This is a genomic window from Nigerium massiliense, assembly GCF_000826085.1.
Taxonomy (GTDB): Bacteria; Actinomycetota; Actinomycetes; order Propionibacteriales; family Propionibacteriaceae; genus Propioniciclava; species Propioniciclava massiliense.
Genome location: NZ_CCYM01000002.1, coordinates 514,656 through 968,199 on the forward strand (window position 1 = coordinate 514,656; position 453,544 = coordinate 968,199).

The 453,544-nt window shown below is 70.3% G+C and carries 412 protein-coding genes, 2 tRNA genes, 9 pseudogenes and 4 riboswitches (2 of these 427 only partly in view); of the genes and pseudogenes, 234 read left to right on the plus strand and 189 right to left on the minus strand.

The window, feature by feature from the left end; all coding sequences use genetic code 11:
- The 5 genes from BN1187_RS03815 to BN1187_RS03835 form a co-directional block, all read right to left on the minus strand.
- Positions 1 to 807: the 5' portion of a glycerophosphoryl diester phosphodiesterase membrane domain-containing protein gene (locus tag BN1187_RS03815; RefSeq protein ID WP_162182373.1), read on the minus strand. The gene continues 597 nt to the left of window position 1, outside the view; 807 of the gene's 1,404 nt are visible here — the first part of the coding sequence; its start codon is at positions 805 to 807; the stop codon falls past the left edge of the window.
- A gap of 50 nt (positions 808 to 857) precedes the next feature.
- A complete protein-coding gene (gene amrS / locus BN1187_RS03820; protein ID WP_040158871.1) occupies positions 858 to 1,952 on the minus strand; it encodes an AmmeMemoRadiSam system radical SAM enzyme in 1,095 nt (364 codons plus the stop codon).
- Positions 1,952 to 2,503 carry an AmmeMemoRadiSam system protein A gene (gene amrA / locus BN1187_RS03825; RefSeq protein ID WP_040158872.1) on the minus strand — a complete coding sequence of 184 codons (552 nt, stop codon included), beginning with the start codon at positions 2,501 to 2,503 and terminating at the stop codon, positions 1,952 to 1,954. Before amrA ends, amrS begins: the two co-directional genes overlap by 1 nt.
- Positions 2,500 to 3,345, minus strand: coding sequence for an AmmeMemoRadiSam system protein B (gene amrB, locus BN1187_RS03830; RefSeq protein ID WP_218184561.1), 846 nt, complete (start codon positions 3,343 to 3,345; stop codon positions 2,500 to 2,502). The genes amrA and amrB overlap by 4 nt, the downstream gene beginning before the upstream one ends.
- An 87-nt stretch (positions 3,346 to 3,432) precedes the next feature.
- A complete protein-coding gene (locus BN1187_RS03835) occupies positions 3,433 to 5,346 on the minus strand; it encodes a penicillin-binding transpeptidase domain-containing protein (RefSeq protein ID WP_040158874.1) in 1,914 nt (637 codons plus the stop codon).
- 108 nt (positions 5,347 to 5,454) lie between these two features.
- Here BN1187_RS03835 and BN1187_RS03840 point away from each other — a divergent pair, with 108 nt between their 5' ends.
- The 3 genes from BN1187_RS03840 to BN1187_RS03850 all read left to right on the plus strand — a co-directional run bounded on the left by BN1187_RS03840 (position 5,455) and on the right by BN1187_RS03850 (position 8,023).
- Complete coding sequence (locus BN1187_RS03840; protein ID WP_040158877.1) at positions 5,455 to 6,909, plus strand: outer membrane protein assembly factor BamB family protein; 1,455 nt, start codon at positions 5,455 to 5,457, stop codon at positions 6,907 to 6,909.
- A gap of 71 nt (positions 6,910 to 6,980) precedes the next feature.
- A complete protein-coding gene (locus BN1187_RS14210; protein WP_040158879.1) occupies positions 6,981 to 7,196 on the plus strand; it encodes a hypothetical protein in 216 nt (71 codons plus the stop codon).
- A 5-nt stretch (positions 7,197 to 7,201) separates the two neighbouring features.
- Positions 7,202 to 8,023 (plus strand): sugar phosphate isomerase/epimerase family protein, encoded by an 822-nt coding sequence (locus BN1187_RS03850; RefSeq protein WP_040158882.1) that lies wholly within the window; start codon positions 7,202 to 7,204, stop codon positions 8,021 to 8,023.
- 14 nt (positions 8,024 to 8,037) lie between these two features.
- On the opposite strand, the gene BN1187_RS15085 is transcribed toward BN1187_RS03850, so the two are convergent.
- The gene (locus BN1187_RS15085) at positions 8,038 to 9,324 is read right to left on the minus strand and encodes a DUF5134 domain-containing protein (RefSeq protein WP_082034479.1); all 1,287 of its coding nucleotides are present in this window, start codon (positions 9,322 to 9,324) and stop codon (positions 8,038 to 8,040) included.
- A gap of 409 nt (positions 9,325 to 9,733) precedes the next feature.
- Between BN1187_RS15085 and ctlX the strand changes: the two genes are divergently transcribed.
- The 5 genes from ctlX to BN1187_RS03880 all read left to right on the plus strand — a co-directional run bounded on the left by ctlX (position 9,734) and on the right by BN1187_RS03880 (position 14,282).
- Positions 9,734 to 10,714, plus strand: coding sequence for a citrulline utilization hydrolase CtlX (ctlX, locus tag BN1187_RS03860; RefSeq protein WP_052462418.1), 981 nt, complete (start codon positions 9,734 to 9,736; stop codon positions 10,712 to 10,714).
- 474 nt (positions 10,715 to 11,188) lie between these two features.
- Positions 11,189 to 12,085 (plus strand): transporter substrate-binding domain-containing protein, encoded by an 897-nt coding sequence (locus tag BN1187_RS03865; RefSeq protein WP_235750583.1) that lies wholly within the window; start codon positions 11,189 to 11,191, stop codon positions 12,083 to 12,085.
- A gap of 61 nt (positions 12,086 to 12,146) precedes the next feature.
- Positions 12,147 to 12,806 (plus strand): amino acid ABC transporter permease, encoded by a 660-nt coding sequence (locus BN1187_RS03870; protein ID WP_040158890.1) that lies wholly within the window; start codon positions 12,147 to 12,149, stop codon positions 12,804 to 12,806.
- Positions 12,787 to 13,467 (plus strand): amino acid ABC transporter permease, encoded by a 681-nt coding sequence (locus BN1187_RS03875; RefSeq protein WP_040158894.1) that lies wholly within the window; start codon positions 12,787 to 12,789, stop codon positions 13,465 to 13,467. The genes BN1187_RS03870 and BN1187_RS03875 overlap by 20 nt, the downstream gene beginning before the upstream one ends.
- Entirely contained in the window at positions 13,464 to 14,282 is an 819-nt protein-coding gene (locus BN1187_RS03880) for an amino acid ABC transporter ATP-binding protein (protein WP_052462254.1), read from the plus strand. The genes BN1187_RS03875 and BN1187_RS03880 overlap by 4 nt, the downstream gene beginning before the upstream one ends.
- Positions 14,283 to 14,382: 100 nt before the next feature.
- Here BN1187_RS03880 and BN1187_RS03885 read toward each other — a convergent pair whose 3' ends face one another.
- A complete protein-coding gene (locus tag BN1187_RS03885; protein ID WP_040158896.1) occupies positions 14,383 to 16,143 on the minus strand; it encodes a DEAD/DEAH box helicase in 1,761 nt (586 codons plus the stop codon).
- A gap of 138 nt (positions 16,144 to 16,281) precedes the next feature.
- Between BN1187_RS03885 and BN1187_RS03890 the strand changes: the two genes are divergently transcribed.
- The gene (locus BN1187_RS03890) at positions 16,282 to 17,049 is read left to right on the plus strand and encodes a tyrosine-protein phosphatase (protein WP_040158899.1); all 768 of its coding nucleotides are present in this window, start codon (positions 16,282 to 16,284) and stop codon (positions 17,047 to 17,049) included.
- A gap of 40 nt (positions 17,050 to 17,089) precedes the next feature.
- Here the strand turns inward: BN1187_RS03890 and BN1187_RS03895 are convergent, their stop codons facing one another.
- Positions 17,090 to 17,932 (minus strand): rhomboid family intramembrane serine protease, encoded by an 843-nt coding sequence (locus BN1187_RS03895; protein ID WP_147675065.1) that lies wholly within the window; start codon positions 17,930 to 17,932, stop codon positions 17,090 to 17,092.
- Positions 17,933 to 18,027: 95 nt separating this feature from the next.
- Here BN1187_RS03895 and BN1187_RS03900 point away from each other — a divergent pair, with 95 nt between their 5' ends.
- The 6 genes from BN1187_RS03900 to BN1187_RS03925 all read left to right on the plus strand — a co-directional run bounded on the left by BN1187_RS03900 (position 18,028) and on the right by BN1187_RS03925 (position 24,592).
- Positions 18,028 to 18,861 carry a hypothetical protein gene (locus BN1187_RS03900; protein ID WP_040158905.1) on the plus strand — a complete coding sequence of 278 codons (834 nt, stop codon included), beginning with the start codon at positions 18,028 to 18,030 and terminating at the stop codon, positions 18,859 to 18,861.
- 18 nt (positions 18,862 to 18,879) lie between these two features.
- Positions 18,880 to 19,908 (plus strand): non-homologous end-joining DNA ligase, encoded by a 1,029-nt coding sequence (ligD, locus tag BN1187_RS03905; protein WP_052462255.1) that lies wholly within the window; start codon positions 18,880 to 18,882, stop codon positions 19,906 to 19,908.
- An 86-nt stretch (positions 19,909 to 19,994) separates the two neighbouring features.
- Positions 19,995 to 21,101 (plus strand): PLP-dependent cysteine synthase family protein, encoded by a 1,107-nt coding sequence (locus BN1187_RS03910; protein ID WP_040158908.1) that lies wholly within the window; start codon positions 19,995 to 19,997, stop codon positions 21,099 to 21,101.
- A gap of 63 nt (positions 21,102 to 21,164) precedes the next feature.
- Positions 21,165 to 22,238, plus strand: coding sequence for an ATP-dependent DNA ligase (locus tag BN1187_RS03915; RefSeq protein WP_040158912.1), 1,074 nt, complete (start codon positions 21,165 to 21,167; stop codon positions 22,236 to 22,238).
- Between the two features lie 145 nt (positions 22,239 to 22,383).
- Positions 22,384 to 23,025 carry a sigma factor-like helix-turn-helix DNA-binding protein gene (locus tag BN1187_RS03920; protein WP_040158915.1) on the plus strand — a complete coding sequence of 214 codons (642 nt, stop codon included), beginning with the start codon at positions 22,384 to 22,386 and terminating at the stop codon, positions 23,023 to 23,025.
- 94 nt (positions 23,026 to 23,119) lie between these two features.
- Positions 23,120 to 24,592 carry an MFS transporter gene (locus BN1187_RS03925; RefSeq protein WP_235750584.1) on the plus strand — a complete coding sequence of 491 codons (1,473 nt, stop codon included), beginning with the start codon at positions 23,120 to 23,122 and terminating at the stop codon, positions 24,590 to 24,592.
- A gap of 15 nt (positions 24,593 to 24,607) precedes the next feature.
- Here BN1187_RS03925 and BN1187_RS03930 read toward each other — a convergent pair whose 3' ends face one another.
- Complete coding sequence (locus BN1187_RS03930) at positions 24,608 to 24,814, minus strand: hypothetical protein (protein WP_040158917.1); 207 nt, start codon at positions 24,812 to 24,814, stop codon at positions 24,608 to 24,610.
- 159 nt (positions 24,815 to 24,973) lie between these two features.
- On the opposite strand from BN1187_RS03930, the gene BN1187_RS03935 reads away from it, so the two are divergent.
- Positions 24,974 to 26,236, plus strand: coding sequence for an MFS transporter (locus BN1187_RS03935; protein ID WP_040158920.1), 1,263 nt, complete (start codon positions 24,974 to 24,976; stop codon positions 26,234 to 26,236).
- Between the two features lie 48 nt (positions 26,237 to 26,284).
- Here BN1187_RS03935 and BN1187_RS03940 read toward each other — a convergent pair whose 3' ends face one another.
- Entirely contained in the window at positions 26,285 to 28,267 is a 1,983-nt protein-coding gene (locus BN1187_RS03940) for an ABC1 kinase family protein (RefSeq protein WP_052462256.1), read from the minus strand.
- A 160-nt stretch (positions 28,268 to 28,427) separates the two neighbouring features.
- On the opposite strand from BN1187_RS03940, the pseudogene BN1187_RS03945 reads away from it, so the two are divergent.
- The 4 genes and pseudogenes from BN1187_RS03945 to BN1187_RS03960 form a co-directional block, all read left to right on the plus strand.
- Positions 28,428 to 29,147: pseudogene (locus BN1187_RS03945) on the plus strand (ABC transporter ATP-binding protein); the annotation flags it as partial.
- 23 nt (positions 29,148 to 29,170) lie between these two features.
- Positions 29,171 to 29,827: an ABC transporter permease gene (locus tag BN1187_RS03950; protein WP_040158922.1), complete on the plus strand. Its 657-nt coding sequence runs from the start codon at positions 29,171 to 29,173 to the stop codon at positions 29,825 to 29,827.
- Positions 29,824 to 30,582 (plus strand): ABC transporter permease, encoded by a 759-nt coding sequence (locus BN1187_RS03955; RefSeq protein WP_040158925.1) that lies wholly within the window; start codon positions 29,824 to 29,826, stop codon positions 30,580 to 30,582. The genes BN1187_RS03950 and BN1187_RS03955 overlap by 4 nt, the downstream gene beginning before the upstream one ends.
- 15 nt (positions 30,583 to 30,597) lie before the next feature.
- The gene (locus BN1187_RS03960) at positions 30,598 to 31,530 is read left to right on the plus strand and encodes an ABC transporter substrate-binding protein (protein WP_040158928.1); all 933 of its coding nucleotides are present in this window, start codon (positions 30,598 to 30,600) and stop codon (positions 31,528 to 31,530) included.
- Between the two features lie 64 nt (positions 31,531 to 31,594).
- Here BN1187_RS03960 and BN1187_RS03965 read toward each other — a convergent pair whose 3' ends face one another.
- The 5 genes from BN1187_RS03965 to BN1187_RS03985 all read right to left on the minus strand — a co-directional run bounded on the left by BN1187_RS03965 (position 31,595) and on the right by BN1187_RS03985 (position 34,118).
- Positions 31,595 to 32,539: a polysaccharide deacetylase family protein gene (locus tag BN1187_RS03965; protein ID WP_157754734.1), complete on the minus strand. Its 945-nt coding sequence runs from the start codon at positions 32,537 to 32,539 to the stop codon at positions 31,595 to 31,597.
- A 173-nt stretch (positions 32,540 to 32,712) separates the two neighbouring features.
- The gene (locus BN1187_RS03970) at positions 32,713 to 32,916 is read right to left on the minus strand and encodes a hypothetical protein (protein ID WP_040158931.1); all 204 of its coding nucleotides are present in this window, start codon (positions 32,914 to 32,916) and stop codon (positions 32,713 to 32,715) included.
- Between the two features lie 130 nt (positions 32,917 to 33,046).
- A complete protein-coding gene (locus BN1187_RS03975) occupies positions 33,047 to 33,280 on the minus strand; it encodes a hypothetical protein (RefSeq protein WP_040158934.1) in 234 nt (77 codons plus the stop codon).
- A 14-nt stretch (positions 33,281 to 33,294) separates the two neighbouring features.
- The gene (locus BN1187_RS03980; RefSeq protein WP_040158936.1) at positions 33,295 to 33,555 is read right to left on the minus strand and encodes a hypothetical protein; all 261 of its coding nucleotides are present in this window, start codon (positions 33,553 to 33,555) and stop codon (positions 33,295 to 33,297) included.
- 20 nt (positions 33,556 to 33,575) lie between these two features.
- Complete coding sequence (locus BN1187_RS03985) at positions 33,576 to 34,118, minus strand: hypothetical protein (RefSeq protein WP_040158937.1); 543 nt, start codon at positions 34,116 to 34,118, stop codon at positions 33,576 to 33,578.
- Between the two features lie 179 nt (positions 34,119 to 34,297).
- On the opposite strand from BN1187_RS03985, the gene ald reads away from it, so the two are divergent.
- From ald to BN1187_RS04005, 4 genes are all read left to right on the plus strand, one after another.
- Entirely contained in the window at positions 34,298 to 35,416 is a 1,119-nt protein-coding gene (ald, locus tag BN1187_RS03990; protein WP_040158939.1) for an alanine dehydrogenase, read from the plus strand.
- A 49-nt stretch (positions 35,417 to 35,465) separates the two neighbouring features.
- Complete coding sequence (locus BN1187_RS03995; protein WP_040158943.1) at positions 35,466 to 35,945, plus strand: hypothetical protein; 480 nt, start codon at positions 35,466 to 35,468, stop codon at positions 35,943 to 35,945.
- Between the two features lie 81 nt (positions 35,946 to 36,026).
- On the plus strand, positions 36,027 to 36,464 hold the full coding sequence (locus BN1187_RS04000) for a PTS mannitol transporter subunit IIA (RefSeq protein ID WP_040158945.1): 438 nt from the start codon (positions 36,027 to 36,029) through the stop codon (positions 36,462 to 36,464).
- Positions 36,465 to 36,851: 387 nt separating this feature from the next.
- Entirely contained in the window at positions 36,852 to 37,757 is a 906-nt protein-coding gene (locus BN1187_RS04005; RefSeq protein WP_040158948.1) for a hypothetical protein, read from the plus strand.
- A gap of 16 nt (positions 37,758 to 37,773) precedes the next feature.
- Here BN1187_RS04005 and BN1187_RS04010 read toward each other — a convergent pair whose 3' ends face one another.
- Positions 37,774 to 38,961, minus strand: a complete 1,188-nt coding sequence (locus BN1187_RS04010) for a M20 metallopeptidase family protein (protein WP_040158951.1) — start codon at positions 38,959 to 38,961, stop codon at positions 37,774 to 37,776.
- Positions 38,962 to 39,011: 50 nt separating this feature from the next.
- Entirely contained in the window at positions 39,012 to 39,887 is an 876-nt protein-coding gene (locus BN1187_RS04015) for an aldo/keto reductase (RefSeq protein WP_040158954.1), read from the minus strand.
- A gap of 104 nt (positions 39,888 to 39,991) precedes the next feature.
- Between BN1187_RS04015 and sthA the strand changes: the two genes are divergently transcribed.
- Entirely contained in the window at positions 39,992 to 41,497 is a 1,506-nt protein-coding gene (sthA, locus tag BN1187_RS04020) for a Si-specific NAD(P)(+) transhydrogenase (RefSeq protein ID WP_082034482.1), read from the plus strand.
- Positions 41,498 to 41,517: 20 nt separating this feature from the next.
- On the opposite strand, the gene BN1187_RS04025 is transcribed toward sthA, so the two are convergent.
- Genes BN1187_RS04025 through BN1187_RS04035 form a run of 3 tightly spaced genes read right to left on the minus strand, consistent with a single transcriptional unit; the run spans position 41,518 to position 43,123 of the window.
- Positions 41,518 to 42,102 (minus strand): GNAT family N-acetyltransferase, encoded by a 585-nt coding sequence (locus tag BN1187_RS04025; RefSeq protein WP_040158956.1) that lies wholly within the window; start codon positions 42,100 to 42,102, stop codon positions 41,518 to 41,520.
- Positions 42,103 to 42,149: 47 nt separating this feature from the next.
- A complete protein-coding gene (locus BN1187_RS04030) occupies positions 42,150 to 42,716 on the minus strand; it encodes a hypothetical protein (RefSeq protein ID WP_052462258.1) in 567 nt (188 codons plus the stop codon).
- Positions 42,713 to 43,123: a hypothetical protein gene (locus tag BN1187_RS04035; protein ID WP_147675066.1), complete on the minus strand. Its 411-nt coding sequence runs from the start codon at positions 43,121 to 43,123 to the stop codon at positions 42,713 to 42,715. Before BN1187_RS04035 ends, BN1187_RS04030 begins: the two co-directional genes overlap by 4 nt.
- A gap of 104 nt (positions 43,124 to 43,227) precedes the next feature.
- Between BN1187_RS04035 and BN1187_RS04040 the strand changes: the two genes are divergently transcribed.
- Entirely contained in the window at positions 43,228 to 44,406 is a 1,179-nt protein-coding gene (locus BN1187_RS04040; RefSeq protein WP_040158960.1) for an amidohydrolase, read from the plus strand.
- A gap of 46 nt (positions 44,407 to 44,452) precedes the next feature.
- On the plus strand, positions 44,453 to 46,069 hold the full coding sequence (locus tag BN1187_RS04045; RefSeq protein ID WP_082034483.1) for a gamma-glutamyltransferase family protein: 1,617 nt from the start codon (positions 44,453 to 44,455) through the stop codon (positions 46,067 to 46,069).
- A 64-nt stretch (positions 46,070 to 46,133) separates the two neighbouring features.
- Here BN1187_RS04045 and BN1187_RS04050 read toward each other — a convergent pair whose 3' ends face one another.
- Complete coding sequence (locus BN1187_RS04050) at positions 46,134 to 47,129, minus strand: DUF2332 domain-containing protein (RefSeq protein WP_052462260.1); 996 nt, start codon at positions 47,127 to 47,129, stop codon at positions 46,134 to 46,136.
- A 134-nt stretch (positions 47,130 to 47,263) separates the two neighbouring features.
- Between BN1187_RS04050 and BN1187_RS04055 the strand changes: the two genes are divergently transcribed.
- The 8 genes from BN1187_RS04055 (at position 47,264) to BN1187_RS04090 (ending at position 57,192) form a co-directional block, all read left to right on the plus strand.
- Complete coding sequence (locus tag BN1187_RS04055) at positions 47,264 to 48,202, plus strand: acyl-CoA thioesterase (RefSeq protein ID WP_040158963.1); 939 nt, start codon at positions 47,264 to 47,266, stop codon at positions 48,200 to 48,202.
- Positions 48,203 to 48,315: 113 nt separating this feature from the next.
- Positions 48,316 to 48,594, plus strand: coding sequence for a Rho termination factor N-terminal domain-containing protein (locus BN1187_RS04060; protein WP_040158966.1), 279 nt, complete (start codon positions 48,316 to 48,318; stop codon positions 48,592 to 48,594).
- Positions 48,595 to 48,615: 21 nt separating this feature from the next.
- Positions 48,616 to 48,749, plus strand: a riboswitch (cobalamin riboswitch).
- 25 nt (positions 48,750 to 48,774) lie between these two features.
- Positions 48,775 to 49,533, plus strand: coding sequence for a precorrin-2 C(20)-methyltransferase (gene cobI / locus BN1187_RS04065; RefSeq protein WP_040158968.1), 759 nt, complete (start codon positions 48,775 to 48,777; stop codon positions 49,531 to 49,533).
- Positions 49,530 to 50,534: a precorrin-4 C(11)-methyltransferase gene (gene cobM / locus BN1187_RS04070; protein WP_082034484.1), complete on the plus strand. Its 1,005-nt coding sequence runs from the start codon at positions 49,530 to 49,532 to the stop codon at positions 50,532 to 50,534. The genes cobI and cobM overlap by 4 nt, the downstream gene beginning before the upstream one ends.
- Complete coding sequence (gene cobJ, locus BN1187_RS04075) at positions 50,531 to 53,002, plus strand: precorrin-3B C(17)-methyltransferase (RefSeq protein WP_040158971.1); 2,472 nt, start codon at positions 50,531 to 50,533, stop codon at positions 53,000 to 53,002. The genes cobM and cobJ overlap by 4 nt, the downstream gene beginning before the upstream one ends.
- The gene (locus BN1187_RS04080) at positions 52,999 to 54,318 is read left to right on the plus strand and encodes a CbiX/SirB N-terminal domain-containing protein (protein WP_235750585.1); all 1,320 of its coding nucleotides are present in this window, start codon (positions 52,999 to 53,001) and stop codon (positions 54,316 to 54,318) included. Before cobJ ends, BN1187_RS04080 begins: the two co-directional genes overlap by 4 nt.
- A 70-nt stretch (positions 54,319 to 54,388) precedes the next feature.
- Complete coding sequence (locus BN1187_RS04085; protein ID WP_052462261.1) at positions 54,389 to 55,807, plus strand: ATP-binding protein; 1,419 nt, start codon at positions 54,389 to 54,391, stop codon at positions 55,805 to 55,807.
- Positions 55,808 to 55,875: 68 nt separating this feature from the next.
- On the plus strand, positions 55,876 to 57,192 hold the full coding sequence (locus BN1187_RS04090; RefSeq protein ID WP_052462262.1) for a D-serine ammonia-lyase: 1,317 nt from the start codon (positions 55,876 to 55,878) through the stop codon (positions 57,190 to 57,192).
- Positions 57,193 to 57,211: 19 nt separating this feature from the next.
- Here the strand turns inward: BN1187_RS04090 and BN1187_RS04095 are convergent, their stop codons facing one another.
- On the minus strand, positions 57,212 to 57,418 hold the full coding sequence (locus BN1187_RS04095; protein ID WP_040158977.1) for a hypothetical protein: 207 nt from the start codon (positions 57,416 to 57,418) through the stop codon (positions 57,212 to 57,214).
- Between the two features lie 105 nt (positions 57,419 to 57,523).
- Here BN1187_RS04095 and BN1187_RS04100 point away from each other — a divergent pair, with 105 nt between their 5' ends.
- Positions 57,524 to 58,117, plus strand: a complete 594-nt coding sequence (locus tag BN1187_RS04100) for a hypothetical protein (RefSeq protein ID WP_040158979.1) — start codon at positions 57,524 to 57,526, stop codon at positions 58,115 to 58,117.
- Positions 58,110 to 58,463: a transcriptional regulator gene (locus BN1187_RS04105; protein WP_052462263.1), complete on the plus strand. Its 354-nt coding sequence runs from the start codon at positions 58,110 to 58,112 to the stop codon at positions 58,461 to 58,463. Before BN1187_RS04100 ends, BN1187_RS04105 begins: the two co-directional genes overlap by 8 nt.
- Positions 58,464 to 58,560: 97 nt before the next feature.
- On the opposite strand, the gene BN1187_RS04110 is transcribed toward BN1187_RS04105, so the two are convergent.
- The gene (locus BN1187_RS04110) at positions 58,561 to 58,761 is read right to left on the minus strand and encodes a phosphatase PAP2 family protein (RefSeq protein ID WP_040158982.1); all 201 of its coding nucleotides are present in this window, start codon (positions 58,759 to 58,761) and stop codon (positions 58,561 to 58,563) included.
- A 498-nt stretch (positions 58,762 to 59,259) separates the two neighbouring features.
- Between BN1187_RS04110 and BN1187_RS04115 the strand changes: the two genes are divergently transcribed.
- From BN1187_RS04115 to BN1187_RS04125, 3 genes are all read left to right on the plus strand, one after another.
- Positions 59,260 to 59,772, plus strand: a complete 513-nt coding sequence (locus BN1187_RS04115; RefSeq protein WP_040158985.1) for a DedA family protein — start codon at positions 59,260 to 59,262, stop codon at positions 59,770 to 59,772.
- Between the two features lie 104 nt (positions 59,773 to 59,876).
- Positions 59,877 to 61,232 carry a phytase gene (locus BN1187_RS04120; RefSeq protein WP_040158987.1) on the plus strand — a complete coding sequence of 452 codons (1,356 nt, stop codon included), beginning with the start codon at positions 59,877 to 59,879 and terminating at the stop codon, positions 61,230 to 61,232.
- A gap of 38 nt (positions 61,233 to 61,270) precedes the next feature.
- Positions 61,271 to 62,302, plus strand: a complete 1,032-nt coding sequence (locus BN1187_RS04125; RefSeq protein ID WP_218184562.1) for a GNAT family N-acetyltransferase — start codon at positions 61,271 to 61,273, stop codon at positions 62,300 to 62,302.
- Between the two features lie 49 nt (positions 62,303 to 62,351).
- Here the strand turns inward: BN1187_RS04125 and BN1187_RS04130 are convergent, their stop codons facing one another.
- A complete protein-coding gene (locus tag BN1187_RS04130; protein ID WP_040158993.1) occupies positions 62,352 to 62,819 on the minus strand; it encodes an OB-fold protein in 468 nt (155 codons plus the stop codon).
- Between the two features lie 401 nt (positions 62,820 to 63,220).
- On the opposite strand from BN1187_RS04130, the gene BN1187_RS04135 reads away from it, so the two are divergent.
- The 16 genes and pseudogenes from BN1187_RS04135 to BN1187_RS04205 all read left to right on the plus strand — a co-directional run bounded on the left by BN1187_RS04135 (position 63,221) and on the right by BN1187_RS04205 (position 80,458).
- Entirely contained in the window at positions 63,221 to 64,837 is a 1,617-nt protein-coding gene (locus BN1187_RS04135) for an ABC transporter substrate-binding protein (protein WP_040158996.1), read from the plus strand.
- 13 nt (positions 64,838 to 64,850) lie between these two features.
- Positions 64,851 to 65,804, plus strand: coding sequence for an ABC transporter permease (locus tag BN1187_RS04140; RefSeq protein ID WP_040159000.1), 954 nt, complete (start codon positions 64,851 to 64,853; stop codon positions 65,802 to 65,804).
- Complete coding sequence (locus tag BN1187_RS04145; RefSeq protein ID WP_040159003.1) at positions 65,801 to 66,715, plus strand: ABC transporter permease; 915 nt, start codon at positions 65,801 to 65,803, stop codon at positions 66,713 to 66,715. Before BN1187_RS04140 ends, BN1187_RS04145 begins: the two co-directional genes overlap by 4 nt.
- Complete coding sequence (locus BN1187_RS04150; RefSeq protein ID WP_052462264.1) at positions 66,712 to 67,758, plus strand: ABC transporter ATP-binding protein; 1,047 nt, start codon at positions 66,712 to 66,714, stop codon at positions 67,756 to 67,758. The genes BN1187_RS04145 and BN1187_RS04150 overlap by 4 nt, the downstream gene beginning before the upstream one ends.
- Positions 67,755 to 68,744 (plus strand): ABC transporter ATP-binding protein, encoded by a 990-nt coding sequence (locus tag BN1187_RS04155; RefSeq protein WP_052462265.1) that lies wholly within the window; start codon positions 67,755 to 67,757, stop codon positions 68,742 to 68,744. The genes BN1187_RS04150 and BN1187_RS04155 overlap by 4 nt, the downstream gene beginning before the upstream one ends.
- A 145-nt stretch (positions 68,745 to 68,889) precedes the next feature.
- Positions 68,890 to 69,101, plus strand: a riboswitch (cobalamin riboswitch).
- Positions 69,102 to 69,219: 118 nt separating this feature from the next.
- Positions 69,220 to 69,507 (plus strand): glutaredoxin-like protein NrdH, encoded by a 288-nt coding sequence (gene nrdH, locus BN1187_RS04160; RefSeq protein WP_052462266.1) that lies wholly within the window; start codon positions 69,220 to 69,222, stop codon positions 69,505 to 69,507.
- 26 nt (positions 69,508 to 69,533) lie between these two features.
- Positions 69,534 to 69,941 (plus strand): class Ib ribonucleoside-diphosphate reductase assembly flavoprotein NrdI, encoded by a 408-nt coding sequence (gene nrdI / locus BN1187_RS04165; protein WP_040159941.1) that lies wholly within the window; start codon positions 69,534 to 69,536, stop codon positions 69,939 to 69,941.
- A complete protein-coding gene (gene nrdE, locus BN1187_RS04170; protein WP_040159007.1) occupies positions 69,938 to 72,094 on the plus strand; it encodes a class 1b ribonucleoside-diphosphate reductase subunit alpha in 2,157 nt (718 codons plus the stop codon). The genes nrdI and nrdE overlap by 4 nt, the downstream gene beginning before the upstream one ends.
- 18 nt (positions 72,095 to 72,112) lie before the next feature.
- Positions 72,113 to 73,087, plus strand: coding sequence for a class 1b ribonucleoside-diphosphate reductase subunit beta (nrdF, locus tag BN1187_RS04175; RefSeq protein WP_040159009.1), 975 nt, complete (start codon positions 72,113 to 72,115; stop codon positions 73,085 to 73,087).
- 1 nt (position 73,088) lies between these two features.
- Positions 73,089 to 74,285, plus strand: coding sequence for a cobalamin-independent methionine synthase II family protein (locus BN1187_RS04180; RefSeq protein ID WP_040159012.1), 1,197 nt, complete (start codon positions 73,089 to 73,091; stop codon positions 74,283 to 74,285).
- A 239-nt stretch (positions 74,286 to 74,524) separates the two neighbouring features.
- Positions 74,525 to 75,556 carry a L,D-transpeptidase family protein gene (locus BN1187_RS04185; protein WP_052462268.1) on the plus strand — a complete coding sequence of 344 codons (1,032 nt, stop codon included), beginning with the start codon at positions 74,525 to 74,527 and terminating at the stop codon, positions 75,554 to 75,556.
- A gap of 351 nt (positions 75,557 to 75,907) precedes the next feature.
- Positions 75,908 to 76,636: pseudogene (locus tag BN1187_RS04190) on the plus strand (alpha/beta fold hydrolase); the annotation flags it as partial.
- A gap of 7 nt (positions 76,637 to 76,643) precedes the next feature.
- Positions 76,644 to 78,230 (plus strand): glycoside hydrolase family 15 protein, encoded by a 1,587-nt coding sequence (locus BN1187_RS04195; protein ID WP_235750586.1) that lies wholly within the window; start codon positions 76,644 to 76,646, stop codon positions 78,228 to 78,230.
- Positions 78,230 to 78,436, plus strand: coding sequence for a glycoside hydrolase family 15 protein (locus BN1187_RS14815; RefSeq protein WP_235750587.1), 207 nt, complete (start codon positions 78,230 to 78,232; stop codon positions 78,434 to 78,436). The genes BN1187_RS04195 and BN1187_RS14815 overlap by 1 nt, the downstream gene beginning before the upstream one ends.
- Before the next feature lie 317 nt (positions 78,437 to 78,753).
- A complete protein-coding gene (locus tag BN1187_RS04200) occupies positions 78,754 to 79,965 on the plus strand; it encodes a MarP family serine protease (RefSeq protein ID WP_052462270.1) in 1,212 nt (403 codons plus the stop codon).
- Between the two features lie 73 nt (positions 79,966 to 80,038).
- Complete coding sequence (locus tag BN1187_RS04205) at positions 80,039 to 80,458, plus strand: hypothetical protein (protein WP_040159013.1); 420 nt, start codon at positions 80,039 to 80,041, stop codon at positions 80,456 to 80,458.
- Positions 80,459 to 80,493: 35 nt separating this feature from the next.
- Here the strand turns inward: BN1187_RS04205 and BN1187_RS04210 are convergent, their stop codons facing one another.
- Entirely contained in the window at positions 80,494 to 81,273 is a 780-nt protein-coding gene (locus tag BN1187_RS04210; RefSeq protein WP_052462271.1) for an alpha/beta fold hydrolase, read from the minus strand.
- Between the two features lie 212 nt (positions 81,274 to 81,485).
- On the opposite strand from BN1187_RS04210, the gene BN1187_RS04215 reads away from it, so the two are divergent.
- Together BN1187_RS04215 and mqo are read left to right on the plus strand one after the other, a co-directional pair.
- Positions 81,486 to 82,178 (plus strand): superoxide dismutase family protein, encoded by a 693-nt coding sequence (locus BN1187_RS04215; RefSeq protein WP_040159015.1) that lies wholly within the window; start codon positions 81,486 to 81,488, stop codon positions 82,176 to 82,178.
- A gap of 154 nt (positions 82,179 to 82,332) precedes the next feature.
- Positions 82,333 to 83,868: a malate dehydrogenase (quinone) gene (mqo, locus tag BN1187_RS04220; RefSeq protein ID WP_072041948.1), complete on the plus strand. Its 1,536-nt coding sequence runs from the start codon at positions 82,333 to 82,335 to the stop codon at positions 83,866 to 83,868.
- 71 nt (positions 83,869 to 83,939) lie between these two features.
- Here mqo and BN1187_RS04225 read toward each other — a convergent pair whose 3' ends face one another.
- Complete coding sequence (locus tag BN1187_RS04225; protein ID WP_040159019.1) at positions 83,940 to 84,596, minus strand: precorrin-8X methylmutase; 657 nt, start codon at positions 84,594 to 84,596, stop codon at positions 83,940 to 83,942.
- A gap of 206 nt (positions 84,597 to 84,802) precedes the next feature.
- Between BN1187_RS04225 and BN1187_RS04230 the strand changes: the two genes are divergently transcribed.
- From BN1187_RS04230 to BN1187_RS04245, 4 genes are read left to right on the plus strand one after another with little or no spacing between them, the layout of a single operon-like run.
- A complete protein-coding gene (locus BN1187_RS04230; protein ID WP_040159021.1) occupies positions 84,803 to 85,477 on the plus strand; it encodes an energy-coupling factor ABC transporter permease in 675 nt (224 codons plus the stop codon).
- The gene (locus tag BN1187_RS04235) at positions 85,470 to 85,853 is read left to right on the plus strand and encodes an energy-coupling factor ABC transporter substrate-binding protein (protein WP_082034488.1); all 384 of its coding nucleotides are present in this window, start codon (positions 85,470 to 85,472) and stop codon (positions 85,851 to 85,853) included. Before BN1187_RS04230 ends, BN1187_RS04235 begins: the two co-directional genes overlap by 8 nt.
- Entirely contained in the window at positions 85,853 to 86,650 is a 798-nt protein-coding gene (gene cbiQ / locus BN1187_RS04240) for a cobalt ECF transporter T component CbiQ (protein WP_040159023.1), read from the plus strand. Before BN1187_RS04235 ends, cbiQ begins: the two co-directional genes overlap by 1 nt.
- On the plus strand, positions 86,647 to 87,465 hold the full coding sequence (locus BN1187_RS04245; protein ID WP_040159953.1) for an energy-coupling factor ABC transporter ATP-binding protein: 819 nt from the start codon (positions 86,647 to 86,649) through the stop codon (positions 87,463 to 87,465). Before cbiQ ends, BN1187_RS04245 begins: the two co-directional genes overlap by 4 nt.
- 72 nt (positions 87,466 to 87,537) lie before the next feature.
- Here BN1187_RS04245 and cbiT read toward each other — a convergent pair whose 3' ends face one another.
- A complete protein-coding gene (gene cbiT / locus BN1187_RS04250) occupies positions 87,538 to 88,143 on the minus strand; it encodes a precorrin-6Y C5,15-methyltransferase (decarboxylating) subunit CbiT (RefSeq protein WP_052462272.1) in 606 nt (201 codons plus the stop codon).
- A 120-nt stretch (positions 88,144 to 88,263) separates the two neighbouring features.
- Positions 88,264 to 88,348, plus strand: a riboswitch (cobalamin riboswitch).
- A 51-nt stretch (positions 88,349 to 88,399) separates the two neighbouring features.
- Here cbiT and cobA point away from each other — a divergent pair.
- Positions 88,400 to 89,170 carry a uroporphyrinogen-III C-methyltransferase gene (cobA, locus tag BN1187_RS04255; RefSeq protein WP_040159026.1) on the plus strand — a complete coding sequence of 257 codons (771 nt, stop codon included), beginning with the start codon at positions 88,400 to 88,402 and terminating at the stop codon, positions 89,168 to 89,170.
- On the opposite strand, the gene BN1187_RS04260 is transcribed toward cobA, so the two are convergent.
- The 4 genes from BN1187_RS04260 to BN1187_RS04275 all read right to left on the minus strand — a co-directional run bounded on the left by BN1187_RS04260 (position 89,136) and on the right by BN1187_RS04275 (position 92,733).
- Complete coding sequence (locus tag BN1187_RS04260) at positions 89,136 to 89,996, minus strand: cobalt-precorrin-6A reductase (RefSeq protein WP_040159028.1); 861 nt, start codon at positions 89,994 to 89,996, stop codon at positions 89,136 to 89,138. The two genes, cobA and BN1187_RS04260, sit on opposite strands and share 35 nt — an antisense overlap.
- 1 nt (position 89,997) lies before the next feature.
- The gene (locus BN1187_RS04265) at positions 89,998 to 91,239 is read right to left on the minus strand and encodes an LCP family glycopolymer transferase (protein ID WP_235750588.1); all 1,242 of its coding nucleotides are present in this window, start codon (positions 91,237 to 91,239) and stop codon (positions 89,998 to 90,000) included.
- Between the two features lie 106 nt (positions 91,240 to 91,345).
- Positions 91,346 to 92,299: an asparaginase gene (locus BN1187_RS04270; RefSeq protein WP_040159030.1), complete on the minus strand. Its 954-nt coding sequence runs from the start codon at positions 92,297 to 92,299 to the stop codon at positions 91,346 to 91,348.
- A 65-nt stretch (positions 92,300 to 92,364) separates the two neighbouring features.
- The gene (locus BN1187_RS04275) at positions 92,365 to 92,733 is read right to left on the minus strand and encodes a VOC family protein (protein WP_040159031.1); all 369 of its coding nucleotides are present in this window, start codon (positions 92,731 to 92,733) and stop codon (positions 92,365 to 92,367) included.
- 119 nt (positions 92,734 to 92,852) lie between these two features.
- On the opposite strand from BN1187_RS04275, the gene BN1187_RS04280 reads away from it, so the two are divergent.
- Positions 92,853 to 93,602 (plus strand): aggregation-promoting factor C-terminal-like domain-containing protein, encoded by a 750-nt coding sequence (locus BN1187_RS04280; RefSeq protein WP_040159033.1) that lies wholly within the window; start codon positions 92,853 to 92,855, stop codon positions 93,600 to 93,602.
- 103 nt (positions 93,603 to 93,705) lie between these two features.
- Here the strand turns inward: BN1187_RS04280 and BN1187_RS04285 are convergent, their stop codons facing one another.
- Positions 93,706 to 95,370, minus strand: coding sequence for an FAD/NAD(P)-binding protein (locus BN1187_RS04285; protein WP_040159036.1), 1,665 nt, complete (start codon positions 95,368 to 95,370; stop codon positions 93,706 to 93,708).
- A gap of 99 nt (positions 95,371 to 95,469) precedes the next feature.
- Between BN1187_RS04285 and BN1187_RS04290 the strand changes: the two genes are divergently transcribed.
- Positions 95,470 to 96,378, plus strand: a complete 909-nt coding sequence (locus tag BN1187_RS04290) for a rhomboid family intramembrane serine protease (protein WP_040159037.1) — start codon at positions 95,470 to 95,472, stop codon at positions 96,376 to 96,378.
- 78 nt (positions 96,379 to 96,456) lie between these two features.
- On the opposite strand, the gene BN1187_RS04295 is transcribed toward BN1187_RS04290, so the two are convergent.
- The 3 genes from BN1187_RS04295 to BN1187_RS04305 are packed head-to-tail and all read right to left on the minus strand — an operon-like array spanning position 96,457 to position 98,716.
- Positions 96,457 to 97,215, minus strand: a complete 759-nt coding sequence (locus tag BN1187_RS04295; protein ID WP_052462274.1) for a DUF3618 domain-containing protein — start codon at positions 97,213 to 97,215, stop codon at positions 96,457 to 96,459.
- Positions 97,212 to 97,694 carry a phage holin family protein gene (locus BN1187_RS04300; protein WP_040159039.1) on the minus strand — a complete coding sequence of 161 codons (483 nt, stop codon included), beginning with the start codon at positions 97,692 to 97,694 and terminating at the stop codon, positions 97,212 to 97,214. The genes BN1187_RS04295 and BN1187_RS04300 overlap by 4 nt, the downstream gene beginning before the upstream one ends.
- Positions 97,691 to 98,716, minus strand: a complete 1,026-nt coding sequence (locus BN1187_RS04305) for a hypothetical protein (RefSeq protein ID WP_040159041.1) — start codon at positions 98,714 to 98,716, stop codon at positions 97,691 to 97,693. Before BN1187_RS04305 ends, BN1187_RS04300 begins: the two co-directional genes overlap by 4 nt.
- Positions 98,717 to 99,111: 395 nt before the next feature.
- Between BN1187_RS04305 and BN1187_RS04310 the strand changes: the two genes are divergently transcribed.
- Positions 99,112 to 100,605, plus strand: a complete 1,494-nt coding sequence (locus tag BN1187_RS04310) for an MFS transporter (protein WP_157754736.1) — start codon at positions 99,112 to 99,114, stop codon at positions 100,603 to 100,605.
- A gap of 99 nt (positions 100,606 to 100,704) precedes the next feature.
- On the opposite strand, the gene BN1187_RS04315 is transcribed toward BN1187_RS04310, so the two are convergent.
- On the minus strand, positions 100,705 to 101,157 hold the full coding sequence (locus BN1187_RS04315; RefSeq protein ID WP_052462275.1) for a GNAT family N-acetyltransferase: 453 nt from the start codon (positions 101,155 to 101,157) through the stop codon (positions 100,705 to 100,707).
- Between the two features lie 46 nt (positions 101,158 to 101,203).
- Here BN1187_RS04315 and BN1187_RS04320 point away from each other — a divergent pair, with 46 nt between their 5' ends.
- From BN1187_RS04320 to BN1187_RS04330, 3 genes are all read left to right on the plus strand, one after another.
- On the plus strand, positions 101,204 to 103,255 hold the full coding sequence (locus BN1187_RS04320; RefSeq protein ID WP_052462276.1) for an SNF2-related protein: 2,052 nt from the start codon (positions 101,204 to 101,206) through the stop codon (positions 103,253 to 103,255).
- Between the two features lie 97 nt (positions 103,256 to 103,352).
- Entirely contained in the window at positions 103,353 to 104,234 is an 882-nt protein-coding gene (locus BN1187_RS14820) for a DUF4031 domain-containing protein (protein ID WP_040159046.1), read from the plus strand.
- 56 nt (positions 104,235 to 104,290) lie between these two features.
- The gene (locus BN1187_RS04330) at positions 104,291 to 106,657 is read left to right on the plus strand and encodes an alpha-amylase family glycosyl hydrolase (RefSeq protein WP_040159048.1); all 2,367 of its coding nucleotides are present in this window, start codon (positions 104,291 to 104,293) and stop codon (positions 106,655 to 106,657) included.
- 18 nt (positions 106,658 to 106,675) lie between these two features.
- Here BN1187_RS04330 and BN1187_RS04335 read toward each other — a convergent pair whose 3' ends face one another.
- Complete coding sequence (locus tag BN1187_RS04335; protein ID WP_040159050.1) at positions 106,676 to 107,863, minus strand: glycine C-acetyltransferase; 1,188 nt, start codon at positions 107,861 to 107,863, stop codon at positions 106,676 to 106,678.
- A 32-nt stretch (positions 107,864 to 107,895) separates the two neighbouring features.
- Positions 107,896 to 108,951: an L-threonine 3-dehydrogenase gene (gene tdh, locus BN1187_RS04340; RefSeq protein ID WP_040159053.1), complete on the minus strand. Its 1,056-nt coding sequence runs from the start codon at positions 108,949 to 108,951 to the stop codon at positions 107,896 to 107,898.
- A gap of 104 nt (positions 108,952 to 109,055) precedes the next feature.
- On the opposite strand from tdh, the gene BN1187_RS04345 reads away from it, so the two are divergent.
- On the plus strand, positions 109,056 to 109,847 hold the full coding sequence (locus tag BN1187_RS04345) for an NAD-dependent protein deacetylase (RefSeq protein WP_040159055.1): 792 nt from the start codon (positions 109,056 to 109,058) through the stop codon (positions 109,845 to 109,847).
- A 48-nt stretch (positions 109,848 to 109,895) separates the two neighbouring features.
- Here the strand turns inward: BN1187_RS04345 and BN1187_RS04350 are convergent, their stop codons facing one another.
- Positions 109,896 to 110,981, minus strand: coding sequence for an NADH:flavin oxidoreductase/NADH oxidase (locus BN1187_RS04350; protein WP_040159057.1), 1,086 nt, complete (start codon positions 110,979 to 110,981; stop codon positions 109,896 to 109,898).
- Positions 110,982 to 111,055: 74 nt separating this feature from the next.
- Here BN1187_RS04350 and BN1187_RS04355 point away from each other — a divergent pair, with 74 nt between their 5' ends.
- From BN1187_RS04355 to BN1187_RS14220, 3 genes are all read left to right on the plus strand, one after another.
- On the plus strand, positions 111,056 to 112,255 hold the full coding sequence (locus BN1187_RS04355; RefSeq protein ID WP_147675069.1) for a sensor histidine kinase: 1,200 nt from the start codon (positions 111,056 to 111,058) through the stop codon (positions 112,253 to 112,255).
- A gap of 2 nt (positions 112,256 to 112,257) precedes the next feature.
- A complete protein-coding gene (locus BN1187_RS04360) occupies positions 112,258 to 112,956 on the plus strand; it encodes a response regulator (RefSeq protein ID WP_040159063.1) in 699 nt (232 codons plus the stop codon).
- 89 nt (positions 112,957 to 113,045) lie between these two features.
- Positions 113,046 to 113,198, plus strand: coding sequence for a hypothetical protein (locus BN1187_RS14220; RefSeq protein WP_157754738.1), 153 nt, complete (start codon positions 113,046 to 113,048; stop codon positions 113,196 to 113,198).
- Positions 113,199 to 113,316: 118 nt separating this feature from the next.
- Here the strand turns inward: BN1187_RS14220 and BN1187_RS04365 are convergent, their stop codons facing one another.
- On the minus strand, positions 113,317 to 113,931 hold the full coding sequence (locus tag BN1187_RS04365; protein ID WP_147675070.1) for a hypothetical protein: 615 nt from the start codon (positions 113,929 to 113,931) through the stop codon (positions 113,317 to 113,319).
- A 99-nt stretch (positions 113,932 to 114,030) separates the two neighbouring features.
- Between BN1187_RS04365 and BN1187_RS04370 the strand changes: the two genes are divergently transcribed.
- A complete protein-coding gene (locus BN1187_RS04370; protein ID WP_218184563.1) occupies positions 114,031 to 114,429 on the plus strand; it encodes a globin domain-containing protein in 399 nt (132 codons plus the stop codon).
- Between the two features lie 63 nt (positions 114,430 to 114,492).
- On the opposite strand, the gene BN1187_RS04375 is transcribed toward BN1187_RS04370, so the two are convergent.
- Positions 114,493 to 115,482 carry a hypothetical protein gene (locus BN1187_RS04375; RefSeq protein ID WP_040159069.1) on the minus strand — a complete coding sequence of 330 codons (990 nt, stop codon included), beginning with the start codon at positions 115,480 to 115,482 and terminating at the stop codon, positions 114,493 to 114,495.
- Positions 115,483 to 115,591: 109 nt separating this feature from the next.
- Entirely contained in the window at positions 115,592 to 115,966 is a 375-nt protein-coding gene (locus BN1187_RS04380) for a DnaJ family domain-containing protein (protein ID WP_040159072.1), read from the minus strand.
- Positions 115,967 to 116,039: 73 nt separating this feature from the next.
- On the opposite strand from BN1187_RS04380, the gene BN1187_RS04385 reads away from it, so the two are divergent.
- Positions 116,040 to 117,254 carry an MFS transporter gene (locus BN1187_RS04385; RefSeq protein ID WP_040159968.1) on the plus strand — a complete coding sequence of 405 codons (1,215 nt, stop codon included), beginning with the start codon at positions 116,040 to 116,042 and terminating at the stop codon, positions 117,252 to 117,254.
- A gap of 7 nt (positions 117,255 to 117,261) precedes the next feature.
- On the opposite strand, the gene BN1187_RS04390 is transcribed toward BN1187_RS04385, so the two are convergent.
- Positions 117,262 to 119,799 carry a glycoside hydrolase family 65 protein gene (locus BN1187_RS04390; protein WP_072041949.1) on the minus strand — a complete coding sequence of 846 codons (2,538 nt, stop codon included), beginning with the start codon at positions 119,797 to 119,799 and terminating at the stop codon, positions 117,262 to 117,264.
- Positions 119,796 to 120,506: an HAD family hydrolase gene (locus BN1187_RS04395; RefSeq protein WP_040159075.1), complete on the minus strand. Its 711-nt coding sequence runs from the start codon at positions 120,504 to 120,506 to the stop codon at positions 119,796 to 119,798. Before BN1187_RS04395 ends, BN1187_RS04390 begins: the two co-directional genes overlap by 4 nt.
- Positions 120,507 to 120,717: 211 nt before the next feature.
- Between BN1187_RS04395 and BN1187_RS04400 the strand changes: the two genes are divergently transcribed.
- From BN1187_RS04400 to BN1187_RS04410, 3 genes are all read left to right on the plus strand, one after another.
- Positions 120,718 to 121,728: an aldo/keto reductase family protein gene (locus tag BN1187_RS04400; RefSeq protein WP_040159078.1), complete on the plus strand. Its 1,011-nt coding sequence runs from the start codon at positions 120,718 to 120,720 to the stop codon at positions 121,726 to 121,728.
- A gap of 245 nt (positions 121,729 to 121,973) precedes the next feature.
- Positions 121,974 to 122,684 (plus strand): hypothetical protein, encoded by a 711-nt coding sequence (locus BN1187_RS04405; RefSeq protein ID WP_040159081.1) that lies wholly within the window; start codon positions 121,974 to 121,976, stop codon positions 122,682 to 122,684.
- A 354-nt stretch (positions 122,685 to 123,038) separates the two neighbouring features.
- On the plus strand, positions 123,039 to 123,671 hold the full coding sequence (locus tag BN1187_RS04410) for a hypothetical protein (RefSeq protein WP_040159083.1): 633 nt from the start codon (positions 123,039 to 123,041) through the stop codon (positions 123,669 to 123,671).
- Between the two features lie 9 nt (positions 123,672 to 123,680).
- On the opposite strand, the gene BN1187_RS04415 is transcribed toward BN1187_RS04410, so the two are convergent.
- From BN1187_RS04415 to BN1187_RS04440, 6 genes are all read right to left on the minus strand, one after another.
- Positions 123,681 to 123,914 carry an RNA-binding S4 domain-containing protein gene (locus BN1187_RS04415; protein WP_040159085.1) on the minus strand — a complete coding sequence of 78 codons (234 nt, stop codon included), beginning with the start codon at positions 123,912 to 123,914 and terminating at the stop codon, positions 123,681 to 123,683.
- 119 nt (positions 123,915 to 124,033) lie between these two features.
- The gene (locus tag BN1187_RS04420; RefSeq protein WP_082034493.1) at positions 124,034 to 124,885 is read right to left on the minus strand and encodes a sugar phosphate isomerase/epimerase family protein; all 852 of its coding nucleotides are present in this window, start codon (positions 124,883 to 124,885) and stop codon (positions 124,034 to 124,036) included.
- A gap of 2 nt (positions 124,886 to 124,887) precedes the next feature.
- Positions 124,888 to 126,054, minus strand: coding sequence for a Gfo/Idh/MocA family protein (locus tag BN1187_RS04425; protein ID WP_040159088.1), 1,167 nt, complete (start codon positions 126,052 to 126,054; stop codon positions 124,888 to 124,890).
- A gap of 217 nt (positions 126,055 to 126,271) precedes the next feature.
- Positions 126,272 to 127,291, minus strand: a complete 1,020-nt coding sequence (locus tag BN1187_RS04430; protein WP_040159089.1) for a Gfo/Idh/MocA family protein — start codon at positions 127,289 to 127,291, stop codon at positions 126,272 to 126,274.
- Positions 127,282 to 128,124: a sugar phosphate isomerase/epimerase family protein gene (locus BN1187_RS04435; protein ID WP_040159091.1), complete on the minus strand. Its 843-nt coding sequence runs from the start codon at positions 128,122 to 128,124 to the stop codon at positions 127,282 to 127,284. Before BN1187_RS04435 ends, BN1187_RS04430 begins: the two co-directional genes overlap by 10 nt.
- A gap of 60 nt (positions 128,125 to 128,184) precedes the next feature.
- Positions 128,185 to 129,453 (minus strand): glycosyltransferase family 87 protein, encoded by a 1,269-nt coding sequence (locus tag BN1187_RS04440; protein WP_040159092.1) that lies wholly within the window; start codon positions 129,451 to 129,453, stop codon positions 128,185 to 128,187.
- A 72-nt stretch (positions 129,454 to 129,525) separates the two neighbouring features.
- Between BN1187_RS04440 and BN1187_RS04445 the strand changes: the two genes are divergently transcribed.
- A complete protein-coding gene (locus BN1187_RS04445) occupies positions 129,526 to 134,082 on the plus strand; it encodes an ATP-dependent helicase (RefSeq protein ID WP_040159093.1) in 4,557 nt (1,518 codons plus the stop codon).
- A gap of 6 nt (positions 134,083 to 134,088) precedes the next feature.
- Here the strand turns inward: BN1187_RS04445 and BN1187_RS04450 are convergent, their stop codons facing one another.
- On the minus strand, positions 134,089 to 134,904 hold the full coding sequence (locus BN1187_RS04450) for a DUF1295 domain-containing protein (RefSeq protein ID WP_040159096.1): 816 nt from the start codon (positions 134,902 to 134,904) through the stop codon (positions 134,089 to 134,091).
- 113 nt (positions 134,905 to 135,017) lie between these two features.
- On the opposite strand from BN1187_RS04450, the gene BN1187_RS04455 reads away from it, so the two are divergent.
- The 6 genes from BN1187_RS04455 to BN1187_RS04480 all read left to right on the plus strand — a co-directional run bounded on the left by BN1187_RS04455 (position 135,018) and on the right by BN1187_RS04480 (position 141,874).
- On the plus strand, positions 135,018 to 135,827 hold the full coding sequence (locus BN1187_RS04455; RefSeq protein WP_040159104.1) for a DNA-formamidopyrimidine glycosylase family protein: 810 nt from the start codon (positions 135,018 to 135,020) through the stop codon (positions 135,825 to 135,827).
- Between the two features lie 82 nt (positions 135,828 to 135,909).
- Positions 135,910 to 136,422, plus strand: a complete 513-nt coding sequence (locus BN1187_RS04460) for a SixA phosphatase family protein (protein WP_052462277.1) — start codon at positions 135,910 to 135,912, stop codon at positions 136,420 to 136,422.
- A gap of 178 nt (positions 136,423 to 136,600) precedes the next feature.
- On the plus strand, positions 136,601 to 138,193 hold the full coding sequence (locus BN1187_RS04465) for an ABC transporter substrate-binding protein (RefSeq protein WP_218184564.1): 1,593 nt from the start codon (positions 136,601 to 136,603) through the stop codon (positions 138,191 to 138,193).
- Positions 138,190 to 139,248: an ABC transporter permease gene (locus BN1187_RS04470; protein ID WP_082034494.1), complete on the plus strand. Its 1,059-nt coding sequence runs from the start codon at positions 138,190 to 138,192 to the stop codon at positions 139,246 to 139,248. Before BN1187_RS04465 ends, BN1187_RS04470 begins: the two co-directional genes overlap by 4 nt.
- Positions 139,245 to 140,060 (plus strand): ABC transporter permease, encoded by an 816-nt coding sequence (locus tag BN1187_RS04475; protein WP_040159105.1) that lies wholly within the window; start codon positions 139,245 to 139,247, stop codon positions 140,058 to 140,060. The genes BN1187_RS04470 and BN1187_RS04475 overlap by 4 nt, the downstream gene beginning before the upstream one ends.
- Entirely contained in the window at positions 140,057 to 141,874 is a 1,818-nt protein-coding gene (locus BN1187_RS04480; RefSeq protein ID WP_052462278.1) for an ABC transporter ATP-binding protein, read from the plus strand. Before BN1187_RS04475 ends, BN1187_RS04480 begins: the two co-directional genes overlap by 4 nt.
- On the opposite strand, the gene BN1187_RS04485 is transcribed toward BN1187_RS04480, so the two are convergent.
- The 7 genes from BN1187_RS04485 to BN1187_RS04515 form a co-directional block, all read right to left on the minus strand.
- Positions 141,871 to 143,571, minus strand: coding sequence for a choline/carnitine O-acyltransferase (locus BN1187_RS04485; protein ID WP_052462279.1), 1,701 nt, complete (start codon positions 143,569 to 143,571; stop codon positions 141,871 to 141,873). The genes BN1187_RS04480 and BN1187_RS04485 overlap by 4 nt on opposite strands.
- A gap of 208 nt (positions 143,572 to 143,779) precedes the next feature.
- A complete protein-coding gene (locus BN1187_RS04490; protein ID WP_040159106.1) occupies positions 143,780 to 144,235 on the minus strand; it encodes an SRPBCC family protein in 456 nt (151 codons plus the stop codon).
- Positions 144,236 to 144,254: 19 nt separating this feature from the next.
- Positions 144,255 to 145,190 carry a S66 peptidase family protein gene (locus BN1187_RS04495; protein WP_040159107.1) on the minus strand — a complete coding sequence of 312 codons (936 nt, stop codon included), beginning with the start codon at positions 145,188 to 145,190 and terminating at the stop codon, positions 144,255 to 144,257.
- A complete protein-coding gene (locus BN1187_RS04500; protein ID WP_052462280.1) occupies positions 145,187 to 146,854 on the minus strand; it encodes an ABC transporter ATP-binding protein in 1,668 nt (555 codons plus the stop codon). The genes BN1187_RS04495 and BN1187_RS04500 overlap by 4 nt, the downstream gene beginning before the upstream one ends.
- Complete coding sequence (locus tag BN1187_RS04505; RefSeq protein WP_040159108.1) at positions 146,854 to 147,738, minus strand: ABC transporter permease; 885 nt, start codon at positions 147,736 to 147,738, stop codon at positions 146,854 to 146,856. Before BN1187_RS04505 ends, BN1187_RS04500 begins: the two co-directional genes overlap by 1 nt.
- Positions 147,738 to 148,772: an ABC transporter permease gene (locus tag BN1187_RS04510; protein WP_040159110.1), complete on the minus strand. Its 1,035-nt coding sequence runs from the start codon at positions 148,770 to 148,772 to the stop codon at positions 147,738 to 147,740. Before BN1187_RS04510 ends, BN1187_RS04505 begins: the two co-directional genes overlap by 1 nt.
- Before the next feature lie 3 nt (positions 148,773 to 148,775).
- A complete protein-coding gene (locus tag BN1187_RS04515; protein ID WP_040159113.1) occupies positions 148,776 to 150,560 on the minus strand; it encodes an ABC transporter substrate-binding protein in 1,785 nt (594 codons plus the stop codon).
- Between the two features lie 121 nt (positions 150,561 to 150,681).
- Here BN1187_RS04515 and BN1187_RS04520 point away from each other — a divergent pair, with 121 nt between their 5' ends.
- Positions 150,682 to 152,007: a M20/M25/M40 family metallo-hydrolase gene (locus BN1187_RS04520; protein WP_040159115.1), complete on the plus strand. Its 1,326-nt coding sequence runs from the start codon at positions 150,682 to 150,684 to the stop codon at positions 152,005 to 152,007.
- Positions 152,008 to 152,123: 116 nt separating this feature from the next.
- Here the strand turns inward: BN1187_RS04520 and BN1187_RS04525 are convergent, their stop codons facing one another.
- Entirely contained in the window at positions 152,124 to 152,309 is a 186-nt protein-coding gene (locus tag BN1187_RS04525; RefSeq protein ID WP_040159116.1) for a hypothetical protein, read from the minus strand.
- Between the two features lie 141 nt (positions 152,310 to 152,450).
- Between BN1187_RS04525 and BN1187_RS04530 the strand changes: the two genes are divergently transcribed.
- Both BN1187_RS04530 and BN1187_RS04535 read left to right on the plus strand, forming a co-directional pair.
- Entirely contained in the window at positions 152,451 to 153,539 is a 1,089-nt protein-coding gene (locus BN1187_RS04530; protein ID WP_040159118.1) for a three-Cys-motif partner protein TcmP, read from the plus strand.
- 46 nt (positions 153,540 to 153,585) lie between these two features.
- On the plus strand, positions 153,586 to 154,332 hold the full coding sequence (locus tag BN1187_RS04535; protein ID WP_040159119.1) for a DUF5131 family protein: 747 nt from the start codon (positions 153,586 to 153,588) through the stop codon (positions 154,330 to 154,332).
- 118 nt (positions 154,333 to 154,450) lie between these two features.
- Here the strand turns inward: BN1187_RS04535 and BN1187_RS04540 are convergent, their stop codons facing one another.
- The 3 genes from BN1187_RS04540 to BN1187_RS04550 form a co-directional block, all read right to left on the minus strand.
- A complete protein-coding gene (locus tag BN1187_RS04540; RefSeq protein WP_157754740.1) occupies positions 154,451 to 154,987 on the minus strand; it encodes a maleylpyruvate isomerase family mycothiol-dependent enzyme in 537 nt (178 codons plus the stop codon).
- A gap of 115 nt (positions 154,988 to 155,102) precedes the next feature.
- Positions 155,103 to 155,909, minus strand: coding sequence for a serine hydrolase (locus BN1187_RS04545; RefSeq protein WP_040159120.1), 807 nt, complete (start codon positions 155,907 to 155,909; stop codon positions 155,103 to 155,105).
- Positions 155,906 to 157,000 (minus strand): dipeptide epimerase, encoded by a 1,095-nt coding sequence (locus BN1187_RS04550; RefSeq protein WP_040159124.1) that lies wholly within the window; start codon positions 156,998 to 157,000, stop codon positions 155,906 to 155,908. Before BN1187_RS04550 ends, BN1187_RS04545 begins: the two co-directional genes overlap by 4 nt.
- A gap of 84 nt (positions 157,001 to 157,084) precedes the next feature.
- On the opposite strand from BN1187_RS04550, the gene BN1187_RS04555 reads away from it, so the two are divergent.
- The 3 genes from BN1187_RS04555 to BN1187_RS04565 all read left to right on the plus strand — a co-directional run bounded on the left by BN1187_RS04555 (position 157,085) and on the right by BN1187_RS04565 (position 162,102).
- Entirely contained in the window at positions 157,085 to 158,551 is a 1,467-nt protein-coding gene (locus BN1187_RS04555; protein WP_052462282.1) for an FUSC family protein, read from the plus strand.
- 112 nt (positions 158,552 to 158,663) lie between these two features.
- Complete coding sequence (locus BN1187_RS04560) at positions 158,664 to 160,415, plus strand: pyruvate dehydrogenase (protein WP_040159126.1); 1,752 nt, start codon at positions 158,664 to 158,666, stop codon at positions 160,413 to 160,415.
- A 157-nt stretch (positions 160,416 to 160,572) separates the two neighbouring features.
- On the plus strand, positions 160,573 to 162,102 hold the full coding sequence (locus BN1187_RS04565) for a peptide MFS transporter (RefSeq protein ID WP_235750589.1): 1,530 nt from the start codon (positions 160,573 to 160,575) through the stop codon (positions 162,100 to 162,102).
- 517 nt (positions 162,103 to 162,619) lie between these two features.
- Here the strand turns inward: BN1187_RS04565 and BN1187_RS04570 are convergent.
- Entirely contained in the window at positions 162,620 to 163,501 is an 882-nt protein-coding gene (locus BN1187_RS04570; RefSeq protein WP_040159132.1) for an SMP-30/gluconolactonase/LRE family protein, read from the minus strand.
- Between the two features lie 161 nt (positions 163,502 to 163,662).
- Between BN1187_RS04570 and BN1187_RS04575 the strand changes: the two genes are divergently transcribed.
- The 5 genes from BN1187_RS04575 (at position 163,663) to BN1187_RS04595 (ending at position 168,364) form a co-directional block, all read left to right on the plus strand.
- A complete protein-coding gene (locus BN1187_RS04575) occupies positions 163,663 to 165,033 on the plus strand; it encodes an L-serine ammonia-lyase (protein WP_040159138.1) in 1,371 nt (456 codons plus the stop codon).
- A gap of 151 nt (positions 165,034 to 165,184) precedes the next feature.
- Entirely contained in the window at positions 165,185 to 166,075 is an 891-nt protein-coding gene (locus BN1187_RS04580; RefSeq protein ID WP_040159140.1) for a hypothetical protein, read from the plus strand.
- Positions 166,072 to 167,196, plus strand: a complete 1,125-nt coding sequence (locus BN1187_RS04585) for a glutamate--cysteine ligase (protein WP_040159142.1) — start codon at positions 166,072 to 166,074, stop codon at positions 167,194 to 167,196. The genes BN1187_RS04580 and BN1187_RS04585 overlap by 4 nt, the downstream gene beginning before the upstream one ends.
- Positions 167,193 to 167,942 (plus strand): glutamine amidotransferase, encoded by a 750-nt coding sequence (locus BN1187_RS04590; RefSeq protein WP_040159144.1) that lies wholly within the window; start codon positions 167,193 to 167,195, stop codon positions 167,940 to 167,942. The genes BN1187_RS04585 and BN1187_RS04590 overlap by 4 nt, the downstream gene beginning before the upstream one ends.
- Positions 167,939 to 168,364 (plus strand): thioesterase family protein, encoded by a 426-nt coding sequence (locus tag BN1187_RS04595; RefSeq protein WP_040159146.1) that lies wholly within the window; start codon positions 167,939 to 167,941, stop codon positions 168,362 to 168,364. Before BN1187_RS04590 ends, BN1187_RS04595 begins: the two co-directional genes overlap by 4 nt.
- A 131-nt stretch (positions 168,365 to 168,495) precedes the next feature.
- On the opposite strand, the gene BN1187_RS04600 is transcribed toward BN1187_RS04595, so the two are convergent.
- Entirely contained in the window at positions 168,496 to 169,470 is a 975-nt protein-coding gene (locus tag BN1187_RS04600) for a sugar-binding transcriptional regulator (RefSeq protein ID WP_147675071.1), read from the minus strand.
- 66 nt (positions 169,471 to 169,536) lie between these two features.
- Between BN1187_RS04600 and BN1187_RS04605 the strand changes: the two genes are divergently transcribed.
- Genes BN1187_RS04605 through BN1187_RS04615 form a run of 3 tightly spaced genes read left to right on the plus strand, consistent with a single transcriptional unit; the run spans position 169,537 to position 172,886 of the window.
- A complete protein-coding gene (locus tag BN1187_RS04605; protein WP_235750590.1) occupies positions 169,537 to 171,156 on the plus strand; it encodes an FGGY-family carbohydrate kinase in 1,620 nt (539 codons plus the stop codon).
- Between the two features lie 2 nt (positions 171,157 to 171,158).
- Complete coding sequence (locus tag BN1187_RS04610; protein ID WP_052462283.1) at positions 171,159 to 171,821, plus strand: class II aldolase/adducin family protein; 663 nt, start codon at positions 171,159 to 171,161, stop codon at positions 171,819 to 171,821.
- Between the two features lie 27 nt (positions 171,822 to 171,848).
- On the plus strand, positions 171,849 to 172,886 hold the full coding sequence (locus BN1187_RS04615; protein ID WP_040159155.1) for a 2-hydroxyacid dehydrogenase: 1,038 nt from the start codon (positions 171,849 to 171,851) through the stop codon (positions 172,884 to 172,886).
- A gap of 52 nt (positions 172,887 to 172,938) precedes the next feature.
- On the opposite strand, the gene BN1187_RS04620 is transcribed toward BN1187_RS04615, so the two are convergent.
- The 3 genes from BN1187_RS04620 to BN1187_RS04630 form a co-directional block, all read right to left on the minus strand.
- Positions 172,939 to 173,631, minus strand: a complete 693-nt coding sequence (locus tag BN1187_RS04620) for a response regulator transcription factor (protein WP_040159157.1) — start codon at positions 173,629 to 173,631, stop codon at positions 172,939 to 172,941.
- Complete coding sequence (locus BN1187_RS04625; protein WP_072041950.1) at positions 173,628 to 174,617, minus strand: sensor histidine kinase; 990 nt, start codon at positions 174,615 to 174,617, stop codon at positions 173,628 to 173,630. The genes BN1187_RS04620 and BN1187_RS04625 overlap by 4 nt, the downstream gene beginning before the upstream one ends.
- Before the next feature lie 110 nt (positions 174,618 to 174,727).
- Positions 174,728 to 175,333, minus strand: a complete 606-nt coding sequence (locus BN1187_RS04630; RefSeq protein ID WP_040159159.1) for a hypothetical protein — start codon at positions 175,331 to 175,333, stop codon at positions 174,728 to 174,730.
- Positions 175,334 to 175,694: 361 nt separating this feature from the next.
- Here BN1187_RS04630 and BN1187_RS04635 point away from each other — a divergent pair, with 361 nt between their 5' ends.
- Complete coding sequence (locus BN1187_RS04635; protein ID WP_040159162.1) at positions 175,695 to 176,435, plus strand: ABC transporter ATP-binding protein; 741 nt, start codon at positions 175,695 to 175,697, stop codon at positions 176,433 to 176,435.
- Complete coding sequence (locus BN1187_RS04640; protein ID WP_040159165.1) at positions 176,432 to 177,811, plus strand: FtsX-like permease family protein; 1,380 nt, start codon at positions 176,432 to 176,434, stop codon at positions 177,809 to 177,811. The genes BN1187_RS04635 and BN1187_RS04640 overlap by 4 nt, the downstream gene beginning before the upstream one ends.
- A 73-nt stretch (positions 177,812 to 177,884) precedes the next feature.
- On the opposite strand, the gene BN1187_RS04645 is transcribed toward BN1187_RS04640, so the two are convergent.
- The 4 genes from BN1187_RS04645 to BN1187_RS04665 all read right to left on the minus strand — a co-directional run bounded on the left by BN1187_RS04645 (position 177,885) and on the right by BN1187_RS04665 (position 184,154).
- Positions 177,885 to 179,279 carry a GntP family permease gene (locus BN1187_RS04645; RefSeq protein WP_040159168.1) on the minus strand — a complete coding sequence of 465 codons (1,395 nt, stop codon included), beginning with the start codon at positions 179,277 to 179,279 and terminating at the stop codon, positions 177,885 to 177,887.
- Positions 179,280 to 179,479: 200 nt separating this feature from the next.
- A complete protein-coding gene (locus tag BN1187_RS04650) occupies positions 179,480 to 181,477 on the minus strand; it encodes a M3 family metallopeptidase (RefSeq protein WP_052462284.1) in 1,998 nt (665 codons plus the stop codon).
- 53 nt (positions 181,478 to 181,530) lie between these two features.
- Positions 181,531 to 183,084, minus strand: a complete 1,554-nt coding sequence (locus tag BN1187_RS13785) for a serine/threonine-protein kinase (RefSeq protein WP_052462285.1) — start codon at positions 183,082 to 183,084, stop codon at positions 181,531 to 181,533.
- A gap of 146 nt (positions 183,085 to 183,230) precedes the next feature.
- Positions 183,231 to 184,154: a suppressor of fused domain protein gene (locus BN1187_RS04665; protein WP_040159175.1), complete on the minus strand. Its 924-nt coding sequence runs from the start codon at positions 184,152 to 184,154 to the stop codon at positions 183,231 to 183,233.
- Positions 184,155 to 184,261: 107 nt separating this feature from the next.
- Between BN1187_RS04665 and BN1187_RS04670 the strand changes: the two genes are divergently transcribed.
- Both BN1187_RS04670 and BN1187_RS04675 read left to right on the plus strand, forming a co-directional pair.
- Positions 184,262 to 185,011, plus strand: coding sequence for a phosphotransferase enzyme family protein (locus BN1187_RS04670; RefSeq protein ID WP_147675072.1), 750 nt, complete (start codon positions 184,262 to 184,264; stop codon positions 185,009 to 185,011).
- Positions 185,008 to 186,219, plus strand: coding sequence for an MFS transporter (locus tag BN1187_RS04675; RefSeq protein WP_040159179.1), 1,212 nt, complete (start codon positions 185,008 to 185,010; stop codon positions 186,217 to 186,219). Before BN1187_RS04670 ends, BN1187_RS04675 begins: the two co-directional genes overlap by 4 nt.
- A gap of 16 nt (positions 186,220 to 186,235) precedes the next feature.
- Here BN1187_RS04675 and BN1187_RS04680 read toward each other — a convergent pair whose 3' ends face one another.
- Positions 186,236 to 186,856, minus strand: a complete 621-nt coding sequence (locus tag BN1187_RS04680; protein WP_040159182.1) for a class I SAM-dependent methyltransferase — start codon at positions 186,854 to 186,856, stop codon at positions 186,236 to 186,238.
- A 123-nt stretch (positions 186,857 to 186,979) separates the two neighbouring features.
- Between BN1187_RS04680 and ilvD the strand changes: the two genes are divergently transcribed.
- Positions 186,980 to 188,821 carry a dihydroxy-acid dehydratase gene (gene ilvD / locus BN1187_RS04685; protein WP_040159183.1) on the plus strand — a complete coding sequence of 614 codons (1,842 nt, stop codon included), beginning with the start codon at positions 186,980 to 186,982 and terminating at the stop codon, positions 188,819 to 188,821.
- Here the strand turns inward: ilvD and BN1187_RS04690 are convergent.
- Genes BN1187_RS04690 through BN1187_RS04700 form a run of 3 tightly spaced genes read right to left on the minus strand, consistent with a single transcriptional unit; the run spans position 188,809 to position 191,707 of the window.
- Entirely contained in the window at positions 188,809 to 189,480 is a 672-nt protein-coding gene (locus BN1187_RS04690) for a thiamine phosphate synthase (RefSeq protein WP_040159186.1), read from the minus strand. The two genes, ilvD and BN1187_RS04690, sit on opposite strands and share 13 nt — an antisense overlap.
- Positions 189,471 to 190,268 (minus strand): hydroxyethylthiazole kinase, encoded by a 798-nt coding sequence (thiM, locus tag BN1187_RS04695; protein ID WP_040159188.1) that lies wholly within the window; start codon positions 190,266 to 190,268, stop codon positions 189,471 to 189,473. Before thiM ends, BN1187_RS04690 begins: the two co-directional genes overlap by 10 nt.
- A complete protein-coding gene (locus BN1187_RS04700; RefSeq protein WP_072041951.1) occupies positions 190,265 to 191,707 on the minus strand; it encodes an MFS transporter in 1,443 nt (480 codons plus the stop codon). The genes thiM and BN1187_RS04700 overlap by 4 nt, the downstream gene beginning before the upstream one ends.
- A 4-nt stretch (positions 191,708 to 191,711) precedes the next feature.
- A riboswitch (TPP riboswitch) is annotated at positions 191,712 to 191,794 on the minus strand.
- Positions 191,795 to 191,892: 98 nt separating this feature from the next.
- Here BN1187_RS04700 and thiD point away from each other — a divergent pair.
- Positions 191,893 to 192,705 carry a bifunctional hydroxymethylpyrimidine kinase/phosphomethylpyrimidine kinase gene (gene thiD / locus BN1187_RS04705; RefSeq protein WP_040159191.1) on the plus strand — a complete coding sequence of 271 codons (813 nt, stop codon included), beginning with the start codon at positions 191,893 to 191,895 and terminating at the stop codon, positions 192,703 to 192,705.
- A gap of 24 nt (positions 192,706 to 192,729) precedes the next feature.
- On the opposite strand, the gene BN1187_RS04710 is transcribed toward thiD, so the two are convergent.
- Both BN1187_RS04710 and pdxH read right to left on the minus strand, forming a co-directional pair.
- Complete coding sequence (locus BN1187_RS04710; protein ID WP_052462287.1) at positions 192,730 to 193,143, minus strand: hypothetical protein; 414 nt, start codon at positions 193,141 to 193,143, stop codon at positions 192,730 to 192,732.
- A 51-nt stretch (positions 193,144 to 193,194) separates the two neighbouring features.
- Positions 193,195 to 193,827: a pyridoxamine 5'-phosphate oxidase gene (gene pdxH, locus BN1187_RS04715; RefSeq protein ID WP_052462288.1), complete on the minus strand. Its 633-nt coding sequence runs from the start codon at positions 193,825 to 193,827 to the stop codon at positions 193,195 to 193,197.
- Positions 193,828 to 193,898: 71 nt separating this feature from the next.
- Between pdxH and BN1187_RS04720 the strand changes: the two genes are divergently transcribed.
- The 6 genes from BN1187_RS04720 (at position 193,899) to BN1187_RS04745 (ending at position 203,169) form a co-directional block, all read left to right on the plus strand.
- Entirely contained in the window at positions 193,899 to 195,410 is a 1,512-nt protein-coding gene (locus BN1187_RS04720; RefSeq protein ID WP_040159193.1) for a DUF2252 domain-containing protein, read from the plus strand.
- A 428-nt stretch (positions 195,411 to 195,838) separates the two neighbouring features.
- Positions 195,839 to 199,894, plus strand: coding sequence for a Pls/PosA family non-ribosomal peptide synthetase (locus tag BN1187_RS04725; protein ID WP_072041952.1), 4,056 nt, complete (start codon positions 195,839 to 195,841; stop codon positions 199,892 to 199,894).
- Positions 199,891 to 201,165: a heparan-alpha-glucosaminide N-acetyltransferase domain-containing protein gene (locus BN1187_RS04730; protein ID WP_052462289.1), complete on the plus strand. Its 1,275-nt coding sequence runs from the start codon at positions 199,891 to 199,893 to the stop codon at positions 201,163 to 201,165. Before BN1187_RS04725 ends, BN1187_RS04730 begins: the two co-directional genes overlap by 4 nt.
- Positions 201,162 to 201,809 (plus strand): BPL-N domain-containing protein, encoded by a 648-nt coding sequence (locus BN1187_RS04735; protein WP_040159196.1) that lies wholly within the window; start codon positions 201,162 to 201,164, stop codon positions 201,807 to 201,809. The genes BN1187_RS04730 and BN1187_RS04735 overlap by 4 nt, the downstream gene beginning before the upstream one ends.
- A complete protein-coding gene (locus BN1187_RS04740) occupies positions 201,809 to 202,462 on the plus strand; it encodes a 4'-phosphopantetheinyl transferase family protein (RefSeq protein WP_147675073.1) in 654 nt (217 codons plus the stop codon). Before BN1187_RS04735 ends, BN1187_RS04740 begins: the two co-directional genes overlap by 1 nt.
- Entirely contained in the window at positions 202,459 to 203,169 is a 711-nt protein-coding gene (locus BN1187_RS04745; protein WP_040159197.1) for a hypothetical protein, read from the plus strand. Before BN1187_RS04740 ends, BN1187_RS04745 begins: the two co-directional genes overlap by 4 nt.
- A 57-nt stretch (positions 203,170 to 203,226) precedes the next feature.
- On the opposite strand, the gene BN1187_RS04750 is transcribed toward BN1187_RS04745, so the two are convergent.
- From BN1187_RS04750 to BN1187_RS04775, 6 genes are all read right to left on the minus strand, one after another.
- Positions 203,227 to 203,874 (minus strand): hypothetical protein, encoded by a 648-nt coding sequence (locus BN1187_RS04750; RefSeq protein WP_040159199.1) that lies wholly within the window; start codon positions 203,872 to 203,874, stop codon positions 203,227 to 203,229.
- A gap of 92 nt (positions 203,875 to 203,966) precedes the next feature.
- Positions 203,967 to 207,344, minus strand: coding sequence for a pyruvate carboxylase (locus tag BN1187_RS04755; protein WP_040159204.1), 3,378 nt, complete (start codon positions 207,342 to 207,344; stop codon positions 203,967 to 203,969).
- Between the two features lie 149 nt (positions 207,345 to 207,493).
- Positions 207,494 to 208,714 (minus strand): TIGR04053 family radical SAM/SPASM domain-containing protein, encoded by a 1,221-nt coding sequence (locus tag BN1187_RS04760; RefSeq protein WP_082034497.1) that lies wholly within the window; start codon positions 208,712 to 208,714, stop codon positions 207,494 to 207,496.
- Positions 208,715 to 208,787: 73 nt separating this feature from the next.
- Positions 208,788 to 209,612 carry a methyltransferase domain-containing protein gene (locus tag BN1187_RS04765; RefSeq protein WP_040160016.1) on the minus strand — a complete coding sequence of 275 codons (825 nt, stop codon included), beginning with the start codon at positions 209,610 to 209,612 and terminating at the stop codon, positions 208,788 to 208,790.
- A 42-nt stretch (positions 209,613 to 209,654) separates the two neighbouring features.
- Entirely contained in the window at positions 209,655 to 211,922 is a 2,268-nt protein-coding gene (locus BN1187_RS04770; protein ID WP_052462291.1) for a glycoside hydrolase family 65 protein, read from the minus strand.
- A gap of 67 nt (positions 211,923 to 211,989) precedes the next feature.
- Positions 211,990 to 213,177 carry an amino acid aminotransferase gene (locus tag BN1187_RS04775; RefSeq protein ID WP_040159206.1) on the minus strand — a complete coding sequence of 396 codons (1,188 nt, stop codon included), beginning with the start codon at positions 213,175 to 213,177 and terminating at the stop codon, positions 211,990 to 211,992.
- A gap of 116 nt (positions 213,178 to 213,293) precedes the next feature.
- Between BN1187_RS04775 and BN1187_RS04780 the strand changes: the two genes are divergently transcribed.
- From BN1187_RS04780 to BN1187_RS04790, 3 genes are read left to right on the plus strand one after another with little or no spacing between them, the layout of a single operon-like run.
- The gene (locus tag BN1187_RS04780; RefSeq protein WP_040159208.1) at positions 213,294 to 216,620 is read left to right on the plus strand and encodes a transglutaminase family protein; all 3,327 of its coding nucleotides are present in this window, start codon (positions 213,294 to 213,296) and stop codon (positions 216,618 to 216,620) included.
- A gap of 29 nt (positions 216,621 to 216,649) precedes the next feature.
- Positions 216,650 to 219,175, plus strand: coding sequence for a circularly permuted type 2 ATP-grasp protein (locus tag BN1187_RS04785; RefSeq protein WP_052462292.1), 2,526 nt, complete (start codon positions 216,650 to 216,652; stop codon positions 219,173 to 219,175).
- A complete protein-coding gene (locus BN1187_RS04790; RefSeq protein ID WP_040159210.1) occupies positions 219,175 to 220,104 on the plus strand; it encodes a transglutaminase family protein in 930 nt (309 codons plus the stop codon). The genes BN1187_RS04785 and BN1187_RS04790 overlap by 1 nt, the downstream gene beginning before the upstream one ends.
- A 27-nt stretch (positions 220,105 to 220,131) precedes the next feature.
- Here BN1187_RS04790 and BN1187_RS04795 read toward each other — a convergent pair whose 3' ends face one another.
- Positions 220,132 to 220,659: a flavin reductase gene (locus BN1187_RS04795; protein WP_040159212.1), complete on the minus strand. Its 528-nt coding sequence runs from the start codon at positions 220,657 to 220,659 to the stop codon at positions 220,132 to 220,134.
- Between the two features lies 1 nt (position 220,660).
- Entirely contained in the window at positions 220,661 to 220,930 is a 270-nt protein-coding gene (locus BN1187_RS04800) for a GNAT family N-acetyltransferase (protein ID WP_040159216.1), read from the minus strand.
- 75 nt (positions 220,931 to 221,005) lie between these two features.
- Between BN1187_RS04800 and BN1187_RS04805 the strand changes: the two genes are divergently transcribed.
- Genes BN1187_RS04805 through BN1187_RS04815 form a run of 3 tightly spaced genes read left to right on the plus strand, consistent with a single transcriptional unit; the run spans position 221,006 to position 224,065 of the window.
- A complete protein-coding gene (locus tag BN1187_RS04805; RefSeq protein ID WP_040159217.1) occupies positions 221,006 to 222,295 on the plus strand; it encodes an ABC transporter substrate-binding protein in 1,290 nt (429 codons plus the stop codon).
- 4 nt (positions 222,296 to 222,299) lie between these two features.
- A complete protein-coding gene (locus BN1187_RS04810) occupies positions 222,300 to 223,241 on the plus strand; it encodes a carbohydrate ABC transporter permease (protein ID WP_082034498.1) in 942 nt (313 codons plus the stop codon).
- Complete coding sequence (locus BN1187_RS04815; protein WP_040159218.1) at positions 223,238 to 224,065, plus strand: carbohydrate ABC transporter permease; 828 nt, start codon at positions 223,238 to 223,240, stop codon at positions 224,063 to 224,065. The genes BN1187_RS04810 and BN1187_RS04815 overlap by 4 nt, the downstream gene beginning before the upstream one ends.
- A gap of 58 nt (positions 224,066 to 224,123) precedes the next feature.
- Here BN1187_RS04815 and BN1187_RS04820 read toward each other — a convergent pair whose 3' ends face one another.
- The 8 genes and pseudogenes from BN1187_RS04820 to BN1187_RS04850 form a co-directional block, all read right to left on the minus strand.
- Positions 224,124 to 225,389: a glycoside hydrolase family 32 protein gene (locus BN1187_RS04820; RefSeq protein ID WP_315969063.1), complete on the minus strand. Its 1,266-nt coding sequence runs from the start codon at positions 225,387 to 225,389 to the stop codon at positions 224,124 to 224,126.
- A 7-nt stretch (positions 225,390 to 225,396) separates the two neighbouring features.
- Positions 225,397 to 226,382 (minus strand): annotated as a pseudogene (locus BN1187_RS04825) (IS481 family transposase).
- Entirely contained in the window at positions 226,379 to 227,623 is a 1,245-nt protein-coding gene (locus tag BN1187_RS04830; protein WP_040159223.1) for an MFS transporter, read from the minus strand. The pseudogene BN1187_RS04825 and the gene BN1187_RS04830 overlap by 4 nt, the downstream one beginning before the upstream one ends.
- Positions 227,620 to 229,152 (minus strand): ATP-binding cassette domain-containing protein, encoded by a 1,533-nt coding sequence (locus tag BN1187_RS04835; protein WP_235750592.1) that lies wholly within the window; start codon positions 229,150 to 229,152, stop codon positions 227,620 to 227,622. Before BN1187_RS04835 ends, BN1187_RS04830 begins: the two co-directional genes overlap by 4 nt.
- A gap of 305 nt (positions 229,153 to 229,457) precedes the next feature.
- A complete protein-coding gene (locus BN1187_RS04840; protein WP_040159228.1) occupies positions 229,458 to 229,694 on the minus strand; it encodes a hypothetical protein in 237 nt (78 codons plus the stop codon).
- Between the two features lie 17 nt (positions 229,695 to 229,711).
- A pseudogene (locus tag BN1187_RS04845) lies at positions 229,712 to 230,790 on the minus strand (oligosaccharide MFS transporter).
- A gap of 39 nt (positions 230,791 to 230,829) precedes the next feature.
- Positions 230,830 to 230,988, minus strand: coding sequence for a hypothetical protein (locus BN1187_RS14590; protein WP_218184566.1), 159 nt, complete (start codon positions 230,986 to 230,988; stop codon positions 230,830 to 230,832).
- A gap of 110 nt (positions 230,989 to 231,098) precedes the next feature.
- Positions 231,099 to 232,127, minus strand: coding sequence for a LacI family DNA-binding transcriptional regulator (locus BN1187_RS04850; RefSeq protein WP_040160025.1), 1,029 nt, complete (start codon positions 232,125 to 232,127; stop codon positions 231,099 to 231,101).
- A gap of 38 nt (positions 232,128 to 232,165) precedes the next feature.
- Between BN1187_RS04850 and BN1187_RS04855 the strand changes: the two genes are divergently transcribed.
- The 4 genes from BN1187_RS04855 (at position 232,166) to rocD (ending at position 236,316) form a co-directional block, all read left to right on the plus strand.
- Complete coding sequence (locus BN1187_RS04855; RefSeq protein ID WP_040159229.1) at positions 232,166 to 232,768, plus strand: GNAT family N-acetyltransferase; 603 nt, start codon at positions 232,166 to 232,168, stop codon at positions 232,766 to 232,768.
- A 51-nt stretch (positions 232,769 to 232,819) separates the two neighbouring features.
- Complete coding sequence (locus tag BN1187_RS04860) at positions 232,820 to 233,731, plus strand: ABC transporter ATP-binding protein (RefSeq protein WP_218184567.1); 912 nt, start codon at positions 232,820 to 232,822, stop codon at positions 233,729 to 233,731.
- 1 nt (position 233,732) lies between these two features.
- Positions 233,733 to 234,971 carry an ABC transporter permease gene (locus BN1187_RS04865; protein WP_040159230.1) on the plus strand — a complete coding sequence of 413 codons (1,239 nt, stop codon included), beginning with the start codon at positions 233,733 to 233,735 and terminating at the stop codon, positions 234,969 to 234,971.
- A 100-nt stretch (positions 234,972 to 235,071) separates the two neighbouring features.
- Positions 235,072 to 236,316, plus strand: a complete 1,245-nt coding sequence (rocD, locus tag BN1187_RS04870; protein WP_052462294.1) for an ornithine--oxo-acid transaminase — start codon at positions 235,072 to 235,074, stop codon at positions 236,314 to 236,316.
- A gap of 181 nt (positions 236,317 to 236,497) precedes the next feature.
- On the opposite strand, the gene BN1187_RS04875 is transcribed toward rocD, so the two are convergent.
- Complete coding sequence (locus BN1187_RS04875) at positions 236,498 to 237,046, minus strand: YceI family protein (protein WP_040159232.1); 549 nt, start codon at positions 237,044 to 237,046, stop codon at positions 236,498 to 236,500.
- 194 nt (positions 237,047 to 237,240) lie between these two features.
- Between BN1187_RS04875 and BN1187_RS04880 the strand changes: the two genes are divergently transcribed.
- The gene (locus BN1187_RS04880; RefSeq protein WP_040159235.1) at positions 237,241 to 238,527 is read left to right on the plus strand and encodes a citrate synthase; all 1,287 of its coding nucleotides are present in this window, start codon (positions 237,241 to 237,243) and stop codon (positions 238,525 to 238,527) included.
- A 10-nt stretch (positions 238,528 to 238,537) separates the two neighbouring features.
- On the opposite strand, the gene BN1187_RS14225 is transcribed toward BN1187_RS04880, so the two are convergent.
- The gene (locus BN1187_RS14225; RefSeq protein ID WP_040159238.1) at positions 238,538 to 239,083 is read right to left on the minus strand and encodes a GNAT family N-acetyltransferase; all 546 of its coding nucleotides are present in this window, start codon (positions 239,081 to 239,083) and stop codon (positions 238,538 to 238,540) included.
- 45 nt (positions 239,084 to 239,128) lie between these two features.
- On the opposite strand from BN1187_RS14225, the gene BN1187_RS14230 reads away from it, so the two are divergent.
- The 4 genes from BN1187_RS14230 (at position 239,129) to BN1187_RS04905 (ending at position 241,631) form a co-directional block, all read left to right on the plus strand.
- Positions 239,129 to 239,866 carry an SURF1 family protein gene (locus BN1187_RS14230; RefSeq protein ID WP_157754742.1) on the plus strand — a complete coding sequence of 246 codons (738 nt, stop codon included), beginning with the start codon at positions 239,129 to 239,131 and terminating at the stop codon, positions 239,864 to 239,866.
- A 117-nt stretch (positions 239,867 to 239,983) separates the two neighbouring features.
- Complete coding sequence (locus tag BN1187_RS04895) at positions 239,984 to 240,370, plus strand: DUF3817 domain-containing protein (protein ID WP_052462296.1); 387 nt, start codon at positions 239,984 to 239,986, stop codon at positions 240,368 to 240,370.
- Positions 240,371 to 240,391: 21 nt separating this feature from the next.
- The gene (locus BN1187_RS04900) at positions 240,392 to 241,222 is read left to right on the plus strand and encodes an AraC family transcriptional regulator (protein WP_040159240.1); all 831 of its coding nucleotides are present in this window, start codon (positions 240,392 to 240,394) and stop codon (positions 241,220 to 241,222) included.
- 16 nt (positions 241,223 to 241,238) lie between these two features.
- Positions 241,239 to 241,631, plus strand: coding sequence for a VOC family protein (locus BN1187_RS04905; protein ID WP_040159242.1), 393 nt, complete (start codon positions 241,239 to 241,241; stop codon positions 241,629 to 241,631).
- Between the two features lie 449 nt (positions 241,632 to 242,080).
- On the opposite strand, the gene BN1187_RS04910 is transcribed toward BN1187_RS04905, so the two are convergent.
- The 9 genes from BN1187_RS04910 to rpmH all read right to left on the minus strand — a co-directional run bounded on the left by BN1187_RS04910 (position 242,081) and on the right by rpmH (position 249,210).
- The gene (locus tag BN1187_RS04910) at positions 242,081 to 243,037 is read right to left on the minus strand and encodes a ParB/RepB/Spo0J family partition protein (protein ID WP_040159244.1); all 957 of its coding nucleotides are present in this window, start codon (positions 243,035 to 243,037) and stop codon (positions 242,081 to 242,083) included.
- A 9-nt stretch (positions 243,038 to 243,046) separates the two neighbouring features.
- Entirely contained in the window at positions 243,047 to 243,925 is an 879-nt protein-coding gene (locus BN1187_RS04915; protein ID WP_072041953.1) for a ParA family protein, read from the minus strand.
- A gap of 1,423 nt (positions 243,926 to 245,348) precedes the next feature.
- Positions 245,349 to 245,930 carry an ATP-binding protein gene (locus BN1187_RS04925; protein WP_040159247.1) on the minus strand — a complete coding sequence of 194 codons (582 nt, stop codon included), beginning with the start codon at positions 245,928 to 245,930 and terminating at the stop codon, positions 245,349 to 245,351.
- Positions 245,931 to 245,989: 59 nt separating this feature from the next.
- Positions 245,990 to 246,628 (minus strand): 16S rRNA (guanine(527)-N(7))-methyltransferase RsmG, encoded by a 639-nt coding sequence (gene rsmG, locus BN1187_RS04930; protein ID WP_040159249.1) that lies wholly within the window; start codon positions 246,626 to 246,628, stop codon positions 245,990 to 245,992.
- Positions 246,625 to 247,254 carry a Jag family protein gene (locus BN1187_RS04935; RefSeq protein WP_390620205.1) on the minus strand — a complete coding sequence of 210 codons (630 nt, stop codon included), beginning with the start codon at positions 247,252 to 247,254 and terminating at the stop codon, positions 246,625 to 246,627. The genes rsmG and BN1187_RS04935 overlap by 4 nt, the downstream gene beginning before the upstream one ends.
- Positions 247,255 to 247,328: 74 nt before the next feature.
- Entirely contained in the window at positions 247,329 to 248,471 is a 1,143-nt protein-coding gene (gene yidC / locus BN1187_RS04940; protein ID WP_040160037.1) for a membrane protein insertase YidC, read from the minus strand.
- Between the two features lie 5 nt (positions 248,472 to 248,476).
- Positions 248,477 to 248,713 carry a membrane protein insertion efficiency factor YidD gene (gene yidD, locus BN1187_RS04945; protein ID WP_040159254.1) on the minus strand — a complete coding sequence of 79 codons (237 nt, stop codon included), beginning with the start codon at positions 248,711 to 248,713 and terminating at the stop codon, positions 248,477 to 248,479.
- A complete protein-coding gene (rnpA, locus tag BN1187_RS04950; protein WP_040159256.1) occupies positions 248,710 to 249,057 on the minus strand; it encodes a ribonuclease P protein component in 348 nt (115 codons plus the stop codon). Before rnpA ends, yidD begins: the two co-directional genes overlap by 4 nt.
- Positions 249,058 to 249,072: 15 nt before the next feature.
- On the minus strand, positions 249,073 to 249,210 hold the full coding sequence (gene rpmH, locus BN1187_RS04955) for a 50S ribosomal protein L34 (RefSeq protein WP_072041954.1): 138 nt from the start codon (positions 249,208 to 249,210) through the stop codon (positions 249,073 to 249,075).
- Between the two features lie 328 nt (positions 249,211 to 249,538).
- Here rpmH and dnaA point away from each other — a divergent pair, with 328 nt between their 5' ends.
- From dnaA to BN1187_RS05000, 9 genes are all read left to right on the plus strand, one after another.
- Positions 249,539 to 250,948 carry a chromosomal replication initiator protein DnaA gene (dnaA, locus tag BN1187_RS04960; protein WP_072041955.1) on the plus strand — a complete coding sequence of 470 codons (1,410 nt, stop codon included), beginning with the start codon at positions 249,539 to 249,541 and terminating at the stop codon, positions 250,946 to 250,948.
- A gap of 461 nt (positions 250,949 to 251,409) precedes the next feature.
- The gene (dnaN, locus tag BN1187_RS04965) at positions 251,410 to 252,570 is read left to right on the plus strand and encodes a DNA polymerase III subunit beta (RefSeq protein WP_040159258.1); all 1,161 of its coding nucleotides are present in this window, start codon (positions 251,410 to 251,412) and stop codon (positions 252,568 to 252,570) included.
- A 2-nt stretch (positions 252,571 to 252,572) separates the two neighbouring features.
- Entirely contained in the window at positions 252,573 to 253,736 is a 1,164-nt protein-coding gene (gene recF, locus BN1187_RS04970; protein ID WP_040159260.1) for a DNA replication/repair protein RecF, read from the plus strand.
- The gene (locus tag BN1187_RS04975) at positions 253,720 to 254,283 is read left to right on the plus strand and encodes a DciA family protein (RefSeq protein ID WP_082034502.1); all 564 of its coding nucleotides are present in this window, start codon (positions 253,720 to 253,722) and stop codon (positions 254,281 to 254,283) included. The genes recF and BN1187_RS04975 overlap by 17 nt, the downstream gene beginning before the upstream one ends.
- Before the next feature lie 237 nt (positions 254,284 to 254,520).
- Positions 254,521 to 256,584 carry a DNA topoisomerase (ATP-hydrolyzing) subunit B gene (gene gyrB / locus BN1187_RS04980; protein WP_040159264.1) on the plus strand — a complete coding sequence of 688 codons (2,064 nt, stop codon included), beginning with the start codon at positions 254,521 to 254,523 and terminating at the stop codon, positions 256,582 to 256,584.
- 67 nt (positions 256,585 to 256,651) lie between these two features.
- Positions 256,652 to 259,354 carry a DNA gyrase subunit A gene (gene gyrA / locus BN1187_RS04985; RefSeq protein WP_082034503.1) on the plus strand — a complete coding sequence of 901 codons (2,703 nt, stop codon included), beginning with the start codon at positions 256,652 to 256,654 and terminating at the stop codon, positions 259,352 to 259,354.
- Positions 259,347 to 259,820 carry a DUF3566 domain-containing protein gene (locus tag BN1187_RS04990; RefSeq protein ID WP_147675075.1) on the plus strand — a complete coding sequence of 158 codons (474 nt, stop codon included), beginning with the start codon at positions 259,347 to 259,349 and terminating at the stop codon, positions 259,818 to 259,820. The genes gyrA and BN1187_RS04990 overlap by 8 nt, the downstream gene beginning before the upstream one ends.
- 82 nt (positions 259,821 to 259,902) lie before the next feature.
- A tRNA-Ile gene (locus BN1187_RS04995) sits at positions 259,903 to 259,979 on the plus strand.
- An 85-nt stretch (positions 259,980 to 260,064) separates the two neighbouring features.
- On the plus strand, positions 260,065 to 260,652 hold the full coding sequence (locus BN1187_RS05000; RefSeq protein WP_040159267.1) for a hypothetical protein: 588 nt from the start codon (positions 260,065 to 260,067) through the stop codon (positions 260,650 to 260,652).
- Between the two features lie 339 nt (positions 260,653 to 260,991).
- Here BN1187_RS05000 and BN1187_RS05005 read toward each other — a convergent pair whose 3' ends face one another.
- On the minus strand, positions 260,992 to 262,005 hold the full coding sequence (locus BN1187_RS05005; protein ID WP_157754743.1) for a sialidase family protein: 1,014 nt from the start codon (positions 262,003 to 262,005) through the stop codon (positions 260,992 to 260,994).
- 197 nt (positions 262,006 to 262,202) lie between these two features.
- Here BN1187_RS05005 and BN1187_RS05010 point away from each other — a divergent pair, with 197 nt between their 5' ends.
- The 8 genes from BN1187_RS05010 (at position 262,203) to BN1187_RS05045 (ending at position 270,375) form a co-directional block, all read left to right on the plus strand.
- On the plus strand, positions 262,203 to 263,273 hold the full coding sequence (locus BN1187_RS05010) for a sensor histidine kinase (protein WP_162182374.1): 1,071 nt from the start codon (positions 262,203 to 262,205) through the stop codon (positions 263,271 to 263,273).
- Positions 263,270 to 263,956: a response regulator gene (locus BN1187_RS05015; protein WP_040159272.1), complete on the plus strand. Its 687-nt coding sequence runs from the start codon at positions 263,270 to 263,272 to the stop codon at positions 263,954 to 263,956. Before BN1187_RS05010 ends, BN1187_RS05015 begins: the two co-directional genes overlap by 4 nt.
- 188 nt (positions 263,957 to 264,144) lie before the next feature.
- Positions 264,145 to 264,657, plus strand: a complete 513-nt coding sequence (gene nrfH, locus BN1187_RS05020) for a cytochrome c nitrite reductase small subunit (RefSeq protein WP_072041956.1) — start codon at positions 264,145 to 264,147, stop codon at positions 264,655 to 264,657.
- Positions 264,658 to 264,662: 5 nt separating this feature from the next.
- Complete coding sequence (locus BN1187_RS05025) at positions 264,663 to 266,213, plus strand: ammonia-forming cytochrome c nitrite reductase subunit c552 (protein WP_072041957.1); 1,551 nt, start codon at positions 264,663 to 264,665, stop codon at positions 266,211 to 266,213.
- A 173-nt stretch (positions 266,214 to 266,386) separates the two neighbouring features.
- Positions 266,387 to 267,280, plus strand: a complete 894-nt coding sequence (locus tag BN1187_RS05030) for a tetratricopeptide repeat protein (RefSeq protein ID WP_052462300.1) — start codon at positions 266,387 to 266,389, stop codon at positions 267,278 to 267,280.
- Positions 267,281 to 267,290: 10 nt separating this feature from the next.
- Positions 267,291 to 268,769 (plus strand): cytochrome c biogenesis ResB family protein, encoded by a 1,479-nt coding sequence (locus BN1187_RS05035; RefSeq protein WP_052462301.1) that lies wholly within the window; start codon positions 267,291 to 267,293, stop codon positions 268,767 to 268,769.
- Positions 268,762 to 269,667 carry a c-type cytochrome biogenesis protein CcsB gene (gene ccsB, locus BN1187_RS05040; RefSeq protein ID WP_040159274.1) on the plus strand — a complete coding sequence of 302 codons (906 nt, stop codon included), beginning with the start codon at positions 268,762 to 268,764 and terminating at the stop codon, positions 269,665 to 269,667. Before BN1187_RS05035 ends, ccsB begins: the two co-directional genes overlap by 8 nt.
- 42 nt (positions 269,668 to 269,709) lie before the next feature.
- Positions 269,710 to 270,375 (plus strand): TlpA family protein disulfide reductase, encoded by a 666-nt coding sequence (locus BN1187_RS05045; protein WP_040159276.1) that lies wholly within the window; start codon positions 269,710 to 269,712, stop codon positions 270,373 to 270,375.
- Here the strand turns inward: BN1187_RS05045 and BN1187_RS05050 are convergent.
- From BN1187_RS05050 to BN1187_RS05060, 3 genes are all read right to left on the minus strand, one after another.
- Positions 270,368 to 271,042 (minus strand): HAD family hydrolase, encoded by a 675-nt coding sequence (locus tag BN1187_RS05050; RefSeq protein ID WP_052462303.1) that lies wholly within the window; start codon positions 271,040 to 271,042, stop codon positions 270,368 to 270,370. The two genes, BN1187_RS05045 and BN1187_RS05050, sit on opposite strands and share 8 nt — an antisense overlap.
- 12 nt (positions 271,043 to 271,054) lie before the next feature.
- Positions 271,055 to 272,281: a cytochrome P450 gene (locus BN1187_RS05055; RefSeq protein WP_052462304.1), complete on the minus strand. Its 1,227-nt coding sequence runs from the start codon at positions 272,279 to 272,281 to the stop codon at positions 271,055 to 271,057.
- Positions 272,282 to 272,362: 81 nt separating this feature from the next.
- Positions 272,363 to 272,989 carry an NUDIX hydrolase gene (locus BN1187_RS05060; RefSeq protein WP_040159278.1) on the minus strand — a complete coding sequence of 209 codons (627 nt, stop codon included), beginning with the start codon at positions 272,987 to 272,989 and terminating at the stop codon, positions 272,363 to 272,365.
- Between the two features lie 496 nt (positions 272,990 to 273,485).
- Here BN1187_RS05060 and BN1187_RS14025 point away from each other — a divergent pair, with 496 nt between their 5' ends.
- From BN1187_RS14025 to BN1187_RS05120, 12 genes are all read left to right on the plus strand, one after another.
- Entirely contained in the window at positions 273,486 to 274,118 is a 633-nt protein-coding gene (locus BN1187_RS14025; protein WP_147675076.1) for an SAF domain-containing protein, read from the plus strand.
- Positions 274,115 to 274,912 (plus strand): CpaE/TadZ family protein, encoded by a 798-nt coding sequence (locus BN1187_RS05070; protein WP_040159282.1) that lies wholly within the window; start codon positions 274,115 to 274,117, stop codon positions 274,910 to 274,912. Before BN1187_RS14025 ends, BN1187_RS05070 begins: the two co-directional genes overlap by 4 nt.
- On the plus strand, positions 274,909 to 276,324 hold the full coding sequence (locus tag BN1187_RS05075) for a TadA family conjugal transfer-associated ATPase (RefSeq protein WP_040159284.1): 1,416 nt from the start codon (positions 274,909 to 274,911) through the stop codon (positions 276,322 to 276,324). Before BN1187_RS05070 ends, BN1187_RS05075 begins: the two co-directional genes overlap by 4 nt.
- A gap of 131 nt (positions 276,325 to 276,455) precedes the next feature.
- On the plus strand, positions 276,456 to 277,187 hold the full coding sequence (locus BN1187_RS05080) for a type II secretion system F family protein (RefSeq protein ID WP_052462305.1): 732 nt from the start codon (positions 276,456 to 276,458) through the stop codon (positions 277,185 to 277,187).
- A complete protein-coding gene (locus tag BN1187_RS05085; protein ID WP_040159286.1) occupies positions 277,184 to 278,065 on the plus strand; it encodes a hypothetical protein in 882 nt (293 codons plus the stop codon). Before BN1187_RS05080 ends, BN1187_RS05085 begins: the two co-directional genes overlap by 4 nt.
- A 23-nt stretch (positions 278,066 to 278,088) precedes the next feature.
- On the plus strand, positions 278,089 to 278,277 hold the full coding sequence (locus BN1187_RS05090) for a hypothetical protein (RefSeq protein WP_040159288.1): 189 nt from the start codon (positions 278,089 to 278,091) through the stop codon (positions 278,275 to 278,277).
- Positions 278,274 to 278,642, plus strand: coding sequence for a TadE/TadG family type IV pilus assembly protein (locus tag BN1187_RS05095; protein ID WP_040159290.1), 369 nt, complete (start codon positions 278,274 to 278,276; stop codon positions 278,640 to 278,642). The genes BN1187_RS05090 and BN1187_RS05095 overlap by 4 nt, the downstream gene beginning before the upstream one ends.
- Positions 278,643 to 278,737: 95 nt before the next feature.
- The gene (locus BN1187_RS05100) at positions 278,738 to 279,124 is read left to right on the plus strand and encodes a hypothetical protein (RefSeq protein ID WP_052462307.1); all 387 of its coding nucleotides are present in this window, start codon (positions 278,738 to 278,740) and stop codon (positions 279,122 to 279,124) included.
- 2 nt (positions 279,125 to 279,126) lie between these two features.
- Positions 279,127 to 279,990, plus strand: coding sequence for a LysM peptidoglycan-binding domain-containing protein (locus BN1187_RS05105; RefSeq protein WP_040159292.1), 864 nt, complete (start codon positions 279,127 to 279,129; stop codon positions 279,988 to 279,990).
- 253 nt (positions 279,991 to 280,243) lie between these two features.
- Positions 280,244 to 282,499 (plus strand): AfsR/SARP family transcriptional regulator, encoded by a 2,256-nt coding sequence (locus BN1187_RS05110; RefSeq protein WP_040159294.1) that lies wholly within the window; start codon positions 280,244 to 280,246, stop codon positions 282,497 to 282,499.
- Positions 282,500 to 282,851: 352 nt separating this feature from the next.
- Complete coding sequence (locus BN1187_RS05115; RefSeq protein ID WP_147675077.1) at positions 282,852 to 283,247, plus strand: hypothetical protein; 396 nt, start codon at positions 282,852 to 282,854, stop codon at positions 283,245 to 283,247.
- A 44-nt stretch (positions 283,248 to 283,291) separates the two neighbouring features.
- Complete coding sequence (locus BN1187_RS05120) at positions 283,292 to 283,789, plus strand: phosphoribosyltransferase (protein ID WP_040159299.1); 498 nt, start codon at positions 283,292 to 283,294, stop codon at positions 283,787 to 283,789.
- Positions 283,790 to 283,982: 193 nt separating this feature from the next.
- Here the strand turns inward: BN1187_RS05120 and trxA are convergent, their stop codons facing one another.
- From trxA to BN1187_RS05155, 7 genes are all read right to left on the minus strand, one after another.
- The gene (trxA, locus tag BN1187_RS05125) at positions 283,983 to 284,306 is read right to left on the minus strand and encodes a thioredoxin (RefSeq protein WP_040159301.1); all 324 of its coding nucleotides are present in this window, start codon (positions 284,304 to 284,306) and stop codon (positions 283,983 to 283,985) included.
- Between the two features lie 38 nt (positions 284,307 to 284,344).
- On the minus strand, positions 284,345 to 285,343 hold the full coding sequence (trxB, locus tag BN1187_RS05130) for a thioredoxin-disulfide reductase (RefSeq protein ID WP_040159303.1): 999 nt from the start codon (positions 285,341 to 285,343) through the stop codon (positions 284,345 to 284,347).
- A gap of 136 nt (positions 285,344 to 285,479) precedes the next feature.
- Positions 285,480 to 285,902 (minus strand): DUF1801 domain-containing protein, encoded by a 423-nt coding sequence (locus tag BN1187_RS05135; RefSeq protein ID WP_040159305.1) that lies wholly within the window; start codon positions 285,900 to 285,902, stop codon positions 285,480 to 285,482.
- Between the two features lies 1 nt (position 285,903).
- On the minus strand, positions 285,904 to 286,317 hold the full coding sequence (locus BN1187_RS05140; protein ID WP_040160063.1) for a VOC family protein: 414 nt from the start codon (positions 286,315 to 286,317) through the stop codon (positions 285,904 to 285,906).
- 10 nt (positions 286,318 to 286,327) lie between these two features.
- The gene (locus BN1187_RS05145) at positions 286,328 to 286,768 is read right to left on the minus strand and encodes a helix-turn-helix transcriptional regulator (protein ID WP_040159307.1); all 441 of its coding nucleotides are present in this window, start codon (positions 286,766 to 286,768) and stop codon (positions 286,328 to 286,330) included.
- A 35-nt stretch (positions 286,769 to 286,803) separates the two neighbouring features.
- Positions 286,804 to 290,445: a murein biosynthesis integral membrane protein MurJ gene (murJ, locus tag BN1187_RS05150; protein WP_052462308.1), complete on the minus strand. Its 3,642-nt coding sequence runs from the start codon at positions 290,443 to 290,445 to the stop codon at positions 286,804 to 286,806.
- Entirely contained in the window at positions 290,442 to 292,415 is a 1,974-nt protein-coding gene (locus BN1187_RS05155) for a DUF6049 family protein (protein WP_040159309.1), read from the minus strand. The genes murJ and BN1187_RS05155 overlap by 4 nt, the downstream gene beginning before the upstream one ends.
- A gap of 6 nt (positions 292,416 to 292,421) precedes the next feature.
- Between BN1187_RS05155 and BN1187_RS05160 the strand changes: the two genes are divergently transcribed.
- Complete coding sequence (locus BN1187_RS05160) at positions 292,422 to 293,921, plus strand: CCA tRNA nucleotidyltransferase (RefSeq protein WP_040159311.1); 1,500 nt, start codon at positions 292,422 to 292,424, stop codon at positions 293,919 to 293,921.
- Between the two features lie 327 nt (positions 293,922 to 294,248).
- A pseudogene (locus BN1187_RS14825) lies at positions 294,249 to 294,854 on the plus strand (LssY C-terminal domain-containing protein); the annotation flags it as partial.
- A gap of 495 nt (positions 294,855 to 295,349) precedes the next feature.
- On the opposite strand, the gene BN1187_RS05170 reads toward BN1187_RS14825, so the two are convergent.
- The gene (locus BN1187_RS05170; RefSeq protein ID WP_072041959.1) at positions 295,350 to 296,228 is read right to left on the minus strand and encodes an EamA family transporter; all 879 of its coding nucleotides are present in this window, start codon (positions 296,226 to 296,228) and stop codon (positions 295,350 to 295,352) included.
- Positions 296,229 to 296,545: 317 nt separating this feature from the next.
- Between BN1187_RS05170 and BN1187_RS05175 the strand changes: the two genes are divergently transcribed.
- The 3 genes from BN1187_RS05175 (at position 296,546) to BN1187_RS05185 (ending at position 300,294) form a co-directional block, all read left to right on the plus strand.
- Positions 296,546 to 297,019: an SRPBCC family protein gene (locus BN1187_RS05175; protein ID WP_040159314.1), complete on the plus strand. Its 474-nt coding sequence runs from the start codon at positions 296,546 to 296,548 to the stop codon at positions 297,017 to 297,019.
- A complete protein-coding gene (locus BN1187_RS05180) occupies positions 297,016 to 298,407 on the plus strand; it encodes an MFS transporter (protein ID WP_052462310.1) in 1,392 nt (463 codons plus the stop codon). The genes BN1187_RS05175 and BN1187_RS05180 overlap by 4 nt, the downstream gene beginning before the upstream one ends.
- Positions 298,408 to 298,611: 204 nt before the next feature.
- Positions 298,612 to 300,294: an amylosucrase gene (locus BN1187_RS05185; RefSeq protein WP_218184595.1), complete on the plus strand. Its 1,683-nt coding sequence runs from the start codon at positions 298,612 to 298,614 to the stop codon at positions 300,292 to 300,294.
- Between the two features lie 13 nt (positions 300,295 to 300,307).
- Here BN1187_RS05185 and BN1187_RS05190 read toward each other — a convergent pair whose 3' ends face one another.
- The 6 genes from BN1187_RS05190 to BN1187_RS05215 form a co-directional block, all read right to left on the minus strand.
- Entirely contained in the window at positions 300,308 to 301,261 is a 954-nt protein-coding gene (locus BN1187_RS05190) for a mechanosensitive ion channel family protein (protein ID WP_072041960.1), read from the minus strand.
- A 31-nt stretch (positions 301,262 to 301,292) separates the two neighbouring features.
- Entirely contained in the window at positions 301,293 to 302,057 is a 765-nt protein-coding gene (locus BN1187_RS05195; RefSeq protein ID WP_040159316.1) for an SIR2 family NAD-dependent protein deacylase, read from the minus strand.
- 65 nt (positions 302,058 to 302,122) lie between these two features.
- Positions 302,123 to 302,383, minus strand: coding sequence for an HPr family phosphocarrier protein (locus BN1187_RS05200; RefSeq protein ID WP_040159318.1), 261 nt, complete (start codon positions 302,381 to 302,383; stop codon positions 302,123 to 302,125).
- Between the two features lie 89 nt (positions 302,384 to 302,472).
- Positions 302,473 to 304,632 carry a PTS fructose transporter subunit IIABC gene (locus tag BN1187_RS05205; RefSeq protein ID WP_040159320.1) on the minus strand — a complete coding sequence of 720 codons (2,160 nt, stop codon included), beginning with the start codon at positions 304,630 to 304,632 and terminating at the stop codon, positions 302,473 to 302,475.
- Between the two features lie 34 nt (positions 304,633 to 304,666).
- Positions 304,667 to 305,653, minus strand: a complete 987-nt coding sequence (locus BN1187_RS05210) for a 1-phosphofructokinase family hexose kinase (protein WP_040159322.1) — start codon at positions 305,651 to 305,653, stop codon at positions 304,667 to 304,669.
- Positions 305,650 to 306,420, minus strand: a complete 771-nt coding sequence (locus BN1187_RS05215; RefSeq protein ID WP_040159324.1) for a DeoR/GlpR family DNA-binding transcription regulator — start codon at positions 306,418 to 306,420, stop codon at positions 305,650 to 305,652. Before BN1187_RS05215 ends, BN1187_RS05210 begins: the two co-directional genes overlap by 4 nt.
- A 163-nt stretch (positions 306,421 to 306,583) precedes the next feature.
- On the opposite strand from BN1187_RS05215, the gene ptsP reads away from it, so the two are divergent.
- Positions 306,584 to 308,263: a phosphoenolpyruvate--protein phosphotransferase gene (gene ptsP, locus BN1187_RS05220; protein WP_040159327.1), complete on the plus strand. Its 1,680-nt coding sequence runs from the start codon at positions 306,584 to 306,586 to the stop codon at positions 308,261 to 308,263.
- 9 nt (positions 308,264 to 308,272) lie between these two features.
- Here ptsP and BN1187_RS05225 read toward each other — a convergent pair whose 3' ends face one another.
- Positions 308,273 to 309,067 carry an HAD hydrolase family protein gene (locus tag BN1187_RS05225; protein WP_040159329.1) on the minus strand — a complete coding sequence of 265 codons (795 nt, stop codon included), beginning with the start codon at positions 309,065 to 309,067 and terminating at the stop codon, positions 308,273 to 308,275.
- Positions 309,068 to 309,186: 119 nt separating this feature from the next.
- Between BN1187_RS05225 and BN1187_RS05230 the strand changes: the two genes are divergently transcribed.
- Entirely contained in the window at positions 309,187 to 310,344 is a 1,158-nt protein-coding gene (locus tag BN1187_RS05230; protein ID WP_040159331.1) for an LLM class flavin-dependent oxidoreductase, read from the plus strand.
- Positions 310,341 to 310,931 (plus strand): CE1759 family FMN reductase, encoded by a 591-nt coding sequence (locus BN1187_RS05235; protein ID WP_040159333.1) that lies wholly within the window; start codon positions 310,341 to 310,343, stop codon positions 310,929 to 310,931. The genes BN1187_RS05230 and BN1187_RS05235 overlap by 4 nt, the downstream gene beginning before the upstream one ends.
- On the opposite strand, the gene BN1187_RS05240 is transcribed toward BN1187_RS05235, so the two are convergent.
- Entirely contained in the window at positions 310,909 to 311,715 is an 807-nt protein-coding gene (locus BN1187_RS05240) for a carbon-nitrogen hydrolase family protein (protein WP_235750594.1), read from the minus strand. The genes BN1187_RS05235 and BN1187_RS05240 overlap by 23 nt on opposite strands.
- Positions 311,716 to 311,741: 26 nt before the next feature.
- Between BN1187_RS05240 and BN1187_RS05245 the strand changes: the two genes are divergently transcribed.
- Positions 311,742 to 312,410 carry a GntR family transcriptional regulator gene (locus BN1187_RS05245; protein ID WP_040159335.1) on the plus strand — a complete coding sequence of 223 codons (669 nt, stop codon included), beginning with the start codon at positions 311,742 to 311,744 and terminating at the stop codon, positions 312,408 to 312,410.
- Here the strand turns inward: BN1187_RS05245 and BN1187_RS05250 are convergent.
- Complete coding sequence (locus tag BN1187_RS05250) at positions 312,391 to 313,731, minus strand: MFS transporter (RefSeq protein WP_040159336.1); 1,341 nt, start codon at positions 313,729 to 313,731, stop codon at positions 312,391 to 312,393. The two genes, BN1187_RS05245 and BN1187_RS05250, sit on opposite strands and share 20 nt — an antisense overlap.
- An 85-nt stretch (positions 313,732 to 313,816) precedes the next feature.
- On the opposite strand from BN1187_RS05250, the gene BN1187_RS05255 reads away from it, so the two are divergent.
- Positions 313,817 to 314,512, plus strand: coding sequence for a DUF2848 family protein (locus BN1187_RS05255; RefSeq protein WP_040159338.1), 696 nt, complete (start codon positions 313,817 to 313,819; stop codon positions 314,510 to 314,512).
- 3 nt (positions 314,513 to 314,515) lie between these two features.
- On the opposite strand, the gene BN1187_RS05260 is transcribed toward BN1187_RS05255, so the two are convergent.
- Together BN1187_RS05260 and BN1187_RS05265 are read right to left on the minus strand one after the other, a co-directional pair.
- A complete protein-coding gene (locus BN1187_RS05260) occupies positions 314,516 to 315,457 on the minus strand; it encodes a universal stress protein (protein ID WP_040159340.1) in 942 nt (313 codons plus the stop codon).
- A complete protein-coding gene (locus BN1187_RS05265) occupies positions 315,454 to 316,908 on the minus strand; it encodes an APC family permease (RefSeq protein WP_040159342.1) in 1,455 nt (484 codons plus the stop codon). Before BN1187_RS05265 ends, BN1187_RS05260 begins: the two co-directional genes overlap by 4 nt.
- 243 nt (positions 316,909 to 317,151) lie before the next feature.
- Here BN1187_RS05265 and BN1187_RS05270 point away from each other — a divergent pair, with 243 nt between their 5' ends.
- Positions 317,152 to 318,939, plus strand: a complete 1,788-nt coding sequence (locus tag BN1187_RS05270) for a glycoside hydrolase family 15 protein (RefSeq protein ID WP_040159344.1) — start codon at positions 317,152 to 317,154, stop codon at positions 318,937 to 318,939.
- 1 nt (position 318,940) lies between these two features.
- Here BN1187_RS05270 and BN1187_RS05275 read toward each other — a convergent pair whose 3' ends face one another.
- From BN1187_RS05275 to BN1187_RS05310, 8 genes are all read right to left on the minus strand, one after another.
- Positions 318,941 to 320,425, minus strand: coding sequence for a gluconokinase (locus BN1187_RS05275; RefSeq protein ID WP_040159346.1), 1,485 nt, complete (start codon positions 320,423 to 320,425; stop codon positions 318,941 to 318,943).
- A gap of 586 nt (positions 320,426 to 321,011) precedes the next feature.
- Positions 321,012 to 321,680, minus strand: a complete 669-nt coding sequence (locus BN1187_RS05280) for a methionine ABC transporter permease (RefSeq protein ID WP_040159348.1) — start codon at positions 321,678 to 321,680, stop codon at positions 321,012 to 321,014.
- Positions 321,677 to 322,660 carry a methionine ABC transporter ATP-binding protein gene (locus tag BN1187_RS05285; RefSeq protein WP_040159350.1) on the minus strand — a complete coding sequence of 328 codons (984 nt, stop codon included), beginning with the start codon at positions 322,658 to 322,660 and terminating at the stop codon, positions 321,677 to 321,679. Before BN1187_RS05285 ends, BN1187_RS05280 begins: the two co-directional genes overlap by 4 nt.
- A 4-nt stretch (positions 322,661 to 322,664) precedes the next feature.
- Positions 322,665 to 323,531, minus strand: a complete 867-nt coding sequence (locus tag BN1187_RS05290; RefSeq protein ID WP_040159352.1) for a MetQ/NlpA family ABC transporter substrate-binding protein — start codon at positions 323,529 to 323,531, stop codon at positions 322,665 to 322,667.
- Between the two features lie 301 nt (positions 323,532 to 323,832).
- Entirely contained in the window at positions 323,833 to 324,498 is a 666-nt protein-coding gene (locus BN1187_RS05295) for a response regulator (RefSeq protein WP_040159354.1), read from the minus strand.
- Positions 324,495 to 325,727 carry a sensor histidine kinase gene (locus tag BN1187_RS05300; RefSeq protein ID WP_052462313.1) on the minus strand — a complete coding sequence of 411 codons (1,233 nt, stop codon included), beginning with the start codon at positions 325,725 to 325,727 and terminating at the stop codon, positions 324,495 to 324,497. The genes BN1187_RS05295 and BN1187_RS05300 overlap by 4 nt, the downstream gene beginning before the upstream one ends.
- 86 nt (positions 325,728 to 325,813) lie before the next feature.
- Positions 325,814 to 325,993: a hypothetical protein gene (locus BN1187_RS05305; protein WP_040159355.1), complete on the minus strand. Its 180-nt coding sequence runs from the start codon at positions 325,991 to 325,993 to the stop codon at positions 325,814 to 325,816.
- A 32-nt stretch (positions 325,994 to 326,025) separates the two neighbouring features.
- Positions 326,026 to 326,514 (minus strand): pyridoxamine 5'-phosphate oxidase family protein, encoded by a 489-nt coding sequence (locus tag BN1187_RS05310; protein WP_040159357.1) that lies wholly within the window; start codon positions 326,512 to 326,514, stop codon positions 326,026 to 326,028.
- 161 nt (positions 326,515 to 326,675) lie between these two features.
- On the opposite strand from BN1187_RS05310, the gene BN1187_RS05315 reads away from it, so the two are divergent.
- Positions 326,676 to 327,464 (plus strand): hypothetical protein, encoded by a 789-nt coding sequence (locus BN1187_RS05315; RefSeq protein WP_052462314.1) that lies wholly within the window; start codon positions 326,676 to 326,678, stop codon positions 327,462 to 327,464.
- 145 nt (positions 327,465 to 327,609) lie between these two features.
- Complete coding sequence (locus tag BN1187_RS05320) at positions 327,610 to 328,545, plus strand: alpha/beta hydrolase (RefSeq protein ID WP_040159360.1); 936 nt, start codon at positions 327,610 to 327,612, stop codon at positions 328,543 to 328,545.
- A 44-nt stretch (positions 328,546 to 328,589) separates the two neighbouring features.
- Here the strand turns inward: BN1187_RS05320 and BN1187_RS05325 are convergent, their stop codons facing one another.
- Positions 328,590 to 329,648: a lipoate-protein ligase LplAB gene (locus tag BN1187_RS05325; RefSeq protein WP_040159361.1), complete on the minus strand. Its 1,059-nt coding sequence runs from the start codon at positions 329,646 to 329,648 to the stop codon at positions 328,590 to 328,592.
- 63 nt (positions 329,649 to 329,711) lie between these two features.
- Between BN1187_RS05325 and BN1187_RS05330 the strand changes: the two genes are divergently transcribed.
- Complete coding sequence (locus BN1187_RS05330) at positions 329,712 to 330,221, plus strand: GNAT family N-acetyltransferase (protein ID WP_040159363.1); 510 nt, start codon at positions 329,712 to 329,714, stop codon at positions 330,219 to 330,221.
- 4 nt (positions 330,222 to 330,225) lie between these two features.
- Here the strand turns inward: BN1187_RS05330 and BN1187_RS05335 are convergent, their stop codons facing one another.
- The 3 genes from BN1187_RS05335 to BN1187_RS05345 all read right to left on the minus strand — a co-directional run bounded on the left by BN1187_RS05335 (position 330,226) and on the right by BN1187_RS05345 (position 332,602).
- Positions 330,226 to 330,675: a hypothetical protein gene (locus tag BN1187_RS05335; protein ID WP_040160079.1), complete on the minus strand. Its 450-nt coding sequence runs from the start codon at positions 330,673 to 330,675 to the stop codon at positions 330,226 to 330,228.
- Positions 330,676 to 330,753: 78 nt separating this feature from the next.
- Entirely contained in the window at positions 330,754 to 331,413 is a 660-nt protein-coding gene (locus BN1187_RS05340) for a DUF899 family protein (protein ID WP_040159365.1), read from the minus strand.
- 106 nt (positions 331,414 to 331,519) lie between these two features.
- Positions 331,520 to 332,602: an alpha/beta hydrolase gene (locus BN1187_RS05345; RefSeq protein WP_040159367.1), complete on the minus strand. Its 1,083-nt coding sequence runs from the start codon at positions 332,600 to 332,602 to the stop codon at positions 331,520 to 331,522.
- A 213-nt stretch (positions 332,603 to 332,815) separates the two neighbouring features.
- Between BN1187_RS05345 and BN1187_RS05350 the strand changes: the two genes are divergently transcribed.
- From BN1187_RS05350 to BN1187_RS14600, 7 genes are read left to right on the plus strand one after another with little or no spacing between them, the layout of a single operon-like run.
- Positions 332,816 to 333,970 (plus strand): hypothetical protein, encoded by a 1,155-nt coding sequence (locus tag BN1187_RS05350; protein WP_040159369.1) that lies wholly within the window; start codon positions 332,816 to 332,818, stop codon positions 333,968 to 333,970.
- A gap of 42 nt (positions 333,971 to 334,012) precedes the next feature.
- Positions 334,013 to 335,098 (plus strand): glycosyltransferase family protein, encoded by a 1,086-nt coding sequence (locus tag BN1187_RS05355; protein WP_235750595.1) that lies wholly within the window; start codon positions 334,013 to 334,015, stop codon positions 335,096 to 335,098.
- Positions 335,098 to 336,159: a glycosyltransferase gene (locus BN1187_RS05360; RefSeq protein ID WP_040159374.1), complete on the plus strand. Its 1,062-nt coding sequence runs from the start codon at positions 335,098 to 335,100 to the stop codon at positions 336,157 to 336,159. Before BN1187_RS05355 ends, BN1187_RS05360 begins: the two co-directional genes overlap by 1 nt.
- Positions 336,156 to 337,130 carry a hypothetical protein gene (locus BN1187_RS05365; protein ID WP_040159376.1) on the plus strand — a complete coding sequence of 325 codons (975 nt, stop codon included), beginning with the start codon at positions 336,156 to 336,158 and terminating at the stop codon, positions 337,128 to 337,130. The genes BN1187_RS05360 and BN1187_RS05365 overlap by 4 nt, the downstream gene beginning before the upstream one ends.
- A complete protein-coding gene (locus tag BN1187_RS05370; RefSeq protein ID WP_040159378.1) occupies positions 337,127 to 337,942 on the plus strand; it encodes a glycosyltransferase family 2 protein in 816 nt (271 codons plus the stop codon). The genes BN1187_RS05365 and BN1187_RS05370 overlap by 4 nt, the downstream gene beginning before the upstream one ends.
- Positions 337,943 to 337,951: 9 nt before the next feature.
- Entirely contained in the window at positions 337,952 to 338,581 is a 630-nt protein-coding gene (locus tag BN1187_RS05375) for a pirin family protein (protein WP_218184569.1), read from the plus strand.
- A complete protein-coding gene (locus tag BN1187_RS14600) occupies positions 338,536 to 338,898 on the plus strand; it encodes a pirin-like C-terminal cupin domain-containing protein (RefSeq protein WP_218184570.1) in 363 nt (120 codons plus the stop codon). Before BN1187_RS05375 ends, BN1187_RS14600 begins: the two co-directional genes overlap by 46 nt.
- Positions 338,899 to 339,080: 182 nt before the next feature.
- On the opposite strand, the gene BN1187_RS05380 is transcribed toward BN1187_RS14600, so the two are convergent.
- Positions 339,081 to 339,153: transfer RNA gene (locus tag BN1187_RS05380), tRNA-Ala, on the minus strand.
- Between the two features lie 130 nt (positions 339,154 to 339,283).
- Between BN1187_RS05380 and BN1187_RS05385 the strand changes: the two genes are divergently transcribed.
- The 3 genes from BN1187_RS05385 to BN1187_RS05395 all read left to right on the plus strand — a co-directional run bounded on the left by BN1187_RS05385 (position 339,284) and on the right by BN1187_RS05395 (position 343,084).
- A complete protein-coding gene (locus BN1187_RS05385) occupies positions 339,284 to 339,703 on the plus strand; it encodes a DUF5318 family protein (protein WP_040159379.1) in 420 nt (139 codons plus the stop codon).
- Positions 339,696 to 341,990, plus strand: coding sequence for a transglycosylase domain-containing protein (locus tag BN1187_RS05390; protein WP_052462315.1), 2,295 nt, complete (start codon positions 339,696 to 339,698; stop codon positions 341,988 to 341,990). Before BN1187_RS05385 ends, BN1187_RS05390 begins: the two co-directional genes overlap by 8 nt.
- Before the next feature lie 65 nt (positions 341,991 to 342,055).
- On the plus strand, positions 342,056 to 343,084 hold the full coding sequence (locus BN1187_RS05395) for a mannosyltransferase family protein (RefSeq protein WP_235750596.1): 1,029 nt from the start codon (positions 342,056 to 342,058) through the stop codon (positions 343,082 to 343,084).
- Positions 343,085 to 343,088: 4 nt separating this feature from the next.
- Here BN1187_RS05395 and BN1187_RS05400 read toward each other — a convergent pair whose 3' ends face one another.
- Positions 343,089 to 343,718 carry a TetR/AcrR family transcriptional regulator gene (locus tag BN1187_RS05400; protein WP_052462317.1) on the minus strand — a complete coding sequence of 210 codons (630 nt, stop codon included), beginning with the start codon at positions 343,716 to 343,718 and terminating at the stop codon, positions 343,089 to 343,091.
- 95 nt (positions 343,719 to 343,813) lie between these two features.
- On the opposite strand from BN1187_RS05400, the gene BN1187_RS05405 reads away from it, so the two are divergent.
- Positions 343,814 to 349,336, plus strand: coding sequence for a YhgE/Pip family protein (locus BN1187_RS05405; protein ID WP_235750620.1), 5,523 nt, complete (start codon positions 343,814 to 343,816; stop codon positions 349,334 to 349,336).
- On the opposite strand, the gene BN1187_RS05410 is transcribed toward BN1187_RS05405, so the two are convergent.
- The 7 genes from BN1187_RS05410 to BN1187_RS05440 form a co-directional block, all read right to left on the minus strand.
- The gene (locus tag BN1187_RS05410) at positions 349,333 to 350,106 is read right to left on the minus strand and encodes a lysophospholipid acyltransferase family protein (RefSeq protein ID WP_052462319.1); all 774 of its coding nucleotides are present in this window, start codon (positions 350,104 to 350,106) and stop codon (positions 349,333 to 349,335) included. The genes BN1187_RS05405 and BN1187_RS05410 overlap by 4 nt on opposite strands.
- An 80-nt stretch (positions 350,107 to 350,186) precedes the next feature.
- Positions 350,187 to 350,954, minus strand: coding sequence for an SDR family NAD(P)-dependent oxidoreductase (locus BN1187_RS05415; RefSeq protein WP_040159384.1), 768 nt, complete (start codon positions 350,952 to 350,954; stop codon positions 350,187 to 350,189).
- Between the two features lie 10 nt (positions 350,955 to 350,964).
- Positions 350,965 to 351,537: a pyroglutamyl-peptidase I gene (locus tag BN1187_RS05420; RefSeq protein ID WP_052462320.1), complete on the minus strand. Its 573-nt coding sequence runs from the start codon at positions 351,535 to 351,537 to the stop codon at positions 350,965 to 350,967.
- A 4-nt stretch (positions 351,538 to 351,541) separates the two neighbouring features.
- Positions 351,542 to 352,729: an acetate/propionate family kinase gene (locus tag BN1187_RS05425; RefSeq protein ID WP_040159386.1), complete on the minus strand. Its 1,188-nt coding sequence runs from the start codon at positions 352,727 to 352,729 to the stop codon at positions 351,542 to 351,544.
- Between the two features lie 24 nt (positions 352,730 to 352,753).
- Positions 352,754 to 354,820, minus strand: coding sequence for a phosphate acetyltransferase (gene pta / locus BN1187_RS05430; protein ID WP_040159388.1), 2,067 nt, complete (start codon positions 354,818 to 354,820; stop codon positions 352,754 to 352,756).
- Between the two features lie 4 nt (positions 354,821 to 354,824).
- A complete protein-coding gene (locus BN1187_RS05435) occupies positions 354,825 to 355,637 on the minus strand; it encodes a deoxyribonuclease IV (protein ID WP_040159390.1) in 813 nt (270 codons plus the stop codon).
- Positions 355,634 to 356,014, minus strand: coding sequence for an ACT domain-containing protein (locus BN1187_RS05440; protein ID WP_040159392.1), 381 nt, complete (start codon positions 356,012 to 356,014; stop codon positions 355,634 to 355,636). Before BN1187_RS05440 ends, BN1187_RS05435 begins: the two co-directional genes overlap by 4 nt.
- A 124-nt stretch (positions 356,015 to 356,138) precedes the next feature.
- Here BN1187_RS05440 and BN1187_RS05445 point away from each other — a divergent pair, with 124 nt between their 5' ends.
- From BN1187_RS05445 to rplI, 5 genes are all read left to right on the plus strand, one after another.
- On the plus strand, positions 356,139 to 357,986 hold the full coding sequence (locus tag BN1187_RS05445; RefSeq protein ID WP_052462321.1) for an AMP-dependent synthetase/ligase: 1,848 nt from the start codon (positions 356,139 to 356,141) through the stop codon (positions 357,984 to 357,986).
- A gap of 170 nt (positions 357,987 to 358,156) precedes the next feature.
- The gene (gene rpsF / locus BN1187_RS05450) at positions 358,157 to 358,450 is read left to right on the plus strand and encodes a 30S ribosomal protein S6 (protein WP_040159395.1); all 294 of its coding nucleotides are present in this window, start codon (positions 358,157 to 358,159) and stop codon (positions 358,448 to 358,450) included.
- A gap of 70 nt (positions 358,451 to 358,520) precedes the next feature.
- Positions 358,521 to 359,099, plus strand: a complete 579-nt coding sequence (locus BN1187_RS05455; RefSeq protein ID WP_040159397.1) for a single-stranded DNA-binding protein — start codon at positions 358,521 to 358,523, stop codon at positions 359,097 to 359,099.
- Between the two features lie 71 nt (positions 359,100 to 359,170).
- Complete coding sequence (gene rpsR, locus BN1187_RS05460) at positions 359,171 to 359,407, plus strand: 30S ribosomal protein S18 (RefSeq protein ID WP_040159399.1); 237 nt, start codon at positions 359,171 to 359,173, stop codon at positions 359,405 to 359,407.
- A gap of 14 nt (positions 359,408 to 359,421) precedes the next feature.
- Positions 359,422 to 359,868, plus strand: a complete 447-nt coding sequence (gene rplI, locus BN1187_RS05465; RefSeq protein ID WP_040159401.1) for a 50S ribosomal protein L9 — start codon at positions 359,422 to 359,424, stop codon at positions 359,866 to 359,868.
- Positions 359,869 to 360,020: 152 nt separating this feature from the next.
- Here the strand turns inward: rplI and BN1187_RS05470 are convergent, their stop codons facing one another.
- Positions 360,021 to 360,611: a response regulator gene (locus tag BN1187_RS05470; protein WP_052462322.1), complete on the minus strand. Its 591-nt coding sequence runs from the start codon at positions 360,609 to 360,611 to the stop codon at positions 360,021 to 360,023.
- Positions 360,612 to 360,775: 164 nt separating this feature from the next.
- On the opposite strand from BN1187_RS05470, the pseudogene BN1187_RS15175 reads away from it, so the two are divergent.
- The 4 genes and pseudogenes from BN1187_RS15175 to BN1187_RS05490 form a co-directional block, all read left to right on the plus strand.
- A pseudogene (locus tag BN1187_RS15175) lies at positions 360,776 to 361,435 on the plus strand (NAD(P)/FAD-dependent oxidoreductase); the annotation flags it as partial.
- A 152-nt stretch (positions 361,436 to 361,587) separates the two neighbouring features.
- On the plus strand, positions 361,588 to 362,082 hold the full coding sequence (locus BN1187_RS14975) for an NAD(P)/FAD-dependent oxidoreductase (protein WP_261795263.1): 495 nt from the start codon (positions 361,588 to 361,590) through the stop codon (positions 362,080 to 362,082).
- Positions 362,079 to 363,548: a Na+/H+ antiporter NhaC family protein gene (locus BN1187_RS05485; RefSeq protein WP_218184571.1), complete on the plus strand. Its 1,470-nt coding sequence runs from the start codon at positions 362,079 to 362,081 to the stop codon at positions 363,546 to 363,548. Before BN1187_RS14975 ends, BN1187_RS05485 begins: the two co-directional genes overlap by 4 nt.
- Before the next feature lie 21 nt (positions 363,549 to 363,569).
- Positions 363,570 to 365,144 carry an N-acyl-D-amino-acid deacylase family protein gene (locus BN1187_RS05490; protein WP_040159403.1) on the plus strand — a complete coding sequence of 525 codons (1,575 nt, stop codon included), beginning with the start codon at positions 363,570 to 363,572 and terminating at the stop codon, positions 365,142 to 365,144.
- A gap of 732 nt (positions 365,145 to 365,876) precedes the next feature.
- Here the strand turns inward: BN1187_RS05490 and BN1187_RS05495 are convergent.
- Positions 365,877 to 367,328: a DUF222 domain-containing protein gene (locus BN1187_RS05495; RefSeq protein ID WP_040159405.1), complete on the minus strand. Its 1,452-nt coding sequence runs from the start codon at positions 367,326 to 367,328 to the stop codon at positions 365,877 to 365,879.
- Between the two features lie 363 nt (positions 367,329 to 367,691).
- Here BN1187_RS05495 and BN1187_RS05500 point away from each other — a divergent pair, with 363 nt between their 5' ends.
- On the plus strand, positions 367,692 to 368,483 hold the full coding sequence (locus BN1187_RS05500) for a DUF3152 domain-containing protein (protein ID WP_052462324.1): 792 nt from the start codon (positions 367,692 to 367,694) through the stop codon (positions 368,481 to 368,483).
- Positions 368,484 to 368,592: 109 nt separating this feature from the next.
- Here the strand turns inward: BN1187_RS05500 and BN1187_RS05505 are convergent, their stop codons facing one another.
- Entirely contained in the window at positions 368,593 to 368,817 is a 225-nt protein-coding gene (locus BN1187_RS05505; RefSeq protein ID WP_040159407.1) for a hypothetical protein, read from the minus strand.
- A 14-nt stretch (positions 368,818 to 368,831) separates the two neighbouring features.
- The gene (locus BN1187_RS05510; RefSeq protein WP_040159409.1) at positions 368,832 to 369,512 is read right to left on the minus strand and encodes a hypothetical protein; all 681 of its coding nucleotides are present in this window, start codon (positions 369,510 to 369,512) and stop codon (positions 368,832 to 368,834) included.
- Positions 369,513 to 369,611: 99 nt separating this feature from the next.
- Here BN1187_RS05510 and BN1187_RS05515 point away from each other — a divergent pair, with 99 nt between their 5' ends.
- Complete coding sequence (locus BN1187_RS05515; protein ID WP_052462325.1) at positions 369,612 to 370,394, plus strand: HEAT repeat domain-containing protein; 783 nt, start codon at positions 369,612 to 369,614, stop codon at positions 370,392 to 370,394.
- Here the strand turns inward: BN1187_RS05515 and BN1187_RS05520 are convergent.
- Complete coding sequence (locus BN1187_RS05520) at positions 370,355 to 371,482, minus strand: MerR family transcriptional regulator (protein ID WP_052462326.1); 1,128 nt, start codon at positions 371,480 to 371,482, stop codon at positions 370,355 to 370,357. The genes BN1187_RS05515 and BN1187_RS05520 overlap by 40 nt on opposite strands.
- 275 nt (positions 371,483 to 371,757) lie before the next feature.
- On the opposite strand from BN1187_RS05520, the gene BN1187_RS05525 reads away from it, so the two are divergent.
- Together BN1187_RS05525 and BN1187_RS05530 are read left to right on the plus strand one after the other, a co-directional pair.
- Positions 371,758 to 371,964 (plus strand): cold-shock protein, encoded by a 207-nt coding sequence (locus BN1187_RS05525; RefSeq protein ID WP_040159411.1) that lies wholly within the window; start codon positions 371,758 to 371,760, stop codon positions 371,962 to 371,964.
- 136 nt (positions 371,965 to 372,100) lie between these two features.
- Positions 372,101 to 373,153 (plus strand): lactonase family protein, encoded by a 1,053-nt coding sequence (locus BN1187_RS05530; protein WP_040160114.1) that lies wholly within the window; start codon positions 372,101 to 372,103, stop codon positions 373,151 to 373,153.
- Positions 373,154 to 373,159: 6 nt separating this feature from the next.
- Here BN1187_RS05530 and BN1187_RS05535 read toward each other — a convergent pair whose 3' ends face one another.
- The gene (locus BN1187_RS05535; RefSeq protein WP_040160116.1) at positions 373,160 to 374,584 is read right to left on the minus strand and encodes an alpha,alpha-trehalose-phosphate synthase (UDP-forming); all 1,425 of its coding nucleotides are present in this window, start codon (positions 374,582 to 374,584) and stop codon (positions 373,160 to 373,162) included.
- A 65-nt stretch (positions 374,585 to 374,649) separates the two neighbouring features.
- Here BN1187_RS05535 and otsB point away from each other — a divergent pair, with 65 nt between their 5' ends.
- Positions 374,650 to 375,471, plus strand: a complete 822-nt coding sequence (gene otsB / locus BN1187_RS05540; RefSeq protein ID WP_235750598.1) for a trehalose-phosphatase — start codon at positions 374,650 to 374,652, stop codon at positions 375,469 to 375,471.
- A gap of 150 nt (positions 375,472 to 375,621) precedes the next feature.
- On the opposite strand, the pseudogene BN1187_RS05545 reads toward otsB, so the two are convergent.
- The 6 genes and pseudogenes from BN1187_RS05545 to BN1187_RS05570 all read right to left on the minus strand — a co-directional run.
- A pseudogene (locus tag BN1187_RS05545) lies at positions 375,622 to 375,930 on the minus strand (aminoacyl-tRNA hydrolase); the annotation flags it as partial.
- The gene (locus BN1187_RS05550; protein ID WP_040159415.1) at positions 375,927 to 378,290 is read right to left on the minus strand and encodes an ATP-dependent DNA ligase; all 2,364 of its coding nucleotides are present in this window, start codon (positions 378,288 to 378,290) and stop codon (positions 375,927 to 375,929) included. The gene BN1187_RS05550 and the pseudogene BN1187_RS05545, both read right to left, overlap by 4 nt.
- Before the next feature lie 2 nt (positions 378,291 to 378,292).
- A complete protein-coding gene (locus BN1187_RS05555; protein ID WP_052462327.1) occupies positions 378,293 to 379,648 on the minus strand; it encodes an MFS transporter in 1,356 nt (451 codons plus the stop codon).
- Positions 379,649 to 379,723: 75 nt separating this feature from the next.
- Positions 379,724 to 380,347 carry a TetR/AcrR family transcriptional regulator gene (locus BN1187_RS14235; protein ID WP_040159417.1) on the minus strand — a complete coding sequence of 208 codons (624 nt, stop codon included), beginning with the start codon at positions 380,345 to 380,347 and terminating at the stop codon, positions 379,724 to 379,726.
- Positions 380,348 to 380,385: 38 nt separating this feature from the next.
- Positions 380,386 to 383,067 carry a YhgE/Pip domain-containing protein gene (locus BN1187_RS05565; RefSeq protein ID WP_040159419.1) on the minus strand — a complete coding sequence of 894 codons (2,682 nt, stop codon included), beginning with the start codon at positions 383,065 to 383,067 and terminating at the stop codon, positions 380,386 to 380,388.
- 1 nt (position 383,068) lies between these two features.
- Complete coding sequence (locus tag BN1187_RS05570) at positions 383,069 to 383,782, minus strand: ATP-binding cassette domain-containing protein (RefSeq protein ID WP_082034513.1); 714 nt, start codon at positions 383,780 to 383,782, stop codon at positions 383,069 to 383,071.
- Positions 383,783 to 383,838: 56 nt separating this feature from the next.
- Here BN1187_RS05570 and BN1187_RS05575 point away from each other — a divergent pair, with 56 nt between their 5' ends.
- Positions 383,839 to 385,884 (plus strand): dipeptidyl-peptidase 5, encoded by a 2,046-nt coding sequence (locus BN1187_RS05575; RefSeq protein ID WP_040159421.1) that lies wholly within the window; start codon positions 383,839 to 383,841, stop codon positions 385,882 to 385,884.
- A 76-nt stretch (positions 385,885 to 385,960) separates the two neighbouring features.
- Positions 385,961 to 386,683, plus strand: a complete 723-nt coding sequence (locus tag BN1187_RS05580; RefSeq protein ID WP_040159423.1) for a PIG-L deacetylase family protein — start codon at positions 385,961 to 385,963, stop codon at positions 386,681 to 386,683.
- Here the strand turns inward: BN1187_RS05580 and BN1187_RS05585 are convergent, their stop codons facing one another.
- The 4 genes from BN1187_RS05585 to BN1187_RS05600 form a co-directional block, all read right to left on the minus strand.
- Complete coding sequence (locus tag BN1187_RS05585; protein WP_040159425.1) at positions 386,684 to 387,766, minus strand: AbrB family transcriptional regulator; 1,083 nt, start codon at positions 387,764 to 387,766, stop codon at positions 386,684 to 386,686. It lies immediately after the preceding gene.
- A 43-nt stretch (positions 387,767 to 387,809) separates the two neighbouring features.
- Positions 387,810 to 389,897, minus strand: coding sequence for an MDR family MFS transporter (locus tag BN1187_RS05590; RefSeq protein ID WP_052462329.1), 2,088 nt, complete (start codon positions 389,895 to 389,897; stop codon positions 387,810 to 387,812).
- Between the two features lie 78 nt (positions 389,898 to 389,975).
- Positions 389,976 to 390,650: a PAQR family membrane homeostasis protein TrhA gene (gene trhA, locus BN1187_RS05595; protein ID WP_052462330.1), complete on the minus strand. Its 675-nt coding sequence runs from the start codon at positions 390,648 to 390,650 to the stop codon at positions 389,976 to 389,978.
- Positions 390,651 to 390,673: 23 nt separating this feature from the next.
- A complete protein-coding gene (locus tag BN1187_RS05600; RefSeq protein ID WP_040160125.1) occupies positions 390,674 to 391,153 on the minus strand; it encodes a DUF2306 domain-containing protein in 480 nt (159 codons plus the stop codon).
- An 83-nt stretch (positions 391,154 to 391,236) separates the two neighbouring features.
- Between BN1187_RS05600 and BN1187_RS05605 the strand changes: the two genes are divergently transcribed.
- Complete coding sequence (locus BN1187_RS05605; RefSeq protein WP_040159427.1) at positions 391,237 to 391,863, plus strand: MerR family transcriptional regulator; 627 nt, start codon at positions 391,237 to 391,239, stop codon at positions 391,861 to 391,863.
- On the opposite strand, the gene BN1187_RS05610 is transcribed toward BN1187_RS05605, so the two are convergent.
- Genes BN1187_RS05610 through BN1187_RS05620 form a run of 3 tightly spaced genes read right to left on the minus strand, consistent with a single transcriptional unit; the run spans position 391,847 to position 393,726 of the window.
- Positions 391,847 to 392,311: an ASCH domain-containing protein gene (locus BN1187_RS05610; RefSeq protein WP_052462332.1), complete on the minus strand. Its 465-nt coding sequence runs from the start codon at positions 392,309 to 392,311 to the stop codon at positions 391,847 to 391,849. The genes BN1187_RS05605 and BN1187_RS05610 overlap by 17 nt on opposite strands.
- A gap of 52 nt (positions 392,312 to 392,363) precedes the next feature.
- Entirely contained in the window at positions 392,364 to 393,080 is a 717-nt protein-coding gene (locus tag BN1187_RS05615) for an SCO1664 family protein (RefSeq protein ID WP_040159429.1), read from the minus strand.
- A gap of 10 nt (positions 393,081 to 393,090) precedes the next feature.
- Entirely contained in the window at positions 393,091 to 393,726 is a 636-nt protein-coding gene (locus tag BN1187_RS05620) for an MSMEG_4193 family putative phosphomutase (RefSeq protein ID WP_040159431.1), read from the minus strand.
- A 77-nt stretch (positions 393,727 to 393,803) separates the two neighbouring features.
- Between BN1187_RS05620 and BN1187_RS05625 the strand changes: the two genes are divergently transcribed.
- From BN1187_RS05625 to BN1187_RS05645, 5 genes are all read left to right on the plus strand, one after another.
- Positions 393,804 to 395,192 carry a sigma 54-interacting transcriptional regulator gene (locus tag BN1187_RS05625; RefSeq protein WP_040159433.1) on the plus strand — a complete coding sequence of 463 codons (1,389 nt, stop codon included), beginning with the start codon at positions 393,804 to 393,806 and terminating at the stop codon, positions 395,190 to 395,192.
- 33 nt (positions 395,193 to 395,225) lie between these two features.
- Entirely contained in the window at positions 395,226 to 397,223 is a 1,998-nt protein-coding gene (locus tag BN1187_RS05630; protein WP_040159436.1) for a vWA domain-containing protein, read from the plus strand.
- Between the two features lie 149 nt (positions 397,224 to 397,372).
- The gene (locus BN1187_RS05635; protein WP_040159438.1) at positions 397,373 to 399,058 is read left to right on the plus strand and encodes an ABC-F family ATP-binding cassette domain-containing protein; all 1,686 of its coding nucleotides are present in this window, start codon (positions 397,373 to 397,375) and stop codon (positions 399,056 to 399,058) included.
- A gap of 174 nt (positions 399,059 to 399,232) precedes the next feature.
- Positions 399,233 to 399,709, plus strand: coding sequence for a cupin domain-containing protein (locus BN1187_RS05640; RefSeq protein WP_040159440.1), 477 nt, complete (start codon positions 399,233 to 399,235; stop codon positions 399,707 to 399,709).
- A 194-nt stretch (positions 399,710 to 399,903) separates the two neighbouring features.
- Entirely contained in the window at positions 399,904 to 400,263 is a 360-nt protein-coding gene (locus tag BN1187_RS05645) for a VOC family protein (RefSeq protein WP_040159441.1), read from the plus strand.
- Between the two features lie 575 nt (positions 400,264 to 400,838).
- On the opposite strand, the gene BN1187_RS05650 is transcribed toward BN1187_RS05645, so the two are convergent.
- From BN1187_RS05650 to ftsH, 4 genes are all read right to left on the minus strand, one after another.
- Positions 400,839 to 401,441 (minus strand): hypothetical protein, encoded by a 603-nt coding sequence (locus BN1187_RS05650; RefSeq protein ID WP_040159443.1) that lies wholly within the window; start codon positions 401,439 to 401,441, stop codon positions 400,839 to 400,841.
- A 26-nt stretch (positions 401,442 to 401,467) separates the two neighbouring features.
- On the minus strand, positions 401,468 to 403,309 hold the full coding sequence (locus BN1187_RS05655; RefSeq protein WP_072041961.1) for a DUF2207 domain-containing protein: 1,842 nt from the start codon (positions 403,307 to 403,309) through the stop codon (positions 401,468 to 401,470).
- Between the two features lie 76 nt (positions 403,310 to 403,385).
- Positions 403,386 to 405,569 carry a glucose PTS transporter subunit IIA gene (locus tag BN1187_RS05660; protein WP_040159446.1) on the minus strand — a complete coding sequence of 728 codons (2,184 nt, stop codon included), beginning with the start codon at positions 405,567 to 405,569 and terminating at the stop codon, positions 403,386 to 403,388.
- A 250-nt stretch (positions 405,570 to 405,819) separates the two neighbouring features.
- Entirely contained in the window at positions 405,820 to 407,805 is a 1,986-nt protein-coding gene (gene ftsH, locus BN1187_RS05665) for an ATP-dependent zinc metalloprotease FtsH (RefSeq protein WP_052462334.1), read from the minus strand.
- 112 nt (positions 407,806 to 407,917) lie between these two features.
- Here ftsH and BN1187_RS05670 point away from each other — a divergent pair, with 112 nt between their 5' ends.
- A complete protein-coding gene (locus BN1187_RS05670) occupies positions 407,918 to 408,382 on the plus strand; it encodes a MarR family winged helix-turn-helix transcriptional regulator (protein WP_082034514.1) in 465 nt (154 codons plus the stop codon).
- Between the two features lie 16 nt (positions 408,383 to 408,398).
- Positions 408,399 to 408,686 carry a GrpB family protein gene (locus tag BN1187_RS15180; protein WP_072041962.1) on the plus strand — a complete coding sequence of 96 codons (288 nt, stop codon included), beginning with the start codon at positions 408,399 to 408,401 and terminating at the stop codon, positions 408,684 to 408,686.
- Positions 408,687 to 408,845: 159 nt separating this feature from the next.
- On the opposite strand, the gene BN1187_RS05680 is transcribed toward BN1187_RS15180, so the two are convergent.
- From BN1187_RS05680 to BN1187_RS05695, 4 genes are all read right to left on the minus strand, one after another.
- Positions 408,846 to 409,559, minus strand: coding sequence for a response regulator (locus BN1187_RS05680; RefSeq protein WP_052462336.1), 714 nt, complete (start codon positions 409,557 to 409,559; stop codon positions 408,846 to 408,848).
- Complete coding sequence (locus BN1187_RS05685) at positions 409,556 to 410,803, minus strand: sensor histidine kinase (RefSeq protein WP_157754746.1); 1,248 nt, start codon at positions 410,801 to 410,803, stop codon at positions 409,556 to 409,558. The genes BN1187_RS05680 and BN1187_RS05685 overlap by 4 nt, the downstream gene beginning before the upstream one ends.
- Positions 410,804 to 410,841: 38 nt before the next feature.
- Positions 410,842 to 411,588 (minus strand): GAP family protein, encoded by a 747-nt coding sequence (locus BN1187_RS05690; RefSeq protein WP_052462337.1) that lies wholly within the window; start codon positions 411,586 to 411,588, stop codon positions 410,842 to 410,844.
- A gap of 234 nt (positions 411,589 to 411,822) precedes the next feature.
- Positions 411,823 to 412,209 (minus strand): YciI family protein, encoded by a 387-nt coding sequence (locus BN1187_RS05695; RefSeq protein ID WP_040159449.1) that lies wholly within the window; start codon positions 412,207 to 412,209, stop codon positions 411,823 to 411,825.
- 406 nt (positions 412,210 to 412,615) lie between these two features.
- Between BN1187_RS05695 and BN1187_RS05700 the strand changes: the two genes are divergently transcribed.
- The 10 genes from BN1187_RS05700 (at position 412,616) to BN1187_RS05745 (ending at position 419,405) form a co-directional block, all read left to right on the plus strand.
- On the plus strand, positions 412,616 to 413,368 hold the full coding sequence (locus BN1187_RS05700) for a GTP-binding protein (RefSeq protein WP_072041963.1): 753 nt from the start codon (positions 412,616 to 412,618) through the stop codon (positions 413,366 to 413,368).
- A gap of 17 nt (positions 413,369 to 413,385) precedes the next feature.
- Positions 413,386 to 414,309 (plus strand): translation factor GTPase family protein, encoded by a 924-nt coding sequence (locus BN1187_RS05705; RefSeq protein ID WP_082034517.1) that lies wholly within the window; start codon positions 413,386 to 413,388, stop codon positions 414,307 to 414,309.
- Between the two features lie 64 nt (positions 414,310 to 414,373).
- Positions 414,374 to 415,635 (plus strand): IS3 family transposase gene (locus BN1187_RS05715; RefSeq protein ID WP_097677307.1). Its coding sequence is split into 2 segments (ribosomal slippage): positions 414,374 to 414,722 and positions 414,722 to 415,635, totalling 1,263 coding nucleotides; the frame shifts between segments, so codons are not numbered across the junction.
- Positions 415,569 to 416,003 carry a hypothetical protein gene (locus BN1187_RS14980; RefSeq protein ID WP_072041964.1) on the plus strand — a complete coding sequence of 145 codons (435 nt, stop codon included), beginning with the start codon at positions 415,569 to 415,571 and terminating at the stop codon, positions 416,001 to 416,003. The genes BN1187_RS05715 and BN1187_RS14980 overlap by 67 nt, the downstream gene beginning before the upstream one ends.
- 30 nt (positions 416,004 to 416,033) lie before the next feature.
- On the plus strand, positions 416,034 to 417,296 hold the full coding sequence (locus tag BN1187_RS05725; RefSeq protein WP_052462340.1) for an MFS transporter: 1,263 nt from the start codon (positions 416,034 to 416,036) through the stop codon (positions 417,294 to 417,296).
- Between the two features lie 204 nt (positions 417,297 to 417,500).
- Positions 417,501 to 418,001, plus strand: a complete 501-nt coding sequence (locus BN1187_RS05730) for a DUF2975 domain-containing protein (RefSeq protein WP_040159456.1) — start codon at positions 417,501 to 417,503, stop codon at positions 417,999 to 418,001.
- Complete coding sequence (locus tag BN1187_RS05735) at positions 417,998 to 418,216, plus strand: helix-turn-helix domain-containing protein (RefSeq protein WP_040159458.1); 219 nt, start codon at positions 417,998 to 418,000, stop codon at positions 418,214 to 418,216. Before BN1187_RS05730 ends, BN1187_RS05735 begins: the two co-directional genes overlap by 4 nt.
- A 252-nt stretch (positions 418,217 to 418,468) precedes the next feature.
- Positions 418,469 to 418,804: a dihydrofolate reductase family protein gene (locus tag BN1187_RS13805; protein ID WP_052462341.1), complete on the plus strand. Its 336-nt coding sequence runs from the start codon at positions 418,469 to 418,471 to the stop codon at positions 418,802 to 418,804.
- Between the two features lie 38 nt (positions 418,805 to 418,842).
- Positions 418,843 to 419,025, plus strand: a complete 183-nt coding sequence (locus BN1187_RS15185) for a dihydrofolate reductase family protein (protein WP_052462342.1) — start codon at positions 418,843 to 418,845, stop codon at positions 419,023 to 419,025.
- A gap of 134 nt (positions 419,026 to 419,159) precedes the next feature.
- On the plus strand, positions 419,160 to 419,405 hold the full coding sequence (locus tag BN1187_RS05745; RefSeq protein WP_040159459.1) for a DUF6290 family protein: 246 nt from the start codon (positions 419,160 to 419,162) through the stop codon (positions 419,403 to 419,405).
- A gap of 150 nt (positions 419,406 to 419,555) precedes the next feature.
- Here the strand turns inward: BN1187_RS05745 and BN1187_RS05750 are convergent, their stop codons facing one another.
- From BN1187_RS05750 to BN1187_RS05765, 3 genes are all read right to left on the minus strand, one after another.
- The gene (locus tag BN1187_RS05750; protein WP_218184572.1) at positions 419,556 to 419,930 is read right to left on the minus strand and encodes a MerR family transcriptional regulator; all 375 of its coding nucleotides are present in this window, start codon (positions 419,928 to 419,930) and stop codon (positions 419,556 to 419,558) included.
- Positions 419,923 to 420,867: an aldo/keto reductase gene (locus BN1187_RS05755; RefSeq protein WP_040159464.1), complete on the minus strand. Its 945-nt coding sequence runs from the start codon at positions 420,865 to 420,867 to the stop codon at positions 419,923 to 419,925. The genes BN1187_RS05750 and BN1187_RS05755 overlap by 8 nt, the downstream gene beginning before the upstream one ends.
- Positions 420,868 to 421,894: 1,027 nt before the next feature.
- The gene (locus BN1187_RS05765) at positions 421,895 to 422,476 is read right to left on the minus strand and encodes a TetR/AcrR family transcriptional regulator (RefSeq protein WP_040159465.1); all 582 of its coding nucleotides are present in this window, start codon (positions 422,474 to 422,476) and stop codon (positions 421,895 to 421,897) included.
- A 115-nt stretch (positions 422,477 to 422,591) separates the two neighbouring features.
- On the opposite strand from BN1187_RS05765, the gene BN1187_RS05770 reads away from it, so the two are divergent.
- The 3 genes from BN1187_RS05770 to BN1187_RS05775 are packed head-to-tail and all read left to right on the plus strand — an operon-like array spanning position 422,592 to position 426,288.
- Positions 422,592 to 423,176: a hypothetical protein gene (locus BN1187_RS05770; RefSeq protein ID WP_147675078.1), complete on the plus strand. Its 585-nt coding sequence runs from the start codon at positions 422,592 to 422,594 to the stop codon at positions 423,174 to 423,176.
- A gap of 40 nt (positions 423,177 to 423,216) precedes the next feature.
- Entirely contained in the window at positions 423,217 to 423,675 is a 459-nt protein-coding gene (locus tag BN1187_RS14835; protein WP_235750599.1) for a hypothetical protein, read from the plus strand.
- Positions 423,676 to 423,681: 6 nt separating this feature from the next.
- The gene (locus BN1187_RS05775; protein WP_235750600.1) at positions 423,682 to 426,288 is read left to right on the plus strand and encodes a DUF3427 domain-containing protein; all 2,607 of its coding nucleotides are present in this window, start codon (positions 423,682 to 423,684) and stop codon (positions 426,286 to 426,288) included.
- A gap of 692 nt (positions 426,289 to 426,980) precedes the next feature.
- On the opposite strand, the gene BN1187_RS05780 is transcribed toward BN1187_RS05775, so the two are convergent.
- Together BN1187_RS05780 and BN1187_RS15190 are read right to left on the minus strand one after the other, a co-directional pair.
- Positions 426,981 to 428,243 carry an ABC transporter permease gene (locus BN1187_RS05780; protein WP_040159466.1) on the minus strand — a complete coding sequence of 421 codons (1,263 nt, stop codon included), beginning with the start codon at positions 428,241 to 428,243 and terminating at the stop codon, positions 426,981 to 426,983.
- A gap of 99 nt (positions 428,244 to 428,342) precedes the next feature.
- Positions 428,343 to 428,513, minus strand: a pseudogene (locus tag BN1187_RS15190) (hypothetical protein); the annotation flags it as partial.
- A gap of 14 nt (positions 428,514 to 428,527) precedes the next feature.
- Here BN1187_RS15190 and BN1187_RS05785 point away from each other — a divergent pair.
- Positions 428,528 to 428,680, plus strand: a pseudogene (locus tag BN1187_RS05785) (response regulator transcription factor); the annotation flags it as partial.
- Between the two features lie 874 nt (positions 428,681 to 429,554).
- Here the strand turns inward: BN1187_RS05785 and BN1187_RS05790 are convergent.
- The 5 genes from BN1187_RS05790 to BN1187_RS05810 form a co-directional block, all read right to left on the minus strand.
- The gene (locus BN1187_RS05790) at positions 429,555 to 430,928 is read right to left on the minus strand and encodes a GntP family permease (protein ID WP_040159468.1); all 1,374 of its coding nucleotides are present in this window, start codon (positions 430,926 to 430,928) and stop codon (positions 429,555 to 429,557) included.
- Positions 430,929 to 431,058: 130 nt separating this feature from the next.
- A complete protein-coding gene (locus tag BN1187_RS05795; RefSeq protein WP_052462345.1) occupies positions 431,059 to 432,528 on the minus strand; it encodes a sensor histidine kinase in 1,470 nt (489 codons plus the stop codon).
- A complete protein-coding gene (locus BN1187_RS05800; RefSeq protein ID WP_040159470.1) occupies positions 432,525 to 433,238 on the minus strand; it encodes a response regulator transcription factor in 714 nt (237 codons plus the stop codon). Before BN1187_RS05800 ends, BN1187_RS05795 begins: the two co-directional genes overlap by 4 nt.
- Positions 433,239 to 433,247: 9 nt before the next feature.
- Positions 433,248 to 433,721, minus strand: coding sequence for a low molecular weight protein-tyrosine-phosphatase (locus tag BN1187_RS05805; protein ID WP_052462346.1), 474 nt, complete (start codon positions 433,719 to 433,721; stop codon positions 433,248 to 433,250).
- Positions 433,718 to 434,098 (minus strand): phage holin family protein, encoded by a 381-nt coding sequence (locus BN1187_RS05810; protein ID WP_040159472.1) that lies wholly within the window; start codon positions 434,096 to 434,098, stop codon positions 433,718 to 433,720. The genes BN1187_RS05805 and BN1187_RS05810 overlap by 4 nt, the downstream gene beginning before the upstream one ends.
- 57 nt (positions 434,099 to 434,155) lie before the next feature.
- Here BN1187_RS05810 and argF point away from each other — a divergent pair, with 57 nt between their 5' ends.
- Complete coding sequence (gene argF, locus BN1187_RS05815; RefSeq protein WP_040159474.1) at positions 434,156 to 435,157, plus strand: ornithine carbamoyltransferase; 1,002 nt, start codon at positions 434,156 to 434,158, stop codon at positions 435,155 to 435,157.
- An 84-nt stretch (positions 435,158 to 435,241) separates the two neighbouring features.
- On the opposite strand, the gene BN1187_RS05820 is transcribed toward argF, so the two are convergent.
- Both BN1187_RS05820 and BN1187_RS05825 read right to left on the minus strand, forming a co-directional pair.
- Positions 435,242 to 436,840 carry a hypothetical protein gene (locus BN1187_RS05820; RefSeq protein ID WP_052462347.1) on the minus strand — a complete coding sequence of 533 codons (1,599 nt, stop codon included), beginning with the start codon at positions 436,838 to 436,840 and terminating at the stop codon, positions 435,242 to 435,244.
- Positions 436,841 to 436,852: 12 nt separating this feature from the next.
- Positions 436,853 to 437,452, minus strand: a complete 600-nt coding sequence (locus BN1187_RS05825) for an HAD-IA family hydrolase (RefSeq protein ID WP_040159476.1) — start codon at positions 437,450 to 437,452, stop codon at positions 436,853 to 436,855.
- A 68-nt stretch (positions 437,453 to 437,520) separates the two neighbouring features.
- Between BN1187_RS05825 and pdhA the strand changes: the two genes are divergently transcribed.
- The 4 genes from pdhA to alr all read left to right on the plus strand — a co-directional run bounded on the left by pdhA (position 437,521) and on the right by alr (position 442,232).
- Positions 437,521 to 438,633 (plus strand): pyruvate dehydrogenase (acetyl-transferring) E1 component subunit alpha, encoded by a 1,113-nt coding sequence (gene pdhA, locus BN1187_RS05830; protein ID WP_040159478.1) that lies wholly within the window; start codon positions 437,521 to 437,523, stop codon positions 438,631 to 438,633.
- Positions 438,634 to 438,641: 8 nt separating this feature from the next.
- Positions 438,642 to 439,607 (plus strand): alpha-ketoacid dehydrogenase subunit beta, encoded by a 966-nt coding sequence (locus BN1187_RS05835; protein ID WP_040160146.1) that lies wholly within the window; start codon positions 438,642 to 438,644, stop codon positions 439,605 to 439,607.
- A 78-nt stretch (positions 439,608 to 439,685) separates the two neighbouring features.
- Positions 439,686 to 441,098, plus strand: coding sequence for a dihydrolipoamide acetyltransferase family protein (locus tag BN1187_RS05840; protein WP_218184596.1), 1,413 nt, complete (start codon positions 439,686 to 439,688; stop codon positions 441,096 to 441,098).
- Positions 441,099 to 441,113: 15 nt separating this feature from the next.
- Positions 441,114 to 442,232 carry an alanine racemase gene (gene alr / locus BN1187_RS05845; protein ID WP_052462348.1) on the plus strand — a complete coding sequence of 373 codons (1,119 nt, stop codon included), beginning with the start codon at positions 441,114 to 441,116 and terminating at the stop codon, positions 442,230 to 442,232.
- Positions 442,233 to 442,244: 12 nt separating this feature from the next.
- Here the strand turns inward: alr and BN1187_RS05850 are convergent, their stop codons facing one another.
- The gene (locus BN1187_RS05850; protein WP_040159482.1) at positions 442,245 to 442,916 is read right to left on the minus strand and encodes an EcsC family protein; all 672 of its coding nucleotides are present in this window, start codon (positions 442,914 to 442,916) and stop codon (positions 442,245 to 442,247) included.
- Positions 442,917 to 443,012: 96 nt separating this feature from the next.
- Here BN1187_RS05850 and aat point away from each other — a divergent pair, with 96 nt between their 5' ends.
- From aat to pheA, 4 genes are all read left to right on the plus strand, one after another.
- Complete coding sequence (gene aat, locus BN1187_RS05855) at positions 443,013 to 443,717, plus strand: leucyl/phenylalanyl-tRNA--protein transferase (RefSeq protein ID WP_052462349.1); 705 nt, start codon at positions 443,013 to 443,015, stop codon at positions 443,715 to 443,717.
- Positions 443,701 to 444,561 carry an Fpg/Nei family DNA glycosylase gene (locus BN1187_RS05860; protein ID WP_040159484.1) on the plus strand — a complete coding sequence of 287 codons (861 nt, stop codon included), beginning with the start codon at positions 443,701 to 443,703 and terminating at the stop codon, positions 444,559 to 444,561. The genes aat and BN1187_RS05860 overlap by 17 nt, the downstream gene beginning before the upstream one ends.
- 155 nt (positions 444,562 to 444,716) lie before the next feature.
- Positions 444,717 to 446,327: an MptA/MptB family glycosyltransferase gene (locus BN1187_RS05865; protein ID WP_072041966.1), complete on the plus strand. Its 1,611-nt coding sequence runs from the start codon at positions 444,717 to 444,719 to the stop codon at positions 446,325 to 446,327.
- A 59-nt stretch (positions 446,328 to 446,386) separates the two neighbouring features.
- Positions 446,387 to 447,295 (plus strand): prephenate dehydratase, encoded by a 909-nt coding sequence (gene pheA / locus BN1187_RS05870; RefSeq protein WP_040159486.1) that lies wholly within the window; start codon positions 446,387 to 446,389, stop codon positions 447,293 to 447,295.
- Positions 447,296 to 447,298: 3 nt separating this feature from the next.
- Here pheA and BN1187_RS05875 read toward each other — a convergent pair whose 3' ends face one another.
- Entirely contained in the window at positions 447,299 to 448,855 is a 1,557-nt protein-coding gene (locus BN1187_RS05875; RefSeq protein ID WP_052462350.1) for a bifunctional phosphatase PAP2/diacylglycerol kinase family protein, read from the minus strand.
- Positions 448,856 to 449,016: 161 nt separating this feature from the next.
- On the opposite strand from BN1187_RS05875, the gene BN1187_RS05880 reads away from it, so the two are divergent.
- The 7 genes from BN1187_RS05880 to BN1187_RS05910 form a co-directional block, all read left to right on the plus strand.
- Complete coding sequence (locus tag BN1187_RS05880) at positions 449,017 to 449,469, plus strand: ATP-binding cassette domain-containing protein (protein WP_328286531.1); 453 nt, start codon at positions 449,017 to 449,019, stop codon at positions 449,467 to 449,469.
- A complete protein-coding gene (locus BN1187_RS05885; protein WP_040159488.1) occupies positions 449,462 to 450,130 on the plus strand; it encodes an ABC-2 transporter permease in 669 nt (222 codons plus the stop codon). Before BN1187_RS05880 ends, BN1187_RS05885 begins: the two co-directional genes overlap by 8 nt.
- 132 nt (positions 450,131 to 450,262) lie before the next feature.
- On the plus strand, positions 450,263 to 451,540 hold the full coding sequence (serS, locus tag BN1187_RS05890) for a serine--tRNA ligase (protein WP_040159489.1): 1,278 nt from the start codon (positions 450,263 to 450,265) through the stop codon (positions 451,538 to 451,540).
- Between the two features lie 38 nt (positions 451,541 to 451,578).
- Positions 451,579 to 451,950: a YidH family protein gene (locus BN1187_RS05895; protein ID WP_040160159.1), complete on the plus strand. Its 372-nt coding sequence runs from the start codon at positions 451,579 to 451,581 to the stop codon at positions 451,948 to 451,950.
- Positions 451,951 to 452,011: 61 nt separating this feature from the next.
- Complete coding sequence (locus tag BN1187_RS05900; protein ID WP_040159490.1) at positions 452,012 to 452,377, plus strand: DUF202 domain-containing protein; 366 nt, start codon at positions 452,012 to 452,014, stop codon at positions 452,375 to 452,377.
- On the plus strand, positions 452,365 to 453,291 hold the full coding sequence (locus BN1187_RS05905; RefSeq protein ID WP_040159492.1) for an aminoglycoside phosphotransferase family protein: 927 nt from the start codon (positions 452,365 to 452,367) through the stop codon (positions 453,289 to 453,291). Before BN1187_RS05900 ends, BN1187_RS05905 begins: the two co-directional genes overlap by 13 nt.
- 173 nt (positions 453,292 to 453,464) lie before the next feature.
- A protein-coding gene (locus BN1187_RS05910; protein WP_040160161.1) for an HAD family hydrolase crosses the window boundary here: on the plus strand, positions 453,465 to 453,544 show its 5' portion. Its footprint extends 694 nt past the window's final position; only the first 80 of its 774 coding nucleotides appear in the window; the start codon lies at positions 453,465 to 453,467; the stop codon falls past the right edge of the window.

Genomic DNA, 453,544 nt, shown 5'->3' on the forward strand with positions numbered 1-453,544 from the left:
CACGACCATCGCGATGGCGCCGGGCGGCAGGGAGCCGCGGCTCGAGACTCGGGCCAGCGACGGCCCGAGCAGGGCGATCGACACGAAGTACAGCACCAGGAACACCGCGTCGATCGCGAGGACGCCGACGATGTAGGTGCCCAGGGTCCGCCAGAAGTGCCCCTTGGTCAGCTGCCAGGACCGGCCGAGCGAGTCGAACCCGCCGCGTCCCTCGAGAGCCATCGTGGGGATCAGGTAGATCCACCGCACGCTGAAGAAGACGATCACCGCGATCAACGCCAGGTAGAGCAACATCCCGACGCCCATCATCGACGTCGCGGTGCCGACCGACCCGCGGCTTCCGGTGCCCGAGAACAGCGCGCCGAGGCCGCCGAACATCATGCCGAGGATCAGCGCGATGACGAACATCCCCACGTAGAGGAGCACGAGGAGGCCGAAGATCTTCATCATCATGCCCCGGGTGCGCTCGATGAGGTCACCGAAGGTGGGTTGCCGGCCGGACGCCAGGTCGTACGTCGCCAGGCTCATCATCCCGTAGGCGCGGTACTGAAGCAGGGAGGCGGCGATCGTGCCGACGATCAGCACGAGGCCGGCGACGAGCGCCAGGCCGGGGTTGGGCTGGCTGCGTTGGGCCGTGGCGGCGAGCATGATCGCGATACCGATGCCGATGACCACGAAGAGCAGCACCAACGGGAGCAGGAGTAGTCCGATGAAGAGGAACGGCCGCGATTTGAGCACCGCGAGCGCTCCGGAGAAGACGTCGCCGACGCCCATGGGGCTCGGCCGTAGCTGTGGGGCGGTTGCCATGGCCGTCATCGTAGGGAACGCCCGGACCAGGGCCCGTGCGTCCCACTACGTCATCGACCGAGCCTGATCGGGAGGCGCCGCGGGCCGAAACGTCCCGGCTTCGGGTCGAACCGTCCGGCCACGGCCGCGCCGCAGGACGGGCACGACCCGGCCTCGCCGGCGACGTCCAGGTGGAAGCCCTTCAGCGCGTACCAGTCGCGGACGATCAGCGCCCGGTGACAGCCCGGGCAGAACGTGGTGTCGCCCGCGACGTCGTGGACGTTGCCGGTGTAGGCGTAGCGCACGCCAGCGTCCAGGGCGATCTGCCGCGCCCGCGTGAGCGTCGCCGGCGGGGTCGGCGGGACGTCGCGCATGCGATGGTCGGGGTGGAACGCCGAGAAGTGCAGCGGGACGTCCGGGCCGAGCTCGGCGACGATCCAGGACGTCATCGCGCGCAGCTCGCCGTCGGAGTCGTTGTGGCCGGGGATGATCAGCGTGGTCAACTCGAACCAGACGTCCGTGTGCTGCCGCAGGTAGACCAGCGTGTCGAGCACGGGCCGCAGGCGGGCGCCCGTGATGCGGCGGTAGAAGTCGTCGGTGAACGCCTTCAGATCGATGTTGGCGGCGTCCATCGCGCCGAAGAAGTCGCGCCTGGCTTCGGGGTTCACGTAGCCGGCGGTGACGCCGACGTTGAGGATGTCTCGCTCGCGGCAGGCCTGCGCGACGTCGATCGCGTACTCGGTGAAGATCAGCGGATCGTTGTAGGTGTAGGCCACTGAACGGCAGCCGTGGGCCAGGGCGGCGTCCGCGATCTGGGTGGCCGAGGCCTGGTCCTGCAGGCGGTCCATCTCGCGGGACTTCGAGATGTCCCAGTTCTGGCAGAACTTGCAGCCCAGGTTGCAGCCCGCCGTGCCGAAGCTCAGCACGGACGTCCCCGGGTGGAAGTGCGCGAGCGGCTTCTTCTCGATCGGGTCGATGCAGAAGCCTGAGCTGCGCCCGTCGGTCGTCAGCACGAGGCGGCCGTCCTTGTTGGCCCGGACGAAGCAGAAGCCGCGCTGGCCGTCGCGGAGCCGGCACTCGCGCGGACACAGGTCGCATTCGATGCGCCCGTCGGGCAGCGGCTTCCAGTAGTTGGCGGGGCGGCCCTCGATGACGTCGGCGCCCATCATTCCTCCCAGGCCGTGACGGTGTAGCGGGACAGCCGGGTGCCGTCGCCCCAGCCCCGGACCCCGGCCTTGCGGTAGAGGTGGCCGAGGAACTCCCGCGGGGTAGGCAGTTGCTCCCACACCTGCGGCAGAAACGTCCCCCGGCGTGACCCGTCCGCCAGGATCACGCCGTCGACGCCCGGGCGCAACGCGCTCAGCGCCTCGTCCTCGGACGCCGCTGGCAGCGGTTCCGGGGCCGACAGCACCGACACCTCGACGCGGACGCCGTCCAGCTCCCGCCGGGTCAGCGCTGGGAAGCGCGGATCGCGGACGGCCGCGGCGATCGCGTTGGCGGTGACGTCCTCGCCCAGCGGACGCCAGGCTTCCAGCGAGCCGATGCACCCGCGCAGGCGTCCGGCCTCGGTGAGGGTGACGAACGCCGCGCCGGGATCGGCGAGCCAGGAGGGCTGGGTGGGCACGGCGAGGCCGCGTCCCTCGAGGTGCGCGGCGATGGCTGCGCGGGCCAGCGGCAACAGCACCTTGCCCGCGTCCGGCGGAAGGGTCTGGGTCATGACGCCTCCTCGGCTGGTCGGGCGGCCTCTTGTTCCTCGTGGCGAGGTTCGGCGACCTCGAAGGACGCGTAGCCGACGACCCGACGAAGGTCGCCCGCAGTGTCGCCGGAGTTGCAGGCGCCCAGCAGCTCGGGGCGAAGCCCGCGGCGGCGGCATGCCTCGAGGAGCCCGTTGAGCGGGGACGCCCCGCAGGCGCGGCGGTGGTCGATCGGGACGCCGAGGCTGAGCACCTGATCGATCGTGGCGGCGTCGGTTTCGCGGGCGTCGTCGTAGGGCAGGTAGTGGGACAGGTCGGTGCTGACGACGATCAGGGTCTCGGGACCGCCCCACAGCGCCTCCAGGACGTCGGCGGTCAGCGCGGGCTCGGCGTCGCCGACGGCGAGCGGGACGAGCTCGAAGTCGCCGAGCACGGTCTGCAGGAACGGGACGTGGACTTCGAGGGAGTGCTCGTCGCGGTGGACGTCCGGGCGCCGCTCGACGCCGGGCAGGTCGTCGGCGGCCGCGCTGATCGGGACGTCCCCCAACGGCGTGCGGAACGTGCGCGCGCCGGGCGTCGCGAGGCCACGGGTGTAGACGCGGTGGCACGGACCGAGCAGGACGACGCGGGAGACCTCGTCGCGGCGCCGCTCGGCCCGGGCGTAGGCGAGCGCCGCGGTCGAACCCGAGTACACGTAGCCGGCGTGCGGGGCGACGATCGCCTTCGGTGCGGGGGCGTCCGGCCGGACGTCCGCGCGGGCGGCGTCCAGGAAGTCGAGGATCATCGGGGCGAGGACGCGCGGGTCAGCCGGGTAGAACGTCCCGGCGACAGCGGGTTGGCGGACGGTTCCCATCTCGACCTCCACGATGCCGATTCGTTCCCCTCACCCTACGCGCCGCCCGGCCGCCCCGGGCCACCCCGCGGTGGGGGTCAGCCGGAGGGCCGCCCCACGTCAGCCCCTTACGGCGGTGAGGAAGTCGCGCATCAGCGGTCCTGCGGTCTTGGCGCCGCTGGTGCCGTCCTCGACGAACACGGCGACGGCGAGGTCGCCCTGGAGGGCGATGACCCACGCGTGGAACCGGACCGGCGCGGCCCCGTAGCTGGCGGTCCCGGTCTTGGCGAACACCTGGCCGCCCGGCAGACCGCGCAGGACGCCGGCGCCGCCCTCGGTGACGGTCGCCGCCATCAACTGCTTGAGCTGGGCCCGCTCGGCCGCGGTCAGCGGAGCCGCAGGCGCGGGGGCGGAGGCGGGCGCGCGTCCAGCGAGCAGGACGGGACGAACCCGCTGTCCCTTCTCGATGGACGCCGCGACCGTCGCCATGCCCAACGGCGACGCCAGCACCTTGCCCTGCCCGATCATGGACGCCGCGTGCTCGACGCTCGGCGCCTGCTCGGGCACCTCCCCGAGGAAGCCGGGCAGGCCGAGGTCGGGGGCGATGTCGAGGCCCAGCGCGTCCCCGGCTTGACGCAGCTGCGCCTGACCGACGCGGCCGCGGTCGCCGATGAACGCGGTGTTGCAGGAGTGGGCGAACGCCGTCGTCAGCGGCACCTGGCCCAGCGCCGAGGCCGGGTAGCCCTGGAAGTTGTCGAAGCGCATGCCGCCCACCAAGATCGCCGGGGCACACGTCACCGTGGACGCCGGCGTGCGTCCCGCGCGCAGCATGCCGAGCCCGCTGACCGTCTTGAACGTCGAACCCGGCGCGTACCGCCCCAGGGTCGCGGTCGAGTAGCCGTTCGATCCCGGCCCCGATGCCGCCGCCAGGACGTGACCGTCGCTCGGCCGGATCGCGACGATGGCGCTGGCCGGCTTCACCGGGGCAAGGACGCGCTCGGCCTGGCTCTGCAGCCGGGCGTCCAAGGTGAGGGTCAGGTCGGCGCCGTCGGCGGCCGGGATCGCGTACAGCTCGCGTCCCGTGGCCGGATCGGAGCGCAACACGGCCTGGATCTCGTAGCCGGCCCGCCCGCGCAGCGTGGCGTCGTAGCGCCCCTGCAGGCCGGTCAACCCGGCGAGTTCTCCGGGCCTGATGGCGCCCTTGCTGTTCGCGACGGCCGCCGCGTCCGCCTCGCCGACGACGCCGAGCAGGGGCCGGGCGAACGACGAGCTGATGGCCAGCGGGCGCACCGTGTCGATCGGGCGCACGCCGTCGATCGCGGACGCCCTGTCGGCCTGCTCCTTCTGGGTCGGGTCGTTGTCGCGCAGGACGGCCGCCTCGAGGTACGCCTTCGGCCCGGCCTTCTGCACGCGCGCGGCGTACGCGGCCGGGTCGATGCCGACGACCTGCGCCAATGCCCGCGCGGACGCGACCGCCGTCGCGGCGTCCACCAGCGTCTTGTCGATGCCGACCCGGGTTGCCGGCTGGTTGGACGCCAACCGGACGCCCCCGGCGCCCAGGATCTCGCCGCGGGTCGGCTGCAGCCGGCGTCCGCGCAGGCGCTCGTGGTCGCCGAGGCCGGGAGCGACGAGTTCGGGCGTCCAGGACGCCTTCCAGGCGTCGCCCGTCTTCGTCAGCTGAAGGGTGGTGTCGTACGCCCACGCGGGCGAGCCCGCCAGCACGGGCCAGGAGTAGTGGAGCCGGGCGACCGCGCTGTTCTTGTCCGACCCGATGGCGACCTCGCCCAGCGTGACCTGGGGGTCGACGGCGATGCCGCGGGTGATCTCGGTGAACTCGGCGGCGGGGTCGACGCCGACGGTGCGGTGGAAGTCGTCGTCGTTCAGGGCGCGCGCGGCGATCTCGGCGGCGACGTCTCCGGCTTTCGCCCGAGCCTGCTGCTCCGAGAGGAAGCCACGCCCGAGCGCCACGCCGACACCCGCGACGATCCCCGCGATCACCAGGACCGCGACGAGGATCTTCCACGAACGCGACATGTGTCCTATGACACCACGTCCCGGCGTGGGACACCCGTCGGTTCGAGCAATGTCGGCCGGGACGGGCATGATGGGGCAACGCTGCACAGGACGAGGAAGGGGTGAACGATGGCGAACCCCGCTGGCGCGCGTCCGAAGGAGCCCGAATCGGAGGGCTTGGGCAACGCGCACGGCGACGGCCCGCGCCCCGGGTTCGCGCGAGGCACGAACCCGCCCGGAGCCGCCGGGCCATCGGCCGCCGTGCCGCCCATCGCTCCCCCGCCGGCGGCGTCCGGGCGTCCGCCGCGTCGGCGTCGTCGCCGCCCGTCGCCGAAGCTGATCGCCCTCGTCCTCGCTGTGCTGCTCGTGGCGCTGGCCCTCGTCGCCGCGCTGATCGTCGTCAAGCCGTGGGACCGCCCGGCCCCGGGGTCGCAGCCCGCGTTGCCCGACCTGCCCGCGGCCCCGAAGGCCGCCTGGACCGCCGAGATCGGCGAGGGCGTCGTCCCCCAGGCGGTGCTCGACCCGGGCCGCGACGATCCCGCGCGCAAAGACCGGCTGCTGCTGGATACCCTCGCCGGCGACGGCCGCCTGACCGCGCTCAACACCGCCGACGGCACGGTCGCCTGGCGCTCGCCGCAGCTCTACGACGCGCGGTGCGTCCTCGGCCACGCCGGAATCGTCGCGTGCCTCGCGGACACCACCGTCCACCTCTTCGACCTGCGCGACGGGCACCCCACCGGCACCTTCGAGGTCGCCGGCACCGTGGCCGACCTGGCCGGCACCCCGGACGGCCTGCTCGTCCTCGACTACGACTCTGCGAAGGCCAGCCCGATCGCGCTGCGGCAGTACTCGTGGACGGGCGTCCAGGGCTGGACGCGCGAGATCGCCCCGGGCGGGGACTACCTCGGCACCCCGGAGGGTCCACGGCTCCACGTCGACGGCGACCGCGCGGTGGTCACCGCCCAAGGCGCCGCCGGCGCCGACGACGCCCGCGGGCAGGTCGTCCGGGTGAGCGACGGCGTCCCTGTCACCGACAAGCCGGGCGCCTACGGGTTCGCCGGCAACGGGCTGATCGCCCGTCTCACCCCCGAGCAGACCACCGAGTTGCTGTCGCGCGACGGACGTCCCCAGGGCGTCCTGCCCGGGACGCTGATCGACCTGACCGGCGACGCCGCCCCCGCCGACCGGCCGCTCTTCGTCCTCGGCGAGCAGGGCGTCTCTCGGGTCGACCAGCGCGGCACCGTGCTGTGGACGTCGACCGATGTGTCGCTGCCGGGGGTCGTGTGCGGCGACACGGTGCTGGAGGGGATGGACGGGCACATCACCGCCCTCGACTTCGCCACCGGCGTGCGTCGCTGGCAGGAGTCGACTACAATGTCCGATTCGGCACTCACCTGCAACGGGACGCGCGTCATCGCCAGCCCCGGCCCAGGTGGGCAGGACGTCGGCGGCAAGCCCGGCGCCGCGGCCTTCGACCTTGCGAGCGGACATCGCCTCTGGCAGGTGGACGGTCTCGCCGCGGTCTTCCCAACCACCGCGGGGCTGCTCAGTGCCGACCCGGGTCTCGTGACCCTGTACCGCTGAACCACACGGGGAGCCGTCGCATCCTCACTGCCGCGCGACTACCCTGGACACCCCAACAAGGAGAACTACCCATGAGCAAGTACGACCTCGACAAGGTCACCCTCGGCGAGTTGCTCGCCGACCCCAAGGTGGTGGCGATCGTCGACGAGTACGCCCCCGGCATCACCAAAAACCCCGCCGCCGCGATGGTGAAGGGCATGAAGGCGTCTTCGGCCATCCACATGGCCAGCGGGTTCGTCCCGGCCGAGACCGTGCAGAGCGTCTGCTCCCGCATCGAGAACCTCTGAGTTCGGTGCGCTGGCGACTCAGCGGATTCGTCGACGAGGCTGCCCCCACCCTTCGCGGTCAGGTCAGGCTGGCCCAGGCCGCCGACCTGGACGCGATCGAGCTCCGGCTCGCCCTGGGGCGTCCGGTGCTGCGCTGGGACGACCGGACGGTCGAGCGGGCCGCCTCGCTCGTCGCCGCCGCCGGGCTCGGAGTCTCGTGCGTGGCGACGGGGCTGGGCAAGCAGGAGCCCGGGCTGACCCCGCGCGCCATGCTCGACGACTTCCAGCGCGCCTGCGATGTGGCCCACAAGGTCGGCTGCCGCAACATCCGCGCGTTCTCGTTCCGTGTTCCGGAGGGAACCGAGGATCGGTACGCCCCGCTGGTCACCGACCGGCTCGGGGAGTTGACGACGCTCAGCGAGGGCGCCGACGTCGTCCTCTTGCTGGAGAACGAGAAGGGCACCGTCGGTTCGTCGCCCGAGCGCTGCGCGGCGATCGCGAGCGACATCTCGTCGGAGCGTTTCCGGTTGATCTTCGATCCGGCGAACTTCGTCCAGTGCGGCCACCGTCCCGCGACGGACGCCTACCCGCTGCTGCGGCCGTGGGTCGCCGCCCTGCACGTGAAGGACGCCGACGCGCACACCGGACGCGTCGTCCCCGCCGGCCAGGGCGACGGCCAGTTGCCCGAACTCATCGCCGCGCTGAAGGCGGACGGCTTCGACGGCACGGCGTCCATCGAGCCACACCTGGGGCTGGGCGGGCGCGGCGGTCCGTCGTCGCCGAGCCGCTGGCGCGAGGCCGCCAACGCCTTCCGCGCGCTGGTGAACAACGCCGGACTCGACGCCTGACGCCGACAACGGCGTCAGAACGACAGCAGCCCCATGAACGGGAGCAGCGGGGTCAGCAACCCGGTGCTCATCCAGAACATGCCGAAGCTCATCGCGAAGCCGGCCAGTCGCGCCAGCCGGGCCCGGGTCACGCTGCCGGGCGCCGGGGCGCAGCCGTTCTCACCGGCGACGTGCTCGTTGAGCAGGCCGTCGGGTTCCGCTGCGGCCTGCGGCGCCGCCACCACCCGTTCCTCCAGCAGCAGGCCCCCGGGCGAGGACGTCCGCGGCGCGGGAGGGGTCTCGGGGTCGTTCGACACAGCGAACGCGGACGCCGGGCGCAGCGCCGTCCGCAGGTCGGCGATCGCCGCCCACAGCAGGTAGACCATGAAGGGCACGCCGACGATCGCGGTGATCATCGGGGTGCCGAGACCGCCCGCCATCGAACCATGGCCCATCGAGCCGCCCATGCCGTGACCGCGGGCGGCGTGCATCGCCGCCATCCCGCCCAGGTGCCAGACCATCGCGCCGAACATCGCGGCGTGTCCGGCGAAGTGGCGACCCGCCCGCCCACTGCGGCCGGCGAACGCCTGAAGGGCGAGCACGAGGAACCACACCGTCCCGGCCACGAACAACCCGATCAGGGCGGGCATACCCACGACGCCCGCCAGCGGAACCCACGTCACCGGCGCGATCATCGCCAGCATCACCACCGACATCAGCAGGTGAAGCACGTTCGAGATGCGCTGCCTCCCGGTCTGGGGACGGGTCGACTCATACGCCGACCAGGCGGCGGTGAACGCGAACAGCAGGAGCAGGCCGACGAACTTCACCGGCGTGTCCGAGAAGATGAACATGGCTTTCCTTGCTTGACGGGATCCGGGAGACAGTCGTGACGGTGTCCAGGGGACAGGCGGCCACACGCCGAAGCGAAAGCACGCCCACGCCGGATTCTCGCACCACATCACCTTGTCGCGCTCGATGAGGTCGCGGCGCCGCCCCGCGATGCGGGAAGGCAGCGTGCCCGCAGGGCCGATCTGCGCGGATGGCAGCGTGCCCGCAAGGCCCATCTGCGCGGATGGCAGCGTGCCCGCAAGGCCCATCTGCGCGGATGGCAGCGTGCCCGCAAGGCCCATCTGCGCGGATGGCAGCGTGCCCGCAAGGCCCATCTGCGGATGGCAGCGTGCGGGCGAGTCACTCTGCGCGGGGGCAGCGTGACCGCAAACCCAATCTTCGCGTCGGCAGCGCGATCGCCCCCAACCCGCGCGCCCGACGGAGGGGCGGGGGTTGCCGACGCGACTGTCCGCGCGTTGGCAGCGAAGCATAACGGGATTATCCTGCCACTAGATTTCACCCCTCCAAGACCAAATGGCCGTGACAAGGGGTGATAGGAGCGATCAGCTTCGGGCCGACCAGCGATTGGCAGGATAATCCCGTTATGCTTCTCGCTCGTTCCCTCCCGGCGCGAACCGGGCGAGCCCGGGACAGCACGATCAACGAGCCAGGGTTGCGGAACGCTCGAGGTTCGCTCATCGCCCTTCGCGACCGTTCCGCGCGAACCTGGGCGGCGCGTCGGCACGCTGGGGACTCATCGTCACTGAGCTCTCCCGTCCCTGCGATCACCCCTGCGCCCCATCGCTGCACGGGCAACCACCCGGTGGCGCCTCGCCCCATCGCCTGAGAACATCGTGCCGTAGCGGTGAATCGCGACGAATGATGCAGGGGGAATGCGACATGAAGCTCAATCATCAAGCACCGAACGCGGTCGTCATGGTGCGACCGCACTACTTCACTCCCAACCCCGAGACGGCGGCCGACAACGTGTTCCAACTGCCCCGCCCGGAGGTCACCGCGGACACCCTCGCAGCCCGCGCGCTGGCGGAGTTCGACGGGGCGGTCCGGCGGTTGATGGAGGCCGGCGTCCGCGTCCACGTCTTCGATGACCTGGGACGCGACACGCCCGACTCTGTGTTCCCGAACAACTGGGTCTCCACCCACCACGGGGGGCGCGTCGCGATCTACCCGATGGCCGCACCGAGCCGCCGGGGCGAGCGCCGCGCGGACATCATCGAGCTGCTCAAGCGCGAGTACCGCGTCCAGGAGGTCATCGACTACTCCGGGCTCGAGAACGATCGGCTGTTCCTCGAGGGCACGGGCGCGATGGTGCTCGATCACCTCGAGCGGGTGGCGTACGTGGGGGCGTCCAACCGCGCCGACCCGCTGATCCTCGAACGGTTCTGCACCAGCTTCGGCTACGAACCGATGGTGTTCGCCAACGTCGACCCGGCCGGCAAGCCGATCTACCACACCAACGTGATCATGAGCATCGCCACGGAGTTCGCGATCGTCTGCACCGAGGTGATGTCGGACGCCCACCGCCGCGACGAGATCATCGCCCGGCTGCGCGACTCCGGGCGCGACATCATCGACATCTCTTGGGACCAGGTCAACGAGTTCGCCGGCAACGCTCTCGAGGTGTCCGGCACCGACCGTCGCTACCTGGCGCTGTCCACGCGGGCGGCCGCGGCGTTCACCGACGACCAACGCGCCGCGATGGAGCGCAGCGCCGAGCTGCTCCCCCTCCCGGTGCCGACGATCGAGCTGTCCGGTGGGTCGGTGCGCTGCATGCTCGCCGGCGTCCACCTGTCCCGGCGCGGCGCCGGGGACCCGACCCCCGCCGACCTGTCGTCTGCACGCCCCGCCCCCGCAGCCTGACCCGGGCCGCCGTGGCGGACGGGCGGAGGGCGGGGTGTTCGCCCCTTCGATCTGGACGGCACTGCGAACCACGGGGGCCATGGCCCGAAACCGCCAGGTCGACGGACACAGACTCGGGCTGCCGAAGCGGACGCCCGACCGCTCGTGTCGGACGCCCGACCGCGCATGCCGGACGCCCGCCAGCTCATCCCGGACGCATCACCGCGTCCTGCTGATGGACGCCCTCGGCGCCCTCGTCACGGGATGGTAACGTCTAGACCATGTTCGCTAGGCAGCTGATCGTTCCCGCGTCGATGGACGCCGGTCGCTGCCTGTGTTGTTGTCGCTGATCAGGCGACGCCCCGGCGCGGCTGCTGCCCGCCCCGTTTCTCCGTGATCGTGCGTGAGCGCCAATCGACGCCCCGTCGCCTCCTCGCGTTTCGTCGTCGCATTCCCGCGACCCAACCCCTCGCACCCCCGGAAATGGAGTCACCAGTGTCATCACGTCGTCCCGCGGCACCCGGCCGCGGCGCCTGGGCGGTCCTCGCCCTCGTCCTCTCGTTCGTGCTCGCCCTCGCGGGCTGCGCGTCCCCCGGCCCGGACCCGGCCGCCACCGCCAGCAACGCCCCCACCGACATCGTCGGCGCGCGCACGCCCGACCAGATCAAGCAGGCCGGCACCATCCGGCTGGGCGTCTTCTCCGACAAGGCCCCGTTCGGCTACGTCGACTCGTCCGGCAACTACGCCGGCTACGACATCGAGTACGGCAACCGCATCGGCCAGGACCTCGGCGTCACGGTGCAGTACGTACCCGTCGAGGCGGCGTCCCGCGTGGAGTTCCTCGAGAGCGGCAAGGTGGACGTCATCCTGGCGAACTTCACCGTGACGCCCGAGCGCGCCCAGAAGGTCGACTTCGCCAACCCGTACATGAAGGTCTCCCTCGGCGCGGTCAGCCCGAAGGACGCCCCCGTCACGTCCGAGGACGCGATGGCCGGCAAGAAGATCATCGTCGTGAAGGGCACCACCGCCGACACGTACCTGACCACCAAGCACCCCGACTTCCAGGTGACGAAGTTCGAGCAGTACACCGAGGCCACCAACGCGCTGGCCGACGGACGCGGCGACGTCTGGGTCACCGACAACACCGAGGCGCTGGCCTACACCAAGCAGAACGACAAGTTCGTCACGTCGATCTCGAGCTTCGGCTCCGCCGACACCATCGCCGCGGCCGTCCAGAAGGGCAACGCCCCCCTCCGCGACTGGCTGAACGAGGAGCTCGTCACGCTCGGCAAGGAGCAGTTCTTCCACAAGGCCTACGACAAGACCCTCAAGCCGGTCTACGGCACCGAGGTCTCCCCCGACGAGCTGGTCGTCGAGGGCGGCAAGGCCTGACCCCTCGGACGTCCCGGCCCCGCGCGGCCGGGACGTCCACCGCGTCCGGAGAAGGTTCTGCATGGATTTCGGATTCATCCGGGAGTCGATCCCGCTCTACGGCGAGGCCGCGCTGCTCACCGTCCGCATCGGCGCGGTGGGCATCGTCTTGTCGCTGCTCGTCGGGCTGGTGTGCGCGGCGATCCAGTTCTTCCGCATCCCGCTGCTGCGGCAGCTCGTGGCGGCCTACGTCGAGTTGTCGCGCAACACCCCGCTGCTCGTCCAGCTGTTCTTCTTGTACTTCGGGCTGCCGAAGACCGGCGTCGTCATGTCGTCCGAGCTCTGCGCGATCGTCGGGTTGACGTTCCTCGGCGGCAGCTACATGGCCGAGGCGTTCCGCTCCAGCCTGGAGGCCATCGACTCGATCCAGTTCCAGTCGGCGCTGAGCCTGGGCATGACCCGCGGGCAGGCGCTCGGCCACGTGATGCTGCCCCAGTCGCTGGCGCTGGCGATGCCGGCGCTGACGGCCAACGTCATCTTCCTGCTCAAGGAGACGTCCGTGATGAGCGTCATCGCGCTGCCCGACCTCGTCTACGTCGCCAAGGAGCAGATCGGCAACACCTACAACACGTCCGAGGCGCTGGTGCTGCTGGTCAGCTTCTACCTGCTCATCCTGCTGCCGATCTCGCTGGGCGCGCGCTACCTGGAAAGGAGGGTCCGCTATGCCAACTTCGGGGATTGAGCTGCTCTTCGAGGGGCGGAACTTCTCGCGGCTGATGCTGGGGCTGTGGGTGTCGGTGCGCATCGCGCTGCTGTCGATGCTGTTCTCGATCGTCCTGGGCACCGGGCTCGGCCTGGTGATGAACGGACGTTCCCGCGTGGGCCGCGCGCTCAGCCGGGTCTATCTCGAGTTCATCCGCATCATGCCGCCGCTGGTGCTGCTGTTCCTGGTCTACTTCGACCTGACGAAGGTGGCCGGCATCAACCTGTCCGGCGAGGTCGCCGCGGTGGTCGTCTTCACGCTGTGGGGCACCGCCGAGATGGGCGACCTGGTGCGCGGGTCGATCAGCTCGATCCCAGCCCACCAGTACGACTCGGCGCGCGCGCTCGGCATGACCGAGCTCGAGCTGCAGCGCCACGTGGTGCTGCCCCAGGCCGTCCGCAGGCTGGTGCCGCTGACGGTCAACCTGACCACCCGCATGATCAAGACCACCTCGCTGGTGGCGCTGATCGGCGTCGTCGAGATCCTCAAAGTCGCCCAACAGATCATCGACGCCAACCGCTTCGAATACCCGGGCGCCGCCCTGTGGATCTACGGCGCGGTCTTCTTCATCTACTTCATCGTGTGCTTCGTCATTTCGGCGTTCTCGCGCCGCCTGGAGCGAAAGTGGGCCCTCTCATGACCGACGACAAGGCCGTCCTGCAGTTGCGGGACGTCGACAAGACGTACCCCACCGGCGTCCACGCCCTGCGGGGGGTGAGCCTGGACGTTGCCCGCTCGGAGGTCATCGCGATCGTCGGGCCGTCCGGTTGCGGCAAGTCCACGTTGCTGCGCTGCGTGAACGGGCTGGAGCCGATCCAGGGCGGGACGATCACCTTCGACGGCGACGTCATCAGCGACCCGAAGACGAAGTGGCAGAAGGTCCGCCAGCGCATCGGAATGGTGTTCCAAAGCTACGAGCTGTTCGGGCACCTGACCGTGATGAAGAACCTGCTGCTCGGGCCGTCCGTCGTGCAGCACGCGGACGCCGCGGACGCACGCACGCGAGCCGCGGCCCTGCTGGAGAGGGTCGGGCTGGCCGACCGCGCGGACGCCCTGCCGCGGCAGCTGTCCGGCGGGCAGAAGCAGCGCATCGCGATCGTGCGCGCGCTGATGATGCAGCCCGAGGTATTGCTGCTCGACGAGATCACGGCCTCCCTCGACCCCGAGATGGTGCGCGAGGTGCTCGACGTCGTCCTGGAGCTGGCGAGCGAGGGCATGACCATGCTGATCGTCACCCACGAGATGTCGTTCGCCCGGGCGATCGCCGACCGCGTCGTCTTCATGGACGCCGGCCGCGTCGTCGAGGTCGCCGAGCCGGAGCGGTTCTTCACCGCTCCCGAGTCGGCGCGCGCCCAACAGTTCCTGAACACGTTCGTCTTCGAGGCGCCCGACAAGGACGTCGCTGCTGGCCCCGCCCTGGACGGCGCGGACGTCGGCGAGCCCGCGGAGGGCTGAGCACGGTCCCCCTGGCGTGCCTCGCCCCCTGCGAACTCAGCGAAGGCGGCTCAGGCGAACCAGCGCTCGATGACGTCCGGCATCGGTCTGGGACCCTCAGCTAGCGACCCAGCCAGCGCCGGATCATCCGCACGCGGGCGTCCACCTGGTCGGTGCTGGCCTGGGCGAGCGACGGACCACCGCACTGGCGGCGCAGCTCGGCGTGCACGTGGCTGTGCGGCATCCCGTTGCTGCGGGCGTACTGCGAGACCAGCGAATTGAGCTCCTTGCGCTTGGTCTCCAGGGCGCGGTGCAGCGACACCTGCTCGGGGACGCGCTCGCGCCGCTCCTGCTTGGCGTGCCGGTCCACCTGACGGCGCTGCCGGTCCCGCAGCAGCGACGACACCTGCTCGGGGTCGAGAAGTCCCGGCAGCCCGAGGTACTCCTGCTCGTCCGCGCTGGTCGGCTGCGCGTGCATGCCGAACTGCTCGCTGTCGTACATCACGTGATCGAACGTGGCGCTCGACTCCAGCGCCTCGTACTGCCCGAGCAGGTCGTCCGAGGCCGACTGCCCCTCGTTGGCCTTCTGGATCAGCGCCTCGGTTTCGGCCCAGATGTCCGTCTCGTCGTCGGCCGACTTCTTCTTGCCGAGGACGTGGTCGCGCTGCCGCTCGAGCGTCGCCGCGTGCGCCAGGATGATCGGCACCGTCGGCAGGAACACGGTCGCCACCTCGCCGCGGCGTCGCGTGCGCACAAAGCGCCCGACAGCCTGGGCGAAGAACAGCGGGGTGGACGTCGCGGTCGCGTACACGCCGACCGCCAGCCGGGGAACGTCCACGCCCTCGGACACCATGCGCACCGCCACCATCCACCGGTCCTCGGACGCCGCGTAGTCGTCGATGCGCTTGCTGGCGCCGTCGTCGTCGCTGAGGACGACCGTCGGCTTCTGCCCGGTGATGTCGGCCAGCACCCGGGCGTAGGCCCGCGCGGCGGTCTGGTTGGACGCGATGACGAGCCCGCCGGCGTCCGGGATGTGCCGGCGCACCTCGGAGAGCCGGGTGTCCGCGGCCCGCAACACGGCGCTGATCCACTCGCCCTTGGGGTCGAGCGCGGTGCGCCAGGCCTGCGCCGTGACGTCCTTGGTGAGCGCCTCGCCGAGGTTGGCGTCGACGACCTCGCCGGCCTTCGTCCGCCACCGCATCGGGCCGCCGTAGTTCATGAACAGCACCGGCCGGACGACGGCGTCCCGCAGCGCGTCCGCGTAGCCGTAGGTGTAGTCGGCCTTCGAGACCAGCGTGCCGCCGGGGCCGGGCTCGTAGCTGACGAACGGGATAGGGTTCTCGTCCGAGCGGAAGGGGGTACCCGTCAGGGCCAGGCGGCGGGTGGCGTAGGCGAACGAGTCCCGCACGGCCGCGCCCCAGCTCAGCGAATCGCCGGCGTGGTGGATCTCATCGAAGATCACCAGCGTCGGAAAGTTCGCGGTCATCGCCTCATAGTGGAACGGCCGCGCGGCGACGCCGGCGTAGGTGACGGCGATGCCGTCGTACTCGCGGGAGCGTCCCCGCTTGGAGCCACCCAGCCCCGGGTCGATGTGGACGCCGACGCGCGCCGCGGCGTCCGCCCACTGCACCTTCAGGTGCTCGGTCGGGGTGACGACGATCACCTTCCGCACGACGCGACGGGTCAACAGTTCATGCGCGATCCGCAGCGCGAACGTCGTCTTTCCGGCGCCCGGCGTCGCGACGCAGAGGTAGTCCTCGGGGGCGCGGTCGAGGTACTGCTCGAACGCCTCCACCTGCCAGGCGCGCAGGCGCGAGGCGGTGCCCCACGCCGCCCGCTGGGGGAAGGCCGGGGAGAGGTGTTCAAACGCGGACGACGTCACGCGGAGGCCGCCCGAAGGACCGGCCGCAGGAGAGGATCAGACATACCTGGGCGACCCTAGTCGCTTCCTCGGCACCGTCCAATCCGCCCCTCCGCGCAGGGTTCGCCACCGCCCTGCGGTCGGCCTACGCTGGGGGCCATGTGGCTCGAGCTCGAGGGACTGAACAACCTGCGCGACCTGGGTGGCACCCCCACCCGCTCCCGCCGGCGCATCCGCCGCAACACCCTGTGGCGTTCGGACAACCTGCAAGACCTCGGCCCCGCGCAGTTCGACCAACTGCGCGAGTGGGGCCTCACCGACGTGATCGACCTGCGCACCGACTTCGAGATCGAGAGCGCCCCGTCGCCCGCGGAAGACCTCCCGGGCATCACCTACCATCACTGCTCGTACTTCCGGGAGGACGAGGACGACGACGAGGACATCCTCGACCGAGCCTTGCCTTGGGTCGACTACGAGGCGAGCGTCCGGCACGAGGACCCTGTGACGGCGTCCTACCTGTCGTTCCTGCGCGACCGTCCCGACTCGGTCGTCGAGGCGCTGGAGGCCATCACCGACGCCGAAGGCGCCGCGCTCGTGCAGTGCGCCGCGGGCAAGGACCGGACGGGCTTCACCATCGCTTTGGTGCTGAGCCTGCTGGGCGTCTCGGACGCCGACATCGTGGCCGACTACGCGCGCACCACCGAGCGCATCACCGCCGTGGTGCAGCGGATGTGGAGCACGGAGACGTACGCGTCCGAGCGCGACCGCGAGCTGTCGCAGTCCGCGCTCGCCGCCCGCCCCGAAGCCATGCAGGGCGTCCTCGATTACCTCAACCGCGAGAAGGGCGGCGTCGAGCCGGCCCTGGTCGAGATCGGCTGGGCGCACGAGGACACGCTGCGGCTGCGCAAGCGTCTGCTGGAGAGCTGACCGAGACGCGGCGTGGTCCGGCGCCCCGGCCCCGGCCGGTTCAGCGGCCGCCTCGCAGGCGGTCGCGGAGCTTCATGAGTTCCTGACGCTCCCGGTCGGTGAGGCTGCCGATGCCGTTGTCGTTGATGCGGTCGAGCAGCTCGTCGAGCCGCTCCCGGTCGGACGTCCGGCGGTTCTGGACGCGCTGCTCGCTGCGGCTGACCCTCGGCGCGGCGGGTTGCCGGGCCGGGCGCGGACGCCGTCGGCGCGCGCCGCCGGGGATCCACGCGTAGTCGCCGAGCAGCCCGCAGGCCTTGGCGACCAGGGCCACCAGCACCAGCCCGATCAGCAGGGACAGCAGTTGGCCCCACGCGCGCGCGGCCAGCATGGGCAGCACCTGGAGCGCCAGCAGCACCGCGCCGAACGCCCACGCAGGGATGTTGAACAGGAAGCGTCTCGTCGGATACTCGGCGATCCACAGCAGCAGCACGATGAACTCGATGCCGTCGATGCCGGCCAGGGCGGTCGGCACCCGCAACAGCGACCCCACGATCAGCGCCGCCGCCAGCAGGCTCGCGGCGATGCCGCCCAGGAGCCACCCCATCCGGCCGCGGCCGATCATCCCCTCGAGGTCGCTGCCGAAGTACCAGAAGAAGAACAGGTTGAGCACGCCCCACAGCGACAGGCTGGAGGCCAGCGGCCAGGTCACCAGCCGCCAGATCTCGCCGTTCAGCACCAGCTCGGGAGTGAAGTACAACGCTCCGGGGGCGCCGGGCGCGACGACCCAGGCGATCCAGGACGCGACGGTCGCCAGGACGACCAGCATGACCGTGCCCACCTCGAGCCGTCCGAGGCGGAACCACGGTTGGTCGGGTCCGGCCGGCATGATGCGGAAGCTACTCACGCGCCCGATCGTATCCGTTGGCGTGACGGGGATCAGCCCCGCACCCGGTACCCTGCCCACGACCCCTCCCCCTGACCCCGACGTGAGGAGCGACCATGGCCGGCGAGCGCCCGCGCAGCACGTGGCCATGGGTTGCCGGCGTGCTGGCGCTGCTGCTGACCTTCCTGCTCGGCCCGGGGTCCGCGCTGCTCCAGCCGTTCACCGACGGGCCGGGCCCGGGGCCGTCCCCGACGCGGAGCCGCACCGTCACCCCGCGGACGTATCCCAGCACCACCCCGCGGACCTACCCCACGCAGACCCCCGAGCCCGGCATCACGGTGACGCCGACGCCGGTGCCGCGGCCCACGCAGCCGGCGGCGGCGCCGCCCGACCAGGTCACCGGCCAGCTCGACCAGTTGTACGGCACCTTCGCCCCGCTGCAGGCCGCGGGCAGCGGCGACGCGATCATCCGGCTCCCCGAGGACGCCCCCAGCGGCGTCCTCACCCTCACCAGCACGGGCCGGGGCGCGGTGAGCGTTGACTCCCTGGACGGGACGGGCGCGCGCCTCGAGCCCGTGGTGACGGCTTACGGTGCGCTGGACGGCGAGTTCCTGCTGGGCATGCGGCGCCCAGGGGAGGCCCGAGCGCTGCGCCTGCGCGCGAGCGGTCCGTGGCGGCTCACCCTCAGCCCCGTCTCGCGGGCGCCCCGGATCAGCGTGCCGGCGACGGGCACCGGCAACAGCGTCCGCGTCTACACCGGTGGCACCGCACCGATTCGCGCCACCCACACCGGTCGGGGCAACTTCATCATCTGGGCCTGCCTCGGGCGCGACCGCGACCTCGTCGCCAACATCATCGGCAGCACACAGGTCGCCACCTCGACCCTGGAGCTGACCCCGGCCGTCCTGTCGATCCGGTCCGACGGGAACTGGACCGTCGCCCGCGGCTGACCCGCGCTAGGTTGAGGCATGGCCACGGACAACGCCGTCGAGCTCGAGGTCGGCACCCGCACGGTGCGGCTCTCCTCGCCCGACCGCGTCTACTTCCCCGAGCGAGGGTGGACGAAGCTCGACCTCGCCCGGTACTACCTCGCCGTCGGCGACGGGATCGTCCGCGCGCTGCGCGAGCGGCCCACGATGCTGCACCGGTTCCCGAAGGGCCTCGCGGGGCCCAAGGTGCACCAGAAGCGGCTGCCGTCGGGCGCGCCCGACTGGGTCGAGACGGTCGAGCTGTCCTTCCCGCGCTACGGGCTGACCGCCGACGAGCTGTGCGTCACCGAGCTGGCTCAGGTGATATGGGCGGTGCAGATGACAACGGTCGAGTTCCACCCGTGGAACGTCCGGCGCGGCGACGTCGACCGGCCCGACGAGTGGCGCATCGACCTCGACCCGGGTCCCAAGGCAGGCTTCGACCGCGTCCGCCGGGCCGCCCACGGCGCCCAGGAGGTGCTGGGCGAGCTGGGCATGACCGGCTATCCGAAGACGTCCGGCGGCAACGGACTGCACATCTACGTGCGGATCAGGCCCGACTGGACGTTCGAGGATGTCCGCCGCGCTGCGTTGGCGTTCGCCCGAGAGGTGGAGCGCCGACTGCCCGGCGACGTCACGACGACGTGGTGGCGCAAGGACCGCGACCCCGCGCACGTCTTCCTCGACTACAACCAGAACGCCCGCGACCACACGATCGCCTCCGCCTACTCGGTGCGCGGGGTCGCCGAGGGCACCGTGTCGACGCCGATCACCTTCGACGAGATCGACGCCGTCGACCCGCGCGACTTCACCCTCGCGACGGTGCCGGCCCGCTTCGCCGAGCTGGGCGACCTGCACGCGGCCATCGACGACGAGGCGTTCGGCCTGGAAACGCTGCTCGCGTGGGCGGCCCGCGACGAGCGCGACGAGCCCGACAGGGTGCCGCCGCCGCCACGCGAGGACGGCGGCGCCGGTCCGGCCAAGACCCGCCAGCAGCAGGGTCGCCACCGGCGCAAAGAGACGCCGTAGGGCGCCGGTGCCCCCACCCGCTCGCCGAGCGGGGCGCGTCCCCCCGCCTTGGCCCCGCGCCGCGCGGCGCCATAGTGTCGGGTGACATGGAGCCTGATCTGTCCGCGCTGGCCGACGTGGACCGCAGCGATCCGGGATTGCGCGCATGGGTCGCCGAACGCGTCCGCCGGCTCGATGCGGACGACCGCCGCAGCGCCGACACCCACCTGCTGCGGCTCGAGTTACCCGCCGAGTGGGGCATCGACCTCTATCTGAAGGACGAGAGCACCCACGTCACGGGCAGCCTCAAGCACAGGCTCGCCCGCTCGCTGTTCATGTACGCGCTCGTCAACGGCTGGCTGCGCCCGGGCACGACGGTCATCGAGTCGTCGTCGGGCTCCACCGCGGTCAGCGAGGCGCACGTGGCGCGCATGCTCGACGTCCCGTTCGTCGCCGTCGTGCCGCGCGGCACCAGCGCGTCCAAGATCGCCCTCATCGAGGCGGAGGGCGGGCGCTGCCATACCGTCGAGACGGCCGAGCAGATGGACGCCGAGGCGCACCGGCTGGCCGCCGAGTGCGGCGGCCTGTTCCTCGACCAGTTCACCCACGCCGAGCGCGCCACCGACTGGCGCGGCCACAACAACATCGCGGTGTCGATCTTCGAGCAGCTCGCCGAGGAGCCGCACCCCGTCCCCCGCTGGATCGTCGTGAGCGCCGGCACCGGCGGCACCAGCGCGACCATCGGGCGCTACCTGCGCTACCGGCGGCTGCCGACCGGGCTGTGCGTGGCCGACGTCGACCGCTCGGCGTTCTTCCCCGGCTGGGTCGCCGGCGACCAGGACGCCCGCTGCCACCAGAGCTCGCGGATCGAGGGCATCGGACGCCCCCGCGTCGAGAAGAGCTTCGTCCCGACGATCGTCGACCGGATGGTCCAGGTGCCCGACGAGGCGTCCATCGCCGCGGCCCGCTACGTCTCCGCGCGCCTCGGACGCCGCGTCGGCGGCTCCACCGGGACCAACGTGGTCGCGGTCGCCAAGCTCGTCGCCGGGATGCGGGCGCGGGGTGAGCGCGGCTCCCTGGTGACCCTGCTGTGCGACTCCGGCGATCGCTACGCGGCGACCTACTTCGACGACGGCTGGGTCGCCGCCCAGGGCTGGGACCTGGCGCCATGGACGGCCGTCCTCGAGCGGGAGCTGCCGCTCGGCCGGGGCTGACGCCGTAGCCCGTCCCAGCTGTGTCGCGCGACGCGTCGCCGGCCGCCCCGTAAGGTCTGCGACATGGAACTCGCGATCCCGCTGCCGATCGACCCCATGCTGGCCAAGGCGGTCACGAAGATCCCGGCGCCCGACTCGGTGCCCGGCGGGCTGTCGTACGAACCCAAGTGGGACGGCTTCCGCTGCATCATCCTGCGCGACGGCGACGAGGTCGAGCTGTCCAGCCGCGGCGGAAAGCCGCTGACGCGGTACTTCCCCGAGGTCGTCGACTTCGTCAAGGAGTTGCTCCCCGAGAAGGTGGCCGTGGACGGCGAACTCGTCGTCCGCCAGGGCGAGCCCGGACGCCAGCGGCTGCACTGGGAGGCGCTCAGCCAGCGCATCCATCCGGCCGCCAGCCGCGTCGCCAAGCTCGCTGAAGAGACCCCGGCGGAGTTCATCGCGTTCGACCTGCTCACCGTCGCCCAGGACGCCCTGGTCGACCGCCCGTTCGCCGAGCGGCGCGCCCGGCTGGTCGAGGTCTGCGCGCACCTGACGCCGTCCGAGCCGGTCCACCTGACCCGCACCACGGACGATCCCGAGCTCGCCGAGCGCTGGTTCTCCGAGTTCGAGGGCGCGGGCCTCGACGGCGTCGTCGCGAAGCCGCTGGCCGATCCTTACTCCCCCGGCAAACGGACGATGCTGAAGATCAAGCACTCGCGCACCGCCGAACTGGTTCCGTATGGCTACCGGGTGCACAAGTCCGGCAGCGGCGTGGGGTCGATCCTGCTCGGCCTCTATGACGCCGACGGGAACCTGCTCCCCGTCGGCGGGGCGTCCGCCTTCACCAACGCGTACCGGCAGCAGTTGGTCGACGAGCTCGAGCCGCTGGTCGTCCGGGACGACGACGGCGAGGTGGTCAAGGCGGCGACCGACCGCTCGCGGTTCTCCGGATCGAAGGACACCTCGTTCGTGCCGCTGCAGCCGGAGCTCGTCATCGAGGTGCAGTTCGATCAGCTCGAGGGGAACCGGCTGCGGCACGCCGCCCGGTTCCTGCGCTGGCGTCCCGATCGCGACCCGCGATCGTGCACCCTCGCGCAGATCGAGCGCGCCCCCGAGTACGACCTCGCCGAGGTGCTCGCCGACCCCGCGAAGGGCTGAGCGGCCTTCCCCTTCACCGCACAGGGGACCGATAACAGTGCTTGCGGAAGCACGGATTTCGCGGCCAGCGAACGACGGCATCTCCGTCCCCCCGAGCTGGGACAAAGTGTCGCGAAATCGTGCGAATCGGTGCGATGATGAAGTTATGGAGGAACTCCGTCTTGTGATCGTCGACGACCATCCCGCGATCTTGCGGGGAGTCGCCGCCAGCTTGCGCGAGTTCTTCCCCCAGGCGTCCATCACCTCCTGCGCCACCGCCGAGGAGGCCGTCTCCCTCGACCCGGAACCGCAGATCGCGCTGCTCGACGTCCACCTGGCCGACGACAGCGTCCCGGCCGACAACGTCCGCATCCTGTGCGACATCGGCTGCGAGGTCCTGCTGTACACCCAGGAGACCCGCCGGACGCTCGTGTCGTCCTGCTTCCGCGCCGGGGCGTCCGGCATCGTCGCGAAGAACGACGATCTGGAGTACCTGGTCAGCGCGATCCGCTGCGTCCAGGCCGGGGAGCCGTACCTCACCCCCGACTGGGCCGCGGCCCTCGACGACGACCAGGCGCGCATCCCGAACCTCACCCCGCGCGAGTCGGACGCGCTGCGCCTCTACGCCACCGGTCTGCCGCTGAAGTCGGTGGCCCGTCGCATGGGCGTCGGCGAGCAGACCGCGCGCGAGTACCTGCTGCGCGCCCGCAAGAAGTACACCGAGGTGGGACGCCCCGCCGACACGCGCACCGACCTCTACATCCGCGCGGTCGAGGACGGCCGCCTCCCGGGCCCCGAGCCTCTCTGATCGGCGCCGCCGACGCGGCGTCCGGTGACACGTTTGTGCCCGCAACAGCGGGGCACCGGTGCTCCAGACCGCCTTCGTCGGGTAACAATGACGGGTGACCGATCGCAACATCATTCGTATCGAGGGCAGTTCACGCGAATTCAATCGCCTGAAGATCCTCTTCGTGCTGCTTCTTCCGCTCGCGATGTCGCTGATGGCGGTCTCCAGCGTCAACGTCGCGCTGCCGACGATCGAGACCGGCCTCGGGGCGTCCGCCAGCGACGTGCAGTGGGTGTTGTCCGGGTACGCGCTGGCCTTCGGGATCTCGCTGGTGCCCTCCGGCCGCGCCGGGGACGTGCTGGGTCGCGGGGCGCTGTTCATCGCCGGGCTGACGCTCTTCGTCGTCGCGTCGTTCGTCTGTGGCCTCGCCTCCACGCCGCTCATGCTGAACATCGCCCGCATCGTGCAGGGCGTCGGCGCGGGCATGTTCAGCCCGCAGGTCACCGGCATGATCCAGCAGTACTTCTCCGGCGCCGGACGCGCCCGAGCCTTCGCACTGTTCGGCCTGGTGATCAGCGCGTCCGTGGCGGTCGGCCCGATCGTCGCCGGCATCATCATCGAGTCGCTGGGACCGCAGCTCGGCTGGCGCGGGGCGTTCTACTTCAACCTGCCGCTCGGCATCCTCGGGATCATCCTGGCGCTGGCCTGGTTCCCCTTCGCCCGGGAGCGCTCGCTGTGGGCAACCAAGGCGGGCGACGTCCCCGCCGGTACCCCGATGCACGTCGACCTCGACCCGGTCGGCACCCTGTTGCTCGCGATCAGCGTGCTCTGCGTGATGCTGCCCTTCATGGCCCACGACAACCCGTGGACGTGGCTGCTGCTCGGCGCCGGCGCGCTGACCCTGTGGGCGTGGTACCGCTGGGAGAAGGGCTACGCGGCCCGCGGCAAGGAGCCGATGGTCGACCTCACGTTGTTCGGCTACAAGTCGTTCAGCTACGGGACGATGGTCTCGGGGGTGATGTTCACCGGGTCGGCGACGACGTTCGTGCTGGTGGCGCTGTTCCTGCAGTCGGGCCTGCACACCAGCGCCCTTGAGGCGGGCCTCATCGGCCTGCCGAACGCGATCGTGTCCGCCTTCTTCTCCGTGTGGGCCGGGGGCCGCGTGATGTCGAAGGGCCGCGCGCTCGTGATCGCGGGCTTGCTCTCGATCATCATCGGGTGCTGCGTCGTCATCGGCGTCGCCGAGCTCGTCGCCCACTCCGGCATCAGCTTCTGGTGGCTCGCGCTGGCCCTGCTGCCGCACGGCTTCGGCATGGGCGTCATCGGCTCGGCCAACCAGACGCTGAGCCTGCAGGACATCCCGCCCGCCGCGGGCGGTACCGCCGGCGGCGTGAAGCAGACCGCCGAGCGCATCGGCACCGCCATCGGCAACGCGATGATCACCGGCGTCTTCTTCGCGGTGCTCGCCATGACGGACTGGACCACCGGCTTCGCGGCCGGCTTCGTCGTGATCGCCCTGGTGCTGATGGTGTCGCTGTTCATCGCGTGGCGCGACTTCCGCTACCACCGCTCAATCGGCCGCGCCTGACGGAGGGCGCTGGCGTCAGGCGCCGTAGCCTTCGTCCTCCAGGACGACCTCGCGGTCGTCGGGATCCTCCACCGGCGCGTCGCCCTCGGCGTCCGCGGGGTCGACCGGCAGGTCGTCCGGGTCGGGCTGCACCTCGCTGACGGACTCGCGCTCGTAGGTCTTGTCCTCGACGGCGCCACCGGGCAAGGCGTCGTCGTTCTCAGCCGCTGGGGTCTGGGTCATGGCGCCAGCCTAGGCACGGCTCGGCCGTCCTGCCAACGGGTTCCGGATGCCGTCGGCTTCTCCCCGGCGAGCGGACGGCCGTCCGGGCTGGGCGCCCTGACGAGGGCGAACGTCCGGGCGGCCCGGCGCGCAAGGTACGCTCGGCCGGGTGATGAGGATATGAGCACGGCGCCGCGGCGCGGCATGTTCGTTTCCCTCACGGTCCGCAACTACCGTCTCTACTTCTTCGGCATGTTGCTGTCGAACATCGGGCTGTGGATGGCGCGCGTCGCCCAGGACTGGTTGGTGCTGACGGTGCTCACCAACAACTCGTCGATCATGCTGGGCACGATCACCGCCCTGCAGTTCCTGCCCATCGCGCTGCTCTCGCCCTACGCCGGGGCCGTCGCCGACCGGTTCCCCAAGCGCGAGCTGCTGATGGTGACCCAGTCCGCGGCCGCGCTCACCTGGGGCGTCCAGGCGCTGCTGGTGTTCACCGGCGCCGTGCAGCTGTGGCACGTGATGGCGCTGGCCTTCCTCAGCGGCGTCGTGTCGTCGTTCGACAACCCGGCGCGGCAGGCGTTCTCCTCCGAGATGGTGCCGGACGCCTACCTCACGAACGCCGTCGGGCTGAACAGCACGACCTTCAACGCGTCCCGGCTCATCGGCCCGGGCGTCGCCGGCTTCGCCATCGCGGCGTGGGGCATCGGTCCCGCGCTGTTGATCAACGCGGTCAGCTACGTCGCCACCCTCATCGCGCTGCTGCTGATGCGCCCCGAGGAACTCCACCCCGCGCCGCGGACGAAGGGACGCGGGTCGGTGCGGGCCGGCCTGCGCTACGTCGCCAAGCGGCCCGACATCGTGTTGACGCTGTTCATCGTCTTCATGCTGGGCACCTTCGGCCTCAACTTCCAGGTCACGAACGCGCTGATGGCGACGACGGTGTTCGGGGTGGGCTCCGAGGAGTACGGGATGATGGGCACGGTCATGGGCATCGGCACCCTGGTGGCCGCGCTGATGGCGGCGCGGCGCCAGCGCCCGCGGAACCTGGTGCTGGTCGGCGCGCTCGGCGGCTTCGCGCTGTTCCTGACGATCGCGGCGCTGACCCCCCACTACTACGTCTACCTCGCCGCGCTGGTGCCCGTCGGGCTGTGCTCGCTGACCGTGATGACGTCGGCGAACGCTTCGGTACAGCTGTCGACGACGCCCGCGATGCGTGGCCGGGTGATGGCGCTGTACATGGCGATCTTCATGGGCGGCACCCCCGTCGGCGCCCCGCTCATCGGCTGGATCGGAGAGGTGTTCGGCGCCCGAGCGACGCTGCTGGTGGGGTCCCTGGCGACCGGCCTCGCCTTCGTGGTGGCCGTCCTGTTCCTGCTGCGACGCCGGCACTGGCGTCTGCCGAGCTTTCCGGTGCGCCGCGACCTCACCCCGGACGTCTGACGCGCCCCGGTCCGGCGGGGTCCGCCGGAGGGACCGACGGTCCGGCGCCTAGTCGGGCTCCCCGCGCAGGACGCGCACGAGCACCCGCAGCGCGAGCACCATGCCGAAGAACAGCAGCACGGAGCCGAGCACGTCGTACAGCGCGACCCCCGGCATCAGCTGGGGCCCCTCGCTGACGATCAGCCAGATCGCGCCCAGCACCGCCGCGGACGCCAGCACCGTGAGCGCCGCCTGGTCGACGAGACCGCGGACGAAGGCGCGATCGGCCGGGTCGGCGAAGGAGCGCACGGTGACGGTGAAGCGCCCCGACTCGACCTGCTCGAGCACCTGGTTCAGCCGGCGCGGCAGCCGCTGCAGCATCGGAAGCGTCGCCGCCAGCTGCCGCTGCACGGCCTGCTTCACCGCGTCCGGGTTCGCGCGCTCGGCGACGATGCCCGCCGCCGACTCCCGGGCGCCGTCCACCAGGTCGAAGGACGGGTCGAGGAGCAGCAGCGACCCCTCCAGCGCCGCGAGGGTGCGGAACGCGCCCGCCAGCATCGGCGGGATCGAGAAGGAGTGCCGGAGCACGAGCGCCATCAGCTCGCTGAACATGCCTGCCGAGTCGCCTCGGCCCGAGACGCCGCGGTAGCGGACCAGCAGCACGCCGATCTCCTGCTCGAGGGCGTGCTGGTCGAGGTCGTCCGGACGCCCCAGCAACTCCACCACCGCGTCGGTCACGGCGAGGGTGTCCTCGGCGTTCACCGCCGCCAGCAGGAACGCCAACGCCGTGCGAGAGACATCGTCGAGGCGTCCCACGGAGCCGAAGTCGAGCATGGCCACCGTCGCGTCCGGACGCAGCATCAGGTTGCCCGGGTGGAGGTCGGCGTGGAAGACGCCGGTGACCAACAGTTCCCGCAGCACCTCCGCGAGGACGCCCGCGGCCAGCCCGCTGCGCTCCTCCGCGCTGAGCCGGCCGAGCTCGGCGGCCGCCCGGGCCAGCGGCACCCCGTCGATCTCCTCCATCACGAGCACCCGCTGCCCGGACAGGTCCGGGTAGGTACGCGGCACGGTGACCGTTCCCGTGGGCGCGAGCCCTGCGGCCATGTCCGCGGTGTTGCCGAGCTCGACCCGATAGTCGAGTTCCTCGCGCAGGGACGCCGCGAAGCCACGCACCAGGGTCTCGACGCCGATCGCCTTGGCCCACGACGTGTTGCGGGTGAGCCACCGGCCGAGCCGGGTCAGCAAGTCGAGGTCGGCGATGATCTGCGCGCGCGCCTGCGCCCGCTGGATCTTCACGACCACCCGCGACCCATCCGGCAGGGTGGCCCGGTGCACCTGGCCGACGGACGCCGAGGCAAGCGGCTCGCGATCGACGGAGGCGAACACCTCGCCGGACGGTCGGCCCAGCTCCCCGGCCAGCACCGGCTCGACCTCGTCCCAGGGAACCGGCTCCACGTCCGAGTGCAACTGGGAAAGCTCGTCGATGAAGGCTGCCGGCAGCAGATCCTGACGCGTGGCGAGGTTCTGTCCGAGCTTGACGAAGGTGACGCCGGCGTCCTCCAGCGCCCGGCGCATCGCCCGAGCGGTCTGCCGCCCGTCGCTGTGCCCGAGACGCGCGCCCGGACGCAGGAACCGGCCCAGGCCGTGCCGCAGCGCGATGCCCGTGAGCTCGAGCCGGCGCGCGAACCGGCGCCGGCGGGCGCCCCACCCGGTCACCCAGGTCCGGAGGGGCGGCAGCGAGCCGGTAGGGATCAGCATCTCCAAGGCCACGAGCGCGATCAGGCCGAGGGTGAACGTCCACACGATGACGAGCCCGAACAGCAGGACGACGATGCCCTGCTCGGTGGAGTTCAGCTCGCGACCGATCAGGCCACCCGACCGGGCCACCGCGATCATCAGCCAGTCGGCGCCCAGCATGACGGCCGCGCCGACGGCCAACGAGCGGATCCAGCCCACGGGGACGCCCAGCACGCGCCGGGCGACGACCGCCAACGCGACGGTGGTGAGGATGGCCAGGAGAGCCGCGAACAGCTGAGACAGCCAGGGGTCCATCGGGTTTCCGCCTTCAGGGTCGCGGCCGGGTTCGCTCCGAGTCTGGCCCGGCACCGGGTGAGGCGACAAGCCCAGATGTCGAGAGAATCCGTCGCGGGGGTGAACCGATTGTCAGTGGGGCGTGCTTCAATGTCGCGAAGCGTCAGTGACAGGAGCATGGATGATCCGGTTCGACCACGTCCACAAGCAGTTCCCGGACGGCACCACCGCTGTCGACGACTTCTCGCTCGTCGTGCCCAGCCACGAGGTCGCCGTACTGCTCGGCTCCTCCGGCTGCGGTAAGACAACCCTCATGCGCATGGTCAACCGCATGGTCGACCCGACGTCGGGCTCGGTGTGGATCGACGACGACAACGTGGCCGACCTCGACCCGGTGCCGCTGCGCCGACGCATCGGCTACGTCATGCAGAACGCCGGTCTGCTGCCCCATCGCACGATCGCAGACAACATCGCGACGGTGCCGCTGCTGGAGGGCGTCGACAAGAAGACCGCCCGGCAGAAGGCGGACGAGCTCCTGCAGCTGGTGGGCATGTCCACGTCCACGGCCGACCGCTACCCCAGCCAGCTGTCCGGCGGGCAGCGACAGCGCGTCGGCGTCGCACGGGCGCTGGCGGCCGACCCGAACATCCTGCTGATGGACGAGCCGTTCGGCGCGGTCGACCCCCTGGTGCGGCGCGACCTGCAGTCGTGGCTGCTCGAGATCCAGGCCCACCTCGCCAAGACCATCCTGTTCGTCACCCACGACGTGGACGAGGCGTTCCTGCTCGGCGACCAGGTGCTGGTGTTGCGCGAAGGGGCCGAGATCGCCCAGCAGGGCACCCCCGACGAGATCCTCGACCACCCGGCCGACGACTTCGTCCGCACCTTCGTCGGCATCGACCTCCCGAGCCGCCGGAGGCGCCGATGAACTGGCTGAGCAGCAACCTCGACCAGGTGCTGAGGCTGACGCTCAACCACCTGGCGATGGCGATCCCGCCCATCGTGATCAGCCTGCTGCTGTCGATCCCGCTCGGCTGGGTGGCGCACCGCAACCGGGTGGCCCGCCAACTGCTGCTGACCGGGTCGGGAATCTTGTACGCGCTGCCGTCGCTGCCGCTGTTCGTCCTGCTGCCCATCATCATCGCCACCAAGATCCTCGACCCCCTCAACGTGGTCGTCGCGCTGAGCCTGTACGGCCTGGCGCTCATGGTGCGCACGGCGACCGAGGCGTTCGACTCGGTGAGCGCCGAGGTGCGCGACTCGGCGACGGCGCTCGGGCACTCGATGGGTCAGCGGTTCTGGCGGGTCGACCTCCCGTTGGCCGGGCCGCCGCTGTTGGCGGGCCTGCGGGTGGTGTCGGCGTCCACGCTGTCGCTGGTGTCGGTGGGTGCGCTCGTCGGGGTGCCGTCGCTGGGCTACTTCTTCACCGACGGCTACACCCGAAGCTTCCTGCTGGAGATCGGCGTCGGCATCATCGGCACCGTGCTGCTGGCCGTGATCTTCGATGTCGCGATCCAGCTGGGCGGACGCCTGTTCATGCCGTGGCTGCGCGCCACCGACACCCGGAGGGCACGCCGATGAGATTCTTCCTCGCCGCCCTGGAGTTCATCGCCGACCCGGCCAACTGGGCCGGTCCCACCGGCATCGGCGCCCGTCTTCTCGAACACCTGCTGTACTCGGGCCTGGCCCTGGTGCTGGCCGCCCTCATCGCGATCCCGCTCGGCCTCTACGTCGGGCACACCGGACGCGGCCGCGAACTCGCCGTCGGGGTCTCGGGGGCGCTGCGCGCGATGCCGTCGCTCGGCTTGCTCACGTTCCTGGCCGTATCGATGGGCTTCGGTCTGCGGTTGTCGATCATCCCGTCCACGATCGTGCTGGCCATCCTGGCGATCCCGCCGCTGCTGGCCAACACCTACGCCGGCGTCGAAGCCATCGACGAGACGGTCGTCGACGGCGCCCGCTCCACCGGCTTCTCCGAGGGGCAGATCGTCGGCCAGGTGGAGCTCCCGCTCGCCGCGCCCATGATCGTCGGCGGCCTGCGCTCGGCCACCCTGCAGGTGATCGCCACGGCGACCGTGTCGGCCTACCTCGGCCTGGGCGGCTTCGGCCGCTACATCCTCGACGGGCTGCCCATCCGCAACTACGCCCTGATGCTCGCCGGCTCGCTGCTCGTGATGGCGCTCGCCCTGGTCGCGGACGGCCTGCTCGCCCTGCTGCAACGCGCCGTGACGACGCGCGGCGTCCGGGCGGCCACCGGCCAGTCGCTCGGCCCCGACCGCGGACGTCCGCGCGAGCAACGGGCCACGTCCGCGTCCACCACCGGCGCCCAGCCCTGACCCGAAGGAGTCGCCATGATGCGCACCGCTTCCCGCCTGATCGCCCTGCTCACCGTCTGCTGCCTGACGCTCGCGGGCTGCTCGAACGCCGACCCCCTCGACACCGGCAACGCGGGCGCGGCCCCGGGCTCGTCCACCGTGGTCAGGGTCGGCTCGGCGAGCTTCCCCGAATCGGAGATCATCGCCGAGCTCTACGCCCAGACCCTTGAGGCGAAGGGCATCAAGGTCGACCGCACCATGCAGATCGGCGCCCGCGACGTCTACATCGCGGCGCTGCGCGACGGCTCGATCGACCTGGTACCCGAGTACACCGGCAACCTGTTGCAGTTCTTCGACGCGCAGACGAAGGCCAAGACCCCCGAGGCCGTGGCCGCGGAGCTCGCCTATTCCACCCCCTCCGGCATGAAGGTGGGCCGTCCCGCCCCGGCCGAGGACAAGGACGCCTACAACGTCACCAAGCAGTTCTCGCAGCAGCACAACATCACCTCGCTGGACGACCTGCGCACCTACTCCGGGACGCTGCGGGTGGGCGGCAATGCCGAGTTCGCGCAGCGGCCCTACGGGCCCAAGGGCCTCACGAACGTCTACGGCGTCCCGGCCGACCGCATCCAGATGATCCCGATCGCCGACAGCGGTGGCCCGCTGACGGTGCGCGCGCTCGCCCAGGGCGAGGTGGACGCCGCCGATATCTACACCACCACCCCGGCGATCCGCGATGAGGGGTTCGTCGTGCTGAAAGACCCGAAGAACATGATCATGCCGCAGAACGTGGTGCCGCTGATGAGCACCCGCGTCGATCGGCAGGACGTGGTGGACGCCGTGAACGCCGTGTCGGCCAAGCTCACCACCGACGACCTGATCGCGATGAACGCCCGCAACCAGGGCGCCGACAAGGCGTCCCCGCGTGATATCGCGTCCGCCTGGCTGAAGCAGAAGGGCTTGGCCTGAGGCGAACCCCTCTCGATGCGGCCCTGAGTCGCATCAGCGCTTCTCGGCACTGTCCCGAACCGGGTCAGTGGGTCTTGGCGGCGTCCTTCGCCAGCGCGGCGACGATGCTCTTGGCGTCCCACGACGAGTTGGCCAGGTAGCGACGCAGCGTGTACTGCGGCTCGGCAGCGTCCGTGGGCTTGTCGGCGAGCTGGTAGGCGTCGCGGAAACCGGCGCTCTTGATGTGCGGCAGCGCGGCGGCGTTCCACGCGCCGTACGGGAAGGCGAAGTCGAGCACCTCCTGCCCCGACACCTTGCGGAGGAGTTCGCGGGGCTTGTTGATCTGGGTGGACCAGTCGGTGCCCGTGTACTTGGTCACCGGGTGGTGGTCCCAGGTGTGGCCGCCGATGGTCATTCCGGCGTCCGCGATGCGCTTGACGTCGTCCTTGCTCAGCCAGCCGGGGTTTCCGAGGATCACCGTCATCACGAAGAACGTGGCCTTGATCTTGCGCTCCACCACCATCGGCAGTGCGGCGAGCACCTGGTTGTCTTTGCCGTCGTCGAAGCTCAGCAGCACGGGCTTGGCCGGCAGGCCCTGGCCGGTCTGCAGGTGCGTCCAGTAGTCGTCCGGGGTGATGAACGTGTAGCCGGCCTGCAGCAGCCCGTCGAGCTGGGCGGCGAGGTTCTTCGGCGGCACGATCAGGCTGCTCCGGTTGTAGTCGGAATCCTTGGACGTCCACTCGCGCACCTGGTGGTAGCACAGTACCGGGACGGTGGCCCGGCTCAGCATCTGCTGCGCGGACGCCGTGGCGTCCGGCCCGGCGCTGGGGCCGGCCGACGACGTCCCCGTTTGCTGCCCTGACGACGCCCCGGCTCCCCCGGGGGACGCGGTGGCGGTGGCTCCCGGGGCCCTGGACGGCGACGTACCGGCGGGCTTGGCCGCTGCACAGCCCGCCGCGAGCGCCGCCACCGAGGCGGCCCCGAGGCCGAGCGCAGCCCGGCGCGAAAGCCCGTTGTTCTTCTCCTCCATGGCCATTCCCCCTAGCCCTAGGCGTCGCCCCGATGGCTGGCGCCGCCGACCAAGTTAGGCACCCAGCGGACGAATCCAAACGAGTAGGCGGGGTGAGACACGGGTCAAATATTCACTCCGTCTCAGCCCGCGCTCAGCCGAAACATGGCCGGGCTCCGGCTACGGCTGGTGACTCAGCGTTGCGCCGGCTGGTCTGGGTCGTCGGCACGCCCGACGACGGCGCGGTACAACCACAGAACGGTGAGACCGATCCCGACGACGATGCCGACGAGGGCGATCGTCGAGCCGGACTCCTGATAGCGCAGGAACAACAGCACGGTGAACACGGCACAGATCACCGCGCTGATCCAGCGTTGGGCACGGGACACCTTGGTCATGTCTCGACCGTAGCGGGCACTGGGCGAGTGCGCTGAGGCCAGGCGATCGCGGGGAGACGCTGCCGCAACTCACGGGCGCTCGGACATGATCGGGACGCCGGATTCTGCTGCCGGCCGTGGCCAGCGCAGGTCAGCCGTCGCTTCGGTCGACCGCCCCATCGACCTGGCCGCGCAGGCCGTCGTCGCCACCGCGGGTGCCGGGGGCCGCGGGGGCGTCCTCCATAACACCGCGGATCTCCCTTTCGCGGGAAGAGATGTCGTCGGCGACCGGCACCGAGTCGACATCGTCTCGGCTGTCGCTGGTGTCGACGTCGGGCTCGGCGAGCTCGTCGGGGTCGATGCCGTTACCCGGGGCCTCGGACATGCCGTCCTCCTTCGTCAGAGCTCGTCGCCCTCGCGTTCGATGTCATCGACGCTGGCGTCCGCGCTCTCGGCTACGGACCGGCCATCGGTGTCGGGGGCAGGCTCGTTCACGCTGCCGACGCTCAGGTCGGCGGCCTCCTCGGCCGCATCCTTGCGCTCGTCACCGTCCTCCTCCCCGCGGACGATGCGGCCCAGCAGGCCCTCGTCCTCGGGGATGGCTGCGTTACCATTGATCAGGTCGACTGTCTCGTCGATCGGACCCTCGTGCTGTGACATCCGTTGCTCCTCCCGGCGTCTCAGCGCGCCTCGCCGCCGGGACGCTCGCTCTGCCGCCCGACCGGCTGATCGTTGATCGCGTCACCGGGACGCGCGTCCGCCTCGGCGCTCAGGTCGGTGTCGGCCGCGTGGCTGCCCTCCCGGTCCACGGCGGCGTCACGGCGGTCGCCGACGTGATGCTCGCGCTCCCCGCGGCGGCCTGCGTCGACGTCATTGCCCCAGTTGTGACGGACCTCGCGGCCCTCGTCGTCCAGGTAGCCGGGGTGGCCCTGCTCGAGGCGGGTACCGGTCTCGACCTCGTTCTCGTCGCCGGCGTCGTCGACCCAGCCCGGGTGGCCCTGCTCGTAGTTCGGGCGGTCGTCGCGCTCGTACGACTCGTCGTCGGCCACGTCGCCGCGCTGGCCCTGCTCGAGGTTCTCGCCGGTGCCGCCCTGGACGTCGGCGTCGCGCAGCGTGTGCCCCCGGCGCTCGTCGCGGGTCGCGGCGCCACCCTCCGTGAGGTCCGCGTCGCGGGCGCCAAGACGCTCGTCGTTGTCCAAGGGTCGCTCGTCGTTGGTGCTCATCGTGGTGGTTCCTTCCATACGGTAATCCCCCCATTCCACCGGCCGTTGCCTGCCGGCGGAAGGGGGCGGTGCTGACAAAACGGTGACAATCCGCCGGTCCAGGGGCGAGGCGGCGCCGTAGAGTGGTCGCAGCGGCCAACCCGCCGACCACGACGACGTGAACGGAAAGGTGCAATGCCATGAGGATCAGCGTCCCCGCCGAAGTGAAGAACAACGAGTCCCGGGTGGCAATGACGCCCATCAGCGTCCACGAACTCGTGCGGCACGGCCACGAGGTGTACATCCAAGCCGGGGCAGGCGAGGGGTCCTCCATCCCCGACGCCGAGTACGAAGAGCAGGGCGCCACCATCGTCCCCGACGCCGCGGCCGCCTGGGAGGCGGGCGAGCTCGTCTGCAAGGTCAAGGAGCCGATCGCCGAGGAGTACCCCTTCCTGCGCGAAGACCAGGCGCTGTTCACGTACCTGCACCTGGCCGCCGACCGCCCCCTCACCGAGGCGCTCATCGAGGCGAAGACGCCCGCCATCGCCTACGAGACCGTTCGCCGTGCCGACGGCCAGCTCCCCCTGCTCTACCCGATGTCGGAGGTCGCGGGACGCCTGGCCCCCGTGGTCGGTGCCTACTACCTGCTCAAGCCGCAGGGTGGCCCCGGCATCCTGCTCGGCGGCGTCGGCGGCGTCAAGAACGCCAAGGTCGTCGTCATCGGCGGCGGCACCGCGGGCCAGAACGCGGCCCAGGTCGCCAACGGCATGGGCGCGGACGTCACGGTCCTCGACACCGATCTCGACAAGCTGCGCACCACGTTCTGGCGCTACGGCAACGCGGTGCGACAGATCGCGTCCTCGTCGCTGGCGATCCGCACCGAACTCAAGGACGCCGACCTCGTCATCGGCACCGTCCTCATCCCGGGCGCCCGCGCGCCGAAACTGGTCACGAACGAGATGGTCGCGAGCATGAACCCCGGTTCGGTGCTGGTGGACGTCGCGATCGACCAGGGCGGTTGCTTCGAGGACTCGCACGCGACCACCCACGCCGACCCGGTCTTCACCGTCCACCAGTCGACGTTCTACTGCGTCGCCAACATGCCCGGCGCGGTGGCCAACACCTCCACCTACGCCCTGACGAACGCCACGCTGCCCTACACCGTCGCGCTGGCCGACAAGGGCTGGCGCCAGGCGTGCGCAGACGATCCCGCGCTCGCCCAGGGCGTGAACACGGCGGCCGGCACGATCGTCCACCCCGGCGTCGCCGAAGCGTTCGACGACCTGCCGTCGACGTCCCTGGACGAGGTGCTGGCCTGACCTGCACGGCTCGTTGCGACCGGACGGCCGAAGTGCCACGGTGGGGGCCATGACACGCTTCACCGCATCGGCCGAGCAACTCGCGCGCGAGGGGGACGATCCCGTCGCGGCGATCGCCCGCTTCGCCCTCGAACCCGGCACCCCGGACGCCGCAGCCGCCGCCCGGGCGGTGGGCTCGGCGGCGGAACTGCTGCTGGACGGTGAGACTCCCGAGGACGTCAAGGACGCGTGCACGCTGGCCGTCCTGCGTGGCGCCGAGGTGCTGCTCCCGCGGCCGTCCGATCCGTCGGCGACCGCCCGCGAGGTGCTGAAGTCGCAGGGCTGGTCGGCGCAGGCGAAGCGGCTGGCGGGCAGCACCCTCAGCGACACCGAGCCCGACCGGGAGACCGCGCACGACATCGCCGGCGTCGCGGCCACGATCATGGTGAACCGCACCGACGTCCCCGACCTGGCGGAGTTCTCCGACAACACGGAGCCCGAGCTCGAGTCGCTGGCGGCGTCCGCGCTCGCCCGCATCCGCCGCGACTGAGCCTTCCCGCCGAGCGCCGGGGCTATCGGTGCCCCAGCGACGTCACTAACGTGGGCACGGTACCCGAGCGAAAGGGGCGACATGTCCGAAGCGGTGCTGAGGGACGAGGCCGTCCGGCTGGGCCAGGCGGCGGCGTCCAAGCAGGAGGCCATCCAGGCGTGCGGCGAGGCGCTGGTCGCGACCGGGCTCGTCGAGCCCGCCTACATCGAGGGCATGTTCGTGCGCGAGGAGCAGATCTCGACCTACATGGGCGAAGGCTTTGCGATCCCGCACGGCACGAACCAGTGCCGGGTGAACGTGCTCCAGCCGGTGATCGGCTACCTGCAGTTCCCCCAGGGCGTCGACTGGGACGGGCACCAGGTGACGGTCTGCATCCCGATCGCCTCGGGCAGCGACGCCCACATGGGCATCTTGTCGGCGCTGGCGGGGGTGCTGTCCGACCCGGAGAACGCCGAGCGACTGCGCACGACCTCCGATCCCGCAGAGGTGCACCGCATCCTCTCGACGGTGCGGGCCTGACAGGCCCTGCGCCCGGGCGAACGGCCCGTCCCTGCGGGGATGGGAAAGGCCCGGCCCGCGCCTGAGGGGGATGGCACGGGCCGGGCCTCATGGCGTTGACCAGACGCCACCCGTGAAGTCGTCTCGCTCACCTTTCGGTTCGCGATCCCCGCGATCTTCACTGAAGACTCTAGGACGCCGTGGCCGGCCGGTCCTCGTCCCAAGGTGCCGACCCGGCGGCCCGAAAGGACCGTCCTGCGGACGGCGAATCACCCGTGTGGCTAGCGCTTCCATCCTGGCTGTTGGGGACACCTATCCTCCATCATTGAGCATCGGCCACCCTTCACAGCTAAGATCCGTTGTGAATGACGAGCCGAGCCCGTCCCCCTCCCTAAAGGATCCCTGTCCATGAGCCAGCAAACCCCCGATGGTGATAGGACGTTCGCCGAAGTCCTGAGCAAGGCGGTGCAAGCCCGCGGCCTCTCCCTGGACCGCATCCGCGCCCGATTGGAGGTGGCCGGCGTCCCGGTCAGCAACGCGACGCTGAGCTACTGGCAGTCAGGACGCTCCCTGCCCACCCGGGCGCGTTCGCTGCGCACCCTCGTCGAGCTGGAGAGCATCCTCGATCTCGAATCCGGCGCCCTCATCGAACTCATCCGTAACGCGGACGGCCGCAGCCGTCACCAGATCTTCCCGTGGCAGAGCGTCGTGCCCGGAGAGAAGGTCGCGGAGCAGATCATCTCCGAACTCGGCATCGACTACGCCGGACGCATCACCCGCCTCACCTGCCACGACAACGTCACCATCGCCGAGGACCGCACCGAGGCCACCCAGCTCACCCGGCTGCTGCTGCGCGCCGAGCGATCCGGCACCCAGGCGTGGCCGGTGGTCATCCAGCAGGACGCCGCCGAGCAGGTCGTCCCCGAGATCGAGCCGGTTTTCGGCTGCACCGTCGGCCGCGTCGTCGTGGCCCCGCAGGAGCAACTCGTCGTCGCCGAGATGCTGTTCCCGCGGCCGCTGCAGCGGGGTGAGGTGGTGCTGACCGAGTGCCTGATCACGTGGGCGCCCACGACGAAGCCGTCCTTCCGCCTGGTGCGCGGCGCGCCCGAGCCGCTGCGCGAGTTGGCGCTCAGCGTCCAGTTCCACACCAAGTCGATGCCGACCTCGGTGACCTCGTTCTCCAGCGCGTCCATCGAGCGCCAGGACGTCCACAACGAGAGCGCGCCCGTCAAGGTGGTCGACACCGGCCAAGTGCAGCACGTGTGGATGGACCCCGCCCCGGGCGTTTACGGCCTCCGCTGGACCTGGGACTGACCGCCCCGATCGCCTATCAGGCGCCCTTGGCCAGGCGGCGCAACGCCAGTTCGGCCAGCGCCGCCGCCTGATCGGCCAGCATCTCGTCGTCGAAGTGGACGAGGGGTGAGTGGTTCCAGGGCTCCGAGCGCGGGTCGCGGTCGCGCGGCGTGCACCCGAGGAAGAGGAACGCGCCGGGCACCTCGTCCAGCACGAACGAGAAGTCTTCCGAGCCCATCATCGGCACCGGGAGGTCCACATAGCGGTCGGCCCCGAACATGTCGCGCAGCGTGTCGGCCATGAAGTCGGCCTCGCCCGGGTCGTTCAGCGTGACCGGGTACATCACGTCGAGCGCGACGTCCGCGGTGCAGCCGTGCGCCGCCGCGATACCCTCCGCGAGCCGCCGCGTCTCGGCGATCACCAGGTCGGTGTGCTCCTTCGACAGCGTCCGGACGGTGGCGCCCAGCGTCGCCGTCGGCGGGATGACGTTGATCGCCTCGCCCGCGTGCAGCTGTGTCACGGTCACGACGATCGGGTCGAAGACGCTGAACTTCCTCGTCACCATGGCGTTCAGCGCCGTGCCGATCTCCAGCAGCGCCGGGACCGGGTCGGTGGACGTGTGCGGCTGGGAGCCGTGTCCGCCGCGTCCGTGCACGGTGACGTGCAGCTGGTTGGCGCCGGCCATCAGCGGCCCGGGCCGGGACGAGAACTCCCCCCAGGGACCCGTGGCGACGTGGATGCCGTAGGCCGCCACCGGACGCTCGCCCGCGGCGTCCAGGACGCCCTCGTCGATCATCACCTTGGCGCCGCCGTCGCCCTCCTCGCCGGGCTGGAACATGAAGATCACCGAGCCCGGCAGCTCCTCGCGGCGGGCGGCCAGCAGACGCGCGGCGCCGACGAGGCCGCTGACGTGCAGGTCGTGGCCGCAGGCGTGCATGTTCCCGTTGGTCGCGGCGAAGTCGAGGCCGGTCTCCTCGCGGACGGGAAGCGCGTCCATATCGCCGCGCAGCAGGACGACGGGGCCGGGACGTCCGCCACGCAGGACGGCCGTCACCGAGGTGGTGTTCGTCCCGGTCGTGATCTCCAGGCCGAGCCCGTCGAGTTCCTCGAGCACCCGTCGCTGGGTCTCGGGGAGAACCAGGCCGACCTCGGGGTTTCGATGCAGGTCGCGGCGCAGAGCCACCAGGTCGGGCAGCAGCGCACGGGCGTCGTCGATCAGCGTCACGTCGTCTCCTTCGTCGTCACCCAGGACGCTACCGGGTCGGACGGAATCTCTCAGCGATCGGCGTCGATGCGGGCCAACTCGTCGGCGGAAAGCGTCAGGTCGGCGGCCTTGGCGGAGTCCACGATGCTCTGCGGACGCCGCGCACCGGGGATCGGAATGACGTGGTCGCCCTTGGCGAGCTCCCACGCCAGGACGACCTGCTGGGGGGAGACCCCGTGGTCGCGCGCGATCTCGCCGATGGAACCGAACCGCTCCCCCACCTCGACCGCGCCGCCGCCCGTGCCACCCAGCGGGCTCCACGGCAGGAACGCGACCCCCAGCTCGCCGCAGTGCTCGAGCTCGTCCTCGGAGTTACGGAAGGCCGGGGAGAACTCGTTCTGGACGCTGGCGAGGCCGCCTTCGCCGAGCACCTCGACGGCGATGTCGATCTCCTCGACGTCGGCGTTGCTGATCCCGACCGCGCGGATCAGCCCCTCGTCCCGCAGCCGCCCGAACGTGGCGATGACGTCGGCGTAGGCGCGCCAGCGATCGGGCCGGTGCCACTGGTACAGGTCGATGACGTCGACGCCGAGGGCGTCCAGCGACTTCTGGACGGCGGACCGCAGGTACTCGGGCGAACCGTCGCGGCCCCAGGTCTCGCCGGGGCCGCGGGTGATGCCGCCCTTAGTGCCGACGACGACGCCGTCATGGTTGCCGTACGCGCGCAGCGCCTTGCCGACGATGCGCTCGTTGTGGCCCATGGTGTCCCAGGACGGGGCGTAGATGTCGGCCGTGTCGATGTACGTGACGCCGGCGTCCAGGGCGGCGTGGATGGTGGCGATCGCCTGGCGCTCGTCGGGGACCTCGCCGGCGTTGTTCATGCTGACCGGCATGGCGCCCAGGCCGATGGCCGAGACCGTGAACGGCCCCAGTGTCCGAGTGTTCATCTGGCCAACCTAGGCCTCGGGCGTCCCGAATGACAGACTGGCACGCGCACGAAAGGTCGCCGGGCAACGCCCGTCGGTCCGCGCTCGCACTCGGAGGAGACGACATGGCGGAGAAGAAGACCAGCACGACGGAGAAGAAGGCGGAGGCGGCGCAAGAGGCGCCCGACCTGCTGGACAACGCCGAGGACGGGCGCGACGAGGCCGTCAACAAGCGCTACGACTACGACCTCCTCGTCGTCGGCACCGGCCCCGGCGGGCAGCGCGCCGCGATCGCGGCGGCGAAGCTCGGCTTCCGGGTGGCGGCCGTCGACCGGCGGACGATGGTCGGCGGCGTCTGCACCAACACCGGGACGATCCCGTCCAAGACGCTGCGCGAGGCCGTGATGTTCCTCACCGGCATGCAGCAGCGGGACATGTACGGCTCCAGCTACCGGGTCAAGGCCGACATCACGATGGACGACCTCACCGCCCGCACCCAGCACGTCATCGCCCGCGAGGTGGACGTCGTCCGCAACCAGCTGCTGCGTAACCACATCACCATGCTGAACGGCGACGCGAGCTTCGTCGACGACCACACCATGCAGATCAGCGGCGCCGAGAACGTCAAGGTGACCGCCGACAAGATCATCCTGGCGCCGGGGACGACCCCCGCGCGGCCGCCGAAGATCGAGTTCGACGACCGACACGTCGTGGACAGCGACGGCATCTTGAACCTGCCGTCGATCCCGAACTCGATGGTCGTCGTCGGCGCCGGTGTGATCGGCGTGGAGTACGCGTCGATGTTCGCCGCGCTCGGCACGCGCGTGACCATCGTCGACGCCCGCCCCACGATGCTCGACTTCGCGGACGCTGAGGTCGTCGAGTCGCTGCGGTTCCACCTGCGCGACCAGTCGGTGACGTTCCGGTTCGGCGAGACCGTCGAGAAGGTCGAGGTAAACGAGCGCGGGGCGATCACGACCCTGGCCAGCGGCAAGCGGATCCCCGCCGAGACCGTGCTCTACTCAGCAGGACGCCAGGGCGCGACCGAGCTGCTCAACCTGGGTGCCGCCGGCCTGGAGGCGGACCAGCGGGGCCGCATCAAGGTCAACCCCGACTTCCAGACGTCGAAGAAGCACATCTACGCCGTGGGCGACGTCATCGGGTTCCCGGCCCTGGCGGCGACGTCGATGGAGCAGGGCCGCATCGCCGCGCTGCACGCGATGGGCGAACACCCCGAGCCGATCACGGTGCTGCAACCCATCGGCATCTACACCATCCCGGAGATCAGCTACGTCGGGCAGACCGAGAGCCAGCTGACGTCGGAATCCGCGCCCTACGAGGTGGGCCTGTCGCGCTACCGCGAGCTCGCCCGCGGCCAGATCACGGGCGACTCGTACGGGATGCTGAAGCTGCTGGTGCACACCCAGACGCGCAAGCTGCTGGGCGTCCACGTGTTCGGGACGAACGCGACCGAGCTCGTGCACATCGGCCAGGCGGTGATGGGCTGCGAAGGCACCATCGACTACCTGATCGACAGCGTGTTCAATTATCCGACCTTGTCGGAGGCCTACAAGGTCGCCGCCCTGGACGCCGACAACAAGATGCGGGCGCTGAAGCAAGTGATGAACTGAGCGACAGCCTCCCGCGCCGCTCAGCGCGGGAGGCTGTCCCCCGCCGGACAGGTGCGGGCGGCCCATTCGGCGGCCAACACCCCATAGACCAGGGTGTCGGTCCATTCCCCCTTGCTGAGCCAGTTCTGCCGCAGGTGGGCTTCGTGCGTCATCCCCAGTCGGCCGCACAGCGCCGCGGACGCATGGTTGCGGGCGTCGCACTGCGCCTGGACGCGGTGCATGCCGTAGTGGTCGAACGCCAGGGTCAGGACGGCCGCGGTCGCCTCGGAGGCGAAGCCCTTGCCGCCGGCGTCCGGGTCGAAGACGACGCCGAACTCGCCGTGGGACAGCGACTCGTCCAGCGCCCACAGGGAGAGGTCCCCGATGACGCGGCCGTCGCACTCGACGACGAGCGAGATCGCGTCGCCGGCGTTCGCGATGTGCCGCTGGGAGAGCCGCCGGGCGACCTGGCGCTCGGCCCACGGCCGTTGCCAGGGCTCGTCGAGCAGATAGCGGGCGACGTCCTCGCGGCCGTAGTAACGCAGCAGCGCGTCCACGTCGCCGGACTCGTAGGCACGCAGCGTGAGGCGTTCCGTCCGCAGGGGAAGATCGGGCTCGTCGGCCATGCCTGGAGCCTACCGAGCAGCTACAGCACGGTCGGCCGGGCCGGCGCTCACAACGGCCAGGTCTCGAGCGTCTGGGGGCGGATGGTCAGGCCGTTCACGGTTCCGAAGCGGTTGACGCTCACGTGGCCGACGGTCGTCCCGGACGCGTGCCGCAGCGCCACGCGTCCGATACTGGGCGGCGGGGAGACGTCCGGGAGGCGCTCGCCGTCCGCGCCGTAGGTTCCGGTCTCGGTGACGTCGACGACGTCACCGAAGAGGGTGACCACCTCGTCCCAGGTGGACGCCAGCGCGCGCTTGCCGAGGGCCCGAGCGCAGGCGTCCGTCATGAGGGAGCGCACCCCGTCGATGTCGCCGGAAGCGAGCCGGCCGAAGACGTCGGACGCGATCGCGCCCGCGTCGAGCGGGCTGACCGTCTCGAGCGGCTCGCCGGTGGCGGGGTCGTGCGGGTGTCCGAACCGCTTGAACGCGGCCTGGCGGCTGACGCCGAGGACGTCCGAGATGGCCTGCCAGGTGAACCCGGACTCCCGGGCCTCCGCGACCCGGGCGTGCAGGGCCTCCTCCGCGGCGGCGAGATCCTGCGAGGCGGCGGCGATGGCGTCCAGCGGGTCGGTCACCGGTCCATTGTCTCAGCCGACCGGCCGCCCTCCTCGGACGCCTCCGTCGGCTCGCCCGCAGACCGCCCGCCACCCATCACGGCGCCGACCCCCAGGGCGACGCCAATGCCGACGATGACGTGGGTTCCCGACCCCCACGCGAACAGCAGGAACCCCAGGTACACCGCCGCGGCGCCCAGCCACAGCTGCGTGCACTTGACGCGCACCTGCCGCGCGGTCGGTGGGCGGCTGACGCCCAGCAACGGGCCGCAGAACGTCGGGGCGAACCAGGCGCCGACGACGAAGGCGAGCGAGGCGAGCGCCGCACTCGCGATCTCCGGGGCGCTCACCCCGTCGAACGGGCTGCTGAGCAGCACCCCCAGCGCCACGAACACGAGGGCGGAGTGCCACACCAAGGGATTCTTCATGTCTCCACCGTGCCCCTCGTCTTGCGTGATGTCAACCCTTAGATGACATACACATATTTGGTCGACCCGGGTGCCGGCGCCCTGCCCGTGACTAGGGTGGGCGCATGAACGTCGCTATCACGAACGCCCACGTCCACCCGGTCGCCGGCGAACCTTTCGACGGGACGCTCGTCCTCACCGACGGGCGCATCGCCGCGCTGGGGGCCGACGTGGCCGTCCCCGACGGGCACGAGGTGATCGACGCCGGCGGGCGCTGGCTGCTGCCCGGGCTCGTGGACGCCCACGTCCACCTCGGCGTCCACGAGGAGGGCGAAGGGTGGGCCGGCAACGACACCAACGAGTCGACGAACCCCGTCACCGCCGCGGCCCGGGCGATCGACGCGATCAACCCGGCCGACCGAGGCTTCGACGACGCGCTGTCCGGCGGCGTCACCGCGGTCAATGTCAACCCCGGCTCGGCCAACCCGATCGGGGGGCTGACCGTCGCGCTGAAGACGTTCGGCCGCGTCGTGGACGAGATGGTGCTGCGCAACCCCTCCGGCCTGAAGTCGGCGCTGGGGGAGAACCCGAAGCGGTTCTACGGCGACCAGAAGAAGACCCCGAACACCCGGCTGGGCACAGCGATGACGATCCGTGGGGCGTTCACCGAGGCGCTCAACCACCGCGACGCGTCCGATCCCGACCGCGACCTCACCCACGAGGCGCTGCTCCGGGTACTGAACCGGGAGATCCCGTGGCGCCAGCACAGCCACCGCGCCGACGACATCGCGACGGCCATGCGCCTGGCCGACGAGTTCGGCTACGAGCTGGTGCTCGATCACGGCACCGAGTCGTGGAAGATCGCCGACCTCGTCGCGGCGAGGGGGATTCCCGTGCTGTACGGGCCGCTGATCATCTCCCGCTCCAAGGCCGAGGTGCGCGACCGGACGCCCGCCGCGCCCGGCATCTTGACGAAGGCCGGCGTGAAGGTCTCGATCATCACCGACCACCCGGTCGTCCCCATCGACTACCTCGTCTACCAGGCGTCCCTGGCGATGAAGGAGGGCCTCGACCACGACGCGGCGATCGCGTGCGTCACGATCAATCCCGCCGAGGTGATGGGCGTCGCCGACCGCATCGGCTCGCTCGAGGTGGGCAAGGACGCCGACGTCGTCCTGTGGTCGGGCGACCCGCTGGACACCCGCAACCGCGCCCTGCGCGTCTGGGTGGACGGCCGCGAGGTCTACACCTACGACGAAGACACCCGGACCCGGCGGTGGGCCGACCGGTACGCCAGGCCCTGACGCCCCACCCGCACTGACCGAACCTCGACGGATCCGCTGATCAACCATGCCCGCTGATATGCACCTCAACCTCGCCCCGCTCACCACGTCCGGCGCGCGTCAGCCCGTGTTCGCCCGCAACGGCGCCGTCGCCACCAGCCAGCCGCTCGCCGCCGCCGCCGGGCTGCGCATGCTGACCGAGGGGGGCTCCGCCGCGGACGCCGCCATCGCGATGGCCGCGGCGTTGACCGTCGTCGAGCCCACCAGCAACGGGCTCGGGAGCGACGCGTTCGCGCTCGTCTGGGACGGCGGCCGGTTGCACGGCCTGAACGGGTCCGGACGCGCGCCCGCGTCGCTCTCGCCCACCGCCGTGCGGGAGCGCGGGATCGGCGAGATCGGGCTGAACTCCTGGGAGTCCGTGACCGTTCCCGGCGCCGTGGACGCCTGGGTGCGCCTGTGGGAGCGGTTCGGGACGCTGCCGTTCGAGCGGCTGCTGGAGCCGGCGATCGCGTACGCCGCCGAGGGCTTCGCCGTCTCCGGAGTCGTCGCCGGGTTCTGGACGCGCGCCGCTGCAGCTGCGGTGTCGCGGACGGGCGGCGAGTTCGCCGGCTGGCTGCCGACGTTCGCGCCGGACGGCCGTGGGCCGCGTCCCGGCGAGGTGCGCCGCCTGCCGGATCACGCGGCGACGCTGCGGGCGATCGCGTCCTCGCGCGGCGACGACTTCTACCGCGGCGAGCTGGCCGGACGCCTCGCGTCCTTCGCGCGCGAGACCGGTGGCTACCTGACGCGGGACGACCTCGCCGGGCACCGGGCGACCTGGGTGGACCCGATCTCGGTGAACTACCGCGGGTACGACGTCTGGGAGATCCCCCCGAGCGGCCAGGGCATCGCCACGCTGACGGCGCTGAACATCATCGAGGGGTTCGAGCCGGCGGCGCCGGATGATCCCGAGGCGTGGCACCGGCACATCGAGGCGATGAAGCTCGCGCTCACGGACGCGCACCGCTACGTCGCCGATCCCGACCACGTCCGGGTGCCCACCGAGGAACTGCTCAGCAAGGAGTTCGCCGCGTCCCGGCGGGCGCTCATCGGGCGCGAGGCGATGGAGCCTGTGCCCGCCGAGATCGCGTCGTCCGACACCGTCTACCTGTGCGCGACGGACGGTCAGGGGCAGTCGGTCAGCTTCATCCAGTCGAACTTCCACGGTTTCGGGTCGGGAATCGTCGTGCCCGGCACCGGGATCGCCTTGCAGAACCGGGGCGTCGGTTTCTCGCTCGACCCGGGGCACGCCAACGTGCTGGCGCCGGGGAAGCGGCCGTTCCACACGATCATCCCGGGCTTCCTCAGCAAGGACGGCCGCCCCTGCGGCCCGTTCGGTGTGATGGGCGGCGCGATGCAGGCCCAAGGGCACCTGCAGGTCGTCGTGGACACGGTCGACCACCACGACGACCCGGCGACCGCCCTGGGACGCCCGCGCTGGCGCTGGGACGCCGGGCGGCGGGTGCTGCTCGAGGACACCGTGCCGGCGGCCATCGCCGACGACCTGGCCGCCCGCGGCCACGACGTCCTCCCGCCCGACAGCGCCGCCGACTTCGGCCGCGGCCAGATCATCTGGACCCTGGACGACGGCGTCCTGGCGGCAGCCAGCGAGCCCCGCGCCGACGGCGTCCCGATGGGGTGGTGAGAGCGGGCGCCGGGCAATCCTCCGCACGACGGGGCGGGACGCTCCGCGGCCGCGCAACCGCGGATCAGTACCAGGACACCCACGATCCGTGGGCGGCGGCGCGGCCGAGCGGGACGTCGTCCAGGGCGACGACGAAGTTCGGCCTGCTCGCCCACGCGTCATCGTCGGTGAGCTGCTCGCGCACCGAGGTGACCACGGTCGGGCCCTCGAACGAGAGCCAGTGCATCCCGGAGTCGCGGATCTGCTGCACCACGTCGTCGCGCTCGGCCCTCGGCAGATAGGCCAGCGCGGCGGAGTGCATGATCACCGGCGTCGTCCCGGCGGGGGCGAGCGCCAGCAGCAGGTGCAGCCGCTCGGTGACGTCGGCCTTGATCAGCCGCGGCGGGTTCGACCCGGCCAGCTGGAGCGCGCTCACCAGCCGCCGCTCGCGGGCGTCCTCCCCCGGCCAGACCAGCGCCCGCAGCCACCGGACGTCGTCGGGGTCGCCGGGGTTCAGCGGGTTCAGGTCCAGCCCCGCGCGCGCCCGCACCACCAGCAGCGACGGGTCACCCGGCGGCCGGCCGGTCACCTCGCAGACGAGCTCGGGGGCGTCCGGTTGGGCGGTAGGCGGGGTGACCTCCTGCCGGACGTCGCCGGTGTAGCGGTAGCGGTACTTGTCGGGGAACAGCCCGAGCCCCGCGGACGGCCCGATCTCCAGCAGCGCGATCGGCTGCGGCAGCGACGCCAGCACCGGAGCCAGCACGGCGCAGCGTCCGGGCTCGTTGGTCTGGGTGGAGCGGCTCAGGATGAGCTCCTCGATCGCGTCCCAGTTCTCGCCGACCCACGCGATGAACTCGTCCCCGGGCGCGGTCGGTCCGTTCAGGTAGCGAATGCTGGCCAGGAACAGGTTCGGCTGACGCCTGCGTCCGGGCAGGGTGTCGAGCCGCTCGCACACCTCGGGCGTCTCGGCGATCCAGCGGCACAGCGTGCCCCAGATCGGGGAGGTCGGCTCGGCCTCGTCGGCGAACCAGCGGTACATCTCGTCGATGGGCCGGGTGGCGAAGGCGTGCTCATCGCGCATGGGCTCAGCGTATCCGTCCCGCCTCCCGCGGGCGGGGGTGACCAGCGCTTTGCGCTTGACGGCGAACCCCGCCGCGGACGACGCTTCGCTCAGGCATCAATGTCGATGTCGAGACAGTGACGAAAGGTGAGGCCATGCCAGGGACGAAGAGATCGGTGACGTTGAGGTTCCTGGCGGCCCCCATGGATGCGAACGCGCAGGGCCGGGTGGCCGGCGGCAAGATCCTGGAGTGGATCGACAAGGCCGGTTACGCCTGCGCCGCCGGCTGGACCGGGCGCTACTGCGTCACCGCGTACGTCGGCAACATCCACTTCCGCCGCTCGACCACGGTCGGCGCGATCGTCGAGGTGGAGGCCCGCGTCGTCTACACCGGACGGACATCGGTGCAGGTCGTCTGCACCGTGACGAGCTCCGACCCGGCAAGCGGCGGGAAGCCCCTGACGAACACCCAGTGCCTGCTGATCTTCGTCGCGATGGGCGACGACGGCCGTCCCACCGAGGTGCCCCGATTCGAGCCCGAGGACGACTTCGAGCGCCGCGAGAACGCGCGGTCGCGCCGGCTCACGGAGGTGCGCAAGAAGATCGAGGAGGAGATGGCCGAGCAGGTCTACTCCGACAAGACCGAGTCGTGCCGCGAGACGCTGCGCTTCCTGGCGTCCCCCACCGATGTCAACTGGGGCGGCAAGGTGCACGGCGGCTACGTCATGCACTGGATCGCCACCACGGCGAAGGTCGTCGCCGAGCGCTGGCACCACGGCCCCGTGCGGGCGACGTACGCCGGCGGCTATCGCTTCTACCGGCCCATGTACATCGGGGACATGGTCGAGGTCGAGGGACGCCTCATCGCGACCCACGGCTCGGACATGCACGTGGCGGTCCACGTCCGCTCCGGCGACCCGCGCTCCACCGAGCTGCTGACCACCACCGACTGCGCGTTCGTCTATCAGGCGCAGAACGAGAAGGAGGAGCCCGTCGACGTCCGGCCGTGGACGCCGCGGCTCCCCGAGGACGTCGCGCTGCAGGCCTACGCGAGGCGCGTCGTCGAGATCCGCGGGCTGCTGGGGCGCAACTAGAGGCTCGGGCGAGCAACGCCGGCGCAGCGAGCCGGTTCGGCCTCGGCACGACGGCGCAGCAGGGCCGCCGTTCGGACGTTGTCCCCCGTCGGCGGGGAGCGCCACCATGGGGCATGGCGAAAAAGACCCAAGACCACGGCCCGGCCATCAACGACCCGGAACTGTACGAGGACCTTCGCGACGAGGGCATGTCGAAGGGCAAGGCGGCGGCGATCTCCAACGCCGCCGCGCGCGACGGCCGCTCCGCGGTCGGACGTCGTGGCGGCAAGGCCGAGAACTACGAGGACCAGACCAAGGACGAGCTCCTGGACCGCGCCCGCGAGCTCGACATCCACGGCCGCTCGTCGATGACGAAGGGCGAGTTGATCGAGGCGCTGCGCAAGGGGCAGTAGCCGCGGCGTCTTCTCCCGGACGCCCGCGCGCGGCGTCCAGGTTGTGCCAGACTGAGGGCCGTTCGGCTCTGAGGAACCCGGTGTGAATCCGGGACGGTCCCGCCACTGTGATCCCGCCAGGGAAGTCAGGAACTCGCCCGGACGAGGCACGATCAACGGGCGAGAGACCTGGGAGGCCACATGGACGGCGCTGCGCCGACCCCCGTGCGACGACTGCTCGGCGTGGGCGTGGGCCCCGGCGAGGCCGAGCTGATCACCGTCAAGGCGGTGCGCGCTCTGGAGAGCTCCGACGTAATCCTCGTGCCCAGCACCGAGAAGTCCGGGGACGAATCCGGCCGCGCGGAGACGATCGTCACGCAGAGCTGCCGCGGCGTCGCCGGGAAGATCCGCCGGGTCCCCTTCACCATGGCCGACCGTTCGGGCGTCACCGAGCGCCGCGCCAAGGCCTGGGAGACGTCCGCCGCCGCGGCCGTCGAGGAGTTCCGGTCCGGCGCGACCACCGTGAGCTTCGCCACCGTCGGCGACCCCAGCGTGTACTCCACGTTCAGCTACCTGGCCGCCACGGTGCTGGAGCGCCTGCCGGACGTCGCCGTCGAGGTCGTCCCCGGCATCACGGCGATGCAGGCCTTGGCCGCCGCGTCCCGGACGCCGCTGGTCGAGGGCACCGAGGTGCTGGCGCTGGTGCCGGTGACCGCCGGGATGGACACCCTCGACCGCATCAGCGAGGCGGCTGACACCGTCTGCGCCTACAAGGCCGGGCGCCGCCTGCCGGAGGTGCTGCAGCACGTCGGCGGCCCCGAGCGGACCACGATCGTCGGCACGAACATCGGCCTGGCGGAGGAGTCCATCACCCCGGCCGAGCAGCGGGACGCTGCTGCGTCCTACTTCTCCACGGTGCTGAGCACCCCGCGGCGGTCCACGACGGGAGGACGGCTGTGACCCCGGATCCAGAACGTTTACCCACCCCCAGCGACGACGATCCGGCCGGTGACGGCCGTCCCGGCCGGGTCGTCTTCGTCGGCGCGGGTCCCGGCGCCGCCGACCTCATCACCTTGCGCGGAGCCCGGACGATCGCCGCGGCGGACATCATCATCTGGGCGTCCTCCCTGGTGAACCCGAAGGTCATCGACGGACGGCGTCCGGACGCGCTGGTCGTCGACTCGGCGACGGCGTCCCTGGAGGACATCGAGCCGCTCTACCGCCGCGCCCGGGACGAGGGGTTGCTGGTGGCCCGGGTGCACACCGGCGACCCGTCCATCTACGGCGCGACCGCCGAACAGCGCGACCTGCTCGCCGGCCTCGGGGTGCCCTACGAGACGATCCCGGGCATCAGCGCGTTCTCGGCCGCCGCGGCGCGGATGGACGTCGAAATCACCGTCCCGGAGGTGGCGCAGTCGCTGATCCTGACGCGGCTCGAGGGCGGCCGCACCCCCATGCCCGACGGGGAGTCCGTCGCCGAGTTCGCCCGGCACGGCACCACGATGGCGCTCTACCTGTCCGCGGCGCGCAACCGCCAGTTGCAGGACGCCCTGTTGGCGGGCGGCTACGGACCGGACACCCCGGTGATCATCGGCTACCAGGTCACCTGGCCGGACGAGCTGATGCTGCGCTGCCGGCTCGACGAGCTGCACGACACCTGCAAGGCGCACAAGCTGTGGAAGCACACGGTGATCCTGGTGGGGCCGGCGCTGCGCGAGGGCCCGATCGACGCCCGCAGCCACCTGTACCACCCCGGGTTCCGGCACGAGTACCGCGCCGCCGAGCCGGACGCCCAGCGCGGGCTCCGCGAGCACGGCGCCATCGGGGTCACCGCCGGCCGTGGCGACCAGAGCGGGCCGCCCGAGCCGACCGCCGCGTCGCCGGGACGCGCCCCGGACACGACGGATGAGTCCGGCCCCACCATCTCCCACCCGCGCGACGCCACCCAGGAGGACGCATGATCACGGTCTACGGCTACCTCGGCCACATCGGTGAGGACGTTCGTCGGGCCGCCGAGTCGGCGGCGCTGGTCGTCGGCGGACGCCGCCACCTGGACGCCCTCGGCGTCGAGGACGATCGCGCGGTCGTGCTCGGCGGCATCACCCCGGCGATCGAGCGGATGCTGGCGCTCGGCGAGGGGGAGGACGCGGTGGTCGTCGCCTCCGGGGACCCGCTGTTCTACGGCGTGGTGCGGCGGATGCGCCGCGCCGGGCTGCGACCCCGGGTCGTCACCGCCCCGACGTCGCTGCAGGCCGCGTTCGCCGCCGTCGGGCTCCCGTGGGACGACGCCCTGCTCGTCTCCGCGCACGGCAACGACCCGGCCCCGGCGTACGCCGCATGCCGCGAACACCCGAAGGTCGGCGTCCTCACCGATCACCGGCACGGAGTCCGCGAGCTGGCGGAATCCCTGGCCGGGTTGGGCCGCACCTACGTGCTGGCGGAGCGGCTCGGCGAGGACGACGAACGCGTCCGCGTGCTGACCGAGGACGAGGCCCGCACCGTCGACCCGCTGCAGCCGCACGTCGTCCTCGTGCTGGCGCACCACCCGGACTCCGATGAGGCGACCGGCGAGCAGTCCCCGGTGGCCGGAAGGGCCGAGGACATGAACACCGAGACCGGAGGCGTCCCGTCGCCCCGCGGGGACGGGACGATCGGCCAGATCACCAACTCCGCGGCCAGCCGGGCGCGCGCGGACGCCATCGACGAGGCCCTCGGCATGGCGACCCACCGCTACGACGGCCCCGCCGCCGACGGGCTCCCCCGCGCCTGGACCGAGTGCGACCTCATCATCAGCCACCTCGCCCTCGGCGCCACCACCCGGCTGATCGCGCCGCTGCTCACGTCGAAGAAGGCGGACCCGGGCGTGGTCGTCGTCGACGAGGGCGGCCGATTCTGCATCCCGCTCGTCGGCGGGCACGGCGGCGGTGCCAACGCGCTGGCGCGCCGCGTCGCCGACGGCATCGGCGCGACCGCCGTCCTCACCACCGCGACGGACTCCCTCGGGGTCACCGCCCTGGACACCCTCGGCTGGCGCTACGCCGGGGATGTCGCCGGCGTCACCCGCGCGATGCTGGACGGACGACCCGTCGAGCTGGTCCGCGAGCAGGCCTGGCCGCTGCCGGCCCTCCCGCTCACCGTCTACGAGCCCGGGGTCCCGCGGGTGGAACGCCGCGGCGTCCACGTCACCGAACTGCCGCAGCCGGACGCCCCCGTGGCACGCATCCTTCTGACCGACCGGATCGCGGCCACTGAGCCCAGCGCCGGGGAACCGGCCGCCGACGATCACCTCCCCACCGTCGTCCTGCGCCCGCCGAGCCTGGTCGTCGGGATGGGCTGCAACCGCGGCACGACCGCCGACGCGCTGGAGGCGCTGCTCGACCGGACGCTCGCCGAAGCCGGCCTCGCCAAGGAGTCCATCGCGGCGCTGACAAGCGTGGACGCCAAAGCCGACGAGCCCGGGTTGGCCGAGCTCGCCACGCGGCTCGGCGTCCCGTTCGAGACCTTCACCGCCGACGAGCTAGCCACCCGCGACGTCCCGAACCCGTCCGACGCCCCGGCGTCCGCGGTCGGGACGCCGAGCGTCGCCGAGGCGTCCGTGCTGGCCCGCGGGGCCGACCTCATCGTCGAGAAGACCAAGACCCCCGAGGCGACCTGCGCGGTCGGACGCCTCCCGGCGCTCGGCAAGCTGGCGGTCGTCGGGCTCGGCCCGGGCAGCGACGACTTGTTGACGCCGAGGGCGAGGCACGTGCTCGAGACGTCCTCGATGGTGATCGGCTACCGGCCCTACGTCGCGCAGATCCGGCACCTGCTGCGTCCGGGGACCGAGGTGCTGGCGTCCGGGATGGGCGCCGAGGAGGAGCGCACGGCACTGGCGATCGAGGAGGCGCGGAAGGGGCGCGCGGTGGCGCTGGTGTGCTCCGGCGACCCGGCGATCTACGCGATGGCCAGCCCGACGCTCGAGCAGGGCACGGACGGCGTCGAGGTGCAGGTGGTGCCGGGCGTGACGGCGGAGCTGGCGGTGTCGGCGATCTTGGGCGCACCGCTGGGGCACGACCACGCGACGATCTCGCTGTCCGATCTGCACACCGACTGGGACACCATCGAGCAGCGCCTGGAGGCCGCCGCCCAGGGCGACTTCGTCGTGACGCTCTACAACCCCCGTAGCCGCAAGCGGGTCAAGCACCTCCCGCGCGCGCTGGAGATCCTGCGCGAGCACCGGCCGGCGTCCACCCCGGTCGCCGTCGTGATGGACGCCGAGCGGCCCGAACAGACCGTGCACACCGCGACCCTGGCGGACTTCGACGTCGAGTGGGTGAACATGCACGCGCTGGTCGTCGTCGGCTCGTCCACCACCAGGTTCGTGTCCACGGGCGCCGGCGCCGAGGCCATCGTCACCCCGCGCGACTATCACTGGATGGAGCAGCCGTGAGCACCCCTCAGCCGTCCGGTCAGCCCGACCGACACCCCGAAGCTCGCGCCACGGAGGCGTCCGTGTCCGATGGACCCGGCGTCCCCGGGGCGTCCCGGAAGACGGGGGTGCCGCTCGTGATCGCTGCGCACGGGACCCGCGTGGAGCCTGGCGCGGACGAGTGCCTGCGGACGGTCGCGCGGGTGCAGCGGATGCTCCCGGACGTCGACGTGCGGGCCGGGTTCGTCGAGCTGACCGACCCGCCGATCGCGGACGCGCTGGCCGACGTCCTGGCGCGGTCGGCTGACAAGCAGGCGGTCGTCGTCCCGCTCATGCTGGGCTCCGGCGGGCACGTGAAGTCGGACATCCCGGAAGCCATCACGGCCGGGCGCCTCCGCGTCCCCGGTTCGGCGGTGGTGTACGGACGCCACCTGGGCCCGGATCCGCGACTGCGGCGGGTGCTCGTCGAGCGGGCACGCGAGGCGGCGGCGGAGTGGCCGCTGGCCGAGACGTCCGCCGTCATCCTGGGGCGCGGGACGTCCCTGGCGCAGACCAACGCCGACCACGCCCGGCTGGCCCGGCTGATCACCGAGGAAGCGGGGTTCGCCCGGGCACACCTGGCGTTCATCCAGGTGACGCACCCGACCCTCGGCGAGGGGCTGGACGAGGCGTACGGCGCCGGAGCACGGCGCATCGTGGTGGTGCCGAACTACCTTTTCGCCGGCAAGCTGCAGAACTGGACACGGGAGCAGACCGCCGCGTGGTCGCAGGCCCATCCGGACGCCGACGTGCGCATCGCCGGGCTCATCGGGGACTGCGACGAGCTCGCGACCGTCGTCGTCGAGCGTTACCACGAGGCTCTCGGGCGCCTGCAGCCCGGCCACGGCTCGCCGGCCTACCTCGCGGGGCTGATGCTCGCCGGGCGCGAGGTGCTGGTCGTCGGCGGCGGGACTGTCGCCGACCGCCGGGTGCCGATCCTGCTCGAGGCGGGCGCGCGGGTGCGGCTGGTGGCCCCGGAGGTCACTGAGGGTCTCGCGGAGCTGGCCGCGCGCGGCGAGATCGCCTGGGAGAGACGCACCTTCGCCGGCGACCTGGGCCAGCCCTGGTACGTCCTCGCGCTGACGGACTCCCCCGCCACCAACGCCGAGGTGGCGCGGCTGGCCGCGGACGCCCGAGTGTTCTGCGTCCGCGGCGACGACGCCACCGGTGGCACAGCCCGGACCCCGGCCGTCGGGACCGTCGGCGGCTTGACCGTCGGCGTCCTGGGAGACCGGACGCCCCAGCGCTCCGCCCGCGCCAGGGACGCGGCCGTGAAGGCCGTGGGCGAACTCGACTGACCGGCCAGAAGGATGGCGGACCTCGCCTCAGCACTACTGGTAACTACTGCCACAATGTTACAGTAAGTGCATGGGGTCATTAGAGGTGGACCGGGCGCTCGCGCTGCCGGACGATGCGGTCGGCGCAGCGTTACTTCAATTGCCGGAAGACCAATGGTTCGAACGAAAGTCAGCCCGAATCAGCGCGAGAGACCTCGCGACTCCCTTGGTCGCGATGGCGAACGCGGATGGCGGTGTCGTGGTCATCGGTATGCACGACGGACGAATCGAAAGCGTCCCACCTAACCGCCGCAATGAACTCCGCCAGGCAGCCATGGACTTCACGGAGCCATCCGTCCGCACGACCATCGACGAACGAGTGACCCTCGACGAGTCCGGGGCAGAGGCTGTCATCCTCGTGATTCGGGTGGACCCAGGCGAGGTCCTTCATCTCACACAGCGGGGCGAGTGCTACCTGCGTGTCGGCGATGAATCCCGCAAGCTCTCCGTGGCACAGCAGCGGGAGCTTGCCTATGACCGCGGCGCCGCCCACTACGAAGCATCGCCGGTCCCTCTCGACGTCGCGGACCTCGACCGCGATCAACTCGAGGCCTACACACAAAGTATCGGCGCGTCCAGCGTCGAGGGGATGCTGGACGCCCGGGATCTCACTGATAGGCAAGGGCGTCTCACGGTGGCAGCCCAACTCCTCTTCGATGATCGTCCCCAACGCGAGTTCCCCAGTGCCGTGATCCGCGTGCTGAAGTACGGATCGGATCAGCGAGGCGTCGGAGCATCGATGAGCTTGGAGGAGAACGGAGACAGACGCCTGGAGGGTTCGCTCCCCCAGCAGATCACAGCTGCGGCCGCGACGATTGAGGAGCTGCTCCCAAAGTGGCGACAACTCGGGCCCTCGGGCCTGTTCGAGTCACGTTCCCGCATCCCCCGCGACGCCTGGCTGGAGGGCCTGGTCAACGCGGTGGTTCACCGCTCCTACAGCATGATGGGCGACCACATTCGGGTGGAGATCTTCCCGAATCGCATCGAGATCACCTCCCCTGGACGGTTCCCCGGCCTGGTCAACCCGGACAAGCCGTTGGACATCAAGCGCTACGCGCGGAATCCACGCATTGCGCGGGTTTGCTCCGACATGGGGATCACGCGGGAACTCGGGGAGGGGATCAGACGCATGTTCGCTGAGATGAGGCGGCGCGGGCTCGTCGACCCCATCTACCAGCAATCAGCCAGCACGGTGACGCTAACACTCCTTGCGGCCGATGCCCTACCTGCTGAGCTGAGAGAACGTCTGACGGCCAGCGCCCTTGCCGTCCTCGATGTCCTCCGTCTCTCCGATCAGCCACTGGGCACCGGCCAGATCGCGGAGTTGGCCGACATCACGCGCATGACGGCCACGCGAGCGCTGGGCCTTCTCCAGGACGAAGGGCTTGTCACCTGGCAGGGCGCTTCTAAGAAGGACCCCCGGGCAACGTGGTCGTTCGGCAAGCTGTAACACCTACTGCAACATTGATGTTGCAGTAGATGTTGCAGTAGCCGAGAGCCGATGCCGAGGAGGCAACCGTGACGCACCCCGCCAGCGATCCGGTCGTGGCCGCGCTTCGGAACGGGCGCGAGCTCGCGTGGCTGCGGACGCGGCCAGCGGGACAACGCGGGGCGTCCGCTCTGCACCCGGACGGCATCGTCGACGCGGAGAACCGCTTCACGGCGTTCGGGCCGTGGTTCGAGGACGTCTTCGGCGTCCCGGACGGCGTCGTCGAGTCCCCGCTCGAGCCCGTGCCGAATCTGCATGACCGCCTGAACGACCTCACCGGTGTCACGGTGACCGGGCGTGTCCTGGCCAAACGGGACGACGTCTTGCCGATCAGCGGGTCCGTAAAGTCCCGCGGCGGGATCCACGAGGTGCTCCAGGTGGCCGAAGAGGTCGCGGCCGCCCGCGGCGTCCGGCTCGAGGACGCCCTCGCGGAGCCCGGCACCTTCGCCGACCACGGCATCGTCGTCGGGTCGACGGGCAACCTCGGGCTGGCGATCGGCGTGGTCTCGGCCGCGCTGGGATTCCGCACGACCGTCCACATGTCGCGGGACGCCAAAGCGTGGAAGAAGGAGCTGCTCCGTTCGCGCGGCGTCGAGGTCGTCGAACACCCGGGCGACTTCACCGACGCGGTGAGCGCCGGCCGCCGCCAGTGCGCGGACGACCCGACGCTGCACTTCGTGGACGACGAGAACTCGACGGCGCTGTTCTACGGTTACGCCGCCGCGGGCCGGCATCTGGCACGGCAGTTGCGCGACCGGGAGATCCCCGTCGACGACGCGCATCCGCTGATCGCCTACCTCCCCTGCGGGGTGGGCGGGGCGCCGTCCGGCCTCACCTACGGCCTGCGCCACGCGCTCGGCCCCGGCGTCCGATCCGTCTTCGCCGAGCCCGTCGCCGCGCCGAGCATGACGCTGGCCGTCCGCACCGGGCTGCTCGACCAGATCGCCGTCCGCGACATCGGGTTGGACGGCCGGACCACCGCCGACGGCCTGGCGGTCGGACGCGCCTCATCGCTGGCCGCCCCCTACGCGGCGGCGGCCGTCGACGGGTTCCTCACCCTGACGGACGCACGCCTGAACGTCCTTGTGGCCGAGGCCTGTCAGACCGAGGGGCTGACGCTCGAGGCGTCCGCCACGGCAGGGCTGTCCGGCCCGTGGCTCGTGACCGCCTCGCCGGCCCGCCCGGATGCCTGGCGGCTGCCGGACGCCGATCTCGCGCGGGCGACGCACGTCGTCTGGTTCACCGGCGGCGCGCTCCTGCCGGACGTCGAACACCGCGCCTTGGTCGCCGACGGGCGGCGTGCCGCGGTGGACTGGGACGTCCGTGCCGTCGCGTTCCCCCGCTGACGACGCGGACCGACCGGCGCTACGAGCGCGGCTCCGCGCCCTGAGCGCCGCGCGACCGCGCGATGGCCGCCGCCACGATCATGGTGATCAGACAGACGCCGACCAGGAACACGAGCGCGCCCAGGCCGATCGCCGACGCTTGCAGGGCGACCATCATGCCGGCCGCCATCCAGATGACGGCCGCCACGATGCCTGCCAAGAGACCGCTGGTGAAGTGCTTTCCCATTGCTGGCTCCTCCGGGGTAGATACTCTGTTCTACAGAGTAAAGCGTCCAGGGTCCATCTCCTAGGCTCCTTCCCTTCCGGGCCGGGCTGGGCGATCCTGGAGGACATGGCTGAGGCACCCACCCATCTGCGCGCCCACGAGGCCGCCGCCCTGCTCGGTGACAGCGAGGCCCTCGTCGAGCGCTCCCGGGACGCCAGCTCCGCGATGCTCACCGGCGCGCCGCTGATCACCTGGGGCCTCGCTTACGTGGCCGGCTACCTCGCGCTGGAGTTCTGGCCCCACCCGGGCGGCGTCGCGGGGCTGTTCGCGGCGTTGGGGGTGGCCGCGGTCATCAGCTGGTGGCCGCGCGGCCGCCGCATCCGCACCGGCACGGAGCGGCCCGTGCGCCTCGGCTGGCTCTGCGTCCTGGCGGCCTCACCGTTCTTGATCGGCGCCATCGAGCCGGTGGACTTCGGCCGCGCCATGCTGCTGCTCGGCGGCCTGTGGGGAATGGCGATGGCGCTGACCGCGATCGCGCTGTCCGACACCGCGCTGTCCGACACCGCGCTGTTCGTCATCTGCTTCGCGACCGTGGTCATCGCCGGGCTGGCACCCCAGGCGCCGTGGGGCTGGCCCCTGGCCACCTTCGGTGTCTGCTCGGGCGCCGCCCTGCTTTCCCTCGGCGTGACGCGAGCCGTGCGAGGGGCCCGCCGTGGCTGACCGGCGACACGTGCCGGACGACATCGCGGCGCTGCTGAGGACGCCGTTCGACCCCCTGCTGTCCGACCCGACGCGGCTGCGCATCCAAGCCGCGCTGGTGGGACTGCCCCGAGACGGATCGATGCGGTTCACCGCGCTGGCGTCCACCTTGGGCCTGAGCGACGGGAACCTCGGCACCCACCTCGCCACCCTGGTTGAGCACGGCTACGTGGACACCTCGGTGACGATGCGCGGCAAGCGCCGCACGACCTGGTACGCCGCGACGGCGTCCGGCCGGACGGCCTTCGCCGACCACGTCGCCGCCCTGCGGGCTGTGGTCACGGCGACGGAGCCGGAGGTGCGCTGACGCAGAATGCCTGCGGTCGATCAGGCCGGTCTCGGCTCCCTCGTAGCCGCGGCTGTGCGGACCCGACCGGCGCAGGTCCACCGTCCTCCCGCCCGCGTCAGGTCGGGCGAAGCTCCTTGGTCGGCACACCCCGCCGCTCAAGCCAGACCCGGTGGGCGGCCACCACGGACAGGCCCCAGGCTGCGCCGATGAGAAAGCCGGCGATGACGTCGGTGAGCCAGTGCTGCCCCAGGTAGACGCGGCTGAGCCCGACGCACACAGCGAACGCCGCGCACATCGCCGGCACGAGCCAGCGCACCCACGCCGCGCGGCACGATCACGGGTGTTCCGACGCGCCCGGCGAGGTCGGTGAACCGGACGGCCACCGCGGTGAGCGCACCCGAACGAACGTCGAGCGCCAGCTGGAGCGCGGGGTGATCCAGCCCGGCGACGCCGTTGCCCGCCGTGACCCCCTCATAGACCTCGTGGGTCGCCCACGTCAGCAGACTCACGCCAGCCAGCAGCACCGTCACCAGCAGCAGGAACGCCCAGTGAGCCGGCAGGTTGAGCTGGCGAGTGGCCTCGGCGGTTTTCGGGACAAGTATGCAGCAAGTGTGCTCCGACACCCCCTCGCAGAACCCCCCGACAGGCCTCGCGCTTGTCACGATCCGGCAGCCATAGCGTCACGCGTCGTTGCCCGTCTGCTCACCATCCCCCAACGGCAGAAGGCCGGCGCCCGTCAGCCGAGGAGTCGGACGAGCCCCGCTAGCCTGGGCCGCGTCGTCGCGTGGCGGCGCCCCCAACCAGGAGAACGACGTTGCCCGATTGGCTGGAATCGCTTCCGTTCGCGGTGGCGCTCGTCGTCCTCTACCTGGGCGCAACGGTCCGCGGGCAACTCATCTACTGGCTCGGCCGCTGGGCGGCGCGCGGCGCCATCGGAACGGGCGACGTCGGGCCCCGGCGGCAGAAACTGCGCGCCTGGCTCTCCGGCGCCGAGGTCGAGCGCGGACGTCGAGCCGTGGAGAAGTGGGGCCTGCCGATCATCCCCCTGTCGTATCTGACGGTCGGGTTCCAGAGCCTCGTCCACGCCGCGGCGGGCGTCCTGCGGGTGAGCTGGCCGGCGTTCACGCTCGTGCAGATCCCGGGCGCGCTCGCCTGGGGGCTGATCTACTCCACCATCGGCTTCGCCGCCTGGGAGGCCGCGTTGGCCGCGGCCGCCGGCTCCCCGGCGGGCCTTGCGGTGATCGCGCTCCTGGTGGTCGCGATCGTCGCCCTGATCGTCCGGCGCCGGCGCCGGCGCGCGTCCGCTACGGACGACCGGGTGTCCTGACCCCTCGGATTGACCCGCCTCCACCCCAACTGTTCACCCGCCGACCGCCCAAGGGCTCCCCCGCCGACGCGCAGGCGTCACGTTCGAAGCGGAGGCTGTGCCGCATGACCACACTTCGCCGCTCCCTCACCGCGGCCGCGATGACCCTCGCGATCACGGTCCCTGGAGCGATGCTCCCTGCCGACGCCGCCCCTGCCGACGCCGCCCCTGCCGACGGGCAGCGCAAGACCGCGGCGTCCCATCGGGCGAAGCCCAAGCCCGCACCGACCGCGACGGTCACCACCGACAACGAGACGCCCACCCTGTACGACGACAAGGCGGGCGGGAACGCGTCCGGCGACGACCCGGCGATCTGGGTGGACGCCCGCCACTCGGCCAACTCGCTCGTCATCGTCACCGCCAAGAAGGGCGGCCTGCGCGTCTACGACATGCACGACCGCGAACTGCAGAGCCTTCCGGCCAGCGCGCTGCCCAACCCCGGCCGCTACAACAACGTGGACATCGCCTACGGAGTCCGGGTGGCGGGCCGCATCGTCGACCTCGCGGTGGTCTCCGACCGCTACAACGACTCGCTGCGCTTCTTCACGATCGACCGCGCCGGCGCCCGCGCGAAGACGCCGCTGCGCGAGGTCACGTCCCCCAAGCACGACTACCTGTTCGTCAAGGACGCCGCGGAGCTCGCCGACGAGCACACCGCGTACGGCCTGGCCGTCTGGCAGAACGGGCGCGACACCTACGCGGTCGTCACCCAGGAGGGCACCACCCGCCTCGCGCTCGCCCGCGTCGTCGCCAAGCGAGACGGCACCGTCGGCTACGAAAAGGTCCGCACGTGGACGATGCCGGCGTCCTTCACGCTGCCCAACGGCAAGACCTGGACGCCCTGTGAGGAGCCCGGCGTCGGCCCGCAGCTCGAGGGCGTCTCCGTCGACCGCAAGACCGGCACCCTGTACGCCGCCCAGGAGGACGTCGGCCTGTGGCGCATCGAGCTCACCCGCCCCTACGCCCGGCCCGTGCTGGTCGACAGGACGACGACGTTCGGCACGCCGGCCACCTTCGATGCGAAGACCGAGGAGTGCGTCGCCGGACCGGACGCCGGCTTCGGCGGACGCATCGTCGCGGACGCCGAGGGCGTCGACCTGTACTACGGTCGCGGCAAGACCGGGTACGTGGTGGTGTCGGCTCAGGGTAGCGACGAGTTCCTCGTCTACGAGCGCCAGGGGCGCAACCGCTACGCGGGGAAGTTCAAGGTGGCCGGCACCGGCGGCGTCGACGACATCAACGGCTCGGACGGCCTCGCGATCGCGAGCCGCCCCGTCGGGGAGTACACCCGCGGCCTGTTGGTGACCCACGACGAGCCCGACACCGGCCCGTCCGTGGACGCCGACCGCGACCCCACGAACTTCTCCTACGTCCAGTGGGGGGACGTCGCCGACGCGCTGCACCTGAAGCACTCCCGCTGAGGTTGGTGTCCCGGCCGCCTTTGTGGTTTCGTGTGCCCGTGCAGATCCGCCCCCTGGACCTCGCGTCGGACGCCGAGCTGGCCGGCGTCGACGACCTCACGCAAGCCGTGTACGCCGACACGTTCGGCGGCATCACCCCGCAGAGCGCTGCCCAGTTGCGGGTGGAGTTCGAGGACACCCCGTTCTGGACGCAGAACCGCTGGGTCGCGATCGACGAGAGCGACGGCCAGCGCGTGGTCGGGGTGGCCAGCATGCTGCTTCCGCTGGCGGAGAACCTCGAGTCGGCGAGTCTCAACGTCACCGTGCACCCGTTGTTCCGCGGCCGCGGCGTCGGCACCGCCCTGGTGGAGGACGCCCTCAAGCCGGCGATGCGCGCCAGCGGCCGCACGCGCGCGGACGCCTACGGCGACGTCCCGGCCGACGGGGACCCGGACGACCCGGCCCTGCCGGTCAACCGGCTCGCGGCACGCCTGAACATGAGGCGCGGCGCGACCGCGATCTGCCGCATCCTCGATCTGCCGCTCGACCCCGCACTGCTGGACGCCCTGGCCGACGAGGCGTCCGCACGGATGGGCGGCTACCGGATCGAGTCCTGGCAGGGCGCGACGCCCGAGGCACACCTCGAGGAGTACGGCCGACTGCTCACGCAGCTCGAGTTGGACGACCCGCTGGAAGAGTTGGACTACGAGGCGCCGGTCTACACGCCCGAGCGCGTGCGGCTGGCCGAGGAGCGGCTGCGCCGGTCCGGCACACGGTCGATCACCGCGGTGGCGATCGCGCCCGACGGCAGCTTCGCGGGCAACTGCGAGGTGCACGTCGTCGACGACCCGCGGGCCACCCTCGGCTGGCAGGAGAACACGCTGGTCATGCCCGGCCACCGCGGTCATCGGCTCGGCCTCGGCCTCAAGGTGGCCACGCACCGTCGAATCGCCGCGGAGGCGCCAGGTGTGCGGCGCATCGTCACCTGGAACTCCCACGTCAACCCGTGGATGATCGCGATCAACGAGCGGCTCGGCTACGCCATCAGTCACCGCGAAGTCGCCTTCCAGGGCGATCCCTTCGGCGACTGACCCATGCCCAACGCGGTGCCGCGACGCGCACCTGCGCCGCGGCGTCCGCTCAGGAGAACGTCAGAGACGAGACGTCGAGGCTGTAGCCGTCCTCCGCGGAGACCTCGGTGACGGTGCCGACGGCCACCACGTGCCGCGCGCCACGCATCCTGCGCAGGTCGGTGCGGTCATGCCCGTCGCTCCTGCACACGAGACGGTGGTACTTGTACGCGTGCGATCCCCGGATCGTGAAGGTGCGTCCGGCCTGGTTCACCTTGTCCACACGCCCGGCCACGGTCACGACCTTGCCGCGGAACCGCTCGGCAGCGGCGGCCGGGTCGGCGTCCAGCGCGTCGAACATGTCATCCGCGGAGACAACCATCGCATCACCCTGACCCGCGGCGGCGGCGGCGCGCGCCGGCGCGGGCGAGGCCGCGGGCATCGCTGACCCCGCGCCGCCGGCTCGCTGGGCCACCTGGCCGCCGAACATCGCCAGCACGAACGCCACCACGACGACCAGGGCGCCCACGGCACCCACGGTCCGCAACCCTTGATGGCGTCCCGGTCGCAGAGACTTCCCGCACTCGACGCACTTCGTGTCGCCGTTCTCGACAGGCAACCCGCAGTTCGGACACGTGTAGTTCATCGCCAACACTTCCCCCCAGATCGTGGCTTTCGACGGGCTTGGTCACGCCCGACGGGCGCAGGACTGGTCAGGCCCCGCGCTGCGGCGTCCTGCCGGATCACCGCCCTGTGCTGGGACGCTAGCAACGCGCCGGTGCAACCGGAAAGGACGTCCTCACGCGGGTGACAAGGGACGATGGCGACAAAACCGGGTTCGGGCAGAGCCCCGATCCGGACGCGCGGCGTTTTCGTGCCGCGTTGTCGGTGGCGGGTGTCATACTTCAGTTCCCCGACACCGTCGTTGGAAGGAACCCCATGCGTTTCCCCAGGTTCGTGGCCGCGATCGCCACGGCAGCCGCACTCATGCTCAGCGCCACCGCGTGCGCCCCGAGCCAGGGCAACACCGGAGGCCAGGCGGGCCAGGGCCAGGGCCAGGTCGCCAACGTCTACCTGCCTCAGTCGCCCACCCAGTTCAACCCGCTCGCCCCGTTCGCCGGCGGAGAGCAGCTGGCGATGTCGCTGCTCTACGACAACCTCGTCTCGATCGGCCCCGACTTCGCGTTCATCCCCCGCCTCGCCGAGAGCTGGGACGTCAACGAGAACGCCACGAAGTACACCTTCCACCTGCGCCCGAACCTGAAATGGAGCGACGGCCAGGCCTTCAGCTCGAAGGACGTCCTGTTCACGTTCAACGCCATCGCCAATCCCGAGACCCAGGGCGGCCAGGGTTCGCGCCTGTCGAACGTCAAGGGCTTCGACGCGATGCAGAAGAAGTCGGCGAAGACGCTGTCCGGCCTCACCGCGCCGGACGCCAACACCGTCGTCTTCGAGCTCTCGCAGCCCGACGCCGGCTTCCTCGGCCTCATCGGCTCCGGGGCGATGTTCTTCATCCTCCCCGAGCATGTGCTGGGCCAGGTGCCGGCCGCGCAGTTGATGAGCAACGAGTTCTTCAAGAAGCCGTCGACCGGCATGGGCCCCTTCACCCTGGAGAACTTCCAGCCCGACCAGTCGCTGCAGCTGAAGAAGAACCCGAACTACTACGCGCCGGCCAAGCTCGACGGCGTCAACCTCAAGATCCTGACCTCCGACGTGGCGACCGGGCAGCTGCAATCGGGCGAGATCGACCTCGTCCAGATCGCGGCGCCCGACCTCGACTCGGTCCGCGCCATCCCCGGCGTCCAGGTCGCGTCGACGCCGTCCTCCGGCTTCACGCGCCTCGGCATCAACACCACGAAGGCCGAGCTCAAGAACCCGAAGGTGCGCCAGGGTCTGCTGACCGCCATCGACCGGCAGGGCATCGTCGACTCGGTGCTCAAGGGCGAGGGCAAGGTGCTCAACACCTCCCTCATGAGCGACTGGGTGAAGCCCAAGCTGAACGACTACGCCTACGACGTGACCAAGGCCAAGCAGTTGCTCAAGGAAGGCGGCTGGAAAGCCGACCAGGAGTTGAAGCTGCGTTACGTCGCCGGCACCCGCGACCGCGACCAGATGGTGCAGGTCATCGTCGAGAACTGGAAGGCCGCCGGCGTGAAGGCCGTCGCCGACCCGGTGGACGCGGCGACCGTGACGGCCGGCTACGGCGACAAGTCGTACCAGGCGGTCATCTTCGGCGGCGGCGCGTACCCGCAGGATCCGAGCACAGCCACCCCGATCCTGACCTGCGCCAACCGCTACCCGGCGGGCGGCAACGTGGTGTTCTACTGCAACCCGGCGTTCGACGCGGCGATGGCCGCCGGCGGCAAGACGACCGATAAGTCCCAGCGTGCTGCGGCCTACGCGAAGGCCGCCGAGATCGAGAACGCGGACGCCCCACTGCTGTGGATCAACACGCCGAACATCCTGTACGCGCACCGCGAGGCGCTGTCCGGATTCAAGCCCCACGGCGACTGGACGTACGCGTTCTGGAACGCGAACGAGTGGACGAAGTCGTAGTCGCGCGCCCCCGATGCTCCGCTACATCCTGCGCCGCGTCGCCTCCAGCGTGGCCGTCTTCCTCGCCATCACGATGGGGCTGTTCGCCCTGATCCGCATGGCGCCCGGCGATCCGGTCGTGCTCATGATGAGCGCGCCGGACACCGGGCTGGATTCGGCCGCCCTGGAGGCGAAGCGGCACGAGCTGGGCCTCGATCAGCCCGTCCCGGTGCAGTACGTGCTGTGGTTGGGACGCGCCCTGCGCGGCGATCTCGGCTACTCGTACTCCAACAACGAGGCGGTCGGCTCGCTGCTGGGCCGTCACCTCGGCCCGACGCTGGAGCTGATGCTCGTGGGCATCGGGCTCGGGCTGCTCATCGCGATCCCGCTGGGGATCTGGGCGGCGTGGCGGCGCAACCGGGCCGCCGACAACGTCATCAGCACGGTGTCCTTGCTGGCGGCCTGCACTCCCGGGTTCTTCCTGGCGATGATCGCGATCTTCGTGTTCGCGCTGCGGCTGCGCTGGGTGCCGTCCACCGGCATGTTCACCCCGGGGGACGCGTCCATCGCCGACCAGCTGCGGCACCTGATCCTGCCGGGATCCGTCCTGGCGCTCACGATGGCGGCCGGGTTCACGCGGTACACGCGGTCGTCCCTCATCGAACAACTCGGCCAGGACTACGTCCGCACCGCGCGGGCGAAAGGCGCCGGGACCGCCCAGATCATCCGGCACGCGTTCCGCAACTCGATGCTGCCGCTCATCACCGTGGTGATGCTCTACATCCCGCGGCTGCTCGGCGGCACGATCATCTTCGAGAAGATCTTCGCCTGGCCGGGGATGGGCCTGATGTCGCTGAACGCCATCGCCAACCGCGACTACCCCGTCATCGTCGCCTTCGGCATGTACGTCTGCGTCCTCGTGCTGGTCTGCAACGTGGTCGCCGACATCCTCTACGTCGTCGCCGACCCCCGGGTGAGGCTCACATGACCACGCTTCCCGCCGACTCCACTCCCACGCCGGACGCCCCCGTCGCCGTCGCGGCACAGGGATCCGTCAGTCCCCGCCGCGCGGCCTGGCGACGCTTCCGTCGCAACCCGCGCGCCGTCCTCGGCCTCATCGTCCTGATCGCCGTCACCCTCCTGGTGATCATCGCGCCGCTGCTCACCCCCTCGCCGACGGCGGTCGACCTGCTCGCCGTGAACCAACCGCCGGGCGGTGCCCACCCGCTCGGCACGGACGGCACCGGCCGCGATGTGTGGTCGCGGCTCGTCAACGGCGGCCGCGTCTCGTTGCTGGTCGGCTACTCGACGGCTGCCGTCGCCGTGCTGGTCGGCGTGTTCCTGGGGACGCTGTCGGGCTACCTCGGCGGCGCCGCCGACACGGTGATCATGCGCGTCGCCGACCTGTTCCTGTCGATCCCCGCCGTCGTGGTCGCCATCGTCCTGGCCGGCATCTTCGGGCCGAGCCTGCCGATGCTCGTCGGCGTCATCGCGGGGTTCTCGTGGCCGAACAGCTGCCGCATCGCACGCAGCGCCGTGCTGTCGCTGAAAGAGCTGGACTACGTCGCGGCGTCGAGGTCGATGGGGGCCAGCATCGGCTGGATCCAGCTGAAGCACCTGCTCCCCGGCGTCCTGCCGCCCATCACCGTGGCCGGCACGCTGCTGGTGGCCGAGGCGATCCTCACCGAGGCGGCGCTGTCCTTCCTCGGCGTCGGTGTCGTCCCGCCCACGCCGAGCTGGGGCAACATGCTGTTGGAGGCCCAGTCACTCACGACGATCTCCGCGCGGCCGTGGCTGTGGGTACCGCCCGGCCTCGCGATCGCGGTGACCGTGCTGGCGATCAACGCCCTCGGCGACGGCCTGGGCGACGTCTTCGACCCGAGGCAGACCGAGCGATGAGCGCGTCCAGCACACCCGCCGCGACGCGCAGCGACGCCGTCGCCGAACTCGAGGATCTGACCGTCACCTTCGGCAGCACCGCCGGCGACGTGACCGTCGTCAACGGCGTCTCGTTCCGCGTCGGCCGTGGCGAGATCGTGGCCATGGTCGGTGAGAGCGGATCGGGCAAGTCGATGACCGGCCTGGCCATGATGGGTCTGCTCCCCCATGGCGCGCGTCCCGGCGGCCGCGTCACGGTCGCGGGAACCGACATCCTGGCGTCGTCGGAGAAGCAGCTGCGCCACGTGCGCGGCGCCAAGGTGGCGATGGTGTTCCAGGATCCGATGACCGCGCTGAACCCCGTGCTCAAGGTCGGCGATCAGATCGACGAGGCGCTCACCCTGCACCACCGGGTGTCGAAGAAGGCGGCCCGTGAGCGCACGCTCGAGGTGCTGAACCTCGTGGGCGTCCCGGCCGCCCGGGAGCGCGCCGAGCAGTACCCGCACCAATGGTCCGGCGGTATGCGGCAGCGCGCCGTGATCGCGATGGCGCTCATGGACGAGCCCGACGTGATCATCGCCGACGAGCCGACGACCGCCCTCGACGTCACGGTGCAGGCGCAGGTGCTCGAGGTGCTCCAGGACGTCCGCGAGCGCACAGGGGTCGGGATCCTGCTGATCACCCACGACCTGGGCATCGTCGCGGAGGTCGCCGACCGCGTCCTGGTGATGTATGCCGGACGCATCGTCGAGCAGGGGTCGACGGCCGAGATCTTCGCTCGCACCCGCCATCCCTACACCCGCGCGCTGATGGTGTCCCGGGCGGCGTGGGCGATGGAGCACGGCACCGACCTGCACGCCATCCCCGGACGCCCGCCCAGCCCCCGCGCGCCGGTGCCGGGCTGCTCGTTCCACCCGCGCTGCCCGCTGGCGTCGGAGGAGGCGGGCTGCCTCACGGCGGTCCCGCCGCTGCGCGCGGTGGACGGCGAGCGCCACCGGAGCGCCTGCCACCGGGCCGAACTGCTGGCCGACGAGACGGACGAGACGGAAGGGATCCCGCGATGAGCGACCAAGCGGAACCGGCCGGGCGTGACGCACTGCTGAGCGTGGACGGCCTCGTCGTGCAGTTCCCGACCCGCTCGGGCGGACGCCGCCGCACCGTGCATGCGGTCGACGGCGTCGACCTGGTCGTCCACCCGCGAGAGACCGTCGGCGTCGTGGGGGAATCGGGCTGCGGCAAGTCCACGCTGGTGCGCACGATCCTTGGCCTGACGCAGCCGACCTCGGGCAGCATCACGTTCGCGCCCGCAGCCGACGACGGCCACGGCGGTCGGCGTCCGCGAGAGCGCGACGCGCAGATGGTCTTCCAGGATCCGTACTCGTCGATCAACCCCCGGATGAGCGTCGGGGACATCGTGGCCGAGCCTTTGCGCGTCCAGGGCATCTACGACGCCGACGGCCCCGCCTTCGTCCGCGAACTGCTCTCGCTCGTGGGCATGGAGCCCGAGCATGCCGAGCGCTACCCCCACGAGTTCTCGGGCGGCCAGCGCCAGCGCATCGGCATCGCGCGGGCGATCGCGCTCCGGCCCCGGCTGCTGCTGCTCGACGAGCCCGTCTCGGCGCTGGACGTGTCGATCCAGGCGCAGGTATTGAACCTGTTGGCCGACCTTCAGCAGCGCTTCTCGATGGCGCAGTTGTTCGTCTCCCACGACCTGTCGGTCGTGCGGTTCGTCTGTTCGCGCGTCTACGTGATGTACCTCGGCCGCATCGTCGAGAGCGGCCCCACCGACCAGGTGCTCACCCGGCCGCGGCACCCCTACACCGCCGCGCTGGTGTCCGCGGTGCCCGCGTCCGAGCCCGGGCACAAGCGGGAGCGCATCGTGTTGACCGGCGACGTCCCGAGCCCGGTCAACCCGCCGAGCGGCTGCCGGTTCCGCACGCGGTGCTGGCGGTCGACGGCCGAGTGCGAGCAAGACCCGCCGATGTCCGGTGACGTGGAGAACGGTTTTGCGTGCTTCCACCCGCTCGGCACAGACCAGGGCCCGGCCTAGCGACGCTCCGGGCGTCGTCCGGGCGTCGTCGGGTTGACGGCCTGGCACCCCGCGACGACACCCGAGTGTCGCTAAGACGTCGAACGGCGCTGTGATCGAGCAGACGCTACAACATGTAGGGAATGACATCCGCGTAAGTCCGTGTATATAGTGCTCGTGCAGTGGTTGGCCCGCCCGGTTGGGAGGGCCTCGCAAGAGGGAATCCGGTGAGAGTCCGGAACTGCCCCGCAGCGGTGAGTGGGAACGAAAGTCGTCAACAGCACTGGGAGCGATCCTGGGAAGCGACGGCCGGTAGGCCCGATCCGGCATCCGGATCTGCCCACGAGTCCGAAGACCTGCCTCTGCCGTCCCGCGCCGCGGGACGCCGGTAGCGCACGCCTCGTGGGAGGGCGGCGGCCGTCGGGCGACCCTGCCCGCGCGTCCCCATCCTGCACGGCCCCGCTGCCGATCCGCGAGGGAAAGCAGGAGGAAGCCCATGACCATCACGACCGCCGATCTGTCGGCCGACGAGACCCATCCCGAGGATGCGATCACCGTCTTCAGCAAGCCCGCGTGCGTCCAGTGCACGGCCACCTACCGGGCCCTGGACAAGCAGGGCCTCGCGTACCGCGTCGTCGATCTCAGCGAGGACGAGGCCGCGCTCGCGACCGTCCTCGATCTGGGTTACCAGCAGGCGCCCGTCGTCCTGGTCGGCGACGAGCACTGGTCGGGGTTCCGCCCCGACAAGATCAAGGCAGTAGCCAGCCGCGCCAACGCCGCCTGATGGCGCCGGTCACCGCGGCTCGCAGGGTGGCGGAGAGACCGGCGGGGCAGGTCGAGATCGTGTACTTCTCGTCGGTCTCGGGCAACACGCACCGCTTCGTCACCAAGGTGGGGCTCCCCGCTCACCGCATCCCCCTTCACGCCGCGGACGCGCCCCTCGTCGCGCGCCGGCCGTACGTCCTGGTCGTCCCGACCTACGGCGGCGGCAACAGCGGCGGAGCCGTCCCCAAACAGGTGATCAGGTTCCTCAACGATCCCGCCAACCGGCGCCTCCTGCGGGGCGTCGTCTCCGCGGGTAACACCAACTTCGGGGCGGCGTACGGCCTGGCCGGGCGCATCGTCGCCGCCAAGTGCCGGGTGCCGCTCCTGGACACATTCGAACTGATGGGTACGCCCGACGACGTCGAGCGCATCCGCGAAGGGCTCTCTTCATGACAACAACGCTGACCGACACCGGACTCGAACACGCCGGCGCCGAGGACACCGACTACCACGCGCTCAACGCGCTGCTGAACATCTATGACGAGGACGGCAACATCCAGTTCGAGGCCGACCGCCGCGCCGCGCACCAGTACTTCCTGACCCACGTCAATCAGAACACGGTGTTCTTCCACTCGCTGCGGGAGAAGCTCGACTACCTGCTCGAGGAGGGGTACTACGAGCGCGAGGTGCTCGACCGCTATGACTTCGACTTCATCAAGTCGCTGTACAAGCGTGCTTACGCGGTGAAGTTCCGTTTCCCGACCTTCATGGGCGCCTTCAAGTACTACACGTCCTACACGCTCAAGACGTTCGACGGATCTCGCTACCTCGAAAGGTTCGAGGACCGGGTCTGCATGGTGGCTCTCACCCTGGCCGCAGGTGATCGGGTCCTGGCCGAGCGCATCACCGACGAGATCATGACCGGCAGGTTCCAGCCGGCGACGCCCACGTTCCTGAACGCGGGCAAGGCTCAACGGGGCGAGTTGGTCTCGTGCTTCCTGTTACGTGTCGAGGACAACATGGAGTCGATCGCCCGGGCCATCAACTCGGCGCTGCAGCTGTCCAAGCGCGGCGGCGGCGTCGCCCTGAGCCTGAGCAACATCCGCGAGGCGGGCGCGCCGATCAAGCGCATCGAGAACCAGTCGTCCGGCGTCATCCCCGTGATGAAACTGCTCGAGGACTCGTTCTCCTACGCCAACCAACTCGGCGCCCGGCAGGGTGCGGGAGCGGTCTACCTGCACGCCCACCACCCCGACATCTTGGCGTTCCTGGACACGAAGAGGGAGAACGCGGACGAGAAGATCCGCATCAAGACCCTCTCGCTGGGCGTCGTGATCCCCGACATCACGTTCGAGCTCGCCCGCGACAACGAAGACATGTACCTCTTCAGCCCCTACGACGTCGAGCGCGTGTACGGGACGCCGTTCACCGAGCTCTCGATCAGCGAGAAGTACCGCGAGATGGTCGACGACGGGCGCATCCGGAAGAAGAAGATCAACGCGCGCCGCTTCTTCCAGACGCTCGCGGAGATCCAGTTCGAGTCGGGCTACCCGTACCTGATGTTCGAGGACACGGTGAACCGGGCCAACCCCATCGACGGCCGGGTGACGATGTCGAACCTGTGCTCGGAGATCCTGCAGGTGTCCGAGCCTTCGACCTACAACGAGGACCTGTCCTACGGGCATGTGGGCAAGGACATCTCGTGCAACCTCGGATCGCTCAACATCGCCCACGCCATGGACTCGCCCGACTTCGGGGCGACGGTCGAGACGGCCGTCCGCGCGCTGACGGCGGTCTCGGACCAGTCGAACATCTCCTGCGTCCCGAGCATCGACAGCGGCAACGCGCGCAGTCACGCGATCGGCCTCGGGCAGATGAACCTGCACGGCTATCTCGCCCGCGAGTCGATCCACTACGGCTCACCGGAGGGCCTCGACTTCACCAACATGTACTTCTACGCGGTCACGTATCACGCCCTGCACGCGTCGTGCCGGATCGCCCGCGAGAGAGGGCAGCGATTCGACGGGTTCGAACGCTCCGCCTATGCCACCGGCGAGTACTTCGCGAAGTACATCGAGGGCGAGTGGACGCCGAGCACCCCGGCCGTCGCCACCCTGTTCGAGCGGTCGGGCATCGTCCTGCCGACCCCGGACGACTGGCGCGCCCTCGCCGCCGACGTCGCCCAGCACGGCCTGTACAACCAGAACCTGCAGGCCGTCCCGCCCACCGGGTCGATCAGCTACATCAACCACTCCACCTCGTCGATCCACCCCATCGTCGCGAAGGTGGAGATCCGCAAGGAGGGCAAGATCGGCCGGGTCTATTACCCCGCGCCGTTCATGACCAACGAGAACCAGGAGTACTTCGCGGACGCCTACCAGATCGGCCCGGAGAAGATCATCGACACCTACGCCGAGGCGACCAAACACGTCGACCAGGGCCTCTCCCTCACGCTCTTCTTCAAGGACACCGTGACGACCCGAGACGTGAACAGGGCCCAGATCTACGCCTGGCGCAAGGGAATCAAGACCCTCTACTACATCCGGCTGCGGCAGCAGGCCCTGCAGGGCACTGAGGTCGAAGGCTGCGTCAGCTGCACCCTGTAACCCGAGGAGAAGAAGGACATGACCGACAAACTCGCCCTGCTGCGTGGTGTCCAGGCGATCAACTGGAACCGCGTCACCGACGAACTGGACCAGCAGGTCTGGGATCGCCTGACCGGCAACTTCTGGCTCCCCGAGAAGGTGCCGCTGAGCAACGACATCTCATCGTGGCGGACGCTCAAGCCGCACGAGCAACTCATGACGACGCGCGTCTTCACCGGCCTGACCATGCTCGACACGATCCAGGGCACCGTGGGCGCCGTCTCCTTGATCCCGGACGCCCGCACCCCCCACGAAGAGGCCGTCTACACCAACATCGCCTTCATGGAGTCGGTGCACGCCAAGAGCTATTCCTCGATCTTCTCGACGCTGATCTCCACCGAGGAGATCGACGACGCGTTCCGCTGGAGTGAGGAGAACGAACGGCTGCAACGGAAGGCGCGCATCGTCCTCGATTACTACTACGGTGACGATCCCGAGAAGCGCAAGGTCGCCTCGACGCTGCTCGAGTCGTTCCTGTTCTACTCCGGCTTCTACGCGCCCATGTACTGGTCGAGCCACGCCAAGCTCACGAACACCGCCGACCTGATCCGGCTGATCATCCGGGACGAGGCCGTGCACGGCTACTACATCGGGTACAAGTTCCAGCAAGCGCTCCGCGACGCGTCCGCCGCGCGGCGGGCGGAACTGAAGGACTACACGCTCGAGTTGCTCTTCGAGCTCTACGACAACGAGGAGTCCTACACCGAGGACCTCTACGACCCGCTGGGGCTGACCGAGGACGTGAAGATGTTCCTGCGCTACAACGCCAACAAGGCGCTGATGAACCTCGGCTACGAGGCGATGTTCCCGAAGCCCGCGACGGCCGTGTCCCCGGCGATCATGGCGGCGCTGTCGCCGGGCGCGGACGAGAACCACGACTTCTTCTCCGGATCGGGTTCCTCCTACGTCATGGGCACCGCTGTGGAGACCGAGGACGAGGACTGGGAGTTCTGACATGACCACAATCCACACCACGACGTCGGGCAGCCTGCCCCGCACGGACGCCCTCATCGCCGGCAACGCGGCCCGCTCGTTCGCCGACGACGGATTCACCCTGAACACCACCCCCGCGTTCGACCGGCTCGTCACGGCGGCGGTCGCCGATGTGGTCGCGCGACAGCGCGATGCCGGCATCACGCTGCTGGGGGACGGCGAGTTCGGCAAGGCGATGTCGAGCGCGGTCGACTACGGGGCCTGGTGGTCCTACTCCTTCCAGCGGGTCGCGGGTCTGGAACTCAGCGAGGTCGACCCCTTCAGCCAGGCCGACGTGATCTCGTCGCCCGGCAACGTCCGGCTCACCTCGTTCGCGAACCGGCGGGACCGGCAGCGATTCCCGCGGGTCTACTCCGACCCGGTCGAGGTGGGGGGCGTCCACACCGGCAGGCCGGCCACGGCGTTCCCGTCGACGACGGGGCCCCTCGCCTACACCGGGCAGGACGCCGTGGCCGCCGACATCCGCAACCTCCAGGCAGCACTCGAGCCGGGGGAGCCGGGCTTCCTGACGGCCATCTCGCCCGGCAGTGCTGCCCGTGTGTGGAACGACTACTACGCCACCGAGGAGGAACACATCTGGGCGTGGGCGGACGCTCTGCGTCACGAGTACAAGGCGATCACCGACGCTGGCCTCATCGTCCAGATCGACGACCCGTCCTTGGCTGAGAATTGGGACCAGATCACGCCCGAGCCGAGCGTCGCCGATTATCAGGCGTTCACCCAGATCCGCATCGACGCGCTCAACCATGCGATCGAGGGCCTGCCACAGGAACGCGTGCGGCTGCACCTGTGCTGGGGCTCCTGGCATGGTCCCCACACGACCGACATCGGCCTCGCCGACATCCTGCCGGTGGTCCTGCAGGCAAGGGTCGGGTCGCTCTCCTTCGAGGCGGGCAACGTCCGTCACGAGCACGAGTGGGCGGTCTGGAAAGACGTGCAGATCCCTGACGGCCTCGTCCTCGTCCCGGGCGTGGTCAGCCACGCTACCAACGTCGTCGAGCACCCGGATCTGGTGGCCCAGCGTATTCGCCGCTTCACCGACGCCGTGGGCAGAGACCGGGTCATCGCCTCCACCGACTGCGGGCTCGGTGGGCGCGTCCACGCGGACATCGCGTGGGCCAAGCTGCGCTCCCTCGGGGAAGGAGCCCGCCGAGCGTAGGCCCGCAGGGCCAGCACGCTCGGCGGTCAGGATCTGGACGATCCCCTCCTCCCGTGGACGTTCTCGCGCTGCGACCACCGGACCCGGAGACCGACGGACTCCCGGCGGGGACGCGCACGACGCGCCCACACGTGCGGACAAGTGTCTCAATGAACCGACGCCGGGTTATCTTTGTTATGCAGCCGTCGTCATGTCATCGACCCGTTGCTGCCCCGCATCGCCAGAGAAAGCCCCGCGTCGTGAACGACTTCCCCACAAGTACCCGCCGCACCGTCCTTCTACCCGCCGCCGCATGCCTGACAGTCCTGCTCGCCGGCTGCGGCATCGTGCAGCCCGGAACCCGCCCCCACGACGCCCTCGCCGGTCCGCACGCGGCCGAGCCCGCCCCGGCGGCGTCCTCCTCGGCACCCGCCGCCGCGACTCTCGTGCAGCCCGGAACCCGCCCCCACGACGCCCTCGCCGGTCCGCACGCGGCCGAGCCCGCCCCGGCGGCGTCCTCCTCGGCACCCGCCGCCGCGACTCCGTCCGACGCCGCGACCCCGGCGGCGTCCCCCGCCCCGAGCGCGTCCGCCACACCGACCGCGCCGTCCCTGCCCGCCCTCAGCGCCGCGGCTCAGCAGGAGTACGGCCCGTGCCTCACCGAGCGCGTGGGCCTGGGCAGCCGCGGCACGTGCGCCACCCTGCTGCAGTCGAAGCTCGGGGACCTCGGCTTCTACGAGGGCTCTTCTAAGAAGAAGCGGTTCGCGGTCAGCCAGGTCAACGCGTTGCTCAATTACCAGCGCTCCCGGGACCTGTCCAGCGCGGACGGCGTCGCCGGCAAGGAGACCTGGTACGCGCTCGCCAGCGGCAAGCCCGCCCGCTCGACGGCGTTGCCGGCAGAGTGCCAGGTGGACGGCGTCGCGCTGTGCGTCGACCAGGGCGCCCGCACGCTGAGGTACGTGAAGGACGGCGCGGTCGTGAAGACGTTCAACGTGCGCCTCGGTGGCTTCACGTCGGACGCGAAGACGCATCAGTGGCGCGTCTTCCCGACCGCGAACGGCGACTACAAGGTGTACGACAAGCAGAAGAGCCCGTACTCGAAGACGTACGGATACGGCGCCATGCCCTACAGCGTGATGTTCCACCCCGACATGTACGTGCACTACTCGTCCGGCTTTCGCAGCGACGGGTACGCCCGCTCCAGCCACGGCTGTGTGAACGTCGGTTCCCTGAAGGACATGAAGTGGATCTACCGCAACACGCCGATCGGGGCGGCGGTCCACGTCTACTGACGTAGCGCCGCACGCAGTCGCGGACGCAGGTCCCTCTCGGCTGGGCGCACCAGGGAACTTTCCCCGCTCACAAGGTGAGATAACGCTGTGAATAACCGGAAAGTTCGGACGCCCCCCCGATGCATGATGACGGGTGGCGACCCCCGGTTGAGTCGAATCCGCGTTCAGGAGCGCCATCTCTGCCACCGAACCCACCTTCTCGCGCCGTGCCGTCGCGGTAGGCCAGAGCCGGGTATCGGCGCTGCAGTGGCGGCCGTCGTGCCCGAGCAGGGGGGACGTCCTGCTGCTGCACGGGGGTGGCATCGATTCCGCCGAGCTGTCGTGGGGTGAGGTCGGGCCGCGGCTGGGCGCGAAGGCTGGCACGTCATCGCGCCGGATCTTCCGGGCTACGGCGCCTCACCTGCCGCGTGCTGGTCTGCCACTCAGCACAACCTGGAGAGCCACCTCGCCACGCTCATCGACGCGTTGGCGGCCGAAGGCTTCGGTGCCGCCGGCCTCTCGCTCGGCGGGCTGTCCGTGGGTGGCGGCGTCGCCCTCGGGTACGCCCTGGACCACCCCGGACGCCTCACCGGCCTCGTGCTCGTGGACAGCTACGGCCTGCAGCCGCCCCGGTCGGAGAGGACGCTGGCGCCGATGTGGCATCTGATCGCGTGGGCCAGCGTCCAGTCCCGCCTGACGGAGTGGACGTACCGCCTGTCGAGCCGCAGCGACTGGATGCTGCGCTGGAGCCTGCGACAGGTCGTGCGGCGTCCGGGACGCATCACCGACGAGTTCTTCGCCGCCGTCCGCAAGGCGGCGCACAGCGACCTGAGCACCTTCCTCGACTGGCAGCGCGACCAGGTGCGACCGCAGCGCGTCCGTACGTCGTACTTCGGCCGGCTGGGCGAGCTGACCGTCCCCACGCTGCTGTTACACGGCGAGAGCGACCTCACCGTCCCGGTCGACCACGCCCGCCGCGCCGCCATCGTCGTGCCGGACGCCGAGCTCGTGATCTCCCGCGGGTCCGGACACTGGGTGCAGCGCGACGACCCCGACCTGGCGGTCTCGTCCATCAACTCCTTCTTGGCGGGCGTGTCATAGTGATGCCATGACAGCAGGGGCAGCCCAACCGCCGATCGCCGACTACGCGCTCCTGTCCGACCGGCAGACGGCCGCCCTCGTCGCGCACGGCAGCGTCGACTGGATGTGCCTCCCCCGCTTCGACTCCGCCTCGGCGTTCACCCGCCTGCTCGGGGACGCCGACGCCAGCCGGTGGCTCATCGCCCCGGTCGGCGGGACGAGCGAGTCGCGGGCCTACCGCGACGCCAGCTTCATCCTCGACACCCACTGGCGGACGCCGACCGGCGCCGCGATCAGCACCGACTTCATGCCCACCCCCTCCGGGGAACACCAGGTGCACCTTTTGCGGGGCATCGAGTGCACCGAGGGGACGACCGAGGTGGTCGTCGAGCTGACGGTCCGCTTCGACTACGGCCGCGTGACGCCGTGGGTGCGCCAACTCCCCGGCGACGACGGCCCCGTCCTCTCAATGATCGCCGGCCCGGACGCGCTGACCTTCCACGGTCCTGAGCTCACCCCGGACGGCCGGGCGCACCGGGGCACGTTCACCCTGACCGCCGGGCAGCGCCTCGACTGGACGATGACGTGGCGGCCGTCCCACAAGGACCTTCCCGCCCCGCTGGACGCCTCCGGCTTGGCCGCCCGCACCCTCGCCGACTGGCAGGCCTGGAGCGACGCGGTGCACGCGCCGTGCCGGTGGGCGCCCGCGGTCGACCGCTCGATGGCTGTGCTACGCGCCCTCACCCTGCACAGCACCGGCGGCGTCGTGGCGGCCCCGACCACATCGCTGCCCGAGGTGCTCGGCGGTGAACGCAACTGGGACTACCGGCACTGCTGGCTGCGCGACTCCGCGTTCACGATCTCGGTGCTGGCCGGGCGTGGCCACCACCACCTCGCCGGGCAGTGGCGCGACTGGCTCCTGCGCGCGATCGCCGGCGACCCGGACGACCTGCAGATCATGTACGGGGTCGACGGCGAGCGGCGCCTGCCCGAGCAGACCCTCGACCACCTCGCCGGCTACGCGGCGTCCGAGCCGGTGCGCATCGGCAACGGCGCGGTGACCCAGTACCAGGCCGACGTCGTGGGCGAGGTGATCGTCGCGCTGGCGAGGCTGCGGGAGGCGGGGATGCCCGAGGACCGCTTCTCGTGGTCGCTGCAGCGCAGCCTGCTGCGCCTGCTCGATGCCCGCTTCGACGTGCCCGACCACGGCATCTGGGAGGTCCGCGGCGAGCCCCGACACTTCACCCACGGCCGGGTGATGATGTGGGCCGCCTACGACGCCGCCGTCCGCGGGGCCACCGAGCACGACCTGCCGGGACCGGTGGACGCGTGGCGTGACCGGCGCGACCGGCTGCGCTCCACCATCCTGTCCACCGGCGTCCGCGACGGGGCGTTCGTCCAGCACGACGAGACCGACCAGGTGGACGCCGCGCTGCTCCAACTGCCGCAGGTCGGGTTCGTGGCCGCGGACGACCCGCTGATGCTCGCCACCGTCGAGCGCATCGAGCGCGAGCTCATCGACGCCAACGGCTTCGTCCGGCGCTACCTCCCCGGCGACGACGACGGCCTGCGCGGCACGGAGGGGTCGTTCCTGATGTGCAGGGGTCGTTCCTGATGTGCAGCTTCTGGCTGGTCGAGCAGTACGCGCGCAGCGGGCGCGGGGACGACGCGGTCGCCCTCATGGAACGGCTGGTCGCCGTCCGCAACGACGTCGACCTGCTCTCGGAGGAGTACGACGCCGAGAACGGACGCATGCTCGGCAACTTCCCGCAGGCGTTCAGTCACTTGGCGCTCATCCGCGCCGCGGACGCGCTCAGTTGAGCTGGTCGCCGGGATCCTGAACGAGAAGTCTCGACCGATCACGGACGTCTGGTGGCGGGACGTCCCAAGGCCTCGCCACCGCCGAGGCTGAGGAGTCCGCCCGCCGCGACGGCGGAAAGTCGGGACCAGGGGCTGGGCGGGGGACGACCGTTCGCGCAGCCCGGGGGTGACCGCGCGCGACCGTGGTCCTCTCCGGGAGGTCGGCGGCGGCACCGTGGACCGATGCGCGGTCGCCCGCGGCGTCCTCGGAGCCCGCGCCCACCCGGATCCGCTTGTGCGCACCGGAAACAATGGTCACGACCACACCCCGGAAAGGCATGACCATGCTTCCCGTGCTCGACATCGTCCTCGTCGTGATCCTGCTGCTCTACGTGGCGCGCGGCTTCCGGCGCGGTCTCGTCGCCATCGCGACCAGCCTCATCGGGCTGATCCTCGGCGTCGGGCTGGCGCTATGGCTGGCTCCCCTCGTCCTGGCGCGCTTCCCCGCCGTCGAAGGCGACACCATGCTGCGCACCGTGCTGCTGCTGGCCGCGATCCTGCTCTGCGGCGCGCTCGGCGAGGGCCTGATCGGCAGCCTCGGACGCCGCCTGCGCTCGGCGACAGACAGGGTGGGGCCACTCCGGTTCATCGACGCCACGCTGGGCGCGGTCGCCGGCGGGGTGGTGGCCGCGCTCGTGATGTGGGTGGTCGCCCTGGCGGCGCAGCCGATCATCCCGTCCACCTGGGCCCGTCAGCTCGACCGCTCCCGCGTCCTGACCACGATCGACCGCTCGATGCCCGACCAGGCGGGCCGGGTCATGAGCAGCCTCACCGACGCGCTCGACTCCTCCGGCTTCCCCGAGGTGTTCAGCGGACTGGGCAAGGAACCGTCCATCGCCGCCCCGGAGCCCGACTCCGGCGCCGCGCAGACCGCGGGCGTCCGTCGGGCGGCGGCCAGCATCGTGCGGGTGGACGCCCAGGCGCCCCGCTGCTTCCGCTCGCAGGAGGGCAGCGGCTGGGTCTCGGCGACCAACCGGGTCGTCACGAACGCGCACGTCGTCGCAGGGTCCGACACCGTCGAGGTGCGCGTCGGCGGCACCGGGGCCCCGCACCGGGCCCGGGTGGTCTCGTTCGACCCGCAGCTCGACATCGCGGTGCTGTCGGTCCCCGGCCTGGACGCCCGCCCGCTGCAGCGCTCCGGCGCGCTGAGCGCGCGCAGCAGCGGGGTCGTCGCCGGCTTCCCGCAGGGCGGCCCCTACACCGTGGACGCCGCCCGCGTCCGCGGGACCATCGCCGCCACCGGCGCCGACATCTATGGCGAGCAGGGCGTGCGACGGGAGATCTACGCGCTGCGCACCACGGTGCAGCCGGGCAACTCGGGCGGTCCGCTGTTGACCCCGGACGGCCGCGTCGCCGGCACCGTGTTCGCCCGCTCCACCACCGACCCGAGCACCGGCTATGCCCTGACGAACGCCGCGACCGCGGCCGTCATCGACGCCGGCGCCCGCGATACCACCCCGGCCGGGACGGGAGCCTGCTCGGCGGGGTGACCGCCCAGTGCTCGCCGTGGCCGCCCTCGGGGAGGGGTCCCACGGCGAGCGCTGGGTACCTAGACTGCAGACCATGACACAACACAATGGACCGGCCGCCCACGACCCCGTTGCGCCCCGCGACGCGAAGGCGGACGCAGGGGCGACCGCGGCGTCCCAGGGGCCCCGCGATGAGCGCCCTGAGGGGGACGCCGCCCTCGAGACCTGGTGGGCCGGCCTCGGCCCCGAGGAGAAGGTGCTCGTCGAGGACGCCGTCCGCCTCGACCAGGGCGAGGGCCTCGAGGTGCTGCAGGAGGCCGCTCCGGCCGGCGTCCAGCTGCTGAAGGGCAAGAAGCTCACCCCGGGCGTGGTCGAGTTTGTCCGCCGCCAGCCCGACTACGAGGCGCGGTTCGCGATCACGGACAACACCGCGCGCATCGACTCCGACGTGATGGGGCGGGACATCGTCCCCGATTCGCACGCACAGAACAGGCCCCTCACCGGCGAGCGCTAGGCGTACCGGCCCGGAACGCCGATCGATCGTGCAGGTCAGCCCCGCCGACGGGCGCGCTGCCACAGATCGCGCAGGATCGCGGCGACCTCGCGTGGGGCCTCGACCGGCAGGAGGTGGCCGCGTCCCTCGAGGGTGTCGACGGTGACGCCCAGCGCACCCGCCATGTCCCTCTGGCTGCCGGCGTCCATCAGCGGGTCGTCGGAGCCGTGGATCACGGCGGCGGGGATGTCGAGTTGCTTCAGCACGCGCGTCCGGTCGGGGCGCGCCGCCATAGCCCGCTGGCACCAGGCGACGCCGTCCGCCGGAGCCTCGGCCAGCCAGCCCTCGACGGCCCGGACGATCTCGGCTTGCTTCTCGCGGGTCGCCGGCGCGAGGACCTTGTCGATCATCGGCGCGACGAGCCCGGCGGGGTCTTCGCCGGCCTCGGCCTTCTCGGCCATGTCGATGCGGTTCGTCCGGGCGGCGTCGTCGTCCGCGGATGCCTTCGTCCCCACCAGGCCGATCCCGGCCAGCCGCTGCGGGACCAGGTCGGCCAGCGCGAGCGCCACGTAGCCGCCCATCGAGTTGCCCGCCACGACGAAGCGGTCGATCCCGCGGTCCTCCAGGGCGTTCAGCAGGGTCTGAGCGTAGTTCTCGAGGGAGGGGTCGGCGTCCGTTGTCGCGCCGCCGAAGCCCGGCGGGTCGACGGCGATGATGTCGCCGGCGAGTTGCTTGCGCACGGCCTCCCAGACGCGGGAGTCGAGGGGGAACGGCGCAAGCAGCACCAACGGCAGGTCGGATCGCTCACCCGAGGCGGTCAAAGTCACGGTTGCCATGGGCCCACTCTGCCAGGACGGGGCGCCGCCCTGGTCGGCGGGCGGCGCGGGATCGTCCCCGGGACCCGGTCACGATCCAGGCACTCCTTGCTGAGGAAGGTACCGAATGCGCCCGTGCGCATTCGTCCGGGCGGCTGCCCCTTGTCCTGTCGGGGCGGCAGGGAGTAAGAGGTGGGCTGGACCTGCTGGTATCGATCAACGGAGAAGAAACCATGCGTGCGACATCCCTCATCCCGGTCGCGGCGTTGGCCGCCCTGACCCTCACCGCGTGCACCACGACGCCCGCTGCCACGACGTCCCCGACGCCGGGCGACACCGTGACGGCCGCGCCGAGCGCGTCCCCGTCCGACGCCACCCCGACCGACGCCACCCCGACTGACGCCACCCCGACCGCGGCGCCGGACGGTGCACCGTTCGCATCGGCACCCCTCGTCTCCCCGCAGGGCACCCAGATCGGCACCGTCGACGTCACCGAGACCGGCACGGGTGTCCGTGTCCATGTCCGGGCGGATTCAGGGCTGCAGACAGGCTTCCACGGGCTGCACCTGCACGCGATCGGCAAGTGCGAGGCGAACTCGGCCGACCCGACCGACGCCAACAACACCGGCGACTTCAATTCCGCCAGCGGCCACCTGGCCGGCGACGGGGACGCCCACCCCAATCACGTGGGCGACCTGCCGCCGCTGTACGTCCGCCAGGACGGCTCCGGCGAGCTGACCACCGTCAGCGACCGGTTGACCCGCCAGCTCGTCCTCGACCAGGACGGCACGGCCCTCATCGTCCACTCCGGCGCCGACAACTTCGCGAACATCCCGACGCGGTACGCCTCCGCCGGCCCCGACGAGGAGACGCACAAGGCCGGCGACGCGGGCCAGCGGGTCGCCTGCGCCGCCCTCAACGGCTGATCGACCACCCGGCGGGGCTCCGACCAGACGAAATCGCCGCGAAGATCCCCGCCGGGTTTCCTCCTGCTCGGTTGGACGCCTAGATTTAGGTCGTCCCGTGTGTGCAAGGACAGCCGCCGGGCTGCACCAATCATTAGCCAGAGGAGCCGTAGTCGTGTCATCCAAGCCAGGTACGAAACCACCAGCCACCTACGAATGCGACGTGGCCCTGGTCGGAGGTGGCATCCTCAGCGCCACCTTCGGCATGATGCTGCACCACCTGCAGCCGGACTGGACGATCCACGGCTACGAGCGCCTGCCCAAGGTGGCGAAGGAGTCGTCCAACCCGTGGAACAACGCCGGCACGGGCCACTCCGGGTTGTGCGAGCTCAACTACACCCCGCTGCGCGACGGCGTCATCGACACGTCGAAGGCCGTCAAGACCAACGAGGATTTCCAGGTCAGCCGCCAGCTGTGGAGCTACTTCGTCGAGAACGGCGTCCTGGGTCACCCGGACACCTTCATCAACAAGAGCGCGCACATGTCGCTCGTGCACGGTCGCGACGACATCGAGTTCCTGCGTAAGCGTCAGGAGACGCTGCGCACGCTGCCGACGTTCTCGTCCATGGAGTTCTCCGAAGACCGAGACCAGATCGCCGAATGGGCGCCGCTGCTCGTCGAGGGACGCGACCTGAACGACGAGATCGCCGTCACGTGGGATCCCGAGGGCACCGATGTGAACTTCGGTTCGCTGACCCGCCAGTTCTTCAACTACCTCTCCTACCACGGGGTGAAGGTGGAGACGAGCCGCGAGGTCACGGACATGACCCAGAACCCCGACGGCAGCTGGACGCTCGACATCCACGACACCGGACGCCGCGGCGAGCGCGGGCCCGACAAGCGCATCCGCGCGAAGTTCGTCTTCGTCGGCGCGGGCGGCTGGGCGCTGAAGCTCATGCAGCGCGCGGGCCTGCCCGAGGTGGACGGCTACGGCCTGTTCCCCGTCTCCGGCAAGTGGCTCTACACCACCGATCCGACGATCGTGCCCCGGCACACAGTGAAGGTCTACGCCAAGCCGCCGGTGGGCGCCCCGCCGATGTCGAACCCGCACATGGACGCTCGCCTCATCAACGGCGCGCGCTCGGTGCTGTTCGGCCCCTACGCCGGGATGAACCCGAAGTTCCTGAAGAACGGGTCTGTCCTCGACCTGCCGATGTCGATCCGTCCCCACAACATCAAGCCGATGCTGGACGTGGCCGTCGACAACCTCGACCTCGTCAAGATGCTCGCCGGCATGGTGCTGGAGACGAAGCCGATGCAGGAGAACGACCTGCGCGACTTCTACCCTCTGGCCGACATCGCCGACTGGCGCATCCTGCACGCGGGCCAGCGGGCGCAGATCATCAAGCCCGACAAGACCGACCGCGGCAAGCTGGAGTTCGGCACCGAGATCATCACGTCGCGGGACGGCTCCGTCGCCGGCGTCCTGGGGGCGTCCCCGGGCGCGTCGACCGCCGTGCCGATCATGCTCGAACTGCTGAAGACCTGCTTCCCGAGCAAGGCCGACGAGTGGCGCCCGAAGCTTCAGGAGGTCATCCCGACGCTCGGCAAGACGCTGACCGATGATCCCGACCTCGCGTTCGAGACGCTGACCCGGACGGCGAAGGTGCTCGACCTCGAGCCCCCGACCCACGCGAACGAGAAGGCCTGATCCTCCCGAGCTAGGAGCCGGGCCGGCGGAACGAACATTCCGCCGGCCCGGTTTCGCGTCCCTGGGGTCGGTCAGGAGCGGGCGTCGTTCGTCGTCTCCGCGGTGCTGGCGATCGCGTTGACGGCGGCGACGGCGATCGCGGAGCCGCCGCGGCGCCCATGGACGACGAGGTACTCCAGGCCGAACGGGTTCTCGGCCAGCGCGCGCTTGGAGTCGGCCGCGCCGACGAAGCCGACGGGGATGCCGATGACGCCCGCCGGCTTGATCCCCGTCTCGGAGACGACCTCCAGCAGCCGGAACAGCGCGGTCGGCGCGTTGCCGATCGCGACCACGGAGCCGGCCAGCCGTGGCTTCCACAGCTCGACGGCCGCGGCGGTCTTCGTCGTGCCGAGTTCGGCCGCCAGCGCAGGGAGGCGCGGGTCGCCGAGGTGGCAGACGACGTCGTTGTCCTGCGGCAGCCGCGAGCGGATGATGCCGGTGGCCACCATCGTCGAGTCGCACAGGATCGGCGCGCCGGCCTGCAGGGCCGTCCGGCAGGCCCGGACGACGCCGGGGCTGTAGGCGATGTCGTCCACCACGTCCGTCTGCGCGGCGGCGTGCACCATGCGGACGGCGACCTTGGCCACGTCCTCGGGCAGGCCGGACAGGTCGGTCTCGCGGCGGATGGTCGCGAACGACTCGCGGTAGATCTCCGCGCCGTCCTTCAGGTAGTCGTACGTGGCACCCATGCGTGTGTCCTCTCTTTCCCGGTTCACGCTAGCGGATCGGCGCGTTGTGAAAGGATGAGCCTCATCAGCATCCGTGCGCGCGGAGGAAGCCGGGCAGAGCCGGCACGGTCGCGCCACTGTGGACGCCCCCCGGGGCGGGAGTCAGAGACTCGGCACGCACGGATTTCCATCGAACGGGACGCGTCATCCCGGTTAGGAATCTCGGCATGCACATCGCCGAAGGCTTTTTGCCTCCCCTGCAATGCGCCCTCTGGTACGCCGCCTCGGCGCCCTTCATCATTCACGGCGCACGCGCCGTCGTCACCGAATCACGCAAGAACCCCGAAAACCGGCTCCTACTCGCCGCGGCCGGCGCGTTCACGTTCGTCCTGTCGGCCATCAAGCTGCCGTCGGTGACGGGCAGTTCCTCGCACCCCACCGGCACCGGCCTCGGGGCGGTGCTGTTCAAACCACCCGTCATGGCCTTCCTGAGCACCATCGTGCTGTTGTTCCAGGCGCTGCTCCTGGCGCACGGCGGCATCACCACCTTGGGCGCCAACGTCTTCTCGATGGGCATCGTGGGGCCGTGGGCGGGCTACGGCGTGTGGGTGCTGGCTCGCCGGCTCGGCGCGTCGCCCGCGGTCGGCATCTTCGGCGCGATGTTCGTGGCCGACCTCTCCACGTACTGCATGACGTCGGTGCAGCTCGCGATCGCCTACCCCGATCTGAGCAGCGGTTTCGTCGGCGCCCTCGTCAAGTTCCTGGGCGTGTTCGCGCTGACGCAGATCCCCCTCGCGATCGCGGAGGGCCTGCTCGGCGTCCTGGTGCTGCGGTACCTGGGACGCATCGCCCGTCCTGAGCTGCTCCGTCTCGGCGTCACGAAGGATGCGGTCCATGCCTGAGCTCGCCAACCAGTCAGCTGATCAATCCGCGAACCAGTCCGGCAGCCGCACCGCTGGGCGTCCGTGGGTGACCGCCCTTCTCGTCATCGCGCTGGTCGCCATCTTCGCCTTCTCCTTCGTGAGCGGGTCGTTGCGCAGCCAGGCCGAGGAGTCTTTCGCCGGCACCGACTCGGTGGTGACCGACATGCTCTCCGAGCGCGGCGTCACGCCCTGGTTCGAGCCGCTGTTCCAGCCGAACAGCGGCGAGGTCGAGTCGGGGCTGTTCGCGCTGCAAGCGGGGCTCGGCGGCGCCGTCCTGGGTTTCGCGCTGGGGAACCTGCGCGGACGTCGCGCAGCCCGCGCCGAGGCTCTCGACGGACCGTCCCCGACCGACTGATGCATGTCATCGCCGTCGACGACGCTGCCTGGGACAGCCCGTGGCGGAGCGTCCGTGTCGGGGAGAAAGCGCTGCTCGCCCTCGGGCTCGTGCTGACGGCGCTGCTGACCCCGGCGTGGCCAGGGTGCGTCCTCGTGGCGCTGGCCTCGCTGGGGCTCGCCGCAGGGCCGGCCCGCATCGATCTGCGTGTCCTCGGTGTCTCGATCGCGGCCCCGATGGCATTCCTCGTCATCGGGTCGGCCTCGGTGGCCCTGACCGTCGGTGACACCGTCCCAGACGCGTGGTGGTCGTGGGGGCCGCTGTCGCTGTCCGCGGCGAGCGTGGGCCGCGCCGCGGATCTGTTCGCACACGGGGTGGCCGGCACCCTTGCCCTGCTCATGCTCGCGATGACGACCCCGATGGTCGACGTGCTGACGTCGCTGCGCCGGTTTCGGGTGCCGGACGCCCTGATCGACGTCGCCTCTCTGACCTACCGGTTGCTGTTCGTCGTCGCCGACACGGCGCTCGGCATCCGGGCCGCGCAGCAGGCCCGCCTCGGGGACGCCGCGCCGGCGCGTCGGCGCTGGGCCAACACCGCGTCCGGGGCCGGGGCGCTGCTGGTCCGGGCCTGGGACCGCGCCCGGCGCCTCGAGGACGGCCTGGCTCTGCGCGGCTTCGAGAACGTGCTGACCACGCTGCCGGCGCGTCGGGACGCGTCCGTCCGATTCGTCGCGGGCTCCCTGGTCGTGCTGACGGCGATCTGGGCCGTCTGCCTGATGGCGATCACCTCCGGCTGGGCGCGGGGGTGGGCGCGATGACCGCCTTGCTCGCCGCGCTGAACCTGGACGCCGGCTACCCCGGGCGTCCGGTGCTGCAGGGCGCGTCCCTAGAGCTGACAGCGGGACGACGCACCGTCCTGCTCGGCGCGAACGGCTCGGGCAAGACGACCCTGCTGCGCTGCCTGGCCGCGGCGCACCACCCCGACCGTGGGCGGATTGAGTACGACGGCGTCCCGCTGGCGTCCGGACGCGACGCCCTGCGCACCCATCGGCGCCGCGTCCAGCTGGTGCTGCAGGACCCCGACGACCAGCTGTTCTCCGCCGACGTCACCCAGGACGTCTCCTTCGGGCCGCTCAACATGGGCCTACCCGAGGACGAAGTGCGCGCCCGCGTCGCCGAAGCCCTCGACGTTCTGGGCGTGGCGAAGCTCGCCGAACGGGCGACGCACCAACTGTCCTACGGGGAGCGCAAGCGCGTGGCGGTGGCGGGCGCGGTCGCGATGCGTCCGGGCGTCCTCCTCCTGGACGAGCCCACCGCCGGCCTCGACCCCGTCGGCGTGAGCGAGATGATCGGCGCGCTCGAGCGGCTCGGGCAGCGCGGCACGACGATCGTCATCGCCACCCACGACGTCGACCTCGCGCTCGCCTGGGCCGACGAGGCGGCGGTCGTCGAGGGTGGCCGGGTCACCACCGGCCCGGTGGTGGACGTCTTGTCCGACCCCGGGCTCCTCGACCGCGCGCACCTGCGCCGGCCGTGGCCGCTCGAGGTCGTCCGCCGGCTGGGGATCGACGCGGCACCGCGCTGCGTCGACGATGTCGTCACGCTGCTGTCCGGCGAGCCACGTCGCCCCTAGCCCGAGGGCCTTCTCGGCGGGTGACTCCTTGATCACCGCGGGGCCCTCGCGTGGGCGCGCATCCTCGGCGGGTCAGTCCTTCGTCACCGCCCACTGGACGATCGCGCGGGCGGGCGTCCAGGCGAGGAAGTTGCCGATCGTCTGCACGTGCTCCACGCCGATGCGGGTCAGCGAGCCGCCGAGGCGGCGGTAGCGTTCGGCGACGACGGCCTCGGTCTCCAGCGTGACCGCGTGCACGACGAGGCGTCCGCCGGGGCCCAGCGCGTCCCAGCAGGTGTCGACGGTCGCCACCGTGGCGCCACCGCCGACGAACACGGCGTCCGGGGTCTCGAGTCCGGACAGCGCACCCGGCAACTCCCCCGCGACGATGGTCAGCGCGTCGCCGCAGCCGAGCCGCGCGGCGTTGTCGCGGGCGCGCTCGACCCGGAGCGGGTCGCGCTCGATGCCGAGGGCGCGGTTGCCCTCGCCACTGCGGCACCACTCGATGCCCACCGCGCCGGAGCCGGCCCCCACGTCCCAGAGCAGCTCACCCGGGCGCGGCCGCAGGAACGCGAACGCGGTCGCCCGCACATGCCGCTTGGTCAACAACCCGTCGTTGACGAACACGTCGTCCGGCAGACCGGGCAGCCGGTCGCCCTGCTCGGGGACCGGCGCCGTCCTCTCGCTCAGCTCACTCACGGCGCCAACCTAGCCCGTCAGGGGGAGGCAGGGGGCCGACTCGGACGTGCCGGAGGGGCGATCCGCGTCGCCGCCGGACGTCCCGCGGCCTGGCCGCGGGGCCCGGCGGGACTGTGGCAGGATGGCACCGCCGTCCGAGGGAGGAATCCGGTGCGAGTCCGGAGCGGTCCCGCCACTGTCAGCGCGCAGCGCCAGCCAGGAACTCCGACGGGCGGATCCCGTCACCGACGCGGGCGCGGACCCGCAGGAGAACCCCATGAACAAGCAACTCAGTCCCGGCACCGTCGTCCTCGTCGGGGGCGGGCCCGGTGACGCCGACCTGCTCACCGTCGCCGGGATGCGCGCGGTCCGGCAGGCCGACGTCATCCTCTACGACAGGCTCGCCCCCCAGGACGCCCTCGCCGAGGCCCGGCCGGACGCCGAACTCGTCCCCGTCGGGAAGTGGCCGCGCGGGGAGTACACCCCGCAGGAGGAGATCAACCGGCTGCTCGTCGAGCACGCCCGGGCCGGACGCCGCGTCGTGCGGCTCAAGGGCGGAGACAACACCGTCTTCGGACGCGGCGGCGAGGAGGCCCAGGCGTGCGTCGCGGCCGGCGTCCCGGTCGAGTTCGTGCCGGGCGTGACGTCCGCGGTGGCCGCGCCGCAGCTCGCCGGCATTCCCGTGACGCATCGCTCCTTGTCGCAGGGGTTCACCGTGGTGTCCGGGCACGTCCCGCCGGGTGACGCACGCAGCCAACTCGACTGGGGCGCGCTGGCCCGCACCCGCACGACCCTGGTGATCCTGATGGGGGTGAAATACCTGCCCGAGATCACCGCGACGCTGCGCGACGCCGGCCTCGACCCGACGACCCCCGCCGCGATCGTCATGGCCGCCTGCATGCCGGGCAGCCAGACCCTGCGCGGCACCGTCTCCTCCATCGCGGACATCGCCGGGCAGCAGGGCGTCACCCCGCCCGCGATCACCGTCATCGGAGACGTCGCCGCGCTGGACCTCACGGACGCCGATCTGGCGGGCCTGGACGCCTGATCCGGCTGAGCCACGCCGCCGCGGCGGCGACGTCCGCGAGGACGGCGGCCCCCTTCGGGGACGGGGGACGCCGGACCATGACGACCGCGATGCCGAGCTCCGCGGCGGCGTCCAGCTTGGCCGCGGTGGCGTCCCCGCCGGAGTCCTTGGTGACCAGCACCCCGATGCGGTGCGAGCCCAGCAGCGCGACCTCATCGTCGAGCGCGAACGGCCCGCGCGCGGTGAGTAGCGTCCAGCCCGGCGGCAACGGCGCGTCGGGCGCGTCCGTCATGCGCGCGTACACCCGGGCGTCCGCCAACGGGTCGCGATAGGGCCCCACGCTCTGCCGGCCGACCGTGAGCAGGACGCCGTCGGGCCGTCCGGTCCCGCCGCGGCGGAGCGCCGCCCGCCGGGCCGGCAGGTCAGCCGACGACCCGTGGAGCTTCGTCGGCGCGGCGGGCGCGGTGATCAGGCCGGCCGCGACCCGAGCGGCCGCGTCGTGATCGTCCACCCAGCGCCAGCCGGCGGAGTCGGGGCGGTCCGCCCAGCCCGGACGCGACAGGCGGGCCAGCGGCGTCCCGGTCTCGGCGCAGGCGTCGGCGGCGTGCGCACTCATCCGCGCGGCGAAGGGGTGGGTGGCGTCGATCACCGCGTCCGGCGCGTCCGCGCGCAGCCAGGCCACGAGTCCGGCGACGCCGCCGAACCCGCCGGTGCGCACGCGCCCAGGCGGCAGCAGCGGCGCGGACGTCGCCCCGGCGAGCGAGGTCGTGACGTCGTGCCCCTGTGCGCCCAGCTCGGCGGCGAGCCGGCGGGCGTCCGCCGTGCCGCCGAGGACCAGGACGCGCACGCTACTTCTTGTACTTGGCCAGCGAGGACGTGTCGCCGTTCGCGATGGCCTGGAACATGGCCCTCGACTCCTGCTTGTCCCAGATCAAGGACGAGCCGGCACTCGTCGTGACCGGCGCCCCCGTCGGGACGGTGAGCGTCAGCCCGTTGCCCCGGGACACGTTGTAGAACGCCGAGCCGAGGCGGGCGACGTCCGTCATGCTGGTGCCCTCGCCGGTGGTGAGCGCCCTCGACCCCGCGGAGTTCAGCGCCCAGTACTGCACCGGGTTGATGACCGACCAGGGGCTCGCGGCCTTCTTCGCCACGGCCGCGATCATCGCCCTTTGACGCTCGACCCGGCCCAGGTCGCCGCGCGGATCCGCCTTGCGCATGCGCACGTAGCCCAGCGCGTTGACGCCGTTGAGGTTCTGGCAGCCGGCGGGCAGGTTCAGGTGGGAGTCCTTGTCGTTGATGGGCCGGTCGAGGCACATCTCGATCCCCCCGACCGCGTCGATGATGTCGACGAACCCGCCGAAGCCCACCTCGGCGTAGCCGTCCACGCGCAGCCCCGTGTTCTGCTCGATGGTCTGGACGAGCAGCTTCGGGCCGCCGAGCGCGTAGGACGCGTTGATCTTGTTCCGGCCGTGGCCGGGGATCTTGACGAAGGAGTCGCGCGGCAGCGAGATGAGCGCCGGCTGACCGGACGGGGGGATGTACAGCATCATGATCGTGTCGGTGCGCTTGCCCTCGGTCGAGCCGGTGCCGAGCTTCCTGCGCTCCTCCGACGAGAGGCCTTCGCGCGAGTCCGACCCCGCCAGCACGTACAGGTCGCCGGGCTGCTGCGCAGGACGATCCCCAGCCGGGGTGGCGTCGACCTTGCTGAGCTGACCCCACGTGATGATCGGCACGACGATCAGGTAGGCGACCCACAGCACCAGCGCGAGCAGGATCCACCGACCGATGTGGCGCTTGCGCGGCCGCTTGACCTGCGCGCGTCCCGCGCCGCCGGGCCCTGCGGGGACGGACGCGTAGGCCTGGCCGCCGCGGGCGCCCTTCCCGGGCGTCCCCAGGGGTGTGCTGTCCGGACGCGGCCTCTGGTCGAAAGCCGCCGGCGCAGCCTCGCGGTCCCTGGCGACGGGGGTCGGCTCCGGGCGCGACGCCGGGCGCTGCTCGCCCGCCGGCATCGCCCGCGTCCGGTCGGGCGCATCCTCGCCGTACCGGCCGCGCCGGTACAGCCAGTCCAGGTCGTCGTCTCGATCTGTCACCCGTCCACGGTAGCCGCGATGTCGACCCGTTTCGTGGCACCACGGGCCGGGTTCGGGACAACGCGTCCGACCGCGGTCTGAGAGGGCGACCGACGAGGTTCCCGCATCAGCGCAGCGGTAGCGTCTCCACCGCGCCGACCGGACGCCCGTGGCCCAGCACCGGGGCGTCCACGACACCGGCCAGGGACTCGGCCGCGACGCCCGCGACCTGCAGCAGTGCGGCGAGCAGGCCGGCGCGGGCACGCTCGTGACCGTCGGCGATCTTCACGGCGATCCCCCGCCCGTCGGGCAGACCGGCCGCGTACACGCCCTCGGCGCCGTCCTTGGCGATCAGGCCGGGGACGGCCCGCATGAACCGCGTGGCGTCCCGGCGCGTTCCCGCGACGTACTCCGGGTGGGCGCGCATGGCGTCCGCGACCTGCCTTTCCTCCCCGTCGGCGGCCCCGGCGATCCGGCCGAACGCGCGCGCCAGGCCGCTCAACGGGACCGCGTGCAGCGGGGCCCCGCAGCCGTCCACGGCCATGGCGGTGACCGTCGCGGAGGTGAGCTCCTCGACCGTCTCGGTGATACCGCCCTGCACGGGGTGGTGGGGGTCGAGGTAGTCCGCAGTGGGCCAGCCGTTGCGCGCCGCGGTCACCAGCATCGAGGCGTGTTTGCCCGAGCAGTTCTGCGCCAGCGATTCCTTGCGGCGGCCGGACGCGATCCACGCGAGACGCGCCTCCTCGTCCAGCGGGTAGTCAGGGGTGTTGCCCAGGTCCGCGACGCTCAGGCCCGCGCCGGCGAGGACGTCCCGCACGGTCGAGAGGTGGAAGCCCTCCCCCGAGTGGCTCGAGCACGCGAGCGCCAGCTGCGCCCCTGCGAGCCCGGATCCCCTCCGCAGCATCGCGAGCGCCTGCACCGGCTTGTTGGACGATCGCGGCAGGACGATCGTGTCCGGGTCGCCGACGGCGAAGCACACGTCGCCGTCGGGCCCGGTGATCACCCCCAGCCCGTGATGCAGCGACTCCACGAACCCGTTCCGGACCACACGCGCCACGACCGGCGCTTTCGCCAAAGACACGCCAGAAGTATGCCGTAGAGGCGCTTCACTCGGGGTCTCGGGTGGGTCGCCGGGTGCCCCTCGCCTCACGTCCAGATGCAGAAGGGGTGACCCACCGGGTCGATGAGGACCCGGATGTGCGGGTTGGGCTGGTAGGGCGCGAGGGTGGCGCCCGCCTGCAGGGCGTGTCGGACGCCGTCCAGCACGGAGTCGGCGCGCAACTCGAAGTGCATCATCATCTGCTGCTCCCCGTCCCGCGCGGGCCAGACCGGGCGCGCGAAGCCGGCGGGCTCCTCCGAGATCACCAGCCCGACGCTGCCGTCCGCGGGCTGCACCGTGACCCAGCCAGGATCGAAGACCGTCATCTCCCAGCCCAGCAGTCGCGCGTAGAAGCGCGCGAGGTTCTCCGGATCGGGCGCGCTGATGTTGATCGTCGTGAGGTGGAGCGGGGCCATGGCGGCATGGTACGAGCGCGGGACCCTGTACCGCACGAAGGTGCACGCCCAGCGAACTGAGTGGAAACAAAATAACGATTATTTTTCTTTCAGGTAACTCTCATGTAAAACTAAGTTTCGTGCCGAAACCCAAGACCCTCCGCGTGACCATCGCCTCCCTCGCCGTTCTGGCCGTCGGATCCGTGACCCTGGTGCCGTCGCTCAACCATGACGCCCTCCCCGCCGTCGCCGAGACCGCGCCCGCCCAGACCCAGTTCCGGACGGCCACCGCGCTCAGCCGCGACGTCGCGCGTCCCGCGCTCGACGAGGTCGCCGACAGCGCCGCCCTCACCGCACGCACCCAGCAGCTCCAGGCGCGCGCCACCCAGATCAAGGCCCAGGAGACCGCCGCCAGGAAGGCCGCTGCCGCGAAGCGGGCCGCCGCGGCGAAGAAGGCCGCGCAGGCCCGCCAGGCCGCCGAGGCCGCGCGCAAGGCCGCCGCGGCGAAGAAGGCGGCCGCCGCCAAGGCTGCGGCTGCCAAGGCCGCTGCCGCCAAGGCCACGTCGGCGGGCGCCACGGCCGGCACCACCGACCCGCGCTCCATCGCCCGCCAGATGATGGCCGGCAAGTACGGCTGGGGCGACGCGCAGTTCAAGTGCTACAACACGATCATCATGGCCGAGTCCGGCTGGAAGGTGGACGCCGACAACCCCACCTCCAGCGCCTACGGCATCCCGCAGGCGCTGCCCGGCAAGCGGATGGCCTCCGCCGGCGCCGATTGGCGCACCAACCCCGCCACCCAGATCGCGTGGGGCCTCGACTACGTGCACGGCCGGTTCGGCACGCCGTGCCAGGCCCTCAGCTTCCGCAACGCGCACGGCTGGTACTGAGCCGCCTCAGCGTCCCTCCCGTCGACGACCCCTCACCGATCCCGGTTGAGGGGTCGCCGGCGCCCGGGCCCTGCTCCTGGCTGTTGGCCGTCGGGGCCCGTCCTCAGAACCGTTCGCGCACGACCCGGGAGGCCCACCGTTCGGCGGGGTCGGCGGGGAGCCGTAGCAGAGCGTCGTTCCCGGTCTCGACGTCCTCGGTCGGACGGCCGATGCAGGACAGGCCCGGGACGTCGTCGCCGTGCACGTCGATCGCGCGACCGTCGTGCCGGACGTCCAGCCCGACCCGGCCAGCGCCCGGGCGGAGGTAGCCCTCCTCGATCAGCGAGTCGATGAGCTCCTGGCGCAGCCCGCGGACGCCCGGCGGGGGCAGGACGGCGTCGATCACCGCGTCCATGCGCGGCTCGGGCATCGCCATCGCGTCCGGCCAGTGCACGCCGTCTCCGTCGAGCCACGCGCCCCCGACCATGGAGCGGGGGTCGATGACGCCCGCCTCGATCAGGGCCAGCAGTTTGACCCCGTTGACCGGCGCGAGCCCGAACGCCACCTCCTCCATCTGCACGGCGTACTCGATGAACCGGGCCCAGCCGGCCCGCGAGGTGGATGCCGCGGTGAGTTGCGACCGGATGGCCGGGTAGAGGTCCCGCCACGCCCGGCCCAACGCCCACTGCGGGCCCACGGGCTGCGAACCGAACGCGACCCGGATCGACCGCTCCAGCTCCGCGCGGGAGTCGACGCCGTTCTCCGTCGACGTCCTGCTGAGCAGGTCGAACGTCTCCTCGAGCCGGCTCTCGCACTCGGACGCCGCCACCTCGTCCCCGGCGAGCCTCAGCCCGGCCTGCAGGTAACGGCCGGCCGTCTCGGCGGCGACGGCGAGCATGCGTCTCAGGTCGCCCTCGGCGGCGTTCACCTTGGTCAATTGTTCGTCTCGCACCGCCTCGATCCCGGCGGAGGCCGGGATCAGGTCGGGGCTGGGCTTCACCTCGGGGAATCGCCCCGTGCGGCAGAACGGATAGGCGACCGCGATGTCGCGGCCCGACCGGCGGTACCGCATGCGGTGCGGACGCCCGCCGGGCGCGAACGTGCCGCCGCGTCCCTCGGTCAGGGCAAGGACGGCGTCCACGAACGTGAGGCCGGCGCCCCGCACGGCCACGCTGGACGCCGGCGGGATCTGACGTTCGCGCAGCTGCACCGTCACCGGGTAGACCGCGTCCACGAGCGGCAAGCGGCCCTGCCAGATCGCCTTGAGGGCGTCCTCCCAGGCCGAGACGTGCCCGGTGGTGATCAGCACCTCGTCGTAGAGGGACCCCTCCACGTGCCAGCGGCCGCGTTCGTGCCGGATGGACGTCACCCGCTTCGGGTGGTACTCCATCGTCACCCCCGCCGGCGCCTGGGACCGCAGCGACGACCACACGGCCCCCAGGTAGCGCCCCACGCTGCTGCGCGGCGGGTACGGGTCGAACGCGAGGTCGTCGCCCGTCCGCGGACGCCAGTCGTCGAACGAGCCCACGCCGCTGCCGCCGGGCGCCGCGCCGTAGGGGTAGGACGCGTCGATGTCCCCCGAGAACACGTTGGCGCGCAGGTAGTCGGGCTGATGGGGGTGGTAGAGCGTCGCGGCGCCTGGCGGCGCCGGATCGAACGCGTCGATGCGCAGCCGGTGGGTTCGGTCGGACGCCGCCGCGTGAGCCAGGAGCCGCTCGACCGCGTAGACGCCCCGCGGGCCACACCCGATGACCGCGACGTCCAGACCGCGCGCACTTCTCCCCGCCATGGACCTCATGTTTTCACGGTTCGCCCACCCCCGCCGGGCATCCCAGGAGGCATCCCGTCACTCTCAGCCCGCCCGCGCCCGAGCACGTAGGGTGGACGGGTGGATCCGACTCCCTCGCCCGCCCCGACGTTCTACCCCTGCTACCGGCACCCCGACCGGCTGACCGGGGTCCGCTGTCAGCGGTGCGGCCGCCCCGTGTGCGGCGAGTGCGCCACACCGGCGTCGGTCGGCGTCCACTGCCCGGAGTGCGTCGCCCTCAGCAACCAGGCCACCCGGCGGCCGAAGCCGCTCAGCCGCTGGAAGGGCAGCGCCGTCACGCTGAGCCTGGGTGCGATCAACGTCGCGGTCTGGGCGGCGCTGTGGCTGACCGGCGCGGGCAACAGCCCCGCGTTCACGTTCCTCGCCATGCACCCGAAGGCGCATTGCATGGTCGGCAACGACCTGTACCTCGGCATCGGGCAGGCCGCCTGCGTCGCCTCCGGGGGCACGTTCTCCCCCGGCGTCGCCGAGGGCGCGGTGTGGCAGCTCCTCACCAGCGGGTTCACGCACGTCTCCCCCGTCCACATCTTCGTGAACATGCTGTCGCTGTGGGTGCTCGGCCCTCAGCTCGAGGTCGCGCTCGGCCGGGTGCGCTTCGTCGTGCTGTACCTCGTCTCGCTGTTGGCCGGGTCGGTGGCCGTGTACTGGCTGGCCGGCACCGCCACGACGACGCTGGGCGCGTCCGGCGCGATCTTCGGCCTGCTCGGCGGCCTGTCGCTGCTGGCCTGGAAGATCGGCGGGGACGTCCGCAACGTGCTGTTCTGGCTGGGCCTCAACATCGTCTTCACGTTCCTGGGCGGCCCGCTGATCTCCTGGCAGGGGCATCTGGGCGGCCTCGCAGGTGGCCTGGCCGTCACCGCGCTGTTCCTCGCCGGGCGCCGCAACCCGCGTCTGGCCTGGGGCGGCGTCGCCGGGCTGGTGGTGCTGCTGGTCGCGCTGACCGCCCTGCGCACCCTGATGCTCGCCTGACCGCCCGGACGAGCACGAGCCTCCACAGCAAAGGCCCCGCCTCCCCTCAGGGGAGACGGGGCCGTTCGCCGTCGTCGATCAGCGGTTGTCGTCGCGGATCTGCTGGGTGGTGTCCTTGACGTCGGACGCCGTGCTCTGCGCGTCCTGCTTGACGTCCTTGGCCGCACCCTGCGCCTCGGCGCGGGTCTTCTCGATCCCGGACTGGGCATCGCCGCGGACGTTCTCGGTGCCCTGCTTGGCTCGGTCGGTGACCTCGCCGGCGGCGTCCTGGGCGTCCGCCTTCACGGACTCGACGGACTGGGTCGCCGACTCCTTCAGGTCGTTGACCGCCTCCTCCGCCTGCGGGCGGAGCCGCTCGGCGGAATCCTGCGCGCGGGCCTTCACGTCCTCGACCAGGGGCTCGGCCTTGTCCTTGATGTCGGCCGCGTAGCGCTTCTCGGTACGGGTGGCCGGGATCAGGCCGCCGATCAGCGCGCCGACGCCAAGGGCGATAAGGCCCGCGGCGAGCGGGTTGCCCTTGGTGCGCTGCTCGACCTGGCGCGGGGCGTCATTGACGGCGTCCTGCGCGTCGCCGAGCGCGTTCTGCGCCTTCTGCCGGGCGTCGTAGGCGGCACCCTGGGCGCGGTCGCGGGCGTCACCGAGGCGTCCGTCGTCGTAGGGATCGTCGTCGGAGCCGAAGATGCGCTCCTTGACGTCCGAGACACGGGACTTCACGTTGTCGACCTGCTCGCGCGCCATGTTGGCGGGCTTCGCGCTGTCGCCGAGGGCGTTCACGTTGTCGCTCAGCTCGCTGCGCGTCCGCTCGATGTCACGGCGGATCTCGTCGGGGTTGCTCATCGGTTCTTCTCCTCATGACCGGTCGCGGCGTTCGGGATCTTGCTGACGGTGTCGGTGGTCTGCTCCAGACCCTTGATCTTGTTGAAGGCGCTCTTGCCAGCCAGCGCCAGGATGGCGGCGATGACCAGCCAGATGCCGGCGGTCGCGAGGCCGCCCAGGCCCAGCGCGGGATCGGCCTGCGAGCCGATCGCGACCGACAGGGCCCACCACAGGGCCAGCGTCAGCGCGAACAGCATCATCAGTGCGGCGACGGCCGCGCCGGCGAACAGGCCGGCGCCGGTGCCGGCGCGGGTGACCTGCTGCTTCACCTCGGCCTTCGCGAGTTCGACCTCCTGCTTGACGAGCGTGGACGCGTTGTCCATCACGTCGGAGACGATCTCCCCCAGCGAGCGGTCCTCGGCCCGGTAGCGCGCGTAGCTCTCGTCCTCGGGGGTCTGGGCGCGGCTGGCGCCGTCGTTGTCGAAGGTGGGTGAGGTCATCGGCGATCCTCCCGGAAGTCGTCGACGTTCGCCTGGTCGAGGCGGTCGCCGCCCAGGCCCTGGGTGCCGGCGAAGCGATCGTCGGTGCCGTTCAGCGGCGCGGTGACGTAGTCGTCCTGGACGCCGGCGACGCCGGGCGTGACGCCCCGGTCGTAGCCGGGCGCGGACGGGTCGACGTAGCCGGCGGGCGAGGCCGTCTCGGCAGCGCCGTAGCCTGCGGGGACGTGGGCGTCGAGGCTGCCGCGCGTGTCATAGGACCGACGGTCGGTGCGGCGGTAGCCGCTGGTGAGTTCCTTCTCGTCGGACGAGGCGCCCTGCAGGCCACGCGCGAGGCGGGCGCCGAGGATCCCGACGCCGGCGGCCGCAGCGAGGAACGCGAACGGCTTGCGCGCGGCGAAGCGGCGGATGTCGCGGACGAGGCCGTCGCCGTCCGTGCTCTCGAGCCAGCTGCTGGCGCGCTCGCCCTGGTCGAGCAGGCCGGACGCGAACTGTGTGACGGGGCCGTTCTGGCTGCTGCCGCGCACCATCTCGCCGAGCTCGTCGGTGAGGGAGCGGACGACGCTCGCCAGCTTCGCCTGGCCGTCGCGTGCGTGCGACTGCAGCTCGGCGACGCCCTGGTCGTAGAGGGCGCGGCCGTGCTCCTTGGCCTCATCGATGACCTGGCCGGCCTCCTGCTTCGCGTGGTCGACGACGTCGGAGCCCGCCGCGACGGCGGTGTCCTTCACGTCGACGGCCTCGTCGCGCGCGGTGCCGGCGACGTCCTTGGCCCGGTCACCGGCGTTGCCGGCGACCTTCTTCGCCTGCCCGGCCGCGTTGTCCGCGACGCCGCGGGCCTGCTCGGCGGCGTAGCCGTCGGCCTGCTTGGCCTGGCCCTTCTTCGACGTCTCGTCGGGGCCACCATCGTCGATGCGGTCGGTCTCGACGCGGGTCGCATCGATGCGAGTCTCGTCGATGCGCGCGTCGTTGAGGCGCTGGTCGTCGTACCGGGGCTCGTTGGTGGGTGTGTCGTACGGATTCGCCATGGGTTCCTCCAGAAGCTTCTTGGTGAGCCGACGTCGGAATTCTTCGTCCTCGGGCGGCTCTTGGTGTCCTGGGTTAGTTTAGACGCGCGAACGGGCTAGACAGACCCCCTTTTTGCACCGAAGTGGTCACGCTCGGACACGATTCGGCCACGCTGCGTTGCAGCGCCGCCCCCGGACGCCCGACGACACCATTCTCAGACCGACTGGTGGCGAAGGCACAACTCGATTCAACGGGCGCGACACGCAAAACATTTTGGAGCAACATGAATCGTCACGAGCCCTCGAGCCCGCACACTTTCCTTCAGACCCGTGGAAACCTGGTTCGCGGGACGGGATGCCCTGTACGACGACGTACGACTTGCGCTCCGGCGCAGGAGAAAGAGCAAGGTTCCGAGATGCCTGACAACTTCAAGGCTCATGAAACTCCAGACGGGATCTACCAGCCAAACGGTGACCCGTCCATCGTGGGGAGTGACCGTACGGACGACCTGGCCGCAACCGCCCCCAACTCCGGCGTTGTGGTGATCGACGCCGACGACGAACACGACCGCAATTTCGTTCCTCCCAGGGGACGCGGCGCCGCCGCGATCGTGCTTGGCGTGTCCCAGTCCATCGACAATTCCGAGGGTGGCGTCTCGAAGACGTTCTTCCCGCAAATCACCGCGGCGTTCGGCATCGGGGACACGGGCCTAGGCCTCCTGACCGCCATCGGCATGTACGCACGCATGATCTTCGGCCCCGGCTGGGCGATCCTCGCTGACCGGTTCGGCCGCAAGCGCATCCTGTTCGTCGTGACCGGCTTGTGGGGAGTCTGGACGTTGGCCACCGGCCTGGCCCAGAGCTGGACCCAGCTGCTGATCCTGTACTCGATCGCGCTCGTGGGCACAGTTGCTTCCGAACCCATCCTCAACGGCCTGTTGGGGTCGTTGTACCGCAGCAGCGAGCGCGGCAAGGCGTTCGGCGCCGTCCGCGGCACGTCGTCCGCGCTCGGCTTCATCTTGACCCCACTCTTGGGCCAGTTCGGCGGCAACCCGGACGGCTGGCGGTACGCCATGTACGTGCTGGGCGGGCTGTCCATCGTCACCGGCATCCTGATCCTGATCTTCGTTCACGAGCCGAAGCAGGTCTCGCGGGAGAACGCCCAAGAGCTCAAGGACGAAGCGGGCATCTTCAAATGGAGCGACGCGCTCAAGCTGTTCAAGATCCCGACATTGGCGCTGATGGTGCCCATGCTGCTGTTCGTCAGCTCGTTGATCATGTTCTCGTTCCAGGGCACGTTGTGGGCCCGTGACCTCGGCTACGGCGTCACCAACGCGTCGTACCTCTACACCGTGATGCAGATCGGCATGATGCTGTCGGCGTTCCTCGGCGGCTTCCTCGGAGACCTGTTCAGCCGCCGATTCGGGCCGAAGGGACGCGTCCTTCTGTTCCAGATCTACGCCCTGGCCTTCGCCGCACTGACCTACGTGATGACGCAGTTGCCGCAGGTGTTCGACCCGGACGTCTCCCGCGGGACCACCGCCGACCCCATCACGAACTCGCCGAGCATTGCTTACTACGTGGTGGTCTTCCTGACCGGCCTTGTCTTCTCGATCGGTTTCTCCGGCTGCGTGCTGCCGATGGTCTCGACGGTTGCACCCAAGCAGCTCTCGGCCACCGCGTTCGCCGTGCTGTTCTCGCTGGTGCAGGGCTTCATCACGGCCGGCCTCAGCCTCATCGCCGGCGCAGTGTCGCAACGGCTGAACAACCTTCAGCTCACCCTGCTGTACTTCGTCCCGATCCCGTATGTGCTCAACGCGATCTTCTGGTTCGTCTTCTACAAGGTGTACCCCAGCGACGTCGCCCGCCAGTCCGAGCGCACCCGACTCGTGGAGGCCGGCCAGTTCTGAGCCCTCGTCACCGTCTGGGTCGCGATCCCCGTCCTCTCTGAAGGGCGGGGACCTGCGCGCCGACAGCCGTCCCAGAGACGACGGGCGCGACTCCCGGCGTCAGTCGGCGATCGGGAACAGGTCGTACGTGACGACGTGGGCGCGTCCGCCGAAGCGGTCGTAGAGCCGCTGGCCGTCCTCGTTGCCGCTGGTGGCGAACCAGCGCACGCCCTCCCAGCCGTTGCGGTGGCACAACCGCGCGAGCTCCTCGAGGAGGCGGCGGCCGATGCCGTTGCCGCGGGCGTCCGGGTCGACGTACATGTCGTCGGCGAAGACGCTCGTGGTGCCGTGCAGGAGCCAGCGGTACAGCCGGTACTGCACGAAGCCGACGGTGCGGCCGTCCAGGTCGGCGATGAGGCAGCGGTTCGGACCCGTGGTGAAGGAGTCCCACGCCCAGTCGAGGTGGTCGTCGGTGAGGTCGCGGCCGTAGAGGGCGGCGTAAGCGCGGAAAAGCCGGTTGTACGCGGGGCGGTCGGCGTCCGTGGCGTCGTGGAAAGTCAGGGTCCCGGGCATAGTGCCTTCATCCTAGGGAAGGGCCGCGTCCCGTTACCATCGGAGCGTGTCTGACTCTCCGCGTCCCCTGACAGGCGCCGCCGCCCTCCCCGTCCTTGAGGCCGCCGAGCGGCTCGAACGCGAGGCGCAGTGGCTCGAGGAGGCGGTCGAGAACGCGCATGACGAGGTGCGGTCGGCCTTCCGCCGGTTCGTCGCCCCGCAGGTGGACGCCCGGCTCTCCGAGCTACCCGAAGGCCGCCGCGATGACGAGACCCGCCGCCGCATCCAGTCGTCCGTGCAGGTGCGGCTGCGCCATGCTCCCGCCGACGCCGGCCTCACCCGGCTGATCGTCACCCTCGCCCGCTGGGACGCCGTGGCGGCCGCGTCCCGCCGTCTGCGGCCCCTGGTCCGCCAGGTGCTGCCGGCCCTCGCCGCCGACCTGCCCGCAGCCGAGCCCGTCCGCAACAAGCTCAAGTGGGTCTTCGCCGAGCGCGAGCTGAAGGAGGCGTCCGGCGACGCGTTCAACCGGCTACGCCAAGTGGTGGAGTGGGCCGACCAGCGGGACGTCCACGGCCTCATCGCCGGCGTCCGGAAGGTCGTCGAGCAGGGCGTCAGCGAGTCCGACGCGTGGGCCGGCTACCTGGCCGACCCGGCGGGGACGTCCGCGCGCCTCGCCGACGCCGTCGACCAGCGCCCCGAGGAAGCGGGCATCGCCGGGCTTCTCCCCGAGGACGCGGCGGCCGCCGTCGACGCCCAGGAGCTCGACACCTCGCTGTTGGCCGTCGAACTGCGCTCCTACCAGCGCTTCGGCGCCCGGTTCGCCCTGGCCCGCCGAAAGGCCGTCATCGCCGACGAGCTGGGGCTGGGCAAGAGGGTGCAGGCGCTGGCGGCGATGGCGCACCTGCGCGCCACCGGTGCGTCCCACTGCGTCGTCGTCTGCCCGGCCGGGCTGGCCCCCACCTGGCTGCGGGAGGCCGGACGCCTCACCACGGTCCCCGTGCACGACCTCACCGGCTCCGCGCACCGCGCCGCCTCGGTCGCCTGGCGCCAGGGGGGCGGCGTCGCGGTCATCGCCGACGACGACCTGCCCGAGCTCGACCTCGAGCCCGCCGACCTGGTGGGCGGCTTCGGCATGCTCGTCGTCGACGAGGCGGACACCGTCACCGACACGGGGCGTCCCGGCGCCGAGGCCTTGGCCGCGCTCACCGGCAAGGCCGATCGCGTCCTGCTGCTCACCGGGGCCCCTCTGGAGCGCCGCCCCACCCTGGCGCGCCGTCTGGCGACCCTACTGGGCGTCGAGAGCGACGTGCCGCAGCGACCGGCGAGCCTGGAGGCGTTCCGGGCCGCCACGGCGTCCTTCTGCCTGCGCCGCACCCCCGCCGACGTCGTCGCCGAGCTGCCCGACGTCGTGCGCACGGACGTGTGGACGACCTGGGCCGGCCTGGACGCCGAGCGCTACCGCGACGCCGTCGTCCTCGGCAACTTCTCCGGGATGCGCCGCGCCGCCTACCCGTCCGCCGACCCGGACGAGTCCGCCAAGGTGGCCCGCCTCGTCGACCTCGTCGCCCAGGCCCGCGACGACGGGCGTCCGGTCGTCATCTTCAGCCACTTCCTCAGCGTGCTGACCATCGTCGTCGCCGCGCTGACCGACGCGGGCAACGACGACGTCCTGGGACCGCTCACGAGCGCCACACCCGCCGACCAGCGCACCGCGATGCTGGACGCCTTCGCCGCCCCCGGACGCCCGAGCGTCATCTGCGTCCAGGTGGACGCCGGCGACGACGGCGGGCGCCTGCGCGCAGCGTCGGTGTTGCTGTGGTGCGAGCCGCAGGTCAAGCCGCTGCTGGAAAAGGGTGCGGTCGACCGCTGCCGCCGGGACGGCGACCTCGAGCCGCTGTTCGTCTACCGGGTGCTGGTCGATCACTCCGTCGACGAGCACATGCTCGACATCATCGCCCACCGGCAGCGGATGCTCGACGAGCAGGCCCGCGAGGCCGGCACGCAGCCCGAGCTCGCGGACGTCTCCGAGATGCAGATGGCCCGCCGCATCGTCGCCGACGAGCAGATCCGCCTCGGCGTGGGCATGGCCGCGCGCATCAACGCGACGCCCGAGACGTAGCCTCGGCCGGGTGGCGGAGCCCCGCCGCGGGCCGCCCTCGGCCCCGAAACGCATAAACGATGGGCAACATCGGGCGGCGGACGGCAGAATCGCCCGCGTGATCCTCATCGACCCACCCCGCTGGCCCGCGCACGGGACCGTGTACAGCCACCTCGTCTCGGATCATTCGCTGGCTGAGTTGCACGCGTTCGCCGCGGACGCCGAACTGTCGCCGCGGGCGTTCGACCACGACCACTACGACGTCCCCGAGGCGCGTTACGCGGACCTGGTGCGCCGGGGGGCGTCCGAGGTGTCCGCCACGACGCTCGTGCGCCGCCTGCTCGACAGCGGCCTGCGCGTGCACGCCCAGGAGCGGACGCCGAAGCGCGCCGAGGTGCTCCCGCGCCTGCGCGGCGCCTGGGCCGGCCTCATGCCCGGCCAGACCGACCTCGGCACCGAACTGCTGGAGCGCTGGTCGGAGCCCCATCGGCATTACCACGACGTGCGGCACCTGGCGTTCCTGCTGGACGCGCTGGAGGAGCTCGGCTGCGACGACGAGGTGATCCACCTCGCCGGCTGGTTCCACGACGCGGTCTACCAGGGTCTGCCCGGCTCGGACGAGGAGGCGTCGGCCGTCCTCGCCGAAAAGCGGCTCGGCGGCGTCCTGGACGACGAGGCGGTGCGCGAGGTGGCCCGGCTCGTCCGGCTCACGGCCGGCCACGAGCCCGATGCCGGCGACGAGCGCGGGGCCCTGCTCTGCGACGCCGACCTGGCCATCCTCGGCTCGCCCGGGGGGCGCTACAGCATCTACGCCCGCGACGTGCGCCTCGACTTCGAATCGGTCCCCGACCGGGAGTTCGCGCGCGGCCGCCGCCAGGTGCTGGCGGGCCTGCTCGGGCGCGAACGCCTCTTCCGCACCGACCTCGGCCGCGAGCTGTGGGAGGAGCGCGCCCGGCACAACGTGACGGCCGAGCTGGCTTTCCTGGACGGACGCGCGTGACGGCAACGGCGTTGTCACTCCCCGAAAACGTCGGTCCCCTGGGCGAGAATGACCAGATGACCGTCCGACCCCGAGCTGAAGCCCCCGAGACCTGGGGTGACGCCGCGTGGCCGCTCGGCGCTCACCCCGACGTCGAGACGGGCATGACGACGTTCGCCGTGACCGCCCCGGACGCCACCCGTGTCGTGCTCGAGCTGTACGCCACAGCGACGGGCACCGACGCGGTCGCCGAGTTCGAGATGGTCCGCGGCTGGGACGACATCTGGAACGCCCAGGTCGCCGGCGTCGGCCCGGGCACCCTCTACGCGTTCCGCTGCTGGGGCCCGAACTGGCCCTACGACGAGCGCTGGAAACGCGGCGACTCGAAGGCGGGGTTCCGGTCCGACCGCGACGAGCACGGCAACCACTTCAACCCCAACAAGGTGCTCTTCGACCCCTACGCCCGCGAGATCACGCACACCCCGCTCAGCCGCTCCGTCGTCGAGGCGGGCTCCGACTCCGCGGTGTTCGGCTCCGGCCCCATGCGCTTCGGCACCCGCCCCAGCCGCGAGATCGACAGCGGGCGCTACGCGCCCAAGGGCGTGGTCGTCGACGACGACACCCCCACCGGACGCCGTCCCGACGCCGCGGGCAACACCGCGATCTACGAGGCGCACGTCAAGAATCTGACGATGCACCCGAGTTCGGCGCGACTGCGGGAGATCCTGTCCGGCGTCCCCGGCTTCGAGGAGGTGGAGTGGGTGCCCGACGAACTGCGCGGGACCTACGCCGGCGCAGCGCGCATGGCGCCCTACCTCAACGCGCTCGGCTTCACCTCCATCGAGCTGATGCCGGTGCACGAGACCGACTCCGACCACATGGGCGCCCAGTCGGGCACCACGAACCACTGGGGCTACCAGACGCTCGCGTTCTTCGCCCCGAACCGCGACTACTCGTCGGACAAGACGCCGGGCGGCCCCACCCGCGAATTCAAGCGGATGGTTCACGCGTTCCACGAGCATGGCATCGAGGTGCTGCTCGACGTCGTCTACAACCACACCGCCGAGGGCGGCAACTGGTTCGGCGACGTGGACGCCACCGGCTTCACCACGCTCGGCGGCTTCGGCACCGCGGAGTACTACGTGCTGACCGAGGCCGGCGGCCTGGTCGACGGCGCGACCGGGACGTCCAATCAGATCAACTTCAGCTCCACGGCGTCCGCGCGGCTCGTCCTCGACTCGCTGAAGTACTGGAACGAGACGATGGGCGTGGACGGCTTCCGCTTCGACCTCGCACCGGTGCTGGGCCGGCGTCCGGACGACGCCCAGCGCAACGACTGGGACAAGCAGAAGCGCTTCTTCAAGGACCACCCGGTGCTCACGTCGGTGCGCAACCTGGCGATCATGAACGACTTCGAGGTGATCGCCGAGCCGTGGGACCTGTGGGGGTACGAGGTCGGCAACTTCCCGGCGGGGTGGGCCGAGTGGAACGGGCACTTCCGCGACGCGTCGCGCAGGTTCCTCAAGGGCGACGCCAACACCCACGACTTCATCCGGCAGTTCAACGGCGGCTTCCTCGAGTACGCCGACAGCCACGGGCCGCAGAAGTCCATCAACTTCATCGACGCCCACGACGGCTTCACGATGTTCGACCTGGTGTCGTTCAACGAGAAGCAGAACTACCAGATGCCGCCGTTCGGCCCCTCGGACGGAGGTGAGAGCGAGAACCTCTCCTGGGATTCCGGCATGGATCAGGCGCTGCGCCGCACGAGGTGGCGGAACAACTGGCTGACGGTGTGCCTGGCCCGGGGCATCCCGATGGTGGTCTCCGGCGACGAGTACGGCCGCACCCAGAACGGCAACAACAACCCCTGGAACCTCAACACCATCGGCATGTGGAACAACTGGGCCCAGGCGGCGTCCAACGCCCCCACGCGGCTGCCCGTCGACCCGCGCCAGCACGCCGGCGGCTCCACGTACTACGACGTCGTCGGCCAGACCGCCGCCCGACCCGGCATCAATCCGCTGCTGACCTTCGCGAGCTATGTGGCGCGGCTGCGCCGGGACGACCCCGGGCTGCGGCACCAGGCGTGGGGCGGCGTCCTCGGCGTCAACGCCCGGCCGTACCGGTTCCTGCGCCCCGACCTGAGCGAGGTGCCGCTGCAGGGTGACCGCGCGCTGGCGGTGCTGATCGACGGCGACGAGACCGCGCGGTCGAACGACTACGCGATCCTCTTCAACATGTGGGATCGGTCGATCACGTTCGAGGTCCCGCCGCTGACGCGCCCGGGGCGTCCGCACCTGAAATGGCGCCGCATCATCGACACCGGGTCGTGGGCCGAGGCTGAGGGCAACTGCTGGCCCGCCGACACCGCCCCCGAGATCAGGACCCACTACGAGGTGCAGCCCTGGTCGATCGCGGTGCTGATGGCCAACGCCTTCTGACCGCGCGGCCGCCGCGGCTCAGGCCACCGCCTCCCGGGCGGCGACGAAGGCGTCCACGCAGGTCCGGACGTCCGCCTCGGAGTGCGCCGCGGAAAGCTGGACGCGGATGCGCGCCCTCCCGCGCGGGACGACGGGGTAGCTGAACGGGATCACGTAGACGCCCTGGCCGAGCATGTGCTCGGCGATCTGCACGGCCTGACGGGCGCCGTCTTTGCCGGGGAACATCACCGGCGAGATCGGATGCTCACCGGGCAGCAGTTCGAAGCCGGCGTCGATCATCAGCCCGCGGAACAGCTCGGTGTTGCGGGTCAGGGTGGCGCGGGCCTCGTCCGAGGCGGCGATCAACTCCAGGGCGGCCAGCGAACCGCCGACGACGCTCGGCGCCACCGAGTTGCTGAACAGATAGGGGCGCGAGCGCTGGCGCAGCAGGTCGACGATCTCGGAATGCGCCGCGACGTACCCGCCGGACGCCCCGCCCAGCGCCTTGCCGAGGGTGCCGGTGATGATGTCGACGCGGTCCGTGACGCCGAAGCGTTCGGGTGTCCCGCGGCCGTGCTCCCCCACGAACCCGACCGCATGGCTGTCGTCGACGAACACCAGCGCGTCGTAGCGCTCCGCGAGGTCGCAGATCTCGGGCAGCGGCGCGTACGAGCCGTCCATCGAGAAGACGCCGTCGGTCACGATCACGCGGCGCCGGGCCTCCGCCGCGGACTTCAGCTGCGCCTCCAGGTCGGCCATGTCGGCGTTGCGGTAGCGGAACCGCTGCGCCTTCGACAGCCGGACGCCGTCGATGATGGACGCGTGGTTCAGCTCGTCGGAGATGATCGCGTCCTGCGCCTCGAAGAGCACCTCGAAGACCCCGCCGTTGGCGTCGAAGCAGGAGCTGTACAGGATCGTGTCGTCGGCGCCGAGGAAGTCGCTGATCGCCCGCTCGAGCTGCTTGTGGGGCGCCTGCGTCCCACAGATGAACCGCACGGACGCCATCCCGAAGCCCCACTCGTCCAGCGCCCGCTTGGCCGCGTCGATGATGCGCGGGTCGTCGGCGAGGCCGAGGTAGTTGTTCGCGCAGAAGTTCAGCGCGGGCCCGCCGGAGGTGGCGATGTGGTTGCTCTGGGCCGTGGTCAGGACGCGCTCGGTCTTGGTGAGGCTGGCGTCCTCGATCTCGGCGAGGGTGGCGGCGAGTTGGTCGCGTGTCGATCCGTACATGGGTGGCTCCTTTGCGTCGCGGTGGGGAGGGGTCAGCTCCAGTCCATGATGACCTTGCCGCACTGGCCGGAGCGCGCGGCGTCGAAGGCGTCCGCCCAGTCCTCGGCCGAGAAGCGATGGGTGATCACCGAGCGCACGGCGTCCTTCAGCGTCTGGGACGTCGCGAGCATCGAGTTCATCAGGTACCAGGTCTCGAACATCTCGCGGCCGTAGATTCCCTTGAGCGTGATCATGTGTGTGATGACCCGCCCCCAGTCGATGGGGTAGCTGTTCTTCGGCAGACCGAGCATGGCGACCTTGGCGCCGTGGTTCATGTTGGCCAGCAACTCCTCGACCGCTGCAGGCGAGCCGGACATCTCCAGGGCGACGTCGAAGCCCTCGACCATGCCGAGCTCGCGCTGGGCGTCCTTGATGCGGGTGGTGCCGACGTTGACGACGAGGTCCGCGCCGGCTTGGCGGGCCAGACCGAGGCGGTAGTCGCTGACGTCGGTGACGACGACGTGCTTGGCCCCGGCGTGCTTGGCGATGGCTGCGGCCAGCACGCCGATGGGCCCGGCACCGGTGATCAGGACGTCCTCGCCGACCAGCGGCCACTGCAGGGCGGTGTGGGTGGCGTTGCCGAACGGGTCGAACACCGCGCCGAGTTCGGGGTCGATGTAGTCGGGCCGGTCGGGGTCGCTGGGCTGCTTCCAGGCGTTCGCCGCCGGGATGACCACGTAATCGGCGAAGCAGCCGTCCCGGTTGACGCCCAGACCGACGGTGTTGATGCACTGGTGGCGGCGCCCGGCCCGGCAGTTGCGGCAGTAGCCGCAGACGATGTGCCCCTCGCCGGAGACCCGGTCGCCCGGACGCAGCGTGATCACGTCGGCGCCGACCTCGACGACCTCGCCGTAGAACTCGTGCCCGATCGTCTGCGGGACCCGCACCATCTCGGCGGCCCAGGCGTCCCACTCCTGCAGGTGCAGGTCGGTGCCGCACAGCCCGGCGCGTAGCACCCGCACCTTGACGTCGGACGGTCCACACTCCGGTTCCGGACGGTCGATCATCTCCAAGCCGGGGCCCGCCTGCGTCTTCGTCAGTGCTCGCACGTCGCTCATCCTGCCATCAGGGATGAGCCCCGAATGACCAGCACCGGCAGGCCCCAGCCGTCAACATTTCAGTCTGGTTCGTCGGGCGCGGGTAGGCTCGAAGGGTGCCCACGATCGACGACCTCCGAGACCTGGTGGAGGGACGCCGCTGGCTCTGCCTCAGCGGCGCGGGCATCTCCACCGACTCCGGCATCCCGGACTACCGCGGGCCGAGCGCGCCGCCCGCGAACCCCATGTTCTTCGCCGAGTTCACCGGCGACGCCGAGAACCGCCGCCGCTACTGGGCGCGCTCGATGCAGGGCTGGCGCTCCTTCGGCCGGGCCGTGCCCAACGCGGGCCACCGCGCGCTGGCCCAGCTCGGCGTCCCGATCATCACGCAGAACGTGGACGGCCTGCACGAACTGGCCGGCAGCGCCGACGTCCTCGACCTGCACGGGCGCATCGACCGTGTCGTGTGCCTCGACTGCGGGCAGCGGACGTCGCGGGCCGCGCTGCAGCGCCGCCTCGAGGACGCCAACCCCGACGTCGCGGGGACCATCCCGGCGGGCGCCGCGGAGTTGCGTCCCGACGGGGACGCCGAGGTCGAGGACTGGCACGATTTCGTGGTCGTCGACTGCGAACGCTGCGGCGGGGTGCTCAAGCCCGACGTCGTGTTCTTCGGCGAGTCCGTCGCGAAACCCCTGGTCGCCGAGGCCTTCGCGTGGCTGGACGACGCCGAGGCGCTGGTGGTCGCGGGGTCGTCCCTCACGGTGATGTCCGGGCTCCGGTTCGCCCGGCACGCGATCAAGCACGGCATCCCGCTGGCCATCGTCAACCGCGGACGCACCCGCGCCGACGACATCGCCGACCTCAAGCTGGACGCCGGGACGTCCGAGACGCTTTCCGCGCTGCTCTGAGCGACCGCCCGGGCACCAGCACGGCGGCCGGTCGCCGTCCGCCCGCGCTCAGTCCCTCGGCGTGCTGCGGAAGTAGGGATCGGGGACGAGGCCCTGGGTCGGTTGGCTCAGCGAGCGGGCGGCCATCTGGGGCCAGTACGGGTGCCGTAGGGCCTCGCGTCCGAGCATCACGGCGTCCGCGTCGCCGCCGGCCACGATGCCGTCCGCCTCGGCCGGGGACACGACCAACCCGACGGCGCTCGTGGGCAGCCCGGCCCCGAAGCGCACCTGGTGCGCGAACGGCACCTGGTACAGGGGCTCGGCCGTGATCTGTGCCGGCAGGAGTCCGCCGCTGGAAACGTCGATCAGGTCGACATGGCGTCGCTTCAACTCTTGGCCGAGGGCCTTGGACTGCTCGAGGTCCCAGCCGCCTTCGATCCAGTCGGTCGCGGAGAGCCGCACGAACAGCGGCTTGCCCACCGGCCAGACCTCGCGGACGGCCTCGACGACCTCCAGCACCAGCCGGATGCGGCGGTTGAACGAGCCGCCGTAGGCGTCCTCGCGGTGGTTGGACAACGGGGAGAGGAACTGGTGCAACAGGTAGCCGTGCGCAGCGTGCAGCTCGATGACGTCGAACCCGGCCCGGTCCGCGCGGGCCGCAGCGTCTCGGAACTGCTCGACGACCTGCCCGATCTCGGCGAGGGGCAGCTCACGCGGCGTCGCCTGCCCCGGCACGGCCAGCGCGGACGGCGCGACGGTCTGCCAGCCGCCCTCGGACTCCGGGACGCTGCCGCGCAGATCGACGCCCGGCAGCATCGGCGGGGTGGACGCCTTCCGGCCCGCGTGCGAGAGCTGGATCCCCGCGGCCGAGCCCTGGCCGTGGACGAAGTCGACGATGCGGGCCCACGCCCGCTCCTGCTCGTCGTTCCACAGGCCGGTGTCGCGGAGGCTGATGCGCCCCTCGGGCGCGATCGCGGTCGCCTCGGACATCACGAGGCCGAAGCCGCCGGCCGCCCGCGACCCCAGGTGCACCAGATGCCAGTCGGTCGGGACACCATCGTGGGCGTCCACGGAGTACTGGCACATGGGCGACAGCCACGCCCGGTTGGGCAGGCGGAGGTCACCGATCACGAGCGGGTCGAAGAGATGTGGCATATCTCCCTTAACACGCGCCGTCCGCGGACGCATTCCCAGTACCCCCACATAGGGACGCATGCGATAATCCGTCCGTGAGGAGTGGCGGCGGTCTGGTGCGAGCCCAGGGTTGGTTGTCGGCCGCCACTCGCTTTGTGGGCGGCCTGCGCCCGGGCACGCTCGAGATGGTCTTCGCCCTGCTGCTGATGATCCCGTTCATCCTGGTGCCGCCGCGGTACGCGAGCACGGCGCCCTGGGCCCTCGTCCTGGAGCTTCTCATCTGCCTCGCGGCGGGCTTCTTCGGCCGCTGGCCCGTGACGAGCGGGTGCCTGGTCGGCCTCGGGCTGACGGCCATGGCCGTCCTCGTCACGTTCGTCTTCGACCCCAGCAACGACCTGCGCTGGTCCTCGTTCGCCGTCGCGATCCCGCTGATCTCGGCGGGAACCCACGGACGCCGAACGCTCCAGGGCCTCCTCGCCGTGTGGTATTGGCTCGTCCTCACCGTCATCGAGATGGCGGGGCACTTCACGGCGAACGACTTCATCGCCGCCGCCACCATCTGGGGCGTCTGGGTGGGCCTGTTCATTCTCGTGAGCGTCCTGATCCGGAGGATCGCCGACGAGCGACGCGCGTTGCAGGCAGCTCGGCTCGCCGCCGTCCAGTCCCAGCGCCGCACGATCGCCCGCGACCTGCACGACACGACCGCCTACGCGACCACGTCGATCATCCTGCGCGCGGAGCAGGCCAAGCTGCGCGGCGTTACCGATCCCGACATGCTCGCCGACCTCGACTACATCATCGCCGCCGGCCGGCGCTCCATGCGCGACCTGCGCGGCATGATGGAGACCCTGCGCCGCAACGAGCCGGACGGCGGCGCGGACGTGCCGCCCTCGCCCTGGCAGATCGCCCCGCTCGACGAGATCGTCGACCGCAGGCTCGCCGAGCTCACCGACAACGGCTTCCGCGCGTCCGCGCACGTCGAGGCCGACCTCGACTCGCTTCCCGAATCCGTGAGCGAGACCCTCGCCAAGGTCGTCGTCGAGGCGACGGCCAACATGGTCAAGCATGGCGACCGGTCGGCGCCCTGCAGCATCATGATCGAGTCCGACGGCGACGAGGTCGAGGCGGTCTTCATCAACACGCCGGCCACGACCAGTCGACTCGGACGGCAGCAGTCCACGCCGCTGGGCCTCGTGGGCGCGCGCGAGCGCGTCGAGGCCCTCGGCGGCGAGTGCTCCGTCACCTCCACATCCCCCACCTGGGTCCTCCGGGCCCGCATCCCCATCGGAGTCTGACCATGTATCGCGATCCCTCCCTCCCTCCGATCTCCGTGGTCGTCGTCGACGACGACCCGATCGTGCGCTCCGCGCTCGTCAGCTACGTCGCGGCGGCGCCGACGATCGCGGTGCTCGACTCCTGCGACAACGGCGCCGAGGCCCTCGCCGTCGTCGAGTCTCAATCGGTCGACGTCGTCGTCATGGACGTCCGCATGCCGGTGATGGACGGCATCACCGCCACCCGGCGCATCACGAACGCCTCACCCCACACGAAGGTGCTGCTGCTGACGTCGTTCGACGAGGACTCCTACATGATCGAAGCGCTGCGCGCGGGGGCGTCCGGCTTCCTGCTGAAGGACACCTCCCCGACCGCGCTCGTCGACGCCGTCCACACCGTGCACGAGGGCACGACGGTGGTCTCGCCGAAGCCGATGGGGCGCCTGGTGCGTCACGAGCCCGGCCCGGACGAGCAGCAGCGCCGAGCCGCCCGGCCGAAGACGGAGGTGGACCTCAGCGCCCGTGAGCTGCAGATCCTGTCCCTGCTGTGCCAGGCCCACTCGAACGCGGAGATCGCCGCGGAGCTCTACCTGTCGGAATCGACGGTGAAAACGCACGTTTCCACCCTGATGAGTAAACTCATGGTGAACTCACGGTTGAAAGCAGTCGTCCGAGCCTATGAATGGGGTCTCGTCTACCGAGATGGCGACGGAAATGCATAAGGACACCTGTCCCTTGAACCCCATATCGTCGTATGCTGATTTGCAGTGACTCAGACACCCCGGTCTGAGCGCGAAAGGAGCGAACGACCATGAAGAAGATTGCGGCAACCCTCGCCGTCTCCGTTATCGCGTCTGCGGGCGCGCTCGCCCCCGCGGTGCTGACCCCGGTTTCGAACGGCCAGGATCTCGACCGCGGCGTGGGCTGCTTCGTCCTGAAGTGGTGGCCCGCCTGCTGGCGCTGACCCGCCGATTCTCTGGCGATCGAGCTCCGACCACTCGCTCGTTCCCGAGATGCCTCCCAACCTCTCCCTGAAGAAAACTACCCATGCCCCGGCCGCCCAGGCCGGGGCACTTTCTTCCTCAGGAGTCGACCGACGCCTGCCGGCGATGCTTGCGCAGGAAGCGCTCGTCCCCGCGGCGCCGCAGGGACCGCAGCAGCGCGACGAGCGGTGAGTTCCGCGAGAAGAGCCACAGGGCGGCGGTGATCAGGGTGACCAGGGCCGGGAGCGCGAGCCTGGCGTAGTTGGCGGCCCAGTCGAACAGGTTCCAGGGGGTCGACTGGCCGCTGTTCGGGCCGACGCGCTCGCCGACCTGCACCGGACCGGCCCAGTTGTAGGCGCCCCACGCGACGCCCAGCCACACGCCCGACCACGCCACGACCGACGGACCGTAGGCCGCGTGTCCGCGCGTGTAGCGACGCATCGACCACCCGAAGAACAGGTGCGACAAGACGATCGCCACGATGCCGATCGGGATCACCCAGGGCTGCGGGAGCCGGCCGGTGTCCCAGGCGAACTCACTGTTCAGCAGCATGCGGCGCCCGACGCCCAGCGACCCCATGACGGCGGTGACGGTCACGGCCCACGACGCGAAGACCAGCAGGTGGGCGATCGCCGCCAGCACCCAGTCGCCGAACAGGCCGACCCCGGCCTTTCGTCGGGTCGGGACCTGGGGGGCGCGTGTAGCCGTACTCACCTCACCATGCTAACGACGCTTCCGGCGGGCGCCGCAGACCGGCGCGGCCGAATTGACCAAACGACTGCGAGGCAACCCGAGGCCAGGTTCAATGGAGGGGTGGCCGACGCTATCCCCCAGGACGAACAGTCCTACTACGAGCGGGTCGGTGGCCATGAGACCTTCGTCCGCCTGATCCGCGCCTTCTTCGTCGGGCTCAAAACCGATCCCGACCTGGTCGCCATGTACCCCGCCGACGACATGGACGGCGCCGAGGCGCGTCTGCTGGCCTTCTTCGAGCAGTACTGGGGCGGCCCGCCCGTCTTCTCGCGCACCCGGGGTGCTCCGCTACTTCGCCAGCGGCACATGCCCTACAAGGTGACCCTCCGCATGAAGGAGCGCTGGCTGCATCACATGCACGCCGCCATCAGCACGATCCCCTTCAGCAGCCTCGACGAGTTGCTCATGCGCGACTACGTCGAACGGGCCGCCGCCTACCTCGTCAACGCTGACGACTGAGACCACAGACAACGGACGCCGCCGGTCGCGACCGGCGGCGTCCGTTGTGATGACTGCCTTCGTTCACCCGCGGGGGACGGTTCCGCCACCCGAGCCGGCGCCGGAATCAGAACCCGAGCTGGAGCCCGAACCCGAACCGGAGCTCGACCCGCCGACCGAACCGGAGCCCGACCCAGCGGAGTTGCCGGAGCCCGACCCCGCGGAATTGCCGGTGCCCGACCCGGCGGAGTTACCGGAACCCGACCCGCCGGAGTTGCCGGAGCCGCTATCCCCGGAACCGCCCTGATCGCCAGAGCTGCTGCCGTCTGACGGCGCCGAGGTCTGGGGGGCGGTCCCGGTCGAACCGTCCTGCGGTGCCGCAGTGGTGGTGCCCGCCTCGCCGGGGGTCGAGCGCGTGCCCGGGGTAGCGCTCGCCTCGGGGGCGCTGGCCTCGGCGTCCGGAGTGGGGGACGCGGACACCTTCGCGCCAGGCTCCTCGTCGTGGCTCGACGACGACTTGTCGGTCACCCGGCTGATGGTTGTGGCGCCGCTGGTGCCATCCAGGGACCGGCCGCTCGCGGTCTCCACGCCGGTGACGGTCAGCATGCTCACCACGAACACGGCGACCGCCATCACGATCGCGCTCGCCACGCCGATGACGAGACCACGGCGCCCGGGCTTGCGGCCGCTCTGGGCGCCGCTCCCCTGCTCGCTGTCCTTGCCCGAGCCGGGGGCCGCCTCGGCGGGGAGGTCGTCGCCGTCCCGGAACCCGGACTCCTCCAGTTCGCGCGCCTCCTCGTCCAGCGCGTGCGGGTCGGCGGCCTCGCCGGGACGCGGCCGCTTGCTGATGACAACCCGCAGGCCGGACGCGGTGCGCTGCAGCCCGGCGGAATAGAACGTGCCCGCGACCGCGCTGATCACCGACGCGAGACCCGCGCCCGCCACGGTGCCGGCGGTTCCGAGCTTGGAGCCCAGCAACGCCGAGGTGCAGGCGGCCAGGCCGCCGCCGATCAGCTGGGGCCAGGAGAACGAGAGCTTCGGGGCGTCCTCGTCGGGGCTTGTGTCGTTGCGCACTGTCGAGGGGGAAGTTTTTCGATCAGACATCACATCATCCAGGTCTTGCTTATATCGGGTCCCGATCAATTTTAGTGGTCCCGACCCAATAACCCGAATGGGGTTGCCGTCACCCGCGTCGGCGGGCGCGCCAGTCGCGGATCGTGGCCTCCTCGTCGACAAGGCGGACGATCACCCGCGGCTCGTTGCGCCAGCCGCGCTGGTAGTACTCGCGCACCCGCTGGTTCAGATCCTCGATGATCGCGCGGGCGTCACGCTCCGTCTTCACGTCGTCCAGCGCGTCGAGGATGCCGGCCACCTCCTTGCGCAGCGCCATCGGCGTCGGCAGCACGGGTTCCAGATTCTCCCGCTTGATCTTGGCCTTGATCCACCAGTCCTCGCTGTCGTCCAGGTCCAGCGGCTTGCCGGCGCCCGGGAGGTTGTCGAACTCGCCACGCTCGATCGCCTCGCGCACCTGCCGGTCGATCCAGGACTCGAACTGCATGCCCCGAGCGTACGCGGCAACCCCGAGGACCGGTTTCCCACCTCGAGGCGCCCGGGAGCAGGATGGGCGCGTGATGAGGAGTTCCCGAGGCCCCGGCGGCTTCGCCTGGTTCGCGGTGGCGGCCGTCGTGCTGCTGGCGCTCAACCTGCGTCCGGGCGCGACGTCCGTCGGCCCCGTGCTGGCGGAGGTCTCGCGGGACCTCGGGATGGGCCCCACGATGGCGGGGGTGCTGACGGCCCTGCCGGGGCTGTGCTTCGGCGTCGTCGGAGCGGTCGCGGTCTGGGTGGCGGCGCGGTTGTCGCTCAGCGGGGCGTTGGCAGTCGGGACCGTCGCGGCCGCGGCCGGGCTGCTGGCCCGCTCGTTCTCGCCCGATCCGTGGTCGTTCCTCGTGTTCTCGGTGCTCGCGTTCGCCGGCATGGCGCTCGGCAACGTGCTGTTGCCGTCCTTCATCAAGCGCCACTTCCCGGTACGGACGGTGCTCGTCACCGCGCTCTACACCTGCGGGCTGTCGGCGGGAGCGACGCTGGCGTCGCTCACGGCGGCGCCCTTGTCCCACGCACTGCCGGGCGGCTGGCGGGCCAGCCTCGGCGCCTGGGGCGTCGCCTCCGCCGTCGCGCTCGCCCTGTGGATCCCGCTCGGGCTGCGCGAACGCCGCCAGCGTCGGGCCGGGGCCGCGCTGCGCCCGCCCGGGTCGCTGTGGGGCATCGCCCATTCCCCCAAGGCCGTCGCGCTGGCCCTATTCTTCGGCACCCAGTCGATGCAGGCCTACGTCCAGTTCGGCTGGATCGCGCAGATCTTCCGGGACGCGGGCGTCTCCCAGGCGCTCGCCGGCGTCCTGGCCTCGATCATCGCGGCCTGCGGAATGCCGGAGGGGCTGCTGATGCCGGGCGTCCTGGCCCGCATGCGCGACCCGCGCTGGCTCGGCCCGATCACGGGGGTGCTGCTGCTGGCGGGCTACCTCGGCATCCTGCTCGCTCCCCTGGCCGCGCCGGTGCTGTGGGCGCTGCTGCTGGGGCTGTCGGGCGCCGCCTTCCCCACCGCGATCGCGCTGATCACCGCCCGCAGCCGCGACCCGCACGTCACCGCGCAGCTTTCGGGCTTCACCCAGTCGGTGGGCTACCTGCTGGCCGCGGTGGGCCCGTTCGCCATCGGCTCCCTGCACGCCGTGACCGGCGGCTGGACGGTGCCGCTGATCGTCCTCGCCGCGAGCTCGGTGGTGATGGCGGCGTCGGGCTGGATCTCCGCGGCGCCCGGCTTCGTGGACGACGAACTGCCCGCGGCCGACTGAGGACAGCTCAGAGGGAACCCTTCTGCTGGTCGTCCGGGACACGGTTCGGCAGGTCGTCGGAGTCGACCGCGGAGGTGTCCCAGGACGTCATGCTCGGGGTGTTCGACGTGATGACCGAACCGTCGGAGCGCAGCGCACCCTTCGTGGCGGCCCTCGGGACGCGCACATTCGGGCCCTGCCCCGCCAGCGGGACGACCACCTCGATGCCGGGCTCCAGCTCGTACCGCTGGCCGCGGACGCCCACCTCGACCCCGTCCATGCCCTCGGCGCGGAACGTCATCGCGGTCTGGGCCAGCCGGACGCGGATCGTCGTGTCGCGCACGATCAGGCTGAACTCGAGCTCCGTCCAATCGCGCGGCAGCCGCGGGTCGAACGTGATGTCGCCTTGGTAGTCGCGCATCCCCGCGAACCCGTAGACCAGCGCGTTCCAGACCCCGCCGATGGACGCGATATGCAGACCGTCGCTGGTGTTGTGATGCAGGTCGGCGAGATCGACGAACAGCCCCCCATTGAAGTAGTCCAGGGCCAACTTCTTGTAGCCGATGTAGGCCGCCATGATCGACTGGACGACGGCCGACAACGACGAGTCGCCGGTGGTGATCGGGTCGTAGTAGTCGAAGTCGGCCTTGATCTGCTCGGGCGTGAACTGGTTGCCCTGCAGGAACAGCGCGAGGATCGTGTCGGCCTGCTTGAGCACCTGATAGCGGTAGATGACCAGCGGGTGGAAGTGCAGCAGCAGCGGCCGGTACTCGTCCGGGGTGGACGCCAGGTCCCACAGCTCGCGCTCGAGGAAGTCCTCCGACTGGGGGTGGATGCCGACGTGGTCGTCGAACGGGATCATCATGCCCGCGGCACACGCCTCCCACTCGTCGATCTCGGCGGGGTCGAGCTCGATCTTCTTGGCCAGCCGCTCGTAGTCGGCCTGGGCCTCGACCTGCATCTCGCGCAGCAGGGACGCCGCGCGGCTCAGGTTGTACTTCGCCATCACGTTGGTGAACAGGTTGTTGTTCACCACCGTCGTGTACTCGTCCGGCCCGGTGACGCCGTGAATGTGGAACTCCTGGCCCTGGTCGGCCTCACGCCAGAAGCCGAGGTCGGCCCACATGCGGGCGGTCTCGGCCAGCACCTCGGCGCCCTCGCGGTAGAGGAAGCCGCGGTCCCCGGACGAGTCGGCGTACTTGGCGAAGGCGAAGGCGACGTCCGCATCGATGTGATACTGCGCGGTGCCCGCGGCGTAGTACGCGGACGCCTCCTCGCCGTTGATCGTCCGCCAAGGGAACAGGATGCCGCGCTGGTTCAGCTCGCGGGCCCGCCGGCGGGCGGCGTCCACGATGTTCACGCGGAAGCGCAGCGCGTTGCGGGCCAGCGCGGGGTTGGTGTAGATCAACGCCGGCACGACGTAGATGTCGGTGTCCCAGAAGTAGTGACCCTCGTAGCCGGAGCCGGTCACCCCCTTCGCGGCGATGCCGAACTGGTCGGCGCGTCCGGCGGCCTGCGCGAGCTGGAACATGGACCAGCGGACGGCCTGCTGCAACTCGGGCTGACCGCCGATCTTGACGTCGGTGGTGTCCCAGAACTTGTCGAGCCAGGCGCGCTGGCCGCGCTCGTAGTGCTCGAACCCGTTGTCCCGGACGCGGTCGAGCGTGCGACGACAGCGGTCGAACAACTCCCGCACCGGCACCGAGCGGGACGTGTGGTAGGCGACGGCCTTCGTGATCCGGATGGGCTTGCCCGGCTCGGCCTCCACCCGGAACACCTTCTTGCCGATGTCGGGCTCGGTGCTGATGAGCTCCTCGACCGTCGACTCGCTCGAGACCGTGTGGTCGGCGGCGACGGCGAGCGTCATGTGGGAGTTCCGGCAGCGATAACCCAGGATCATCCGGCGCTCGGAGTTCCAGTGCTGCATCGGCTCGAGGACGTCCTGCAGCCGGCCCGCTTTGCGGGGGTCGGCGGACTCGCTGGCCGCCAGGTTGTACTCGTCGCGTCCGGACTGGCGGTTGACGATCTGGGACGAGATGACGACCGGCGCCTCGTCGTCGAGCATCGTGACTTCGAACGTCATCAGCGCCAGGTGGCGGTCGGTGAAGGACGTCATCCGCGTCGACCGCACCCGCACCCGCTTGCCCGCCGGCGTCTGCCAGATGAGGTCGCGGCGCAGGATGCCGTCCCGGAAGTCGAGCGAGCGCTCGTAGGCCTGCAGGTCGGCCATCGACAGCAACAACGGCTCGTCGTCGACGTAGACCTTGATCAGCTTCGCGTCGGGGACGTTGACGATCGTCTGCCCGGTCTTGGCGAAACCGTAGGCCTGCTCCGCGTGCCGGATCGGCCACGTCTCGTGGAAGCCGTTGATGAACGTGCCGTGCTCGGCGGCGGGGCGTCCCTCCTCGGGGTTCGCGCGCATGCCCAGGTAGCCGTTGCCGACGCTGAACGTGGCCTCGGTCGCGCCCATGTCGCCGGACTCGTAGTGGGTCTCGACCCAGCGCCACGGCTCGGCGGGGAACCGCTCCCGATCGATGGGGTCCTCGGTCGGGATCTGTGGGTTCACACCAACTCCTCGAGGTCCGCGACCACCACGTCGGCGCCCCCGTCGAGGAGCGCCTGCCGCCCGGCGCCACGGTCGACGCCCACGACGAGCCCGAAGCTGCCGGCGCGTCCGGCCTGCACGCCCGAAACGGCGTCCTCCAGGACGACGGAGCGCGCGGCATCCGTTCCGACGCGCCGGGCGGCGGCCAGGAAGGTGTCGGGCTTCGGCTTGCCGGGGAGCCCCTCGGACGCGGCGACGGCCCCATCCACGATGACCTCGAAGCGGTCGGCCAGCCCGGCGACCGCGAGCACGTTGCGCGCGTTCTTGCTGGACGACACCACCGCCATCTTGGTGCCGAGCCCGGCGAGGTGGTCGAGCAGCTTCACCGACCCGGGATAGGGCTCGATGCCGTCCCGCTCCAACACCGCGTTGAACGCGTCGTTCTTGCGGTTGCCGAGCCCGCAGACGGTCTCGGCGTCGGTCGGGTCACCCGGGTCGCCGTACGGCAGGTCGATGCCCCGCGAGTCGAGGAACGACTGCACCCCCTCGTAGCGGGGCTTGCCGTCGACGTAGGTGAAATAGTCCTGGTCGGTGTACGGCCCGTCGATGCCGCGGTCGGTGAGGAACGCGTTGAACATCTCGGCCCAGGCCCGCATGTGCACCTCGGCGGTGGGCGTCAGCACGCCATCGAGATCGAAGAGGGCAGCGTCGTACGTGTTCCAGTCCATGGCCCCCATCGTAGGGGGCGGGCGGCGAGCGCAGGGAGGCGGCGGCCGTCCGACTATGAACGTTCCACAACCGGGGGGCGACCGGCGGGGAACGGATGTGCGCCGCGGCCGTCCGGGCACCCCGTCGATGCCGCTTCGTGACGTAATCGTCGCCCGGAGGTCTGGCGCGGCGCAGCAGAATGGGCCGGTCAAAGCGCACGAAAGGAACGTCATGAAGTACCGCTACCTCGGCAACTCCGGCCTCAAGATCTCGGAGATCACGTACGGCAACTGGCTCACGCACGGCTCCCAGGTCGAGAACGAGGTCGCCAACGACTGCGTCCGCAAGGCCCTCGACGTCGGCATCACGACGTTCGACACGGCGGACGTGTACGCGAACACCGCCGCGGAGAAGGTGCTGGGCAAGGCGCTCAAGGGCGAGCGGCGCGAGTCGCTGGAGATCTTCACCAAGGTGTACTGGCCGACCGGACCCAAGGGCCCCAACGACTCCGGCCTGTCGCGCAAGCACATCACGGAGTCGATCAACGGCTCGCTGAAGCGGCTCAAGACCGACTACGTCGACCTCTACCAGGCGCACCGCTACGACACCGAGACGCCGCTTGAGGAGACGATGCAGGCTTTCGCGGACGTCGTCCGGCAGGGCAAGGCCCTCTACATCGGCGTCAGCGAGTGGACGGCCGACCAGATCCGCGCCGGCCACGCGCTGGCCGCAGATCTCGGCATCCAGCTGATCTCGAGCCAGCCGCAGTACTCGATGCTCTGGCGGGTCATCGAGGGCGAGGTCGTGCCGACGTGCGAGGAACTCGGCATCAGCCAGATCGTGTGGTCGCCGATGGCTCAGGGCGTCCTGTCGGGCAAGTACCGGCCCGGCGAGGATCTGCCGGAGGGCTCGCGGGCCACCGACACGAAGGGCGGCGCCAACACGATCAAGAAGTTCATGACCGACGACATCCTTGAGCGCGTCCAACAGCTCGCGCCGGTGGCGAAGGAGCTCGACCTCTCGATGAGCCAGCTCGCCATCGCGTGGGTGCTGCAGAACGACAACGTCGCCGCCGCCCTGGTGGGCGCGTCGCGTCCCGAACAGGTCGAGGAGAACGTCAAGGCGACCGGCGTGAAGATCCCGGCCGACCTGATGAAGCAGATCGACAAGGCGCTGGGCAACGTGGTCGTCAAGGACCCGAAGGAGACCGCGAAGAACGCCCCCACCGAGCGTCCCAGCTGAGCGGACGGGCGGGACTCCGGGGCCGCCCGGAGTCCCGCGCGCGAGGACGCACCACCTCGCCCGGGGCGGGGCTTCCCGGCTCCTCCTCCCTGAATAACCGCTGTGACAAGGGGCGTCGTACCAAAGATTGGACGTGGAGTCCTCATCTTGTTCGAAGGAGAAGTTCAGTCCGCAGGCTCCTCGGCTGCTCCCCCGGGGCCGTTGGATGGCGTGGAAGTCAATCCCGACCCCTGGAGAAAGCAACCATGACCACGCACTTCCGCGCAGCTCGTTCCCTCCTCGCCCTGGCCGGCGCCGGCCTCATGACCGGCGCCACCCTCCTCGGCGCCTCTCCCGCGCTCGCTGCTCCGGACCAGACGGCCCCCGTCGCGGTCGCCGGGCAGGCCGCGTCCACGACCGTCGTCCGCGGCTACGGCCGGTTCACATTCAACGCGCGTCTGTCGCATCAGGGCGTCAGGTACCACGACCCGATGGTGAGCGACTGGGCGCCCGCGACCTGGAGCACCAATTGCCGCGGCAAGGCGGTCTCGTTCACCTCGCTGAGGTCGCTGCGCGCCAGCCGGGTGATCCAGTCGGTGGCCCCCGAGAATGCCGACACCGAGATGATCCTGGAGTTCACGTCGACCGCCGCCGCCCAGCGCTTCATGGGAGAGCTGGCGTCCGCGGCGAGCCGCTGCGACTACAGCTCCGCCGGCGCCGGCGTGCGCCAGCGCTACACCAGCGGCCGCGTCACCGGCGCCTGGACGCAGGGCCTCGCCGTCCGCAGCTGGGCGCAGGCGCGCACGGCCGGGCGGTGGCACAACACCCCAGGGGCTGACATGCAGCTCTTCGCCCGCAAGGGCAACCGGGTCACGATGGCGAGCGTCGGCGGCGAACTGGTCGGCGATGCGTGGAACGACGTGGTCGTCCGCAAGACCCTGCTCAGCCGGGTCACGTGGTCGGCCAACCGGATGTGAGCGACCGGGGCCAGGCTCCATCCATCCCGACGGCGGCGCGGCCTCACCGTGCCGCCGTCGGGCTTTCGGTCCCCCGGCAGAGGACGTGGCCGAGCCCCCGGGGCCGCTCTGCCCCGAACACCACCTCTGAGAAATCGCTGTGACAAGGAGCGTCACGCCAAGACTGGGCTCCGCATCCTCACGTTCTTCGCAGGAAGATCTCAGCGCCCCGCCCTGGCGCGCACGTCAGCCGTTCCCTTGGATGGTCCCCAGATCGACCCCGATCCACCCGCCCGACCGACCAGATGGGAGCACCACCATGACCGCTCTCCCCGCACCGCCCGCGCAGCCGCCGCCCTCGCCGGCGCCGCCGCCATGGCCGCCACCACCGTCCTGAGCGCCGTCCCCGCCGTCGCCGCTCCCGGCGCCACCGCGCTCGCCACCACCGTCGTCCGAGACGGCTACGGCCGGTTCACCTTCAACGCGCGCCTGTCGCACCAGGGCGTCAAGTACCACAGCCCCGACCAGGAGGACTGGGCGCCCACCACGTGGGGGTTGAGCTGCAAGAAGACCACCCACTCCTTCGCGTCGCTGAAGTCGCTGCGCGCCAGCCGCGTGATCGGCTCGGCCGGGATCGAGAGCGACGACAAGGAGATGATCTTGGAGTTCACGTCGACCGCCGCGGCCACGCGCTTCATGAACGATCTGGCGACCACCTGGCGGAGCTGCGACAACGACTACGAGAGCCGCAACGTGCGGGTCCGCTACGACGATGGCCGCGTGTACGGCCCCTGGACCCAGGGCCTGGCCCTGCGTAACTGGTGGCAGACGCGGCCGTCCGGCCGCTGGCAGAACGTCCCCGGGGGAAGCATGCAGCTCGTCGTCCGCAAGGGCAACCGCGTCACGATGGCCGGAATCGGCGGCGAGTTGGTCGGCGACTCGTGGAACAACGTGGGCGTCCGCAAGACGCTGCTCAGCCGGGTCACCTGGTCCGCGAAGCGGATGTGACGCGCCGCCTCACTCGGCGACGGCCACGCGGACGCGCAGCTCCTCGCTCTCGGAGTGCACCGTCACGACCTCGCCGCCGTGGAGCTGGCGTCCCCGGCGCGTCTCGATGCTGCCGTCGACCTCGACGTCGCCCTCGGCGATGACGTCGCGGGCCTGAGCGCCGGATTCAGCCAGGCCGGCGAGCTTGAGGAACTGGCCCAGCCGGATCGTCCCGGAGACCTCGATGGTCTCGATGTCGTTCATGTTCCCCATCCTGGCACGCAGGGGCATCCGCCCGGCGGACGCCGCGGGCCCCGCACCTGGAAGGCGCGGGGCCCGTCGCTGGTGGTCCGGGGCCGCCGGCGCGGCGGCGTCCGGGGTTCTCAGTAGCCGATCGACTTCAGGTACTCGCGGGAGTCCTTGATGCAGTCGAACGCGTCACGGCCGTAGGTCAGGTCCTGCTCGATGAACAGGTACTCCGCGCCGGCCGCCTCGGCGGCGGGAAGCAGCTTCGGCCAGTTCATGTTGCCCTGGCCGACCTCGGCGAACTGGATGATGTTGACGAACTTGTCGTAGCCCTCCATCACCTTGCCCTCGGCCATCAGGTCGAGCGCCTCCTGCGGCAGGGTCGTCACGCGGTAGTCCTTCACGTGGATGATCTTGCAGACGCCGGAGTAGGCCTCGAGCATGTCGAGCGGGGCCATGCCGCCGCGCTGCACCCAGTGCAGGTCGACCTCGAAGTTCAGCGACGGGGCGACGCGACGGACGACGTCGAAGATGCGCTCCCCGTTCTCGAACTTGTGCAGGTCGACGTGGTGGTTGTGGTAGCACAACGTGATGCCCTCGGCGGCGAGCCGCTGGGCGTGGGGCTCGCACTCCGCGGCCCAGGCCTCGGTGGCCTCCTTCGAGACCATCGCGTCGAACGGCATCATGCCGATGCGGACGAAGCGCGTCCCGAGCCGCTTGCAGTCGGCGACGATCTTGTCGTAGTGCTCTTCGAGATTGTCCCCCGTGGCGGTCGGCCCGGACTTGAGGCTGACGGACAGGGCGCCGACGTCGAGTCCGAGTTCCTTCACGCCGCGCTCCAGCTCCGCGGTGTTCTTCTCGTCCATCGGGATCTGGGACACTTCGACGGCTTTCAGGTCGAGATTCGCCACCCTCTGAAGGACGGCCCACATGCCTTCCTGCTCGACCTTGTCCTTCAGCATCATCATCTGCACGCCAAGCGTGGCCATGGTCAGTTCCTCGCCTCGAACTTGCCCTCTTCGCGAATCCGCTTGTTCAGCTCGGTCATGTAGGTCTCCTCGTCGAAGTTCTCGATCGAGACCTCCTGGCCGGTCCAGCTGGACAGGTGGATGGCGTTGGCCAGGCGCACGCCGTGGATGCCGTCGGCGCCCGGAGCCAGCAGCTCCTCCTCGCCGGCCACGGCCGCGGCGAAGTTGCGCAGGACCTCGCAGTGCTGGCCGCCCCAGACCGACTCGTACTCCTTGGTCTCGGTGGTCATCAGTTCCGACAGGTCGAGCTGGCCGGTGAACAGCTTGCGGACGGACTCCATGTCCATGCTCTTGCTGAGCTCCTGCTCCGGCTCCTTGAGCTTGGTCACGGTGACCTTGGAGGAGTTGTCGACGACGATCTTGCCGGAGTCGCACAGGATCTCCAGGCGGTCGGTGCCCGCGATGTCGTTGGTGCAGGTGATGAAGGTGCCGGTGGCGCCGCCGCCGAAGTCGACGAGGGCGTTGACCTCGTCCTCGACGACCAGGTCACGCTGGAAGCCGTACGCGCACTTGGCGAACACGCTCTTCGGGACGCCGCACATCCACTGCCACAGGTCGAGCTGGTGGGGGGCCTGGTTGACCAGGACGCCGCCGCCCTCGCCGCCCCACGTGGCGCGCCAGTCGGACTGGTCGTAATAGCCCTGCGGGCGCCACCACGTGGTGATGATCCAGCTCGTGTGGCGCAGCTTGCCCAGCTCGCCGGAGTCGAGCATCGCCTTGAGGTCCTTGTACAGCTGGTTGGTGCGCTGGTTGAAGAACACCCCGAACGTCAACTCGGGCTTGGTCGCCGCGAAGTCGATCAGCTCACGGGCCTGCTTGGTGTACACGCCGACCGGCTTCTCCACGAGCGTGTGGACGCCGTGGTCGAGCGCGTAGATGCCCATCTCGGGGTGCAGGTAGTGCGGGACCGTCGTGACGACGGCGTCCACGTCACCTGAGGTGATCATCTCCTTGTAATCGGAGTAGAAGGGGACGCCAAGGCGGTCGGCCTCCGCCTTCTTCTCGTCCAGGACGTCGCAGATCGCGCCGATCTCGACGGTGGGGACCATGCCGCTCTCGATGAAATTGGCGTACATCCCGCCCTCGGCGCCCAGGCCGATGATGCCCAGGCGAAGCTTCTTCTCAGTCATGCCAGCTCCTTTGCGTGCGGAAGATGTCTCAGGCCCCACCCTAGGGAAGCGGACTCACCTTGGGGAGGGGGCGGCGCAACATCGTTGCGCTTCGGCGACGAGCGTGGTATAAGCGCGACGCGACCCGCCGGCCGCGCGGCGTCCCCGGGTGACCGAAGGACGCCGGACGGCCGGCTCTCGTCCCGGCGCGCGGTGCGCGAGTGCCGGGCCGCGGAGATCAGGGAATGGCGTTCTGCGGGGCGTCGAACCCCGACTGCCGGTAGACCTCTTTGAGGATCCGCAGCGACTTCATCGCCTCGTCGGGCGTGATCCAGAACGGCTCGGAGCTGTCCAACTGGTCGTAGAAGTCACGGATCAGCAGCTCGTGGCTGACGCCCCAGTACGACCGGCCGCCGGAGTTGGCGGTGCGCTCGGGGTACTTGTCGCGCGACTGGCCGTCCTTCCAGCGCACCTTTAGGCCCCGCTTCACCACGGCATAGGCGTTACCGAAGTCGGCCTCGATCTCCACCGGCCGGTGCTGCGGGGCGGCCAGCGTCCCGTAGAACGCGGTCGTCCGGCCGTCGGGATGCTCGAGCAGGATCTCCGCGGTGTCCTCGACCTCGCTGACGTCGCCGTAGCGCCGCGACGCCGCGTGCCCGGTCAAGGTGGTGACCCCGCCGAACAACCACTGCACCAGGTCGAGGGTGTGGATCGCCTGGTTGATGAGCAGGCCACCGCCCGCCCGCGCCCACTGGCCGCGCCAGGGCCGCGCCTGGTAGTACGCGGGGCTGCGCATCCACACGACGGACGCGTAGGCCCCGTTGAACTCGCCCAGGTCGCCCGAATCGATGAGCCGGCGCAGCTCGACGCTGGACACGTTGTACCGGTTCTGGAAGCAGATGCCGATCTTGGCGTTCGCACCGGCCGCGGCGTCCACGAGGCGTTGGCCCTCGGCCAGCGTGTGGGCGATGGGCTTCTCCTGAATGACGTTCACCCCGGCCGCCAGCGCGTCGATGGACGCCTGGACGTGCTGGTCGTGCGGCGTGGTGACGTGCACGACGTCGAGCCGCTCCTTGGCGAGGAGTTCCTCGTGCGAGGCGTAGCCCGGGACGCCGTGCTCGCGCTGGGCCGCGGACAGCTGGTGGGGGTCCGTGTCGCACACGGCCACCAGCTCGATGTCCTCGATCGTCTCCAAGGCCTCGAAGTGGACTGCCGCGACGTCGCCGCACCCGATGACGGCGGCTCTCCTCACTGCCATTGAATGCCCTGTTCCTTGAAGATCCCGGTCAGCGCCTCGTAGGCGGTCGTCCACAGGTCGGGGCCGCAGAGGCCGCCGAACGCGTCGAACTGGCCGAGGTGCGGTTCGATCGAGAAGAACCCGTCGTAGCCGGACTCCTTCAGCGCGGCGACCACCTCGCGCACCTGCCCGTCGCCCTGGCCCACCGGAACAACCTCTTCGACGCCGTTCTTCATGCTGCCGGCGACGGCGTCCTTGCAGTGGATGTAGTCGGTGTACTCGCGCACCATCGGGTACGCCTCGTCCAGCGGCTTGACGTGGCACTGCACGTAGTTGGCGGGGTCGAAGATCGCCCGGTAGTGGGGCGAGTCGATCGAGGTGACCAGGTCGACGACGCGGCGCGGGATGTCGCCGTAGATGTCCTTCTCGTTCTCGTGCAGCAGGGTGACGCCGCCGGCCTCGGCCAGCTCGACCATGGCGCGCGTGCGGCGCAGCACTTCGTCGCGGTACTGGTCGGGGTCCTCCCCCTCGGGCATGAAGAAGCTGAACATGCGGATGTAGGGCGCCCCGAGCTCTTTGGCCACCTCGACGCCGTGGCGGGCGCGCTCGAGGTGCGCGTCGAACTCGTCGGTGATCTGGATCTTGCCGAGGTCGGAGCCGACCGAGGAGACTTTCACCCCGGCGTCCGCCAGGAGACGCTTGGCCTCGGCGAGCTGGTCGGGTGTGAGGTCGAGCACCTTGGTCTGCCAGGCGCTCCGGAACTCGACGTAGTGGATGTTCAGCTTGTCGAGCAGGGCCAATTGCTCGCTCAGATCGTGGGAGATTTCATCGGCGAAACCGGCCAAGGTCCACATCGCCAGGCCTTTCTGTCGCAGGAACTTCCGCCTCAGCCTACGGTGGATCCCCCTGTTGCGTCAGCGGGGTTGCGGTTGTTTCCGCGCCAGCGCCCGGGAGGCGAACCAGGCCGTCGCCGCCACCAGCACGACGTTGCGCGCCGCGAGGATCGCGACCGGACGGACGGCGTTTCGCCACAGCAGGTCGTCGTAGTAGACGGGGTAGACGAGCAGGGAGAGCCCCTGCAGCACGGCGATCAACCCCAGCGCGGCCGTCGTCTCCCCCACCCCGAGGCCGGTCGCGCCGGCCCGATGCGCGGCGCCGTCGGCGTCCAACGCGTCCCGCCAGGCCAGACCCAGCATGACGGCCACCGGCGCGGCCAGCCACAGCAGGTACTGCGGGCTCAGCGCGTGCGAGGTCACGATCATCACCGAGACGACGAACAGCCCGGCCCAGGCGGCCTGCGCCGGCGGACAGCCACGACGGAACCAGACGATGAGGATGAGGGCGAACACGACGAGCCCCGCCACCGCGGACGCGTCCGCCAGCCGCAGCAGGCGCGGGACGGTCGGCCCGGCGACCTCGTAGGCGTTCCACGGCGAGTGGAAGACGACGAACGCCGGATCGGTGAGGCGGGCCAGCATCGCCGGGGTGGCGGCGACCGCCTCGATCTGCAGCCCGCGTTTGCCCTGGTACCACAACGGCGAGAACAGCCGGGACCAGCCGCCGTCCGCCACGCTGAGCACGACCAGCACCAGCCCCGTGAGGCCCGTCGACAGCGTCACGGCCAGGCGGCGCCCGCGGCGTCCGAGCGCCAGGGGGAACAGCAGCAGCGGCCACACCTTCACCGCCGTCGCCGCGGCGATCACCGGCCCGGCAGCCACCCACCGGCGGCGCAGAATGAGCAAGAGCGCGACGCCCGCCAGCACGGCGGGGACGATGTCGAGGCGCAGCAGTGCGAGGCGTCCGGACAGCGTGGTGAGCAGCACCCAGCCAGCGACGCCGATCGCGCTGGTGCGGGCGATGAGGAACGCGACGAACAGGGCGTCCACGACGACCACCATCACGAGGAACCAGAATCGATAGCCCTGGTAGCTGCCGTCGCTCAGCCAGTCGGGGATCAGCAGCAGCCACGCGGCCGGCGTCGGGTATTCGGGGAAGATGGCGGACACGCCCCCGCCGGTCTCATGCATCTTCTCGACCTGAAGGAAGAAGTAGTACGTGTCGCTGTACTCGTCGGTACGGAAGACGAAGAACCACACGCTGAACGCCTTGACGACCGCCCACAGCGCAGCCAGGGCGGCGGCGCGGAGCGGTCCTCGAAGCTGGATCACGGGGACCAATTCCATCACATGGAGCCCACCGTGCCCGCCCGGTTTTCTGTCGGGGCCGCCGTCTACGCTGAGCGGCGGAGGTGAGGGATGGACGTCCTGCAGCGGTTCGGGCCCGCCACGCGCGCGTGGTTCGAGACGAGCTTCGCTGCGCCCACCCCCGCCCAGGCCGGCGCGTGGGAGTCCATCTCGTCGGGGCGGCACACGCTCGTCGTGGCCCCCACCGGTTCGGGCAAGACGCTGGCCGCCTTCCTGTGGGCGATCGATCGGCTCGCGTTGGCGCCCGCCGCGAGCCTGGACGACCCGCAGCGGCGCTGCCGCGTCCTCTACATCTCGCCCCTGAAGGCGCTGGCCGTCGACGTGGAGCGCAACCTGCGTTCGCCGCTGGTCGGGGTCGGGCACGCGGCCGTCCGGCTGGGCGGGGAGCGTCCCGACATCACCGTCGCGGTCCGCTCCGGCGACACCCCGGCCGACGAGCGGCGCCGGTTCGTGCGGGCGCCGTCCGACATCCTCATCACGACGCCCGAGTCGCTGTTCCTGATGCTGACGTCGTCGGCGCGCGAGGCGCTGCGCGGCGTCGAGACCGTCATCGTCGACGAGGTGCACGCGGTCGCCGCCACCAAGCGCGGCGCGCATCTCGCCCTGTCGCTCGACCGGCTGGACGCTCTGCTGGACGCCCCCGCGCAACGCATCGGGCTGTCGGCGACCGTTCGCCCGCCCGAGGAGGTGGCCCGTTTCCTCGCCGGCGGACGCCCCGTCACCACCGTCGCGCCGCCCGCGGAGAAGAACTGGGACCTCGAGGTCGTCGTGCCCGTGCCCGACCTCGGCGCGATCGGCGAGCCCACCGACGACCTGTCCGGCCCCGCGGCCGGTGACCCGCGGCGCGCGTCCATCTGGCCGCACGTCGAGGAGCGCATCGCCGACCTCATCGAGACCCACCGCTCCACGCTCGTCTTCGCCAACTCCCGGCGGCTGGCCGAGCGGCTGACGGGGCGCCTCAACGAGATCGGCCTCGAACGGGCCGAGGCCGCGGCCGGGAACGAGGACGAGCCTGGTGAGCGCCCACTCCGACCGCCCGCCGAGGTGATGGGCCAGGCCGGCCAGGGTTCCGGCGCCTCGGCCGTCCTCGCGCGCGCTCACCACGGGTCGGTCTCCCGCGAGCAGCGCGCGGAGACCGAGGAGGCGCTGAAGTCGGGCGCGCTGCCGGCGGTGGTGGCGACGTCGTCGCTGGAACTCGGCATCGACATGGGCGCGGTCGACCTCGTCGTCCAGGTGGAGGCGCCGCCGTCGGTCTCGTCCGGGCTGCAGCGCGTCGGCCGCGCAGGGCACCAGGTGGGGGCCACGTCGCACGGGGTGTTCTTCCCGAAGTTCCGCGGCGACCTCGTGCAGTCGGCGGTGATCGTCGAGCGCATGCGTTCGGGCGCGATCGAGCACCTCAGCGTGCCGGCGAACCCCCTCGACGTGCTCGCCCAGCAGATCGTGGCCATCGTGGCGATGGACGACATCACCGTCGACGATCTCGAGACCCTCGTCCGCCGGTCGGCCCCGTTCGCGACGCTCACCCGAGGCGTCCTGGAGTCGGTGCTGGACATGCTGGCGGGGCGCTACCCGTCCGAGGAGTTCGCGGAGCTGCGCCCCCGCCTGGTCTGGGACCGCGCCTCCGGCCTGCTCACCGGACGCCGCGGCGCGCAGCGCATCGCGGTCACCTCGGGCGGCACGATCCCCGACCGCGGGCTGTTCGGCGTGTTCATCGCCGGCGACGGCCCGGGACGCCGTGTCGGCGAGCTCGACGAGGAGATGGTCTACGAGTCGCGGGTCGGCGACGTCATCACGCTCGGCACCAGCACCTGGCTCATCGAGGACATCACCCACGATCAGGTGCTCGTCTCCCCCGCGCCGGGCCAGCCGGGGCGGTTGCCGTTCTGGAAGGGCGACACCCTGGGGCGTCCGGCCGAGCTGGGCCAGGCGGTGGGCGCCTTCGTCCGGGAGATCGCGGCCCTGTCGCCGCAGAAGGCGTCCGAGCGGCTGGCCGCGGCGGGGCTGGACGAGTGGGCCGGGCAGAACCTCGTCGCCTACCTGGCCGAGCAGCGGGAGGCCGCCGGCCGCGTCCCCACCGACGAGACGATCGTCGTCGAGCGGTTCACCGATGAGCTCGGCGACTGGCGCGTCGTCGTCCACAGCCCCTACGGGGCGCCCGTGCACGCGCCCTGGGCGCTGGCGATCGCGGCCCGGCTGCGGGAGCGCTACGGCGTCGACGTCCAAGCGATGCACGCCGACGACGGCATCGTGCTGCGGCTGCCCGACCTGGGCGACGACGCGGAGGGCGGCGGCCCCGCGCTGGCCGACCTGATGGAGCTGATCTTCCTCGACCCCGACGACGTGCGCGGCATCGTCACCGACGAGATCGGCGGGTCGGCGCTGTTCGCGTCCCGCTTCCGCGAGTGCGCGGGGCGCGCGTTGCTGCTGCCGAAGCGACGTCCCGACAAGCGTCAGGCCTTGTGGCAGCAGCGGCAGCGCTCCGCGCAACTGCTCCAGGTCGCCTCGCAGTACCCGTCGTTCCCCATCGTGCTGGAGGCCGTCCGCGAGTGCCTTCAGGACGTCTTCGACCTGCCCGGCCTGATCGACCTGCTCACCCGGGTGCGCTCCCGGGAGGTGGCCACCGTCGAGGTGCGGACGCCGTCGCCGAGCCCGTTCGCCTCGTCGCTGCTGTTCGGGTACGTCGCCCAATTCCTCTACGAAGGCGACGCGCCGCTGGCCGAGAAGCGCGCCGCGGCCCTCTCCCTCGACCCCGACCTGCTCGCCGAACTCCTCGGCACCTCCGAGGGGCTCAGCCTGCGCGAACTGCTGGACGCCGACGCGCTGCGCCGCACCGAGGCGGAACTGCAACACATCGCCGACGGACGCCGCGCGCGAGACGCCGACGAGGTCACCGACCTCCTGCGCCAGCTCGGCCCGCTCAGCACCGACGATCTGGCGGCCCGCTCGACCGGCTTCGACCCGGCCTGGCTCGGCCGGCTCGTCGAGTCCCGTCGCATCTTCGCCCTCCGGGTGGGCGCCGGCGGCACCGAACGCTGGGCCGCGATCGAGGACGCCGGCCGCCTCCGGGACGCCCTCGGCGTCGCCCTGCCCCCGGGCGTCCCGGACGCGTTCGCCGCGCCCACCGCCGATCCGCTCGGCGACCTGCTGGTGCGCTACGCCCGTACCCACCTCCCCTTCCCCGCCGAGGACGCCGCCGCGTGGCTCGGCCTGGGCCGCGCGATCGTGACCGATGGGCTCCGCCGGCTCGTCGGCGACGGGCGCCTCGTCGAGGGCGAGTTCCTCCCGGACGCCTCCGGCACCGAGTTCTGCGACCCCGGGGTGCTGCGGACGATCCGGCGCCGCTCGGTCGCCGCGCTCCGCGCCGAGGTCGAGCCGGTGCCCGCCGCCGACTTCGCCCGGTTCCTGCCGGCATGGCAGGGCATCGGGGCGTCCGGGCCGCGCGGGGCCGAGGGAGTGCTGCGCGCCGTCGAGCAGCTGGCGGGCGTGGTGCTGCCGGCCTCCGCCGTCGAGTCGCTCGTGCTCCCGGCGCGCGTCCGCGATTACGCGCCCGCCATGCTGGACGAACTGTGCGCGTCCGGGGACGTGGTGTGGCGCGGCCACGGCGCGCTGGCCGGCAACGACGGCTGGGTCTCGCTCTACCCCGCCGACCTGGCCGGGCTCGCGGCCTCCGACGGGTCCCCCGACGGCGAGGTACAGGTCGCACTGGCCGACGCGCTGGCCGACGGCGGCGCGTACTTCTTCGGCCAGCTCGCTAACCGGGTCGGCGACGCGACCGGCCGCGCCACGGCCGACGCGCTCTGGGAACTGGTCTGGAAGGGCCTGGTCACCAACGACACGCTCGCCCCGCTGCGCGCCCGGCTGGGCGGGGGCCGCACCACGCACAAGGTGCGGGCGCCCGCGCCGCGGGGGCGGTACGGCCGCAGCCGCATCACGCTGCCCCGCCAACCCACCGCGGCGGACGCCGTGGGTCGCTGGTCGCTCGTGGCGCCCGACCCGGCGCCCGCCACGCAGCGCATGGTCGTGACGTCCGAGCTGCTGCTGGAGCGCTACGGCGTCCTGACGAGGGGAAGCGTCGCCGCCGAGGAGATCGAGGGCGGCTTCGCCGGGGTCTACCGCGTGCTCAGCGCCGCCGAGGACGCCGGCCGCGTCCGCCGCGGCTACTTCGTCGAGGGGCTCGGCGCGGCGCAGTTCGCCACGGTCGGCGCGATCGACCGGCTGCGCGCGGCCAAGCCCCAGCCGGTCACGGTGCTCGCGGCCGACGACCCCGCCAACCCGTTCGGCGCCGCGCTCCCCTGGCCGGCAACGCCGGTGGAGCAGTCGCACAAGCCGGCCCGCAAGGCGGGCGCGATCGTCGTGACGTCCGACGGCTGGCCGGTGGTCTATCTCGAACGGGGCGGCCGCACCGCGCTGACCTGGAGCGACGACGCGGGCGTCCTCGGCGAGGCGGCGGCCGCGCTCGCGGGGCTGATCAGGTCGGGCCGCCTGCCGGCGCTGACCGTCGAGAAGGTGGACGGCGGGGCCGCGCTCGGCTCGGCGCACCCGCTCGCGGACGCGCTGCTCGCGGCGGGTTTCCACCAGACGCCGAAGGGCGTCCGGTTGCGCCGCTGAGGCGGCTCAGAGCTTCGGGAGCGGAAGGGTGTCGAAGGAGTAGACCGGCGTCCACGGGAAGAGGATCGGCACCCGCAGCACCCACGCGTTGAACTCCGGGTCGTCGCCGTAGCGCTCGCGCTGCTGCGCCTCGAGCCGCTTCGTCGCGCCGAGCATGATGAAGACCAGCGCGAGCAGCCCCAGCACGGCGACGAAGCCCTGGCCGAAGGACGCGATGTACGGCAGGCCGGCGATCAGGTTGCCCAGCCAGAACACGATCTCGCCGAGGTAGTTCGGGCAGCGCACCCAGCCGTAGAGTCCACCGGTGACGACCGCGTCGGGCTCGCGTTCCTTGGCCGCGGACTTCTGCTGGTCGGCCCACGCCTCGAGCGTGCACCCGGCGGCCATGAGCACCAAGCCGACGATCTGGTCCGACGTCCCGATCGGCCCGAGGTCGCGGTCGCTGACGGGCCCGAGCAGCGCCGGGGTGACCATCACCGCGTACAGCACCGACACCAGCACCCAGACCAGCACGCGCACGGACATCGACATGCCGCCGCGCGGGTCCCGCTGCTGGTGGCGGAGGTACGAACTCGTCTGGGCGCGCTCCAGGATGAAGCGCCCCAGCCGCAGCCCCCACACGATCAGCAGCGCGAGATGCACCACCAACAACGGCGTCAGGTTCCGTGCGCACGCGATGAGAATGGTCAGCGCCATCGCCACCACCGCGAATGGATACGCCACGCTGAAGAAGTACACGTCCTTGTAGAACCCGAGCAGGCAGATCACGGCGCTGATCACGATCAGCCACCAGAACAGGTCGGGCAGTCCCAGCAGGCCCACAGCCGCTCCTTTCGCCGCGCTCAGCCTAGGCTCCCCGGCACCGTGCCGTCAGCACGTCGCCGCGTTGGCGAACGGGGCACCGCGGCGTAGCGTCTGTGCCCGAGGAGGGAACCATGCCCGAGGGCGACACCGTCTGGCGGACGGCGCACCGGCTCGACGAGGTCTTCGCCGGGCGCGAACTCGCCCGGTGCGACCTGCGCTGGCCGGACATCGCGACGGTCGACCTCACCGGCGCCCCCACCGTCGAGGTCGTCGCGCGCGGCAAGCACATCCTGCACCGGCTCCTCGTCCCGGCCGCCTCCGGCCCCGACGCTCGGTGGACCATCCACTCCCATCTGCGCATGGACGGCCAGTGGCGCATCGAGCGCGCGGACGCGTCCCGCCGCGACAACGACCCGCAGATCCGCGCGGTGCTGGGCACCGCCGAGTACACCGCCCTCGGCCATCGCCTGGGCATGCTCGACGTGGTCCCGACCGAGAACGAGGACGTCCTGGTCGGTCACCTCGGCCCAGACGTCCTCGGCCCCGACTGGGACGCCGCCGTGGCGGTCGCCCACCTCAAGGCCGACGACGCCGTGATCGGCGCCGCGCTCATCGACCAGCGCAACCTCGCCGGCGTCGGGACCATGTGGTGCGCCGAGTCGCTCTTCGCCGAGCGGATCAACCCGTTCACCCCCGCGGCGGACCTCGACGACGCCGCCCTCACCCGGCTGGTCGAGCGCGCCCGCCGGTTCATCGACGCCAACCGCGCGCACGCGATCCCGTCCAGCACGGGCATCCGCCGTCACGGGCAGACCACCTACGCGCACGGCCGCCGCGGCAAGCCCTGCCGCCGCTGCGGGACACCGATCCGGATGGAGTGGGCGGGCCCGCCCGCCCAGGAGCGGACGATGTACTTCTGCCCGACCTGCCAACCGCGCTGAGCCACCGGCCGACTCTCCCTCGGACGCCGCCCGCGCCGGCACCCGCCGCTTCGAGCCGGCGGGGTTTTGCCATGCTGGTGCCGTGACGACGCGCACCCTTCTGCTCATGCGCCACGCCGAGGCGGCCCCGTCCCTCGGCTCGGACGCCGATCGCGACCTCACCGAGGCGGGCCTCGCCGACGCCCGCCTCGTCGGCGCCTGGCTTTCCGAGAGCATCGGACACCTCGACGTCGTCCTCTGCTCGGCCGCCCTGCGCACCCGCCGCACGTGGTCCGCGCTCCAGGACGCCGGGGTGACCGCCGGGCGGGTCGAGATCACCCCCGCGCTGTACGAGGCGTCCACGAGCGATCTGCGCGACGAGCTCGCCGGGGTCGACGACGACGCGCGGTCCGTCCTGCTGCTGGGGCACGCGCCGGGGGTGCCGTCGCTCGCGTCCTGGCTGGTCGGACGCCGCGGCGACCCCGCCGCGCTCGCCCAGTTGGACCGCGGTTTCCCGACCGCGACACTCGCCCGCCTGACCCTCACGACCCCCTGGAACGAGCTTGGCTCCGGGAGCGCCCAGCTGTCCGGGATGCGCTCTCCCGAGCGTTTCTGAATGAATGCTCATCAATCTGAAGCAATAGGCACTATCGTGCAAACAGCCGACCTGAGGGGACTTTCCGCACAAGTCAGGGCCCCTTTGCCACCGTCGCCAGCCGGAAGGATTTTGCTCCATCCCTAGCCATCGCGGTCTCAGCCCCTACTCTTGCCCGAAGACGAGAGGGGGATCCCCCATGCCCAACGATGTCGCAGCATCATCGACCCCCGGCGCGCGAAGGCCAGCGTCGACCCTGAGCAGACGCCGCGTCCTCGGCTTGGGCGCCGCGCTGGGCGGCGCCTCGGCCCTGTCGCTGGCGGGCTGCTCGACCGCTCCCTCGTCGGATGCGGTGACCAGCCAGCTGATCCACGGCGCCACCGGCGGCGGCCTGAAGGACACGGTCGATCCCCACTTCCCCGTGACCTTCCCCGACATCGCCCGGTGCACGCAGCTGTACGAGCCGCTGATGCGGTTCAACGCGGCCTACGAGGTCGAACCCGGCCTGGCGGAATCGGCGGAGATGAACGCCGACGGCACCGAGTGGACGTTCCGGCTGCGGCAGGGGGTCACCTTCCACAACGGGCGCCCCGTGACCGGCGAGGACGTGAAGTTCAGCTTCGAGCGCATGCTCGACCCGAAGAACCCGGCGGCCTACCTGTCCGACGTGGCGCCCATCGCCGACCTGTCCGCCTGCAAGGCGCTGGACGCCCGCACCTACAAGCTGGTGCTCAAGGAGCCGTACACGATCATGGACCGGGTGGTCGCGGCGTACTCGCTCGGCATCATCCCCACCGACTTCAACCTCAACAAGCCCGTCGGCACCGGCCCGTGGAAGTTCGAGAAGTTCGTCCCGGGCCAGCGCTCGGTGTTCAGCAGGTTCGACGGCTACTGGGACGTCCAGGCGTCCTACGACGAGCTGGTCATCCTCGACTTCGCCGACGATGCCGCAAAGGTCAACGCGCTTCTGGCCGGCCAGCTGCAGACGGTCGACAGCCTGCCCGCCTACCTCGCCGGCTCCATCGAGCGGCAGGGCGCACGCACCCTGGTGTCCGAGACAGGCGGCTGGGTGCCGTTCACCATGCGGGTCGACACCGCCCCGTTCAACGACGTTCGCGTCCGCCAGGCGATGCGCATGCTCGTCGACCGCAAGCAGATGATCGACCAGGCGCTCAACGGCTTCGGCCGGGTCGCCAACGACGTCTACTCCCCGTTCGACCCCGACTACATCGGTGACCAGCTCCCCCAGCACGAGTACGACCCCGAGCACGCCAAGGCGCTGCTCCGTCAGGCGGGGCACTCCGACCTCCAGGTCGAGCTCGTCACCTCGTCCGGCATCGGCGCGGGCGCCGTCGAGTCGGCCAACCTCATCGTCCAGCAGGCCGCGAAGGCCGGCGTGAAGGTGCGCGTCAACAAGGTGGACGGCAGCATCTTCTACGGCGACCAGTACTTGACGTGGCCGTTCGCCCAGGACTTCTGGTACACGCGCCTGTACATCCCGCAGGCCGTCGCCTGCGCGGTGAAGACCGCCCCCTACAACGAGACGCACTTCGAGCATCCCCGGTTCACCCAGTTGATCGACGCCGCCCGCTCCACCACGGACGAGGCCCGGCGGCGGCGGTACCTGCAGGAGGCCCAGGAGATCGAGCACAACGAGGGGGGCCTCATCATCTGGGGCTTCAAGAACCAGGTGGACGCCGTCAGCCAGTTCGTCACCGGTCTCAAGCCGTACCGCGAGCTGCCGATGGCGTCCTTCCACTTCAACCACGCCAAGCCGGTGGAGACCCGATGACCGAACCGTCCAACCTCGCCACCTCGGCGGTCGGAGAGGCCCGGCGGCACCCCGACGCGGTCGAGGCCCGCACCCGGCGCAGCCCGGGCAAGGCGTGGGGCCTGTGGGTCGCCCGTCGCCTCGGCCTGGCCGTCCTCACCCTCTGGCTGGTCTCCGTGATCGTGTTCTGGGCCACGTCTGCCCTGGGCGACCCGGTCCGCGCGATCCTGGGCAAGGACTTCGCGGTCAGCCCCGCCCGCGTCCAGCTGATCCGGGACGCGCTGCACCTCGACAAGCCGCTCGTCGAGCGCTACTTCATCTGGCTCGGCGACCTGCTGAGCGGCAACCTCGGGACGTCCGTGACGAGCAACCTGCCCGTCGCCGAGCTCATCGGCGACCGGGTCGTGAACAGCGCGTTCCTCGTGCTCGTCGTGGCGCTCGTGATGATCCCGCTGACGCTGGTGCTCGCGCTGCTCTCGGCACGCCGGCCCGGCGGCGTCCTCGACAATGTCATCCAGGGCATCACGCTGGCGCTGGCCGGGGTGCCCGAGTTCGTCACCGGCATCCTGTTGGTCGCGCTGTTCTCCACCAGCGTGTTCCACCTGCTGCCCGCCGTCGCGGTGCTGCCGCCTGGCTCGGCCCCGTGGGACCGGCCGGCATCGCTGATCCTGCCCATGGCGACGCTGGTGATCTCGGTGACGCCTTACCTCGTCCGCATCCTGCGCTCGAACCTGCTGGAGAGCCTCGGTTCGGATTACGTCGAGCTGGCCCGCCTCAAGGGCATCCCCGAGCGGCGGGTGCTGCTGCGGCACGCGCTGCCCAACACCCTCGTGCCCGCGATCCAGGTGACGGCGCTGCAGCTGGCCTGGCTGGTCGGCGGCGTCGTCCTCATCGAATACCTGTTCAACTACCCCGGCATCGGCGCCACGCTCGTCGACGCCGTCCGCAACTCCGACTTCCCCGTCGTGCAGGCCCTGGCGATGATCATCGCCGGCGTCTACGTGCTGGTGAACCTGGTCGCGGACATCTTGTCGATCCTGCTGACGCCGCGCGCGAGGACGGGGATGGCGGCATGAACCTCCGCTCCCTGCTCCGGGACCCGAAGATCCTCATCGGCGGCCTGCTCACCGTGCTCATCATCGCCCTGGCGGTGTTCGGCCCGTTCGTCGCGCCGCACGGCGAGTACGAGATCGTCGGCCGCCCCTACACCAACGAGGGCTCGTTCCTCGGCACCGACTACATCGGGCAGGACGTCTGGAGCCGTGTGCTCTACGGCGGCCGCTCGGTGCTCGTGATCGCGCTGCTCGCCACCCTGCTCGGCGTCGCGATCGGCGTCCTGCTCGGTGTGCTCGCCGCCTACGTGGGCGGTTGGCTCGACGAGATCGTCATGCGCCTGAACGACGTGTTACTGGCGTTCCCGCAGATCCTCATCGCGCTGCTGGTGCTGAGCTCGGTCGACCAACCGACCTGGTGGATGATCGTGCTGATCGTCGGTATCTCGCACGCCCCACGCGTCGCCCGGATGGCCCGCGGCGTCGCGCTCACCTACGTCACCCGCGACTTCGTCACCGCCGCGGAGGCGATCGGCGAGCCGCGCTGGCGCATCCTGCTGGCCGAGCTCGGCCCGAACCTCGTCGTCCCGCTGCTCGCCGAGGCGGGCCTGCGTCTGACCTACTCCATCGGCATGGTCGCCGGCATCGGCTTCCTCGGCTTCGCGACCGACCCCGGCGCCGCAGATTGGGGCCAGATGACCAACGAGAACCGGCTGGCCCTGCTGGTGCAGCCCTGGGGCGTCCTGGCGCCCGTCATCATCATCGCCTTGTTCACGATCGGCACGAACCTGATCGCCGACGGCCTGGGCGAACGCGCCGCCAAGGGGGCCGCATGAGCACCGAACGCACCACCGCCCTCCACGACGGCGCGCCCATCGCGACCGTCCACGGGATGCAGGTCTCGCTGCCCGCGCGCGGCGTGGACGTCGTCGACGGCGTCGACCTCGTGCTGCACCCCGGCGAGATCGTCGGCCTGGTCGGCGAGTCCGGCTCCGGCAAGACGACGACGGGCACCGCCCTGCTCGGTTACGCCCGCACCGGCGCCGAGATCACCGGCGGCGAGATCCTGGTCGCCGGGCACGACGTCCGCTCGCTCAGCCCCGCCGAGGTGCGCTCGATCCGCGGCATCGAGATCGGCTACGTCCCGCAGGATCCGAGCTCGGCCCTGAACCCGGCGATCCGCATCGGACGCCAACTGCGCGAGCTGCTCGACCTGCACGACATGGGCACGCCGGCCGAGCGGGACGAAGGCATCCGGCACATCCTCGACGAGGTCGGCCTGCCGAACGACGACGAGTTCCTGCGCCGGTACCCGCACCAGCTCTCGGGCGGCCAGGTGCAGCGCGTCGCGCTCGCCATGGTGTTCCTGCCGCGGCCGAAGGTGCTGGTGCTGGACGAGCCGACGACCGGGCTCGACGTCACCACGCAGTCGATGGTGCTGTCGACCCTGGACTCCCTGTGCGAGCGGTTCGACGTGGCCGCCCTCTACGTGACCCACGACCTGGCCGTCGTCGCGTCCATCGCCGACCGGGTCGCCGTCATGTACGCCGGCCAGCTCATCGAGCTCGGGACGGCCAAGCAGATGTTCACCCGCCCGCAGCATCCCTACACGCGGGCGCTGCTCAACGCGATCCCGCACCTGCACGAGGCTTTCTCCCTCACCGGCATCCCGGGGCGGACGCCGGCGCCGGGCAACCGCCCGAGCGGCTGCCGGTTCCACGACCGCTGCCCGTTCGCGGTGGACGCCTGCGTGCAGGAAGAGCCGCCGGCCGTCGAGACGGAGCCCGGGCACGCCGCCAAGTGCATCCGGCTCCACGAGATCAAGCCGTGGGACCCGACCGAGCGGGTCGGCGCGGATACCACCGCCGACCAGCGCCAAGACATCATCCTCGAGGTGGCGAACCTCGACGTGTTCTACGGCCGCAGCCACGTCGTCCACGACGTGTCGTTCGACCTCGCCCGGCAGGAGGTCGTGGCGCTCGTCGGCGAGTCCGGCTCCGGGAAGACCACGATCTCGCGCTGCCTCGGCGGGCTGCACGACGAGTGGGAGGGCTCGATCCGGTTCGGCGGGGACGAACTCGCCAAGAAGGCGCGGCGACGCACCGCCGAGCAGCGCCAGCACGTGCAGTACATCTTCCAGAACCCGTACCTGTCGCTGAACCCGCGCCGCACCGTCGGGCAGATCCTCGTCCGGCCGCTCGAGTTGTTCGGCGTGGCGTCAGGCAAGGCCGCCCGCGAGCGGGCCGCCGAGCTGCTGGACGCCGTCCAACTCGGCGAGGGCGTGCTCTCGCTGCGGACGAACCGGCTCTCGGGCGGCGAGCGGCAGCGCGTCGCGATCGCCCGGGCGCTGGCGGCCGACCCGAGCATCTTGATCTGCGACGAGATCACCTCGGCGCTGGACGTCTCCATTCAGGGGTCGATCACCGAACTGCTCAACCGCATCAAGGCCGAGCGCGGCATCTCGATGGTGTTCGTCACCCACGACCTGGCGCTCGTGCGTTCGATCGCCGACCGGGTGCTGGTGCTCCAGCATGGACACCTCGTCGAGCGCGGGCTCGTCGGCGACGTCCTCGATCATCCGCAAGACGACTACACCCAGGACCTGCTGGCCCACACCCCGACCCTCGACCGGGTGGAGCGCAGCGCCTAACGCGCTGCCCGCGCGATCAGGGCGCCCAGGGCGTCCGCGCCGTCGGCGAGCGCGGTGACGAAGTCGTCCAGGCGCTCGACCCGGTCGGCGTGGTAGCTGAGGCAGAACTCGTAGCCGCCGGGAATCACGTTGTAGGCGATGCCGATCCCTTCCGGGATCGTCGGCGCGAACGCGTAGCGCTTCAGCTGGTGCTGGTCGCCCACCGAGGTCGTCGACAGCAGGTCGGACGTCAGCGCGGCGAAGCCCGGATCGACGAACAGGTCGGGGCGTCGTCCGAGCCGCTCGGCGATGAACCGCAGACCGAAGAGGTGCCGCTCGCTGCCCTGGCCCGACTTGGTGACCCGGACGCGTGCGCGGTGCTCGTCCAGGGCCGCGTTGAGCTGCTCGGGCCGGGCCCGGCCGTCGATCAGCGCCCGGGCGAGGCCGACCGCTTGGGGGCTGTTGGGGCGCAGGCATTCGGTGCGACCGGCCTGGTAGTCGCGCATGTCGACGGCCTCGTAGGTCGAGCGCACGCGGCCGTAGGTGGCGAGCTGGGCGTAGAGCATGACGAACTGCTGGCAGGCGTCCTGGCTGAGCTTGAACGGCAGGTCGGTGGGCAGCGCCATCGGCACCTGCACCGTCCGGACCTGGTAGCGGGCGGCGGTGGCGCGATAGTCGCGCTCGTCGGCGCGCAGCCGCTCGGCGAGGTCGTCCTCCAGCCGCCAGGCGAGGCGCTCCACGGCCGCCTCGACGTCCGAGGACTCGGCCGGTTCCGCCCGCTGGATGCGGGCGACGACGGCCTTCAGCGTGGAACCGTCCACGATGCTGTGCTCGACGTGCATCGCCGCGCTGCCGTCGCTCGGGTCGAGTTGGTAGGTGATCGGCTTGTACGCCCAGGCGCGGCCGGGGGCGAACGTGACGTCGCGCAACTCCTCGTCGCCGGCGGACGTCGTGGTGGTGAGGTTGAGCACGAAGACGGCGTCCGTCAGCCGCTGGTAGAGCCGCGCGTTGGCGGGGTCGCGCAGCAGCCGGCCCAGGTAGCCGGACGCCGCCGCGCTGCCGAGGTAGCTGGGCAGCGTGAAGAGCTGGTCGGGCCTCGCGGCCATCACCTGCTCCAGCGCGGCCCGTAGCGTGTCGGCCGACAGGACGCGGCCCTCGGAGTCGCTGATGCGGACGGCGTGGTAGGCGCCGTCGCGCAAGACCCCGATCTCGCGGTCGGCCGCGTCGGAGGGCCCCCAGCGGTACACGTCGACGTCGGGCTCGGGGTGCCGCAGGCCGCCGGCCAGGCAGTCCCACTGCTGCAGGCACAGGGGGCCGCGCGGACCGAGGTCGACGGTGATGTCGCCGCGCAGGTAGCCGAGGTGGACGTCCGCGATGCGCCGCAGCGCCCCCGCGGCGCCGGCCACCCCCGGCGGGATGTCGCCCAGGTCGAGGGCGAAGCCGACGTTGCTGGTCAGCGGCAGCGGCGTCCGGCCGGCGAGGTAGGTGGCGAGCCACGCGTCCGAGAGCCAGCTGCGACCCTCGGCGTCCTCGCTGTCGGCGAAGGCGAGGAGGGCGTCCTGACAGACCGGCCCGTCCCCGGTGGCGAACCGCGCCACGGCCTCGGAGGTGGCGGCGAACTGCTTCTCGTCCAGCAGCGGCCGGACGGCGGTCAGGAATCCCTGCAGCGTCTGGTCCAGCGGCGGGACGGGCAGGTGCTTGCCGACGACGGGGTCCACAGGGGAATCCCAGCACCGAGCAGGCATCCTGACAACACCCGAGTTCGGTCGCGATCACCGTCTTGTGGCCGGGGCCGGCAGACGAGTCGCCGGCGACCAGGCTCGGGAGATCCGGGGCGGACGGCCAACCAGCGCCATCCGCCCCTCTGTTCGTCCGCGGACAGAGATCCGCTCCGGACGGGCGGGGCCGTCCGGAGCGGGACCAGGCTCAGGCGACGGCCGCGGCCAGCAGGTTCAGCGACTGCTCCAGATCGTCAGCCTTGAAGGCCGGGAAGCTCTCCTTGCGCTGGAAGTCGGAGTCGACGTTCGACCAGTCGTAGGTCAGCGTCACCTCGGTGGAGCCGGGGCCCTGGGCGTCCAGCTCGTACAGCCACGTCCAGCCGGGAGGCTCCTGGCCCTCGGGGGCGGTGGCCCAGCCGACGACCTTGTTCTCGATCAAGGCGTTGACGTGGTTGTCGGTCTTGTAGTCGCCCTTCGGCTCGCGGTGCATGTTCATCGTGAACACGTCGCCGACGGCCTGGATGCGCTGCGTCTTGTCGTCGGACTCGATCGTGCCGCTGGCGTCGAACTCGCGGTGCCGCTGCGGCAGGGTCAGCACGTCGAAGATGTCCTTCGCCGGGGCGTCGATCAAACGAGAAACAACGATCTTCTTGTCATCAGTCATTCCTCCACCCTGCCGCACCTCAGCCCTGCACACCACCCTCGAGCGTCAGTGACGGCTCCGGTTCTTCCGCGCTGAGCAAGGCATTCACCCCGAGCGGCAGGCACATCGATTCGCGATCGTGACCGAAGCCGAACTCCCAGACGAGGGGGACCCCCAGCGGGATCAGCAGTTCCCCGGCGAGCGCGCGCACCTCGTCCGGACGGCAGTCGCGCCAGCTGCCCAGCACGATGCCGGCGAGCCCGTCGAACCAGCCGGAGCGCAGCAGCGTCTGGAAGTAGCCGTCGAACTTGTAGGTGTCCTCGGTGACGTCCTCGATGAGCGCCAGGCAGCCCGAGTTGTCCAGGGCAGGACGCCCCCGCGCGCCCGTCGTCATCGCCAAGAGCGACAGGTTGCCGCCGATGAGGCGTCCGGCTGCCGTGCCCGGCACCCACACCTCGGCGCCCGGACGGACGTAGCGGCGGCCCTCCCAGGGCTCGAACACAGCCTGGCGAAGGTTGACGATCGCGACCGGGTCGTCGAGCAGGTCGCCGGTGGCGATCATCGGCGTGTGCCACGTGCAGACGCCGATCTGCTCGCGCAGCCACTCGTGCAGGGCGGTGACGTCCGAGCTTCCGAACAGCGGCTTGGGGGTCGCCGCTCGCATGCGGTCGGCGTCCAACAGGTCGAGGACGCGGACGCTGCCGTAGCCGCCGCGCACGCAGAACACCGCGTTGATGCTCGGGTCGCACCAGGCGTCCTCGACGTCGCGGGCCCGTTGGGCGTCGCTGCCGGCCAGGTAGTCGTGCAGCGGGTGCCGCGCCGTCGCGCTCGGGTAGCGAACCGGCACCAGCCCCCAGTCCCGGATCAGTTCTTCGGCGCGGTCCAGCTGCCGCCCGCTGGGCGGCCCGGAGGCACTGAGCAGCGCGACCCTGTCTCCCGGGGCGAGGGGGCCGAGCGCCTGGACGAGGTGCCTCATCCGTCCGCCCGACTCGCGCCGCGGTTCACGTCCCGGGTCACGCCGGCCGGGACGACGCGCAGGAGCGTCTTGGTGTAGTCGTGCTGCGGGTCGAGCAGCACCTGCTCGACGGGGCCCGACTCGACGATGCGCCCCTGGTGCATCACCAGGACCCGGTCGGCGATGTTCCACGCCAGCCCGAGGTCGTGGGTGATGACGAGCGCGCCGAGCCCCAGGGTGTTCTTCAGCGTGAGCAGCAACGCCAGCACCTCGCCGCGCACCGAGGCGTCCAGGGAAGCCACGGGCTCGTCGGCGATCAGGTACTCCGGACGCAGCGCCAGCGCTCCCGCGATGACGACGCGCTGCCGCTGGCCGCCCGACAGTTCCTGCGGGATGGAGCCGAAGAACCGCTCCGGCGGCTCCAGTTCGGCCTGCCGCAGCGCCTCGGCGACGCGCTCGCGCTCGTCGTCGGGGACGCGATGGATGCGCAGCCCCTCCGCGATCGCCTCGTAGACGGTGAGCTTGGGGTTGAGCGACGCCGCCGGATCCTGCGGCACGAACTGGACGCGGCGGCGGTAGTCGCGCAGCGCCTTGCGCCGTCGCGGCAGCGGTTTGCCGTCGACGAAGACCTCGCCGGACGTCGGCTGCTGCAACCCGAGGATCGTGCGGGCCAGCGTCGTCTTGCCCGAGCCCGACTGGCCGACGAGCGCGACGATCTCGCCGGGGGCGCACGACAGCGACACGTGGTCGACCGCGCGCACCTTGGACCCGCGGGTCGAGAAGTCGACGGTGACGTCGCGCACCTCCAGCCGGGCGGCGCGCCCGTCGGCGTCCGGCTCGCTCGGCTTGGACGTGACGCCGGCCCGCCCGACGCGCAGCCGGCTGCTCGGGTCGCCGATGGTGGGGAACGCGGCGGCGAGCTCCTTGGTGTGCTCGTGCTGGGGGTTGCCCATCACCTGCGCGGACGGCCCCTCCTCGATGATGCGGCCCTCGCTCATGACGACGAGCCGCTCGCACGTGCTGGCCAGGACCGACAGGTCGTGGCTGATCATCACGAGGGTGAGGTTGCGCTCGCGGACGAGGGCGGTCAGGACGTCCAGCACCTGGGCCTGCACGATGACGTCCAGCGCGGTCGTGGGCTCGTCGGCGACGATGACGTCGGGGTCGCAGGCCATCGCCATCGCGATCATCACGCGCTGCTTCTGGCCCCCGGACAGCTCGTGGGGGTACGACTCGGCCTTGCTCACGGGCAGGTCGACCAGCGTGAGCAACTCGTCGACGCGGGCGTTCCGCCCCTTCTCGTCCTTCCAGGACCCCTTGCTGTGCAGCTCCAGCGCCTCGGCGATCTGCCAGCGAATCTTGCGGACCGGGTTGAGCGAGTTCATGGCGCCCTGGAACACGATGGACGCCTCGGTCCAGCGGACGGCGCGCAGCTGTCCGAAGCTCATCGAGGAGACGTCCTGGCCGTCGAGCAGGATGTCGCCGGTGATCGTGGACGTCTTGGGCAGCAGCCGCAGGACCGACATGGCCAGCGTCGACTTGCCGCAGCCCGATTCGCCGGCGATCCCGACCGTCCCGCCCGAGGGGATCTTCAGCGTGACGTGGTCGACGGCCTGGAGGCTGCGCGGACCGTCGTTGTCCCGGATGCGGTAGGCGATCGACACGTCGCGCCATTCGAGTTCCATCAACGCCCCCTCAGCGCCGGGTTCACGACAGCCTCGAGCGCCCGGCCGACGAGCGTGAAGCACAGCACCACCAGGACGATCGCGACACCGGGCGGCAGGACGAACCACCAGAAGCCGGCGGTCGCCGACCCGGTGTCGAGCGCCGATTTCAACATCGACCCCCACGAGAAGACCGTCGGGTCGCCGAGGCCGAGGAACGACAGCGTCGACTCGGAGATGATCGCCGAGCCCACGGCCAGCGTCGTGTTGGCCAGCACCAGCGGCATCACCGACGGCAGCACGTGCCACCACAGCAGGTGCCCGTCCCCGGCGCCGAGCGCGGTTGCTCGCTCGACGTAGGGGCGCGACTCGATCGTGAGGGTCTGGCTACGGACGATGCGGGCGGTGCCGGCCCACGACGTGACGCCGATCGCGATGATGATCGTCCACACGCCGCGCTCCAGCACCGTCGAGAGGGTGATCGCCAGCACCAGGCTCGGGATGACGATGAAGAAGTCGATGACCCGCAGCAGCACCTGCTGCACCCAGCCGCCGAAGTGGCCGGCGAGCATGCCCACGGTCGTGCCGATCGTCATCGACATCAGCGTCGCGGTGAAGCCGACCAGCAGCGAGATGCGCGAGCCCCACAGCAGGGTGCCGAGCACGTCGCGTCCGAACGGGTCGGTGCCGAGCAGATGCTGGCCGCTCGGCGGCTCGTTGGGCATCGCGGTGACCTGGGTGACGTCCAGGGTCGACAGCGGGACGAGCACCGGCGCGAGCAGCGCCAGCGCGACCACGATCACCAGCAGGATCAGCCCGATCAGGCCGCCCCGATTGGACGCGAACTCCCGCCAACTCTCCGTCGCCCGCTCCCGCCGGCGTTGGGCGACCGCTGACTCGGCCATCAGGCGGCCTTCAGTCGGGGGTCGAGCACCCGGTAGACGAGGTCGGCGAGGAAGTTCATGATCACCACGATCGAGGAGAAGACGACGAACGTGCCCTGAAGTAGGGGCAGGTCGGGCGCGCTCAGCGCCTGGTAGGTCAGATAGCCGAGGCCGGGCCAGCTGAACACGGTCTCGACGGTGATCGCGCCGCCGATGAGGTGGCCCAGCGTCATGAAGATGATCGTCACGGTGGGCAGCAGGGCGTTCGGGACGGCGTGCTTCGTGCGGACGCCGTCCTCGTTGAGGCCCTTGGCGCGCGCGGTGGTCAGGTAGTCGGCGGTCATCTCCTCCAACATGGACGACCGCATCGTCATCAGGTACTGGGCGTACGTCACCGCGACCATGGCGGCCACGGGCAGCACCAGGTGCCGGGCGACGTCCACGACGTAGGCGAAACCCGTGGCGTTCAGGCCGGGCGTGATCATGCCGCCGGTGGGCAACGGTCCGCCGAACGCCATCAGCAGCAGCAGGCCGAGCCAGAAGGTCGGCACCGACCAGAACACCAGAGCAAGACCGGTGGTCGCCTTGTCGAAACCGGAGTTGCGCTTCCAGGCCGCGCGCTGGCCCAACCACAGGCCGAGGACGATCGAGATGACCGCGGCGGTGCCGGTGAGCAGCAGGGTCGAACCCGCCCGCTCGGCGATGAGCCGGCTGACGGGGGCGTTGTAGAAGAAGGACGTCCCGAGGTCGCCCCTGGTCAGGTCGGCCAGGTAGCGGCCGAATTGCACGACGAGCGGCTGGTCGAGACCGAACTCCCGCCGCAGCCGCGCGATCTCCTCGGGGGTGACCATGCGTCCTCGGGTCATGCTGAGCACGGGGTCGCCGGGCAGGATGCGGAAGGCGAAGAAGCCCAGCACGACCACCATCAAGAGGCTGATCGCCGCCCCGAGGGCCTTGGTCGCGAGGTAGCGCCCCAGGGACGCGCCACGGATCGGCTCGTCGCTGGGGGTTACCGCCTCGTGGGGAGCCAGGGCGCTCGGGACGGCGTCAGACATGCCTCACTCCCGGTCGTCGGTGCTGCGACGACGACGGAGAAGGAACACGGCGCCGCCGATCACGACCACGGCGGCGATCACGATGCCGGCGATGGCGCCCGTCGACAGCCCGGTGTTGCCGACGTTGCCGGAACTCGAGCCGATCGGGGACGCGCTGTAGAGACCCCAGTACGAGTTCTGCGCCGAGATGGGGCCACCGTTGCTGGGCTGGCGCTGGAAGTCGTTCCAGCGGTCCTTGCGGTAGGCCTCGAGCTGGTCGGCGTAGTAGAGCACGTCCAGGACGCTGGAATCGTAGATGCGCTGGTAGGCCTGCTTGACCAGGTCGGCCCGCTTGGCGGGATCGAGTTCGGCGTGCTGCTGCTGGTAGAGCTTGTCGAACTCGGGGTCGCAGATCCCGTTCTCCGAGGTCATGCCCGTGCCGTCCTTGTTCGGACGCGAGGCGCACTGGTTGATCGACAGCTGGAAGTCGGGGTCGGGCCCGATGCCCCAGCCGGTGAAGTACAGGTCGTACTTGCCGACCGCGGAATCCTCGCTGACCTTGGAGCCCGCGACCATCTGGACGGTGACGTCGACGCCGATCTGCTTGAGCCACGGCTTGACGTAGTCGGCCATCTGGGAGTGCTCCGGCACGGTGTTGCGACCCATGAGCCGCAGCCGGATCGGCTTGTTCGTGGCCTTGTCGATGCGGATGCCGTCGGAGCCCTTGGTGTAGCCGGCGTCGTCCAGCAGCTTGTTGGCCGCAGCGATGTCGAACGGACGCTCCTGCGCCCCGGCCGGCAGGCCGAAGTAGTCCTTGTAGACGGTCGGCACCTCGGTGATGCCCGGCTTCGCGTAGCCGCCGAGGACGCGATCGACGATCGTGTTGCGGTCGACGGCCATGAAGATCGCCTGGCGGACGACCGGGTCCTTCAGGACGGGGTTGCCGTCGCCCATCGGCTCGTTCTTGATCGATGTCATGCCGGGGTTGGCGGCCAGGCCCTGGTAGCGGCGACCTGCGCCGTTGGAGGTGGCGATGTTCGGGTCGTTCTTCAGCGCGTTGAACTGCGCGACCGTCAGGCCGGAGACGAGGTCGATCTCGCCGGCCTTGAGGCCCTGCACCGCGGCGTCGATGTTCTTGTAGTAGACCCAGTTGATCCCGCCGATCTTCGCCGGCCCGCGCCAGAAGTTCGGGTTGGCCTTGAGTTCGACCGACTGCTCCTTGACGTACTTGGTGACCTGGAACGGCCCGGAGCCGACGACCGGCTCGGTGATCTCGTCGAGGTAGGTGGACGGGTCGGCCTGCTTCTCCCAGATGTGCTTGGGCACGATCGGGATCTCCAGGCCCGGGTTGCCGGCCTGCGGCGCCTTCATGTTGATGACGAGCGTCTTGGGGTCCTTCGCCTGGACGGAGGCGAAGTTCGAGACCAGGGAGCCGTTCGCGGAGGCGAGCTTCTCGTTGGTCATGATCGAGGTGAGCGTGTAGGCGGCGTCATCGGCGGTGGCGGGCTGGCCGTCCGACCACTTGCGGCCGTCGGGGATGGTGAACGTCCAGGTCCTACCGTCGGGGCTGGTTTCCCACTTCTCTGCGAAGCCGCCGACCGGTTCGTTGTCCTTGCCGGCCTCGACGAGGGACTCGAACTGCATTCGGTTGATGTTGATCGGGGTGGCGAGGTAGGTGGTGAAGGGGTTGAAGGAATCAATCTCGGCGATGGCAGCGAGCTTGAGGACGGCGGCGTCCTCGGCCCGCGCGGGGGTCGCGGCGAGGACCGGCACGAGGCCGATCACGATCGCGGCGAGCAGGGCAGTCAAACGACGACGTCGTCGCGGGGTGCCAGGCATGAAGACCTCCAGGTGCGATGGGTGGCAGTACTGTGACACACCACCCACCGTTGCCACAGCTAATCGGCCGTGTCTGGCAGGGTTCTTCTCCATGAGCGCCGAGCCCGACGTGGTCAATCTCCTTAGCTCTCTGATCAGGTACGACACCCAGAATTTCGGCGGCGGTCGCTCCCGCGGTGAGACGCCGTGCGCCGAGTTCATCGCGGGGCTGTTGCGCGACGCGGGCTACGAACCCCAGCTGTGGCACCGGCCCGATTCCCCCGACCGCGCCAACGTCGTGCTGCGGCTGCCCGGACGCGACAGCGAGCTGGAGGGGCTGGTCGTCCAGGGCCACCTGGATGTCGTCCCGGTCGAGGCGGACGAATGGAGCGTCGACCCGTTCGGCGGGGTGGTCCGGGACGGCTACGTCTACGGCCGCGGCGCCGCCGACATGAAGGACATGTGCTCGTCGATGCTCGCCACGCTGCTGCAGTGGGCGCGCGAGGACGCCGGCCCGCGGCGCGACCTGGTGTTCGCGTTCGTCGCCGACGAGGAGGACGCCGGGCAGTGGGGCGCCGAGTGGCTCGTCGCCGAGCACCCCGAACTGTTCGCCGGCTGCGCGGCGGCGGTCGGCGAGGACGGCGGGGTCTGCACCCCGATGAGGGCCGCGGACGGCTCGATCGTGCGGCTCTACCCGATCTCGTGCGCCGAACGCGGGACCATGCACGTGCGGCTGACCGCGCGTGGGGCCTCCGGGCACGCGTCGCGTCCGAGCGGGGACGATGCGGTGCGCCGCCTCCTCGACGCGCTGCACCGGCTCACCCACCACGACTGGCCGCTGCGGCTCTCGGACGTGGTGGCCGCGCAGCTCGTCGCCCTGGCGGACCCCCTCGGGTACGAGGTCGACCTCGACGACGAGGCCAGCATTGCCGCGCTCGTGGACGCCCTCGGCGAGGACGCCGGCCCGCTGCGCTTCACCACCAGGGTCTCCAGCACCCCCACGATGCTGTCCGCCGGCAGCAAGGTGAACGTGGTCCCCGGGGTGGCGACGGCCGAGGTGGACGTCCGGTGCCCGCCAGGAGCCGTCGACGAGACCGACGCGATGCTGGCCGAACTCATCGGTGACAAGGTGGAATGGGAGTACAGCTCGCGACAGGACCCGGTTTCCTCGCCCGTGGGCGGCCCGTGGTACGACGCGTTGTGCGCCGCGGTCAGGGCCGCGGACCCCGAGGGGGTCCCGTTCCCGAACTGCATGGGCGGGGGCACCGACGCGAAGGCGTTCGCGAAGCTCGGCATGGCGACCTACGGCTTCACCCCGCTCGGCCCCGACCCGGACGGCCGCCGCTTCGCCGGCGTGCACGGTGTCGACGAACGGGTGCCGCTGGAATCGCTGCGCTGGGGCCAGCGGGTTCTGCGGGATTTCCTTGAGCGCGTGTGAACCCGGTCCTCGAAGCCCGGGTCCCGCGTTCGTCTTGTCGAGCTCGCACTCGCAACCGATCGGCCACGAGAGGGTCGTAAGCGTCCTGTCATGCCGAAGTGCGGACGTATCCGCGATTACTCAGCATCCGCCAACTTCAAGGAGTCCAGCTCGTCGTGCACTCTGCGGAGCAGCGCCTCAACCTCATCCCGATCACCACCCATGCGCGTGTGAAACTCCCAATCCTCGATGGCTTCCGGGCCGTTCAGAACCTCGTTGAGAGCGCTGTTGATCCAAACGAGTTCGTCGCGGGTGAAGTGCATGGGGACGACTGTCTGAGGGGTGCAAGCGCACACACGCTCTTGCCGCAGCGAGCACTCCGGTTGGGGTTCACTGGGTGGGCATTTGGGAGCTCGGTCGGGGCGGTGCCGCGAGTGCAGGCTCGTTTCTGTGAGGATTGGGTCGTGCCGAAAGAAACTGTCTGGCTATTGGAACCCCACACGGCCGCCAAGCATGCCCTCCTCAAGAAGTACTTGGGTGCTTGGTTTCCGATCCTCGGATCGACGGGAGGGAGGGTCGTGTTCCTCGACGGGTTCGCCGGGCCAGGTAACTATGACGGTGGGGAGCCAGGGTCACCGATCATCGCTCTCAGCGCACTCATCGACCACTCGTACTTCGCCACTCTCGGCCAGTGCGAGTTCGTCTTCGTTTTCAACGAGAACGACCCTGACCGGTATCGCTGTCTGGAGGCGAACCTCAAGTCGTTCCAGGCTAGTCGTTCGCCATGGCCGTCGAACGTGCGGGTCCGTCCCAGCAACGAGGATTTCGCGGTGCTGGCTAAGCGACTCGCGAGCCATGGCCAGAGCCTCGCGCCAACTTTCGCCTTCATCGACCCCTTCGGCTACAAAGGACTCGAACTGCAGGACTTGGCAGACTTGCTCGCAGCTGATCGGTGCGAATTGTTCTGCTACTTCGACTTCAACAGCGCCCAGCGATTCGCTACCGCTGGCAACGTTGATGGTCATTTCGAGGCGCTGTTCGCGTGTGAGGACTTCAAGAAGGCGCCGCCTGCCGGGACACCAGACAGGGGTGAGTTCCTGATTCGCTTGTTCGAACGGCAGCTTGGCAAGGTGGCGAAGTTCAATCACGTCCAGTCCTTCGCCATGCGCAACCGGATGGGCATTCTCGGTCACTACCTGGTGTTTGCTACCAGATCGCTCACGGGGCTGGACAAGATGAAGCAGGTCATGTGGAAGATCGATCCTCGCGGCGGGTACTCGTTCAGCGATCGCCTCGCCGGTCAGGAAGTGCTCTTCGGTGATGCCGCCGACACACGACCGCTGCGGGACGCCCTGCTCCACAAGTTTTCCGGAATGTCGGTCCCAATCCAGGAGGTCATCGACTGGGTCGTTGCCGAGACCCCATACCACTCCGGGCACGTCAAGCGGGCGACCCTGAAGCCGATGGAGGACGACCAACTTGTCAGTGCCGTCGGTCGTAGTCGCCGGGGAACTTACCCGGGGGGCTGCACCGTTACCTTCCTTTCGCGCTAGGGCGGTTCGACCGGAAATGAATCATAAGTACGATTAGGATGGGTTCATGGGCACACGATCGCGGATTGAATGGACAGAGATGACGTGGAACCCCGTCACCGGGTGCGATCGCATCTCACCCGGCTGTGACCACTGCTACGCGCTCACAATGGCGCGACGCCTCAAGGCGATGGGTGCTCCTGGGTACCAGAACGATGGCAATCCAGTCACATCGGGTCCGGGGTTCCAGCTCACGGCACACCCTGAGCTTCTCGACCAGCCCACCACATGGTCGGGATCACGGATGGTGTTCGTGAACTCCATGTCTGACCTGTTCCACGCCCACGTCACGCTCGACTTCATCAGGAACGTCTTTGACGTCATCCGCGCGACCCCCCAGCACACTTACCAAGTGCTGACGAAACGCTCAATGCGGCTCCGCCGCCTCGCCGAGCATCTCGAGTGGCCTGAGAACCTGTGGATAGGCGTCTCGGTCGAGAGCATGCGCTACGCCAGCCGAGTCGACCACCTCCGCGACGTGCCCGCGGCAGTTCGCTTCCTCAGCTGTGAGCCCCTTCTGGGCCCGCTGGACCAACTAAACCTGAGCGCCATCGACTGGGTCATTGCAGGCGGCGAGTCGGGGCCGTCTTACCGGCCGGTAGACGTGAACTGGGTGCGTGGGCTGCGGGACAACTGTCTTAAGGCAGGCGTGCCGTTCTTCTTCAAGCAGTGGGGTGGCCGTACCCCCAAACGACAGGGCCGCGAACTGGACGGCCGAACCTGGGACGAGTATCCATTCGTCCGCGCGCTCTAGCCGTTCGGGGACGGGACACCTTGGTCCCGAGCCCGTCTTCCGTGCCAACCCGAACGCCCGCAAGTGCCGCAGGTCGTACGCTGGCCAGAAGTGCGTCGGGCCAACGAACGCCAGGCGACTATCCGTGGTGCCGGCCCAGGAGCGCGAGTGCTTCCGCCCAAGGGTCTGATTCGTCGCCGGGCAGGGCAGGGGCGAAGGGTCCGCCGACCTCCCCGCGTGGCGGGGTCGCTCGGGCGACGAGCAGCACCAAACCGGCGAGTTCTCCCCCGGGCCGGTAGCCGCCTCCGAGATCCCAGGTGTGGACGGCAAGATCGAGGGCGTGGATCGCGAGCACGCGATCCAACTCGAACGACTGGCCGGGGGCGACCTCCGCGAGACGGACGGACGACGCCGGGCGCTCGATTGCGCCTCGAAGCCCAGCGACCGACGCCGACCATTGACTCGCCGACGCCGGCCGGTAGCGCCCGAGGGGCGCGTCGCCCGTGGCGATGGCTTCTGCGAAGCCAATGTTCTGGCCGGTCATGTGCTCGACCAGGTCCTTGATCGTCCATCCCTCGCAGCGGCTGGGCTTCGACCCATCACTATCGGTGAGGGACTGGATCGCCCCGTCCGCCGCTAGGAGTGCTTCTTCATGGAGCGCACGTCGTTCCGCCATGACAGACATCCCACCGGCCCGACCACCACCGCCACAAGGTCCACGCGCGTCTCCCGCTCTCGACCGCGTCGTTCCGCCTTCCGGATCGGACGACGCGGATGGCAAGGCTTCATGCTCACACGGTCAGGTCGCGAACGACCTCACCGATCGCGCGCAGATCGCGGACGACCCCGGCGAGACGATCGGGGCCCCCTTCGGACCAGTTCGCGGCGGCCGCGTAGGCGATGGCGCGCCTCGGTCCCCGGACCAGGCCCACGTCGGCGCGGGCGGTCGAGATCGCGCCGGTCTTGTTGAACACGCTCACCTCTTGGTCGGCTTCGTCGTGGGCGAGGGCATCCAGGACGAAGGGGTCCGCCACCAGCCCGGTGTCGACGTTGGCGGCGAGCCAGTGCAGCACCGCGTCACTGACCCCCGAGGAGACCGCCTCCCCGCGGTGCAGCAGCGCGAACACATGCGACAGCTCGGCGGCACAACCCCGCGAGAGCGTCGGCGGCATCGCGGGGGTGCGCTCCGAACGCACCCGGTCGAGCAGCCCGGACGCCGTCACCCCCAGCCCCCGGGTCGTACGGGCGATCGCGTCGATCCCGAACCGGCGCACCGCCACGTTCGTGGCGAGGTTGTCGCTCACGGCAGCGATCAGGGCCAACACGTCCGCCAGGGGCAGCGTGCGTTGCCGCAGGCGATACCACAGCCCGGAGTCCTCGACGTACTCGTCGTCGTCCCAGCGCAGCGGCTCGTCGGCGTCCGCCTCGCCGGCTTCCAGCGCGCGCGCCGCCTCGATCAGCAGGAACACCTTGCCGACGCTCGCCGTCTTCACGACCGTCTCGGGCGCGACGGACGCGAGCAGCTCCCCGGAGTCGGCGTCGCGGAGGGCGACGGTCCAGGTCAGGTCGGCGGACAAGGGCGGCAAGGCGACGCTCATGCCCACCACTCCACACCCTGGACGCCGTCGATCGCGAGCCCAGGACCGTCCGACAGCACGATGCGCGCGCCGTCATAGGCGATCCCGCCGCGGACGGGGTTGCCCGCGCACAGCAGCGGCGGGTCGAGGTCGGCCATGGTGAAGCAGCCCCGCGCGGCCGCCAGGTGCGCCGCCGCCGCGATGCTGATCGGCGACTCCATCATCGCGCCGACCATGCAGCCGACGCCGGCCTCCTCCGCCAAGGACGCCACCTTCAGCGCCTCGGTGAGCCCGCCGGTCTTCATGAGCTTCACGTTGATCAGGTCGGCGGCGCGTTCATCGATCACGTGGTGGGCGTCCTCGGCGGAGAACACCGCCTCGTCGGCCAGGATCGGGGTCGCGACGGCGTCCGTCACACGCTTGAGCCCCGCGAGATCGTGCCGCGCCACCGGCTGCTCGACGAGCTCGAGCCCGATCCCGTCGTCCTCGAATCCCCGGATCAGCTCGATCGCCTCGTCGGCCGTCCAGCCCTGGTTGGCGTCGGCCCGCAGGACGGCCTCGGGCGCCGCCGCCCGAACGGCCCGGAGGCGCTCGGGGTCAAGGGCAGCGTCCGTGCCCACCTTTACCTTGAGCACGGCGAATCCCCGGGCGACAAGCTCGGACGCCTGTGCGGCCATCGTGTCGGGGTCGTCCACGCTGACCGTGACGTCGGTGACGACCGCCCGGGGCCCGGTCGCGGTCGGCTGCTCTGTCAGCGTCCGCCACAGCGGCACGCCGCGAGTCTGGGCGTCCCCATCGCGCAGGGCGATGTCCAGCGCGGCGCGAGCGCTGGCCGTCCGCAGGCCGAGGCGTCCGAGGGCGTCCACCAACTCCTCCAAGCTGCCGGACGCCCCCCGCAGCCGAGATGATGCGCCGACCAGGTCTGCGGCGATGTCCTCCCAGGTGTCCCCGGTGATCGCCGGCGTGGGAGGGCATTCACCCCAGCACTCCAGGCCGTCCGCGCGGACCCGGACCACGGCCGTCCGGACGCTGGCCGTGGTGCGCAGGGCGGTCTTGAAGGGGCGGAACAGCGGGATGTCGAGCGTCCCGAGCGCGATCGCGTCAATCCTCACCCGCGCAGGCTAGCGTCGACACCTGTCGCGGCAACCCCGCCCAGGGGCTGTGGCCCTCCTGCCCCCGGTGGAACACTGGAGGCCATGCAGGCGCTCCTCTTCAAGCTCCTCGACCGCATCTGGCCCGGTCACCCCGTCACCACGCGGGGCGTGTGGAGCCGCGTCCTGCCGGTGCTGTTGAACAACGCCCGGCTCACCGCGGCCTGCATCATCGCCTACCTGCTGACGGTGGTGCTTCCCAAACAGCCCGCGGACATGACCGGCACGCTGACCGCGCTGCTGGTGATGCAGGCGTCCGCCCAGAGCTCGGCCAAGATGGCCCTGGTTCGTGTGGGCGCGGTGCTCACCGGCGTCGTCATCGCGCTCGGCGTCTCGGTGGCGTTCGGCCTGCACTGGTGGTCGTTGGCCATCGTGATCTTCTCGGCGCTGGTGTTGGCCAAGACGTTCCGGCTGGACGACCAGGCGCTCGAGGTCGCCATCTCCGGCATGCTCATCCTCGCCTCCGTAGGTCAGCCCGTCGCCGCCGAGCTGCGCGTCGTGAACACGCTGATCGGTGCGGCCGTCGGCATGGTGTTCCCCCTGATCGTCCCGCCGGCGATCCCGGCCCGGCGCGCCGCCGGCTCGGTGCGTGACCTCGGGCGCCGGCTCAACGAGATCCTCTGTGAGACCGCGGGCCGGATGAACGAGACGTCCATCACCCGCGAGACCTGCGCGACGGGCCTGGACGATTTGCGCGACATCGACTCCCTCGTCCGCCGCGCGAACGGGCGCATCGAGGAGGTCGGCGACCTGCGCAAGTGGAACCCCCGCTCCATCGGCATCGCGAACGTGGCGCCCCTGCTGCAGACGGGCACCGACACCCTCGACCGCTGCGTCCTCGCGTGCCGCGTCCTGTTTCTGACGATCACCGAGGAGGCCCCCGAGGAGCAGACGCTCTACGACGGCTTCGGCGACGACATCAGGCACGCCATCGCCGACACCCTGACCGCGATCGGCGGCTCCGTGGACGCCTACAGCGCCCTCATTCAGGCCGAGGCCGGCGGCTACGAGTCGGACGCCGAGCGGCTCTTCGAGGAATGCGTCGCTTCCGCCCACGCATGCCGCAAGCAGCTGACGGACCTGGTCGCCTCGTCCCCGCACGACACCGAGGGTTGGATGCTGCACGGGTCGATCCTCACCGCGTTCGACCGCATCCTCGACTACCTCGACGTCGAGGCGCGGCTGCGCGCGAGCCAGGCGTGGCGGACGTCCCAGGAGGGGCTGGCCGTCCCGGACGACTTCTGGCGCTCCACGCGGCTGACCCTGCTGCAGCGCCGGCGCACGCGCCGCAGGATCCTCGCCGAGCGGGCGCCCGACCCGGTCGTCCAGGCCGACTTCCTGGGCAACGACCAGGAGACGATGGTCATCCCCACCGTCAAGCCGCGCCGGCTCCGCCTGCCCGGGCTGTCCAGCAGCGCGTCGTCCGCCGGGACTGCCTCGTCCCCGAGCGAGCCGCCGGGCACGATCGAACCGACCCCGAAGGGCGATCCGGACGAGCCCACGGCCGGCTGATCCTGGATCAAACAGGGCTCCAGTCCGCAACCCAAGCGTGATGCCCTCGCTTAGCCGCCGGTTTCCGCCGCGCTCTAGGCTGGGCACGGTAGTTGCGTCTTCAAGGAGAGTCATGGAACTGGCAGAACAGATCGTTTCTCAGCTTCAGGCCGCTGGCGTCCGCCGTATCTACGGCATCGTCGGCGACTCGCTGAACCCCATCGTGGACGCTGTGCGCCGCACGGGCGGGCCCAGCAAGCCGGACGGTATCCAATGGGTGCACGTCCGCCACGAGGAGGCGGCCGCGTTCATGGCCTCCGCGGACGCGCAGCTGACGGGCGAGCTGGCGGTCTGCGCCGGCTCGTGCGGCCCGGGCAACCTGCACCTCATCAACGGCCTCTACGACGCCAACCGCTCGGGCGCGCCGGTGCTCGCGATCGCCTCCCACATCCCGAGCCCGCAGATCGGCACGGGCTACTTCCAGGAGACGCACCCCGACCGGCTGTTCACCGAGTGCTCGGTGTTCTCCGAGATGATCACCAGCGCCGACCAGAGCCCCCGCATCGTCGACTCCGCCATGCACCACGCGATCGCCAAGCAGGGCGTCGCCGTCATCACGCTCCCCGGCGACGTCGCCCAGAACGAGGTCACCAAGGACGCCCCGGCCTGGCGCGATGTCGTGGAGCCGACGCTCGTCCCGGACGCCGGGGCCGTCGCGGAACTCGTCTCGATGATCGATGCCGCCGACAAGGTCGCGATCTTCGCGGGCCTCGGCGCCCGCGGATCCCGCGAGAAGATCGTCGCGCTGGCCGACAAGCTGGGCGCCCCGGTCGGCCACTCGCTGCGCGGCAAGGACTTCGTCCAGGACGAGAACCCCTTCGACGTCGGCATGACGGGCCTGCTCGGCTACGGCGCGGCGGCGGCCGGCATGAACGATGCGGACCTGCTGCTCCTGCTCGGCACGGACTTCCCCTACGACCAGTTCCTGCCCGGCACCAAGACCGTCCAGATCGATCGGGACGCCGCGGTCATCGGACGCCGCACCCCGGTCGACCTGGGGATCGCCGCCGACCTCGCCCCGACGCTCGACCTGGTGCTCAAGGCCGTGAAGCCGAAGAAGTCCCGCAAGTTCCTGCGCGACACGCTCAAGAAGCACGATCGCCTGATGGGCGGCACGAACGCGTACACCAAGAACGTCAAGAAGATGAAGCCCATCCACCCGGAGTACGTCGCGGCCGTCCTCGACGAGCTCGCGGCGCCGGACGCGATCTTCACCGCCGACACCGGCATGTGCAACGTCTGGACGGCGCGCTACCTGCACACCAACGACAACCGGCGGCTCATCGGCTCGTTCAAGCACGGGTCGATGGCCAACGCGCTGCCTCAGGCGCTCGGCGCCCAGTTCGCCTACCCCGATCGCCAGGTCATCTCCGTCTCGGGTGACGGCGGCCTGTCGATGCTGCTCGGTGAGCTCGTCACCGCCGCGATGTACCAGCTGCCGGTGACGATCCTGGCCTTCAACAACTCCACGCTCGGCATGGTGCGCCTCGAGATGCTGGTGGACGGCCTGCCCGACTTCGGCACCGACGTCCCCGACGTCAGCTACGCCAAGGTCGCCGAGGCGCTGGGCTTCCACGCCGAGCGCGTCACCGAGGCCAAGGACGTCTACAAGGCCCTCAACGACGCGCTGAACCACAAGGGCCCGTCGCTCGTTGAGGTGATGACCGACCCGGACGCCCTCTCCCTCCCCCCGGCCGTCACCGGCGAGCAGCTCATCGGGTTCGCGACCGCGATGAGCAAGATCGTGCTCGGCGGCGGCGCCGGCGAGGTCATCTCGATGGCGAAGTCGAACCTGCGCAACATCCCGCGGGAATGGAAGCTCTGATCGTTCCTGGCGGATGAAAGCGTCGATCGCTACCGCGATCGCCCCGGCCGGGGCGTCCTCGTGGGCGCCCCGGCCGCTGCATCTCCGCCGACTTGACCTTGTCAAAAGCTGGAGCGCGCTCCCTTGAGTTCCGGCCGGCAGCGTGCAGGGTAGACGGGTGACTCCTGACAACTCCATCGACCCCGCGGCCCCCCGCTCCAGCTCGGCGACCTCCGCGCACGCCCGGCCCACAGCGGAGCGCGCCACGGACCGTAACCCCTCCGGGCGCACCTTCATGGGCCAGCCCGGACCGCTGCTCAATCTGTTCAACGTCGAGCTGTGGGAGCGGTTCTCTTTCTACGGCATGCAGGGGATCCTGCTGCTCTACATGTACTTCCAGGCCACCGAGGGCGGCCTCGGCATCGACAAGCACGTCGCGACCGGCGTCGTCGGCGCGTACGGCGGCATGGTCTACGTCTTCTCGATCGTCGGCGGCTGGGTCGCCGACCGGCTGCTCGGCTCCGAACGGACGATGTTCCTCAGCGCCATCTCCATCATGGCCGGCCACATCTCACTCGCTCTCGTTCCGGGCGTCCCGGGACTGGTCCTCGGCCTCGTCCTCGTGGCCGTCGGCTCCGGCGGACTGAAGGCGAACATCACCAACCTGGTCGGCAACCTGTACGACCGCACCGACCCCCGCCGGGACGCCGGCTTCTCGATCTTCTACATGGGCGTCAACATCGGCGGCCTGATCGGCCCCCTGCTGACCGGCCTGGTCCAGCAGGCGTGGGGCTTCCACTTCGGCTTCGGGCTGGCCGCGATCGGCATGGCGATCGGCCTGATCCAGTACATGGTCGCCCGCAAGGACCTCCCCACGACCGTCCAGCGCGTCCCCGACCCGCTGCCGCGCAGCCAGTACGGCCGCTGGGTCGGCATCGCCGTCGGCGCGCTCGCCCTCGTCGGCGTCCTGGTGGCCACCGGGCTGATCAACGCCGACAACCTGAGCACCGCCGTCATCACCCTGTCCGCCGTCGCGGCCGTGGCGATCTTCGCGGTGATCCTGCGGTCGTCGAAGACCACCCCCGACGAGCACAGCCGCGTGCTGGCGTTCATCCCGTTGTTCATCGGGTCCGCGGCGTTCTTCGCCCTGTTCCAGCAGCAGTTCACGGTCATCACGCTCTACTCCGACACCCGCCTCGACCGGGTGGTCGGCGGCTGGGAGATGCCGATCCCGTGGGTGCAGTCGTTCAACCCGATGTTCATCATCATCCTGTCGCCGCTGTTCGCGCTGCTGTGGACGAAGCTGGGTCGCCGTCAGCCGAGCACGCCCGTGAAGTTCGGGATCGGCATCGCGCTGATGGGCTCGGCGTTCCTGCTGTTCCTGCCGATGGTCGGGACGCCCCGCGTGCCCGTCCTGTGGGTGGCGCTGATCCTGCTGGTCGCCACGCTGGGCGAGCTGCTCGTCTCCCCCGTCGGGCTGTCGCTGTCGACGAAGCTCGCCCCGGCCGCGTTCCCGGTGATGATGGTCTCGCTGTACTACCTGTCCGCCGCGCTGGGCACCGCGGCCGCGGGCGCGCTGGCCGGCTTCTACTCGGCTGACGCCGAGGCGTCCTACTTCGGGGTGCTCGGCGGCGTCACCATCGCGATCGGCCTGGTCATGCTGGCGATCTCCAAGCCGGTGCACAAGGCGATGCGCGGCATCAACTGACCGGGGCGTCCGCCCTCGGCTGGGCAACGATCGAGGGCGTCGCGTCCCTGCGCCCGGCTTCTCCCACGGCTGGTTGCGCACCCCGGGGGTGTCCAGCAACGAGCCATAACGGGATTATCCTGCCACTAGCTCATCGTCCCTCCCGCGCGGGCGGACGAATCCCCTTGTGAGCGTCACATGCGATTATTCACCCGCCAGCGAGTGGCAGGATAATCCCGTTATGCCGGGTAGAGGGCCCACCGAGCCCTCTCAGAAACGCGATTCCTCACCCGCGAGGGGCCGCGACCGCATCGACGCGGTGGAAAACTTGCCGGTTCACGGTTCCTCAACCGCGAGGGGCCGCGATCCGTACGATGTTCTTCGGCATCCGGGCCGTCCGCGGTTCCTCAACGGCCGGGGAGCCTCGTTCCGTGCGGCGTTCTTCGGCCTCCGGAACGTCCGCGGGTCCTCAACCGCGAGGGGCCGCGAGACGAACCTCAAGGCCCGATGAGGGCGCCGAGTACTCGCGAACCGTCGGTCAGATCAGGTGTCGGGGGGACGTTCCGCGAAACTCGTACACCTCGCGGCCGCGCACGCCCGGATCGGCCGCGAACACCGAGCCGGAGGCGTCCTCCTCGCCCGGGACGCCCTTGCGGGACGTCGTGATGAACAGGGTGCGGCGGTCCGGGCCGCCGAACGCGCAGGCGGTGACGTTCGGTGCGGGCACCTCGACCTCGAACGTGAGCTCGCCCTCCGGCGTGTAACGACGGACGAGCCCGGCGCCGTTCAGGGCGATCCACAGGCCCCCCTCGGAGTCGACGCACAACCCGTCGGGGCGGCCGGGGGCGTCCTCGAACGACAGGAGCGTCCGGCGGCCCGTGAGCCCGTAGGTGCGGTCGTAATCGAAGACGAGGGTGCGGTTGAGCCCGGTGTCGTTGAGGTAGACGGTCGTCCCGTCCTGCGACCAGGCCAGCCCATTCGACGTCGTCAGATCGAACACGACGGGCAACGGCCCGCTCGATTCGGAACCGACGCGGTACAAGAACCCGATGCCCGGCTCCCCCTCGTAGCCGGTCGTGCCGGCGTAGAACCGCCCGTCGGGATCGCACGCGCCGTCATTGAAGCGCTGCCGGGCGTCGGCGAACACCTCGCGCCAGGCGGCCAGGTCGCTGAGGTCGTCGCGGGCGGCCAGGGCGAGGCCCCGCTCGGTGGCGACGATCGCGCCGCCGCCGGCCCGCGGGCGCAGGCACGCCGCGACCGAGGAGCCGACCGAGGTGCGGGTGATGGTCGCGTCCGCGAAGTCGATGGTGAGGATGTCGCCCGCGAACAGGTCGACGCACCGGAGCACGTCCAAGCGCGGCCACCACACCGGGCTCTCCGCGTGATGGGCGATGACGTCGGTCACACGCTCGGCCCTCATGAGAGGGAAAACTACAAGGTTGGCGACGCCCTGCACAGTGGGCGAGCGGGAATGAGTTGTTCCCGTCGTCCCACGCGGGTTCGCCCGGACGTCCCCAGGCCGCCGCCCAACCGTCACCTCAGGGTGAGTCGCGGCGCCGGACGTGCGTGTACCTTGCTCCCATGAGCCTGAGCGTGTTCGACCTGTTCAGCATCGGGATCGGGCCGTCGTCCTCCCACACGGTCGGCCCGATGCGTGCGGCGGCGCGGTTCCTTCGGACGTTGCGCGACGACGGCGTCCTGGCCGAGGTGACCGCCGTGCGGGCGGAGCTCTTCGGCTCGCTCGGTGCCACGGGACACGGTCACGGCAGCGCGACCGCTGTCGTCCTGGGGCTGCTCGGCGAACTGCCCGAAGAGGTCGACCCCCGCGCGGTGCAGCGTCAGGTCGCGGACGTCCGCACCCGCAAACGTCTTGCGCTCGGCCGCGAGCACGAGATCGACTTCGACCCCGAGGTCGACATCGTCCTGTACCGCAACAAGACGTTGCCCCTGCACCCCAACGGCATGACGTTCACCGCGTCGTCGGCGACGGGCGTCCTCGAGCAGCGCACCTACTACTCCGTGGGCGGCGGCTTCGTCGTGACCGACGACGCGGACGGCAACAGCCGCATCGCCCCGGACGACACCGACGTCCCCTACCCCTTCTTCACCGGCGACGAGTTGCTCGAGATCTGCGCCGACACCGGCAAGTCCATCGCCCGCATCTCCCTCGACAACGAGCTGGCGTGGCGCTCCCAGGATGAGGTCGAGCAGGGCCTGCTGACGATCTGGGGCGTCATGCAGGAGTGCGTGGCCAACGGCATGGAGAACGAGGGCGTCCTGCCGGGCGGCCTGCGCGTTCCCCGCCGCGCGCCCGCCCTGTACAACAAGCTGCAGGTCGAGGGTGCCAGCGAGGACCCGCTGCGCGGCATGGACTGGATCGAGCTGTACGCCCTGGCCGTCAACGAGGAGAACGCCTCCGGTGGCCGCATCGTCACGGCGCCGACGAACGGGGCGGCGGGCATCATCCCCGCGGTGTTGCACTACTACCGCGACTTCGTGCCGGGCGCGAACGATCGCGGCGTCATCCGTTTCCTGCTGACGGCGGGCGCGATCGGCATGATCTTCAAGAACGCGGCGTCCATCAGCGGCGCCGAGGTGGGCTGCCAGGGCGAGGTCGGCTCGGCTTGCTCGATGGCCGCCGCCGGCATGGCCGCCGTGTTGGGCGGGACGCCGCGACAGATCGAGAACGCCGCCGAGATCGGCATGGAGCACAACCTCGGGCTCACGTGCGATCCCGTGGGCGGGCTGGTGCAGATCCCGTGCATCGAGCGCAACGCGATCGCGTCCGTGAAAGCCGTCGCCGCAGCCCGCACCGCCCTGCGCGGCGATGGCTCACACCTGGTCAGCCTCGACAAGGTCGTCAAGACGATGCGCGAGACCGGTCTTGACATGAAGGTGAAGTACAAGGAGACGGCCCGCGGCGGCCTCGCCGTGAACGTCATCGAGTGCTGAGGACGGCCGGGGTACAAAGCCGGTCGCGGCGCCCCTCCTGTCCAAGTCCGTCCCGCCGAGAGCGCTCTGACAAGCGGGAGGACCGTCATTTTCTGTGGTCAATCACCGTGAGACGTGACCGGTGTACCGCGATTGAGGCAGACTGCATGACATGCGCGTGACTGAGGGAGTTCCGGGCCAGGAGGTCGAGGTCTGGATTCAGGACAAGGGCGGCACGAAACCTCAGCTCCGCGGCACCGTCGTCATCGAAGATCTGCGCGACGTGCTGACCTGCATCAGCAGCCGATCGGGAGCCAACGGGCCGCAGAGCCCCGTGACCCAATACATCCTGAAGCAGGCCGCGTCCCACCTCGCCGAGCGGCTGCTGGACGACGCCGGCCCGATCCGCGACGGCCGCGAGTCCGTCCCCCGCACCCTGTCGGGGTCGCTCGGGCACCAGCCGTTCATCGAGTCCGTGCTGAACATGAGCCAGCACCAGATGCTGCGCCGCTGGCCGCTCGCCAACGACTGGTACCAGGACGTCATCCACTACGTGATGCGGCCGTCCCGGTTCGACACCCAGACGCACATCGCCTTCGAGAACCTCCAGGCGTGGTCGGCCGGCTCCATGGGGGACTTCCTGAAGCGGTTCGCTGAGAACGCGTTCGACATGCACGACGACCCCAAGATCGTCCGCATGGCCGAGGCGCTCCAGTCGCTGTGGCCCGACTACCCGCCGGTGCGGGACGCGATGATCGCCTACCGTCAGCAGGTGCGGGACATCTGGGTGCCGCTGTACGAGCGGGCGCTGCACCACTACGGGCTGACGCTGCGTCCCGGGGTCGAACTGTTCGACATGGCGTGGGCCTTCAACGCCGTGCAGAGCCGGGAGACGTTCGAGCGGCTGGCCGACCCGGCGATGCCGTTCCACACGGCCGCCGACGGGACGCGCTGGACGATGACGGCCTGGACGGGCCTCATGATCCTGGCCGGCAGCGTCGTGGACGAGCAGGGCCGCATCCTCAGCCTCGACGAACTGATCGCACGCCGCCCGGCTCAATGAGCGTGGAGTTCGCCGACTCCGCCCGCGGCACGGTCGGGCTGGAGTGGGAGGTCGCGCTGGTCGACCTCACGACCCGAGAACTGACGCCGCGCGGCCACGAACTGCTGGCGCTCCTCAGCGACGACACCCGCGTGTCCGGGGAGTACCTCGCCTGCATGGTGGAGCTCGTCTCGGGCGTCCACTCCACGATCGGGGACGCGGTCGCCGACCTTGCCGAGCAGTTGGCGGAGGTGCAGGACGCCGCGGCGTCGTTGGGCCTCGGCGTCCTGGCCGCCGGGACGCACCCGTTCAGCCGAGGCATCGACCAGGAGGTCGTCGAGACGCCGACCTACGCGGTCGTGAAGGAACGCAACGCCTGGTGGGGCCGGCGGATGATCGCTTGCGGGACCCACGTCCACGTCGGGGTCGACCGGCGCGAGCTGGCCATGCCGGTGACCAACGGGCTCGCCCGCTTCTACCCTCACCTGTCGGCGCTGTCGGCCTCGTCGCCGTTCTTCGAGGGCGAGGACACCGGGTTCGCGTCCCAGCGAACGATGCTGTTCCAGCAGCTGGCGACCAACGGCCTGCCGTACCCGTTCGCCACGTGGGCCGAGTTCGAGGCCTACGTCGCGCAGCTGATCTCGGTGGGCATGATCAAGAAGCCGACCGAGATCCGCTGGGACGTCCGCCCCGCACCGCGGTTCGGCACCGTCGAGGCGCGCATCGCGGACGCCTCCCCCACCCTCGCCGAGCTGGGCTGCATCGCCGCGTGGACGCAGTGCCTGGCCGTCTACGGCATGCAGACGGCCGACCGAGGACGCGCCGGGGCCAGCCTGCCGCGCTGGATCGTCCAGGAGAACAAGTGGCGGGCCGCCCGCTACGGCCTGGACGCCGACATCATCCTTCTCACCGCCGGTGAGAAGGATGTTCCCCTGCGCACATCTCTGGAACGCTGGTACGAGCGACTCACTCCGGTCGCCGACGACCTCGGCTGCCGGCACGAACTCGACCTGACGCCCCGGATTCTCGCGCGGGGCAACAGCGCCGAGCGGCAACGGCGGGTCGCCGCGTCGTCCGACGGTGACCTGGTGGCCGTCGTGGACGCCCTGCTGACCGAGACCAGGACTGGGAGGTTTCAGTGACCCGCAAGCCCTTCTGCCTCATCACGATCCGCGACCACGACGACGCCGCGGCCGCCGAGCGCGAGTCCGTGCGTCAGTTCGGCGGGCTGTCCGCCGACGAGATCGTGCAGGTGCGCGCCGAACCGGGCCTGCAGAACGTCCGCCTGGACGACTACGCCGGCCTCATCGTCGGCGGCAGCCCGTACAACGCGAGCGATCCGGTGAAATCGGAACTGCAGTTGCGCATCGAGGCCGAGCTGAGCGCCCTGGTCGACGAGGCCGTCGAGCGGGACTACCCGCTGCTGGGCATCTGCTACGGCGTGGGCCTGCTCACCCAGCGCCTCGGCGGGCTCGTCACGAAGCGCTACAACGAGCGTCCCGGCGTCACCGAGGTGCGGATCACGGCGGCCGGGCGCGAGGACCCCGTCTTCGCCGACCTTCCGGCGTCGTTCATCGCCTACACGGGGCACAAGGAAGCCTGCGCGATGCTGCCCGACAAGGCCGTGTCGCTGGCAGCCGGGCGCCGCTGCCCCGTCCAGGCCTACCGGGTGGGCGACAACTGTTACCTCGTCCAGTTTCACGTGGAACTGGACGCCGCCGCCCTCGAGAAGAGGATGCGTCTGTACGCCAACCACGGCTACTTCCGGCCGGAGGAACTGGAGATGCTCGTCGAGGAGAACAACTCCGCGGGTGTCGGCCCGGCGCCCCGCCAGGTCCTGGCAAACTTCTGCACGCTGATTCGATCGAGGGAGACCCAAGCAGCATGAACGACAACCTGAACGTCGGCCACTCCGCCACCGTCTCTGTGGTCGTGGACGAGAGCCTCACCGTGCCCGCGGTGTCGGACAAGTACCCGGGCTTCGCCACCATGCCCCCTGTCTTCGCCACCGCCTACATGGTCGGCTTCGCCGAGTGCGCCGCGATGGCGGCGCTGCACCCGTTCCTGGACGACAACGAGTCGAGCGTCGGCGTGGAAGTCCGCTTCGACCACACCGCCGCCACCCCCGTCGGCATGACCGTGACGGCCGAAGCCATCGTCACCGCCATCGAGGGACGGATGATCTCGTTCGACGTCGTCCTGCGCGACGACGTGGAGCCGATCGGACGCGGCACGCACCAGCGGGCGATCATCGACAAGGCCAAGTTCGAGGCACGGGCGGCTAAGAAGGCCGGCGCTCCCCGGTCCTGAGCCGCTCGAGAAAGCCCGGGCGATCCAGCACCGCGCGATTCACGACGTAGGTGGGTGCTGCGCCCCTCGCCACGGCCAACACAGCGCCCACGCAGCTTGCTCCGTTGCCGAGGATCACCTACCTAGACGATTCAACCGTTCGCGGCGTCAGCGAGGAGAGCCTCGGCCGTCAGACGATCAGTGATCAGCGTTGTCAGGAGGCCACCTCGGAGCGCCGCCAGCACGGCCGGAACCTTATGCCGGCCCTCCACCACCAGGACGCGACGCGGGATGGCGCGCATCTCACCGAGGGTGAGTCCCACAACGCGTTGGTCAAATGGCCCTTCGATCGCCGCTCCGGCGGAGTCGAAGAATCGGCCACAGATGTCACCTGCCGCGCCTCGATCGATCAAGTGCTCCCGTTCGGAGGGCTGGATGGCGCGGTCCAGCAGCGCTCCCGACCAGGTCGGTTCCGCGGGGGACACCCCCGTCCCCACGACAAGGGCTCCTGCACTCCGCGCGAGGTCGAGGACCGCTGCGACATCCGCCCGAGCGGTGAGTTCAGCGGCCGCATCGGCCGAGGACGCCACCAACGGGGCGGCGACGGACGCCGATTCGGCGCCCAATCGGCGTCCGGCGACGAAGGCGGACGCGTCCGGATTGAGGCGTCGGCCCGGCCCAGCCCACCCTCCACAGGCCGGCACCATCATCGTGCCGCTGGCGCTGCCGTCCGTAAGGCTGGCTACCGCCTCGGCGACCGCCGTGGAGACGCCGAAGGCGACACACTCGTGACGAGGAATCTCTGACCCCAAATAGCTGCCGGCCTCAACGGCAACATGGTGCCGACGACTCTCGCCGCCGGCTGCGACGCGAGCCTCTTCCAGCCCGAGTTGGGTGACCAGTCGCTCCTCAAGTGCGGAAAAGGGACGGGACAGATCGTGGACCTCGATCGTGACCACGCCGACACGTCGCGCTTCCGCGAGGAGCCGAGTCACCTTGACGCGGGAAAGACCCACCTTCTCGGCGACTTCACGATGCGTGAGGCCGCCGTCGTAGTAAAGCCGCGCGACCTCGACCATCACAGGATCGACCCCCGACGAGGGACGCGATGACGGAACGGTGGGCACGGGCTCCACGGTAAAGCCTCCGCTCCGTCCGAACGAATCACCACACCACCTGACGGGGATGAACCATTGTACAAGCAGTTGAACAATAGTACGGTGAATCCATCAGCCGCGCACCGCAGCGCCGGCAGCAGGTGGAGAGGAGACGTGCCCATGACTGACAGAGTTGTCATTGGGGTAGACGGAGGCACGACAGCCGTCAAGGCGGTGGCATTCGACCTCACGGGGGCAGTCGTGACGCTGGCGCACCGCAAGGTGCCCGTGCATTACGGCAGCCACGGTGAAGCCGCCCAGGACATGAACGAGATCTGGGAAGCAGTCGCCGACTGCCTTCAGGACGTCACGGCCGAGCTGGGCCCGCACACGGAGATCATCGGCGTCGGCTTGACCGGTCAGGGCGACGGTTGCTGGCTGGTCGACGAGACGGGCGAACCCATCGGGATGACCCCGAACTGGATGGACGGCCGTGCCGCGAAACGGGTCGCAGAGTGGGACCGGGATGGCCGAGCCCAGGCCGTCCTCGAGGCCACCGGGACGACGACGTTCCCCGGGCTCGCACCCGTGCTGCTCGAAGAACTGCGCGAGACGGATCCGGAAGCCTATGGACGCGCGGACCGCCTTCTGTATTGCAACGATTGGCTCCGCTTCAAGCTCACCGGTGAGAAGTCGACCGACTACACCAACGCGTCACGTCACTTCCTCGACGTGCGCACCACCCAGGGCTATTCCGAGGAGTTGGCCGAGCGGCTGGGAATGCCTGAGGCACTGAAGCTGGCCCCCGAAATCAAGACCTCCGACGCACTAGGTGGGAAGGTGACGGCCGCCGCCGCGGAACGCACCGGCCTGGCCGAGGGCACCGTCGTGGGGATGGGCATGATCGACGTGTCCGTGACGGGTGTGGGACTCGGTGCCGTCAATGACGGTGACGGCTGGCTGATCCTGGGCACGACTGGGTTCGTCGGCGCCCTCTTGGGGTCGATCGACGAGCGCAAGTCCGAGAACTCCATGGTGCTGGCGACGGGTCGGGGCACCCAAGTCCTCGAGTTCCTCGCGCCGATGACCGGGACGCCGAACCTGGACTGGATCCTCACCACCTTGGGACTCGGCGACCAGCCCTGGAGTGAGGTCGAGAAGCTAGCCCTGCAGGCCAACCCGGGCTCGGGAGGCGTCGTCTATCTGCCCTACGGCTCCCCGGGTGGCGAGCGGGCCCCGTTCCTCGACACCGCCGCGTCCTCGTCCTGGATGGGGATGAGCGTCGCCACGACACGGGCGCAGATCCTGCGGTCGGTGTACGAGGGCGTCGCCTATGCCTTGATCGAGTGCGTGGAGGTGCTGGGCCTCGAAGGGGATCTCGTTGTGTCCGGCGGTGGCTTCCGCTCTGATCTGGTCTGTCAGATCCTTGCCGACACCACCGGTCACCGCGTCGTCCGGCAGGACGCCCCTGAGGCGGGGGCTCGCGGTGCCGCGGTCCTCGCGCTGCTGTCTGCCGGCGAATTCACCGATCTCAAAGACGCCGCAGCCGCCTTGGCTACGGATGTTTCGCCGTTCGAGCCGAACATTGCGAACAAGGACGTCTACGCCGCGTCCCATCAAGTGTTCGTCAACGCACGGACCGCGATCCGCCCCGTGTGGCCGCAGATGCGCGAGCTGCGCGCAGCCACAGGCTCCGACATCGACGAGGGGAACTGACCATGACCGACCGACTCACCTCATTCGACCAGCTCGATCCCGGCCACGTGGCCGATCAGCTCGACCAGCTCATCGCGGTCGGCGCGACCGCCGTCCAGCAGGGGCTCGCACAGGCTTCGGGCGGCAACCTGTCCGTCCGCACCGGCCCTGACGAGTTCCGCGTCACGGGCAAGGGGACCTGGCTGAACAAGCTGCGTCCGGAGCAGTTCGCCACCCTGTCCATGGGCGGCGACGTCATCGACGGGCCGACTCCCAGCTCGGAATGGAAGCTGCATCAAGCCATCTATGCGAAGCGGCCGGACGCTCGGGCGGTCATCCACGTCCACCCGCAATTCTCGCTGCTGCTCACGGCGCTGGGGAAGAAGATCCGCTTCATCACCCAGGATCACGCGCTCTACGTCGGTTCGTACGGCCAGACGAAGTACTACACCAACGGCTCCGACGAGCTGGCAGACACGGCGGCAGCCGAGTTGGCCGGGGGCCGCCACGACGTCGTCGTCCTGGGAAACCACGGCATCGCGGCTTGTGGATCCTCGGTCGACCAGGCGTTCCGGGTTGCCCTGAACTTCGAGGAGGCGGCCAAGCTCACCTATCACGCGCTGCTTCTCGGGGACGAGGACACCATCTTCCCGCCCGATGAACTCGACATTCTGCGGCACGCGTAAGAGACGATCCGAAGAGGAGCAGGAGAGATGGTGAAGGTGCTCTTGGCGGGCGACTACTTCGTCACGCCGGAGGTATTGGCCACGGCGCTCGAGCGGCATCTGCCCGAAGCTGAGACCTCGGTATTGCAGGGTGAGTTTCCCGAACAGCCCTTGAGCGAGGACCCCGAGGGGGTGCACGAATCCGTGGGCAGCGAGGACGACCTGATCGCGGCGCTGCAAGGCGTCGACGTCTGCTTCACCCACACCTTCCCGGTCACCCGGAAGGTGATGGACGCCTGCCCCGACCTCAGGATGGTCACCGTCACCCGCGGCGGTCCCGTGAACGCAGACAAGCAGGCAGCCACCGAGCATGGCGTGGTGGTGTCCTTCACACCGGGTCGCAATGCCACGGCAACCACGGAGCATTCACTGGCGATGATCCTGGCCGCGGTGCGCCAGATCGCCCAGCGCCACGAGGAACTCCGCCAGGGAAAGTGGCCCGGCAACCTGTACCGCTACGACCTCGTCGGACCGGAACTCGCGGGAGGGACCGTCGGCTTGGTCGGCTACGGCGCGATCGGCTCGCGCGTCGCGCTGGTGCTGCAGGCGATGGGCATGCGGGTGCGGGTCTTCGATCCGTATTTCAAGGGCGAGCTGCCCGAGGGCATGGAAGCGGTCGACGATCTTGATGACCTGCTGGCGTCGGCCAATGTGCTCACGCTGCATGCCCGATTGACCGACGACAACAAGGGAATGATCGGCGCGAGGGAGATGGCGCTCATGCCGGAGGGCTCCGTCCTCGTCAACTGCGCCCGCGGCGGGCTGCTCGACTACGACGCCCTGTGCGACGCCCTGGACTCCGGTCACCTCTACGCCGCTGCGTGCGACGTCCTTCCCGCGGAGCCGCTGCCCCCTGACCACCGCATTCTGCACACCGACCGCTTGACGGTCACGCCCCACCTGGCGGGCGCGTCCAAGCAGGCGGCGGAGCTGGCCGCCGACATCGGCGCGCGGGACATCGCGGCCTTCGTCCACGGTGAACGGCCCCAGCACGTGGCCAATCCGGAAGTGCTCGACGCGGAGTGAGCGACTCCTCGCCACGCGGCGGCGCCGCCACACGCCGCCGCGTGCGCTCCCGTCAGCGGCGCTGCTGCGTGGCGGTGAGGTAAGCCAGGACGGCGCGGACGCGGCGGTTCTCCTCTCCGGGCTGCAGGCCGAGTTTCAGGAAGATGTTCGCGACGTGCTTGGAGACCGTCGCTGACGACAGGAACAGCGTCTCCGACAGCTGGACGTTGGAGTACCCCTTCGCCATGAGCTCGAGGATCTCCAGCTCACGCTCGGTGAGGTCGGCCAGGCGGGAGGGCTGCGCGCGCAGCAGCTCGGCGGCCACCTCCGGGTCGATGACGACGCCGCCGACCCCGACGATCTCCAGGGAGCGGACGAAATCGGCGACGCGTCCGACCCGGTCCTTCAGCAGATAGCCCAGGCCGCCGCGGGCCTCGTCCTCGACGTCGCTGGACGCCGACTGCGGCGCCTCGGTCGGGTAGAACAGCTCGCGAGCGTAGGCGGGGGCAACATATTGCGATAGAACCATAATCCCTAGTCCCGGGAATTCGCGTCGCAGCGTCACCGCAGCCCGGAGCCCGTCGTCGCTCATCCCTGGCGGCATCCGGACGTCCGTGACGACGAGGTCCGCCTCGACGGCGCGCGCCACGTCGAGCAGCTCCGTCGCCGTGGTGGCCTGGGCGACCACCTCGTGCCCCCGCCGCTCCAGCAGGCCGACCAGCCCTTCCCGGAACAGCGCGGAGTCGTCCGCCATGATGAGCCTCATCGGTCGATCTCCCCTTCTGGACGGCCGAGGTCCGTCCGGTCCTGTGCGCCGGCGCCCTGCGTCGTCAATTCTGAAGCAATCTGGGGGACGTCCCCGCTGACACCGAACTCGCCCCGGTTGAGCAGCAGCGGGATCCGGCCCGTCACCGTGGTGGGGCCGCCCGGCGGGCTGACCACCTCGAGACGGCCACCGAAGGCGCCGAGTCGCTCGGCGATGCCGGCCAGCCCCCCGTCGGGACGCAGATGGGCGCCCCCGGGGCCGTCGTCCGACACGGCGAGGGTGAGGGTGTCCGAGGACGCGAGCAGCACCGTCGCGCGGGCACCGGGCGCGTACTTGGCCGCGTTGGTGAGCGCCTCGGCCACCATGAAGTAGCCGGCCGCGGTCACGCCCTCAGGGACCGTCGGCAATGGGTGCGGCACGTGCAGGGTGACGTCCAACGGGCTGAGCTCCACGAGGTCCCGCACGGCGGGTTCCAGCCCCAGATCGGACAGCACCTTGGGGTGGATGCCCGCCACCGTCTGCCGCAGCGCCCGCAACGCGAGTTCTGCGCGGTCCTGCGCCGAGTTCATCCGTTCGCGCGCCGAGGCCAGGTCGGCGTCGGTCACCCCGTTCGGCCCGCCGTCCAGCAGCAAGGACGCCTCCCCCACGTCCATGGACGCGGCGACCAGGTACTGCTGCGCCCCGTCATGCAGGTCCCGCTCGATGCGGCGTCGCTCGATCTCGAACGCGGCGGCGATCCCCCGCTGAGCCCGGGTGACCTCGTCGTAGCGCCCCGGCGGGACGGGCGCCTCGGCCTTCGCCAGTTCGCGGGCCGGGCGCATCGCCGCCCACCAGCAGGCCACCGAGCCGCCCAGCGCGACGAGCGTCACGAGCAGGAACCACCGCGAGCCCAGCAGCCCGGCGATCGCGCCCAGCCCGGCGACGCCGAGGCAGCAGACCGCCCCGGCACCCAGCCAGAAGGCCCGGCGGATCGCTCCCGTCTCCATGCGTCCACCGTAGGGGCAGGCCCGACGACGGCGAAGTTGACACCCGCGCCGACGGTTTGCTGCAGCTCGACGCCCGGCACAGCGAACGACGCCCCAGGAGGTCCGCAGTCTCAGTAGAGGACGAACACCGCCACGCCCACGATGATGCCGAGCACGGTTTGCGGCAGGGTGTGCCGGCCTTGGCGCGTGCGGCTCCAGATCAGCAGCGTGACAGTGACCGCGCCGAGGACGATGCCGGGGACGAAGTGGTGACGTGCGACAACGGTCGCGAGCGCTGCGGCGGCTGTGGTGTGGAGCGAGACCTTGGTCACGTAGCGGGTGAGGACGATGGCGACGAGGGTGGCGAGGACGCCCAGTCCGAGGTAGCGCGCCACGCGGGGGACGCCGAGCCAGACCGCGAGCGCGCCGGCGGCCAGGAGGCAGAGTCCGCCCGTGATGAGCAGGGGTCCGCGTTCGTGCCGGCGCACGGCCTGGTGGTCGCTGAGTCGGCCGGTGCGCAGGGACATGCGCAGGACGAGGATCGGACCGCCGACGGCGACGAGCAGGATCGCCGCGGTTCGGGCGAGGACGCCGCTGCTGAGGTCGTGGCTGCCGCTGGTCGCCGCGACGAGGACGCCTATCCCGCCGAGGACGAACGGGTGCAGGATCTGATCGAGGACGCTGGTGAAGCGTGATTGGCGGCCGGCGCGAAGGCGGTCCAGATCGACGTCATCCATGTCCGGCCGCCTCGAGGTCGAAGATCTCACGCAGAGACAAGAACACGAGAGCCCCTCTCGGTTCGAGAGATAGTTGCGCCATTCGGTGTCTGGACGGTTCAAGCTGAAGCCACGTACAGCAAAGCGCATCCGTTCAGGGGATGGAACGGAACCGTGCGAAAGGGCCGGATCCCGGGTGGACCAGAACTCCCGCATTCGCTTGGCCTGAGCGACGGTCTCCGGCGCCTCGGCGGCCTCGCCATCGTCTGCGGCCGCTCCGCGACACGAACAGTCCACTCGACCGGGAGAAGTAGAGCTGGCTCTACCGTGCCGCAGACTTGGCACCGTGTCGTCGCGACGCCCGTCCGAGTGGAATGGAGCCATGAACAAGAACGCCACCGCCCCGCTCGCCGGACGGGGACTCACGAAGAACTTCGGCCAGGTCGCTGCGCTCCGCGGTGTCGACATCGACATCGCCGCCGGCCAATCCGTCGCGATCATGGGCCCGTCCGGTTCCGGAAAGTCGACCCTGCTCCACTGCCTCGCCGGGATCATCGCCCCCACCAGCGGCCAGGTCACGCTGGGCGACCAGGTGATCTCCTCCCTCTCGGACGCCAAGCGCTCCCGCATCCGCCTGACCCACTTCGGCTTCGTCTTCCAGGACGGCCAGCTCGTCCCCGAACTCCCGGCCCGCGAGAACGTCGCCGTGCCGCTGCTGCTGGCCGGCGTCCCACGCGGCCAGGCTCTCTCCACCGCCGACACCTGGCTCGAGCGTCTCGGCGTCGGCACGGAGCGCAACCGCCGTCCCGGCGAGATGTCCGGCGGCCAGCTGCAGCGGGTGGCGATCGCCCGCGCGCTGGCCGGCGGTCCCGACGTGGTCTTCGCCGACGAGCCCACCGGCGCCCTCGACCAGGCCACCGGCCACGAGGTCATGCAGATCCTGTCCACGACCGCGCAGATGTCGGGAGCGACGCTGGTCGTCGTCACGCACGACCCGTTGGTCGCCGGTTGGTGCGACCGGCTCGTCGAGATCCGCGACGGCGTCATCCACGCCGACACCGTGACGAACCAGCCCCGCCCGCGGCCGGTGCAGGACGCCTTGACGGGCGGTGAGCTGCGATGAGCACGCTGACCCTGGCCCCGATGCTCACCCGCGGACGCCTGAAGAGCCGGGCCGGTGACGGCTGGCTGGACGTGCTGGCGGTCGTGTCGAACGCTCTGTCGGCGGCGGTGGCCCTCACCGTGGCCGGCGGCGTCTGGATGTTCTACAGCTGGTGGCAGAACCCAACACCCCGCGTCCTGGAGCGCCTGACGGCCCTGTGGGGTCCCACCGCGGACGACCGCATGATCTACTTCGTCCTCGCGCTCGTGGCCCTCGGCCTGCTCGTCGTGCCGGTCTTCTCCCTCGGCGCCTCGGCCGCGAAGCTGGGTGCCCAGGGCCGCTCGGAGCGGCTCGCGTCCCTGCGCCTGGTCGGGCTCACGTCGAGCCAAACCGTCGGTCTGGCCACCCTGGAGACCCTGGTGCAATGGGCTCTCGGCGCGGTCGTCGGCCTCGTCGCCTACTTCGCCACGTTGCCGTTGTGGGCGGGCGTCACGTTCGCCGCCTTGACCATCGACCCCGCCGAGATGTTGCTGCCCGCGTGGCTGCTGGCCGCTGTGCTGGCGGCGCTCCTCGCCATCACGCTGGCCTCGAGCGTGCTCGGCCTGCAGCGCGTCCGGATCTCGCCGCTGGGCGTCACCCGGCGACAGACCCCGCGGGCGCTGAAGGCCTGGCGCGTGCTGCTGCTCGCCGCGGTGGTGGTCGCGTTCTTCGGTTATGCCGCGATCGGCGGCTCGCGCAACATCAACGGGGTCGCCGCCGTCGCCGGATTTCTGGCCATCACGATCGGATCGATCTCGTTGGCCGTGCCGTTCCTCATCCAGCTGCTGGCGCTGCCGCTCACCCGCACCCGCCGGGCGTCCCTCCTGCTCGCCGCCCGGCGCATCCTGGACGACCCGCGGGCCACCTGGCGGTCGATCTCGGCCATCACCCTGCTCTGCTTCGTCGCGGGGTTCACGTCCGTGATGAGCATCTCCGGGGAGGACCCGCAGCTCATCATCATGCAGGACCTGCGGACCGGCGTCCTGATCACCGTCGCCATCGGCTTCGGCGTCGCCGCCATGGCCACGCTGATGAACCAGGCGTCGTTGGTGTTCGACAACGCCGCCCAGACGCTGGCGCTCAGCCAGATGGGCTTCCCGAAGCCGGTGTTCACCCGGGTGCGGGTGCTGCAGAGCTTCGTCCCGCTGCTGCTCGCCTCCGTGATCTTCGCCGCGCTGGGCCGCGCGCTCGGCGTCGTCACGTCGTCGAGCCAGTTCGCTCAGTACCACAGCAGCGACCAGTTGCTGCAGCTGGTGGCGATCCTGGCCGCGGGGCTGGCGCTCTGCCTGCTCGCGTTGGCCGTCTGCAGCCCGCTGGAGCGGCACGTGCTGGCCGCCCAGGGCCGCGCGAACGACTGACGCGTCCGGCCCCGCCTACGACTCGGCCGTCCACCCTCCCTGGGTGGACGGCCGAGCCACGTTCGCAGGATCTCTAGAGGATCAGGAACGCCACCCAGGCGAGCCCGAAGCCCATGAGCGACTCGAGGGTCTGCTGGATCGTCCACGTGCGCAGGGTCGTCGCGACGTCCATGTCGAACAGGCGCCCGACGAGCCAGAAGCCTGAGTCGTTGACGTGGCTGGCGAACACCGAGCCAGCCGCCGTGGCGGCGGTGATCGCGGCGATCTGGCCGGGCGAGTAGCCGCCGGCGGCGACCGCGGGGGCCATGAGGCCGGCCGCGGTGACGAGGGCGACGGTAGCGGAGCCCTGGGCCACGCGCAGCACGACCGCGATGACGTAGGCGGCGAGGATGACGGGCAGGCCGAGGTTGTTCAGCGAGTTCGACAGGGCGTCGCCGATGCCGGACGCGCGCAGGACGCCGCCGAACATGCCGCCGGCGCCGGTGATGAGGACGACGGAGCAGATCGGCCCGAGCGCCGAGTCGACGATCTTCTCCAGCGCCGTCCCGTTCTCCCCGCGGCGGAAGCCCAGCACCACGAGGGCGACGAGCACCGAGATCAGCAGGGCGACCGGCGAGGAGCCCACCGTCCGGAAGAACTGGTACCACAGGGCGTCCTTGCTCACCAGCCCGGCAGCACGCGCGAAGTCGAGGCCGGTGTTGAGGAAGATCAGCAGCATGGGCAGCAGCAAGACGGCGATCACGGTGCCCACGCGCGGCGGGTTCGTGATGGTCGCCTCCTCGTCGGCGTCCGCGCCGAAGATGGAGTCCTCGTCGATGGTGAAGCCGAACTTCTTGGCGCAGTACCTGCCGAACAGGACGCCGGTGACGTAGAAGGTCGGGACCGCGATGACGAGGCCCAGCGCGAGCACCAGGCCGAGGTTGGAGCCGTACGCCTCGGACGCGGTGACCGGGCCGGGGTGCGGCGGCACGAAGACGTGCATGACGGAGAACGCCACGGCGGTCGGGATTGCGTAGCGCAGCACCGGGCCGCCCAGCCGGGCGGCGACGGCGAAGGTGATGGGCAGCATGACGACCAGGCCGGCGTCGAAGAACATCGGGAAGCCCATCAGCAGCGACGCGACGCCCAGGGCGAGCGGGGCGCGCTTCTCGCCGAACGCCGAGATCAGCCGCTCGGCGAGGACGGTGGCGCCGCCCGAGTGTTCGATGAGCTTGCCGAGCATGGCGCCGAGACCGACGAGCAGCGCGACCGACCCCAATGTGGAGCCGAACGCGCTGACGAGGACGTCGACGATCTTGTTCATGGGGATGCCGGTCGCGAAGGCCGTGACCAGGCTGACGAGGATGAGCGTGAGGAAGGCGTGCAGGCGCAGGCCGATGACGAGGACGAGGATCAGCGCGATGGCGCCGGCCGCGATGCCGAGCAGCGGTCCGGCCCCGAGCGTCTGAGTCCAACCTTCGATCTCCATGGGACTCCTTGCGAGGGGATTCTCCGCGCCGCGAGCCCCGTCCGCGGCGACGCGCGGCAGGAGCCGGTGGAGACGGCGCGGCCGGCCGACGGGACGCGACCGGTGACCCCACATCTTGCCACCGCGTTCCGGGCTCTGCTGCGTGGACGCCGCGGCCGGCGCCGCTCACCGGAACAGGCCAGGGCGTCCCGCCTCGTCGTTCAGACCTGCAGGCCCTTGCGCTCCAGGAGCGGCCCGATCTCGGGGTCGCGGCCGCGGAAGTTCCGCCAGGTGTCCATGACGTCGACCGACCCGCCGGGCGCGAGCAGCGTCCGCCGGAAGTAGTCGCCGTTCTCCCGGGTGCCGCCGCCGTTCTCGGTGAACCAGGCCACCGCGTCGGCGTCCATCACCTCGGCCCACACGTAGCTGTAGTACGCGCCCGAGTAGCCCGACCCCCAGATGTGGCTGAAGTACTGGGTGCGGTAGCGCGGCGGGATGAGGTCGTAGTTCATACCGACGCGCTCCAGCGCCTCGCGCTCGAACTGCTCGACCTGATCCCCCGACGTCGGGAGCGCGTCCAGGTCGGCCTGGTGCCAGGCCTGGTCGAGCATCTGCGCGCAAAGCGTCTCGAACGAGCCGAAGCCCTGGTTGAAACGGCCCGCCTCGGTCATCTTCGCGGCCCAATCGGCCGGGATCACCGCGTCCGGCTCCCACGCCCAGTGCTCGTTGACCTGCGAGGGGAACTCGACGAAGTCGCGCGGCGTCGAGGTGCCCGACGTCGACGGGTAGCGCCCGTCGGAGAAGAGTCCGTGCAGCGCGTGCCCGAACTCGTGGAACATCGTGATGACGCCGTCCCAGCTGATCGTGGTGGTGCCCTGGGAGTAGTTGCAGTTGTTCGTCACGACGGGCAGGTCGCCGAGCAGGTGCGACTGGTTCACGATGGAGTTCATCCAGGCGCCGCCCTGCTTGGACGGCCGCGCCCAGAAGTCCATGATGAACAGCCCCAGCTTGGTGCCGTCGGCGTCCGCGACCTCGTAGACCACAGCGTCCTCGGTGTGTCCGCGCAGGTCGGGCCGCTCGGTGAACGTGATGCCGTACAGCTTCGTCGCCGCGCCGTAGACCGCATCGAGCACCTTCTGCACCCCGAGGTACGGCCGGAGCCCGTCGAGGTCGAGGTCGTAGCGCTCCTTGCGGACGAGCTCGGCCACGAACGACCAGTCCCAGGGTTCCAGCGACGCCCCCGGCTCGATCTGTTGCAGCCGGGCCTCGAGATCAACCGCGTCCCTCTGGGCCTGGGCGAGCGCCGCCGGGCCGAGCTTGCCGAGCATCTCGTTGACGTTGTCGGTGTTCTTCGCGCAGAACCGCTCGGTGACGAACGCGGCGTGGTTCGGGTAGCCGAGGAGGTTGGCCCGCTCGGCGCGCAGCCGGGCGATGTCGACGATGATCTGGCGGGTGTCGGCGTCCCCGGACAGCCCGCGCGAGACGGACGCCTCGTAGACGCGCCGACGCAACCCGCGGTTGGTCAGCTTGGCCAGCAGCGGGTGCTGGCTGGTGTTGACCTGCGCGATGGTCCAGGTGCCGTCGTCGTTGCGCAGCGACTGCTTCTCCTCGTCGGAGAGCCCGTCGAGCTCGGCCTCGTCGCTGACCTGCACGGCGGCAGCGTTGCGGGCGGCGAGGTTGGCCTTCTCGAAGCGGGTGCCGAGCTCGGCCAGCTTTCCGTTGAGGTCGCGCAGCTTCTGCTGATCCTCCTCGCCGAGGGTGACGCCGGCCCGGACGAAGCTGCGCATCAGCTCGGTGAGGAGCCAGGACGCCTGCGGGTCGAGCTCGACGTCGCCGGCGTCGACCCGGCCGGCCAGCTCGGCGAACCGGTCGTAGAGGCGGCGGTCCATGTAGATCTTGTCGGAGTACTCGCTGAGCACCGGCGCGTAGTCGGCCTGGATCGCGTCGAGCTCGTCGTTGGTGTCGCACGCCTTGACCGTGTAGAAGGCCGTCAGCGTGCGGTCGAGCAGCGCACCGGAGCGCTCCCAGGCGTCGAGGACGTTCTCGGCCGTCGCGGGCTCCACCTCGGACGCGAGGGCGTCGAGCTCGGCGAGCGACTCCGCCATGCCCGCGTCGATCGCGGCGCGGTAGTGCTCGGGCTTGATGGCGGCGAAGTCCGGCAGCTTGTAGTCGAGCGTGGACGGGGCGGCGAACGGGTTCGACGGGTCGAGGCTGGTCATGCTCGCCATTCAACCACGGCGTCGTGACACCCGGGTTTCGGGAGCGGGGCGGCTCAGATGATCCCGGCCACGCCCCGCAGCGCCACGGAGACGGCGGTGTGTTCGGCGTCGCTGATGCGGCCGCGTTCGTGCGCGCGGTCCACCTGCCGGGAGAAGTTCGACAGCTCGGCCGAGGCGTTCTTGTCGGCGACGATGCGGTCGCTGGCCTTCGACCACGAACTGATCAGCGCGTCCTTCGTCTGCTGCCCGGCGGGGGTAGACGGGGACAACGCGCGCAGGGCGCCGTCGACGGCGAGGACGGCCGCCCGCCGCGCCGCGGTGTTGACCGAGGGCAACGTGGGTGCCTGGATCGTCGGCAGCTGGATGGACGGCAAGACCGGTCCGGGGGCCTGCGTCGTGGTGCGCGTCCGTGGCGAGGGGGACGCGCCCGGGGCGGGGCTGAGCGCCGACGTCGCCGACCGGAACAGCGCCGAGCCCGCGACCCACACCAGCCCCAGCACCACCGCCGTGACGATGACGCCCACGATGAGCCGCAGGCCGCGGCCGAACCACGGGTCGCCGCCGGGCGCGCGCCGCGAGCCGTTCGGAACCGGCGCACCCGCGCCGGCAAGCATCCGACGCGCCGAATTGGTGCGGCCCGGGACCGGTTGCATGCCGGGCGCCTCCCCTGGAGACACGAGCCTGGTCGGGGCGTGCGCGCCGGGTCCGTCCGGCAGCACCGCGGTGGCACCCGCGCCGGGCAGGACGGCGGTGCGCCCGGGCGCCAGGACGGAGGTGGCGTCGCTGGACTGCCGCCGCTGCCGCAGCAGGGCGTCCGTCAGCTGCCGCGCGGTGGGCCGCCGGTCGGCGGACTTCGCCAGCATCGACGCGATCAGCTCGTCCACCCCGGCGCGGACCCCCGGGCGGCGGTCAGTGACCAGCGGCGGCTGTTCGTTGATCTGGCGGTTGGCCACCTCGATGGACGTCCCACCGGTGAACGGGGGCGCGCCCGTCAGCAGCGCCATGAGCACGCAGCCCAGGGAGTAGATGTCGGCGGGCGGCCCGGGTCGCGTGCCGAGCGCCTGCTCGGGCGACATGTACGCCGCGGTGCCCAGCGCGGTCGTCGGCGAGGTCAGCGTCGCCGCGTTCTCCGAGGTCAGCTGGGCGATGCCGAAGTCGAGGATCTTCACGTTCGAGCCGGCGATCATGATGTTCGCGGGCTTGATGTCGCGGTGGACGACGCCGATGGCGTGCGTCGCCTCGAGCGCGCGGGAGACCTGCAGGGCGATGTCGATGACGTCGTCGACGTTCAGGACGCCTTCGTCGCGCGCCAGCTGAGCCAGTGAGCGTCCGGGCAACAGTTCCATGACGAGGAACGCCAGGTCGGCGTCCGTGCCTGCGTCGAAGATCGTGACGATGTTGGGGTGGTTGAGCCGCGCGGTCGCGATCACCTCGCGCTGCACCCGCTCGGGGGTCACCGCCTCGTTGCTCTGCGACATGTCGATGACCTTGACGGCCACCGTGCGCTGCAGGCGCTCGTCGAGGGCGCGCCAGACCTGCCCCATCGACCCAGAGCCGATGCGGGCCTGCAGCCGGTAGCGTCCGGCGACCAGGGCACCCTCGTACATGGCGTCGAGTCTAGGTGGAAGCGGACACGAGTCGCGCTCCGGCGGAACCACCTTCGGTCCGCCGGGGGACCCTTTTCGGACCGCGGTCGCACCGCGAGGCGCCCCGAGACCGACGGCCGAGGCCCCGAGTCCGCGACCGGGACGCCCTACTCCAGGAACCCGTCCTGGCGCGCGGCGACCCACCCGTCGTCGTCGGAGTAGCGGATGCAGTCGCCGGGCACGGCGGAGACGGCGAACTCCCTCAGCCCGGGGTTGCGCTCGACCAGGCGGGCGAGCGGCCAGACGTCCAGGTTCGCGGGGTCGTCCAGAAAGGCGTCCGACTCGGCCATCGTCAGCGCGACGTAGCGTCCGGCGTAGTCGACCTCCACCCAGCGGGCGGGTTGATCGTCCAGCATGCGCGAGACGATCACCGGGACGTCCGGGATCGGCAGGTCGTCGACGCTCACCAGGTCGGGGCGCTCCGGGTTGCGCAGCGCCGCAGCGTCCGCGCGCTCGGGCAGGGCGTCCAGGCCGTACGCCGCCACGTAGCGCGCCTCGACGTTCGTCAGCATCACCACCCGGTGCAGCCGCCCCGCCACCTGCCCGTCCGCCGAGCGCACAGCCGACGCCTCGCCCTCGTCGAGAGCGACGAGCCCCGAGATCGTGCTGCCCTCGAGGTAGGGCACCTCGTTGACCAGCACCCGTCCCGGAACGAGCGCCCGGCGGGAGACCACGACGTGCTCGGCGGCGACCCGCAGCGTCACCACGGCGGCGCCCACCGTGTCCAGGTCGGCGTCGCAGGTCAGCTCGGCGGGCTCGCCCTCGTCCAGCGGGACGCGGTGCAGGCCGAGCGTCGCGACCGTGAGGTAGCCCTCGTGCTCGAAGCCCAGCAGGCGGACGGCGCCCCCGCCGATCGACTCCAGCTCGACGGCCTGCGCGCCGAACTCGGCGAAGAGCCGGTCGACGTAGGCCCCGTCGCCGGGCAGCAGAGCGAAGGGACCACCCTGGGCCGCCGCGTCCTGCTGACCGGGGGCACCGGCCGGGTTCTCGGCGTCGCGCTGCCTGGACGCCTCGTCGGTGGGATCGGTCATGGCCCTCCTCCTGACTCGCCTCGACGCTAGCGCACGGTCACCCGCCGGGTGCGCGCGTGTGCGCGCGAGTGGTGTGTCTCGACGAAGTCCCGACTACAGTCTGAGGTGTGAATGACTCGGTGGAGAAGCCGCTCAAGGGCGGCCACATGACGCCCGTCTCGCGTGTGGGGGGCGAGGTGCGGCGTGAATCCGGGCCGTGGAGCAGCACCGTCCAGACGCTCCTCACCCATCTCAAAGACAACGGGGTCGACTGGTGCCCCGAGCCGCTCGGCTGGGACGAGGGCGGCCGCGAGGCGCTGACCTACCTCAAGGGCAAGGTGCCGACCTACCCGCTTCCCGATTGGGTCTACGACGAGTCGGTGCTGACGACCGCCGCGACCTGGATGCGGCAGCTGCACGACCTCACCGTCGACTTCGACCGTCCCGGGATGCGGTGGCGCTCCCCCCGCCAGCAGCCCGCCGAGGTCATCTGCCACAACGATTTCGCGCCCTACAACATGGTGTTCAAGAACCATGAGCCGGTCGGCCTCATCGACTGGGACTTCGCCGGCCCCGGCCCCCGCGTCTGGGACCTGGCCTACCTCGCCTATCGGTTGGCCCCGCTGATGCGGCCCAGCAACCCGGACGCCCCCGACCTCAGCCTGAAGCTGGAGCGGCGCATCGGCCTGCTGCTCGAGGCCTACGGCACGGACGTCGGCATCTCCGTGCCGCAGCTGCTCCTGACCGTCATCGACCGGCTCGACGACCTGGCCGACATGACGAAGGGCCACGCCAAGGCCACCAAGAACGATGCTCTCGCCAAGGACGCCCACAACTATTCGCGGGACGCCGAGTACCTGAAGTCCCTGCTCAAATGAGGCGAGCCCCGGCTCAGCCGAGCCGGACCCCGCGCGAGATCTGGGTGCTGATCGCCGCGGCGTTCATCATCGCGCTCGGCTACGGCATCATCGCGCCCGTCCTCCCGCAGTACGCCCAGCAGTTCGACGTGGGCGTCGCCGCGGCGTCCATGATCGTCAGCGCGTTCGCGGCCATGCGACTGCTGTTCACCCCGGCGGGCGGCTGGCTGGTCACCCGGTTCCGTGAGCGCATCGTCTACGTCGTCGGCCTCTTCATCGTCGCCGCCTCCACGGCGGCCTGCGCCTTCGCGCAGAGCTACGTGCAGCTGCTGGTGTTCCGCGGGCTCGGCGGCATCGGTTCGACCATGTTCACGATCGCGGCCATGGGCCTGATCGTCCGGCTGGCTCCGCCGCAGCTGCGCGGCCGGACGTCCGCCCTCTACGGCACCAGCTTCCTCGTCGGCAACGTGGTCGGGCCCGTGCTCGGCTCGGCGCTGTCGTTCCTCGGCTTCCGCGCCCCGTTCCTCATCTACGCCGTCGCGCTGGTGATCGCCGCCATCGTGGCGGCGACCTTCCTCTCGACCGCTCAGCTGCGTCCGGCGTCCGAGGGCGAGGAGCGACCCGCTGTGCTGAGCCTTCGCGAGGCGCTCGCCAACCCCGCCTACCGGGCCGTGCTGGTGGCGAACTTCGCGCACGGCTGGACGAACTTCGGGGTGCGGGTCGCCCTGATCCCGCTGTTCGCGGCGGCCGTCCCCACGATCGGCGCGCCGATGGCCGGTCTGGGCCTGACCGCCTTCGCGCTGGGCAACTTCCTCACGCTCCAGGGCTCCGGACGCCTCGTCGACTCCCGCGGACGCCGTCCGGTGGTGCTGATCGGGCTGCTGGTGTGCGGGCTGGCGAACATCGCGTTCGGCTGGGTGACGGGCATCCCGCTGTTCCTGACGCTGTCGGCGCTCGGCGGCGCCGGGGCCGCCCTCGTCGCGCCCGCCCAGCAGGCCGCGCTGGCCGACATCGTCGGACGCGACCGCAGCGGCGGCCAGGCCATCGCCGCGTTCTCGATGGCGTCCGACCTCGGCGCCATCCTGGGGCCGATGGCCGCGGGCCTGCTCGCCGGCCGGTTCGGCTTCGGGTTCGCGTTCGGCTCCACCGGCGTCCTGCTGCTGCTCGCCGGCGTCCCGTGGCTGCTGACGCGCGACACCGTCGTCCGCGACGAACAGCCCGTCACCTGAGCGGCCCGCCGGGGCCTCAGCCCTTCCGCGCCACCAGGTGGAACTCGTTGTAGACGAACAGCGTCCCGGCCCAGCGCGGGAAGGGGTACGAGTACTGCCGGATCGGCACTGCCCCGTGGGCGAGGGCCACGTCGGCGAGCACGTCGAAGTCGGTGAAGCCGAGGTGAGTCGGGTCGGACGCGTGCCCCTTCTCCTGCGGCGTGATGAACACGAAGCGGCCGCCCTTCTTCACCAGCGGCGTGTACATGCCCAGGATGTCGTCGAGGTCCGCCCGCGGCACGTGCTCGACCAGGTGCGAGGCCAGCAGCGAGTCGTACGAGCCCGGGCGGGTGAGGTCGACGCGTCCGAAGAACTCCTCCACTGTGTAGGCCTCGAAGCCGCGCCGGCGGCACTCGGCCACGGAGTACTCGTTGTGGTCGACACCCACGCCGCCGGGCAGCGAGACGAGGTTGCGGCCGATGCCGCACCCGACCTCGAGGCAGCGGCCCAGCTTGAGCCGCCGCAGATCCCATTGGTAGGGCGCCTGAACGTGCAGCAGCTTCTTCCAGGGCTTGTCGCTGATCGCGATGAGGCGCCGCGTGTACTCCTCATCGGTGGTGTCGCCGGGACGCTCGTCGACTTCGGAGGGGTCGGTCATGGGGGAAACCTCTCACAACATGTCGTTTCCAGCATGTATGCCCATCATCGCCCAAACCGGACGCCAGCGGGCGACGTTTCTCAAGCGACTAGCCTGGAACCTCGTCGGAAAGGATTTGCACCCATGCCTCAGCTCCGCTCCCGCACCACGACCCACGGCCGCAACATGGCGGGCGCGCGCGCTCTTTGGCGCGCCGCCGGCGTCAAGGACTCCGACTTCGGCAAGCCGATCGTCGCGGTCGCGAACAGCTTCACCCAGTTCGTGCCCGGCCACGTCCACCTGAAGGACATCGGCCAGCTGGTCGTCGAGGCCATCAACGAGGCTGGCGGCATCGGACGCGAGTTCGACACCATCGCCGTCGACGACGGCATCGCGATGGGCCACGCCGGCATGCTGTACTCGCTGCCCAGCCGCGAGGTCATCGCCGACTCGGTCGAATACATGGTCAACGCGCACGCCGCCGACGCCCTGGTGTGCATCTCGAACTGCGACAAGATCACCCCCGGCATGCTCATCGCGGCGCTGCGGCTGAACATCCCGACGGTCTTCGTCTCCGGCGGCCCCATGGAGGCCGGCAAGGCCGTGATCGTGGACGGCGAGGCCGACACCCGCCTCGACCTGATCGACGCCATGATCAAGTCCGTCGACGACAGCATCAGCGACGAGCAGATCGGCCGCATCGAGGCCAACGCCTGCCCGACCTGCGGCTCGTGCTCGGGCATGTTCACCGCGAACTCGATGAACTGCCTGACGGAGGCGCTCGGGCTGTCGCTGCCCGGCAACGGCTCGACGCTAGCCACCGCCGAGGCCCGTCGCGGGCTGTTCGAGCGGGCCGGCGCGCTGGTCGTCGACCTGGCCGACCGTTACTACCACCAGGACGACGAGTCGGTGCTGCCGCGCTCGGTCGCCACGAAGGCCGCGTTCGAGAACGCCATGCGCCTTGACATCGCCATGGGCGGCTCGACGAACACCGTGCTGCACATCCTCGCCGCCGCCCGCGAGGCCGGCGTCGACTTCACCCAGGACGACATCGACCGGCTCTCCCGCGAGACCCCGTGCATCTGCAAGGTCGCCCCGAACACGCACAACTTCTACATGGAGGACGTCCACCGCGCCGGGGGCATGCCCGCCATCCTCGGCGAGCTGCACCGCGGCGGCCTGCTGGACGACTCCGTCCACTCGGTGCACGCCGACTCGTTGGCGTCCTGGCTGGACGCCTGGGACATCCGCGGGGGAAAGGCGACCGACGAGGCGGTCGAGCTGTTCCACGCGGCGCCGGGCGGCGTCCGGACGACGGAGGCGTTCAGTTCGTCCAACCGCTGGAAGACCCTCGACACCGACGCGGAGAACGGGTGCATCCACTCCGTCGAGCACGCCTACACCGCCGACGGCGGCCTGGGCATCCTGAAGGGCAACATCGCCCCCGACGGCGCGGTGGTGAAGACCGCCGGCGTCCCCGAGCACCAGTGGGTGTTCCGCGGGCCGGCGAAGGTCGCCGAGAGCCAGGACGAGGCGGTCGAGATGATCCTCGGCGGCCAGATCGTCGAGGGCGACTGCGTCGTCGTGCGTTATGAGGGCCCCAAGGGCGGCCCCGGCATGCAGGAGATGCTGTACCCGACGTCCTACCTCAAGGGCGTGGGGCTCGGCCCGAAGTGCGCGCTGATCACCGACGGACGCTTCTCGGGCGGCTCATCGGGCTTGTCCCTCGGTCACATCTCCCCGGAGGCCGCGGCGGGCGGCGCGATCGGGCTCATCGAGGACGGCGACATCGTCTCGATCAACATCCCCGAGCGCACCATCGACATCGAGGTGGACGACGCCGAGCTGGCGCGCCGCCGGGCCGAGCGGGACAGGATCGGCTGGAAGCCGAAGTCCCGCGAGCGTCAGGTCAGCAACGCGCTGAAGATCTACGCGTCGCTGGCCCTGTCGGCCGACAAGGGGGCCGCTCGGCGTCAGCTCGACTGAGCCGTAGCGGCCGACCAGCTCTCCAGGCAACGCCGGACGAGGCCCTCGGGGTCGTCCGCGGCCATGATGGAGCGCACCATCGCCACCCCGGCGACGCCGGTGGCCGAGAGCGCGGGGACGTCCTCGGGGCGCACGTCGCCGATGGCCACGATCGGCATCCTCGCGATGGCGACCAGCGCCGGGTAGCCGGCCAGGCCGAGCGGCGGGCGTCCGGAATCCTTCGTCGGGGTCGGGCGGAACGGGCCCGCGCCCACGTAGTCGATGACGTCGGCGACCTCGTTGGCCTCCTCCACCAGCGCGAGCGTGCCGGTCGTCCACCCGATGACCGCCGTGGGGCCGAGCAGCGCGCGGGCCTCCCGCACCGGCAGGTCGTCGCGCCCCAGGTGGACGCCGTGGACGGGCAACCCGTCGTCCATCGCCCTCTTCGCCGCATCCACGTCGTCGTCCACCAGCACCCGGGTGGACGGCCGGGCGGCCGCGACCGCCTCCGCCACCCGCGCCAACAGGTCGAAGCGCTCGGCTGACGAGGCGTCCTTGAGCCGCACCTGGACGACGCCCGCGCCGCCCCGCGCCGCCGCCGCGGCCACCTCGACCGTGCGGTCCCCACCCCCGGACGTCACCAGGTAGACCCGGTAGTCGATGCCCTCGCTCAGCCCCATCGCAATCCCTCCTCGATCTCGCCCGGCCCGACCAGGGCCAGCTCGTCCAGCAACGCGACCTTGAAGCTGCCGGGTCCGCGCGCGGACGCCGCGGCCCGTTCGGCGGCGATCGACAGCCACGCGGTCGCCGCGACGGCAGCGGTGAGCGGGTCGACCACCACCGTGCACGCCGCGGTGAGCCCACCCAGCACACAGCCCGTGCCGGTCACCCTCGTCAGCAACGGGTCTCCGTTGGCCAGCCGGACCGTCCGGCTTCCATCGGTGAGCGCGTCCACCGCCCCCGAGACGGCCACCACGGTGCCGTGCCGCTCGGCCAGCTGTTCGGCGGCGCCGACCGCGTCGTCCGAACCGGCCACCGAGTCGGCGCCGCGGCCGCCCTGTCCGCCGCTCGCCAGCACCAGCGCCTCCGACGCGTTCCCTCTGACCACCGCGGGTCGCTGGTGCAGCAGCGCGTGCGCCAGCGGCGTCCGCACCGGGGCGCGTCCGATCGCGGCCGGGTCGAGCACCCACGGCTGGTTGCGCAGCCGTGCGGCCGAGACCGTCGGCGGGATCGCGGCCGCCACGTCGGTCGACAGGACGCCCAGGTTGATCAGCAGAGCGTCCGCCACCGCGTTGACTGCGGGCGCCTCGTCGACCGTGTCGGTCATCATCGGCGTCGCCCCGGCGGCGAGCATCGCGTCGGCGACGAAATTCATCGAGACTGTCGCGGTGAGGCAGTGCACCAGCGGCTGGCGGGCGCGGACGTCGTCGAGCACCGCGGCGACGGCGGACCGGCTGAGGGCGGTCACAGGGTCTCCTGGTCGGGGCGGCGGCGGGACGGCGAGGCCACGCGGCCCAGGTTCTCCCCCGCCGGGACCTCCTGGCGCCCGGCGACGGCCTCGAGCTCGTCGTCGATCTCGGCGGCCGACAGCCGCGGCCCGAGCGCACCGCCGGCCGCCACCAGCATGCCACCGAGCGCGATGAGCGCCATCGGCGCCCCTTGATGCCCCAGCCACGACCCCAGCAGCGGCAGGTACGCCGGGTACAGCGCCGGCACGACGATCGACAGCGAGTACGCGGTGCCGTACGCGGTCGCGCGCACCCGCGCCGGGAACCGCTCGTTGATGTAGGCGCCGACGGGCCCGTAGGCCGCGACGGTGATCACCTGCAGCACGGCGGCCGCCAGACCGGCGGTCAGCGCCGTGTGCGCCGACCCGGTGATCCACCACCACACGAGCGGACCGCCGAGCGCGGCCAGCAGGCCCCAGCCGACGAACAGCCGCCGGCGACCCGTGCGCGTCGACCAATGGCCGGCGAACGCCATCGCGATCGCCTGCGCCACGGACGCGATGCCCATCGCCAGCGCGGCGCCGCCAGAGCCGAGGCCGGCGTCGGTGGCGAGGCGTCCGGTCAGCACGATGACGGTCATGTTGGTGAGCAACCACAGCCCGCTCATCAGGGCGAACACCTGCCAGAACTGGCCGGCGTAGCGGCCGAAGACCACCGTGAGCAGACCTTGGCGCCCCGGCCCCGCGTCCGCCGCCACGACCGCCGGAAGCGGACGATGCACGACCGGGGCGTCCGCGACCCGCCGCGTGTAGTAGGCCAGCATGATCAGGGACGCCGTGCCGCCCGCCGCGAACGAGAGCCGCCAGCCCCAGGCCGCGTACGCGTCCGGCCCGAGCAGCGCCAGGAGTCCGACCGTGACGAAGGCGATCGTCGCCTGGGCGCACGGGGCCATCGACATGATCACGCCGGAGACCAGGCCGCGGCGCCGCGGGGCCGACCACTCCATGGCCAACGGGATGGCCGACGTGTATTCGCCGGCCAGGAACACCCCGCCGAGGAACCGCAACGCGATCACCGCCGCCATGGTGCCCCAGCCGAGCACGTCGTGGCTGGGCACCAGCGCGATGAGCCACGTGCAGGCGGCCGTGCCGGCGATGGCGACGCGGGTGGTGCTGGTGCGGCCGACGGCGTCCGAGATACGGCCGAAGATCATGGCTCCCAGCGGACGCCCGATGAGGGTGGCCATGACGACCAGCGCGACGGACGACGCCGCCGCGTCCTGGCCCGCGAGCAGCGGCAACGCGGGGCCGAGCGCCGTGACCGGCAGGAAGATGTTCAGCTGGTCGACGTAGTTTCCGGCGACGCCGCCGCGCACCGCTGCGCGTCCGGACGGCGGCAGACCGGGGACAAGACTGAGCCCGCGCTCCGCGGGCAACGACGAGACGTTCGAGGTGGGCACTGCGCTCCCTTCGCCGGCATGACCCGGACAGGTTCGGACGGTCCAGGCCGCTGCAGCCTGTTCTCAGCCCCTGCGGGGGCTCCCGTGTGTGCCGCCGATGTTAGCGAGCCTCGGCCGGTGTGCCCACCCCCCGGTCAGAACGTGGCCGTCGACAGCCGCGAGAAAACGTGCTCACAATGGCGCCCATGACCCCACCACCCGTGGCCCTCACCATCGCGGGCACCGATCCCTCCGGCGGTGCCGGCATCCAGGCCGACCTCAAGACGTTCAGCGCGCTGGGCGCGTTCGGCACCAGCGTGATCGCCGCACTGGTCGCGCAGAACACCCAAGGCGTCCAGGTCGTCCATCAGGTGCCGGCCGACTTCGTCGAGACCCAGCTGGCGAACCTCGCCTCGGACGTCCGCATCGACGCGGTCAAGATCGGCATGCTCGGCTCGAGCGAGGTCGCCGACGTCGTCGCCGAGTTCCTGGCCACGCTGCCGAGCGAGACACCGGTGGTGCTCGACCCCGTGCTGGTCGCGACCTCGGGCGACTCGCTGGCCGGAGAAGGCGTCCTCGACAAGATGCGCGGCCTCCTGGCCAGGGCGGACGCGGTGACGCCGAACATCCCCGAAGCGGCGGCGCTGTCGGGCCTACCCGAGGCGGCGAGCCCGGAGACCATGGCCGCGCAGGCTCGCCGGATCCGCGAGCTCGGCGCCCGCGGGGTGCTGCTCAAGGGCGGTCACCTCGACGGCGACACGGTCTCCGACCTCTGGCTGGCCGATTCCGGCGAGCACTGGCTCACCCAGGACCGCATCCACACCAAGAACACCCACGGGACCGGCTGCACGCTGTCGTCGGCGATCGCGGCGCTGCGCCCGCAGCGCGACGACTGGCTCAGCGCCGTCACCGACGCCCACGCCTACGTCCGCGACGCCCTGGCCGCGGCCGACACCCTGGACGTCGGCAAGGGACACGGACCCGTGCACCACTTCCACCGCTGGTGGCCGGCCGGCTGACCCGGCGGACGTCCTCGCCCGCAGTCAGACGGTCGCTGACGGACGGCTCACGCCGGGCTTGCGGAAGGCGAGCGTCACCAGCGCGACGGCGTCCAGCAAGAAGACGAAGCCCAGCAGGATGTGCACCATCGTGACGCTCATCTCGCCGAGCGCGAATTGGATCAGGCCGATCACCGGAACGCTCACCGCGTGCATGAACAGGCCCTTGTTGCCCGAGCGGCGCGACCACAGGAACGCGGCGACGGCAGCGACGACGCTGGTCACCAGCGCGATCATCGCGACGATGGAGTGCCAGTGAAAGGACGGCGCCGTCCGCAGGTACAGGCCCAGCACGGCCTGCACGATCGAGGCGATCGCGGTGATCAGCGCGAAGACGCGCAGGGTGATCAGGACGCCGTTGGCGGACGACGGGGCGGGGGACGTTTCAGCAGAAGCCATGCCGCCACCCTACCGAGGACGCCTGCCCGACCCCGCGCGGCCCGTTACGCGTTACGGGGCGAGCCGGTCGCGGCGCCAGCCGTCGCCTTCGCGGCTGTAGCGCAGCCGGTCGTGGAGCCGGCTCGGCCGTCCCTGCCAGAACTCGACCACCGACGGCGTGAGCACGTACCCGCCCCAATGCTCCGGACGCGGCGGGTTGTCCCCGAACCGCTCCGACGCCGCCTTCTCCGCCTCGGCGATCACCGAACGCGACGCGATCACCTGCGACTGCGGGGACGCGATCGCGCCGATACGGCTGCCCAGCGGCCGCTTGGCGAAGTAGTGGTCGGACTCGGCGGCGGGCACCTTGGAGACCTGTCCCTCGAAGCGCACCTGCCGCTCCATGTCGACCCAATGGAACAGAAGCGCCGCGTTCGGGTTCGCGGCCAGCTCCCGGCCCTTGCGGGAGTCGTAGTTGGTGAAGAACACCAGGCCGCGCTCGTCGTAGTCCTTCAGCAGCACGATGCGGGCGGACGGTCGGCCACCGTCGCCCACGGTGGCGAGCGTCATGGCGTTCGGCTCGGGCATCTGGGCGGCGACGGCCTCGTTCAGCCAGCGATCGAACTGCTCGAGCGGGTCAGCGGCAGCGCTGCCCTCGTCCAGTTCGCCCGACTCGTAGTTCCTGCGCATGTTCGAGACGTCCATGGCGCTCAGCCTAGTGCCGGCCGGGACGCCCAACTGGCCCCCGCTCTGAGGCGTCCGCCATACTGCGTTCCATGTCCAGGTCCGTTCAGCACACGGTGCTCGCCACGACGAACAGCGAATCCTTCCGGTCGCTGACCGCGCCGACGACCACCCGCGAGGAGCGCTACCGCCTCGGGCGCGACCTGCGCGAGATCGTCCCGGTGAAGTCGCTCGGCACGTGGAAGGCGACCTCGCATCGCCGCTCGCCGGTCGACCTCATCGAGGAGTCGCACACGGGACGCATCCCCGAGCTGATCCCGATCAGGGTGGGCCGCATGGTCTCCTCCCCCTACGGCTTCCTGCGCGGCGCCGCTGTCGTGCAGGCGGCCGACTCGGCGTTCCTGCCGTCCACCGGCATCACCCCGATCAGCTGCGGCGATTCCCACCTGGGCAACTTCGGTTTCTATCGCTCCCCCGAGGGCGAGCAGGTCATCGACCTGAACGACTTCGACGAGGCGCACCCGGGGCCCTGGGAGTGGGACGTCCGACGCCTCACCGCCTCGGTCTACGTGGCCGGGCGGGAGAACGGCTACAAGGAGGACGAGTGCGCGGACGCCGTCCGCACCTGCGTCCACGCCTACCGCGACGAGATGGTCTTCCTCGCCGACCAGCCGCTTTTCGCCCGCTCGTTCAACCGCCTCGACACCGATCGGCTCAGCGAGACCGTCACCGAGAAGGGGCTCCGCCAGGAGATGAAGCGCGCGCTCAAGCAGGCGCGCAAGCGGACGTCCGATCGGGCGCTGCCCAAGTTCACCGACGAGACGGAGAACGGTGAGCGCCGCATCATCGAGGACAGGCCGCTCATCACGCGCCTGAGCGAGGCCGAGTACAACGCCGTCGCCACCGCTCTCGACAACTACCTCGACACCCTCGCCCCGCACTGGCGCCGCGTCGTCGGTGGCTACACGCTCGTCGACATCGCGCACAAGGTGGTCGGCGTCGGCTCCGTCGGGCTGCGTGCCTACGTGGCCCTTCTCGAGGGGTCCTCGCCCGAGGACGTGCTGTTCCTGCAACTCAAACAGGCCCGCCGCTCGGTGCTGGCCCGCTACGTGCACGGCGAGGCGGCGCTCCACGAGCACCAGGGTCAGCGCGTCGTCGAGTACCAGCAAGCCCTGCAGACCGTGAGCGACCCCCTGCTCGGCTGGACGTCCGTCGAGCTCCCCGAGGGCACCCCGTTACAGAGCGCCGACGGCACCGTCAGCACGCAACCGACGCGCATGGACCTTTACGTCCGGCAGTTCCGCAACATGAAGGGCACCGTGCCGCTGGACAACATCAGCGCCGAGGGCCTCACCGACTACGCCGGCATCGTCGGTCACCTGCTCGCCAAGGGCCACGCCCGGACGTCGGGCGCGTCGATGGTCGCCGGCTACCTGGGCAAGGCGAACGCGGCGGCCGACGCGTTCGCCAGGTTCGCCCGGCTCTACGCCGACCAGACGGAAGCCGACCACGCCGAGTTCCTCGCGGCGGCCAAGTCGGGACGGCTGCCGATCGAGCCGTCCGCGCTGGAGAACATGGGGTCCGCGTTCCGCCCGGGCGGCTGAGACTGCACCGTGATCGGGGCGGCTGCCCGGCGCGGATATCGGCAACTCTTTGCATGAGAAAACACTCATGAGTCGTGTTCGCGGGAATCACGCGGTCGCGCGCACGCCGTCTGCCTCCGGTCAGTTTTGCGAGGATGGTGCGTTTCCGCTGGTCACCACAGGGATGAATAGGCATGGGAGCCCGGCGCATAACCTCGCACTCAGCGACGATTGATGGCCACATTATCCCCGGGATCGGACGCCTTTTCCGGCAAAATCTACCGTCAGCGGGCCAGTCACCCGGGCAGGGGACCAATCTTTCACACCCTCCGTGATAAATTTGGTCACGACCTGGGGGATTGCGTGCTGACCACACGCGTCTTGCGTACTGACCATGCGCTGATCACATTTTCTCATCTCCCCTGGGCTTGACTGAGGGGGGAACTCAGGTGGCTGCACCGCCTATTAACTCGACCGCGCCCACTTACCTGGACCACCAGGAGCGGACGGACGCCGGCTCCACGCAACCGTGGTGGGAGTCGGGTGAGCCGCCGAGGCGCCTGTACTACTTCCTGGAGCACATCGCCGACACCGCGCCGTCCACGACGGCGCTCGAGTGTGAGGGCGTCGTGCGCTCCTACGCCGAGTTCGACGCCGACGGGAACCGCGTCGCACACTACCTCAACGGCCTCGGGATCGCCCCCGGCGACACCGTGGGCATCCTCATCGACCGGTCGCTGGCCATGTACCAGGCGATCCTCGGTGCGCTGAAGTCGGGCGCCACCTACGTCCCGATCGACCCGAACGCCCCGCACGACCGCGTCCAGTACATCGTCGAGGACGCTCAGGTGAAGGTCCTGCTGACGACGACCGACAAGGCGTCCTCCAGCGAGGGCCTCGATGTGCGCCGCATGTTCATGGACGAGATCACCGCCGAGCTCGCCCAGCAGCCCGCCGAGCGTCTGCACCTGACGGACGACGACGACCCGGTCGCCTACATCATCTACACCTCCGGCTCCACCGGCCGCCCCAAGGGCGTCATGGTGGCGCACTCGTCCATCTGCAACTTCATCAACGTCGCGAAGGTCATCTACGGCGTCCAGGCCGACGATCGCGTCTACCAGGGCATGTCGGTCTCGTTCGACTTCTCGATGGAGGAGCTGTGGACGACCTGGGCGACGGGCGCCGCGCTCATCGCCGGCCCGACGGACGGCCGTAAGGTCGGCCCCGGCCTGGCCGACTTCCTCGACGAGAACCGCATCACGTTCATGCACGCGGTGCCGACCGTGCTGTCCACCATGGACCGCACGCTCCCGCGTATCCACACCCTGAACCTGGGCGGCGAAGCCTGCCCGCAGGAACTCGTGGAGCGCTGGGGTTCCCACGGTCGCCGCATCCTCAACACCTACGGCCCCACCGAGTGCACCGCGAGCTGCACCTGGGCCGAGCTGCGCCCGGGCGAGCCCGTCACCATCGGCAAGGCGCTGCCCACCTACGGCACCACGCTGCGCGACGAGAACTTCAACATCGTCCCCGACGGCGAGACCGGCGAGTTGTGCATCACCGGCGTCGGCGTGGCCGTCGGCTACGTCGGGCGTCCCGACCTGACCGCCGAGAAGTTCGTCATCGACGAGCAGGGCCGCCGCACCTACAAGACGGGCGATCTGGGCCGCTACGACGAGAACGGCAACATCGTCTACCTGGGCCGCAAGGACGCCGAGGTCAAGGTCCGCGGTCACCGCGTCGATCTGGGCGAGATCGAGGGGGTCCTCCTCGAGAAGGACTCCGTCTCCACGGCCGTCGTCAACAAGATCGACAACGACGCCGGCGGCGAGCTGGTCGGCTACATCCTGCCGTCCAAGGGCGTCGAGGGCACCCGCGAGCTGGCGACGTCGTTGCACGACCACGCCCGCAAGCGCCTGACCGCCTACATGGTCCCCGACTACATCGAGTTCGTCGACGACATCCCGCTGATGCCGTCCGGCAAGCCCGACCGCAAGGCACTGCCCGCCCCGGTGCACCCGCGCCTCATCGGTGGCGCCGACACCTACAGCGCTCCCGAGACCGACACGGAGAACGCGGTCACCGACGTCTGGGCCGAGACCCTGCGCCTGCCCGTGGAGCAGCTGTCCGCCGAGGCCGACCTGTTCACCGATCTCGGTGGGCACTCCCTCATCGCGGCCACCCTGGTCTCGAAGTTGCGCAACTCGGGCATGCCGGGCACCGACGACCTGTCGATCCCCGACCTCTACTCGCACCCGACGGTCCGGCAGCTCGCCGGCTTCCTCGACAGCGCCGGAGCCGAAGCGCAGGAGGCGCCCGACGAGGCTGCCGACCGCGTCGTCTACGGCCGCGGCCGCATCTTCGCGTTCGGCCTGGCGCAGCTGGCCTACCTGTACCTCATCGTGCTGGTGTCGATGCTGCCCATCGGCATCCTGTACAGCATCCACGGCGGTGAGCCGTCCACGCTGATGCTCGTGCAGATGATGGCCACGGTGCCGCTCACCTACCTGTTCACCCGGTGGGTGCTCCCGCTGGCCACCGCCCGCCTCGTCGGACGGAACCTCAAGGAGGGCAGCTACCCGCTCTACGGTTCGACGCACCTGCGGGTCTGGCTCGTCCAGCGCTCGCTGACTCTGTCGCCGCTGCCCCACCTGACCGGGTCCCCGTGGGCCTCCCGCTACCTGCGCGCCATGGGCGCCACGATCGGCACCGGCTGCCACATCGGCAGCGCGCAGATCCCGCTGCCGTCCATGGTCACGCTGGGCGACAACGTCACCATCGGCTACGAGACGCACCTGCGCGCCAGCGAGATCGCCGAGGGACGCCTCCACATCGGCCGCATCGTCATCGGGGACACCGCCTCGATCGGCGCCAACTGCGCCCTGGCCGGTCCCTGCACCGTCAGGGATCGCTCCGTCATGCGGGCCCAGTCGCTGCTGCTGGCCGGCGAGTCCATCCCGGCCGGTGAGGTCTGGGCGGGCTCTCCCGCCGCCAAGATCAAGCAGGCCAACGACCCCGTCATCGACACGATGATGGAGTGCGACCAGGCGCCCCGGCACTGGACGAAGGACCTGCGCCGCAAGTTCGCCTTCGGCATCACCTTCCTGGAGTTCCTGCCGATGCTGGCGATGGTGCCCGTCGTGGTCATCGTCTGGTTCACGCTGCTGGTCCTCGAGGACGGCGCCGCACTCATCGCGACGCTGCTCACCGGTCCCCTGTTCGTGGTCACCGCGTGCGGTCTGATCCTGTGGTTCCGCCGCTTCGCGCTGCTGAAGACGCCGGTCGGCATCCACCACCTGCGCTCCGAGCTGGGCGTCGAGAAGTGGTTCGGCGACAAGCTGTTGGAGGCGTCGCTCGGCCTGAGCAACCAGCTCTACGGCACGCTCTACACGCCGCACTGGCTGCGGATGCTGGGCGCGCACATCGGCAAGGACTCCGAGATCGCGACCATCGCGAACATCGACCCCGACCTGTTGACCCTGGGCGACGGAACCTTCGTCGCCGACATGGCCAGCATCGGCTCCGCGACGTACTCCAACGGCCACGTGGCCTTCCGCCGCACCGTGGTCGAGGACCGCGCCTTCGTGGGCAACGCGTCCTACATCCCGTCCGGCACGCGGCTGGGCAACGACTCCCTCATCGGCGTCCTGAGCACCCCGCCGGTGCGCGGCGTCGCCGCCGGGACGTCCTGGCTGGGCAACCCGCCGATCTTCCTGCCGCAGCGCGAGAAGTACGACGAGTTCACCGAAGAGACGACGTTCGCCCCGCCGCGCTGGAAGGTGACGCTGCGCTACATCGTCGAGTTCTTCCGCATCACGATCCCGCCGACGCTGCTGGCTCTGTCGACCTTCTTCACGCTGTGGGTCGTCTCCTGGTTCGCCCAGCAGGGCATGCCGATGATCGGCGTCGTCCTCATGACCGGCGTCGTCGCGATGGTGGGCTCCCTGCTCGTCACGCTGGTCGTCGCCCTGATGAAGTGGATCATCGTCGGCCGCTACCGGGCTCGCGTCGAGCCGCTGTGGGGCAACTTCGTCCGCCGCACCGAGTTCATGACGGGCATCTTCGAGACGACCGCCGTCCCGGCGCTGCTCTCGCTGGTCGCCGGCACGCCGATGCTCGGCCCGGTCCTGCGCCTGTTCGGCGCCAAGGTCGGCAAGCGGACCCTGATCGACACCACCTACCTGACCGAGTTCGACCTCGTGACGATCGGTGACGACGTCACCGTCGGGCAGGACGTCTCGCTGCAGACGCACCTGTTCGAGGACCGCGTCATGAAGATGGGCCACGTCGTCCTCGAGGACGGCGCGAGCATCTCGAGCCGCGCGGTGGTGCTGTACGGCGCCACCGTGGGCGAGGACACCAGCGTTGCCCCGCTGACCCTGGTGATGAAGGGCGAATCGTTGCCCGCTAACACCCGCTGGGCAGGCATCCCCGCCCGCCGCAACCGTCACGCCGCTCCGGCCCCGCAGGCCGACGCGGTCTCCGAGGAGGTCTCCGCATGAGCACCGCTACGCAACCGAGGCGCGCACTGTCCGACTTCGATCTGTCGGAGAGCGACCTCGTCGAGGTTCCCCACATCTGTGAGGATCCGACCGAGCTCAACTCCCGTGCCCGCAAGAGCCCGCGCATCGTCGGCATCGACGTCGCCCGCGGCGTCGCACTGCTCGGCATGATGGTGGTCCACATCATCACCGACGTCACCGACGAGGGCCTCATGCCCTGGTCGTGGCGCCTCTCGTCCGGCAACTCGGCAGCGCTGTTCGCCACCCTCGCGGGCGTCGGCATCGCCCTGTCGACCGGGCGCCGCAACCCGCCGCGCGGCCGCGGTCTGGTGGCCGCCATGGGCAGCCTGGTCGTCCGCGCCATCCTGATCGGCGTCATCGGCCTCGCGCTGGGCGTCGTCGTGCCGACCGACCTGGCCAACGTGATCCTGCCGTACTACGCGGTGCTGTTCGTGCTGGCGATCCCGTTCCTGCGCGTCCCGGCCCCGCTGCTCGGCGCCCTGAGCCTCATCGTCGCGATCGCGGTTCCGTTCTGGAGTCACGCCGCCCGCATGACGTTGCCCGTCGTCGAGCCGACGAACCACACGTTCGCCAGCCTGATGGCCAACCCGGGCCAGACGTTCACGCAGCTCATGCTCACGGGCGTCTACCCGGCCGTCGCCTGGATGTCCTACGTGTTGGCCGGCATGGCGATCGGCCGCCTCAACATCCGCCGCTGGGTCGCGCTGTCCCTGATGCTCGGCGGCACCCTGGTGGCCCTGCTCACCGCCGGCGCCAACTGGGTCCTCATGGACGCCCTCGGCGGCCGTCAGGCGCTGGCCGACGTCGCCGCGCGCACGATGCCGCTGGACGACTTCACCTCGCTTCTGGTGTGGGGCGCGGGCGGCACGCTGCCGACCGACTCCCTGTGGTGGCTCGGCGTCCTGGCGCCGCACACGTCCACGCCGTTCGACCTGCTGTTCACCCTCGGCGTCGCCTGCGGCGTGCTGGGCGCCTGCATGATGATCGGCGTCGTCATGCCGAAGGCCGTCCGGCCGCTGGCGCTGATGGGCTCCATGCCGCTGACGATGTACTCCCTGCACCTCGTGATGGTGGCCTCCCAGGTGTGGCTGCTCAACTTCGAGTGGCTCGGCTACGCCGTCCAGGTCGTGCTGTTGCTGGGCTTCGCCTTCCTGTGGAGCCGCAAGTTCCAGCGCGGGCCCCTGGAGGGGCTCGTCAACGTCGGCGCGAAGGCGACCAAGTCGCTGATCATGGGATCGAAGCAGCGATGAGCAACCTCGCCCTCGTGTACCGCGGCAAGGCCAGCACCGACGGATGCCCCGAGGCCGCGGCCCGCATCCTTCGCCTGGCCGGGTTCGACGTCGCTTACGCCGGTAAGGGCGAGGAGTTCAAGCTGGACGCCCGCTCGCTCGCTCAAGCCGCCGTCTACGCCCAGCCGGGCGGCGACGAACTCGAACCCGCCTGGCGGCACATGCGCAAGCACGCGGACGTCATCACCGACTTTGTGTCCGGCGGCGGACGCTACCTCGGCTTCTGCCTGGGTGCCTACCTCGCCGGTCACACTCCCGGTCTCGGGCTTCTGGACGGCGATGCGATGCAGTACATCGCGACGCCAGGGGCAGAGATCGCGACCGAGAGTGCAGCCGTTCTCGAGGTGATGTGGGCTGGTCACCCGCGTCGGGTGTATTTCCAGGACGGCTGCACTTTCGAAACAGGGCCGACCACCGACGTGGTGGCCCGGTACACCAACGGGGCTCCGGCCGCGGTGATCAACGACTACGGCCGCGGCCGGGTCGCCGCGGTCGGCCCGCACCCTGAGGCGACCGACGACTGGTTCATCGACGACGACCTGCCCGTGGCCACCCCGGGCACCGACGACCTGGCACTGGACATCGTTCGGCGGCTGGTGGCGTGATGACCGGCGTATGGACCGCCCCTGTCGTGGGCACCGAGGACGCCGATCTGGCGCTCCTCGACGCCGACGAGCTCGGCAGCCTCGACCGGTTGGCCGATCCCACCGAGCGGGCCTCCTACGTCACCGGCCACGCGCTCGTGCGGCGCGTCCTCGGCGAGGTCCTCGGGCTGAGCCCCGACGCGCTGAGCTTCGCCCGGTCCTGCGCGTTCTGCGGGGCGTCCGGGCACGGCAAGCCGTCCGTGGCCGGCAATCGGGTGCAGTTCAGCGCCTCGCGCAGCCGCGAACTCGTCGGCGTCGCCGTGGCCAACCGGCCGGTCGGCCTCGACATCGAGGCCGTCGACGCGGTACCCGACGGCGCGGCGTCCCTGGTCGGCCTGGCCGACCGGACGCCCGCGGCCGACGTCGCGCGCCAGTGGGTGCGCACTGAAGCGGCGCTCAAGGCGACCGGGCAGGGCCTCGGCGTCCCGCCCCAGGACGTCCACCTCACCGGCCCCGACGAACCGCCCCGCGTCCTGTCCTGGCCGCTGCCGGATGCGGACTCCGTCCAGTTGGCCGACCTCGACCTCCCCGTCGGCTTCGCCGGCGCCCTCGCCATCACCGGTGGCGGCATCCCCACATTCGATCTGCACGACATGAAGGAAGATCAGCGATGAAGAAGTTCACGATCACCCGAGTCGCCGCCCTGGCGGCCACGGTGGCGGTCTTGACCACGGGCTGCACCATCACCACCGACCCCGACTCCGTCGTCCCCACCCGTTACGTGGAGAGCGTGGCGGTCGCGCCGGCCGCCAAGGCCAGCGTCGGGGAGCAGGACGCGAAGGCCGCCGCGCAGGCCGCCGTCACGTTCACCCTCGCGCACGGCACCGAGGAGAACCTCCTCGACCCGCAGCGGAAGACCTACACCGTCGACGAGTTGGGGGCCGGACTGCAGCAGGCGCTGACGCCGGAAACCTACGCCTCGTGGCAGCAGGTCGCGCCGAAGATCGCGTCGGGCGACCGTGCGGAGCGGGAGAGTTTCCGCGGCCTGAAGGTGTTCGCCCTGGACGAGCCGACCTGGCGCCGCCCGGCTGCCCGGCCGATCATCCAGAGCCAGGACGTCACCCACGTCAAGGTCGAGGCCAGGCCGCACTCGGCCGACAACCAGCGGCTCTCGAGCAGCACCTCGGTGGCGCAACCGCAGGAGGTGACCGTGTCGCTGGAGCACCGCACGATCGCCCACTTCGCGACCGACCACAGCCCGGTGGAGGCCGTCATCGACCGCCAGGTCAGCTACGTCATGCAGAAGACGCCCGACCGCGGCTGGCTGATCAGCGAGTACAACGGCAACTACGAGATCGAGGCCGATCCGATCCTGCGCTGATCCGATCCTGCACCGGTCGTTCCCGGCGCCGCGTCGCGGCGCCGGGCGATCGAGCCGTCAGCCCAGCAGCGTCCTGGCCGTCGCCCACACCGACTGCGGGGAACCCTGGATCGGCTGGGCACCGCCCGCCTTCATCGACCAGCCCTGCTGGCCGACCGTGAAGTTGACCGTGCGGGTGCCCGCCGCGGTGTGGTGCGACACCTCGACCCCGATGGGCAGCGGCAGCACCTGCCCCGAGCCGAGCTCGGAGACGGCATCGAAGATGATGTCGGGGATGTTCTGGCCGGGCTCCAGCGGCTGTGCCGTGTGCGCCCCCACGCCGGACATGTCGAGCAGGAACGACCCCTCGGCCGCGTTGATGAACACCGTCCGCATCACCGGCTCGCCGCCGGACGTGATGATGAGCCGATACACATCGACGGCCTCGGCCATGATCGCGGCGATCGCGTTCGCAGCGTCCTGGGCGGCGATCATCTCGTCCTCGACCACCGCCAGCCCGCGCACCATTAGCGTTGCGTAGCCGGCGCGGACGAGCGCCTCGTCCTCCAGCAGCGGGGCGATGCCGACGGCGTCCAGGCTGCGGCGGGCGGGATCGGAGCCGCTCATGCTGGCCAGCGCGAGCAACTCGTGGTCGGTGATGCCGAAGGCACCCTCGTCCTCGGTCGCGTCGAAGGGGGTCTCGTTCTCGGGCATCTCGTTCGTCATGCGTTCCTCCTCGGGGTCGACTCGACCCTAGAGGCACAGTCGGGCAGGCCGCGAACTCGCCCGCAAGCCCCGGGCGTGTCGCGGCGCCCGCGTCACTCGACCACCACGAGCAGGTCGCCGCCCTCGACGGCCTGAGCATGCCCGATGGCCAGCCGTTTCACCGTGCCCGCGACCGGGCTGCTGATGACCGCCTCCATCTTCATGGCCTCGATCGAGGCCACCTGCTCGCCCGCGGCGACCTCCTGGCCCTCCTCGACCGTCAGCGTCACCACGCCCGCGAACGGAGCGGCGACCTGGCCGGGCACCTTCGGGTCGGCGCGCTCGGCCTGGGTGACCGTCGACTTCACCGACGAGTCCCGCACCCACACCTGCCGCATCTGGCCGTTGATCGTCGCCATCACGGGGCGCATGCCGCGCTCGTCCGCCTCGCCGATCGCGGTCAGGCTCATCAGGAGGGTCTTGCCGCGCTCGATGGGCACCTTGTGCTCGACCCCGAGCTCGAGACCGTGCAGGAACTGGCGGGTGGTCAGCACCGACAGGTCGGAGTAGGACTCGCTCGCCGCCTCGTACTCCGCGGTCGGGCCCGGGAACAGCAGCCGGTTCAAGGTGCGACGCGGCTCGCGCTCCAGCGCGTCGGCGTCCTCGGGCGCGAGCTCGGTCTCGACGGGCTTGGTGCGGCGTCCGGCGAGCGCCTTGGTGCGGAATGGCTCGGGCCAGCCTCCGGGCGGATCGCCCAGGTCGCCGTTGAGGAAGCCGATCACCGAGTCGGGGATGTCGTACTTCTGGGGGTCGGCCTCGAAGTCGGCCGGGTCGGCCCCGACGCCCACCAGCGCGAGCGCGAGATCGCCGACGACCTTGGAGGACGGCGTCACCTTCACGATGTTGCCGAGGATGCGGTTGGCGGCGGCATACATGTCTTCGATCGCCTCGAAGTGCTCCCCCAGCCCCAGCGCGATGGCCTGCTGGCGCAGGTTCGACAGCTGGCCGCCGGGGATCTCGTGCAGGTAGACGCGACCCGTCGGCCCCGGCAGCCCCGACTCGAACATCCCATACAGCATCCGGACGCCCTCGAAGTACGGCTCCAGGGCGGTCGCCGCCTCCAGCGAGAGCCCGGTGGGGCGGTCGGTGTCGTCCGTGGCCGCGATGAGCGCCGACAGCGGAACCTGGGACGTCGTCCCCGCCCACGCCGCCGACGCGACGTCGACCGCGTCCACCCCGGCATCGATGGCGGCCAGGAGCGTGCCGAGCTGGCCCCCGGCGGTGTCGTGGGTGTGCAGGTGCACGGGCAGGTCGAAGTTCGACCGCAGGGCCGAGACCAGCTTCACCGCCGCCGGCGCCCGCAGCAGGCCGGCCATGTCTTTGATGGCGAGGATGTGCGCGCCGGCCTCGACGAGCTTCTCGGCCATCGCGAGGTAGTAGTCGAGCGTGTAGAGCTTCTCGCCCGGGCTGGTCATGTTGCCCGTGTAGCAGATGGCGGCCTCGGCGACGGCATGGTCGGTCTCGAGGACGGCCTCGATCGCCGGACGGATCTGCTCGACGTTGTTCAGCGCGTCGAAGATGCGGAAGATGTCGATGCCGCTGGACGCCGCCTCACGCACGAACGCCTTGGTGACCGCGAGCGGGTAGGGCGTGTAGCCGACCGTGTTGCGGCCGCGCAGCAGCATCTGGATCGGCAGGTTCGGCATCAGCTCGTGCAGGGTGTCGAGCCGGGCCCACGGGTCCTCCTTGAGGAAGCGCAGCGCCACGTCGTAGGTCGCGCCGCCCCAGGCCTCCACCGAGAACAGCTGCGGCAGCATGCGCGCGAGGTGCGGGGCGACGTTCATCAGGTCACGGGTACGCACTCGGGTGGCGAGCAGCGACTGGTGGGCGTCCCGGAACGTGGTGTCGGTGACGGCCACCTGCGTGCTGGCGCGCAGCTCGTCGGCGAAGCCCTTCGGCCCGAGCGCGAGCAGCCGCTGGCGCGCACCGTCCGGCGGAGGGGATGTGAGGTCGATGTTCGGCAGTTTCTCGCGGGCGATCATCGGGGTGCGCGGGTCGCCGTGGGGCTTGTTGACGGTGGTCTCGGCGAGGTAGGTGAGCAGCTTCGTCGCCCGGTCGGCGGACTCGTGGCCGGTGAGCAACCAGGGGCGCTCGTCGATGAAGGACGTCGTGATGTGGCCCGAGCGGAAGTCCGGGTCGGCGAGGACGGCCTTGAGGAACCCGATGTTCGTCGAGACGCCGCGGACGCGGAATTCGCTCAGCGCGCGGGACGCCCGGCGGACCGCGGTCGAGAAGTCGCGGCCGCGGCAGGTGAGCTTCACCATCATCGAGTCGAAGTGGGCGCCGATCTCCGCCCCGGCGAACACGGTGCCGCCGTCCAGGCGGATACCCGCGCCGCCCGGCGTCCGGTAGACGCTGACGTGGCCGGTGTCGGGACGGAAGCCGTTGGCCGGGTCCTCGGTGGTGACGCGGCACTGCAGCGCGGCGCCACGGGTCTGGATGGTCTCCTGATGCAGCCCCAGGTCGTCCAGGGTCGCCCCGGCCGCGATGCGCAACTGGCTGCTCACGAGGTCGACGTCGGTGACCTCCTCGGTGACCGTGTGCTCGACCTGGATGCGGGGGTTCATCTCGATGAAGACGTAGCGGCCGTCCTCGCCCAGGAGGAACTCCACAGTGCCCGCGTTGACGTAGTTGATGTGCTCGGCGAACGCGACCGCGCTGGCGCAGATCTGCTCGCGCAGTCCGGCGTCGAGGTTCGGCGCGGGGGCCAGCTCGATGACCTTCTGGTGGCGGCGCTGCAGAGAGCAGTCGCGCTCGTAGAGGTGGATCACCTGGCCCTCGCCGTCGGCGAGGATCTGCACCTCGATGTGCCGCGGGCTGAGCACGGCCTGCTCGAGGTACATGCGACTGTCGCCGAACGCGCTGCCGGCCTCGCGCATCGCCTCGGTGAGAGCGGCTTCGAGCTTGGTCGGGTCGTCCACCCGGCGCATGCCGCGTCCACCGCCACCGCTGACCGCCTTGACGAACAGCGGGAAGCCGATGTCGTCCGCTGCGGCGACCAGCGTCGCCACGTCCTCGGACGGCTCGGAGCCGCGCAGTGTGGGTAGGCCCGCCTCCCGGGCGGCCGCGATCGCGCGGGCCTTGTTGCCGGTGAGCTTGAGCACGTCCTCGGACGGCCCCACGAACGTGATGCCCTCCTCGGCGCAGCGCCTGGCCAGGTCGGGGTTCTCCGACAAGAAGCCGTAGCCCGGGTAGACGGCGTCGGCGCCCGCTTCCTTGGCCGCGCGCACAATCCCCTCGATGTCGAGGTACGCGCGGACGGGGTGACCGACCTCGCCGATCTCGTACGACTCGTCCGCCTTCAGCCGGTACTCCGACAGCCGGTCCTCGTAGGGGAACACCGCGACCGTCGTGATGCCGAGTTCCGTCGCCGCACGGAACGCGCGCACGGCGATCTCGCCGCGGTTGGCGACCAGCACCTTCGTGAACATCGCAGACCCCTTAGCCGAAGAGACAGTGCGCTCAATCTAGAGGGTGTCGATGGCATTCCCGCCGGACGTCCGCGATAGAGGACCGCGCCGCAGGACGCCGGGCGCGAGCGAGCAGCCGCACGTGGGGCCGGCGGCGCAGAAGGGCGTCGTCAGCCGCGCGCTCGCGATGGGGTGTAGGCGCAGAACGGCTCCTCGGCCAGGTAGTCGCCGGTCATCGCGTAGGCGCGGGCGCGGGAACCGCCGCAGGCGTCCCGATAGCCGCACACCCCGCACTTGCCCTTCAACAGGGTGCGATCGCGCAGGTCGGTGAACACCGGCGAGTGACGGTAGATGTCGATGATGTCCGTCTCGCGGATGTTGCCGGCCTTCACGGGCAGGAACCCCGAGGGGTAGATGTCGCCGGTGTGGCTGATGAAGATGAACCCATCGCCGTCGTTGACGTTGCGGGCCCGGCCGATGCCGTCGGACTGGCTGTAGTGCATGCCGCGGGTCATCACGTCGCGGACGTCCTCGTCGGACTCCCCCGCGCGCACCTCGGCGCGCTTGCGCTGCATCACGACGCGCGAGTACTGCGGGGCTGCCGTCGCCTTGATGTCGAACGGAGCCGTCTTCGACAGGTCGTACAGCTTGTGGAAGACCTCCTCGAAGCCCTCGGGACCGGCCACGTCCTCCTTCTTGGCCCGGCCCATCGGGACGAGGAAGAAGACCTCCCAGAACACGACCCCGAGCTGGGTCATGAGCTCGCACATGGCGTCCATGTCGTCGAGGTTCGCCTTGCGGATCACCGTGTTGACCTGGGTGGACAGCCCGACCTCCTGCGCCTCGCGCAGGATGCGCAGCCCGTGATCGAAGCTGCCGTGGACGCGGCGGAACTCGTCGTGGATGGCGGCGTTCGAGCCGTCCAGGGAGATCGCCAGGCGGGTCAGCCCCACCGACTTCAGTTCGGCCATCAACTCCTTGGTCGCCAGCGGCGTCGTCGCCGGCGTGATGCCCATCCTCATGCCGAGCTTGGCGCCGTACTCGACGAGCTCGACGATGTCGGGACGCTTGAAGCAGTCGCCTCCGGAGAACACGAACACGATCGGCCCGAACTCGCGAAGCCGGTCCATCATCGCCTTCGCCTCGGCGGTGGTCAGTTCGCCCGCGTCGCGCAGCGGCTGCGCGTTCGCCCGGCAGTGCTGGCAGGCCAGGTCGCAGGCCTGGGTGGTCTCCCAGATCGCGATGAACGGCGCCTTGTCGAAGTCCAGGCTCCGTCGGGACGCCCCCGCGTGCGGGTGCCCGCCCGGATGCCCTCCGGGGTGACCTCCTGGGTGTCCACCGGGATGACCGGTGGTCGGCGCGGGCAAAGTCACGGAGTGCGGGTGCGGCATGTCGCCATGCTAGCTACTACCCACGGTAGTACGTGCCCATTCCTCCAGAGATCCCGGAGGAATCCGGATATCCTCAGCCGGCGCCGCCCGGCCGCGCGATGACCTCACCGTGCGGCAGGAAGAACCAGGCGTCCGGGTCGTCGCCCCAGCGACGCCACCCGTCGGCGATCCGCTCGAGCTCGGCACGCGTCACGCCGTGAGCCTCGGCGCGATCGGCGAAGGACGAGTTCAGGACGCGGTCCGCCTGGGAGCGTCCCCACCAGGCGGTGGACTCGGCGGTGGCGTACGTCCAGGAGGACGAGCCCGCGAACTCCACCGTGAGGCCGGCCTCCCGCACCCACGCCCGCAGCCGGCGTCCCGCGTCCGGCTCACCACCCGTCGACCGCGCGAGGCTGCGGTACAGCTCGCGCCACCGGGCGAGCTCGTCGACTTCGGGGTACCAGGCCATGGCGCCGTAGTCGGCGTCGCGGACGGCGACGATGCCACCGGGGCGGCAATACCTTCCCATCGCCCGCAGCGCGCCGACGGGGTCGAGCACGTGCTGCAGCACCTGATGGGCGTGCACGACGTCGAAGGACGCCGGCTCGATGTCGAGGGAGAACAGGTCGCCGACGACGAACGCAGTGACACGGTCGCCCCGGCGGTCGGCGGCCTCCCGGGACGCCGCGATCGCGGGCTCCGCGGCGTCCACGCCGGTCACGCGGCCGTCCGGCCCCACCCGCCCGGCGAGGTCGAGGGTGATCGACCCGGGACCGCAACCGAGATCGAGCACGCGCTGACCGGGCCGCAGCCGGTCGAGCACGTAGCCGCAGCTGTTCTCCGCCGTTCGGGTCCCGTGGGACGCCAGCACGCTGGCGTGGTGCCCGTGGACGTAGGTGCCTGCGCTCCTGGTGGCCATGACGCCCACGCTAGGCGCGACCCCCAACGCCGCCGGCGGGTCTCACGCGCGATTCGAATCCTCGCCGCGAGGCCCGGCCGGCGTCCGCTCGGTCGGCTCCGGTTCGTTCGTGACCGTCACGGTGTGCCGTTCCCCGCGGTGCGTGAACGTGAAGGTCAGGCTCTTCCAGGACGCCGGCAGCTGCGGGTGCGTGCTGAACCCGTCCGCCGTCAACCGCAGCCCGGCGAAGCCGTAGACGGCCGCCTGCCACATGCCGCCCGCGGACGCCCCGTGGATGCCGTCGGACGCGTTGTGCCGCACGTCCAGCAGGTCGGCCCGGGCCGCGCGCAGGAAGTGGTCGTAGCCGCGCTCGGAGTCCCCGGCCCGGCAGGCCATCACGGCGCTGATTGACGGCCCCAGGCTGGAGCCGAACTCGTGGTCGGTGCGCGGGTCGTAGTAGGCGTAGTTGGCCCGGAGCTGCGCGGACGTGAACTCGTCCGAGAGCAGGTACTGCAGCATCATCACGTCCGGCTGCTTGAGCACCTGCGTCCTCGCGCACCCCTCGATCCCGTCGATCTGCTGCATCGACTCGGTGCGCTCGGGACTGCGCAGCAGCTCGATATCGGCGTCGGGCAGGGCGAAGTAGCCCTCGAACTGCTCCACGAGCCCGGTCTTCTCGTCCAGGGGCAGAAACATGCCGGCCGCGACGGTCTTCCAGGAGGCCCGGGCCTCGTCGTCGATCGCCAGCGCCTCCCCGAGCTCGGCCGCGCGCTGCGGATGCTTGTCGGACAGCCACCTCCACACGTCCTCCGCGGCCCGCAGGTGCCAGCGGGCGAAGTAGTTCGTGTAGGCGTTGTCGTCCACGTGGTCGTGGTACTCGTCGGGGCCGATGACTTCGCGGAAGTGGTAGCGACCGTCCTTCTCGAGCGTGGCCGCGGACGCCCAGAACCGGGCGCCGTCCAGGACCATCTCGGCGCCCATGTCGCGCATGAAGTCGTCGTCGCCGGTCGCGCCCCAGTACTGCAGGACGCCGAACGCGATGTCGGCGGTGATGTGGATCTCGATGTCGCCGGTCCAGATCCGCACCAGCTTCGTGCGGTCGTTCAGGTCGGGCACCCAGGTCGGCGTCACCTCGACGCCCTCGCCGGCCGACTCCCACGGGTACTGCGCGCCCCGGTAGCCGTTCGCCGCAGCCTTCGCCCGCGCGCCCGCCAGCCCGTGCCAGCGGTAGGCGAGCATGTTGCGGGCCACCTCGGGCTCCGTGTGGACGAAGAGCGGCAGCATGAACGACTCGGTGTCCCAGAACACGTGGTGGCGGTAGCCGAAGCCGCTCAGCGTCTTCGCGCCGATGCTCGCCCGGTCGGTGAACCGCGGGGCGGCGATCTGCAGCTGGAACAGGTTGTAGCGCAACGCGATCTGCGCCTCCGGGTCACCGTCGACGACGATGTCGCTCGCCGCCCAGCGGTCGGCCCACACGGCGGAGCTGCCGGCCAGCACCGCCGCCCAGCCGGCGTCCGCCAGCTCGCGGGCCAGGCCGAACGCCTCGCCGACCGGGTCCGCGGAGCTCACCGACGCGATCGTCGCGACGTACTTGGTCAGCACGGCGGTCGTCCCGGCCGTCAGCTCGCACTCGTGCTCGACGGCCGGCGCTCCGTCGGCATCGCTGCCCCACGCCTTCGACCCGGCGCCCTGCAGCGTCACGACAGCGGCCTGGGCGACCTCGATGGTGGTGGCGCGGGTACGGACCCGCAGGGAGGCGGCCCACTCGTCGGACGTCTGCCCGACGTGGTCGAAGTGCACGCGCCCGGTGTTCTCGACGTGGCTGTCCAGCGGTGCGCGCAGCCGCACCCTGGCGTCCGCGTCCGCGGTCACGCTCACCCGGACGGCCGAGCCGCCGGCACGCGACGCGTCCACGAACCGCTCGAAGGCCAAGGTGACGGCCGGGGCCTCGTCGTTGGCACGCCAGCGCGCCGTCCGCGTGAGCAGCCCGGTGCGCAGGTCGAGCCGGCGGTGGTAGTCCTCGACGACTCCGCGGCGCAGGCTGACGCGCTCGCCGTCCACCCACACGTCCACGCCGATCCAGCGCGGCAGGTTGGCGAGCTCGCTCATCCCGACCGGCTCGTCGTCCCAGACCCCGTGCAGGAACGTCGCCGGATCCTCGCCGGCCAGCCCCTCCTCGAAGCTGCCCCGGACGCACTGGGCGCCGTTGCCGATCGTGAACACCGTCTCGCGGTGCCGCACGCGCTCGGGCTCCGGGACGGCGTCCTCGACGATGACCCAGCCGTCGTCCTGCTCGTCCTGCGTTGCCGGAACGTCCCCGGTCACGGCCACCTGTCAGCCTCCTCGCTGTGTCTTGCCGGGCCTTCTCCCGCGTTGAGCCGCTGCCGCGGCCCGCGCCTCACAGGACCGCGGCGATGGCCTTCGCGACGTACTCCACGTTGGCCTGGTTCAACGCCGCGATGCAGATGCGGCCCGCGTCGGTGCCGTAGACGGCGTACTCGTGACGGAGCTTTTGCATCTGCTCCTTGGTGAGCCCGGAGTAGCTGAACATGCCGACCTGGTCGGTGATGAAGCTCATGTCCTGTGCGACGCCGGCGGCCTTCAGGCCCTCCACGAGCGCGACGCGCATCGCCTTGATCCGGGTGCGCATCTGGGCGAGCTCGCCCTCCCACTGGGCGCGCAGCGCGATGTCGTCCAGGACGGTCGCGACGATCGCGGCGCCGTGCGTGGGCGGGTTCGAGTAGTTCGTGCGGATGACGATCTTCACCTGCGACATCACCCGGGCCGCCTCCGCGGCGTCCGAGCAGACGATGGAGAGGGCGCCGACGCGCTCGCCGTACAGGCTGAAGCTCTTGCTGAACGACGTCGACACGAAGAACGACGGCACCTCGGCGGCGAACCGGCGGACGACGAGGCCGTCCTCTTCGAGCCCCTCGGAGAAGCCCTGGTAGGCCATGTCGAGGAACGGCGTCAGGTTGCGCCGCTTGACCGTCTCGATGACCGTGCCCCACTGCTCGGCGTCGAGGTCGTAGCCGGTCGGGTTGTGACAGCACGCGTGCAGCACGACGATCGTGCCGGCCTCGGCGGCCTCCAGGTCGGCGATCATCCCCGCGAAGTCGATGCCGCGGGCGTCCGCGTCGTAGTAGCGGTACTCCTCCACCGTGAAGCCGGCGCGGGTGAACAGCGCCCGGTGGTTCTCCCAGCTCGGGTGCGAGATGAGGACCTTCGCGTCCGCGCTCAGCGTGCGCAGGAAGTCGGCGCCGACCTTGAGGGCGCCGGTGCCGCCGAGGGCCTGCACGGTGACCACGCGGTCCTGTTCGACGGACGGCCCGAAGACCAGCTTCTTCACGTTGGCGTCGTAGGCGGCCATGCCGGGGATCGGCAGGTACCCCCGCGGGGTCGCCTTCTCCTGCAGCCGTTCCTCGGCGACGCGGACGCAGCCCAGCAGCGGCAGGCGGCCGTTCTCGTCCTGGTAGACGCCGACGCCGAGGTTGACCTTGGCCGGGTTCGTGTCGGCGTTGAACTGCTCGGTGAGGCCCAGGATGGGATCGGCGGGCGCGGCTTCGACGGACGAGAACAAAGTCATGATGGGGATCCTTTCGGTCGCTGGCTCACTCTACCGATCCGGAGCGGGTCCGCTCGGAAACGTCGGCGGAACGTCCACCGCAGACAACGGGTGCCCTGGGCACTAGATTTCCCAGGGTGACGATCCGGGTTGCCCTCCAACACCGCACGACCTACACGTTCGCCGAGCCGGTGCGGGTCTATCCGCACGAGGTCCGATTGCGACCGGCCCCCCACACGCGGACGCCGATCAGCGCCTACTCGCTGACCGTCCACCCGCGCGATCACTTCCTGAACTGGCAGCAGGACCCCTTCGGCAACTACCTGGCGCGGCTCGTCTTCCCGAACCCGGTGAGCGAGCTCGACATCACGGTCGACCTCATCGCCGACATGACCGTCATCAACCCCTTCGACTTCTTCGTCGAGGAGTACGCCGAGACCTTCCCGTTCAGCTACCCGGACGCCATGGCACGCGACCTGGCGCCCTACCTCCGTCCCATCGAGGCGAGCCGCCTGGACGACTGGATCGAGCGCACCATCCACGTGCCGGACGAGGGGATGCGGATCGTCGACTTCCTCGTGATGGTCAACCAGGCCGTCACCGGCGACGTCGCCTACAGCGTCCGCATGGAGGCGGGCGTCCAAGACCCGGACACCACGCTCGACCGAGGCATCGGCTCGTGCCGCGACTCGGGCTGGCTGCTGGTCGCCGTGCTGCGCAGGTTGGGGCTGGCGGCCCGCTTCGTCTCGGGGTACCTCATCCAGCTCGCCGCCGACGTCGCCCCGTTGGAGGGGCCGTCCGGGCCTGCTGAGGACTTCACCGACCTGCACGCCTGGGCCGAGGTGTTCGTCCCCGGCGCGGGCTGGATCGGCCTGGACGCCACGTCCGGCCTGTTCGCCGGCGAGGGCCACATCCCGCTGTCGGCGACCCCCGACCCCGCATCGTCCGCCGCCATCTCGGGCGCGACCGCGCCGGTCGACGTGACCATGAGTTTCTCCAACACCGTGCGCCGCATCCACGAGGACCCCCGCGTCACCAAGCCGTACACCGACGAGCAATGGTCGGCCGCGGACGCCCTCGGCCAGCACGTGGACGGGCTGCTGCGCGCCGGGGACGTCCGGCTGACGATGGGCGGGGAGCCGACGTTCGTGTCGGCCGACGACACCTCCTCACCCCAGTGGCAGGGTGCCGCCGATGGCCCCGAGAAGCGCGCGCTCGCCCACGACCTGGCCACGCGGTTGTTCGATCGCTGGGCTCCCGGCGGCCTGATCCACCACGGGCAGGGCAAGTGGTACCCGGGCGAGCCGCTGCCCCGCTGGCAGCTGACCATGACGTGGCGCGCCGACGGCGTCCCGATCTGGGAGGACCCGGATCTCGCCGACGACCCGTGGCGCGACCCGGTCGTCCCGGCCGGCTCGGCCGAGGCGAGGATCGCCGCCCGCGACCTTGCGCTGTACATCGCCGCGAAGATGGGCATCCCGCAGACGTTCGTCCTGCCGGCCTACGAGGACGTCCTCAACGACGCCCTCCAAGAGGCCCTCGCGCCCGAGGGTGACGAGCGTCCCGCGTTCGACCCGGATCCCGGCGAGGACACCCCCGAGGGCCGGCGGGCGATCGTCGACCGGTTCGATGCCGACCGCACCGACCCCGCCGGTTGGGTCGTGCCGATCTTCCGCACCGAGGACGGGGAGCGCTGGGGCACCTCGCAGTGGCGCACGCGTCGCAGGCACCTCTACCTGACCCCCGGCACGTCGCCGGTGGGGCTGCGGCTGCCGCTGGCGTCCCTGGCCTGGGACGGCCCTCCTTACGAGCCCGAACGCTCCCCGTTCGAGGAGCTCGGCCCCCTGCCGGAGATCTCCGGTGAGGCCGCGGAGCCTGCGGACGTCCTGGACGTCGCCGAGGCGCCCCACCACGCCCTGTGCGTCGAGGAGCGCGAGGGGCACCTGTTCGTGTTCCTGCCGCCGCTGACGCACCTCGAGGACGCCCTCGACCTCGTCGCCGCGGTCGAGGCGTCCGCCTCGGCGATCGAGCTCCCCGTCGTCCTCGAGGGCTACCCGTTGCCGTTCGACCTGCGCGTCAAGACGCTGTCCGTGACCCCCGACCCGGGAGTCATCGAGGTCAACACGCAGCCGACGTCCTCGTGGGTGGAGCAGCGCGATCTCACGCTGTCGCTCTACGAGGACGCCCGCCGGTCGCGGCTGGGCACCGAGAAGTTCGACGTCGACGGCACCCACACGGGCACCGGCGGCGGCAACCACTTCACCCTGGGCGGGGCGACCCCCGCGGACAGCCCCCTGCTGCGCCGCCCCGACCTGCTGCGCTCCCTCATCACGTACTGGCAGCACCATCCGTCCTTGTCGTACGTGTTCTCCGGACGCTTCGTCGGTCCCACCTCCCAGGCGCCACGCGTGGACGAGGGCCGCGCCGACACCCTGTACGAGCTGGAGATCGCCTTCAGCGAGCTCGATCGCCTCGGCGAGGACGTCTCGCCCTGGCAGGTGGACCGTCTGCTGCGCCACCTGCTCACCGACCTCACCGGCAACACCCACCGTGCCGAGTTCTGCATCGACAAGCTGTACTCCCCCGACTCGCAGCGCGGACGCCTCGGCCTGCTCGAGATGCGCGCCTTCGAGATGCCGCCGCACTCCCGCATGGCCCTGGTGCAGACGCTCTTGGTGCGCACCCTGGTCGCGCGGTTCTGGGCCGAGCCGTACGCCCACGACCTCGTCCGCTGGGGGACGCGCCTGCACGACCGTTTCCTGTTGCCGGAGTACGCGCGCCTCGACCTGGACGGCGTGATCGATGAGGTGAACGCCTTCCTGGCCACGTCCACCGACCTGCGGTTCGACAAGGCGTGGCTCGACCCGTTCTTCGAGTTCCGCTTCCCGCGCCTCGGCGAGCGGGACATCGCCGGCGCGCACCTCGAGCTGCGCCAGGCCATCGAGCCGTGGAACGTGCTGGGCGAGGAGGCCACCTCCAGCGGCACCGCCCGCTACGTCGACAGCTCGGTCGAGCGGGTGCAAGTGATGGCCACAGGCCTCGTCGAGGGACGCCACCGCGTCACCTGCAACGGCGTCCCGGTCCCGCTGCACACGATCCGGACGGGCACCCAGGTCGCGGGCGTCCGGTACCGGGCGTGGGCGCCCCCGTCGTCGCTGCACCCCACCATGGGCGTCCACAGCCCGCTCACGTTCGACGTGGTGGACACATGGAACGGCCGCTCCCTGGGCGGCTTCACCTACCACGTCGTCCATCCGGGCGGACGCAGCTACGACACCACCCCGGTCAACGCGGTGGAGGCCGAGTCGCGGCGCGAGTCGCGGTTCGAGGAGCTCGGCCTGACGGGGGGCTTCGTCGACACCTCGACGTGGCCCGAGACGACGTTCACCGGCGAGGCCGAGTTCCCCGTCACCCTCGACCTGCGCCGACACACCCCGGGTTCAGTGGCGGAACGTGACGGGTGAGGGGCCGGGGGCGGCCTAGGCTCCCCATCATGACGGTCGCCGACAGCGAGCTCCCCGACGCCCTTGTGGACGCCTATCGCCCCAAGGCGATGCGGGCGTCAGGCGTGGACGAACTGGTCACCACCGACGGTGTACGTGCCGGCAACGACCCGCTCGCGGACGCCCTGCGCGGCTCCGGCCCGACGCAGCTGCTGGCCGCCGCCAAGGACGTCCAGAGGTTCGCCGCCGACGACGGCATCACCTACGGCGAGAGCGCCGGCGAGGGCATCCCCCGCCCGTGGCAGATCGACCCGCTGCCGGTGATGATCACGGGCGCCGAGTGGGCGCGCCTGGAGACCGGCCTCGCCCAGCGCGCGATGCTGCTGCGCGCCACCTTCGACGACCTCTACGGTGAGCGGCGGCTGCTGCGCTCGGGCACGGTGCCGGCTTCGGCCGTCCTGGCGCACGAGAGCTTCGTTCGGGCGGCGTCCGGCATCCGCACCGAGCGGCGCCGCCTCGTGCAGACCGCCACCGACCTCGGACGCGACGCCTCCGGCGAGTGGACCGTCCTGTCGGACCGCACCCAGGCGCCCTCCGGGGCGGGCTACGCGATGGCGACGCGCCGCATCGTCAGCAAGGCACTCCCACGCCTCCACCGGCGAACCGATCTAGCCCGACTGAGAACGTTCTTCCACACCTGGACGGCCGCCACCCAAGCCGTCGCACCGCCGTCCGACAGACCGCCCCGCGTCGTGCTGCTCACCCCCGGGCCCGACTGCGAAACAGCCTACGATCAGGCCTTTTCCGCGTCCCTGCTGGGCTTCCCGCTCGTCGAGGCGGACGACCTCGTCATGGAGGGCGGACGCGTCTGGCTCCGCACCCGCGACCGCCTCGAGCAGGTGGACGTCGTCGTGCGCCGCGTCGACGAGGCGTTCGCCGATCCGCTCGACATGCGCGGCGACAGCCTGCTCGGCGTCCCCGGCCTCATCGAGGCCACCCGCAACGGGACCGTCGCGGTCGCCAACCCCATCGGCTCGGGGCTGTTGGAGAACCCGGCGCTGCACCCCTTCTGGCCGGCGATCGCCCGCGAGGTGCTCGGCGAGGATCTGCTGCTGCCCACCGTGCAGACGTGGTGGTGCGGCAACGAGGCGTCCCGGTCGCACGTGCTGGCCAACCTGGACTCCCTCGTCATCAAGCCGATCTCCCACGGCGCGGGACGCCCCGTCGCCGGCCGGACGCTCGCCGCCGGCGCCCGCGAGGAGCTCGCCGCCCGCATCGCCGCGGAGCCCTGGGCCTGGGTCGGTCAGGAGGCGCTGCCCCTGTCGACCACGCCGGTCGTCACGCGCAACGGCCTCGAGCCGCGCCCGTTCGTGCTGCGCTCGTTCGGGGTGCACACCACCGATGGCTACGAGGTGTTCCCGGGGGGCCTCGGCCGGGCCGGCACGGACGCCGACGAGTTCGGCGTCACCATGCTCGGCGGCGCCACCGCCAAGGACGTCTGGGTGGTCTCGTCCACCGACCCCGCGCACCGGTCGTGGCTCGCGCGGCCGGAGGAGCCGCGCGTCGTCGTCCACCGGCCCTCGCGCGACCCGCTGCTCACCCCCCGCGTCGCGGACAACCTCTACTGGCTTGGTCGTTACGCCGAGCGCGCCGAAGGGACCACCCGCCTGCTGCTCGTCGCCGACGACCTCGCCGAAGATCACAGCGCCCGCCCCGGCACCCCGGGCGGGCGAGCGATGCAGGCGATGTTCGAAGCCATCGACGCGGTCACGCTGATCGGCGCTTACACCGCCGCGGAGTCGGCCACCGGATACCTGCGCGCCGGCGTCCTGGACGCCTCGCGCAAGGGATCGGTGCTGTCCTGCGCGCGCAAGCTGATCAGCTCGGCCCAGCACATCCGCGAGATCGCCTCCACCGACATCTGGCCGGTGCTGGCGTCCCTGGAGCGGGTGCTCGACCGCATCGAACCGGACGACGACCAGCTCACCCCGCATCTCGAACGGGTGCTGCAGCGGCTGCTCGCCCTGGCCGGCATCACGGCGCACGGCATGGTCCGCGACGCCACCTGGGCGTTCCTCGACGCGGGTGCGCGCATGGAGCGCGCACAGTTCACCACCCAGCTCGTCCGCACGACCTTGAGCAAGGAGCTGGCCCCCAACGTCGAGAGCCTCGTCACCGAGGCGCTGCTGCACGTGGGCGACTCGATCCTCACCCACCGGCGACGCACGGCCACCGGCGCCGGACCGTCGGACGCCCTGGAATCGACGCTCGACCTGCTGCTCGCCGACCGCAAGAACCCCCGCTCGGTGGGCTTCCAACTCGACCGGCTCGTCGAGGACTTCGCCCTCATCGGCGACGCCGACCTCATCAGCCGCGCCGCGATCATCAACGACTCGATCTCGGACTTCGACCTGACGGTCCTCGCGGACGACCCCGGCGCGCTCAGCCGGTCGCTGGGTCAGCTGTTCACCGACCTGCTCGAGCTCAGCGATCAGATCGGTCGCGCCCACTTCGTCCGCCAGGCGCCCTCCCAGCCGGTGCGGGCGCGCTGGTCCACTCCCTGGCAGGTGGCGTGATGACGACGACTCCTCCGGTCCCCGACCACTTCGCCGCGCGCTCCTACGAGGTGCGGCACCGGACGACGTACACCTACGACCTGCCCTGCGAGGCGGCCTACGAGCGCGGCATGATCGACCCCCGCGAGACGCCCGCGCAGACCATCCGGGAGACGTCGCTGACCGTCACCCCCGAACCGGACGCCCACACCGAGCACCTCGACTACTTCGGCAACCACTCCGCCTACATCGAAGTTCGGACGCCCCACACGACGCTGGAGCTGCTGAAGAAGTCTATCGTGGACGTCGCGCGCGCGCGTCCCGACCTCGACCACCTCAACCAGTGGACGGTCGCCGAGGCGGCCGCGTTGGTCGCCGAGAGGGCCGATCCCGTCGAGGCCGCCGACTTCCTGCTCCCGTCACCGCTGGTGGAACTCGCGCCAGCCGTGAAGGAGTACGCGCTCACGATGCTGCCGCCCGATCGCGGCCTCGGCGACGGCATCATGGCCGTCACCACCGGGATCTTCGCCGACTTCCGCTACGACCAGAAGGCGACGACGGTGCGCACGACGCTGCCGGAGTTGCTGAAGATCCGCAGGGGCGTGTGCCAGGACTTCGCCCAGCTCGCGATCGGCTGCTTCCGCAGCGTCGGGCTCCCCGCGCGGTACGTGTCGGGCTACGTCGAGACCTACGCGCCGCCCGGTCAGAAGAAGCTCGAGGGTTCGGACGCCTCGCACGCCTGGACCGGGGTCTGGACGCCCGACGGCACCTGGATCGACCTCGACCCGACGAACAACCACCTCGTCGACAGCCGCTACGTCATCACCGCCTGGGGACGCGACTTCCGGGACGTCTCGCCGCTACGGGGCGTGATCCACACGGAGGCGAAGAACTCCAAGCTGAAAGTGGGTGTGGACGTCATCCCGCTGGGGCTGCGCGACGCGTCCTAGCCCGCAGCAGCGCGTCGGCAGGGAACGTCAGACCGCGTCGGTCGGGGTGTTGCGTGGATCGCGGGGCGTCACCCGGCGCAGCGTGTGGAACGCCCGGTCTTGGTAGACCACCGGCTCCCCGGGCGAGCCCTCGATGACCTCGACCACCTCGGCGACCACCAACCGGGACGTCCCGACGCTCACGACGTCCCTCGTGCGGCAGCGCAAGGCGACGCGGCCGCTGGGCAGGTAGGGCTCACCCGTGGGGAGCGTGACCCAGCCCTGCTCGGGCGTGAAGCGCTCCGAACCGCTGCGCGCGAACGTCTGTGCGAGCTCGACGTCGTGCGCTCCGAGCATGTGGACGACGCAGGTGCCGGCGTGCAGCAGGCCCTCGGCGTTGGGACCGGAGCCGGAGATGACGTAGGCGAGCGACACCGGATCGACGCTCACCGAGACGACGCTGGACGTGGTCAGACCCACCGGCCCGTCAGTCCCGGCCGCGGTCACCAGCGCCACGCCGGAGGGATGGCCGCGGAAGGCTGCCCGGAACCCGTCGATCAGCGACGGCTCAGCCACGTCAGGCGCGCAGGTCGGAGTAGTCAGGGTGCTTCTGGATCCATTTCGCGACGTAGGGGCACACCGGGTTCACCTTGAGGCCCTGGTCGCGGATGTCGTCCAGCGCGTACTGCACCAGCTCGCCCGCCAGACCGCGGCCGCCGAACTCCTTGTCGACCTCGGTGTGCGGCATCGTCACGACGTCGCCATCGACGCTGTAGTCGGCGAGGCCGACGCGCTGGCCGTCCACCTCGATCTCGTAGCGGCTGTCCTTCTTCGTCACAGTTGCCATACCGCCATAACACCCCGGACAGACCGGATCATTCCAGCCCTCGACGTGGAAGATTTTTCAACTATGCTTCCCGCCATGACCATCTCTCGCCGGCAACTTCTTGCCCTCGGCGGAGGCGCCGTCGCCACCGCCACCCTCGCTGCCTGCGGCAGCAACACAGGACGCCCCGCGGCCACTCCCAGCGCGTCCTCCTCCAGTTCTGGCGGAGCCAAGCCAACGCTGGCGCAGTGGTACCACAAGTACGGCGAGGACGGCGTGGAGCAGGCCGTCAAGAAGTGGGCCGCCGAATACCCCGACGCCACCGTCAACGTCAACTGGTCCCTGGCGAGCAATTACTCCCAGGCGGTCTCGTCCGCGTTGCTCACCGCCAACGCCCCCGACGTCTTCGAGTACGAGCTCGGGCCGACCCTCGACATGATCAAGGCGGGCCAGGTCGCCGACCTCACCGACATCGTCGGGGACGCCAAGTCCGACTTCATGGCGCCCCTGCTGGAGCGCTTCACCTGGGACGGCAAGATCTACGGCATCCCGCAGACCGTCGACATGCAGCTCCTCTACTACCGCAAGTCCGCGCTCAGCAAGGCCAAGCAGAAGGTCCCGACGACGCTGGACGAGCTGGCCACCGTCGCCAACGCCGTCACCACCTCCGACATGGGCGGGTTCTTCGCCGGCAACGACGGCGGCCTGGGCGTCCTGGCCAACGTGCTCATCTGGTGCGCGGGACTGGACCAGTTCAGCTCCGACAACAAGTCCGCGACGTTCAACGCGCCGGCGCTTTACGACGCCGTCACCAAGTACAAGAAGCTCTTCGACTCCAAGGGCATGGTCAAGAGCGCCTCAGGCGACTGGTACGAGCCGTCCGCGTTCGTGAACTCCGAGGCGGCCATGCAATGGGGCGGTCTGTGGGACATGCCGAAGGTGCAGGAGTCCCTGGGCGACGACTTCGGCGTCGCGCCCTTCCCGTCGTCCGGCGGCTCGGGCAAGCAGGTCGTCCCGTTCGGCGCGTTCGGCGCGGCCGTCAACGCCAAGGGCAAGAGCGTGGACGCCGCCAAGGCCTTCGTCAAGTGGCTGTGGGTCGACCAGACCGACAAGCAGGTCGCGTTCTCCAACGACTTCGGCTACCACATCCCCGCCCGCACCTCGCTGTTCTCGCGCGCCGACAAGGTGGCGAGCGGTCCGGGCGCCGAGGCGGCCAAGCTCGTCTCCGAGCTCGGCAAGGTCAACAGCATCCTCTGGACGCCCGCGACCAACGAGGCCTACGCGGCGGCGCTCACCCACGTCGTGAAGAACGGCAATGATCCCAAGGCGGAGTTCACCGCCGCTGCGAGCAAGGCCAACGCCGAGCTCAAGCGCATCAACGGCTGAGCCGATGGCCGATGCCGTGTCGGTGATGCCGCAAGCGGCGCACCCGGGCCGGACGAACGCCCAGAACCGTCGGCTGTGGTTCTGGGCGTTCGTCGGGCCGTTCCTCGCCGGCCTCTTGCTGTTCGTCTACATCCCGATCGGGTGGAGCCTGTACCTGTCGTTCTTCGACGCCCGCAACACGGTCACGCCCACCCACTTCGTCGGGCTGGGCAACTACGCCTACCTGCTCTCGGACGAGCTGTTCCTCTCCAGCATGGGAACGTTCGTGGTGTTCGCGGCGTGCATCGTGCCGCTCACGTTCGCCTTCTCGCTGGGGCTGGCGCTGCTGTTGCGCCGGGTGACGTTCCTGCAGGCGTTCTTCCGGTCGTCCTTCTTCCTCCCGACCGCGGTCAGTTACGTCATCGCGTCCATGGTCTGGAGGTTGTCGTTCTTCAACGGCGCCCGCTTCGGCCTGGCCAACACGATGCTGCGCTCGCTGGGCCTCGACCCGGTGAACTGGCTGGGCGGCGAGAACTACTGGTACTGGTTCGTGCTGGTCAGCCTGCGGCTGTGGCTGCAGGTCGGCTTCTACATGATCTTGTTCATCGCGGGGCTGAACGCCATCGATCCGCAGGTCTATGAGGCCGCGGCCATCGATGGCGCCACGGGCTTCGCCGTCTTCCGCTCGATCACGTTCCCTCTGCTGCGCGGGACGTCCGTGGCCGTCGCGATGCTGCTGCTCATCAACGCGTTCCAGGCGTTCGACGAGTTCTTCAACACCCTCAACACCGTCGGCGGCTACCCGCCCTATGCCCGCCCGCCGCTGGTGTACCTCTACCTGATCAGCTTCGGCGGCGGAACCCAGGACCTGGGCATCGGCTCGGCCGGGACGATGATCCTGACCCTGGTCATCCTCGTGTTCAGCCTGCTGCAGAACCGGGTGCTCGCGATCGGGGCCGACCGATGAGGCCCAGCGCAGGCGGACGCGCCGTCAGCTACGTCGTGCTGAGCGTGCTCGCGGTGCTGTTCCTGTTGCCGTTCTACGTCATCGTCCGCAACGCGTTCTCCACCCAGCAGTGGATCACCGCCCCGCGCTGGCACTGGCTGCCGAACGTCTTCGACCTGCGCAACGTCGAGGCGATCATGAGCGACGAGAGCGTCCAACTCGGCCGCTCCCTGCTCAACTCCGCGATCGTGTCGGTGGTGCAGACGGGCGCCACCGTCGTGATCTCGATGATGGCCGGCTACGCGCTGGCCCGGTACAGCACCCGCGCGGCGAAGGCGATCCTGGGGCTGACGGTCTTCACCCTGATGGTGCCGACGACCGTGACGTTCGTGCCGATGTTCGTGATGGTCAGCTCGCTCGGCTGGATCTCCACCTACCGAGGGCTGATCATCCCGGCGCTGTTCTCGGCGTTCGCCACCTACCTGTTCCGGACGGCCTTCGCCGACTTCCCCAAGGAGCTGGAGGAGTCGGCCTATCTGGACGGCGCGAACATCTGGTCGACGTTCTGGCGCATCGTGGTCCCGAACTCGCTGGGCATCATCGCCGCGGTCGGGACGATCACGTTCATCGGTTCGTGGAACGCGTTCCTGTGGCCGATGCTCATCGCCCAAGATCCCGAGATTCGGACGGTGCAGCTGACGCTCAGCCAGTTCATGACCAGCCAGGGCATCCGCTACCCCGCGATCTTCACGGGCGCGCTGATCGCGATCATCCCGACCCTGTTCGTCTTCCTGTTCCTGCAGCGCTGGCTCGTCCAAGGCGTCACCCAGTCGGGACTGAAGTAGCCCTCCAGCACCCCCTGCGTCCCTCCACAACGGTGGGTGTGCACGGCCACCGCGAGTCTCAGCGGTCCGGGCGGTCCCAGATCGTTTTGAGGCGGTGCACCCGTAGCGACGTGACGGCGACCGTCCCGGAGACCGAGCTCAGTGCGATGCCGCGAGGACCGTCGGCCGGAAAGCTCAGCGAGCTCACCGACTCGTCGCCGTCCCCGACGAAGACCTCGACCGAGCCGCGGTCGACCAGGATGCGCAAGCGGAGTCGGTCGCCGCCGCCGAAGGGCGCTGAGCGATAGCCGCGATCGCCCGGACCGGTGGTGCGCCGGTCAAGGCTGACGCGCCCGGCCAGGTCGTCGTAGGCCACGTAGGTGCACCGGCTTTCCGACGTCCGATGCACTTGGACGCCCACCTGCTCCGCCGTTGTCGCAGCGAGGTCAACTTCCAGCTCGATGTCGGCGGTCTCGGCATCGTCCCAGAGCACTCTGTCCTCGTTGACCCCCAGCACGAACGACCCGAAATCAGCGGTCTCGGTGCGAAGCGCTTCAACCTCCCGAATCGGGATGCTGATCAACCGGTTGTCGTCGGAGAGCCGCACCTCTCGCGGCACGGCCAGCTGGCCGCTCCAGCCGTCCTCGGCCTGGCTGGCCAGGGGAAGCACGAACCCCCCCATCCAACCGATCATGAGCCGTCGGCCGTCCGGGGCCTCGAAACCCTGGGTTGCGTAATAGTGGTGTCCCCAGTCGAGAGGGCGATAGTCGGTGAGCACCTCGAAGTCGCCGCCGGGCGCCCACCTCCCCACAACGTAGCCGCCGTTGTGGCCGTTGCGCAGCGCATAACCGTGCTGCTTTGCCTGGGTCATCGGCCCGTAGGCGATCACCCAGCGGTCGCCGAACGGGATGAGGTCGGGGCACTCGACCATGAAGACGTTCGGGTCGGGGTCGCGGTACAGGACGCGGTCGAACTGCCACGTCCGAAGGTCAGTCGACGTGTAGAGCCAGACCTCGCCGCGCCCTTCGGCCGACGAGGCGCCGAAGACCATGTACCAGCCACCGTCTTGTCGCCACACCTTCGGGTCGCGGAAATGCTGCAGCTCCGGCGGCCCCTCGATGACGGGACCCTTCTTCTCGAAGGTCACTCCGTCCGTCGAGACGGCCATGCATTGCACCTGCAGGTTGCCCTCGGCGTCGTCAACGCCGTTGCGCCAGCGGTGGCCGGTGTAGAACACCACCAGGCGTCCCTCGTCGTCGACGACAGCGGAGCCAGACCACACGCCGTCCTTGTCCTCCTCGATGCTGGGGGCGAGCGCGATCGGTTCCCGGCGCCAGGTGATCAGATCGGCACTAGATGTACCGACCGGGGACGTTGATCAATCGTGAGAAGGGCGGCTGATTCCCGCAGGCCGTGTGGGGCCGGTGGTGGTTGTAGTGGTGCAGCCAGGCATCGAGGGCGTCTCGGCGTTCCTGCTCACTCGTGTAGCAGCGGGCGTAAGCCCATCCGTCGGCCAGCGTGCGATGAAAGCGTTCGACCTTGCCGTTGGTCTGCGGGCGGTATGGGCGCGTGAACTTCGGACGGATCGACAGTGCTTCGCAGGTGTCACGCCACAGGTATGACCGGTAGGCGCCGCCGTTGTCGGACAGAACTCGCTCGATGGTGACGCCGCGGTCGGCGACCAGTCGACGGCCCGGTGCAGGACGCCGGCGGCGGTGACGGCGGTCTCGTCGTCGTGGACTTCGGTGTAGGCGACGCGGGAGTGGTCGTCGATGACGGTGTGGACGAAGGCGTATCCGAGTTTCGGGTTGCGCCACTTGCTGCGGGGCTTGTCCGGGGTCGCGGCGCGGTTCTTCTCGCCCTGGCGGCGGCCGACGTAGCGCCAACCACCGCCATGAGGGATGTTGCCGAGCTTCTTCACGTCCACGTGGACGAGCGCGCCGGGGTGGTCATGTTCGTAGCGCCGGATCGGTTCTCCGGTCGCACGGTCCACATAGGAGAGACGATTTAGGCGCCCGGCGACGAGGATTCGGTGCACGGTCGATGGCGCGATCCGCAGGCGGGCAGCCAGCTGGGTAGGACCTTCCCGTAACCGCATTCGCAGGCTGATGCATCGCTTCGTCGTCGCCTTGCTCGTCTTGTGCGGCGAGGATTTCGGACGCGAGGAACGGTCTTCCATCGGTTCGCCTGCACGGTAGCGATCAACCCACCGCTTGACTGTGGGCCAGGAGACCTGGAAGCGGGCGGCGACTTCACTGATGGGCCAACCATCGTCGATGACGAGCTTGGCGACCTTGAGCCGATGGCGAGGTGTCAGGGCTGCGTTGGCGTGCATCACTGGGCTCCTGACTCGACGGGCGTCGTCTCCGGCGTTCGGAGTTGCCCCAGGACGGCAAGGAGGATCGCCGTGGCGAGCGGCACGAGGCCGGCGGCGATGAACAGGCTGCCGGTGTGGAGGTGTCGGCTGAGCAGTCCGGTGAGGGCGATGGACAGGGGCATGAAAGCGATGGAGATGAAGAAGTCGAGGCTGGCGATCCGGCCGAGCATCTCCAGCGGGACGTGTTCCTGCAGGACTGTGCCCCAGATGACCATTCCGATCCCGATGCACGCTCCGTAGAGCGCCAATCCGGCGCCGATGGCCCAGGGATTGCTGGTGATCGCGGGAACTGCCAGTGGCAGGCAGCCGAGTGTCCAGGCACCGACCATCGCGTGCAGGAAGCGTGAGGGGGTGGGCCACGAGCCGGCGAGGAGGGAACCCGCCAGGCCGCCGATGCCCAGAGCTGCGATGACCGTTCCGTACACAGCGGCACCGTTGTCGTGGCTTGAGCGGAGGAGGGCGGGCAGAAGGACTTCCAGCGGGCCGGTCACGACCAGGCCCATGGCGGCCGCGAACAGGACGCTGGAGCGGACCCAGCGCGTGCGCGCTACGTAGCCGAACCCGTCGAGCAGGTCCCGCAGTGGCGAGGGGGCCGGAGCCTCGGCTTCGGACTCGGCCGGACTGGCCGCCGGAAGGCGCAGGGCAGCGATGAGAGCGATCCCCAGCGCCCCGGCGATGAGGTACCCGCCCGCGGCGGGCATGCTCGCGCCGATGACGGCCCCGACTGCGGCGGGGGCGAGGCTCTGTCCGACCAGCGGTCGGGTGGCGCCTTCGAGCCCGTTGACGGCCATCAGGTCGTCGCTGCCCACGAGGACGGGGACGAGCGCGGTGTAGGCCGGGAAAAAGAAGGCGGTCGAGGCCCCGATGATGAACGCGGACACCGCCAGTATCCAGAAGGTGACCATGCCGACGATCGCAGCGGTGGAGGTCGCTGTCGCGACGGCGAGGTTGAGCGTGAGGACGCCAACGATGACGGACTTCTTGGGGATCCGGTCGGCAAGTACCCCGGCAGGCAGAGACCCGGCGAGCAGACCGATGCCGCTCCACGCCACGACACCCGACAAGGTGGCCGGCGTTGCGCCCAGGTCTAGGGTCTGCACGGCCAGGTAGAGGGCCCAGGCACCCTGGGCGAAGACGGTCAGCACCATCGCAGCGAACAGCCGGCGGTAGGTGGGAAGGGTCAAAGGGCGAAGCGGGTTCATGCCAGGTCCTTGGGGTCGAGGCTCAGGTGGGGCCAGTCGGCGAGGTCGGCGAGCATCTGCCGGTCGTGCGTGGCGACGATCACGGCACAGGAAGTCCGCACGAGCTCGGTGGTGATGTCGTCGACGAGGCTCGACGACAGATGGTTGGTGGGTTCGTCCAGGAGCAGCAGGTCCGGGTCCATCGCCAGGCACATGGCCAGATGAAGGCGGCGTTGCTGCCCTTGCGACAGACGCCCCACGGGGGTGCGGGTTGCCGCAGGCTCGAGCAGCCCGAGCGATCCGAGGGACGGTGCCTGTGACCGGCGGACCTGCGTGGCCAGGTACGTCTCGAAAACCACGTGGGCGGGGCGGGCGTCGTCCCAGTCCGGGACCTCCTGCGACAACAGGGCGACGCGCGCCCCCGGGTTCACCCTCAGCTGCCCCGCACTCGGGTCCAGCCGCCGACCGAGCAGCCCCAGCAGCGTGGACTTCCCCGCGCCGTTCGGCCCGGTGACCAGCAACCGGTCTCCACCACTGATGTCCACGGACACCGGCACGGCCAAGCGGTCCATCACGGAGACCATGGCGGCGGTCACGATGCTCTGACCAGGGCGGGCCGACGATACGGGCCAGCCCAACCGCAGTGGCGGCGTCGGCACGTCGATCTCATGACGCTCCAGATCCTCGACGCGGCGGTTGAACGCCTGGACCACCCCGGCTGCGCGGGTGGCGCGTTGATGCTTGCCCGTGCCCTTGTCAGGTCGCCATCCGCCCTGTGACAGGCGGGAGCGCGCTTCGGCTGCAGCGCGCGTCAATTCTTGGTGCTGGGCGACCTGGTCAGCGTGGTCCTGCTCCCAGGCGGCTCGTTCTCGTTGCCGCCCTTCGCTCCATCCCTGATAGCCGCCCGAGTACACGCGGGGGCGGCCGTCGCGTGTCGGGTCGAGATCCAGGAAGCTGGTCGCCACGTCCCGCAACAGGGCGCGGTCATGGCTGACCAGGGCAAGGCCACCTGGGTGCTCGCGCAGGCGGTCGGTCAGGAACGACAGGCCTGCACCGTCGAGGTGGTTGGTGGGTTCGTCCAACAGAAGCAGGTCTGGGGCCGAGCCGAGTGCCACGGCCAGGCGGACCCGGTACCGCTGGCCGACCGACAAGGTCGACAGGAGGCGACCGCGGTCGCCGCATGCGTCCAGACCGGCCAGCGCGATGTCCACACGGCGTTCGGCATCCCACGCATCCAAGAGCGTGGCTGTCTCCAGCGCGGCCGAGTAGGCGTCGGCCGCGTCTTCTCCTGCCCCCAGCGCCGCGCTTGCGACGTCGAGGGCCTGCAGGGCGGCCCTGGATGGGGCCGTCGCCTCGGCGACGAGGTCGCCGACCGTCCGGTCGCCCTCGGTGAGCATGTCCTGCTTGACCAGGACGAGGGAACCCGCTCGGGTCACCACGCCTGAGTCGGGCGTCACGACTCCGGCCAGCACGTGGAGCAAGGTCGTCTTGCCCCGGCCGTTGTCTCCCACGATCGCCAGGCGTGAGCCGGCAGAGACCGTGACGTCCACCCCGTTCAGGACATGTCTGTCCCCGAGGGTGACGTTGATGGATTCAGCGCGGAGGTGTGCGGCAGCGCCCTGAGGCGTTCCATTCCAAACACACGACCGCGACGATTGCGTCGTTGGCATTGCGTACTCTCAGCTCGTCAAGGAGCCGGGCAACGCAAAGCGGCCGCCCGGCAGATGGCCAGGACGGCAGACGAGAGATCAGAAGGGGTCCCGCCGCCGTCAGCGGGCGGAACGCAGCTTCATCGAGGCAATGCCTGAGTACATGCGTTCGAGGCTACACAGCCTGCGGACCGTCGGCGAATCAATTAACGTCCCCGGTCAGTACAACTAGAGACGTGCCCCCAGTGCATCGGGCCCCATTCGGCCTTGTCGGGGTAGTGTTGGAAGAAGACGTGATAGCGGCCCTGGAAGTAGCACAGGCCGTTCGGGTCGTTCATCCAGCCGGCGCGCGGGGCGATGTGGAACATCGGGTACCAGCGGTCCTTGCGGGTCACCAAGAGGGCGTCGTTCGCCCGCTCAGCCCGGTTACGTGCGTCCATCATGAGGGACTCCTCTCGAGTCAAGCGACCTTGGCGGGCGCGGGTACGAACGGGTCCCCCTCGACGTCTTGATGGTCTCGCTTCAGGACGAAGAACACCCACAGCAGCGAGACCAGTACGACGCCCGCGATCACCAGGAAGGTGGGCTGGTAGCCGATCTGGTCGCGCAGGGTACCGAGCGGGGCCGACAACACGACGTTGCCCAGTTGCGAGGCCAGGTTGAAGCCGACGAGGTAGAGGGTGGCCGAAAGCGCCGGGTTGAAGTGCAGGGTGAAGTACCGAAAAATCGGCAGCACGAACAGCGGCACCTCGAGCGCGTGCAGCATCTTGACCAGCGAGATCGCGACGGGGCCGTGCAGCATGCCGCAGCCAAAGATGCGGACGAACATCACCGTGGCGCCGAGCAGCAGCGTGTTGCGGACGTCGATGCGCCGCATGATCAGCGGGACCACGCCCATCATGGCCGCCTCAAGGAACACCTGCACTGAGTTGAGGATGCCGTAGGCGTTCTGGCCGTGCGAAGGAGTGTCGAACATGCTGACGTAGAAATCCGGGAACTTCTGCTGGTCGAAGACGGTGTAGAAGGTCCACGACAACAAGACGAACACGATCACCGCCCATACCTTGCGCGACTTCAGCAGCGCCACCATGTCGGCCACGCTCGGGGTGGTCGGCTTGGTCTGGCCGGGTTCTGGCGCCTCAGCTCGCTGCGGGTGCCAGAACAACTGGACGCAGAGCTGAAGGACGCCGAGTGCCGACCCGATCCAGAACAGCGCCAGCGGGTTGATCGGGAAGACGAATCCCGCCACCAGCGCCACGATCGCGTAACCGAAGGAGCCCCACATGCGGGCCTGGCCGAACTCGAAGTTGTTGCGCCTGCTAAGCCGCTCGACGAACGCCTCGAACAGGCCAACGGCACCCACAAACCCGGCCGCCAGGACGACGCCTCCGAGGATCGCGCCGAGCATGAAGTTGTTCTCGAGCAAAGGCCGTAGACAAACGTGGTGAACGGACCGATCAGCGCCGCAATAGCGGCGAGGGTGATCGTGAGGTGGCGACGCAGGTCAAGCTTGTCCTGGATCGTGCCGTAAAGCAGCATGAGCACGAGCGTGAAGACGCCGTTGATGGAGTAGATGGTCTAGACCTGGGTGCCGTTCAGCATCAGGCCGCCCTCTTCGCTGGTGAGCCAGATCTGGAAGAACGACCACCAAATGCCCCACGACATGAAGAACAACATGATCGTGACGGACCCGTACAGATAAGCCGGGTTCTTGACCGACTCTTTCAAACTCGCCATGGCCGAGACCTTTCATCGTTGAAGGGATCGCGCGCAGCCGGGCTGCTTAATCGCTTAAGCAGCAAGCTGACAACCCACCCCGAAGGAGCGCCAGAGGGCTGCTGAAACGGTTAAGCAGGACGCACGGATGTGCGCTCGATGAGCGGCATGGAAAGCAACTGTTCACCGGGCGGCAGTGTGCGCTCGCCGCGGGACAGAGTCTCCAGGACACGGGTCGCCCCAAGACCGCCCATCTCGCGGTAAGGCAACCGCATGGTCGTCAGACCAGGACGGAGCATCCCGGCAAGTTGCTCGTCGTCGAACGACATCACCGACAGGTCGTCCGGGATGCGCAACCCCCGCTCCGCGGCCGCCTGGTAGACGCCGAATGCGATCCGGTCGTTCGCGGCCAGCACGGCGGTGACATCGTCGGTGCGGCTCAGGATCTCCCGGGCCCCCTGGTAGCCCAGGTCGGGCTCCCAGGCGGCACCGCGGTGCTCATCGACGAAGCTCAGCCCTGCGTCGCTCATGGCCCGGTCGATCCCCTCCATCCGACGGCCGATGGTCACCGAGATCGGCGGCAAAGGCGGGGTGACGTGGCGTCCGATCAAGGCGATGCGGCGATGCCCGCGCTCGAGGAGGTAGCGCACGGCGTCGTAGCCCCCGGCGAACTCGTCCGGCAGGATGCTCAGGCAGCCGTCCGCCGTTCCGTTGATCACCACACGAGGAACGGGCCGCTGCGGGCTGGGCAGCGTGATCTGCCGGGCCACCATCAGCCCCACGACCAAGCCGTCAGTTCCACGCTCCTTGAACGACCGCACTGCGTCCGCGATGCGCTCAGGGCGCCGATCGGTCTCCATGATCATGACCATGTGGTCCCGCTCCTCGGCGACGTCCAGGATGCCGCGCAACATCGCGGATGCGAACCGCGTCACCGTCACCTCATCGGACAGGAAGCCGATCGTCGCGGTCCGTCCGGCGCGAAGGTTCCGCGCGGTCGCGTTCGGGACGTAGCCCAACTCGTCAGCGACCTGCCGCACCCGCATCGCCGTGGCCTCCGGGATGCGCGAGCCGGGGGCGTTGTTGAGCGCCATGCTGACCGTCGCCGTCGAGAGACCTGTGTAGCGGGCGATGTCGGCGAGGGTCACACGGGATTGCACGTCGGCCAATGTAACCGCCCCCGGCTAGCCTTGCGGGCGTGCAAGCCTTCATCGTCCGGCGAGCCGTCCCGGACGACGCAGACGCCGTGACCGACCTGTGGGTGCGGTCGTGGCTCGACACGTATGTCTCCCCCGAACACGGCGTGACCGAGGACTACCTCGCCACAATCATGACGCGGCGATCCTCTCGGGCCGGTCGCGAGCACCTGCGGCAGCAGTTGTCGTCGGGCGACACCCGTCGTCAGGCCATGTTCGTCGCCGAGGCGGACGGCCTCATCGTCGGGATGGCTGCCCCGCGCGTCGAAGAGGACGGGACCCAGCGCGTCGGCGCGCTCTATGTCAGCAAGGCCTGGCACGGCCGCGGACCCGGGAACGCGTTGATGAGCGAGGTGCTGGCGTGGCGCGACCCGAGCCGTCCGCTGCTGCTGGAGGTGGCCGTCTACAACGCCCGTGCGATCGCGTTCTATCGTCGCTGGGGCTTCGTGGCCCTGCCGGGCGCATCCGTGATGTCGGGGGTCATCCCGACGGTGCGCATGGAGCTCCCCGCTCGCCGTCAGCCAGGACACCCCCGCCGGTCTGCCGGACGCGGCACCGGACCCTCGGGCCCCCCGATGCCGGGGAAGCGTCGTCCGCGCGGCTGAGCGGACGGGGCGTCCCACGCCACACCCGAAGGTGCTGCCATGATGGGCGCCATGACCGACACCCCCGTCATCGATGTGCGCAACTTCCACATGCGTTTTGGGGCCAAGACCGTGATCGACGACCTCAGCTTCGACGTCCGTCCCGGGGAGACCTTCGGGTTGCTCGGATCGAACGGATCGGGGAAGACGACGACGCTCCGCGCGCTGCTGGGGATCTACCGCCCCACCGGCGGCTCGCTGCTGATCGACGGCCGGCCCTACGACCCCGCCACGCACCCCAGCCTCGGCTACCTCCCCGAGGAACGCGGCCTCTACAAGCGCGAGAAGGTGCTCGACGTGATGTCCTACTTCGGGCGACTCAAGGGCATGACCGGCTCGGACGCCACGTCCTGGTCGATGCGTTTCCTCGAGAGCGTCGGCCTGGCCGATCACGCGAAGACCCGGCTCGACAAGCTGTCGGGCGGTCAGCAGCAGAAGGTGCAGCTCGGGGTGACGGTGATGAACAACCCCCGCCTGCTGATCCTGGACGAGCCCACGAAGGGGTTCGACCCGGTCAACCGGCGCCTGCTGCTCAACGTCATCGAAGAGCATCGCCGCGCCGGGGCGACCGTCGTGATCATCACCCATCAGATGGAGGAGGTGGAGCGCCTCTGCGACCGGATCCTCCTGCTCAAGGACGGCCGCGCCGAGGCCTACGGCACCGTCGAGGACGTCCAGGACTCCTACGGCGGCCGCACCATCCGGCTCCGGCTGAGCGGGCCGCTCCCGGCGTCGCCGAACTATACCGTCCTGCACCAGGAGACGAACTTCGCCGAACTCGAGCTCGCCGACGGCGTCGACCCCGACGACGTGTTGCGCGACCTGCTGGCCTCCGGCGTCTCCCTCCGCTCGTTCGACTCCACGCGGCTGAGCCTGGACGAAGTGTTCCTTCGCGTGTACGGCACCACCCCCCAGGAGGCCTGACATGTCCGCCCACAACCTCGGCACGGTGATCGGCTTCGAGACCCGCCGCACCCTGCAACGCCCGTCCTTCTGGATCGCCACTCTCTCGGTGCCGCTGCTGATGATCGCGTTGTTCGCGCTGTCGTTCTTCAGTTCGGCCGGCGCCGCCAACGCCAGCAAGGGCGACGGCCCCATCCCGTTCACCTACACGGACGCGTCCGGGCTGATCTCACCGCAGGTCGCGCAGAAGGCCGGCGGCTCCCCCACCCAGGACGCCGCGGCCGCCCGCCAGGCGGTGTCCGACGGACGCGCGCAACTCCACATCGACTACCCGAAGGACGCCACAACCGAGCCGATCGTGCTCACGGGCGCTGACCGGGGGCTGGGGAACTCCGGGCCGTACACCACCCTCGCCAGGGGCGTCCTCGTCGATTCCGTCCAGGCCCGCATCGGCAACGAGAGCCTGGTGAACCTGCTCACGGACCCCCTCGATCTGCAGGTGCACACCTTCAGCGACGGTCAGGAGACCCCCGGCCCTGGCGCCGCCATCCTGCCGGGCGGCTTCCTGTTGCTGTTCTACTTCGCGATCCTCATGCTCGGCAACCAGATGCTCAACATCACGCTGGAGGAGAAGGAGAACCGCGTCACCGAGATGATCCTGACGACGATGAAGCCGCTCACGCTCATCCTGGGCAAGATCCTCGCGCTCCTCCTCGTCGGCATCACCCAGGCGTTGGTCATCAGCGTCCCGGTCATCGTGGTGCTCGGGATGCTCGGTCAGGTCACGGTGCCGGGAGACGAGGGCAACGTCTCGCTGAACATCGCCGGCAGCGCCCTCACCGTCGACCCGCTGCGGATCGTCATCGCGGCCGCGCTGTTCATCGCCGGCTTTGCCATGTTCACCGGCCTGCTGGTCTCGATCGGTTCGGTGATGCCGAACGCGAAGGAGGCCGGCTCCGCCTTCGGCCTGGTGGTGCTGGTGCTCTTCCTCCCCGTGTACGTGCTCGGCATGGTCCTCTCCGAGCCGCACGGCGTGGTTTCTCAGGCGCTGACGTACTTCCCTTTGACCGCCCCGGTGACGGCGCTGCTGCGCAACGCGCTGGGGACGCTGTCCCCGCTGGAGGCGGTGGGCGCGCTCGCCTCCACGGGGATCACGGCGGCGGTCCTCATCTGGGTCGGCGTCCAACTGTTCCGCACCGGCTCGCTCAGCTACGACCAGCGGCTGAACATCGCCAAGGCCCTGAGTTCATCCAAATCGTGAACAGTTCGCCATAGCGCCTGTCTGCCAGATATTTTTCGGCTTCCTGGGTGACTGAGCTACGATTGTTCGGTCACACCTCGTTCTCACAGTAGGAGTGGGTATGGTCCTCCACGCATCTTCTCCCCGACAGAAGTCCGCCATCGACCAGGTCGAGACCTACGGCGCGCACAACTACGCGCCGTTGCCGGTCGTCATCGCCCGCGCCGAGGGCGCTCGCGTCACCGACGTGGACGGCCGTGAGTTCATCGACTGCCTCGCCGCGTACTCCGCCGTGAACTTCGGTCACTCCAACGAGCGCCTGTTGGCGGCCGCGACCGAGCAGCTGCACAAGGTGACGCTCACATCCCGGGCGTTCTACTCCGAGCCCTACGGACCTTTCGTCCAGGCGCTGGCCGAGCTGTGCGGAAAAGACATGGTGCTGCCCATGAACACGGGGGTGGAGGCCGTCGAGACCGGCATCAAGACCGCACGCAAGTGGGGCTACGAGGTCAAGGGCGTCGCCGACGACCAGGCCAACATCATCGTCATGGACGGGAACTTCCATGGCCGCACCGTCACCGTGGTCTCGTTCAGCAACGACCCGGACGCGAGGCGCAGCTTCGAGCCGTTCACCCGCGGCTTCCGCAGCGTCCCGTTCGGGGACCCCGCCGCGCTCGAGGCAGCGATCGACGAGAACACGGTCGCCGTCCTGCTCGAGCCCATCCAGGGCGAGGCCGGCGTCATCGTCCCGCCCGAGGGCTACCTGCGCCAGGTGCGTGAGATCACGACCCGGCACAACGTGCTGATGATCGCCGACGAGATCCAGGCCGGCCTCGGCCGCTCGGGCACCACGTTCGCCTGCGACCGCGAGGACGTCGTCCCCGACGTCTACCTGCTCGGCAAGGCGCTGGGCGGCGGCATCGTGCCGTTGTCGGGCGTGGTGGCGAACTCCGACATCCTCGGGGTGTTTCAGCCCGGCCAGCACGGTTCCACCTTCGGCGGGAACCCGCTCGCGTGCGCGATCGGCAGCGAGGTCGTGTCGCTGTTGCGCGAAGGCACCATGCAGAGCGCGTCGCGCGACAAGGGGGCGCGCTTCCGCGCCGCGCTGGACCCCTTGGTCGATCGCGGGCTGCTCACGCAGGTGCGCGGTGCGGGGTTGTGGCTGGGCCTGGACGTGGATCCGGCGCTTGGAACGGCCCACGACATCTGCCACCGGCTGATGGACAAGGGCATTCTCGCCAAGGACACCCACACCAAGACGATCCGGTTCGCTCCCCCGCTGGTGATCAGCGACGAGGATCTCGACCGGGTCATCGACCTCACCACCGAGGCGCTCGAGGAGGCCGCAGCCCGTCCCGCCGCCTGACGTCGGCGCGGCCGTCCGCCGGAGCCGTCGATCGGTCGCCCGTGGCCACGATCCGGTAGCGGAGCAGGCACAAAGTGAGAGAGGGCGGCCGCGATGGCCGCCCTCTCGTTGACGTTGCGCCCGTGATTCACGGGTGCGCAGGCCGGCCGCGACGCCGAAGACGCCACGGCGGCCGGACGCGTCAGGCCTTCTTGATGGCGCTGACCTCGAGCTCAAGGGTGACCTTGTCGCTGACCAGGAAGCCGCCGGTCTCCAGCGCGGCGTTCCAGGTGAGGCCGAACTCGCTGCGCAGGATCTGCGTGCGACCTTCGAAGCCGACGCGCGTGTTGCCGAACGGATCCTGGGCGACGCCACCGAACTGGAAGGGGATGGTCAGGGTGTTCGTGGTGTCCTTGATCGTGAGGTCACCGGTCACCTCGACGGTCTCGTCGTCCACGACCTTGAAGTCGGTGCCGACGAAGCGGATCTCCGGGTAGTTCTCGACTTCGAAGAAGTCGCCGCTGCGCAGGTGGGCATCGCGGTCCGCGTTGCGGGTGTCCATGCTGGCCGCCTTCACGACGACCTCCAGGCTGGACGAGCTGGGGTTCTCTCCGTCGACCGTGGCCGAACCCGAGAACTCGTTGAAGCTGCCACGCACCTTGGTGACCATGGCGTGCCGGGTCACGAAGCCCAGCGTGGTGTGGGTGGGATCAAGCTCGAAGGTGCCCTTCAGCTGCGAAAGCTCGCTCATGTTCGTCTCCTCAAGATTGTTTATCTTTCAACGATTTGAAGATTAGCACCTGTTGGTTGAATGGTCAACAAGGACGTTGTGACCTCTCGTTCCGGAGTATCTCGACGTGGGGAAGTTTTCTCCCGGGGCTCCCCGGTGGCGCGAGGGAGGGGTACTCTGCTCGGGAACGACGAAAGTCCTTAGAGGAGAGCTCAATGACGACCCCGGCCAAGTTGACGCACGAGGCGGACGACCTCGAACTGCCCCTCGTGGAGGCGACGCAGGGTAACAACGGCTTCGACATCAGCAAGTTGCTCGCCAAGACTGGCGACACCACCTATGACGTTGGCTTCGCCAATACGGCGGCGTGCAAGTCGGCGATCACGTTCATCGACGGCGACAAGGGCATCCTCCGCTACCGCGGCTACCCGATCGAGCAGTTGGCCGAACACTCCAGCTTCCTCGAGACCGCCTGGCTCGTCCTGTATGGCGAGCTGCCCACGCAGCAGCAGTTGGACGAGTTCCAGGAGCGCATCCTGCGCCACTCCCTGCTCGACGAGCGCATGCGCGACCTGTTCCGCTGCTTCCCGCGCAGGTCCCACCCGATGCCCGTCCTGTCCGCCGGCATCCAGGCGCTGTCCACCTTCGAGCGCAACAACATCGGCTTCACCGAGGAGCTGATCGAGGACGCCACCATCAAGCTGCTGGCCAAGGTGCCCACGCTGGCCGCCTACGGCTACAAGAACTCGCTCGGCGCCCCGACGCTCTACCCGGACGACTCCCTGTCCTACATCGAGAACTTCCTGCGGATGTCGTTCGGCACCCCGACGCACCCCTACGAGTTCGACGAGAAGATCACCCAGGCGCTCGACGTTCTGCTCGTCCTGCACGCCGACCACGAGCAGAACTGCTCCACCTCGACCGTCCGTCTCGTCGGCTCGTCGCAGGCGAACCTGTACGTGTCCGTCGCGTCGGGCGTCAATGCCCTGTCCGGCCCGCTGCACGGCGGCGCCAACCAGGCCGTCCTGGAGATGCTGGCCGACATCAAGGAGCAGGGTCTCTCGGTCAAGGAGTACGTCGCCAAGGTCAAGGACCGCAAGGACACCACGAAGCTCATGGGCTTCGGCCACCGCATCTACAAGAACTACGACCCCCGCGCCGCCATCATCAAGAAGCACGCGGACGCCATCCTGCGCGACGTGGCGGGCGGCGATGAGCTGCTGGAGATCGCCGTCAGCCTCGAGCAGGCCGCGCTGGACGATCCGTACTTCCAGGAGCGCAAGCTCTACCCCAACGTCGACTTCTACACCGGCCTCATCTACCAGGCGATGGGCTTCCCGGTCGAGATGTTCACCGTGCTGTTCGCCCTGGGTCGCCTTCCCGGCTGGATCGCCCAGTGGCGCGAGATGGTCTCCGACCCGACCACCAAGATTGGCCGCCCGCGGCAGATCTACGTCGGTGAGGCCGAGCGCGAGTTCATCCCCATGGACAAGCGCTCCTAGGTCGCCAAGGCTATTCGGCGTCCGTCGGCTTCGGCCGGCGGGCGCCGTTTCGCGTCCCGACCAGGGCGGACGTCGCTCCCCCGTCCGGTGCCAGCCTCAGCCCGGACGCCCACCGTCGCGCTCCGCGGGCCCACTCGGGCACCCGAGCCGTTCGCCGAAGGTCGAGCCGCCACTGGACCCCGGCGATGTGCTCGGCGAAGCCCTGCTGCTCGAGCCAACCGGCCGGTGGATGGCCGCAGTCGGGGCGTCCGGGGCGACCATACGCCACGAGGCAGCGCACCCGCTGAGACACCAAGTGCGCGCACAGCCGCTGCAGCAACTGCGTGCCGACGTGCTCCCCGAGATCCGCGGGTGCCACCCACAGCTGGGTGAGCACCACGCTGCGGGGCGGGCACAGATCGCGTCCGCGGTCGGGGGGCGACACGGCGATCATCCCGATCGTCCGGCCGCCGCGCGAGACCTTGAACCCCGCGGACGCGTCGCCGGGCGTGCTGCCGCACCAGGGGCAGCTGAGCTCGCGGAAGTCCGCCGGTTCGAGGCTCGTCAGCGACCGCATCGGCTCTCCTTTGGCCTGGTTCGTGCGCGGTGCGACTATAGAACAGTGAACGCACGGATGAAGCAGCTGGCGATCGTGGGACTCGGCACCGTGCTCGCCCTCATCATGATCTTCCTCGGTCTGTGGCAGATGCAGGTCTTCGTCGACAAGGGCAACCGCACCGTCCAGGATCGAGCGGAGCAGCCTCCCGTCGCGCTGCTCGACTACGTTCACGCCGACGGCACCGTCGGGGACATCTACGGCAAACGCGCCAGCGTCACGGGGCGTTACCTTCCCGACCGTCAGCTTCGCATCGTCGCCGACGACGGGGACGTCCGGCTCCTCACCGCATTCCAGCTCGCGGACGGCCGCATCCTGCCCATCGTCCGCGGGCAGACAACCGACCCGGCGTCCGCTCCCCCCGCGCCGGCCGGCGAACGCACCGTGACCGGGTTGTTCCTGCCGGGCGAGGGCGACTCGTCGACGCCGGTCGGGCCCGGCGAGCTCGCGTCCGTGCGCACCCCGCTCATCGCCCAGCAGTGGCCCGAGCGCATCCTGCCCGGCTTCCTCACCCTGGACGCCGACGCGGCCCGCGCGCAGGGACTCGCCCACGGCGAGGTGTCGCTGCCGCAGGGCGACGGGTCCTTCCAGAACGGCGGCTATGCCCTGCAGTGGTGGGTGTTCGCGGCGTTCGCGCTCGGCATGAGCATCAAGTTCGCCCACGACATCGGCGCGCGCGAGCGGCGACGCCTGGAAGACGAGGCGACCACGCAGCTCGACGACTTCGCCCAGCCGTCGGCCTAGACTGGCTGCCTGGGACGCCGTCCCCGCGGGTGCGCGGCACCGCGTCCCGCGCTCACGTCAGCCAGCACCCGCCGCCGCATCAGCCGGCCGCCCGTGACGCTTCGAAAGGACCGACCGATGCCCCTCGACCGCGACGAGATCCCCACGATCCGCAAGTCCCTCACGTTCTACCGCGTGATGGCCTGGGTCGTCGGCATCCAACTCGTGGTGTTGATCTGCGTCGGCGTGCCCCTGAAGTACTTCGGCGGCAACGACGCCGTCGTCGTGACCCTCGGACCGCTGCACGGCTGGCTGTACATGGTGCTGCTGATCAGCGCTTACCTCCTCGGCCGCCGCGTCGACTGGCCGTGGATGCGGCTCATCCTGATCGCGCTGGCCGGCACGGTGCCGTTCCTGTCTTTCGTCGCCGAGCATTACGCGACGAAGGACGTCCGCCGCCGCATCGCGCTCGCCGAGGCGGGTGCTCCGCAGCCTGCGGTCGATCAGCCCACCATGGGCGACTGAGGCAGCGGACCGAGGCTGGCCATGCCCGTGCATCCCGCGCTCCGGCCGTGGGTGCAGGACGTCATCGGCTACGACATCGTCTGCGCGCCCGACCTGGTTCATCATGGGCTGCCCTCGACCAACATCACGGTCATCCTCGCGTTCGACGAGCCCCTCGACTGTGGCTGGGCCGGGGCTGAGCCTCTGCGCGTCTGGACGCTCGTCGGCGGCCTCCACACCGAACCGGTGGTCATCCCCACCCACGGGCTTCAACGCGGCCTCCAGCTAAGCCTGTCCCCCGCCGGCGTCCGCCGTTTGCTGAGGGTGTCGCCCGCGGAGTTGAGCGGGCAGCTCGTTCCTGGGGACGCCCTCGGCCGCGTCCTCCCGGACGCCTTGCAGCGACAGCTCCAAGAGTCGTCCTGGCCGGAGCGCGCGCGCCTCCTCGAGCGTCACCTGCTGCGCCTGGCGGACGCGGCAGCCGGAGCCACCGGCGGACCATCGGCCCCGCCACTCCCCCGCCGCGGGCGTCCATCGGGACGCGCCGAGCTCGACCACGCGTGGGAGCGGATCACAGCGGAACACGGCAACGTCGGCATCGCGCAGCTGGCGGACGAGCTGGGCTGGTCGCGCCGCTACTTCGGCGAGCGCTTCCATACGGAGTTCGGCGTCAGCCCCAAGGTCGCGGCTCGTCTCGCCCGGTTCGAGCGAGCGACGGGACTGTCGCGCAGCGGCGTCCGGTTGGCCGACGTGGCTGCGCGAGCCGGCTACGCGGATCAGGCCCACATGACCCGGGAGTGGCGGCAGTTCGCCGGGGTCACGCCGACCGAAACCTTGCAGGAACTCCCAAACGTTCAAGAGCCGCGGTCCCCGTAGCGGGCAGGCTGGAGCCATGACAAAACCTCAGCTGTTCTCCTGCCTGCGCTACGCCGATGCGAACGCCGGCTTGGCTTTCCTCCTCCAGCTCGGGTTCACCGAGCGACTTGTCGTCCGTGATGAGGACGATCCCACCGTCATCCACCACGCCCAAGTGCAATGGCGCGACAACGGTGGCCTGATGTTCGGCAGCGATCGGGAGGGCGGCATCGGTCCGAAGCCGGGAACCGCCTGCGTCAATCTGGTGGTCGCCAGCGACGACGAGGTGAACGTCACCCTGGCACGCGCGCTCGAGGCGGGCGGCCGCCAGCTCGACGAGATCTCGGAGCCCGACCACGGCGGCCGGAGCGTCGCTGTCGCCGACCCCGAGGGAAACATCTTCAACATCGATTCCTACGAAGGCGAGTAGCAGGCTTCACTCGCGTCCGCCGCGCTGAGCCTCCGGCAACTGCCACCCGAATCCACCCACCCCGGACGGGGCGGCCCAGGCCGTCCCGTCCTCACCGTGCCGGCACAGCTGCAATGGGCTGCGAGCGCTGAGCGCCCAGCCTCGGTCGTCGGCGAGTTGGCAGACCCCGAGGCGATGTCGAGAAGTCAGCGCAGTGTTGCCGGGAGCTTCATCTGCGCGGTCTCACTCCTGCGCGCACGGCCTGGAGGGCCACGGCCATCGCCGCGACGGCTGCGGCTGTCAGAGCAAGCCCCCAGGGCTGACCGCGTGCGCCACGAGCACCGAGCCCAGGGCGCGCCGATCGCATCCCCTAGGCCAAACCCGGATGGCGATCGTCCGCTGCTCGGCGAGGCCCGACCGAACGAGTCTGGACGCCTATTCTCTCTTTGTCGTTGACCCTATTTATCGACTTATATATCTATCTCTGGATCGACTCCAGTGCGCATCACTGTGAGGATCCGTTCGAGGTCGTCCCCTGAGGCGAATTCGATGGTGATCTTGCCCTTCTTGCGACCCATCGTCACGTTCACGCGGGTGTCCAGGGCGTCCGAGAATCCCCGCGAGAGCGCCTGCGCGCGGGGCGAGGGCTCACGGGCAGTGCGGCTGCGACTAGGCCTTTCGGGCTTGGTCCCCATGGAGACGATCTCCTCCACCGCACGGACGCTCAGGTTCTCCGCCACGATCCGCTGCGCGAGACGCTCCTGTTCCACCGGGTCGGTGAGCATGAGCAGGGCCCGTGCATGCCCGGCGGACAGGACACCTGCGGCGACCCGGCGCTGCACCGGGGCTGGCAGGCGCAGAAGCCGAATGGTGTTTGAGATCTGGGGTCGGGAGCGCTTGATGCGAACGGACAACTCCTCCTGGGTGCAGCCGAAGTCCTCCAGCATCTGCTGATACGCGGCCGCCTCCTCCAGCGGGTTCAGCTGGGCGCGATGCAGATTCTCTAACAGGGCGTCCCGGAGCAGGTCGTGGGTCTCGGTCTTGCGGACGATCGCCGGGATGGTCGCGAGCCCTGCCGCCTTGGTGGCGCGCAGTCGCCGCTCCCCCATGACCAGTTCGAATTTGCTGCCGTCCTCCGCCGTTGGCAGCGGTCGGACAACGACCGGCTGCAGGAGGCCGACCTCCTTGATGGAGCCGATCAACTCGTCGAGCTCGTCCTCATCGAAGACCTGGCGCGGTTGCCGCGGGTTGGGCCGGATCTCCCCCACGGGGATCTCACCGAAGTACGACCCCTCGGGTGCTGGAACGGGGTCGTGGACCTTCTCCGGCCCCGCTTGTGGCTCGGTCGTTGGATCCGGCTCCGAGGTCGGCCGGATCAGATCGCCTAGCCCTCGTCCAAGGCCCGTGCGTGCGCGTGCTGTAGCCATTCTCTTCCCCTACTTCTTTGTCGGGCCCCGGCGGGCGATCTCTTCGGCAGCTTGTCGATACGCCTGTGCCCCGGCGGACGCGAGGTGGTAGCTCAGGACGGTTTGCCCATAGCTGGGCGCCTCCGCGATGCGAACCGACCGCGGGACAACTGTTTCGAGCGTCTCCTCGGCGAAGTGGGTACGCACTTCGTTGGCGACCTGGGTGGACAGGTTGGTGCGACCGTCGAACATCGTGAGGATCACGGTGCTCAGACGAAGATCGTCGTTGAGGCGCCCGGTGACCAGCTCGATCGTCTTCATCAGTTGCGTGACGCCCTCGAGTGCGTAGTACTCGCATTGGATGGGGATCATGATCTCCTTGGCGGCGACGAGCGCGTTCAGCGTGAGGAGGCCCAACGATGGCGGGCAATCCACGATGACGTAGTCGACGTAGAACTCCTTGAAGAACTTCCGGAGGGCGATCTGGAGCTTCGTTTCACGTGAAACAGTAGCGACGAGCCCGATCTCGGCGCCTGCGAGATCGATGGTCGCGGGAACGACGTAAAGACCCGGGATGTCCGGGCAGCGTTGGATCACGTCGATGAGGGGCGCGCCCTCGACGAGTACGTCGTAGGTTCCCGGCGTCCCTTCGGAGTGGTCCACCCCGAGAGCCGTGGACGCGTTGCCCTGCGGATCCATGTCGACGACGAGGACCTTCAAGCCGCCCATGGCGAGTCCGGCGGCGATATTCACGGCAGTGGTCGTCTTGCCAACACCGCCCTTCTGGTTCGCCACGACGAACGTGCGCGGAGAGGCTGGCCGGGGGAGCGCCGCGGTTTCACGTGAAACGTCTTCCGACAAGTCATCGGGCAGATCCGCCCGCTCAGAGAACTCATCTTCGTCGAACACGGCCCGACGCGGGGCGGAGGGGGAGTCTGTCACAGCAACCAACTTCAAAGCAGGGGAGTGGAACGGCGCTAGCCTATCCCGCACTTCCTCCATCGCTTGCGATCCCCGCCGATGGAGCACGGATCGCACAGTTGATTTGGGTCATCAATGCACATCGCCACGCTCAGGAGCACCAACGCACCACATCAGACCCGCCGCTGGCCCGCATGGGGCTCTCGGTATGCCGTTGTTGACTCCGGGAAACGGGGGGACGCGTTGTCGGAAGCCTGTGACCGTGCCGGTCTCTGCCTCTCCGGAGTCCGTGCCTACTTAGACTTATATAGCTAAGTCGATTTATGACTTTAAAGATCTCTTCCGCGCATTAGCAGGCGGCCGACTCGCGACTGACCCGACATCGATCGCGAGGCGGCCGGAAAACCTACCGGCATCCGCCGCAGTTGCCTGTCGTACGTTGGCTCAAGAGGGGGAGGGAAGCGTGGCCCCGACGCACTCCCCGAAGATCAGTGCCGAGCCGCAGCCTTAGGAGAGCATCACGCCGCTCCCGGCACCTCGTGGGGGGACACCGTCACTGGCTCGGCTAACACCGCAGACGCGGCTCACTCGGCTAGTCCCCCTGCCACTGCTGGCGGCGCCGATCCGGCTGGGCCCCCGCTGGCCCTACTCGCTCTGCTGGGACTGCTGGCACCGCTAGCACCGCTAGCACCGGGAGCGTCCTCCACCCTGGCTGCTCAATCGCGACGAGGCGCGCCCCCTCCTCCCTGACCTGGGTCGGGAACCCCTCATCGTCGCTCATCGGCGCCTGCCCACAGCACCCGCGTTCCACGTGAAACGTTTCGGGGGACCCGGATGACGGGCCGCCTGGTCAATGACACCGACACCTGCTCACTCCGTCGCGCCCGCGTGTCAATCACGGTCGGTCAGCCCGGCTTCTCTTGCCGAGTGGTGCCCGCACACCAAGCGTCAGGTTTCCACTCTCCGTCCACGATAACCCCTTGTCACCAGGGGACGGGCGAAGGGAGCTACAGCCAACACAAAACGGGCTCCGGTGTGAGGCGGGAGGCCCGGTGAGGGGAGAGGCCCAGCGTGAGGGGGAGATCCGGTGCCAGGCGCCCGACAGCTTCGCCAGGGACCAGCTGCCCGCTCAACCCCTGGGCGATACCCCTCAACAGGCGGTGGGCGCCGGCGGGCGCTCACTTGTCCCGGCGCCCTGAAGCGTGACCATGCCCGGGCGAGGCCGCCCCCTTCCTCACATCACACTGGCGACGCCGCTCTGGCCGGGACCGGCGACGCCGTGACTGCCCCAGACCGACGGCGCGGGGAACCCGCTACGGAACAAACCTGAGCGAAAATAACTTTATCTACTTACCGATTCCACACCTTGGTCTGCGTCGCGTCGCAGGCGTCCTGGCGTTTGGTCGGCGTGCTAGCGGCGACGCTGCTGGTCGACGCCGGTCACCCAGTCGAGGATCGAGTCGGCGGCGTCCGAGGCGGAGCCCGTGTTCTCCAGCACCAGAGAGGGGTAGCGCGCGAGAAGATCGGCGAAACGTCCAGGGCTGTGTTCGGTGGTCATCTGATGCTCCTCCTCGAGGGACCGGACGTTCGAGTCCGACCACTCCACGTCGCGCTTGGACGCCTTGTGCAGCAGCCGCTCGTCCGTGCGGTTTCGCTCGAGCCGGAGGGGGAGCGGGGCGCGCAGTTCGACGAATGCGACGTCCCCGGCGAAGATCTCAGCGTACGACTCGGCCAAGGCGCGGTCCTCGTCGGCGTCCAGTGCCCAGACAATCGTGAACACCAGTTCGACGTTGTTCGCCGCGGCCTCTTCGAGAACGCGGCGCCGAAACTCTTCATTGAGAGTGTTGAAGGCCGGGGTCCCGAAGCCGAAGGTCTCGAGGAGCGGCTCGATCGTCATGTGGTTGTGGAACAGGCGGAACCTTCCGCGCGCAGCGATCGCGCGTCCGACGGTCATCTTCCCGACCGCCGGGGGACCGAACACGTTCAACAACATGTCCTCATCCTCGCACCGAGAACCCGTGCCAGGTTCCGGTCACGATCGTCCAGCGAACCTCAGCCGCGCGGACCTTCGACCACGAGCACGCGCGTGGCTTCGACGTCCGGGTGCACCCGCGCCAGGTGGACGCGCGCGGACAGGCGGCGCTTCTTGAGTTCGTTGGCGGCCTTGATCAGCTCACCGTCGACGCTCTCGCCCTTCAGGGCGACGAGGCGTCCGCCGGGGGAGAAGAGGTGGGTGGTCCAGGCGAGCAGCTTGGTGACGGGGGCGACGGCGCGGCAGGTCGCCACGTCGTAGAGCTGCCGGTGCTCCTCGGCGCGCTCACGCACCACGCGGACCCGGTCGCCGATGCCGAGCTCATCCACCGCAAGGGTCAGGAAGTGCGCGCGGCGCTCCAACGGCTCCAGCAGTGTCACGCGCAGGTCGGGACGCATCAGCGCCAGCGGGATGCCCGGTAACCCGGCGCCGCTGCCGACGTCAACTACCAGGGCGTCGTCGTGGATCGAGGGGGAGACCGCGACGCTGTTGAGCAGGTGACGCTCCCACAGCTTGTCGCCCTCGCGGGGACCGATCAGGCCCCACTCGATGCCACGGCTCGCCAAGATCGACGCGTACTGCTCGGCCTGTTCGAGGGCGTCGGAAAAGACGACGGCGGCCGCGGCAGGTGCCGGGCCGCCGTCCAAGGGATTCGTCATCGGGACGCGGGCATCACGACGACCCGGCGGTTGGGCTCCTCGCCCTCGGATTCGCTGCTCAGTCCGGCGGCCGCGATCGCGTCGTGGACGATCTTGCGCTCGAACGGGTTCATCGGAGAGAGCCGGACGGCCTCGCCGCTGTCCTTGACCTCGTCGATCGCGTCGGCGGCCAGATCCTGCAATTCGACGCGCCGCTTCTCACGGTGGCCGGCGATGTCGAGCATGAGGCGGCTGCGGTGCCCGATCTCGGTCATCACGGCGAGGCGCGCCAGTTCCTGCAGCGCCTCGAGCGTCTTACCGTTCTTGCCGACCAAGACGTCTGACTCGGTGATGATCGAGACGTGTGCACGGCCGCCCTCGATGTAGGTATCGATGTCGCCGTCCAAGTCGGCGATGTCGAGAAGCTCCTCGAGGTAGTCCGCGGCGATCTCGCCCTCGTTGGTCAGGGCCTCCTCGCGCCGGCTCGGCCGCCGTGCTTCGTCGCCGTCGCCCGAGCGTTCGTCGTCGTCCTCCTCGTCCGCATCGTCATCATCGGATTCGTCGATGTCGTCGGCGTCCGACCCCTCGCTGGCGGACGCGGGCTCGGCCGGCACGGCATCGTCGCCGGTCTCGCGCGCGGCGTCCAACGTCCCCACCTCGGGGGAATCCGCCGCGAAATCCTCGTCGACGCCGTCGACCGGCGCCTGTTGCTCCGTCATTCCTACTCCTTCCGCTTTGCCTGCTTACGGGTGGCCCGCGTCCCCTTCGACGGCTGCTGGCGCTGGACGCGCGCGTGCGTCGACGAGGCGGGGCCGGCGGTGCTCCGCTCGGACGGTCGGGCCGTCGTGGCCTTCCCCCTTCCCGCCGCGGAGGCACCCTTCGACTTGGTGGTGGTCGTGCCGGGCGTGGACTGGCGCGCGACCCTGGTGGGGTCGTTGGACGTCGTTGCCTTCGGCTTGTTGGCGTACCCCATGCGCTTGCGCAGGATCGCCTCGGGATCCTTGCCCTTGGCGAGCATCCGCTCCTCCCAGTCGATGTACGCGGGGGTGTTCGGCGCAGGGGAGTTGTGCACGAGCAGGTACTGCTGGCCCAGCGTCCACAGGTTCGAGGCGAGCCAGTAGATCATGACGCCGATCGGGATGCTCACACCGGTGATCAGGTAGATGACCGGGAACATGTACAGCATCATCTTCTGCTGCTGCGCCATGGGGCCCTCAAGGGACTCGGGCGGCATGTTCTTACGCATCATGTGCAGCTGCGTGAAGAACAGCGTCGCCGTCATGGCGATGATCAGGAACGCGGCGACGAACTGCGTCGGACCGATGGTCGTGATGGGGAGGAAGGTGCCGGAGATCTCGGCGCCGAAGATCTTCGCGTGCCGCAGCGAATCGACGAGCGCCGGCTCGCGGACGAAGAATTCGCCCTGCGCGTGGCCGCGGGAGACGGAGTTGAGCACGTTGAAGAGGCCGATGAAGATCGGCATCTGCAACAGCAGCGGGAGACAGGACGCCGCGGGGTTGACGTTCTCTTCCTTGTAGAGCTTCATCGTCTCCTGGCCGAGACGCTCACGGTCGGTGCCGTACTTGTCCTGCAGCGCCTTGATCTTCGGGCCGAGGAGCTGCATCTTGCGCGACGTGTTGATCTGGCGCACGAACAGCGGGATCATCAGCGACCGCACGACGACGGTGAGGCTGATGATGGCGAGCGCCCACGTCCAACCGGAATCGGGGTTCATGAACCGGCTGAACAGCCAGTGGAAGCCGACGATGATGCCGGAGATCGCCCAGTAGATGGGCTGCATCATCGTGTTCAGGCCGCCGAGGAACGAATCCCAGATGTTCAGGGGGATGAGGAGGGGAAGCAGTGTGTTCACGAGATTCCTCGCAGTGAGAAGGTTTCCGGCACAGGGTCATAGCCGCCGGCCGACCAGGGGTGACAGCGGCGCAGACGGTTGATCGTCAACACCAGACCCCGCCAGGCCCCGTGGCGCTCGAACGACTCGAGGGCGTACGCGGAGCAGGTGGGGTAGTACTTGCAGACGTTTCCGTACAGGGGGCTGATCAGCCGCCGGTACAGCTTCATGAATCCGATGAACAGGTACTTCATGCCGCCTCAAGACGGTGGAGCGACTGATCCCAGGCCGACCAGAAGTCAGCGCGCAACGTGGTCGCGGGCTGGGCGGAGGCTGCGGGCAGGGCGCGAACCACGACGTCCAACGGGGTCGTCGTGGTCGCGAGGGCCTCGGCCGTGAGATGACGCAGTTGACGCTTGACCCGGTTGCGGGTCACGGCGTTGCCGACCGCCTTGGACACAACAAAGCCCGCTCTGGCGGGCGGGCGAGGTGTGCGGAGGGCGTGCAGCACCAGGGTCTGCCGGCTCACCCGGACGCCGCGCCGAACCGTGGCGCGGAAGTCGTCCGAGCTGCGCAAACGCGCGTCGGCGGGCAACACTGGACGCCGGCTCGGTCAGCCGGCGAGGTGGGCGCGGCCCTTGCGACGACGGGCGGCCAGGATGGCGCGGCCGGCACGCGTCCGCATGCGCCGACGGAAGCCGTGGGTGCGGCTACGCCGCCGGTTGCTGGGCTGGAAGGTGCGCTTGCTCACGGGAGCTCCCCACAAAATTGGAAAAAACGTTCGGACGACTGCGTCCACGCGGACACAGGGATGTCACTGGACAGTGACCAGATAACGATACGTGTTCTGGGAGGCCGGAGCAAACCGGACAGCCACGCTCGCCCGCGTCGAGGCGACACGCCGCCCAGCGCGATAATCCCCTGACAGGCAGGTTTGCGACGTGCAGATCGGGTAGGTACCGTTGCCAACCTGCCGCGAAGTTCTCCACAGGGCACCCTGCGGGAAGACATGGACTTATGCTGGTGTCTCCACATGCTGTGGATAACTCTGTGGATAGCCGTCTGACAAGGGGAATCATATGCCGAATGAGGTTGATTCCACGCTTGCGGCCTCCTGGGACAAGGTGATGCGCTCCGCCGAACCGTCCGCTCGCGCGTGGCTGAGCGCCGTTCAGGTCGAAGCGCTGCTCGATTCCACGCTCGTCGCCGCCGTGGCGCACGAGTTCACCCGGGAGCGCATCGAGACCCGGCTGCGCAGCTGGATCGAGGAGCAGCTCTCCGACATCTACAAGAAGCCGATCCGTCTGGCCGTCACGATCAACCCGGACCTCGACCTCGACATCGACGAGGACGCCGTCGAGGGCAACCAGGCCGACGCGTCGGAGACGCTGCCGATGGCCGTCCCGTCCTACGGGCTCGGGTCGGTGCCGCGTCCGTCTTCGACGCAGAGCGGCGGCGACCGCCTCAACCCCAAGTACACGTTCGACAACTTCGTCATCGGCTCGTCGAACCGGTTCGCGCACGCCGCGGCGGTGGCCGTGGCCGAGTCGCCCGGCAAGGCGTACAACCCGCTGATGATCTACGGCGAGTCCGGCCTCGGCAAGACACACCTGCTGCACGCACTGGGCCACTACGTCCGCCAGTACTACGACGGCGTTCGGGTGAAGTACGTCTCCACCGAGGAGCTGACGAACGACTTCATCAACGCCATCTCCGACAACCGCACCGCCGAGTTCCGCCGCAACTACCGCGACATCGACGTCCTGCTGATCGATGACATCCAGTTCTTGGAGAGCAAGATCCAGACGCAGGAAGAGTTCTTCCACACGTTCAACACCTTGCACAACGCGCAGAAGCAGATCGTCCTGACGTGCGATCGGCCGCCCAAGGCCCTCGAGGCGCTCGAGCCGCGGCTGCGCAGCCGGTTCGAGTGGGGCCTCATCACGGACATCCAGCCGCCGGACCTCGAGACGCGCATCGCGATCCTGCGCAAGAAGGCCATCGCCGAGCACCTCACGGTCGCCCCGGAGGTCCTGGAGTTCATCGGCAGCAAGATCCAGACGAACATCCGCGAGCTCGAGGGCGCACTGATCCGGGTGACCGCGTTCGCGAGCCTGAACGGGCAGCCGGTCGACCTGGCGCTCACCGAGACGGTGCTGAAGGACCTCATCCCCGACGGGGGAGACGCGCCGATCAACCCGCAGGCGATCATGAGCCAGACCGCCAACTACTTCGGCGTCTCCCTGGAGGACCTGTGCGGTACCAGCCGCACCCACGTCCTTGTCACTGCTCGCCAGATCGCCATGTACCTGTGCCGCGAACTCACCGATCTCAGCCTGCCGAAGATCGGCCAACTCTTCGGCGGCCGCGACCACACGACCGTGATGCACGCCGACCGCAAGATCCGCCAGCTGCTCTCGGAGCGCCGCTCGGTCTACAACCAGGTCACCGAGCTCACCAACCGCATCAAGAACTCCCCGACCCGCTGACGCCTGCCGTCCGACGCCCCGCTCACCCTCCGGTGTGCGGGGCGTCGTGCTGCGCGACCCCGCCAGCGCGCCGTGCGCTTCCGGACGCGCCCCGTCCATCGTCCACAGCGACCGCCACGTGTGGGGAAAGCCGTGGGACGAGACCTGTGGATAACCGGGAATCCCTGTGGATGATCGGGACGCGACGCTGCGTCGTCCACAGCTGACACGGGTGTAGTTTGACGTTCTCCACAGAAGCATTCACCCGGCGACGCGCGACGTGACTGGGGTCGATGCACGTTATCCACCGTTTCCACAGCGGTGACTACTGTGAAGTACTTTCTAATCTCCCTCTCTCTTAAAAGCAGGCGGGACTCGACCTTGTGGGTATCTCCGGGACGGGCTCGTTATGATCAGCCACAGAACCGTCGGCCAGACAGGTGTCCGATCGGTGCCGCAACGAACAACTCAGGAGATCCGGCGTGAAGATTCGTCTCGAGCGTGACGTCCTGGCGGATGCAGTCCAGTGGGCCGCTCGCAGCCTCCCCACCCGCCCCAGCGTGCCGATCCTTGCCGGACTGCGCATCGAGGCGAAGGGCGACCAGTTGATCTTCTCGAGCTTCGACTACGAGACCGCCGCCAAGATCACGGTGCCCGCGACCGTCTCCGACGAGGGTGTCGGCCTCGTCTCGGGCAAGCTGCTCGCCGACATCGCGCGCTCGCTGCCCAACAAGCCGGTCGACATCACCTCGGACGAGCAGAAGATGGAGCTCGTCTGCGGCAGTGCCCGCTTCACCCTGCAGTTGCTGCCCGTCAACGAGTACCCCGAGCTGCCGGCGATGCCGGAATCGTCCGGCACGATCGTCAGCAACGAGTTCTCCCAGGCCGTTGCTCAGGTCGTCGTGGCGGCCGGACGCGACGAGCTGCTGCCGGTCTTCACCGGCGTCCGCATCGAGATCGAGGGCGACACGCTCTCGCTGCTCGCCACCGACCGCTACCGCATGGCGCTCAAAGAGCTCAGCTGGAGCCCGGCCGCCACGGCGGGGGAGGGCGCCGCGCTGGTGCCGGCGCGCGTGCTGAGCGAGACCGCACGCTCCATGACCTCCGGCGAGCAGATCACGCTGAGCCTGTCCTCCGGTGCGTCCGGCGACGGACTGATCGGCTTCGAGGGCGCCGGCTCCTCGGGCAGCCGTCAGATCACGACCCGCTTGCTCGACGGGGAGTTCCCGAAGGTGCGCCACCTGATGAACGTGCAGCCGACGGTCACCGTGCGCGCCAACACCCACGAGGTCATCGACGCGGTCCGCCGCGTCTCGTTGGTGGCCGAGCGCAACACCTCGCTGCGCATGAAGATCGACGAGGGCACCATCACGCTCGAGGCCGCCACGGGCGACCAGGCCCAGGCCGTCGAGGCCGTCCAGGCGGTCGTGGAAGACCACACCGGGGACGGTCTCGCCATGAGCGCGGCCGGCTTCAACCCGCACTACCTGTCCGACGCGCTCAACGCGCTCGACACCCCGTTCGTCAACTTCTCGTTCACCGCGCCCGGCAAGCCCTGCCTGCTGACGCCGCTGGAGGAGATCGACGGCGAACCGCGCACCGACTACCGGCACGTCATCATGCTGATGCGCCTGCCCTCCTGAGCTTGTTCGTCACGCACCTGAGCCTGGCCGACTTCCGCTCCTATCCCCACGTCGAGGCGGCGCTCGAGCCGGGCGTCACGGTCTTCACCGGACGTAACGGCCAGGGCAAGACGAACCTGGTCGAGGCGGTGGAGTACCTGGCCACCCTCGGCTCGCACCGGGTGGCGGCGGACGCCCCGTTGATTCGGTTCGGGAGCGAGCGCGCGATCGTGCGCGGCCGCGTCCAAGCCGCGGTCGACGACCCGCGCCAGCTCTTGCTCGAGATCGAGATCAATCAGGGCAAGGCCAACAAGGCGTCCCTGAACCGGGGGCCGTTGAAGCGGCCGCGTGACCTGCTCGGCGCCCTGCGGGTGGTGCTCTTCTCCCCGGAGGACCTGGCGCTTGTCAAGGGGGACCCGTCCGATCGGCGCCGCTTCATCGACGACCTGGTCACTCAGCGCTGGCCACGGATGGCCGGCGTCCGGGCCGACTACGACCGGGTGCTGCGGCAGCGCTCGATGCTGCTGAAGTCCTTGTCGGGACGACGCGGGCCGGTCGCGTCCGAGGCCGAATCGACGCTGGACGTGTGGGACGAGAGCCTGGCCGGCCTCGGCGCCGAGGTGATGGCGACCCGGCTCACCACGCTCGCCGACATGACCGATGGCGTCAGCGAGGCCTACGCGGCCATCGCGCCGTCCAACAACGACGCCCGGCTGAGCTACCGCTCGAGCATCCTCGGCGACGCGGTGGACGTGGTCGCCGCCGCCGAGCTCGGCCCCGCGGAGCTGCGCGAACGGCTCCGCGTCCGGATGGGGGAGCGTCGCCGCGCCGAGATCCAGCGAGGGGTGAGCCTCGTGGGGCCGCACCGCGATGACCTGGTGCTGACCCTCGGTCCGCTCCCGGCGAAGGGGTACGCCTCGCACGGCGAGAGTTGGTCGTTCGCGCTGGCGCTGCGCCTGGGCAGCGAGGGCGTCCTGCGCGCGGACGGCGTCGAGCCGGTCTTGATCTTGGACGACGTGTTCGCTGAGCTGGACGAGGTGCGCCGCGATCGGCTCGCGGCACGCATCGCCGGCGCGGAGCAGGTGCTGATCACGGCGGCGGTGGCCGGCGATGTCCCCGAGGAACTCCACGGCCGCCGGTTCATCGTGGAGGGGGGAGAGGTGAGGCTCGATGACGCGGACGCCTGACGAACCCGAGGAGTTTTCCACAGGATCTCCAGAGTCTGTGGACGCTGTGGAAAAGTCCGACTTCGACCCCACAGGACTCGACCTGGCGCGCAGCATCGCCGAGGCCGTCAGCCACACCGCACCGTTGCCCAAGCCGCGCGAGCAGCGGCGCAGGGCGGCGCCCCGGCGGGCGTCCACCCGGCGGAGCAAGCAGGACCCGATGGCGCTCGGCGAGGCGTTGGAAGGGTTCGTCGCCGAGCGGGGCTGGCAGACCGAGGTGAATGTCCACCTGCTGCTGGGGCGCTGGGCTTCGCTCGTCGGGGCGTCCAACGCAGAGCACTCCCGCCCGGAGAGCTTCACCGCGGGCGTCGTGACGATCCGCACGGACTCGAGCGCGTGGGCCTCCCAGCTGCGGCTCATGACGCCGCAGCTGCTGGCCAAGCTCAACGCCTCGCTCGGCGACGGCACGATCAACAAGATCGTCATCAAGGGCCCGGACGCGCCGAGCTGGAAGCACGGGCGCCGCAGCGTCAGCGACGGGCGGGGCCCGCGCGACACCTACGGCTGATCGGCTCGACCCGCAGCGGCCAGGCGGCGCTGAGAGGCGCTGAGAGCCCCGGGGGTCATGGTGGGACACAGGACGGGCCCTCCGAGAGCCGCGAAACCGCGTTTCCCGGCGTGGGAGCGCCATTTGGGCGCGTTGCCGCCGTGGGTTTTGAGACAGTTTCGGCTAGACTTGCGTAGTCTGAGGTGCCGCCGCCCGACGAACGGGCGGGCGGCACTCATTGCGCAAAGAGAGGTTCGCGTGAGCGAAGTCGAAGCAGCAGAGTTCGGGGACGAGCGAGGGCACGGCACCACGACCGTCGAGGCCGGGCAGTACGACGCAGGTTCGATCACGGTGCTGGAGGGCCTCGAAGCCGTTCGCAAACGTCCCGGCATGTACATCGGGTCCACCGGTGAGCGGGGCCTGCACCACCTGGTGCAGGAGGTCGTTGACAACTCCGTCGACGAGGCCATGGCCGGCTACTGCGACACCATCATCGTCAAGCTGCTCCCCGACGACGGCATCCAGGTCATCGACAACGGCCGCGGCATCCCGGTCGCCGAGCACCCGACCGAGAAGACGTCCGCGTTGACGGTCGCGCTGACCGTCCTGCACGCCGGCGGCAAGTTCGGCACCGGCGGCTACAAGGTCTCCGGTGGCCTGCACGGCGTCGGTGTCTCGGTGGTCAACGCGCTGTCCGACCACCTGACCGCGGACGTTTACCGCGACGGGTACCACTGGCGTCAGACGTTCACTCTCGGCACCCCGGACGCCCCGCTCGAGCGCCTCGAGGAGACCGACGCGACCGGCACCACGATCACGTTCTACGCCTCGCCGGACATCTTCGAGACCACCCACTACAGCTGGGACACCCTCGCCAACCGGCTGCGGGAGATGTGCTTCCTCAACAAGGGCCTCACGATCACCCTGATCGACGAGCGCCCGCAGCAGGCCGACGAGAGCGCCGACCAGGGCGACGACCTCGACCTGAAGGTGGGGGAGAACCTCGACGCCGAGGTGCAGCCCCGCGAGGTGACGTTCCTGTTCGCCGACGGCCTGGTCGACTACGTGAAGTTCCTCACCGGCACCAAAGAGGTCATCCATCCCTCGGTGATCGCGATCGACGCGATCAACGAGTCGCAGCACCTCGCGCTCGAGGTGGCGATGCAGTGGAACTCGTCGTTCAGCGAGTCCGTGCACACCTTCGCGAACACCATCAACACGCACGAGGGCGGCACCCACGAAGAGGGGTTCCGCTCCGCGCTGACCAACACGGTCAACCGGTGGGGCACCCAGTGGGGCATGATCAAGAAGCCCGAGGATCGGCCGTCCGGTGACGACATCCGCGAGGGACTCACCGCGATCATCTCGGTGAAGCTCGGCGAGCCGCAGTTCGAGGGCCAGACGAAGACCAAGCTGGGCAACACCGAGGCGAAGGGCTTCGTGCAGCGCGTCGTCAACGACCTGCTGGGCGACTGGTTCGAGAAGAATCCCGCCGAGGGCAAGGAGATCGTCCGCAAGGCGCAGGCCGCCGCGACCGCCCGGGTGGCCGCCCGCAAGGCGCGCGACCTGGCGCGCAACCGCAAGGGCCTGCTGGGCCGCAGCGGCCTGCCGGGCAAGCTCGCCGACTGCAGCTCGCGCAACCCCGAGGAGTGCGAGGTGTTCATCGTCGAGGGTGACTCCGCCGGCGGTTCCGCCAAGGGCGGACGCGACCCGCGCACCCAGGCGATCTTGCCGATCCGCGGCAAGATCCTGAACGTCGAGAAGGCCCGCCTCGACCGCATCCTGCAGAACCGCGAGGTCGACGCGATCTTCAACGCGCTGGGCTCCGGCGTCCAAGAGGACTTCGACGCCGATCGCCTGCGGTACCACAAGCTCATCTTGATGGCGGACGCCGACGTCGACGGCGCGCACATCCGCACGCTGCTGCTGACCCTGCTGTTCCGGTTCATGAAGCCGCTGATCGACGGCGGCTACGTCTACCTCGCCCAGCCGCCGCTGTTCCGGTTGCGCTGGACGAACGCGCCGCACGAGCTGGCCTACACCGACGAGCAGCGCGACGCCCTGCGCGACGCGGGCCTGGCCGCCGGCAAGAAGCTGCCGAACGTCAACCCGATCCAGCGCTACAAGGGCCTCGGCGAGATGGATGCCTCCGACCTGTGGGAGACCACGATGGATCCGGCCAAGCGCAGCCTGCTGCAGGTCAACCTCGAGGACGCCGCGGCCGCCGACCAGATGTTCTCCATCCTGATGGGCGAGGACGTGACCGAGCGGCGCTCGTTCATCCAGCGCAACGCCAAGGACGTCCGCTTCCTCGACATCTGACCCTCGACGAACCACCTGACCAGTCCTGGACAGCAGCGCGTCCGGGCAGACAAGGACAGACGAACTGATGAGTGACACGCCGAACGAGCCCCCCACGCCGGAGACCCCTGAGTCCCCTGATCTCCCCCAGGAGGTCCACGACCAGCTCGACGGCGAGAGCTTCGAAACGGACCCGACCGAGGGGGCCGCCGTCGCCGTCGTGGCCGACACGTCCGCGCTGGCGCCGCGCGAGGGCAGCGTGACCGAGGTCGACCTCAACGAGGAGATCCAGAAGAGCTACCTCGACTACGCCATGAGCGTGATCGTCGGCCGCGCGCTGCCCGACGTCCGCGACGGCCTCAAGCCCGTGCATCGCCGCGTCCTGTACGCGATGTACGACGGCGGCTATCGCCCCGACCGCGGCTGGAACAAGTGCTCCCGCGTCGTCGGCGAGGTGATGGGTCTCTATCACCCGCACGGCGACACCGCGATCTATGACACGTTGGTGCGCCTGGCGCAGCCGTGGGTGATGCGCGCGCCGCTGGTGCAGGGCCAGGGAAACTTCGGCTCTCCGGGCAACGACGGCGCCGCGGCCATGCGGTACACCGAGTGCAAGATGGCGCCGCTGGCCATGGAGATGGTCCGCGACATCAACGAGAACACCGTCGACTTCCAGCCGAACTACGACAACCGCGAGATGGAGCCGACCGTGCTGCCGGCGCGGTTCCCGAACCTCCTGGTCAACGGCTCCACCGGCATCGCCGTCGGCATGGCGACGAACATCCCCACCCACAACCTGCGCGAGATCAACGACGCCGTGCAGTGGGTGCTGGAGAGCACCGAGCGCACCCCCGAGGAGATCCTCGAGGGCTGCATCGAGCGCGTGAAGGGCCCCGACTTCCCCCAGGGCGCGCTCATCGTCGGCCGTCAGGGCATCGAGGACGCCTACCGCACCGGCCGCGGCTCGGTCACCATGCGCGCGGTCGTCAACATCGAGGAGGACGCCCGCGGGCGCCATTCGCTGGTGGTCACCGAGCTGCCCTACATGTGCAACCCGGACAACCTGGCGGCCAAGATCGCCGACCTCGTGAACAGCGGACGCATCGCGGGCATCTCCGACATCCGCGACGAGACGTCCGCCCGCGTCGGCCAGCGGCTCGTCATCGTTCTGCGTCACGACGCGCAGCCCCGCGTCGTCCTCAACCAGCTGTACAAGCACACGCAGCTGCAGGACAACTTCGGCTGCAACATGCTCGCGCTCGTCGACGACGTGCCGCGGACGCTGCGCCTGGACCAGTTCATCGTCTACTGGATCCGGCACCAGATCCAGGTCATCCGCCGCCGGACGCAGTACCGGCTGGACGAGGCCGAGAAGCAGGCGCACGTGTTCCGCGGCCTGGTCAAGGCGCTCGACATGCTCGATGAGGTCATCGCGCTGATCCGGCGCAGCCCCGACCAGGAGGCGGCCAACACCGGACTGCAGGAGCTGCTCGACATCGACACCGACCAGGCGCGGGCGATCCTCGACATGCAGCTGCGTCGACTCGCCGCCTTGGAGCGGCAGAAGATCATCGACCGCCTGGCCGAGCTCGAGCGGACGATCGAGGACCTGCACGACATTCTCGCCAAGCCCGAGCGGCAGCGGCAGATCGTGTCGACCGAGCTGCAGGAGATCACCGACAAGTACGGTGACGAGCGCCGCACCACGATCGTCGCGGCCGACGGGGACCTGTCCGACGAAGACCTCATCCCCGACGACGAGATGGTCGTCACCATCACCCGCGGCGGCTACGCCAAGCGCACCCGCGCCGACCTCTACAGGGTGCAGAAGCGCGGCGGCAAGGGGGTTCGCGGCGCCAGCCTGCGCGCCGACGACGAGGTCGAGTTCCTGTTCGCCACCACCTCGCACCGCTGGTTGCTGTTCTTCACGAACCTCGGGCGGGTCTACCGCGCGAAGGTGTGGCAGCTGCCCGAGGGCAACCGGGACGCCAAGGGCGGCCACGTCGCCGGCCTCCTGTCGTTCCTGCCCGACGAGCGGATCGCGCAGGTGCTGGCGATCTCCGACTACGACGAGGCCGAGTACCTGCTGCTCGCGACCAAGCGCGGCCTGGTGAAGAAGACCGAGCTACGCGCCTACGACTCGCCGCGTCAGGCGGGCCTCATCGCCATCAACTTCCGCGACGAGGGCGACGAACTCATCGGCGCCGACATCGTCGGTTCCGGCGACGACGTCCTGCTGATCTCGCGGAAGGGCCAGGCGATCCGGTTCCCGGCCGACGACGAGCAGCTGCGCCCCATGGGACGGGCGACGTCCGGCGTCACCGGCATGAAGTTCCGGGACGGCGACGAGCTGCTCAGCATGGCGATCATCCGCTCCGACACCCCCGAGGACGACCGCTTCGTCTTCACCGTTACCGAAGAGGGCTACGCCAAGCGCAGCCCCGTCTCGGAGTACCGGCGGCAGGGACGCGGCGGGCTCGGCATCAAGGCCATGAAGCTCAACGAGGACCGCGGCTCCCTCGTGGGCGGCCTCGTCGTGCAGGAGGGCGACGAGATCATCGCCATCAAGCACAGTGGTCAGATCATCCGGTCGTCCGTCGACGAAGTGCCCACCAAGGGCCGGGACACCATGGGCGTCCGTTTCGTCGGGCTTTCCGGGGACGATACCGTGGCGGTGATTGCGCTGTACCCCGAGGCGACTCAAGATGAGGAGCCGGGACCGGCCGAGGCGGCAGACGGGGACGGTGACGTGACGGATTCCGCCCCGGAAGAGGAGGACAGCGGTGAGTAACGTGGCACCTCGAGAGGTCACCCTGACCCACGACCACGGCATGACCTTCACCGGGGAGGGGGAGGAGCTGGTCAAGCACCAGCAAGGCTCCCGCCGGACGCGCCGCGCGCGGCTGCGTGTGTCCCGCGTCGACCCGTGGTCGGTGATGAAGACCTGCTTCATGTTCGCGATCGCCTTCGGCATCATCTCGTGGATCTGTGTCTACGTCGTGTGGTCGGTGGTCAACGCGTCCGGGATGATGGAGGCGCTGAACCAGGCGCTGACGAACATCCTTTCCAGCCCGAGCGATCAGACGCCGGTGCGCATCGAGGACTTCATCAACACGAACAAGGTCATGGGTGTCACCGCGCTCATCGCCGTGATCAACGTGGTGATCACCACCGCGCTCGGCACGATCTTCGCGTTCCTGTACAACCTGGCGGCGAACATCCTCGGCGGCCTGGAGCTGACGCTGGCCGAGGACTGACTGTCGGCACCGGAGGCGTCCTCGATTTGAGACCGCGCGGGCGGATCGAGTATCGTGAACCTTCGGTGCACAGCACTGATGCGGGCCTATAGCTCAGACGGTTAGAGCGCCGCCCTGATAAGGCGGAGGTCACTGGTTCAAGTCCAGTTAGGCCCACCAAAGCATTCACCCTATGACAGGGGGAATGCTTTTCTGCTGTCCGGAGAGCGGGAAGATAGCGTGACGCTCACGAGACACTTGTCGCATGGACGCGCGCATTCAGCAGAAGCTAACGAGTGCACAGCAAATGCTTGACATCGCGCGCACCGGGCAGGGCGACTACATCGCGGGTGGAGAGCGCCGAATCAGTGGTCTCTATCAAGCCGTGACTTCAGCCCGGTCTGTCACCTTCGTCCTGCAGACCATGAGGAATGACGTCGAGGGGTTTGACCAGTGGTATGACGCCATTCGGGCTGAGCTAGGCGCCGACCCCACATGCAAGTGGTTCGTCGAGGTCCGGAACCGCATCGAAAAGGAGGGATCCCCGGGCCAAACCTCGTCGAGTGTGTGCATCAATCACTTGGACACGTCTCGGTTGCAGCCACCCCCAGGAGCGGTCTCGATGTTCATAGGTGACTCGCTCGGCCGAAGCGGCTGGGTCATCCGCCTCCCGGATGGAACTGAGCAGACCGTCTATTTCACGTTGCCCAGCCACGTGGTTAGCACCCACTACCTGATCGCCGATGCCCCGTACAAGCGAGACGTCGGTGAGTTGTTGGACTACTACTTGGAGCGGCTGCAGTCTGTCGTGGATCGGGCCCGTGACTTCCTTGCCGACAAGGTTTGGGCCTAGCCTCTCAGCCTTGGCCCGTCGTCGTCCCGCTGAGTCAGCGTGCCGGTACCGAGATCCGGGGGTAGTGCTGCTGGCGCCCAGCATGCGCGCTAGCGTGCTGGTGTCCAGATGGGCACCACGGCCGCGAGCGGCTCGCCCGTCACCCCCCAAAGGTCCGCACATGGTGGCCCTTCCGGTCAGTCATGCGCTTCGCACTCGTCCCGGCGAGCTTCTGCTCCACAGTTGGAAACCAATACCTGGAGACGGTGAATCAGGTAATGACATCGACGTGTTCCTGCCGGGGAGGGGCGAGTCGATCAGGGCGCCGGTCGGAACTTCTTGCCGCGGGACGCAGCGGGCCTAGGTGCCGGATGCCACGTACTCCGACGCGTCGGTGCGGACGCCCACCAGCGTCCGTCCGGCGACGTCGAAGCCGAGCGTCAGGAAGCGTCCGGGCTCGATCTCGACGCTGCTCGGGTTGGCCTGGTCGACGCAGACCCCCGCGTCGTAGATGGGCACCTCGGGGTAGCCGTCCCAGGGGCCGGCCGGGTCGGCGATGAGGACGCCGAGCGTCGGCCGGTGCGCGCCCGGGGTCGAGAAGTGCGCGCGTCCCTCGTGGACGAAACGGCCGTACGTCAGCAGCACCCGGCCGTCGCTGGTGAGCAGTTGATGATGCGAGGACGTCGCGACGCCGAGGGTTTCCGGGGGCGTCCAGGTCAGGCCGCCGTCGTCCGATCGGGTCAACCGGGACGGCTGCGGCACCCCCTCGTTCTCGGTGCGGGCGAGCAGGACGAGTTGGCCGCCGGGCAGCAGGGTCAGGTTCGGCTCGACGAAGTCGAGGCCGTCGGCCGCGGGCAACGCGGGGCTGCTGCGCCAGGTCCGGCCGCCGTCCTCGCTGCGACACACCAGCGCCGAGGACGGCCGGCGCGTGTAGACCGGCTGCAGCAGCGTCCGGTCGGGGAGCTCGACGGCGGGCCCGTGCTGGAAGACGTCGGTGACCTGTACGGGGCCGTCCGCCACGGTGCCGTCGGCCGCGAGCCGGGCGACCCACACACCCCGGGCCTCGAGCTTGCCCAGCAGTGTCCAGCGCACCGCGAAGAACGTCAGCAGCGCGCAGCCGTCCGCGAGCGCGCAGAGCTTGGGGTCGCGCAGGTCGAGGTCGGCGAAGACGCCAGGCAGCGCATCGACCGGTTCGCTCCAATTACGGCCGCCGTCGCCCGAACGGATCAGCATGACGCGTCCGTTGGCCTTCACGTGGCCGGCGGCGAGGTGATACACCGCCAACAGGACGCCGTCGACGCCGCGGACGACGTCCGGGAAGCGGGGCGCCAGCTTTCCCGGGCCGGTCAGGATGACGCTGGTCTCGACAACCATGCCGACACGATAGCCGCGCATCCGGTGCCGCAACCGTGCAGTGGCGACGGCTTCGGCTGAGCGCACGGGCAGGGTCACATACTTCCGCCCGCGCCGGTATATATCCCTCTAGACTCACGCGTGCAGCCAACGGATCGTGAGGGGGGCGTCCAATGTCGGGCGAGGCGTCGAGCTCGGGTGGGTCGGCCGAGTCGACCTTGCGCCTGCTTCGACGCATCTCCCGAAGCCAGCCCATCGTCGCGACGCTGGAGTCGCTCACCGATCACGCGCGCTCATTGCTGTCTGCGGACGCCGCCGGCCTGCGCCTGGACCCGTCGCTGGCCTCTATCTCCCGGTCCCTGCGGGACGTCTGCACCGTCAGCGGGCTGGTCTGTATCTGTGCCTTCGGCAGCGAGGGGGCTCCGCGTCGCGAGATCTGCCCGAACCACACCTCCAGCCCCTACGCCGTCATGGCCTCGGCGAGGCTGGGCGACGCCGGCGGCGATCTGGGGGAGTTGTGGGTGGCCCGCCGCGACGACCGTCCGTTCACCCCGGCCGACGAGGACGCCCTGCGCACCTTGGCCGACCTGGCAGCGCTCGCCCTCGCGCACGCGCACACCGCCGCGACCGAGCAGCGCCGCGCCGTCGAGACCGAGCGTGAGCGCATCGCCCGCGAGATGCACGACGGGCTGGCGCAGGTGCTCGGCGTCACGCACCTGCGGCTGCGCGCCCTCTCCGCGACGGTCGACGCGGCCGACGCCGATGCGGTGCGGGCCGAGCTCGACGACCTGGCGGCGCTGTGCCACGCCGGCTACCAGGACGTTCGTGAGGGCATCCTCGCGCTGCGCGAGTCGGGGCACCCCGACCGCACGTTGCTGGAGTCGCTGGACGCCTACGTCCGCGCGTTCGGCCGCACCAGCGGCGTCCGTGCTGAGCTGACGGTGGAGGGACTCGGGTCACCGCGGCTGAGCCCTCGGCGGGAGGTGCAGGTGATCCGCATCGTCCAGGAGGCGTTGACGAACGTCCGCAAGCACGCGGACGCCGGCCGGGTGCGCGTCCGTGTGCGCGTGGGTGAGGACGCGACGACGTTCACCGTCGAGGACGACGGCGCCGGCTTCGACCCGGACGCCTTGCCTGCCGACCGGCAGAGCTTCGGCCTGCTGACGATGCGCGAGCGCTCCGAGCAGGTGAGCGGACGCCTCACCATCGACTCCGCGCTGGGACGCGGCACCCGCGTCGTCCTGACGCTGCCGCACGGCTGGGAGTCGGCGGAAGAGGGGGTCGCATGAGCGCGGACGCCCCGGTGCGGGTGCTGCTGGCCGACGACCAGGCGCTGTTCCGCAACGCGATCGGCTCGCTGCTGAACGCGCAACCCGACTTCGAGGTGGTGGGGGAAGCCGGCAACGGGCTGGCGGCCGTCGAGCGGGCGCGGGCCCTGCAGCCGGACATCGTGGTCCTCGACGTCGAGATGCCGATCATGGACGGCGTCGAGGCCGCCCGGGTCATCCGCGAAACGTTGCCCGCGGTGAAGGTGGTGATGCTCACCGTCTGCGTGGATGACGACCGGCTGCTGAACGCGATCCGGCTCGGGGTGCATGGCTACCTGCTCAAGGACCTGCGTCCCGAGGAGCTGTTCGACCTGCTCCGTTCGGTGATGACCGGCCAGACGCCGGTGTCGCCGGTGCTGGTGACCCGGCTGCTGGCCGAGCTCCGGTCGACGACCAACCCTGCGGCGGGCGTGGGGGAGCCCACCGAGGCCGAGCGCCGCCAGTCGCTGAGCCGGCGCGAACTCGAGATCCTGCAGCTGGTCGCCCGCGGGCTGAGCAACCGGGAGATCGGGCGCTCGCTGTCGATCACCGAGGGCACCGTGAAGAACCACGTCCACAACGCGCTGCACAAGCTGCACATGGACAACCGCATCCAGGCCGCGGCCTACATCGTCCGCGAGGGACTGGCCGTCCTGCCGAGCTGAGACCTGTCCTCGAAGAACGGCTCGCGTCACGGTCGATCCCCCGGTGTGACCAGGGGATCTGTACCTCTTTTCTACCTCTTGACGGATGCCCCCGCGCTGGCGGGAGCGAGAAAGTGTGGTGTCAGATTCCGCCCTCTGTCTGATCACGGTTGATCCGCAGGAGGCGGCAAGCACCAGGGGAGCGAGGGATGATGAGCGAGGAGCGCACGTCGGCTCCGCCGCGGAAGCCGGCCGGCTTCTGGGCGGGGACTGCCTTCCCGGTCACCGTCGCCGTGCTCTTCGGCGTCCTCGTGGGGTTGGGCATCTTCACGTTCGGCTATGCCGGCGGAGCCGCCTACTTCGGCGAGGACCCCGACACGTGCGTCCAGTGCCACTCGATGAAGGAGAACTTCGACTCCTGGAACAAGGGCGGCCACCACCACGTCGCCACCTGCCAGGACTGCCACTCGCCGGTGCGCGACGAGGAGCCGGTCGCGTGGCTCCTCTCCGAGGCTGACAACGGGTTCTGGCACTCGCTGAAGTTCACCACCGGCTGGTACCCGGAGAACATCAAGATCCGTGACCACAACCTGGCGATCACGGAGCGGGCCTGCCTGAGGTGTCACGGTGCGTTGACCGACGACATCCGCGGCACCCGCGCCCACACCGATCAGAAGATTTCCTGCACGAAGTGCCATGCCAACGTCGGGCATGAGAGGTGAGTGAGATGAGTTCGAAAGCAACTCCCGAGCAGCCGCTGTCCAAGAAGCGCCGGCGCAACCGCATCGCGTGGCTGATCGCGCTGGGTCTGATCATCGGCGCGGTGGTGACGGCGGCCATCGCGGCGCTGCTGATCAACGTCTTCCAGCACCGCCAGGAATCGGAGAACCCGTACTTCCGGGTCACGAACCTCGACGAGAAGTCCTTCGACCCGGCCGTGTGGGGCGAGAACTTCCCGCTGCAGTACCAGGGCTGGCGCCTGACGTCCCAGATGCAGCCCGACGACCAGAAGACGCGCACCGCCACGGACGGCGACCCGCGCACCGTCGTCGCCAAGAGCAAGCTCGAGGCCGACCCGCGGCTGGTCACCATGTGGCAGGGCTATGCGTTCGCCGTCGAGTACAACGAGCCCCGCGGGCACGCCTACATGCTCGAGGACCAGCGCCTCGTCAAGCGCGTCACCCAGTTCAAGCAGCCGGGCGCCTGCCTCAACTGCCACACCTCCCTCCCGGAGGTGCTGAACAGCATCGGCGGCGATCCCGCCGAGGCGTGGGCGACGATGAACAAGACGCCGTACAAGGAGATCTCCAAGAAGGCGAATCACCCCGTCAGCTGCATCGACTGCCATGACCCCAAGACGATGGAGCTGCGCGTGACGCGTCCGGCTTTCATCAACGGCATGAAGGCCCTCAAGGAGGGCCAGGGTGTCAAGGATTACGACGTCAACAGGGACGCTACGGCGTCCGAGATGCGCACGTTCGTCTGTGCCCAGTGCCACGTCGAGTACTACTTCAAGGGCGACGCCAAGACGCTCACGTTCCCCTGGAACAACGGCCTGACGATCGACGACGAGTTCAAGTACTACAACGACATCGGCTTCTCCGACTTCCAGCACCGCCTGACCGGCGCCAACGTCGTGAAGGCCCAGCACCCCGACTTCGAGACCTGGAGCAACGGCGTCCACGCCAGCGCCGGCGTCGGTTGTGCGGACTGCCACATGCCGTACAAGCGTGAGGGCGCCGCGAAGATCAGCGATCACCAGGTGCGCAGCCCGATGATCAACGACGAGACCATCAACGCCAGCTGCCTGACCTGCCACCGCGCCTCCGAGGCCGAGATGAAGCAGCGCGTGCAGACCATCCACGACCGCTACGAGCACACCAAGAACGTGTCGTTCGACGCCCTCGACGCCCTCATCAAGGACATCGCCGCGCACAAGAACAACACCCCGGCCGCTCAGCTGGACGCCGCGCGGCTCTACCAGCGCAAGGCGCAGTTCTACCTCGACTACGTGGTCTCCGAGAACTCCCGCGGCTTCCACGCCTCGGCGTACACCAACCGGATCCTGAACGACGTCACGGACGCCTGCCGCAAGGGCCAGCTGGCGCTGCGCGATCCCGCCGTCGCCGCCAAGGCCAAGGACGACGTCAAGGTCTCCCCGGCTCCCGGGACGCCGAGCGCCTCGGCCTCGCCCAACGCGCCGGTGACGCCGCAGGAGAACGCCAACCCGTCGCCGACCCCGACGGCCGCCGCCCCGTCGGCGACGCCGAGCCGCTGATCGTCGTCGCGACGCGCGCCAGGTCCGGGTAGATAAACCCGGACCTGGCGTATCTATCTTCCGGGCTGTGCTCTCTACCCGAAACGTGCCCCGCGACGGATGGTCTCTGGTGTGCTGGTGAGCGACAGTGGTGCGGTCGCCCACCATGGGGCGGCCTGGTGTGGGGGAGCGGGATGAGCGAGCGTTTCGGTGGCGGTTCGGCGGACGACCTAGGGGCCCTGGGCCTCCCGGCCGATGCCACGCTCGAGGACGCCGTCGCCCGGCGCGACCACATCGCCGGCTATCTGCGGGACGCCCCCGCCGAGCTTCGCGGATGGGCCGACCGGCAGGTGGGTGCCGCGGACGCCGCGGTCGTCCGGCTCTCCGATCCCGACAACGGCGCGGGTGACCCGCCGCCGGTGGTCCGCGACGCCGAGGACGACGTCCCGTTGGTGGGTCGACGCAAGCCGGCCACCCCGAAGCGCCGCATCAACCCCCTCCTGATCGCGCTCGCCGTCCTGGCGATCATCTTCGGCGTCTACTACTTCAACGGGCAGCAGCCGGCCGGGACGCCCACGGCGAACCCGACCGCCGTGACGACCCCGTCCGGGCACCCCGCGATCCCGAGCGCGCCGCCGTTCGACGAGGCGAAGGCGGCCGAGCTGAAGTCCAAGGTCGCGGCGAACCCCGCCGACGTGGCGTCCATGCGTCAGCTCGGCACGATGTACGCGACCAACGGCGACTTCCCCGAGGCGGCGTCCTGGCAGCAGAAGATCCTCGACCGCGACCCCAAGGATGTGGACGCGCTGCTGGCCCTCGGGGTGGCGCAGTTCAACTCCGACGACCAGGCCTCGGCGGAGAAGACGTGGCTGAAGGCCGTCCAGATGGACCCGAACAGCCAGCTCGGCCACTTCAACCTGGGTTTTCTGTACCTGACCAAGCAGCCGGCCGACAACGCCAAGGCCGTCGCGCACTGGACGCGGGTGCGGGAGATCGACCCGAACTCCGAGATGGCCAAGACCGTCGAGCAGCACCTCAAGCGGCTCACGTCCGCGTCTCCGAAACCGTCCGCGACGCCGAGCCGGTGACGGCGGAGCCATGAGCCACACCATCGACGCCGTCGACCCCGTCCTCGCCGACCCGGACCGCCCGCCCACGCCGGGGCGCGGCCGGCAGCACACGGTCGGGCGGCTCGCCCGCCGCGTGTACGCGTTCTTCTACAACAAGCGGTTCGGCCTCGCGCTGATCCTCGCGATGTGCCTTTTCACCCTGCTGGGAGTGCTGTTCCAGCAGGCGCCGGACGGCGTCCGGGACGACCCGCAGCAGTTCGCCCAGTGGCTCGACTCGGTGCGCCCGCGCTACCGGGGCTGGACCGACCCGCTCGCGGCGCTCGGCGTGTTCAACATCTTCAGCTCGCTGTGGTTCAAGGCGACGACGATCCTGCTGGCGCTGAGCATCCTCGCCTGCACCTGCCACCGCATCCCGCTGCTGTGGCGTCAGGCCACCCAGCCGCACCTGCACGTCACCGACAACTTCTTCGCCCATGCCCGGCTGACCGACGCCGTGCACCTGGACGCCGAGCCCGACGAGGCGCTGGCCGAGCTGAGCCAGGGGCTGCGGCAGCGCCGGTTCCGCCTCACGCGCGACAAACGGGGGCCGGGGCTCAACGTCTACGCCGACCGCAACCGGTTCGCGCCGTTCGGCACCGCGCTGGCTCACCTGGCGTTCATCACGATCCTGCTCGGCGTGTTCGTCAGCTCGGTGACCGGTTTCATGGATCAGGAGTTCACGGTCACCGTCGGTACCAGCCGCGACGTCGGGCACGGCACCGGGCTCTCGGTGCGTGCCGACGCGTTCTCCGACACCTACTACCCGGACGGACGCCCCAAGGACTACGTCGCCGGCCTGACCCTGTTCAAGGACGGCCAGCAGGTCGCCCAGCAGGACGTCCGGGTCAACTCGCCGCTCGACTACGACGGGGTGACGTTCAACCAGTCGTACTTCGGGGTCGCCGCCGAGGTCGCGGTGGCGGACGCGTCCGGCCGGGAGGTCTTCCGGGAGGGCGTCCCGCTGCAGTGGCAGACCGAGGACCAGAAGAACTCCTACGGCAAGTTCGCCGTCCCCGGACAGGACCTCGAGGCCTACGTGGTGAGCGCCGCGTCCGGCCAGGTCGACGAGAACATCGGCGCCGGCCAGATGCGGCTGGAGATCTACCGGCAGGACTCCACCACCCCGATCGCGACCCAGGTCGTCACGCAGGGCCAGCCGGCGCGCATCGGCGACCTGACGTACACGTTCGTCCGCGAGCGACAGTTCACGGGCCTGATGGTCTCCCGCGACCCGGGCGCGCCCTGGGTCTATGCCGGGCTGACGCTGCTGCTGCTCGGCACCTGCCTGACGATGTTCCTGCGCCACCACCGCGTCTGGCTGCGGGTGACGCCGGACGCCGACGGCGGCAGCCTCGTCCGGGCCGGCTCCCCCGACCGGTACGACTACACCTTCGAGACCTGGTTCCACACGTTCTTCGAGGCCCACGCGGCCCCAGGCACGCACGAAAGGAGCGGACGCGATGCTTGATTTCTCGCGGTACACGCTGATGGCGGCGACGCTGATGGTCGCGCTCGCGGCGATCGTCTACCTGCTGGCCCAGGTGACCCGGCCGGCGCCGGCGCCGAACCTCATCCGAGAGCGTGAGTTGGTACGGGTCGGCGCCGGGCCGTCCGGCGGCGCAACGGACGGTCGCGCGGCGTCCGGCCCCGCGCGACGGCAGGGGCTCGACTGGGTCGGCTACGCGCTGGCCGCGGTGGCCGCGCTGCTGTTGACCGCGTCGGCCGTGTCGCGGGTGATGGTGACGGGGCACGCGCCGTTCGCGAACCAGCACGAGTTCGCGGTGTCGTTCGCGTGGGGCATCTCGCTGGCGTTCCTGTACTTCCAATGGCGCTATCGCGTGCGTGCGATGGCGCTGGTGGTGCTGCCGCTGACCCTGGTGGTACTGATCTACGCGTGGGCGCAGCCCAACGACGTCGAGCCGCTCCTGCCCGCGCTGCAGAACAGCCTGCTGCTGACCCTGCACGTCATCACGGCGGTGCTGGCCTACGGCGCCGCGGCGGTGTCGTTCGCGGCGGCCGTCTTGTACCTGATCAGGCCGTACGTGCGCTGGAAGGGACTGCCCAGCGCGGAACTGCTCGACGAGATCGGCTATCGCGCCGTCGTGTTCTGCTTCCCGACGCTGACGGTGATGATCGGCCTCGGCGCCGTGTGGGCGGACGTGGCGTGGGGTCGGTACTGGAGCTGGGACCCCAAGGAGACCGCGGCGTTGGTGACGTGGCTGATCTACGGCGCCTACCTGCACGCCCGCGTGGTCGCCGACTGGCGCGGCAAGCGGGCGGCCTGGCTGCTCGTCGTCGGGTTCGCCGCGGTGGTCTTCACGTTCCTCGGCAATCACTTCTTCGGCGGGCTTCACTCCTACGGGTGACCGGCTCCGCAGCAGTGACGGGCGAGCGAGACGGGGATGAGGATGAGGGCGAAGAACGAGGTGGACGGCCGCGACGCGGCTCAGGCCGAGCGCGAGATCGGCGAGGCCGGCGCGACGGGCGCCGACGGCAAGCCGAAGCGCGGGTTCGGCACGTACGCCGTGCTGGCCGGGATCGTGCTGGCGGTGCTCGCGGGCGCCTACCTGATCCCGAAGCCGGGCGACACCCAGCGCGCGGGGGCGCCTGGGGGAGCGCAGGCCGTCCAGGTCAGCACGAACCCCGGCGGCAAGGCCCCGGTGGTGGGCCAGCCGGTGCCGGACTTCACCGCCGAGACCGTGGACGGCAAGGCCGTGTCGCTGTCGCAGTTCCGCGGCAAGCCGGTCTGGCTGACGTTCGGCGCGACGTGGTGCGCGCCGTGCCGCGTGGAGGCCCCCGACATCCAGGCCGCCTACCAGCGGCATCGCGGCGACGGGACGACCGTGCTGGCGGTCTACCTGTCGGAGAACCCGGCCCAGATCACCGATTACGCCCGTCGCGTCGGCATGACGTACACGCACATCCCCGACCAGGATTCCGAGATCGCGTCGGAGTACCAGACCGTCGGCATCCCGACGCACTTCTTCATCGACCGCCGGGGCGTCCTGCGGCAGACCCACGTCGGCATCCTCACGCCCGAGCAGATGGACGAGGCGCTCAACCAGATCAGCTGAGTGCTGCGCCGTCCGTCAGGGGCTGGACGGTGTGCGCCCAGTCGACGATCTGCTCCAGCGAGCCGATCTGCCAGTCGTGGTCGATCACCTGGTCGGCGATCGTGGGGACGGCGATGACGGGGATGCCCGCCGCCCGCAGGGCGAGGGCGCCGTTGGCGGAGTCCTCGACGCCGATCGCGGTGGCTGGGTCGGCGCCCAGGCGGCGGCAGACCTCAAGGTAGACGTCCGCGGCGGGCTTCGCGTGCTCCACCTCCTCGCACGAGACGACGGTGTCGGCGAGGTCGTACAGCCCGGCCGCCTCAAGCTCGAGGCGCAGGTTCGCGACGGTGGCGTTGGAACCGATGCCGAGCGGGACGCGTCCGTGCAGGGCCGTGAGCACCTCGACCGCGCCGGGCAGCGGCCTCGTGTGGCGCAGCTTGGCCACGGCGATCTCGCGGAGCTCGTCGCCGAAGGTGTCGAGGTCGCTGACCCCCGCCCGCTGCGCCAGCAGCCGGATCGAGAAGTCCCAGGGCGAGCCGAGCACGGCCGCGCGGTCGCCCGGCTCGAGCGCCGACCCGTAGCGGGCGAGCAGCTCCTCCTCGGCCTCCTCCCACAGCGGCTCGGTGTTCACGAGCACGCCGTCGCAGTCGAAGATGACGGCGCTGACACGGGCGGGCAGTTCAGTCATGGCGTCATTGTCTCAGGGCGTCCGTCCGGCGACGAACGCTCGGGCAACCGGTGCCGGACGCCGCGCGCGCAGCACGAAGCCACGCAGTGAGTAGCCCGAGATGAGCGCGTCCCAACCGATGGTCGGCTCCTGGACGACCTCCAGGTCGAGGGCCATGAGCTTGCGCACCAGCACGTCGGTCTCCTGGATGGCGAGGGCGTTGCCGGGGCACTTGTGCGGGCCGTCGCCGAAGCTCATCACCTCCTCGCCGATGCCGCGGGGCAGGTCGCGGCCCGGGCGGAGCTGCAGCGGCTCGGCGCCCACGGTCGACTCGTCGGAGTTCGCCTGCCGGATGAACAGGTCGAGGAGCTCGCCAGAGCGCACCTGGTGGGTCTGGCCGTCCGCGGTGAAGGCGAAGTCGCGCTGGGCGCGCCGGAAGAGGTGGCCGACGATCGGCTCGAGGCGCAGCACCTCGCTGAGGATCAGGTAGCGCTCGTGCTGGTCGGCGTCCAGGTAGCGGCGGCGCAGCCCGTCGTCGGTGAGCAGGTGCCACGTGCACATCGAGATGAACTCGCGCGTGGTGACCATGCCGGCGGCGCCGTAGGTGACGCACTCGATGAGGATCTCGGAATCGGAGTAGCCCTCGGCGACGAGGTGGCTGATCACGTCCTCGGCCGGCTCGGCGCGGCGGGCCTTGATGGCGGGCCGCACGTCGAAGAGGTAGAAGGCGCCCATCGGGATGTTGCCGAGGATGAGGGCGCGCAGCTTGGCGAAGCGGCTGCTTCCGCGCCTTGCGTCCGCGGCGTCCCCGTGCGGGTATTCGAAGAAGCGCTCGAGGCGCGTGGCCATCGGCCCGATGGGGGAGTTGGTCAGGCCGATCACCTGGGCGGCGATCTCGACGGAGTAGCGCAGGGAGAATTGGTCGAGGCGGAACGTGTCCTCGGTGAGCGCCTCGGCGACGAGGTCGTCCGCGCGGGTGGCCATGAGCTCGCGGTAGCGGGTGGACACGGTCTTGGGGGCGAAGAACCGGGCCGTCTTGGAGCGCTGCTGGCGGTGCTTCTCGCCGTCCATGAAGAGGATCGGGTCGTTGCGGCGCGAGGGGACGGTCTCGGACGCGAAGCCGGCCTGGGTGGTGGCGTCGCGCTCGCGGAGGACCTGGCGGACGGCCTCCGCGGATCGGATGCGCCACACGTTCGCGTCGTGCTCCACGCGGGGCTCCGCGGACTCTCCGGGGTAGGTGGAACGGCGCTGGCTCGTCATGGGTCGAGGCTATCCAGCGGGGGGTTGAGCCGCGGCCCTGGCGAGAGGACGTGCTGGCTTCGGCGGCGGGGCGGCCGCACGTCACATGAGCGGGCTGCGCCACTCCCAGAGGGTGCCCGGACGCCCGCGGCCGAGCACGACCTTCTTGTGGCTCACGTCGAGGCCCTTCATGGACGCCAGCTTGCGGTTGAGGTTGCCGCGGTCGGGCGGCGTGCCAGTCAGCGAGCGGGTGATCGCGACGGCCGCGGAGACGGGGAACGCCGGTCCGGTGAGGGCCTGCGTGAACGGGATGTTGTGCCACAGCCGCTCCACCAGCAGGGGCCGGCACTCCTCGACGATGCGGTTGTGGTCGAACGCCAGGTCGGGGATCTCGTCGAGCGGGTACCACAGGGCGGTGTCGCCGAGGTCTTCGCCGACGCCCCACATCGCGACGGACAGGGTGAAGCCGCGGGGGTCGCGGGCGGGCTCGTCGAACACGGTGAGCTGGCCGTGGGACAGCAGGTCGGTGCCGAGCTTGGTCTTGACGGCGCGCTTGGCGGCGTCGGCGAGGCGCTCGCCCTCCCACAGCACGACGCCGGGGAGCGCGAGCTGGTCGGCGAACGGTTCGTTCTCCCGCGGGGACACCCCGATCTCGACGATTCGCTGTTCAGGGTTGTACCGCAGCGTGAGCACGTCGACCGAGACTTTGGACGTCGGGGGCCTGGTCATCGCTGGATCTCCACATCATTGGGTGTGGATTCAGTCTAGACGCTTATTGGTTGTTCCGACCAGATTCGGGAAGGCGTCCGCCGTTCCTCTAGGCGCCCGCACGGGGACGCGCTGATCTTCCGGGTGGGGACGTCCTGTTGCGCCGGTGGCCCGCGGTCCGTCGTGCGCCGTTCCACCCGAAAGAATGCGGGTCGGAAGAATCCTATTTAGAGACGTGCGCATATGTAGGGGAATTATCGCGATTTAAGTGAACGCCTTCCAGGGAGGCCGTCCCGCTGCGTCGACGCGAGAGTGTCGCGATCTCTTCGCGCGCTCTGCGCTCCCGCAAGGAAAAAAGATGGCGACGTATGAACCGGTGGTTATCCACACGAAGTCCCTGGTCAGCGCACTGTGAACACGAGTTATCCACAGATCCAGCAATGTGTTGAATGTGCCCGCGGGCGCTTGATTACATTCTCATCACCCAGACGTCGTTCGTCAGAACAGGACTGTATTCATGACCCGATCAACCGGCCTATCGGCACCGGCAGGCGCCCGGCCCCGGCGCAATCTGCGCTGGCTGGTATTGGGAATTCTGCTCGTGGCTCTGGGCGGTTTGGCGTCCGCATTGTTGTTCACGACGGTGACGGACAGCCGTCCCGCTATCAAGCTGACCCGAACGTTGTACCGCGGCGAGCAGATCCAGGCGGCTGACCTGAGCGTCATCACCATCGGCCGGTTGACCGACCTCGACGTGGTGCCCGGCGAGGAACTCAACGCGGTGGTGGGGCAGACGGCGGTGACCGACCTTCCGCAGGGGTCCGTGGTCGTGCGAGGCGCGGTCGGACGGACCGACCTCGCACCGGGGCTGTCGCGGGTGGGATTGAAGCTGCCGCCGGGTCGTTTGCCGAGCGTCGGGATGCCCCCTGGCACGCAGGTGCTCCTCGTCGCGGTCCCCGAGCGTGCGGCCGGGGCGTCCGCGAGCGTGCCCCCGTCGGTCGCGGCCACGCTCACCAACGCCCCGGTCGGCCAGGCGGACGGCAGCGTGCTGGTGGACGTGAACGTGCCCGCCCATGACGCCGAGTCGGTCGCCCGGCTGGCGGCGGCGGACCGCCTGGTGTTGGTGCGACGCGCGCAGGGGGACGGATGAGCACCATCGTCCTCTGCAGCGCCACGGGATCGCCGGGCGTGACCGTCACCGCCTTGGGGCTGGCGCTCGCGTGGCCGCGGGACGTCCTGCTGGCCGACGCCGACCGGACGCCGTCGCAGTCGGTCCTGGCGGGGTACCTGCGCGGCGAGGTCACCCAGGGCCGCGGCCTGCCGGGTCTGCTGCAGGCGCATCGAGAGCGCACCCACCTGCTGGACGCCATCGACGAGCAGGTGCTCGAGTTGCCGGAGCCGCCACGGCCCCGGCCACGTTCGGGCGAAGAGACGCAGGCCGTCCGGCGCCGCTTCCTGCCGGGCTTCGTCCGGCTCGGCACGATCGACCTCTTCGGGCCGGTCTGGCGGGAGTTGGCCCAGACCTTCCGCGACATGCACTCCGACGTGGTGGTGGATGCCGGGCGTATCGGTCGCCACGGTCTGCCCGAGGCGCTGACGGAGACGGCCGATCGGGTGCTGGTGGTGACGCGCACCACGCTGCCGGCGCTGGCCGCGGTGCGGCTGTATCTCCCCCTGCTGGCCGAGCGCCAATTGGAGGACCGGCTCGGTCTCGTGCTGATCGGGTCCGGGAGGCCGTATGCGGCGGGCGAGATCACGGACCAGTTCGGGGTGGGCGTCGCCGCACAGATCCCGTGGGAGCCGCGCTGGGCCGACGAGCTGGCGCTCGGCGTGCCCGTCGGGTCGGGGTGGTGGGGCCGCAAGCTGGCACGCGGCTACGCGGACGCCGCGGCGACCCTGAGCGCGGTCGAGCGGCGCGAACCGGTCATGGAGGTGACCGCGTGAGCCTCGCCGACATCCCGCTGTTCAGCGCTGCGACCGACCTTCCGCTCCGCCGGAGCGACGTCGCCGTGTCGCCCCGCATCGAGCGCATGGTGCGCGAGGTCGAGATCGAGTGGCCGCTCGTGGTCGTTCTCCGCCGACGGGCGTCGGAGGCGATCAGCCGGGCCGTTGACGAGCAGCAGGAGCGCACCGGCGCCCATCTGGCCGAGGTCGACAGGCGGCTTCTCGCCCGGCAGACGCTGCGCCGCGTCGTCCGCAACTACGCCGAAGAGCAGAGCATGCTCGGGGAATCCCTTTGGTCGATGGAGACCGAGCATGCGTACGCGGCCGCGCTGGAGAACGCGATCTTCGGTTACGGCCGGCTGCAGCCGCTCTTCGAGATCCCCGGGGCGGAGAACGTCGAGATCCATGGCTGCGACTCGGTGATGGTGCAGTTCGGGGACGGCCATCGCGAGCCGCACCCGCCCGTCGCCGACACCGATGAGGAACTGGTCGAGGCGATCCGGTTCCTGGGGGAGTCCGTGACGCCGGCGCGCCCGTTCGACGACGCCCACCCCACCATGACCCTCGCGCTCGGTGATCGCTTCCGGCTTCACGCCGTCGGCTTCGGGCTCTCCTACCGGCCTTCCGTGACGATCCGGCAGCACATCTTGACGGAGGTGACGCTGCCCGAGCTCGTGGACGGCGGGATGATGCCCGACGAGGTCGGACAGCTGCTGCACGCGGCGGTGCTCGGCCGGCAGTCGATCGTGATCTCGGGCGATCAGGGCGCAGGAAAAACCACGTTGCTGCGGGCGCTGATCGCCTCCATCCCGCCCCAGGAACGGTTCGGCACCCTCGAGACGGACTACGAACTGCTCACCCACCTGCAGCCCGGCCGGAAGAACATGGTCGCGCTCCAGGCACGCGTCGGCATGGGCGAGCGACAGGACGGCCGTCAGGTCGGCGAGTTCACCGTCGCCGACCTCATCCCCGAGGCGTTGCGGCAGAACCTGTCCCGGCTCATCGTGGGCGAGGTGCGTGGCGCCGAGGCCGGCGCGATGTTCGAAGCGATGCAGTCCGGAGCCGGCACCTTGAGCACCACGCACAGCCACGACGTGGTCTCGACGATGGACCGACTCGCTGCGCGGGTCGCGCAGGCTGGCGTCCTCACGGTCGACGAGGCGTTCCGGCAGATCGCGCTGCACATAGGCCTGCTCGTGCACGTCCAGCTGATCGACGACACCTGGCGAGGCGGGACGCGCACCCGCCGCATCTCGGAGGTCCGAAGGCTGACCGGGGCGATGGAGGGCAACCGTCCGGTCACGCACCTGGTCTACCGCGCCGGCACCGAGCATTCCGCCGAGACGTATCACCCCGAGGCGGCGTACCTCGACGAGCTCGCACCGTTCCTGTCCACATGGAGATCGCGATGATCGCGCTCGCCGCAGCCGTCGCTGGCATGGCCGTTGTGGCCGGGGCGTGCCTCGCTCTCACTGCCTGGCTGGGCCTGATTCCCCAGCGGACGCCGTCGTCCACACGGTCCACAACCCTGTGGACGAGGGCTGTGGATAAGATCCGTCGCACCACGCGCCGGCAGTGGCTGCTGCTCGCCACAGGGTGCGGGGCCGGGGTCGTCATCACCTACCTGACCGGATGGCCGGTGATGCTCCTCGTCGCCCCCGCAGCGATCGTCGGCCTGCCGATGCTGCTGAGCGAGCCCCCGCAGCGCGACCGCCGCCTGCTGGAGGCGCTGGATCGGTGGGTGCGCACGATGCTCGGCCTGATGTCGACCGGCAAATCCATCGCGGACGCCATCCGGGTCTCCGCCCGGCAGGCACCCGAGCCGCTGGCGGCTCCGCTCGCCAGCCTGGCCCGGCGACTCGACGACCGCTGGGCGCCCGCGCAGGCCCTGATGGCGATGGCGGACGACCTCGAAAGTCCCGACGCCGACGCGGTGCTCGCCGCACTGATCCTGTCCGTGCAGCGCGGTGGCACGGGGGCGTCCGCCACGCTGCGGGCACTCGCCGATTCGATCCAGGACCGGCTGCAGGCCTTGCGGGAGATCGAGGCCGAACGGTCGAAGCCGCGGGCTGTGGTGCGGCAGGTGACGATCATCACCGTCGGCGTCCTGGCCTTCGGGCTGCTGTTCGCCCGGGACTTCTTCGCGCCGTACGGCACGCCCGTGGGTCAGCTGATCCTCGTGAGCCTGCTGAGCGTGTACGCGGCGTCGCTGTTCATGCTGCGCAAGATGACGTTGCCGCGCGGGCGCGACCGCATCCTGAGGCCGCTGCCATGACCGCCACGCTCGTCACCGTCATGCCCGGCATGGTCATCGCCTTCGGCATCGTGCTGGCGATCCTCGCCTTCCGTCCGCTTCCGCCGCGGCTGGACGACGCGCTGGCCGCGCTCGCCGACAGCGGGCCCGCCGCGACGGAACCCGAGGAGGTCCCGACAGACGAACGCGTGGGAGCCTGGTGGCTGCATCGGCGCGGCGGACGGGTCTCGGTCGCCCTGGCCCGGCGCCTGCAGCTCAAAGGCATCAGCGTCACGCGGTTCTACTCCGACAAGCTCATCTACGCCGCGGGCGGCTTCTTCCTGCCGCTGCTGCTGGGAGTGCTGGCCGCGCTGACCGGGGAGCGCGAGGTGATGATCCCGGCGGTCGCGTCCATCGTGGGGGCGGCGGTGGGATTCTTCCTTCCCGACTTGCGGTTGCGCCAGGACGCTCCGAACATCTCCGCGGACGCCACAGAGTCCGTCCTCACGTTCTACGACCTCGTCACGCTCGAGCGGATGGCCAACCAGTCCGCGACCCAGTCGCTGCACGCGGCGGCGGCCCTCTCGGACACCGCCGTGTTCTCCACGATTCGCGGGTCCCTGGAGCGAGCCCGCCTCGAACAGCGGATGCCCTTCGGCGACCTGAAGGATCTCGGGCAGCGGATGGAGCTTCCGGCGCTCGTCGACCTGGCCGAGGTGATGCGGCTCGATGAGACCGGCGCGTCCCTGTCGGGAACGCTGCGTGCCCGGGTGAAGGAACTCCGGGACGCCCACCTGACCGCCATGAAGATGGCCGCGAACGACGCGTCCGAGCGGATGACCGTCTTCATGGTCATCCCCAGCCTCATCTTCGGGCTGATCTTCCTCATCCCGCCTCTGCTCAAGCTCGTCTCAACCTAGAAAACCCACGAAGGAGAACCGAAATGGCACGTCTGCTCAACCTCATCGTCGGCACGCTCGTCAACCCGCCCCGCCCCGACGAGCGCGGCCTGTCGCAGTCCACGGAGAACGTGCTGCTGCTCACGGGCGCGGTGGCGGTGGCCTTCCTCGTCATCCAGGCCGTCCGCACGTTCATCAGCGGCAATCTGGTGCTGACCCTGCCGGGACGATGAGCCGCGACCAGCGGGGGATGTCCGCGTCGGTGCAGTGGCTGATGCTCATGCCGATGATCCTGCTGCTGGTCTTCGCCATCATCCAGGTCGGCTTGTGGGCTCACGGCCGCACCGTCGCCGGCAATGCCGCGACCGCCGCCGCGGAAGAGGCTTCGCTGCTTTCGGCGTCCCCTGCCGAAGCCGAGGGCATCGGACGCCGCATCGCCGAGGACGGCGGCCTGCAGGACGCCTCCGTCACCGTGCGGGTGGGCGGCACCGAGGCCGGCGCGACGGTGACCGGACGGATGCCGACGTTCATCGACCTGGGGCAGACCCGAGTGCGCGTGCAGGTGACCAGGCCCCGGGAACGGGTGACGGTGCCATGACGGGACGTCGCGGGGTTGCCTCCGTGCGGTCGCGGATAGCCGGCGGACCCCGGGGACGATCCCGGGAACGGGGGCTGTCCCCGTCGGTCGAGTTCGTGATCTTGATGCCGGCGCTCGTGCTGTTCATCGGGCTGGTCGTCGGCGGGGCCCGGATCTGGTGGGCGCAGGCTTGTGTGCAGTCCATGGCCGACTCGGCTGCGCGCCAGGCGTCCATCTCACGCACGGCGGCGGAGGCCGCCGGCACCGCCGAGTCCCTCGTGCGTCGTGACGCCGTCGCGTCCGGGCTCGGCTGCGGTCGCGGACTGACCGTCACGGTGGACACGTCGGGCTTCGCCGTGCCTGTTGGACGGCCCGCCGCCGTGGGCGCGAGGGTGACCTGCACCGTGACGCTGGCCGACCTCTTCGTGCCAGGAATGCCGGGCAGCTTCACCGCGGACGCGAGCGCCCGCTCGACGCTGGACCGCTACAGAGGGAGACGATAACCATGCGTGTGGTGCGCCGCTTCGGGTCGCTGGTCGCGCTGGTCGCGCTGGTGGGAGGCGTTCCGTGGGTCCTGCTGCGCGCCGGCTTCTATGACTGGGGCGTCCTCAACCTGTGGTCGCCCGCCGATCCCCGGCTCATCCTGGCCGCGCTGACCCTCGTGGCCTGGCTTGCCTGGGCCGTGATGATCGTGTCGCTGGCCCTGGAATCGGTGCGGCTGGTGACAGCCGGCAGGATCTCGTGGTCGCTCCCGGGCCTGGGCGCGCCGCGTGCGGTGGCGAGCATGCTGCTGACGTCACTGCTGGCGTCTGCGGCCGCCCAGGCCGCCACCGCGTCGGCTGCACCTGCCCCGGTCAGTGCGCCCTCAGTCCCGTCACAGCAGGCGGGTCCCCGTCCGGTTGCGGAGAGCCGGGCCGACTCCGGCAGGTCGCTTCCCCCAGGGACGCGAGAAGCGTCCGGCGAGCCGGAGTCCTCAGCGGCGTCCGGGCAGTCCTCGGAGGGCTCGCACGGCGGCGCCATGATCCACGTGGTGTCCGCGGGCGACGACCTGTGGAGCCTCGGCCAGCGCTACTACGGCGCCGGCGATCAGTGGCGCCGCATTGTCGCGGCGAACCCCGACCTGGCCGAGGATCCGGCGCGCGATCTTGTTCCGGGAACCGTGCTGGTCATCGTTGATCCCGGCAACTACCGCCTCGTGCTCCGGGGCGACACCCTGCGCAAGATCGCCGACGAAGAATTGGGCGACGCCGACTCGTGGCCGGCCGGCGATCGTTCGGCTGAACCGCGACCGCATCCACGACCCGGACTACATCCAGACCGGATGGGTGCTGAAGCTACCGGATCCGCGCGAAGCCGCGTCCCAGGGTGAAGGGCGGGAGACCGACGAAGCCGGCGGCCGCGCGCACTCGACGGGGAAGGAGGGGACGCAGACACCACGGCAGGACGCCTCGAGCGCGTCCACACCCAGCGCGGCCGCCCCGGACAGCTCCGGGACGAGCGCCGCGCCCAGTGAGACCGAAAGGGAGGACGGGCGCTCCGACCAGAGCCCCAGCCCGGGTCGGACGCAGCAGGCCGGAACCCCCGCGTCCGGGCCGGAGGTGGCGCCGGCGAGGGGCACATCGGTGGCCGCGGGCGATTCCGGGCAGACCGACCAGCTCGCCATCGCCGCTGTGGCCGGCGGGATCAGCGCCGCCGCGGCGGCCGCCGTCCTGGGCGGCGCGCTGCTCCGCCGGCGGCGGCAGGCGCAGGAGCGCGAACTCGGCCGCCGCTCAACCAGCGACGAGGAGGTCCGACGCTTCGAGACCGCGCTCGGGCTGCGGGCGGCGATCCCGTGGACGGCCCTCGACGGCTACGAGGAGCTGTACGGCAACCCCGAGGGCCGTCTGGACGATTTCCTCCGCGGCACGATCGATCCGGCGCAGGCTGCGGCCGCGGCGCCGCCCGCCGGGACGGACAACGAGAGCGGTGAGGTAGCTCGAGCGCTGGGGCACGAGCCCGCCCGCTCAGATGCCGAGGTCGACCTCGCCGGGGTCACGCCGGCCGGAGCGCCGTGGCTCGGAGAGACGCTTGACCCCGCGATGATCAGCTCCGCGGCCGCGACAGCAGGCTCGACGGTCGCGCCCGGGGCCCGACGGCTGGCGCGACCGGATGAGCCGGCTGAGCGGGTGGTGAGCGAGGAGACCGCACGAGCGGTCGATTCCGCCGACCGGTTGCTCGCGAGGACGCGGCTGGTCGACCGCGCGATGCGCCACCTCAGCGCCGATTGGTGGCAGCGGAGGCGTCCTGCCGCTCGGCTCGACGAGGCCCGAGTGAGCCCCGAGGCCCTTGAGTTCGTGTTCGCGGACGAGGCGCCGGACGCACCGGTCGGCTTTTCCCGGCACGGGCGGACGCTGCGTATCGGGTGGGATGCCCTCGCGGGGCTCCCCGCCGTGGTGATGCCGGTGGCATACCCGGCGCTGGTGACGCTCGGCCTGGACGACGACGGCCGGCACATCATGATCGACCTGCTCGGCGCCGGGGTCCTGGGACTGCGGGGGGCCAGCGCCGAGACGCTCGCAGCCATCCAGGTGGAGCTCACCTGCGCCCCGTGGGCGGACGAGCTTTCCGTTCGGGTCGTCACCTCGGACGACCGCTTCGTCCGCGCCGCCGCGCTGGAGGACGTCCGCTGCCTCGACGACCCCGAGGCCGCCGTCCTGGCCACCGAGCGGGCGGCGGCCGAGCGCATGGCGGCTCTGGCCGACGACGCGTACGACGCCGTCCGCACCGATCCCGCCCGGGCGGACGCCTGGGCGCCCTGGGTGGTCCTGTTCGAGCAGCCACCCACGCCCGCTCAGATCGAGCGGCTCGAGGCGGCGATCGAGCTGCGCCCCCTGGGGCTCGCCGCGGTGGCGCCGGTCGGCGACGCGCACCAGCATCGCAGGCTCTGGGACGTCCGGTCCGGCGAGGACCCGGCAGGGCGGCTCGAACCCGAGGGGAGGTCCCTGCGGGCCCAGACGTTGCCGGTCGCGGTACGCGATCGCATCGCCGCCCTGTTCGAGGACGCCTCCGCGCCCGCCGACGACGTGGCGCCGTGGTGGAAGGAGAAGGACGACGCGAGCCGGAGGTCCGACGACATGATGGTGGTCACGCTCAGGCCCCAGCGGGCGATCGAGGCGCCCATGCTGCGGCTGTTCGGGGACGTCCGGCTCGAGGGCACGCAGGGCGAGCCGCCCAGCCGGGCACGGGGGCGCTGCCTCGAGTACTGCGCCTGGCTCCTGCAGAACCCGGGCAGCACCGCCCTCGACATGACGCGGGCTCTCTTCGTCAGCGACGGAACCCGCCGCTCCAACCTGTCCCGACTGCGCACCTGGCTCGGAGACGCCCCGGACGGCCAGCCCTACCTCCCCGACGCCTACTCCGGACGCATCGCCCTCCACCCGGGCGTGACCTCTGACTGGGCCGAGATGCAGGCGCTGGTCGCCCGCGGCGTCAACAACTCCTCGGACGGCGAGCTCCGCTCCGCGCTCGAGCTCGTCACCGGCGCTCCGTTCGCCGACGCCATGCCCGGCCAATGGGCATGGGCGGGCGAGCTGCGCTCCGACATGGCCGCCCTCGCGCGCGACGCGGGCGTCATGCTGGCCCGGTCGGCGCTCGCCAAAGCGGACGCAGCGCTGGCCCGCTGGGCCTGCGAGCGGGCGCTGACGGCGGCGCCGGACGACGAACTGCTGCTCTGTGAGCTGATGCGCGCCGAGGACGCCCTGGGGAACCGCCCGGCGGTGCAGGCGCTCGCCCGCCGGCTGACGGACCTCGCCGATCGGCTGGGTCTCGATCTTCGGACCAGTACGGTGCACATCTGTCAAGAGTTGCTGGACGAACGACCACGACTCCGCCGGGCGTGACGTGCGGATCTGCGCCAGAGACGCCCGGACTCCTCACGGATGCGAGGCCCGGAATGGGTTCCTGCAGCGACAGGCCCCGGACAAGGGGTTAAGGATTCTCTCAGGTCGGTCGTGATGTGTTGGTGATCATCCCTCCGGACTCGACGGCGGGCCGCGTGGGGCCGCGACCGCGCGCCGCCGAGCGATATGGATCACACTGTATGGGGTAGCCAGGACGCCAGAATGTGTCACCCACCAGGGGACGCCTACCAGCGGGAGGCGGTGTGCTCCCTCGACCAGAGGTTCACCCTTGAGCAACTTAGAGACGTGTGTCGGTTAGGCGTTTTCTTGGTTTCTTCTTATACTCAATGTCATGAAGACCCGAGGAGCCATGAACGGCCTGGTGAGGTGCCTCGCCCTCGCCGCGTCCGGTCTCGCGCTGCTCCTGCTGGTGCCGCACGACCTGCTCCACGGCCCCACGATCCCGCTCTTCGCCACGCGGGTGACGCAGCCCGCGCTGGTCGGGCTCGCGCTCCTGCTCACCGGCTGGTTGTACGCGACCTCGCTGGTGCTGCGCCGGCGCCACTCCTGGCGCGGCGACGCCGCCGGACGAACCTGGGCGATCCTGTTCCTCGTCCTGTGCCCGGCCGCGCTGGTCTGCGCCGCGCTCGATGGATTGCCGCTGGCAGCCGGGCTCTCGGTACTCGCCCTGGTCGCGCTCATCGCGTGGGCGAATTCGTCGCCGGCGCTGGCGTCCGACCAACGCTGACAGCCGGTTCCTGACCACCGTCGCTCGCCTGCCATGATGGGGGTATGAGCGACGAGCGCGAGATCTTGGAGTGGAACCAGTTCGGCGATGCCTGCCGGGAGCTGACGCAGACGGTGATCGACTCGGGCTTCGTGCCCGACCTCATCCTCTCCATCACGCGGGGCGGCCTGCTCCCCGCCGGCGTGATCTCCTACGCGCTCGACAACAAGAACCTGCACATCATCAACGTCGAGTTCTACTCGGGCATCGACGAGCGGCTGCCCGAGCCGATCTTCCTGCCGCCGCTGCCGGCCACGAACTACCTCACCGACCAGAAGATCCTGATCGTGGACGACGTGGCCGACACCGGCGAGACGCTGCGCATGGTCCGCGACTTCGCCGACCAGTTCGCCCTCGAGACCCGCGTCGCCGTCCTGTATGAGAAGCCGCGCTCGATCATCGCCTGCGACTACGTCTGGAAGCGCACCGACCGGTGGATCTCCTTCCCGTGGTCGGCGCTGCCGCCGCTCCACCGCACCGAGCACCCCCGCCTCGACAACTGACCCGCTGGGTGCGCGGAGCCGGGTCGCACGGCCGCTGCGGCCGGGCGTCCAGCGGTCACCATGACCGGGCATCACCGAGCCCGAGCATGCGAAAGCCCCCGGCTTTGAGCCGGGGGCTTCGTTGTGCCGGTGCAGCACGGGAGGCGACGCGTGCCGTCACCCGTGCCGCGCCCCTGCAGCGAGGGGCGTCGGCTCAGAGGTACTCGTCCAACGCCTTGATCAGCGACGCCTTGGTCTTGCCGCCGGTCATCGAGTTCACGACCTCGCCGTTGACGAAGACCTGCAGGGTGGGCAGGCCCATGACGCCGTAGCGCGTCGGCATCTCGGGGTTGGCGTTCGTGTCGAGCTTCAGGAACGTGACCTTGTCGCCGTACTCCTTGGCCAGCTCGTCGATGATGGGGGACAGCTGGCGGCAGGGCGCGCACCAGTCGGCCCAGTAGTCGACCAGCACGGGCTTGTCGGCCTTCAGCACCTGCTCGCCGAACGTGGCGTCGGTGACTTCTTCAACAGCGGACATGGTTCTCCTCGGATCGTTGTCGGAGCTCGGTGTGCGAATCAGTTTGCCGCAACCGGTTGGACCTCGTTGTCGCCACGCGCCATGGCCTTCTCGACCGTGACCGCGTCGGCGAGCTCCTGCAGGTAGCGCTCGGCGTCCAGCGCGGCGGCGCACCCGGTGCCGGCGGCGGTGATCGCCTGCCGGTAGGTGTGGTCGACCAGGTCGCCCGCGGCGAAGACGCCCGGCAGGTTGGTTGCGGTGGAGTCGGGCTGCACCATGACGTAGCCCGCGGCGTCCAAGGACACCTGATCGGCGACCAGCGCGGAGCGCGGGTCGTGGCCGATCGCCTCGAACACGCCCTGGACGGCCAGCTCGCGGGTCTCGCCGGTGGCGTTGTCGCGCACGACCAGGCCCTCGACCGACTTCTCGCCCGTGATGCCCTCGACGGTCACGTCGAGCTCGAAGCGGATCTTGGGGTCGTTCTGGGCGCGGGCCTGCATGATCTTGGACGCGCGCAGCTCGCCGCGGCGGTGCACGATCGTCACCGACTCGGCGAACCGGGTGAGGAACGTGGCCTCCTCCATCGCGGAGTCGCCGCCGCCGATCACGGCCAGATCCTTGCCCTTGAAGAAGAAGCCGTCGCAGGTGGCGCACCAGGAAACGCCCTTGCCGGAGAGGCGTTCCTCGTCGGCCAGGCCGAGGTGCCGGTAGCCCGACCCCATCGCCAGGATCACGGTCTTCGCCTCGTGCCAGGTGCCGGTGGCGTCCTTGACGCGCTTGATCGCGCCGGTCAGGTCGACCTCGGTGACGTCGTCGGTGATCAGCTCGGCGCCGAAGCGCTGGGCCTGCTCTTTCATGTTCATCATGAGCTCGGGGCCCATGATGCCCTGGGGGAAACCGGGGAAGTTCTCGACCTCGGTCGTGTTCATCAGGGCTCCGCCGGCCTCGAGGGCGCCCTCGAACACCAGCGGGTGCAGGTTGGCGCGGGCGGCGTAGACGGCGGCGGTGTAGCCGGTCGGGCCCGACCCGATGATGATGACTTCGCGAACCTCGCTCATGCACTCCTCTTTCGATCAGACGGCTCCGGCCAAGCCTAACGACGGACGACGCGGCGTCCTCGCAGGCGGACGGGCACTGCCCATGCCAGCGTTCGGCGGGGGCGAAGTATTCCCGCCGGGCCGGCGGCGTCCCACGTCAGTCGGCGACCGCCCGGCGCACCAGCGTCGCGACCTGGGCGCGGACCCCATCGGTCAGCTCGGCGATGGCGTAGGACGTGGGCCACATGTCCCCGTCGTCCAGCTGCGCGCCGTCGTTGAAGCCCAACGTCGCGTAGCGGGTGCCGAACTTGCTCGGCAACTGCAGGAACACCAGGACGGCGCCGTCCTTCTCGTAGGCCTGCATGCCGTACCAGGTCCGCGGGTCGAGCCCGGGCGCCTCCCGCGTGACCACCTGGTGCAGCGCGACGGCGAGCTTCTTCTCGTCGCCGGACAAGCCCTCGATCTTGTCGAGGAGCGCCTGCAGGTTGTCGGCCTTCTTCTTGCCGCCCTTCTCGGCGCGCAGCTCGGCGGCCCGCTCTTTCATCGCCTCACGCTCGGCCTTCGTGAATCCGTCGCTCATCTCAGGACTCCTTGGCCTGGATGCGGACGAGGTTGCCGGCGGGGTCGCGGACGGAGCAGTCGCGCAGGCCGTAGTCCTGGTTCTTGGGCTCCTGGACGATCTCGACGCCGGCGCTCTCGAGCCGCTCGAAGAGGCCGTCGAGGTCGTCGCTGGCGAGGTTGATGGCGGCGTAGGTCCCCTTCGCCATCATGTCGGCGATGAGCTGCTGCTCGTCCGCGGAGACCCCCGGGTCGCACACCGGCGGCTGCAGGACGATGTTGGTGTCGGGCTGGTCGGGCGCGCCGACGGCGATCCACCGCATGGCGCCCCGGCCGACGTCGAGGCGGACCTCGAAGCCGAGGGCGTCGCGGTAGAACCGGAGCGACGCGTCGGGGTCGGTGTGGGGCAGGAAACTGGAATGAATGGTGAGGCTCATGCGCGTCACGTTACGGAGCGGGCCAGCCCGAGGCTTCTCGATTCCTGACCGGTCTGGCGATCCGGCGGACGACGCACGCGGGCACCCCGTCGAGGTCACGCCCGGACGCCCAGGCCCGGTACGCGCTGGGGGACAGCCCCACGAGCTCGCTGAAGCGCGTGCTGAAGGTGCCGAGCGAGGTGAAGCCGACCGTCATGCAGATGGCGGTGACGGTCTGGTCCGAGTGCCGGAGCAGCGCCATCGCCCGCTCGATGCGCCGGGTCATCAGGTAGGCGTAGACCGATTCGCCGTAGGCGGCCTTGAACTGGCGCGAGAGGTGCCCGGCCGAGACGTGCTCGCCGCGGGCGAGTTCGGCGACGTCGAGCGGCAGTTCGTACTCCCGGTCGATCCTGTCGCGGACCCGCCGCAGCCGGGCCAGGTCGTCGCGGCGCTGCGCCGGATCCGTGGGCATGGCGCCAGTGTCCCCCAGGCCAGGGCGACGGGACGTCAGCGCCCGACGGTGATCTCGGCGATTCGGCCCTGGAAGCCGGTGCCGGTCTCCGCCGGCGGGAGCCGGGTGAGGTAGACCAGCACGAACCGCGTGGACACGCGGCGGTCGAGCGTCACGGTGAACTCGCCGCTGCTCGCGGGGAAGTCGGCGACCCGGCGCCAGGCGTTCTGGGACGTCATCGACGGGACGGCGTCCGTCGCGGTCTCGGGAACCCGGACCTGCCCGGTCGCGGCCCCCGCCCCGACGTCGAGGCGCACCCAGCCCACGTCGCGCACCTCGCCGAGGTCAACGACGAGACCGACGCCGGGCTTGCGGCCGTTGAAGTCGGCGGTGCGTCCGTAGCGCTCGGTCGTCCAGGCGGTGGCGATCGACCCGTCGATGGCCCGGCCGGCCTGGGCGGCGTTCTCGGTCCCGTCGCCCCCGTCCGCGCGGGGGTCGAAGTCGCGCACCGCGGAGACGGGGTACGTCTCGGCCGGACCGGTCGGCCCGCGGCCGCGCAGGTAAGCCCCGCTGAACACGGCGATCAGGCTGAGCACCATCACGGCCAGGAACGCGATGAGCAGCACCTTGGTGCCCGTCCGCTTCGGCTCCTGGGTGGGGGAGCGGTGCGCGTGGGCGAACCCGCGCGGGCCCTCGGCGTCCTCGTCGTCATCGTCGTCCGTGGCGAGCCGGCGCGACGAGGACGGCGGGGTGAAGGACGCCGTGGAGTCCGCATCGTCGGAGGGGACGGGGCCGAACGCGTCGGTCGTCTCCTCGTCCTCGCCCTCGTCATCGGAATCGTCCGGGTCGTCGTCCCCGTCCTCGTCGTCCGCCCGCCCGGGGCCGACGAGCCCGGCCCGATCCCAGCTCGAGTCGGGCAGGGACCGCACGGTGCGCTCCGCGCCGGCGTCGGGGTCGTCGTCGTGGGAGTGCGGCCGGATGGACGGCACCGCGGGGTCCCCCTCGTCCGACCCGTCGGGCTCGACGGGCCGGCTCAGGCTCTCCCGGACGCCGCGGGCGGCGGACGTCGCCCGTACCGGATCCTGTACCGGGGTGAGCGGGTAGCGGACGCGCCGGTCGAGTTCGTGGGCGGCGTCGCGACCGCCGAGGATGCGCGAGAGCGCCTGGCTGATCTGCAGCGCCGTCGTCAGCGGCTGCTTGGCGCGGTCCGGTTGCAGGATGCGCTCGACGACCGAGCTGATGTCCGACGAGTTGCCCGCCCGCACCTTCCGCGGCGGCAGCAGGCGTCCGCGGCTGTCGGTCGGCCCCTCCTGCAGGCCGTAGTCGCGCCCGCCCGGCCAGCGTGCGAGCAGCGCTGCATACAGGACGTTGCCGAGGCCCTGGACGTCCTGGGCCTCGCCGGTCGACTCGTCCTCCTCGTCGGACGGCTGCAGCGCGGCCTCGACGAGGAAGCCGACGATCTTCACGTTCCCGCTGGTGGTGATGACGACGGTGTCGGGGTTGATGCGGCGGTGGTAGAGGTGCTGGGCGTGCATGCCGACCAGCCCGTCGGCCAGCTCGCGCACCATCCAGGCGGCCTCGAGCTCGCTGAGCGGACCCTGCTTCAGCACGAGCTCGAGCGACTGTCCGGGCACGTACTCGCAGACGATGTAGGAGCCGCGGACGCCGTCCTCGACCAGCACGGCGTCCAGCACGCGCAGGAACCGCGAATCGGTGGCCGGCGCAGCGCGGCGGGCCTCGTCGAGGATCTGCAGGGTGCGTGGCTCGCCCGGGTCGAGGACGTGGACGAGCACCGGCCGGGCCAGCAGCGTGTCGAACCCGAGCCAGGTGCAGGTGCCGCCGCGGCGATACAGCGCCTTGTCGAGCCGGTACCGGTCGCTGAGAAACTCCCCCGGCTCGTTGGCGCCGGTGTCGATCGCCGCGCCGGGAGCGTCCTCGGTGCCGGGGGTGGGGTAGGACGCCGCGACGGCGTCCAGGCCGACGCCGTCGTTCACCGGCGTGCCGGTCGCGTCGGGACCGGGCGCGGCGGGCTGCTGGTCGTCTGGGGCGCCGCGTCCGCGCCGGCGCAGGATCGAGGTCAGCTGGGACGCCTCCGGCACCTTCAACAACCGCGCGCAGCCGAAGAAGAGCAACCCCGCGACAGCGACCGCGCCGACGAGCCCGGCCAGGACGATCGGCCGCGATCCCGTGTTCAGGGTCGCCCGGGCGATGAACAGGGCGATCAGCGCGCCGGGCAGCACGGCGAGGGCGAGGCGTCCGAGCTGCTGCAGGACGGGGCCGCCGTCCAGGGCGGGCAGACGCGTGCGCAGCGAGCGCCATGTGATGAAGGCGCCGAGCAGGTACGACACCGCGTACGCCACCGCCAGCCGCGGCGCGACGGTTGACGGCGTGGCGTCCAGGAACACCAGGAAGTAGGCCACCGCGGCGTTGACCGCCGAGATCGCGATCTGCAGGAAGAACGGGGTTCGGGTGTCCTCGAGCGCGTAGTAGCCGCGCAGACAGACGTACTGGATGGTGTAGGGCACCAGGCCGAGCGAGAAGCAGGCGAGGGTCAGCCCGACGGCGTGCCAGTCGCCCGCCGCGGCGCCGTTGCCGAACACCAGCATCGCGAACGGGTCGGCCAGCACGAGCAGGGCGACGGCCGCCGGCACGATGAACGTGTGGGCGAGCCGCAGCGTCCGGACGGTCTCGGCGGCGACGCCGTCGTAGTCGTGCACGGCGGCGAGCCGGGACGCCGACGGCAGCATCGCGGTCGCCAGCGACACCGTCAGCAGCGAGTGCGGCAGGATCCAGACCAGGTAGGCCGTGTTGTACGTGGAGTAGCCGGCCCCGCGTCCGCCCGCCGTGGCGTTGGTGGCGAGCTGGGTGATCAGCAGCGAGACCAGCTGGGTGAGCAGGACGTAGCCGAGCATCCACTTGGCCAGGTGGAACGTCTGGCCCAGCCCCTGCCCCTTCAGGTCGAAGCGCGGCCGGTACCGGAACCCGATCGCGCGCTCCGCGGGGATCAGCGCCACCGTCTGGAGCACGATGCCGAGCGTCGAGCCGCCCGCCAGCAGCAGCACCTGCTGGTCGGTGAACGGCTCCGACTTGTTGCCCTGCGTGCCCCACACGGCGACGTAGCTGCCGAGCACGGCGATCTGGACGATGTTGTTCACGATGGGCGCCCACATCATCGGGCCGAAGCGGTCCCGCGCGTTGAGCACCTGCCCAACGAGGAAGAACGCCCCGAAGAAGAACAGCTGCGGCATCGTGATGTAGGCCATCAGGATGAGCTGGTCCCAGTGCGCGGCCAGCGCGGGTACCCGCCAGCCGGGGGCGTACAGGCCCATGATCTGCGGGGTGAAGACGAGGGCGATCGCGGTCACGATCGCCAGCGCCGCGAGGAACGCGGTCATGATGCGGTTGATGAACGCTTCGCCCTCGTCGGCGTCCTGCTTGATGTGGCGGACGATCTGCGGCACCAGGACGGTGTTGAGCGCGCCGCCGGCGAAGATCATGTAGAGGTTGTTCGGGATGACGGTGGCGAGGTTGTAGGCGTCCACCTGGCGGGTGGTGTTGCCGAGCGCGACGGTGACGAGGACGGCCTTCACGAACCCGAGGACGCGGGAGATCATCGTCCCCGACGCCATGATCGCCGTCGCGTTGAGCAGACGCTTGCCCGAGGCCTGCTCGTCGGGCCTGTCTGCTCTCTCGCTCATGCCCGGGTCTTTCCTCTGTTCTGCCGCTGAACCTGCCGGATGCGCCAGGCGGTCGAGACGACCAGCACGACGCCGGAGACGATGGTGATGATCCACCCGACGGCTCCGAGGTTCGTGGCCTCGACCGTGGACGTCTGATCGGGGGTCAGCCTACGTTCATCGAGCGTCTCGACATGGAAGTGGACGCTCACCACGCCGTTGCCGGTCGCCGCCACGGCCAGCGGGACGGTCTCGGAATCTCCGGGCCGAATCGTCGTTTCCTGCGACGGGGAGACGTCGATGCGCAGGGAGTTGTCGGAGACCGCCGCCACCCGGACGGTGATGGTGTCGCCCAGCGTGTTCGTCACGGTGACGGGGAACTCGCTCTGGTCGGACGTCATCGTCACCACCGACGTCGTCGACAACCGGATCCCGCCGCGGAGGGCGTCCCGTCCCACGCGGCTCTCCATCGCCGCGAGGTAGGCCTCCTGGTCCTGCGGCTTCCCGAGCCACGACTCGCTGACGAGCCGGGACGCCTGCGCGGTCCGCGCGTCGCCGACGCCGGAGCGCGGGGCGGCGATGCCGTAGGTCTCCATCGCCTGCAGCAGGGCGTCCGTGCGGCGCAGCAGTCCCGGGCTGACGGCGGTGCCGGGGTCTCGGACCTTCGGTAGCGCCGCGGCGGTCGGCGGGGTCTCGAGCAGGTCGCCGAGCGTGCGCCGCTCGATCCAGCCCGGCGCGGAGCCGCGGTCGGTGGCGACGTCCTGGGCGGTGCGCAGCACGCGGACCTCGGTGCCGGCGGCCTGGGTGAGCGCCAGCCTGGCGAGGTTCTGGTTGAGCGCGGTGTTCGGCAGGGCGGCCTCGTCGGCGAGCTGGACGCCCGGGACGATGGCGCCGACGACCCGGGCGTCGCCGATGCGCGTCCAGGGGCGTCCGGCCGGGAGCGAACTCGTGAGAATCGGGATGTTCTCGGCGGCGAGCTGGCGCAGCCCCTTCTCGCCGAGGTGCGTCACCGACGCGATGACAGGCAGGCCGAGGCCGGAGGCGTCCGTCGCCTCCTTGGCCCGCCGTAGCACGCCGGGATCGTCGAGGTCGGCCGCCCCCGTGACGTCCGGGCGTCCGTACAGGAGCTGGAAGCCGGTGTCCTTGGGCAACTGGGCGAACTTGGCGAGCCACTGGCGGGCCGCCTCGCGCCCGGCGCCCGCGCGCGTCGTCTGGCCGGAGACGACCTGGTAGCCGTTGGCCATGTCCTGGACGGCTGCGTAGAGCTCGGGGTCGATGGCGTAGCTGACGCCGCGGTCGCCCGCGGCGCTGAGCAGCGCGTCGAGGCGTCCGGTGAGCTCCTGGGCGAGCCCGTCGTCGGCGAACAGCCCCGGCTTGATGACCCGCGGCACCGACGAGAGTTCGACGACCGAGGTGAGCTGCGTCGGCCGGTCACCAGGCACCGTGAGCAGCGACCGGGCCGCCCCGACGCGCGACACCGCCTGCGCAGGGGAGGCGGACGCCGTCGCGTTCGCCCCGATCCAGTAGGTGGCGCCGCTGGGCAGGCCCAACTGGCTCAGCGTCGCGGAGACCGAGAACCGCCCGGACGCCTGTGGCGAGAACGCCGCCCCGTTCGAGGTCAGCGCGACGCTGCTCGTCGGCAGCGAGCGGTAGCTGGCCCCCGATGGGGACTCCCGGGCGGCGAACGCGGCGGTGATCTGGGTGCGGGTGGTGAGGGCCTGTCGGGCACGCCAGAGGTTCACCCGGACGTCGTAGGCGGGCTGGGTGGCGTTGTTCGTGACCGTTCCCTCGAGGGTGACCAGGGAGTCCGGCGTCGTGCCGCCCAGCCGGACGGCGGTGAGCTGGACGTCCAGGCCCGGGGGATCGCCCGGGGCCGCCGCCGCCGTGGTTGCGCCCAGCGCAAGCAGCGGCGCCAGCAGCGACAGGACGAGTGTGACGACCCATGCGGGACTGCCGAGCGCCGGAGCCGGGGCTGGACGGGTCGCGGTCACCGCTCCATGGTAAGGCCCGCGGTCACGGTCCGAGGGAAGCCGGTAAGCTGTTCCACCGTGCCAACTTTGACTCCGCCCCAGCGCCAGGCCCTGGAGCGCGTGGTCACCACAGCCCCGTCGATCCGTCGGCTGGCCGAACTGTTCGGCTCCGCCGGTCACGAGCTCTCCCTCGTCGGCGGTTCCGTGCGTGACGCGTTGCTCGGACGCCTCGGCAACGACCTCGACTTCACCACCGACGCCCACCCTGACCAGATCGAGGCGCTCGTCCGCACGGTGACGCGGGCCACCTGGGACGTCGGGCGCGACTTCGGCACCATCGGCGCCCGCGTCGTCGAGTCGGACGGGCGCGAGTGGGTCGTCGAGATCACCACCTACCGGGCCGACGCGTACGACCCCGAGTCCCGCAAGCCGGTCGTGGCGTTCGGCGACAACCTGCACGACGACCTCGTCCGGCGCGATTTCCGGGTCAACGCGATGGCGCTGTCGGTCGTCACCGGCGAGTTCACCGACCCGTTCGACGGGCTGGGCGACCTGGAGGCGGGCGTCCTGCGCACCCCCACCGACCCGGAGATCTCGTTCAGCGACGACCCGCTGCGCATGATGAGGGCCGCGCGGTTCACGTCCCAGCTGGGTTTCACCGCCGACCCTTCGGTCGTGCGCGCGATGACGGACATGGCCGACCGCATCACGATCGTGTCGGCCGAGCGTGTCCGCGACGAGCTGACCAAGCTGCTGCTCACCGACGACCCGCGCGCCGGGCTCGACCTGCTGGTGACCACGGGGCTGGCCGACCGGGTGTTGCCGGAGCTGTCGGCGCTGCGCCGCGAGGTGGACGAACACCATCGCCACAAGGACATCTACGAGCACACGCTCACCGTGCTGCAGCAGGCCATCGAGTTGGAGAAGGCCCGCGGACACGATCCCGACCTCGTCAATCGGCTGGCCGCCGTCATGCACGACGTCGGCAAGCCGCGCACGAAGAGGTTCGAGGACGACGGCAAGGTCTCGTTCCACCACCACGACGTGGTCGGGGCGAAGATGACCCGCAAGCGCCTGCAGGAACTGCGGTTCCCCTCGGACGTGGTGAAGGCGGTGGCGAAGCTCGTCGAGCTGCACCTGCGGTTCCACGGCTACAGCGTCAGCGAGTGGACAGACGCGGCGGTGCGCCGCTACGTCCGCGACGCCGGCGACCAGCTGGAGCACCTGCACATCTTGACCCGCGCCGACTGCACCACCCGTAACCAGCGCAAGGCCGCCAAGCTGCGCACGGCCTACGAGCAGCTGGAGTGGCGCATCGACGAGCTCGCCAAGGCCGAGGAGCTGGACGCGATGCGCCCCGACCTGGACGGCACCCAGATCATGGAGCTCCTCGGCATCGCGCCGGGGCCCGCGGTGGGGGAGGCATACCGCTTCCTGCTGGAGCGCCGCATCGAGGAGGGGCCGCTCGGGCCCGACCGGGCGCGCGAGGAACTGCTCGCCTGGTGGGCGGAGCGCCAGCAGGCCTGACCGCGCGTAGCGGCCCGGCGGGCCCGGGCGCGCGAGGAACTGCTCGCCTGGTGGGCGGAGCGCCAGCAGGCCTGACCGCGCGTGGCGTCCGGGCGGGCGGGTCGGGGTCCTACGATGACCGGTATGCGCCCGCCCCAGCGTCCGGTCTACGACCCGCCGGCCAAGATCCACGGCGGTTTCCTGAGCCAGGTGCGCCATGTCGATCTCGTCGAGAACCTCTTCTTCGGCGTGGCGATGGTGTTCTCGTTCCTGTTCGCCGTGGCGCTGCTGTTCCAGGCGCGGCTGACGTTCGTCAGCCTGCTGTACCTGCTGGGTTTCTGGGCGGTGATGTCGTACTTGGCGCTGCCGCGGCTGCACCGCGTGCTCTCGGCGCTGTACCTGCCCGACTATTTCATCGGACGCACCCGGGCGGCCGACGGCATGCTCGGCGACCCGATCAACCTGGCGTTCAACGGCGACGAGCAACAGATCCGCCGGGCGATGCACAACGCGGGCTGGGTGGAGGCCGACCCGATCGACCTGACCGCGAGCGTGCGCATGGTGATCGCGTCGCTGACCAAGCGCAGCTACACGACGGCGCCGGTCAGCCCGCTGTTCCTGTTCAACCGGCAGCAGGCGTTCGCCTTCCAGCAGGAGGTGAAGGGCAGCCCGTCTCAGCGGCACCACGTGCGGTTCTGGCCCTGCCCGCCGGGCTGGAAGCTGCCCGGCGGCCATGAGGTCGGTTGGCTCGCCGCCGGCACGTACGACCGCTCGGTGGGCCTGTCGCTGTTCACCTTCCAGTTCACGCACAAGATCGACCGCGACATCGACATCGAGCGCGACTACATCATCGAGACCCTGCGCTACGCCGACCAGGCCATCACCGTCCGCGTCATCAAGGACTTCTCCACGGGCTACCACGGACGCAACGGCGGCGGCGACCTGATCGTCACCGACGGTGACCTGCCGATCGTGGACGTCCGCGCGGTCGAGCCGCGCCCTGTGCCGGTGCGCGCCCCCCGGATGGACCTGGCGCACGAGGTGGGGCGGCGTCCGTTCTCGGTGGTGGCCGCCTTCGCGCTCACGCTGATCAGCACCGTCGGCTCGTTGATCGCCGGGGGGATCGAGGTCGCGCGCTCCGGCTCCGACATCGCCGAGGTGGGCCTATCGGGAGTGGCCAGCGTCGTCGTGGCCTTCGGGCTCGTCGCATTCGTCATGCTGTTCCTCGCCTGGCGCACGTACGAGGGGGGCGAGGTGGCGCGGCTCATCATGCTGGTGATGCTCAGCCTCACCCTGGGCCAGGCGCTGATCGCGACGCTGACAGGGGACCATCCGGCCGCGTGGGGCCTGGTCAACACAGGCACGGACCTACTGACGATCTACGCCCTGACAAGCCGCTCCGCCCGTGGATGGACGGCGACCCGGCGTACCGCCCGCCGCGAGAAGCGGCTAGCTTGCGGCCTGGCCGGCACGGCTCCGGTCCGCGCGGGACGAACCGATGCTGGCGACGATGACGCAGGCCATGGCGAGCAGCTCGACGGGCCCCAGCTCCTCGCGCAGGACGAGGAACGCGAAGAACGCCGCGACGGCGGGCTCCATGCTCATGAGGATCCCGAACAGCCCCGGACGGATTGACCGCAGCGCCACCATCTCCAACCCGTAGGGGATCACGGACGACAGGAGGCCGACCAACGCGCCGGCCAGCCAGATCCCCGGATCGGCGAGCGCCCCGCCGCCGGTCGCGGCGGCCGTGCCCAGCGCCACCGGGGCGAGCGTGACCGCCCCGACCCAGGACGCGAGCGTGACGCCGGTGACGCCGTCCCAGCTGCGTCCGGTCGGTCCGGCGAGGAGGATGTAACCACCCCAGAACGCCCCGGCCAGCGCCGCGAGGCCGACGCCCGTCCAGTCGAGCTGGCCGGGCGTGAACCCGAGCAGGACGACGCCGGTCGCGGCCAGCGCCGTCCACACCAGGTCGGTCACCTTGCGGGAGCCCAGCACCGCGACCGCCAGCGGCCCGAGGAACTCCACGGTGACGGCCATGCCGACCGGGATGCGGGAGATGGCCAGGTAGAACGCGATGTTCATGCCGGTCATGCAGGCGCCGTAGCCGAGCACCGGCACCCACTCGCCGGCGCTACGTCCGCGCAGGCGCGGCCGGGCGACGAGGGTGAGGACGACCGCGGCCGCGAGCAGGCGCAGCCAGGCGATCGTCCACGGCTCGGCGCGTCCGAACAGCGACTTCGCCACCGACGAGCCGAGCTGCACCGACGCGATGGCGACCAGCACCAGGGCGACCGGCGGGATCGGGGGCAGGGTCGGCCGGCGCATGCCGCCGTTCTATCACCCCCGGACGACCGGCCGGGCCCGGTGCGCCGTGAGCTTCGCGCCCGCCGGAACGGACGAGGCACTTGCGCCAGGGGAACACTGACACAAGACATGGTCTGAGCGCTATGGTCTGGGAAGGCGATGGAGGGGCCACGACGTCGCGGCCCTCCCCGTTGCACATATTTTCCGGATAGTCCGAACGCTCGATGAACCAGCGACGAGCGCCAGGACGACCCCAGCATAACGGTGCGATGGCAGCACCGATCCGACGCTGCGACCCCCTCCACGGTCGGGAGTCGTTCCAGAAAGGGACCGTTCTCATGCAGACTGACACGATCCTCGAGGTGGAGCGCGAGTACGCCTACCCTCGCGGCACCGTCTTTCGCGCTTTCACCGAGCCACAGGCGTTGGCGCAGTGGTTCGCCCCCACGGGCTGGCACGTCGTCCCGGAGTCGGTGGAACTCGACCCCCGATTGGGGGGACGGCTGCGGCACACCAAGGTCCGCGACGACGACCCCGACGTCACCTGGGTGGTCGACGGCGTCTACACCGAGGTCTTCTACCCCGACGTCTTGGTGACCCGACAGCGCATCTCCGGGGTCAAGGGCATCGACGCCTCGCGTCCGGTCGAGCTCCGCGTCGAGTTCACCCGGACGGGCACCGACAACACGATCCTGCGGATCATCCAGGGCCCCTACACCGAGGAGGCGGCCCACGACTACAGCGACGGCTGGGAGTCGATCCTCGACCACCTGGACAGCTACCTGCGAGACCAGGAAGGGGGCCGAGCATGAGCGAGAACCCGGTGAAGAACGCGGCCATCGTCCGGCACAAGCCGATGATGACGATGAAGCAGATCCTCTTGATGAACCTCGGGTTCTTCGGCGTCCAGTACAGCTTCGGCATGCAGCAGACGGCCATCAACCCGATCTACAGTTTTTTGGGCGCCTCCCACGAAGACCTGCCGCTGCTGAACCTCGCCGGCCCCGTCACCGGCCTGTTCATCCAGCCGCTGATCGGTGCCTTGTCGGACCGCACCTGGATCTCCCACGGCTTCTTCCGCGGACGTCGCCGCCCCTTCTTCTTGATCGGCGCGTTCGGCTGTGCGCTGTCTCTGGCGCTGTTCCCCTTCGTGTGGGCGGTCTGGATGGCCGTCCTGCTGCTGTGGATCATGGACGCCTCGAACAACACCGCGATGGAGCCCTACCGCGCGTTCATCGCCGACCGGCTGCCGCCGTCCCAGCTCGGCAAGGGCTTCCTGGCTCAGTCGTTCTTCACCGGCCTGGGCATCACGCTGGCCAACCTGTCCCTGATGTTCTTCCAGAGCATGTTCGGCGTCGGCCAAAGCGTCGGGATCCCGCTGTGGGTGTACCCGGCGTTCTTCTTGGGGTCGGTCTCGGTACTGGTGACGATCCTGGTGTCCGTGATCTCGACGCCGGAACTCGAGCCCAACGAGAAGGAGCTCGCCGCGATGCGCGCCCAGAAGGGCCGGGGCGGCATCGGCAAGTTCGTCAGCGAGATCAAGGAAGCCGTCGTCGATATGCCGGTGCAGATGCGCAAGCTCGCGCTGGTCTACCTGTTCCAGTGGTACGCGATGAACTGCTACTGGCAGTACATCTCCTTGTCGGTGTCCCAGTCGCTGTATGGCACCACCGACAGCGCGAGCCAGGGCTACCAGCACGCCGTCGCCGACACCGGCGTCCTCAACGGCGCCTACAACATCGTGACGTTCTGCGTCGCGTTCTGGCTCGTGGCGTTGGCCCGCCGCTGGGGCGCGAAATGGGTGCACGCCATCTGCCTGTGGTGCGCGACGGTGGGACTGGTGCTGCTCCCGCAGATGCCGACCCTGCCGCTCAAGGTCGTCGCCATCATCGGCCTGGGGGTCGCGTGGGCGTCCATCATGGGCGTGCCCTACATCATGATCGTCCGCATGGTGCCGTCCACCCGCTACGGCGTCTACATGGGCATCGTCAACATGATGATCGTCATCCCCATGCTCATCCAGACCCTGTCGTTCGGCGCGATCTACAAGAACCTGCTCGGCGACAACCCGAACAACGCGATCGTCTTCGCGGGCGTCTTCCTGGGGATTGCGGGTCTGATCATGTTGTGGATCAAGGAGCCGCCGATCGTCCGCGACGTCGACACGGTAGATGAACCCGCCACGGCGCTGGGAGACTGACCCGTGACCACTTTCGAACTTCGGCTGGCCCGCTACGGCGCCGACCTCGAGGCGAGCCTGCGGGCCGTCTACGGGGAGAGGACGGACGGCCTGTTCGCGCGGGTGATCGAGCTGATGCGGCGCGCGCTGGAGCGGCGACCCGAGGAGCTTCGGCAGCTCGACGAGGCCCGGCTGCTGCGGCCCGACTGGCTGCAACAGCCCGGGATGATCGGCTACGTCGCCTACGCCGACCGCTACGCGGGCGATCTGCAGGGCGTGGCCGACCACCTCGACCACCTCTGCGACCACGGCGTGACGTACCTCCATCTGATGCCGCTGCTCAAGCCGCGCGCCGGCGAGAACGACGGCGGCTACGCGGTCGCCGATTACCGCGCCGTCCGCAACGACCTGGGCACCGTCGACGATCTCGCCGACCTGACCCGCGAGCTGCGCTCCCGCGGCATCTCGCTGGTGATGGACCTCGTCCTCAACCACGTGGCCCGCGAGCACGAGTGGGCCCGGAAGGCGCGCGAGGGCGACCCGCACTACCGCGACTACTTCTACCTGTATCCCGACCGCACGGAGCCGGACGAGTACGAGAAGTCGCTGCCCGAGGTGTTCCCCGACTTCGCGCCGGGCAACTTCACCTGGGACGACGAGATCGACGGGTGGGTCTGGACGACGTTCAACTCCTACCAGTGGGACGTCAACTGGACGAACCCGGACGTCTTCTGCGAGTACCTCGACATCATGCTGTACCTGGCGAACCTGGGCGTCGAGGTGATCCGGCTGGACGCGATCGCGTTCATCTGGAAGCGGCTCGGGACGTCCAGCCAGAACCAGCCCGAGGTGCACCACCTCACCCAGGCGTTGCGGGCGGCACTGCGCATCGTGGCGCCCGCGGTGGCGTTCAAGGCGGAGGCCATCGTCGGGCCCGACGACCTCATCTACTACCTCGGCGTCGGCTCGCACCACGGCCAGGTCTCCGATATGGCCTACCACAACAGCCTGATGGTGCAGCTGTGGAGCATGCTGGCCTCCCGCGACACGCGCCTGACGGAGGTGGCGCTCTCGGCGTTCCGGCCCAAGCCGACGAACACCACCTGGGCCACCTACGTGCGTTGTCATGACGACATCGGCTGGGCCATCGGCGACGAGGACGCCGCCGCGGCGGGGCTGGACGGCGCCGCGCACCGCTCGTTCCTGTCGGACTTCTACGCCGGGGCGTACCCGACGTCGTTCGCCCGGGGCCTGGTGTTCCAGGAGAACCCGGCGACCAACGACCGAAGGATCAGCGGGACGCTGGCCAGCCTGGCCGGGCTGGAGAAGGCGCTCGAGTCGCGCGACGAGCGAGCCGTGGACGCCGCGGTGCAGCGGATCCTGCTGCTGCACGCGGTGATCCTGGGTTTCGGCGGCGTCCCGCTGCTCTACATGGGCGACGAGTTGGGGATGCTCAACGACTACTCCTACGCCGACGACCCCGACCACGCCGCGGACAACCGGTGGGTGCACCGGCCGCGGATGGACTGGGAGCTGGCGAGGCAGGCGTCCGAGGATCCGGGAAGCGTGGCCGGCCGGATCAACGCCGGACTGAAACACCTCATCGCCGCCCGCAAGCGGACGCCGCACCTGCACGCGTCCGTGGAGAGCACCGTGGTGCCCAGCCCGGACGCGCGGTTGCTGATCCTGCGCCGTGAGCACCCGCTCGGCCGGATGCTGCAGGTCTACAACGTCACCGAGTGGGCGGTGCAGCTCGAGTGCGCGGTGCTGCGCGAGCACGTGGGCGGCGAGGCGTCCGAAGTGCTCTCGGGCTACGACTACTCGCTGGCGCCGTATTCGCTCACGCTGACGCCGTACCAGGCGTTGTGGTTGGTGGAGAAGGTCACGCCGCCGACGTCGCACGCCTGACGGTTCGGCGCGGTCACTCCTCCCGGAGGGTGTCGTCGGCGTCGTCGCGACGGGTCTGGCCGGCGTCCCGAGGCTCAGGGGCGTGGACGGTGCCGGCGAGCAGCGGCCCCCGAATGCCCGCCCGCCGCAGGGCGACGACCGAGCGCTCCAGGATGTCGCGCTGGACGCCCCAGTGCTGGTTGGGCGCGCACTTGGCGAAGATGCGGATCGTCATGGTGCCGCCCTCGACGGCGTTCACGCCCGCGACGTCAGGGCGCTCGAGCAGGACGTTCGCCCACCGCGGGTCGTCCTCGACCTTGTCCATCTCGTCGTTGAGAACGTCGATGACGCGGGAGGCGTCCTCGTTGTAGGCCACCGGGACGTCGATGGTGCCGGTGGAGTAGCCCTGGGACTTGTTGCCCAGCTTGGTGATGTCGCCGTTGCGGAAGTACCAGACCTGGCCCGAGACGTCGCGGACGCGGGTGATGCGCAGGCCGATGTCCTCGACGGTGCCGGTCACGTCGCCGATGTCGACGAGGTCGCCGACGCCGTACTGGTCCTCGAGCAGCATGAAGATGCCCGAGAGGTAGTCCTTCACCAGCGACTGCGCGCCGAACGCGAGCGCCGCGCCGCCGATGCCGGCCGAAGTGAGGATCGGGCCCATCGGGAAACCGAGCAGGTCGAGCACGATGAGCACCGCCACGATCGTGATCGCGATCGCCACCGCGCTGCGCAGCACGGAGCCGAGCGTGAGGGCCCGGGCGTTGTGCCGGCGGTGCGCCGCGACCTTGGACGCGCCGAGCACCCGGTCGGCCCGCTCGCCCTGGCCTTGGTCGCGTTGTTCGCTGCGCTGCACGGCGGCGTCCACCGCGGCGTTGATCGTGCGTCCCAGAAACCAGCGCAGGACGAACGACAAGACGATCGTCAGCAGGATCAGCAGCGGGGTGGCGGGCCATTCCCACGTGACCAACGGGATGAGCAGCGTCATGGCCCCATCATGCCCGGGGGGACGGGGCGCGTCAGCAGGCCGGCGGGACGAGCGCCGGCAGGGTCTCCTCGACGCGTCCGCGCAGGAGCACGGTGGCCAGCTCGTCGTAGGGCGTCGGCTCGGCGTTGAGGATGATCAACTTCGCCCGGTGCCCCACGGCGTAGGGGACGAGCCCGGCGACCGGGAACACGGTCAGCGACGTCCCGATCGCCAGCACCACGTCGGCGGTCTCGGCGAGACGCACGGCGGCGTCCAGGACGTCGGCCACCAGCGGCTCCTCGAACAAGATGACGGTCGCCCGCACGATGCCGCCGCAGCGGGGGCAGCGCGGGTCGTCCTCACCGGCCCGGACCCGCTCGACCATCTCGGTCATGGGACCGGTGGCGCCGCAGTCCTCGCAGCGCCACACCCGGCCGTTGCCGTGCACCTCGTGCACCAGGGCGTCCGCCGACCCGGCCAGCTGGTGCAGGCCGTCGGTGTTCTGGGTGACGATGCCGGCCAGCCGGCCCTGGCGCTCCAGCTCGACCAGCGCCTCGTGCGCCGGGTTCGGGCGGGCGCCCCAGTAGGCGGCGTCGGCGCGGGCCTGCCAGGCCTTGCGGCGGACGTCGTCGTCGCCGAGGTACCACGACAGGGTGGAGATGCGCTCGGCGTCCGGGTCGAGCGTCCAGCGGCCCTGGGGGCCGCGGAAGTCCGCGATGCCGGACGCGGTGGAGATGCCGGCGCCGGTGAGCGCCAGAATGCGGGACGCCCCCGCGACGAGTTCGCGGGCGCGGTGCAGGTCGCTCGATTCGCTCATGCGTCGAGCTTAACCAGCGCGGCCCGCCCTCCGCTGGGGGAGGACGGGCCGCAGGACGCGGGTGACTACTCGGCGTCCAGGTCCTTCTCGATGAGGGCGGCGATCTCGTCGACGGCCTCGGCGTTGTCACTCTCGACGGTGACCTCGGTGCCCTTGCTGGCGCCCAGGGTCATGATCAGCAGCGAGGACCCGGCGTCGACCGGGTCGCCGCCCGCCACGCTGAGGGTGATCTCGTCGTCGTAGTTGCTCGCGGCCTCCGACACGATGGCGGCGGGGCGGGCGTGCAGGCCGACGGACGATCCGACGGTGACGGTCTTGGTGGCCATGGTGTTCTCCTCAGATGGTGATGGACGGTTGGGGTCTGTCGGTCGTTGGGTGCTCCGAACGACGATGTGAGCACTTGTTCCAACGGAGGTTACCGGGCATCGACGGTCTTTGCCTCCGCGCGTGCACGATTATGCCCTGCTTGCTTCAGTGCCAGGACGATCGCCGCCGCGACGAGCATGCCGGCGAGGATCGCGACGATGAAACCGAGCACGTTAGTGATCGCGAAGAACACGAAGATGCCGCCGTGCGGGGCGCGACTGCCGACGCCCAGCGCCATGCACAGCGCGCCCGTGACGGCGCTGCCGGCCATCATGGACGGGATGACGCGCAGCGGGTCGGCCGCGGCGAACGGGATCGCGCCTTCGGAGATGAACGAGGCGCCGAGCAGCCAGGCGGTGCGTCCGTTCTCGACCTCGGCCGGGGTGAACAGCTTCTTGCGGACGGTCGTCGCCAGCGCCAGGGCCAGCGGAGGGACCATGCCGGAGGCCATCACCGCGGCCATGATGTGGAAGGACGCGTCCGTCTGCGCCTGCAGGCCGGTGGTCGCGAACAGGTAGGCCGCCTTGTTGACCGGTCCGCCGAGGTCGAAGCCCATCATCAGCCCGAGCACCGCGCCGAGCACGATCGCCGAGCCGCCCGACATGCCGTTGAGGGTGTTGGTGAGGCCGTCGGTGATGGCGGCGAGCGGGCGTCCGAGCAGCATGTACATCAGCGCGCCGGTCACGAACGTCGCCAGCAGCGGGATGATCACCACCGGCATCAGGCCGGCCAGCCAGCGCGGCACCTTGAACGAGCTGATCCACAGGGCGACGAAGCCGGCGATGAGGCCGGTGACCAGGCCGCCGATGAAGCCCGCACCGAGCGCGACGGAGATGGCGCCGCCCGCGAAGCCGGGGGCGATGCCGGGGCGTCCGGCCAGAGAGTAGGCGATGTAACCCGAGAGGGCGGGAACCAGGAAGGTGAACGCCGCCCCGCCGATCGCGTTGAGCACGGCGCCGAGGTAGGCGGCGAAGCCGGCCGGCATCGACGTCAGCGAGTTCGTGGCGAGGATGAGCTCGGCGTTGGACTTGTAGGTGGCGCACGTCGCGGGGTCCATCCCGGAGGCCCGGGCCGGCAGGCTCGTGCAGTCCGGGGCCAGGGCGATGCCGTAGCCGCCGAACAGGAACGACAGCGCGATCAGCAGGCCGCCCGCGGCGACGAACGGGATCATGTACGAGACGCCGGTCATCAGCGCCTGCTGGATGCGCTTGCCCCAGCCGAGCTGGGCACCCTCGGCCTCGGCGTTCGCCTCGGCGGCGCCGCCCTGGACGCGGCGGGCGTTCGGGTTCTTCGCCGCGGCGAGCGCCTCGTCCAGCATGACGTCCGGCTCGTTGATGGCCCGCTTCACGCCCGACTCGATCACCGGCAGGCCGGCGAACCGCTCCCGCTCCTTCACGCCCACGTCCGTGGCGAAGATGACCGCCGCGGCGTCCTTGATGACGTCGGCGGGCAGCGGCTCGACCGCGCCCGAACCCTGGGTCTCGATGCGGACGTCCAGCCCGCGCTCCTTGCCGGCGTTCACCAGCGAGTCGGCCGCCATGTAGGTATGCGCGATGCCGGTGGGGCAGGCGGTGACGCCGACGATCAGGTTGTTCTCCCCGGACGCCGCCGGCGCCCCCGCTCCTTCCTTGGCCGGGGCGGGGGCCTTGGCTGGGGCGGCGGAGCCCGTGGCCGACGCGTCCGCGGCGGTCGCCCCCGTCGCGACGGCACCGGTGGTCGCGGCAGCGGCGGCCGGCTTGTCCGCGGCGGGCTTCGGGGCCAGCACCTCGTCGACGAGCGCGACGATCTCCTCCCGGCTGGTCGCCGAGCGCAGGGACGCCAGGAAGTCCTTGCGGACGAGCGCCCGGGCGAGCTGAGTCAGCAGCTTGAGGTGGTCGGCGTCCCCGTCGGCCGCGGCCGCGATCAGGAAGACCAGGTCGGCGGGGCCGTCCTTCGCGCCGAAGTCGACGGTGGGGTCGAGGCGGGCGAAGGCCAGCGAGGCCTGACTGACCGCGGCGGAGCGGCAGTGCGGGATCGCGAAGCCCCCGGGCAGGCCGGTCGCCGCCTTTCCCTCACGCTCCATCGCGTCCGCGGCGAGGCCGTCGGCGTCCGCGCGTCCGGCGTCGGCCACCAGTCGCGCGAGCGAGCCGATGACCTCCTCCTTGGTGCGGCCGAGGTCGGCGTCGAGGGCGACGAGGTCTGTCGTCATCAGTTTGTCGGATTGGGTCATGGTGTTCTCCCGTGTGTCGACGGTGATACGGAGGTCAGGGGAGCCGGCGGACGGCGGCGTCGTCGCGGCGCACGTCCTGCGGCGTGGGAAGGGTCGTGCCCGGCAGGCCGGCGGCGGCCGAACCGTAGGCGACGGCGTTGGCGAGGCACTGCCCCGGGTCCTCGCCGCGGACGTCGGCGAGGACGAAGCCGGCCACCGAGGAGTCCCCGGCGCCGACGGTGCTGAGCACGTCCACGGCGGGGGCGGACGCGGCCCAGGCGCCGTCGGCGGTGACGAGGACGGCCCCCGCGCCGCCCAGGGTGACCAGGACGTTCGTGATGCCCCGGGACTGCAGGCTGCGGGCCGCCTCGACGATCTCGGCGACCTCGCCCCGGGCGGCCGCCGCCTCGAACGCCGCGCCGTCGCCGCCCGTGAGCTGGGCGAGCTCGACGCTGTTGGGCTTGAGCAGGTCGAACGATCCGGCGGGCAGCCCGGCGATCACGGCGGCCAGCGGGTCATCGGAGGTGTCGATCGCGATCTTGCAGCCGGTCGGTCGCAGCGCGGTGACCATGCGGGCGTACCAGTCGGTGGGAGCGCCGGGCGGCAGCGACCCGGACAGCACGACCCAGCTGGCATCCCGGGCGTGGTCGGCCAGGGCGGAGGTGGCGCGCCGGACGTCCTGCTCGCTGAGCTGCGGGCCGGGCTCGTTGATCTTGGTGGTGGTGCCGTCGGGCTCGGTGACGGCGGTGTTGGTGCGGGCCCGGTGCGCAGGGGCGTCCCCGGCCGGGCCGGGGTCGACGGCCTCGAGGAGCGGGTCGCCGCCCAGCTCGGCCGTCAGCGCGGCGAGGTACGCCTCGTCGCGGAACGGCAGGACGGTGCGGACGGCCTCGCCGGACGCGGCCAGCACGCGGGCCACGTTGACGCCCTTGCCGGCGGCCTGCTCGAGAACGGCGACGACGCGCATCACCTCGCCGCGCTGGAGCGGGCCGGGGAGGGACACGGTCTTGTCCATGCTCGGGTTGGGGGTGAAGGTCACGATCATGCGAGAACAACCTCGACTTCCTGGTCGGAGAGGGCGGAGCGGTCGTCGGCCGACAGGCCGGTGTCTGTGATGAGGACGTCGATGTCGGACAACTCGGCGAAGCGGACGAGCTGATCGTCGTTCGCCTTGGAGGAGTCGACGAGGGCGATCGACCGGGTGCCGGCGCGCACCATCGCGGTCTTGACGGCGGCCTCGGACGGGTCGGGCGTCGAGAGGCCGTGCCGGGCGCTGAACCCGTTGGCCCCGACGAACGCGATGTCGACGTGCAGCGCGTTGAGGGCCTCGACGGTGACGGCGCCGACGGCGGTCTGGGTGACGCCCCGGACGCGCCCACCGAGCTGGTGGACGGCGTTGATGCCGCGTCCGGCCAGGGTCGCGGCGATGGCGACGGAGTTCGTGACCACCGTGCCCACGACGTCGGGGGTGAGCAGGTCGGCCAGCCGGGCGGTGGTGGTGCCGCCGTCCAGCATGATCGTCACATCCCGGCGCCGGGGGATGGCCCCCAGCGCCACCTGCGCGATGCGCATCTTCGCCTCGCGCTGGGCGTCCTCTCGGTGGATGAGGTCGAGCTCGCCGAGGCGCAGCCGCCCGGACGGGATGGCGCCGCCGTGGACGCGCTCGATGACGCCGGACTGCGCGAGAGCGTCCAAGTCACGGCGGACGGTCTCCGACGTCACGCTGAAACGCTGCGCCAGGTCGGCGACGGCGACGCGGCCGCGCTCCCGGGTGAGCGAGGCGATGGCCTGCTGACGCTCCTCCGCGTACATTCGGTGCCGCCTTTCGCGGGACAACTCAACACAACCCAACATCCAAAATGTTGGCTTACATTGTTTTACACCCGTTTGTGTTGACGGCGCAAGGGTGCTGTGGCAGATTTGAGGCACACCAACCCGACCTGACAGTGGGCCGGCTTCGCAGGGGAGCAGAAGCATGGAGAACATCGACCAGACCGTTCACGGCACCGGCGTGGTGTCGGGATTCGCCTACGCGCCCGCCGGATGGGCACGTCCGAGGCCGGTGCTCCCGCCGCGGCTGCAGGAGCGCCAGGTGCCCGAGGAGCAGCGCGAGGCCGAGGTGGAGCGCTTCAAGGGCGCGACCGCGGTCGTCGCCAACCGGTTCACCGAGCGCGCGTCCGCCGCGACCGGGGTCGCCGCCGAGGTGCTCGGCGCCACCGCCTCGCTGGCCAAGGACCGCGGTTGGTTGCGCGCCGCGCAGAAGCTGATCAACCAGGGATCGACCGCCGAGGCCGCCACCGAGGCCGCGACCGAGCAGTTCGTGCAGATGTTCCAGCAGGTGGGCGGGCTGATGGCCGAGCGCGTCACCGACCTGCGCGACATCTGCGACCGCACCGTCGCGCAGCTGATGGGCGAGCCGGAGCCCGGCGTCCCGCAGCCCACGTCCCCGATCGTCCTGATGGCCGACGACCTGGCGCCTGCCGACACCGCCGGCCTCGATCCCGAGTTCGTCCGCGCGCTGGTGACCCGCCTCGGCGGCCCGACCAGCCACACCGCCATCATCGCCCGCCAGCTCGGCATCCCCTGCGTCGTGGCGGTCAGCGAGTTGGGCAAGATCCCCGAGTCGACGCCCGTGCTGGTCGACGGCACGCTGGGCACCGTCACCGTCGGCGTCGCCGCTGAGGAGGGCCAGCGCCTCGTCGAGTCGGACGCCGCCCGCCGCGAGGCGATCCGCACCTGGCGCGGGCCGGCGCACACCTCGGACGGCGCCGAGGTCGACCTGCTCGCCAACGTCCAGGACGGCCCGGCCGCCGTGAAGGCGTCCCAGTCGCAGGCCGGTGGCATCGGGCTGTTCCGCACCGAGCTGTGCTTCCTGACGGCGCAGACCGAGCCGTCCCTCACCGAGCAGGCCGGCATCTACGCCCAGGTGCTCGGAGCGTTCCCCGGCAAGAAGGTCGTGGTCCGCACCCTGGACGCCGGCTCCGACAAGCCCGTCCCCTTCGCCAACCACGACGAGGAGGAGAACCCGGCGCTCGGCGTGCGGGGCATCCGGCTGGAGAAGTCCAACCCGGGCCTGATCATGCGCCAGCTCGACGCGATCGCCGCGGCGGCCGAGGACGTCGGCAGCCAGACCACCTGGGTCATGGCGCCCATGGTGGCCACGCTGGACGAGGCCCGCGACTTCGCTGCCGCCTGCCGTGAGCGCGACCTCAAGCCGGGCATCATGGTCGAGGTTCCGGCGGTGGCGTTGCTGGCCGACCAGTTCCTCGCCGAGGTCGACTTCTTCTCGATCGGCACGAACGACCTGACCCAGTACACGATGGCGGCCGACCGCATGTCGTCGCCGCTGGCCACGCTCACCGACCCCTGGCAGCCGGCCGTGCTGCGGCTGATCCAGCAGGCGGGTCAGGCGGGCCAGCGGACGGGTAAGCCCGTCGGCGTCTGCGGCGAGGCGGCGGCCGACCCGCTGCTCGCCTGCGTGCTGCTGGGCCTCGGCGTCACGAGCCTGTCCATGGCCACCACCGCGATCCCCGCCGTGGGCGTCCAGGTCGGGTCCGTGTCGATGGAGCAATGCCGCCAGGCCGCCGAGCAGGTGCTCGCCTGCGGCAGCGCCGCGGAGGCCAAGGCGAAGGCCGCGGAACTGCTGACCGCCTGATCGCTCACCTCACGGCGTGAACAGCGCCTCGATCGCGACCAGGACGCCGTCCTCGCCGTTGGCCGGGGCGACGTCGGTGGCCTCGGCCTCGCAGGCGGGGGCGCCGTTGGCCATGGCGAAGCTGCGGCCGCACGCGCGCAGCAGGTCGAGGTCGGCCAGGCCGTCCCCGAAGGCGACGACGCCGGAGGCGTCCAGGCCCCAGGAGGTCAGCAGGGTGGCGAGCGCGGCCGATCGGGTGACCCCGGACGCGACGACCTCCACGCGACCCGGGGTGCTCGAGGACACCTTGGCCCGGCCCACCACCGCGGGCATGAGCGCGGCCATCACCGCGGCCGTCCGCTCGGGCGGGCAGACGCCCACGACCTTCACGACCGGCTCGGGCACGGCACGCAGGTCGGCGACGCTGCGATTCCGCGGGTAGTCGTCCGCCAGCGCGGCCAGCGTGTGCTCGTTGCGCTCCTGCACGTACAGGGCGTGCGGGCTGCTGAGGGCGCCGACGACCTCCGGCGTGCGCTCCAGCGCGGCGAGCGCAGCGGCGACGGCCTCCGGCTTCAGCGCCCGGACGTCCACGAAGCGGCGTCGGTCGACCACCACCGCGCCGGACTCGGCGATGAACGCGAGCTCCTCCGGCCGGTCGAACTGGGCGGCGAGCCATGGGCACTGCTGGTCACCGACGGCGACGAACCGGCAACCGGCCGCGTCCATCGTCGATCGGACGCGCCCGAACCGCTCCCGGTCGTAGCCCCCGGCTGGGCGCAAGAAGGTGCCGACCAGGTCGGTGACGATCGCGGTGGGCGTGCTCATGGGGCTGTCTCCTTCACGCGTGGGCCGGCCTCGACCCTAGCGCCGGCGCGGACGGGAAATAGTTCGGGCAGGCGTATGGTTGAGTTAGTTGAAAGCGCAACAAACTGGAGGAGTTCGAGATGCAGATCGGTGTCATGAGCGTCAGCGACATCACCCGCGACCCGACGACCGGACGTACGCCGACCGAGAACGAGCGCATCCGTGCCGAGGTGGCGGTCGCCAAGAAGGCCGAGGACATCGGCCTCGACGTCTACGCCATCGGCGAGCACCACAACCCGCCGTTCTTCAGCTCGTCGCCGACGACCACGCTGGCCTACATCGCGGCCCAGACCAAGCGGTTGATCCTGTCGACGTCCACGACGCTGATCACCACCAACGACCCGGTGAAGATCGCCGAGGACTACGCGATGCTGCAGCACCTGGCCGACGGCCGCGTCGACCTGACGATGGGACGCGGCAACACCGGCCCGGTCTACCCCTGGTTCGGCAAGGACATCCGCGACGGGCTGAGCCTCGCCATCGAGAACTACGCGCTGCTGCGCCAGTTGTGGGACGAGGAGGTCGTCGACTGGGAGGGCCGGCACCGCACGCCGCTGCACGGCTTCACGTCGACGCCCCGCCCGCTGGAAGGCGTCCCGCCGTTCGTCTGGCACGGCTCGATCCGCACCCCGCAGATCGCCGAGCAGGCCGCGTTCTACGGCGACGGCTTCCTGCACAACAACATCTTCTGGCCGATGGACCACACCAAGCGCATGGTGCAGCTGTACCGGCAGCGCTGGGAGCACCACGGCCACGGCCGCGCCGACACCGCGATTGTCGGGCTGGGCGGGCAGTTCTTCATGCGCCCCAACAGCCAGGACGCCGTGAACGAGTTCCGGCCCTACTTCGACGAGGCCCCGGTCTATGGGCACGGCCCCTCGATGGAGGACTTCACCGAGCAGACGCCGCTGACCGTCGGGTCGCCGCAGCAGGTGCTCGAGCGCACCCTGTCGTTCCGTGACGACATCGGCGACTACCAGCGCCAGCTGTTCCTGATCGACCACGCCGGCCTGCCGCTGAAGACCGTCCTCGAGCAGATGGACCTGCTCGGCGAGATCCTGCCCGAGATGCGCCGCGGCTTCGCCGAGGGACGCCCCGAGCACGTCCCGGACGCCCCGACGCACGCCAGCCGCGTGCTGGTCGCCCGCGCCGAGGGCCGCATCCCGGCCGAGCACGCGGCGTCCGCCGACGACGTGACCGGCCAGTCCCCCTACGCCACGGAAGGAAGCAACCGATGAGCCACATCGCCGTCGTCACCGCCGGCACGAGCAACCCGTCCTCGACCCAGCTGCTGGGCGAGCGGCTGGGGGAGGCCGTCACCACCGCCTTGGGCGAGCCGGTCGAGCTGCGCTCCGTCGAGATCCGCACCCTGGCGGCCGACCTGGTCAACCGTCAACTGACGCATGTGCCCTCGAAGGCGCTCACCGAGGCGTTCGAGACCCTCGCCACCGCCGCGGGCGTGATCGCCGTGACGCCGATCTGGAACGCGTCCTACTCGGGGCTGTTCAAGATGTTCTTCGACTCCCTCGACGAGGGTGTCATGGCTCGTCGCCCCGTGCTGGTGGCGGCCACCGGGGGCACGCAGCGCCACTCGCTGGCCATCGACCACGCGCTGGTGCCGCTGTTCTTCTACCTGAAGGCGACGGTGTCTCCGACGTCGGTGTTCGCCGCGACGGCCGACTGGGGCGACGCGGAGTCGGGCCTGGACACCCGCATCCGTCGCGCCGCGGCCGACTTCGCCGAGCTGGTGCGCGCCCGCCCGGGGCAGGACGCCGCCGACGAGTTCGCGGACTTCGTCGACTTCAGCGAACTCCTTCACCGCTGAGCGCGGGCCGCAGGACGGGCACCCGGGCGCGGACGTCGCCCACGACGTCCAGGTCGATCGCGCTGACCAGCAGGTCTTCCGCCGACGACAGCCGCGCCCGCACCCCGCCGAGCGGGTCGACGCAGGCGCTGCGGCCGATGCCCAGCGGGTCGCTGCCCTGGGGCGTCGTCCACGCCTGGCCGGCCGCGACGAGCCACGCCTGGGCGTCCATCGCCCGGGCGCGCACGAGCAGGTCCCACTGCTCGGCCTTGCCCGGGCCGTCGCCCCAGGACGCCGGGACGCAGATGACCTTGGCGCCGAGGCGTCCCAGCGCGGTGAACTGGTCGGCGAAGCGCAGGTCGTAGCAGGTGGCCAGCCCGAACGTGGTGCCGAAGGCGGTGAACGTCACGTGCTGGTCGCCGGGCGCGACCGTGTCCGATTCCCGCGAACCGAACGCGTCGTACAGGTGGATCTTGTCGTAGGTCGCCTCCATGCCCGCGCCGGTGGCGAGCAGCGTGTTGTACACCCGGCCGTCCTCGGCGGGCGTGAACATCCCGACCACCAGAACCGCCCCGTGCTCGGCGGCGATCGCCCGGACGCCGTCGGCGAACGGTCCGTCCAGTGGCTGCGCGTGCCGGGCCAGCGGCACCCCGAACCGCACCATGCTGGCTTCGGGGAACACGATCACCTGCGCCCCCGCGTCCGCCGCCCGCGCCGCGGCGTCCCCGATGGCCGCGAGGTTCTGCTCCACGTCGTCGGAAGCGCTGATCTGGACGGCGGCGACCCGCAGGTGGGGTGTCAGCACGGTGGTTCCTCCTGTATACCTAAAGGATGGTGCGAGAGTCTGGACGGGACAGAGCCTACGGTTTTCTTCACCGGGAGTTGCTCTCCAATCCCTCTCTGGTAGGGAGTTTCATCAACGAGACCGAGCTCGCCGAACAGGTGGGCGTCTCGCGTACACCGGTCCGCGAGGCGCTGCTGCTGCTGTCGGCCGAGGGGCTCGTGGAACTCGTGCCGCGCCGCGGTGCCTACGTGCCGGCCCCGACGCCCGACCTGATCCGCCAGACGCTGCAGGCCCGCGCCGTCATCGAGACGTGGGCGGCCCGCGAGGCCCTGCACGGCTTCCGCGTCCCGCTCGAGGCGATGCAGGAACGCGTCGACCGACAGCGGGACCTGCCCGCCGAGACCCCGCCCGCCGACGTCATCACCGTCGACCGGGAGTTCCACCTGCAACTCGTGCTCGCCGGGGAGAACCCGGTGATGAGCCAGATGTACCAGACCATCAGCGCCCGTCACGTCGTGATCGGGGTGGCTGCCATCCAGGGCGACATCACCAGCCGCTCCGACGTGGTCGCCGAGCACCAGGCGATCATCACGGCGATGGCGTCCGGCGACGAGGAGCGCTCGGTGCACGCCGTCCGCTCTCACCTGTTGAAGACGTCCGCCCGCCACGCCCGGGCGATCGTCCTGTCGGAGTCGCTCAACGCCCCTCGGCCGTGAGCGGTTCGTCGAACGCCAGGTCCGCGTCGTCGACGACGGCCCGGCCCATCGCCAGGCCGATCAGCGTCAGCACGCAGGCGCCCGCGATGTACCAGGCGATCGCCATGCTGTTGTCGTTGGCCCAGAACAGGGCGAACATCGTCGGGGCCAGGCCCCCCGCGAAGATGCCCGCGAACGTGTAGGCCAGCGAGCTGCCGGTGTAGCGCAGCCGCGCGTGGAACTGCTCGGCGATGTGGGCCGCCTGCGGGGCGTACATGAACGAGTGCGTCATGAGGCCGGCGATCACGCCGACCATGGCGAGGGGGAACGACCGGCTGCCGTTCAGCATGCTGATGAAGACGAACGACCAGACGCCGCCGGCGACCGTGGCGATCGCGTACAGCAGCCGGCGGTCGATGCGGTCGGACAGCCAGCCGGCGAACGGCATCGTGAACACCTGGATGAAGCCAGCGGTCATCGTGCACATCAGGGCCTGCGTGTTCGTGAGCTTGTTCGGCCCCTGCTGCAACCACGTGATGACGTAGACGGCGAAGAACGCGTAGAGCACGTCGGGGCCGAACCGGGTCAGGATGGCGCCCAGCAAGGCCCGGCCCTGGGTGCGGAACACCTCGGTGACCGGCGCCTTCGACTCCTCGCCCTTCTCGGCGAGCCGCTGGAAGACCGGGGTCTCCTCGAGCCTGCTGCGGATCCACAGACCGAACGCGACGAGCACCAGCGACAGCATGAACGCGGCGCGCCAGCCCCAGTCGACGAAGGCCTGCTGCGGCATCAGGGAGGTCATGACGACCAGCAGCAGGTTGGCCAGGAAGCTGCCCAGCGGGACGCCGGTCTGCGCGGCGGACGCCCACAGCCCCCGGGTGCCCGGGCGGGCGAACTCGCTCGACAGCAGCACCGCGCCGCCCCACTCGCCGCCCACACCGACACCCTGGAGGAACCGGCACAGCACGAGCAGGATCGGCGCGATGACGCCGACCTGGCCATAGGTGGGCAGCAGGCCGATCGCGAACGTGGCGAAGCCGATCAACATCAGCGTCCAGACGAGCACCTTCTTGCGGCCGATGACGTCGCCGAGGCGTCCGAAGAAGATGCCGCCGAGGGGACGCGCGACGTAGCCGGCTCCGTAGGTCATGAACGCGCGGATCGTGTCCACGCGCGGGTCGGAGCCGTCGAAGAACAGCTTGCTGAAGACGGTGCCGGTGACCGCGCCGAACAGGGCGAAGTCGTACCACTCGAGCGCGGTGCCCGAAAGACTCGCGGCGAACGCCTTGTGCAGGTTCCGCCGCTCTTGCCGGGTGTAGCCCGGCGCCGCTGACTGGCTCATGGGACATCCTTACGCCGTGGTGTCATGATGAGGCTGGCTGTATACGCAAAGCGCTGCGCGGTCGCAGCCCTGAAGGGAGTTTGTTGTGTCACATCTTCTGTTCAACGTCGCCGAAGGTCAATCGGTCCGCGTGGAAGTCGAGTATGCACTCAATGGCGGCTACGCGGGACGCGACACCGAGAAGGTGCAGCACCATATCGACGAACTCGCGCGGCTGGGCGTCCCGGGGCCGGAGCGCATCCCCACGATGTACCCGCTGCCGGCGATGCTCGCCGTCCAAGACGACCACGTCCAGGTGGCGCACGGCCAGACGTCCGGCGAGGCCGAGTGGGCGCTGATCGTGCCGGCCGACGCGGCGTCCGCCGACGACTATCTGGTGACGGCCGCGTGCGACCACACCGACCGCGCGCTCGAGGTGCACGGCGTGGCGTGGAGCAAGCAGGCGTCCCCCGATCTGCTGGGCGACGTGGCGTGGCGCTACGGCGACGTCAAGGCGTCCTTCGACGACTTCAGCCTTCGCGCGTGGGTCACCCACGACGGCGTCGACACCCTCATCCAGGACGGGACCCCCGCCGAGCTTCTCAGCGTCGACCACTGGATCGCGCGGCTGGGCGAGGCCGGCCTGCTGCGGCCCGGCACCGTGTTCCTGGGCGGCACGATCGGCATGGTGCCCGAGGTCGACCAGTTCGCGGACGCCTGGCGCGTCGAACTCGCGGACCGCGACGGCAACGTCAGCACGGTGGCCTACACGGTCGAGGTGCTGCCAGAGCCCTGGCAGTGAGGCTCAGGCCTGCTCGTCCAGGTCGACGACGGCGGTTCCCTCCCCGTGGAGCGAGGCCTTCGGCAGCACGAGCACCGGGACCGGCGAGTGCTTGATGATCCGCATCGCGCTCGAGCCCAGGAACAGCTGCTCCAGCGGTCCGGCGTTGCTGGACGCGACGACCAGCATGTCGCCGTGCCTGCGGAACTCGGCTTTGTCGAGCGCCTCGCGCCAGCCGTTCGCGTGCAGGACGCGGTAGCTGGCGACCGCCGGGAGCGAGGGATGGCCGTTGATGGTTCCCGCCAGGGACTTCAGCAGCTTGCCCGCGTGTTCCTGGTACAGGTGGGCGCGTTCCACCTCGCCGAGGCCGCGCCGCCACATCCCCTCTTTCTCGCCGGTGGCGAAGCTGATGAGGTGCAGCTCGGCGCCCGCGTCCGCCGCGAGGACCGCCGCGGCGAGCGCCGCCTCCTCGCTCGGCCGCTCGGGGTCCACGCCGAGGACGACGCGCTCGAGGCGTCCCTCGGGCTGGACGCGGTAGCCGCGCGGCGCGACGGCGATCGGCACCGGCGAGCTCACCATGAGCCGCTGGCTGACGCTGCCGATGGCGAGCTCGCCCCAGCGGCTCTGCAGCGAGGAGCCGAGCACGCACATCCGCGCCTCCCGCTCATGCGCCTCGTCGATGAGCGCCTGCGCCACCGACAGCCCCGCGACGACCTCGAAGTCGATCGACAGCTCGTTCTCGCCGGCCAGCGCTGACTTGGCATCGTCCAGGACGTCGCGCGCCATCTCGGTCAGCGCCCCCTGGTACTGGCGATCGACGCCGCGGGCGAGGCCGTCCACCTGCCAGCGGTCGAGGACGACGGTGCAGACGACCATCGACTCGTCCAGGGAGTGCGCCAGCGCCTTGCCCAACTCGAGTGCCTCGCGGCCGCGCTCCTGCGGGCCGTAGCCGACGACGATGCTCATACCAGGTCTCCGTCCGGTTGGTTCGCTGCCTCCTCGGGGTGGAGCTGCAGCCGGGAGTGCTTGATGCCCCACGTGAAGTAGAACACAAGAGCAACCCCGACCCACAGGGCGAAGAACAAGAACGTGATCGACGGCAAGCCGTTGATCACCACGACGCAGGCCAGCACCGACAGGATCGGCGTGAGGGGATAGCCGGGCACCTTGAAGGTGCGGCGCATGTGCGGCCGGGTGTGACGCAGCACGATGACGGCCACCGAGACCACCGCGAACGCGAACAGCGTCCCGATGCTGGTGAGGTCGGCCAGCCCCTCCAGCGGGACGAACCCGGCGAGGACGCTCACCACGACGCAGACGATGATCGTGTTGGGGATCGGCGTCTGGGTCTTGCGGTTGACGCTGCGGAAGACGGACGGCAGGACGCCGTCCATGCCCATCGTGAACAGGATGCGGGTCTGGCCGTACAGCGTGACGAGCGTCACGGAGAAGATCGAGATCACCGCCCCGGCCGCGAGGACGGTGCCGGGCCACTGCTGGCCGGTGACGTTCTGCAGGATCTGGGCGAGCCCGGCCTCCTGGCCGGCGAACTCCTGCCACGGCTGCGCGGCGACGGCCACCAGGGCCACCGCGACGTAGATCGTCGTCACGATCAGCAGGGCCAGGACGATCGCCTTGGGCATCGTGCGGGTGGGGTCCTTGACCTCCTCGCCGGCGGTGGACACGGCGTCCAGGCCGATGAAGCTGAAGAAGATGCCGCCCGTCGCGGCCCAGACCCCCGCCGCGCCGAACGGGGCGAAGTCGGCCAGGTTGTTCGTGTTCCAGCCGGTGACGCCGATCGCGATGAACATCACCAGGACGCCGATCTTGATGATGACCATGACGGCATTCACCATCGCGGATTCACTGGAGCCGCGGATCAGCAGGATTCCGCACAGCATCACCAAGATCACGGCCGGGAGGTTCACGACGCCGCCCGCGGCGGGGGAGAACGAGACCACGTCGGGCAGGCTCCAGCCGAACAGGTTCTCCAACAGCTTGTTCAGGTATTCCGACCAGCCGACGGCGACCGCCGCCGAGCAGACGCCGTACTCGAGCAGGAGGCAGGCGGCGACGACGATGGCCGCCCCCTCGCCGAGGGTGGCGTAGGCGTAGGAGTACGACGAACCCGACACGGGAACGGCGCTTGCCAGCTCGGCGTAGCAGAGGGCCGTGAGGCCGGCCAGCACAGCGGCGAAGATGAACGAGAAGACGATCGCGGGCCCGGCCTTGGGGACCTGGGTGGTCAGGACGAAGAAGATGCCGGTGCCGATCGTGCAGCCCACGCCCATCATGGTGAGCTGGAAGAGCCCGATCGAACGCACGAGCCCGGTCTCCTGATCCCCCGCATCAAGTGATTTCACCCGGGTCACCCGCTGCCACAGGGTGGGTTCGGCCTTTTGTCGTGTGTTGGTCATGAAGTGCCTCTGGTCCTTAGGCGTTTGGTCACCTTTGAGTGTCGCTCAACCAGGGGCCATTGTGAATACATGACCGGTTCACCCCGGGCCGCCCTGCCACCTTCCTTGCTTTCTCGACCTGGGTGATTGCGCTTGTCGGGCGCCGGTTCGTCCTCATTTAGCGGGACGCCTTCGGGCGGGGCGCTCCTGTGGGACGTTTGCTATGAATGGTGGGAACCCCCTGCCCGTCACAAAGGAGTCGCCATGACCGAGCCCGCCCACGCCATCTCGGACTACGCCTTCATCGGCGACCGCCGGACGGGGGCACTGATCTGTCCCCACGGCTCGGTCGACTGGCTGTGCCTGCCCGACTTCGACTCCCCGGCCGCGTTCGCCGCGCTGCTCGGCGACGAGACGAACGGGCACTGGCTGATCGGCCCGGACGGGCCGGCGAGCACCACCCGCCGCTACCTGCCCGACTCCCTCGTGCTGGAGACGACGCACACGACGTCCACCGGGAGGGTACGGGTCATCGACTTCATGCCGGCGGGGTCCAACCGCGCGGATCTCGTCCGCCGGGTCGAGGGGGTCGAGGGCCAGGTCACCATGCGGCACGAGTTCGTCGTCCGGGGCTGGTACGGGCTGCGGAAGCCGTGGACGCGCCGCGAGACCGTCGACGGCGAGGACTGCCTCGACGCGCTGACCGGCCCGGACGGGTTCCGGCTGCACGGGCCGTTCCTGCCGGAGGAGAACGACGTCGGCGGGTGCACCTTCGAGGTCCGTGCCGGGGACGTTGCCGACTTCGACCTCGTCTGGTCGCCGTCCCACACCGCGCCGCGCACCACCGTCGAGCCGCAACTCGCCCTCGAGACGACGCTGCGGTTGCACCGGGAGTGGCTGGACTCGTCGGTGTTGGACGTCCCGCACGCGGAGGTCGTCCGTCGCTCCCTGCTGGTGCTGCGGCACCTGACGCACGCGGAGTGGGGCGGCATCGTGGCGGCGCCCACGACGTCCCTGCCCGAGGACATGGTGGGCGAGCGCAATTGGGACTACCGCTTCTGCTGGCTGCGCGACTCCGCCCTGACGCTCGAGGCGCTGATCACGGCGGGCTACCGGCACAAAGCCGAGTCGTGGCGCAACTGGCTGCTGCGGGCGGTGGCGGGCAACCCGCAGCGGATGCAGATCATGTACCGCATCGACGGGGGTCACGACCTGCCCGAGCGCGAGCTCGACCACCTGCCCGGATATGCCGGGTCGCGCCCGGTACGCATCGGCAACGGCGCGGTCGGCCAGCGCCAGACCGACGTGCTCGGCGAGGTGATGGTCGCTCTGGAGCAGGCGCGCCGGGCCGGCCTGGCCGAGGACGCCGACAGCGCAGCCCTGCAGTGCGAGCTCGTGGACGACCTCGCCGACCATTGGCGCGAGCCCGACAACGGCATCTGGGAGATCCGCGGGCCGCTCCACCACTTCACGCACTCCCGCGTCATGGTGTGGGCGGCGTTCGACCGGGCGGTGCGGGCGGTCGAGTCCGGCGACTTCCCCGCGGACCAGCGGGTCGAACGGTGGCGGACGGTGCGCGAGGCGGTGCGCGAGGAGGTCGACGCCAAGGGCGTCCACGAAGAGGGCTACTTCACCCAGCACGACGACACCGACGAGGTGGACGCCTCGCTGCTCCTGCTGCCGTCGGTCGGCTTCTGCGCCTGGGACGATCCCCGCTTCGTCAAGACGGTCGAGATCGTCGAGCGCGACCTGTTACGCGACGGGCTGGTGCTGCGGTACCGGACGACGTCGGGCGTCGACGGGCTGGCGGGCGACGAGCACCCGTTCGTCATGTGCTGCTTCTGGCTCGTCAGCGCCTACGCACACCTGGGCCGACTCGACGAGGCGAACGCCCTGATGGAACGCATGGTGGGCCTGATGGGCGAGCTGCAGCTGATGTCCGAAGAGGTGGACGGCGAGGGCACCTGGTACGGCAACTACCCCCAGGCGTTCTCCCACCTGGGCCTCGTCCGGGCCGCCTTCGACCTGCGCCGGGCACGGCAGGAGGCCTAGCTCAGTTCACCTGGGCGATCACCTTGTCGTAGAGCACCTGGAACCGCTCGGCGCGCTGATGGTAGTAGCCGAAGCGGTCGCGGTGGGGCTGGAAGGTGTCACCGCGGGTGACCTCGGCCCGCTCGACGTCGGGCGCGATCACCTCCAGCGCCATCAGCGCCGTCCCGTGCAGCGTGGAGCGCTTGATCGTGATCGGGATCACCGGCGCCGTCGTGACGTCCGCGACGATCTGCATCAGGCCGGGGATGTCGTTGCTGACCCGCCCGGTGCCGAGGATCTCGTGCGGGCGTCCGGTCACCTGCATCAGCTCGACGAACATGCGGTTGTACGAGAATGCGACCCCCTCGACGGTGCCGCGGTAGAGCTCCAACGGCGTGGTGGCCGCAGAGACGCGCTGGAACACCGCCCGGGCCTGGCCGACCCAGCCGGTGGACCGTTCGCCCGAGAACCAGGGCAGCACGATCGGGGTGCCGGGAACCGGGTCGTCCAGCAGCATCTGCTCGATGACCTCGTGCTCGGGCAGCTGCAGGGTGCTCTCGAGCCAGGTGACGGCGCGTCCGACGTCGTTGAGGGCGCCGCCCAGGATGGAGCGGGTCTCGTCGATGCGATTGCACCACAGCCCACGCGGGATGTCGTCGAGGTCGCCCTCGACGAGCACCCGCATCGCCCCCGAGGTGGCGGCGCTGAGCACCATCTGGCTCGAGTCCATCGTGCCGGTACCGATCGATTGGCTGTGGCCGTCGGAGATGGGGGCGAACCAGACAGCGTCGGCGAGGTTGCCGCCGAAGCCCGACACCCGCTTCTTCGGCGTCAGCGGCTTGCTCGGCGGGGCGATGGGGGAGAGCTGCTCCATGTCGACGCCGACGAGCTTGCACAGCTCCTCGTCCCAGGTGCCCTGGCGGCGGTTGAGCATGCCGGTCCAGGCGGCGGTGGACGTGCCCGCAGCGGTGGTCCCGATGAGCCGCTGCCAGGCGTACTCGCCGAGAGACAGCCAGCGGTCGACGCGGTTGAAGACGTCGGGGTGGCTCTGCTTGAGCCAGAGGAACCTCGGCGGCAGGTAGCCCGTGTGCTGCCGGGTGCCGGTGCGCTGCTGGGTGGCGTCCTCGTCGAGGATGCTGCGCAGGTACGACACCTGCGGCGCGCAACGGCTGTCGGCGTAGGTGTAGCAGGGGGTGATGGCGTGACCCTGGGCGTCCACGCCGACCAGGGAGGACGCGAAGGTGTCGATCGCGACGGCCGCGATGGGCTGGTCGGTGGTGCCGGTGCAATAGTCGATGCACTGGCGGATCTCCTCGGTGACCTGGTCGGCGTTGATCGTGGACGTCCCGTCCTCGAGCGTCGTGAACGCGTGGGCCACCTTGCTGTTGGACTTCTTCAGCGGTAGCCCGCGCGCGTCGTACAGGCCTCCCCGCGTGCCCGTGCTGCCCACGTCCAAGGCCAACACCAGCGGCAAAACGGCGTCTTCGAGGCTCGTCTTGAAGGACATCGTCGGCTCCCTTGCACCTGAGATCAGCTCACGCTACCCCAGCGCCACTCGCTAGGTGCCCAGTCCGCACAACGCCGTGACGCTGCCCGCCCGTTCTGGCGGCTGCGTGGCGGAGGCCGGCGGCCGCGGGGGAGCGATTCCTCGTGCGGGTCGTTGGCGCCCGGGTGAAGGGGGGCAGCGTAGCCCGTCCCTTAACGGCACCGAGGAGCTGCGGCAAAAGTGGCCAGCAACTCCCCAGGCGTTTCTCAGGGTAGGGCCGGTTGCGGCGTCGTGCCTAGCAGGCGCGGCTCGGTTGGGGGGTAAGCCGCCCTCCGGGGAGGGCTGGGCCTGTCCCCGAGCGGGGGCGATACGCAAACAATTTCGGTGAAGATCGGGTAACGCCGCCCTCTGTCCCGGGTGGATCGATCAAATGTCGCCAAATCTTTAGGCATGTGCAGTTGTGAATGTGAAATTTGCACCTTCGTGCAGATTGCACGCCGTTGCCGGGACAGGCGTCGCACTTGCGCGTCCTGCGCCGCGCAGGCGGGCCGCCGGGGGGTTCGTCACGAAACAGTCTCGTTCCCCGGGCGGCCGCCGTCGGCCCGCCTCAGCGCCGATGGTTCAGCGAGCGGACGAGGGCGTCCCCGATGCTCTGGATGAGCTGCACGAGGACGATCAGCACGATCACCGACATCAGCAGCACGGGCTCGTTGTTGCGCTGGTAGCCGTAGCGGATCGCGAAGTCGCCGACGCCGCCGCCGCCGATCGCGCCGGCCATCGTGGAGTAGCCGATCAGCGTCACGAGCGTCAGCGTCGCCCCCGAGATGAGCCCGGGCAGCGCCTCGGGCAGCAGCACCTTGCGGACGATCTGCCCGATGTCGGCGCCCATCACCACCGCCGCCTCGAGCTTGCCGGGGGCGACCTCGCGCAGCGCCGACTCGACGACCCGGGCGTAGAAGGGGATCGCCCCGACCGCCAGCGGGATGATCGCCGCCGTCGGACCGTAGGCCGTCCCCACGATGAAGCGGGTGAAACCCAGCAGCGCGATCATCAAGATGAGGAACGGCAGCGAGCGGGCCAGGTTCACGATGGCGCCGAAGATGCCGTAGAACGCCCGTTTAGGACGCAGGCCGTCCGGCGCGGTGAGCCTGAGGGCGACCCCGCTGACGATCCCCAGCACGACGGTGATGAGGAACGACCAGATGACCATCCAGCCTGTCTGGCCCATCGCGCCGACGAGTTCGGGGAGGGCGTCCAGCCACGAGACCTCGTTCATGCCCAGCTCACCCCCACGTTGCGCTCGGTCAGGTACTGCTCGACGAGGCGGTCGTCCACGTAGTCCTTCGGTTTGGTGAGGGCGACGCGGAGGCGTCCGACCTTGTGGCCGGCGACCGTCTCCATGGTGCCGCCGAGGATCGACACGTCGACGTCGAGGTCGCGCGTCAGGTGGCTGAGCAGCGGCTCACCGGCGTCGGCCTGCGCGAAGCTCATCGTGAGGACGCGGCCGACGGGCGGGGTCGGCCCGCTGACCGGCAGCAGGATCTCGGCCAGGCGCGAGTCGGGGCGGGCGAGGACGTCCAGCAGGTGCCCGTTCTCGACGACGCGGCCGGCCTCCATCAGGGCCGCCGAGTCACAGATGCGCCGGACGACCTCGGATTCATGCGTGATGAGCACGACCGTGACGCCGGTCGCCTGGTTGATGTTCTTGACCAGGTCGAGGATCTGCTCGGTCGTGGCCGGGTCGAGCGCGCTCGTCGCCTCGTCGAACAGCAGCACCGACGGGGACGCCGCGAGCCCGCGCGCGATGCCGACGCGCTGCTTCTGGCCGCCGGACAGCTGGGACGGGAACGACGCGCCCCGGTCCGCGAGGCCGACGAGCTCGAGCAACTCGGCGACGCGGGCGTCCCGCTGCTTCTTCGGCACCCCGGTGATCTCGAGCGGGAAGGCGATGTTGTCGGCAGCGGTCCGGGAGCTGAGCAGGTTGAAGTGCTGGAAGACGGTACCGATCTTCTGCCGGGCCGAGCGCAGCTTCGTGGCCGACAGGGCGGTGAAATCCACCCCGTCCACGAGGATGCGGCCCGAGGTGGGCCGCTCCAGGAAGTTGAGGCAGCGGAGCAGGGTGGTCTTCCCCGCCCCGCTGCGCCCGAGGATGCCGAAGATCTCGCCCGAAGCGATGCTGAGCGAGACGTCGTCCACCGCGGTGACGGTCGACGTCTTGGTCTTGTAGACCTTCGAGACGGAATCGACGACGATCATGCGATCAGCCCTTGGCCGGGACGACGGAACCCGTGTACGGGACGACGGAACCCTTGTAGGTGTCGCGGATGTATTGCTGGATCTTGTCGGACGTCAGCGCCTCGGCCAGCTTCTGGACGCGCGGGTCGTCCTTGAGCTCCTGCCGGGTGACCAGCACGTTCGCGTACGGGTTGTTCTCGGACTTCTCGATCGCCTTCGCGTCGGTGGACGGGTTGAGCCCCGCCTCGATGGCGTAGTTGCCGTTGATGATCGACAGCGTGACCTGGGGGTCGTCGAGGCTGGCGGCCAGCTGCGGGCGCTCGATCTCGATGAACGAGAGGTTCTTCGGGTTGCCGGTGATGTTCTTCTTGGTCACCTGGGCGTAGTTCAGGTTCGGGTCGTCGGCCTTCACGTTGAGGGTGATCAGCCCGGCGTCCGCGAGCAGGAACAGCGCGCGCCCCTGGTTCGTCGGGTCGGCGGGGATGGCGATCTTCGCGCCCTGCGGGGTCGCAGCGACGCTGGCGACCTTCTTGGAGTAGAGGCCGAGCGGCTCCACGTGGACGGGCTTGCCGACCTGGACGAGGTTGGCGTTGTGGCTGGCGTTCCAGTCGTTCAGGTAGGGGACGTGCTGGAAGAAGTTCGCGTCGATGTCGCCGGCCTGGACGAGCTGGTTCGGATCGACGCTGCCGGAGATCTCCTGGACCTCGACCTTGACGTCGCCGAGGAGCCCGAGCTCCTGGGCCTTCTTGATCAGTTCGGCGTGCGGGCGGACGTCCGCCATCACGCGCAGCGGGGCGTTGGAGCCGGACGCGTTGGCGCCGCAGCCCGACAGACCCACGGCGAGTGTGATCGCCGCGGCGAGCGCGAGGACGGTTCTGAGCAGGCGGTTCATGGTTGTTCCTTCGAGGAGGCGGGCGTCAGGGCAGGTGTCCGACAGCACGACCCTCGGGCGATCGATCCGCGAGGAACTCGGTGGGGGCGCGACCGTCCGGCGACGGGCGATCGGGCCGTGCTGTCACAACGACATTCGGCGACAGCACATGCACATCACGACGCACTGGCCCCGGTGGGCGGCGATCGACGAGTTGTGCACGGCGACGAGCGTAGCGCAGCCGACGCGTTCCCGATCCGGGCGCCGTCCCGCGGACCGGATCGTGAGATGCGGCGTCCGGACGGCGCCCGGGTCGCGGCCCTCAGTGCCGGACGAGGCCGGTCTCGTGGGCGAGCAGCACCAGCCCCACGCGGTCGCGGCACTGCAGCTTCGACAGCAGGCGTCCGATGTGGGTCTTGACCGTTCCCTCGGCCATGTAGAGCGTGCCGGCGATCTCGGCGTTCGTGGCGCCGTGGGCGATCTCGATGAGCACCTCGCGCTCGCGGTCGGTGAGCTGCTCCAGGCGCGGGTCGCTGCCCGAGGGGGCGGTGGGGAGGGTCGGGGCGACGTGGTCGAGCAGCCGGCGGGTGGTGGACGGTGCCATCACGGCGTCCCCCGCGGCGACGTTGCGGATCGCGTTGAGCAGGTCGTCGGGGCGGGCGTCCTTGAGCATGAAGCCGCTGGCCCCGGCCCGGAGCGCGGCGAAGGCGTACTCGTCCAGGTCGAACGTCGTGAGCACCAGCACACGGACGTCGATCCCGGCCTTGACGATGCGCCGGGTGGCCTCGACGCCGTCCATGACGGGCATCCGGATGTCCATGAGGGCGACGTCGCACGGGTGTTCGCTCAGCAGTCGCACCGCGGTCGCGCCCTCGGACGCCTCGCCGACGACCACCATGTCGTCCTCGGCCTCGATCAGCATGCGGAAGCCGCTGCGCACGAGCGCTTGATCGTCGGCGAGCAGGACGCGGATCGGGGAGCCGGTCATCGGGGACCTCCTGGGGTCGTTGGGGACGGGTCGGTGGGCAGGACGACGTAGACGCGGAAGCCGGGCCCGTCGGTGCGGACGCCGGCCCGGATGGTGCCACCCATCGCGGTGACGCGCTCGTGCATGCCGCGGATGCCGTTGCCGCCCCCCTCGGTGGGGTCGGGGACGCCGTGGCCGTTGTCGACGACCTCGACCGTCAGCTGTCCGGGCGCGTGGGTGAGGATGACGGCGGCCTCCGCCTCACGACCGGCGTGCTTGAGGACGTTGGTGAGGCCCTCCTGCACGATGCGGTAGACGGTGAGCTCGAGGGCCGGTGTCGTGCCCTCGGGGGTGCCGTAGACCTCGAGGTGGGCTCGTTCGGACGTCCGGGCGACCAGGTCGGGGATGTCGGCGAGGCCGGGCGCCGGGGCGAATTCGGCGTCGCGGGGTTGCGGCGACCCGCGGAGGACGCCGACGATGCGGCGCATCTCGTGCAGCGACTCACGGCCGATCTCGGCGACGGTGGTCAGCGCCTCTTCGGCGGCCTCGGGACGCTTGCGGGCCAGCGCCTTGCCGCCTTCTGCCTGGACGATCATCACCGACAGCGAGTGAGCGACGATGTCGTGCAGTTCCCGGGCGATGCTGGCGCGCTGGGCGGCCTCGTCGAGCCGGGCCTGCTGCTCGTGCTCGTGCGCCTGCAGCAGGAAGCGCTCCTCGGCGGCGCGGAGGCGGTCCTCGCGCTCCTGGGCGACGGAGCGCTGGCGGCGTCCGGCGATGTAGGGCGTGACGACGCCGGCCGCACACAGGGCGAACGCGGTGAGGAAGAAGAAGAGGGTCTGGGGGGACGGGCCGCCGCGCAGCGCCCACGAGGCCGGGCCGAGGACCGCGCCGGCCAGCCCGACGGCGACCACCGATCGGGCGGGCAGCCCCGGCACCCACCGGGCGACCGCGTGCGCGACGATCGGCACGCACACGACGGTCGCATTGGGGACGAAGAACACCGCGAGCTGGAGCAGCAGGCCGAGCGCGCAGCCGATCATCGCGAGCAACGGCGAGTGCCGACGAAGGACCAGCGGCGCCGCGGTGAGCAGGGTCACGATGGTGCCGGCGAACGTGCTCAGCCCCGACGGCGTGCCCACGGCGGACGAGAACACCCAGCCGAGCAAAGACAGCACGCCGGCCAGCGCGACATCGAGCGCCCAGTCGCGGGCCGTCGCGCCGGGCGGGAACCACACGTCGGAGGTGCTCATCCCCTTCAGCCTAGGGCGCCCCCCGCTCTGTTTTGATCAGACCTCGGTCGCGAACCCAGCGACCGCGGGCCGACCCTGGACCCCGATCAGCGGATCGTGGGCTCCTCCTCGGCGAGGCCGTCGTCGCCGGTGCCCTGGGCGTAGTCCTTGGGACGTCCGCCGGGGGCGTGGTTGGCGTCGCCCGCGTCCGGGATCGACTCGTCGGTGCGGACGTCGTCGGGCTCGGGGGACAGATCCTGGGTCTCGGAGACCTGGCCGTCGCTCATGGTGTTTCTCCTTCTCGATGTGGGTTCTGCGGTCAGAGGTTCACGGTGCCGTGGTCGCCGCCGGCGGGGCGTCCGCCCGCGACCGCAGCCTTCACCGCGCCCAGCAGGGTGACGACCCCGTTGGGGGTGTCCCAGTACTCGGCGCCGTCGGCGTCGACCGCGACGATGACGTTGTTCGGGTCCTCGGGACCGCCGTCGGCGAAGGCGTCGTTCATGGCGTTCCACAGTTCCTTCTTCTGCGCCACGTCGTCGAGGACGCTGCCGGTGCCCGAGACCGACACGTAATTGCCGCCCGTGACGAACGCCAAGTTCACCGCCTGGCCGTCGGCCTGCTGGGCGACATCGGTGTCGCGCTGGGAGATGAACAAGAATCGTGCGTCCTCGCGCTTCTGCACGGTCATCGGGCGGCTGACGAGCTTGCCGCCCTCGTCGCGGGTGGTGAACATCGCGAAGCGGGTGGAGTCGATGAGCTTGTCGAGGGTCTCACGCTGTTCGGCGTCTGTCTGGGGCTTGTCGTTCATGCGTCCTCCTTGCTGGTTCGTTCACTGTTGCACGGGCGTCCCGACGAGGCCAGGGATGCGGCGGCGACGATGCGGGTCCGTGACCCGCGGCGCTGCTGTTCCCCCTCCTGCGGGTGGGACGACCCCGGGGTCATGTCCACGCTGCGTGGCGCGGTGTTCTGGTGGCGCCGCCGCGGGTCTCGGCCGACCTGGCCGGGCGGAAGCTCACCTTCACCTGCGGGGCGGTTCCCGGCGATTGGCTGGGGTACCGGTCGTATGTGGCGCCGGGGGCGTCCGATGACGAGCAGGTGATCGTGGTGTCCGACGAGGCGACCGGGGCCGTCCGACGGCTCGCGGTCGGGGCGTCCCTGGGTCCGCGGCGGGTCGGCGCGATCGGCGCGGTCGCCCTGGAGGCGCTGGCGCCCGATGACCCCGGGGCGATCGCCGTGATCGGTACCGGTCGCCAGGCGTGGCACCAGCTCTGGGCGCTGCCGAAGCGGTTCCGGGACGTCCCCGTGCGAGCGTTCTCGCGGACGGCGTCCGCGCGTCAGGATTTCGCCGGCCGCGCGCGAGACGAGTTGGGATTGGCCGCGCGGGCCGCCGGCTCGGTCGCCGAGGCTGTCCGGGACGCCGGGGTGGTGATCCTGGCGACGTCCTCGCCCCAACCGGTGCTGCGACCGGACGACGTGCGGTCGAGCGCCTACGTGACGACGCTGGGGCCCAAGCAGGTGGGGCGGAGCGAGTTCGCGCCCGACCTGGCGCGCGATGCCGCGCTCGTGGTGACCGACGCGCCCGACCAGATCCGCGCCTACGACCCTCCTAACGTCCTCGCCGGCACCCCCGTCGAGGACGCCCTGGTGCACCTGGGCGCCGTGGTGGCGGGCGAGCGGGAGGTGCGGGCGGGAACGCGGGTCTTCTTCAGCGCGGGCCTGGCCGGGACCGAGGCGGTGCTGTTGAACGCGCTGGCCTGACGCGGTCACGTCGCGCATCGAGACTGACGTGGGTGACGCGTCACAGGCGCAGCACTCGCTCGTCGAAACGGGGGTGCGCGGGGGCCGTTCAGCGATCGAGTGCCACGCTGGTGACATTCCGGCACCCGACCGACTCGAGGGACCCATGACCGATCGCATCACGGCCGCCGCGCTGCATCCCGACCTGCGAGCCCTCCGGTTCGCGCCGCACATCCCCGTGCGCACCGGCTGGCAGCGGCGGGCGCTGCGAGCGGCGACCAGGCTGCTCCCCGCTCCCGTGCCTCCCGACGGCGTCGCCTCACGCGGGGTGGACCTGGGTGAGTGGGTGAGCCTCGTGGTGGCCGTGCCGAACGCGCCCACCCCGCGGGGGGCCCTGCTCTGGGTGCACGGCGGCGGCATGGTGATCGGGACGGCGCGCCAGGACCTCGCCCGCTGCTTCCACATCGCCCGCAACCTCGGCATCGTCGTCGTCGCGGTGGAGTACCGGCTCGCTCCGGAGCACCCGTTCCCGGTCCCCTTGGACGACTGCCACCGCGCCTGGACGTGGCTGCTCGAGCGCTCGGACGACCTCGACGTCGACACCGGACGCCTCGCCATCGGCGGACAGAGCGCAGGCGGCGGGCTCGCCGCAGGTCTCGTCCAGCGCCTTCACGACGAGGGCGGCGTCCAGCCCGTCGCCCAATGGCTGTTCAGTCCGATGCTGGACGACCGCACCGCGGCCGACCGCAGCCTGGACGCCGTCCGGCACTACATCTGGGACAACCGGGCGAACCGCGCCGGGTGGAGCTCCTACCTCGGCGGCGCACCCGGACGGTCTCAGGCGCCGTCCTACGCGGCACCGGCCCGGCGCGATGATCTGGCGGGGCTCCCTGCGGCGTGGATCGGGACGTCCACGATCGAGCTGTTCCACGCCGAGGACCGCGACTATGCCGAACGGCTCGCCGCCTTCGGGGTGCCGTGCGTGCTGGACGAGGTCGCCGGCGCGCCGCACGGCTTCGAGTCCATCGCGACCCGCACCGACCTCGTCAAGGGGTACTGGCGGCGGGCGACGTCCTGGCTGGGGGGACGCCTTCGCGCGTGAGTTCCCTTGGGGGAGCGAGGGGGCGCCGGCTCACGGATGCGCCGTCACGGGACGCGGTTGGTCCACTCCGGCGTGGAGAACTTCGTCTCCACCAGCGCCTTCGCCTTGGCCAGCTCATCGTCGGTGTAGGTCGAGTCGTGCGTGGTGTATTTGGCGCGGAAGAAGGTGAGGAACGACTCGATGATCGCGTCGCGGGCCATGCCGGTCTGCGACCTCATCGGGTCGACCCGCTTGTTGGCGCTGCGAGTGCCCTTGTCGGAGAGCTTCTCCTTGCCCATCCGCAGCACCTCACCCATCTTCGTGGCGTCGATGTCGTAGCTGGTGGTGACGTGGTGCAGGACGACGCCGTCCACGAAGCGGCGCTGCGCGGCGCCGCCGATCTTGCCCTGATCGGAGGCGATATCGTTCAGCGGGACGTAGCGCGCCCGGACGCCGATCTCGGCCAGCGCGCCCATCACCCAGTCGTCCAGGTAGGCGTACGACTGCTCGTACGACAGGCCCTCCACGAGGGACGCCGGCACGACGAGGGAGTAGGTGATGCAGTTGCCGGGCTCCATGAACATGGCGCCGCCGCCGGTGATGCGCCGGACGACGTCGATGCCGTGCCGCGTCGCGCCCTCGGGGTCGATCTCGTTGTTGACGCTCTGGTAGGAGCCGATGACGACCAGCGGGGAGTCCCAGTCCCAGATGCGGAAGGTGGGCCGGCGGCGTCCCGCGGCGACCTCGTGGGGCAGCACCTCATCGAGCGCCACGTGCATGATCGGCGCCATCGTGACGGGGCCGATGACGTCGAACTCGTGGTCCTCCCAGCTCGTCGCGCGGCCGAGCGCCCGGCGGACGGCGATCGCGACGGCGTCCGTGTCGAAGCCGATGAGCTCGACCGGCTCGGTGCGCTCGTCGAGCCGCGCCCGGATGGCTTGCGAGAGCGCCACAGCGGAGACGTTGACGGGCTGGCCGACGATGGCGCCGGAGATGTCCTCGAGGGCGTCGTCAGGCTCGAGGAAGAAGTCGCCGAAGACGTGGGCGGACGTGATGACCTGGTCGTCGGTCTCGATGTCGACCGCGACGAGCTTGCCGCCGCGCACCTTGAACTCTCCGTGCATGGAGCCTCCTGCCGTAGTGATCCCACCCAACCTAGCGGCTGGCGTGGCCCTACCCTCGTCCCTGTGACCTTCGATCGACAGCCCACCCTGGCCGGCCACGGCGTGACCGTGCGCCCGATGCGTCCGGACGACCGCGACGCGCTCTACGCGGTGGCGTCCGACCCGCTGCTGTGGGCCGGGCACCCCAGCAAGGATCGCTACCAACCCGAAGTCTTCGACGCGCTCTTCGCTGACGGCCTCGCGTCTGGCGGCGGCGTGGTCGTCGAGGACGCCGACGGGCGCGTCGTCGGATCGTCCCGGTTCTACGAAGTCGACGAGGACGCCGGTCACGCGGCGATCGGCTACACGTTCCTGGCCCGCGACCTGTGGGGCACCGGAACGAACGCCGAGGTCAAGCGGCTCATGGTCGACCACGTGCACCGCTTCGTGCCGCGGGCGATCTTCCACGTCGGGTCGACGAACCTGCGTTCACAAGCGGCGATGCGCAAGATCGGCGGCGTGATCACCCACGACCCCGCGGTCGACACGAGGCCGGATCACGTGGTCTTCGAGATCGTGCGGCAGGACGCCTAGGCGCTCAGGACGCCGGCTGGTCGAGCCGGACGCCCTTGCGCCGGGCGAGTGCGATGAGTTGCTGCGTGGCGTCGATGTCGACCGAGACATAGGCGCGCAGCGCGCCGTCGTCGTCGCGGCGCAAGACGTACTCGTAGTCGCTGTCGGCCAGATGCTCGTCGATGGAGTGGAAGTGCCAGCGCACCCGGACGCGGACCAGCCGCTCGGTGAGGTCGGCCCGCTCGAGCAGGGTGTGCGTGACACGGTGCAGCTCGAGCTGGCGATACAGGGGGTACGACTGCGTGAGCCCCTGCACCATCAGGTCGCGGGAGTCGATCGTGCCGACGAACTCGTCGTTCACGAGCGTCCCCGGCATGCCCCACAGTGACGCGCTCGCCTGCGCGTCGAACGACGTCAGCGACGTCTCGTAGCGGACAAGGAAGTCGTCGAGGTCTGCGTCGGTGAGCGGGGTCATGGGGGCGAGCATAGGGACGCCGTCCCCCCGCGGTCACCCCCACCCGGGGCGTTCCTCGTGGTCAGGCCTGTGTCGTCCTCAACCGTCGTACTCGTCGTGGCGCCTGGTCGGGCCGTCATAGGTGCCGTGCTGTGGCCACCCGTCCGGGCTGTCCTCCCAATCTTCGCAGCGCCCGTAGACGGTGCGGTCGACGAGGTTGACCGTGCTGAGCACTGGCTCGACGCCCCGTCCGGTCGTGGAGTAGGTGAGGTAGCCGACGCCGTCGGCGAGGAGGTAGAACGAGAAGCCGGGCACCTCGCCGTCGTCGCTCGTCCAGCCCCAGTCGCGGTTGAACGGGGAGTTCGCGGAGCTGACCCACAGCAGGTCGTCCCACCCCATGCGGCGCTGGTAGGCGGCAATCGTGCCGATCGGCGCGTGCGAGATGACCGCGTGGGCGATGCCCTCGGCGCGCAGGTGCGACAGGTGACGCGGGGAGGAGTCGACGGCGTACGAACAACTGGGACAGCCGGCGTCCCAGTCGGGGGCGAACATGAAGTGCTGGACGACGAGCCGTTCGACGCCCTGGAAGAGGTCCACGAAGGCCAGCGGACCGGCGGGCCCGTCGAGGGTGTAGTCGCCGACGGGCGTCATCGGCAGGCGACGCCGCGTCGCCGAGACGCGGTCGGCGAACCGGGTGAGCTCCTTCTCGCGGACGACCTGCTCGGCCAGGGCGCAGGGCGTCCTCGAACGCGGAGCGATCGACGATCGGCGGGGTGGGCATGGGTTCCTCCTTCGGCGGGCGTGGGCTCAACGTAGGCGACCACGCCCGCCACAGGATTGTCCGATCGTGCGGTTCGGTGGGGCGTCAGCGTTTGGTGCGGAAGGTGCCCTTCGCCTTCACGGCGGTGCCGACGCTGACCTTGTAGGAGTAGGTGGTGTTGCCGCGCAGCCAGTCGCCGGGGTCGCCCATTCGGAAGACCTTGGTGCCGGAGCCGGTGAGGGTCTGGTACCAGTACGCGCCACGGGGACCGCTGGCGCGGACGGTGGTGGACGTGGTGCCGGCCGGGACGTTCACGACGACGTAGGCGGAGTTCTTGCGGACGTCCACCCGCGTCGTCCAGGCCTTGACGGGGGTGGGTTTCGGCTTGGCCGGGACCGGGCCGCCGCGCATGTGGAAGTGGTCCAGCGCGAAGGCGAGATAGCCGCCGAACTGGCCGTCCAGCACGTGGGTGACGCCGGCCGGATACCGGGTGTAGATGGTCGGGAAGCCGAGGCTGCGGTACATCGCGACGCCGCGGCGCGCCTCGCCGATGGCGTCATAGCCCTCCTCGGAGTTGGCCGCGGTGTCGGCCGCGCCCGTGATCCAGGCGAGCTTCCACTGCTTCTTCGTGGCCGCCCCGAAGGTGGGGGTGTTGTACTGGCGTCCGCCGCCGCCCATCATCAGGGCGCCGCCGCGGTAGTTCTGCGCCTGGGCGGGCAGCCAGAACTGGGTGATGAACTGGGCGCCGCCGGAGTAGCCGAACACGAACGTGTTGTTGCGGTCGAGCCCGCGGGTCTTGGCGACGCTCGCCAGGACGTCCGCGAGGTAGCGCTCGTTCTCGACGCCGTTGGTCCACCAGGTCCCGTCGCCGCTGGGGGTCTTCACGGCCAGGACGTTGTAGCCGCGCTGCTTGGCCTTGCTGACGACGCCGTTGGCGCCGCCGAGGAGGTAGCTCGAGGACGGGTGCTTGATCCCGTACTGCCCGTCACCGTCTAGGACGATGAGCGTGGCGTTGCCGGGAACCCCGGCGTCGTAGAAGTGGTAGTAGGACCGGCCGTGGGACGAGGCGAAGGAGACGCCGAGCTGGGTGCTGGCCGCCTCGGCGGGCCGGGTCGAGGTGGACAGGAGGCTGCTGGCCGCGAGGGTGGTGGCGGCGACGGCTGCGATGACGCGGCGACGGGTCTGCATGGGAGATGGATCCGTTCTGTCGGGGGAATGGGCCACGCAGATGGAGACGGGGGTCTCCGGCTGCACCCAGCAGATCATAGAGACATGTTGTCCTCAACAATAGGGACAAGAGTGCCGAATCTTCTGTGCAGTTCTTCCATTCACAGGGCTGCGTGTGAAAAGCACGGTTTCGTTGTTAGAGACACATGTCGCATCACGTGTCACGATGATGCCGTGCCAGACACTCTCTCCCGCCGCCGAGCCCTCACGCTCGGCTCAGCCGGTGCCGCCGCCACCGCCGCCCTTACCCTGACCAACCCAGCGGACGCACTCGCCGCCGCACGCACCGAACCCGCCCCGGCCCCGTCCGGCGGCGACGACACCAACATCCTGATCGACGCTTTTCGTCATGGACGCCTACTCGGCGAGGGCACGTACCGGTGCTTTCGGCCCATCGACCTTCCAGCCATCGCCGCTGTCGGCATCCCGGGCAAGACGGTCATCGAGGTCAACGCCGAGGCATGCATCTCGTCATCGAAGCCCTGGGCGAGGTTCCACCTGTCCGGCATCGACTTTTCCTGCGACACCAAGAAATGTCGGAACGTGATCCGAAACACCTACACGGGAACCAACGTTGCGGGCGTCAAGTACATCGGGGACTCGCGGATGGTCGGGTACAACCGGGCCGCCATTTCGCTGGCGCAGATCGACAACCCCTACGTCATCGTCGAACGCTGTCAGTTCTATGGCGCGTCGATGACGACCTCGTCCGGTATCGCGCTGGTCGGCGGCATGGACGGCTCGCGCATCCGCGATTGCCACTTCCTGTACGGACGCTACGGGATCATCACCGGGAACGCGGGCACCCACCTTTCCATCGAGAATTGCGAGTTCGTCCACTTCGGCCGTGGCCGCGATCGTGCCAACGTGTGGGTCATCCCCCACACCAGTTGGGTGAATGCGGGCCAAGGGCTCATGATCAGCCGGAACAAGTTCGGCAACGAAAACCTCGACGCGTCCGATTACCGCATCCTGTTCGCCAACCGAGGTGGCTCCCTCGGCGGTCCGGCGCGCTACCCCGGGGACTTCGCGCATTCCACGGCCGTGAGCGGCGGCTGGGTCACCCTCGGCCGCATCGACGGCGGCAACGACTTCTCGGGCGGCCCAGCGGGGCTGAAGTCCACGGTCGTCTCGTACACCCCGAAGGTGCTGGGGTATCGGATCGAGGGGAACGTTGTCTCGGGGACAGCGCCGCGCTACATGCTCGAGTTCGCTCCCGGTGCCGTCCCGCGGACGCCCACGAACACGCGGGTGCAGGTCGGGGCGACCGTCCCGGGCTCAAAGCTCGCCGCGACGAACGCGCCGGCGGCTGCCGTCACCTCCTTCTAAGGGGTGTTCCGCCTTCGCCGCTGATGCCCCACTATCTGCTCAGTGAGCATCGGGAGGGGTAGCGGCTACATGGAGTCGGAGATTCGGGTCGCTTCTGTCCCGGCTGACCACGTCTACGTGCGCCACCTGTCGGCGCTCGAGCCCGACGGCGTGGTGCGGCTGCCCGATCCGCCCACGGAGCGGGCCGGCCAGTGGTGGCCGCCGCGCATGCTCGACCCCGAGTGGGTCGCCGCCCACGCCGACGACTTCGACCTGATGCACATCCACTTCGGGTTCGACGCCCAGAGCCCGCAGCAGTTGCGCGCGCTGGTCGAGGCGCTACGGGCCGCGGGCAAGCCGCTCGTGCTGACGACGCACGACCTGCGCAACCCGCACCATGCCGACAGCGCCGAACACGACGCGCAGCTCGACGTCCTGATCCCGGCTGCGGCGCGCGTCCTGACGCTGACGCCGGGCGCGGCCGCCGCCATCAAGCGGCGCTGGGGTGTGGACGCCGTCGTCACCCCGCATCCGCACGTCTTCGAGTTCGAGGACATCGCCCGGCCCCGGCCGGAGCGATCGGACTTCGTCATCGGCGTCCACTGCAAGAGCCTGCGGGCGTCCATGGACCCGGGCGCGGTCATCGACGCCATCGTGCGCGACCTGCCCGAGCTGCCGGGCGCGCGGCTGGTCGTCGACGCGCACAACGACATCATGAGCCCCGACTTCATCCGCTACGAGCCCGCGCTGGCCGATCAGCTGCGCCGCCTGGAGAGCGACGGCGCGATCGAGCTCCACGTCCACGACTTCTACAGCGACGACGAGCTGCGTGACTACTTCTGGAGCCTGGATCTGTCGGTCCTGCCTTACAAGTTCGGGACGCACTCCGGGTGGGCGGAGGCCTGTTACGACCTCGGCACCGGGGTGCTCGCTCCCGACTGCGGCTTCTACGCCGAGCAACTGGAGTGCTTCGTCTATCACCGCAACCCGGACGGCTCGCTCGACCGGCCTTCGTTCAGCGCCGCGCTGCGGGAGGCCTACGAGAGCCGGGGTCGGCATCCGCACGCGACGGTCGAGGGCCGCAGGGCGCAGCGGTCCCGCGTCGCCGAGCAGCATCGCGCCGTCTACGCAGGCCTGCTGAGTGCCTGATGCGGGTCGTCCTCATCGCCCACGCCAACGAGGGCGTGAAACAGCCCTTCGCCGGCGGGCTCGAATCGATGTGCTGGCACCTCGTCCAGGGCCTACGGGAGCGCGGCATCGACGTCGAGCTCTACGCGGGGCAGGGCTCCGACCCTGACCTGCGGGCGCACGAGCTGCCGATCCATCCGTTCGTGTTGAGCGCGGACGCCCGCGCGGACGTCGCGATGCCTCCCGAGCGGGTCGTCTCGGAGCACTTCGCCTATCTCGACCTCATGCTCTCCCTCGAGGCGCGCTCGGACGTCGACATCGTCCACAACAACTGCCTGCACTACCTGCCCTTGGCGATGGCGTCGCTGCTGCCGTCGCCCATGGTGACGACGCTGCACACGCCGCCGACGCCGTGGCTCGAGCCCGCCGCCCGCGGGCTCGACGACGCCCGCGCGCGCTACGTCGCGGTGAGCGAGGAGACCCGGCGCGCCTGGTCGCCGATCGTCGCCGCCCGCACGATCCACAACGGGGTGGACACCCGGCGCTGGACGCTGGGTCCGGGCGGCGACTCGTTGGTGTGGTTCGGCCGGATCGTCCCGGAGAAGGCGCCGCACCGGGCCATCGCCATCGCGCGCGCGGCCGGCCTGCGGTTGACGATCGCCGGCCCCGTCTGGGATCGCGGCTACTTCGACGAGGCCATCGCCCCGCAGCTGGGCGACGGGGTCGAGTATGCCGGGCACCTGACGACCGCCGAGCTGAACGAAGTGGTCGGACGCTCCGCGGCGTGCCTGGTGACCTCGGCCTGGGAGGAGCCGTTCGGGTTGGTCGCCGCCGAGGCGATGGCCACCGGCACCCCGGCTGTGGTCTTCGATCGGGGCGGACTCCCCGAGGTGGTTGCGCGCGGTGGCGGGGCCGTCGTCCCGGAGGGGGACGAGGCCGCGGCGGTGGACGCCCTTCGCGCGGTGAGGCGCCTCGATCGCCGCCGCGTGCGTGACCTGTGCGTGCGGCGCTTCTCCTTGTCGCGCATGGTCGACGACTACGTCGCCCTCTTCCTGGAGGTGTGCGAGCGGGGGGCCGCATGAGGCTGGGCTGGTACGTCCATCACCAGGGCAGTGGCCACCTCGCCCTGGCGCGGGCGGTCGTCCCGCTCCTCGCCATGGAGGTCACGGTCTTCAGTTCGCTGCCGCGTCCGGCCTTGTGGAGCGGGGACTGGGTGCAACTGCCCCTGGACGTGGGGGACGATCCAGACCCCACGTCGCGGGGTGCCCTGCACTGGGCTCCGGTGGCGGTGCCCGGCTACGCACGCCGGATGCGGACCCTGGCCGAGTGGATCGCGCGGTCGCAGCCCGACGCGATGATGGTCGACGTCTCCGCCGAGGTCGTGACGCTGTCACGGTTGCTGGGGGTGCCGACCGCCACCATCGTGCTGCCCGGCGAGCGGACCGACCGCCCGCACCGGCTGGCCTTCGACCTGTGCGACCTGCTCATCGGTCCTTGGCCGGCCGGGGCGTTCGACCTTCCCGCCGAGGACGCGGCCCGGCTGGTGGCCGTGGGTCCGATCACGCGGTTCGCGAGGCGGGTCGCTCAGGCGCGGGTGCGGCCGGGCTCGGTGCTCCTGTTGTGCGGTGCCGGCGGCACGCCGATCGACGAGGACGCTGTCCGCGCCGCCGAGGCCGCCACCGGCCGGCCGTGGGTGGCCCGCGGCGGACCCTGGCCCGCGAGCCCGGACCTGTGGGACGACCTCATGAGCGCCGAGGTCGTCGTGTCGTTCGCCGGACAGGGTGCCGTGGCGGACGTCGCGACGGCTCGTCGTCCGGCGGTCATCGTCGCCGCCGAGCGCCCGTTCGGCGAGCAGCGCGCGACGGTGCGGGCGCTGCGCCGGCTCGAGGTCGTGCCGGCGCTCGAGGAGTGGCCGAGTCCCGAGCGATGGCCCGAGCTGTTGCGGACGGCGCGGGAGTGGGGCGGCGACAGGTGGCGGCGGTGGGCGCCCGATCCGGTCCGGGGTCCGGCTCGGATAGCCGAGGCGCTGACGCGGTTGGCGGCCCGCGCATGATCACCGCGCTGGTGACGATCGTGCGTGGGCGGCACGCGCACCTCGGCGGGATGCTCCGGGGGAGCCGGAGGGCGACGCGGCGTCCCGACGTGGTGTCGGTGTGCGCGATGGACGACCCGGCGATCGAGGGGATCGTCCGATCGGTGTGGCCGGACGCCGTGTGCACGTCCGTCGCCTGCGACCCCGCACGCTTGCCCTTGTCAGCGGCGCGCAACGCGGCGGCGAAGGCGGCGATCTACGCGGGCGCGGAGATGCTGGTCTTCCTGGACGTGGACTGCATCCCGTCCCCCGGCTTGTTCGCCCGGTACGACCAGGTGCTGAGCGAGGCGGACGCCGTCCCGACCATCGCCGCCGGCGAGGTGGCCTACCTGCCCCCGACGCCGAACGGCTACCCCGCCGACGGCCTCGACGGGCTCGCCGACCCGCACCCGGAACGTCCGATCCTGGCGCCGGGGGAGACCCGGCGGGCGACGGACTTCCGGCTGTTCTGGTCGCTGTCGTTCGCGATGAGGGCGCAGGACTGGGTGCGCAGCGGCGGTTTCGACGAGCGGTACACGGGCTACGGCGCCGAGGACACGGACTTCGGCGCCCGCGTCGAAGCCGCCGGCGGGCAGCTGCTCTGGGTGGGCGGTGCCCGCGCGTTCCACCAGTACCACGACAACCCGATGCCGCCCGTGCACCACCTGGACGACATCGTCCGCAACGCCCGCCTCTTCCACGCGACGTGGGGGTGGTGGCCGATGGAGGGCTGGCTGCGCGAGTTCGACGCGCTGGGCCTGGTGTGCTTCGATGGCCGCGACCTGCGCTCCTAGACGTGCCGCATGGACGTCCAGATCATTGAGCCGCGCCCAGCCCAGCTCGGCGGAGACGATTCGATCGAGGTCCGGCGCCTCTTGCCCAGCCGGGACCGCAGCATGGTGGGCGCGTGGTGCTTCCTCGATCACTACGGACCGGTGGACGTCGCCGGCGGCGAGGTGCCCATGGACGTCGGGCCGCATCCGCACACGGGGCTGCAGACCTGCTCGTTGCTGTTTTCGGGAGAGATCGAGCACAACGACTCGGACGGGGTGCACGCGTTCGTCCGTCCGGGCGAGATGAACCTGATGACCTCGGGACACGGCATCGCCCATTCGGAGGTCACCACCGCGTCCACGCGGGTCCTCCACGGCGTCCAGCTGTGGATCGCGTTGCCCGACGACGCGCGCTTCGTCCCCCGCGCCTTCCAGAACTACCCAGCGCCGGAGGTGGAGGTGCCCGGTGGCCGGGTCCGCGTCTTCATCGGGTCCGTGGAGGGGGTCGCGTCCTCTCCCGTGGAGACGTACACGCCGCTGCTCGGGGCGGAACACACCGTGGACGCGGGAGCCTGTGTCGAGTTGTCTCCGTCAGGACGGACTTCGAACACGGCGTGCTCGTCGACGCCGGCGAGATCACCTGGCATGACACTGTTGTGAAGCGCGGACAGTTCGGGTTCGTGGAGCAGGGCCCCGATCGCCTGAGCCTGACCGCCGGGCCGGATGGGGCACACCTCCTGCTGCTCGGAGGCGAGCCGTACGAGGGATCCGTCCCGATGTGGTGGAACTTCATCGAGCGCGAGCAACAGGAGATCGTGGACGACCAGCGCGAGTGGAACGAGGGCTCGGAGCGCTTCGGAGAAGTCGAGGGATATCCCGGCGTCAGCGGACGGATCCCCGCGCCCCCGCTCCCGGCCGGTCCCCTGCGGCCGCGTGACCGCCATCACAAGATCGGTGATGCCGCGAGCGGACGGTAGATGTTCCGCGGCCCAGGCGAAACCGGTTGTCAGTCGCCCTCGTTTGGGACCACAGCAGGCCGGTGTAGGCGGGCACCGACTGGGGTCGCTGGGTCTCGACCGGAGGCCCAACCCGCGGTGGTGGAGCGGCGTCGTTGACTCGGATGAGCAGGGTTTTGAGGCCCAGTATGCGTCTGACTAGGTGGAGCTAAGGGGACTCGAACCCCTAACCCCCTGCTTGCAAAGCAGGTGCGCTACCAATTGCGCCATAGCCCCAAGAGGGCCCATGCTACGCCAGCGCGGATCGACCCCTCAACACGGCCGCGTGCGACCACAGTCCGACGGCAACCGGGACCGGCGAAAGATTAGATCGACCCTCGTTGATGGGACAATTACTCTGGTCGTCATGTGGTCGAAGCGCGAAGAGATCGATTACGCCCTCCAGCGCCGCAATACGTTGCGGTCGCTGCGGGGACGCACGCGGTCCCTCACGCGCGCCGAGGCCTGCGACGCCGACCCGATGCTCATTCGCGCGGCGCTGAACCACGGGGAGCCCCACCCTGTGGACTGCCCGGTCTGCGGCAGCTCCCAAACGGTCGTGTTGAACTACACGTTCGGCGATCAGCTGGGACAGTACTCCGGACGCATCAAGTCGAGCGTGGAGCTCGATGAGATGCAGAACGAGTTCGGCGAGTTCAAGGTCTGCGTGGTGGAGGTCTGTCACGTTTGTGGCTGGAACCACATGATCAGGTCGTATCTATTGGGGGACGGCGTCCGGCGTAAGCCACCGCGCCGCAGGAAGACGGTTGAGGATATCTATGGCTAGCTCACGATCATCAGGAGGAGCGAGCGTCGCCGGTGGACCGCGCAAGCGCATCGGCTGGCTCGGCAAGATCCTGATCGGGCTGTTGGTGCTGGCGATCGTTGGCGTCCTCGCGGTGGTGGGCATCTACCAGACGATGCCGATCCCCGACCCCAACAAGGAGTTCCAGACCGAGAACACCGAGCTGTTCTACCGGGACGGCAAGGAGCCGCTCGGCACGTTGTCGGTGCAGAACCGCACGTCGATCCCGTACTCGGAGATGCCGCAGACCATGAAGGACGCCATGGTGGCGGCCGAGAACATGACGTTCTGGGACGACCGGGGCATCGACCCCGCCGGCCTCGCACGCGCGGTGCAGTCCCTGGTCGGGCCCGGCGAAACGGTCGGCGGCTCGACGATCACCCAGCAGTACGTGAAGGTGCTGTACCTCAACCAGGACAAGACGTTCATCCGGAAGTTCCGTGAGATCCTGTTGGCGCTGCGCATCAACGAGGTGCAGTCGAAGGAGCAGATCCTCGAGGGCTACCTGAACACCGTCTACTTCGGCCGCGGCGCCTACGGCGTCCAAGCGGCCGCGCAGACGTTCTTCGGCATCGACGCCAAGCAGCTGAACATCCAGCAGGCCGTCGCGCTGGCGTCCCTGGTGAACGCCCCGAACCTGCTCGACCCTGCGATGGGCGACAAGCAGAAGGCCGACCTGCTCGAGCGCTACCAGGTCACGCTGAACCACCTGGTCGAGATGGGCAAGATGACGCCCGCGCAGCGCCAGCAGATCTACACGAAGCTGCCCAGCTTCCCGACCATCGAGAAAGACTCCCGCTTCGGCGGCACCAAGGGCTACCTGATGACGATGGTCCAGCAGGAGTTGCGCGCGAAGGGCTTCGACGACGCCGAGATCTCCGGCGGCGGCCTGCGCGTCATCACCACGTTCGACAAGCGACTCCAGGCCTCCGCGGTGGACGCCGCCCAGTCGGCAGCCAGGCGCGCCGCCCGCGAGCGCGGCAAGAACCCCAACGACCTGCATCCGGCGTTGGCGTCCATCGACACCAAGACCGGCGGCGTGCTCGCGGCCTACGGCGGCCCCGACTACGTGAAGTCGAACAAGAACTGGGCGACGACGCCGCGTCCGACGGGCTCGACGTTCAAGCCCTGGGCGCTGGTCGCGGGCCTGCGCAACGGCTTCTCGATGTACGACACCTTCAACGGCAGCTACTTCCTTCCCCGGGGCGCCCACCGCGCCGTCCGCAACGCCGGCGGCAGCGCCTACGGGGCGGTGACGCTCCTCGAGGCCACCACGAAGTCGATCAACACCGCCTACATGGACCTCGTCAGCCAGATCCCCGACGGCCCCGACAAGGTGATCAAGGCCGCCGAGGACGCGGGCCTGCCCCGCAACAACACGTGGACGCCCGTCCCGAGCATCCCGCTGGGCTTCGCCGAGGTGGACGTCATCCACGCCGCCAACGGCTTCGCGACGCTGGCGAACGAGGGCGTCCGCCGCGAGGCGCACGTCATCTCCGAGGTGCGCGACCGCAACGGCAACGTCCTCTACAAGGCCGACGTGAAGAACGACCAGGCCATCGAGAAGGACGTGGCCATCAACGCGGCCAGCGCCCTCACCCGGGTGACCTCCAGCGGCACCGGACGCTCCGTCTCGGGCCTCGGCTACCAGATCGCGGGCAAGACCGGCACGCGCTATGACAGTGAGAAGGACGCCACGATGGCGTCCTGGTTCGTCGGGTCGACCAAGCAGATCTCCACCGCGGTCATGTTCGTCGCGGGCGATGAGGGCAACAGCAACCTGGACGCCTTCTCCTCCGGCTTCTACGGCTCCGGCTACCCGGCGCGCACCTGGTTGAGCTTCATGCGCGACGCCATGGACGGCCTCGATCACGAGCGGTTCTCCGGCCCGGTCAGGCGCTCCGCCGAGCGCTCCTACCCGACGCGCGTCGCCGCCCCGGCCCCCACCCAGACCAGCGCGACGCCCACCCGGGTAGCCCGGACGACCAGCGCGCCGGCCACCACCACGACGAGCGCCCCTCGGCCGTCGTCGACCGCCTCGACGACGAGCGCGGCGCCGGCACCGACGAAGACCACGGCGAAGCCGACGCCGGCTCCCACCTCGAGCCGTCCCGCGCCGTCCCCGACGGCGACCAGACCCAGCCAGACGCGGCCGACCAGCTCCAACAACGCGCAGCCGCCCCGCACGGTCAGACCGACGAATGACACCACAACCCGGGCGCCGAGCGACGGCGGCACCCGATCGGCCCAGCGCAGCACGACGCCTTGACCGCGGTTCGGGCCCGCCGGCCTGCGCCCCCGGGGGACGTGCGCGGGGCCGTGCAGGCCTGGTGCGTGACGAGGCTCCTCTTCGCCGTCGTCGCCCTGGCGGTCGTCGCGACCACGGGCTCGAGCCTGACGACCGTGCTGGGTCAGTGGGACGTCGCGCACTTCGCCGCGATCGCCGAGAACGGCTACGCGGTCGAGATCGACCGGGCCTTCTTCCCGGGCCTGCCGCTGCTCATGCGGGTGGGGATGGGGCTGGGCGCGTCGCCGCAGGCGTCCGGGGTGGTCATCGCGCTGATCTGCTCGGCGCTGGCCACCTGGGCGCTGTACCGGCTGGGCGGACGCCTCGCCGCGATCGCGTGGCTGCTCGCGCCGACGTCGGTTTTCACCGCGGTGGGTTACACCGAGAGCCCGTTCTGCGCCGCGGCCTTCTGGGCCTGGGAGCGGGCGAGCAACAAGTGCTGGGGGCAGGCGGCTGTGCTGGCCGCGCTGGCCTGCACGCTGCGCGTGTCCGGCTTGTTCCTCATCGGCGCCCTGGCCATCCTGGCACTCACCCAGCGCGGGCGCGTCCGCCTGATCGTGCGCCGGCTCGCCTGGCTGCTGCTGCCCGCCGCCACCCTGTTCGGCTACGTGCTCTTCCTCTACACCGAGACGGGTAGCTGGACGGCCTGGTTCTCCGCCCAGGCGGCCGGTTGGGAGCGCGGCTTCCACTGGCCATGGGAGGCGTTCTGGAACTCGTGGCAGTCGTTGCAGCCCGGCATGTACCCCGAGCACCCCGAGTGGGTCTGGATCTTCCGCGGCGAGATGGTCTCGGTCTTCGTGGGTCTGGCCGTCGCCATCGTCGCGCTGGCCAAGCGCCGGATCGCCGAATCCGCCTGGGTCGCGGTGCAGGTGCTGGCGTTCTCCCTGTCGTACTGGTTCCAGTCGGTCAACCGCGCCGTGCTGCTGTGGTTCCCGCTGTGGACGCAGATCGCCGAGTTCGTCGAGACGCGCCGCCACGGGGGCTGGAGGGCGGTCTGGGCGCTCGTCGCGCTCGCCGCCTTGGCCCTGCAGGGCGTCTGGGCCTGGCTGTTCTTCTCCGGACGCTGGGCGAGCTAGCCGCTCAGGCGTCCTCGCGCGCGGGGGCGACCAGCGCCGACAGCAGCAGGACGAGTTGGTCGGTCGTGCGCTCCCCGGTGTCCTCGTCGCGGATCACCGACTCCAGCACGCCGTGCTGGTAGGCGCCGGCGAGGATCGCGATCGCCTCGACCGCGGGCAGCACCAGCCGGTAGCCGCGCGGCGCCAACGCCTCGACGATGATGTCGGCGAACGCGGCGAGCGTCCTGTCCTCGAACTCCCGGTAGGCGGCCCGGAGCGAATCCTCCCGGGCGGCGTACAGCCGCAGCTCCGCCTCGGCCAACACCCAGGCGCGATCCGACCACTGCGACGCCGTGAACATCTCCAGGGCCCGCCGGGCCAGCACGTCGAACGGGGGGTCGTCGGTCAGCACCAGGGAGTCCACCGTCGACCGGACGTCGGCGAGGCTCTGCTCGCACTGCCACTCCAGGAGGGCGATGCACAGGTCGTCCTTGCTCTCGAAGTTGGAGTAGAACGCGCCGCGCGTGAAGCCGGCAGCCTCGCAGATCTCTTCGACGGACGCCGCCGCGACCCCCTTCTCGGCGAAGACCGGCAAGGCAGCGCGAATGAGGCGCTCACGCGTCAGGCTTCGGCGTTGGCTGATCAGGGAACTCATGGTCGTGTGGTACCTCGTCTGGAACTTTGATACACCACTGTATCGGATACACTGCTGTATCGAGGGATTTCCGAGAGGGGACGGACGTGTCGTCGATGCTGTATCGCCTGGCCAGGGCGTGTTTTCGCGCGCGCGGCAAGGTGCTCGTCGCCTGGGCCCTGATCTTCGTCCTCCTGGGCGTTCTCACCGCGACCGCCCGCGGCACCTTCGACGACGAGTTCCGCATCCCCGGGGCGTCCTCGCAGAAGGCGCTCGACCAGCTGCGCATGACGTTCCCCGAGGCCGCGGACGCCTCGGCGCTCATGGTCGTGATCGCCCCGCCCGGACGCACCATCGAGGACGCCGGCGTGCGCAGCGCCATCGAGGCCGAACTGCGCCGCATCGACGACCTCGACTTCGTCAAGGGCACTCAGTCGCCCTACTCCGAGTACGTCGACGGCCTGATCAGCAAGGACAAGTCGGCCGCGCAGATCCGCGTCCGCGTCGGCGGGACGGCCGGTGAGTTCAGCGACGCGAACCGCCAGGAGCTCAACCGCGAGGGCGCGCGACTGCAGCGCGCGCTCCCGGGTAGCGAGGTGCACCTGGGCGGCGAGGTCTACGCGGTCAACATCCCGCACGTGACCCCGATCGAGGCCCTCGGCGTCGTCGTCGCGCTGTTCGTGCTGTTCTTCACGCTCGGCTCGGTGCGGGGCGCGCTGCTCCCGGTGATGTCGGCGCTGGCCGGCGCCGGGCTGTCGATCATGCTGATCTTCATCGCCGCCGGCGTCACGCAGATCAACTCGACCACGATGATGCTGGCCCTCATGCTGGCGCTGGCGGTCGGCATCGACTACTCGCTGTTCATCCTGTCCCGGCACCGCGACCAGCTCGCCACCGGGATGGCCGCCGAGGAGTCCGCCGCCCGGGCCACGGCGACCGCGGGCTCCGCGGTGATCTTCGCGGGCTGCACGGTGATCATCGCGCTGTGCGGCCTGTCGGTGGCCGGCATCCCGTTCCTGTCGATCATGGGCATCTTCGCGGCGATCGCGGTGGCCATCGAAGTGCTGCTGGCGCTCACCCTGCTGCCGGCGATGCTCGGCTTCCTCGGCGACAAGCTGCGTCCCAAGCCCGCGAAGGCCAAGCGCCGCAAGAAGGCGCGGCGGACGGCGTCCCGGGGCGGCATCTTCGGTTGGTGGGTGCGCGTCGTGACGTCCCGCCCGATCGTGACCGCCCTGATCGTGGTGATCGGGCTGGGCTCGCTGGCGATCCCGGCGAAGGACCTGCGGATGGCGCTGCCCGACTCGGGCCAGTCGCCCCCGACGGCGCAGGACCGCGTCACGTTCGACCTCGTCAGCGAGCGATTCGGCGTGGGCTACAACGGTCCGCTCGTCATCACCGGCCAGATCGTCGAATCCACCGACCCGCTCAGCATCACCCGCGGCCTGAAGAAGGACATCGAGGCGATGGACGGCGTCCAGCTCGTCGCCGTCGCCGCGCCGAACCGCAACGCCGACACCGCGATGGTGCAGGTGATCCCCACGACCGCGCCGGACGACCCCGCCACCAAGGACCTCGTCGAGCGACTCCGCGCGAGGGCGCCCGAGTGGCGCGACCGGTACGGCGTCGACACCGCGGTCACCGGTTTCACGGCCGTCGCGATCGACGTCTCCGACCAGCTCGGCGCTGCGCTGCTACCGTTCGGCATCTTCGTCGTGGGCCTGTCGCTGGTGCTGCTGACCATCGTGTTCCGCTCGATCGCGGTGCCGATCAAGGCGGCGCTGGGCTACCTCCTGAGCGTGGGCGGCGCGTTCGGCGCCACGCAGCTGGTCTTCAACCGGGGGATCGGCAAGGAGATCATCAACCTTCCCGAGGCCGTCCCCATCATCAGCTTCCTGCCGATCGTGCTGATGGGCATCCTGTTCGGCCTGGCGATGGACTACGAGGTCTTCCTCACCTCCCGCATGCGCGAGGAGTTCGTGCACGGCAACCGCGACGGCTGGATCGAGGCGGGCTTCGTCCACACGGCCAAGGTCGTCACCGCGGCGGCCATCATCATGTTCGCGGTCTTCGCGTTCTTCGTCCCGGCGGGCGAGGGCGCCATCAAGCCCATCGCGTTCGGGCTGGCGATCGGCGTGGCGATCGACGCGTTCCTCGTCCGGATGACGCTCGGGCCGGCGATGATGAAGCTCCTGGGCAACCGCGCCTGGTACCTGCCGCCGTGGCTCGACAAGCGGCTTCCCGTGCTCGACGTCGAGGGCGAGGCGCTGGCCCACCAGCTCAGCCTCGCCGATTGGCCGGAGGCCGGGTCGACGGCGACCGTCCACGCCGAGGGCCTGGCCGCGTCCGATGACGAGGTGACGCTGCTGGCCGGCGTCGATCTGCACGTCGAGCCCGGCGAGACCGTCGTGGTCACCGGTCACTCCGCCTCCCGCGAGGCGCTGCTGCTCGCGCTGAGCGGACGCCTGCGTCTCTCGGCGGGGGAGTGCAAGGTGCTGGGCCGCGTGCTCCCGGAGGAGGCCGGTCAGGTGCGCACCGCCACCACCCTGGTGGACGCCGCGGAGCCGGCCAGCCTGGTGGGGCTGCGCGCGCCGAAGGGGCTGGTGCTCGTCCACGGCGCCGACCAGCTGGAGGGTGAGGACCGTGAACGGCTCGCCGACCTCGTCACCAACCCCGAGGGCCGCAGCGTCGTGCTCTCGGCCCCCACGGCCGTCGGCCCCCACGGCCGCCGCCGTCTCGGATCTGACGCGCCGCGGCGTCCCCGTGATCGACCTGTCGCGACGCCGCGACGACACCGAAACTCAATCCGTCGGGCGCCATCTGCTCGACGAGACTCTCGTGAGGGGAGCGTCATGACATCTCTCGACCTGCGCCGCTGGCCCTGGAGGCGGTTGCTCGCCCTGCTGCTCGCGCCGCTCCTCGTGGCGGGGACGCTCCTCGCCACGACCTGGAACTACAACAGCCGGTCGCACAAGGTGGAGGCGGCGGTCGTCAACCTCGACAAGGCCGTGCAGCTCAACGGGCGCACGGTCCCGCTCGGCCGCCAGCTCAGCGCCGCGCTCGTCGACTCCGGTCGGCAGCAGAACTTCACCTGGGTGCTGGCCGACGAGGCCAACGCCGGGGACGGGCTCGCGACCGGCCGCTACGCCGCCGCCGTGATCATCCCCGAGGACTTCTCCGCCGCCGCGACCTCCTACGCCAAGAAAGACGCCTCCGGCGCCCGCCAGGCGACGGTCCAGGTGCGCACCAGCCCGGTCACCGGCGTCGCCGACACCGCGCTCGGCCAATCCGTCGCGGACGCCGCCGCCGTCGCGTTCAACGACGAGCTGACCCGCAGCTATCTCGAGAACGTCTACCTCGGCTTCAACGAGCAGGCCCAGCAGCTCGTCTCCGTCGCCGACGGCGCCCGGCAGTTGGCCGACGGATCGGCCAAACTCAGCGACGGCGTCTCCCAGGCCGCCCAGGGTTCCGGCCGCCTCGCCGACGGCCTGGACGCCGCGGCCACCGGCGGCGAGCAGCTGTCGGCCAACTCCGGCAAGCTCACGTCGGGCGCACAGCAGCTGGCGGACGGCCTCGGCCAGATGAAGGCGAAGACGCAGGGCATGCCGGTCCAGATCGGCAAGCTCGCGGACGGTGCCGACCAGGTCGCCGGCGGCACCCGGCAGCTCGCGGACGGTGCCGGCAAGCTGAAGGCCGGGGCGGCCCAGTTCTCGTCCGGCGCGACGACGTGGGCCGACGGCGCGGACAAGTTCGGCGCGGGCGCGCGCACCTACTCCGACGGGGTCGGCCAGTACGTCGGCGGCGTGAAGCAGCTCGCCGGCGGCGCCGATCAGCTCGAGAAGGGGGTCGCCACCTACACCGGCGGCGTCAGCCAATACGTCGGCGGCGTGAACCAGCTGCTCGACCCGGTCATCTCGCTGGTGTCGGGCCTGCCCGACCTCTCCGCCCTCATGCCCCAGCTGCGCCAGTTCGCCCAGGACCTGCCCCAGACCGCGACGCGCATCAACGACGCCGTGCAGCGGCTCGCCCCGCAGCTGAAGGAGCTCGTCCGCCGCATCGGCCAGGTGCAGGCCGGAGCCACGACGCTGGACGCGGAGGCGTCCGCCCACGTCGCCTCGGTGCGCAGGCTCGCCGGAGGCACGGGGATCGCCTGCCCGGAGTCGCTGAAGTCCGTCGAGGGCGGCTGCGCGGCCTTCGCCCAGGGGGTCAAGGCCGCCGGCAGCAAGGCGCTGGACGACGCGAAGGCGGTGGCGTCCCGGGCCGAGGCCGTCCGCCGGCAGAGCGACCAGCTCGACCTGACCGCCGACGACATGATCGCCCTCATCGACCAGGTGCAGAAGGCGTCCGCGGACTTCGCCAAGAACGCCACCGCCTACCGCGCCCAGATCTTGCGGTTCACCGACAACACCGACCTGCCGGCGAACCAGGGCCAGCTCGTGAGCCAGCTGCGCCAGCTGCGCGACGGCGGCACCCGGCTCGCCCAGGGCGGCGCCCAGCTGCGCGACGGCGCGACGAAGCTGTCCGACGGCGCCGACCGGCTCGCCGCCAACGGGGACCGACTCACCAGCGGAGCCGATCAGCTCGCCACCGGCGCCTCGGCGCTCTCGGTCGGGGCGCGCAAGCTCGCCTCCGGTGCGGGCCAGCTCACCGGCGGGATCGACGGGCTCGCCGCGGGCGCCTCGAAGCTCGCGGACGGCTCGGGCCAGGTCGCTGGGGGCGTCAGGCAGCTCGCCGACGGGCTGCCCGCGCTGACCGACGGCGTCGGGCGCCTCGCCGACGGCGCCGGCCAGCTCTCGTCCGGCCTCGGGGCCTACACCGGCGGTGTCGACCAGCTCGCCACCGGCGTCCGCAGCGCGTCCACGGGCGCCGACAAGCTGGCCGATGGCCTCGGCGACGCGGCCGGCGGGGCGTCTCAGCTGGCCAAGGGCACCGACAAGCTCGCCGACGGGCTGGCGTCCGGCGCGAAGCAGGTGCCGACGTACACCAAGGCCGAGCGGGAGAACCTCGCGAAGGTCGTCTCGGAGCCGCTGGCCCGCAGCAGCCTCGACTCGCTGGTCACGCCGCAGCTGGCGCTGGCGTCCCTGCTGCTTCTGCTGGCGCTGTGGATCGGCGCGGGCGCGTCCGCGGTGACGCTGGGCCGCTCGCGGCGTGAGCTCGCCTACAGCAGCGACTCCACCGGACGCCTGCTCGCACGCAGCCTCGTCCCCGCGGTCGCGGTGACGACTGCTCAGGCGCTGCTGCTCGCCGTGGTCGGCCAGGTCGCGCTGCGCTACTCGTTCGCGCAGATCGTGCCGCTGACGCTGTTGCTGGTGCTGGCCGGGGTGGTGTTCACGCTCGTCAACCACGCACTTGTCGCGTGGTTCGGCAGGGGCGGCCTGCTGGTCTCGCTTGCGATGCTGCTGGTGACGCTCGCGACGACCCTCACCTACGCGGCGCCCGGCGTGCTGGACGGCCTGCGCGCGCTGTCCCCGCTCACCCCGGCGGTCACGGCGTTCCGGCAGCTGGTGACGGGGCTGCCCGCCGCGCTGTCGATGCTGGGGCTGGTCGGCTGGGGGCTGGTCTCGGCGCTGGCCGGCTACGCCGCGCTCGCGCGGTCGCGGACGGTGTCGCTGGGCCGGGTCGCCGCGAAGAACGCGGTCTAGGCCGGCGGCTTCTCGCCCTCGGTGTCGGTCGGCTGGGCCCGCTTGGCGGCGGCGCGCAGCGCGACCGCGCGGGCGTAGTCGGCCTGCGTCGGCATGCCGTAGGCGCGGGCGGTGCTGTCGTGCAGTTCCAGGACGTAGCGCTGGAGGCGTCCGGAGAACTGCCGGGCCATCTCGCCGGGCTGCGCCTTCATCGGCCGCCCGAAGACGATATGGACGTCCGGGCGTCCCGAAACGGGCACGCTCGCCGTGGACGGCATCGCGGCGTAGGTGCCGACCAGCGCGATCGGCAGCACCTGCACGTCGTGCTGGATCGACAGCGCCGCGACGCCCGGCTTGAAGTGCGCCATCGCGCCCGTGCGGCTCCGGGTGCCCTCGGGGTAGATCAGGAGCGGGACGCCCTCCTCCAGCAGCCGTCCCGACATGCCCCGGTGGGCGCGCATGCCGCCGCGGTCGATCGGGTAGGCGTTGAAGAACAGGCGGGTGCCGAACGACTTGATCTTCTGGGTGAAGAAGTAGTCGGCCGCGGCGCCGGCGGAGAGGTTCTTCGACAGTCGCCGGGGGAGCGCGCCGAAGATCAGGGTCGTGTCCAGGTGCGAGGAGTGGTTGGCGATCGCGATGAACGGCGTCTTCACCGAGCCGAGGTGCCGACGCCCGTGCACGTGCACCGTGAGGGCCGACCAGATGTACGGCTTCATGATCAGGTGCTGGGCGATCAGCCGGCCGAAGCGGGGTCCTCGCGCCGAGTAGCGGCCAAGATCTTCGTCGCTCACGTGGTCGCTCCTTGTCGCTGGACTGCCCTCATCAAACCCGGACGGTTCATTGTGCCCCGTTCGCTTGTCGGGTGGGGGCTTCAGGCCCGGCTACGGGTCAACATGCGTGAAATGAATCGGATCGTCCCGCGCGGCAGATGCCGCAGGCCATGGTAGGCGAGCTTCCACAAGGGATTCGGCACCGAGATGACCCGGCCCTTCGCGGCGTCCGCCAGCGCGTTGGCGGCGAGCGTGTCGGCCTTCACCCACAGGAAGCCGGGGATCGCGGAGGTCTTGATGTCGGCCCGCTCGTGGAACTCGGTGGTGACCCAGCCCGGCTGCAGCCCCGTGACGGTCACGCCCGAGCCGTGCAGTTCGGTGGCCAGCGCCTCGGAGTACACGTTCGCGTACGCCTTGACCGTCGAGTAGCCGCCTGCGGTGAGGTGCCCCGACAGCGACCCGACGTTGATGATCGTCCCGCGCCCGCGCGCCTTCATGGCGCGGCCCGCGGCGCCGCCCAGCACCACCGGCGCCAGCCCCATGACGTCGAGCGCGCGCTCCTGCTCGGCGTAGTCGGCGTCCAGCAGGCTCGACGACATGCCGAAACCTGCGTTGTTGACCAGCAGGTCGACCGGACGCGCGGCGTCCTCGAGGCGGGCGGCGACCCTGTCGACGTCCTCGCGAACGCTCAAGTCGGCGCGGATCGTCTCGACGCTGATGCCGTACGCGGCGGGTAGGTCGGACGCCAACGCAGCGAGGCGTTCTTCGTCGCGGGCGACCAAGATCAGGTCGTCGCCCCGCTTCGCCAACTGCCGGGCGAACGCGGCACCGATCCCGGCGGTCCCGCCGGTCACCAGAGCACAAGTCACGTCGGCCAGCCTAGCGGGCGGCGATCGCCACCCGCACCGCCGTCTTCACCGCCTCCGCGGGCCGCTCGATGGCGCCCGGCAGGTGCACGAACCCGACGGGGACGCCGCTTCCCGCCAGCGTGCGCAGGGCGGTGTAGAGGACCGTGTTGCAGACGAATTCGCCGGCGGAGTCGGACGGCTCCGCGTCGAACCCGGCCTCGCGAAGGGCGGCGACGATCTCGTCGTTCGGGAGCGTGGCGGGGACCTTCGCGGGGCCGCCGTCCTCGACGGCCGTGCCGCGCGGCTGGGCGCCGGCATTGTCGGGGACGCGGGCGTCCTGGACGTTGTGCCCCCACCGCTCCGGCGTCACGGCCGTCCGGTTCGCGGCTACGCCGAAGCTCAGCCACAGGTCGGGGCGGACGTCGGCGGCCAGCTGCTGCAGGCGCCGGCGCGCCCGCTCGAACTCGACGGGGAGGATCTCGACGACCAGGCGCACGCCGGGGTCGGTGTAGAGCGACATCCCGGCTTCGAGGACGCCCTCGCGCGCCGGATTGCACTCGACCCCGCTGAAGGGACCGAAGCCGGTCAGCACCACGGTCGGCACGACGTCAGCCCTGCTCGACGACGGCCTTCACCTCGCGTGCCATCTGCAGCTCCTCGTTGGTCGGCACGACGAGCACCGTGACGGGGGAGCCCTGCGCAGAGATGCTGTGGGGTTCCTTGTTGCGCTCGGCGTTAGCGTCCTCGTCGAGGGTGACGCCGAGGGCCGTCAGCCGGGCGCACACGTCGCGGCGGACGGTGGCGGAGTTCTCGCCGACGCCCGCGGTGAACGTGATGACGTCGACACCGCCCAGGATCGCGATGTACGCGCCGATGTAGTGCACCAGGCGGTGGATGTAGACGTCCCAGGCGACGCGGGCTTTCTCGTCCCCGCCGTCGACGGCCGCCTCGACATCGCGCATGTCGGACGCCCCGGCCAGGCCGAGCATGCCGGACTTCTTGTTGAGCAAGGTGTCGATGTCGTCGACGCTGAGGCCTTCGCGGTTCAGGTAGAAGATGAGGCCCGGGTCGACGTCGCCGGAGCGCGTGCCCATCACGAGGCCCTCCAGCGGGGTGAGGCCCATCGAGGTGTCGACGACGTGGCCGCGATCGATCGCGGACATCGACGCGCCGTTGCCGAGGTGGCAGACGATCTGCTTGAGGTCGGAGTAGTCACGGCCGAGGAACTCCGCGGCAGCGTGGCTGACGAAGTTGTGCGAGGTCCCGTGGAAGCCGTAGCGACGCACCTTGTGCTGCTCGGCGACGTCGGCGTCGAGGGCATAGGTGTAGGCCTCGGCGGGCAGGTCCGCGAAGAACGCGGTGTCGAAGATCGCGACGTGCGGGACGTCCGGGAGCGCCTTCTGGGCGGCCCGGATGCCCGCGATGCCGGGCGGGTTGTGCAGCGGGGCCAGCGGGGAGAGCTCTTCGAGCGCCTGCACGACGCTGTCGTCGATGAGGCAGGCGGAGCTGAAGCGGTCGCCGCCGTGGACGGCGCGGTGGCCGACGGCCCGCACGTTGGACAGGGCGGGACCGTGGGCGTCGAACATCGCGGCCATCTGCTCCAGCGCGACGGTGTGGTCGGGCATCGGGCTGACGTCGTCGAACGACTCGCCGCCCACCTCGTGCTCGATGGTGGCCTCGTCCGAACCGATGCGCTGGATGAGGCCCTTGGCGAGGACCTCTTCGTCGTCCGCGTCGATGACCTGGTACTTGATGGACGAGGAGCCTGCGTTCAGCAGCAGCACGGGCTTGCTCATGGTGATCTCCTAACAGACGGCGGTCTAGCTCTGCTGGGCCTGGATCGCGGTGATGGCGATGGTGTTGACGATGTCTTCGACCAGAGCGCCGCGGGAGAGATCGTTGACCGGCTTGTTCAGGCCCTGGAGGACCGGGCCGATGGCGACGGCGCCCGCCGAGCGCTGGACGGCCTTGTACGTGTTGTTGCCGGTGTTCAGGTCGGGGAAGATGAACACGCTCGCCTGGCCGGCGACCTCGGAGCCGGGCATCTTCTTGCTGCCGACGGCCGGGTCGACGGCCGCGTCGAACTGGATCGGGCCCTCGACCTTCAGGTCGGGACGGCGCTCTCGCACCAGCTTGGTGGCCTCGCGCACCTTGTCGACGTCGGCGCCGGAGCCGGACTCGCCGGTGGAGTACGACAGCATGGCCACGCGCGGTTCGATGTCGAACGCGGCGGCGGTGTCGGCGCAGCCGATCGCGATGTCGGCCAGCTGCTGGGCATTCGGGTCGGGGTTGACCGCGCAGTCGCCGTAGACGTGGACCCGGTCGGCCATGCACATCAGGAACGACGAACTGACCACCTCGACGCCCGGCTTCATCTTGATGAACTCCAGGCTCGGACGGATGGTGTTCGCGGTGGTGTTGGCCGCACCCGAGACCATGCCGTGGGCCATCCCCATGTGCACCATCATCGTGCCGAAGTAGGACGGGTCCGCCATCTTCTCCCTCGCCTGCTCGATCGTGACGCCCTTCTTGGCGCGCAGGCGGGCGTACTCGGCGGAGAACCGGTCGAGGAGCTCGGGGTCGTCCGTGGAGAAGATCTCGGCGCCGTTCAGCGTCAGCCCCAGCTGGACGGCCCGGTTCTTGATGGTGGTGGCGTCGCCGAGCAGCATGATGCCGGCGGTGCCGCGGCGCAGCACGACGGACGCGGCCTCGAGGATGCGGTCGTCGGACGACTCGGGCAGGACGATCGTGCGCTGGTTGCGCCGCGCCATCTCGTTGAGCTGATACTCGAACATCACCGGCGTGCGGACGTCCGCCGGCGGCAGCGCCAGCGTGGCCAGCAGCTTCTCGGTGTCGACGCCCTCGCTGAAGACCCGGCGGGCGACCTCGATCTTGCGCGGCGAGCTGACCTTCGTGCCCTCCAGGTGGAACAGCCGGGACGCCGTGGTGTAGGTGCCCAGGTTCGTCACCGCGATGGGCAACTCGTGGTGCACCGTGTTCATCAGCTGCTGCACCGAGCGGGGGATCTCGTAGCCGCCGACGAGGATGAGCCCCGCCAGCGCGGGGAACGCGCCGGAGGAGTGCGCCAGCAGGATGCCGGGAATCATCTCGGCGCGGTCGGCGGCGAGGATGACGGTCGCCTCCTCGAACAGCCTGTCGAGGACGTTCGGCAGCGTCATCCCCGCGACCAGGACGCCCTGGCTCTCGCGGAGGAGCTGCTCGGGGCGTCCGCTCAGCAGCTGCGCCTCGGCGGACTCGAACTGGGCGCCCAGGCTCGGCGCGGGCAGGATCGGGTCGGCCGCGATCGCGGCGGTGACCGTGTCGGGGAATCCGGCCTCGAGCTCGTCGCGGACCGCCTGCAGGTCGGGCTGCTCGACCCGGGTGGCGATGACGGCGACGGTCTTCGCGTGGTGCCGGTTGAGCTCGGCCATCGCGTTCTCGGCCATCGTCCGCACCTCCTGCGCGGAGCGGCCGCCCCGGGCCGAGACCGTGAGCGCGACGGGAGCGTTCAGGTTGGCGGCGATCTGGCCGTTCACGGCGAGCTCGGTGGCGCGGGTCGCGTCCGGGAAGTCGGAGCCGATGATGATGATCGCGTCGAAGGCGTTCTTGATGGCGCCGTACCGGTCGACGATGGTCGTCATGGCCTCGTCGGGGTTGGCGCGGTACTGCTCGTACGTCACGCCGAACGTCTGGTGGTAGCGCTGGTTGACGCCGGGCTGGTTGATGAGGGTCTCGATCAGGCTGTCGCGCTCGCGTCCGCTGCGGATGAGCGGGCGGAACACGCCGATGGACGAGACTTCGCGCGTGAGCGAGTCGATGATGCCGAGGGCGACGATCGACTCGCCGGTCTGAGCTTCGGGTGCAGCGACGTAGATGCTCCGGGTCACGCCCTCAGGCTATCGGTGCAGCGAGACGTTGGCGCAACCAATCGATGTCAGCTCGGTGCTGGGCGGCGTCCCCGGGGGTCTCCAGGATGACGGGCGCACCCGCCGACCGGACGACGTCGACGAGGCCGTCCGGATCGCACTGACCCTGCCCGAGGCTCGTGTGCCGGTCGGCGCCGGAGCCGTTGGCGTCCCGGGAGTCGTTGAGGTGGATCAGGTCGATGCGCCCGGTGACCGCTCGCACCCGCTCGACGACTCCGGTCAGGTCGGCGCCGGCGGCGTGGGCGTGGCACGTGTCGAGGCAGAAGCCGACCATGTCGGCGCCCTTGGCCGCCTGGACGGCCGCCCACAGCCGGTCGATGTTCTCCAGCTGTCGGGCCGGCGCGTTGTCGCCGCCGGCGGTGTTCTCGATGAGCACCGGAACCTCGGCCTTCAGGCCGTCGATCGCCTTGCGCCAGTTGTCGAAGCCGGCGTCCAGGTCGCCGTCCTTGCCCATCTGACCGCCGTGCACGATGACGCCCAGCGCGCCGAGCTCGGCGGCGGCGGTGACGTGCTGTTGCAGCAGCTTGCGGCTGGGGATGCGCACCCGGTTGTTCCCCGTGGCGACGTTGATGACGTAGGGGGCGTGGACGTAGAGGCCGATCCCGGCGGCGCGGGCGTCCTCGCGGAGGGCCGCGATGCCACCCTCGTACGTCAGCGCCGGGCCCTTGTAGCTCTGCGGGTTGCCCAGAAAGATCTGCGCGATCGTGGTGCCGCGGTCGGTCGCCTCGGTGATCGCATCGCTCTGCTCGACGTGCGCGCCGATGATGAGGTCGTTCATCGCAGTCCTCCCAACACCTCGACGGCGGCGTCGACGTCGTCGAGCGGCACCAGCAGGTGGTCGTGGTAGTAGCCGGCCAGGACGTTGCACGACAGCCCGACGCGGGCCAGGGCCTGCGCGACGACCGCGGTGACGCCGACGGCGTCCAGCGAGGTATGGATCATCAGCGTGATCCAGCCGAAGACGCCGTCGTAGGGCAGGCCGGCTTCCTCGGCGGCGGCGCGGCTCAGCACGAGGGTCTCGCCCTCGTCCTCAACGATGCGGGCGTCGGCGTCCACGTCCAGCGGTGTGGTCGAGGTGACGACGACGTATTCACCGGGACGCACGTGCGGCCGCAGCGACCCGAGGATCTCGTGCAAGTCGGTCAATCCTGGCATGGGGCTCAGTGTAGGAGTGCGGGGTCGGGGCGCGCCGCCGCGTCCGAGGCGGTCAAGGCCATCCCCTTCCCTTAGGCGTACCCGGTGCGCGCCGGGCGCCCGATAGTCTGAGGAGTGGTCACCCATGACCTTGCGAAGGGACGTCACCGTGGATCGAGCTCACCTGGCCGTGCGACTGCACGAGGCCGTCGCCCGCCACGCGGAGCGTCCCGCGCTGCGTATCCGGGAGGGCGACCACTGGCGGGTGCACACGTTCGCCGAGTTCGGCGCGGCCGCGCGCGCTCTCGCCGCCCACCTCATCGACCACGGCGTCCGGGCCGGCGACCGCGTGGCGGTGTTCTCGGCGAACCGACCCGAGTGGTCGATCGTCGACCTGGCCTGCCTGAGCGTCCGCGCCGTGCCCGTCCCCGTGTATCCGACGAGCACGCCCGACCAGGTGCGGCACATCCTGGCGGACTCGGGCTGCGTCTGGCTGTTCTGCGAGGGACGTAGCGAGCTGGAGCGCGTCCAGCTGGTGTGGGGCGAGCTGCCCGACCTGCTCCGCGCGGTGACGCTCGACGACCCTGACGAGGACGCCCCGGCCGACGACCGGGTGACGTCCCTGAGCGCGTTGCTGGCGCAGCCGAGCGACGAGGCGTCCGCGGCAGAGGTCGATCGGCGGCTGGAGGAGGCGTCCGGGGACGACCTGGCGTCGATCATCTACACCTCCGGCACCACCGGGGACCCGCGCGGGGCGATGCTGGCGCACGAGGCCTTCGCCTTCGAGATGGACGCCTTGGAGGAGTTCTTCCCGCTGACGCCGGACGACTCGTCGCTGTGCTTTCTGCCGCTCAGCCACGCCCTCGAGCGGGCCTGGACGTACTACGTCCTCGTGCACGGCTGCCTCAACACCTACGTGCGCTCGGCGGCAACGGTGGCCGAGCAACTCGTGCTGGCCAAGCCGACGTTGATGGTCAGCGTGCCGCGGCTCTACGAAAAGGTCATCGCCACGGCGCGGGAGCGGGTGGCGTCCTCGCCGGTGAAGCAGCGCATCTTCGACTGGGCGCTGCGCGTCGGGGCGGCCTGCCAGTCCGCCTACCGGGCCGGACGGCGTCCGTCGTTGTTCTGGCGCGCCCAGCTCCCGGTCGCCGACAAGCTGGTGTTCTCCTCGATCCGGGACGCCCTCGGCGGCCCCAAGACCGTCATGGCCTGCGGGGGAGCGCCGCTCCGCCCGGAGGTCGAGGAGTTCTTCAGCGCCTGCGGGATGCTCCTGTGCCAGGGCTACGGGCTGACCGAGGCGTCCCCGCTGGTGACGTTCAACTCTCCGGACGCCTTCCGCTTCGGCACCGCGGGCCGGGTCGTCGTCGGCGGCGAGCTGCGCATCGGCGACGAGGACGAGATCTACTACCGCGGGCCCAACGTCATGCGCGGTTACTGGAACGACCCCGAACGCACCGCCGAGGCCATCGACGAGGACGGCTGGCTCCATACCGGCGATGTCGGGCACCTCGACGACCGGGGGTTCCTCGTGATCACCGATCGCATCAAGGACCTCATCGTCACCAGCAACGGCAAGAACATCGCGCCCGGCCCCATCGAGGGGATCCTGCTGACCGATCCGCTGTTCGAGCACGCGGTGATCCTCGGCAACAACCGGCCCTACCTGACGCTGCTGGTCTCGCCGTCGGCCCCGCACCTGGAGGCGCTGGCCAAGCAACTGCAGATCGCCTGGCAGGATCGGAGCGAGCTGCTGACCAACCAGGCGATCCTCGACGAGCTGCGTGGTCGAATCCGAGAGAAGACCGCCAAGCTCGCCCACCATGAACAGATCGGTGACCTGCGGCTCATGCTGGAGAGCATCTCGATGGACAACGGCCTACTCACCCCGACGCTGAAGGTGAAGCGCCGCGAGGTGGAGAAGCGGTTCAAGGCGCTGATCGACGAGATGTACGTCAAGGCGAGCCGTCCCAAGCAGGACGCCGTCGGGCGCTGAGCACTCCAGGGGAGCCGGCGGGGGACCGGTTCATGATTGGCGCCAGGGTGTCGCCCCACGGTAAAGTGAATCCTTGGCTGCGTCCCACCCGGGAACGGCAGTCGGCATTACGCCCTCCTGCCATGGGAGATGCCCATGGCCGCACAGACCAGAGGAGGTGGAGTTCGCGTATGCGCAAGTACGAAATCATGATCATCGTCAGCCCTGACGTCGACGACCGCCAGGTGAACGGCGAGATCGAGCGGCCGTTCGAGGCCTTCAAGAAGGCCGGTGGCACCGTGGACAACGTGGACGTCTGGGGCCGTCGTCGCCTCGCCTACGACATCCAGAAGAAGTCCGAGGGGATCTACGCCGTGCTCGGCGTCACCGCCGAGCCCGCGGTCGTCAGCGAGCTGAACCGTCAGTACACGCTGAACGAGCGGGTCATGCGCACCAAGGTCATCCGACCCGACCTGCACGCCTGAGCCGAAAACTGTCGGCCCCTGCTGGCAGAGTTCGGGTCGTCACCCAAGAATCCGATTCTGGAGAGAAGTCATGGCAGGCGAAACCATCATCACCCTCGTCGGCAACCTGACCGCCGACCCCGAGTTGCGCTTCACCCCGTCCGGTGCGCCGGTCGCGAACTTCACGGTCGCGTCCACGCCCCGCCAGTTCGATCGTCAGACGAACGAGTGGAAGGACGGCGACGCGATGTTCATCAACTGCTCGGTGTGGCGCCAGGCCGCTGAGAACGTGGCCGAGTCCCTCACCAAGGGCATGCGGGTCATCGTGCAGGGTCGGCTGAAGAGCCGCTCCTACGAGACGCGCGAGGGGGAGCGTCGCACGGTCTTCGAGATCGACGTCGACGAGATCGGTCCCGCCCTGAAGTACGCCTCGGCCAAGGTCACCCGTAACCAGTCGGGGTCCGGCGGCGGCTACTCCGGTGGTCAGTCCTCCGGCGGCAACTGGGGTGGCAACCAGAACAACAACAACTGGGGCGGCCAGGGCGGCAACGCCGGCGGCGGCTTCAACTCCGGCGGCGGAAACAACGCCGGGGGTTCCTACGGGCAAGACAACCGCTCCGGCGGCAACGACCCGTGGGCGTCGGCCCAAAGCGAAGAACCGCCGTTCTGATCGCGTCCCCACTCACCAAGAACTGTCATTCCGGCATGCGCCGGGCTCTATGAAGAAAGAAGAGCACCACAATGGCCTCACCACGTAAGCCTTCGAACAAGAAGAAGATCGCGCCCGCGAAGTCCATTCGCGTCGGCAAGATCGACTACAAGGACACCGCCACCCTGCGGCGGTTCATTTCCGAGCGCGGCAAGATCCGTGCCCGCCGCGTCACCGGGCTGTCCGTCCAGGAGCAGCGCAAGGTCGCCATCGCGATCAAGAACGCGCGCGAGCTCGCCCTGCTGCCCTACGTGTCGACCGCGCGCTGAGAAAGGAGATTCAGATGAAGCTCATTCTGACCGCTCCGGTCGAGAAGCTCGGCGTGCCGGGCGATGTCGTCGAGGTGAAGGACGGCTACGGGCGCAACTTCCTGCTGCCTCGCGGCGACGCCATCCGGTGGACCCGCGGCGCCGAGAAGCAGATCGAGGGCATCCAGCGGGCGCGCGATGCCCGTGAGATTCGCGGCCACGAGCACGCGCTCCAGGTTCGCGAGCAGCTCGAGGCTCTCGACGTGACCCTGCCGGCCCGCGCAGGCGAGGGCGGCAAGCTGTTCGGCGCCGTGACCGCGTCCGACGTCGTCGCCGCGATCCGCACTGCCAACGGCCCCGCCGTCGACCGTCGCTCGATCGAGATCGACAAGCCGATCCGCACCGTGGGTTCCCACACCGTGGGCATCAAGCTCACCGACGGCGTCATCGCTCACATCAAGGTGAACGTCGCCGCCGCCTGAGTCGCACTCGACCCAGATCGAGGGCCGGTCCGTCGTCACGACGGGCCGGCCCTCGTCGCGTCTCCCGGGCGCCTCCCGCACCACCGACGAGGGGGGTCGCCGGAGCGGCTCCAGGAATCTCGCGATGCTCCAGGCAGTTCGGTGGAGGGGAGTCAGAACAGATCGAGCCGGCTCTTCAGGCCCAGTTTGGCCAAGATGTTCCCCACGTGCGTCTTCACCGTCGGTAATCCCACCACCAATGAGTCGGAGATCTCTTGGTTGGAACGACGCTCCAGCATCAACGCCAATACGTCCCGCTCGCGCGGGGTGAGGTGCTGGCCGGGGTCGAACTCTTCCAGCGTCGGCTGGCGGCGGCTCGTGCGCCAGATTCGCTCCCCTGACGCCGTGCGCACTGCGGCGTCCGCCAGCGTCTCGGCGCTCGCCGCCTTGTGCAGGAAGCTGTCGGCACCGGCGAGGTAAGCGCTCGTGGCCTCGGCGGCATCGTCGGTGGCGGTGTAGATCAGCACCCCCGGGCGCGGGTCGAGGCCGACGATCTCCCGGCACAGAGCCGTGCCCATGAGAGCGCCCTCGAGCCGGAGCGGCAAGACGACCAGATCCGGAGCCAGCGAACGCGCACACTGCAGCGCGCAGGCATAGGTGGCGCATTCCCCCACGATCCGCAGTTGATCGGTGGCGGCGAGCACCGTCCGGATGCCCATCAGGACCACCGGATGGTCTTCTACGAGCAAGACGCGCGCCTCCACGAGGCGACCATACGACCTTCGACTTCCCGGTGCACATGGGCGCCGGGCGCGCCTTGACTAGCAACTTCATCCTCCGGGGATGATCTGGGCGCCACTGGGGACTGCTTAGATGCCTCCAACCGATGACACGTCGAAGTGTCCAGATTGTAAGGATTCGAGCCAAGATGTCCGCAGACAGCGTGTTGGTCGTCGGAGCGGGATCGGTCGGGGCAACAATCGCTTGGCAGTTGGCCAAGAACGGGCGCCCCGTGACGGTGGTGGATTCCGGCGACGGTCCAGGCGCTGGCTGCTCATACGCCAACGCCGGTCTCTTGTCCCCTGAGCACGTCGAGGCCATGGCCAACCCGCGCAACGTCGCGCTCGGTGTCCAACACCTGCTGGACGCCGACGGGCCCTTCCGTCTGCATGCGCGCCCCTCGCTCGCGCCGTGGCTGGTGTCGTTCGCGTGGGCATCCCGGCCCAGACATGCGGCGCGGGCCACCCAGCGCCTGCGAGAGATGGCACATCGCAGCGTCGCCCTGCACTTGGGCTACGTCGAGGAGGGCGTCCCCACCGGCTGCCACATCACCGGGTCGGTGGATCGTCTTCCCGACGGCACGGAGGTGCTCAACCCCGGCGACGCCACCTGCAACACGTTTGACTACGTCACATCGATGCTGGACGCCGCAACCGCGGCCGGCGCCGAGGTCCGGTGGAACACCACTGTGGAGGAGCTTCGCCCCGATGGACGCCGCATCACCGAGGTGGGGATTGACGGCGAGTCGCTCCGTCCGGTTGACGTGGTCCTCGCGGCGGGTCTGGGCTCGACTCGCCTGGCCGGCCGGGTGGGTGTGCGGCTGCCGATGCAGGGCGCGGCCGGCTATGTCATCGACTTGGAGCGCGGCCCCAACGACCCGCCACAACCGGTCCGCCTCGTCGAACACAAGGTTGTGGTCACCCCGTTCCGCGACCGCGAGCGACTCGCCTGGCCGGCCGGGTGGGTGTGCGGCTGCCGATGCAGGGCGCGGCCGGCTATGTCATCGACTTGGAGCGCGGCCCCAACGACCCGCCACAACCGGTCCGCCTCGTCGAACACAAGGTTGTGGTCACCCCGTTCCGCGACCGCATCCGCGTCTGCGGCACCCTCGACCTGGGCGGCCCACAGGGCATCCAGCAGCACCGCGTCGCGGCCGTCAGGGAGGCCGCCCGCGCCGAACTGCCCGAACTCGCTTGGGACCATGAGTTCGAGGTGTGGCGAGGTGACCGCCCCAGCACCAGCGACGGCGCGCCGGTGATCGGGCGCCCGAACGCTCTGGACAACCTCGTGGTCGCCACCGGCCACGGCATGTGGGGCCTGGTGCTGGCCCCGATCACCGCCGATTGGGTGCTCCGCGACATCATCAACGGCGGAAATCCTTACGATCCCCTGTTCTCCCCGGACCGCTTCCAGCTCCCGTTCCCCCGCTCCATCCGCGGAAGGTTGACCCGATGACTGACCACACACCACCGACCCCCCACGCCGCGGCTGCACCCGATAACCCCACCAGCACCGAGGCCAATGTCTACGACATGACGGTCTCCCCCGGCAGGGCGAGGTTGCTCAACGTCTTGGCGCTCATCGGCCTGGCCGTCAGCGCCGTGGCTGGATTCCTGACCGAGCCGCCCACCTTGTGGGGGTTGCTGCCCATCGTGCTCTATGCGGCACTGGCGCTGCTCGGCATGGAAATTAATGTGGCGACCGTCGTCGCACTGTTGTCGGGTGTGCTCATCCTGCAACCAACGCCGGTCGCGTTCGGCAAGCTCATGGGCGACGGCATGGCTGACTCGATCACCATGATCGGCCTGATCATCATGCTCGGCGCGGGGGTGGGTGAAGTGCTGCTCGCGACGGGTGTGGCCACCACGATCGTCCACGCTGTCATGCGCGTGATGGGTGACAAGAACCCGATCGCGGTTATCTACGGCCTCATGCTCGCCCCGCTCATCCTCGTCGCCGGGCTTGGCACCCTCGCCGGCGCGCTGGCGATCTCGGCCCCCATCCTCCTGCCAATCGCCGCCCGCTTGGGTTACACCCGCTCGGCCACCGCGGCCATGCTCTTCCTCGGCGGTTGCGCCGGCCTGGCTCTTGCACCCTTCGCTGGCTCCAACGTCGCGATCATGGACGCCGCGGGCGCTGGCTACCTCGACTACCTCATACACGGCGCCGGACCGCTGGCGATCCTGTCGCTAGCGCTGGGGCCGTTCGTCGTGAAGTTCATCCAGAAGCGTACGGAAGGCATCCCCGAGGAACAGTACGAGGCGTCCTTGCGCGAGGTCGACGAGGTTGAGGCGCCCAAGCACGCCAGACGTGCCACGGTGGTGTTCGTCGTAGTGCTGCTCGCCAGCGTCATCTACGCCACGATCGCGTCGGCGGGCACGAGCTTCCCGCTGGTTGCATTGCCGGCCATCGGCATCGCGGTGGGCCTTGCCGGACGCCTCTCCGTGCCGGAGATCGCCAAGTTGATCTACCGCGGTGCGGCGAAGCTGGTGTCGATCTTTGTGCTGTTCTGGCTGCTGGCCGGCCTGTTCATCATCATCGAGAAGCTGGCCCCCTTCGAGATCATCCTGAAGACCTACGAGACCTCGCTGTCGGCCACCTCCCCGTTCGTGTTCGCCATCATCGTGGCTCTCATCGGCTGGGTGGGCATCCCCGGCGCGACGGCGGCGCAGGTCGTCCTGCTGCATAAGGTCTTCGGCCCACTGAGCGAGGCGATCGGCGTCCCGATGCCCACCTGGATCGTCGTGTTGCTGTTCGCGTCCAAGACCGACACCTACGGGCCGTTCCCCAATGGAAACATGATCGGTGCGATGGGCCTAGCCCAATCGAAGAACCTGCGCAACATGCTCATCACAGGTTGGATGGTCCTGATCCCAGCGACGCTGATGTATCTGATTCTGGCTTTCTTCCAGACTCGCTGAGGCCGACGACAAGGAGTACCCATGGATTTCGCCATCAATGACGTCGAACTCATCGATGGAACCGGTGCACCCCGGCGGCGCGCGCACGTCTGCATCCGGGATGGCCGCATCGCCCAGATCGCCGAGGAGCCGCTGGAGGGCACCGACGTGGTCGACGGGCACGGGCTGGTGCTCGCGCCCGGCTTCATCGACCTGCACTCCCACGCCGACTTCGCGATGCAGGCAACCCCGGATGCCTCCACTCAGCTCGCTCAAGGCGTCACCACCCTCATCACGGGCAATTGCGGGCACTCACCTTTCCCCGTCAAGGACGTCGCGGCACTACGGGACGCCTCGTCATTTCTGCGCCCGCAGATGGACTGGTCGTGGACCGATCTGAGCGGCTATGCCGATCGTATGGACGCCCTGCCGCCCGGGGTGAACCTCGGGCTGCAGGTCGGGCACGGCGCCCTGCGGATCGCCGCGATGGGCCACGACCGGCGGCCGCCGAACGACGACGAGTTGGCCACCATGTGTCGCCTGCTGGCGGAGGCTGCCGACCAAGGCGCGGTGGGATTCTCCACCGGGTTGATCTATGCACCCGGCTCGTACGCGCGCCCTGATGAGGTGCATGCGTTGGCGTCCGTAGCCGCCTCCAAGGGCCTCCTGTACTCCACCCACATGCGCGACGAACGGTCCCACGTGCGGGAGGCCGTCGATGAGGCCATCGAGACGGCGCGGCGCAGCGGGGTGCGGTTGGAGATCTCGCACATCAAGGCCATGGGGCCGGGCAACCACGGCCTGGTGCCGGACATCTTGGAGCGGATCGACGCGGCGCGCGCCGAGGGGTTGGACGTCGCGGCCGACGTCTACCCGTACACCGCCTCCTCGACGACGCTGACCTCTCGTCTGCCGGACTGGGCCATGGAGGGCGGCGCGCAGGCTCTGTTGAGGCGGCTGGATGATGGTGCGACGCGGACGAGGGTCCGCGCCGAACTCCAAGCCAGCTTCGGGCCGAACGTCGACCCGGACGGGATCGTGCTGGTCAACATGCCGCAGGGGCGCTTCAGTGAGTATCTGGGACGGTCGCTCACCGACATCGCTGCGGCCACCCACTCGACCCCCGCCGATGTGACTCTGGACGTGCTGGCCGATCACCAGGCCACTGTGGCGATCGTCAACCACGCCATGGCGGAGTCCGATCTCGAGGCGGCGTTGGCCCACCCGTACGTGTCGGTGGCCTCCGACGGCTGGGTGCTCAGCGTCGAAGGCGACGGAGTCCCGCATCCGCGTAGTTTCGGGACGTTTGCCCGCGTCCTCGCCCGCTACGTCCGTGAGCGCGGGCTGTTGAGCCTGGAGGAGGGCGTGCGGCGCATGACAGGGCTGCCGGCATCACGACTGAAGTGGGACGACCGGGGCGTAGTTGCGACGGGGGCTATCGCCGACCTTGTCCTGTTCGATCCCGAGCACATCGCTGATCTGTCGACGTTCGCCGAGCCGTGGGCATTGGCCACCGGGGTCGAGCGTGTTTGGTTGAGTGGACGTCCTGCTTGGAAGGCCGGGGAGGCGCTCACCCCGCGGCAGGGGCATATCGTACGGGCGCCATCGGACCACTGAGAGCGAGGGAAACCCGACCAAGCTTTCTGGACGGATGTTGGGCGGTGACATGCGCCCGACGCGCAGAACTGTCGCTGGACGAGGCTGCTGTGGGTTGTCAGCAACGGCTTGTGACCGCATTCGCGGCGGCAGATCCTGGCCAGCCCGTCGGCGGACGTCAGTCGCGCCGCCCATCGGGGGCCACACAAGACCCCCTTCCCGAGCCGCAGTTCGTCGTGGACCCGTGGCGTCCCATGCGAGCCGCGTGACATGTGATGGCGGGCACGAACGTGACACTCAGCTGCCGCTCGGCGGCCTGATCACCAGCCATTCCCCGTAGCCCGAGCGGATATCCCCAAATCCCGGGACGTCCCCGTGACCGGGAACCTGGCCCAAGCAAGCTCACGTACGCGCCGAAACACATGGGAGGACGTCCTTCCGGGCGAAGTAGGCGCTCGCAGGCGCCGGCTCGCTCTGGGTGGCCAGGTCATGGCCTCCATGCCGAGCTTCCAGCGGTTTCGCGGCCGCGGGCTGATCGATCTCCGCGGTGCATCGGCGCCGGCGCTAATCCCAGCGCGGCGCCCGGCCCTTTCGCGGTGTCCGGCCCTGAAGTGAGCAATCCCGATGCCAGCTTGGCGGCGCTCAAGCGGGCATCGGATGAGTGAGTGACGAGGGGGCGAGGAGTGCCGGACAAACCGGATCGTCGAGCGCTGCCGAAGTCAGGCAATGGCGAATTGACCAGACGGCCCGGCTCTACGGCCGCCGCCGGACCAGGGCGCGCCTACTCCGTCGGGACTTTGTTCGCCGACTGTGTTGAGTGATCCCACGTGGTGGGCGCGGATGTGGAGCACGGCGTGTGGGTCGAGGAGGCCGTCGCCGTCTACGGAGGGGTCTGGCCTCGAGGGAAGCCGCGGGGGTCGTGGCAGGCACCCCGGCCCGGGGCTCGGGCGTTACCCGGACCGTCCCGGCGGCGGTCACGAGGTAGCGATAACCCAGCGGCGAGCGCCACGCGAACAGTCCGGGCTCGGGCTGCTCGAGGAGCCAGCCGCCGTGGGTCTTCGCGCGGTGGGTGAACCGGGACAACGGGCCGAGGTTGTCGGGACGCGTCTTGCCCGCCCCGGTCTTGTGCTGGTGATCGAAGGGGCGGGTGTGATCGAGGTCACAGCGCCGAGACGGCGTCGTCGCGAACGGAAACACGTCGACCGGGTTGCGCTGCTCGACGGCGAAGCGCGTCGCGTCCGGAACCTCGTAGCAGTCGACCGGCGACACCGTGGCTCCCGTCACCATGGGGCGGACGGTGACGCGACAGCCGCGCAGCAGGCGTCCGAGGTGATCGGTGAGAAGAGGACCCCAGCCCTCGACCCGCGCGACCGGGTCGAGGACGCACCCGCGGGCAGCGTCCGGGGCGCGCACCTCGACCACGAGGGTCGCCTGGCGCGGTGGAACCACCACCGACGTCGGCTCGCCGTCGGCGCCCATCGGCAAGGTGTGCTGGCCGATCGCCTGGCGGGCGAGGACCCCGACCGCGGCGGCGCGGCGAGCGTCCTTGTCGCCGTCCCCCAGGGTGCCGGCGAGCGACTCCAGCGCGTAGTCGAGGGCCAGCCCGTCGCTCGCGTCCAGCCTTCCGGACACATCGCAGTGCCCGTCGTGGATGCCGTGCACGTCGAGGCGGCGGGTTCGCGCGGCGTCAGCGGCCCGCTGCGCGGCGAGCGCGGGGTCGGCCCGGACGATCCACTCGGAGAGCCGGCCCATCACGCGGCCCCAGGGCTGCAGGGCGAGCGCCTGGGCACACCAGCCGTCGACGACGGCGCACGCGTCGGCGGGGAGCCCGGCGTTCGCGCAGTCGCGCGCGACGAGCAGGGCGTGCCACACCCGCACCGAGCCGGTGACGACGAACTGGAAAAGACGAGGGTGCCGGTGGCGGAGGTTCAGGGCGTCCCGCACCTGGCTCGCCGCGGCGGCGAGCCCGATGCCGGCGAGGGCGGCAATCTCCGCGATGACGAACTCGGCGATGCGCGGCGTACCGTCGGCGCCGCCCTGCACCCACCGCTCGGCGCCCTGCATGACCGCGGCCTCGTCGACGTGCTTGCGATCACACATGTCGAGCAGCGCAAGCAGCGCCGCGGCCTCCGCCGCCCGCGCCTGATCAAGGGCGTAGGCGTAACCGGCCGCCGCGTCGGCGTAGCTTGCCAGTTCGATTCCCATACCCACAGAATAATCGAACACTCTGACAATTTCCGCACGAAGCCTGACTCTGTTGATAAGTTCGCCGCGCAACGTTTGGGCGTGTCGCGGCATGATCGTGAAGTCGTGATGAGGTCTGGTGCGCACCTGTCGGCTGATGACCAACAGCCCGTTCTCCATCGCGGCCCGATGGGGGTTGTGCGCGGCGAGGTGAGGTCCCTGGGGTTGCTGACCTGCGGCTGAGGGCTGCTGATGGAGGATGTCGGCCAGTGCGAAGTCGTCCGGGATGGGTCACCCATGGTTGACGCCGGGGGGCGCATGAAGGCGGGAGGCCGGAGGCGGGTCCAGCCAGGAAATCGGCAGGACGTCGCTTAGTCTGAGGCAATGCGGACCGCTCAGTCTGATCGTGGATCGTCACAGGGGATCGAGCCGCGCCAGCGCCTCGTCGGCCTCGCCGTCATCGTCGTGGCGGCCGTCATCATCGGCCTGCTTGTCGCTTTCCTGCGCCCGCAGCCGCAGAAGCCTGGGGGGCCGGTCGTTCCGGCTTCCCCCGGGGCAGCGGCTCAAGAGGCGACACCGACTCCGACCCCGACGCCGACCTCGTCGATCCCGGAGCAGGCTCGCACGTCGGTGTGGACGTCCGACACCCCCGCGACCGGCAAATACACCGCCAACACGCTCACGGCCGGCCCTGCTCGCCCGGCCCGCTCGACCCACGACTATGTGGTCAAGCTCGAGACGTCCCTCACCGACCTCGACGTCAACGCGGTGGCCGAGCAGATCAACAAGGCCCTCAACGACGAGCGGAGCTGGATCGGCTACGGCAAGGACAACTTCAAGCTGGTCGACAAGGAGGGCAAGGGCGTCCTCACGATCTACCTCGTCTCCTCGAAGACCGTCGACAAGCTCTGCGCCCCGCTGGACACCGGCGGAAAGTGGAACTGCCGCGCCGGCAACCGCGTGATCCTGAACGCCGACCGCTGGCGCTACATGACGCCGACCTACGACAACCTGGACGACTACCGCGCGTACATGGTCAACCACGAGGTCGGTCACTTCCTCGGCAACGGGCACGTCACCTGCCCGACGAAGGGCGGCCGCGCTCCCGTGATGATGCAGCAGAGCATCAGCTTGGGCGGCTGTCAGCCCAACGCGTGGCCCCGGACGTCCGACTGACGCCTGGTCCGCCGGCACGCCAGGGGGACATAATGAAGGTCTCGACCTGGGGGGATGGAGAGAGGGCTGAGCGCGAGGGTGAAGCAGCTGGCGCTGCGCTCCGCGCCCGCTACTCCCCGCGCGGCTTCGGCTTGGGCGCCGCGGAGAACGTGAACGCGCCGAGCGTCGAGGACGGCAGGGTGCCGCGCTCGCTCGGCCGCTTCGGGGCGTCGTCGCCGGCGTGCTCCTGCTCGGCGCCGGGCTGCTGGGGGCGGACGTCCCCACCGATCGCCTCGCGGACGGCGAGCGTGATCGGGTCGGTCGACGTCGTGTGGTGCTTGCGCGTCTCGGGCATGACCAGAGTCTAGGTCAGGCGTCGTCGACCTCGGCCAGCACCTCGGCGAGGTCGATGCGGGCGCCGTTTCTCTCGAGGCCGGCGGCGACGTGGGCGAGGGGGACGCGCTCGGGCCAGGTGAGCGCCACCAGCATCACCGCGGTGAGGACGCCTCCGCAGGCCGCCCAGAATCGGGTCTCCTCGGCCACGAAGCCCCAGGCGGTGAACGCGACCAGTGGCGCTGCGCCGACCGGGCCGTGGGTATGCACCCAGGTCACGAGGCGACGACCCGCCACAATCCGCTGAACGGGCCAGGGATCGCGCGGGTTGAGCGGCCGCAGCGTGCGGTCGGCCATGCGCCGTCCCACGACGCCGAGAACCACCATGAGGGCGAGCGCGAGCCCCCACCAGGGCGCGTCGCCGGGCCCCAGCGGCGCGACGTCGGTGGGGCCGTCCGCCAGCACGATCGGCAGGACCGGCACGAGGGCCCAGCCGAGGTACGCGAGGGAGGCGGTGCGGGCCCGCGGCCGTCCGTCAGATCCGTCGAACCAGGTGGGCTGGGACGCCGGGGTGCGCCGGGGACGCCCCTCGGGACCCCTCGGCCGCAGCGCCACAACGAGCGCGGCCGCGACGACGGCGACGCTCAGCGCCACGTCTGCGGCAACGAGCGTCATCACGGTCCCCTCCCGGCCGACAAGGTCGGTCGCCTCGCCCACGACGCCATTCTAAGGGACGCATGTCGTGAAAGCTTCGGAGGGTCCATTTGACCCTCACGCAACGTGAGCGTTTAGCGTCTACGACGGAGGTGGACATCAATGACCAACAACACCACGACCAATCCGACCACGCGGGCGATCGGCCTGCTGACCGACCCCGACCGCGATGTGCGCTTCCGGGCGGCCACGATCCTCGGCTCGACGCCCGATCCGGCTGCCGCGGAGGCTCTCGTCGAGCGGCTCGGCGCCGAGAGCGACCTCAACGTGCGGGAGACGCTGACCTGGGCCGTCGTCCAGAACATCGGCACCGCGCTGCCCAGGGTGCTCGAGCTCCTGCAGAGCCCCGAGCCCGCCGTGCGCAGCCAGGCCGCGCACGTGCTCAGCAAGGTGGGCGATCCCGCCGTCGCCGGGCATTTGGGCGCCGTGATCGCCGACGACGACCCCGAGGTCGCCGTCAAGGCGTACCGCGCGGCGGCTGCGACCGGACGTCCCGAGGTGGTCGACACGCTCGTCGCTCGCCTCAGCGACGGCGATACCGAGCAGCGGGACGCGCTCAGCACCGCGCTCGCCCGTCTCGGCGAGGCGGCCGTCCCCGCGCTGACCTCGGCGCTGGCCGACCCGGCAGCGGACGTCCGCGAGCACGCGGCCGACGCGCTGGGCCACCTGGGCCATCCGGACGCCGACGGCTCCGCGGAGGCCCTGGGCCGGCTGCTCGCCGATGCCGACGAGGACGTGCGCCTCGCCGCGGTGAGCGCGCTCGGTCAGCTCGGCGGGCAGGTTGCCGCCGACGCCCTGACGGCCGCCACGGCCTCGGATGACCAGCGCGTCGCCGGCGTGGCCCGTCAGCTGCTGGCGGGGCCGCGTCCCGGCGCCGAGGACTGACGCCGCTCGGCGTCCGCGAGCAGCCGCGCCGCGAGTAGTCGGACGCGCTCGTCGCCGCTGCTCGCGGCACCGCGGATCGCGGCCTCGGCCTCGCCGCCGCCCAGATGGCCCAGCGCCAGCAGGGCGGCGAACCGCACGTCGTCGTCCGGGTCGGCCAGCAGCCTCGCCAGCGCAGGCCCGGACGCCGGGTCGCCGAGCATTCCGAGCGTCTCGGCGGCGTGCTCACGCACGCCCGCATCCGTCGACCCCAGTGCCGCACTTACCAGCGCGACGGCGTCCGGGCCGAGTTGCGCGAGCGCCGACGTCACCGCGTCCCGCTGGACGGGGTCGGCCTGGCCAAGTCTTCCGGCCAGCGCGACAGCGGCGTCCGGGCCGCCGAGGCGTCCGAGGGCGAATGCCGCCTTGGCCGCGACCAGCGGGTCCGGGTCGGTGAGCCGCGCCGTGAGCGCGCCCACCGCGGATCGGTCGCCCAGCTTGCTGAGTACGTGCGCCATCTGCAGCCGCACCGCAGGGTCGGGGTCGTCGAGGCGTCCCACGACGAGCGGGGTGAGGGCTGTGCCCTGCTGCCCGGCCGCCCAGGTGAGGACCTCGCGGACGTCTGCGCTCGGGTCGGACGCCAACTGGCCCACCAGCGTCTCCGGCGGGAGGGACGTCGGGGCGTCCAACACCGCGCGCACCCGCACGCTTGATTCCGGGTGACGCAGCCGCTCGGTGAGGGCGATCACGTCCAGCACTTCCGCCCAGCCCGCCTCGGCCGCCCGGTCGAGCTGGGTGAGTCGCTGCAGCAACTCGCGCTCGGCCGCCAGCCTGTCGCGGACCAGCTCGATGTGCCGCTGGAGCGTCTCGGCCGCGTCGAAGCTCGGGTCGTCGAGCGCGTCGGCGATCTCCGGCAGGCTCAGCCCCAGTGACTTGAGGTGCTGGATGTTCAGCAGCCGGCGCACATCGCCGGGGGAGTAGAGGCGGTAGTCGCCGGACGTCCGCTCGCTCGGCACCAGCAGGCCGAGGTCGTCGTAGTGCCGGAGCGTCCGCACCGACAGCCCTGTGCGGCGGGCCACCTCGCCGATTCGCAGCCACCCGTCAGCGTCCATGCCCCGAGCATAGGGAGCCAGGAAACATGCGATTGTCTCCATATATCTCCCCTGGTCAGCGCGGTGTGGTGAACGCGGGATTAAATCCCGACGCAGTGCTCCCCACGGCGACCACATCGTGTAGGGTTGAGATCAGGTGTTGGATTTATTTCGTTCTTTGCAGGATACGGCGGTAAAACCTCTGCGGAGGTAGCGGTTTTTTTGAGAAGACGTTTTGAGCAACGCCGGATTGGCTCGATAGTCGGGCCAAACCTTCTCAAGAAAGGGAAACATCAATGGCTACCGGTACCGTCAAGTGGTTCAACGCTGACAAGGGCTTCGGCTTCATCTCCCCCGACGACGGCTCTGCCGACGTCTTCGCCCACTTCTCGGCGATCAACTCCACCGGCTTCCGTTCGCTGAACGAGAACGACAAGGTCGAGTACGAGGTGCAGCAGGGCCCGAAGGGGCTCCAGGCCGCCAACATCAGCGTCATTCGCTGATCATTGCGCTGATCTGACTGAACCGTATTGACCGACCGGCCGTCACCCTTCGGGGTGGCGGCCGGTCGTCTTTGTGCGCGGGTTGCCGCCGGTTGCCGCACCGGGAGTCAGGCGTCGAGGCCCTAGCATGGGGCGCATGACTCGAACCCTGGTTCTGATCGCAAATCCCGGTGACGAGACCATCGCCGCCTTCACCCTCACGGTGGAGGACGAGGCGACCGCGTCGCTGCAGCACCTCGCCACCAGCACGCTGGACGGCGCCAGCTCCACGTTCGCCGTGGACGCCGACCGCGACCTCGTCTACGCGGGCGTCAAGGGCGAGACGCCCGCGATCGTCACGCTCAAGCTCGACCGCGAGTCCGGCGAACTCGCCGCCCAGTCGGTGCGCCCCGTCGACGACGCGATGACCTACCTCAGCCTCGCGCACGGCGGCACGGTGCTGCTCGGCGCGTCTTATGGCGGCGGCTTCGGTGGGACCTGGCCCGTCGGCGACGACGGCACGGTCGGCGAGCAGGCGGCCCGCATCGAGTACCCGAACGTGCACTGCGTCGTCCCCAGCCCCGATTCGGCGAACGCCTACTACGTCTCGCTCGGCGCCGACCTCATCGCCCAGTACGACCTCGCCGACGATGGCACCCTCAGCCCGCTCGATCCTGCCACCGCGGACGCCCCGGCCGGCTCCGGTCCGCGGCACCTGATCCTGGACGAGGCGGGGACGAACGCCTACCTGATGACCGAGTTCACCGGCGAGGCGATCCGGTTCGAGCGCGACGCGTCCGGACGGCTGACCCGGCAGGAGTCCGTGCAGGCGTTCGACACCACCCGCGGCCTCACCCAGAGCGTCTTCGGCGCCGACCCCGTCGAGAACCACCTCATCTGGGGCGCCGACCTGCACCTGGCCGCCGACGAGGCGTACCTGCTGTGCTCCGAGCGCTGCGAGAGCACGATCGCGACGGTCTCCCTCGACGAGGACGGCGCGCTCAAGGGCGTCGTCGCCCTGGCCGACACCGAGAAGCAGCCTCGCGGCTTCGGCGTCTCCCCCGACGGGCGGCACGTCGTGACGGTCGGGGAGAAGTCGACGGAGGCGTCCCTCACCACGATCGCCACCGACGGCGAGCTCGTCGAGGTCGACGGCGCCCACTGCGGCCACGGGCCGAACTGGGTGCGGATGGTTACGCTGGACGACTGACCCGGGTCAGCCCTCGTCGGGCTTCATATCGGGATCGAGGTCGCCGAGGAAGTCCGACGCCCACTTCTTGATGTCGTGGGTGACGACCTGGCGGCGCAGCGCCCGCATGCGGCGCCGCTTGTTCGCCGCGGTGTCGTTCATGGCCTGAAGGGTCGTGTTCTTCATCCCGTTGATGTCGTACGGGTTGACCATGTACGCCTGCTTGAGCTCCAGCGCAGCGCCGGCGAACTCGCTGAGCACCAGGGCGCCGTCGTTGTTCGGCCGGCAGGCCAGGTACTCCTTGGCGACCAGGTTCATGCCGTCGCGCAGCGGCGTCACGACCATGACGTCGGCGGCCAGATACATCGCGGCCATCTCCGAGCGCGGGAACGTGTTGTGCAGGTACGTGATCGGGGAGCGACCGATGCGCCCCATGTCGCCGTTGATGCGCCCGACGAGCAGCTCGATGTCGTCGCGCAGGCGCTTGTACTCTTCGACGCGCTCGCGCGACGGCGTCGCCACCTGCAGGAAGACGGCCTCGTCGGCGTCGAGCTCGCCCGACTTGAAGAGCTCACCGAACGCGCGGATGCGCTGGCGCAGGCCCTTGGTGTAGTCGAGCCGGTCGACGCCGAAGAAGACGGTCTTGGCGTCCAGGTCGTCGCGGATCTCCTTGGCGCGGGCCTTGACCTCGGGGCTGCGGGCCAGGTCCTCGAACATCTGCACGTCGATCGAGATCGGGTACGCCCGCGCGCGGGAGCGGCGGCCGTCCGGCGTCGTGAAGGTGTCGCGTTGCACCTGGTAGTTCATACGCGTGCGCAGCAGCCGCAGGAAGTTCGCGGCGCCTTCGGGCGTCTGGAAGCCGACGAGGTCGGCGCCCGCGAGGCCCTCGAGGATGCGCTCGCGCCACGGCAGCTGCCCGAACAGCTCCCCGGGCGGGAATGGGATGTGCAGGAAGAAGCCGATCTTCAGGTCGGGGCGCACGTCGCGCAGCATCTTCGGCACCAGCTGCAGCTGGTAGTCCTGCACCCAGACCGTGGCGCCCTCCTCCGCGACCTCGGCCGCGGCGTCCGCGAAGCGTTGGTTGACTTTCACGTAGGCGTCCCACCACTCGCGGTGGTACTCGGGGAACGCGACGGAGTCGTGGTACAGCGGCCACAGCGTCGCGTTCGAGAAGCCCTCGTAGTACTCGTTGATCTCGTCTTGGGACAGCTCGACGGGAACCTGCTTGATGTCGTCGGCCTCGAACGGGTCGAGCTTCTCGCCGGGAGCGCCGGACCAGCCGATCCAGGCGCCGTCCTGGTTCTTCATGACCGGCTCCATCGCGGTCACAAGACCGCCCGGGGACGTACGCCAGGTCGTGCTGCCGTCGTCGTTGGTCACCTGCTCGACGGGCAGCCGGTTGGCGACCACGACGAACGAAGCCTGGGGGTTGCTCTTGCTCTCGTTGTTCACATCGTCCACCTCCGCCTCCTAACTTAGGGTTGCGAAGGCTGTTCCGCTCCGACCGAAGGGGAATCGTGACCATCACCACTCAGACCGGACGTCGCGCCTGGGACGCGATCGTGGCCGATCCGGCCAGCACGCTGCTGTGCAGTGACTTCGACGGGGTGCTGTCGCCGATCCAGGCCGACCCCGACACCGCGTCCGCCGCACCGGAGACCGTCGCGGCGCTGAACCGGCTGGGCACCAAGCTGGGCAAGATCGCCGTGGTCACCGGACGCGTCGCCCGTAAGGCGGTCGAGCTCGGCTCGTTCGAGAAGCACGACGGCCTTGCGGAGATGTCCGTGCTGGGCCTCTACGGCCAGGAGCGCTGGGACGCCGCCACCGGCGAGTACCGCGAGCCCGAGCCGCCCGAGGGCATCGCCGGCGTGAAGGCGGAGTTGCCCGCGGTCCTGGCCGAGCTCGGCCTGGCGAACGCCCGTGTCGAGGACAAGCGGCTGTCGGTCGGCGTCCACACCCGCGAGCTGCCCGACGCCGCCGGCGCGTTCGCGACGTTGGAGCAGCCGATCCGCAGCCTCGCCGAGCGGCACGGCCTGCTGGTCGAACCCGGACGCAACGTGCTCGAGATCCGCGGACCCGGCTCCGACAAGGGCGACGCCGTCCGCGCGCTGGTCGCCGAGGTGCAGCCCAGGACCATCATCTTCGCGGGGGACGACCTCGGCGACGTCGCCGCGTTCGAGGCGATCGCCCGGCTGCGCGAGGAGGGTTACGAGGGTCTGCTGATCTGCTCGGGCTCGGACGAACAGGACGCCCTGGTGGCGTTGGCCGACGTCGTGGTGCCGGGGCCGCCCGGCGTCGCGGCGTTGCTGAACGACCTCGCCGACGCGCTCGGCGCCTGATCGCCTGATCAGTCCTCGGGGCGGACCTGGCCGCGGCCGCGCTTGACGTCCGCGCGGCGGTGCTTGCCGGCCAGGCGCCGCTCGACCGACCCCCTGGGTCGGACGGGTCTTGCGGCGCGCCGGCTGGGGCGGGGCCAGCGCGGCGCGCAGCACCTGCGCCAGCCGCTCGCGGGCGGCCGCGCGGTTGCGGAACTGCGAGCGCTCCTCCGAGGCGTCGACAGTGAGGACGCCGTCGTCCAGCCGACCCGTCAGCCGCCGCAGCGCCCGGCGGCGCTGGGTCTCGGTGAGGCTGGGGCTGCCGGCGACGTCGAACGAGAGCTGGACGCGGGAGTCGGTGGTGTTCACGCCCTGCCCGCCCGGGCCGGACGACCGGGAGAACCGCTCGGTCAACTCGCCGGCGGGGATGACGAGGCCGGACGGGACGCCCGGACCGGGTTGCAGCCGCAGGTCGTCGCTCATCCCTCCGGCACCTCCTCCCGCGCCACGTCCCCGGCCACCTTGTCCGGGCGCCACCCGCGCCACACAGGCTGGCGCAGCCGGCCCGTCGACGTCCACTCGCTGAACGTCACCTCGCCGACGAGCTCGGGCGTCACCCAGCGCGCATCCTTGGCGTCGGCCCGCGGGACGCCGTCGAGCGGGGCGGCGTCGATGGCGCGCGCGTCCAGCATCGTGCGGGCCTCGACGAGCGCCTTGTCGCTGAACCCGCTCCCGACGCGTCCGACGTAGGACAGCCCGTCCTCACCGTTGACCGCGAGCAGCAGCCCGCCCAGCGTGGCGGAGCGTCCGCCCTTGCCGGGCGCCCAGCCGACGACCACGACCTCCTGGGTGCGGACGTTCTTGATCTTCAGCCAGGCGCTGCCGCGGCGTCCGGGAAGGTAGACGCTGTCGGCGCGCTTGGCGACGACGCCTTCCAGCTGAAGCTGCCTGCTGGCGGCCAAGGCGGTGTCGCGATCGGTGCCGAACGTCGTCGGTACGTGGACGTGCTCGCCGCCATCGCCCACCAGTTCCTCCAGGGCGGCGCGCCGCTCGACGTAAGGGCGCCGGACGTACGACCGTCCGTCGAGGAACAGCAGGTCGAACATCATGTAGTGCGCCGCGTGGGCGCCGGTGCCGTGGTTCTGCAGCAGCTCGAACCGGGAGCGGCCCTGGTCGTCGAGGACGACGATCTCCCCGTCGAGGACGGCCTCGCGCCCGGCCAGCAGCGGTCCCAGCTCGGCGAGCTCGGGGTAGTTCGCCGACAGGTCGATGCCGCCGCGGCTGCGCCACGACACCGCCCCGCCGCCGACCGTCGCGATCGCGCGGTAGCCGTCCCACTTCACCTCGAAGTGCCAGTCGTCCCCGGTGACGTCGGCCGCGGTCGCCGGGGTGGCCAGCATGGGCTCGATGACAGGGAGGTGCTCCGGCTCGGACGCCTCCGCGGTGTCCTCGGCAGGCTCCATCAGGTGGAGGAGCCAGTTCTTCTCCGCGTCGCCGTGCGCCGTGTGGATCAGCGCGTATCGCCGGGGGACGCCGCCCAGGCCGCCGCCGGGGCGTCCGGTCAGGGTGGCGATCACCTCGCGGCCGTCGCGCCACTTCTCGACCTCGATGGTGCCGGCGTCCCAGATCGTCACGGTGCCGCCGCCGTACTCGCCGGACGGGATCGTCCCCTCGAAGGAGCCGTACTCCAGCGGATGATCCTCGGTCTGGACGGCCAGCCGGTTCGTTCCCGCCTCGAGCGGAGGCCCCTTCGGCACCGCCCACGACACCAGGACGCCGTCGTGCTCGAGCCGGAAGTCGTAGTGAAGCCGCGAGGCGTGGTGCTCCTGGATGACGAACGAGTTGCCGTCGCCGGGCGTGGGGGGCGCGTCCGGCACGGGCTCGGGGGTGATCGCCGCGTCCCGCATCGACCGGTAGGTGGCCAGCCGGTCGGGGGAGGCCGAGGCGTCCTCGGCGTCCGGCAGCAGGACGGCCAGCGGGTCGCCCAGGCTCTCGAGCCGCCGAAGCGCCTCGTGGAAGTCGAGCTGGGTGAGGCCGGGCTCGATCTCGTCCCACCTGCGTGGAGCGGCGACCGTCGGGCGCTCGCGTCCCCGCAGCGAGTACGGCGAGATCGTGGTCTTGTTGCCGTTGTTCTGGCTCCAGTCGAGCAGCACCTTGCCGCCGCGAAGCTCCTTCTTCATGTCGCTGACGACCAGGTCGGGGCGCAACGATTCCAGCGACCGAGCCAGCTCGTGGGCCAGCTCGGACGCCTCCGCGCACGTCAGGTGGCCGTCCAACCCCGCGTAGAGGTGGATGCCCTTGCTGCCGCTCGTCACCGGGACCGAGACGAAGCCGATGCCGTCGAGCACCTCCTTGATGAGGTGGGCGAGTTCCACGCACTCGTCGAGGCCGGCGCCCTCGCCCGGGTCGAGGTCGAGGACGAGCCGGTCGGGGTTGAGCCGCGCCCCGTCGTCGTCGAAGCGCCACTGCGGGACGTGCAGTTCCAGCGCCGCCAGCTGCGCCAGCCAGACCAGCGTCGCCGTGTCGTTGACCAGGGGATAGGACGCGTCGTCGTCCTTGTGCTCGATGGTCCGGCGCAGCACCCACTCGGGCGTGGAGCGGTCATCGGAGTTCTTATGGAAGAACGGCTTGGCGGGGTCCTTCGCCGTTCCGACGCCGTGCACCCAGCGCTTCCGCGTGACGGGGCGGCCAGCCAGGTGCGGCACCAGCCACGGCGCGACGGCCTGGTAGTAGCCGATGACGTCGCCCTTCGTGGTTCCCGTCGCCGGGTACATCACCTTGTCGAGGTTCGTCACCTTGACCGAGCGGCCCTCGACCCGCACCGACGCAGAGTTCGCGGCCATGGCTACGTCTGCTCGAGGGCCCGATGGGCGCGCTCGGGCAGCAGGAGCGCCGACACGGCGGCCAGCCCGAAGGACGCGGCGAACACCCCGAACACCAGCGGGTGCCCGCCGGAGCCGACCAGCCACGGCACGATGAGCGGGGCGATCATCGACGCGATGCGCCCGAAGGCGGCGGCCGCGCCGGTGCCGGTGCCGCGCACGCGGGTCGGGTACAGCTCGGGCCCGATCGCGTAGAGCGCCCCCCAGGCGCCGAGGTTGAAGAACGACAGCGCGCAGCCGGCGGCGATGATCGTCGTGGGGTTGGTCGCGGCGCCGAAGAGCGCTGCCGAAACCGCCGATCCGGCGAGGAAGACGGCCAGGGTGGTGCGGCGTCCCCACACCTCGATCAGCCACGCCGCCGCCGCGTAGCCGGGGATCTGCGCCAGCGTGATGATCAGCGTGTACTCGAAGCTTTGGATCATCGTGTAGCCCGACTTGATCAGCAGCGACGGCAGCCAGATGAACGCCCCGTAGTAGCTCAGGTTGATGCAGAACCACACGATCCACAGCGCGAGGGTGCGGTGGCGGTAGGTGGGCGACCAGATCGACTCCGCGGCCTCGACGACGGACGCCTCGGGCTCCCGCGTGGGGACGGGCTCGACTCCGGCGGAGGACTCGAAGGCGCGCACGGAGGCCTCCGCCTCGGCGTCGCGACCCTTCGACTCCAGGAACCGGACGCTCTCGGGCAGCCCGAAGCGCACCACCACGGCGTAGATCGTCGGGATGATGCCGGCCCCCAGCGCCCAGCGCCAGCCGTTCGCACCCCCGGCCGGGATGACGAAGTAGCCGATGAGTGCGGCCAGGATCCAGCCGACCGCCCAGAAGGCCTCCAGCGCCACCACCATGCGGCCGCGGATGCGCGTCGGCGCGAACTCGCTGACCAGGGTGGACGCCACGGGGAGCTCGGCGCCCAGCCCCAGCCCGACGATGAACCGCAGCACCATCAGGGCGGTCACGGACGCCACGAGCGCGGACGCCCCGGTGGCGAGGCCGTAGATCAGCAGGGTGGCGGCGAAGACCTGGCGGCGTCCGAGCTTGTCCGCGAGCAGGCCGCCCAGGCTGGCGCCGATGGCCATGCCGATGAATCCGATGGAGCCGATCAGGCTGAGCTGCACGTCGTTCAGGTGCCACTGGCGGCTGAGCGCGGCCATGACGAACGAGATGAGGCCGACGTCCATGGCGTCCAGCGCCCAACCGAGGCCGGAACCGACGAGGAGCTTGCCGTGCTGCCGGGTGAACGGGAGCCGGTCGAGGCGCTCCGCGCGAGTCAGGGCGTCCTGTGTCGGGTGTGGGGACGCGGCATTCTGGGCGGTGGGCATGGGGCTCCTCGGGCGCTGGGCTGCGGCAAAACTAGTCCATCTGACGATCACCCGGGTAGAACTCTGACGAATCCGTCAGTGCTGGCCGGAGGCGCTCAGCCCCGAGATGGCCAGCAGCAGGCCGGCGTGGATGTCGGCGATGCTGCGGTCGGCGGCGTACGCGGAGCGGTCGAGCGCGGCGACGGCCAGGGCGCCGAACACGGACGCGGCGATGCTCTCGGTGATCTCGCGTCCTGGCGGCCGGTCGGTGAGCCCGGCGTCGCGGCGCTCGACGGCGACCTCGCGCAGGATCGCCATCAGCGGGGTCAGCAGCGTCTCGCGGGCCCGGGCCAGCGTGTCCGCCCAGGGCCGGTCGCGGCGGAAGAGCTCGGTGAGCAAGATCTGGACCGGGGCGGGCTGGGCGTCCACCGCGGTGATGATCGCCAGCGTCGCCGCCTCGAGGGCTGCCCAGCCGTGTCGCCCGGCGACGGCGTCCGCGACCCGGCCGGCCATCTCGCCCGACTCCTGTTCGACGATCTGGGCGAACATCTCGGCCTTGGAGCCGAAGTTGTAGAAGATCGTGCCCTTGCTCACGCCGGCGCGCTCGGCGACCTGGTCCATGGAGGTGCCGGTGTAGCCCTGGTCGGCGAACAGCTCGACGGCAGCGTGCCGGATCGCGCTTCGGGACGCCTCGCGGCGGGCGCTGCGTCCGTCGGTCACGGTGGGGGTCCTCCTCGGGGTCACGGTCGGTCGCAGGCTCACAGTTGCACCGCCGGGTGGAGACGCGTCATCGTCCAGACGCGGCTGCGCGCGGCGCCCAACACCGAAGCCACGATGGACACGATGAGGAGTGTCGCGATGTAGGCGGCGGCGCCCCAGAACAGCGGGTTCAAGTCGCCGGTGATCGCCTCGCGCAGCCCGTTGACGACCTGGGACATGGGCAGCACGGCGTGCAAGGCCTGGAAGAACCCCGGCGAGGTGTCGATCGGATACGTGCCTCCGGCCGACGTCAGCTGGAGCATCAGCAGGATCAGCACAACCAGCCGGCCAACGGAGGTCCCGAGCCAGATGTTGAGCGACTGCTGCAGCGCGATGAACGCCAACGAGACGCCGAACGCGAACAGACAAGCGGCGATGAGGTGGTTCGGCTTCATGTGCAGGCCAGCCATCAGCGTGCCGAGCAGCAGCGCGACTTGGACGGCGCCGATGACCGCGGCCGGCATCAGGTTCGACAGCACGACGCGGGTCGCCGAGACCGGCGCGGCCAGCGAGCGCTGGGACAGGGGGCGCAGCAGCATCCACATGATGAGGGCACCGACGTAGAGCGCGAGCCCGATGAAGTAGGGCGCCATGCCCTCGCCGACGCCCTCCGCCTGGTGCAGCCACGCAGAATCGAGGCTGACCGGGCTGGACATGACGTCGGCGTTCGCCTTCTCGGCGTCCTTCGACCAGTTCGGGATGTCCTTGACCGACTTCGCCAGCCCGTTGGCCAGCTGGTGGGCGCCGTCGTCGAGCTTCGCCAGGCCGTCGTTCAGGGACGCAGCGCCGTCGGCCAGCTTGTGAGCGTTCGTGGCGAGGGTGTGGGAGCCGGTGTCGGCGCTCGCCAGCCCGTCGGCCAGCGTGGCCGCCCCGGAGCTGAGCTGCGCGGCGCCGTCGCTGAGCTGCGGCATGCGCGCGGCCAGCTGGGCGGCCCCGTCGGACGCCGCCGTCGCGCCGGAGGCGAGCTGGGAGGCGCCGTCGCGGGCTTGGCCCAGCTTGGTCGCCAGCGTGGCGTTGCCGTCGGCGACGGTCTTGGCGCCGTCGGCCAGCTGGCGGGAGCCGGTCACGGCGTCGGTCAGGCTCGACGCGAGCTTGGCGTTGCCGGCCGAGAGCTGGTCGGCGCCGTCGGCCAGCGTGCCGAGGCCGGACGAGAGCCGGTCGGCCCCGTCCGACACCTTGGCGGCACCGGCGGCGAGCTGCTGGGTCGCCGGGACGGCCTGGGCGAGGCTCGTGGCGAGCTTGCGGTTGCCGGCGGCGACGCGCTGGGCGCCGTCGGCCAACTGGTGCACCTGGCCGGTCGCGGTCTTGATCGCGGTGGTGAGTTGCGGGGCGGCGTCGCGGAGGGTGTCCGCGGCGGTGGCGACGCGTCCGGCGCGGGCGGCGACCTGAGCCGCACGGTCGGCGTAGGGCTGGAGGTCGGGGTTCGTCTTGGCCGCGGCCGCAAGGTCGGCGGCGAGCTTGGCGGCGTCGGCCGAGGCCTGGTCGGCGCCGGTGGAGACCTTGGCGGCACCCGCGCCGAGGTCGCCGACGCGGTTGTCGATGGCCGTCGCGGCCTTGTCGAAGACGGCCACGCCGTCGGAGACCTGCTGCGCGCCGTCAGCCAGCTGGGAGGCGGCACCCGGGGCAGCGGACACCGCCTGGGACAGCTTGTTCGCGCCGTCGGAGACCTGGCGGGCGCCGGAGGCGAGTTGGCCCGCCGAGGTGCTGGCGGTGCGCGCCCCGGCAGCGAGGCGGCCGGAGGCGTCCGCGAGCTGGTTGGCGCCGGACTGGGCGGCCGGGAGCCCGGTCGCGAGCTTGTTCGCCCCGTCCGAGACCTGGCGGGCGCCGTCCGCGAGCTGGTTCGCGCCCGAGGACGCCTGGCCGAGGCCGTCGGACAGGGTGGTCGCACCGGACGCCAGCGCGGGCAGGCCGGCGCTGAGCTTCTGGACGCCGTCGTTGGCCGCCTTGGCGCCGTCGGCCAGGGTGCCCGCGCCGTCGGAGAGCCTGGTGGCACCCGAGTGCGCGTCCGTGAGCCCCGAGGCGAGCGTGTCGGCCCCGTCGGCCAGCTTGGCCGAGCCGTCCGCGAGCTTGGCGGAACCCTGGTGGGCGTCCCCGGCGCCGGTCGCGAGGTCGTGAGCCCCGTTGGCCGCCTTCGTCACCCCCGCGTGGATGTCGCCGTAGCCGACGAGCAGCTTGTCGACCATGTCGTGGCCGACGGAGTCGCTGACCGCCGTGCGCACTTCACGCAGGACCGACGAGACGATCGTCCGGGCGGTGTAGCCGTTGGCGTCGTCGTAGGTGACGCGCAGCGGCGCCTCGACCGGGTGCTCGGTGCCGGCGGTGGTGACGGCCTTGGAGAAGTCGGCCGGGATGGTGAGGACCGCGTAGTAGCGGCCGGCCTCGAGGCCCTGCTGGGCATCGGTCTGTGTAGTGACGTGCCAGTCGAGGTCGCGGCGATCGACCAGTTCGTCGGTGACCTTCTTGCCGGCGTCGAGGTGCTCGCCGTCCGAGGTTGTGGCGCCACGGTCGGCGTTGACGAGCGCGACCGGAAGGTTCTGCAGGTTGCCGGTGGGGTTCCAGAACGCCCACAGGTAGAGGGCGCCGTAGAGCAGCGGGATCAGGCACGCCACGACGATCGCGGCGCGGGTCATGGGGTGCCGGCCGAAGCGGCGCAGTTCGGTTCCGAAGCGAAGGAAACGCATGTCAGGACTCCTCGAGGACGAGGTGGCGGGGTGTCGCGCCGGGCTCGGGAAGGAGCAGCGTCGACACATCGCCGGGGATGGCGGTGGTGCCGGCGGACGAGGCGACGATCGTCAGACCCGTCGCGCAGGCGCGCTGCAGCGTGCGCCAGCCCTCGCGCTGGCTTTCGGGTTCGAGGATCGAGTCGACGTTGTCCACCGCGAGGATGGCCGGGTGGCCGATGAGGGCGAGGAGCACCCGTACCTGCAGTGCCTGCAGCGGGGTGATCTCGTAGACGCGGGTGTCCCACGCGGGCGGTTCGGGGCCGAAGGCCGTCGTGACGAGGCGGGCCATCTCGGGGTCGTCCAAGCGCAGCGGACGCCGCCACAGCGGGACGCTGAGCGCCGCGCGCTCCGTGGTGAGCTCGCCGATGGTGAGGCCCTCATCGAGGATGTCGATGCCGTCGAACCCCGCGATCGCACAGTGGGACTGCACGTCGCGGCGTCCGTGGGGGAGCTTGTGGTTGAGGACGGAGAGAGTGCCGGAGGTGAACCGCATGCGTCCGGTGAGCGTGAGCAACAGGGACGTCCGGCCGGTGCCTTGCTGACCCACCAGCGCGACCAGCCAGCCGCGCGGGACCTCCAGCGACACCGGGCCGTAGACTGGCCCACGGGCACCGACGAGCGCGAGTTCGCGCGCGACGATCGCGGGGCGCATGTCCGGAGCTCTTGTTGCCATGAATCTATTTATACTGACCAGTCAGTTCAGAAACAAATCGAGGTTAGGGTGGGGGCATGACGACGCTCCCGTACGGTTCTTGGACGTCCCCGATCAGCGCGCGCTCCCTCGCGGTCGGCGGCAACTCCCTCGGTGTGCCCCGCTTCGTCGGCGACGCGCTGTGGTGGGCGGAAGGCGTGGCGGCCGAGGGCGGCCGGCAGGCGATCGTCCGGCAAGCGGCGGCGGCCCGCGACGGCGGCGTCCCGCACACGGTGCTGCCCGAGCCCTGGAACGCCCGGTCGCGGGTGCACGAATACGGAGGCGCCGCCTGGACGGTGCTCGACGATGTGCCCGGCGGCCCCGTCGTGCTGTTCGTGAACTTCGCCGATCAGCGCGTCTACGCGTTCGCCGAGGGCGCCCAGCCGCGTCCGCTGACCCCCGAGGGGCCCGACGTCGAGTCGGCGCACGGGCCGTCGCTGCGCTGGGTGTGCCCGACGCCGGTCACGGCCGCCGACGGGTCGCGCGAGGTCTGGTGGGTCTGCGAGGACCACACGGGAGCCGCGGGGATCGAGCGTTACGTGGCGGCCGTCCCGCTGGATGGCTCGGCCGCGCAGGACGCGTCGCAGATCCGCCGCGTGACGCCGGCCAGCCGGTTCGTCGCGTTCCCGCGCGTCAGCCCCGACGGCTCCCGGATCGCCTGGACCTCCTGGGAGCACCCCCAGATGCCCTGGGACGGCACCGAGCTGCACGTCGCCGCCCTGCGCGACGGCGTCGCCGACGGCCCCGGCGAGGTGATCGCCGGCGACGCCCAGACGTCCGTTCTTCAGCCCGAGTGGCTGGACGCGGAGCGGCTCGCCTTCGTCAGCGACGCGTCCGGCTGGTGGAACCCGGCGGTCTGGAGCACCCGGGTCGGCGTCCGGGCCGTGCTGGCGGCGGGCTCACCGTACGCCGAGCAGGAGTGGGCCGAGCCGATGTGGTCGATCGGCACCACGTCCTACCACGTGCTCGGCGCGGGCCGATTGCTCGCATCCGTCGGCACGGATTCCCGGCAACTCGTCGTGCTCGACGTCGACTCCGGCGCGGTGCATCCGCTGCACGCCGCCCCCGAGGGCGAGGAGGCGCTGACCGATCTACGCGTGGGTGACGTCGGCGACGGTCGGATCGCGCTGGTCGGGGCGTCCCCGACCCGGTTCCGCGCCGTCTTCGTGGCCGACCTCCTCGGCGGGGAAGCCCCGGCGCTCAGCCCGCTGCGGCTCGTCCGATCGTCCCGCTCGGACGCCCCCGATCCCGTCGTGCTGCCGACGCCCCGCGCGCTCCAGGTGCCGCTGGCCCAGGGCGGCGTCGTCCATGCGATCTACTATCCGCCGCACAACGACGTCGTCACCGGACCCGACGGGGAGCGCCCGCCGGTCATCGCGAAGGTGCACGGCGGCCCGACGTCCCAGGCGATGCCGACGCTCCAGCTGCCGATCGCGTACTACACGTCCCGCGGGCTGGGCGTCGTCGACGTCAACTACGGCGGCTCCGCCGGCTACGGACGCGCCTACCGCGACCGGCTCAAGGGCCAGTGGGGCGTCGTGGACGTCGCCGACACGGTCGCCGTCATGGACTACCTCGTCGCCGAAGGCCTGGCCGACCCCGACCGGCTCGGCATCGAGGGCGGGAGCGCCGGCGGCTGGACGACGCTGGCCTGCCTGACCCGCACCGACACTTTCTCGGCTGGCGTCTCGAGCTTCGGCGTCGCCGAGTTGGAGAACTTCGTCAAGGACACCCACGACTTCGAGTCCCGCTACGTGGACGGGCTGGTCGGCCCCTATCCCGAGTGCGCCGACCTGTACGCGGAGCGCGCGCCGCTCAACCACGTCGACGAACTCGACTGCCCGGTGCTGCTGCTGCAGGGCGACGAGGACCGCATCGTCCCGCCGAGCCAGTCGGAGATGTTCCGCGACGCGCTCGCCGCGAAGGGCATCCCGCACGCCTACCTGCTGTTCGAAGGTGAGCAGCACGGGTTCCGCAAGGCGGAGACGATCGTCCGCGCCGCGGAGGCGTCCCTGAGCTTCTACGGGCAGGTCTTCGGTTTCACGCCGCCGGACGTCCCGGCGCTGGAACTGCGCACCGGCTAGCGCGGCCTTGATCGGGCGGCGCGGATGCGTTGGACTGAGACGCGTCGTCCGACGGGCCGACGGCGAAGGGGGAGTCATGGCTGAGCTGGCCGAACTCGAGTGGCGGTCGTGGAAGCGGGTGCTGGTGGTCGTGGCCCACCCCGACGACGCGGAGTACGGGTTGTCCGCGGCCGTACACGCCTGGTCGCGCGCGGGCGTGGCCGTGCACTATCTGCTCCTCACCCACGGCGAGGCCGGCATCGCGACCATGACGCCCGAGCAGACCGCGCCCGCGCGCCGGGCCGAGCAGCAGGCCGCCTGCGATGCCGCCGGGGTCGTGTCGCTCACCTTCCTCGACCACCCGGACGGGATGCTCGTCGGCGGCCTCGACCTGCGTCGCGACATCGCCCGCGAGATCCGCCGGATCAGGCCGGACGCCGTCGTCACGGCCAACTTCGACGTCGAGGCCTACGGCTCCTTCAACCAGGCCGATCACCGCGTCGCCGGGCTCGCCGCGATCGACGCCACCCGGGACGCCGCCAACGGCTGGGTCTTCCGCGAGCTCGCCGAGTTCGAGGGGCTGCCCGCCTGGAGCGCCACGAGCATCCTCGTCGCCGGCGCCGCCGAGCCGACGCACGGGGTGGAGGTCGGAACGGACGACGAGCGGGCCGGCATCGAGTCGCTCAGCAGCCACCGCGTCTACCTCGAAGCGCTGCCCGACCACCCGAAGCCGGACGACTTCATCCCGATGCTGCTCGCCGGGGGCGGCCGCGCCCTCGGCGTCCAGCGCGCCGTGGCGTTCCGGGTGCTGCCGGCCTGATCAGGTGACCCGGCCGCGCCGGCGGTAGAAGGCGGCGAGGAACGGCGCGGAGAACAGCACCAGGATCAGCCGGATGACCTGCACCGCGAGCACGAAGGTGACGTCCGCGCCGCTCTCGGCGGCGGTCGCCAGCACCGCGTACAGCCCCCCGGGCGTGGTGGCGAGGTAGGTGTCGAGCCTCGGCAGGCCCGTGACGGCCGACAGGCACAGCCCGAACCCGGCGCACACGGCGACGATCAGCACGATCATCGCCAGCGCCAGCGGCAGCAGCCGGCCCACCTGCGCGAGGCTGCTGCGCGTGAACCGGGTGCCGACCTGGAGCCCGACGACGGCGTAGGCGAGCGACACCAGGAGCGGCGGCACCCCCGTCGGCCCGAGGACGCCCCACGTGGACAGCGCTCCGGCGACGAAGAGCGGCCCCAGCAGCCACCCCGCGGGGAAGTGCGTCAGCCGCGTCACCAATCCGCCGGCCGCGAGCGAGATCGCCACGTACACCAGCGACATCCCCAGCGGCACATCGGTCGCGCCCGGCGCCGCGCCCGGCTGCCTCGCGGGGTGGAAGATCACGGTCGTCACGATCGGCATCCCCACCAGGATGATCAGCACGCGCAGGTACTGCACGACGCCGGTGATGCGGTCGTCGGCGCCCAACTCGCGCGCGATCGCCGTCACCCCGGACGCCCCGCCCGCGATCAGCGAGAACGCCCCGGTGGCCTCGCTGACGTGGCTCAACCGGCTGAACAGGTGTCCCATCAGCAGGCTCGCCAGCAGCGTCGCGACGTTGATCGCCATGATGACGGCCGCGTGGGTGCCCAGCGCCTGCAGCGTCGCGAGTTGGATCAGCGAGCCCATGCTCACGCCGATGAGTCCCTGCCCGAGCGCCGAGACCGGGCCGGGCACCGTGAGGGACGGCCCGAGGCCGGAGACGGCGTAGGTCATCGAGACGAAGAGCGCGCCGAAGAGTTCGGGCGAGGGCAGGCCGAGCAGGCGCATCAGCGCGCTGACGCCCGCGGACGCGGCCAGCACCACCAGCCAGGCCACCGCGACGCGCGCTGCGGATCGGTTCGGCTGGGGCTGGTTCACCCCGCCAGGGTAGCCTCCGGTCCGCCGCCGGCCCGGAGGGCCTTCAGCCCTGGGGCGGCTGCTCGGGCGCCGGCGGCGTCACAGGGACGTCCCAGTGCGCGACGGCCAGGTCGGCCACGAGCGCGGAGTCGAGCATGCCGACCGCCCGTTTGATTCCGCCGGAATCGATGCCCTCGACGCTCTCCAAAAGGGGCTTGCTCGGGGCGTCCACCGGCTGCTCGGCGACGTGGGACGCCACCCGCTCCAGCCGCGCGGTGAGCTCGTCGCTGAGCATGTCCTTGCGGCGGCCGCGCTTGCCGAGCTCGATGGCGAACGCCTCGTGCTCGTCGACGACGGCGGAGTCCTCGGTGAGCAGCATCATCCCGGTCGAGCGCAGGACCTGGATGCCGCGCTCGTAGTCACCGCCGCCGAACTCGGAGATCGTCTCCCGCAGCAGGTTGTTGCGGTCGATCTTCGCCTGCTCGGCGAGCAGGATCAGGTGCGCGCCGAGCATGCGCTCCTTGCTGCGGGCGTGGGCGTCGGCGCGGAGGCGCAGCGACATGTCCTTCTCGGGGCTCGACATGGCGGTCGACTCGAGCACTTCGCGGCCGCGGTCGTCCGGCCCCGCCAGGGTGTCACGCAGCGGCAGCGGCCGGATCATCAGCGTCGCGCAGAACACGACGGCGGTCGCGATCGGCACGAGCAGATAGACGTGCTGCATGGCGTCGGCCAGCGACAGGCGCAGCACGTCCGCCAGCTCCGGCGGCAGCTTGGCCAACTCGCGCGCGTTGAGGACGGCGTTGGGGTTCAGCCCGCCCGGGGGGATCAGGCGGCGCGCCGCGTCCGTCATGTGCCGTTCGATCCCGGACGCCATCTGCGCCGTCATCATCGTGCCGGCGACCGCGGTGCCCAGCGTGTTACCGATGTTGCGGAAGAACTGCAGCGAGGACGTCGCCGTGCCGAGGTCGCGCCGCCGGACCGCGTTCTGCACGGCCAACGTGTAGATCTGGAAGGCCATGCCGCAGCCGAAGCCGACAACGACGGTCGCGAGCACCACCTGGCCGTGCGTCGCGCCCAGGTGCAGCCGGGTCAGCAGCAGGGCGCCCACGAACTGGATCGCGGCGCCCGCGATCGCGAACTCCTTGTAGCGGCCCGTCCGCGTGGTCAGGTTGCCGACCATGACGCCCATGCCGAACACCGCGACGTTCATCGGGATGAGCACGAGGCCCGACTCGGTCGCGCTCATCCCCAGCACGCCCTGCACGTAGACGGGCGTGTAGACCAACACGGTCATCAGCGCGACGCTCATGAAGAACCCGGCGATCACCGACCAGCGGAAGATCGAGTTCCCGAACAGCCCGAACGGGATGATCGGCTCGGCGGCCTTCCGCTCGATCAGGAAGAAGACGACCAGCACGATCAAGCCGACCACGATCAACGTGATGACGAGCGGGTTGAGCCAGCCCTGCGTGCCGCCGAGCGAGATGCCGATGAGGAACGACGTCAGGCCGATCGTCATCGTCGAGATGCCCGCGTAGTCGACCTTCGCGGGGATGTTCAGCTCGGGGATCCGCAGGTGCCGCACGATCATGTACAGGGCGACCAGGCCCACCGGCAGGTTGATGTAGAACAGCCAGCGCCAGCTCAGGGCGTCCGTGATCCAGCCGCCGATCAGCGGGCCGGCCACCTGGGAGGCGCCCATCATCGCGCCCATCCAGCCCTGGTACTTGCCGCGCTGACGAGCGGGGATGATGTCGCCGATGATGATCTGGGACAGCGGCATCAAGATGCCCATGCCCACGCCCTGGATGGCGCGGGACGTCACGAGCATCGGGAACGACTGCGCGGCGCCGGACAGGATCGAGCCGCCCACGAAGACCAGCAGGCCGATGATGTAGAACCGGCGCCTGCCGAACATGTCGCTGAGCTTGCCGCTGATCGGCGTGACGATCGTGCTGACGAGCATGACGATCGTGGACAGCCACGAGTAGTACTCGACGCCGCCGAGGTCGGAGATGATGCGGGGGATCGCCGGGCTCACGATCGTCTGGCTGATCGACGAGGTGAACATGCCGATCATCAGGCCGAAGTAGATCCAACGGATCTTCGCGAAGTCGAACTTCTCGGCAGGCGGGGGAGAGGTGGTCGTCATAGGAGCCGCAGCCTACGGCCTGGACCCGTCGAAGCGCCCCGCCTGGCGGGGCGCTTTCCTCCAAGCCGACCGGACGCGTCAGCGGAACATCGCCAGGCAGATCGCCACGAAGTGGCAGGCGGCGGCGACCGCGGTGCAGGCGTGGAAGATCTCGTGGTAGCCGAACCACGCCGGCGACGGATCGGGCCGCTTCAGGCCGTAGACGACCGCCCCGGCGGTGTAGACGAGGCCGCCGGCGATGATCAGCCAAACGACGGCCGGGCCGCCGGTCACCCAGAACTGGGGCAGCCAGAACGCCGCGCTCCAACCCATGACCACGTACAGCAGCGTGTAGAGAAGCCGCGGCGCGGACAGCCAGAACACCCGGAACAGCACGCCCAGCAGCGCGCACGACCAGACGAGGAGGAGCAGGACCCTCTGGTTGGGGCCGTCCAGGAGGTTCACCGCGAGCGGGGTGTAGGTGCCGGCGATGAAGACGAAGATGTTGGCGTGGTCGACGCGCCGAAGCGTCCCGGCGACCCGTCCGCTCCAGGAGCCGCGGTGGTACACGGCGCTGTTGCCGAACAACGCCAGCGAGCTGAGGACGTAGACGGCGACGGCGACGCGCCCGCCCACGGTCGGGGTGAGGACCAGAAGCACGAGCCCCGCCAGCAACGCCAGCGGCGCCATGACCGTGTGGATCCAGCCCCGCCAGCGCGGCTTGCTCTCAGCCGCGTGTTCAGGTGCTGCCAGGGTTGGAGTCTTCGCGTTCATCCGGTTCTCCTTGCGTGCAACCCTTACGCTACTCGCGCCGGCGCCCCCTTCCGCCGGCGACCGGCGACGAGGGACACCACGATCGTCACCAGCGCCGCCGACGTGGCGGCGATCAGGAGCGCCGCCAGCGCGAGTTCGCCGGGGCCGGTGACGGCGAGCCGGGCGATGGCGCGTTGGGGCGTTGGGGCGGCGAACGCGAACGCGACCGCGGTGCCGATGTAGCTGCCGGTCATGTTCGCGCGGTGCGACCGGACGTTGCCCCGCCGGATGGCCACGATCCCGGCGGTCACGGAGGCGAGCGTGAAGAGGGCGAGCCCGTGCAGCCAGCTGAAACCGTGGGGGTGGATGGCGAAGGACGTGAGGCAGGTGACGAGCATCGCGGCGGCCCACGTGCGCCCGAGAAGGCGATGGGCGGCGTCGCGGCGGCGCCGCAGGAGCTGGACGATGCCGAGCGTGAGGACGAACGAGGCGGCGATGGCGTGGACGGCGATGAGCGGTTCCATGACCATCAAGATAGGGATACTATCCGATGGGTGCCAACGTAGATCCCGGGGCGCGACGCGCTATCCAATGACAGGAGGGGGCCATGCGGCTGAAGGAACTGGCCGAGCGCAGCGGCACGTCGCAGGCGTCCATCAAGTACTACCTGCGCGAGCGGCTGTTGCCGCCGGGCCGGCGGATCAACGCGACGCTGGCCGAGTACGACGAATCCCATCTGATGCGGCTGCGGCTCATCGCGGCGCTGCGGCAGATCGTCGGGACGCCGATCGAGGAGATCCGGGCGCTCGTTGCCATGCTGGACGCCCCACAGCCCGACCGCTACGAGACGCTCGGGCGCGCGCAGCTGGTCGCGCTCGGCCTGCCGGTGGGCGCGCAGGCGCCCGCGGCGTCCGAACCGGACGTCGTCACAGACCTTCTGGAGGGGCGCGGCTGGACCCACGCGACCGAGGTGCGAGGTCTGCTGGCCGAGCAGGTGCGGGCGATGCTCGGCTGGGGGATCCCGGTGCCCCGGGAGCGGTTGGAAAGCTACGCGGACGCCACCGCCGTCCTCGCTCAGGAGGACATCGGCTACGTCGAGTCGGCGGGTTCGCTCGACGAGGCGGTGCTGCGCGTCGCGGTCGGGACGTACACGTTCAACCAGCTCTTTCTGCGGACGCTGGCCGTCGCGCAGGCCGAGCGGGCGCGGGGACCGGCGGTCAGCGCGCCGGACTGACCCCCGGTTCGGCGCCGGCCAGCACCGCGACGACCTCGAAGGTGATGCAGACCATCTCGGTGTCGTCGGTCAGGACGAAGCCGGGCCGGCGCAGGGCGGCCCGGACCTCGTCGGTCTCCCAGCAGGCGCGCTCCCGCTCGCGCCACTGCTCCAGGGACTCGGCGCCCATGCCCTCGCGTTGCGCGTGCGCCCACCCGATGTCGGCGAAGCGCCGGACCTCGACGGTCAGGTTCTCGGTCACCGCGACCGGGCGATCGTCGGAGTCGACGACGACCTCGCGGTCGCCCGGCTCGGGAAGGCGGATGCGATGGTCGGCGTAGTCGGACACGAGTCCCGTGCAACTCGTCCGGCGGCCCGCGAGGATGGCGTCCACCAACGCGTCCCTCAGCGGACCGGGCAGGCCATGCTCACCCGTGGGGAGGTGCCGCCACCACTCCAGGGATTTCATAAGCGAACACTAACGGCTACGTCGACGTTCGCGATTTCTCTCGCGATCTGGTTCACACCAGCGGCCAGGGATAGTGCCGGTTCGTCGTCGGGAGGGGGAGGAACGGCCGCTGCAGCAGGCGTCGGACGCGCCGCTTGAGCGCGACGACCTCGGCGTCGTCAAGGAGTTCCGCGACGGCGTCCGGGACGTCGGTGGCCAGGAACGCGATGTCGCCGAGCAGGGCGTCGTCGACCGGTTCGCCCCCGAAGTCCCAGATCACCGTGCGCAGCTTGGTCTCCGCGGCGAAACAGAGCCCGTGGTCGATCGCCCAGACGCGGCCATCGCCGTCGCGCAGGACGTGGCCGGCCTTGCGGTCGGCGTTGTTGACCACGATGTCGAACACCGCGAGCCGGCGCAGCGCGTCGTGGGTGTCCGGCTCGGTCTCCAGCAGCGTGAAGTAGTGCTGGCCGTCCGCCTCGACGAACCACTGCAGCGAGCCGACGCCCACGGGGGCGTCCTCGCGGACGATCGTCGGCGGCACCACCGACCAGCCGATCTCCTCGCTCAGCAGGTAGGCGGCGCGCTCGCGGCGGTACAGGCCGGGCTCGAAGTCCCACAGCGGCGCCTCGCCCAGCAGCGGCTTGTAGATGCCCCAGCCGTAGTCGTCGCCGCGGGTGACGTCGACGACGAGCGTGGCGTTGGAGCTGTCCATGACGCGGCCGACGATCTGGAGTTCGCCCTCGGCGAGAAGCTGCTCGCGGCCCGCGGGGTCGGAGGGTGCGCTCGTCACGGCCGGCCCGTCAGGACGCCCGGAGGTCGACCAGGGACTCGGCGGTCGAGTTCGTCGTCAGCACCGCCGGGGCCTCGTTCGCCGGGAACGAGATCACCGACACCGACGCCGGGCTCACCACGATGCGCTGGAAGAGGTCGAGGTGGGTGCCCATCGCGTACGCCAGCGCGGCCTTGATGGGGTCGGCGTGGGAGAAGCACGCGACCACGCCGCCGAGGTGGGCCCGCCGCACGCGCTCGATCGCGCCGACGATGCGGTGCTGCATCTCGGCGAAGCTCTCGCCGCCGGGGAACCGGAACGTCGAGGGGGCCCGCTGCACGGTGGTCCACTCGGGCAGCTTGCTCAGGGTGCTGAGCTCCGCGCCCGTCCAGTCGCCGAAGTCGCACTCGAGGAGTCCCGGCTCCTCGATAGGTTCCAGCTCGAACCTGGACGCCGTGGGCGCGCAGGTCTCCCGGGTGCGCTCCAGCGGCGAGGTGTAGAGGGCCTCGAGGGCGAGTCCGTCGAGGCGCTCGGCGACGCGCTCGGCCTGGCGTTCGCCCCGCTCGGACAGGTGCAGGCCAGGCGCGCGGCCGGGCAGCACCGTGCCGGTCGTGGGGGTCACGCCGTGCCGCACCAGCAGCACCAGCGTCGGTTTCGGGGTCGTCATCGGTGCCGAGCCTACGCGCGGCTGTGTCGCGGGACACCCCCTGCCCGGACCCTTGCGCTGGAGGTTACCGTGACAGCGTGAGCGAACGTCCTCAGATCCGCACCCTTGGCGAGCTCCGCGCGTCGGGCTACGTGCATCGCCCGCTGCGCACCGAGATCCGCGAGAACCTGCTGGCCGCGCTCGGCCGCGGCGACAACCCCTGGCCCGGCCTGCACGGGCTCAGCCGCACGGTGCTGCCGCAGTTGGAGCGCGCCCTGATCGCCGGCCACGACGTCGTCCTGCTGGGCGAGCGCGGCCAGGGCAAGACGCGCCTGCTGCGCACCATGGTCGGCCTGCTGGACGAGTGGTCGCCGGCGATCGATGACTCCGAGTTGCACGAGGACCCGCTGGCCCCCATCACCGAGGCGCAGCGCGCCCGGGTCCTGCGCGAGGGCGACGACCTGCCGATCGCGTGGCGGCACCGAGACGAGCGCTACGCCGAGAAGCTCGCCACCCCCGACACCTCGGTGGCCGACCTCATCGGCGACGTGGACCCCATGCGGGTGGCTGAGGGGCGCCGGCTGGGCGACCCCGAGACCATCCACTACGGTCTCATTCCCCGTAGCCACCGGGGCATCGTCGCGATCAACGAGCTGCCCGACCTCGCCGAGCGCATCCAGGTGGCGATGCTGAACGTGATGGAGGAGCGCGACATCCAGATCCGCGGCTACATGCTGCGGCTGCCGCTGGACGTCCTCGTCGTCGCGTCCGCCAACCCCGAGGACTACACGAACCGCGGCCGCATCATCACCCCGCTGAAGGACCGCTTCGGCGCTGAGATCCGCACGCACTACCCGATCGAGCTGGCCGACGAGATCGCCGTCATCCGGCAGGAGGCCGACCTGGTCGCCGAGGTGCCCGAGCCGATCCTGGAGATCCTGGCCCGCTACACCCGCGAGCTGCGCGAATCGGACGCCGTCAACCAGCGCTCCGGCGTCTCCGCGCGCTTCTCCATCGCGGGCGCCGAGACCGTCGCCGCGTCCGCCCTGCACCGGGCGACCGTCCGCGGGGAGCAGGACGCCGTCGCCCGCGTCGTCGACCTGGAGACCGCCGTCGACGTGCTCGCCGGCAAGATCGAGTTCGAGTCGGGCGAGGAGGGCCGCGAGTACGAGATCCTCACCCACCTGCTGCGGGTGGCGACCGCCGAGACCGTCCGGACGCGGTTCCGAGGCATCGACCTCGGCCCCATCATCGCGGCGCTCGACGGCACGGTCACCATCACCACCGGCGAGCAGGTGACCGCCCGGGAGTTCCTCGAGGGCCTGCCGCCCACGCCCGACTCGGACGTCTACGACCAGATCTGCGACCGCTTCGACGCCCGCAGCGACGGCGAGCGGGCCAGCGCGATCGAGCTCGCGCTGGAGGGACTGTTCCTGGCCCGCAAGATCGCCAAGGACTCCGACGACGGCGAGACGATCTACGGCTGAGCCCGTCGATCGCGGAAGGCACGGGAGGACGCCATGGCCGCACATCACCCCAGGAGCAAGTACGGCCGCTACGCCGGCGGCCCCGACCCGCTCGCGCCGCCCGTCGACCTCGCCGAGGCGCTCGATGCGATCACCGAGGACGTCATGGCCGGCTACTCGCCCGAGCAGGCGATGCGCGAGTTCCTGCGGCGCGGCGGCCGCAACAACATGGGCCTGGACGACCTGGCCCGCCGCGTCCAGCAGCGCCGCCGCGAGTTGCTGTCCCGGCACCGGCTCGACGGCACCCTCGACGAGGTCAAGCAACTGCTGGACACGGCGGTGCTGGAGGAACGCAAGCAGCTCGCCCGCGACGGGATGATGGACGACGCCGACCGCGAGTTCCGTGAGTTGCGCCTGAACAACCTGCCGACGTCGCCGGCCGCGGCCGTCCAGGAGCTGAGCGGCTACGACTGGCAGTCGTCCGAGGCGAAGGCCGCGTTCGAGCGCATCAAGGACCTGCTGGGCCGCGAGCTGCTCGACCAACGGTTCGCCGGCATGAAGCAGGCCCTCGAGGGCGCCACCGATGCCGACCGCCAGGCCGTCGGTGAGATGCTCCGCGACCTCAACGATCTGCTCGCCAAGCACCGTCGCGGCGAGGACACCGACGACGACTTCGCCGACTTCATGGCCAAGCACGGCGACTACTTCCCCGAGAACCCGCGCAACGTGGACGAGCTCATCGACGCGATGGCCAAGCGTGCGGCCGCCGCCCAGCGGATGCTGCGCTCGATGACGCCCGAGCAGCGCCAGGAGCTCATGGAACTCTCCGCCCAGGCGTTCGGCTCGCCCGAGCTGATGGCCCAGCTGGACGCCCTCGATTCCAACCTGCAGGCGCTGCGGCCGGGCGAGGACTGGACGGGCTCGGAGCGCTTCGGCGGCGAGGAGGGCCTCGGCTTGGGCGACGGGACGGGCGTCCTGCAGGACCTCGCCGAGCTGGATTCGCTCGCGGAGCAGCTCGGCCAGCAGTACAGCGGGGCGCGCGCCGCCGACATCGACCTGGACGCCGTGATGCGGCAGCTCGGCGACGAGGCTGCGGTGTCCGCGCGGACGCTGGCCGACCTCGAGCGCGCGATGAGCGACTCCGGCTACCTGCGCCGCACCGCCGACGGGAACCTGCGGCTCTCCCCGCGGGCGATGCGCAAGCTCGGCACGTCCCTGCTGCAGGACGCCGCAAGCCAGCTCTCGGGCCGCGGCGGCCAGCGCGACACCCGGCTGGCCGGGGCGTCCGGCGAGATCACCGGCGCGACGCGGCCGTGGCAGTTCGGCGACGCCGAGCCCTGGGACACCACCCGGACGCTGACCAACGCGATCCAGCGGACCGTCGCCGAGGGCGGCGACCCCAGCGGCGGGGTGCGGCTCAACGTGGGCGACATCGAGATCTCCGAGACCGAGGCCCGCACCCAGTCGGCGGTGGCGCTGCTGGTGGACACCTCGTTCTCCATGGCCGTCGAGGGCCGCTGGGTGCCGATGAAGCGCACCGCCCTGGCCCTGCACCACCTGATCTCGACGCGGTTCCGCGGCGACCAGCTTCAGCTGATCGGGTTCGGCCGCTACGCGCAGAGCATGGACGTCGACGAGCTCACCGCGCTGCCGCCGCTGCGCGAGCAGGGCACGAACCTGCACCACGGGCTGCTGCTGGCCAACCGGTTCTTCCGCCGTCACCCGACCATGCAGCCGGTGTTGCTGGTCGTGACCGACGGTGAGCCGACCGCGCACCTGATGCCTGGCGGGGAGTCGTGGTTCTCCTACCCGCCCGAGCCGACGACGATCCGGCTGACGGTCGAGGAGCTGGACCGCCTCGCCCGGCAGGGGACGCGGGCGACGTTCTTCCGGCTCGGGGACGACCCGGCGCTGGAGCATTTCATCGACCAGCTCGCCCGCCGGGTGGACGGCCGGGTCGTCGCGCCCGACGTCGACGATCTCGGCGCGGCGGTGGTGGGGGAGTACCTCAACGCCCGGTTCCGCGGCGCCTACGAGGACGGCTGGTTCTGACGGCGGAGGCGTCCGTGTGTTAGGTTCGTCGGCGTCCGTGTCCCCGGCGATAGGCATTCCGATGTGGTTCGCAGCGCTCTCCCGCTGACCCGCCGCGCGTGACCCCCGCGTCCGCCCGGCACCCAAAACCACGCCGAGAGGGATGCATCATGCCTACCCACACGCCTCTTTCCTGCAACGCCCTCACGTTCACCTGGCCGGACGGCACGCCCTGCCTGGCCGACCTCACCGTCTCGTGGGGCACCGGCCTGCACGGGCTGATCGGGGCCAACGGCTCCGGCAAGACCACGCTGGTCCGCCTGCTGACCGGCGAGTTGAGCCCCACGTCCGGAACGGCCGGGACGCCCGCGCGTACCCTCGTCCTGCGCCAGGACCTCGGGCTCGACACCGCCGCCACCGTCGGAGAACTGCTGGGCATCGGACCGATCCTCGCGGCCCTGGACGCCGTCGCCGCCGGCAGCGTCGGCGTCGCCCCCTACGAGGTCATCGGGGACGACTGGGACATCGCCGAGCGCGCCCGCGCCGAGCTCGACCGCGCAGGTCTGGGCGACCTGGGCCTCGATCGGGCCGTCGGGACGCTCTCGGGCGGGCAGGCCGTCCGCGTCGCGCTGGCCGGCGTCCGGCTGGCCAGGCCAGCGGCGCTGATCCTGGATGAACCGACCAACAACCTGGACGGCCCCGCGCGGGTCCGGCTCGCCGACCTGCTGGACGAGCTGCGGGCGCGGATCCCGATCGTCGCGATCAGCCACGACCGCGCCCTGCTGGAGACCTGCGACTCGATCGCCGAGCTCGTCCCCGCCGAGTTCACCCGCGGCAACTTGCAGGTGGCGGCGACGATCCGCCGCTTCGAGGGCGGGTTCTCCGCGTGGGAGGCCGCGATCGAGGCCGAGCAGGACGCCGCCAGCCGTCGCGTCCGGGACGCCCGCTCGGTCGTCGACAAGGAGAAGCGTGACCGCGTCCAGCAGCAGACGAAGCAGGCGCGCGACGAACGCCGCGGCCGCACGTTCGAGCAGAACAAGCGGCACCCCAGAATCGTGATGCGGGCGGAGAAGCGGCAGGCCGAGCGATCGGCGGCCAAGTCCCGGGAGGTGATGGCCGACCGGGAGCGTGCCGCGCAGGAGGCGCTGGCCGAGGCAGAGGAGGCGGTGCGCGAGTCGCGCGATGTGTACCTCGACCTGCCCGCGACGTCCGTCGGCGCCGGGACGACGATCCTCGAGTTGAGGCTGGCACCGGGTGTGCGTCGCGTGGCGTCGGGCGAGGAGGACGAGGCGGCGCTGGGCACCGACGTCGAGCACGTCATCGTCACCGGTCCCGAGCACGTCCGGCTGGCGGGGGCGAACGGGTCGGGGAAGACGACGCTGCTGCGCCGCGTCCTGGGAGTGCCGGCGGAAGAGGCCCCGCCCAGCGCGTACGAGGTTGAGTACCGCATCGCAGAGGCGGGTTACCTCCCGCAGCGCATCGAGTTGGACCCCGGGCCGACCGTCCTCGAGACCGTGATCCGGGCGAACCCGGTCGCCTCAGAGCAGGAGTTGCGCGACGACCTGGCGCGGCTGCTGTTCCGGCGCGAGCGGGTGTTCGCCCCCGTGGGGACGCTGTCGGGCGGGGAGCGGTTCCGGGTGGCGCTCGCGCGGATCCTGCTGGCGTCGCCCGCGCCGCGGCTGGTGGTGCTGGACGAGCCGACGAACAACCTCGACATGCCGACCGTCGACTGGTTGGTCGGGGCGCTCGCCGGTTTCCGGGGTGCGCTGCTGGTCGTCAGCCACGACGAGGACTTCCTCGACCGCCTCGGCGTCCACCGCGTCCTCGACCTGGACGCCCTCACGCGGCGTGGGTGACGGCCGAGCTCACGCTTGTCGGGTCGGCCGCGCCTCCTGCCGCCGAGCCGGGGTTGCCGAAGCCTGATCGACAGGTCTTGGTCGGGCGTCGTCTGGAGCCCTCGCCCGGGGGCGGTGGCGTCCGGTCGACGCGTCATGCATGATCGAAAGAAGCCAAGGAAAGGAACGGCACCGATGACCGTCAACGACAACGGACCCAAGCCGAACGCGTTCGACATCGAGACCGAGACGCGCGCCAACACGAACTACCGCACCGTCGCCTGGACGGGTAAGTACCTGCAGGTCACGCTGATGTCGATCCCCGTGGGGCAGTCGATCGGCCTGGAGGTGCACCCGGAGACCGACCAGTTCCTGCGCCTGGATGCCGGCAAGGGCCGCTGCGTCATGGGCCCGGAGAAGGATCAGCTCGACTTCCAGCAGGACGTCGAAGATGGCTGGTCGATCCAGGTGCCGGCGGGCTCGTGGCACGACGTGATCAATACCGGCGACGAGCCCATGCAGCTCTACGCCGTCTACGCTCCGGTGCACCACGCGCCCGGCATCGTCCAGAAGACGAGCGAGGACGCCGAGCAGGACGAGGAGTCCGGCAAGGACGAGCCTCCGGAGTGGAGCGAGCAGCCGTCCGGCGACGTGGCGGATGGCCACGCCTGATCGTTCGCCGAGCAAGCCGTGTGAACGCCGAACGTCCCCGCGATGAAGATCGCGGGGACGTTCTGCTGTCGGAGTGGCCCCGGCGACCGGGGCGGGACGCCGTGCCCTTGCCACGCCCGCGGACGGTCTGTGACCCTGAGCCACGGGCGCCCAACGATGGGCCGCTCGCCATCGGGAAACGCAAGGAGAATCCCATGTCCCACGGCGACATCACCCACATCGACATCCCGGTCAGCGACAACGCCAAGGCCGCGGAGTTCTACGGCGGGCTGTTCGGCTGGCAGATCAGCGAACCCCCGGGCTTCGAGGGCTACCCCATGTGGCAGGCCCCCAACAAGATCAGCGGCGGTGGCCTCGCCCCGCGCAGCGCCGACTTCACCCAGCCACGCTCCTACGTCGAGGTGGATTCCATCGACGACGTCCTGGCCAAGGTCGAGGACGCCGGCGGCGCGGTGCTGATGCCGCGCCAGCCGATCACCGAGACCAGCGGCTGGGCCGCCATCACCGACCCCGACGGCAACGTCATCGGCCTCTTCGAGGGGACGGTCGAGTAGCCACGCAATCGCGAAGACCCCCTGACGCCAGAAGCGTCAGGGGGTCTTCGCACGTTCACGGCGTCGGGCTGGGAGCGCCTCTCGGCGCGTGGCCGCTCGCAGCGGCGAAAGTTGGAGCCCGGGGCTACCGCAGCCCGACACCGCGAACGAGCATAGGGGGCCGAGGCGTCAGACCCAAGCGCAAGGCGCCTCGTCGTGGGGCGACGGCGACAGGGTCGGCTCCACGCAACCGGTGTGTCACGGCGCAGCTACTGGTGCGCTGCCGGCGTCCACGCGGGGACGTAGGCGGGGTCGGCGAAACGTTGCTCTCCATGCTGGGCCGCCAGCGGTTCTCCCTCGCCGCGAGGGGTGGTCTCGAAGCATAACGGGATTATCCTGCCCCTAGCCTGCGGGCACCCCGGAGATAACCTGGTGTACCCCCTTGTGGGCGCCATATGCAGCGATTGCTCCCGCAATCTGGTGGCAGGATAATCCCGTTATGTCACCGACCCGCGCGTCGGTCGACTCCGAGGATGGGGGCTGTGCCCCGCTGGTGGCCCCAGCGGATCACCGCGTCGCTGCTCGGCTGGCCAGGTCTACTGCAGGTGCCCGGACCGCCAGAGGTTCGCGCTCGCGGCGAGGTCGTCGGCCATATCGCGCAACCGCGTGGCGCTGAGCAGCGTCTCGGAGCCCTCGGAGGCGTACGCGCGCCCGGCCACCACGACCCGGCAGAAGGCGGCGGCCCGCTCCAGCGCGACGGCGAAGTCGCCGGTGAACGCGCCGCGCAGGATCTCGTTCGCGACCGCGGCGATCTCGTCGGGGCCGGGCGGGTCGACCCCGGCCACCGCATGGTTCGGCTCGGTGAACGGGACGCCGTAGGCGTACTCGCGCGCGGCGTCCGCGGGGGAGGTGCGCATCCATTCGCGCAGCAGGTACAGCCTCCACAGCGCGCCGGGCAACGTCCGCGCCGGCCGGGACGCCCACAGGTCCGCGAGCGTGGGCAGGCCGATGTCGTCCACGATCTCCACCAGCCGCTGGGTGACCGCTGGGTCGGTGGCGGCGCGTCCGGTGTGCAGCAAGACGGCCGCGGTCTCGTGCGCGGCGTGCAGCTGGGCGATCGGGTCGGACCGCTCGCCGAGCGCCTCGAGGGCGGCCGGCTCGCGGAAGCTCGGGCGCCGGGGCTTGCGCGGCTCAGTCATCGGCGTTCACGGTAGCGCGCGGCCGATCACCAGCCGCCACCGCCGCCGCCACCGACGCCGCCCCCACCGCCGAAGCCCGATCCGCCCCCGGAGCCCGACGTGGCGGCCTGCGCGGAGGCTGCCATCGACGAGCCGATGGTGTCGCCGAGGCTGTTCATCGAGCCGGCGAAGCCGCCGTAGTAGAACGGCGTCGTGCCGACGTACCAGTCGGTCTCGGGGCGGTAGCGGCCCTGGGCCGCCAGCTGCTCGAAGAGCTTCGCCCACCGGTCGGCGACCCCGAAGACGATGGCGTAGGGCAGGTACCGCGAGAAGAGGTCCTCGCCCTCTTCGAACCTGAGCTGGTCGGCCTCCGCCGTGGTGAGGTATTGCTCGAAGCCCTTCGCCTGGGCGAGGACGGCCGACCCCTCGGCGGTGCGGCTGCTGAATCTGTTGTGCAGGATGAGCAGGGCCACGCCCACCACGATCGGTGCGACGGCGAGCAGCCCCAGGCCCGCGGTGAACGCGAGCGCCACCGCCAAGCCGACACCGACGACGATGATCACGAGCGCCAGCAGGATGATCAGCCCGCGCTGGGTCTGCGGGTTGCCCCGGAACCACTTCAGGTCCCTCGTCGTGTACTCGTACAGCTTGGAGCGCGCGTCCGGCATGAGCTTGCCGTACTCGGCGTCCCGGAGCTCCTCGGTGGTGACCTCGTCCCCGTCCTTGAACAGGGTGTCCATGATGTGTTGCTCGTAGGGGCGCAGGGGGCCGCCGGCGTGCCGGTTGACGAACGTCCACTCCCGATCGCCCTTGCGCTTGCCCTTGACCTCGGGCTCCGCCTCGACGATCTGGACGTGCCCGCGCACGGCCAGGTCGATGATCGTGCCGGTGACGTCGCGGTTGTCGGCCGTGTAGTCCTCGAGGACGCCGAGCTCGCCGGGCGTGGCGTCCTTCGGCGGGCTGAACTGGACGGTGACGGGCGCTGCGGCGTGCGACCGACCGGTCTGGCCCTCCTGGCCGGCGACGGGGGACAGGCCCGGCGTGAGGCCCAGGTAGACCTCATCGCGCGCGGCCCGGCGGCGCGCCATGACGACGCCGCCGAGGCCGAGGACGGTCAGCAGCGCGGTGAGGCCGCCGCTGAGCGGCGTCAGAGGGGCGAGGTTGCCGAGGTGGTAACGCTTCGAGAAGGTCGGCGGGGGCGCGGTCAGCGTGCCGGCGGGCCACCCGGTGACGATCTGGACGGGCTCCTTGTCGCTCAGCCCCTGGGTGGAGAACACCGCGCTGTTGCCGGTCTCGGACGCGGTGCACGGCTGGTCGTAGCTGCGGCCGCGGAAGCAGGCGACCCGCTCGATCGCGGCCGGGCCGGTGACGGTGGCGCTCATCTTCTCGATCGGCACCTCCCAGCCGGGCCCGACGACGTTCCAGTTGAGCTCGTCGAGGCCGCCGGTGGCGCTGCTGGTGTTGACGACGCCGCCCAGCGTGTACTGGATTCGGTACTGCTGGACGCCGGTGAATTGCTGATCCTGGCTGCCGATGCGCACCTTGAGGGTGCCGTCGTCCTCCTCGGTGCTCACCTCGGCGTTGGCGCCCGTCGGGCTGGTGACGCCGTCGACGTGGACGTCCAGGTCGCGCCACAGGTCGGGGTTGTTCGCGACGCGCTGCCGCAGCGGGAAGTACAGGTAGGGGCCGTGGCCCTCGTCGTTGGCGAAGTCGAAGGCGAGGTCGAGCGTGACCGTCGTCGTGCCGTCCCGCGCGACGTTCGCGTGGACGTCGTAGTTCGCGATTTTCCAGGAGTCCGGGGTGTCGTCCGCCCGGGCCTGAACCGGGCTCGTGATCGTGAGCCCGAGCGTCAGGAGCACCAGGGCCAGGACAGTGCGGAGGCGCCTCATGCCAACAGGATAGGGGGCACGCGCCGACGGGATGGATGGCCAGCCGGCATCCACCCCGTCGGAGGCTCCGCGAAGGTCAGTCGGTCTTCGGCTCCTTGGCGGTGACGGCGATGACCGGGGTTCCGGTGGCGACGTCGCCGTCGGCGATCTTCTCCACCGAGCCGAACCTCTTGGCGTTGGTGACCAGCACCGGCGTCACGAGCGAGAAGCCGGCGTCCTCGATCGCCTTCGGGTCGAAGGTGACCAGCGGCGTCCCGGCTTCGACGGTGTCGCCGCGCTTGACGTGGACGTCGAAGCCACGGCCCTCCATCGTGACGGTGTCGATGCCGACGTGGATCAGCAGCTCGATGCCGCTGTCGAGCGTCAGCCCGAAAGCGTGGCCGGTCTCCTGGGCGACGAGGATCTTGCCCGGGGCCGGGGCGTGGACCACGTTGCCGGACGGGACGATGCCGACGCCCGGGCCCACCGTGCCCTTGGCGAACACCGGGTCGGGGATCTCCTCGAGCGGGATGACCTTGCCGTCCAGCGGGGCGCCGATCTCGGTGACGGTTCCGGGCACCATGGCCGGCTTCTTCGGCTTGGCCGCTGGGGCCGCTGGGGCCGCGGACGCCTCGGCGGGCCGGTCCGCGACGGCGGTGGCGGCGCTGGCTCCCGCGGCGGCGGTCCCGGCGGCGGCCGTCCCCGCGGTGGGGTTGGTCAGCGCGGCCTGCGGGTCGTTCGGGTCGACGAGCACACGGTCGGTCTTGCCGGCTTCGAGGGCGGCGTCCGCCTCGTGCTCGCGCTTGAGCGCCAGCGCCTCGGCCTTCTGCTCCGGCGTGCGGTAGTCGGAGATGATGACGAGGATCATCGCGCTGAAGAACGCGACCGCGACGGCGATGGCGTACAGCGGGATGTTGTTGAACGCCGGGATCGTCAGCAAAGACGTGAACACGAACGCGTTGGTGCGCAGGCCGCCGCCGATGCCGATGATGAGGCCGCCGAGGAGGCAGCCCACCAGCATGCGCGGGTAGATCCGCTTGTAGCGCAGGTGGATGCCGTACAGGGACGGCTCCGAGATGCCTCCCAGCAGGCCCGCGGCCAGCGCGCCGGTCGCGGTCTGCCGCATGGCGGTCTCCTTGTCGCGGTTGGCCAAGAACAGGACGCCGGCCGTCGCGCCGAAGCAGGCGAAGTTCCACGCGCCCATCGGGCCCTGGATGTAGTCGTAGCCGAGGTTTTGGATGTTGAGCAGCATGATCGCGTTGATCGGCCAGTGCAGGCCCAGCGGCACCATGAACGGGTACAGCAGCGGGATCGCGATGGCGAAGATCAGCGGCGAGAAGCTGTTGATCGCGCCGAGCAGTCCGGCCAGCGCGGCGCCGGCGTAGATGCCCAGCGGCCCGATGAGCAGCGACGTCAGCGGGATCATGATCAGCATCGCCAAGAACGGCACGAAGATCAGCTGCACGTTCTCGGGGATGATCTTGCGCAGCAGCTTGTACAGCGGCCCGAGGACGCCGGCCATCAGCAGCGGCGGGAACACCTGGGAGTTGTAGCTGAAGATCGTCAGCGGGATGCCGCCGAAGACGGGGACGACGTTCACGGTGCTGCCGAAGACGGTCATCGGGGTCGAGATGTCCTTCAGCGCGGTGAAGCCCGGCAGCATGACCACGGCCATGATCGCGAAGCCCACCCACGGGTCGGCGTTCAGCTTTTTGGACGCGTTGTACGCCACCATCAGCGGCAGGAAGACGAACACCCCTTGCCAGAACAGGTTGAGGTAGGCCCACGTCGGCGGCAGCGTGACGCGCGGGTCGGCCCAGTTCGGGATGACGCCGAGCGTGCTCATCAGCGACATGAACGTGATGAACAGGGACGCGCCCAGCAGCGCGCCGATGATCGGCCGGAACGAGTCGGACAGGAACTCGAAGAAGTTGTCCAGCCACGCGACCTTGCCGCGGGGGCCCTGGGCGCGGGCAGCGGCCTTCGTCGCCGCCATGTCGTCGGCGTCCGATGCGGCGCCCGACGAGACGCTGCTCATCTCGGGCAGCCCCATGATGTCTTGGTAGGTGTTGGTGACCGCGCCGCCCATGACGATCTGGTAGCGGTTGCCGCCCTGAGGCACGGCGCCGAGGACGCCGGGGATCGCCTCGACGGCGGTCTGGTCGATTCCCGAGGAGTCCCGGAGTTGGAACCTCAGGCGCGTTGCGCAGTGGGTAAGGCTGACGATGTTGTCCGGTCCGCCGACGGTGTCGACGATGTCACCGGCAGTCGATGAGGCCATGGCGTTGCTTTCGCTTGTGGGAACCCGTGCTCGCGGCGGCGCGGGAGGTGTGACGATTATGCACCTTCGGATGCGGATTCCGTGCTCTGTGACCGAGTCGCCCCGGCGGATGTCGCAGAACCCCTCCGTCCTCGAGCACGGGCGCCCCGCGGGCGCCGGCGGGCGGACCAGGACCAGCGGACCCCCGACGGCACCGGGGCCGGTGGGGACACTGAACCCCACCGGCCCCAAACCGGACCGCCCCCGCCCGTCAGTTCTGCGGACGGGCGGGCTGGCGCACCGGCTGCGGGCGCTCCAGCCCGGCGGCCGTGTAGGCCTCGGCCTCGTCCAGGGTCTCCTTCTCCATCAGGGCCGCGACGATGCCGTCGAGGCGGTCGCGGTTGGCGTCCAGGATGCGCAGGGCCTCGTCCTGGCACTCCTGGATGATGCGGCGCGCCTCGTCGTCGACGGCCTCGAGCGTCGCCTCGGAGATGCCGAGCTGGCGCGGGTCGACGTCGCGGCTCAACGCCGTGATCGCGCCGACCTCCTTCGACATGCCCCAGCGTCCGACCATGTTGCGGGCGATGGACGTCACCTTCTCCAGGTCGTTGTCGACACCCGTGGTCGTCGATCCGTAGACGGTCTTCTCGGCCGCCCAGCCGCCGAGGGCGCCGATGATGCGGTCGCGCAGGTCCTCCTCGTTGTAGCCGTAGCGGTCGCGGTCGGGCGTGCTCAGCGTCACGCCCAGGGCGTGCCCGCGGGGGATGATGGAAATCTTGCGCACCGGGTCGGCGCCCGGGCGCAGCATGCCGAGCAGCGCGTGACCGGCTTCGTGGTAGGCGGTCTTGCGAAGCTCTTCGGGCTCGATGAGGATGCCGCGGGCGGCACCGAGCTGGACGCGCTCGAGGGCCTCCATGAAGTCGGCCTGGGTGACGTGGTTGCCCTCACGCCGGGCCGCGGTGAGGGCGGCCTCGTTGACGAGGTTGGCCAGTTCGGCGCCCGTCATGCCGGGTGTGGTCTGGGCGATCTCCGTCAGGTTCACGTCGGACGCCAGCGGCACGTCGCGGACATGCACGCCGAGGATCTGCTCCCGCCCGTTGACGTCGGGGGTCTGCACGGTGATCTGACGGTCGAAGCGCCCCGGTCGGGTCAGCGCGGGGTCGAGGACGTCCGCCCGGTTCGTAGCCGCCATCACGACGACGCCCTCGGAGCCGTCGAAGCCGTCCATCTCGGTCAGGATCTGGTTCAGCGTCTGTTCGCGCTCGTCGTTGCCGCCCATCGAGCGGGCGCCGCTGCGGGCGCGTCCGATGGTGTCGATCTCGTCGATGAAGATGATGGACGGCGCCACCTTGCGCGCCTCGTCGAACAGCTCGCGGACGCGCTGGGCGCCGACGCCGACGATCATCTCGATGAACTCGGACGCGCTCGCCGAGAAGAACGGGACGCCCGCCTCGCCGGCGGTCGCCCGCGCGAGCAGGGTCTTGCCTGTGCCGGGCTCGCCCGACAGGAGGACGCCGCTGGGGGCCTTCGCGCCGAGGCGGCGGTACTTCTCGGGGTTCTTGAGGAAGTCGACGACCTCGGCGATCTCGGCCTCGACCTCGTCGATGCCCGCGACGTCGTCGAAGGTGACGCGCACCTTCTCGGGGTCGACGGCCTCGACCTTCTTCTTGCCGCCGCCGAGCCCGCCTAGGCCGCCTAGGCCGCCCAAGCCCTCTGCGGCCGCCTTCTGCATGCGCCGGGAGGCCCACCACCACAGCCCGATCAGCAGCAGCATCGGCCCGAACGCGAGCAGGAAGTTCGCGATCGGTCCGCGTTGCTCGACGACGGGGGTGGCCCGCACCACGGCGCCCCCGGCGCTCAACTCGGCCAGCAGGTCATCTCGGGCGAAGGTCGGGCGCTCGGTGGTGAACTGCTCGTAGGTCTGGCCCTCCTTGCCGCCGGGCAGCGCCGCGGCGCCCTTCAGCTTGCCCTGGATGGTGTCGCCGCGGGAGTAGACCTCCTGGACGTTGTGCGCCTGCACCTGGGCGGTGAACTCGCTGTAGGGGACGGTTGCCGGGGCGACGGCGGCGTCCTGCCAGGAGAAGAACAGGAACGACAGCAGATAGAAGGCGAGGGCCCAGATCGCGATGCGCCACCACGGCGGCCTCGGCGGGCGCTGCTGCTTCGTCTCGGGCTCGTCGGCGAGCCCCTCGGTGCGCCAAGGTTTCGCCGGATCGCGATCGGGCGGCTGAGACGCCTGGTCGGTGGAGGTCGACATGAGTAGCTCCTCAAACAGTTAGCTCTGATCTAAACAATAGACTAGAGGAAATGGCACGAACGGTGTCAACAGTTGGACTCGGTTGAGATAGTGTTCTGGTCCGGAGGTGGGAATGAGCGAAAAGGACCAACTGCTTGATCGCGTGCTGGGGCAGCAGCGCCTGCTGCGACGGCTGATGGTTCAGCAGTCCGGGACGGCGCTGGCCGACGGAGACATGACGGTTCCGCAGTTGCGGCTGCTGAACGCGGTGGACGCCGCGGGCAGCGCGTCCGTGCTCGACCTGGCTGTCGCGCTCGGCGTGACGCCGTCGACGGTGACGATCTCGGTCGATCGCCTGGTCAAGCGTGGGCACCTGGTCCGTGAGGAGGACCCCGGCGACCGGCGCCGCAAGCGCATCACGGTCGCCCCCGCCGGACGCGCGCTGCTCGATCGTCTCGACGAGAGCGGCATGGACTATCTGCGCCGCACCCTTCCGCACCTGAGCGTCGAGGACCTGCGCGCCCTGGTCCGCGTGTTCGACCGGCTCGGCGAGATCGACACCCGCCTCAACGGCGGTGGGGACGCGCTCGGTCAGTAGCGCCTAGCTGTCGAAGATGTCGGCGTACAGGCGAGCGGTTTGCAGGACTGCTGCGCTGGCGTCCTCGACCGTGTGGTCACTCAGTCGTCTCAGCGGAGCAACTCGTCGACGCGGGCATGCGCGATTTGCCGGAGGGCGGCGGAATCTTGTTGCTCTGCGATCACGTTCAGGGCGAACCCGTCAAGACGAGTGGCGTCGCAGGCTCGCCTTTCGTGATCTTCTCCGCAAGGACCCGGTCGCCCGCGACGAGTACCTGCAGGCGAAGCTGAAGGCCGCCGCCACGGCAGACTCGTGGACGACCTAGACGGCTGCCAAAGGTTCCATCGTGCGGCGCCTACTCGATTCGGCCTAAAACGGTCCCGATCTCGACGAGAGCGCGCCTTCAGGTGAGGCCGTACAAGGCTGCGAAGGCGTCTTCGGCAGCCTCCACCGAGGCTCGAAAGTCGGCCGCGCTCGAAGACCGTCAGAGCCCGTGGACGCGCAGCGCCACCTGGACGCGGTTCTCCAGCCCGAGCTTGGTCAGGATCCGGGAGACGGTGGTCTTGATCGTGGGGAGGGTCGTGCCGAGCTCGGCGGCGATCTCCTGGTTGGACAGCCCGCGCGCGACGGCGAGCGCGATCTGGGCCTCGCGCGGGGTGAGGGCGTCGCGCCAGGCGTCCGCGGCGGTGGGCGCGGGGGCGCCCTCGAGGAAGCCCTCCACCACCCCGCGCGTGACCTCGGGGGAGAGCACGGACTCCCCGGCGTGGGCGCGGCGCACGGCCGCGACGATCTCCCGCGGCGGCGCGGACTTGACGAGGTAGCCCGCCGCCCCGGCGCGGAGCGCCGCCCGCACCTGAGCCTGGTCGGAGCTGACGGTCAGCACGACCACCTGCGGGGGATCCTGCAGCGCCCGCAGGGCCGAGGTGGTCGCCACGCCGTCGCGTCCAGGCATCTGCAGGTCGGTGAGGACGACGTCGGCCCGGTTCCCCGGTTCGCCGAGCCAGGCGAGGGCCTCCTCGCCCGAGGCACAGGACGCGGCCAGGTCGAGGCCCGGGTCGTCGGACACCACGCCGCCGACCGCGCGCCGCACGAAGGGGTCGTCGTCGACCACCAGGACGCGCACCGGTCGTTCGGACGCCGCGGTGCGTTCCTCCGCCGGCTCCGCGGCCGCCGCCCCCGGCTCGCCCGTGCCGCTCATGATCGTCCTTCCCGCCGTGGGATGCGGGCCCGCACGCGCCACACGTCGCCGTCCGCACCGGCCGCGAACCTACCGCCCAGCTGCTCGACGCGCTGACGCATGTTGCTCAGACCGAAGCCGTCCGAGCCGTCGTCGCGCCCGGACCCCAAAGGGATGCCGTCGGCCAGGTCGTTGACCACCTCCAGCGTCGCGGCGTCCAGGGTGTCGACCAGGCGGACGGAGCCGCGGCCGGGGCCGGCGTGGCGCAGCGCGTTGGCGACGGCCTCCTGGGCCACCAGGCGCAACGTCCCGGCCTCGCGGGTGTCCCCGGCCGTGTCGCTCAGTTCCAGCCGCGTCCCGAGCCCGTCGGCCCAGTCGACGACGCGGGCGAGGTCCTCGCGGCTGGCCGTCCCGGGGGACCCGGCGGTGCCACCGGGTGAGGTGGCACGGGACAGGTCGTCGATCATGGCGCGGACCTCGCCCTGGGTCGCGACGGCGCACGCGTGCGCGTCCTCGACGAGGGACCGGGCGGCTTCGTCGGGGAGGTCACGGTCGAGCAGCCGCGCCGTCTGCAGCGAGATGGCGGCGAGGCGTCCGGCGACCACGTCGTGGAGGTCGCGGCCCATGGCGACGCGCTGCTCGGCCCGCGCGAGCTCGGCCCGCGCGGCCGCAGCGTCGCGCTCCACCTCGGCGACGGCGGCCAGCAGCCGGGAGCGCTCCCGTTCCCGCGACACCTCGGCGCCCAGCACGCGGACGTCGCCGCCCCACCAGGCGCCCAGGGCCACCGTCGCGAGCACGAGGAGCGCGGACATCATCGCCACCAGGGGCGGCGCCCCGCCCCCCAGATCGCTCGCCAGGGTGCCGCTCGCCAGCACCACGGCGTACGCGGCGAGGGCCAGCCGGTGGGCGCGCCGCCCGCTCAGGGCCACCGCATAGGCGAGCTCCACGAGCAACAGGACGGTGAACACCCCGCCGTTGAGCATGTACATGACCGGCACCAGAACGGCGAGCACGAGCGCCGCCGGACGCCAGCGCGTCCGGTTCAACACCGCGACCGACCCCAGCAGCACCAGAGGCAGCCACAGCCACACGGGGACGGGGTCGGGGCCGAAGGACGACCCGGGTCGCACGAGGGTGTAGGTCAGGACCCCCACGGCCGCGTAGGTGAGGGCCACCACTGCGTCCAAGGGCCGCACGGCCGGGACGCGGGGATCCTCATCGGGCAGCACGGAGCCGCGTCCGGGGGCGGCCGGGGGCGTGTCCACGAGCACTCCTGCCTGTGACGGTGGCACCCCATCCTGCCTCATCCGTTGACCAGCCAGCCGACCCCGTTGACCACGAACACGACGCCCAGGATGCCCATCACCCAGCCGATGGTCGTGTCCGCGGATCGCGTCACCCACGCCCCGACGCGCTCGAGCGTCGGCTGAATGTGCCGGGACAGGGCCAGCCGGGCCACGAACAGCACCGCGGCGGGGGCGATCATGACGAGCACGTAGCCGCCCAGGACCGTCACCTTCCCCGCGGCGCCCAGCGGCGAGGCGGCGATCATGGAGATCGCGCCCAGGTAGGGCACCATCATTGTGAGCTCGGCCACGCCGGCGGCGACCGCGAGCAGGATGACGGACCTCAGCGTGGCGCGCTCGCCCAACACCGAGGCGAGGGCGCGTTGCACGGGGCCGGGGTTCTCGGCGCGCCGGCGGCGCTTCGCCTCGCGCGCCTCGGGGGAGGAGGGCGCCACGGCATAGCTCAGGGCGAACAGCGCCACCCCGAGGACCACCACGGCGACGGCCTGAACCCGCTGAGGGATCCGCGGGAGCACCGCCTCCAGCCCGGCGGTGACGCCGGTGAGCAGCAACAATCCCACGGCGAAGTAGAAGGACGCGATCGTCAGGAGGTACACGAGCACGGCCGCCGGACGCAGGCGGCTGGGGGCCAGCATCAACGCCGGGATCCCCAGCGTGCCGACGGAGGTGGAATCGACCAGCGCCAGGACGACGAGCGTTCCGAGGAGGGCGAGGGGGATGTCGAACAGGAACGAGGCGGCCATGTATCCAGCCTCGGGCCGGACGCCGGGACCGTCATCTGGCGAAAGTTGCGCGCGTCCGGGTCCGGAACGAGACCAAAGGTGCAGGGAGCTGACGGCCAGCAGGGCCTCCTGCGCTGCATCCTCGCTATCGGCGAGCGACGTACCGTGCCGCAGCAGTGCGGCGAGAACGTGGGACCCGTCCCGGCGCCACACGTCCTCCAGTCAGCTCGCACCGCTGGGCGTCACGGCCGATGCTCAGGCTTCGTCGCCGGGCCGCATGACGGGGCGGAGCTCGACGGTGTCGCCGGGGCAGGAGAAGGCCTCCGCGATCTGCTCGGCGCGCTCTTGGGAGTCGACGTCGATGACGAAGAATCCGGCCAGGTGTTCCTTGGTCTCCGCGTAAGGCCCGTCGCTGGGCATCGGATGGTCCGTGTAGTGGAAGACGCGGGCCGTATTCGGGTCTCCGAGGGGGCAGCCGTAGACGATTTCGCCGTTGGCGTCGGCCTGCCCGTAGACCTCATCCCAGTGGGCACTCAGTTGATCCTTCTTCTCCTGGGGCAGGGCCGCGTACTCACGGGTGTGTTCGCTGGTCGGGTGCGCCCACGGTTGGGGATTGGAGTGGATCAGGATGACGAATTTCATGACGGTGCTCCTTGGATCAGCAGGGCACTGATTGCCCTGTCCCTCGAACGTCGAAACCATCCCAGCAGATTCGACACCAGATGCTGGTGCCAGCAACCGGCGTGGCCGCAGGGCTACTGGGGCCCAGGAAGGGGTCAACCGTTGGCCATCTCCGCTCGGGTCGATCCAATTCGCCATGTCGCCGGGGTCGCATCTGTCGCTGAACGTTTGAGGCTTGCGGGCGGGTCATCACGGTCGTGACGTGGGCGGGTGGGCGTTCGCTGTCCGCCGATCTAGTTCCGGGGGGTCAGTTGCGCCAGATTTCCGTGTCGTCCAAGCTGGGACTGGTTCGGATCTACAAGAGGAGTCACCGTGAAGCGCTCGACTGCCCACGCGATCGTTCTCTCGGCCCTCTTGGAGCAGTCAGTTGTCCGAACCCATTCCTTGCGCCCCGCGGGCGGTTCACGCCGCTAATTGGGGTGTTTTAGCCCACGTTGATGCCGGCAAGACCAGCCTGACCGAACGGCTGCTGTTTGAAGGCGGCGCGATCACTGCGGTCGGCAGCGTCGATGCCGGCACGTCCCAGACAGACTCGATGGACATCGAGCGAAGCCGTGGGATCACAGTCCGCACGAACATCGCATCTTTCTGGCTGGGCGACAGCCACATTGGCAACCAGGTCCAGATCAACCTTGTAGACACCCCTGGCCACGCCGACTTCATCGCCGAGGTGGAGCGAAGCTTGGCTGTGCTGGACTCGGTCGTGCTGGTGGTTTCCGCGGTTGAGGGCGTCCAACCCCAGACTGTGGTGCTGTGGCGTGTCCTGATACGTCTGGGTGTGCCGGTCATCGTGTTCATCAACAAAGTCGATCGTCGCGGCGCTGACCCCGAGCGGGTGTTTCGCGAGGTCGCGTACCGGCTGACCCGAGGCTCGGGCCGGAGTCCGGTGATGTTGTCCCAGGTGACCACGCCGGGCGATCGAGAGGTGACGGTCGCCCCCCGGCCCCTTGACGAGCCCAGCGTCCGCGACCCTTTGGCCGACACCGACTCTGAGTTGTTCGAGTCGGTCCTCGCTGGAAAGGCGTCTGTCGATCAGCTGGCCGAGGTGCTCGTGGGTGGCTGGCGAGCGGGACGGGTCACTCCGGTGGTGGCTGGCTCGGCGATCACTGGTGCGGCATAGCTGATCTGTTGGTCTGGATGCGCCGCTTCCCAGCAGGGACGCGGCCCGGCCCCGCGGCTCCGTTGTCGGCGCTGGTGTTCAAGATCGACAACGACGCTCACGGCCGTGTGGTGTGGGCACGGCTGTTCTCGGGCGAGCTGCACATGCGGGACCAGGTGCTGGTCGACGGAAGCTCGGTGCAGCGGGTGACGCGCCTGGAGGTCGTCGCCCCCCACGGAAGCGAGCCGCGCGGCGCTGGGCCGGGCGACATTGCCCGGCTGCGCGGGCTGAGTGGCGCACGCATCGGCGACTGGCTCGGCCAGCGTGGCCGCAACGCGGATTCTGGCTGGCTGCCCGAGGCGAACTTCGAGGCGGTTGTCGAGCCGATCGATCCTGCTGATCGCGGGCGGATGTTCGCTGCGTTGACGACGCTGACTGAGCAGGACCCGCTGATAGGGCTGCGAGTGGAGGACGGCGGGGAGGTGGCTGTCAGCCTCTTCGGTGAGGTCCAAAAGGACGTGCTGAGCAGTCTACTTGCCGACCAGTTCGGCATCACGGTGCGGTTCCAGGAGACGACGGTGCGTCGTATCGAGCGCGTCGACGGTGCGGCCGAAGCTGTCGCAGACATGAAGGAGGGCGACTCGGCCTACCTCGCCACGCTCGGGCTGCGGGTCGCGCCGGCACCCGCCGGCTCAGGGCTGCGCGTGCAGCTGGCGGTGGAGCGCGGCTCGATGCCGCCCGCCTTCTTCACCGCGGCTGAGGCTGGTATCAGGGCCGGTCTGAGCCAGGGACGCTACGGCTGGCCGATCCCAGACGCCCAGGTCACCATCACCAGAACCGGCTACTCGGCCAGGCAAAGCCATGCCCACCGGAAATTCGACAAGTCCATGTCGTCGGTGGGCGCCGACTTCCGGAACCTTGCACCCATGCTGGTCCACCGTGCGCTGGCCCACGGGGCCTGACCCCGGTTCTTGGACACGCTGAATCCAGCACGTGGTGCTGGGGAAGCGAGATGATCCGAGAACCATGGCCAGGAAGAACTACTCCGAGGAGTTTCGTCGTCAGGCCGTCGACTTGTACGAGTCCACCCGGGGCGCCACGGTCCGCGGCATCGCCGAGGACCTCGGTATCGTGCGCGGCACGCTGCGGGGCTGGCTCGAGGTCTACGGGACGGGCAAGAAGACCGCCGCCGACGGAACGCTGACCTCCAGCCCGTTGCAGTCCAAGCCTCCAGGGCCGAGCCCCGCGGTACCCGAGGGTGAGGCGCCCGAGCAGAGGATCGCCCGACTCGAGGCCGAGAACGCGGCGCTACGTGCCGAGACGACCAAGCTCACCACCGAGCGGGAGATTCTCCAGCGGGCGGCCAAGTATTTCGCCGGGGAGACGCGCTGGTGAGTCGCTTCCAGTTCGTCGCCGACAACTCCGCCACCTTCGAGGTGAAGCGACTGTGCGCGCTCGTCGAGATCGAGCGCTCGTCCTACTACGCCTGGCTCAACGCCGCCCCCGCTCGCGCAGAGCGCGCCCGGGCAGATGCTGAGCTCGCGACGCGGATCAGGGCCGTTCATGCCGAGGACGACACCCAGGGGGCGCCGCGGATCACCGCCGAGCTCAACGACTACGCCCCTGCCGGTGAGCGCGTGAACCACAAGCGCGTGGCCAGGGTGATGCGGCTCGAGGGCATCCGTGGCTACGCGAAGAAGCGGCGGGTGCGGACCACGATCCCCGAGCCGTCGGGGCAGAAGTATTTGGATCTGCTCAAGCGGGACTTCACCGCCGAGCGCCCGAACCGGCGCTACGTCGGGGACATCACCTACCTGCCGTTGGCCGACGGGACGAACCTGTACCTGGCGACCGTGATCGACTGCTACTCACGCCGGCTCGCCGGCTGGGCGATCGCCGACCACATGCGCACCGAGCTCGTGGAGGACGCCCTCAACGCAGCGGCCGCGACCCGGGGCAGCCTCAAGGGCGCGATCTTCCACAGCGACCACGGGTCGGTCTACTGCTCCAAGGCCTACGCCAAGCTGTGCAGGAAGCTCGGTGTCACCCAATCCATGGGCGGCATCGGATCGTCCGCCGACAACGCGCTCGCGGAGTCGTTCAACGCCACGATGAAGCGCGAGGTCCTTCAGGACGCCGCCTGCTGGACGGACGAGCTGACCTGCCGCCGGCAGGTCTTCAGGTGGCTCGTCCGCTACAACACCCGCCGCCGTCACACCTGGTGCGGCTACCTGTCCCCGTCCACCTACGAGGCCCGCCGGGCCGCTACGCTGCCGACCGCCGCGTAATCACACCCTGTGTCCAAGTTCCGGGGGTAGGGCCCCACGCCGGAACGACGGTCTGCGAACCCATCAACGCCTTCACCGTCGAAACGACCCCTCAGACCGTTGACGCTGTGCTCGCACTGCTGGGACGCCACGAAGCGACCGTCACCGACATAGCACCCGAGGACGATCGCGTCACGATCCGCGGAAGACTTGCCGCCCGCTTCACCCGCGCGATCACCACCTCCCTGCCGGATGAGTCCCGAGGGGAACCCGTCATCACCATCGAGCAGTCCCACTTCCAGCCGATCACAGGGCGAACCCCCCAGCGGCCGCGCTATGGCCCCGATCCCCTGAACACCAACCTGTGGCAGCGCACCAACCCACGCTGACCCCCTTCCGATCAACATCCAGGACGCACCATGGCCCAACCGCATGATCCCGGCGCGTCGCGCCTCACCCACGTCGCCCGGCTCTACTGGAGCTGGAACGCGACCCGGTCTGGCGTCTACCAAGGGTGGTGGCTTCTGACCAGCTTCTCGATGGTCGCCGACGCCCACCTCGACGCCCAGCAACTACTCATCATCGCTGCCACCCAAGGCGTCGGGTCGATCTTGATGGAACTGCCCGCCGGCGTGATCGCCGACGTGATGAGCCGCAAATGGTCGTTGGTCATCTTCCACGCCCTACGAGCGACAGCCATGATCACCGCAGGACTGTTCCCAGCCTTCTGGCCGCTGCTGCTCGCCAACACCCTCAACGGCATCTCCTGGACGTTCTCCTCCGGAGCCGACATCGCCTGGATCACCGATGAAATCAACGATGAGAAGGCCATCACCCGCATCCTCACCGGCGGCATGCAGGCAGCCCTTCTCGGGTCAGCCGTGGGCATGGTGGCAGCAGGCCTGGTGGGCGCTATCGCCGGCCGACTAACCACCATGGTCGGGGCGGGGGTCGTGATGGCCCTCCTCGGAGTCTTGGTAGCTGTGTTCTTCCCCGAACACGGCTTCCAAGGCACCCCGCACCGACCGTTCCAGCAAGCCGGACGCGTTCTGCTCGACGGGTGGCACACCACCCGCCACGATCCGGTGCTGATGACCCGCCACGATCCGGTGCTGATGCTGTTGCTGGGCATCACGGTCCTCGCGAACGGCGCCTTCGACTCCATCGGCAGGATCTACCCCCTGCGCCTGGAGCAACTGGGCTTCCCCACCTCCACCACCGGAACCCTGTGGTGGACCGACCTCGGCATCTCCGGACTGCTGATCGGCACAGCCTGCACCCGGCTCATCACGCGACGCATCGGCACAGACCGGTCCGCCTCCACCACCCTGATGCTCGCGCTTGCCGTAGGTTTCGTCAGCTGCCTGCTGCTCGCACTCGGGCAAGGGCTCCCTGCCGGCGTCGCCGGCACCCTGCTCTTCACCGGCGTAGCCGCCGTTCTCGTCGGCAACATCACAACACTGTGGGTCAACCGGCGGGCCAACTCCGCCAGCAGGGCGACCGTGCACTCCTTCTTCGGCCAAGCCGAATACCTCGGTGAAATCGTCTGCGCGGCCGCCCTCGCCGCGTTCAGCCTCGGGGCAGACACGGCCTTCCTGATCTCGGGCGGCCTCTTCCTGCTCGCCGGCCTGATGGCGATGCGAGGGGCTCGCCGCGATCAGGTCGGGCCGCCACTGACGTAGATCGTCTGCCCGGTGATGAAGTTCAACTGGCCCCTAGTCAGGAGAGCAAGACCTGCCCCGCGCAACACAACGAACCTGACCGAGTTATGTCAGCTCAATGTGCCTCGCGCGGACGCGGCATGGGGGCGCGGTGTCGGGCTGCGGTCCTCAAGGAGAGACTCTGATCATATTGTTTTACGATATGGATCCGCCTAGCCTGCGGCCATGACGAACGAACGGTCCAAACTTGCGCTCGGACTCGCTACTGCGCTCCGGGGACTGATCCTCGCGCTCGCGCTAGGCATCGCATGCACGATGCTCGTCCTCATCCCAGTCATGGCATCACAAGCGGCCGACGCCTACCCCGAGGTGGCGTATCTGCGGTGGCCCTTCGTGGCGCTCCTGGAAGTGGCTTCCGTCGCCGGTCTTGTGGTGCTGGGTTCGCTCTGGCGCCTCATCGCGCTTGGACGGGCCGGTGAGTTCCTCAGCGAGGCATCGGCACGCCCTCTGGGCCTTGCAACGGTGAGCTTCATCATCGCCGCAGCCACGTTCCTCGGGATCGACGCCTACTTGGCCGTGGGCTTACAGGCGGCGCCCCCTCTCGTCTTCTACGGTCTTCTGGCCGGCGGGCTGGCGTGTCTCGCGGCAGCCCTTGTCCTACGCGCACTGCTGGGCCAGGTGCGTTCGGCGGAAGCGGTGAAGCGTGAACTGGAGGAGTTCGTGTGATCAAGGTGACACTGGACGAGGTCCTCGCCGAGCGCAACATGACTGTCACCGAGCTCGCTCAACGGGTGGGGATCACCCAAGCCAACATGTCCAACCTGAAGAACGGACACGCCAGGGGTGTGAGGTTCGCGACGCTCGACGCAATCTGCCGCGTCCTTCAGTGCGAACCGGGTCAACTGATCCGATACCTGCCCGCCACGGACGATCCGGCCTGACGTCCACCCGGGAATTCGTCCCGCCGCTGGCACGCGCCTCTGGTCAGGAAAGTGAGACGTAGAGCGTGCCGCAAAATGAGACTTCGCAGTAGTTATGTCAGCCCGGCGTGCCCCGAGCGCTGAGAGCGGCAGTTGCGTGCGTGTGACCATGGACCTGTTCGGAAGTGACCATGCAGTCACGCGTGACCGACGGTGATCAAGTCAGCACAACCGGACAATCCTGTCGCCAAGCCACCGCCTACCTTCAGTCGCATGACCAACGACAGGCGCGCAGACGTCATCTGGCACACCACCATGAGTCTCGACGGCTTCGTCGCGGACTCCGACGAAACAATGAAGTGGGTATTCGACCTCGACACAGGCGGGGGCGCCACCGCCAAGTCCCTCGTTCCTCGCCTCGGAGCACTGGTGGTGGGCCGCAGGACCATGGCCGTCGAGGATGAACAGCAACCCGGCTTCTACGGTGGCGCCTACTCCGGTCCCTTCTTCGTCCTGACCAGCAACCCCGGCAGGAAGCACCGGTGGTCAAAGGGGTGCAGGGCGTATACGTGCTGGGCGGGATACGTGAGGCCGTCGACACTGCCCTGACGGCAGCCGGGGGCAAGGACGTTGCCATCCTGGGTCCGATGACCGCTTCGTCTGCCCTTGAGGCCGGGCTCGTCGACGAGCTCCTGATCCACGTTGCTCCCATCATGCTGGGCAGCGGGATCCCGCTCTTCCGCGGCACCCAGCACCGCCTCAGGCTGGTCGAAACGGTCCGTGAGGGCGAGACAGTCACCCTTCGCTTGCGACCTACGCCCAACGCATAGGCCACGCCCAGAGCCTTTGAGTCATCGCGATGGCAACCTTTGAGTCTGCGCGAAGTTCTTTGAGTGACATACGTCGTGAAGTACAGCGTAGTACAATCTGTGTATGAGTGAGGTGCTCCGAGAGGAGCAAGAACATGGCGAAGACGATTGACTCCGGTCTGGCGGCACGCCTGCGTGCCGAGTCGGAACAGACGCGTGACCTCGACTACCCCAGTGGTGCGAAGGTTGCTCGTCCCAACCGGTCCAAGGTGTACTCGGTGCGGCTGAGTGCCGAGGAGCAGGCGCGCGTCGAGGCTGTGGCTGAAGCACGCCACCTGCCAGCCTCCACCCTCGTCCGGTCCTGGATTCTTGACCGCCTGGAGGACGAGAAGATCGCCTGACGCGCTTACCTGTCGATCGGGTGTTGCAGCGCACGAAAGCGCGACCGGGAGTGGCCGCGCCCAGTTGACTGAACCCGAGGCCGCAAGACCAGCCGAGACGTGGTCAGCGTGATGCCACCGGCGTCCGGGGCATGCCACCAGCGTGACGCATTAATCAAGCTGGAGCCGTGCTTGGTAGTCGTGGATCTTTTGTTCGACGACCTGTAGGGAGTCCTCGAGGATGCGGCGCTGGGCAAGAATGCGGTCCCGGTGTTGCTGGAGGAGAGCCAGGCGCTCCGGGACACCGTCGGGGTCGGTGGCAACGAGTCGAGTGAAGTCCGCGATGGCTGCCAACGGCATCCCGGTCCGCTTCAGATGGAGCAGCACCTCGAGCAGGTGCACCTGGTTCGCGTCGTAACAGCGGCGCCCTGCCGCGTCCCGGGACGGCGACGGCACGACGTGCCGGCGTTCGTAGTAGCGCAACGTGTCGGCCTCGATCCCCAGCCGGGCAGCCACCTGCGAAATCGTGAAGTGTTCCTCATCCATGCCGTGCATCATCCAGCCGACGCGTCTGCTCTGCATCGAGTGGCGTGGTGACGGCCGCCCACGCGGAGCGGACGTGCTCAGGGCGGGACACGCCGACCACCGGGATGACCGGGGCTGCCCGGTTCACCATCCACGCCAGAACCGTCTGCCCAGCGTCGAGGTTGACCTGCGTGGCGACGTCGTGGAGGGCGTCCAGCGCGTCCGGAGCGTAACCACTGGGCAGCGGACGCTCGGGGCGGGTGTAGCTGCCCGACAGCAGGGGCGAATAGCCCAGACAAGTCACGTGGTGAGCTTCGCACACCGCCCGGACTTCGTCCGTCAGCACGACGTGAGGGCCCAGGTCGGCGTCCGGCGCCGGCACGAGATAGGTGAATCGCTGCTGGAGCGCCTGGTAGCCCGGTCGCGGGCCCGCCTCGAGGGCCTGTCGGAGCCGGTCGGCGGTGAGGTTCGAGGCGGCGATCGTGCGCGCCTGCCCCTTGCGGACGCAGTCGGCCAGAGCGCCGAGCGTTTCGTCGAGCGGGACGCGGCGATCGTCGATGTGGGCGTACAGGATGTCGATGTGGTCGGTTTGCAGGCGCCGCAGGCTGCCCTCGACCTGTTCCGCGATGGCTCGGCCGGACAGGCCCAGCACGTCGTCCAGGCCTCCGTCGGGGACGGCCGGGCGGGCGCCCACCTTGGTGGCGATCACCATCTCATCGCGAACGGACGAGCCGCGGCGGTGCAGCCACCGCCCGATGGTGTCTTCGGATTCGTCCCCGACGCCTCCGGCCCAGAAGGCGTAGTTGTTGGCCGTGTCGAGGAACCGGGCTCCTGCGTCGTGGGCGGCGTCCAGACACGCCCAGGCATCTTGCTGCGCGACGGTAGTGCCGAAGTACATGGTGCCGACCGCCATCGGAGCAACGTCGAGCCGACCGATGCTGAAATTGTTCTTGCTCATGGCAGCCAGTGCAGCCGTTGGACCCAGGTCCAAGTCAATGCCGGGCGCCGTGAAGAAGGAGCCAGCAACGCGGCCGGCCTCCCACCCGGGCCCGAAGCCAGTCAGTGAGATGCGGCCTGAACGATCGCGTCGGCGAGCGCCACCGTGCGGCTCCACATGGGCCAGTGGTCGGTGGGCAGGTCGATCACTTCGACATCGGTCAGGTCATTCACGGCGGTGAAAATAGGGTGCCCAGCCTTCGCCAGCTTAAGGACCTGCGCGCCTGGCACCGGGCAGCAGACCAGGGCGGTGGGCACGCGGTGGCGTCATTCGTTGCTCAGCTTGACGGGTTCGCCTATCAACCTCGACGGTTCGGAGGACCACCGCGGTTGTCCGCGGCGGGAGGCGTACCGGCGCGGTTGTACCGGGTGGCCATGGTGTTGGGGTGATCAGGCCCCAGGACGCGCTCCTGATCAGCGACGAGCGGCCGTAAGACAACTGCTGCTTGCAGAGACCCCCGGTGGCGATCAGCGCAGTGGCGTATCCCGTGCGGGTAGCCCAAGCCCCCCGTCACCGGGCCTTCCAATCCTGCGAATTCAAGCGCCGTGAGGTGTTCGGAGAAGACCGACGCAGCAGCCTTTGGCCGAGCCGCGCTCTGGTTTGCGCGACTTCCACCAAACTCGCCAAAACGTTGGGGTGTTCAACTCCAAAGGTAGCAATTTCATGTCTCAGCAACCGCTCGTCGTCACGCGGTTTACTTGATAGGGCCGACACCCCTCCCAATCCAGTCTTTCGGTCCCCGTCCATGTTTTGAGTTTCGGGATCCGCCCGATCGGCTAGTCGGTCCAAAACGACGATGATTCGGTGCGGATCCGATTCGTTGGCCCTGGCGACTTGGATGCCCGCTGCCTGCAGGCGCCGGAGAGCTCTTCGTTCACGTGCCCACGCTAGACCTGTGTCGGGTGGGCGGCCAGAGGGCCCGGGCCTCGCCCCCGGTGGCCCGACCGATCAGGGCGGCCGGCACTGACCCGCCGAAAGCTCCAGGTTTTCACGCCGACAGCTCCCGGGGGAGTTCCCCCGCCTGGCGTTCGACCGCGTAGGCGTACAGCTCGGCGGGGTCGGTCACCCCGGCGAAGTGTCCGCCGAACTCCAGGGTGAGCAGGCCGATGAGCTCGGCGAGGGCGGCGAGGACGCCCGCGGCGTCCGGTTGGTCGGCCGTCTCGATGCCGGCCGCCGCGAAGAAGGGCTCGGCCACGCGTCCGGCCAGCGGGATGGTCTCGGGCGGGGCCGCGTAGCCGGGGATCGGGGTGCCGTAGATCAGCTGGAACTCGTGTGGGCGTTCCGTGGCCCAGCCCCGCAACGCCACCGCGGCGTCGCGCCAGCGGTCGGCGCCCTCGCCGCGGACGGTCTCCAGCGCGTCCCCGAGGGACCCGTAGCTCTCGATGATCAGCGCCGTCAGCAGCGCCTCGCGGGTGGGGAAGTAGCGGTAGATCGCGGACGACACCAGCCCGACGTCCCGGGCGATGGCCCGCATCGAGAGGGCCCCGCCGCCGACGGTCCGGATCTGCTCGCGCGCCGCCGCGCGGATCGCCGCCTCGACCCGTTCGCGGTTCTCCTCGCGCACTCCCATGGGGGCAGTCTGCCACGACCATCCCGCAACTGTGAGCACCGCTCTTGCATTGCAAGGTGGTGTCGACTAGCGTCGCCATCAACAGAGAGCGTTGCTCTCGAATTGGAGTGGAATCATGAACCGGAATGCACTTCTCGTGGAGGCCGGTGCGGCGTTCGCCCTGTTCCCGGCGCTGCGTCCGTGGTCGGACAAGGCGTTCACGGCGACCGGCATGGCGGACGCCTTCGCCTCGCCCTGGTGGCTCGCCTCCCACGGCCTCGGGGCGGCGGGTTTCGCGCTGCTCACCGGGGCGCTGGCGTCCGATGGCCGGCCCGGACGCCGCCGGCTCGCCTGGCTGGGGGCCGCGTCGACGGCGCTGCTGCTGCCGTACTACGGCGCGGAGTCCTTGGGGCTGCGCGGGGTCGCCCTGAGCGCGCCCGTCGAGTCGGTCCCGGCGATCGCGGACGCCGTCCGCTACGGCCCCGCCGCCATGACGGTGTTCGGGCTCGGTCTGCTCGGATGGGCGGCCGCCGGCGTCGGCCTCGGCATCGATCAGTGGCGCGCCGGGCGCGTTCGCTGGGCGGGCATTCCGCTCGCCGTCGGGTTGGTGACGTACCTTCCCCAATTCTTCGTTGCCCCCGCCGGACGCGTCGCCCACGGTGTCCTGATGTTGGTCGGTGCGTTGGTGCTGGCGTGGGCGTCCGATCGAGAGTCAGTCTGAACCGAGTCACGGCGCACCAGCTGGCTGGCATAGTTCGATCGTGGCTGCGGATGACGTCCTTCCTGACGGGCTCTACGAGAGTGTGGTGACAGACGCCTTGATGCAGCGACTATCGACTCAATCGCACGTGCCCGAGTTCGCGGATATCGACCCTGCGGATCTTCCCGACGTTCTCGGGCAGCACCTTCGAGACGCCGTAGTCAGCCGGCTCACTTCGAAGCGGACGCCGGCCGAGCAACTTGAGTTGGCGGCTCGGCTCATGGAGTTCGTGGAAAGTCCTGAGCACGCACCGTCGGAGGGACGCCTGTTGACCGCGTTGCGAGCGGCCGGTGGTCCCGGGCGGGTGAGTTGGCCGCCCCACGGCCGCAGGCCCACGATTCCTCTCGCTGATGCGGCTCTTCTGACCAATGCCCATGGCGAGCCTTCCATCGGTTCGGAACTCCGGGCGGAGTTGGACACGAGCGACCGCGTCGACCTCTTGATTGCCTTTGTGATGTGACCCGGGTTGCGCATCCTTGAAGCCGAGCTTGGGCGGCTGCGCGATCGCGGGGCCCGTTTTCGCGTCGTGACGACCACGTATCTTGGCGGAACCGAGCGGGCAGCCCTGGATCGGCTTGTGAGCGACTACGGAGCTGAGGTCCGGGTGCAATATGAGGCACGACGCACCCGACTCCATGCGAAGGCGTGGCTATTTGATCGCAAGTCCGGTTTTCACACCGGATACGTCGGCTCCTCCAACCTGTCGCGAGCGGCGCTTCTCGATGGGATCGAGTGGAACGTCCGCCTGTCCCAGGCCGCAACTCCCATGTTGCTCGACAAGTTTCGAGCTTCATTCGAGAGCTATTGGAATTCAGACCAGTTTGAACCGTACGACCCTGATCGAGACAGGGATCGGCTCGATGACGCCCTTGCTCAAGCGAAGGGCGTCACACTGGGGAGTGCTCCCGCCTTGGTCTCCGGGCTCGCCGTACGCCCGTACCCGTACCAGCAGGCGATCTTGGATGCGCTCGCGGCAGAGCGGGACGTACACGGGCGCCACCGCAACTTAGTGGTGGCCGCCACAGGCACCGGAAAGGCGGTCATGGCGGCTCTGGACTATGCAAGGTTGGTGGCCGCTGGGGAGAGGCCATCGCTGCTCTTTGTAGCGCACCGAAGGGAAATCCTGCAGCAGTCCCTACGCACGTATCGGGAGGTCCTGCGCGACGGAGCCTTCGGCGAGATGTACTACGACGGTGCGCGTCCGGAGCGTTGGAACCATGTCTTCGCGTCCGTGCAGTCGCTGGCGAGTTACGGCGTCGAGAATATTCCCGCAGGGGCGTTCGATTGTGTGGTGATCGACGAGTTTCATCATGCCGAAGCCGCAAGCTATCGGTCCCTGTTGAACCACCTGCAGCCCAAGGAGCTCCTTGGGCTGACTGCGACTCCAGAACGGGGCGACGGCGGTGATGTTCGACGCTACTTTGAAGGAAGGACCGCCGCTGAACTGCGACTGTGGGACGCGATCAACGCTGGCCTGCTGAGCCCGTTCCACTACTTCGGTGTGAGCGACAACACCGATCTTTCCCATATCAAATGGGAGCGGGGTCGCTATGACGAAGGAGCCCTCTCCAATCTCTACACGGGCAACTCCGGTCGAGCTGCTCTGGTCATCGAGCAGGTAAGAGACAAGATCACGCAGCCCAGACACATGCGCGCGTTGGGGTTCTGCGTGAGCGTGAGCCATGCCGAGTACATGGCGCAGGTCTTTGAGGCGGCTGGGTTGCCGGCTCGTGCCGTCAGCGGTCGCACTCCCGTCGAGGAAAGAAGCCAAGCGATCGCGGCCTTGCGCGAGGGGACCCTCGTAGCACTCTTTGCAGCGGACCTCTTCAACGAGGGGCTCGACATTCCAGAGGTCGACACGATCCTGTTCCTCCGGCCGACAGAGAGTCCCACCCTGTTCCTGCAGCAGCTGGGCCGCGGTTTGCGCCTAGCTCCCGGCAAGGATGTGCTGACTGTGCTCGACTTCGTGGGACTGAACCGTCAGGAGTTTCGTTGGGATCTCAGGTTTCGATCGCTCACCGGTGCCACGCGGCGCGGACTCGAGCGGCAGCTTGAGCGTGGGTTTCCGTCGCTCCCGTCGGGTTCTCAGATTATCCTGGACGAGGCCGCCCAGGATGCTGTGCTCGCTAACGTGCGTCGCTTCGTCCGGCTGAGATGGAGCGATCTGGTTCGCGAGCTCCGCGCTCACCCTACGAACGACCTGGCGCGTTTCCTGGGCGACAGCGGTGCAGACCTTGCTCAGGTAGTGACCAACAAGAAGTCGTGGACCAAACTCCGGATCGACGGTGACGTGCTGGACGCTGAGCTCAACCCGCGGGAGGAGGTACTGCTCAGGCGCGTCCGTGCCTTCGCGCACGTCGACGATTCGGATCGGGCACGGGCCTATCGCCAACTCCTGGCTAATCCCCAGGCTCTAGTGAACGATGCCTTTCGCAGGATGATGTTCTTCTCCCTGTGGCCGAACGGCGGCGGGTTCCATTCCATCGACGATGGTCTCGGGCATCTAGCGGACCTGATGTACGTGCGCGACGACATCCGTGCCATTGTGGAACTGTGTTTTGACCAGTCTCGTCAGCTCACTCATCCTCATCGCGATTTAGGGCTCGAACTCGCTTTGCACGGCAGCTACCAACGAGAGGAGATCCTCGCCGCGCTCGGCCATGCGTCTCTGGCACGGGTCCCGAGCAACTTCCGAGAAGGCGTGTTAAACGTCGACGTCAACGGAAAAAACGTGGACGCACTCTTCGTCACGTTGAAGAAGTCTGAGGCTGACTTCTCACCCTCGACGATGTACAGGGACTACCCGATCAGTCCCACCATGTTCCATTGGGAGTCGCAGTCGACGACCTCGGACGAGTCACCCACCGGTCGCCGCTACCTAGAGGGTGGTAGCACTGTGTTGCTCTTCGTGCGACGGGAGGCGAAGAACGACCTTGGCACGGCTCCGTACACGTACTTGGGTCCGGTCCAGTACGTGAGTCACTCGGGAAGTCGTCCCATCGCGATCACCTGGAAGCTCCGCGACGCCATGCCAGCCGAGTTCTTCGCCGATACCGCCATGATTGCGCTCTGACAAGAATCCGCAGAGGGTCGGTGGGCTGTGCGAGGCAGACCCATGGACATAGGCCGGGTTGCGGTTGGGGTCACTTGAAACTAGCCCGCAAGTCCGTAGTGGCTGATTGGTTGCGCAGCGCGCTACGAGAAAGCTGGACACCGCTGTTGTCCACCACGTGCGTGGCCCTGGCGAACAACGCCGGCCCGTCGTTGTCGTCCCAAACAATATCAACGAACGGCATCACCCAATTGCGGAACTTTCTACCATGACGGCAGCGTCCTCCACCGTGAGCGGGCGCAGGGTCAGCTTCATCCGCCCAGTCAACCACGCCAAAACCGGCTGGGACGACCGCACGAGCGAGGAACCATCCACGACGCCCGGGCTCTGCTCGCGACCCCATCGAATACTTGACGCGACAAGTCAGGCGTCATTTTGCCGTCTCATAACGGCGTCCAGTGTCATTTGGTCGCATCATGTAGCTCCAGGTCGCATTTTGGCGGGTGTCGGACAACAGGCGACCTGAGGCGAACGGGGGTGACTCGTGAACTACAGCCATGTAATTATCCCCAGCTGTGGATGCACCTGTGGATAACTCGGGGACGACGTGTGAACAGCGGCGATCAGGTGGTGAATAACCGGCACACCGGCTTCTCGACAACAGCGTGCGTGCGCGCGTCCCGCTGTGTGCCGGGAGGTCGTCCTGATGGCCACTATTCCGAACCTGCCAGCGCCGCGATCGGCGGGATCGAGGCTGCCCGTCGAGCGGGCGCCAGAGCGGCCACCAACGCGCACGGGATGCTCGCGACCGCCGTCCCGAGTAGCCCCAGCCAGGGAATCGTCGGCACAACCTGCAACTGCTCGCCGGAGAGGAGCGCCAAGACGCCGCCGAGGCCGAAGCAGACTCCCAGGATGAGGCCGAGCAGGGTGGCGGCGCCGGTGGTGAGCACCGACTCTGTGAGCACCATCCCCACCACCTGACGCCGCAGGGCACCCAGCGCTCGAAGGAGCCCGAACTCGCGGGTGCGCTCCATGACCGCCAGAGTGAGGGTGTTGGCCATTCCGGCAAGGGCGATCAGGATGATGGCTCCCAGGAGAACGGACGCGCCGACGGTGATCTCGCGCATCTGGTCGAGGATCTCCGCGCGTTGGATCGCGGGGCTGCTCACCGGAGCCGCCGGGCCCGCAACCTCGCGGATGGTGTCGACGGCGGCTCGCTCGTCGGTGCCCGCCTTGAGTTTCACCCACACAGCCGGATCGCTGCTGTCCCGAAGCGCGGAGTAGTCATGCGCATCGACGATCCCCATTCCAGGGGCACCGGGAGCCACGACGGCACGGAGCGTCAGGTTCTCCCCGCGGCGCGTGAGGACGACGTCGTCTCCCGTGGAAGCGGTGCTGGACGGCGGCAGGCCAATGGTGCCCGCCTGAGGGGCTGTCGCTGTTGCGCGCAGCACCGAGGCCAGTTCCGGCGTCCAGGCGGCCACGGTGATCAGTTGGGTGCGTCCCCCCATCGTGGCGTCGATCATCACGGACTTGACCGGGGCGGCGGACGCCACCGACGGCACCAGGGACAGCCGCTGCACCAGGGTCGTGGCGGGACCGCTCGGGGTCACGATGACGTCGGTGGGTGACCCCTCGTCGACTGCTCGGGAGAGCGTGGCAGCACTGGTCGCGCTCGCCACCAGCAACGTAGTGACCAACATGATACCGAACCACACGGCCAGCGCGGACGCGCCAACGCGGCGAGGATTGGTGCGCATCGTACGAGCGACGTCCACGGAACGGCTGCCGCCCAACGGGGCCAGCACCGACGCCACCCCGGGGAAGACGACCGGAGCAGCGAGCGCCACGCCCGCTACGCTCAGCAGGCCGCCGACGACGGCGACCTCGGTCAGGTGGACGATCGCGCCTACTGCCACGCCGAGCAGACCGAGCCCGAGGCAGACGAGTCCGCCGATGGCGCGGCGACGACTCATTCGCTTCGTGGATGGATCTGCGGGCCGCAACGCAGCCAGGGGAGCGATCCGCGTCGCGTGGCGGGCAGGTTGGATCGAGGCAAGGAAGCACGCGCCCACACCGACGATCGTAGGCACCAGGAGTGCCTGCCAGCCGAACTGGAAGCGAAGGGGAGTGCCGAGCTTGACGAGGCCGAGCAGCGGAACACCGGCCGCGTGGCCCACAACGGTGCCGATCGCGCCACCGATGAGACCCGTCCGGACGCTGTGCCAGAGCGTCGCGCGCCGGATCTGTCGACGGGTGGCTGACGAACCAGGAGATAGCCGAACAGCTGTTCATGGCTGAGACGACGGTCAAGAGCCACGTCGGCCACCTGTTCACCAAGCTCGACGCTCGGGATCGGGTGCAATTGGTGATCGTCGCCTATGACGCTGGCCTGGTCAGCGCGAGGCCTTAGCGGGCTGACCAGGCTCAGTAGCATTCTGGAGCGAGTCGGGGCCTCCATCTGGGTCTCAGTACGCTTGCCACGTGGCGCCTGTGATTGTGCGACGAAACGCGGTGCATCCGAGCCGTGACACGGCGGTCCTGGCCGAGTCTTGGGCCGCGGCAGACCTGCGCGCCACGGCGCTTGGCAACGGCCGCCCCTCGGCGGTCTCGGCCAAGCCGGGAAGCAGTGAGCACTCCCGGATGATGGCGGCCGGCGGGGGGTCTCCTCGACGCCCGACGTCACATCTGGGCTTGCGTCTGACAGCTCCGCTCGTGAGGCGGACGGCACCCTACCGCAGAAACTACAGCGATGTCATTATCCCCACCTGTGCACATGGTTGTGGATAACTCGGGGACGAGGTGTGAACAGTGCCAGCTGCACGGTGGATAGCGCGGAGCGGGGTCGCGCTCGAGGCTGAAGCCCGGCGAGGGCATTCGGGCATCGAAGCATAACGGGATTATCCTGTCACCAGATTTTCGACGGCGGCGGCGCTAGTGGTGATGTGCCTTGTCAGCGACATATGCATCGAATGGTGCGCCAGCTGGTGGCAGGATAATCCCGTTATGGTTCCGGTCCCCGCCCGCGCGAGGGGGGTGGAGGTGGCTGGCGGGAGAGCCCTGGTGGCGTGGGGGCGATCCTGGTGACGTCAGGGCGACTTAGTGACCTCGTGGAGACCCGGCGGCCTCGTTTGTGGCGGGGATGGTCGCGCTGAGAACCTGGTGGCGTCGGGGTGACCTGGTGGTGACTGGGGTGGCGCCGGGGTGACCTGCCGGTCGCAGGGTGCCGATAGTGCTGCGGCGATGCTGCCGTAGCGAGTGCTGCGGCGATGCTGCCGTGGCGCACTTCAGGCGATCAAGGCGATGGCGATCACCATCGGCAGCGAGATCAGCGAGGCGATGGTCGTCACCGTGGTCATCGACTTCAGGCTGCCCCGCGTCGTCAGGCCGAGCAGCGACTTGAACATCCAGAAGAAGTTGCTGTTGACCTGCAGGGCGAACATGGCCCCGGACGCCACGGCGAGACCGATCGCGATCGGCGAGGCGTTGATCGACCCCAGGATCGGGGCGATGATGCCGGACGCGGTGATCGCCGCCACGGACACAGACCCGATGGCCAGGTGCAGCAGCGCGGCGATGAACCAGGCCAGCAGCACGCTCAGGATGATCGGCGCGCCGGCGTCCGCGTTGAACAGGCCAGCTAGCACCTTCGCCAGCCCGGTCGCCTTGATGACGGCGCCGAGCGAGCCGCCGATGCCGGTGACCAACAGAATCTCGCCGGTGGTCTGCAGACCGTTCGAGAATGCCTCGCCGGTGGCCTCGAGTCCGGCGTACTTGCGGGCCAGGCCGTACGCGCCGAGCAGTCCGATGAACAAGGCGACGTTCGCGTTGCCGAAGAAGTCGATGACCTCGTTGTTCATCTTGAACAACTCCATGAACGCGCCGAACGCGATCATCAGCAGCGGCACGAGAATCGGCAGCATCGACACGAACAACGACGGGCTGCGCTTCGGCTCGGTCTCCGCGGCGGCCTCGTCGTGCGCCTCGAGTTCCTCGACGTCCTCGTCCTCGTTGACCGCGCCGCTGTCGGAGCCCTCGTCCTTCGCCGCGTCCCACCAACCGAGCTTGAGCATCCGGCTGAAGATGAACGTCGTGAGCAGGGCGGTGAGCGGCCCGAGGACGATGCCGAACAGCAGGTACTGCCCGAGCGGGATGTCCAGCAGGCCCGCGATCGAGATCGCCGACAGCCCGGGCACGACGAACACGTAGCCGCAGAAGATGCCGCAGCCGAGCGCGCCGGCCATGAGCGCGAGGCCGTTGCGTCCCATGTGCGGGGCGGACTGCCGAGCGACGGGCGCGGCGAGCACCACCTGCACGTCGACGTAGATGGACGGGAAGATCGTCGACAGCGCCGCGGTCAGCGCGTAGGGGATGCGTTTCGGCCCGACGAACCGCAACAGCGCCTCGACCATCTTCGCAAACGCCCCGGTGGCGTGCAGCAGCGACCCGATGAGGACGCCGAAGCCGATCAGCAGGCCGACGCTGGCCATGATGTCCCCGAAGCCCTTCGTGATGGCCTCGACCGTCTTCTCGAAGCCCACGCCCGCGGCCAGGCCGAGGTAGAGAGAGCCGATGATCAGCGAGATCACCGGGTCGATCTTCATCTTGATGATGAGGAAGACGACGACCACGATCGCGATGGCGGTGTGGAGGGCAACCATGAGGACTCCTTTGGACGCGATCGGCGTTGACCGCAGTCGGCAAGTTACTCGCTTCTGCGCGCGGAGGTGACGAAACGTTCAAGGCGTCCCGCGTGCCGCCGTCCGCGCGAGCGGAGTCCCGGAGCAGGGGCTACGGCGCCTCGTCCGGCGAGACGCCGGGGGCGTCGTCCGGCGAGACGCCGGGGGCGTCGTCCCACTCTTCGGGGGGCGTCGTGCTCCCGGGCAGCCGCATCAGGAACTCCGCGCCGCCCTCGGGGGCGCGTCCGGCCTTCACCCAGCCGCCGTGCGCCTGGACGGTCTTCGCGACGATCGACAGGCCCAGCCCGGAGCCGGGGGTCGTCCGCGCCTGATCGGAGCGATAGAACCGGTCGAAGACGTGGGGAAGGTCCTCCGCCGCGATGCCGGGGCCCTGGTCGGCCACGCGCAGCCGGTCACCGTCGAGCTCGACCCAGATCGTGCCGTTCGGCGGCGAGAACTTCACCGCGTTGTCCAGCAGATTCGTCACCGCGCGCTCGAGGGCGTCCGGCTCGCCGACGAGGTAGAGCGGCTGGACGTCCACCTCCCACGTGATGCCGTGGCCGCGGCGCTTCACCCGCGACAGCGCGCTCAGCACCACCTCGCGGAAGTCGATGGGCTCGGGGTGCGCCTGGACGCTGTCCTCGCGCGACAGCGCGACCAGGTCGCCGACCAGTGTGGTGAACTCGCCCAGCTGGGCCGCCACGTCGCGCAGGATCTCCCCGCGCGCTCCGGGCGGCAGCATGCCGCTGTTCTCGTCGGCGACGAGGAGCTCCGTGTTCGTGCGCATGGACGTCAGCGGCGTTCGCAGCTCGTGGCCGGCGTCCGCGATGAGCCGGGACTGCCGCTCCCGGGACGAATCCAACGCCTTCAGCATGCGGTTGAACGCGCGGCCGAGATCGGCGACCTCGTCGGTGCCGTGCACCTCGATCGGCGTCAGCTTGTTCGTCGCGGTGATGTGCGCGACGGCCTCCGACAGCGCCCGGACCGGCTGGATGCTGCTCCGCGCGATGTGGTACCCGACGAGGACGGCCAGGCAGATGCCCAGGCCGCCGAACGTCAGCAGCGCGTACAGCATGCTCTGCATGATCGCCTGCGTCGGCGCGAGCGGACGCCCCAGCACCAGCGCGTAGTGGGCGTCCTGGGTCTGGGTCAGGGGGACGGCGATGATGCGGTAGGCCTGCCCGGTGTTGCTCACGCCCGAGCGCGAGGATGAGCCGAAGCCCAGCTTCGCGACCCGCAGCTCGCTGGGCCCGGTCATCAGCCGCGGCCCGTCGTTGCCCGGCATGGTGATGGCGTGGTCGTCGGAGCGCAGCAACTCCACGGTGACGTTGGCGGCCCGCAGCGCGTTGGGATCGATGCCGCCCATGTTCTCGAGGTCCTGCTGCAGCCACGTCGAGGTGACGGCCGCGACGTCCACCAGCTCGTTGTCGAGCTGGGTGTAGACGCTCAACAGCGTGATGAAGTACGCAGCGGCGCCGGTGAGAGCGACCGCCGAAGCCACGGCCGCGGCCACGACGATGGTCAGACGATCCTGAAGGGGTCGGCTGCGAACCGTCAGTCGTGCGCGCAGCCAACGGATCACGGGGCCGTCTCGCGCAGCACGTAGCCGATCCCGCGCACGGTGTGGATGAGGCGGGGCTCACCGGGGGCTTCGGTCTTGCGGCGCAGGTAGCCGATGTAGACCTCGAGCGAGTTCGCGGTGGTGGGGAAGTCGAAGCCCCACACCTCGTTGAGCAGCCAACTGCGTTCGAGCACCCGGCGCGGGTTCTCCAGGAACGTCTGCAGCAGCGCGAACTCGGTGCGGGTCAGCGAGATGCGGCGCCCGTTGCGGGACACCTCGCGGGTCTGGGTGTCGAGGCTCAGGCCCTCGAACGTGAGCAGCTGGCTCGCGGGGGCCTGGGCGTTGCCCTCGCCGTCGCCCGTGGGCTCGGGCTTCGATCGGCGGGTCAGGGCGCGCAGCCGGGCCAGCAGCTCGTCCAGCGAGAACGGCTTGGTCATGTAGTCGTCGGCGCCGGCGTCCAGGCCGTCGACCCGGTCGCCCACGGCGTCGCGTGCGGTCAGCACCAGGATCGGCACATCGTTGCCGGACGCCCGCAGCATGCGGGTGGTCTCCAGCCCGTCGAGGCGCGGCATCATCACGTCCATGACGACGGCCGCGGCCTTCTGCGCGGACAGGTGGGCGAGCGCCTCGACGCCGTCGGACGCGGTGGCCACTTCGTAGCCGCTGTACTGCAGCGAGCGAGCCAGCGAATCGCGAACGGCCTGATCGTCGTCGACAACGAGGATGTGCATGAGCGCAGCCTACTTCCCCTGCAGCGCGCGCACGCGGTCGAGCACGCCGGGCATCGCAGCTTCCACGGCGCGCAAAGTGTCCTCGAATCCCTCGGGCCCCCCGTACCACGGATCGGGGATGCCGGAGCCCGGCTCGGCGTCCGGGTCGAAGTCGGAGAACAGCTCGACGTCTGCCTCCGGCGCGAGGTCGCGGATCATCTCGGCGTGCGTCGGCTCGGCCGCGACGATCAGGTCGGCGTCCGCGATCTCGTCGGCGGTGATGCGGTGCGCGCGGTGGTGGCCGGCGTCGTAACCGTGCTTCTCCAGCACGGCGCGGGCCCGGCGGTCCATCGGGGCGCCGTGCTCCTCGTCGCTGACCCCGGCGGACGTCACGGTGACGCCGTCCAGCCCCGCGTCGTCGAGGTACTTCTGCGTCACCCGCTCGGCGATCGGCGAGCGGCAGATGTTGCCCCAGCAGACGAACAGGACGTTGACGTCACTCATCGGTGCTCCTGTCCGCGGCGTCCCAGCATCGAGTTGGCGAGGAAGCTGACGGTCGAGACCAACAGGGCTCCCAGGAAGGCCGACCAGAAGCCGTCCACGTGCCAGCCGATGCCGAGCTTGCCCGCGACCCACGACGTCAGGATCAGCAACGCGGCGTTGATGACGAGCAGGAAGACCCCCATGGTCACCAGCAGGACGGGCGAGGTCACGAAGACGAACAGCGGCTTGACCAGGCTGTTCACCACGCCGAAGATCGCGGCGGTGAGCAGCAGCGCGAAAATCTTGTGCTCCGTCGACTGCGCGCTCAGCGTGATGCCGGGCAGCAGCCACGTCGCCACCCCGAGGGCCAGGGCGTTGACTAAGAAGCGAACGATCATGGGGCGATCCTCCCATGACTGGCAAAATCAAACCCACCCGTACCGAAAGGCTTCGACGTGACCATCGATCTGCACGGCCGGCACTTCCTCAAGGAGGTGGACTTCACCCCGGACGAGTGGCGCTCGCTCGTCGAGCTCACCGGGGAGTTGAAGACCGCCCGCCGGGAGGGCCGCGAGCGCCGACGCCTCGAGGGTCTCAACGTCGCGCTGCTGTTCGAGAAGACGTCCACCCGGACGCGCTCGGCGTTCGAGGTCGCCGCCCATCAGCAGGGTGCGCACGTCACCTACATGGACCCGAGCGGCTCGCAGATCTCCCACAAGGAGTCCGCCGCCGACACCGTCCGGGTGCTGGGCCGCATGTTCGACGGCATCGAGTACCGCGGCTCGCGCCAGGCGATCGTCGAGACGATGGGCCGCTACTCGCCGGTGCCGGTGTGGAACGGGCTGACCGACGAGTGGCACCCCACGCAGAGCCTGTGCGACGCGTTCACCATGCAGGAGGCGTCCGGCAAGGACGGCCACGACATCAGCTTCGCGTTCCTGGGCGACGCCCGGTTCAACATGGGCAACTCCTTGTTGACGATGGGCGCGATCATGGGCAGCGACGTTCGCGTCGTGGCGCCGCGTGCGTTCCAGCCGGCCGCCGACCTCGTCGCCCGGGCGCAGCGGCTCGCCGAGCGCACCGGCGCGCGCATCACCATCACCGACGACCTCGCCGAGGGCGTCCGTGGCGCGGACTTCGTCCACACCGACGTGTGGGTGTCGATGGGGGAGGACAAGGGCGTGTGGGCCGAGCGCTGCCGCGCCCTGGCGCCCTACCAGGTCAGCACGCGCGTCATGGAGATGACGCAGAACCCGGACGCCCGCTTCATGCACTGCCTGCCCGCGTTCCACAACCTCGAGACGGAGGTCGGACGCCAGGTCTTCCAGATGACCGGGATGCGCGAGCTCGAGGTCACCGACGAGGTGTTCGAGTCGAAGGCGTCCATCGTCTTCGACCAGGCCGAGAACCGCATGCACTCGATCAAGGCCGTGATGGTCGCCACCGTCGGGCGCTGAGGGCGTCCGTCACCTGGAACGAACGACAAGGCCGCCGGCGTCGCGTGGGACGTCCGGCGGCCTTCGTGCCTTGTCAGGCCCGGGTCACTGGTAGCTGATGAAGTACGGCGCCGGGTGCACCTGATCGACCGTCTGCTTCGGGGTCAGCATGGGCTTGTCCTCGTCGACGAAGTTCTTCCAGCCCATGACCACGTTGGCGGGCAGGTGCTGCTTCAGGACGCCCCAGGTGTCCTGCTTCATCGACTGCGTGCCCTGCCCGTCGACGTGCACGAGGTACTGGATCTCGTCGCGGGAGGTGTCGAGCCGCTCGCGCCCGACGATCATCCGCGCCTGGAACTGGTGCAGGGTCAGCACCTTCGGGGCCAGCTTGTTGTCGCGGACGAGGTCGGCGAGCCAGGTGCCCACAGTGTTGATCTCGTCGATGCCGACCTGGCCGATCTGGGCGAGGTGCTTCTGGTTGGGCTTGAGCCGCCACTCCGGGTCGAGCGCGAGCCCCACCCAGTTGCGCTTGAGGAGCTCCTCGTACTGCTTCGCCTGGGTGAGGAAGTCGGAGCGGCCGGGCTGCAGGTCGAGGACGCAGTAGATGTCGTTCTTCTCGGCGACGTCGAGCCACGGGGTGAGCTTGTCGATCGCGGTCTGGTAGGAGTACTTGCCGTCCTTGCCGGGCGAGCCGGACGCCACGGTGGCGATGATCTCGAACGCGCCGATGACGTCGTCGTTCGGCCACAGCTTCTGGTACTCGTCGACGTACTTCTTCACGCGCTCGACGGCCTTCTCGGGCGACTGCTCGCCCATCATGCCGAGCGCGGGCGTCTCGGGGTGGCCGTACAGCGCGATCATGCGACGGCCGGGGAACGGGACGACGCCGCCGCCCGGGAGCTCGGGAACCGTGCGGGCCGTCTCGAGGCGGGAGTTCAGCTTGTCGGCCGTGCCGAATGCCGAGCCCACGGCCAGCACCGGCGCGGTGTCGGCCTTCGCCTTGGCGACGGACTCCTTCGACTCGCCCGGGTTCCCCGACTTCAGCTTCGTGACCTCGGCGCCCGCGGCGGCCAGCGTGGCCTGCTCGGCGGCGTCCAGGTCGCCGGTGGCGAAGACGAGCTGGTCGGTCTTGTCGGGGGTGCGGGGCAGGCCCTCCAGCTTCGGCAGCTGATCGGCGGACGCCGGCCCCTGGACGCTCTCGATGCCGTCGATGGACGGCCCGTAGCTGACGATCGTGCGCGTCTGCAGCCGCTTGAGCTCGTCGGCCAGCTCGGGGGAGTCGTAGAACAGCGGGAGGCCCAGCGCCTTCGCGACGGCCAGCGCGGTCTCCTCCTGCGCCGAGCTGCCCGGGGTGGCCGACCCGCTCGGGCTGGGAGTCGGGGACGCGCTGTGGCGCGGCGACCTGCTGGGGCTCGGGGAGGGCGTGGACTGACCGGACGCCTTCGCCGGCAGGACGACCGCTGCTGTCGCGCCCGACAGCAGCGCCTGGCTGATGCCGATCGCGCTGGTGGCGGTGACGTTGGCCGCGGGCGCCTTGACGAAGACGCCGTGCTTGTTCGGATCGACCTTCGCCGGACCCTGATCGGTCGACGGCGCCTGCGGTGCGGACGAAGACTGGCTCGTGGAGGAGCACCCGGCGATGAAGACAGCGGTGCCGGCGGCAGCCCCCGCGAGGAGTGTTCGACGCGAGATCGGGGAAGTCACCGCGTCAGTATGTCACGCGAGGACGCCCACCTCTTCGAGCCACTCACGGGTGTCGGCGTCGTTCACGAACAGGTGCGCGCGCCAGCCCTGCTCGCGGGCGGCCTGCACGTTCTCGGGGCGGTCGTCGATGAACGCGATCTCCTCGGGGGCGATCTCGGTGACCTCCTCGACGCGCAGGTAGACGCCCTTGTTCGGCTTCGTCATGTTCATGGACGCCGAGACGAACCAGTAGTCGGCGTCCTCGGCGAAGTCGGCGTTGGCGAAGCCCATGTCGAGGACGAACGGCGCGTTCGAGACGACGGCGACCGTGCAGCCGGCGGCCCGGACGTCCTGCATCAGCTTGCGGGCCTCGGGGCGCATCTGGAGCCAGAGTTCGGTGTCGAGCTCGACCATCATGTGGATGGTCTCGGGGTGCGGCTCCACGCCGAGACTCGTGAGCAGCGGCTTCCAATAGGACGCGTCGCTGCCGCCCTCGTCGTAGGCGCCCCGGCCGTTCCAGTACGCCTTCTCGTAGGCCTCCGGGTCGACGCGGAGCCGCTCGGCCGGCTCGGTGAACAGATTCTCGGGCGAGGCCAGCACCTGGCCGTAGTCGAACGCGACGCAGCGGATCATGCGAGCCAGCCTAACCAAGGCCGTGGACCGGGCTCGCTACCTACGGTTGCGTAGGTTAGGGTTCCGTCATGACCGCTGAGCCCGCCGAGGACTTCGTTCAGCTGCTGACCCCGCAGGGCCGGCGGATCGAGCACCCCACCTTCAGCTACGACGGCGACGAGGACGCCGTCCGCTCCGCGCTGCGCCAGATGGTGCTGGCCCGCCGCTTCGACACCGAGGCGACCGCGCTGCAGCGCAAGGGCGAGCTGGGGCTGTGGGCGTCCTCGCTCGGGCAGGAGGCGGCTCAGGTCGGTTCCGCCGCGGTGCTGCGCGCGCCCGACGAGGCGGTGCCGAGCTACCGCGAGCACGCCGTCGCGCTCGGGCTGGGCGTCGACCCGGTCGACATGCTCAAGACGTTCCGCGGGACGGCGATGATCGACTGGGACTCCCGCGCCACCCGATGCCACCTGTACAGCTTCGTCATCGGCACGCAGACGCTGCACGCCGTCGGCATGGCGATGGGCATGCAGCGCGACGGTCTCGTCGGCAACCCTGACCCGGCCGACAACGGCGCCGCGATCGTCTACTTCGGCGACGGCGCCACCAGCCAGGGCGACGTGAGCGAGTCGTTCGTGTTCGCCGCGTCCTACAAGGCGCCGGTCGTCCTGTTCTGCCAGAACAACCAGTGGGCGATCTCGGAGCCCATCTCGCTGCAGTCGACGATCCCGCTGTATCGCCGCTCGGAGGGCTTCGGCGTCCCGGGCGTCCGGGTGGACGGCAACGACGTGCTGGCGGTTCAGGCGGTGACGCAGTGGGCGATGGAGCGCGCGCGCCGCGGCGACGGCCCGACCTTCATCGAGGCGTTCACCTACCGGATGGGGGCGCACACCACCTCCGACGACCCGACGAAGTACCGCGAGCGCGCCGAGGAACAGTCGTGGCGCGAGCGCGACCCCATCGAGCGGGTGCGCCTCTACCTGCGCGACCGGGACGCCCTCGACGACGCGTTCGAGAACGACCTGGCCGCGGAGGCGGACGAGCTGGCCGAGCGGGTGCGGGCGGGCTGCGCCGCGCTGCCCGAGCCACGGTTCGAAGACCTGTTCGCCAACGTCTACGCCGACACCCCCGCGGCACTCGCCGAACAGCGGGCGGGCTACCTCGCCTACGAGGCGTCCTTCAGCGACCCGGAGGTGTCCGCGTGAGCACGACGATGACCATGGCCAAGGCGCTGAACGCGGGGCTGCGGCGCGCCCTGGAGGCCGACCCGAAGGTGCTGCTGGCCGGTGAGGACATCGGCAAGCTCGGCGGCGTCTTCCGCATCACCGAGGGCCTGCTCGCCGACTTCGGCCCCGACCGGGTGGTCGACTCGCCGCTGGCCGAGTCGGGCATCGTCGGGACAGCCATCGGGCTGGCGTTGCGCGGTTACCGGCCGGTCGTCGAGATCCAGTTCGACGGGTTCGTCTGGCCGGCGTTCGACCAGATCACGTCGCAGCTGTCCCGCCTGCGGTTCCGGTCGATGGGACGGCTGTCGGTGCCGGTGGTCGTCCGCATCCCCTGCGGCGGCGGCATCGGGGCGATCGAGCACCACTCGGAGTCGCCCGAGGCCTATTTCGCGCACACCCCCGGCCTGACCGTGGTGTCGCCGTCGAACCCGCTGGACGCCTACTGGATGATCCAGCAGGCCATCGCCTCGGACGACCCGGTGATCTTTCTGGAGCCCAAGAGGCGCTACCACGAGAAGGGCGTCGTCGACACCGAACTGGAGCCGCTGCCGCTGCACCAGGCGCGCGTCGTCAAGACAGGGGAGGACGCCACGCTGCTCACCTACGGACCGCTCGTGCGCACCTGCCTCGAGGCCGCCGCCGTCGCCCAGGACGAGGGTCGCGACCTGGAGGTCATCGACCTGCGCTCGCTGTCCCCGCTCGACGACGCGGCGATCATCGAGTCGGTGCAGCGCACCGGGCGCGCGATCGTCGTCCATGAGGCGTCCCGCTCCGGAGGGCTCGGCGCCGAGGTGGCCGCGCGCATCCAGGAGCGCTGCTTCTACCACCTCGAGTCGCCCGTGCTGCGGGTGACCGGCTACGACATCCCCTACCCGCCGGCCAAGGTCGAGGCGAAGTTCCTGCCCGACCTCGACCGCGTCCTGGACGCCGTCGATCGCGCGATGGCCGCCTGATGTTCCCGATCCGACCCGACCGTTCACGACCCGCGACGCGAGGCGTCCAGAGATGAGGTTCCCGTGAAGACCTGCACCCTGCCCGATCCCGGAGAAGGCCTGCTCGAAGCCGAGATCGTCCGGTGGATCGTCGAGCCCGGCCAGGACGTCGCGGTCAACGACCCGATGATCGAGATCGAGACCGCCAAGTCGCTCGTCGAGCTGCCCAGCCCCTACGCCGGCGTCGTCCATCGGCAGCTGGTCGCCGAGGGCGACGTCGTGGCCGTCGGCCAGCCGATCCTGCTGATCGACGACGGGTCGGGCGATGCCCCGGACGAGCCCGCGGCGGCGGAGGCTCAGCCCGAGGGCCGTCCGGAGGCGGCGGACCAGGGCGACGCGGCGTCCGGGAGCGTGCTGGTGGGCTACGGGACGTCCGCGGCGCCGGTGAGCCGGCGTCCGCGTTCCTCGTCGGGGCTGCAGAAGGGCCCCGAGGGGGAACAGGTGCACGAGTCCTACTCCACCGAGACGCCGGTCTCGCGGCACGTCGAGGACGTCACCGAGGCGCACCGCGTCGAGGACGAGCCGACCGAGCCGCCGCTGCCCGAGCCCGGCAACCCGCGCTCGCTGGAGCAACGCACCGCGGGACGCGACGCGTCCGGCCACCGCCCGCTCGCCAAGCCCGTCGTGCGCCGGCTGGCCCGCGACCTCGGCGTCGATCTCGCGACGGTCACCGGCACGGGACCCGACGGGACCGTGACGAACGCCGACGTCGCCGCGGCCGCCGCCGGGGGCGGGCCGCGACCGGGCGAGGTGCGCCGCATCCCGCTGCGCGGCGTCCGGCGGCAGATGGTGGCGTCCATGTCGGCGTCGGTGGAGGTGCCGCAGGCGTCCCTGTGGCTGGACGTCGACGTCACCGAAACCGTCGCCCTGATCGAGGCGCTGAAGAAGCGCCCCGAGTTCGGCGGGCTGCGCATCTCCCCGATCCTGGTGCTGGCCAAGGCCGTGTGCCTGGCGATCGCCCGGCACCCGGAGGTCAACGGGTCCCTCGACACCGCGCGACAGGAGATCGTCGTCCCCAGCGACATCAACCTCGGCATCGCCGCCGCCACCGCGCGCGGCCTGGTCGTGCCGAACGTGAAGCGGGCCAACACCCTCAACCTGGTCGAGCTCGCGACCGCGCTGAACGCGATCGTCGCGGCCGCGCGCGAGAGCCGCATCACGCCGGCGGACTGCGCCCACGGCACGTTCACGATCACCAACGTGGGCGTCTTCGGCATCGAGGGCGGCACGCCGATCCTGAACCCGGGCGAGGCCGCGATCCTGTGCATGGGCACGATCGCCCGGCGGCCCTGGGTGGTCGGCACCGGTGAGGACGAGCGCATGGAGCCGCGCTCGATCTGCACCCTCACGCTGACGATCGACCACCGCGTCCTCGACGGCGAGATGGCCTCGAGGTTCCTCGCCGACGTGGCCACCGTGCTGCGCGACCCGGGCCTGTCCATGCTGTTCTGAGGTAGAACACTCCCCATGATCTATCCCACGGTCGCCACCACCCATCTGGGCAACATCCGGCGCAACCTCGAAGGCGTCCGCCGCCGCGTCGGGGACCGCGCCGTGCTCGCCGCGGTGAAGGCGAACGGGTACGGCCACGGGGCGGTGCCGGTGAGCCGGCTCATCGAACGGGAAGGGCTGGCCGACTGGTTGGGGGTGGCGACGATGCCCGAGGCGCTCGAGCTGCGCCAGGCCGGCATCGGGCTGCCGATCCTCAAGCTGAGCCAGGCGCTCGGCGACGAGGAGATCGAGGCCGCCCTGCGCGCCGACGTCACGTTGACCGTCGTGGACGGCCCGACGATCGACCAGGTCGCCGCCGCCGCGCGCCGCCGCCGCTACGAGGCGGCCGTCCACCTCAAGATCGACACCGGCATGCGCCGCATCGGCGCCGAACCCGAGGACGCGGCCGCGCTGGCGCTGCGCTGCGACGAGGCGGGGCTGACGCTCGGCGGGGTGTTCTCGCACCTAGCCGTCTCGGACGTCCCGGCCGGCAACGACTTCACCGCCGAGCAGGTGGCGCGGTTCACGCGGGCGACCGAGGAGATCGAGGCGGCGCGCGGCCCGGTGGAGCTGCGGCACCTGGCGGCGTCCGCGGGCGTGCTGGCGCACCCGGAGGCCTGGTTCGACATGGTGCGCCCCGGGATCATGATCTACGGCAGCTACCCCGACGCGCAGACCGAGAAGACGGTGCGGCTGCGCCCGGGCCTGAGCTGGACGACCGTGGCGTCGTTCGTGAAGACCGTCCGGGCCGGCGAGACCGTCGGCTACGGCCGCACCTGGACGGCCGAGCGCGACACCACGATCGTCACGCTGCCGGTGGGCTACGGCGACGGCTACTCACGGCTGCTGTCGAACCGGGGCCGGGTGCTGATCGGTGGGAGGTCGTGCCCGATCGCGGGCCGGGTGTGCATGGACCAGACCATGATCGACGCGGGCCCGGACGCCGACGTCCGGGTCGGCGACCGGGTGACGCTGCTGGGCCGCGACGGCGACGAGGAGATCACCGCGCTGGAACTGGCTGAACTGATGGGCACCATCCCGTACGAGGTGACGTGCCTGGTGGCCGGACGCGTGAGCCGCCGCGCCGACGACTGAGCCGCCGCGAGGCTACTTGCTGAGGCGGCGGCGGGTGACGAACTGCTGCTTGGCGTAGTCGCCGATGGAGTTGGTGTGCCAGGCGTCCAGCACGCCGGAGACCCCGCCGCCCACGAGCGGGACGCGACGGACGATTTGGACGGCCGCGCGGCGCCCGCCGAGGCGGCCCACCATCTCGGCGAAGACCTGCTCGGAGACCAGGGAATCCAACGAGGCGTCGAAGACCGGGGCGGTGGCGATGGCCATCGGCGTCGTCGGGAGGACGCCGCGCTCGACCAACGTCTTGACGCCGCTCTCGCCGAGCAGGCACAGCGTCATGGCCGTGCGGACCCGGGGGTCGTCGATGTCGTAGCCGCGCAGGTGGGCGATCGTGGCGACCATGCGGATCTGGGTGACGGCGACGCCCGCGAGGTTGACGGGCAGCCCGACGATCGCGGTGACCACCCCGCCGAGGTTCGTGACGAAGCCCTGGGCCGTTGCCAGGCGCAGGTGCGTGCTGACGAGGGAGTCGATCGCGGCGTCCACCGAGCCGTGCTTGGCCAGCGCTTTCGCCGCCGCCGGCTTCGCCCCCGGCACCTTGCCCGCGCCGTTGACGGCGACGTCGAGGAGTTGCCGCAGGACGTTGCCGCCCATTTCCGGGCCACGCGTCAACAGCATCTTGCTCACGTCAGTCGCCTTCGCCATGGCTCAAGAGTAGGCGGAGGCCGTCCACGATGGCATCCGGGCAGGTGACGATCGGGGACGGCGACACTGTCGGAGCCCCGTGGAAGGATGGACGCCATGAGGTTGTCCGGGGTGTTCGGGCCCGTGGCCGAGTGGCCGGGGCAAGACCTCGTCGCGCTCTCGCACGAGTTCGACGCCGAGCTCGTCGTCGAGGCGTACCGCGCGGGCGTCTTCCCGATGCCGTTGCATGAGGCGGGTTGGCCCGCCGGAACGATGGGCTGGTGGTCGCCGGTGCACCGCGGCATCCTGCCGCTCGACGACATCCGCGTCACCCGGTCGCTGCGCAAGTCCGCCCGGCACTACACCACGACCGTCGACCGCCGCTTCGCCGAGGTGATGGAGCGCTGCGGCGACCCGTCGCGCCCGGGCGGCTGGATCGACGGCGACATCACCCGCGTGTACACCCAGCTCTACGACGCCGGGCTGGCGCACTCGGTCGAGGTGTGGACGCCCGACGGACGCCTCGCCGGCGGCCTCTACGGGGTGGGGCTGGGCGGGCTGTTCGCGGGGGAGTCGATGTTCCACGACCCCGAGATCGGCCGGGACGCCTCGAAGGTGGCGCTGCTGCGCCTCGTCCGCGTGCTCGACGACGGCCACGAGCGCCTGCTCGACGTCCAGTGGGTCACCGACCACCTGGCCACCCTGGGCGCGGTCGAGGTCGACCGCGACGACTACCTGCGGTTGCTCGGCGAAGCGCTGGACGTCCCGGCGCCCGACTGGGCCGCCGCGAGAGAGGACGGTCCCCATGCCGGAGATGCCTGAGGTCGAGGGCCTGCGCGTGTTCCTGGAGGGCTCCATCGTCGGCCGCACGGTCACCCGCACCGAGCTCGCGGCGTTCAGCGCGCTGAAGACGTTCGCCACCCCCATCACCGCGCTGCAGGGCATGGACGTCGACGCCGTCCGCCGGCACGGCAAGTTCCTCGACGTCGAGGTCGGGGGCCTGCACCTCATCTTCCACCTCGCCCGAGCGGGCTGGCTGCGCTGGTACGACGAGCTCCCGCCGCGTCCGGCCAAGCCGGGCAAGGGCCCGCTGGCGCTGCGGATGGGCTTCGACGGGCCCGGATTCGACCTCACCGAGGCGGGCACGCAGCGCAAGCTCGCGGTCTACGTCGTCGACGATCCGGCCGAGGTCCCCGGCGTCGCCGCCCTCGGCCCCGACCCGCTCGGCGAGGGCTTCACCGCGGCCACGCTCGACGAGATCCTGCAGAGCAACGCGCGGACCCAGCTCAAGGGCGTCCTGCGCGACCAGAAGAACCTGGCCGGTATCGGTAACGCCTACTCCGACGAGATCCTGCAGCGCGCCCGGCTCAGCCCGTTCAAGCTCGCCGGCTCGCTGACCGAGGACGAGCGCGCCGCCCTCTACGCCGCGATCCGCGCCGACCTGCTCGAGGCGATCGACCGGGCGGCGGGGCTGCCGCCGTCCGAGCTCAAGGACGGCAAGCGCAGCAGCCTGCGCGTGCACGGCAAGGCGGGGCAACCGTGCCCCACCTGCGGCACGACGATCGCCGAGGTGTCGTTCGCCGACTCGTTTCTGAACTACTGCCCGGGCTGCCAGACCGGCGGGAAGGTCCTCGCCGACCGCCGGATGTCCAAGCTCCTCAAGTAAGACGCCTCGGCGCCGCCCGCGTCGGCGTCCCTTTGTGCGCCACGGGGCCGTCCGGCCGTCCGCCGGACCGGTACCCTGAGCGGAGCCCCGCCCGCGTTCGCCGGCGAGATCCCGACCGCTTCGTCCCCCGCCCGGGACACGACCCGAGGAGCCCCGTGAGCCCGTCCGCCACGCTCGAGCGTCTCCGGCGCTGGCTGGACGACGACTGGAGCTCGGACCAGCGCATCGGCATGCGGCTGATCCTGGCCTCGTGCATCACGACCATCGTGGTGGCGTTCCTCGGCCCGTCCACCGTGGCGCTGAACGTGGGCCCGGCGACGAGCCCGCTGCCGCCGTGGTTCATCCCGCTGGACGTCGGTCACCGCATCGGGCTGCCGCTCACCCAGTGGATCCTCGTGCCGGTGCTCTGGCTCAGCATCACCGCCGGCGCGGTGGGGCTGTGGGTGTGCTGGCGCGCGGTGTCGGCGGGCTGGCGGCCGGCCATCCACCGGCTGTTCTACCTGGGCGTCGTGCTCAACCTGGTGACGGCCTGCGTCCCGCCGCTGACAAGCGCGGACGTCCTGATGTACGCCGCCTACGGACGCCTCCAGCGCCTCGGTGTCGACCCGTACTCGATCCCGCCGGCGGAGATGTACCGGCAGACGTACGACCCCGTCCTCATCTGGACCGAGCAGCCCTGGCAGGACACCCCGAGCGTCTACGGACCCATCGCGTCCTTCACCCAGTACCTGGCCAACGTTCTGGGCGGCGATTCCATGCACGACGTCGTGTTCTGGTTGCAGATGATGTGCGTGATCCCGTTCATCCTCATCTGCGCGATCATGATCAAACTCGCCCACGGCAACCCGGCGCGGCAGGCCCGTTCGGTGATGCTGACGATCCTCAACCCGCTGCTGATCTGGGCGGTGGTCGCCGGCGCGCACAACGAGGCGATCAGCCTCGTCTTCGCGATCTGCGGGCTGTGGTTCGTGCGGCGCAGCTCGTTCGTCACGGGCCTGTTCATCGGCCTGGCCGGGTGCGTCAAGGTCTCGCTGGTCTTCTACGGCATCGCGATGGCGTGGGGGTACCGCCGCGACTGGCGCAAGCTGGTCGGGCTCGCGGTCGGGGCGGCGATCCCGATCGTCGTCGGCTACGGCCTGCTGTCGCCGCCGGGCGCGCTGTTCGCCGCAGGCCGCAACACGGGCTACGTCTCCGGCGGCTCGTGGGCGATGCCGCTGAAGGCGGCCCTCGACTTCATCCCGTCCTTCCCGTCCAGCTCCGTCGTCGGCCTGCTGGGCTGGCTGCTGATGCTGGTGCTGGCCTGGATGCTGTCGCGCGTCGTGCCCTGGACGGCCGTGCCCGGCGCCACCGTCCCCGCCAAGCACGACCCGCTGACGATCACGACCCGCACCGCCCTCGTCCTGTGCGCCGCCTGGCTCGTCGCCTCGCCCTACACGCTGCCCTGGTACGACCTCATCGCCTGGGTGCCGCTCGCCCTGCTGGCCCGCAACAAGCTCGACTGGCTGCTGCTCGTCCGCGGCGCCGCCCTGTCCGTCGCCTACGTGACGGGACGCACCGTCGGCTTCACCGCGGGGATGGACGTCGTGACCTTCGTCGTCCGCGACATCGCGTGCTCGGTGGTGCAGATCTGGGTCCTCGTGATGATCGTGCGCTGGTGGTGGACCTCCGGGCACGAGCTGCCGACCCGTCGTGGTCTCGTCGACGGCCTGCGCGAGATGCGTCCGCGCGGCGCGACGCACCGCGGACGCAAGGCGACCGCGGCCTGACGGCGTCCAGGACGCCGGACGCCCCGGGGCTCCGCCGACGCCCCGGCTAGGCTGTTTCGGTGCTCGGCTACTTCGGTCCCGCAGGGACGTTCACCCACCAGGCCCTCCTCAGCATCACGGACGCCGAAGCGGTCCCCTTCGCGACGGTGGGGCACGCGCTGGACGCCGTCCGCACCGATCAGGTCGAGGCCGCGCTCGTCCCGATCGAGAACTCCGTCGAGGGCGGCGTCACCGCCACGCTCGACAACCTGGCCAGCGACCGCGACCCGCTCGTCATCCGCCGCGAGGTGCTGCTGCCCGTCCAGTTCGTGCTGGCCGCCCGACCCGGTACGGCGCTGGCGGACGTCCGCCGCGTCCTGACCCACCCGCACGCCTACGCCCAGACGCGCGACTGGCTCGGCCACCACCTGCCCGAGGCCCACGTCACCGAGGGCGGCTCCACCGCCGGGGCCGCCGAAGAGGTCGCCGACCCGAACAGCCGCTTCGACGCCGCCGTCTGCGCGCGCGTCGCGTCAGACCTGTACGGCTTGACGAACATCGCCACCGACATCGCCGACAACCGGCAGGCCGTCACCCGCTTCGTGCTGGCGGCAAGGCCCGGGCGCCTGCCCGAGCCGACCGGCGCCGACAAGACCACGCTGGTGGCCTACATGCACACCGACCAGCCGGGCGCGCTGCTGGAGATCCTCGACCAGTTCGCGGTGCGCGGCGTGAACCTGACCCGCATCGAGTCGCGCCCCACGAAGACGAACCTCGGCGACTACTGCTTCTCGATCGACGCCGAGGGCCACGTCGAGGAACCGCGGATGGCCGAGACCCTGATGGGGCTGCACCGGGTGTGCCAGAAGGTGACCTTCCTGGGCTCGTACCCGCGCGCCGACAAGAAGGCCCCGATGATCGCGCGAGGCTTCTCCGCCGAGGAGTTCGTCGACGCCCGGGAGTGGTTCGCCGGCGTCGTGGGCCGCTGACCCTCAGGGCACCATCACGCTGAGCGCGTCGGGCTCGATGTAGCCCTCGACGCGGGTGCACTCGGCGATCGGGTCGCCGTCGATCTGGAACGGCACCGGCTCTTCGGTGCGGATCGACACCCGCCGGCCCTGGCGTCGCCGGACGCCGCCGGCGTCCCCGAGCCGGGTCACGACCCGCCCGGCCATCGTCACCCAGTCCGCCGGTCGCTGCGGCGAGGCGATCAGCACGTCGAGCCTGCCGTCGTCGGCCTGGGCGTCCGGCACCATGACGATGCCGCCGGTGATCTGCCCCACGTTCGCGATGAGCGCCATCGCCGCCGTGCCGTCGAGCATCTCCTCTCCGTCGACGTCCACCCTCACCTGGAACGGGGGCCGCGTGGCGGCCTGCACGGCGGCCACCGCGTAGGCGGCGTGGCCGACGACGCGCTTGAGGTCGGAGTTGGTGTCGAGCATGATCGCGGCGTCCGCGCCCATCCCCGCCATGACCGCCGAGTAGTGATCGTGCGGGGAGTCGTCCAGCCGGGTGCGCACCAGGTCGATGAGCTGGGGGCGTCCGGTGAAGGCGACCTCCAGGGCGTCCGCGGCGTCCAGCGGGATGCCGAGGTTGCGGGCCAGCAGGTTCCCCGTGCCGGCTGGCAGGACGGCCAGCGGAATGCCCGACCCGGCGAGTCCGGCGCAGACGGTGCGGACCGTGCCGTCCCCGCCGGCGACGAGCACCAGGTCGGCCTTCATCTTCCGGGCCAGCCTGGTCATCTCGACGCCGGCATCGTCGACGGTCGTCTCCAGCCAGGTCGGGGCCGGCCAGTTGTACTCGTGGGCGGCCCCGTTGACCTGGGCGCGGAAGGTCGCCCAGTCGTTCACCTTCGTCGGGTTGACGATGATCGCCAGCCGCGCGGGGCCGGCGTGCGCGTCGGCGCGGGCCCGGCCCGTCCAGGGGCGCGGCACGTGGACGCCGGCGATGGCCAGCGACAGCGCGGCGGCGAGGGCGCCCCACAGCATGCCGGCGACGATGTCGGTGGGGTAGTGCGCCCGCAGTGCCCAGCGGTCGAGGGCGACGAGCAGGATCGTGACCGCCGCGATGGCCCGCGAGGTCCACAAGAACACCGGCCGATGCCGGGAGATCGTGATCGCGGCCAGCGCCATCACCGCCAGCGTCACGATGGCCGCCATGTGCCCGGACGGGTATGACCATCCTTCGGCGGTGAAGACGGGGACGGCCTCGGTCGGCCGGGCCCGCCGGAACAGCTGCTTGAGGAGATGGTTGCCGCCCCACGACAGCACCACCGAGAGCAGCAGCGCCACGGCCAGGTTGCGCAGCCGGCGGTGCTGCGCCCACAGCGCGATCGCGAGCACCGCGGCGTAGGTCACGCCGGGCCAGGTCACCACCGCCAACGCGGTGAACAGTTGGCCCGGGATCGAGATCGGGTCCACCGCGGGGGTCAGCGCGGAGGCGTCCCAGGCGTCCAGCAGCCCGGTGCGGCGCACCAGCCACGTCCACGCGATGAACACGGCCGTCAGAACGAACGACATCGCGATCGCCGGCGACGGGGTGCGCTTCATCTCGGCTCCTTCTTGGTGCGTGCGGTGGTGCGGCGGTGTCTCCATCGTGGCAGCCGAGGCCAGTCGGCGCTCGTCAGGGACCGAGCCGGTGAGGAAAACCGCCGTGCAGATCATGCCGCGGCACGACGCGGACGGCGGGCGGGTTTGCCTACGGTAGGGAGCTGCAGCTCGCCGTCGCGCTGGCGCACGACGCGGACCTGCTCATCCTCGACGAGCCGACCAGCGGGCTCGACCCCGCGTCCCGCCGCGACCTGCTCGACAAGGTGGCCGACTTCATGGTGGACGAGCCGCACGCCGTGGTGTTCTCCACTCACATCACGTCCGACCTCGAGCGCATCGCCGACTACGTCTCCGTCCTCGATTCCGGACGCCTCGTCGCCCACACCACCCGCGACGAACTCCTCGAGGGGTTCCGGTCGGTGCGGGGAGCCTCCGGCACCTTGGACGCCCCGACCCGATCCCTGGTGCGCGGGCTCCGCGAGCACGCGCACGGCTGGGACGGGCTGATGGCCACCGAGGACACCGTGGGCCTGTCGGCGGGGGTGGTGGTCGAGGCGCCCAGCCTCGAGGACGTCGTCGTCAGCTACGCACAGAGGGAGCCGAGCCATGTCTGATCTGGTGTCCGTCGTCCGGGTCGATCTCCACGAGACCTTCGGGAAGAAGCAGTTCCTCGTCCTCGCGGCCGCGCTGTTGCTGGCCGTCGCCGTCATGGCCTCGATCGGGGGTGGCGGCGGGGGCGGGGCATCCGTGGCTCTGCCCATGCTCGGGGTGCCCGGGCTCATGCTCGGCATGACGCCGATCAACCAGGCCGAGCAATGCGGAAACAGGCTGTTCGGGGTGCTGCCCGTGAACCGCCGCACGGTGATCAGCGGCCACTTCCTCGCCGGCATCGCCACGGTCGTGGGCCTGCTCGCTCTGGGTGGTGGAATGCTGGCTCTCGCGGCCCTCGCCACCGGCCAGGCGATGGGCGAGGTGCTCGGCAGCCTGGTCGGGCTGCTCGTCGTCCTGTTGATCGTCTATGCCGTCGTCACCCCGATGAGCCTTCGCTTCGGTGCGCGCAACGCCGGCATCGTGCTCGTCCTGGCATTCGGGTTCGTCGTGGCCGCGAGTGGGTTCTGGTACTCGATGTCGGGCTCCGGGGTCGCCTCGTCGGACCAGCCATCGGGGGAGCCTCTGTGGGGATTGCTGGCGGGTGGCGCGGCGCTGCTCACTCTGGTGGTTCTCGCGCTGTCCTACCTGGTGTCCGTCCGGATCTACGAGCACCAGGACCACTGAGCCCGGGCGCCACGGTCGCGCCGCGAGGCGGTCAGGCGTCAGCGGGACGCCCGCCACGCCGGGCCGCGGAGCACAGCCCAGGAGGTCTCCCTGCCCAAAGCTAGAGCTCACGACGGGCGATAGGATTCGGGCGTGATCGATCCGAAGATTCTGCGCACCGACCCCGACCGCGTCCGCCGCAGCCAGGCGAAGCGAGGGGAGTCCGTCGAGCTGGTGGACGAGCTGATCGCCGCCGACGAGCGCCGACGCTCGTTGATGGCATCGTCCGAGACGGCGCGGGCCGAGCAGAAGTCGCTGTCGGCGCGGATCCCCAAGGCGTCCGGCGACGAGAAGGCCGACCTGCTGGCCCGCACCAAGCAGCTCGCGGCCGATGTGAAGCACGCGCAGGCCGAGACCGAGGCCGCGCAGGTGACCTACGACGACCTCATGCTGAAGCTCGGCAACCTCGTGATCGACGAGGTCCCCGAGGGCGGCGAGGACGACCTGTTCGTCATCGACTCCTGGGGCACCCCGCGCGACTTCGCCGCCGAGGGGTTCACTCCGCGCGACCACCTCGAGATCGGGGAGCTGCTCGACGGCATCGACATGGAGCGCGGCGCCAAGGTGTCGGGCTCGCGGTTCTACTTCCTCAAGGGGCAGGTGGCGGAGCTGGAGTTCGCCCTGCTGCAGCTCGCGATGACGAAGGCGGCCCAGTGGGGGTTCACCCCGATGGTGGTGCCGTCCCTCGTGCGTCCCGAGGCCATGGCCGGCACGGGCTTTCTCGACCAGACCGGGGACGAGGAGATCTACAAGCTCGAGCGCGACAACCTGTACCTGGTCGGGACGTCCGAGGTCGCGTTGGCCGCGTACCACTCCGACGAGATCCTCCCGGCCGACACGCTGCCGCGTCGCTACGTGGGCTGGTCGAGCTGCTTCCGCCGGGAGGCCGGCGCGTACGGCAAGGACACCCGCGGCATCTTCCGCGTGCACTGGTTCGACAAGGCCGAGATGTTCGTCTACTGCGACCCCGCCGACGCCGAGGCCGAGCACCAGAAGCTGCTGTCCTTCGAGAAGGACTTCATCACCAGCCTCGAGATCCCGTTCCAGGTTCTCGACGTGGCGGCCGGCGACCTGGGGGCGTCCGCGGCGCGCAAATACGACTGCTACGGCTGGCTGCCCACTCAGGACCGCTACCGCGAGATCACCTCGACCTCGAACTGTACGGAGTTCCAGTCGCGGCGCCTCAACACGCGCCTGCGCGACGAGGACGGCACCAGGCCGCTGGCGACCCTGAACGGCACGCTGTGCGCGATGACCCGCACGATCATCATGATCTTGGAGAACCACCAGCAGGCCGACGGCTCCGTCCGCATCCCCGAGGCGCTGCGGCCCTACTTCGGCGGACGCGAGGCCCTCACGCCCGTGCGCTGAGTCCGGCAGCCGGCGTGCAGACCGATCAGGAGGACGCGATGAGCAAGCAGCCGCAGCGGTTCCCGCGCGCCGTGTTCGACCAGGGCAGCGAGCCGGACGCCCGGTTCTCGCTCGCCAACGAGCGCACCTTCCTGGCCTGGATCCGCACCGGCCTGGCGCTGGTGGCGCTCGGCGTCGCGATCGAGGCGTTCGCCGGCCCCATCGCCGATATCCCGCGGCGGGCGGCCGCGGCCATCCTGGTGCTCGCCGGCGCCGTCGCGCCCTTGCAGGCGTGGTTCGGCTGGCGCAGGGCCGAGGTCGCGCTGCGGTTGAACAAGCCGCTGCCCAACAGCCCGGGCGGCCTCATCATCGTGACGGCCGTGGTGCTCAGCTCCGTCCTGGTGCTCTTCGGGCTGCTCACCGTCGCGTGAGGGGCGACACCATGATCACGGCAGCCCCGCACCGTCCGGACCGGCGCGCGAGGCGTCCACGATGAGCGACCGCGAGGACGCCCCGTTCGACCCGGGCCTGCAGCCCGAACGGACCAACCTTGCGTGGCGGCGCACCGGCCTGTCCCTCGTGGTGTGCGCCGCGGGCGGGCTGCGGCTGATGGTCGAGGTGCACCCGCTGCTGGCCGCGGCCGGGGCGGTGGTGATCCTCGTCGCGGCCGCGACCGTCGGCGTCGCGTCCGCCCGCAAGTATCGCAGCGTCCACGCGCTCCTGACGTCGACCGACAGCGACCGGGCGGCCATCCAGGATGGCCTGCTGCCCGCGTTCGTCGCCGCGATGGGCTTCCTCGGCGGCCTGCTGGCGCTGGCGCTGGTGCTGCTCGGCGAGGTCCCGCGATGGGCCCGCTGACCCTCCCCGCGGCCCTGACCGGGCGATCCGGACGCGACGAGCGCTGGGATCGCTGGCTCGATGGGCTGCCGCGGCTGGCGTCCGGGCTCGTCGAAGAGTGGGGGCTGACCGTCACGGGCGAGCCGCTGAGCGGGGCGGCCTCGCTGGTGCTGCCGGTGTCCGGGGAGGCTGGGGACGCGATGCTCAAGCTGGCGTTCCCCGACGAGGACGGTGCGGGCGAGATCGCGGCCCTGCAGTTGTGGGGTGGACGCGGCGCCGCCCGCCTGGTGCGCGCCGATCCCCGCCGGGACGCCCTGCTGCTCGAGCGGCTCGGCGACGAGCTCTCCACCGTGGACGTCGTCGAGGCGTGCGCGGTGGTCGCGGGGCTGTACGGCGCGCTGCACCGCCCGGCCGCCCCGCAGTTGCGCCCGGTGGCGACGCTGGTCGGGCGCTGGCTGGACGACCTCGAGGCGCTCGGACGCGGCCTCCCGGCCCCGCCGCGGTTCGTGGAGCAGGCGCTGCACGCCGGCCGGGCGCTGCTCGCCGACCCCGGCCCCGGCGTCGTCCTGCACGGGGACCTGCACTACGCCAACGTCCTACGGCGCGGCGACGAGTGGGCGGCGATCGATCCCAAGGGCTTCAACGGCGACCCGTGCTACGAGCTCGCGCCGCTGCTGTGGAACCGCTGGGAGGAGCTGTTCTGGTACGGCGACGCCGGCAACGCGATCCGGGAGCGCTTCTACGCCCTCGTCGATGGCGCCGGCCTCGACGAGCGACGCTGCCGCGACTGGGTGGTCGTCCGGTCGATGATCGGCATCTCCTGGGAGGTGCTGGCCGCCCGCCGCGCCGGCCGTCTCCTCGACGAGGACCAGCGCGCCTGGATCACCCGCTGCGTCACCACCGCCAAGGCGATGCAGGCCGTCGGGGCGGGGTGAGCCCCTGCGGCGACGGCCGGTCGCGCGGGTGACCCCCATCCGGCGGGCGGGTGAACGGCGGGGAACCGGTACGTGGTTCCGCCCGGCGTTGTGGCACGGTGGAGCGCATGACTCTCACGACCGCCGTCGACCGCACCGACCAGCCCGACCGTCCCCGGGACTGGCGGCCGCGCCTGGTCGCGCTCGACATCGACGGCACCATCGTGGACGCCGAGGGTCGCATCCCGGACGACCTGCGCGCGGCGGTGGCGGA

Bases quoted from the DNA above. Each gene is read 5' to 3' on its own strand.
- BN1187_RS05090 (WP_040159288.1), top strand. From the start codon at position 278,089: ATGGCACGTCTGCTCAACCTCATCGTCGGCACGCTCGTCAACCCGCCC.
- BN1187_RS05690 (WP_052462337.1), bottom strand. From the start codon at position 411,588: ATGGCCGCCTCGTTCCTGTTCGACATCCCCCTCGCCCTCCTCGGAACG.
- BN1187_RS05335 (WP_040160079.1), bottom strand. From the start codon at position 330,675: ATGACCCCGCTCACCGACGCAGACCTCGACGACTTCCTTGTCCGCTAC.
- BN1187_RS03880 (WP_052462254.1), top strand. From the start codon at position 13,464: ATGACCGACGACAAGGCCGTCCTGCAGTTGCGGGACGTCGACAAGACG.
- BN1187_RS05400 (WP_052462317.1), bottom strand. From the start codon at position 343,718: ATGAGTTCCCTGATCAGCCAACGCCGAAGCCTGACGCGTGAGCGCCTC.
- BN1187_RS05495 (WP_040159405.1), bottom strand. From the start codon at position 367,328: ATGGGAATCGAACTGGCAAGCTACGCCGACGCGGCGGCCGGTTACGCC.
- BN1187_RS05265 (WP_040159342.1), bottom strand. From the start codon at position 316,908: ATGACCAACACACGACAAAAGGCCGAACCCACCCTGTGGCAGCGGGTG.
- BN1187_RS03975 (WP_040158934.1), bottom strand. From the start codon at position 33,280: ATGTCCGAGGCCCCGGGTAACGGCATCGACCCCGACGAGCTCGCCGAG.
- BN1187_RS04520 (WP_040159115.1), top strand. From the start codon at position 150,682: ATGAGCGCCGAGCCCGACGTGGTCAATCTCCTTAGCTCTCTGATCAGG.
- BN1187_RS05005 (WP_157754743.1), bottom strand. From the start codon at position 262,005: ATGGTTGTCGAGACCAGCGTCATCCTGACCGGCCCGGGAAAGCTGGCG.
- BN1187_RS13805 (WP_052462341.1), top strand. From the start codon at position 418,469: ATGACCAACGACAGGCGCGCAGACGTCATCTGGCACACCACCATGAGT.
- BN1187_RS05060 (WP_040159278.1), bottom strand. From the start codon at position 272,989: ATGACCAGGCCCCCGACGTCCAAAGTCTCGGTCGACGTGCTCACGCTG.
- BN1187_RS05900 (WP_040159490.1), top strand. From the start codon at position 452,012: ATGAGCGACCGCGAGGACGCCCCGTTCGACCCGGGCCTGCAGCCCGAA.
- BN1187_RS04015 (WP_040158954.1), bottom strand. From the start codon at position 39,887: ATGAACACTCGGACACTGGGGCCGTTCACGGTCTCGGCCATCGGCCTG.
- BN1187_RS05575 (WP_040159421.1), top strand. From the start codon at position 383,839: ATGACGACGCTCCCGTACGGTTCTTGGACGTCCCCGATCAGCGCGCGC.
- BN1187_RS05345 (WP_040159367.1), bottom strand. From the start codon at position 332,602: ATGCAGACCCGTCGCCGCGTCATCGCAGCCGTCGCCGCCACCACCCTC.
- aat (WP_052462349.1), top strand. From the start codon at position 443,013: ATGAGGTTGTCCGGGGTGTTCGGGCCCGTGGCCGAGTGGCCGGGGCAA.
- BN1187_RS04575 (WP_040159138.1), top strand. From the start codon at position 163,663: ATGAGCCTGAGCGTGTTCGACCTGTTCAGCATCGGGATCGGGCCGTCG.
- BN1187_RS05235 (WP_040159333.1), top strand. From the start codon at position 310,341: ATGAGCCACATCGCCGTCGTCACCGCCGGCACGAGCAACCCGTCCTCG.
- BN1187_RS05135 (WP_040159305.1), bottom strand. From the start codon at position 285,902: ATGAGCGACGGATTCACGAAGGCCGAGCGTGAGGCGATGAAAGAGCGG.
- BN1187_RS05875 (WP_052462350.1), bottom strand. From the start codon at position 448,855: ATGAAGCGCACCCCGTCGCCGGCGATCGCGATGTCGTTCGTTCTGACG.
- BN1187_RS04055 (WP_040158963.1), top strand. From the start codon at position 47,264: ATGCCAGGGACGAAGAGATCGGTGACGTTGAGGTTCCTGGCGGCCCCC.
- BN1187_RS05590 (WP_052462329.1), bottom strand. From the start codon at position 389,897: ATGACGACCACCTCTCCCCCGCCTGCCGAGAAGTTCGACTTCGCGAAG.
- BN1187_RS05370 (WP_040159378.1), top strand. From the start codon at position 337,127: ATGATCACCGCGCTGGTGACGATCGTGCGTGGGCGGCACGCGCACCTC.
- BN1187_RS04665 (WP_040159175.1), bottom strand. From the start codon at position 184,154: ATGACCGATCCCACCGACGAGGCGTCCAGGCAGCGCGACGCCGAGAAC.
- BN1187_RS04275 (WP_040159031.1), bottom strand. From the start codon at position 92,733: ATGGCCCCGCTCCACCTCACGACGATCAACATCAGCGCGCCCGATCCG.
- BN1187_RS05530 (WP_040160114.1), top strand. From the start codon at position 372,101: ATGACTCGAACCCTGGTTCTGATCGCAAATCCCGGTGACGAGACCATC.
- BN1187_RS05835 (WP_040160146.1), top strand. From the start codon at position 438,642: ATGACCATGGCCAAGGCGCTGAACGCGGGGCTGCGGCGCGCCCTGGAG.
- BN1187_RS04525 (WP_040159116.1), bottom strand. From the start codon at position 152,309: ATGCACTTCACCCGCGACGAACTCGTTTGGATCAACAGCGCTCTCAAC.
- BN1187_RS05170 (WP_072041959.1), bottom strand. From the start codon at position 296,228: ATGCGCCGGCCGACCCTGCCCCCGATCCCGCCGGTCGCCCTGGTGCTG.
- BN1187_RS05270 (WP_040159344.1), top strand. From the start codon at position 317,152: ATGACCGAGCCCGCCCACGCCATCTCGGACTACGCCTTCATCGGCGAC.
- BN1187_RS04395 (WP_040159075.1), bottom strand. From the start codon at position 120,506: ATGGACTGGAACACGTACGACGCTGCCCTCTTCGATCTCGATGGCGTG.
- BN1187_RS04245 (WP_040159953.1), top strand. From the start codon at position 86,647: ATGACCGCCTTGCTCGCCGCGCTGAACCTGGACGCCGGCTACCCCGGG.
- BN1187_RS04440 (WP_040159092.1), bottom strand. From the start codon at position 129,453: ATGGAATTGGTCCCCGTGATCCAGCTTCGAGGACCGCTCCGCGCCGCC.
- BN1187_RS05800 (WP_040159470.1), bottom strand. From the start codon at position 433,238: ATGCACATCCTCGTTGTCGACGACGATCAGGCCGTTCGCGATTCGCTG.
- BN1187_RS04180 (WP_040159012.1), top strand. From the start codon at position 73,089: ATGACCACAATCCACACCACGACGTCGGGCAGCCTGCCCCGCACGGAC.
- BN1187_RS05095 (WP_040159290.1), top strand. From the start codon at position 278,274: ATGAGCCGCGACCAGCGGGGGATGTCCGCGTCGGTGCAGTGGCTGATG.
- rpsR (WP_040159399.1), top strand. From the start codon at position 359,171: ATGGCCTCACCACGTAAGCCTTCGAACAAGAAGAAGATCGCGCCCGCG.
- BN1187_RS05655 (WP_072041961.1), bottom strand. From the start codon at position 403,309: ATGAGGCGCCTCCGCACTGTCCTGGCCCTGGTGCTCCTGACGCTCGGG.
- BN1187_RS04910 (WP_040159244.1), bottom strand. From the start codon at position 243,037: ATGGCTACAGCACGCGCACGCACGGGCCTTGGACGAGGGCTAGGCGAT.
- BN1187_RS04750 (WP_040159199.1), bottom strand. From the start codon at position 203,874: ATGACGAACGAGATGCCCGAGAACGAGACCCCCTTCGACGCGACCGAG.
- BN1187_RS04095 (WP_040158977.1), bottom strand. From the start codon at position 57,418: ATGGGAAAGCACTTCACCAGCGGTCTCTTGGCAGGCATCGTGGCGGCC.
- BN1187_RS05750 (WP_218184572.1), bottom strand. From the start codon at position 419,930: ATGGATGAGGAACACTTCACGATTTCGCAGGTGGCTGCCCGGCTGGGG.
- sthA (WP_082034482.1), top strand. From the start codon at position 39,992: ATGGCGGAGAAGAAGACCAGCACGACGGAGAAGAAGGCGGAGGCGGCG.
- BN1187_RS04830 (WP_040159223.1), bottom strand. From the start codon at position 227,623: ATGAACCCGCTTCGCCCTTTGACCCTTCCCACCTACCGCCGGCTGTTC.
- BN1187_RS04510 (WP_040159110.1), bottom strand. From the start codon at position 148,772: ATGTCTGACGCCGTCCCGAGCGCCCTGGCTCCCCACGAGGCGGTAACC.
- BN1187_RS05120 (WP_040159299.1), top strand. From the start codon at position 283,292: ATGAGCGACGAGCGCGAGATCTTGGAGTGGAACCAGTTCGGCGATGCC.
- BN1187_RS04195 (WP_235750586.1), top strand. From the start codon at position 76,644: ATGACAGCAGGGGCAGCCCAACCGCCGATCGCCGACTACGCGCTCCTG.
- BN1187_RS04305 (WP_040159041.1), bottom strand. From the start codon at position 98,716: ATGGCGAATCCGTACGACACACCCACCAACGAGCCCCGGTACGACGAC.
- nrdF (WP_040159009.1), top strand. From the start codon at position 72,113: ATGACCGACAAACTCGCCCTGCTGCGTGGTGTCCAGGCGATCAACTGG.
- BN1187_RS05745 (WP_040159459.1), top strand. From the start codon at position 419,160: ATGGCGAAGACGATTGACTCCGGTCTGGCGGCACGCCTGCGTGCCGAG.
- BN1187_RS04615 (WP_040159155.1), top strand. From the start codon at position 171,849: ATGGTGAAGGTGCTCTTGGCGGGCGACTACTTCGTCACGCCGGAGGTA.
- BN1187_RS05490 (WP_040159403.1), top strand. From the start codon at position 363,570: ATGGATTTCGCCATCAATGACGTCGAACTCATCGATGGAACCGGTGCA.
- BN1187_RS05505 (WP_040159407.1), bottom strand. From the start codon at position 368,817: ATGCCCGAGACGCGCAAGCACCACACGACGTCGACCGACCCGATCACG.
- BN1187_RS04720 (WP_040159193.1), top strand. From the start codon at position 193,899: ATGTCCAGGTCCGTTCAGCACACGGTGCTCGCCACGACGAACAGCGAA.
- BN1187_RS13785 (WP_052462285.1), bottom strand. From the start codon at position 183,084: ATGTACGAGGGTGCCCTGGTCGCCGGACGCTACCGGCTGCAGGCCCGC.
- BN1187_RS04200 (WP_052462270.1), top strand. From the start codon at position 78,754: ATGACCATGCTTCCCGTGCTCGACATCGTCCTCGTCGTGATCCTGCTG.
- BN1187_RS05295 (WP_040159354.1), bottom strand. From the start codon at position 324,498: ATGACCGGCTCCCCGATCCGCGTCCTGCTCGCCGACGATCAAGCGCTC.
- BN1187_RS05620 (WP_040159431.1), bottom strand. From the start codon at position 393,726: ATGACGACCCCGAAACCGACGCTGGTGCTGCTGGTGCGGCACGGCGTG.
- BN1187_RS05600 (WP_040160125.1), bottom strand. From the start codon at position 391,153: ATGGAACCGCTCATCGCCGTCCACGCCATCGCCGCCTCGTTCGTCCTC.
- BN1187_RS05605 (WP_040159427.1), top strand. From the start codon at position 391,237: ATGCGGCTGAAGGAACTGGCCGAGCGCAGCGGCACGTCGCAGGCGTCC.
- BN1187_RS05405 (WP_235750620.1), top strand. From the start codon at position 343,814: ATGCTGTATCGCCTGGCCAGGGCGTGTTTTCGCGCGCGCGGCAAGGTG.
- BN1187_RS04690 (WP_040159186.1), bottom strand. From the start codon at position 189,480: ATGGGGCTGAGCGAGGGCATCGACTACCGGGTCTACCTGGTGACGTCC.
- BN1187_RS04225 (WP_040159019.1), bottom strand. From the start codon at position 84,596: ATGGGTGCCACGTACGACTACCTGAAGGACGGCGCGGAGATCTACCGC.
- BN1187_RS03935 (WP_040158920.1), top strand. From the start codon at position 24,974: ATGAGCACGGCGCCGCGGCGCGGCATGTTCGTTTCCCTCACGGTCCGC.
- BN1187_RS04120 (WP_040158987.1), top strand. From the start codon at position 59,877: ATGACCACACTTCGCCGCTCCCTCACCGCGGCCGCGATGACCCTCGCG.
- BN1187_RS04100 (WP_040158979.1), top strand. From the start codon at position 57,524: ATGGCTGAGGCACCCACCCATCTGCGCGCCCACGAGGCCGCCGCCCTG.
- BN1187_RS04300 (WP_040159039.1), bottom strand. From the start codon at position 97,694: ATGACCTCACCCACCTTCGACAACGACGGCGCCAGCCGCGCCCAGACC.
- BN1187_RS04410 (WP_040159083.1), top strand. From the start codon at position 123,039: ATGGCCGCCACCACCGTCCTGAGCGCCGTCCCCGCCGTCGCCGCTCCC.
- BN1187_RS05085 (WP_040159286.1), top strand. From the start codon at position 277,184: ATGACCGCCACGCTCGTCACCGTCATGCCCGGCATGGTCATCGCCTTC.
- BN1187_RS05645 (WP_040159441.1), top strand. From the start codon at position 399,904: ATGTCCCACGGCGACATCACCCACATCGACATCCCGGTCAGCGACAAC.
- BN1187_RS04430 (WP_040159089.1), bottom strand. From the start codon at position 127,291: ATGGCAGTGAGGAGAGCCGCCGTCATCGGGTGCGGCGACGTCGCGGCA.
- BN1187_RS05250 (WP_040159336.1), bottom strand. From the start codon at position 313,731: ATGAGCCAGTCAGCGGCGCCGGGCTACACCCGGCAAGAGCGGCGGAAC.
- trhA (WP_052462330.1), bottom strand. From the start codon at position 390,650: ATGAACGCGAAGACTCCAACCCTGGCAGCACCTGAACACGCGGCTGAG.
- BN1187_RS04640 (WP_040159165.1), top strand. From the start codon at position 176,432: ATGAGCACGCTGACCCTGGCCCCGATGCTCACCCGCGGACGCCTGAAG.
- BN1187_RS03970 (WP_040158931.1), bottom strand. From the start codon at position 32,916: ATGACCAAGGTGTCCCGTGCCCAACGCTGGATCAGCGCGGTGATCTGT.
- BN1187_RS04620 (WP_040159157.1), bottom strand. From the start codon at position 173,631: ATGAGGCTCATCATGGCGGACGACTCCGCGCTGTTCCGGGAAGGGCTG.
- BN1187_RS05310 (WP_040159357.1), bottom strand. From the start codon at position 326,514: ATGAACGACAAGCCCCAGACAGACGCCGAACAGCGTGAGACCCTCGAC.
- BN1187_RS05500 (WP_052462324.1), top strand. From the start codon at position 367,692: ATGCGGACCGCTCAGTCTGATCGTGGATCGTCACAGGGGATCGAGCCG.
- BN1187_RS04545 (WP_040159120.1), bottom strand. From the start codon at position 155,909: ATGAGCGTCGCCTTGCCGCCCTTGTCCGCCGACCTGACCTGGACCGTC.
- thiD (WP_040159191.1), top strand. From the start codon at position 191,893: ATGACCCCACCACCCGTGGCCCTCACCATCGCGGGCACCGATCCCTCC.
- BN1187_RS05320 (WP_040159360.1), top strand. From the start codon at position 327,610: ATGACCGATCGCATCACGGCCGCCGCGCTGCATCCCGACCTGCGAGCC.
- BN1187_RS05305 (WP_040159355.1), bottom strand. From the start codon at position 325,993: ATGAGCGACGGCCAGGTCTCCGAGACCCAGGATCTGTCCCCCGAGCCC.
- BN1187_RS04675 (WP_040159179.1), top strand. From the start codon at position 185,008: ATGAGGCGAGCCCCGGCTCAGCCGAGCCGGACCCCGCGCGAGATCTGG.
- BN1187_RS05445 (WP_052462321.1), top strand. From the start codon at position 356,139: ATGACCTTGCGAAGGGACGTCACCGTGGATCGAGCTCACCTGGCCGTG.
- BN1187_RS04050 (WP_052462260.1), bottom strand. From the start codon at position 47,129: ATGCGCGATGAGCACGCCTTCGCCACCCGGCCCATCGACGAGATGTAC.
- BN1187_RS03995 (WP_040158943.1), top strand. From the start codon at position 35,466: ATGACACGCTTCACCGCATCGGCCGAGCAACTCGCGCGCGAGGGGGAC.
- BN1187_RS05195 (WP_040159316.1), bottom strand. From the start codon at position 302,057: ATGAGCGAATCGAGCGACCTGCACCGCGCCCGCGAACTCGTCGCGGGG.
- BN1187_RS05290 (WP_040159352.1), bottom strand. From the start codon at position 323,531: ATGAACCGCCTGCTCAGAACCGTCCTCGCGCTCGCCGCGGCGATCACA.
- BN1187_RS05770 (WP_147675078.1), top strand. From the start codon at position 422,592: ATGAACCGGAATGCACTTCTCGTGGAGGCCGGTGCGGCGTTCGCCCTG.
- BN1187_RS03875 (WP_040158894.1), top strand. From the start codon at position 12,787: ATGCCAACTTCGGGGATTGAGCTGCTCTTCGAGGGGCGGAACTTCTCG.
- BN1187_RS04650 (WP_052462284.1), bottom strand. From the start codon at position 181,477: ATGACCAGCCTCGACCCGTCGAACCCGTTCGCCGCCCCGTCCACGCTC.
- BN1187_RS05385 (WP_040159379.1), top strand. From the start codon at position 339,284: ATGTGGTCGAAGCGCGAAGAGATCGATTACGCCCTCCAGCGCCGCAAT.
- BN1187_RS04840 (WP_040159228.1), bottom strand. From the start codon at position 229,694: ATGATGGACGCACGTAACCGGGCTGAGCGGGCGAACGACGCCCTCTTG.
- BN1187_RS05205 (WP_040159320.1), bottom strand. From the start codon at position 304,632: ATGACCCAATCCGACAAACTGATGACGACAGACCTCGTCGCCCTCGAC.
- BN1187_RS05895 (WP_040160159.1), top strand. From the start codon at position 451,579: ATGAGCAAGCAGCCGCAGCGGTTCCCGCGCGCCGTGTTCGACCAGGGC.
- BN1187_RS05190 (WP_072041960.1), bottom strand. From the start codon at position 301,261: ATGACGCTGCTCATCCCGTTGGTCACGTGGGAATGGCCCGCCACCCCG.
- BN1187_RS04610 (WP_052462283.1), top strand. From the start codon at position 171,159: ATGACCGACCGACTCACCTCATTCGACCAGCTCGATCCCGGCCACGTG.
- BN1187_RS05280 (WP_040159348.1), bottom strand. From the start codon at position 321,680: ATGAACGAGGTCTCGTGGCTGGACGCCCTCCCCGAACTCGTCGGCGCG.
- BN1187_RS04815 (WP_040159218.1), top strand. From the start codon at position 223,238: ATGAGGCCCAGCGCAGGCGGACGCGCCGTCAGCTACGTCGTGCTGAGC.
- BN1187_RS04040 (WP_040158960.1), top strand. From the start codon at position 43,228: ATGAACGTCGCTATCACGAACGCCCACGTCCACCCGGTCGCCGGCGAA.
- BN1187_RS05375 (WP_218184569.1), top strand. From the start codon at position 337,952: ATGGACGTCCAGATCATTGAGCCGCGCCCAGCCCAGCTCGGCGGAGAC.
- BN1187_RS05805 (WP_052462346.1), bottom strand. From the start codon at position 433,721: ATGAGTGACGTCAACGTCCTGTTCGTCTGCTGGGGCAACATCTGCCGC.
- BN1187_RS04330 (WP_040159048.1), top strand. From the start codon at position 104,291: ATGACCGTCCGACCCCGAGCTGAAGCCCCCGAGACCTGGGGTGACGCC.
- BN1187_RS04905 (WP_040159242.1), top strand. From the start codon at position 241,239: ATGACAAAACCTCAGCTGTTCTCCTGCCTGCGCTACGCCGATGCGAAC.
- BN1187_RS05885 (WP_040159488.1), top strand. From the start codon at position 449,462: ATGTCTGATCTGGTGTCCGTCGTCCGGGTCGATCTCCACGAGACCTTC.
- BN1187_RS05730 (WP_040159456.1), top strand. From the start codon at position 417,501: ATGACGAACGAACGGTCCAAACTTGCGCTCGGACTCGCTACTGCGCTC.
- BN1187_RS05695 (WP_040159449.1), bottom strand. From the start codon at position 412,209: ATGAAATTCGTCATCCTGATCCACTCCAATCCCCAACCGTGGGCGCAC.
- BN1187_RS05105 (WP_040159292.1), top strand. From the start codon at position 279,127: ATGCGTGTGGTGCGCCGCTTCGGGTCGCTGGTCGCGCTGGTCGCGCTG.
- BN1187_RS04540 (WP_157754740.1), bottom strand. From the start codon at position 154,987: ATGGCGGAACGACGTGCGCTCCATGAAGAAGCACTCCTAGCGGCGGAC.
- BN1187_RS05455 (WP_040159397.1), top strand. From the start codon at position 358,521: ATGGCAGGCGAAACCATCATCACCCTCGTCGGCAACCTGACCGCCGAC.
- BN1187_RS04860 (WP_218184567.1), top strand. From the start codon at position 232,820: ATGACCGACACCCCCGTCATCGATGTGCGCAACTTCCACATGCGTTTT.
- BN1187_RS03955 (WP_040158925.1), top strand. From the start codon at position 29,824: ATGAGATTCTTCCTCGCCGCCCTGGAGTTCATCGCCGACCCGGCCAAC.
- BN1187_RS05905 (WP_040159492.1), top strand. From the start codon at position 452,365: ATGGGCCCGCTGACCCTCCCCGCGGCCCTGACCGGGCGATCCGGACGC.
- BN1187_RS05570 (WP_082034513.1), bottom strand. From the start codon at position 383,782: ATGGCAACAAGAGCTCCGGACATGCGCCCCGCGATCGTCGCGCGCGAA.
- BN1187_RS05285 (WP_040159350.1), bottom strand. From the start codon at position 322,660: ATGATCGTCGTCGATTCCGTCTCGAAGGTCTACAAGACCAAGACGTCG.
- BN1187_RS03840 (WP_040158877.1), top strand. From the start codon at position 5,455: ATGGCGAACCCCGCTGGCGCGCGTCCGAAGGAGCCCGAATCGGAGGGC.
- BN1187_RS04295 (WP_052462274.1), bottom strand. From the start codon at position 97,215: ATGAGCAACCCCGACGAGATCCGCCGTGACATCGAGCGGACGCGCAGC.
- BN1187_RS04285 (WP_040159036.1), bottom strand. From the start codon at position 95,370: ATGGCGGGGAGAAGTGCGCGCGGTCTGGACGTCGCGGTCATCGGGTGT.
- BN1187_RS05245 (WP_040159335.1), top strand. From the start codon at position 311,742: ATGGTGCGAGAGTCTGGACGGGACAGAGCCTACGGTTTTCTTCACCGG.
- BN1187_RS04155 (WP_052462265.1), top strand. From the start codon at position 67,755: ATGAGCGACCAAGCGGAACCGGCCGGGCGTGACGCACTGCTGAGCGTG.
- BN1187_RS04755 (WP_040159204.1), bottom strand. From the start codon at position 207,344: ATGTTCACGAAGGTGCTGGTCGCCAACCGCGGCGAGATCGCCGTGCGC.
- BN1187_RS04765 (WP_040160016.1), bottom strand. From the start codon at position 209,612: ATGGCCACCAGGAGCGCAGGCACCTACGTCCACGGGCACCACGCCAGC.
- BN1187_RS05660 (WP_040159446.1), bottom strand. From the start codon at position 405,569: ATGGCCTCATCGACTGCCGGTGACATCGTCGACACCGTCGGCGGACCG.
- BN1187_RS14590 (WP_218184566.1), bottom strand. From the start codon at position 230,988: ATGGCGAGTTTGAAAGAGTCGGTCAAGAACCCGGCTTATCTGTACGGG.
- BN1187_RS03920 (WP_040158915.1), top strand. From the start codon at position 22,384: ATGGAGGAACTCCGTCTTGTGATCGTCGACGACCATCCCGCGATCTTG.
- pdhA (WP_040159478.1), top strand. From the start codon at position 437,521: ATGACCGCTGAGCCCGCCGAGGACTTCGTTCAGCTGCTGACCCCGCAG.
- BN1187_RS04360 (WP_040159063.1), top strand. From the start codon at position 112,258: ATGTATCGCGATCCCTCCCTCCCTCCGATCTCCGTGGTCGTCGTCGAC.
- BN1187_RS03890 (WP_040158899.1), top strand. From the start codon at position 16,282: ATGTGGCTCGAGCTCGAGGGACTGAACAACCTGCGCGACCTGGGTGGC.
- BN1187_RS04625 (WP_072041950.1), bottom strand. From the start codon at position 174,617: ATGGAGACGGGAGCGATCCGCCGGGCCTTCTGGCTGGGTGCCGGGGCG.
- BN1187_RS05825 (WP_040159476.1), bottom strand. From the start codon at position 437,452: ATGATCCGCTGCGTCGCGTTCGACTACGGCCAGGTGCTGGCCTCGCCC.
- BN1187_RS05485 (WP_218184571.1), top strand. From the start codon at position 362,079: ATGACTGACCACACACCACCGACCCCCCACGCCGCGGCTGCACCCGAT.
- BN1187_RS05780 (WP_040159466.1), bottom strand. From the start codon at position 428,243: ATGAGTCGTCGCCGCGCCATCGGCGGACTCGTCTGCCTCGGGCTCGGT.
- BN1187_RS04465 (WP_218184564.1), top strand. From the start codon at position 136,601: ATGCCCAACGATGTCGCAGCATCATCGACCCCCGGCGCGCGAAGGCCA.
- BN1187_RS05810 (WP_040159472.1), bottom strand. From the start codon at position 434,098: ATGATCGTTCGCTTCTTAGTCAACGCCCTGGCCCTCGGGGTGGCGACG.
- BN1187_RS04035 (WP_147675066.1), bottom strand. From the start codon at position 43,123: ATGAAGAATCCCTTGGTGTGGCACTCCGCCCTCGTGTTCGTGGCGCTG.
- BN1187_RS04435 (WP_040159091.1), bottom strand. From the start codon at position 128,124: ATGTGGACCTTGGCCGGTTTCGCCGATGAAATCTCCCACGATCTGAGC.
- BN1187_RS05015 (WP_040159272.1), top strand. From the start codon at position 263,270: ATGAGCGCGGACGCCCCGGTGCGGGTGCTGCTGGCCGACGACCAGGCG.
- BN1187_RS04315 (WP_052462275.1), bottom strand. From the start codon at position 101,157: ATGCCCGGGACCCTGACTTTCCACGACGCCACGGACGCCGACCGCCCC.
- BN1187_RS05705 (WP_082034517.1), top strand. From the start codon at position 413,386: ATGCGCCGCTTCCCAGCAGGGACGCGGCCCGGCCCCGCGGCTCCGTTG.
- cobI (WP_040158968.1), top strand. From the start codon at position 48,775: ATGGACGGCGCTGCGCCGACCCCCGTGCGACGACTGCTCGGCGTGGGC.
- BN1187_RS04790 (WP_040159210.1), top strand. From the start codon at position 219,175: ATGACGACGACTCCTCCGGTCCCCGACCACTTCGCCGCGCGCTCCTAC.
- BN1187_RS04875 (WP_040159232.1), bottom strand. From the start codon at position 237,046: ATGAGCGAGCTTTCGCAGCTGAAGGGCACCTTCGAGCTTGATCCCACC.
- BN1187_RS14220 (WP_157754738.1), top strand. From the start codon at position 113,046: ATGAAGAAGATTGCGGCAACCCTCGCCGTCTCCGTTATCGCGTCTGCG.
- BN1187_RS04570 (WP_040159132.1), bottom strand. From the start codon at position 163,501: ATGAGGGCCGAGCGTGTGACCGACGTCATCGCCCATCACGCGGAGAGC.
- BN1187_RS03950 (WP_040158922.1), top strand. From the start codon at position 29,171: ATGAACTGGCTGAGCAGCAACCTCGACCAGGTGCTGAGGCTGACGCTC.
- BN1187_RS05070 (WP_040159282.1), top strand. From the start codon at position 274,115: ATGAGCACCATCGTCCTCTGCAGCGCCACGGGATCGCCGGGCGTGACC.
- BN1187_RS15185 (WP_052462342.1), top strand. From the start codon at position 418,843: ATGACCGCTTCGTCTGCCCTTGAGGCCGGGCTCGTCGACGAGCTCCTG.
- BN1187_RS03910 (WP_040158908.1), top strand. From the start codon at position 19,995: ATGGAGCCTGATCTGTCCGCGCTGGCCGACGTGGACCGCAGCGATCCG.
- BN1187_RS03985 (WP_040158937.1), bottom strand. From the start codon at position 34,118: ATGAGCACCAACGACGAGCGACCCTTGGACAACGACGAGCGTCTTGGC.
- BN1187_RS04775 (WP_040159206.1), bottom strand. From the start codon at position 213,177: ATGACTTTGTTCTCGTCCGTCGAAGCCGCGCCCGCCGATCCCATCCTG.
- BN1187_RS04455 (WP_040159104.1), top strand. From the start codon at position 135,018: ATGCCCGAGGGCGACACCGTCTGGCGGACGGCGCACCGGCTCGACGAG.
- BN1187_RS04730 (WP_052462289.1), top strand. From the start codon at position 199,891: ATGAGCACCGCTACGCAACCGAGGCGCGCACTGTCCGACTTCGATCTG.
- BN1187_RS04205 (WP_040159013.1), top strand. From the start codon at position 80,039: ATGACACAACACAATGGACCGGCCGCCCACGACCCCGTTGCGCCCCGC.
- BN1187_RS04555 (WP_052462282.1), top strand. From the start codon at position 157,085: ATGCAGGCGCTCCTCTTCAAGCTCCTCGACCGCATCTGGCCCGGTCAC.
- BN1187_RS04880 (WP_040159235.1), top strand. From the start codon at position 237,241: ATGACGACCCCGGCCAAGTTGACGCACGAGGCGGACGACCTCGAACTG.
- BN1187_RS15180 (WP_072041962.1), top strand. From the start codon at position 408,399: ATGTCGGCGTACAGGCGAGCGGTTTGCAGGACTGCTGCGCTGGCGTCC.
- BN1187_RS05550 (WP_040159415.1), bottom strand. From the start codon at position 378,290: ATGGCCGCGAACTCTGCGTCGGTGCGGGTCGAGGGCCGCTCGGTCAAG.
- ilvD (WP_040159183.1), top strand. From the start codon at position 186,980: ATGCCTCAGCTCCGCTCCCGCACCACGACCCACGGCCGCAACATGGCG.
- BN1187_RS04925 (WP_040159247.1), bottom strand. From the start codon at position 245,930: ATGTTGTTGAACGTGTTCGGTCCCCCGGCGGTCGGGAAGATGACCGTC.
- BN1187_RS04045 (WP_082034483.1), top strand. From the start codon at position 44,453: ATGCCCGCTGATATGCACCTCAACCTCGCCCCGCTCACCACGTCCGGC.
- BN1187_RS04580 (WP_040159140.1), top strand. From the start codon at position 165,185: ATGCGCGTGACTGAGGGAGTTCCGGGCCAGGAGGTCGAGGTCTGGATT.
- cobA (WP_040159026.1), top strand. From the start codon at position 88,400: ATGAACAAGCAACTCAGTCCCGGCACCGTCGTCCTCGTCGGGGGCGGG.
- BN1187_RS04025 (WP_040158956.1), bottom strand. From the start codon at position 42,102: ATGGCCGACGAGCCCGATCTTCCCCTGCGGACGGAACGCCTCACGCTG.
- BN1187_RS04210 (WP_052462271.1), bottom strand. From the start codon at position 81,273: ATGGCAACCGTGACTTTGACCGCCTCGGGTGAGCGATCCGACCTGCCG.
- BN1187_RS05435 (WP_040159390.1), bottom strand. From the start codon at position 355,637: ATGAACGACCTCATCATCGGCGCGCACGTCGAGCAGAGCGATGCGATC.
- BN1187_RS04145 (WP_040159003.1), top strand. From the start codon at position 65,801: ATGACCACGCTTCCCGCCGACTCCACTCCCACGCCGGACGCCCCCGTC.
- BN1187_RS05860 (WP_040159484.1), top strand. From the start codon at position 443,701: ATGCCGGAGATGCCTGAGGTCGAGGGCCTGCGCGTGTTCCTGGAGGGC.
- BN1187_RS05325 (WP_040159361.1), bottom strand. From the start codon at position 329,648: ATGCACGGAGAGTTCAAGGTGCGCGGCGGCAAGCTCGTCGCGGTCGAC.
- BN1187_RS04480 (WP_052462278.1), top strand. From the start codon at position 140,057: ATGAGCACCGAACGCACCACCGCCCTCCACGACGGCGCGCCCATCGCG.
- BN1187_RS05765 (WP_040159465.1), bottom strand. From the start codon at position 422,476: ATGGGAGTGCGCGAGGAGAACCGCGAACGGGTCGAGGCGGCGATCCGC.
- BN1187_RS04645 (WP_040159168.1), bottom strand. From the start codon at position 179,279: ATGGAGATCGAAGGTTGGACTCAGACGCTCGGGGCCGGACCGCTGCTC.
- pdxH (WP_052462288.1), bottom strand. From the start codon at position 193,827: ATGGACGTCTCGAACATGCGCAGGAACTACGAGTCGGGCGAACTGGAC.
- trxA (WP_040159301.1), bottom strand. From the start codon at position 284,306: ATGTCCGCTGTTGAAGAAGTCACCGACGCCACGTTCGGCGAGCAGGTG.
- BN1187_RS05555 (WP_052462327.1), bottom strand. From the start codon at position 379,648: ATGCCCACCGCCCAGAATGCCGCGTCCCCACACCCGACACAGGACGCC.
- BN1187_RS14210 (WP_040158879.1), top strand. From the start codon at position 6,981: ATGAGCAAGTACGACCTCGACAAGGTCACCCTCGGCGAGTTGCTCGCC.
- BN1187_RS14815 (WP_235750587.1), top strand. From the start codon at position 78,230: ATGTGCAGCTTCTGGCTGGTCGAGCAGTACGCGCGCAGCGGGCGCGGG.
- BN1187_RS05580 (WP_040159423.1), top strand. From the start codon at position 385,961: ATGGCTGAGCTGGCCGAACTCGAGTGGCGGTCGTGGAAGCGGGTGCTG.
- BN1187_RS05050 (WP_052462303.1), bottom strand. From the start codon at position 271,042: ATGACTGAACTGCCCGCCCGTGTCAGCGCCGTCATCTTCGACTGCGAC.
- BN1187_RS03835 (WP_040158874.1), bottom strand. From the start codon at position 5,346: ATGTCGCGTTCGTGGAAGATCCTCGTCGCGGTCCTGGTGATCGCGGGG.
- BN1187_RS04810 (WP_082034498.1), top strand. From the start codon at position 222,300: ATGGCCGATGCCGTGTCGGTGATGCCGCAAGCGGCGCACCCGGGCCGG.
- BN1187_RS04150 (WP_052462264.1), top strand. From the start codon at position 66,712: ATGAGCGCGTCCAGCACACCCGCCGCGACGCGCAGCGACGCCGTCGCC.
- BN1187_RS04975 (WP_082034502.1), top strand. From the start codon at position 253,720: ATGACGCGGACGCCTGACGAACCCGAGGAGTTTTCCACAGGATCTCCA.
- rpsF (WP_040159395.1), top strand. From the start codon at position 358,157: ATGCGCAAGTACGAAATCATGATCATCGTCAGCCCTGACGTCGACGAC.
- ald (WP_040158939.1), top strand. From the start codon at position 34,298: ATGAGGATCAGCGTCCCCGCCGAAGTGAAGAACAACGAGTCCCGGGTG.
- BN1187_RS05025 (WP_072041957.1), top strand. From the start codon at position 264,663: ATGAGTTCGAAAGCAACTCCCGAGCAGCCGCTGTCCAAGAAGCGCCGG.
- BN1187_RS05670 (WP_082034514.1), top strand. From the start codon at position 407,918: ATGAGCGAAAAGGACCAACTGCTTGATCGCGTGCTGGGGCAGCAGCGC.
- ccsB (WP_040159274.1), top strand. From the start codon at position 268,762: ATGCTTGATTTCTCGCGGTACACGCTGATGGCGGCGACGCTGATGGTC.
- BN1187_RS04495 (WP_040159107.1), bottom strand. From the start codon at position 145,190: ATGAGGCACCTCGTCCAGGCGCTCGGCCCCCTCGCCCCGGGAGACAGG.
- BN1187_RS04005 (WP_040158948.1), top strand. From the start codon at position 36,852: ATGAGCCAGCAAACCCCCGATGGTGATAGGACGTTCGCCGAAGTCCTG.
- BN1187_RS05210 (WP_040159322.1), bottom strand. From the start codon at position 305,653: ATGATCGTGACCTTCACCCCCAACCCGAGCATGGACAAGACCGTGTCC.
- BN1187_RS05515 (WP_052462325.1), top strand. From the start codon at position 369,612: ATGACCAACAACACCACGACCAATCCGACCACGCGGGCGATCGGCCTG.
- ptsP (WP_040159327.1), top strand. From the start codon at position 306,584: ATGGAGAACATCGACCAGACCGTTCACGGCACCGGCGTGGTGTCGGGA.
- BN1187_RS04335 (WP_040159050.1), bottom strand. From the start codon at position 107,863: ATGTACGGATCGACACGCGACCAACTCGCCGCCACCCTCGCCGAGATC.
- BN1187_RS05520 (WP_052462326.1), bottom strand. From the start codon at position 371,482: ATGGACGCTGACGGGTGGCTGCGAATCGGCGAGGTGGCCCGCCGCACA.
- BN1187_RS04535 (WP_040159119.1), top strand. From the start codon at position 153,586: ATGGGCACACGATCGCGGATTGAATGGACAGAGATGACGTGGAACCCC.
- BN1187_RS05045 (WP_040159276.1), top strand. From the start codon at position 269,710: ATGAGGGCGAAGAACGAGGTGGACGGCCGCGACGCGGCTCAGGCCGAG.
- BN1187_RS05000 (WP_040159267.1), top strand. From the start codon at position 260,065: ATGGACGCGCGCATTCAGCAGAAGCTAACGAGTGCACAGCAAATGCTT.
- BN1187_RS05525 (WP_040159411.1), top strand. From the start codon at position 371,758: ATGGCTACCGGTACCGTCAAGTGGTTCAACGCTGACAAGGGCTTCGGC.
- cbiQ (WP_040159023.1), top strand. From the start codon at position 85,853: ATGCATGTCATCGCCGTCGACGACGCTGCCTGGGACAGCCCGTGGCGG.
- BN1187_RS04760 (WP_082034497.1), bottom strand. From the start codon at position 208,714: ATGCCGCACCCGCACTCCGTGACTTTGCCCGCGCCGACCACCGGTCAT.
- BN1187_RS05725 (WP_052462340.1), top strand. From the start codon at position 416,034: ATGGCCCAACCGCATGATCCCGGCGCGTCGCGCCTCACCCACGTCGCC.
- BN1187_RS05030 (WP_052462300.1), top strand. From the start codon at position 266,387: ATGAGCGAGCGTTTCGGTGGCGGTTCGGCGGACGACCTAGGGGCCCTG.
- BN1187_RS04595 (WP_040159146.1), top strand. From the start codon at position 167,939: ATGAACGACAACCTGAACGTCGGCCACTCCGCCACCGTCTCTGTGGTC.
- BN1187_RS05055 (WP_052462304.1), bottom strand. From the start codon at position 272,281: ATGACGAGCCAGCGCCGTTCCACCTACCCCGGAGAGTCCGCGGAGCCC.
- BN1187_RS04085 (WP_052462261.1), top strand. From the start codon at position 54,389: ATGGGGTCATTAGAGGTGGACCGGGCGCTCGCGCTGCCGGACGATGCG.
- BN1187_RS04445 (WP_040159093.1), top strand. From the start codon at position 129,526: ATGGACGTCCTGCAGCGGTTCGGGCCCGCCACGCGCGCGTGGTTCGAG.
- BN1187_RS14225 (WP_040159238.1), bottom strand. From the start codon at position 239,083: ATGCGGTCGCTGACGAGCCTCGAACCGGCGGACTTCCGCGAGCTCAGC.
- amrS (WP_040158871.1), bottom strand. From the start codon at position 1,952: ATGGGCGCCGACGTCATCGAGGGCCGCCCCGCCAACTACTGGAAGCCG.
- nrfH (WP_072041956.1), top strand. From the start codon at position 264,145: ATGATGAGCGAGGAGCGCACGTCGGCTCCGCCGCGGAAGCCGGCCGGC.
- BN1187_RS04735 (WP_040159196.1), top strand. From the start codon at position 201,162: ATGAGCAACCTCGCCCTCGTGTACCGCGGCAAGGCCAGCACCGACGGA.
- BN1187_RS04505 (WP_040159108.1), bottom strand. From the start codon at position 147,738: ATGGCCGAGTCAGCGGTCGCCCAACGCCGGCGGGAGCGGGCGACGGAG.
- BN1187_RS04350 (WP_040159057.1), bottom strand. From the start codon at position 110,981: ATGCCACATCTCTTCGACCCGCTCGTGATCGGTGACCTCCGCCTGCCC.
- BN1187_RS05200 (WP_040159318.1), bottom strand. From the start codon at position 302,383: ATGGCCACCAAGACCGTCACCGTCGGATCGTCCGTCGGCCTGCACGCC.
- BN1187_RS04635 (WP_040159162.1), top strand. From the start codon at position 175,695: ATGAACAAGAACGCCACCGCCCCGCTCGCCGGACGGGGACTCACGAAG.
- alr (WP_052462348.1), top strand. From the start codon at position 441,114: ATGATCTATCCCACGGTCGCCACCACCCATCTGGGCAACATCCGGCGC.
- BN1187_RS04895 (WP_052462296.1), top strand. From the start codon at position 239,984: ATGCCCCTCGACCGCGACGAGATCCCCACGATCCGCAAGTCCCTCACG.
- BN1187_RS03900 (WP_040158905.1), top strand. From the start codon at position 18,028: ATGGCCGGCGAGCGCCCGCGCAGCACGTGGCCATGGGTTGCCGGCGTG.
- BN1187_RS14025 (WP_147675076.1), top strand. From the start codon at position 273,486: ATGACCCGATCAACCGGCCTATCGGCACCGGCAGGCGCCCGGCCCCGG.
- BN1187_RS05300 (WP_052462313.1), bottom strand. From the start codon at position 325,727: ATGAGCACCTCCGACGTGTGGTTCCCGCCCGGCGCGACGGCCCGCGAC.
- BN1187_RS04380 (WP_040159072.1), bottom strand. From the start codon at position 115,966: ATGCAGTTCGAGTCCTGGATCGACCGGCAGGTGCGCGAGGCGATCGAG.
- rsmG (WP_040159249.1), bottom strand. From the start codon at position 246,628: ATGACGAATCCCTTGGACGGCGGCCCGGCACCTGCCGCGGCCGCCGTC.
- BN1187_RS03870 (WP_040158890.1), top strand. From the start codon at position 12,147: ATGGATTTCGGATTCATCCGGGAGTCGATCCCGCTCTACGGCGAGGCC.
- BN1187_RS05640 (WP_040159440.1), top strand. From the start codon at position 399,233: ATGACCGTCAACGACAACGGACCCAAGCCGAACGCGTTCGACATCGAG.
- BN1187_RS04865 (WP_040159230.1), top strand. From the start codon at position 233,733: ATGTCCGCCCACAACCTCGGCACGGTGATCGGCTTCGAGACCCGCCGC.
- BN1187_RS05365 (WP_040159376.1), top strand. From the start codon at position 336,156: ATGAGGCTGGGCTGGTACGTCCATCACCAGGGCAGTGGCCACCTCGCC.
- BN1187_RS05390 (WP_052462315.1), top strand. From the start codon at position 339,696: ATGGCTAGCTCACGATCATCAGGAGGAGCGAGCGTCGCCGGTGGACCG.
- BN1187_RS04405 (WP_040159081.1), top strand. From the start codon at position 121,974: ATGACCACGCACTTCCGCGCAGCTCGTTCCCTCCTCGCCCTGGCCGGC.
- BN1187_RS05230 (WP_040159331.1), top strand. From the start codon at position 309,187: ATGCAGATCGGTGTCATGAGCGTCAGCGACATCACCCGCGACCCGACG.
- BN1187_RS03965 (WP_157754734.1), bottom strand. From the start codon at position 32,539: ATGGAGGAGAAGAACAACGGGCTTTCGCGCCGGGCTGCGCTCGGCCTC.
- BN1187_RS04310 (WP_157754736.1), top strand. From the start codon at position 99,112: ATGCCTGACAACTTCAAGGCTCATGAAACTCCAGACGGGATCTACCAG.
- rocD (WP_052462294.1), top strand. From the start codon at position 235,072: ATGGTCCTCCACGCATCTTCTCCCCGACAGAAGTCCGCCATCGACCAG.
- BN1187_RS05650 (WP_040159443.1), bottom strand. From the start codon at position 401,441: ATGACTGAGCCGCGCAAGCCCCGGCGCCCGAGCTTCCGCGAGCCGGCC.
- BN1187_RS05180 (WP_052462310.1), top strand. From the start codon at position 297,016: ATGAGCGAGAACCCGGTGAAGAACGCGGCCATCGTCCGGCACAAGCCG.
- BN1187_RS05425 (WP_040159386.1), bottom strand. From the start codon at position 352,729: ATGAGCAAGCCCGTGCTGCTGCTGAACGCAGGCTCCTCGTCCATCAAG.
- BN1187_RS03980 (WP_040158936.1), bottom strand. From the start codon at position 33,555: ATGTCACAGCACGAGGGTCCGATCGACGAGACAGTCGACCTGATCAAT.
- BN1187_RS05035 (WP_052462301.1), top strand. From the start codon at position 267,291: ATGAGCCACACCATCGACGCCGTCGACCCCGTCCTCGCCGACCCGGAC.
- BN1187_RS04710 (WP_052462287.1), bottom strand. From the start codon at position 193,143: ATGGCTTCTGCTGAAACGTCCCCCGCCCCGTCGTCCGCCAACGGCGTC.
- BN1187_RS05215 (WP_040159324.1), bottom strand. From the start codon at position 306,420: ATGTACGCGGAGGAGCGTCAGCAGGCCATCGCCTCGCTCACCCGGGAG.
- BN1187_RS05225 (WP_040159329.1), bottom strand. From the start codon at position 309,067: ATGAGCACGCCCACCGCGATCGTCACCGACCTGGTCGGCACCTTCTTG.
- BN1187_RS05680 (WP_052462336.1), bottom strand. From the start codon at position 409,559: ATGAGCGGCACGGGCGAGCCGGGGGCGGCGGCCGCGGAGCCGGCGGAG.
- BN1187_RS04745 (WP_040159197.1), top strand. From the start codon at position 202,459: ATGAAGAAGTTCACGATCACCCGAGTCGCCGCCCTGGCGGCCACGGTG.
- nrdE (WP_040159007.1), top strand. From the start codon at position 69,938: ATGACAACAACGCTGACCGACACCGGACTCGAACACGCCGGCGCCGAG.
- ftsH (WP_052462334.1), bottom strand. From the start codon at position 407,805: ATGTCGACCTCCACCGACCAGGCGTCTCAGCCGCCCGATCGCGATCCG.
- BN1187_RS03930 (WP_040158917.1), bottom strand. From the start codon at position 24,814: ATGACCCAGACCCCAGCGGCTGAGAACGACGACGCCTTGCCCGGTGGC.
- BN1187_RS04785 (WP_052462292.1), top strand. From the start codon at position 216,650: ATGACGGTCGCCGACAGCGAGCTCCCCGACGCCCTTGTGGACGCCTAT.
- BN1187_RS05850 (WP_040159482.1), bottom strand. From the start codon at position 442,916: ATGGCGAAGGCGACTGACGTGAGCAAGATGCTGTTGACGCGTGGCCCG.
- cobJ (WP_040158971.1), top strand. From the start codon at position 50,531: ATGATCACGGTCTACGGCTACCTCGGCCACATCGGTGAGGACGTTCGT.
- BN1187_RS05175 (WP_040159314.1), top strand. From the start codon at position 296,546: ATGCAGACTGACACGATCCTCGAGGTGGAGCGCGAGTACGCCTACCCT.
- BN1187_RS04425 (WP_040159088.1), bottom strand. From the start codon at position 126,054: ATGACTGAGAAGAAGCTTCGCCTGGGCATCATCGGCCTGGGCGCCGAG.
- BN1187_RS05790 (WP_040159468.1), bottom strand. From the start codon at position 430,928: ATGGTTGCCCTCCACACCGCCATCGCGATCGTGGTCGTCGTCTTCCTC.
- gyrA (WP_082034503.1), top strand. From the start codon at position 256,652: ATGAGTGACACGCCGAACGAGCCCCCCACGCCGGAGACCCCTGAGTCC.
- BN1187_RS05610 (WP_052462332.1), bottom strand. From the start codon at position 392,311: ATGAAATCCCTGGAGTGGTGGCGGCACCTCCCCACGGGTGAGCATGGC.
- yidD (WP_040159254.1), bottom strand. From the start codon at position 248,713: ATGAAGTACCTGTTCATCGGATTCATGAAGCTGTACCGGCGGCTGATC.
- BN1187_RS04135 (WP_040158996.1), top strand. From the start codon at position 63,221: ATGCGTTTCCCCAGGTTCGTGGCCGCGATCGCCACGGCAGCCGCACTC.
- ctlX (WP_052462418.1), top strand. From the start codon at position 9,734: ATGAAGCTCAATCATCAAGCACCGAACGCGGTCGTCATGGTGCGACCG.
- nrdH (WP_052462266.1), top strand. From the start codon at position 69,220: ATGACCATCACGACCGCCGATCTGTCGGCCGACGAGACCCATCCCGAG.
- BN1187_RS04385 (WP_040159968.1), top strand. From the start codon at position 116,040: ATGAGGAGTTCCCGAGGCCCCGGCGGCTTCGCCTGGTTCGCGGTGGCG.
- BN1187_RS04470 (WP_082034494.1), top strand. From the start codon at position 138,190: ATGACCGAACCGTCCAACCTCGCCACCTCGGCGGTCGGAGAGGCCCGG.
- murJ (WP_052462308.1), bottom strand. From the start codon at position 290,445: ATGAGCGAGAGAGCAGACAGGCCCGACGAGCAGGCCTCGGGCAAGCGT.
- BN1187_RS04215 (WP_040159015.1), top strand. From the start codon at position 81,486: ATGCGTGCGACATCCCTCATCCCGGTCGCGGCGTTGGCCGCCCTGACC.
- BN1187_RS04000 (WP_040158945.1), top strand. From the start codon at position 36,027: ATGTCCGAAGCGGTGCTGAGGGACGAGGCCGTCCGGCTGGGCCAGGCG.
- BN1187_RS05565 (WP_040159419.1), bottom strand. From the start codon at position 383,067: ATGCGTTTCCTTCGCTTCGGAACCGAACTGCGCCGCTTCGGCCGGCAC.
- BN1187_RS04500 (WP_052462280.1), bottom strand. From the start codon at position 146,854: ATGGAACTCGAATGGCGCGACGTGTCGATCGCCTACCGCATCCGGGAC.
- BN1187_RS05635 (WP_040159438.1), top strand. From the start codon at position 397,373: ATGCCTACCCACACGCCTCTTTCCTGCAACGCCCTCACGTTCACCTGG.
- BN1187_RS04490 (WP_040159106.1), bottom strand. From the start codon at position 144,235: ATGACTGATGACAAGAAGATCGTTGTTTCTCGTTTGATCGACGCCCCG.
- trxB (WP_040159303.1), bottom strand. From the start codon at position 285,343: ATGAGCGAGGTTCGCGAAGTCATCATCATCGGGTCGGGCCCGACCGGC.
- BN1187_RS15085 (WP_082034479.1), bottom strand. From the start codon at position 9,324: ATGCTTCGCTGCCAACGCGCGGACAGTCGCGTCGGCAACCCCCGCCCC.
- BN1187_RS04415 (WP_040159085.1), bottom strand. From the start codon at position 123,914: ATGAACGACATCGAGACCATCGAGGTCTCCGGGACGATCCGGCTGGGC.
- BN1187_RS05185 (WP_218184595.1), top strand. From the start codon at position 298,612: ATGATCGGCTACGTCGCCTACGCCGACCGCTACGCGGGCGATCTGCAG.
- rplI (WP_040159401.1), top strand. From the start codon at position 359,422: ATGAAGCTCATTCTGACCGCTCCGGTCGAGAAGCTCGGCGTGCCGGGC.
- ligD (WP_052462255.1), top strand. From the start codon at position 18,880: ATGGCCACGGACAACGCCGTCGAGCTCGAGGTCGGCACCCGCACGGTG.
- BN1187_RS05145 (WP_040159307.1), bottom strand. From the start codon at position 286,768: ATGCCCACGGATCCGGCGCAGCGCCGCGACGACCTGGCCCGGCTGCGG.
- dnaA (WP_072041955.1), top strand. From the start codon at position 249,539: ATGCCGAATGAGGTTGATTCCACGCTTGCGGCCTCCTGGGACAAGGTG.
- BN1187_RS05630 (WP_040159436.1), top strand. From the start codon at position 395,226: ATGGCCGCACATCACCCCAGGAGCAAGTACGGCCGCTACGCCGGCGGC.
- BN1187_RS04680 (WP_040159182.1), bottom strand. From the start codon at position 186,856: ATGACCGACCCCTCCGAAGTCGACGAGCGTCCCGGCGACACCACCGAT.
- amrA (WP_040158872.1), bottom strand. From the start codon at position 2,503: ATGACCCAGACCCTTCCGCCGGACGCGGGCAAGGTGCTGTTGCCGCTG.
- BN1187_RS04235 (WP_082034488.1), top strand. From the start codon at position 85,470: ATGCCTGAGCTCGCCAACCAGTCAGCTGATCAATCCGCGAACCAGTCC.
- BN1187_RS05160 (WP_040159311.1), top strand. From the start codon at position 292,422: ATGGTAAGGCCCGCGGTCACGGTCCGAGGGAAGCCGGTAAGCTGTTCC.
- BN1187_RS04740 (WP_147675073.1), top strand. From the start codon at position 201,809: ATGACCGGCGTATGGACCGCCCCTGTCGTGGGCACCGAGGACGCCGAT.
- BN1187_RS04900 (WP_040159240.1), top strand. From the start codon at position 240,392: ATGCCCGTGCATCCCGCGCTCCGGCCGTGGGTGCAGGACGTCATCGGC.
- BN1187_RS04475 (WP_040159105.1), top strand. From the start codon at position 139,245: ATGAACCTCCGCTCCCTGCTCCGGGACCCGAAGATCCTCATCGGCGGC.
- BN1187_RS03960 (WP_040158928.1), top strand. From the start codon at position 30,598: ATGATGCGCACCGCTTCCCGCCTGATCGCCCTGCTCACCGTCTGCTGC.
- BN1187_RS04230 (WP_040159021.1), top strand. From the start codon at position 84,803: ATGCACATCGCCGAAGGCTTTTTGCCTCCCCTGCAATGCGCCCTCTGG.
- BN1187_RS04400 (WP_040159078.1), top strand. From the start codon at position 120,718: ATGAAGTACCGCTACCTCGGCAACTCCGGCCTCAAGATCTCGGAGATC.
- BN1187_RS04420 (WP_082034493.1), bottom strand. From the start codon at position 124,885: ATGGCCACGCTTGGCGTGCAGATGATGATGCTGAAGGACAAGGTCGAG.
- BN1187_RS05440 (WP_040159392.1), bottom strand. From the start codon at position 356,014: ATGCCAGGATTGACCGACTTGCACGAGATCCTCGGGTCGCTGCGGCCG.
- BN1187_RS05260 (WP_040159340.1), bottom strand. From the start codon at position 315,457: ATGAGCATCGTCGTCGGCTACGGCCCGCAGGAGCGCGGCCGCGAGGCA.
- BN1187_RS05275 (WP_040159346.1), bottom strand. From the start codon at position 320,425: ATGTCCTTCAAGACGAGCCTCGAAGACGCCGTTTTGCCGCTGGTGTTG.
- BN1187_RS04630 (WP_040159159.1), bottom strand. From the start codon at position 175,333: ATGGATGACGTCGATCTGGACCGCCTTCGCGCCGGCCGCCAATCACGC.
- BN1187_RS04585 (WP_040159142.1), top strand. From the start codon at position 166,072: ATGAGCGTGGAGTTCGCCGACTCCGCCCGCGGCACGGTCGGGCTGGAG.
- BN1187_RS05755 (WP_040159464.1), bottom strand. From the start codon at position 420,867: ATGAGCAAGAACAATTTCAGCATCGGTCGGCTCGACGTTGCTCCGATG.
- BN1187_RS05360 (WP_040159374.1), top strand. From the start codon at position 335,098: ATGCGGGTCGTCCTCATCGCCCACGCCAACGAGGGCGTGAAACAGCCC.
- BN1187_RS05140 (WP_040160063.1), bottom strand. From the start codon at position 286,317: ATGAGCCTCACCATTCATTCCAGTTTCCTGCCCCACACCGACCCCGAC.
- BN1187_RS04060 (WP_040158966.1), top strand. From the start codon at position 48,316: ATGGCGAAAAAGACCCAAGACCACGGCCCGGCCATCAACGACCCGGAA.
- BN1187_RS04805 (WP_040159217.1), top strand. From the start codon at position 221,006: ATGACCATCTCTCGCCGGCAACTTCTTGCCCTCGGCGGAGGCGCCGTC.
- BN1187_RS04140 (WP_040159000.1), top strand. From the start codon at position 64,851: ATGCTCCGCTACATCCTGCGCCGCGTCGCCTCCAGCGTGGCCGTCTTC.
- BN1187_RS03940 (WP_052462256.1), bottom strand. From the start codon at position 28,267: ATGGACCCCTGGCTGTCTCAGCTGTTCGCGGCTCTCCTGGCCATCCTC.
- BN1187_RS04560 (WP_040159126.1), top strand. From the start codon at position 158,664: ATGGAACTGGCAGAACAGATCGTTTCTCAGCTTCAGGCCGCTGGCGTC.
- BN1187_RS03915 (WP_040158912.1), top strand. From the start codon at position 21,165: ATGGAACTCGCGATCCCGCTGCCGATCGACCCCATGCTGGCCAAGGCG.
- BN1187_RS05115 (WP_147675077.1), top strand. From the start codon at position 282,852: ATGAAGACCCGAGGAGCCATGAACGGCCTGGTGAGGTGCCTCGCCCTC.
- BN1187_RS04800 (WP_040159216.1), bottom strand. From the start codon at position 220,930: ATGGCAACTGTGACGAAGAAGGACAGCCGCTACGAGATCGAGGTGGAC.